This window comes from Streptomyces sp. NBC_00094, assembly GCF_026343125.1.
Lineage (GTDB): Bacteria > Actinomycetota > Actinomycetes > Streptomycetales > Streptomycetaceae > Streptomyces.
On record NZ_JAPEMB010000001.1, the window covers coordinates 6,119,569 to 6,580,941 of the forward strand.

General features: G+C 71.6%; 385 protein-coding genes and 14 pseudogenes (2 of these 399 cut by a window edge). 248 read left to right on the forward strand and 151 right to left on the reverse strand.

What is annotated here, in order from left to right:
• From OG580_RS27230 to OG580_RS27245, 4 genes are all read left to right on the forward strand, one after another.
• Positions 1-2,701, forward strand: partial view of a bifunctional GNAT family N-acetyltransferase/acetate--CoA ligase family protein gene (locus tag OG580_RS27230; protein ID WP_267046287.1) — the 3' portion only. It extends 350 nt beyond the left edge of the window; the window shows 2,701 of its 3,051 coding nt (coding positions 351-3,051); the start codon falls outside the window, past its left edge; its stop codon occupies positions 2,699-2,701.
• 199 nt (positions 2,702-2,900) lie between these two features.
• Complete coding sequence (locus OG580_RS27235; protein WP_267046288.1) at positions 2,901-3,497, forward strand: DUF5998 family protein; 597 nt, start codon at positions 2,901-2,903, stop codon at positions 3,495-3,497.
• A complete protein-coding gene (locus OG580_RS27240) occupies positions 3,497-4,702 on the forward strand; it encodes an alkaline phosphatase family protein (protein WP_267046289.1) in 1,206 nt (401 codons plus the stop codon). The genes OG580_RS27235 and OG580_RS27240 overlap by 1 nt, the downstream gene beginning before the upstream one ends.
• Positions 4,703-4,761: 59 nt before the next feature.
• On the forward strand, positions 4,762-5,412 hold the full coding sequence (locus OG580_RS27245) for a thymidine kinase (RefSeq protein ID WP_267046290.1): 651 nt from the start codon (positions 4,762-4,764) through the stop codon (positions 5,410-5,412).
• 61 nt (positions 5,413-5,473) lie between these two features.
• Here OG580_RS27245 and OG580_RS27250 read toward each other — a convergent pair whose 3' ends face one another.
• The gene (locus OG580_RS27250; protein WP_267046291.1) at positions 5,474-6,163 is read right to left on the reverse strand and encodes a TetR/AcrR family transcriptional regulator; all 690 of its coding nucleotides are present in this window, start codon (positions 6,161-6,163) and stop codon (positions 5,474-5,476) included.
• A 198-nt stretch (positions 6,164-6,361) separates the two neighbouring features.
• On the opposite strand from OG580_RS27250, the gene OG580_RS27255 reads away from it, so the two are divergent.
• The 4 genes from OG580_RS27255 to OG580_RS27270 all read left to right on the forward strand — a co-directional run bounded on the left by OG580_RS27255 (position 6,362) and on the right by OG580_RS27270 (position 12,366).
• Entirely contained in the window at positions 6,362-6,979 is a 618-nt protein-coding gene (locus OG580_RS27255; protein ID WP_267046292.1) for an isochorismatase family protein, read from the forward strand.
• 226 nt (positions 6,980-7,205) lie between these two features.
• Positions 7,206-9,842, forward strand: coding sequence for a YfhO family protein (locus OG580_RS27260; protein WP_267046293.1), 2,637 nt, complete (start codon positions 7,206-7,208; stop codon positions 9,840-9,842).
• A gap of 127 nt (positions 9,843-9,969) precedes the next feature.
• Positions 9,970-10,935: a glycosyltransferase family 2 protein gene (locus tag OG580_RS27265; protein ID WP_267046294.1), complete on the forward strand. Its 966-nt coding sequence runs from the start codon at positions 9,970-9,972 to the stop codon at positions 10,933-10,935.
• A 27-nt stretch (positions 10,936-10,962) separates the two neighbouring features.
• The gene (locus OG580_RS27270) at positions 10,963-12,366 is read left to right on the forward strand and encodes a polysialyltransferase family glycosyltransferase (protein ID WP_267048142.1); all 1,404 of its coding nucleotides are present in this window, start codon (positions 10,963-10,965) and stop codon (positions 12,364-12,366) included.
• 105 nt (positions 12,367-12,471) lie between these two features.
• Here OG580_RS27270 and OG580_RS27275 read toward each other — a convergent pair whose 3' ends face one another.
• The gene (locus tag OG580_RS27275; protein WP_267046295.1) at positions 12,472-13,248 is read right to left on the reverse strand and encodes a VOC family protein; all 777 of its coding nucleotides are present in this window, start codon (positions 13,246-13,248) and stop codon (positions 12,472-12,474) included.
• A gap of 183 nt (positions 13,249-13,431) precedes the next feature.
• On the opposite strand from OG580_RS27275, the gene OG580_RS27280 reads away from it, so the two are divergent.
• Positions 13,432-14,259, forward strand: a complete 828-nt coding sequence (locus tag OG580_RS27280; RefSeq protein WP_267046296.1) for a sulfurtransferase — start codon at positions 13,432-13,434, stop codon at positions 14,257-14,259.
• A 102-nt stretch (positions 14,260-14,361) separates the two neighbouring features.
• On the opposite strand, the gene sepH is transcribed toward OG580_RS27280, so the two are convergent.
• Entirely contained in the window at positions 14,362-15,426 is a 1,065-nt protein-coding gene (gene sepH / locus OG580_RS27285; RefSeq protein ID WP_267046297.1) for a septation protein SepH, read from the reverse strand.
• A 451-nt stretch (positions 15,427-15,877) separates the two neighbouring features.
• Here sepH and OG580_RS27290 point away from each other — a divergent pair, with 451 nt between their 5' ends.
• Positions 15,878-16,918, forward strand: coding sequence for a hypothetical protein (locus OG580_RS27290; RefSeq protein ID WP_267046298.1), 1,041 nt, complete (start codon positions 15,878-15,880; stop codon positions 16,916-16,918).
• 7 nt (positions 16,919-16,925) lie between these two features.
• On the opposite strand, the gene OG580_RS27295 is transcribed toward OG580_RS27290, so the two are convergent.
• Positions 16,926-18,266 carry a D-arabinono-1,4-lactone oxidase gene (locus tag OG580_RS27295; protein WP_267046299.1) on the reverse strand — a complete coding sequence of 447 codons (1,341 nt, stop codon included), beginning with the start codon at positions 18,264-18,266 and terminating at the stop codon, positions 16,926-16,928.
• A complete protein-coding gene (locus OG580_RS27300; RefSeq protein WP_267046300.1) occupies positions 18,205-19,470 on the reverse strand; it encodes an MFS transporter in 1,266 nt (421 codons plus the stop codon). Before OG580_RS27300 ends, OG580_RS27295 begins: the two co-directional genes overlap by 62 nt.
• A gap of 192 nt (positions 19,471-19,662) precedes the next feature.
• Between OG580_RS27300 and OG580_RS27305 the strand changes: the two genes are divergently transcribed.
• Both OG580_RS27305 and OG580_RS27310 read left to right on the forward strand, forming a co-directional pair.
• Complete coding sequence (locus tag OG580_RS27305) at positions 19,663-20,790, forward strand: ferrochelatase (RefSeq protein ID WP_267046301.1); 1,128 nt, start codon at positions 19,663-19,665, stop codon at positions 20,788-20,790.
• Between the two features lie 18 nt (positions 20,791-20,808).
• Positions 20,809-21,609 carry an inositol monophosphatase family protein gene (locus tag OG580_RS27310; protein ID WP_267048143.1) on the forward strand — a complete coding sequence of 267 codons (801 nt, stop codon included), beginning with the start codon at positions 20,809-20,811 and terminating at the stop codon, positions 21,607-21,609.
• Between the two features lie 121 nt (positions 21,610-21,730).
• Here OG580_RS27310 and OG580_RS27315 read toward each other — a convergent pair whose 3' ends face one another.
• On the reverse strand, positions 21,731-21,913 hold the full coding sequence (locus OG580_RS27315) for a hypothetical protein (protein WP_267046302.1): 183 nt from the start codon (positions 21,911-21,913) through the stop codon (positions 21,731-21,733).
• 383 nt (positions 21,914-22,296) lie between these two features.
• Here OG580_RS27315 and OG580_RS27320 point away from each other — a divergent pair, with 383 nt between their 5' ends.
• The 4 genes from OG580_RS27320 to OG580_RS27335 all read left to right on the forward strand — a co-directional run bounded on the left by OG580_RS27320 (position 22,297) and on the right by OG580_RS27335 (position 25,986).
• Positions 22,297-22,950 (forward strand): response regulator transcription factor, encoded by a 654-nt coding sequence (locus OG580_RS27320; RefSeq protein WP_017237674.1) that lies wholly within the window; start codon positions 22,297-22,299, stop codon positions 22,948-22,950.
• 4 nt (positions 22,951-22,954) lie between these two features.
• Positions 22,955-24,193 carry a cell wall metabolism sensor histidine kinase WalK gene (locus tag OG580_RS27325; RefSeq protein ID WP_267046303.1) on the forward strand — a complete coding sequence of 413 codons (1,239 nt, stop codon included), beginning with the start codon at positions 22,955-22,957 and terminating at the stop codon, positions 24,191-24,193.
• 395 nt (positions 24,194-24,588) lie between these two features.
• Positions 24,589-24,885, forward strand: coding sequence for a DUF4193 domain-containing protein (locus tag OG580_RS27330; protein WP_003955561.1), 297 nt, complete (start codon positions 24,589-24,591; stop codon positions 24,883-24,885).
• 123 nt (positions 24,886-25,008) lie between these two features.
• Complete coding sequence (locus OG580_RS27335) at positions 25,009-25,986, forward strand: hypothetical protein (RefSeq protein WP_323182615.1); 978 nt, start codon at positions 25,009-25,011, stop codon at positions 25,984-25,986.
• A 70-nt stretch (positions 25,987-26,056) separates the two neighbouring features.
• Here OG580_RS27335 and OG580_RS27340 read toward each other — a convergent pair whose 3' ends face one another.
• Positions 26,057-26,566, reverse strand: a complete 510-nt coding sequence (locus OG580_RS27340) for a DUF3093 domain-containing protein (RefSeq protein WP_267046305.1) — start codon at positions 26,564-26,566, stop codon at positions 26,057-26,059.
• Between the two features lie 58 nt (positions 26,567-26,624).
• Between OG580_RS27340 and OG580_RS27345 the strand changes: the two genes are divergently transcribed.
• The 8 genes from OG580_RS27345 (at position 26,625) to OG580_RS27380 (ending at position 34,274) form a co-directional block, all read left to right on the forward strand.
• Positions 26,625-27,209, forward strand: a complete 585-nt coding sequence (locus OG580_RS27345; protein WP_267046306.1) for a PaaI family thioesterase — start codon at positions 26,625-26,627, stop codon at positions 27,207-27,209.
• Positions 27,209-27,721: a dUTP diphosphatase gene (dut, locus tag OG580_RS27350; RefSeq protein ID WP_267046307.1), complete on the forward strand. Its 513-nt coding sequence runs from the start codon at positions 27,209-27,211 to the stop codon at positions 27,719-27,721. The genes OG580_RS27345 and dut overlap by 1 nt, the downstream gene beginning before the upstream one ends.
• Position 27,722: 1 nt before the next feature.
• On the forward strand, positions 27,723-28,484 hold the full coding sequence (locus OG580_RS27355) for a DUF3710 domain-containing protein (RefSeq protein WP_267046308.1): 762 nt from the start codon (positions 27,723-27,725) through the stop codon (positions 28,482-28,484).
• Positions 28,485-28,909: 425 nt separating this feature from the next.
• Positions 28,910-29,578, forward strand: coding sequence for an ABC transporter ATP-binding protein (locus OG580_RS27360; RefSeq protein ID WP_267048144.1), 669 nt, complete (start codon positions 28,910-28,912; stop codon positions 29,576-29,578).
• 112 nt (positions 29,579-29,690) lie between these two features.
• On the forward strand, positions 29,691-32,237 hold the full coding sequence (locus OG580_RS27365; RefSeq protein WP_267046309.1) for a sensor histidine kinase KdpD: 2,547 nt from the start codon (positions 29,691-29,693) through the stop codon (positions 32,235-32,237).
• 143 nt (positions 32,238-32,380) lie between these two features.
• Positions 32,381-33,067, forward strand: coding sequence for a response regulator (locus OG580_RS27370; protein WP_024758518.1), 687 nt, complete (start codon positions 32,381-32,383; stop codon positions 33,065-33,067).
• 58 nt (positions 33,068-33,125) lie between these two features.
• On the forward strand, positions 33,126-33,524 hold the full coding sequence (locus tag OG580_RS27375; protein WP_267046310.1) for an OB-fold nucleic acid binding domain-containing protein: 399 nt from the start codon (positions 33,126-33,128) through the stop codon (positions 33,522-33,524).
• A 3-nt stretch (positions 33,525-33,527) separates the two neighbouring features.
• Entirely contained in the window at positions 33,528-34,274 is a 747-nt protein-coding gene (locus OG580_RS27380) for a DUF3159 domain-containing protein (RefSeq protein WP_267046311.1), read from the forward strand.
• Between the two features lie 190 nt (positions 34,275-34,464).
• On the opposite strand, the gene OG580_RS27385 is transcribed toward OG580_RS27380, so the two are convergent.
• Both OG580_RS27385 and OG580_RS27390 read right to left on the reverse strand, forming a co-directional pair.
• The gene (locus tag OG580_RS27385) at positions 34,465-35,142 is read right to left on the reverse strand and encodes a TrkA family potassium uptake protein (protein WP_267046312.1); all 678 of its coding nucleotides are present in this window, start codon (positions 35,140-35,142) and stop codon (positions 34,465-34,467) included.
• Positions 35,142-35,810 (reverse strand): TrkA family potassium uptake protein, encoded by a 669-nt coding sequence (locus tag OG580_RS27390; RefSeq protein ID WP_267046313.1) that lies wholly within the window; start codon positions 35,808-35,810, stop codon positions 35,142-35,144. The genes OG580_RS27385 and OG580_RS27390 overlap by 1 nt, the downstream gene beginning before the upstream one ends.
• Before the next feature lie 234 nt (positions 35,811-36,044).
• Between OG580_RS27390 and OG580_RS27395 the strand changes: the two genes are divergently transcribed.
• The 3 genes from OG580_RS27395 to OG580_RS27405 all read left to right on the forward strand — a co-directional run bounded on the left by OG580_RS27395 (position 36,045) and on the right by OG580_RS27405 (position 41,837).
• The gene (locus OG580_RS27395; protein WP_267046314.1) at positions 36,045-38,096 is read left to right on the forward strand and encodes an APC family permease; all 2,052 of its coding nucleotides are present in this window, start codon (positions 36,045-36,047) and stop codon (positions 38,094-38,096) included.
• A gap of 71 nt (positions 38,097-38,167) precedes the next feature.
• Positions 38,168-39,496: a class I SAM-dependent RNA methyltransferase gene (locus OG580_RS27400; protein ID WP_267046315.1), complete on the forward strand. Its 1,329-nt coding sequence runs from the start codon at positions 38,168-38,170 to the stop codon at positions 39,494-39,496.
• 352 nt (positions 39,497-39,848) lie between these two features.
• A complete protein-coding gene (locus OG580_RS27405; RefSeq protein WP_267046316.1) occupies positions 39,849-41,837 on the forward strand; it encodes a serine/threonine-protein kinase in 1,989 nt (662 codons plus the stop codon).
• A 411-nt stretch (positions 41,838-42,248) separates the two neighbouring features.
• Here OG580_RS27405 and OG580_RS27410 read toward each other — a convergent pair whose 3' ends face one another.
• A complete protein-coding gene (locus tag OG580_RS27410; protein ID WP_267046317.1) occupies positions 42,249-42,674 on the reverse strand; it encodes a hypothetical protein in 426 nt (141 codons plus the stop codon).
• Here OG580_RS27410 and OG580_RS27415 point away from each other — a divergent pair.
• From OG580_RS27415 to OG580_RS27440, 5 genes and pseudogenes are all read left to right on the forward strand, one after another.
• Positions 42,652-43,548: a hypothetical protein gene (locus OG580_RS27415; RefSeq protein ID WP_267046318.1), complete on the forward strand. Its 897-nt coding sequence runs from the start codon at positions 42,652-42,654 to the stop codon at positions 43,546-43,548. The genes OG580_RS27410 and OG580_RS27415 overlap by 23 nt on opposite strands.
• Positions 43,549-44,218: 670 nt before the next feature.
• Positions 44,219-46,012 (forward strand): hypothetical protein, encoded by a 1,794-nt coding sequence (locus OG580_RS27425; RefSeq protein WP_267046319.1) that lies wholly within the window; start codon positions 44,219-44,221, stop codon positions 46,010-46,012.
• 264 nt (positions 46,013-46,276) lie between these two features.
• Complete coding sequence (locus OG580_RS27430; protein WP_267048145.1) at positions 46,277-47,122, forward strand: DUF6083 domain-containing protein; 846 nt, start codon at positions 46,277-46,279, stop codon at positions 47,120-47,122.
• A gap of 578 nt (positions 47,123-47,700) precedes the next feature.
• Positions 47,701-48,272 (forward strand): annotated as a pseudogene (locus tag OG580_RS36175) (restriction endonuclease fold toxin-2 domain-containing protein).
• A gap of 14 nt (positions 48,273-48,286) precedes the next feature.
• Entirely contained in the window at positions 48,287-48,739 is a 453-nt protein-coding gene (locus OG580_RS27440) for a hypothetical protein (RefSeq protein ID WP_267046321.1), read from the forward strand.
• 76 nt (positions 48,740-48,815) lie between these two features.
• Here OG580_RS27440 and OG580_RS36180 read toward each other — a convergent pair.
• A pseudogene (locus tag OG580_RS36180) lies at positions 48,816-49,089 on the reverse strand (transposase); the annotation flags it as partial.
• 123 nt (positions 49,090-49,212) lie between these two features.
• Here OG580_RS36180 and OG580_RS27450 point away from each other — a divergent pair.
• Entirely contained in the window at positions 49,213-49,419 is a 207-nt protein-coding gene (locus OG580_RS27450) for a hypothetical protein (protein WP_267048146.1), read from the forward strand.
• Here OG580_RS27450 and OG580_RS27455 read toward each other — a convergent pair.
• The 3 genes and pseudogenes from OG580_RS27455 to OG580_RS27465 all read right to left on the reverse strand — a co-directional run bounded on the left by OG580_RS27455 (position 49,391) and on the right by OG580_RS27465 (position 53,008).
• Positions 49,391-49,990, reverse strand: a pseudogene (locus OG580_RS27455) (IS5 family transposase). The gene OG580_RS27450 and the pseudogene OG580_RS27455 sit on opposite strands and share 29 nt — an antisense overlap.
• 304 nt (positions 49,991-50,294) lie before the next feature.
• The gene (locus tag OG580_RS27460; RefSeq protein WP_267046322.1) at positions 50,295-50,462 is read right to left on the reverse strand and encodes a hypothetical protein; all 168 of its coding nucleotides are present in this window, start codon (positions 50,460-50,462) and stop codon (positions 50,295-50,297) included.
• Between the two features lie 155 nt (positions 50,463-50,617).
• A complete protein-coding gene (locus OG580_RS27465) occupies positions 50,618-53,008 on the reverse strand; it encodes a type I restriction-modification system subunit M/S (protein WP_267046323.1) in 2,391 nt (796 codons plus the stop codon).
• Between the two features lie 408 nt (positions 53,009-53,416).
• Between OG580_RS27465 and OG580_RS27470 the strand changes: the two genes are divergently transcribed.
• Positions 53,417-55,081, forward strand: coding sequence for an N-6 DNA methylase (locus OG580_RS27470; protein ID WP_267046324.1), 1,665 nt, complete (start codon positions 53,417-53,419; stop codon positions 55,079-55,081).
• A 13-nt stretch (positions 55,082-55,094) separates the two neighbouring features.
• Here OG580_RS27470 and OG580_RS27475 read toward each other — a convergent pair whose 3' ends face one another.
• From OG580_RS27475 to OG580_RS27485, 3 genes are read right to left on the reverse strand one after another with little or no spacing between them, the layout of a single operon-like run.
• Positions 55,095-57,236, reverse strand: a complete 2,142-nt coding sequence (locus tag OG580_RS27475; protein ID WP_267046325.1) for a UvrD-helicase domain-containing protein — start codon at positions 57,234-57,236, stop codon at positions 55,095-55,097.
• 40 nt (positions 57,237-57,276) lie between these two features.
• Positions 57,277-58,488: an McrC family protein gene (locus tag OG580_RS27480; RefSeq protein WP_267046326.1), complete on the reverse strand. Its 1,212-nt coding sequence runs from the start codon at positions 58,486-58,488 to the stop codon at positions 57,277-57,279.
• The gene (locus OG580_RS27485) at positions 58,485-60,305 is read right to left on the reverse strand and encodes a DUF4357 domain-containing protein (RefSeq protein ID WP_267046327.1); all 1,821 of its coding nucleotides are present in this window, start codon (positions 60,303-60,305) and stop codon (positions 58,485-58,487) included. Before OG580_RS27485 ends, OG580_RS27480 begins: the two co-directional genes overlap by 4 nt.
• 110 nt (positions 60,306-60,415) lie before the next feature.
• On the opposite strand from OG580_RS27485, the gene OG580_RS27490 reads away from it, so the two are divergent.
• Positions 60,416-62,725 carry a DUF2786 domain-containing protein gene (locus tag OG580_RS27490; protein ID WP_267046328.1) on the forward strand — a complete coding sequence of 770 codons (2,310 nt, stop codon included), beginning with the start codon at positions 60,416-60,418 and terminating at the stop codon, positions 62,723-62,725.
• On the opposite strand, the gene OG580_RS27495 is transcribed toward OG580_RS27490, so the two are convergent.
• Complete coding sequence (locus tag OG580_RS27495) at positions 62,715-63,137, reverse strand: ATP-binding protein (protein ID WP_267046329.1); 423 nt, start codon at positions 63,135-63,137, stop codon at positions 62,715-62,717. The two genes, OG580_RS27490 and OG580_RS27495, sit on opposite strands and share 11 nt — an antisense overlap.
• A 205-nt stretch (positions 63,138-63,342) precedes the next feature.
• Between OG580_RS27495 and OG580_RS27500 the strand changes: the two genes are divergently transcribed.
• Both OG580_RS27500 and OG580_RS27505 read left to right on the forward strand, forming a co-directional pair.
• Entirely contained in the window at positions 63,343-64,182 is an 840-nt protein-coding gene (locus OG580_RS27500) for a helix-turn-helix transcriptional regulator (RefSeq protein ID WP_267046330.1), read from the forward strand.
• A complete protein-coding gene (locus OG580_RS27505) occupies positions 64,179-64,364 on the forward strand; it encodes a DUF397 domain-containing protein (RefSeq protein WP_267046331.1) in 186 nt (61 codons plus the stop codon). The genes OG580_RS27500 and OG580_RS27505 overlap by 4 nt, the downstream gene beginning before the upstream one ends.
• A gap of 40 nt (positions 64,365-64,404) precedes the next feature.
• Here OG580_RS27505 and OG580_RS27510 read toward each other — a convergent pair whose 3' ends face one another.
• Genes OG580_RS27510 through OG580_RS27520 form a run of 3 tightly spaced genes read right to left on the reverse strand, consistent with a single transcriptional unit; the run spans position 64,405 to position 77,836 of the window.
• A complete protein-coding gene (locus OG580_RS27510; protein WP_267046332.1) occupies positions 64,405-68,565 on the reverse strand; it encodes a DNA methyltransferase in 4,161 nt (1,386 codons plus the stop codon).
• Positions 68,565-71,486 (reverse strand): DEAD/DEAH box helicase, encoded by a 2,922-nt coding sequence (locus tag OG580_RS27515; RefSeq protein ID WP_267046333.1) that lies wholly within the window; start codon positions 71,484-71,486, stop codon positions 68,565-68,567. The genes OG580_RS27510 and OG580_RS27515 overlap by 1 nt, the downstream gene beginning before the upstream one ends.
• Before the next feature lie 29 nt (positions 71,487-71,515).
• Positions 71,516-77,836: a protein kinase gene (locus tag OG580_RS27520; RefSeq protein WP_267046335.1), complete on the reverse strand. Its 6,321-nt coding sequence runs from the start codon at positions 77,834-77,836 to the stop codon at positions 71,516-71,518.
• A 185-nt stretch (positions 77,837-78,021) separates the two neighbouring features.
• On the opposite strand from OG580_RS27520, the gene OG580_RS27525 reads away from it, so the two are divergent.
• From OG580_RS27525 to OG580_RS27560, 8 genes are all read left to right on the forward strand, one after another.
• On the forward strand, positions 78,022-80,112 hold the full coding sequence (locus OG580_RS27525; protein WP_267046336.1) for an RNA polymerase sigma factor RpoD/SigA: 2,091 nt from the start codon (positions 78,022-78,024) through the stop codon (positions 80,110-80,112).
• A 63-nt stretch (positions 80,113-80,175) separates the two neighbouring features.
• Positions 80,176-83,295 carry a helicase-related protein gene (locus OG580_RS27530; RefSeq protein ID WP_267046337.1) on the forward strand — a complete coding sequence of 1,040 codons (3,120 nt, stop codon included), beginning with the start codon at positions 80,176-80,178 and terminating at the stop codon, positions 83,293-83,295.
• On the forward strand, positions 83,292-85,133 hold the full coding sequence (gene drmB / locus OG580_RS27535; RefSeq protein WP_267046338.1) for a DrmB family protein: 1,842 nt from the start codon (positions 83,292-83,294) through the stop codon (positions 85,131-85,133). Before OG580_RS27530 ends, drmB begins: the two co-directional genes overlap by 4 nt.
• Before the next feature lie 8 nt (positions 85,134-85,141).
• Positions 85,142-86,239, forward strand: coding sequence for an ATP-binding domain-containing protein (locus OG580_RS27540; RefSeq protein ID WP_267046339.1), 1,098 nt, complete (start codon positions 85,142-85,144; stop codon positions 86,237-86,239).
• A 105-nt stretch (positions 86,240-86,344) separates the two neighbouring features.
• Positions 86,345-87,901, forward strand: a complete 1,557-nt coding sequence (locus OG580_RS27545) for a TIGR02677 family protein (RefSeq protein WP_267046340.1) — start codon at positions 86,345-86,347, stop codon at positions 87,899-87,901.
• A complete protein-coding gene (locus OG580_RS27550) occupies positions 87,898-89,211 on the forward strand; it encodes a TIGR02678 family protein (RefSeq protein ID WP_267046341.1) in 1,314 nt (437 codons plus the stop codon). Before OG580_RS27545 ends, OG580_RS27550 begins: the two co-directional genes overlap by 4 nt.
• Positions 89,208-93,341, forward strand: coding sequence for a TIGR02680 family protein (locus OG580_RS27555; RefSeq protein ID WP_323182616.1), 4,134 nt, complete (start codon positions 89,208-89,210; stop codon positions 93,339-93,341). Before OG580_RS27550 ends, OG580_RS27555 begins: the two co-directional genes overlap by 4 nt.
• On the forward strand, positions 93,338-94,651 hold the full coding sequence (locus tag OG580_RS27560) for a TIGR02679 family protein (RefSeq protein WP_267046343.1): 1,314 nt from the start codon (positions 93,338-93,340) through the stop codon (positions 94,649-94,651). The genes OG580_RS27555 and OG580_RS27560 overlap by 4 nt, the downstream gene beginning before the upstream one ends.
• Before the next feature lie 546 nt (positions 94,652-95,197).
• Here the strand turns inward: OG580_RS27560 and OG580_RS27565 are convergent.
• Positions 95,198-96,094 carry a hypothetical protein gene (locus OG580_RS27565; protein ID WP_267046344.1) on the reverse strand — a complete coding sequence of 299 codons (897 nt, stop codon included), beginning with the start codon at positions 96,092-96,094 and terminating at the stop codon, positions 95,198-95,200.
• A 315-nt stretch (positions 96,095-96,409) separates the two neighbouring features.
• Between OG580_RS27565 and OG580_RS27570 the strand changes: the two genes are divergently transcribed.
• Complete coding sequence (locus tag OG580_RS27570; protein ID WP_267046345.1) at positions 96,410-97,270, forward strand: hypothetical protein; 861 nt, start codon at positions 96,410-96,412, stop codon at positions 97,268-97,270.
• A gap of 109 nt (positions 97,271-97,379) precedes the next feature.
• Here the strand turns inward: OG580_RS27570 and OG580_RS27575 are convergent, their stop codons facing one another.
• Complete coding sequence (locus tag OG580_RS27575) at positions 97,380-98,396, reverse strand: LysR family transcriptional regulator (protein WP_267046346.1); 1,017 nt, start codon at positions 98,394-98,396, stop codon at positions 97,380-97,382.
• A gap of 101 nt (positions 98,397-98,497) precedes the next feature.
• Here OG580_RS27575 and OG580_RS27580 point away from each other — a divergent pair, with 101 nt between their 5' ends.
• Both OG580_RS27580 and OG580_RS27585 read left to right on the forward strand, forming a co-directional pair.
• Entirely contained in the window at positions 98,498-99,685 is a 1,188-nt protein-coding gene (locus OG580_RS27580; RefSeq protein WP_267046347.1) for a M6 family metalloprotease domain-containing protein, read from the forward strand.
• A 63-nt stretch (positions 99,686-99,748) separates the two neighbouring features.
• Positions 99,749-100,927: a M6 family metalloprotease domain-containing protein gene (locus tag OG580_RS27585; protein WP_267046348.1), complete on the forward strand. Its 1,179-nt coding sequence runs from the start codon at positions 99,749-99,751 to the stop codon at positions 100,925-100,927.
• A gap of 22 nt (positions 100,928-100,949) precedes the next feature.
• On the opposite strand, the gene OG580_RS27590 is transcribed toward OG580_RS27585, so the two are convergent.
• The 15 genes from OG580_RS27590 to OG580_RS27660 form a co-directional block, all read right to left on the reverse strand.
• Positions 100,950-102,500 (reverse strand): hypothetical protein, encoded by a 1,551-nt coding sequence (locus OG580_RS27590; protein WP_267046349.1) that lies wholly within the window; start codon positions 102,498-102,500, stop codon positions 100,950-100,952.
• A 6-nt stretch (positions 102,501-102,506) separates the two neighbouring features.
• Positions 102,507-105,212 carry a GTPase-associated protein 1-related protein gene (locus OG580_RS27595; protein ID WP_267046350.1) on the reverse strand — a complete coding sequence of 902 codons (2,706 nt, stop codon included), beginning with the start codon at positions 105,210-105,212 and terminating at the stop codon, positions 102,507-102,509.
• Positions 105,209-106,399, reverse strand: a complete 1,191-nt coding sequence (locus OG580_RS27600) for a hypothetical protein (protein WP_267046351.1) — start codon at positions 106,397-106,399, stop codon at positions 105,209-105,211. The genes OG580_RS27595 and OG580_RS27600 overlap by 4 nt, the downstream gene beginning before the upstream one ends.
• Positions 106,399-108,432 carry an Hsp70 family protein gene (locus tag OG580_RS27605; RefSeq protein WP_267046352.1) on the reverse strand — a complete coding sequence of 678 codons (2,034 nt, stop codon included), beginning with the start codon at positions 108,430-108,432 and terminating at the stop codon, positions 106,399-106,401. The genes OG580_RS27600 and OG580_RS27605 overlap by 1 nt, the downstream gene beginning before the upstream one ends.
• Positions 108,429-110,600: an AAA family ATPase gene (locus tag OG580_RS27610; protein WP_267046353.1), complete on the reverse strand. Its 2,172-nt coding sequence runs from the start codon at positions 110,598-110,600 to the stop codon at positions 108,429-108,431. The genes OG580_RS27605 and OG580_RS27610 overlap by 4 nt, the downstream gene beginning before the upstream one ends.
• Positions 110,597-112,081 carry a hypothetical protein gene (locus OG580_RS27615; RefSeq protein WP_267046354.1) on the reverse strand — a complete coding sequence of 495 codons (1,485 nt, stop codon included), beginning with the start codon at positions 112,079-112,081 and terminating at the stop codon, positions 110,597-110,599. The genes OG580_RS27610 and OG580_RS27615 overlap by 4 nt, the downstream gene beginning before the upstream one ends.
• Complete coding sequence (locus OG580_RS27620; protein ID WP_267046355.1) at positions 112,078-112,728, reverse strand: 4Fe-4S single cluster domain-containing protein; 651 nt, start codon at positions 112,726-112,728, stop codon at positions 112,078-112,080. Before OG580_RS27620 ends, OG580_RS27615 begins: the two co-directional genes overlap by 4 nt.
• Positions 112,716-113,819 carry a hypothetical protein gene (locus OG580_RS27625; protein WP_267048147.1) on the reverse strand — a complete coding sequence of 368 codons (1,104 nt, stop codon included), beginning with the start codon at positions 113,817-113,819 and terminating at the stop codon, positions 112,716-112,718. The genes OG580_RS27620 and OG580_RS27625 overlap by 13 nt, the downstream gene beginning before the upstream one ends.
• Positions 113,820-113,821: 2 nt before the next feature.
• Positions 113,822-114,682, reverse strand: a complete 861-nt coding sequence (locus OG580_RS27630) for a protein phosphatase 2C domain-containing protein (RefSeq protein ID WP_267046356.1) — start codon at positions 114,680-114,682, stop codon at positions 113,822-113,824.
• On the reverse strand, positions 114,679-115,461 hold the full coding sequence (locus OG580_RS27635; protein ID WP_267046357.1) for a VWA domain-containing protein: 783 nt from the start codon (positions 115,459-115,461) through the stop codon (positions 114,679-114,681). Before OG580_RS27635 ends, OG580_RS27630 begins: the two co-directional genes overlap by 4 nt.
• Positions 115,454-115,750 (reverse strand): hypothetical protein, encoded by a 297-nt coding sequence (locus OG580_RS27640; RefSeq protein WP_267046358.1) that lies wholly within the window; start codon positions 115,748-115,750, stop codon positions 115,454-115,456. The genes OG580_RS27635 and OG580_RS27640 overlap by 8 nt, the downstream gene beginning before the upstream one ends.
• Before the next feature lie 133 nt (positions 115,751-115,883).
• Positions 115,884-117,083: a macro domain-containing protein gene (locus OG580_RS27645; RefSeq protein WP_267046359.1), complete on the reverse strand. Its 1,200-nt coding sequence runs from the start codon at positions 117,081-117,083 to the stop codon at positions 115,884-115,886.
• An 85-nt stretch (positions 117,084-117,168) separates the two neighbouring features.
• Positions 117,169-117,849 carry an RES family NAD+ phosphorylase gene (locus tag OG580_RS27650; protein WP_267046360.1) on the reverse strand — a complete coding sequence of 227 codons (681 nt, stop codon included), beginning with the start codon at positions 117,847-117,849 and terminating at the stop codon, positions 117,169-117,171.
• Complete coding sequence (locus OG580_RS27655) at positions 117,849-118,535, reverse strand: hypothetical protein (RefSeq protein ID WP_267046361.1); 687 nt, start codon at positions 118,533-118,535, stop codon at positions 117,849-117,851. The genes OG580_RS27650 and OG580_RS27655 overlap by 1 nt, the downstream gene beginning before the upstream one ends.
• Positions 118,532-122,053, reverse strand: a complete 3,522-nt coding sequence (locus OG580_RS27660) for a CHAT domain-containing protein (protein WP_267046362.1) — start codon at positions 122,051-122,053, stop codon at positions 118,532-118,534. The genes OG580_RS27655 and OG580_RS27660 overlap by 4 nt, the downstream gene beginning before the upstream one ends.
• Positions 122,054-122,550: 497 nt before the next feature.
• Between OG580_RS27660 and OG580_RS27665 the strand changes: the two genes are divergently transcribed.
• The 7 genes from OG580_RS27665 to OG580_RS27695 all read left to right on the forward strand — a co-directional run bounded on the left by OG580_RS27665 (position 122,551) and on the right by OG580_RS27695 (position 132,310).
• Complete coding sequence (locus tag OG580_RS27665) at positions 122,551-126,153, forward strand: CHAT domain-containing protein (protein ID WP_267046363.1); 3,603 nt, start codon at positions 122,551-122,553, stop codon at positions 126,151-126,153.
• Positions 126,154-126,230: 77 nt separating this feature from the next.
• Positions 126,231-127,037 carry a putative protein N(5)-glutamine methyltransferase gene (locus OG580_RS27670; RefSeq protein ID WP_267046364.1) on the forward strand — a complete coding sequence of 269 codons (807 nt, stop codon included), beginning with the start codon at positions 126,231-126,233 and terminating at the stop codon, positions 127,035-127,037.
• Positions 127,038-127,079: 42 nt separating this feature from the next.
• Positions 127,080-127,955 carry a metallophosphoesterase gene (locus OG580_RS27675; protein WP_267046365.1) on the forward strand — a complete coding sequence of 292 codons (876 nt, stop codon included), beginning with the start codon at positions 127,080-127,082 and terminating at the stop codon, positions 127,953-127,955.
• Positions 127,956-128,041: 86 nt separating this feature from the next.
• Positions 128,042-128,956, forward strand: coding sequence for a dihydrodipicolinate synthase family protein (locus tag OG580_RS27680; RefSeq protein WP_267046366.1), 915 nt, complete (start codon positions 128,042-128,044; stop codon positions 128,954-128,956).
• Between the two features lie 157 nt (positions 128,957-129,113).
• A complete protein-coding gene (locus OG580_RS27685; protein WP_267046367.1) occupies positions 129,114-130,118 on the forward strand; it encodes a proline racemase family protein in 1,005 nt (334 codons plus the stop codon).
• 144 nt (positions 130,119-130,262) lie between these two features.
• Positions 130,263-130,958, forward strand: a complete 696-nt coding sequence (locus OG580_RS27690; protein ID WP_267046368.1) for a GntR family transcriptional regulator — start codon at positions 130,263-130,265, stop codon at positions 130,956-130,958.
• Positions 130,959-131,086: 128 nt separating this feature from the next.
• Positions 131,087-132,310, forward strand: a complete 1,224-nt coding sequence (locus tag OG580_RS27695; protein WP_267046369.1) for a PLP-dependent aminotransferase family protein — start codon at positions 131,087-131,089, stop codon at positions 132,308-132,310.
• Between the two features lie 42 nt (positions 132,311-132,352).
• On the opposite strand, the gene OG580_RS27700 is transcribed toward OG580_RS27695, so the two are convergent.
• Positions 132,353-132,742 carry a RidA family protein gene (locus tag OG580_RS27700; protein WP_267046370.1) on the reverse strand — a complete coding sequence of 130 codons (390 nt, stop codon included), beginning with the start codon at positions 132,740-132,742 and terminating at the stop codon, positions 132,353-132,355.
• 72 nt (positions 132,743-132,814) lie between these two features.
• Between OG580_RS27700 and OG580_RS27705 the strand changes: the two genes are divergently transcribed.
• From OG580_RS27705 to OG580_RS27725, 5 genes are all read left to right on the forward strand, one after another.
• Positions 132,815-133,723, forward strand: coding sequence for a LysR family transcriptional regulator (locus OG580_RS27705; RefSeq protein ID WP_267046371.1), 909 nt, complete (start codon positions 132,815-132,817; stop codon positions 133,721-133,723).
• A gap of 162 nt (positions 133,724-133,885) precedes the next feature.
• Positions 133,886-134,317 (forward strand): cell division protein SepF, encoded by a 432-nt coding sequence (locus OG580_RS27710; RefSeq protein ID WP_267046372.1) that lies wholly within the window; start codon positions 133,886-133,888, stop codon positions 134,315-134,317.
• Between the two features lie 55 nt (positions 134,318-134,372).
• Complete coding sequence (locus OG580_RS27715; RefSeq protein WP_267046373.1) at positions 134,373-135,731, forward strand: ATP-binding protein; 1,359 nt, start codon at positions 134,373-134,375, stop codon at positions 135,729-135,731.
• 116 nt (positions 135,732-135,847) lie between these two features.
• On the forward strand, positions 135,848-136,255 hold the full coding sequence (locus OG580_RS27720) for a nucleotide pyrophosphohydrolase (protein ID WP_267048148.1): 408 nt from the start codon (positions 135,848-135,850) through the stop codon (positions 136,253-136,255).
• A gap of 126 nt (positions 136,256-136,381) precedes the next feature.
• Positions 136,382-136,867 carry a DUF6099 family protein gene (locus OG580_RS27725; RefSeq protein ID WP_267046374.1) on the forward strand — a complete coding sequence of 162 codons (486 nt, stop codon included), beginning with the start codon at positions 136,382-136,384 and terminating at the stop codon, positions 136,865-136,867.
• Between the two features lie 40 nt (positions 136,868-136,907).
• On the opposite strand, the gene OG580_RS27730 is transcribed toward OG580_RS27725, so the two are convergent.
• Positions 136,908-137,246, reverse strand: a complete 339-nt coding sequence (locus OG580_RS27730; RefSeq protein ID WP_267046375.1) for a hypothetical protein — start codon at positions 137,244-137,246, stop codon at positions 136,908-136,910.
• A 249-nt stretch (positions 137,247-137,495) separates the two neighbouring features.
• On the opposite strand from OG580_RS27730, the gene OG580_RS27735 reads away from it, so the two are divergent.
• The 10 genes and pseudogenes from OG580_RS27735 to OG580_RS27780 all read left to right on the forward strand — a co-directional run bounded on the left by OG580_RS27735 (position 137,496) and on the right by OG580_RS27780 (position 144,693).
• Positions 137,496-138,419: an LLM class F420-dependent oxidoreductase gene (locus OG580_RS27735; protein ID WP_267046376.1), complete on the forward strand. Its 924-nt coding sequence runs from the start codon at positions 137,496-137,498 to the stop codon at positions 138,417-138,419.
• Between the two features lie 13 nt (positions 138,420-138,432).
• On the forward strand, positions 138,433-139,341 hold the full coding sequence (gene mmuM / locus OG580_RS27740; RefSeq protein ID WP_267046377.1) for a homocysteine S-methyltransferase: 909 nt from the start codon (positions 138,433-138,435) through the stop codon (positions 139,339-139,341).
• Between the two features lie 137 nt (positions 139,342-139,478).
• Positions 139,479-139,598 (forward strand): hypothetical protein, encoded by a 120-nt coding sequence (locus OG580_RS27745; RefSeq protein ID WP_267046378.1) that lies wholly within the window; start codon positions 139,479-139,481, stop codon positions 139,596-139,598.
• Between the two features lie 34 nt (positions 139,599-139,632).
• A complete protein-coding gene (locus OG580_RS27750) occupies positions 139,633-141,321 on the forward strand; it encodes a recombinase family protein (protein ID WP_267046379.1) in 1,689 nt (562 codons plus the stop codon).
• 191 nt (positions 141,322-141,512) lie between these two features.
• Positions 141,513-141,902 (forward strand): annotated as a pseudogene (locus OG580_RS27755) (helix-turn-helix domain-containing protein); the annotation flags it as partial.
• 115 nt (positions 141,903-142,017) lie between these two features.
• Positions 142,018-142,767, forward strand: coding sequence for a transposase (locus tag OG580_RS27760; protein ID WP_267041591.1), 750 nt, complete (start codon positions 142,018-142,020; stop codon positions 142,765-142,767).
• Between the two features lie 6 nt (positions 142,768-142,773).
• Positions 142,774-143,604 (forward strand): annotated as a pseudogene (locus tag OG580_RS27765) (tetratricopeptide repeat protein); the annotation flags it as partial.
• A 123-nt stretch (positions 143,605-143,727) separates the two neighbouring features.
• Complete coding sequence (locus OG580_RS27770) at positions 143,728-144,111, forward strand: DUF6415 family natural product biosynthesis protein (protein WP_267046380.1); 384 nt, start codon at positions 143,728-143,730, stop codon at positions 144,109-144,111.
• Positions 144,108-144,338, forward strand: a complete 231-nt coding sequence (locus OG580_RS27775) for a hypothetical protein (protein WP_267046381.1) — start codon at positions 144,108-144,110, stop codon at positions 144,336-144,338. Before OG580_RS27770 ends, OG580_RS27775 begins: the two co-directional genes overlap by 4 nt.
• Positions 144,339-144,414: 76 nt before the next feature.
• A complete protein-coding gene (locus OG580_RS27780; protein ID WP_267046382.1) occupies positions 144,415-144,693 on the forward strand; it encodes a hypothetical protein in 279 nt (92 codons plus the stop codon).
• 821 nt (positions 144,694-145,514) lie between these two features.
• Here OG580_RS27780 and OG580_RS27785 read toward each other — a convergent pair.
• Complete coding sequence (locus OG580_RS27785) at positions 145,515-146,264, reverse strand: transposase (protein WP_267041591.1); 750 nt, start codon at positions 146,262-146,264, stop codon at positions 145,515-145,517.
• A 139-nt stretch (positions 146,265-146,403) separates the two neighbouring features.
• Between OG580_RS27785 and OG580_RS27790 the strand changes: the two genes are divergently transcribed.
• The 7 genes and pseudogenes from OG580_RS27790 to OG580_RS27820 all read left to right on the forward strand — a co-directional run.
• Positions 146,404-147,039 (forward strand): recombinase family protein, encoded by a 636-nt coding sequence (locus OG580_RS27790; RefSeq protein ID WP_267046383.1) that lies wholly within the window; start codon positions 146,404-146,406, stop codon positions 147,037-147,039.
• Positions 147,040-147,139: 100 nt separating this feature from the next.
• Positions 147,140-148,606 carry a 3' terminal RNA ribose 2'-O-methyltransferase Hen1 gene (locus OG580_RS27795; protein WP_267046384.1) on the forward strand — a complete coding sequence of 489 codons (1,467 nt, stop codon included), beginning with the start codon at positions 147,140-147,142 and terminating at the stop codon, positions 148,604-148,606.
• On the forward strand, positions 148,603-151,155 hold the full coding sequence (locus OG580_RS27800; RefSeq protein WP_267046385.1) for a polynucleotide kinase-phosphatase: 2,553 nt from the start codon (positions 148,603-148,605) through the stop codon (positions 151,153-151,155). Before OG580_RS27795 ends, OG580_RS27800 begins: the two co-directional genes overlap by 4 nt.
• A gap of 217 nt (positions 151,156-151,372) precedes the next feature.
• The gene (locus OG580_RS27805; protein WP_267046386.1) at positions 151,373-152,095 is read left to right on the forward strand and encodes a hypothetical protein; all 723 of its coding nucleotides are present in this window, start codon (positions 151,373-151,375) and stop codon (positions 152,093-152,095) included.
• 60 nt (positions 152,096-152,155) lie between these two features.
• Positions 152,156-153,388, forward strand: a complete 1,233-nt coding sequence (locus OG580_RS27810) for an arginine deiminase (RefSeq protein ID WP_267046387.1) — start codon at positions 152,156-152,158, stop codon at positions 153,386-153,388.
• Between the two features lie 136 nt (positions 153,389-153,524).
• Positions 153,525-154,547 (forward strand): ornithine carbamoyltransferase, encoded by a 1,023-nt coding sequence (argF, locus tag OG580_RS27815; RefSeq protein WP_267046388.1) that lies wholly within the window; start codon positions 153,525-153,527, stop codon positions 154,545-154,547.
• A 122-nt stretch (positions 154,548-154,669) separates the two neighbouring features.
• Positions 154,670-155,146: pseudogene (locus OG580_RS27820) on the forward strand (APC family permease); the annotation flags it as partial.
• Here the strand turns inward: OG580_RS27820 and OG580_RS27825 are convergent.
• Entirely contained in the window at positions 155,100-155,597 is a 498-nt protein-coding gene (locus OG580_RS27825; protein WP_267048149.1) for an ATP-binding protein, read from the reverse strand. The pseudogene OG580_RS27820 and the gene OG580_RS27825 sit on opposite strands and share 47 nt — an antisense overlap.
• 363 nt (positions 155,598-155,960) lie before the next feature.
• On the opposite strand from OG580_RS27825, the gene OG580_RS27830 reads away from it, so the two are divergent.
• The 3 genes from OG580_RS27830 (at position 155,961) to OG580_RS27840 (ending at position 159,776) form a co-directional block, all read left to right on the forward strand.
• Positions 155,961-156,788 carry an enoyl-CoA hydratase family protein gene (locus tag OG580_RS27830; protein WP_267046389.1) on the forward strand — a complete coding sequence of 276 codons (828 nt, stop codon included), beginning with the start codon at positions 155,961-155,963 and terminating at the stop codon, positions 156,786-156,788.
• Positions 156,773-159,181, forward strand: coding sequence for a bifunctional salicylyl-CoA 5-hydroxylase/oxidoreductase (locus OG580_RS27835; protein WP_267046390.1), 2,409 nt, complete (start codon positions 156,773-156,775; stop codon positions 159,179-159,181). The genes OG580_RS27830 and OG580_RS27835 overlap by 16 nt, the downstream gene beginning before the upstream one ends.
• A gap of 85 nt (positions 159,182-159,266) precedes the next feature.
• Positions 159,267-159,776 carry a DUF1772 domain-containing protein gene (locus OG580_RS27840; RefSeq protein WP_267046391.1) on the forward strand — a complete coding sequence of 170 codons (510 nt, stop codon included), beginning with the start codon at positions 159,267-159,269 and terminating at the stop codon, positions 159,774-159,776.
• Here the strand turns inward: OG580_RS27840 and OG580_RS27845 are convergent.
• Positions 159,773-160,606, reverse strand: coding sequence for a PaaX family transcriptional regulator C-terminal domain-containing protein (locus OG580_RS27845; protein WP_267046392.1), 834 nt, complete (start codon positions 160,604-160,606; stop codon positions 159,773-159,775). The two genes, OG580_RS27840 and OG580_RS27845, sit on opposite strands and share 4 nt — an antisense overlap.
• A 42-nt stretch (positions 160,607-160,648) precedes the next feature.
• Complete coding sequence (locus tag OG580_RS27850; protein ID WP_267046393.1) at positions 160,649-162,271, reverse strand: AMP-binding protein; 1,623 nt, start codon at positions 162,269-162,271, stop codon at positions 160,649-160,651.
• Between the two features lie 378 nt (positions 162,272-162,649).
• Here OG580_RS27850 and OG580_RS27855 point away from each other — a divergent pair, with 378 nt between their 5' ends.
• The 3 genes from OG580_RS27855 to OG580_RS27865 all read left to right on the forward strand — a co-directional run bounded on the left by OG580_RS27855 (position 162,650) and on the right by OG580_RS27865 (position 165,878).
• Positions 162,650-163,798: an acyl-CoA dehydrogenase family protein gene (locus tag OG580_RS27855; protein WP_267046394.1), complete on the forward strand. Its 1,149-nt coding sequence runs from the start codon at positions 162,650-162,652 to the stop codon at positions 163,796-163,798.
• Positions 163,795-164,208: a RidA family protein gene (locus OG580_RS27860; protein ID WP_267046395.1), complete on the forward strand. Its 414-nt coding sequence runs from the start codon at positions 163,795-163,797 to the stop codon at positions 164,206-164,208. The genes OG580_RS27855 and OG580_RS27860 overlap by 4 nt, the downstream gene beginning before the upstream one ends.
• A 119-nt stretch (positions 164,209-164,327) precedes the next feature.
• On the forward strand, positions 164,328-165,878 hold the full coding sequence (locus OG580_RS27865) for an MFS transporter (RefSeq protein WP_267046396.1): 1,551 nt from the start codon (positions 164,328-164,330) through the stop codon (positions 165,876-165,878).
• 36 nt (positions 165,879-165,914) lie between these two features.
• Here OG580_RS27865 and OG580_RS27870 read toward each other — a convergent pair whose 3' ends face one another.
• The 3 genes from OG580_RS27870 to OG580_RS27880 form a co-directional block, all read right to left on the reverse strand.
• Positions 165,915-166,538 (reverse strand): DUF4352 domain-containing protein, encoded by a 624-nt coding sequence (locus OG580_RS27870; RefSeq protein ID WP_267046397.1) that lies wholly within the window; start codon positions 166,536-166,538, stop codon positions 165,915-165,917.
• A gap of 190 nt (positions 166,539-166,728) precedes the next feature.
• Positions 166,729-168,258, reverse strand: a complete 1,530-nt coding sequence (locus OG580_RS27875) for a UDP-N-acetylglucosamine 1-carboxyvinyltransferase (protein WP_267046398.1) — start codon at positions 168,256-168,258, stop codon at positions 166,729-166,731.
• A gap of 51 nt (positions 168,259-168,309) precedes the next feature.
• Positions 168,310-168,666 (reverse strand): VOC family protein, encoded by a 357-nt coding sequence (locus OG580_RS27880; RefSeq protein ID WP_267046399.1) that lies wholly within the window; start codon positions 168,664-168,666, stop codon positions 168,310-168,312.
• 176 nt (positions 168,667-168,842) lie between these two features.
• Between OG580_RS27880 and OG580_RS27885 the strand changes: the two genes are divergently transcribed.
• Positions 168,843-169,703, forward strand: a complete 861-nt coding sequence (locus OG580_RS27885) for a maleylpyruvate isomerase N-terminal domain-containing protein (RefSeq protein WP_267046400.1) — start codon at positions 168,843-168,845, stop codon at positions 169,701-169,703.
• A gap of 64 nt (positions 169,704-169,767) precedes the next feature.
• Here the strand turns inward: OG580_RS27885 and OG580_RS27890 are convergent, their stop codons facing one another.
• Positions 169,768-170,508: a hypothetical protein gene (locus OG580_RS27890; RefSeq protein ID WP_267046401.1), complete on the reverse strand. Its 741-nt coding sequence runs from the start codon at positions 170,506-170,508 to the stop codon at positions 169,768-169,770.
• A gap of 357 nt (positions 170,509-170,865) precedes the next feature.
• On the opposite strand from OG580_RS27890, the gene acnA reads away from it, so the two are divergent.
• Positions 170,866-173,583 (forward strand): aconitate hydratase AcnA, encoded by a 2,718-nt coding sequence (acnA, locus tag OG580_RS27895; RefSeq protein WP_323182617.1) that lies wholly within the window; start codon positions 170,866-170,868, stop codon positions 173,581-173,583.
• A 90-nt stretch (positions 173,584-173,673) separates the two neighbouring features.
• Here acnA and OG580_RS27900 read toward each other — a convergent pair whose 3' ends face one another.
• Positions 173,674-174,594, reverse strand: a complete 921-nt coding sequence (locus OG580_RS27900; RefSeq protein WP_267046403.1) for a VCBS repeat-containing protein — start codon at positions 174,592-174,594, stop codon at positions 173,674-173,676.
• A 550-nt stretch (positions 174,595-175,144) separates the two neighbouring features.
• On the opposite strand from OG580_RS27900, the gene ngcE reads away from it, so the two are divergent.
• From ngcE to OG580_RS27950, 10 genes are all read left to right on the forward strand, one after another.
• Positions 175,145-176,593, forward strand: coding sequence for an N-acetylglucosamine/diacetylchitobiose ABC transporter substrate-binding protein (gene ngcE / locus OG580_RS27905; protein WP_267046404.1), 1,449 nt, complete (start codon positions 175,145-175,147; stop codon positions 176,591-176,593).
• A gap of 100 nt (positions 176,594-176,693) precedes the next feature.
• On the forward strand, positions 176,694-177,623 hold the full coding sequence (locus OG580_RS27910; protein ID WP_267046405.1) for a carbohydrate ABC transporter permease: 930 nt from the start codon (positions 176,694-176,696) through the stop codon (positions 177,621-177,623).
• Positions 177,623-178,564: a carbohydrate ABC transporter permease gene (locus OG580_RS27915; protein ID WP_267046406.1), complete on the forward strand. Its 942-nt coding sequence runs from the start codon at positions 177,623-177,625 to the stop codon at positions 178,562-178,564. The genes OG580_RS27910 and OG580_RS27915 overlap by 1 nt, the downstream gene beginning before the upstream one ends.
• A 179-nt stretch (positions 178,565-178,743) precedes the next feature.
• The gene (locus OG580_RS27920) at positions 178,744-179,955 is read left to right on the forward strand and encodes an ROK family transcriptional regulator (RefSeq protein ID WP_267046407.1); all 1,212 of its coding nucleotides are present in this window, start codon (positions 178,744-178,746) and stop codon (positions 179,953-179,955) included.
• 121 nt (positions 179,956-180,076) lie between these two features.
• Positions 180,077-181,141 carry a substrate-binding domain-containing protein gene (locus OG580_RS27925; RefSeq protein ID WP_267046408.1) on the forward strand — a complete coding sequence of 355 codons (1,065 nt, stop codon included), beginning with the start codon at positions 180,077-180,079 and terminating at the stop codon, positions 181,139-181,141.
• 323 nt (positions 181,142-181,464) lie between these two features.
• Entirely contained in the window at positions 181,465-182,253 is a 789-nt protein-coding gene (locus tag OG580_RS27930; RefSeq protein WP_078626871.1) for an ATP-binding cassette domain-containing protein, read from the forward strand.
• 35 nt (positions 182,254-182,288) lie between these two features.
• Positions 182,289-183,569, forward strand: coding sequence for a sugar ABC transporter permease (locus tag OG580_RS27935; protein WP_267048150.1), 1,281 nt, complete (start codon positions 182,289-182,291; stop codon positions 183,567-183,569).
• 249 nt (positions 183,570-183,818) lie between these two features.
• Positions 183,819-185,738, forward strand: a complete 1,920-nt coding sequence (dxs, locus tag OG580_RS27940; RefSeq protein ID WP_267046409.1) for a 1-deoxy-D-xylulose-5-phosphate synthase — start codon at positions 183,819-183,821, stop codon at positions 185,736-185,738.
• A 120-nt stretch (positions 185,739-185,858) separates the two neighbouring features.
• Positions 185,859-187,373, forward strand: a complete 1,515-nt coding sequence (locus tag OG580_RS27945) for an amino acid permease (RefSeq protein WP_267046410.1) — start codon at positions 185,859-185,861, stop codon at positions 187,371-187,373.
• Positions 187,374-187,481: 108 nt separating this feature from the next.
• Positions 187,482-188,564: a hypothetical protein gene (locus OG580_RS27950; protein ID WP_267046411.1), complete on the forward strand. Its 1,083-nt coding sequence runs from the start codon at positions 187,482-187,484 to the stop codon at positions 188,562-188,564.
• A 101-nt stretch (positions 188,565-188,665) separates the two neighbouring features.
• On the opposite strand, the gene OG580_RS27955 is transcribed toward OG580_RS27950, so the two are convergent.
• Both OG580_RS27955 and OG580_RS27960 read right to left on the reverse strand, forming a co-directional pair.
• Positions 188,666-190,804: a 3-hydroxyacyl-CoA dehydrogenase NAD-binding domain-containing protein gene (locus OG580_RS27955; protein WP_267046412.1), complete on the reverse strand. Its 2,139-nt coding sequence runs from the start codon at positions 190,802-190,804 to the stop codon at positions 188,666-188,668.
• Complete coding sequence (locus tag OG580_RS27960; RefSeq protein ID WP_267046413.1) at positions 190,801-192,015, reverse strand: acetyl-CoA C-acyltransferase; 1,215 nt, start codon at positions 192,013-192,015, stop codon at positions 190,801-190,803. The genes OG580_RS27955 and OG580_RS27960 overlap by 4 nt, the downstream gene beginning before the upstream one ends.
• Positions 192,016-192,325: 310 nt before the next feature.
• Between OG580_RS27960 and OG580_RS27965 the strand changes: the two genes are divergently transcribed.
• Positions 192,326-193,453, forward strand: coding sequence for an alpha/beta fold hydrolase (locus OG580_RS27965; RefSeq protein WP_267046414.1), 1,128 nt, complete (start codon positions 192,326-192,328; stop codon positions 193,451-193,453).
• An 81-nt stretch (positions 193,454-193,534) separates the two neighbouring features.
• Here OG580_RS27965 and OG580_RS27970 read toward each other — a convergent pair whose 3' ends face one another.
• From OG580_RS27970 to OG580_RS27980, 3 genes are all read right to left on the reverse strand, one after another.
• Positions 193,535-194,818: a ribonuclease D gene (locus OG580_RS27970; protein WP_267046415.1), complete on the reverse strand. Its 1,284-nt coding sequence runs from the start codon at positions 194,816-194,818 to the stop codon at positions 193,535-193,537.
• 81 nt (positions 194,819-194,899) lie between these two features.
• On the reverse strand, positions 194,900-195,565 hold the full coding sequence (locus tag OG580_RS27975; protein ID WP_017242457.1) for a response regulator transcription factor: 666 nt from the start codon (positions 195,563-195,565) through the stop codon (positions 194,900-194,902).
• A gap of 230 nt (positions 195,566-195,795) precedes the next feature.
• Positions 195,796-196,497, reverse strand: coding sequence for a DUF3000 domain-containing protein (locus OG580_RS27980; RefSeq protein ID WP_267046416.1), 702 nt, complete (start codon positions 196,495-196,497; stop codon positions 195,796-195,798).
• A gap of 91 nt (positions 196,498-196,588) precedes the next feature.
• Here OG580_RS27980 and hemE point away from each other — a divergent pair, with 91 nt between their 5' ends.
• Positions 196,589-197,665: a uroporphyrinogen decarboxylase gene (hemE, locus tag OG580_RS27985; RefSeq protein ID WP_267046417.1), complete on the forward strand. Its 1,077-nt coding sequence runs from the start codon at positions 196,589-196,591 to the stop codon at positions 197,663-197,665.
• Between the two features lie 29 nt (positions 197,666-197,694).
• On the opposite strand, the gene OG580_RS27990 is transcribed toward hemE, so the two are convergent.
• The 3 genes from OG580_RS27990 to OG580_RS28000 all read right to left on the reverse strand — a co-directional run bounded on the left by OG580_RS27990 (position 197,695) and on the right by OG580_RS28000 (position 200,761).
• A complete protein-coding gene (locus tag OG580_RS27990) occupies positions 197,695-198,183 on the reverse strand; it encodes a hypothetical protein (RefSeq protein ID WP_267046418.1) in 489 nt (162 codons plus the stop codon).
• Between the two features lie 66 nt (positions 198,184-198,249).
• Positions 198,250-199,623, reverse strand: coding sequence for an FAD-dependent oxidoreductase (locus OG580_RS27995; protein WP_267046419.1), 1,374 nt, complete (start codon positions 199,621-199,623; stop codon positions 198,250-198,252).
• Positions 199,624-199,756: 133 nt separating this feature from the next.
• On the reverse strand, positions 199,757-200,761 hold the full coding sequence (locus OG580_RS28000; RefSeq protein WP_267046420.1) for a DUF4349 domain-containing protein: 1,005 nt from the start codon (positions 200,759-200,761) through the stop codon (positions 199,757-199,759).
• Positions 200,762-200,897: 136 nt separating this feature from the next.
• Here OG580_RS28000 and hemG point away from each other — a divergent pair, with 136 nt between their 5' ends.
• The gene (hemG, locus tag OG580_RS28005; protein WP_267046421.1) at positions 200,898-202,373 is read left to right on the forward strand and encodes a protoporphyrinogen oxidase; all 1,476 of its coding nucleotides are present in this window, start codon (positions 200,898-200,900) and stop codon (positions 202,371-202,373) included.
• A gap of 17 nt (positions 202,374-202,390) precedes the next feature.
• Entirely contained in the window at positions 202,391-203,104 is a 714-nt protein-coding gene (gene hemQ, locus OG580_RS28010) for a hydrogen peroxide-dependent heme synthase (RefSeq protein ID WP_024755095.1), read from the forward strand.
• Positions 203,105-203,509: 405 nt separating this feature from the next.
• Here hemQ and OG580_RS28015 read toward each other — a convergent pair whose 3' ends face one another.
• The 4 genes from OG580_RS28015 to OG580_RS28030 form a co-directional block, all read right to left on the reverse strand.
• A complete protein-coding gene (locus OG580_RS28015) occupies positions 203,510-204,265 on the reverse strand; it encodes a TIGR04222 domain-containing membrane protein (protein WP_267046422.1) in 756 nt (251 codons plus the stop codon).
• Positions 204,266-204,313: 48 nt separating this feature from the next.
• Positions 204,314-205,351: a TIGR04222 domain-containing membrane protein gene (locus OG580_RS28020; RefSeq protein WP_267046423.1), complete on the reverse strand. Its 1,038-nt coding sequence runs from the start codon at positions 205,349-205,351 to the stop codon at positions 204,314-204,316.
• A 2-nt stretch (positions 205,352-205,353) separates the two neighbouring features.
• Positions 205,354-206,934: a DUF692 domain-containing protein gene (locus tag OG580_RS28025; protein WP_267046424.1), complete on the reverse strand. Its 1,581-nt coding sequence runs from the start codon at positions 206,932-206,934 to the stop codon at positions 205,354-205,356.
• Positions 206,935-207,208: 274 nt separating this feature from the next.
• Positions 207,209-207,922: a peptidyl-tRNA hydrolase gene (locus tag OG580_RS28030; RefSeq protein ID WP_267046425.1), complete on the reverse strand. Its 714-nt coding sequence runs from the start codon at positions 207,920-207,922 to the stop codon at positions 207,209-207,211.
• 137 nt (positions 207,923-208,059) lie between these two features.
• On the opposite strand from OG580_RS28030, the gene OG580_RS28035 reads away from it, so the two are divergent.
• The 3 genes from OG580_RS28035 to OG580_RS28045 are packed head-to-tail and all read left to right on the forward strand — an operon-like array spanning position 208,060 to position 209,773.
• Positions 208,060-208,905 (forward strand): ATP-binding cassette domain-containing protein, encoded by an 846-nt coding sequence (locus OG580_RS28035; RefSeq protein WP_267048151.1) that lies wholly within the window; start codon positions 208,060-208,062, stop codon positions 208,903-208,905.
• A complete protein-coding gene (locus OG580_RS28040; RefSeq protein WP_267046426.1) occupies positions 208,902-209,552 on the forward strand; it encodes an ABC transporter in 651 nt (216 codons plus the stop codon). Before OG580_RS28035 ends, OG580_RS28040 begins: the two co-directional genes overlap by 4 nt.
• Positions 209,553-209,581: 29 nt before the next feature.
• Positions 209,582-209,773, forward strand: a complete 192-nt coding sequence (locus OG580_RS28045; RefSeq protein ID WP_267046427.1) for a hypothetical protein — start codon at positions 209,582-209,584, stop codon at positions 209,771-209,773.
• Between the two features lie 15 nt (positions 209,774-209,788).
• On the opposite strand, the gene OG580_RS28050 is transcribed toward OG580_RS28045, so the two are convergent.
• Positions 209,789-210,706 carry a polysaccharide deacetylase family protein gene (locus OG580_RS28050; protein ID WP_267048152.1) on the reverse strand — a complete coding sequence of 306 codons (918 nt, stop codon included), beginning with the start codon at positions 210,704-210,706 and terminating at the stop codon, positions 209,789-209,791.
• Positions 210,707-210,824: 118 nt separating this feature from the next.
• Positions 210,825-211,844 carry a helix-turn-helix transcriptional regulator gene (locus OG580_RS28055; RefSeq protein ID WP_267046428.1) on the reverse strand — a complete coding sequence of 340 codons (1,020 nt, stop codon included), beginning with the start codon at positions 211,842-211,844 and terminating at the stop codon, positions 210,825-210,827.
• 162 nt (positions 211,845-212,006) lie between these two features.
• On the opposite strand from OG580_RS28055, the gene OG580_RS28060 reads away from it, so the two are divergent.
• The 5 genes from OG580_RS28060 (at position 212,007) to OG580_RS28085 (ending at position 218,452) form a co-directional block, all read left to right on the forward strand.
• Positions 212,007-212,300, forward strand: coding sequence for a hypothetical protein (locus OG580_RS28060; RefSeq protein WP_267046429.1), 294 nt, complete (start codon positions 212,007-212,009; stop codon positions 212,298-212,300).
• Between the two features lie 88 nt (positions 212,301-212,388).
• On the forward strand, positions 212,389-212,580 hold the full coding sequence (locus tag OG580_RS28065) for a hypothetical protein (RefSeq protein ID WP_267046430.1): 192 nt from the start codon (positions 212,389-212,391) through the stop codon (positions 212,578-212,580).
• Between the two features lie 69 nt (positions 212,581-212,649).
• Positions 212,650-214,377, forward strand: a complete 1,728-nt coding sequence (locus OG580_RS28070) for a VCBS repeat-containing protein (RefSeq protein ID WP_267046431.1) — start codon at positions 212,650-212,652, stop codon at positions 214,375-214,377.
• A 154-nt stretch (positions 214,378-214,531) separates the two neighbouring features.
• The gene (locus tag OG580_RS28075; RefSeq protein WP_267046432.1) at positions 214,532-216,910 is read left to right on the forward strand and encodes a glycoside hydrolase domain-containing protein; all 2,379 of its coding nucleotides are present in this window, start codon (positions 214,532-214,534) and stop codon (positions 216,908-216,910) included.
• 75 nt (positions 216,911-216,985) lie between these two features.
• Complete coding sequence (locus OG580_RS28085) at positions 216,986-218,452, forward strand: transglycosylase family protein (protein WP_323182619.1); 1,467 nt, start codon at positions 216,986-216,988, stop codon at positions 218,450-218,452.
• A gap of 34 nt (positions 218,453-218,486) precedes the next feature.
• On the opposite strand, the gene OG580_RS28090 is transcribed toward OG580_RS28085, so the two are convergent.
• The 4 genes from OG580_RS28090 to zapE all read right to left on the reverse strand — a co-directional run bounded on the left by OG580_RS28090 (position 218,487) and on the right by zapE (position 222,591).
• On the reverse strand, positions 218,487-219,362 hold the full coding sequence (locus tag OG580_RS28090; RefSeq protein WP_267046433.1) for a PPK2 family polyphosphate kinase: 876 nt from the start codon (positions 219,360-219,362) through the stop codon (positions 218,487-218,489).
• 150 nt (positions 219,363-219,512) lie between these two features.
• The gene (locus OG580_RS28095; RefSeq protein WP_267046434.1) at positions 219,513-220,880 is read right to left on the reverse strand and encodes an alkaline phosphatase PhoX; all 1,368 of its coding nucleotides are present in this window, start codon (positions 220,878-220,880) and stop codon (positions 219,513-219,515) included.
• Positions 220,881-221,045: 165 nt separating this feature from the next.
• Complete coding sequence (locus OG580_RS28100) at positions 221,046-221,471, reverse strand: OsmC family protein (protein ID WP_267046435.1); 426 nt, start codon at positions 221,469-221,471, stop codon at positions 221,046-221,048.
• Positions 221,472-221,505: 34 nt separating this feature from the next.
• Positions 221,506-222,591 carry a cell division protein ZapE gene (gene zapE, locus OG580_RS28105; RefSeq protein ID WP_267046436.1) on the reverse strand — a complete coding sequence of 362 codons (1,086 nt, stop codon included), beginning with the start codon at positions 222,589-222,591 and terminating at the stop codon, positions 221,506-221,508.
• A 36-nt stretch (positions 222,592-222,627) separates the two neighbouring features.
• On the opposite strand from zapE, the gene OG580_RS28110 reads away from it, so the two are divergent.
• From OG580_RS28110 to OG580_RS28150, 8 genes and pseudogenes are all read left to right on the forward strand, one after another.
• On the forward strand, positions 222,628-223,416 hold the full coding sequence (locus OG580_RS28110; protein WP_267046437.1) for a pyrimidine reductase family protein: 789 nt from the start codon (positions 222,628-222,630) through the stop codon (positions 223,414-223,416).
• Between the two features lie 105 nt (positions 223,417-223,521).
• Positions 223,522-223,995, forward strand: a complete 474-nt coding sequence (locus OG580_RS28115; RefSeq protein WP_267046438.1) for an indole-3-glycerol phosphate synthase — start codon at positions 223,522-223,524, stop codon at positions 223,993-223,995.
• Between the two features lie 146 nt (positions 223,996-224,141).
• Positions 224,142-225,533: a UDP-N-acetylmuramate--L-alanine ligase gene (gene murC, locus OG580_RS28120; RefSeq protein ID WP_267046439.1), complete on the forward strand. Its 1,392-nt coding sequence runs from the start codon at positions 224,142-224,144 to the stop codon at positions 225,531-225,533.
• 22 nt (positions 225,534-225,555) lie between these two features.
• Complete coding sequence (msrB, locus tag OG580_RS28125; protein WP_267046440.1) at positions 225,556-225,963, forward strand: peptide-methionine (R)-S-oxide reductase MsrB; 408 nt, start codon at positions 225,556-225,558, stop codon at positions 225,961-225,963.
• A gap of 86 nt (positions 225,964-226,049) precedes the next feature.
• Positions 226,050-227,801 (forward strand): annotated as a pseudogene (locus OG580_RS36185) (YwqJ-related putative deaminase); the annotation flags it as partial.
• Positions 227,802-227,852: 51 nt separating this feature from the next.
• Positions 227,853-228,326 carry an SUKH-3 domain-containing protein gene (locus OG580_RS28140; protein WP_267046441.1) on the forward strand — a complete coding sequence of 158 codons (474 nt, stop codon included), beginning with the start codon at positions 227,853-227,855 and terminating at the stop codon, positions 228,324-228,326.
• Complete coding sequence (locus tag OG580_RS28145) at positions 228,319-228,714, forward strand: YwqJ-related putative deaminase (protein WP_267046442.1); 396 nt, start codon at positions 228,319-228,321, stop codon at positions 228,712-228,714. Before OG580_RS28140 ends, OG580_RS28145 begins: the two co-directional genes overlap by 8 nt.
• A gap of 7 nt (positions 228,715-228,721) precedes the next feature.
• Positions 228,722-229,630 carry an SUKH-3 domain-containing protein gene (locus OG580_RS28150; protein WP_267046443.1) on the forward strand — a complete coding sequence of 303 codons (909 nt, stop codon included), beginning with the start codon at positions 228,722-228,724 and terminating at the stop codon, positions 229,628-229,630.
• Positions 229,631-229,646: 16 nt separating this feature from the next.
• Here the strand turns inward: OG580_RS28150 and OG580_RS28155 are convergent, their stop codons facing one another.
• Entirely contained in the window at positions 229,647-230,432 is a 786-nt protein-coding gene (locus OG580_RS28155) for an SDR family NAD(P)-dependent oxidoreductase (RefSeq protein WP_267046444.1), read from the reverse strand.
• 160 nt (positions 230,433-230,592) lie between these two features.
• On the opposite strand from OG580_RS28155, the gene OG580_RS28160 reads away from it, so the two are divergent.
• The 4 genes and pseudogenes from OG580_RS28160 to OG580_RS28175 form a co-directional block, all read left to right on the forward strand.
• The gene (locus OG580_RS28160; protein ID WP_267046445.1) at positions 230,593-231,963 is read left to right on the forward strand and encodes a hypothetical protein; all 1,371 of its coding nucleotides are present in this window, start codon (positions 230,593-230,595) and stop codon (positions 231,961-231,963) included.
• A 65-nt stretch (positions 231,964-232,028) separates the two neighbouring features.
• A complete protein-coding gene (locus OG580_RS28165) occupies positions 232,029-232,499 on the forward strand; it encodes a hypothetical protein (protein ID WP_267046446.1) in 471 nt (156 codons plus the stop codon).
• A gap of 79 nt (positions 232,500-232,578) precedes the next feature.
• Positions 232,579-232,719 (forward strand): hypothetical protein, encoded by a 141-nt coding sequence (locus OG580_RS28170; protein ID WP_267046447.1) that lies wholly within the window; start codon positions 232,579-232,581, stop codon positions 232,717-232,719.
• Positions 232,720-232,781: 62 nt separating this feature from the next.
• Positions 232,782-232,942 (forward strand): annotated as a pseudogene (locus OG580_RS28175) (ATP-binding protein); the annotation flags it as partial.
• Here the strand turns inward: OG580_RS28175 and fusA are convergent.
• From fusA to OG580_RS28190, 3 genes are all read right to left on the reverse strand, one after another.
• Positions 232,902-234,911 (reverse strand): elongation factor G, encoded by a 2,010-nt coding sequence (fusA, locus tag OG580_RS28180; protein ID WP_267046448.1) that lies wholly within the window; start codon positions 234,909-234,911, stop codon positions 232,902-232,904. The pseudogene OG580_RS28175 and the gene fusA overlap by 41 nt on opposite strands.
• Before the next feature lie 87 nt (positions 234,912-234,998).
• Positions 234,999-235,121: a hypothetical protein gene (locus OG580_RS28185; protein WP_267046449.1), complete on the reverse strand. Its 123-nt coding sequence runs from the start codon at positions 235,119-235,121 to the stop codon at positions 234,999-235,001.
• Between the two features lie 95 nt (positions 235,122-235,216).
• The gene (locus OG580_RS28190) at positions 235,217-235,633 is read right to left on the reverse strand and encodes a VOC family protein (protein ID WP_267046450.1); all 417 of its coding nucleotides are present in this window, start codon (positions 235,631-235,633) and stop codon (positions 235,217-235,219) included.
• A gap of 59 nt (positions 235,634-235,692) precedes the next feature.
• Here OG580_RS28190 and OG580_RS28195 point away from each other — a divergent pair, with 59 nt between their 5' ends.
• Positions 235,693-236,340 (forward strand): nucleoside/nucleotide kinase family protein, encoded by a 648-nt coding sequence (locus OG580_RS28195; RefSeq protein WP_267046451.1) that lies wholly within the window; start codon positions 235,693-235,695, stop codon positions 236,338-236,340.
• Between the two features lie 22 nt (positions 236,341-236,362).
• Positions 236,363-236,908 (forward strand): YcxB family protein, encoded by a 546-nt coding sequence (locus OG580_RS28200; protein WP_267046452.1) that lies wholly within the window; start codon positions 236,363-236,365, stop codon positions 236,906-236,908.
• A gap of 28 nt (positions 236,909-236,936) precedes the next feature.
• On the opposite strand, the gene OG580_RS28205 is transcribed toward OG580_RS28200, so the two are convergent.
• Positions 236,937-237,674 (reverse strand): hypothetical protein, encoded by a 738-nt coding sequence (locus tag OG580_RS28205; RefSeq protein ID WP_267046453.1) that lies wholly within the window; start codon positions 237,672-237,674, stop codon positions 236,937-236,939.
• A 96-nt stretch (positions 237,675-237,770) separates the two neighbouring features.
• Here OG580_RS28205 and OG580_RS28210 point away from each other — a divergent pair, with 96 nt between their 5' ends.
• From OG580_RS28210 to OG580_RS28225, 4 genes are all read left to right on the forward strand, one after another.
• Positions 237,771-238,319 (forward strand): tetratricopeptide repeat protein, encoded by a 549-nt coding sequence (locus OG580_RS28210; protein ID WP_267046454.1) that lies wholly within the window; start codon positions 237,771-237,773, stop codon positions 238,317-238,319.
• A 7-nt stretch (positions 238,320-238,326) separates the two neighbouring features.
• Positions 238,327-239,208 carry a LysR family transcriptional regulator gene (locus OG580_RS28215; RefSeq protein WP_267046455.1) on the forward strand — a complete coding sequence of 294 codons (882 nt, stop codon included), beginning with the start codon at positions 238,327-238,329 and terminating at the stop codon, positions 239,206-239,208.
• A gap of 49 nt (positions 239,209-239,257) precedes the next feature.
• Positions 239,258-240,217, forward strand: a complete 960-nt coding sequence (locus OG580_RS28220; RefSeq protein WP_267046456.1) for a hypothetical protein — start codon at positions 239,258-239,260, stop codon at positions 240,215-240,217.
• A 145-nt stretch (positions 240,218-240,362) separates the two neighbouring features.
• Positions 240,363-241,505 (forward strand): aminopeptidase P family protein, encoded by a 1,143-nt coding sequence (locus OG580_RS28225; RefSeq protein ID WP_267046457.1) that lies wholly within the window; start codon positions 240,363-240,365, stop codon positions 241,503-241,505.
• Between the two features lie 20 nt (positions 241,506-241,525).
• On the opposite strand, the gene treZ is transcribed toward OG580_RS28225, so the two are convergent.
• Both treZ and OG580_RS28235 read right to left on the reverse strand, forming a co-directional pair.
• Positions 241,526-243,277: a malto-oligosyltrehalose trehalohydrolase gene (gene treZ, locus OG580_RS28230; RefSeq protein ID WP_267048155.1), complete on the reverse strand. Its 1,752-nt coding sequence runs from the start codon at positions 243,275-243,277 to the stop codon at positions 241,526-241,528.
• A 61-nt stretch (positions 243,278-243,338) separates the two neighbouring features.
• Positions 243,339-244,337 carry a GNAT family N-acetyltransferase gene (locus tag OG580_RS28235; protein ID WP_267046458.1) on the reverse strand — a complete coding sequence of 333 codons (999 nt, stop codon included), beginning with the start codon at positions 244,335-244,337 and terminating at the stop codon, positions 243,339-243,341.
• 133 nt (positions 244,338-244,470) lie between these two features.
• On the opposite strand from OG580_RS28235, the gene OG580_RS28240 reads away from it, so the two are divergent.
• From OG580_RS28240 to OG580_RS28250, 3 genes are all read left to right on the forward strand, one after another.
• The gene (locus OG580_RS28240; protein WP_267046459.1) at positions 244,471-245,019 is read left to right on the forward strand and encodes a DUF1707 and FHA domain-containing protein; all 549 of its coding nucleotides are present in this window, start codon (positions 244,471-244,473) and stop codon (positions 245,017-245,019) included.
• A gap of 196 nt (positions 245,020-245,215) precedes the next feature.
• A complete protein-coding gene (locus OG580_RS28245) occupies positions 245,216-246,397 on the forward strand; it encodes a cytochrome P450 (protein WP_267046460.1) in 1,182 nt (393 codons plus the stop codon).
• A gap of 108 nt (positions 246,398-246,505) precedes the next feature.
• Complete coding sequence (locus OG580_RS28250; RefSeq protein WP_267046461.1) at positions 246,506-246,997, forward strand: hypothetical protein; 492 nt, start codon at positions 246,506-246,508, stop codon at positions 246,995-246,997.
• Between the two features lie 34 nt (positions 246,998-247,031).
• On the opposite strand, the gene treY is transcribed toward OG580_RS28250, so the two are convergent.
• The gene (treY, locus tag OG580_RS28255; protein WP_267046462.1) at positions 247,032-249,377 is read right to left on the reverse strand and encodes a malto-oligosyltrehalose synthase; all 2,346 of its coding nucleotides are present in this window, start codon (positions 249,375-249,377) and stop codon (positions 247,032-247,034) included.
• Positions 249,378-249,467: 90 nt separating this feature from the next.
• Here treY and OG580_RS28260 point away from each other — a divergent pair, with 90 nt between their 5' ends.
• On the forward strand, positions 249,468-250,715 hold the full coding sequence (locus tag OG580_RS28260) for an MFS transporter (protein WP_267048156.1): 1,248 nt from the start codon (positions 249,468-249,470) through the stop codon (positions 250,713-250,715).
• On the opposite strand, the gene glgX is transcribed toward OG580_RS28260, so the two are convergent.
• Complete coding sequence (gene glgX, locus OG580_RS28265) at positions 250,684-252,804, reverse strand: glycogen debranching protein GlgX (protein ID WP_267046463.1); 2,121 nt, start codon at positions 252,802-252,804, stop codon at positions 250,684-250,686. The two genes, OG580_RS28260 and glgX, sit on opposite strands and share 32 nt — an antisense overlap.
• Before the next feature lie 189 nt (positions 252,805-252,993).
• Between glgX and OG580_RS28270 the strand changes: the two genes are divergently transcribed.
• From OG580_RS28270 to OG580_RS28285, 4 genes are all read left to right on the forward strand, one after another.
• The gene (locus OG580_RS28270) at positions 252,994-253,812 is read left to right on the forward strand and encodes a Tat pathway signal sequence domain protein (RefSeq protein WP_267048157.1); all 819 of its coding nucleotides are present in this window, start codon (positions 252,994-252,996) and stop codon (positions 253,810-253,812) included.
• 59 nt (positions 253,813-253,871) lie between these two features.
• The gene (locus tag OG580_RS28275; protein WP_267046464.1) at positions 253,872-255,200 is read left to right on the forward strand and encodes a copper amine oxidase; all 1,329 of its coding nucleotides are present in this window, start codon (positions 253,872-253,874) and stop codon (positions 255,198-255,200) included.
• Between the two features lie 110 nt (positions 255,201-255,310).
• Positions 255,311-256,594 (forward strand): SAV2148 family HEPN domain-containing protein, encoded by a 1,284-nt coding sequence (locus tag OG580_RS28280; RefSeq protein ID WP_267046465.1) that lies wholly within the window; start codon positions 255,311-255,313, stop codon positions 256,592-256,594.
• Between the two features lie 77 nt (positions 256,595-256,671).
• Entirely contained in the window at positions 256,672-257,397 is a 726-nt protein-coding gene (locus OG580_RS28285; protein ID WP_267046466.1) for a 3'-5' exonuclease, read from the forward strand.
• Between the two features lie 37 nt (positions 257,398-257,434).
• Here OG580_RS28285 and OG580_RS28290 read toward each other — a convergent pair whose 3' ends face one another.
• Both OG580_RS28290 and OG580_RS28295 read right to left on the reverse strand, forming a co-directional pair.
• A complete protein-coding gene (locus tag OG580_RS28290) occupies positions 257,435-258,259 on the reverse strand; it encodes an alpha/beta fold hydrolase (protein WP_267046467.1) in 825 nt (274 codons plus the stop codon).
• A gap of 45 nt (positions 258,260-258,304) precedes the next feature.
• Positions 258,305-259,162, reverse strand: coding sequence for a phosphotransferase enzyme family protein (locus tag OG580_RS28295; RefSeq protein WP_267046468.1), 858 nt, complete (start codon positions 259,160-259,162; stop codon positions 258,305-258,307).
• A gap of 257 nt (positions 259,163-259,419) precedes the next feature.
• On the opposite strand from OG580_RS28295, the gene OG580_RS28300 reads away from it, so the two are divergent.
• On the forward strand, positions 259,420-259,983 hold the full coding sequence (locus OG580_RS28300) for a DUF1697 domain-containing protein (RefSeq protein ID WP_267046469.1): 564 nt from the start codon (positions 259,420-259,422) through the stop codon (positions 259,981-259,983).
• 75 nt (positions 259,984-260,058) lie between these two features.
• The gene (locus tag OG580_RS28305; RefSeq protein WP_267046470.1) at positions 260,059-260,751 is read left to right on the forward strand and encodes a DsbA family protein; all 693 of its coding nucleotides are present in this window, start codon (positions 260,059-260,061) and stop codon (positions 260,749-260,751) included.
• 15 nt (positions 260,752-260,766) lie between these two features.
• Here OG580_RS28305 and OG580_RS28310 read toward each other — a convergent pair whose 3' ends face one another.
• The 12 genes from OG580_RS28310 to OG580_RS28360 form a co-directional block, all read right to left on the reverse strand.
• Complete coding sequence (locus OG580_RS28310) at positions 260,767-261,513, reverse strand: sirohydrochlorin chelatase (protein WP_267046471.1); 747 nt, start codon at positions 261,511-261,513, stop codon at positions 260,767-260,769.
• Positions 261,514-261,521: 8 nt separating this feature from the next.
• Positions 261,522-262,424 carry an ABC transporter permease gene (locus OG580_RS28315; protein ID WP_267046472.1) on the reverse strand — a complete coding sequence of 301 codons (903 nt, stop codon included), beginning with the start codon at positions 262,422-262,424 and terminating at the stop codon, positions 261,522-261,524.
• Complete coding sequence (locus tag OG580_RS28320) at positions 262,411-263,205, reverse strand: ABC transporter ATP-binding protein (RefSeq protein WP_267046473.1); 795 nt, start codon at positions 263,203-263,205, stop codon at positions 262,411-262,413. Before OG580_RS28320 ends, OG580_RS28315 begins: the two co-directional genes overlap by 14 nt.
• Before the next feature lie 68 nt (positions 263,206-263,273).
• A complete protein-coding gene (locus OG580_RS28325) occupies positions 263,274-264,383 on the reverse strand; it encodes an aliphatic sulfonate ABC transporter substrate-binding protein (RefSeq protein ID WP_267046474.1) in 1,110 nt (369 codons plus the stop codon).
• 203 nt (positions 264,384-264,586) lie between these two features.
• Positions 264,587-265,936 (reverse strand): sulfate adenylyltransferase subunit 1, encoded by a 1,350-nt coding sequence (locus OG580_RS28330; RefSeq protein ID WP_267046475.1) that lies wholly within the window; start codon positions 265,934-265,936, stop codon positions 264,587-264,589.
• On the reverse strand, positions 265,936-266,871 hold the full coding sequence (gene cysD / locus OG580_RS28335; protein WP_267046476.1) for a sulfate adenylyltransferase subunit CysD: 936 nt from the start codon (positions 266,869-266,871) through the stop codon (positions 265,936-265,938). Before cysD ends, OG580_RS28330 begins: the two co-directional genes overlap by 1 nt.
• On the reverse strand, positions 266,868-267,446 hold the full coding sequence (cysC, locus tag OG580_RS28340; protein ID WP_267046477.1) for an adenylyl-sulfate kinase: 579 nt from the start codon (positions 267,444-267,446) through the stop codon (positions 266,868-266,870). The genes cysD and cysC overlap by 4 nt, the downstream gene beginning before the upstream one ends.
• A complete protein-coding gene (locus tag OG580_RS28345; RefSeq protein WP_267046478.1) occupies positions 267,446-268,162 on the reverse strand; it encodes a phosphoadenylyl-sulfate reductase in 717 nt (238 codons plus the stop codon). Before OG580_RS28345 ends, cysC begins: the two co-directional genes overlap by 1 nt.
• Positions 268,159-268,338, reverse strand: coding sequence for a hypothetical protein (locus OG580_RS28350; protein ID WP_189505042.1), 180 nt, complete (start codon positions 268,336-268,338; stop codon positions 268,159-268,161). Before OG580_RS28350 ends, OG580_RS28345 begins: the two co-directional genes overlap by 4 nt.
• Complete coding sequence (locus OG580_RS28355; protein ID WP_267046479.1) at positions 268,335-270,032, reverse strand: nitrite/sulfite reductase; 1,698 nt, start codon at positions 270,030-270,032, stop codon at positions 268,335-268,337. The genes OG580_RS28350 and OG580_RS28355 overlap by 4 nt, the downstream gene beginning before the upstream one ends.
• Positions 270,033-270,158: 126 nt before the next feature.
• A complete protein-coding gene (locus tag OG580_RS36190; RefSeq protein ID WP_312846743.1) occupies positions 270,159-270,242 on the reverse strand; it encodes a putative leader peptide in 84 nt (27 codons plus the stop codon).
• 142 nt (positions 270,243-270,384) lie between these two features.
• Positions 270,385-270,954, reverse strand: coding sequence for a GNAT family N-acetyltransferase (locus OG580_RS28360; RefSeq protein ID WP_267046480.1), 570 nt, complete (start codon positions 270,952-270,954; stop codon positions 270,385-270,387).
• Between the two features lie 280 nt (positions 270,955-271,234).
• On the opposite strand from OG580_RS28360, the gene OG580_RS28365 reads away from it, so the two are divergent.
• Positions 271,235-271,915: a response regulator transcription factor gene (locus tag OG580_RS28365; RefSeq protein ID WP_267046481.1), complete on the forward strand. Its 681-nt coding sequence runs from the start codon at positions 271,235-271,237 to the stop codon at positions 271,913-271,915.
• 86 nt (positions 271,916-272,001) lie between these two features.
• On the opposite strand, the gene OG580_RS28370 is transcribed toward OG580_RS28365, so the two are convergent.
• The 3 genes from OG580_RS28370 to OG580_RS28380 are packed head-to-tail and all read right to left on the reverse strand — an operon-like array spanning position 272,002 to position 275,288.
• Positions 272,002-272,622: a DsbA family oxidoreductase gene (locus OG580_RS28370; RefSeq protein ID WP_267046482.1), complete on the reverse strand. Its 621-nt coding sequence runs from the start codon at positions 272,620-272,622 to the stop codon at positions 272,002-272,004.
• Between the two features lie 15 nt (positions 272,623-272,637).
• Positions 272,638-274,224: an MFS transporter gene (locus tag OG580_RS28375; protein ID WP_267046483.1), complete on the reverse strand. Its 1,587-nt coding sequence runs from the start codon at positions 274,222-274,224 to the stop codon at positions 272,638-272,640.
• Positions 274,221-275,288, reverse strand: coding sequence for a zinc-binding dehydrogenase (locus tag OG580_RS28380; RefSeq protein ID WP_267046484.1), 1,068 nt, complete (start codon positions 275,286-275,288; stop codon positions 274,221-274,223). Before OG580_RS28380 ends, OG580_RS28375 begins: the two co-directional genes overlap by 4 nt.
• An 83-nt stretch (positions 275,289-275,371) precedes the next feature.
• Here OG580_RS28380 and OG580_RS28385 point away from each other — a divergent pair, with 83 nt between their 5' ends.
• A complete protein-coding gene (locus OG580_RS28385; RefSeq protein WP_267046485.1) occupies positions 275,372-276,013 on the forward strand; it encodes a TetR/AcrR family transcriptional regulator in 642 nt (213 codons plus the stop codon).
• Positions 276,014-276,207: 194 nt separating this feature from the next.
• On the opposite strand, the gene OG580_RS28390 is transcribed toward OG580_RS28385, so the two are convergent.
• Entirely contained in the window at positions 276,208-277,242 is a 1,035-nt protein-coding gene (locus OG580_RS28390; protein WP_267046486.1) for a hypothetical protein, read from the reverse strand.
• Between the two features lie 435 nt (positions 277,243-277,677).
• On the opposite strand from OG580_RS28390, the gene OG580_RS28395 reads away from it, so the two are divergent.
• From OG580_RS28395 to OG580_RS28445, 11 genes are all read left to right on the forward strand, one after another.
• Entirely contained in the window at positions 277,678-277,953 is a 276-nt protein-coding gene (locus OG580_RS28395; RefSeq protein WP_267046487.1) for an acyl carrier protein, read from the forward strand.
• 5 nt (positions 277,954-277,958) lie between these two features.
• Positions 277,959-278,660, forward strand: coding sequence for a 4'-phosphopantetheinyl transferase superfamily protein (locus tag OG580_RS28400; RefSeq protein ID WP_267046488.1), 702 nt, complete (start codon positions 277,959-277,961; stop codon positions 278,658-278,660).
• A 76-nt stretch (positions 278,661-278,736) separates the two neighbouring features.
• Positions 278,737-280,302 (forward strand): acyl-CoA carboxylase subunit beta, encoded by a 1,566-nt coding sequence (locus tag OG580_RS28405; protein WP_267048158.1) that lies wholly within the window; start codon positions 278,737-278,739, stop codon positions 280,300-280,302.
• Positions 280,303-280,358: 56 nt separating this feature from the next.
• On the forward strand, positions 280,359-281,306 hold the full coding sequence (locus tag OG580_RS28410; protein WP_267046489.1) for an aromatase/cyclase: 948 nt from the start codon (positions 280,359-280,361) through the stop codon (positions 281,304-281,306).
• 119 nt (positions 281,307-281,425) lie between these two features.
• Positions 281,426-282,556, forward strand: coding sequence for a DegT/DnrJ/EryC1/StrS aminotransferase family protein (locus OG580_RS28415; protein ID WP_267046490.1), 1,131 nt, complete (start codon positions 281,426-281,428; stop codon positions 282,554-282,556).
• Positions 282,553-283,617: a glucose-1-phosphate thymidylyltransferase gene (locus OG580_RS28420; RefSeq protein ID WP_267046491.1), complete on the forward strand. Its 1,065-nt coding sequence runs from the start codon at positions 282,553-282,555 to the stop codon at positions 283,615-283,617. The genes OG580_RS28415 and OG580_RS28420 overlap by 4 nt, the downstream gene beginning before the upstream one ends.
• The gene (rfbB, locus tag OG580_RS28425; protein ID WP_267046492.1) at positions 283,614-284,735 is read left to right on the forward strand and encodes a dTDP-glucose 4,6-dehydratase; all 1,122 of its coding nucleotides are present in this window, start codon (positions 283,614-283,616) and stop codon (positions 284,733-284,735) included. Before OG580_RS28420 ends, rfbB begins: the two co-directional genes overlap by 4 nt.
• Positions 284,732-286,108: an NDP-hexose 2,3-dehydratase family protein gene (locus OG580_RS28430; RefSeq protein ID WP_267046493.1), complete on the forward strand. Its 1,377-nt coding sequence runs from the start codon at positions 284,732-284,734 to the stop codon at positions 286,106-286,108. The genes rfbB and OG580_RS28430 overlap by 4 nt, the downstream gene beginning before the upstream one ends.
• Positions 286,109-286,183: 75 nt before the next feature.
• Positions 286,184-286,906 carry a trans-aconitate 2-methyltransferase gene (locus OG580_RS28435; RefSeq protein ID WP_267046494.1) on the forward strand — a complete coding sequence of 241 codons (723 nt, stop codon included), beginning with the start codon at positions 286,184-286,186 and terminating at the stop codon, positions 286,904-286,906.
• A complete protein-coding gene (locus OG580_RS28440; RefSeq protein ID WP_267046495.1) occupies positions 286,903-287,913 on the forward strand; it encodes an NAD(P)-dependent oxidoreductase in 1,011 nt (336 codons plus the stop codon). The genes OG580_RS28435 and OG580_RS28440 overlap by 4 nt, the downstream gene beginning before the upstream one ends.
• Before the next feature lie 87 nt (positions 287,914-288,000).
• A complete protein-coding gene (locus OG580_RS28445; protein ID WP_267046496.1) occupies positions 288,001-289,011 on the forward strand; it encodes a carbohydrate kinase family protein in 1,011 nt (336 codons plus the stop codon).
• 63 nt (positions 289,012-289,074) lie between these two features.
• Here OG580_RS28445 and OG580_RS28450 read toward each other — a convergent pair whose 3' ends face one another.
• Both OG580_RS28450 and OG580_RS28455 read right to left on the reverse strand, forming a co-directional pair.
• Positions 289,075-289,578: a flavin reductase family protein gene (locus OG580_RS28450; RefSeq protein WP_267046497.1), complete on the reverse strand. Its 504-nt coding sequence runs from the start codon at positions 289,576-289,578 to the stop codon at positions 289,075-289,077.
• On the reverse strand, positions 289,575-290,609 hold the full coding sequence (locus OG580_RS28455) for a 3-hydroxyacyl-CoA dehydrogenase NAD-binding domain-containing protein (protein ID WP_267046498.1): 1,035 nt from the start codon (positions 290,607-290,609) through the stop codon (positions 289,575-289,577). The genes OG580_RS28450 and OG580_RS28455 overlap by 4 nt, the downstream gene beginning before the upstream one ends.
• 230 nt (positions 290,610-290,839) lie before the next feature.
• Between OG580_RS28455 and OG580_RS28460 the strand changes: the two genes are divergently transcribed.
• The 4 genes from OG580_RS28460 to OG580_RS28475 are packed head-to-tail and all read left to right on the forward strand — an operon-like array spanning position 290,840 to position 294,273.
• Positions 290,840-291,616 (forward strand): AfsR/SARP family transcriptional regulator, encoded by a 777-nt coding sequence (locus OG580_RS28460; RefSeq protein WP_267046499.1) that lies wholly within the window; start codon positions 290,840-290,842, stop codon positions 291,614-291,616.
• A gap of 13 nt (positions 291,617-291,629) precedes the next feature.
• On the forward strand, positions 291,630-292,070 hold the full coding sequence (locus tag OG580_RS28465) for a nuclear transport factor 2 family protein (protein ID WP_267046500.1): 441 nt from the start codon (positions 291,630-291,632) through the stop codon (positions 292,068-292,070).
• A gap of 53 nt (positions 292,071-292,123) precedes the next feature.
• Entirely contained in the window at positions 292,124-293,143 is a 1,020-nt protein-coding gene (locus OG580_RS28470; protein WP_267046501.1) for an NADPH:quinone oxidoreductase family protein, read from the forward strand.
• The gene (locus OG580_RS28475) at positions 293,140-294,273 is read left to right on the forward strand and encodes a nucleotide disphospho-sugar-binding domain-containing protein (RefSeq protein ID WP_267046502.1); all 1,134 of its coding nucleotides are present in this window, start codon (positions 293,140-293,142) and stop codon (positions 294,271-294,273) included. The genes OG580_RS28470 and OG580_RS28475 overlap by 4 nt, the downstream gene beginning before the upstream one ends.
• Before the next feature lie 97 nt (positions 294,274-294,370).
• Here OG580_RS28475 and OG580_RS28480 read toward each other — a convergent pair whose 3' ends face one another.
• A complete protein-coding gene (locus tag OG580_RS28480) occupies positions 294,371-295,018 on the reverse strand; it encodes a hypothetical protein (protein ID WP_267046503.1) in 648 nt (215 codons plus the stop codon).
• A 293-nt stretch (positions 295,019-295,311) separates the two neighbouring features.
• Between OG580_RS28480 and fabG the strand changes: the two genes are divergently transcribed.
• From fabG to OG580_RS28505, 5 genes are all read left to right on the forward strand, one after another.
• On the forward strand, positions 295,312-296,097 hold the full coding sequence (gene fabG, locus OG580_RS28485) for a 3-oxoacyl-ACP reductase FabG (RefSeq protein ID WP_267046504.1): 786 nt from the start codon (positions 295,312-295,314) through the stop codon (positions 296,095-296,097).
• Positions 296,098-296,151: 54 nt separating this feature from the next.
• Positions 296,152-297,297 (forward strand): acyl-CoA dehydrogenase family protein, encoded by a 1,146-nt coding sequence (locus OG580_RS28490; RefSeq protein ID WP_267046505.1) that lies wholly within the window; start codon positions 296,152-296,154, stop codon positions 297,295-297,297.
• 279 nt (positions 297,298-297,576) lie between these two features.
• Positions 297,577-298,845, forward strand: coding sequence for a beta-ketoacyl synthase (locus OG580_RS28495; RefSeq protein ID WP_267046506.1), 1,269 nt, complete (start codon positions 297,577-297,579; stop codon positions 298,843-298,845).
• Entirely contained in the window at positions 298,842-300,068 is a 1,227-nt protein-coding gene (locus OG580_RS28500; RefSeq protein ID WP_267046507.1) for a ketosynthase chain-length factor, read from the forward strand. The genes OG580_RS28495 and OG580_RS28500 overlap by 4 nt, the downstream gene beginning before the upstream one ends.
• Positions 300,061-300,969 carry an MBL fold metallo-hydrolase gene (locus OG580_RS28505; RefSeq protein WP_267046508.1) on the forward strand — a complete coding sequence of 303 codons (909 nt, stop codon included), beginning with the start codon at positions 300,061-300,063 and terminating at the stop codon, positions 300,967-300,969. Before OG580_RS28500 ends, OG580_RS28505 begins: the two co-directional genes overlap by 8 nt.
• A 93-nt stretch (positions 300,970-301,062) precedes the next feature.
• Here the strand turns inward: OG580_RS28505 and OG580_RS28510 are convergent, their stop codons facing one another.
• Both OG580_RS28510 and OG580_RS28515 read right to left on the reverse strand, forming a co-directional pair.
• Entirely contained in the window at positions 301,063-302,358 is a 1,296-nt protein-coding gene (locus OG580_RS28510) for a GAF domain-containing protein (RefSeq protein WP_267046509.1), read from the reverse strand.
• A gap of 300 nt (positions 302,359-302,658) precedes the next feature.
• Positions 302,659-304,371, reverse strand: coding sequence for an acyl-CoA dehydrogenase family protein (locus tag OG580_RS28515; protein ID WP_267046510.1), 1,713 nt, complete (start codon positions 304,369-304,371; stop codon positions 302,659-302,661).
• A gap of 179 nt (positions 304,372-304,550) precedes the next feature.
• Between OG580_RS28515 and OG580_RS28520 the strand changes: the two genes are divergently transcribed.
• The 4 genes from OG580_RS28520 (at position 304,551) to OG580_RS28535 (ending at position 309,078) form a co-directional block, all read left to right on the forward strand.
• Positions 304,551-305,576, forward strand: a complete 1,026-nt coding sequence (locus OG580_RS28520; protein WP_267048159.1) for a YihY/virulence factor BrkB family protein — start codon at positions 304,551-304,553, stop codon at positions 305,574-305,576.
• A 126-nt stretch (positions 305,577-305,702) separates the two neighbouring features.
• Positions 305,703-306,173 (forward strand): hypothetical protein, encoded by a 471-nt coding sequence (locus tag OG580_RS28525; RefSeq protein ID WP_267046511.1) that lies wholly within the window; start codon positions 305,703-305,705, stop codon positions 306,171-306,173.
• A gap of 286 nt (positions 306,174-306,459) precedes the next feature.
• Positions 306,460-307,593: a ribosome small subunit-dependent GTPase A gene (gene rsgA, locus OG580_RS28530; protein WP_267046512.1), complete on the forward strand. Its 1,134-nt coding sequence runs from the start codon at positions 306,460-306,462 to the stop codon at positions 307,591-307,593.
• A 132-nt stretch (positions 307,594-307,725) separates the two neighbouring features.
• Positions 307,726-309,078 carry an AlkA N-terminal domain-containing protein gene (locus OG580_RS28535; protein ID WP_323182690.1) on the forward strand — a complete coding sequence of 451 codons (1,353 nt, stop codon included), beginning with the start codon at positions 307,726-307,728 and terminating at the stop codon, positions 309,076-309,078.
• Positions 309,079-309,168: 90 nt separating this feature from the next.
• Here OG580_RS28535 and OG580_RS28540 read toward each other — a convergent pair whose 3' ends face one another.
• Both OG580_RS28540 and OG580_RS28545 read right to left on the reverse strand, forming a co-directional pair.
• The gene (locus OG580_RS28540) at positions 309,169-309,651 is read right to left on the reverse strand and encodes a DUF456 domain-containing protein (RefSeq protein WP_267046514.1); all 483 of its coding nucleotides are present in this window, start codon (positions 309,649-309,651) and stop codon (positions 309,169-309,171) included.
• Positions 309,652-309,772: 121 nt separating this feature from the next.
• Complete coding sequence (locus OG580_RS28545; protein WP_267046515.1) at positions 309,773-310,756, reverse strand: LuxR family transcriptional regulator; 984 nt, start codon at positions 310,754-310,756, stop codon at positions 309,773-309,775.
• A 232-nt stretch (positions 310,757-310,988) separates the two neighbouring features.
• Here OG580_RS28545 and OG580_RS28550 point away from each other — a divergent pair, with 232 nt between their 5' ends.
• The 4 genes from OG580_RS28550 to OG580_RS28565 all read left to right on the forward strand — a co-directional run bounded on the left by OG580_RS28550 (position 310,989) and on the right by OG580_RS28565 (position 318,584).
• Positions 310,989-314,750 carry a S8 family serine peptidase gene (locus OG580_RS28550; protein WP_267046516.1) on the forward strand — a complete coding sequence of 1,254 codons (3,762 nt, stop codon included), beginning with the start codon at positions 310,989-310,991 and terminating at the stop codon, positions 314,748-314,750.
• 148 nt (positions 314,751-314,898) lie between these two features.
• The gene (locus OG580_RS28555) at positions 314,899-316,341 is read left to right on the forward strand and encodes a protein phosphatase 2C domain-containing protein (protein WP_267046517.1); all 1,443 of its coding nucleotides are present in this window, start codon (positions 314,899-314,901) and stop codon (positions 316,339-316,341) included.
• Between the two features lie 27 nt (positions 316,342-316,368).
• Positions 316,369-318,111: a pyruvate dehydrogenase gene (locus OG580_RS28560; protein ID WP_267046518.1), complete on the forward strand. Its 1,743-nt coding sequence runs from the start codon at positions 316,369-316,371 to the stop codon at positions 318,109-318,111.
• A gap of 68 nt (positions 318,112-318,179) precedes the next feature.
• On the forward strand, positions 318,180-318,584 hold the full coding sequence (locus OG580_RS28565) for an ATP-binding protein (RefSeq protein ID WP_267048160.1): 405 nt from the start codon (positions 318,180-318,182) through the stop codon (positions 318,582-318,584).
• A gap of 31 nt (positions 318,585-318,615) precedes the next feature.
• Here the strand turns inward: OG580_RS28565 and OG580_RS28570 are convergent, their stop codons facing one another.
• Both OG580_RS28570 and OG580_RS28575 read right to left on the reverse strand, forming a co-directional pair.
• Positions 318,616-319,770, reverse strand: coding sequence for a DUF2637 domain-containing protein (locus OG580_RS28570; RefSeq protein WP_267046519.1), 1,155 nt, complete (start codon positions 319,768-319,770; stop codon positions 318,616-318,618).
• Between the two features lie 204 nt (positions 319,771-319,974).
• Complete coding sequence (locus tag OG580_RS28575; RefSeq protein ID WP_267046520.1) at positions 319,975-320,850, reverse strand: (2Fe-2S)-binding protein; 876 nt, start codon at positions 320,848-320,850, stop codon at positions 319,975-319,977.
• 192 nt (positions 320,851-321,042) lie between these two features.
• On the opposite strand from OG580_RS28575, the gene OG580_RS28580 reads away from it, so the two are divergent.
• From OG580_RS28580 to OG580_RS28590, 3 genes are all read left to right on the forward strand, one after another.
• On the forward strand, positions 321,043-321,837 hold the full coding sequence (locus OG580_RS28580; protein ID WP_267046521.1) for a GntR family transcriptional regulator: 795 nt from the start codon (positions 321,043-321,045) through the stop codon (positions 321,835-321,837).
• Between the two features lie 74 nt (positions 321,838-321,911).
• On the forward strand, positions 321,912-323,573 hold the full coding sequence (locus tag OG580_RS28585; RefSeq protein ID WP_267046522.1) for a hypothetical protein: 1,662 nt from the start codon (positions 321,912-321,914) through the stop codon (positions 323,571-323,573).
• A gap of 61 nt (positions 323,574-323,634) precedes the next feature.
• Complete coding sequence (locus OG580_RS28590) at positions 323,635-324,474, forward strand: DUF6042 family protein (protein ID WP_267046523.1); 840 nt, start codon at positions 323,635-323,637, stop codon at positions 324,472-324,474.
• A 126-nt stretch (positions 324,475-324,600) separates the two neighbouring features.
• Here OG580_RS28590 and OG580_RS28595 read toward each other — a convergent pair whose 3' ends face one another.
• Positions 324,601-325,389, reverse strand: a complete 789-nt coding sequence (locus tag OG580_RS28595) for a hypothetical protein (RefSeq protein WP_267046524.1) — start codon at positions 325,387-325,389, stop codon at positions 324,601-324,603.
• Between the two features lie 301 nt (positions 325,390-325,690).
• Positions 325,691-327,388: a PucR family transcriptional regulator gene (locus OG580_RS28600; RefSeq protein WP_267046525.1), complete on the reverse strand. Its 1,698-nt coding sequence runs from the start codon at positions 327,386-327,388 to the stop codon at positions 325,691-325,693.
• Positions 327,389-327,695: 307 nt separating this feature from the next.
• Here OG580_RS28600 and OG580_RS28605 point away from each other — a divergent pair, with 307 nt between their 5' ends.
• From OG580_RS28605 to OG580_RS28635, 7 genes are all read left to right on the forward strand, one after another.
• Positions 327,696-328,586 carry a xanthine dehydrogenase family protein subunit M gene (locus OG580_RS28605; protein WP_150264953.1) on the forward strand — a complete coding sequence of 297 codons (891 nt, stop codon included), beginning with the start codon at positions 327,696-327,698 and terminating at the stop codon, positions 328,584-328,586.
• A gap of 2 nt (positions 328,587-328,588) precedes the next feature.
• On the forward strand, positions 328,589-329,185 hold the full coding sequence (locus OG580_RS28610) for a (2Fe-2S)-binding protein (protein WP_267046526.1): 597 nt from the start codon (positions 328,589-328,591) through the stop codon (positions 329,183-329,185).
• A gap of 2 nt (positions 329,186-329,187) precedes the next feature.
• Positions 329,188-331,587: a xanthine dehydrogenase family protein molybdopterin-binding subunit gene (locus OG580_RS28615; RefSeq protein ID WP_267046527.1), complete on the forward strand. Its 2,400-nt coding sequence runs from the start codon at positions 329,188-329,190 to the stop codon at positions 331,585-331,587.
• Positions 331,588-331,876: 289 nt separating this feature from the next.
• The gene (locus OG580_RS28620; protein ID WP_267046528.1) at positions 331,877-333,352 is read left to right on the forward strand and encodes an NCS2 family permease; all 1,476 of its coding nucleotides are present in this window, start codon (positions 331,877-331,879) and stop codon (positions 333,350-333,352) included.
• 44 nt (positions 333,353-333,396) lie between these two features.
• The gene (locus tag OG580_RS28625; protein WP_267046529.1) at positions 333,397-334,533 is read left to right on the forward strand and encodes an XdhC family protein; all 1,137 of its coding nucleotides are present in this window, start codon (positions 333,397-333,399) and stop codon (positions 334,531-334,533) included.
• A 101-nt stretch (positions 334,534-334,634) separates the two neighbouring features.
• On the forward strand, positions 334,635-335,210 hold the full coding sequence (locus OG580_RS28630; protein ID WP_267046530.1) for an IS607 family transposase: 576 nt from the start codon (positions 334,635-334,637) through the stop codon (positions 335,208-335,210).
• Positions 335,203-336,846 (forward strand): transposase, encoded by a 1,644-nt coding sequence (locus OG580_RS28635; RefSeq protein ID WP_267046531.1) that lies wholly within the window; start codon positions 335,203-335,205, stop codon positions 336,844-336,846. Before OG580_RS28630 ends, OG580_RS28635 begins: the two co-directional genes overlap by 8 nt.
• Positions 336,847-336,856: 10 nt before the next feature.
• Here OG580_RS28635 and OG580_RS28640 read toward each other — a convergent pair whose 3' ends face one another.
• From OG580_RS28640 to OG580_RS28655, 4 genes are all read right to left on the reverse strand, one after another.
• On the reverse strand, positions 336,857-338,167 hold the full coding sequence (locus tag OG580_RS28640) for an ROK family protein (protein WP_267046532.1): 1,311 nt from the start codon (positions 338,165-338,167) through the stop codon (positions 336,857-336,859).
• Positions 338,168-338,257: 90 nt separating this feature from the next.
• The gene (locus tag OG580_RS28645; protein ID WP_267046533.1) at positions 338,258-338,539 is read right to left on the reverse strand and encodes a hypothetical protein; all 282 of its coding nucleotides are present in this window, start codon (positions 338,537-338,539) and stop codon (positions 338,258-338,260) included.
• On the reverse strand, positions 338,536-339,219 hold the full coding sequence (locus OG580_RS28650; protein ID WP_267048161.1) for a TNT domain-containing protein: 684 nt from the start codon (positions 339,217-339,219) through the stop codon (positions 338,536-338,538). Before OG580_RS28650 ends, OG580_RS28645 begins: the two co-directional genes overlap by 4 nt.
• A gap of 160 nt (positions 339,220-339,379) precedes the next feature.
• Positions 339,380-339,985 (reverse strand): TetR/AcrR family transcriptional regulator, encoded by a 606-nt coding sequence (locus OG580_RS28655; RefSeq protein WP_267046534.1) that lies wholly within the window; start codon positions 339,983-339,985, stop codon positions 339,380-339,382.
• A gap of 137 nt (positions 339,986-340,122) precedes the next feature.
• Between OG580_RS28655 and OG580_RS28660 the strand changes: the two genes are divergently transcribed.
• Positions 340,123-341,274, forward strand: coding sequence for an acyl-CoA dehydrogenase family protein (locus tag OG580_RS28660; protein ID WP_267046535.1), 1,152 nt, complete (start codon positions 340,123-340,125; stop codon positions 341,272-341,274).
• Here OG580_RS28660 and OG580_RS28665 read toward each other — a convergent pair.
• Entirely contained in the window at positions 341,246-342,157 is a 912-nt protein-coding gene (locus OG580_RS28665; RefSeq protein WP_267046536.1) for a DUF5937 family protein, read from the reverse strand. The two genes, OG580_RS28660 and OG580_RS28665, sit on opposite strands and share 29 nt — an antisense overlap.
• Before the next feature lie 229 nt (positions 342,158-342,386).
• Between OG580_RS28665 and OG580_RS28670 the strand changes: the two genes are divergently transcribed.
• The gene (locus OG580_RS28670) at positions 342,387-343,784 is read left to right on the forward strand and encodes an MFS transporter (RefSeq protein ID WP_267046537.1); all 1,398 of its coding nucleotides are present in this window, start codon (positions 342,387-342,389) and stop codon (positions 343,782-343,784) included.
• A gap of 12 nt (positions 343,785-343,796) precedes the next feature.
• Here the strand turns inward: OG580_RS28670 and OG580_RS28675 are convergent, their stop codons facing one another.
• Both OG580_RS28675 and cynR read right to left on the reverse strand, forming a co-directional pair.
• The gene (locus OG580_RS28675) at positions 343,797-344,363 is read right to left on the reverse strand and encodes a heme-binding protein (protein ID WP_267048162.1); all 567 of its coding nucleotides are present in this window, start codon (positions 344,361-344,363) and stop codon (positions 343,797-343,799) included.
• Between the two features lie 152 nt (positions 344,364-344,515).
• Complete coding sequence (cynR, locus tag OG580_RS28680) at positions 344,516-345,424, reverse strand: transcriptional regulator CynR (RefSeq protein ID WP_267046538.1); 909 nt, start codon at positions 345,422-345,424, stop codon at positions 344,516-344,518.
• 82 nt (positions 345,425-345,506) lie between these two features.
• Between cynR and OG580_RS28685 the strand changes: the two genes are divergently transcribed.
• Both OG580_RS28685 and cynS read left to right on the forward strand, forming a co-directional pair.
• Positions 345,507-346,106 carry a carbonic anhydrase gene (locus tag OG580_RS28685; protein WP_267046539.1) on the forward strand — a complete coding sequence of 200 codons (600 nt, stop codon included), beginning with the start codon at positions 345,507-345,509 and terminating at the stop codon, positions 346,104-346,106.
• Between the two features lie 43 nt (positions 346,107-346,149).
• Positions 346,150-346,620, forward strand: a complete 471-nt coding sequence (cynS, locus tag OG580_RS28690; protein ID WP_267046540.1) for a cyanase — start codon at positions 346,150-346,152, stop codon at positions 346,618-346,620.
• Positions 346,621-346,627: 7 nt separating this feature from the next.
• On the opposite strand, the gene OG580_RS28695 is transcribed toward cynS, so the two are convergent.
• Positions 346,628-347,239 (reverse strand): TetR/AcrR family transcriptional regulator, encoded by a 612-nt coding sequence (locus OG580_RS28695; protein ID WP_267046541.1) that lies wholly within the window; start codon positions 347,237-347,239, stop codon positions 346,628-346,630.
• 188 nt (positions 347,240-347,427) lie between these two features.
• Here OG580_RS28695 and OG580_RS28700 point away from each other — a divergent pair, with 188 nt between their 5' ends.
• The 3 genes from OG580_RS28700 to OG580_RS28710 all read left to right on the forward strand — a co-directional run bounded on the left by OG580_RS28700 (position 347,428) and on the right by OG580_RS28710 (position 349,523).
• Positions 347,428-348,189, forward strand: a complete 762-nt coding sequence (locus OG580_RS28700; protein ID WP_267046542.1) for an SDR family NAD(P)-dependent oxidoreductase — start codon at positions 347,428-347,430, stop codon at positions 348,187-348,189.
• 88 nt (positions 348,190-348,277) lie between these two features.
• Positions 348,278-348,985 (forward strand): TetR/AcrR family transcriptional regulator, encoded by a 708-nt coding sequence (locus tag OG580_RS28705; RefSeq protein WP_267046543.1) that lies wholly within the window; start codon positions 348,278-348,280, stop codon positions 348,983-348,985.
• A gap of 151 nt (positions 348,986-349,136) precedes the next feature.
• Complete coding sequence (locus OG580_RS28710) at positions 349,137-349,523, forward strand: zinc ribbon domain-containing protein (protein WP_267046544.1); 387 nt, start codon at positions 349,137-349,139, stop codon at positions 349,521-349,523.
• Positions 349,524-349,604: 81 nt separating this feature from the next.
• On the opposite strand, the gene OG580_RS28715 is transcribed toward OG580_RS28710, so the two are convergent.
• The 4 genes from OG580_RS28715 to OG580_RS28730 form a co-directional block, all read right to left on the reverse strand.
• A complete protein-coding gene (locus OG580_RS28715) occupies positions 349,605-350,561 on the reverse strand; it encodes an electron transfer flavoprotein subunit alpha/FixB family protein (protein WP_267046545.1) in 957 nt (318 codons plus the stop codon).
• 39 nt (positions 350,562-350,600) lie between these two features.
• Positions 350,601-351,386, reverse strand: coding sequence for an electron transfer flavoprotein subunit beta/FixA family protein (locus tag OG580_RS28720; RefSeq protein WP_267046546.1), 786 nt, complete (start codon positions 351,384-351,386; stop codon positions 350,601-350,603).
• A gap of 28 nt (positions 351,387-351,414) precedes the next feature.
• On the reverse strand, positions 351,415-352,581 hold the full coding sequence (locus OG580_RS28725; RefSeq protein ID WP_267046547.1) for an acyl-CoA dehydrogenase family protein: 1,167 nt from the start codon (positions 352,579-352,581) through the stop codon (positions 351,415-351,417).
• A gap of 163 nt (positions 352,582-352,744) precedes the next feature.
• Entirely contained in the window at positions 352,745-353,422 is a 678-nt protein-coding gene (locus tag OG580_RS28730; protein ID WP_267046548.1) for a ScbR family autoregulator-binding transcription factor, read from the reverse strand.
• 127 nt (positions 353,423-353,549) lie between these two features.
• Here OG580_RS28730 and OG580_RS28735 point away from each other — a divergent pair, with 127 nt between their 5' ends.
• The 4 genes from OG580_RS28735 (at position 353,550) to OG580_RS28750 (ending at position 357,958) form a co-directional block, all read left to right on the forward strand.
• Entirely contained in the window at positions 353,550-354,497 is a 948-nt protein-coding gene (locus tag OG580_RS28735; RefSeq protein ID WP_267046549.1) for a ScbA/BarX family gamma-butyrolactone biosynthesis protein, read from the forward strand.
• Positions 354,498-354,523: 26 nt separating this feature from the next.
• Positions 354,524-355,570, forward strand: a complete 1,047-nt coding sequence (locus OG580_RS28740; protein ID WP_267046550.1) for an NAD(P)-dependent oxidoreductase — start codon at positions 354,524-354,526, stop codon at positions 355,568-355,570.
• Between the two features lie 22 nt (positions 355,571-355,592).
• Positions 355,593-356,357 carry an SDR family oxidoreductase gene (locus OG580_RS28745; protein WP_267046551.1) on the forward strand — a complete coding sequence of 255 codons (765 nt, stop codon included), beginning with the start codon at positions 355,593-355,595 and terminating at the stop codon, positions 356,355-356,357.
• A gap of 152 nt (positions 356,358-356,509) precedes the next feature.
• Positions 356,510-357,958, forward strand: a complete 1,449-nt coding sequence (locus OG580_RS28750; RefSeq protein WP_267046552.1) for a DUF4157 domain-containing protein — start codon at positions 356,510-356,512, stop codon at positions 357,956-357,958.
• Positions 357,959-358,000: 42 nt separating this feature from the next.
• On the opposite strand, the gene OG580_RS28755 is transcribed toward OG580_RS28750, so the two are convergent.
• Positions 358,001-358,510: a hypothetical protein gene (locus OG580_RS28755; RefSeq protein ID WP_267046553.1), complete on the reverse strand. Its 510-nt coding sequence runs from the start codon at positions 358,508-358,510 to the stop codon at positions 358,001-358,003.
• 373 nt (positions 358,511-358,883) lie between these two features.
• Here OG580_RS28755 and OG580_RS28760 point away from each other — a divergent pair, with 373 nt between their 5' ends.
• The 7 genes from OG580_RS28760 (at position 358,884) to OG580_RS28790 (ending at position 368,160) form a co-directional block, all read left to right on the forward strand.
• Positions 358,884-360,434: a vanadium-dependent haloperoxidase gene (locus tag OG580_RS28760; RefSeq protein WP_267046554.1), complete on the forward strand. Its 1,551-nt coding sequence runs from the start codon at positions 358,884-358,886 to the stop codon at positions 360,432-360,434.
• Positions 360,435-360,520: 86 nt separating this feature from the next.
• Positions 360,521-361,060, forward strand: coding sequence for an HPP family protein (locus OG580_RS28765; protein WP_267046555.1), 540 nt, complete (start codon positions 360,521-360,523; stop codon positions 361,058-361,060).
• Positions 361,061-361,132: 72 nt separating this feature from the next.
• Positions 361,133-362,038: a sulfurtransferase gene (locus OG580_RS28770; RefSeq protein WP_267046556.1), complete on the forward strand. Its 906-nt coding sequence runs from the start codon at positions 361,133-361,135 to the stop codon at positions 362,036-362,038.
• Positions 362,031-362,444: a cupin domain-containing protein gene (locus OG580_RS28775; protein WP_267046557.1), complete on the forward strand. Its 414-nt coding sequence runs from the start codon at positions 362,031-362,033 to the stop codon at positions 362,442-362,444. The genes OG580_RS28770 and OG580_RS28775 overlap by 8 nt, the downstream gene beginning before the upstream one ends.
• A gap of 105 nt (positions 362,445-362,549) precedes the next feature.
• Positions 362,550-363,023 carry a cobalamin B12-binding domain-containing protein gene (locus tag OG580_RS28780; RefSeq protein WP_267046558.1) on the forward strand — a complete coding sequence of 158 codons (474 nt, stop codon included), beginning with the start codon at positions 362,550-362,552 and terminating at the stop codon, positions 363,021-363,023.
• The gene (locus tag OG580_RS28785) at positions 363,020-366,373 is read left to right on the forward strand and encodes an FAD/NAD(P)-binding protein (protein ID WP_267046559.1); all 3,354 of its coding nucleotides are present in this window, start codon (positions 363,020-363,022) and stop codon (positions 366,371-366,373) included. Before OG580_RS28780 ends, OG580_RS28785 begins: the two co-directional genes overlap by 4 nt.
• Positions 366,370-368,160 carry an acyl-CoA synthetase gene (locus tag OG580_RS28790; protein ID WP_267046560.1) on the forward strand — a complete coding sequence of 597 codons (1,791 nt, stop codon included), beginning with the start codon at positions 366,370-366,372 and terminating at the stop codon, positions 368,158-368,160. The genes OG580_RS28785 and OG580_RS28790 overlap by 4 nt, the downstream gene beginning before the upstream one ends.
• Positions 368,161-368,388: 228 nt before the next feature.
• Here the strand turns inward: OG580_RS28790 and OG580_RS28795 are convergent, their stop codons facing one another.
• Positions 368,389-368,967: a TetR/AcrR family transcriptional regulator gene (locus tag OG580_RS28795; protein ID WP_267046561.1), complete on the reverse strand. Its 579-nt coding sequence runs from the start codon at positions 368,965-368,967 to the stop codon at positions 368,389-368,391.
• 155 nt (positions 368,968-369,122) lie between these two features.
• On the opposite strand from OG580_RS28795, the gene OG580_RS28800 reads away from it, so the two are divergent.
• Together OG580_RS28800 and OG580_RS28805 are read left to right on the forward strand one after the other, a co-directional pair.
• Positions 369,123-369,671, forward strand: a complete 549-nt coding sequence (locus OG580_RS28800; RefSeq protein ID WP_267046562.1) for a carboxymuconolactone decarboxylase family protein — start codon at positions 369,123-369,125, stop codon at positions 369,669-369,671.
• Positions 369,672-369,822: 151 nt separating this feature from the next.
• On the forward strand, positions 369,823-370,866 hold the full coding sequence (locus OG580_RS28805) for a LysR family transcriptional regulator (protein WP_267046563.1): 1,044 nt from the start codon (positions 369,823-369,825) through the stop codon (positions 370,864-370,866).
• Positions 370,867-371,065: 199 nt separating this feature from the next.
• Here OG580_RS28805 and OG580_RS28810 read toward each other — a convergent pair whose 3' ends face one another.
• On the reverse strand, positions 371,066-372,196 hold the full coding sequence (locus OG580_RS28810) for an Lrp/AsnC family transcriptional regulator (RefSeq protein WP_267046564.1): 1,131 nt from the start codon (positions 372,194-372,196) through the stop codon (positions 371,066-371,068).
• A gap of 62 nt (positions 372,197-372,258) precedes the next feature.
• Between OG580_RS28810 and OG580_RS28815 the strand changes: the two genes are divergently transcribed.
• The 7 genes from OG580_RS28815 (at position 372,259) to OG580_RS28845 (ending at position 379,788) form a co-directional block, all read left to right on the forward strand.
• Positions 372,259-373,539 carry an MFS transporter gene (locus OG580_RS28815; protein WP_267046565.1) on the forward strand — a complete coding sequence of 427 codons (1,281 nt, stop codon included), beginning with the start codon at positions 372,259-372,261 and terminating at the stop codon, positions 373,537-373,539.
• Entirely contained in the window at positions 373,536-374,849 is a 1,314-nt protein-coding gene (locus OG580_RS28820; RefSeq protein WP_267046566.1) for an amidohydrolase, read from the forward strand. Before OG580_RS28815 ends, OG580_RS28820 begins: the two co-directional genes overlap by 4 nt.
• Positions 374,842-376,530, forward strand: coding sequence for an amidohydrolase (locus OG580_RS28825; protein ID WP_267046567.1), 1,689 nt, complete (start codon positions 374,842-374,844; stop codon positions 376,528-376,530). Before OG580_RS28820 ends, OG580_RS28825 begins: the two co-directional genes overlap by 8 nt.
• Positions 376,531-376,666: 136 nt before the next feature.
• Positions 376,667-377,260 carry a TetR family transcriptional regulator gene (locus tag OG580_RS28830; RefSeq protein WP_267046568.1) on the forward strand — a complete coding sequence of 198 codons (594 nt, stop codon included), beginning with the start codon at positions 376,667-376,669 and terminating at the stop codon, positions 377,258-377,260.
• A 214-nt stretch (positions 377,261-377,474) separates the two neighbouring features.
• Positions 377,475-377,681, forward strand: coding sequence for a cold-shock protein (locus OG580_RS28835; RefSeq protein WP_267046569.1), 207 nt, complete (start codon positions 377,475-377,477; stop codon positions 377,679-377,681).
• 364 nt (positions 377,682-378,045) lie between these two features.
• On the forward strand, positions 378,046-378,339 hold the full coding sequence (locus tag OG580_RS28840) for a metalloregulator ArsR/SmtB family transcription factor (RefSeq protein WP_267048163.1): 294 nt from the start codon (positions 378,046-378,048) through the stop codon (positions 378,337-378,339).
• 75 nt (positions 378,340-378,414) lie between these two features.
• Complete coding sequence (locus OG580_RS28845; RefSeq protein WP_267046570.1) at positions 378,415-379,788, forward strand: MFS transporter; 1,374 nt, start codon at positions 378,415-378,417, stop codon at positions 379,786-379,788.
• 40 nt (positions 379,789-379,828) lie between these two features.
• Here OG580_RS28845 and OG580_RS28850 read toward each other — a convergent pair whose 3' ends face one another.
• The 5 genes from OG580_RS28850 to OG580_RS28875 are packed head-to-tail and all read right to left on the reverse strand — an operon-like array spanning position 379,829 to position 385,001.
• Positions 379,829-380,305 carry a holo-ACP synthase gene (locus OG580_RS28850; protein WP_267046571.1) on the reverse strand — a complete coding sequence of 159 codons (477 nt, stop codon included), beginning with the start codon at positions 380,303-380,305 and terminating at the stop codon, positions 379,829-379,831.
• A complete protein-coding gene (locus tag OG580_RS28855) occupies positions 380,302-381,117 on the reverse strand; it encodes a hypothetical protein (RefSeq protein WP_267046572.1) in 816 nt (271 codons plus the stop codon). The genes OG580_RS28850 and OG580_RS28855 overlap by 4 nt, the downstream gene beginning before the upstream one ends.
• The gene (locus OG580_RS28865; protein WP_323182622.1) at positions 381,111-382,661 is read right to left on the reverse strand and encodes a phosphopantetheine-binding protein; all 1,551 of its coding nucleotides are present in this window, start codon (positions 382,659-382,661) and stop codon (positions 381,111-381,113) included. The genes OG580_RS28855 and OG580_RS28865 overlap by 7 nt, the downstream gene beginning before the upstream one ends.
• Entirely contained in the window at positions 382,654-384,045 is a 1,392-nt protein-coding gene (locus OG580_RS28870) for an ATP-grasp domain-containing protein (RefSeq protein ID WP_267046573.1), read from the reverse strand. The genes OG580_RS28865 and OG580_RS28870 overlap by 8 nt, the downstream gene beginning before the upstream one ends.
• Entirely contained in the window at positions 384,042-385,001 is a 960-nt protein-coding gene (locus tag OG580_RS28875) for a 3-oxoacyl-[acyl-carrier-protein] synthase III C-terminal domain-containing protein (RefSeq protein WP_267046574.1), read from the reverse strand. Before OG580_RS28875 ends, OG580_RS28870 begins: the two co-directional genes overlap by 4 nt.
• Positions 385,002-385,234: 233 nt before the next feature.
• Here OG580_RS28875 and OG580_RS28880 point away from each other — a divergent pair, with 233 nt between their 5' ends.
• The 8 genes from OG580_RS28880 to OG580_RS28915 all read left to right on the forward strand — a co-directional run bounded on the left by OG580_RS28880 (position 385,235) and on the right by OG580_RS28915 (position 392,340).
• Positions 385,235-386,389: a hypothetical protein gene (locus OG580_RS28880; protein WP_267046575.1), complete on the forward strand. Its 1,155-nt coding sequence runs from the start codon at positions 385,235-385,237 to the stop codon at positions 386,387-386,389.
• A 68-nt stretch (positions 386,390-386,457) separates the two neighbouring features.
• Positions 386,458-387,375, forward strand: coding sequence for a glutaminase (locus tag OG580_RS28885; protein ID WP_267046576.1), 918 nt, complete (start codon positions 386,458-386,460; stop codon positions 387,373-387,375).
• 49 nt (positions 387,376-387,424) lie between these two features.
• On the forward strand, positions 387,425-387,604 hold the full coding sequence (locus tag OG580_RS28890) for a hypothetical protein (RefSeq protein WP_267046577.1): 180 nt from the start codon (positions 387,425-387,427) through the stop codon (positions 387,602-387,604).
• A 52-nt stretch (positions 387,605-387,656) separates the two neighbouring features.
• Positions 387,657-387,806 carry a hypothetical protein gene (locus tag OG580_RS28895; RefSeq protein WP_267046578.1) on the forward strand — a complete coding sequence of 50 codons (150 nt, stop codon included), beginning with the start codon at positions 387,657-387,659 and terminating at the stop codon, positions 387,804-387,806.
• Positions 387,803-387,892 (forward strand): K(+)-transporting ATPase subunit F, encoded by a 90-nt coding sequence (gene kdpF, locus OG580_RS28900; protein ID WP_267046579.1) that lies wholly within the window; start codon positions 387,803-387,805, stop codon positions 387,890-387,892. Before OG580_RS28895 ends, kdpF begins: the two co-directional genes overlap by 4 nt.
• A 6-nt stretch (positions 387,893-387,898) precedes the next feature.
• The gene (gene kdpA / locus OG580_RS28905) at positions 387,899-389,563 is read left to right on the forward strand and encodes a potassium-transporting ATPase subunit KdpA (protein WP_267046580.1); all 1,665 of its coding nucleotides are present in this window, start codon (positions 387,899-387,901) and stop codon (positions 389,561-389,563) included.
• Positions 389,560-391,662, forward strand: a complete 2,103-nt coding sequence (gene kdpB / locus OG580_RS28910) for a potassium-transporting ATPase subunit KdpB (protein ID WP_267046581.1) — start codon at positions 389,560-389,562, stop codon at positions 391,660-391,662. Before kdpA ends, kdpB begins: the two co-directional genes overlap by 4 nt.
• A gap of 6 nt (positions 391,663-391,668) precedes the next feature.
• Positions 391,669-392,340 (forward strand): potassium-transporting ATPase subunit C, encoded by a 672-nt coding sequence (locus tag OG580_RS28915; RefSeq protein WP_267046582.1) that lies wholly within the window; start codon positions 391,669-391,671, stop codon positions 392,338-392,340.
• A gap of 22 nt (positions 392,341-392,362) precedes the next feature.
• Here OG580_RS28915 and OG580_RS28920 read toward each other — a convergent pair whose 3' ends face one another.
• Positions 392,363-393,040 carry a DUF998 domain-containing protein gene (locus OG580_RS28920; RefSeq protein ID WP_267046583.1) on the reverse strand — a complete coding sequence of 226 codons (678 nt, stop codon included), beginning with the start codon at positions 393,038-393,040 and terminating at the stop codon, positions 392,363-392,365.
• Between the two features lie 169 nt (positions 393,041-393,209).
• Between OG580_RS28920 and OG580_RS28925 the strand changes: the two genes are divergently transcribed.
• Positions 393,210-393,533 carry a YciI family protein gene (locus tag OG580_RS28925; RefSeq protein WP_267046584.1) on the forward strand — a complete coding sequence of 108 codons (324 nt, stop codon included), beginning with the start codon at positions 393,210-393,212 and terminating at the stop codon, positions 393,531-393,533.
• Positions 393,534-393,633: 100 nt separating this feature from the next.
• Entirely contained in the window at positions 393,634-395,625 is a 1,992-nt protein-coding gene (locus tag OG580_RS28930) for a sigma-70 family RNA polymerase sigma factor (RefSeq protein WP_267046585.1), read from the forward strand.
• Here OG580_RS28930 and OG580_RS28935 read toward each other — a convergent pair.
• The 4 genes and pseudogenes from OG580_RS28935 to OG580_RS28950 form a co-directional block, all read right to left on the reverse strand.
• Complete coding sequence (locus OG580_RS28935; RefSeq protein WP_267048165.1) at positions 395,600-396,754, reverse strand: MFS transporter; 1,155 nt, start codon at positions 396,752-396,754, stop codon at positions 395,600-395,602. The genes OG580_RS28930 and OG580_RS28935 overlap by 26 nt on opposite strands.
• A gap of 23 nt (positions 396,755-396,777) precedes the next feature.
• The gene (locus OG580_RS28940; RefSeq protein ID WP_267046586.1) at positions 396,778-397,350 is read right to left on the reverse strand and encodes a Chromate resistance protein ChrB; all 573 of its coding nucleotides are present in this window, start codon (positions 397,348-397,350) and stop codon (positions 396,778-396,780) included.
• Between the two features lie 35 nt (positions 397,351-397,385).
• Complete coding sequence (modA, locus tag OG580_RS28945; protein WP_267046587.1) at positions 397,386-398,213, reverse strand: molybdate ABC transporter substrate-binding protein; 828 nt, start codon at positions 398,211-398,213, stop codon at positions 397,386-397,388.
• A gap of 85 nt (positions 398,214-398,298) precedes the next feature.
• Positions 398,299-398,397 (reverse strand): annotated as a pseudogene (locus OG580_RS28950) (MerR family transcriptional regulator); the annotation flags it as partial.
• A 372-nt stretch (positions 398,398-398,769) separates the two neighbouring features.
• Between OG580_RS28950 and OG580_RS28955 the strand changes: the two are divergent.
• From OG580_RS28955 to OG580_RS28965, 3 genes are all read left to right on the forward strand, one after another.
• Positions 398,770-399,561 (forward strand): DUF4239 domain-containing protein, encoded by a 792-nt coding sequence (locus tag OG580_RS28955; RefSeq protein ID WP_267046588.1) that lies wholly within the window; start codon positions 398,770-398,772, stop codon positions 399,559-399,561.
• Between the two features lie 186 nt (positions 399,562-399,747).
• Positions 399,748-400,716: a hypothetical protein gene (locus OG580_RS28960; RefSeq protein WP_267046589.1), complete on the forward strand. Its 969-nt coding sequence runs from the start codon at positions 399,748-399,750 to the stop codon at positions 400,714-400,716.
• A 202-nt stretch (positions 400,717-400,918) separates the two neighbouring features.
• Positions 400,919-403,129 (forward strand): RICIN domain-containing protein, encoded by a 2,211-nt coding sequence (locus OG580_RS28965; RefSeq protein ID WP_267046590.1) that lies wholly within the window; start codon positions 400,919-400,921, stop codon positions 403,127-403,129.
• A gap of 80 nt (positions 403,130-403,209) precedes the next feature.
• On the opposite strand, the gene OG580_RS28970 is transcribed toward OG580_RS28965, so the two are convergent.
• A complete protein-coding gene (locus tag OG580_RS28970) occupies positions 403,210-404,829 on the reverse strand; it encodes a carboxylesterase/lipase family protein (protein WP_267046591.1) in 1,620 nt (539 codons plus the stop codon).
• Positions 404,830-404,943: 114 nt separating this feature from the next.
• On the opposite strand from OG580_RS28970, the gene OG580_RS28975 reads away from it, so the two are divergent.
• Both OG580_RS28975 and OG580_RS28980 read left to right on the forward strand, forming a co-directional pair.
• Complete coding sequence (locus OG580_RS28975) at positions 404,944-405,513, forward strand: PadR family transcriptional regulator (protein ID WP_267046592.1); 570 nt, start codon at positions 404,944-404,946, stop codon at positions 405,511-405,513.
• Between the two features lie 142 nt (positions 405,514-405,655).
• Positions 405,656-406,237, forward strand: coding sequence for a TetR/AcrR family transcriptional regulator (locus tag OG580_RS28980; RefSeq protein WP_267046593.1), 582 nt, complete (start codon positions 405,656-405,658; stop codon positions 406,235-406,237).
• Positions 406,238-406,672: 435 nt separating this feature from the next.
• On the opposite strand, the gene OG580_RS28985 is transcribed toward OG580_RS28980, so the two are convergent.
• Entirely contained in the window at positions 406,673-407,251 is a 579-nt protein-coding gene (locus tag OG580_RS28985) for a TIGR03086 family metal-binding protein (protein ID WP_267046594.1), read from the reverse strand.
• 478 nt (positions 407,252-407,729) lie between these two features.
• On the opposite strand from OG580_RS28985, the gene OG580_RS28990 reads away from it, so the two are divergent.
• From OG580_RS28990 to OG580_RS29015, 6 genes are read left to right on the forward strand one after another with little or no spacing between them, the layout of a single operon-like run.
• Positions 407,730-408,878 carry a radical SAM protein gene (locus tag OG580_RS28990; protein ID WP_267046595.1) on the forward strand — a complete coding sequence of 383 codons (1,149 nt, stop codon included), beginning with the start codon at positions 407,730-407,732 and terminating at the stop codon, positions 408,876-408,878.
• Positions 408,879-408,889: 11 nt separating this feature from the next.
• Positions 408,890-410,455 (forward strand): NAD(P)/FAD-dependent oxidoreductase, encoded by a 1,566-nt coding sequence (locus tag OG580_RS28995; protein WP_267046596.1) that lies wholly within the window; start codon positions 408,890-408,892, stop codon positions 410,453-410,455.
• A complete protein-coding gene (locus tag OG580_RS29000; protein WP_267046597.1) occupies positions 410,452-411,741 on the forward strand; it encodes a sugar efflux transporter in 1,290 nt (429 codons plus the stop codon). Before OG580_RS28995 ends, OG580_RS29000 begins: the two co-directional genes overlap by 4 nt.
• Positions 411,738-412,649: a glycosyltransferase gene (locus OG580_RS29005; RefSeq protein ID WP_267046598.1), complete on the forward strand. Its 912-nt coding sequence runs from the start codon at positions 411,738-411,740 to the stop codon at positions 412,647-412,649. Before OG580_RS29000 ends, OG580_RS29005 begins: the two co-directional genes overlap by 4 nt.
• Positions 412,650-412,672: 23 nt before the next feature.
• A complete protein-coding gene (locus OG580_RS29010; RefSeq protein WP_267046599.1) occupies positions 412,673-413,425 on the forward strand; it encodes a PIG-L deacetylase family protein in 753 nt (250 codons plus the stop codon).
• Positions 413,426-413,427: 2 nt separating this feature from the next.
• A complete protein-coding gene (locus OG580_RS29015) occupies positions 413,428-415,980 on the forward strand; it encodes a glycoside hydrolase family 3 protein (RefSeq protein ID WP_267048166.1) in 2,553 nt (850 codons plus the stop codon).
• Between the two features lie 171 nt (positions 415,981-416,151).
• Here the strand turns inward: OG580_RS29015 and OG580_RS29020 are convergent, their stop codons facing one another.
• Both OG580_RS29020 and OG580_RS29025 read right to left on the reverse strand, forming a co-directional pair.
• The gene (locus OG580_RS29020; RefSeq protein WP_267046600.1) at positions 416,152-416,928 is read right to left on the reverse strand and encodes a crotonase/enoyl-CoA hydratase family protein; all 777 of its coding nucleotides are present in this window, start codon (positions 416,926-416,928) and stop codon (positions 416,152-416,154) included.
• 14 nt (positions 416,929-416,942) lie between these two features.
• The gene (locus OG580_RS29025; RefSeq protein ID WP_267046601.1) at positions 416,943-418,169 is read right to left on the reverse strand and encodes a cytochrome P450; all 1,227 of its coding nucleotides are present in this window, start codon (positions 418,167-418,169) and stop codon (positions 416,943-416,945) included.
• A gap of 331 nt (positions 418,170-418,500) precedes the next feature.
• On the opposite strand from OG580_RS29025, the gene OG580_RS29030 reads away from it, so the two are divergent.
• Positions 418,501-419,076, forward strand: a complete 576-nt coding sequence (locus tag OG580_RS29030; RefSeq protein WP_267046602.1) for a DM13 domain-containing protein — start codon at positions 418,501-418,503, stop codon at positions 419,074-419,076.
• Positions 419,077-419,225: 149 nt separating this feature from the next.
• The gene (locus OG580_RS29035; protein WP_267046603.1) at positions 419,226-419,666 is read left to right on the forward strand and encodes a hypothetical protein; all 441 of its coding nucleotides are present in this window, start codon (positions 419,226-419,228) and stop codon (positions 419,664-419,666) included.
• A gap of 282 nt (positions 419,667-419,948) precedes the next feature.
• On the opposite strand, the gene OG580_RS29040 is transcribed toward OG580_RS29035, so the two are convergent.
• The gene (locus tag OG580_RS29040; RefSeq protein WP_267046604.1) at positions 419,949-420,374 is read right to left on the reverse strand and encodes a 2'-5' RNA ligase family protein; all 426 of its coding nucleotides are present in this window, start codon (positions 420,372-420,374) and stop codon (positions 419,949-419,951) included.
• Here OG580_RS29040 and OG580_RS29045 point away from each other — a divergent pair.
• A complete protein-coding gene (locus tag OG580_RS29045) occupies positions 420,363-420,638 on the forward strand; it encodes a hypothetical protein (protein ID WP_267046605.1) in 276 nt (91 codons plus the stop codon). The two genes, OG580_RS29040 and OG580_RS29045, sit on opposite strands and share 12 nt — an antisense overlap.
• Here the strand turns inward: OG580_RS29045 and OG580_RS29050 are convergent.
• A pseudogene (locus OG580_RS29050) lies at positions 420,635-420,826 on the reverse strand (CorA family divalent cation transporter); the annotation flags it as partial. The gene OG580_RS29045 and the pseudogene OG580_RS29050 overlap by 4 nt on opposite strands.
• Before the next feature lie 674 nt (positions 420,827-421,500).
• Here OG580_RS29050 and OG580_RS29055 point away from each other — a divergent pair.
• The 3 genes and pseudogenes from OG580_RS29055 to OG580_RS29065 all read left to right on the forward strand — a co-directional run bounded on the left by OG580_RS29055 (position 421,501) and on the right by OG580_RS29065 (position 426,695).
• Positions 421,501-424,032 (forward strand): hypothetical protein, encoded by a 2,532-nt coding sequence (locus OG580_RS29055; protein ID WP_267046606.1) that lies wholly within the window; start codon positions 421,501-421,503, stop codon positions 424,030-424,032.
• Between the two features lie 156 nt (positions 424,033-424,188).
• A pseudogene (locus OG580_RS29060) lies at positions 424,189-424,524 on the forward strand (glycosyl transferase family 2); the annotation flags it as partial.
• Positions 424,525-424,634: 110 nt separating this feature from the next.
• Positions 424,635-426,695, forward strand: coding sequence for a serine/threonine-protein kinase (locus OG580_RS29065; RefSeq protein WP_267046607.1), 2,061 nt, complete (start codon positions 424,635-424,637; stop codon positions 426,693-426,695).
• A 303-nt stretch (positions 426,696-426,998) separates the two neighbouring features.
• Here OG580_RS29065 and OG580_RS29070 read toward each other — a convergent pair.
• A pseudogene (locus OG580_RS29070) lies at positions 426,999-428,224 on the reverse strand (IS256 family transposase).
• A gap of 195 nt (positions 428,225-428,419) precedes the next feature.
• Between OG580_RS29070 and OG580_RS29075 the strand changes: the two are divergent.
• Positions 428,420-429,211 (forward strand): SDR family NAD(P)-dependent oxidoreductase, encoded by a 792-nt coding sequence (locus tag OG580_RS29075; RefSeq protein ID WP_267046608.1) that lies wholly within the window; start codon positions 428,420-428,422, stop codon positions 429,209-429,211.
• A 30-nt stretch (positions 429,212-429,241) separates the two neighbouring features.
• The gene (locus OG580_RS29080) at positions 429,242-429,679 is read left to right on the forward strand and encodes an NUDIX domain-containing protein (protein ID WP_267046609.1); all 438 of its coding nucleotides are present in this window, start codon (positions 429,242-429,244) and stop codon (positions 429,677-429,679) included.
• Between the two features lie 69 nt (positions 429,680-429,748).
• On the opposite strand, the gene OG580_RS29085 is transcribed toward OG580_RS29080, so the two are convergent.
• A complete protein-coding gene (locus tag OG580_RS29085) occupies positions 429,749-430,594 on the reverse strand; it encodes a hypothetical protein (RefSeq protein ID WP_267046610.1) in 846 nt (281 codons plus the stop codon).
• A gap of 317 nt (positions 430,595-430,911) precedes the next feature.
• Here OG580_RS29085 and OG580_RS29090 point away from each other — a divergent pair, with 317 nt between their 5' ends.
• The 4 genes from OG580_RS29090 to OG580_RS29105 all read left to right on the forward strand — a co-directional run bounded on the left by OG580_RS29090 (position 430,912) and on the right by OG580_RS29105 (position 432,921).
• Positions 430,912-431,190 carry a helix-turn-helix domain-containing protein gene (locus OG580_RS29090; protein WP_267046611.1) on the forward strand — a complete coding sequence of 93 codons (279 nt, stop codon included), beginning with the start codon at positions 430,912-430,914 and terminating at the stop codon, positions 431,188-431,190.
• A 151-nt stretch (positions 431,191-431,341) separates the two neighbouring features.
• Positions 431,342-431,626, forward strand: a complete 285-nt coding sequence (locus OG580_RS29095) for an AlpA family transcriptional regulator (protein ID WP_267048167.1) — start codon at positions 431,342-431,344, stop codon at positions 431,624-431,626.
• A gap of 48 nt (positions 431,627-431,674) precedes the next feature.
• Positions 431,675-432,499 carry a hypothetical protein gene (locus OG580_RS29100; RefSeq protein ID WP_267046612.1) on the forward strand — a complete coding sequence of 275 codons (825 nt, stop codon included), beginning with the start codon at positions 431,675-431,677 and terminating at the stop codon, positions 432,497-432,499.
• Positions 432,500-432,660: 161 nt separating this feature from the next.
• A complete protein-coding gene (locus OG580_RS29105) occupies positions 432,661-432,921 on the forward strand; it encodes a tyrosine-type recombinase/integrase (protein WP_267046613.1) in 261 nt (86 codons plus the stop codon).
• A 191-nt stretch (positions 432,922-433,112) separates the two neighbouring features.
• Here the strand turns inward: OG580_RS29105 and OG580_RS29110 are convergent, their stop codons facing one another.
• The 3 genes from OG580_RS29110 to OG580_RS29120 all read right to left on the reverse strand — a co-directional run bounded on the left by OG580_RS29110 (position 433,113) and on the right by OG580_RS29120 (position 435,738).
• The gene (locus tag OG580_RS29110) at positions 433,113-433,814 is read right to left on the reverse strand and encodes a hypothetical protein (RefSeq protein WP_267046614.1); all 702 of its coding nucleotides are present in this window, start codon (positions 433,812-433,814) and stop codon (positions 433,113-433,115) included.
• Positions 433,811-434,407, reverse strand: coding sequence for a hypothetical protein (locus OG580_RS29115; RefSeq protein WP_267046615.1), 597 nt, complete (start codon positions 434,405-434,407; stop codon positions 433,811-433,813). Before OG580_RS29115 ends, OG580_RS29110 begins: the two co-directional genes overlap by 4 nt.
• A gap of 221 nt (positions 434,408-434,628) precedes the next feature.
• Positions 434,629-435,738 (reverse strand): magnesium and cobalt transport protein CorA, encoded by a 1,110-nt coding sequence (locus tag OG580_RS29120; RefSeq protein ID WP_267046616.1) that lies wholly within the window; start codon positions 435,736-435,738, stop codon positions 434,629-434,631.
• 221 nt (positions 435,739-435,959) lie between these two features.
• Between OG580_RS29120 and OG580_RS29125 the strand changes: the two genes are divergently transcribed.
• Positions 435,960-437,111: a winged helix DNA-binding domain-containing protein gene (locus tag OG580_RS29125; RefSeq protein WP_267046617.1), complete on the forward strand. Its 1,152-nt coding sequence runs from the start codon at positions 435,960-435,962 to the stop codon at positions 437,109-437,111.
• 97 nt (positions 437,112-437,208) lie between these two features.
• Here OG580_RS29125 and OG580_RS29130 read toward each other — a convergent pair whose 3' ends face one another.
• Positions 437,209-438,042: a LuxR C-terminal-related transcriptional regulator gene (locus tag OG580_RS29130; RefSeq protein WP_267046618.1), complete on the reverse strand. Its 834-nt coding sequence runs from the start codon at positions 438,040-438,042 to the stop codon at positions 437,209-437,211.
• 266 nt (positions 438,043-438,308) lie between these two features.
• Between OG580_RS29130 and OG580_RS29135 the strand changes: the two genes are divergently transcribed.
• Both OG580_RS29135 and OG580_RS29140 read left to right on the forward strand, forming a co-directional pair.
• On the forward strand, positions 438,309-439,994 hold the full coding sequence (locus OG580_RS29135) for an AMP-binding protein (protein WP_267046619.1): 1,686 nt from the start codon (positions 438,309-438,311) through the stop codon (positions 439,992-439,994).
• Positions 439,991-441,580, forward strand: coding sequence for an AMP-binding protein (locus OG580_RS29140; protein ID WP_267046620.1), 1,590 nt, complete (start codon positions 439,991-439,993; stop codon positions 441,578-441,580). The genes OG580_RS29135 and OG580_RS29140 overlap by 4 nt, the downstream gene beginning before the upstream one ends.
• A 251-nt stretch (positions 441,581-441,831) precedes the next feature.
• On the opposite strand, the gene OG580_RS29145 is transcribed toward OG580_RS29140, so the two are convergent.
• From OG580_RS29145 to OG580_RS29160, 4 genes and pseudogenes are all read right to left on the reverse strand, one after another.
• Positions 441,832-442,347, reverse strand: coding sequence for a GNAT family N-acetyltransferase (locus OG580_RS29145; protein WP_267046621.1), 516 nt, complete (start codon positions 442,345-442,347; stop codon positions 441,832-441,834).
• Positions 442,348-442,366: 19 nt separating this feature from the next.
• Positions 442,367-443,209: a TIGR04222 domain-containing membrane protein gene (locus OG580_RS29150; protein WP_267046622.1), complete on the reverse strand. Its 843-nt coding sequence runs from the start codon at positions 443,207-443,209 to the stop codon at positions 442,367-442,369.
• Between the two features lie 101 nt (positions 443,210-443,310).
• Positions 443,311-443,706, reverse strand: a pseudogene (locus OG580_RS29155) (hypothetical protein); the annotation flags it as partial.
• 840 nt (positions 443,707-444,546) lie between these two features.
• A pseudogene (locus tag OG580_RS29160) lies at positions 444,547-444,810 on the reverse strand (hypothetical protein); the annotation flags it as partial.
• A gap of 236 nt (positions 444,811-445,046) precedes the next feature.
• Between OG580_RS29160 and gcl the strand changes: the two are divergent.
• A complete protein-coding gene (gcl, locus tag OG580_RS29165; RefSeq protein ID WP_267046623.1) occupies positions 445,047-446,834 on the forward strand; it encodes a glyoxylate carboligase in 1,788 nt (595 codons plus the stop codon).
• Between the two features lie 81 nt (positions 446,835-446,915).
• On the opposite strand, the gene OG580_RS29170 is transcribed toward gcl, so the two are convergent.
• A complete protein-coding gene (locus tag OG580_RS29170) occupies positions 446,916-447,890 on the reverse strand; it encodes an ArsR family transcriptional regulator (RefSeq protein ID WP_267046624.1) in 975 nt (324 codons plus the stop codon).
• 73 nt (positions 447,891-447,963) lie between these two features.
• Here OG580_RS29170 and OG580_RS29175 point away from each other — a divergent pair, with 73 nt between their 5' ends.
• Positions 447,964-449,313, forward strand: a complete 1,350-nt coding sequence (locus tag OG580_RS29175) for an MFS transporter (protein ID WP_267046625.1) — start codon at positions 447,964-447,966, stop codon at positions 449,311-449,313.
• Here the strand turns inward: OG580_RS29175 and OG580_RS29180 are convergent.
• From OG580_RS29180 to OG580_RS29195, 4 genes are all read right to left on the reverse strand, one after another.
• Positions 449,249-449,914: an HNH endonuclease gene (locus OG580_RS29180; protein WP_267046626.1), complete on the reverse strand. Its 666-nt coding sequence runs from the start codon at positions 449,912-449,914 to the stop codon at positions 449,249-449,251. The two genes, OG580_RS29175 and OG580_RS29180, sit on opposite strands and share 65 nt — an antisense overlap.
• A 530-nt stretch (positions 449,915-450,444) precedes the next feature.
• Positions 450,445-451,911, reverse strand: a complete 1,467-nt coding sequence (locus OG580_RS29185) for a catalase (RefSeq protein WP_267046627.1) — start codon at positions 451,909-451,911, stop codon at positions 450,445-450,447.
• 272 nt (positions 451,912-452,183) lie between these two features.
• Complete coding sequence (locus tag OG580_RS29190; RefSeq protein ID WP_267046628.1) at positions 452,184-453,074, reverse strand: 2-hydroxy-3-oxopropionate reductase; 891 nt, start codon at positions 453,072-453,074, stop codon at positions 452,184-452,186.
• Between the two features lie 57 nt (positions 453,075-453,131).
• Positions 453,132-453,965 (reverse strand): TIM barrel protein, encoded by an 834-nt coding sequence (locus OG580_RS29195; protein WP_267046629.1) that lies wholly within the window; start codon positions 453,963-453,965, stop codon positions 453,132-453,134.
• A 140-nt stretch (positions 453,966-454,105) separates the two neighbouring features.
• Between OG580_RS29195 and OG580_RS29200 the strand changes: the two genes are divergently transcribed.
• The 8 genes from OG580_RS29200 to OG580_RS29235 form a co-directional block, all read left to right on the forward strand.
• The gene (locus OG580_RS29200; protein ID WP_078627122.1) at positions 454,106-454,357 is read left to right on the forward strand and encodes a hypothetical protein; all 252 of its coding nucleotides are present in this window, start codon (positions 454,106-454,108) and stop codon (positions 454,355-454,357) included.
• Between the two features lie 44 nt (positions 454,358-454,401).
• Positions 454,402-454,740: a helix-turn-helix domain-containing protein gene (locus OG580_RS29205; RefSeq protein ID WP_267048168.1), complete on the forward strand. Its 339-nt coding sequence runs from the start codon at positions 454,402-454,404 to the stop codon at positions 454,738-454,740.
• A 155-nt stretch (positions 454,741-454,895) separates the two neighbouring features.
• On the forward strand, positions 454,896-455,411 hold the full coding sequence (gene uraD / locus OG580_RS29210) for a 2-oxo-4-hydroxy-4-carboxy-5-ureidoimidazoline decarboxylase (protein ID WP_267046630.1): 516 nt from the start codon (positions 454,896-454,898) through the stop codon (positions 455,409-455,411).
• Positions 455,408-455,797, forward strand: a complete 390-nt coding sequence (gene uraH / locus OG580_RS29215; protein ID WP_267046631.1) for a hydroxyisourate hydrolase — start codon at positions 455,408-455,410, stop codon at positions 455,795-455,797. Before uraD ends, uraH begins: the two co-directional genes overlap by 4 nt.
• 5 nt (positions 455,798-455,802) lie before the next feature.
• Positions 455,803-456,726 (forward strand): factor-independent urate hydroxylase, encoded by a 924-nt coding sequence (gene pucL, locus OG580_RS29220; protein ID WP_267046632.1) that lies wholly within the window; start codon positions 455,803-455,805, stop codon positions 456,724-456,726.
• A 196-nt stretch (positions 456,727-456,922) separates the two neighbouring features.
• Positions 456,923-458,275 carry a nucleobase:cation symporter-2 family protein gene (locus tag OG580_RS29225; protein ID WP_267046633.1) on the forward strand — a complete coding sequence of 451 codons (1,353 nt, stop codon included), beginning with the start codon at positions 456,923-456,925 and terminating at the stop codon, positions 458,273-458,275.
• Between the two features lie 48 nt (positions 458,276-458,323).
• Complete coding sequence (locus tag OG580_RS29230; protein ID WP_267046634.1) at positions 458,324-459,712, forward strand: 8-oxoguanine deaminase; 1,389 nt, start codon at positions 458,324-458,326, stop codon at positions 459,710-459,712.
• Positions 459,713-460,144: 432 nt separating this feature from the next.
• On the forward strand, positions 460,145-461,373 hold the 5' portion of the coding sequence (locus OG580_RS29235; protein WP_267048169.1) for a nucleobase:cation symporter-2 family protein. Its footprint extends 121 nt past the window's final position; the window shows 1,229 of its 1,350 coding nt (coding positions 1-1,229); the start codon lies at positions 460,145-460,147; the stop codon falls past the right edge of the window.

Sequence of the window (461,373 nt, forward strand, 5' to 3'; positions counted from 1 at the left end):
CATCGACGACCGGGGCATGCCCGCCTCGTTCCCGGCCGACGAGGCCGAGGTCGCCTTCCTCGTCCAGGACGCGCACCAGGGGCGCGGAGTCGCCTCCGCCCTCCTCGAACACATCGCGGCGGTCGCGCGCGAGCGGGACATCCGCCGCTTCGCCGCGGAGGTGCTCCCCGCCAACAACAAGATGATCAAGGTCTTCACCGACGCCGGCTACACCCAGAAGCGGAGCTTCGAGGACGGCTCCGTCCGCCTCCACCTCGACCTCGAACCGACCGACCGCTCCCTCGCCGTCCAGCGCGCACGGGAGCAGCGGGCGGAGGCGCGGTCCGTCCAGCGGCTCCTCACCCCACGGTCCGTCGCGGTCGTCGGAGCGGGCCGGACGCCCGGCGGGGTCGGCCGGACGGTGCTCCGCAACCTGCTCGGGGCCGGCTTCACCGGCCGGATGTACGCGGTGAACGCCGCGCTCACCGACGGGCCGACGGAGTTCGACGGAGTCCCCGCACACCCCTCCGTCGGCGCCATCGGAGAACCGGTCGACCTGGCGATCGTCGCCGTCCCCGCCGAACGGGTGCCGGAGGTCGTCGCCGACTGCGGAGAACACGGAGTACGGGGCCTGGTCGTCCTCTCCGCCGGATACGCGGAGAGCGGTCCGGAGGGCCGCGAGCGGCAGCGTCAGCTCGTACGGCAGGCCCGTTCGTACGGGATGCGGATCATCGGGCCCAACGCCTTCGGGATCATCAACACCTCCGGGGACGTCCGGCTCAACGCCTCGCTCGCACCGCAGATGCCGGCCGCCGGACGGATCGGGCTCTTCACCCAGTCCGGCGCGATCGGGATCGCGCTCCTCGCCGGGCTCCACCGGCACGGCGCGGGGCTCTCCTCCTTCATCTCGGCCGGCAACCGCGCAGACGTCTCCGGCAACGACTTCCTCCAGCACTGGTACGACGACCCGGGGACGGACGTCGTCCTCCTCTACCTGGAGTCGATCGGCAACCCGCGGAAGTTCACCCGGCTGGCTCGCCGCACCGCCGCGGTCAAGCCGGTCGTGGTCGTCAAGGGCGCCCGGCACAGCGGCAGCGCCCCGCCCGGCCACCGGGTGCCGGTCACCCGCATCCCGCACGCCACGGTCTCCGCGCTGCTGCGCCAGGCCGGGGTGATCCGCGTCGACACCGTCACCGAACTCGTGGACGCCGGACTGCTCCTCGCCGCCCAGCCGCTGCCCGCCGGACCGAGGGTCGCGATCCTCGGCAACTCCGAGTCGCTCGGCCTCCTCACGTACGACGCCTGCCTGACCGAGGGGCTGCGCCCGCTCCGGCCGCTCGACCTGACGACCGCGGCGGGCCCGGCGGACTTCCGGGACGCGCTGGCGGCGGCGCTCGCGGACGAGGCGTCCGACGCGGTCGTGGTGACCGCGATCCCCTGGGTCGGGGAGAACGGCGCCACCGAGTCCGGCGACGGCGAGGTCCTCGCGGCCTCCCTGCGCGAGGCCGTCGCCTCCGCCCCGGCCCCGGCGAAGCCGGTCGTCGTCGTCCACGTCGAGATGGGCGGCCTCGCGGAGGCCCTCGCGGTCGCGACGAGCACCCGGCCGACACCGACGGGCACCCGCACGACACCGACCGCGCCCCGCCCGGCCGCGCCGGCCACCTCCGGTGCCGCGACCCAGGCGGCAGCGTCGACGCGGTCCGAGACCACGGCCCAGGCGCCTGCCGAGGCCACCGGCTATGCCGAGACAGCCACGGCCCTGGCGCCGGCCGGGACTACCGCCCAAGCCGAGACCACCACCCCGACCCCGACCCCGGCCGAGGTCATCGACCAAGCCGCCCCCCGCACCACCATCCCCGCCTACCCCGCCGCCGAGCGGGCCGTGCGGGCGCTTGCCGAGGCCGTGCGGTACGGGCAGTGGCGGCGGCAGGCCGCCGAGCCCGGGCGGGTGCCCGAGTACGAGGACATCGACGAGGCCGGGGCCGCCGCGCTCATCGAGCGGGTGCTCGGCACCGGCGGCGACGCGGACGCGCGCGGGGTGACCCTCGGCACCGAGGACGCCGTCGAGTTGCTCGCGCGGTACGGGATCACCGTCCTGCCCACGCTCCCCGCACCCGCCCCCGACGAGGCCGTCGCCGCCGCCCGCCGCCTCGGCTACCCCGTCGCCCTCAAGACGACCGCGCCCCACCTGCGCCACCGCCCCGACCTCGGCGGCGTCCGGCTGGACCTGGCCACCGAGGAGCAGCTCCGTACCGCCTACACCGAGCTGACCGAGGTCCTCGGCAAGCCCGAGGAGCTCCAGCCCGTCGTCCAGGCGATGGTGCCCCGGGGCGTCGACACGCTCGTCCGCTCCGCCATCGACCCGGCCGTCGGGGCCGTCCTCTCCTTCGGGCTCTCGGGCGCGGCCTCCGAACTCCTCGGCGACACCGCCCACCGCCTGGTCCCGGCCACCGAGCGGGACGCCGCCGAGCTCGTCCGCTCCATCCGCACCGCCCCGCTGCTCTTCGGCTGGCGAGGATCCGCCCCGGTGGACACCCCTGCGCTGGAGGAGCTCCTGCTCCGGGTCTCCCGGCTCGTCGACGACCACCCCGAGGTGGTGGCGGTCTCCCTGGAGCCGGTCGTCGTGGCCCCCGGCGGGCTCTCCGTCCTCGGGGCCACCGTCCGGCTGGCCCCGCCCCCGCCCCGCACCGACCTCGGCCCGCGCCGCCTGCCGAGTTACTAGGGGGTGTCTTGTCGACCAGACCCCGCGAGCCCGGCCTGATCGACAAGACACCCCCTGGACGAGCCGAGCGCCCCACAGACCCCGGGAAGGCCTCATCGGCCCGGATGGAGTCAGATGTCACAGCCCCGGCGCTCCCGAACGGCCCGACCGTGTTCACAAGCGGCCAAGCCGTCCTTGCATACGGATTAGGATGGAGTCCATGGCAAAGAGCGGGACGACGACCCAGGGGCTGCGCGCGGCGATCGAGCGCAGCGGCTACTACCCGGCCCTCGTGGCCGAGGCGGTGGAGGCCGCTGTCGGCGGCGACGCCGTCGCGTCGTACGTGGTCCACCAGGAGACCACCTTCGACGCGAACGAGGTCCGGCGCCACGTCACCGTCCTCGTCCTCACGCCGCACCGCTTCATCGTGAGCCACACCGACGAGCAGGCCGCCGACACGAGCTCCCCGACGCCGTACGCCACGACGTCCACCGAGTCCGTGAAGCTCGAGCGGATCTCGTCCGTCGTCGTCAGCCGCGTCGTCGCGAACCCGGAGTCGTACACGCCCGGCACGCTGCCCCGCGAGGTGGTCCTCACCATCGGCTGGGGTGCCGTCTCCCGCATCGACCTGGAGCCCGCAGCCTGCGGCGACGCCAACTGCGACGCCGACCACGGCTACACGGGCAACGCCACGGCGGACGACCTCAGCCTGCGGGTGAGCGAGGCCGGCGACGGTCCGGACACCGTCCGGCAGACCCTTGCCTTCGCCCAGGCCCTCTCCGAAGCCATCGCGGCCACCGCCGCCACCCCCCGCTGATGGTCCAGCCGACCGCCGTGGCGCACGGCTGGCCCGACGACCCGGTCCCGCTGGCCCTGGCCACGGCTCCGGTGCCCGAGTACACCTTCGGATCCCTCGGCGACCTGCTCCCGACGCTCGTCGCGGGCCAGGGCGTGCCCGGCTTCACCCCGAGGATCGCCGAGATCGGCCCGGCCGACAGGAACTGTGTCTTCCTGATCGACGGCCTCGGCTGGGAGCAGATCAAGGCCCACCCGGACGAGGCCCCGTACCTGACCTCGCTCCTCGGCTCCTCGCGCGGTGGTACGGGCCGCCCGATCACCGCCGGCTTCCCCGCCACCACCGCGACCTCGCTCGCCTCGGTCGGCACCGGCCGCTACCCCGGCACGCACGGACTGCCCGGCTACACGGTGCGGAACCCCGACACCGGCGAGCTGATGAACCAGCTGCGCTGGAGGCCGTGGACGGCGCCGCGCGTCTGGCAGCCGTACCCCACCGTCTTCCAGCTCGCCCACGAGGCCGGGATCCACACCGCACAGGTGTCCTCCCCGATCTTCGAGCAGACCCCGCTCACGCAGGTCGCGCTCAGCGGCGGGACGTTCCACGGGCGGCTCTCCGGCGAGGAGCGCATGGACTTCGCCGCCGAGCAGCTCGCCGCCGGCGACCGCTCGCTGGTCTACACGTACTACAGCGAACTCGACGGCGCCGGACACCGTTTCGGCGTCGACTCCGACGCCTGGCGCGGCCAGCTGATGTTCGTGGACCGGCTCGTACAGCGCCTCGCCGAACAACTGCCGCCCCGCTCGGCCCTGTACGTCACGGCCGACCACGGCATGGTCGACATCCCCTTCGACGAGCAGCACCGCATCGACTTCGACGAGGACTGGGAGCTGCGCGCGGGCGTCGCCCTGCTCGGCGGCGAGGGCCGTGCCCGTCACGTGTACGCCGTGCCCGGCGCCGAGACGGACGTCCTCACCTGCTGGCGCGAGGTGATCGGCGAGCAGTTCTGGGTCGCGAGCCGTGACGAGGCCATCGCCCTCGGCTGGTTCGGCGACGAGATCGACGAGCGGGTGTACGGCCGGATCGGCGACGTGGTCGCGGCGGCCCACGACGACGTCGCGATCACCGCGTCCGTCAACGAGCCCCACGAGTCGGCGATGGTCGGCATGCACGGGTCCATGACTCCCGAGGAGCAGCTCGTCCCGCTGCTCGAAGTCCGTTCCTGACACCCGATCCCCGACTCCTCCGTTTCTCCCTCCACGACCTGAAAGGTCCCCGACCCGTCATGCCCGAGCTGGTCTTCTTCTCCGGAACCATGGATTGCGGGAAGAGCACCCTGGCCCTCCAGATCGCCCACAACCGCGACGCGCGGGGGCTCCAGGGCGTGATCTTCACTCGTGACGACAGGGCGGGCGAGGGCAAGCTGTCCTCCCGGCTCGGCCTGGTGACGGAGGCGGTCGAGGCTCCGCAGGGCATGGACGTGTACGCGTACCTCGTCGGTCAGCTGTCGCAGGGTGGCAAGGCGGACTACGTGATCGTGGACGAGGCGCAGTTCCTCGCGCCCGAGCAGATCGACCAGCTCGCCCGTATCGTCGACGACCTCGGCCTGGACGTCTTCGCCTTCGGTATCACCACCGACTTCCGGACCAGGCTCTTCCCCGGTTCGCAGCGGCTCATCGAGCTGGCGGACCGGATCGAGCAGCTCCAGGTCGAGGCCCTCTGCTGGTGCGGGGCCCGGGCCACGCACAACGCCCGTACGGTGGGCGGCGAGATGGTCGTCGAGGGTGAGCAGGTCGTCGTCGGCGACGTGAACCGGCCGTCGGAGGAGATCGGTTACGAGGTCCTCTGCCGCCGCCACCACCGCAAGCGGATGACCTCGGCGGCGGCCCACGCGGGAGCCCTCTCCCCGGACGTCCTCCCGGTCAACCACGCCTGACCGTCCCCGCGGTGCCGGGTCGCTCGCCGTGCGGGCGAGCTTCGGCGTGCGTTCGGGGCTTCTACGGCTCCGAGGGCGCGGTCGGCGGACGGAGCGATCGGGCCAGGTGGTCGAGGGCTGCCCCGTCGACGGGTGCCGTGCCCGTGAGGGTGCCGACCAGCGCCTGGGCGAGCACAGTGGCCGTACCGATCCGGGTGTCCTCGCGCTCGTCGCCGGTGACCTTGCCGATCACCGCGTCGCGTACCGCCCGCGAGATGTCGGAGCTCCCGAACAGCTCGGGGAACGACAACGCCATCATGCACACGCCCACGTTGGCGGAGAGGATCGCCTGACCGGCCGGCTCGGGGGCCGTCCGTAGCCGCCCGGCGTCCCCGCACCGCTCCAGGGCCGTCCGGAGCAGGGCCTGAGCGTCCTTGATCGCCTGCGGCCTGCTGTCGCCCGTCGGCGTGAACATCAGCCGGTAGAGGTGCGGGTTGCGGAGCGCGAACGCGACGTGGCTGTCCCAGGCCGTCCGCAGGTCCGCCACCGGATCGTCGGTGAGCGGGTTCCGCCTCTTGTTGGCGAGGAAGCGGTCGAAGCCGATGTCGGCGACCGCGGTGAGCAGCCCCTGCTTGTCGCCGAACTGGCGGTAGATCTCGGGCATGCCGACCTTCGCCCGGTCACAGATGGCACGGGTCGAGATGGCCAGGGCGTCCTTGGTGGCGAGCAGTTCCTCGGTGGCTTCCAGGATGCGTTCTCGTGCCGTCGACATGGGTCCCACGATAACAGCGCTAACAGTGCGGACCTGGGCCTTTGTGAGGCGAGAGGGGCGCCGGAACCGTGCCGGAGCGCGTTCGCGGAGAGTATCGCCATGGATCGTTGTTATCTCTGATTACGTGTTGTGTTAGCGTTGAAAACATCCTGGAGGGCGGCCTCCTCCGGGGCCGCTACCGCATCGAAAGGAACCGTCATGAACGCGTCCACCACCCTGCGTGAGGTGATCGGCCTGCCCCAGGAGCTGCCGCGACTGGGTGATTCGACCCTGATCCTGATCGACTTCCAGAACACCTACCGCACCGGCGTCATGCGGCTCGAAGGTGCCGAGCAGGCCGTGGCCGCGGGCGCCCGCCTGCTCGCCGCCGCCCGTGCCGCCGGCGCACCCGTCGTGCACGTCGTGAACGACGGCGGCGAGGGCACTCCCTACGACATCCGGGCCGAGATCGGCTCGATCAGCGACGAAGTCGCCCCGGTCGAGGGCGAGAAGGTCGTCGTCAAGCAGGTCCCCAACGCCTTCCACGCCACGGACCTCGAAGAGACCCTGAAGGAGCTCGGCGCAGGCGACGACCTGGTCATCGCCGGGTTCATGACGCACATGTGCGTCCTCTTCACCGCGCAGGGCGCCTTCAACCTCGGCTACCGCCCGACCGTGGTCGCCGAGGCCACCGCCACCCGCCCGCTGGTGGCGCCGGACGGCACCGTCGTCGCGTCGGACACGCTGCAGGTCGCCGCTCTGACGACGGTCTCGGACCTGTTCGGCACGGTCGCCCGCACGGTCGACGAGCTCGTGTCCCTGGCCCCGGTCGGCTGACCCGGACCGATTGGCCCCGGCCGGCCTACCCCGGTCGGCCTACCCCGGCCGATTGACCTCGGTGGGCCTGCGGGCCTCGGTCGGCAGCGCCGGGAGTTCACCCGCGGTGTACCGGAAAACCGCCTGATGATCGGTTACGGGTCGCCCGCCTCGGCGGTAATGGCGGTCGGCCCGTGACGACCTCACCTCCGGGCGTTCCCCGCTCCGTGCGCCCCCTGGAGGACATGTGCCCCCCGCCGCCGAGACCGTGCTCGACGAGGTCGACGGCGAGGAAGGGCCCGGCGCGGGCCGGCGCGGGCCGGGCATCCGGCCCCGGGGGCCGCTCGCCCCGGCCGTCGCCGCGCCGCTCGCCGCCTCGCTGCTCACCGCCGGCCTGCTCTGCCTCGCGACCGCGCTGTCCCGCACGTACCCCTTCGGGCCCGTGACGAGGAACATCGTCGATCTCGGCCAGCAGTACCTGCCGTACCACGCCTACTGGCGCGCCCTCCTCCTCGGCGAGACGCACGGCGACGCCTTCCTCAACTGGAACTCCGGCTTCGGCTCCAACTTCCTCGGCGACATCGGCACGTATCTCAGCAGCCCCTTCGATCTGCTCGTCGTCGTCTTCCCGGCGGACCGGATCGAACTCGCCCTCTACGTCGTCACCGCGGCCAAGGTCTCCGCCGCCGGCGCCGCGGCGGCGCTGCTGCTCCTGCGCCTGCGTCCCGGCCCCTGGCCCGTCGCCGCCGTGCTCGGCACCGCGTACGCGCTCTCCGGCTGGACCCTCAACCTCGGCACCACCGTCCCGATGTGGCTCGACGGACTCGTCGCCTTCCCGCTGCTCTGCCTGGTCGGCGAGTGGGCGCGCACCGGCCGCCGCCCCGTGCTCGGACCCGTCGTCGTCGCCCTGGCCTGGATCGCCAACTTCTACACCGCGTACATGGCCACCCTCGGGGCTGCCGTCTTCCTCGCCGTCCGGCTCCTCACCGCCGAGGAGAGCGCGACCGCCCGGCAGCGGATCGCCGGAGCGCTCCGCGCCGCCCGGGGCGTGCTCGTCGGCATCGGGCTCGCCGCGCCGCTCGTCGTGATCGTCTTCCTCGCCACCAAGGTCGCCGACCCGACCCCCGTGACCACCTTCGCGCCCGCACCCTGGGCGGACGTCCTGGCCCGGCTCCTGCCCGGCACGGCCGGTGTCGCCGACCCCGCCCTCTTCATCGGTACGCCCGCCCTGGCCCTCGCCCTGACGCTGCCGTTCAACGGGGCCGTCGCCCCGCGCGTCCGGGCCGGCTGGACGGCGGCGGTCGTCCTGGTGACGCTCTCCCTCCAGTGGGAGCCCACCCATCTGCTCTGGCACGCGGGAGCCTCGCCCAACGGCGCTCCGTACCGTCAGACCTTCGTCCTGTGCGGACTGTTGCTCGTCGCCGCCTGGTTCTCGGTCGCCCGGGGCGTGCCCCGGCCGGCCGCGCTGCTCGGGGGTGGTGCGCTGCTCGGGGCGTTGGCGTGGGCGGCCCGGGGGAGCGCAGGCATCGACGCATGGACCTTCCCCGCCTTCCTCGTCGCCGCGGCCCTGGCCCTCGCGGCAGCCGTCCTGGCCCGGGAGGGCGCCCGGCGGAATCCCGTCCGCGCCCTGCCCGTTGGCGCCCTCCCCACTCGCGCCCTGCCCACTCGCTCCCTGCCCGTCCGTGCCCTGCCCGTCCTCGCCCTGGTCCTGTTCGTCGGTGCCCAGGCGGGCGAGACGGTCGTCACCGGCAAGCGGATCGAGGAGCAGCAGCGGAGCGAGGTCTCCTGGTCGCCCCGGATCGGCCCCTGGCACACCTCCGCCGCCCGCGAGGTGGCCCGCGCCGACGCCTGGCCCCGGTACCGTACGGACCCCGGCGAGGTGCCCGGCGGCAACGACGTCCTGATCGTCGGCGGCCAGGGCGCCGAGGCCTACAGCAGTCTCACCGCCGACGTGACCTCCTCCACCCTCTCCGCGCTGGGCTTCGGCTCGTACGCCAAGGGCCGGCACCCGGTCACCCTCGACAACCCCGTGACCGACGCCCTGTTCTCCATCGGCACCCGGCTGCGCTCGGAGCCCACGGAGCCGGTACGTCAGGACGCCCCGCCCCGGGCCACGGTCACCGTCACCACGACGCCCGTACCGCCCCTGGTGACCGTCCGTCCGCGCCCGGCGCGCGCCCCGCGCCCGGGGGACTCCGCCTTCGTACGGCAGGAACTCCTCCTCGGCGCGCCCGTGTACGCGCTGCCGCCGGAGACGCGCCGTACCGGACGCACCCTCACCGCCCGGTGCCCGGCGGGCTCCGACGTCTGGTTCTGGGCCCCGGAGTACAAGGGCTCGGCGACCCTGGCGGGGGAGGACGCCGTCGACTTCGAGGGCAAGCCGCCCGCGGTACGCGCCCCCATGCGGGCCCTCGGTACCGTGCCCGCCTCCGGTGAGGTGCGGATCGACCTGCTGCCCAAGGCCGGGATCCGACTGCCCCGGCAACCCGTCGGCTGCCTCGACCGGGCGCGGCTCGACGCCGCCGTACGGCAGCTCACCGCCACCGGAGCCACCCGGGTGAGCGCCGGCGGCCACTCCCTCACGGCCGAACTGCCCCCGGGCAGCACGGGCGTCGCCGTGCTCGCCGCGCCCCGCATCTCCGGCTGGCGCTGCGCCGCGGGCGACGCGGACCTCGCACCCGCCCGCGCGTACCAGGGCCTCGTCGCCGTCCCCCTCGACGGGCGGACGACCACGGTCGCCTGCTCCTTCCGGCCACCGGGACTCCGCCTCGGCGGCGCGGTCGGAGCGGCGGCGCTCCTCGCCCTGGCCGCGACGGCGATCCTGCACCGCAGGTCCCGCCGTACCGGATCCCGCCCCGCGGAGTCCCGCCGTACCGGGTCCTGACAGATTTCCACCAGGGACGGCAAGAGTTCACCCGGAGTGCACCCGTGGATCGTTCATCCGGAAAAGCGCGCGACTACTCTGCCCGCCGTAGGGCGTTTAACTGTTCGATTCATTGTGGGGATTCCGAGTGCCTAAACTGTCCGTCGTCGTCCCGTTCCACAATGTCGGGCCCTATGCCCCCGACACGATGCGCAGTCTCGTGTACAACGCGGACCCGGAATTCGAGTTCCTGCTGATCGACGACTGCTCGACGGACGACACCCCGGAAATCCTCGACCGCTGGCGCGACCGACTTCCGAACGCGACCGTCATCCGGCACGAGACGAATCTCGGCGTCGCCCAGGCGCGCAACACCGGAATCGACGCGGCCCGGGGCGAGTACATCACCTTCCTGGACGGCGACGACTGGTACGCGCCCGGCCACCTGAGCGCCACCGTGGCCGGAATCTCCCGTCTGGGCTGCGATTTCGCCCGTACCGACCACGTCCTGTCGGAAGGCCGGAAACGACAGATCCGATACGCCCCCGCCAAACTCCGCGACGCGGTGATGGATCCCCGGGACGGCATCTCCCCGGCCAGCATGGTGACGATGGTCGACTATCCCTTCGTCCCCTTCGGCATTTACAGCGGGCGGCTCTTCGGGAACGGCGCCTCGCGATTCGAGACGTCTCTGCGAACCGCCGAGGACCGCCTCTGGATCTGGCGTCTCCACCTCAAGGCGCGCACGTTCGCGGCGCTTTCCCTGCACGGTGTCTTCTACCGGCGGGGCGTCACCACCTCGCTCACCCAGATCACCGACAACCGGCAGCTGGACTTCATTCCCTCGTACGACCTCCTGCTCGACGACGTCTCCCGGGACGCGGATGCGGACCGCTTCCTCCCGAAAGCCGTCCGCACGTACTGCGCGATGATCGCGTTCCACATGGGCAAGGTCGGGAAGTACGAGCCCGAGGTCGCCGAACGGCTGCGCACCGACGTCGGCGACGCCCTGCGCCGCATGCCGCAGGACGTCCTGGACGAGACCCTGAGCACCATGGACACCGCACGCAGCACCCTCCTCCGGGGCCTGCGCGAAACCGGAAGGACCGCCTGACCCATGGCACCCGACACGTACTCCGCCATGGCGTCCGGCACGGCCCCCGGCGCGGCTCCCGACCTTCGCCGGGTGCAGATCTTCCAGGTCTCCACCCTGTACGGCGCGGCCACCCTGGCGGCGGCGCTGGACGCCGGGCAGTTCGGCCCCCGCGAGGACGCCCACCGGCTCCTGCTGATCTCGCACAACGCCGAGATCCCGGAGACCGCGCTGCGCCTGGAGACCATGACCGGCTACGAGCGGATCGCCGCCCGCTTCGACGGCACCCTCGACTGGAACGAGACGATCCATCCGTACCACCCCGCCGCCTGGGCGCCCCGGCCCGAGGAGGCCCCGCTCTGGCAGCGCGTGCTGCGGACGGCCTGGGGCCTCGGCACCGCCCGGGTCGAGCTGATCGTCGAGTCCATCCAGGTCAACCCCGCCAAGGCGCTCGCCGCAGCGTTCCCCGAGAGCTCGGTCGACGTCTACGCGGACGGCCTGATGAGCTACGGCCCGACCCGCTCCGACCTCGCCCAGTCGATCGCCATCCGCATCCGCCGGGTCCTCCACCTCGACCTGGTGCCGGGACTGCGGCCCCTGCTCCTGAGCGAGTACGGGGTCGAGCCCGAGCTCGTCCCCGACAGCGCCTTCCGCGCGGTGCTCGCCGAGATCGCCGAAGCCTCCGTGGCGGAGGACGTACGGAACGGAGCCGGGGACTCGCCGGTCGCGCGCGCGATCGCCGCCGAGCCGACGGCCCTCCTGCTCGGCCAGTACCTGGCCGCCCTCAACCTGCTCACGGCGGAGGAGGAAGAGGAACTGCACATCCGGATGCTGCGCGGAGCCGCGGCGGCCGGGCACCGTTCGGTGGTCTTCAAGCCCCACCCGACCGCGCCCGTCCGCTACTCCCAGGCCCTCGACGAGGAGGCGCGGGCGCTCGGCGTCCGGCTGACGGTCCTCGACGGGCCGCTGCTCGCCGAGACCTTCTACGAGCGGTGCCGGCCGCGGCTCGTGGTCGGCTGCTTCTCCACGGCGATGCTCACCGCCGCCGTCTACTACGGCATCCCGATCGCCCGCGTGGGCACGGTCGAGGTCCTCGAACGGCTCACCCCCTTCGAGAACAGCAACCGGATCCCGCTCACGGTCGTCGACCACCTGGTGGCCGACCTGGAGGACGGCGAGGAGCCCGCGGTCCCCGGAGCGGCCCCGGACTCACTCGCGCCGCTGGTCAGGGCCGTCGGGTACTGCATGCGGCACAAGAGCCACCCGGGGCTCCGCGAGGAGGCCACCCGCTTCCTGGCCGAACACCACGCGGAGCCCGGCATCGCGCACCACTTCACCCCCCTGCGGCTGACCCAGCTCGGCCTGCCGGGCGCGTCGGAGCCCGTCGTACAGGAGCCGGCCGAGAACCTGTCCCGACTCCGCCGCGGCCTCGCCCGCGCCCGCCGGGGCTGAACGAGGGCCCGCCGAGGCTGAACGGGGGCCGACCGGGGCCGAGCGGGCCCGCCGGGGCCGAGCGGGCCGTTCGGCCGCGCGACCGTTCGGCCCGCGCGACCCGGATCAGCGGTCGGCGGCGGACCTGACCAGCGTGAACACCGCGCCCTCCGGGTCCGTCACCAGCGCGAGCCGCCCCGCCGTGCCCTCCCTCGGCGGCCGCAGCACCTGGCCGCCGAGCTCCACGACGAGCCGGGCGGCCGCGTCGGTGTCGTCGATCTCGAAGTACGTCATCCAGTGGGCGCCCCGGTCCCGGGGCAGGGCGTTGCCGACGCCGTGCAGGGAGGCCACCGGGCGCCCCTCCACGTGGAGCGTGGCGAAGTCGAAGTCGGCGGAGACGACCGGCTCCACCTCGTAGCCGAAGACCGACCGGTAGAACTTGCCGACCGAGGACGTCTCGTACGTGAGGAGCTCGTTCCACACCGGTGTCCCGGGCGGCCCCGCGGCCGCCGTGCCGTGGTGCGCCTCCGCCTCCCAGACGCCGAAGATCGCGCCGACCGGGTCGGAACAGATCGCCAGCCGACCGGCTTCGCCCGCGTCCAGCGGGCCCACCGCGACCGTGCCGCCGCAGCAGCGGATGGTCTCCGCGGTCTCGTCGGCGTCATCGGTGGCCAGATAGGTGGTCCAGGCGATGGGCAGGTGCCGGTCGGGCGGCAGCCGGCCGATGCCCGCCACCTCCTTGCCGTCGAGCAGCGCCCGGACGTAGGGGCCGAGTGGCTGCGGGCCGGGCACGAAATCCCAGCCGAAGAGCGCGCTGTAGAACTCCTGCGTCGGTTCAAGCCCGTGCACCATCAGACTCACCCAACAGGGTGTTCCGGGTGTGCGCCGAGTCACCTCGGTCATCGTCACTCTCTCCTCGGACCATCGTGGCCGTACCGCGTGCCTAGGGCCTGTCCGGTGGATCAGGGCCGAGGTCGCACCGACGGGCGCGCGGCGCGTCCCGGCCGCACCGCCGGTGGCGTGCTGTCGCGGGAGGACGCCGGGTTGCCCCTCCGCGGCCATGCAGGCTGCGCGAGGATGGCACCCATGAAGCCCATCATCTCCGCAAGCGAACTTCTGAGCGAGTCGACCGGGGCGCGTCCGCCGGTCCTCCTGGACGTCCGCTGGACGCTCGCAGGGCCGCCCGGACGGCCCGCGTACGACTCCGGCCACCTCCCCGGCGCGGTCTACGTCGACCTCGACGCGGACCTCGCGGGACCGCCCGGAAGCGGCGGGCGCCACCCGCTGCCCGACGTGACGGCCTTCGGGGCGGCGATGCGCCGGGCGGGTGTCTCCGCGGACCGGCCCGTCGTCGTCTACGACGGCGGCCTCGGCTGGGGAGCGGCCCGCGCCTGGTGGCTGCTCCGGTGGGCGGGCCACCCGGACGTGCGGGTCCTGGACGGGGGCCTCGCCGCCTGGACGGGAGAGCTCTCCGAGAAGACCCCCGAGCCGGAGCCGGGCGACTTCCGGCCCGAGCCGGGTGCGCTGGGCCTGCTCGACGCCGACGGGGCGGCTGCGCTGGCCCGTACCGGGCTGCTCCTGGACGCCCGGGCGGCGGAGCGCTACCGGGGTGACGTGGAGCCGATCGACCGGGTCGGCGGGCACATCCCGGGCGCGGTCTCGGCGCCGACGACGGAGAACGTGGACGCGGACGGCCGGTTCCTGGGCGCCGACGCCCTGCGGGAGCGGTTCACCGCCCTGGGCGCGGACGGGGACACCCCGGTCGCGGTCTACTGCGGCTCCGGTGTCTCCGGCGCCCACGAGGTCCTGGCCCTGGAGATCGCGGGCATCCCCGCGGCCCTCTACGCCGGCTCCTGGTCGGAGTGGTCCGGCGACCCGGCCCGTCCGGTCGCGACCGGACCCGACCCGCAGTAGATCCCGTGCACGGCCCGGGGTTCCCGCGGCCGTACGGACGGGAAAGGCCCGCGCCGGCGATCCGCCCGGCGCGGGCCTTTCACGTACCGGCGCGTACGCCGGTCACTCCTGCTTCTTCCGCCGCGTCCCGAAGACGATCTCGTCCCAGCTGGGCACCGCCGCGCGGCGGCCCGGGCGGACGCCGTCCGCCTCGGCCTGGCGGTCGGTGGTGCCCGTGAGGCGGTCGCGGTGGCCCGAGACCGCGCGCGGCATCAGGACGTCGGCGTACGCGGAACCCGCGCCCGCCGAGGCGGCCGGGGCCGGCGGCTCCTCCGCCTCCGACTCCTCCGAGGGCTCCGTGTCCGGGAGGTCGGGCACGACCATGTCGCCGCGGAAGCTCGGCACGGCCTCCAGGAGGCTCGTCAGCGAGTCCCGCTCCTCCTCCGGCTCGGGCGCCGGGGCGGGCGTCCGCTCCAGCCGGTCGAGCTGGCGGTCGAGCGCCCGGTCCAGGGGCCTGTCCCGGGGCAGCCGGGCGATGCGCGGTACGAAGGGGAAGCTCGGCTCCGGCGCGGCGGCGATCGTGTCGTCCGTCTCGCCGATCAGCGCCCGTGCCTCGTCGTCCACGGCCTGGACGAGCCGCCGGGGCGGGTCGTACGTCCAGCTGGCCGTGTGGACCTCGCCCGCGACGCGGTAGACGAGCAGCACCTCCCAGGTGCCGTCGTCGCGCCGCCACGAGTCCCACTGCACGGTGTCCTTGTCGGCGCCGCGCAGGAGCAGCCGCTCCTGCACCGCCTCGCCGAGCTGCGGACCGCTGTTCTCGCCGGGCCTGCGGACCGGGGTCTTGCGGGCCCGCTCCGCCATGAAGGCGCGCTCCGCGAGGACGGGGCCCTCGAAGCGCCGTACGCGGTCGACGGGGATCCCGGCGAGCTGGGCGACCTCCTCAGCGGAGGCACCGGCTCGTATCCGTGCCTGGATGTCACGGGGGCGGAGGTGGCTCTCCACCTCGATCTCGATCTGGCCGAGGCGCGCGCGGTCGTTGCGCACGGCGGCGCGGAGCCGCTCGTCGATCGGAAGTGTGTACTCCGTGCTGTCAGCAGCCTTCAGCACCAGTCGTGTGCCGTCGTTGGAGACGGCCACGACACGCAGTTCGGGCATGGGGACCTCCCGGGTGGTGCCTGCCGACGTCACGTGCGTCGCTGCTTCCGCTAGTCGAGTGTGGCCTGCCCGGGTGCAGCCTGCCACTACCTTGCCGAGTTGCCCGGCGTGTCGGGCATGGACCCTGGGACGCCGTTATGGCACGGTTACCTGTTCGCCACTCAGAGTGACTGACGGTCACGCTGTGCAGCGGGTCTCCGTGCGGCGCCGCGGCGCCACCGGTTCGAGTGCCGCGTTCGGCCCCCTCCCCGATCCCGGGCACCCGTGAAGGCGTCCGGACCCAGGGTTCGCCAATGTACTCCATTCGGGCCACTTGGGTGGACCGGCGCGCCGCCCAACTTCTCGGGCGGTACGGGAGTTGAGTCTCCGCGATCTTCCCCCTCGGGTGTCCCTCTTCACAGAACCATCAGAACCGGAACTATTCGCTTCGCCCATTTGTCCCTTCTGGGTGCAAGGCGAACCGAAGAGTCACCAGGGGTCGGAGATGCGTCACAGGTCGGAGAGCGACACGGACGAGCCGGGGAATCCGGTGCGGACGGAGGAGGAACAGGAGAAGAACACGGCGGGGGAGCAGGCCGGCGGCCGACGGAGGATCGACCTGAGCGTGGCTCAGGTCTCCGGCAGCGCCCTGGCGGCGGTCATCGCCGCCAAACTCGCCTCCACCCTCGGCGTGTACGGCACGATCCTCGGCGCCGGCGTGATCAGCGTCATCGCCACCTGCGGCGGCCCGCTCTTCCAGCATCTGTTCAAGCGCACCGGCGAGCAGGTACGGGACGCGACCGTGTCCGCCGCCAAACCGAAGGCGCGTCAGGTGCCCTTCCCGGCCGCGCGCCCGGCGCGGGACGGGGACCGCCACACGCTGATGCTCGGCACGGTCCCGCCCCCCGGCGCGCACACCGCCCCGTACGGCCGTGCGGCCGGTGCGGAGGCGGGCGAGGAGCTCGACGAGGAGTTCGGCGCGGCGACCACGCACGGCACCCGCGTCCGGGGCTGGAAGCGTCCGGCGATCGCGGCGGCCCTCGTCTTCGGCGTCACCATGGGCGGCATCACCGCCTACGAGCTGGTCTCGGGGCAGGACTTCAGCGGCACCCAGGGCACCACCACGTTCGGCTCCGTCGTCCGTGGCGGCAGCGGGGGCTCCGGTCAGGGCGCGCCGGACCAGGACGGGGGTCCGACGACCGCGCCGTCCGGGTCCGCCGACGACACCGGTCAGCGGGAGGACGGTGGCGACACCCCCGGGACGGGCGCCACGACGGACCCGGGTGACCCGGGCACCGGCGGGAACGGCGCCGGTACGGCGACCCCCGACCCGGGATCGACGACGGACACCACCGGTGGCGAGGCGACGCCCACCCCGACGCCGACCGACCCCACGACCGATCCGACCGAGCCGGCGGACCCCACGGAACCGGCCGAGCCGACGGAGCCGACCCGGACCCCGACCACCGGCGCCGCCGATCCGGCGCCCCCCGCTTCCCCGGACCCGGCCGGTGCGGGCACCGGCACCGGCACCGGCACCGAGTGATCTTCCGTCAGTCGCCCAGGACCCGCCGCAGGTAGTCGTTGGCGAACAGCCGGTCCGGGTCCAGTCGGTCGCGCAGCGCCGTGAACTCGGCGAAGCGCGGGTAGACCTCGGAGAAGTAGGCGGCGTCACGGGTGTGGACCTTGCCCCAGTGGGGGCGCCCCCCGTGCGCCGTCATGATGCGCTCCACCGCGGTGAAGTACGCGCGGTGGGGCGTTCCCTTGTAGAGGTGGACCGCGATGTACGCGGTCTCCCGGCCCGAGGCCGTGGACAGCGCGATGTCGTCCGCCGGGGCGGTGCGCACCTCCACCGGGAAGCTCACCTTGAGCGGCGAGCGCTCGACCATCGTCTTGACCTCGCGCAGCGCGGCGACCGCCGCCTCGCGCGGCAGCGCGTACTCCATCTCCAGGAAGCGCACCCGACGCGGCGAGGTGAAGACCTTGTACGGGATGTCGGTGTACGTACGGGCCGACAGGGCCCGGCTGGAGACCTTGGCGATCGAGGGGATGACCGGCGGGACCGCGCGGCCCACCGAGCAGGCGAGCTGGAAGATCCCGTTGGAGAGGAGCTCGTCCTCGATCCAGCCGCTGACCTTCCCGGGCGGTGCGGCGGGGCCGGCGCTGCGGTTGTTGCGCTTGGTGTTGCAGTTGTCCGTGTGGGGGAACCAGTAGAACTCGAAGTGCTCGTTCTCCGCGTGCAGCGCGTCGAACTCCGCGGTGACCCGGTCGAAGGTCATCGGCTCCTCGCGCGCGGTGAGCAGGAAGACCGGCTCCACCGCGAAGGTGATCGCCGTGACCACGCCGAGGGCGCCGAGCCCGATCCTGGCGGCCGCGAAGACCTCGGGATTCTCCTTCTCCGAGCAGGTCAGCAGCCGACCGTCCGCCGTGACGAGTTCCAGCTCGCGGATCTGCGCGGCTATCGAGGCCGAGTCACGGCCCGTTCCGTGCGTGCCCGTGGAGGTGGCCCCGGCGACGGTCTGCTCCATGATGTCGCCCATGTTCGTGAGCGACAGGCCCTCCCGGGCCAGCGCCACGTTGAGCCGCTTGAGCGGGGTGCCCGACTCGACCGTGACGGTCATCGCCTCGCGGTCGATGCGCCGGATCCCGGTCAGCAGCCCGGGCCGGATGAGGACGCCGTCGGTGGCCGCGATCGAGGTGAAGGAGTGGCCGGTGCCGACCGTCTTCACCCGCAGCCCGTCCGCCGCCGCCCGGCGGACCACCTCGGCGAGCTCCTCGGCCGAGGCCGGGCTCACCTCCCGTACGGGACGGGAGGTGACGTTCCCCGCCCAGTTACGCCACGGGCTGCTCGCCGTCCTGGCGCTCCCCGACCCCGCTGTTGTCGTCCCGCTCACGCTGCCCCTCCCGGTTCGGCACCGGCTTGCGCAGCCGGCGGTGTCCGAGAAGACCCACCACGGCCGCGAGCGCACCCGAGACGACGGGCACCACGTACCCCGCCTCCGCCCCGGACGCGTCGACCACCCAGCCGGCGGCCGAGGAGCCGAGCGCCACGCCGATCGCGAGCCCGGTACCCGTCCAGGTCATGCCCTCGGTCAGCTTGGTGCGCGGTACGTGCTGTTCGACGAGGGCCATCGTGGTCACCATCGTCGGTGCGATGGAGAGGCCCGCGACAAAGAGCGCCACGGCCAGCAACGGCAAGTTCCCGGCCAGTAGGAGGGGGATCATACTCACGGCCATCGCGCAGGTGCCCAGCAGCCAGCGGCGGGACGGCTCGCCCTTGAGGTGCAGCAGCCCGAAGACGGCGCCCGCGAGGCAGGAGCCCAGCGCGTAGACGGCCAGGACGAGACTGGCGGCCGCCTTGTGTCCCTGCTCCTCGGCGAAGGCCACGGTCACGACGTCCACCGAGCCGAAGACGGCTCCGGTGGCGACGAAGGCGAGGGCCAGGACCTGGAGGCCGGGGGAGCGGAGGGCGGAGGCGCTCTTCTCGCCGCTCTGCCGGGGGTGCGGCGGGGGTTCCGTGGCGCGCTGCGAGGTCAGCCAGAAGACGCCGACGGCCAGGAACACCCCGGCGAACAGCGGGCCGGCCTCGGGGAACCAGGTCGTCGAAAGACCGATGGAGATGATCGGGCCGAAGATGAAGCACACCTCGTCGACGATCGACTCCCAGGAGTACGCGGTGTGCAGACGCCGCTCCTCGCCCCGGTAGATCTCCGCCCAGCGCGCCCGGGTCATCGCCCCGAGGCTCGGTACGCAGCCGATCACGGCCGTGAAGACGAAGAGCGTCCAGTCCGGGGCCTCCTGCTGTACGCAGACGAGCAGCCCGGCGGCGCCGGCGAGCGAGATCAGCGTCACCGGGCGGAGGACCCTGCGCTGCCCGTGGCGGTCGACCAGGCGCGAGACCAGCGGGCCGAGGACGGCGGCGGACATCGCGAGCGCCGCCGAGAGGGCGCCGGCGAGGCCGTATCGGCCGGTGACCTGCGAGATCATGGTGACGACGCCGATGCCCATCATGGACAGCGGCATGCGGCCGAAGAATCCGGCGACGGAGAACGAGGCGGTTCCGGGCGCCGCGAAGATCGCGCGGTAGGGGCTGGGCAAGGGGGTCTCCGGATCTCCGTGCTTCGGAGCGGGCTCCGCACGACGAAATCAACACGCGTTCAAGGTCAACACGTGTAATTAACAGCTAAAGCCTACGGGCTTGAACTCGATCGGTCATCCCCATTTTTCGGACGATCCGTCACGGACGGGCCGCGCCTTCCCGCGTCAGGGGTGGGTGGGAGGATCGGTGCCATGTCCGATCAGCATGATCCCGCCCCGTACGACGCCCTGCTGCTGCTCTCCTTCGGCGGCCCCGAGGGCCCGGACGACGTGGTCCCGTTCCTGGAGAACGTGACGCGCGGCCGCGGCATCCCGAAGGAACGGCTCAAGGAAGTGGGGCAGCACTACTTCCTCTTCGGCGGCGTCAGCCCGATCAACGACCAGAACCGCGCGCTGCTCGACGCGCTGCGGGCGGACTTCGCGGAGGCCGGGCTCGGCCTCCCGGTCTACTGGGGAAACCGGAACTGGGCGCCGTACCTCACCGACACCCTCCGCGAGATGATCACCGACGGGCGGCGCCACATCGCCGTCCTGACGACCAGCGCGTACGCCTCCTACTCCGGCTGCCGCCAGTACCGCGAGAACCTCGCCGACGCGCTCGCCGCCCTGGAGGCGGAGGGGCTCCCGCTGCCCCGCGTCGACAAGCTCCGGCACTACTTCAACCACCCGGGCTTCGTCGAGCCCATGGTCGAGGGCGTGCTCGCCTCCCTTGCGGACCTCGACCCGGCGGTCCGCGACGGCGCGCACCTCGCCTTCACCACCCACTCCATCCCCGACTCCGCCGCCGACAGCTCGGGGCCCGTCGCCGAGCACGGCGAGGGCGGTGCCTACGTCCGGCAGCACCTCGACGTCGCCCGGGTGATCGTCGAGGCGGTCCGCGAGGAGACCGGCGTCGCCCACCCGTGGAAGCTCGTCTACCAGTCCCGCAGCGGCGCCCCCCACATCCCGTGGCTGGAGCCCGACATCTGCGACCACCTGGAGGAGCTGCACGGCGCCGGGGCGCCCGCGGCCGTCATGGTCCCGATCGGCTTCGTCTCCGACCACATGGAGGTCCTGTACGACCTCGACACGGAGGCCACGGCCAAGGCCGCCGAGCTCGGCCTGCCCGTCCGCCGCTCGGCGACCGTCGGGGCCGACCCGAGGTTCGCCGCGGCCGTCCGCGAGCTCGTCCTGGAGCGGGCGACGAACGAGCGGGGGACCCGGGTGGAGCGGTGCGCCCTCGGCGCGCTCGGACCCTCCCACGACCTGTGCCCGATCGGCTGCTGCCCGGCCAGGGCGGAGCGGCCGGCGGCGGCCGGCGCCGACAGCCCGTACGCGTAAGGAGACCCCGTGACCGACGTGAACGATCCTCTGCTCACCGAACTGCTCGACCTCGGCCTGGAGGCCGCCCGGCGGGCCGGAGCGCTGCTGCGCGACGGCCGGCCCGACGACCTGGCCGTGGCGAAGACCAAGTCGAGCCCCATCGACGTGGTCACCGAGATGGACATCGCCGCCGAGAAGCTGATCACCGGCTTCATCGCCGAGCACCGCCCGCAGGACGGCTTCCTCGGCGAGGAGGGCGCGTCGAGCCCCGGGACGAGCGGGATCCGCTGGGTGATCGACCCGCTCGACGGGACGGTGAACTACCTCTACGGCCTGCCCACCTGGGCGGTCTCGATCGCCGCCGAGCGCGACGGCGAGACCGTCGTCGGCGTGGTCGATGCCCCGATGCGCGGCGAGACGTACCGGGCGGTGCTCGGCGGCGGCGCCTACGTGGGGGACCGGCGCCTCGCCGCCCGCCCCTCGCCCGAGCTCGACCAGGCCCTCCTGGGCACGGGCTTCGGGTACGTCCAGTCCCGCCGCGCCCACCAGGCAGACATCGCCCGGCGCGTGATCCCGCTCGTCCGTGACATCCGCCGTGGCGGCTCGGCCGCGATCGACCTCTGCGACGTCGCGGCCGGCCGCCTCGACGCGTACTACGAGCGCGGCCTCAACCCCTGGGACCTGGCCGCGGGGGCGCTCATCGCCCGCGAGGCGGGCGCCCTGACCGGCGGACGGCCGGGGGAGCCGGAGTCGGGCGAGCTGACGCTGGCCGCCTCCACCGGCCTCTTCGCGCCGCTCCAGGAGCTCCTGGAGGAGCTCGGGGCCTGGCACGACTGAGACGGGTCGGGCAGCGGTCCGCGGGCCTCCTGAGGGGGCGTACACCGAACGCACGAGGGCCCCGGAGCCACAGCGGCTCCGGGGCCCTCGTGCGTCCCAGGTCGAATCGGGTGAGGTCGGGTCAGGTCGGGCAGACACCGGGCGCGGCGACCTGCACGCCGTGCTCGGCGGCCAGCCGGTGCAGGTCCTCGAGCTCCGCCTGCTCGACGTCCGCGAGGAAGTCGTCGCCCGTCTCACGAGCACGCGTGAGGTCGGTCTGCGCTGCCCTGATCCGGTGCAGCAGTCCTGCGGTGAAAGCGTCCATCGTGCGCCCCCTCGTCGTGGGTCCGGTGGCACGGGGGTGTGCCGAGGGTGGTGGATCACACGCTGCTGCCTCTGGGGGACAGAAGGCGATAGGTGGCGCGCCACATACAGGGCGTGATCACGGGGTGTGCAGTCGTCCTCCCCACCCCCTTCCTCACAGAAACCTCAACTGGCCCGTGAATCAGGTGAATTCTTCGGCGGCCACGTCGCACGGCGTCACGCGCCCCACCGCGCGCCCCGGCCGCACCACCCGCGCGCCCCCGGCCCCCGCACGGCCGTCTTACAGCCGGTTTACGCGCGTTCGGGGCAGGATGGACACGCACAGTCAGTGCTCAGGTTTCAGCCGTCCCCCCGCGGGCCGCGGCTCAAGGGAAGGACTACGACGTGCGTGTACTCGTCGTCGAGGACGAGCAGCTGCTCGCCGATGCGGTGGCCACCGGACTGCGCCGGGAGGCCATGGCCGTCGACGTCGTGTACGACGGCGCCGCCGCCCTGGAGCGCGTCGGGGTGAACGACTACGACGTCGTCGTCCTCGACCGCGACCTCCCGCTCGTCCACGGCGACGACGTCTGCCGCAAGATCGTCGAGCTCGGCATGCCCACGCGCGTGCTGATGCTGACCGCCTCCGGCGACGTCAGCGACCGCGTCGAGGGCCTGGAGCTCGGCGCGGACGACTACCTCCCCAAGCCCTTCGCCTTCACCGAGCTCACCGCGCGCGTGCGCGCCCTCGGCCGGCGCACCACCGTCCCGCTCCCTCCCGTCCTGGAGCGCGCCGGCATCAAGCTCGACCCGAACCGCCGCGAGGTCTTCCGCGAGGGCAAGGAGGTCCAGCTCGCGCCGAAGGAGTTCGCCGTCCTGGAGGTCCTCATGCGCAGCGAGGGTGCCGTCGTCTCGGCCGAGCAGCTCCTGGAGAAGGCCTGGGACGAGAACACCGACCCCTTCACCAACGTCGTGCGCGTCACTGTCATGACCCTGCGCCGCAAGCTCGGCGAACCCCCGGTCATCGTCACCGTGCCCGGCTCCGGGTACCGGATCTGACCCGATGGCCACGACCCCAGCGCCCCACCCTCAGGCGCCCCCGAAACCGACCTGGGACCCCCGGGACCCCGTCCGGCCGCTGCTCCGTCCGACCATCCGGATACGGCTCACGCTGCTGTACGGCGGGATGTTCCTCATCGCCGGCATCCTGCTGCTCTCGATCATCTACCTGTTCACCGCGCAGACCCTGAGCGAGAGCGCGGCCCAACTGCCGTTCAAGATCGTCAAGGGTGAGGTGCAGCCGACCACCTCCTGGTGCCAGCTGCCCAACACGGGCACCGGTGAGCAGTTCAACGACGCCGTCTCGGTCTGTCTGCGGCACCAGAGCGACCTGGCCCTCGAGGACCTCCTGCGCCGGTCTCTGTTCGCGCTGCTCGGGCTGAGCATCATCGCCTTCGCCTTCGGCTACGCCATGGCGGGCCGGGTGCTCTCCCCGCTCGGCCGGATCACCCGTACCGCCCGCCAGGTGGCCGGGTCCGACCTCGCCCGCAGGATCGAGCTGGACGGCCCCGACGACGAGCTCAAGGAGCTCGCCGACACCTTCGACGAGATGCTGGAGCGCCTGGAGCGGGCCTTCACGGCCCAGCAGCGGTTCGTCGCGAACGCCTCGCACGAGCTGCGGACCCCGCTCGCGATCAACCGCACGCTCCTGGAGATCCACGTCTCGGACCCCGAGGCCCCGCTGGCGCTCCAACAGCTGGGCAAGACCCTGCTCGCCACCAACGAGCGAAGCGAGCAGCTCGTCGAGGGCCTGCTGCTGCTCGCCAGGAGCGACAATCAGATCATCGAGCGCAAGGCCGTCGACCTCGCCGAGGTCGCCTCCCGGGCGGTCGACCAGACGCACGCGGAGGCCGTGGCCAAGGGCGTCGAGATCCGGGGCGAGCGCGCTCCGGCGGTGGTCCAGGGCAACGGCGTCCTGCTGGAGCGGATCGCGCTGAACCTGCTCCAGAACGCCGTGCGGTACAACGTGCCGGAAGGAGGCTGGGTGGAGGTCACCACCGAGGTCCAGCACGGCCAGGCGGTCCTGGTCGTCTCGAACACGGGACCGGTGGTCCCCGCGTACGAGATCGACAACCTCTTCGAACCGTTCCGGCGGCTCCGGCAGGAGCGCACCGGCAGTGACAAGGGAGTCGGCCTCGGCCTGTCGATCGCCCGTTCCGTGGCTCGCGCCCACGGCGGCCGTATCATCGCGGAGCCCCGCGAGGGCGGCGGTCTCGTGATGCGTGTCACTCTGCCGATCTGACACACTGCACAGGCCGACCGGTTCCGTTCGCTTTGCGCGGAATTCTCGGGCCCCGATTCTGAGACGCTCATGTGTGATCGATCACAGGAGAGGGTGTCCGGACCTCCACTCTCCGTGACCGAGAAATCCCTCGGAAAACCAGGAAAAGTCCGGGTTTCCAGGGCCCCGAATGACGGGAAGTACACGGGGTGGCGCTTGTGAAGGGCGCCCCCAGGACCGTGTACGGTCCGGTTCGCCACCCGAAGCCGATCACTCGTGAGAGGGCGCGACGGGTGTCGATTGAGTAACAGACCTTGATGTGAGGCAAAATCTCCGCCTCAGGTCGGGCACAAGTCCGACCTCTCACGCGTTACGTGCGCTGGAGACACCGCAACCACCCAGAGGGGGAGAGCGACATGGCAACGGATTACGACACCCCACGCAAGACCGACGACGACGTCGACTCGGACAGCCTTGAAGAACTGAAGGCCCGCCGGAACGACAAGTCGACCTCGACCGTCGATGTCGACGAGTTCGAGGCCGCCGAAGGCCTGGAGCTTCCCGGCGCGGACCTCTCGAACGAAGAGCTGGCCGTCCGGGTCCTGCCCAAGCAGGCCGATGAATTCACGTGCATGAGCTGCTTCCTCGTGCACCACCGCAGCCAGCTGGCGCGAGAGAAGAACGGCCAGCCGATCTGCCGCGACTGCGACTGAGACCGGTCGGCCGTGGCAGGCGACACACCGTCCCGGAAGCGGCGTCTGCGGCTCCCTGGGAGCTCGGAGACGCGCAAGGGAGGCACAAGCCCGGCAGAGGGTGCCCAGGAGGCCCCTGACGCCGTGCGGACCGCCTCCCTGCCTCCCCTCGGCGCACGTGACGACGAGCGGGGCCCCTCGGCCTCGCTCGAAGCGGTCGTCGCGGACATCGAGGCGGTCACCGGTTCGCGCGTCGAACCGGGCGCCGGTTCGGGTGCCGGGCCGGAAACGGCACGGCTGCCCGCGGAGCGGGGTGAAGGCCGGGACGAGGCGCGCCACGGGCGCCTGGACGCCGTCAGGCGGCTGGCCAACCCCGCTCGGGCGCAACTGGACAAAATCAAGATCGACAACGACCGGATCGACGCCGTCCGGCGCGGCGTCGCGCGGAGCGTCAAGGACGGCGCCAAGCGCGGCGGCGACAGCGCCAAGGCCGGCATCGGCCATCTGGCCGACCGCCTGATCGACCTCGCCCCGCGGATCCCCGTCCGCGACCTGGCGACCCTGCGTAAACAGTTCCCCGGGCTCGGTCCCGAGGAGATCGCCGACAAGCTCGTCATGGGCGCGGCGAACGCGAGCTCGACCGTCGGCGCGGGCATCGGCGCCGCCGCCATGCTTCCCGTACCGATGGCCATGCCGGCCGAACTGGCGACCGAGATCACCGGCGTCGCCGCCATCGAACTCAAACTCATCGCCGAGCTGCACGAGGTGTACGGGCTGCGCCCACCGGGCCGGATCACCCAGCGCTCGACGGCCTATCTGACGTCCTGGACCGAGGAGCGGGGCATCGACCCCTCCAAGCCCGCCACGGTCAACGCGGCGCTCGGCGGGCAGCTCAAGCGCGAGCTGCGCCAGCAGATCATGAAACGCATGGTGCGCAACCTGCCGAACCTCATGCCCTTCATGGTCGGCGCCGCCGTCGGCGCGGTCATGAACCGGCGCGACACCAAGAAGCTCGCGGAGCACATCCGCAAGGACCTGCGCGCTCGCCAGGTCCCCTGGAGCGCCCTCACGGAGCTGCCTCCGCTGGAACAGCCAGAGAACCCCAAGGAGCTCGGCTTCTAGGGGGTGTCCTGCCCGGGCCGGACGACTCCTCGGCCCGGGGCCGAGGGGCCGCGACCGGGCCGGGGCCGGGTCAGGCTTCCGCGCGTACGGATTCCAGGGCCTCCACCAGGGCCTCCGGCGCGCGGCTGGACAGGTACACGTACGGCGTCGGGTCGGCCGGGTCGGTGACCTCGACCCGTACCGCCCCCGGAACGTAGCTCCGCATCAGCATGAAGGCGCGCGGGTCGGCCTTGTGCGTGCGCCAGGCGCGCGCCTCCTCCGCGTCCAGCACCTCGGCCGCGCCCAGCGCCGAGACCGGGATCCGCGCGTCGCCCGCCACCAGCGAACCGGCCACCACCCGGATCCGGGCGGAGCCGTACGAGGACACGGCCGCTCCTGCGAGCACCGCCGCCACGATCAGACCGCCCAGCATCGGGACCGTCCCCAGCGGGAACATGACCAGCCCGCCGGAGATGCCGAGCAGGCCCGCGATGGCCCACCACGACCGGGGCGCCGTCAGTCGCTCGTCGAAGCGCGGCGCGACCGACGCCGAGGGCGCGGGCTCGGAGGAAGGGGCGGGGGACGGTGCGGAAGGCTGCATACGTCCAAGCTTGGCACGGCGCGACCCGCGCCCGGCCGCGCGGGTAAGGTCTGCGCCTGTGACTGCAACATCTGCCGCCCTCACCCCGCCGGCCGACGCCATACCGCCGGTACGCCACCCCGACGCGCCGGCCCCCGGCGAGCTGCTCGGTTCGCACTACGAGCACTGTTTCGGGTGCGGCGGCGGACAGCCCCACGGCCTGCACCTGGAGGCGCGGGCGGGCGAGGGCGTGACCGTCACCGCCGAGTTCACCGTGACCGGCGACCACCAGGGCGCCCCCGGCCTCGCGCACGGCGGCGTCCTCGCCACCGCGCTGGACGAGACCCTCGGCTCCCTGAACTGGCTGCTGCGGGTCATCGCCGTGACCGGCCGGCTGGAGACCGACTTCGTCCGGCCCGTACCGGTCGGTACCGTGCTCCACCTGGAGGCCGCGGTCACCGCCGTACACGGCCGCAAGATCTTCTCGACCGGTGTCGGCCGGATCGGCGGGCCCGAGGGCCCCGTCGCCGTCCGTGCCGACGCCCTCTTCATCGAGGTCAAGGTCGACCACTTCATCGACAACGGCCGCCCGGAGGACATCCAGGCCGCCATGTCCGACCCCGACCAGGTCCGGCGCGCCCGCGCCTTCGAGGTGAACCCCTGATGAGCAACCCTGTCGACGTACTGATCCGGCTCCTGGACCCCGAGGTGCCGATCCCGGCCTACGGGCACCCCGGCGACGCCGGCGCCGATCTCGTGACCACCGAGGCCGCCGTCCTCGCTCCCGGGGAGCGCGCGGTGCTGCCCACCGGCGTCTCCATCGCGCTGCCGGACGGGTACGCGGCCTTCGTGCACCCGCGCTCCGGCCTGGCCGCCCGCTGCGGAGTCGCGCTCGTGAATGCCCCGGGGACGGTGGATGCCGGGTACCGTGGAGAGATCAAAGTGATCGTGGTCAATCTCGACCCGCGCGAGAGCGTGCGGTTCGAGCGGTTCGACCGGATTGCCCAACTGGTCGTCCAGCAGGTCGAGAAGGTGCGCTTCCATCAGGTGGCGGAGCTTCCCGGCTCGGCGCGGGCCGAGGGGGGCTTCGGGTCCACCGGCGGCCATGCCGCCGTGGACGGCTCAACGGGTGGGAATCGATACGCTTCGGTCGTATCCGACCGGGAAGGACAGTGACGTGTTCGGACGTCGCAAGAAGAGCGGTGCCGCTGCGGACGCAGCGGGCGAGGCCGAGCAGGTCGTCGACGAGGTCGGCACCGACGGAACGGCCGACGCGCCGCGTCGGGTGAACCTTCCGCCGGCGCCCCGGCCCGACGGGCCGTGGGACATCTCCGAGGTCACCACGGCGGAGGACGGCCGTGTCGACCTCGGGGGCGTCTTCGTGCCCGGAGTCGAGGGCATGGAGCTCCGGGTCGAGGTGGCGGGCGACGCGATCGTCGCGGCGACCATCGTCCTGCGCGACAGCGCCGTGCAGCTGCAGGCCTTCGCCGCCCCGAAGAACGAGGGCATCTGGGGCGAGGTCCGTGACGAGATCGCCACGGGCATCGTCCAGCAGGGTGGTGTCATCGACGAGGTCGAGGGCCCCCTCGGCTGGGAGCTGCGCGCGCAGGTCCCCGTACAGCTTCCGGACGGCAACCGCGGCGTGCAGCTCGTGCGCTTCGTGGGTGTCGACGGGCCCCGCTGGTTCCTGCGCGGAGTGATCTCCGGGCAGGGCGCGGTGCAGCCGGAGGCGGCCGGGCTCCTGGAGCAGATCGTGCGGGACACCGTGGTCGTCCGCGGTGACGGCCCGATGGCCCCGCGCGACCCGATCGTCCTCAAGCTGCCGAACGACGCGCAGATGGTGCCGGACGGTGTCCAGCAGGAGGAGCAGGCGAACTCGCGCTTCTCCGGCGGCATGGGGCAGCTCCAGCGCGGCCCGGAGGTCTCCGAGATCCGCTGAGCCGCGAAATCGAGACACGAGCGGTGGGCCGCTTCCCGTACGAGAGGTACGGGGAGCGGCCCACCGGCCGTTGTGGGCGACTACGGGTCCGGTGGCTGTTGCGGGGGGCCACGGGTCCATCGGCCGTTGCGGGGGGCTACGGGGCCACCGGCCGTTGTGGGCGGCTATGGGCCCACCGGCCGTTGTGGGCGGCTGCGGGGCCACCGGCCGTTGCGAGGGGCCACGCGTCCACCGGCCGTTGTGGGCGACTACGGGTGCGGTGGCCCCGTTGGCGTGGTCCCGGTGGGGGCTCTCCGGCTCTGGCCCTGGGGCCGGGCCGCGGACCATACTGGCGGGCGCACATGTCCGAGGAGGGGGAGCACACGGTGAGTGAGAGCAGCACGCGGACCGGGACGGCCGTCGCCGAGGACCCGGCCGGCCGGCCGATGGTCCGGATCGAGGACCTCCGCCGCTCGTACGGTTCGGGCGAGGCCGCCGTCCACGCCCTGCGCGGCGTCTCCTTCGACATCCCGCGCGGCGAGCTCGTCGCCCTGAAGGGCCGCTCGGGCTCCGGCAAGACGACGCTGCTCAACCTCGTGGGCGGCCTCGACAGCGCCGACGGCGGCCGGATCGTCATCGACGGCATCGACCTCTCGACGCTCGGTGAGAGCGGGCTCCTGGAGCTGCGCCGCGACCGGATCGGCTTCATCTTCCAGTCCTTCGGACTCCTCCCGATCCTCTCCGCCGCCGAGAACGTGGGCGTACCCCTGCGGCTGCGGAAGACGGACCCCAAGGAGCGCGAGGAGCGGGTCGCCCTGCTGCTCTCCCTCGTGGGGCTCGCCGACCACGCGGCCCAGCGGCCCGGAGAGCTCTCCGGCGGTCAGCAGCAGCGCGTCGCCATCGCCCGCGCCCTCGCCAACAAGCCCGCCCTGCTGATCGCCGACGAGCCGACCGGCCAGCTGGACGCGGAGACCGGGCTCGCCGTCATGGAGCTGCTGCGCGCGGTGGTCCGCAGCGAGGGCTGCACGGCCCTGGTCGCCACGCACGACCCCCAGCTCCTGGGCCTGGCGGACCGGGTACTGGAGCTGAGCGACGGCGAGATCATCGAACACTGAGGTCGCCTGAGCCCTCGGCCGGCGTCGGCCCGACATCAGAATCACGTCAATACCGCACCGGGGCCTCTCCTGGTGTGCGGAATGTCCGATTGGCTGGACGTATGGTCATGCCATGGGACGCGGCAAGCTTCGGATCTACCTCGGCGCTGCGCCGGGCGTCGGCAAGACGTACGCGATGCTCTCCGAGGGACACCGTCGGGTGGAGCGCGGCACGGACTGCGTCGTGGCCTTCGTGGAGCACCACGGACGGCCGCGTACGGAGGTGATGCTGCACGGCCTGGAGCAGCTGCCGCGCCGGACCCTGGAGTACCGGGGGGCCACCTTCACGGAGATGGACGTCGACGCGGTCCTGGCGAGGAAGCCGGCCGTCGCCCTCGTCGACGAGCTCGCCCACACCAACGTCCCCGGCTCGCGGAACTCCAAGCGCTGGCAGGACGTCGCCGAGCTCCTCGCGGCCGGCATCGACGTCGTCTCGACGGTCAACATCCAGCACCTGGAGTCGCTCGGGGACGTCGTCGAGGCGATCACCGGAGTACGCCAGCGGGAGACCGTCCCCGACGAGGTGGTCCGCCGGGCCGACCAGATCGAGCTGGTCGACATGTCGCCCCAGGCCCTGCGCCGCCGTATGGCCCACGGCAACGTCTACACGTCCGACAAGGTCGACGCGGCCCTCTCGAACTACTTCCGCCCCGGCAACCTCACCGCCCTGCGCGAGCTCGCGCTGCTGTGGACGGCCGACCGGGTCGACGAGTACCTCCAGCAGTACCGGGGCGAGCACAACATCCGCTCCACCTGGCAGGCCCGGGAGCGCATCGTCGTCGGTCTGACCGGCGGCCCCGAGGGACGCACGCTCATACGGCGGGCGACCCGGCTGGCCGAGAAGGGCGCGGGCGGCGAGGTCCTCGCCGTCTACATCGCCCGCAGCGACGGTCTCACCTCCGCCTCGCCGAAGGAGCTGGCCGTCCAGCGGACCCTCGTCGAGGACCTCGGCGGAACGTTCCACCACGTCATCGGCGACGACATCCCCTCCGCGCTCCTGGAGTTCGCCCGCGGGGTCAACGCGACCCAGATCGTCCTCGGCTCCAGCCGCCGCCGCACCTGGCAGTACGTGCTCGGTCCGGGTGTGGGCCAGACCGTGGCCCGTGACTCGGGGACCGACCTCGACGTCCACATCGTCACCCACAGCGAGGTCGCCAAGGGGCGGGGACTGCCCGTCTCGCACGGGGCGCGCCTCGGACGGTCCCGGATCCTCGGCGGCTGGATGGTCGGCGTCGCCGGGCCCGCCTGCCTGGCCCTGCTCCTCACGCACGTCGACGCCGACCTCGGCCTCGCCAACGACATGCTGCTCTTCCTCGCGCTGACCGTCGCCGCCGCGATGCTCGGCGGGTTCCTGCCGGCGCTCGCCTCCGCGGCCGCCGGCTCGCTCCTCCTGAACTGGTTCTTCACCCCGCCCGTCCACCGGATCACCATCGCCGACCCGAAGAACATCGTCGCTCTCGTCGTCTTCCTCGGTGTCGCGATGGCGGTCGCCTCCGTGGTCGACCTCGCCGCCCGGCGCACCCACCAGGCCGCCCGGCTCCGTGCCGAGTCCGAGGTGCTGTCGTACCTCGCCGGCAGCGTCCTGCGCGGCGAGACCAGCCTGGACGCCCTCCTCGAACGGGTCCGCGAGACCTTCTCGATGGAGACGGTGACGCTGCTGGAGCGGACGGACGAGGTCGAGCCGTGGACCCAGGCGGCGAGCGTGGGCCCCCACCCGGTCGTACGGCCGGAGGAGGCCGATGTGGACATGCCGGTCGGCGACCATCTGGCGCTGGCGCTGACGGGCCGGGTCCTGCCGGCGGAGGACCGGCGCGTCCTCGGTGCCTTCGCCGCCCAGGCCGCGGTCGTCCTCGACCGGCAGCGGCTCGTGGGCGAGGCGGAGGAGGCCCGGAAGCTGGCCGAGGGCAACAAGATCCGTACGTCCCTGCTGGCCGCCGTCAGCCACGACCTGCGGACCCCGCTCGCGAGCATCAAGGCGTCCGTCTCCTCCCTCCGCTCCGACGACGTCGAATGGTCCGAGCAGGACAGGGCCGAGCTCCTGGAGGGCATCGAGGCGGGCGCCGACCGCCTCGACCACCTCGTGGGCAACCTGCTCGACATGTCCCGCCTCCAGACCGGCACCGTCACCCCGCTGATCCGGGCCGTCGACCTCGACGAGGTCGTCCCGATGGCCCTCGGGGGAGTGCCGGACGGCAGCGCCGAGCTCGACATCCCGGAGACGCTGCCGATGGTGGAGGTCGACAAGGGCCTCCTGGAGCGGGCCGTCGCCAACATCGTCGAGAACGCCGTGAAGTACAGCCCCGAGGGCGAACCCGTCGCCGTCGCCGCCAGCACCCTGGGAGGGCGGGTCGAGCTGCGGGTCGTGGACCACGGCCCCGGCGTGCCCGACGACAGCAAGGACGGGATCTTCGAGCCCTTCCAGCGCTTCGGGGACGCCCCCCGGGGCGCCGGTGTGGGCCTCGGCCTCGCGGTCGCCCGCGGCTTCGTCGAGGCCATGGGCGGCACTCTCTCCGCCGAGGACACCCCGGGCGGCGGGCTGACGATGGTGCTCACGCTCAGGACCGCGCCGGGCGGGCCCCCGGCCGTGGCCGCCGACCTCCCGGCGCACGCGGTGAGCTGAGCGGCGGCCCGTACGCGTACCCGATCCGCGTCCCCACCCGCACCCGTTTCCGTATCCGCTTCCCCACCCGCACCCGCACCCGCACCCCCACCCGCACCCGCACCCGTTTCCGTATCCGTACCGAAGAAGGAAGGTCCCCCTCCATGACCCGGGTCCTCGTGGTCGACGACGAGCCACAGATCGTCCGCGCCCTGGTGATCAACCTCAAGGCGCGGAAGTACGAGGTCGACGCCGCACCCGACGGTGCCACCGCCCTCCGGCTGGCCGCCGAGCGCCACCCCGACGTCGTCGTCCTCGACCTCGGGCTTCCCGACATGGACGGCGTCGAGGTCATCAAGGGCCTGCGCGGCTGGACGAGGGTGCCCATCCTGGTGCTCTCCGCCCGCCAGACCTCCGACGAGAAGGTCGAGGCGCTCGACGCGGGCGCCGACGACTACGTCACCAAGCCCTTCGGCATGGACGAGCTCCTCGCACGGCTGCGCGCGGCCGTGCGCCGCGCCGAGCCGGTCGGCGGCGCCGAGGACGGGGTCGTGGTCGTCGAGACCGAGGGCTTCACGGTCGACCTGGCGGCGAAGAAGGTCCACCGCGACGGCCGGGACGTCCGGCTCACCCCCACCGAGTGGCACCTCCTGGAGGTCCTCGTCCGCAACGGCGGGCGGCTGGTCAGCCAGAAGCAGCTGCTCCAGGAGGTCTGGGGCCCCTCGTACGGAACGGAGACGAACTACCTCCGGGTGTACATGGCGCAGCTGCGGCGGAAGCTGGAGGCCGACCCCTCGCACCCCCGCCACTTCGTCACCGAACCGGGCATGGGCTACCGCTTCGAACGGTGAAACGAATGCCGTACGGAAGGCCGGTCCTGGTGGCAGTGGAGGCCGGTACGCTTTCTGTATGAGTGCTGCACCGCGTACAGAGAAGTCGGCCGGACGGTTCCGCCGGATGCTCGACCGGCTCTCCTCCACCCCGGAGGACCTGGAGTCGGAGGAGCTCCAGGAGGACGCCGAGGCGACGGGGTGCACGCGCATCTGTGACTGCTCCGACCGCCAGATAGTCAAGGTGACTGGTACCTTGCGCACGGTCACGCTGCGTCCCCGCGCCGGTGTGCCCGCGCTGGAGGCCGAGCTCTTCGACGGCACGGCGCCGCTGGACGTCGTCTGGCTCGGCCGCCGCTCCATCGTGGGCATCGAGCCGGGCCGCAAGCTGATCGCCTCCGGCCGGATCTCCATGAGCCACGGCCGGCGGGTCCTCTTCAACCCCAAATACGAGCTCCGACCGCTCGGACAGGAGTAGCCGGTGACGTCGCTCGACAAGCCGACCACGGATCAGGACGCCCAGGCCCCGCAGGACGCCCAGGCTTCGAAGGAGGTCACCGAGGCCGCGCTGTTCGAGGCGTTCGGCGGACTGCGGGGCATGATCGAGACGGTCGTGCCCGGCCTGCTCTTCGTCACGATCTTCACGATCAACAAGGACCTGCACGTCTCGGCGATCGCCGCACTCGCCGTCTCGCTGGCACTCGTCGCCGTCCGGCTGGTCCGCCGTGACACCGTCAAGCACGCCTTCAGCGGCGTCTTCGGTGTCGCCTTCGGCGTCGTCTTCGCGATGATGACCGGCAATGCCAAGGACTTCTACCTGCCGGGGATGCTGTACACCCTGGGCCTCGCCCTGGCGTACCTCCTCACCACGGCCGCGGGCGTCCCGCTGATCGGCCTGATCCTCGGCCCGGTCTTCAAGGAGAACCTCTCCTGGCGCACCCGCAACCCGGGCCGCAAGAAGGCGTACGCGAAGGCCAGCCTGGCCTGGGGCCTGATCCTGCTCGGCAAGTGCGCGATCCTCTTCCCGATGTACTGGTGGGCCGACACGACCAAGTTCGGCTGGGTCCTGGTCGCCCTGAAGATCCCGCCGTTCCTGCTCGCGGTCTACCTCACGTGGGTGTTCCTCGCGAAGGCGCCGCCGCCGATCGACGTCTTCGCCGAGATGGAGGCCGAGGAGCGCGCCGAGAAGGCCCGCAAGGAGGCCGCCAAGGGGCAGCAGGGGGCCTGAGCGGCAACCCCCGTACGTCCGTGTCACGGGGAAGGGCCCGGAACCTGTCACCAGGTTCCGGGCCCTTCCCCGTGCACAGCGCCCTCCGGTCCGTCAGGACGCGGTAGGGCAGGACTCCGTCGGTCCGGGCTCGAGCGGCCCCGGCTCTGTAGGTCCGGGCTCGGTCGGCCCCGGCTCGGTCGGCCCGGGGTCAGGACTCGGAGGGGTCGCGGCGGACCTGCAGCAGGTCCTCCAGCTGCTCCTCGCGAGCCTGCGCGGCCACGAACAGCAGCTCGTCGCCGGCCTCCAGGGTCTCCTCGGGGCTCGGCGTCAGCACCCGCGAACCGCGGATGATCGTCACCAGCGAGGTGTCCTGGGGCCAGGCCACGTCCCCGACCGACGTACCGGCGAGCGCCGACTCCGGCGGGAGCGTCAGCTCGACCAGGTTCGCGTCGCCGTGGCTGAAGCGGAGCAGCCGGACCAGGTCGCCGACGCTCACCGCCTCCTCGACCAGGGCCGACATGAGGCGAGGCGTCGAGACGGCGACGTCCACACCCCAGGCCTCGTTGAACAGCCACTCGTTCTTCGGGTTGTTCACCCGGGCGACGACGCGCGGCACGCCGTACTCGGTCTTGGCGAGCAGCGAGACGACCAGGTTCACCTTGTCGTCACCGGTCGCCGCGATCACCACGTTGCAGCGCTGGAGCGCCGCCTCGTCGAGGGACGTGATCTCGCAGGCGTCGGCGAGCAGCCACTCCGCCTGCGGCACCCGCTCCACCGAGATGGCGGTCGGCGCCTTGTCGACCAGCAGGACCTCGTGCCCGTTCTCCAGGAGCTCGCCCGCGATGGAACGGCCCACCGCACCCGCGCCCGCAATAGCGACACGCATCAGTGACCGCCCTCCTCAGGACCCTCGGCGAAGGCCTCCTCGACCTTCGCGATCTCGTCCGTACGCATCATCACGTGCACCAGGTCACCCTCCTGGAGCACCGTCTGGGAGGTGGGCAGAATCGCCTCGCCCAGTCGGGTGAGGAAAGCGACACGGACACCGGTCTCCTCCTGGAGCCGGCTCACCTTGTGACCGATCCAGGCAGGGGAGGTGTGCACCTCCGCGAGCTGCACGCCACCGCTCGGGTCGCGCCACAGGGGCTCCGCGCCGGAGGGCAGCAGCCGCCGCAGCATCTGGTCGGCGGTCCAGCGGACCGTCGCGACCGTCGGGATCCCGAGGCGCTGGTAGACCTCGGCTCGGCGCGGGTCGTAGATCCGGGCCGCCACGTTCTCGATGCCGAACATCTCGCGTGCGACCCGCGCGGCGATGATGTTGGAGTTGTCACCGCTGCTCACCGCGGCGAAGGCCCCGGCGTCCTCGATCCCGGCCTCGCGCAGGGTGTCCTGGTCGAAGCCCACGCCCGTGACGCGGCGTCCGCCGAAACCGGACCCCAGACGACGGAAAGCCGTCGGGTCCTGGTCGATGACCGCGACGGTGTGCCCCTGCTGTTCGAGGGTCTGCGCGAGAGCGGCTCCCACTCGCCCGCAGCCCATGATGACGATGTGCACGTCCCCTTACCCCGCACTCCTGATCGCCCTGCTGACCTGCGAAAACAACCTGCTCACAACTTTCCTCGCCCGATCGGCCCGGGCCGCGGCGGGCAACGCCCTGCCGGGTTGCCCGGTCCGAGCTTATGCGGCAACGCTGGCGGGGACCGCATCCGAGGTGGTACTCAGGGAGATTCGGTGCGGATCGGGGGTGCCGGTGCGCATGGCGGATTTCGAACGCTTACGATCCTCTCCGTGTCCAAACTGACCGACGTGCCCAAACGGATCCTGATCGGGCGGGCCCTGCGCAGCGACAAGCTCGGGGAAACCCTCCTCCCGAAGCGCATCGCCCTCCCCGTCTTCGCCTCCGACCCGCTGTCCTCGGTGGCGTACGCGCCCGGCGAGGTGCTGCTGGTCCTCTCCGTCGCAGGCCTGTCGGCCTACCACTTCAGCCCCTGGATCGCGCTCGCGGTCGTCGTCCTGATGTTCACGGTCGTCGCCTCGTACCGCCAGAACGTGCACGCGTACCCGAGCGGCGGTGGCGACTACGAGGTCGCCAACACCAACCTCGGGCCGAAGGCCGGACTCACCGTGGCGAGCGCCCTGCTCGTCGACTACGTCCTGACCGTCGCCGTCTCCATCTCCTCGGGCATCGAGAACCTCGGCTCCGCGGTCCCCTTCGTCGTCGAGCACAAGGTGGCCTGCGCGGTCGCCGTCATCATCCTGCTCACGCTGATGAACCTGCGCGGAGTGAAGGAGTCGGGCAGCCTCTTCGCCATCCCGACGTACGTCTTCGTCGCCGGCGTCTTCATCATGATCGCCTGGGGCGCGTACAAGGGGATCGTCCTCGACGAGACCATGAAGGCCCCCACCGCCGACTTCGAGATCAAGCCCGAGCACCAGGGTCTGGCCGGCTTCGCGCTGGTCTTCCTGCTGCTCCGCGCCTTCTCCTCCGGCTGTGCCGCGCTCACCGGCGTCGAGGCCATCTCCAACGGCGTCCCCGCCTTCCGCAAGCCGAAGTCGAAGAACGCCGCCACCACGCTCGCCCTCATGGGCGGCCTGGCCGTCACCATGTTCTGCGGCATCATCTTCCTGGCCATGGCCACCGACGTACGGATGGCCGAGAAGCCCGCCGAGGACCTGCTGCTCAACGGCGAGCCGGTCGGCGCGGGCTACGTCCAGGACCCGGTCATCTCGCAGGTCGCGGCCGCCGTCTTCGGCGACGGAACGTTCTTCTTCATCGTCCTCGCCGCCGCCACCGCGCTCGTCCTCTTCCTCGCCGCGAACACCGCGTACAACGGCTTCCCGCTCCTCGGCTCGATCCTCGCCCAGGACCGGTACCTGCCGCGCCAGCTGCACACCCGCGGAGACCGCCTCACCTTCTCCAACGGCATCGTGCTCCTCGCCGGCGCCGCGGCCCTCCTCGTCTGGGTCTACGGGGCCGACTCGACCAAGCTGATCCAGCTCTACATCGTCGGCGTCTTCGTCTCCTTCACCCTCAGCCAGATCGGCATGGTCCGGCACTGGAACCGGCACCTGAGGGGCGAGCGGGACCAGGCCAAGCGCCGCCACATGATCCGCTCCCGCGCGATCAACACGTTCGGCGCCTTCTTCACCGGCCTCGTCCTCGTCGTCGTCCTCGCGACGAAGTTCACCCACGGCGCCTGGGTCGCCCTGCTCGGCATGGTGATCTTCTACGGCACGATGAGCGCGATCCGTCGGCACTACGACTCCGTCTCCGCGGAGATCGCCGCCGCCGAGGAACGTCCCGACGAGTACGTGCGCCCCTCCCGGGTCCGCTCCATCGTCCTCGTCTCCAAGCTCCACAAGCCCACCCTCCGCGCCCTGGCCTACGCCAAGCTCATGCACGCGAACGAGCTGGAGGCGCTGACCGTCAACGTCGACCCGGTCGAGACGAAGGCGCTCAGGGAGGAGTGGGAGCGGCGCGGCATCAACGTCCCGCTCAAGATCCTCGACTCGCCGTACCGCGAGATCACCCGCCCGGTGATCGAGTACGTCAAGAACATCCGCCGCGAGAGCCCGCGCGAAGCCGTCTCCGTCTACATCCCCGAGTACGTCGTCGGCCACTGGTACGAGCACCTGCTGCACAACCAGAGCGCCCTGCGACTCAAGGGCAGGCTCCTCTTCACCCCGGGCGTCATGGTGACCTCCGTCCCGTACCAGCTCCAGTCCTCCGAGGCCGCGAAGAAGCGGGCCCGGAAGCGCCAGGACTGGAACGCGCCGGGATCGGTCCGCCGAGGCCCCGTCGAGAAGCGCCCGAAGGAACCGACCGCAAAGAACAACTAGACTGGTGGGCTGCCGTCCGAACGGCAGCCCACGGTCACTTCCCCGTACCTCCCCCTTGGAGTCTCCCCGCCATGCAGAACACCCCTGTTTCGTCGTTGGTCGGGGAAGAGTACGAGGTCGAGGTCGGCCCGGTGGCCCACGGCGGCCACTGCATCGCCCGCACCGAGGCGGGCCGCGTCCTCTTCGTCCGGCACGCGCTGCCCGGCGAGAAGGTCGTCGCCCGCGTCACCGAGGGCGAGGAGACCTCCCGCTTCCTGCGCGCCGACGCGATCACGATCCTCGAGCCCTCCAAGGACCGCGTCGAGGCTCCCTGCCCCTTCGCCGGCCCCGGCAAGTGCGGCGGCTGCGACTGGCAGCACGCCAAGCCCGGCGCCCAGCGCCGCCTCAAGGGCGAGGTCATCGCCGAGCAGCTCCAGCGGCTCGCCGGCCTCACCCCGGAGGAGGCCGGCTGGGACGGCACCGTCATGCCGGCCGAGGGCGACAAGCTGCCGCCGGGCGAGGTCCCGCAGTGGCGCACCCGTGTCCAGTACGCGGTCGACGCCGAAGGCCACGCGGGTCTGCGCAAGCACCGCTCGCACGAGGTCGAGATCATCGACCACTGCATGATCGCCGCCCAGGGCGTCTCCGAACTCGGCATCGAGAAGCGCACCTGGGAAGGTATGGCCTCCGTCGAGGCCATCGCGGCCTCGGGCTCCGGCGACCGCCAGGTGATCCTGACCCCGCGCCCCGGCGCCCGCCTCCCCCTGGTCGAACTGGACAAGCCGGTCTCCGTCCTCCGCGTCGACGAGAAGGACGGCGGAGTCCACCGCGTCCACGGCCGCGCCTTCGTCCGCGAGCGGGCCGACGAACGCACCTACCGCGTCGGCAACGGCGGCTTCTGGCAGGTCCACCCGCAGGCCGCCCAGACCCTCATGCTCGCCGTCATGCAGGGCCTCACCCCCCGCAAGGGCGACACCGCCCTCGACCTCTACTGCGGCGTCGGCCTCTTCGCGGGCGCCATCGCCGACCGCGTCGGCGAGCGGGGCGCGGTGCTCGGCATCGAGTCCGGCAAGCGCGCCGTCGAGGACGCCCGCCACAACCTGGCCGGGTTCCCGCGCGTCCGCATCGAGCAGGGCAAGGTCGAGTCGGTCCTCCCGCGCACGGGCATCACCGACGTCGACCTCATCGTCCTGGACCCGCCCCGCGCCGGCGCCGGCAAGCAGACCGTCCACCACCTGGCCGGCCTCGGCGCCCGCCGCATCGCCTACGTCGCCTGCGACCCGGCGGCCCTGGCCCGCGACATCTCCTACTTCGCCGACCGCGGCTACCGCGTCCGCACCCTCCGCGCGTTCGACCTGTTCCCGATGACGCACCACGTGGAGTGCGTGGCGATCCTGGAGCCGGTGAAGAAGGACGCCTGATCTGCGGTTTTGTGGGTGTGCTTTTTGCGCGCTGTGGGCGATATCTTGACGCTGAGGTGACGCTCGTGACGCCCATTTGACGCTCGTTCTGATGGGGTGTCAGGCGATCGTCGGGGAGGGCCGGGCCGCGGCGCGTACCGATGAACAGACGCGCTGCGGCGAAAGCGATGGAGCACGGCGAGCGAAGCTCGTCGGCTCCGTTTCGCTCTTGTGCGATCGATGAGGAAGCGTTGCCGACCATCGCCTGAGAAGGCAGTGCTAATCGCCTCGACGCGCGGCTAATATCCAGCTTCAGTACCGGCATGCGTCCGGCCGCTGGCCTGCTGCACGTCTTAAGGAGATCGGAAGCCCGGTGAGCAGTGCTCGTTCTGGTGGGCGGGTGCTGGCTGCCCACCCCGGTGACCCCAAGCGCGTCGGCCCCTACCGGATCATCGGACGCCTCGGCTCAGGGGGCATGGGCACGGTGTTCGCCGGCCTTGACGCCGCCGGTCTACGGGTCGCGGTCAAGGTCGTCCACCCTGCTCAGGCGGACGACGCGGAGTTCCGGGCGCGCTTCCGCCGAGAAGTGCAGCTCTCCGCCCGTGTCCAGGGCCCCTGCCTCATACCCCTGATCGCGGCTGACGTCGAAGCACCGTCGCCGTGGCTGGCCACTGCCTATGCCCCAGGGCTCACCCTCGATCGGTACATCGCCGCGCACGGGCCGCTGGCCGGTGGAACCCTCTACGCCTTTGCTGCGGGCACAGCCCAGGCCCTCGCGGCCATTCACGCCGCGGGTGTCGTCCACAGGGACGTCAAGCCGCAGAACGTCATCCTGACCCCGGTCGGTCCCCGAGTCCTGGACTTCGGCATCGCTCATGCCGCCGACGGCACATCCGTGACGCGCACCGGCATTCTGACCGGCACCCCAGGATGGATCAGCCCTGAGCACTACCGCACCGGTACAACGGGCCCCGAGGGCGACATGTTCGTCTGGGGCACTCTCATAGCCTTCGCAGCCACCGGTCGTGCGCCCTTCGGCGGGGGAGCCCCCGACGCGGTCGCCTACCGGGTCATGTCCGAGGAACCTGATCTGCGTGGCCTTCCTGGTGAACTCCACGCCATCGTGAGCAGCGCTCTTGCCAAGGAGCCGGGGGACCGAGCCACAGCGTGGGACGCTGCCGAGACATGTGCCGTTCTCCTCGCAGCCCAGGCCACACAGGTCGCGCCGACGGGTGCGGAGCCGACACTGGTGGGCGATCTCGTCGCTGCCCAGTGGGACGTCCCCACTCCGGACGACCCGAACTGGAGACGTCCTGCCCGTTCCAGCAGACGACTCGTCGGCATCGCGGCGGTGGTGGGCACTGTCATAGGTGGCCTGGCGGGTGGAGCGCTGGCCCTGCAGCCCGACAAGACGGAGACGGCTTCGACGAGTTCCCCTCCTCCCGCCGGCGCATCCCCCAGCAAGACCGCCACCATGCCGGCTTCCGCTTCACCCGCAGCAAGCTCCCAGGCTGTGGTGGACGCCGCGTCATCCCCTACTCCTGCGAACGCGGACGAGGCGACGATCGACACGTGGCGTGCAGCTCGTCGTGCCAAAGGGGAAGTGGAGATCGAGACCGAGGCCGCACTCGGGCACGACCTCAGCTACGGCATGGGCGAGGAGTACAACTACAGCGGTCAGTACGACGTGGGCTACGCCCCGTCTCGGAGAGAGCTCTACATAGCTATCAGCGGCCCGGCCGTGGAGTCACGTGTTGTGCAGGGAGTAGCCAAGAACGCCTGCCTCACCTTGCGCATGATGGCGGGCATCTACAAGTCCCTTCCGTACGACGAGTACGTCTTGGTCGACAACACCACGTCCACGGCGCCGGCGATCGTGTGGGAGGACGACTTCCGTGCCAACACCGGCTGCATCACGCAGACCATCGACCGCACTGCCGCCGACCCCGGGCAGGAGCCGAGCTGGCACCCCGCCGAAGAAGGACTGGCCGCGGCCCAGATCCCCAGCGTCGACAAGCGCGAAATCAGAGTGGCAACCGAGGCGGTCCACCAGCTCTTTGTCGACTGGAACGCCAACTCCCGTCTGTTCGAAGACCCCCGCTACATCAGCGACCAGAACACCAGCATCGGCTTCGCTCCGCACGAAGGCGTGATGTACGTGTGGGCCACGAAGCCCGAGTGGGACCAGAGCACGCGAGAGGAGTGGGCAGAGGCCGCCGCCGGCGTTGCCTGCCGGACAGTTCTCGCGGAATCTCGCGCGGGGCAGGCATGGGGCTACGCCCAGTACGCGGTGGCGGTACTTGACAGCGCTGGAGGCACGGAGTTCCTTCGCTGGGGCACGGCCGGCAGCTGCACGAGTTGACCTCGTCTCAGGCCAGCATTTGTTGCGTCCGGTGGAGGTCAGCCGAACGCAAGGTTTGTAGAGGCCGAACGCAGGACCTTGGATCTGCCAGCCCAGCGAGTGCGCCCCGCTGGGCTGGCATCGAGGTTCGGTGAGGTTTCAACTGAGGGGCCCTACACCCATTGGTGTGCCGCGCAGCTTCGCTGCCGAGTGTTTAGAAGGCACTTGGTGGGTGGGGGAGTGGGATGGCTCTGACCTGAGCGGATGGGTGACGGCGGTGGCCGCTCCCGAAAACCTCGGGCGTTTTCGGGACGGCGGGGCTGTGGAACGGTCCTTCCGGGTAGGGGTGCAGGAGTGCGTCCTCGGTGGTTGCGGACACCGTTTTTGCCGAACTCCGGAGTTCGAACGTCGTCTGACGGGCCGGCAAGGTGGCTACACCGACCAGAGCTTGGTGTAGTTCTCGATTTCCTCGGCCGTCAGTCTGCTGACGCCCTCGATGCGCATCGCTTGTGTGTCCCAAGGTTTCGTGTCCTGCAGCAGAGGGGTGAGCAGCACTGCGAGCGTCACGCTTTCCTCCGGTAGGCCGGTTGCCTGCGTCACTTCGTGGTGTCGGAGAAGGACGTACGACATGAAGGCAGTCTGTACGTACGGATCGTGGCGAGTGGCGCACCCGAGGACGAGCTGCCGGGTGCCGGTCGGCTTGATGACGCGACGCCAGCGCCACTTGATCCCCCCGTTGGGGGCATTGTGGACGTCGCCAAGCATGTCCAGGAGCAGCCTGCCCCACTCCTCGCGCAAGCTGACGGGGAGGCCCGCGTCGACCTCGGATAGCAGTGTGAGCCGGTTCTTCTCGGTCATGCCCTCTTTCATTGTGCTGGTGGCGATGTCTTCGAGAATCATCCGGGTGACCAGGTGGGCTTGGTTGGCACCGGATCCCACCGGATCCCACCGGCGCCTGAGGCAGCAGCGGCGCAGAGAGGTGGTCACCGCCGAGCACGAGGACGGCCGGGTTGACCTCTCCCGGCGTGGCCGCGAGGTCCTTGGCGGCCAGTTCGTAATAACGGACGGGCTCTTCGCCGAGGGGCACCGGGGGCAGTTCGGCCACGCGGAACAGATAGTCGAGCACCGCCGTGGCCGACCGGAGCTGGTCGAAGAGGAACTCCCAGTCCCTCCTGATCAGGACGACGCTCGGGATGCCTGTGAGTTCGCAGTCCACGATCACGTCCGTGGGTACGTGGTCGTGGTCGAGGACGACGACCACCAGCCATTCGTAGTCGCCGCCATGAACGGTGATTGTGCGGCCGCGCCCGTTCACGAGGTCGGCGGCCTGCGTCCGCAGATTGCGCACCGTGCCTTTGGCCTGTCGCGCCGCCTTGCGTCCTCGGCTCTGCAGCCAAGACTGCTCTCCGGCGTCGTCCTTGTACGCGCCCTCGCGGCTCTTGATCTGGACACTCGCACCACGGCCGTCAACCAGAAGCAGGCGATCGCCGAGTTCGCGCTGCCCAGATGCGACCTTTCTGATGGCCGAGCGGTAGACAAAGTCGGGAAGCCCCCACATTGCTGCCGCTCGGTGGGTTGCGAGCTCGGCGCCAGTCCCCTGATCGACGTCCGGAGGCAGGGACAGCGCGGCGGGCACTGTTCGCACGCCCAGGCCGACAGGCGTGTCGACGACGAGTTGCAGGACCTGCTTGCCGTCGGTGTTGGTCGGCTTCGACTCCTGGTGCTCCATTGACTCATTAGAGGTGAGCACGGTCTTGTGCCGCAGACACTTTCACGAAGAGCCGTCAGTGTCGCAGTAGCTTGGCGATCGCTCGTGCCGCGCTTCGTGCCGGGCGTCCCACGCCGACGAGGGAGGCGGGTCCGGTCCAGGCGTCGTAGCCGATGAGGTGGAGGTGGGGCTCGGTAAGGGCCTGGGTGCCCGACGAGGGGATGTGGCCTTGGGGGGGCAAAGCAGGCTCAGTGGAGCCAGGTGTGCCAGGGCGGTACGGAGCTGCGTACCGGATGATGGCGTCCGCCTCGGCGGTCATGACGTCTGGCCGCTCCACGCCGTCGCCGTGAGGTGGGTGAACATTGGCTGGGCCTTGAAGAGTCCAGCATCACGGGCTGCGCGCACTGGGGGCACGGCGACGATGTCGCCGGCGGAAGCCGCAAGCTGCCCAGGCCCGCTCACGCGCGTGGGAGAGGGGCATGTTGACTCCGTGGGACCAGCTCGTGGACGGAGATTGTGGATGGGCTTCGGGATGGGAGCCCTGGGGGAGGGCCAGCAGGCAACCCCTGAACTGGAGGCATGGTTCGGATGGCAGATGAGGGAAGCGTGCTGGCGGCGTACAGGGAGCTCGGTGATCAAGTCGATCTAACTGGTTCGCTCCAGCGGCAAGGCATGCGGCCGATAGAGTGACCCAGTGACGCAGAGTTCTGATCTCTCACCATCGGTGGCCGACCTGTCTCGGCTGATCCCAACCGTTGTCCCAGTTGCCGAGGCCGACCCCGAGCTCGTCGCCGTAGGCGAACGGTATTGGGCCCTGGCGGGCTTCACACCCGAACTGGGAACCCCCGTTTGGTCCGAGAAGGCGAAGGACATCAGCGTCGCAGGCTGGGGAAAACAGCTCTACGTGGTGGCCGCCGCAGGAGTGCGGGCCACGGTGCCAGAGCGAGCGTGCCCTGACTGTGCCGGCCCGCTCAGCCTCACCTCCCGAACGGCCTTCCAGCAGGTCATCGACGGCCACGATCCGGCGTGTGTGGAATGCACCCCGTCCTTGGTCGCGGCAATCGAGTTCGTCACGGACCCGTCCAGGAAGACGAAGCGAGAGAAGGCCCAAGCTCAGGCCCGTGCCCAGCAGGTCGCCGCCGGTGCACGAGATCGGTGGGCAACCGCACAGAAGGAAGCCCTCACGGAGAAGTACCCGGCCTCCTTTCCCTGCGCCGGCGAGTTCCCGCATGTCGGCGTCAAGGAGATGGTGGCCACTCTGGCGCTTCTGCGGTACGCGGCTTCGACCTCGCCGATTTCCCAGGTTGGCGACTGGGTGACACCTCTGTACCCGCAGGCTGAGAAGATCTACTCGGTCGTCGCCTCCACCGTCCACGCGGACCTGCTGGCTATCGACCCCGGCAGCCCGCCGAGCGCCTTCACCTGGGAGCCGGCATCGTTCGAGCAGGCAGTTCAGGACGCCGGAGGCGACCTTGACGCCGTAGCGTCCCCCCGGCTCACTGGTCAGTTCTATCCGCTGAAAGCCAGACTGTTCGCTCCCCCAGGCCCGAGCGCCGGCATCGCCGTGAAGAATCTGGATGCTCACCTCGCGAAGGAGCTCCGGCCTGCGGCCATGAACGCGGGTCGTCAGGATGATCTCCTCGCGCTTGCCCAGGAGCTCATCGCAGGCGAGACGATCCGCTACTTCAACAACCGTCTGGTCGAGCTCAACCTGCCTGCGGTGCCGGACAATCACACGGCTCGGCTTACCGAGGCCGCCGAGAAGGTCGCAGGGCACCGTTCCATCGGCGAGAGTTACAACCTGGCGTGGCGAGCCACCCGCGCCGCCGCCGAGGCCGCCCAGAGGAGCCCTTACGCTCCCCGGGCGAACATGACCACCCACGCTGTGAACCAGTTCGAGAACCTCGCCAAGCAAGCCGTCGACGACCCCGACTGGGTCATCAAGCCGTTCAGCGAGATCCAGCGTCACGGAGTGGCTGCCATGACCCGCGTCCTGTTCTACACCGTGCTCGATGTCAACCCGGTCGAGGCGACCGTCCCCTCGCTTCGCTTAGCGCTCCCGGCACCATCAGTCGAGCGTGTCCCCGCCCAGGCGGCCGCAGGTACCCCCGAATGGGAGGACGTCGACCTGGCCTGGCTTGATGCCAACCCTGACGGCTGGGACCCCCGGGCGGTTCTGCTGCTCCTTGAGGCGCTTGCGAAGCACGAGGGCTTGGCGCCCGAATGGGAGGTGGACGAGCGGGTTGTGGCCCGCGGGGCGACTCACCTGAGGAACCTATACGAGAACCTTGCGCCTCTCCTGGGGGAGCGCCATGCGGCTATGGCGGTGTTCGCCGCCTCGGAGCTCCTGACACACCCGATTAGCGTCACCTCGGTTCCGTATACGAGCGGCAAGTGGATTCAAGAGGGGCTGGCCCAGTTCTTCGCTTTGGAGCACGAGGGCCCTGACGACCAAGGCCCGCTCGGTGACGTACCCGAGGAGGGATGAGTGGAATCCGAGCGACGCGGAGTGGAATGCCCTGGCTGGACCGCATGCCAAAGAGACCGGCCCTCGTCGGTGCGGGCGTGTCTGCCTCCGACCTCCTTCTGTGCGGCTTCGCCCGAACTGGGTGTCGTATCCTGCTAGTTCGCTGATCCTCCCGTCGGCATCAGGAATCGGGGCACGGCCGTGTCGTTGTTTCTGCATCGTTCGAACCAGACCAAGCTCCTGCGCCGGACCGCCGTGGATCGGTGCAAGTAGTGCGGCACACCCATCGAGTGGTACGAGCGGTACGACAGTCTCCGGATCCCCCTCTCCCCGGAGTTCCCCGCGCGGCCGGTTCCGCCCAAGATGCGCTGGCATCTCAACCGGGGAATCGCCTACCCCGGCGAGGATCCCTACACGAAGTACTGCCGCATTCCTCATCCAGCCGTCTGCCCCACGGTCGACCATCACGATCTCCCTCCAGAGCTGGAGGACGTTGTCGCCCGGCTCGCGGTACGGATGCGCGGCCGGATCGAGCGGGGCGAGTTCACACCGCACATCGAACCGGTGGAAGAGGAGGAGGTCGCCGGCCCGGACCCTGAGGAGGTCGAGGAGATCCGGCATGTCATCTCGTACTACGGGACTCTGCGGATCGCGCCCTGCGAGATCCATGAGCTCCGGTGCATCGCGACCGATTCCACGACCGGGCAGCGGTGCGAGAACGGGGTGTTCGACCTCGATGAAGGGAAGTGGGAAGAGGTCGAAGTCCCCCATGCTCCCGGCCGCCAAGGCCAACAGATCCTGTCCACGACCGGCGGCCGTATGTGGGCATGGGCGGTGCATGACTTCAACTACCTGCGCCGCTGGTGGAAGCAGCACTGCATGGACCACTACGGTTCCTCCGCGCCCGATCACGTGAAGTTCGAGCTTGTGCAGTTTCATCCGCTCATCCACGGCGACTACATCCTCACGCAGCGCCCAGAGGGCTACGAGCGCACTCCCACCGGTCAGGAAATCGTTATTCACCACGGCCCCACCGGTGAGCAAACCGTCTGTGCGACGGCCGGCTGCTGGCTCTCCACCTTCGGCACGCAACCTGAGGGGGTGGCTCTGCTGGAGCTGCGACCGTGCTGAGAAGCGCCGCGCACGGGCGTCACGCCGGGGTGCTCATGCAGCGCTTCCTCGAGGACGCGCAGACCTACGCCCTCACCGGGAGCAAGGCACACTCCGGCGAGGCCGCCGATGCCTTCCAGATGTACGTCAAGCACAGCGTCGGCCTCACCTGCCCTCCGGCGAAGACGGAGGAAGGCGAGCCGCTGGTGACGAACCTCGTCGCCGCCTGCACGCAGATAGCCAAGGCATGTGACCGGTACGCCGAGCACGTGGAGGCCGCCAAGGGGAAGATCGCCGAGCGCAAGTTGGACTTCTTCGCGGTCGACATGCCCTGGGACCAGCCGATGTTCGGGGGCAACGGATACGATGGCGGACTGCTCGACGCCGTACTGGGAGACTCCTGGATCCGGGACCTCGGCTCCGTGGGCCATGCACTGGACTCGTCCGCCGCCCGCATCAAGCTCCCCGCGGCCGATCCGCCTGCGGCACCCGCCATCCCGGGACTCCCGTTCCTGCCGCCCCTCATTCCCGCGCCGATACCCGTACCTGTCCCCGTCGTCCTCGCGTCGTACACCGGGCAGGTGCCCGCCCTGGCTCCGATGATCAACCCCGTCGACCCGGGTATCTCCTTCGTCGACCCGATTCCACCGGTCCCTGGGACGACCCGTCTGCTCACCGCGGCGGAGCAGCAGCAGTTCCGCGCGTGGGTGAATACCCTCCGACCCGGCGGCGGTGGCCCGGCGGCCCCGGACAACGCCTACCAACTCCGCGTGGCCGGCTACCCCGAGCGGGAAGTGCCGTTGCTCGGGAGCAAGCGCGGGCTCATGGTGGACGGCATACGCCCCCTCGGCGGCCATCTCGTCGAGGCGAAGCACGTACGGGACCCGGACTGCACGAAGAAGAGCTTCCGCACACTCGACCGGGTCGAAGAGACACTGGCGAAGCCCGTCAAGATCAACAATCAGGGGAAGATCTCATGGGACCCGGTCGTCGACTCCATGTACGCGGGTGACGAGAAGGAGCTCGTCCGCTACAAGCAGGCCGTGGCCCCCCCCCGAGCAACGAGATCCGGGGCTTGGAGATCGTGACGAACGGGCGGGACAACGCCGTCTACTGGCAGTCCATGATGGCGATGACGGGCACGCCAGGCTCGACGCGGTACGTCCCCTGAGAACAAGGAAGACCATGGCCACGGAACGAAACATCCGGACGAACTTCGCCTTCTATCCCCCCGAGGGGAACGGTGGAGCCTGGCACGCCACGCTGGACTCCTTGGAGCGGGCGCTGCGAGAGGCATTTCCCGACCCCGCCATCGGGCACCGGCGGTCCGGCGTCCACGAGTTGACCGTGCTGGATTTCGAGATCGAGCTGGCGCCGGACGTGTGGCTGGACGGCACCGCGTCCATCGCCGAGCCCGACTACGCCTACATCACCCTCACCGATGTGACGGCGGACGAGGCCGGCGCCTTCGCCGTCTGGTTGCGCGACTCGTTCACTCCGGCGCCGAACCTCGTGCGCTTCGCCAGCAGCCTCGCCATGGCGAACGGCGAGGACACCCCCTCGCCGCTGCCAGTCGAAGGGGGCCGCGAAGACATCGGTGACCTGCTGCGCCGGCACCTCGACGCATTCGACTACTGACTAGCGACCATCAAGCGGACTGCCGCCTGTGTGACGCTGCTTCGCGTCGCTCTGATCGGCCGACGGAACGTATTGATCAGAAACTTATTGGGTTCACTCGTCGAGGGTGTAGCGGACGTGTGGGCCGCCGAAGTATCCGCGCACGATGTGGGGTTGGCTTATCGGCGGTGGAAGAACCTGCGGGTTTCGGTGGCGAGTTCGGCCTGGTTCCTGACCCGGTGGGTGTGGGGCAGGCTGCGCTTGAGGTCGGCGTTGACCAGCTCGTCGGGGTTCAGCTCGGGTGAGTACGAGGGCAGGAAGGGCAGCTCGATCTGGTCCTTGTGGTCGGCGAGCCAGGTCCGGACGGCCTTCGAGAGGTGGGCCGAGTGCCGGTCGACGACCAGGTGGACGTGGCGGTCTAAGACGTCATCTCCATTGGCCGTCGACTGCATGGATAGTCGCTGGTAGGTACGTGCCGATCGTTGTTGAATGCCATGGTGAGTGGCTACTGGACACCGGCTCATTACGCGGTCGAGCGCGAGGATGCAGAGGCTCTGGCCAGCTTGCTCGCCCGCGCGGATCCTGAGCTCGCTGATCCAGACGGTCGCACTCCCCGGGGCATGGCCACTTTCTACGATCACGATCTGGCCGTACGGCTGCTGCGCACCCACATCAGCAAGCGAGCCTGCGGTAGCAGATGAGGGTGCAGGCGATGCTGGTGAAGGCAAGGAAGTAGTCGGCTTTGCGCTCGTAGCGCCGGTGGAGTCGGCGGCAGCCGGCGAGCCAGGCCATGGTGCGTTCGATGGTACAGCGGTGGCGGCCCAGCCGCTGCGAGGACTCGACACCCTTGCGGACGATGCGGTGGGTGATGCCGCGCTCGCGTAGCCATCGCCGCAGGTGGGAATAGTCGTAACCCTTGTCGCCGTGGAGCTTGCCGGGCTTGCGTCGCCGACGTCCGCGGCGGGAGCGGATTGGTGGTATGCCCTTCACCAGCAGGATGAGGGCGTGGCTGTCGTGCAGGTTCGCCGCCGCGATTCCGACGGAGATGGGCAGACCGGTCCGCTCGGTGATCAAGTGAATCTTTGAGCCGTACTACGACGCGGCCGGCAACTGCTGCCACGCGCAGCCCGATGTCGCCACGAACACGATCGCGGCAAGCACTTCCCGGTCACCGTGCCGACGTCGACCACCACCCTGCGGCCGCGAGGGAGCCTCCGGCACCACCCGCTGAAACAACTCCCACAACTCATCCGGCACCAGCCGCTCAACAATCCCCACCACGGCCCACAGCCTGCCGAGGACCTCGTCTGTGACCGGCGTCTGATGCTCAACCATCCTTCGGAGCTGCCGACGCACCTCCTAGAGGTGGCAGCGGGACGCCGGGATAGTCCGGCTCTGCCGCAGGGAGCTTTCCTGGCCTGATCAGCGCCCTGCGGTCATACCCATTCCGCTCGTACATCTGTGCCGTACTGTCCGCTCACACATTGCTCTCGCGTCAGGACGCCTCTCGCCCGCGGTCGAGCGGGCGGCGACACAGGTCGAGCCCAGCGAGTTCTACGTTGGTGCGAGGACCTCGTTAGCCGCGCTGACGCAGTTGCTGGACCACCGGAACCACGGCCAGGCAGAGGAGCGCGGTTGCTCCGAACGCCGCCCCTGCCGAGAGCAGCACCCCGGAAACCGGGGTGCTGTCGAGGGCCTTGAGGAATCCGACGCACGCCGCGATGAGGGCGGAAAACAGGAGCATGACCAGCAGCCAGGGAATCCAGGCACTGTTCGGGGGCTGGGGAGACGAGGCGGGCATCGGAGATGAAGGCAGGTGGGAGGAGTTGTGGGAGGAGTCCACAGCGGTGATTCCTTCTTGAATCGGTGGTGGGTAGGGACGCGAGGAGCGGAGCGGGCTTACGAGCCCAGCAGCGCACCGGCCAAGGCGGTGCGGGTACGTCGTGCCGAGACGGCGACGGCCAGGTGCGCGCGGTCCAGCTCGTCGAGGCCGTCCAGCGCGGCCACGATCTCCCGCTGCTCGGCCAGGGCCGGCAGCGGAATCCGCAGTGATCCCAGGGATTCGGAGCGGAGTGACGGGGCGGCGGTGGCTGCGGCCCGGTCTCGCATCCAGGTGACGGATTCGTCCAGGCACAAGTAGTGGAACAGGTACTCCGGTAGCACCTGGTGCGCATGCCGCTCGGTCACGCGGAGCCGGATGACGTTGGGGCTCATCAGCCAGCCGATCTGGTGCTGCCGCACCAGCGCCGGCTGGGTGATCGCACCGGAGCGGACACACACGATGTCCTTGTCCCACAGCTCGAAGTTCCTCAGCCGATGGGCCGTCTCGTCCGTCACCCGTTCGTCCGCGTCGTCGCTGACACGTCGGTCCTTCAGATGACGCGGGAAGACCACGGGAACCAGGCCGTCGGCGCTGCGCTGCTTCTTGCCGAGCTTGGTGTAAGATGGTCCGGCCTGAATTTCGCACACTGAGCCGAGGTCGAACCTGGGAGCAGACCGACCGGCCCGAGGCAACGATCCACCACGGTCCCCGGCGAACGGTGCCCGGGTGACGGAGTCCTGTACGGCCCGCAGGCGCTCCTCGGCATCGCTCAGCCGCTCCCACGCGGACACGAGCTCGTACTCGTAGTCGTCTCCTCCGTCGCTCTGGCGTTCGACGTGGTCGAGGGGGTTGAGCGAGTAGTCACTACGCCGCAGCTCTTCCCGGGATACCAGGGCGCTGGGCACTCGCCACTCCGTGTACGTCGCCCCGACGTGAGGGGCATTCCCTTCCGTGCTCCTGTGAGCGCGGTAGGCGGCGAGGAGGGAGTCGACGTCCATGGCGCTGAGGACCCGACGCGAGCCCTTCTTCTCTCCCATGTGCCGTGCGTCGAGGAACAATGTCTTGTCGCGCCGATCGTCGGGGTGACGCAGTATCCACACGGAGACCGGCACAGCGGTGCCGGTGAACAACTGGGCCGGCAGGGCGATGACGCACTCGACGCACCCCCGCTCCACGAGATTGCCACGGATGGTCCGGTCCGCCTTATGGCCGGAGTTCCCCGCCTTGTTGGGCATGATGATTCCGGCTCTGCCCCGCTCGCTCAGCTTGGCCAGGCAGTGTTGGACCCAGGCGAAGTTGTCGTTGTCGACGGGCGGAGCCCCGTACGCCCACCGTCCCTGAGGGCGCTCCCCGCGGCCGGGATCGCTCATGTTGAACGGCGGGTTGGTGAGCACGATGTCGAACGCCTCCCGCGAAGTCCGCTCAAGGCTGTCGTGCCAGGGAACCGTGCGCTTGAGATCGAGAGACGGGGAGACGCCATGGAGGAGCAGGTTCATGGTTGCCAGCCGCCAGGTATCGCCGCGCCGGGTCTCGCCGTACGTTTGCGGGGTCTTCCCATGCGGCAGCCCGTCCCCGTCCAAGGCGCAGAAGGCCGACGCCTCGATGAGGAACCCGCCGTCGCGGGCGTAGGGGTCGTACACGGACTCCGGCTCCCCGGGGCCGAACTCCGAGCAGATCAGTTGCGTCATCAGCCGGACCACAGAGCGGGGGGTGAAGAACTCGCCGCTTCCCAGGGCCGCTTGCCGCTCGTACTCGTCGAGGATCAGCCCGAATACGTCCTCGGTGAGGCAGCTCATCGCATCGACGACATTGCGAAGATCGCGAGCAGTCCGGGGCTCCAGATGCCTCAACGCCTCCTGCATGCTCGAATGGACGCCGCGGCCACGCATGTCCTCGTCGGCCGCGCGACCGATGTCCCGAAGCAACTGGGCAGCCTCGTCGAGGTTGCGCAGGGAACGGGCGCGAGCGGCCAACGCGTCGAAACAGGCCGGGTCGGCACCGCGGAGATAGTGAAGGCAGAGGAGAAGGTTCAGGTAGTCGAGCACGCTGGCAGCGCCCCGTACCCGGTCGACGAGGCCGCCCATCAGGTCGGTGACGATCCGTCGGCTCTCTGGGCGGGGTTCGTCGACAGTGCTGGTCGGGACGTGGTACGACGACCCTGCGCCGGGACGACGGTCGGCCGCGCCGGCCACGGATCTTCCGGCTCCGGCCCTCGTCCGGGCACGGTCTCCGTAGGTGGTGCCGACCGGCTCCCCATCAACGAGCCGCCCGGGCGGCACAGTCCGCCGGTCCAGCCAGTCGACGATCTCCGACCAGCGGAAGTAGTCCTGTCCGTTGGACCGTCGCGGAGAGGGAAAGCCGATCTCCTGCCTCTCCCAGGCGGTTACGGTCGGCCGGCTCACCCCTGCGAGTGCGGCCAACTGTGCTCGCCCGAGCAGTGGATCAACGTCAGTCTTGGGATACGACACGAGCGCGGAACCCCCTTCAATACGCCACGAACAAGGTCGATGGACAGTGAGACTAGAGGCGTACGGCGTGAGCGACCAACTGCGCACCTGAAGTGCGCACCCGCCCGATCGATGAGCCCGGGAGGGCCCACGTGTCCTCGGAGGCGCTTGATGGCAGGATGTCTGCCGCCGGGTGACGGTCGGGGTGCCACCTCTCGTCCCTAAGGGTGTTGGGATGATTCGTCCTCCTGAGGTGCCCCAGTGCAGCCCTCGTCCACAGTGGGCGCCTGGGTCCTCGACCACCTCAGAGCCGCCGCTGACCTGCACCTTGCCCAGTTGTGAGAGACGGCATGCGAGATCACGGATCTGTGTACGCCGTCAACGCATCGTGATCGTGGCCGTAAAGAGAGTCTCGTGTACGCTCGCCGTATGGGTGACGCGGACAAGGAAGTACAGGACCGGTTTGTCTCCGGTTCCGAGATCGCTCGCCTCGCCGGTGTGACGCGAGCAGCGGTCTCCAATTGGCGTCGGCGGTACGACGACTTCCCGCCGCCGCGGGGCGGCGGCGTCAACAGTCCACTGTTCGCCCTCGGCGAGGTGCAGACTTGGCTGGACAAGCAGAACAAGGGCCAGGACGTCTCGGCCGAGGTACGGCTCTGGCAGGTACTGCGGGCCGCCTACGGAGAAGAGATCTCCATGGGGGTCACGGACGTCGCCCGGTACCTGGCCCGGCAGGAGAACACCCCGGCCTTTCCCTCCGACGCGGCCCAGCTCTCCGACGAACTGGCGCAGGCGGACTCCGCCGGTGCCGTGGTCGAGGGCCTGGTCACTCGACTGGCCGACTCGGCGGGCCGCGCGGGATCCGACTATGTCACCTCCGAGCGCATCGTCCGGGCCGTACGTCACTTCGCAGGCGACGTCCCGGACAACGCCACATTGCTCGACCCTGCCTGCGGCAACGGCACTCTGCTCCTCGCGGTCGGACCAGACAGAGGGCCGAAACGATTCGGCCAAGAACGCAACCCGCACAGCGCCAGCCTGGCGCAGCTACGGGCAGAACTCACAGGACGCACGGACACCAGCATTGCCGCGGGCGACTCCCTCGCCGCCGACCGGTGGCCCGGCCTCCATGCCGATCTCGTCGTCTGCGATCCGCCCGTGGGCATCACCGACTGGGGGCGGGAGTCCCTGCTGCTCGACCCGCGTTGGGAGTTCGGCACGCCGCCCCGGGCGGAAGGCGAACTGGCCTGGCTCCAGCACGCCTATTCCCACGTCGCGCCGGGTGGCCGCCTCTTGATGGTCATGCCGGCGTCCGTGGCGTACCGCAAGGCCGGCCGCCGGATCCGTGCCGAGATCGTGCGTCGAGGACTGCTCACCCAGATCGTCGCGCTGCCCGCGGGCACCGCCGCCGCGCACGCCGTACCCGTGCATGTGTGGCAGCTCGGCCGACCGCGTGTTCCGGGAGGCACACCCGGTACCGTACGGCTGGTCGACCTGACGGGCAACAGCCCGGACGGACCGTTGGAGCCCGCCCCGCACCAGGTGGCGGACGTGCCGTTGATCGAGCTTCTGGACGATGCCGTCGACCTCACCCCGGGCCGTCACACCTCGGCGTCGCACCGCGACTTCCGCGCCGAATACGCTTCCCTGCGCGCACGCCTTGAGCAGCAACTGCAGCAGCTCGCCGCGCTGCTGCCGCCACTGGCCGAGGGCGCGGGACCCGGGACACTGGATACCTCGACGGTCGCGGTCGCCGAGCTCGTCCGGGCGGGACTCGTGGAGTACGGCGAAGTGGAGCCCGTATCGGTCAGCGACCAGCTCGACACCGACTACCTGCGCGGGTTCCTTCACAGCCCGGCGAACGTCCGCCGCTCCACCAGTACCACCGGCACATACCGAGCGGAGACCAGAGGCGCCCGCATCCCTCAGTTGGACATCGAGGTACAGCGCCGCTACGGACAGGCATTCAGAGAACTCCAGGAGTTCGAGGAGAGCCTGCGTACGGTGGCGCAGCTCGGCCGGGAGGCCGTGGAGCTGGCCAGAGGTGGTCTCGGGAACGGTGCGCTGACCCCGCCCGTCACTTCGGCCGAGTAAGCGTCGACACCGGTCACCGGTCGGCAGCCCGGGGCACGAACTCGCTCGGAACCCCGGTCCAGGAGACGTGCAGAGCCTCCCTGGCCCGCGTGCAGGCGACGAACAGCAAGCACCGCTCGCGCAGCAGATCCGATGCGTGCTGGATCGGGTCGAGCGCGGCCGGGGTCACTTCACGGGCGAACGGGAGGGTCGTCGACGTCGTTCCGAGGACCGCCACACAACGGAACTCCAGGCCCTTCATGGCGTGCATCGTGGCGAGACGCACTCCGTCCGACTCCGGTCCCGGGTTGTCCCGGACCTTCGCCACGGGGATGCCCGCCGATCGGAGCTTCTCGGCCACCTTGTCGAGGAGGAGGTTGAAGCGGGCGCAGACGCCGATCTCGGACGGCCGGATGCCCTGCGCGACCCACTCCTCCACCCGCTCGACGAGTGCGGCGACCTCAGCGGTCTCGGACCCGTGCCCGTCCACCCGGGGTCGGCGGCCGTGCAGCAGGGAGCGGTACCCGGCGAGACTGTCCGTGCCCTGCCCGCCGAGATCGTCCACGGCCACCGGCGTCAGGATGCCCGTCGACCAGTCCAGGATCTCCGCCGTGCTCCGGTAGTTGATGCGCAAGCGGCTGGACCGCCCCGCCACCGAGATCCCCAGCGAGCCGAGCGACACCTTGGAGTCGTAGATCCGCTGGTGCGGGTCGCCCGTGAGGAACAGGTCGTCGCTCCCCGGCGCGGCGGCGCCGCGCAGCACCCGCCATTGGGCCGGGTGCAGGTCCTGGGCCTCGTCGACGACGACGTGGTCGTAACCGGGTCCCGCCTGTTCGAGCAGCAGTGCGGCCCGAGCGCACACCTGAAGGTGCGTGCTCACCCCGCGCTCGCGCAGGATCGCCTCGAACAGTTCGACGGCGGGCCACAGTGCCTCACGGCGAGCGGTGGACAGCGCGCTGCCCCGGCCCCGCCGCAGCGCGGTGCGATAGGTGTCGAGGTCGCGGATGTCCTGCGCCAGGATGACGTGCCGGTACTCCTGGGCGAGGAACCGCTCGCTCCACGGCAGGCTCAGCTTCTTGACCACCCTCTCCCACGCCTGCCGCTCGTCCCGGTCACCGATGGGCGAGGGCGACCGGCCGTCGGCCTCGGTGACGGTGCGGTGTGCGTAGGCGTTGACCGTGGTCACGTCCACCCGGGCAAGCTGCTCCTCGTCACCGTCGAGGAGCAGGGAGAGACTCTCCCGCAGCGTGGCGGCGAGGGCGTTGGTGTACGTGGTGAGCAGCACACGGGTTTCGGGCGCGCGCGACAGCAGGTGTTTGACCCGGTGCAGCGCCACGACCGTCTTGCCGGTACCCGGCCCACCGGTCACCTGCACGGGGCCCGCGTACGAGACGCGGTAGGCGATACGACGCTGCGAGGGATGCAGGAACACCCGCCAGGCGGCGAACGGCTTCTCCAGGGCGTCCGTCAGCTCCGCCGGGCCGGTGACCAGGGTGATCCGGCTCGCCGTGTTGGCGATGACCACGGCGAGGCTCTCGTCGGGATCCGGGCCGGCGTCGGCCGGGCGGCGCACGGCGACGACGTCCCGGTAGACCTCGTCCGGGCTGAATCCCTCGGCGAGGTACTGCAGCGCCTCGAACTGGTCCTCCGGCAGCAGCGTTCCGAACGCCTCCAGCTGGGGCTTGTCGATGACGGTACGCACGGCCCTCAGGACCTGCTCGTCGATGCCGAGATCGCGCAGCACCTTGTCGGAGTACTGCGCGAACAGCAGCGACGGAGCACTCGCCGCCGCCTTCTCCAGAGCCGGGGTGAGCTGCTCGATCGCGACGACGTTGCGCACCTCCAGACCGCGCGTCGCTGCGTTCGTCGTGTAGAGCCGCTTGGCCGCCCAGGTGTACGCGTCGTCGTGCGGTACGACATTGACCAGCAGAAAGACATCGCTGCCGTCGTCGGGCGCGAGGACGACGCCCCGCCAGAAGTCGTTGATGCGGATGGTCCGCATGCGGGGATCGCGGGCGTTGTCCACGGACTCCAGATGCAGTCCCTTGTCCGCGTGCAGCTCGGCGACGGTCAGCAGCTGGAACTTCCCCATCGCCTTGCGTACGCCGGCCTTGACGGGCTTCTCCAGGACGTCGAAGCTCTCCCAGAAGCTGTTGGCGAACGCGAGCTGCGGCACGACGTGAACTCCCCACCATGGACAGACGATCCGCCGCCGATCATACGGACAGGCCGGTGCGCATATGCCGGGATACGGAAGCGACGTCGGCGAGCAGCGCGGCGGGTGCCTGGTCGAGGTCCAGAGCGTGCTGATGGATGACGACACCCGCGTTCCGCACCCGGTGAGCCGCGTGCGGCTCGTTCCCCTTCGCGTAGACGAGATGCCCCTCGGGGAGACCGAGGGCTGTGCAGTAGGCCAGCATCTGGTAGAGGTCCGCGTCCGGATAGCCGGCGCGCTTCTCCGCCTTGTACTTGGCGTCGGCCACCGCCGACGGTCTGCCGTCCGGCTCGTACAGCACGAAGTCGGGTTGCATGCGGACGGCGGCGGCCTCGTCGAGATGGTGGGAGTCCTGCAACCGGCAACCGAGGTCCGTCCCCCGCAGCGACTCCCTGAGCGCGACCGTCACGAAGTCCTCGAAGAGCTTGTTCATGTTGAACAGGAAGCCGTCGATGCGGAGCTCGCCCGGCGCGTGCTCGGGCGACGCGTCGTCGAGGACGGCGCGGGCGAGGCGCAGGGCGTGCTGGTAGCGCGTGTTGAGACGTGAGGGGTGCCAGACGGGCAGACGGTGGCCCCGGACGACCGGTGTGACGTCGGCGAGCCGCAGCCGGTGGTGCAGAAGCCGGCGGCGCACGTCGCGCGGCACGCCGGGCAGGCGGAGCAGTCGCTCCACCGCGGTCCGCAGAATGCGGTTCTCCGCGATGTCGGTGGTGAACTCGGAATATGTCACCTCGACCGGAAGCGGGGCACCGAAACGCCGCCGTATCTGGTCGGTCTCCCGGATCCGTCCCCGTACGACCAGAGCCGACTCCTCGGTCTCCCGGTACCCCTGGAGCAGGCCCTGCCGCAGTGCCCGGTCGATCTGCCGCTCCACCGCGTGGGCGAGTGCGGGCAGGAGATCGCGGTGCTCGGCCACGTCGACCTGGCCGTCGCGCCAGCCGCCGCGCGGATCGAGGCTGTAGCCGAGCAGGAAGAACAATCGGGCGATGGGCACCTTGGGTGTGATCCGGACGGTGACGGGAGCGTCGAGTCCCGGACCGTCGACGGTGACGGCCCCGACCTTGCTGCCGGCTCGCAGCCGCCAGCTGCCCGGCACGTACGGATCGGGGGAGGAGTCCACGACCCGGGAAGCCGCGAGGGCCCGCCCCACCGCGTCCGGCAGGGCGTGACCGGTGGCGGGCGCATGCTCGACCAGCTCGATGGTGGTGCTCACGCGGACGGCTCCGGAAGGGACCGCCGCAGAGCGGCGAGCCCGTACCGCTTCTCGATGTCGACGCCCTCGCCGTAGTGGTGCTCTTCGAGGAGAGGGAGGATCTTCGTCCGCCAGGTCCGCTCCAGGCCGCCGTCCCGGTACACGCCCTTCTTCATCAGATACGAGGGACCGATTCGGAAATCGGGGTCGTCGATACGGGAGTTGAGGGCATCCAGCAGATCGGCCGGCTCGGAGTCCCTCTCCTTGGAAGTGAGCCAGCGGCGCAGCAGCCCGCTGGTCGGCTCGGTCCGCGGGGACAGCTCCACGAACGCGAAACGGCGCCGCATCGCAGCGTCCACGAGCGCGATCGAACGGTCGGCCGTGTTCATCGTGCCGATGACGAACAGATTCGGCGGCAGCGCGAAGTCGTCGCCGGAGTAGGGTAGCTGGACCCCCTTGTCCCGGTACTCCAGCAGGAAGTACAACTCGCCGAAGACCTTCGCCAGGTTGGCCCGGTTGATCTCGTCGATGATCAGGAAGTGCGGGATGTGCCGGTTGCCCTCCTTGTTGGCGAGGTCGGCCAGATCCCGGAGCGGTCCTGCGGTCAGCCGGAAGGCGACCTCACGCGTCTGGGGATCCTCCTTCGGACGGATTCCCTCGACGAAGTCCTCATAGGCGTACGACGGGTGGAACTGGACCAGCTTCACCTGCTCCGGTCCGCCCCCAAGGAACTCCGCGAGCTTCAGAGCGAGGTACGTCTTGCCCGTCCCCGGCGGGCCGTAGAGCACCAACTGCTTGTCGTCCCAGAGGAGATCACGCACCTCGCGCAGCCAGTCCCCGTCGTGCACCAGCAGCTCCGAGGCCAGCGCGTCCGTCGGCTCGGGCAGCTCCAGGTCCCGGCGTACGGTGATCGTCGGGAGCTCCACACTCGGATCGCGCTCTATGGCCTCGGCCTCGTCGGCCAGCTCCTCGTCGGTCAGCCCGAGCCCGTCGATCACCGCCTGAACGGACGTCAGCTCCACCACGTCGTGCTGGATCGACAGTTTCTGCTTCAGTTCCTCGGGAAGCTCGTCGTACGGGTGGCTGGCGTCCTGCCACGACACCGGCCGGCGAAGGTTGGACCGGCGGTCCTCGGATTCGATCTGCTGGACCTCGCCGGTGATCTGCCCCACGTGCAGACGCCCGTCGGAGATGGTGCAGATCGTGTCGCCCTCCTTCATCCGAGACAGGAACGCGTGGACCTCTTCGGTCAGCTGCTGCTTCTGGCTGTACGTCGCCGTGGACTCGTAGTCCTCCTCGACGAAGGTGCGCACCTGCTCCTTGCTGATGCCCTGCTCGACACCCTGCCGCAGCCGGGGGGCCGCAAGCGTCACCCGCTCCTCCGGCAGCCACATCCGGCGCACGAGGTCGAGTCCGGTGACGTTGGAACCGCGCACCAGCCAGGCGCGGTTGGGACCCCACGACGCGCCGGGCATGAAGTCCCCCAGCGGCCGGCCGTCCTCGGTCTTCCAGGCCGCCCAGCCGTTGAGGCTGCTGCCGGTGAGGACGGCCGCGGCTTCGGAGGGGGAGTTGAAGACGAGGTCCTCCGTCGTCTCAAGACAACCGGGCCACGCATCCGACGGTTTGATCGCGCCGTGGCTGATCAACAGCTCGCGCTTTGTGAAGGCGGACGTCGCCCGGGCGGCGAACGAGGTGGCGACGTCCTTCCGGACCGGCTGTCCCCGACCGACGAAGAACTTCCGGCTGCCGTTCGTCCCCATCTCGTCGGTCTGCCGCCCGCGCGCCACCGGACCGCCGTTCGGCAGACGCAGGCGGAATTCCGGATACTTCTCGGCCATGGTCACGGCCTCCCCGTCCGTAGACATTGATCCGTAAGGAAGACTAGGCGGCCGCACTGACAGCAGGGGGCCGTTGGGTGGGGCCGGGAAGCCCCGGGGGAGGGGAACACATGCGTTATCGGAGCCCGGAATCGCCGGCGGAGCGGGCTTTCAGGGAGTCCAGGGAGGAATGGCTCGAAGCCCGCGTCCATGACCTGGCTGACGTCCTGGAGACGGCCGGCGCCCAGCTGTACAGACTGCTCCCCTCCGACTTCGGCGATCAGCGCCGCGTGGCCGCTGCCACGATCGCGCGTGTGGCGGCGGACCGTGCACGGGCCCGGTCCGTGGGCGACACGGTTCGCTGGCTGGAGCGTCTGATGCCGGGCGCTCAGCCCCACGACTTGACGGATTCGGTGCGGGAGCTGCGTGCCCGCCTCGCACCCGGTGACGAACCCGCCCTGTGGTCCTGGAACGCCGGGGCCTGGGAGGAGATGCTGTTGTGGTGGTGGTGGCGGAGCCAGCGCCGCACCGGAGAAATGGAGCGGGACTACGCCGGATGGCGCTCACGCTGGTCGGCAGACGTCCCGTGGGACGGCCCAGTGGATTTCCCCCAGCGGGCACCGCGCCGCCACGGCCGGGAACTCCTCACCCTGGCCGAGTTCTTCACCCACGAGCCCGAACCTCTGAGCCTCCTCGCACGAGCCGTGCTCGACGCGCCGGAGACGGCCGCGACGGTCCAGGACGTCGTCCTCCTGCGTGAGGAGCACCTCCAAGGTGCCGGACACCTGCTGTGGCTGGCCGAGCAGCAGGCGTGCGCCGAGGAGCTCGAAGCCTGGCGGCGCAAGCAGCAGGCGAGCGGCTCGGAAGCGACACGCGCCTTCCTCGCGGAGCTGTCCGAAGCGGTCAAGAGGTACATGTCCGTCGTCCTCCAGCCCGTGATCTCCGCGCTGTCCGGCTGTGAGCGCGCCCTTCTGAGCCACAGCAAGCGCGGCCCATGGCGGTCCGCCGACGACTACCTGGGCGCCTTCCTCGACTTCCTCGACTGGCAGGGCCGAGCCCCGGACGACACCCAGGTCGAGCGGCAGGCCACGGAACTCGCGGACCAAGGCAGGACCACCTGGCACGGGATGGAGGGCTCCCTTCCGGTCTGGTACCACATCGTCACGTCCCCGCAGGAGAGAGCGGCGGCGAAGGCGTACTCGGGAGCGCCGTCCGCATCCGTCCTGCGCGTCAGGACCGGTGCGCCGGTGCAGGCTTCCTTCGACCTCTTCTCGATGGACCTGTGGAACGAGTCGGGCGAGCCCGAGGCCGAGTGGTACCCCGAGCCCGGAATCGACATCCACTACGACGGCGACAGCGCGTTCGACCTCGGTGCACTGCTCGCCGTCGCACGACTCGGCTACGCACGCCTGGAGTTCCTCGCCGTGGGGGCCGACGGAGGAGTCCAGCGGCTGCGTACGGTCCTCGCCCGCGTACGGGAGGAGGACACCCCGGCCTGGCGGAGGTGGGCACTGGCGTCCCTCGCGGTACTCGCCCCCGAGCCCGACGACCTGGCCGACGCGATCACCCGGCAGGACGACGACGGAGCCGACCACGGCGCGGACGACGACGAAGGCTGGGACGACTACGAAGACCCGGAGGTGCGACGGACTCCCGAGGAGCACGTCGCACGTCCCGCCGCCGGTGGCCTGCCGCCCGCGCTCCTCGGAAAGGTCAGGGCGCTGCTCCGGCAGGCCGAGGACTCCAGCGTCACAGAGCAGGAGGCCCGTACGTTCCTCGACAAGGCCACCGAGCTGATGGCCAAGTACGGCATCGAGCAGGCCATGCTCGACGACGTGTCCGATCCGGGCAAGCCGGTGGACAAGGTCGTCGATCTGTATGCCCCGTACGTCAAGGAGGCCCGGCGGCTGCTCAGCTGGATCGCGGGGGAGATGCGGTGCAGCGCCGTGTACCCCGGCGGCAAGGACAACCGGCACCGGGTGCACCTGTTCGGCTTCGAGGCGGACCTCCACGCGACCGAAGTTCTGTTCACGAGTCTGCGCTTCCAGATGCTGAGGGGGGCGGACGTCGCCGATGCGCTGCACCGGCCGGAGGGCGAGGACGCGCGCGCGTACAAGCGGTCCTGGATGCTCGGCTTCATCCGCGAGGTCACCACCCGCATCGGCGCGGCCCAGCGGGCGGCGAGGGCAGCTGCCGACACCAAGCAGCAGACCGACCCCCTGGGAGCGGACTCGGCCGGACGCAGCGTGGCCCTGGTCCTCGCGGACCGCTCCGCCGTCGTCCAGGCCCAGGTCTCCGCCCGCTACCCGAAGCTCGGCAAGACCCGCCCGACCAAGTTCAAGGGCACGGGCTACTGGCAAGGGGTGGCCGACGGGAAACACGCCGAGATCGGCGGGCCGGCCTTCGCTGACGAGGACGACATGGACCAGCTCACCCACTGAGGCCGGTCAGGGAGCCGGGGGCCAGGGAGATTGCTGCCCACACTGTCTTGCCGCCCGGGGGGAACGGGACCACGCCCCACCGGTCGGCGAGCCCGTTCACCAGCAGGAGCCCTCGACTGCCCTCACCGTCGGTCGTGCCCTCCGGCAGCGCCGGCAGGCGGTCGCCCCGCGCGTCGGTGACCTCGATGTGAAGGGCGCGGGGCATGCCGCCGAGCAGCAGCCGGAGCCGGAATCCGCGCCCAGGCACCGGCACCCGCCCGTGCAGTACGGCGTTGGCGGCGAGCTCGGCGACGATCTGCTCGGCACGCTCGGTGACGTCCGGCGGAACGTTCCAGGTACGGAGCTCCGTCACCGCGAGCAACCGGGCGAGCCGGGCGCCCCTTCGAGTACCGGAGAGCAGCTGGCTGAACATGGGTTCAGTGGGGGGTGCTTGAGTCGCTGTGCGGTTCATGGTGACCACGGTGGTGGCCGTGCGGGGTCGTACGCGAGTGAGGCGCCCCGTACGCGTGGTCAGCGTACGGGCACAGTGGGTAGACAGTACGGGGCGTCGACCGTCACTCTGGGTGAATCCATCGCGGGGGAGGGCTCGCGGGGTGCGCACGTGGAGGTGGCTGTACATGGCGGTGCACGGCGGCGACGGGGAGCGGGAGCCGGACCCCTCCGACAGCCTGCGGACGTTCGGAGCGGTCGTCCAGGCCCTGAGAGAGCACGCGGGCCTGAGCCGTACGGAGTTCGGGACGCTGATCCGGTTCTCCAAACACACCGTCGAGTCGGTGGAGCTGGGCCGCCGCATGCCGGACGAGGTGTTCGTGGAGCGGGGGGAGGTCGCTACCGGCAACACGGGCGCGCTGAGGAAGTCGGCGCAGCATCTGTCGCGGGGCGAGCCGGGCTTGGCGGCGTGGTTCCGGCGGTGGGCGCGGTTGGAGCGGGTGGCGGTGAGCCTGTGTACGTACGAGTGCAGGTTGGTGCCGGGGTTGTTGCAGTCGGAGCCGTACGCGCGGGCGGTCTTCGAGGGCACCATTCCGCTGGTGCCGGACGAGCAGGTGGAGGTACTCGTCGCCGCCCGTCTTGAGCGTCAGAAGATGCTCCGCGAGCGGCCGATCGTACCGTTCAGCTTCATCGTGGAGGAGCACGTCTTCCGGCGCCGGTTCGGTGACGTGGAGAGGGTGCGGGAGCTGCTCGACTACGTGCTTGAGCAGACCGCTCTGCGTAACGTGACGCTCCAGATTGTGCCGCAGGAAGCTGGGTTGCACGCGTGCCTGGATGGGCCGGTGCGACTGCTGGAAACGTCGGAGAGGCGCAGGTTCGCATACTCCGAAGGGCAGCAGAACGGGCGGCTGATCAGCGACCCGAAAGAGGTGAACCTCCTCCAGCAGCGCTATGACACACTGCGCTCGCAGGCCCTGAATCGCAAGGAATCACGGGGGCTGCTGGAGCGACTGCGAGGAGAGCTATGAGTACGACGGAACGCGTCTGGTTCAAGTCCAGCTACAGCGGGAGCCAGGGAGACGACTGCGTGGAGGTCGCCGTCACCGAACAGGCCATCCACGTACGTGACTCCAAGGACCTGACGCGCCCCGACTTCTCCGTCGGCCGCGACGGTTGGAAGCAGTTCGTACGGTACGCCGCGCGCGGCTGAGCCCCCGTCTGGTGGGCCCAGCCGCACTGGCGGCGACGGCTCAGCCGGCCTCGGGCCGGGCCTCGTGTCGAGGCCCCTGGCCCGGGGGCGGCGTGAGGGTCGACGTGTAGTTCTTGCCGTCGATCAGAGGCGTCTCCATGGTGAGACCGGCCTCGGCCATGCGGTCGTACTCGGCGAGAACGAGGCGCTTGGTGCGGTACTCGCCGTACTTGCCGATCTCGTTGTTCTTGAGCCCGCCGTTCTCGGTCTGGAAGGACTCCAGGATGTACTCGGCGTCCTCGCGCGAGACTCCGTAGAGGTGGAAGAAGTACGCGTCGAGCTCGGCGCGGATCTGGGTGCGGCGGTCTTCGTTCCAGGCGAAGGGTACGCCGGTGTCGCCGAGGTCGATGGCCAAGGGCTCCATCTCCCAGGAGGAGTAGACAAGTTCGAGTAGGCGCGGGGTGATGAAGGCGGTGTGTGGGGTCAGGTCGTCAGGGTGCGGGACGGGGAGCTGTTTCCACGTCATGAGACCCATGTGGATTCCGCTGATCTTCTGGCGGGCAACGAAGTCGAAAACCAGTGAGCTCTGTGCTGAGGCCAAAGCGGCGGCCTGGTCGGCGGGGACGTCGGGAAGCATCAACGGGTAGGAGTTGCCTACTGCCACCCGCGGTAGGAACGCCGGAATGGCTGTCCGCTCATCTGTCGTCCGGGCGACGTCGCGCCAACCGAGCAGCCAGTCTCGCTCCCACCCCAGTTCCTTCAGGCGGAGGTCTACGCCCGCGATCGTGATCGCTTTTCCCTTGCGCATGGTAGGGATGCGTCCGCTCTTCTGGATCCACTGACGCGGCTCAGCTACACCGTAAGGATCCTCTTTCGTTTCTACAGGAACCCGCTCGTAATCGTCGTTGCCCAGGCCGTAGTAGCGATTCCAGCGGTGGTCAAAGAGGTGTGCCATTTTCGCGTCGTACAGCGGCTGCAGTCGCTCCTCCTTGCGAGCGAACACGTTCCCCTCTAGCTGCCAGCCTTCCGCCTCCAATGCTGAGCGATCTCGGAACAAGTCTGAGTCATCAGTGAGGTTGAAAAGGTGCTTGAAAGTGACATTCCAGGGATTGCCATCCCTGCGGCCCTCCTCGACCAACACAGGGAACCGGCGGTGGATGGCGGCTGTGAGGTCGGCATCCCTTCGCGTCCGAAAGACCGGCAGCGTACCCGTGTTCGGGTTGATGAGCGCGATCTCTTCGGGGGACAGAGCGAAGACGGTTCCACCCTGAGCGAGTTCGTCCGGGTGGCCCAGGAAGAACGCAAACTGCGCAGCCTCCTCCGTCATGCCGCGTCCGGTCAGTGAGATAAGCGCGAACTGGTAGCTGGAGTGGACCGCAGGAAAGAGCCTTTCCCGCCTGCCGTTCTCGAAGTCGTACAGGTGCTTCACCGCACCCCGCTGCGTCAAGTCCTGGAACAGGAACTGCGCGCCCGCGCCTGTGGCGATCGCAGTCGGGACGACCGTCCCGCAACGTCCCTCGGGAGCCGTCACGGCCACGAACCGTTCCGTGAACAGCTGATCCGTCTGTAGGGAGTTGACGCCCTTGATCGAGAGCCCCCTCCGCAGTTGCGGATACGCACCCGAAGACCCCAAGAACAGGAACGACGACTTAACCTTGCGCTTGTCTGTGAAGTAACGTGCGCCCTCCTCGGGATGCTGGTCAGCCCATTCTGCGATCGCCGTGCGCCTAGCTGTGCCCGAGATCTCCGCCAGCGAAGGCTCGACTACGCTGAAATATTCCTGGTCCTTAAAGTCGACCTTGTCCCACGGCGGATTCCCCAGCACACAGCTGAAGCCCCCCGCCCACCCCGTCACCGGATCAACCCCCTCCGCCGCCGGGTCCTCCGGCACGTTGAAGATCTCCGGGAACTCCAGGTGCCAGTGGAAGAACCGGTACTCCTTGCTCAGCCGTCCGATCTCGCGGTGCGTCTCCTTCAGCGCGCCCGCTCCCTCGCCCTCCGTCGACTGGAGCGACTTGAACACGCCCTGGGTGACCGGCGCCGGGGCCGTGTCCGTCTTCTCCCACATGAACGCGGCGCACCAGGCGTCGGCGATCTTCAGGGCGTTGGTGTACTCGGGGGACTGCTCCCACCGGTGGTAGCGCTCCGCAAGCGCCCGGACCTGGCCCAGCTTCTCCGTCGGCGAGCTGTCCACGAGGGTCCGCAGCTCCGAGGCGAACGTCGCGTTCGTCACGCTCACCAACGCGTCGGCCTCGGCGTCGAGCGTGAAGACGCCCTTGTGCTGTTCCTTGTTCTCCCGCTGCCATCTGCGGGCGACGGCGGCATCGTCACCCTCCACCGCCTTGAACGCCTCCTCGGGGATTCCGCCCCGCAGCAGCGCGGGCGTCGCTCCGATCAGGCCGTTCCCCAGCTTGACGTGCGCGTCGAGGAAGCCGAGCGCCTTGCCCGGTTCCAGGGCCTCCATCCACAGGGACACCTTGGCCAGTTCCACGGCCATCGGGTTGAGGTCGACGCCGTACACGCACTTCGCCACGACCTCGTGGAGGGCGTGCCGCACGCTCTCCGGCGTGGGCTCCGGCGTGTTGTGGCGTACCGCCGCCACCCGCTTGGCGATACGCCGTGCCGCCGAGACCAGGAAGTGGCCCGAGCCGCAGGCCGGGTCGCAGACGGTCAGGGTCAGCAGTTCGGCGATGATCGTCTCGGCCGCTTCCGCGCCCGTCTGACGGGCTTCGGCGGCCCGCCGCTCGCCACGCTCCTGGGCCTTGTCGATCACCGGGTCGAGCGTCGAGTCGAGGAGGACGTCGACGAGGGAGCTCGGCGTGTAGTACGAGCCGGTCTTCTTGCGCTCGTTGCCCGCTCGTACGACCAGTTCGAAGGAGGGGTTCTCGGCGCTGTACTTGGGCACGAGGGCGAGCAGCGATTCGTAGATCGCACCCAGTTCCTCGGCGTCAAGGGTGCGGTAGTCGACCTTCCGCAACCGGCCGGCCTCCGTGTCCCGTACGACGGAGAGATGCCGTATGGCGGCGAGCAGGTACTCGTTGGAGAGGCTCATCCCGCGCAGAGGGGCGTCCGCGTCCGTCGCGTCGAAGAGGCCGCCCAACCCCGGCAGACCGAGCTCCGGACGTCCCGCCTCGTCACCGAGGGCGTCCAGGACCAGGGAAAGGGCCTGGTACCGGTCCGTGTGCGAGGTGCCACGGCGACGGCGGGAGTGCTCGCGCAGCCGGGAGGTGGAGAAGTAGGCCGCGTACCGCTGGCGTGCTTCCAGGGTCGCCTCTGGCGGATGCAGAGCGTCGCGGTCCTCGGCGACGAAGACGAAGAGGAGACGGTAGACCAGCCTGAGCAAGGCGCCGTGGAAGGCGTCGACCTGGACGCCGTCCCGTACGGCGGCGGCGTTGGCCGGATGCTTCAGGAATCCCGTACCGAGCTCCTTGAGCGCCTGCCGTACGCCTTCGCTTATGTCGTCCAGGAAGCGCGCGCCGAGGCGGATCGCCGCGTCCCGCCAGACTTCCAGCCAGCAGTTCCACTGCGTCGGGGCGCCGTCGGGGGAGCTGAACCGGGAGGCGTGCAGCAGCCGGTACAGCAGGACGAACTCGCTGAACAGTTCGCCGTCGAAGATCGCCTCCAGGTCGAACTCGACGTACGACGTGGTGGCGAGCGCGTTGGAGTCGCGCAGTAGGCGGACCTTGCGGCCGTTCGTGAGCAGGGCCCAGATGTGCGGGTCCGTGCGGTTCAAAGCCTCCTGGAGGAGCGACTGTGGTGCCGCCACCCCCGCACCCTGACGCTTGTCGAACTTGGTGTCCCAGGCGGTGATGTGCACGAGCGTGTTGTCGCGGCGGTGGCTGACCGCCCACGTCTTGCTGCCGTCGGAGGCGACGATGCCGTCCGGCCCGACCGGGTTGAGGCGACCGAACCCGAGGGCCTCGAAAAGGGGCTCCATCCAGTTGGCGCGGGCGTAGCCAGTGCTGTCGGCGCGTACCGACGCCTCGGGTTCGGCGGGGAGCTTCTCGCGCAGCTCGCGCCACAGTGACTTGAGGTTGTCCCAGTGGCGCTCGGCCTCGTCGCGGACGGACCGCGAGCCGGCGATGCGGTAGTCGGAAGGGGCGAGACCCCGCAGGTCCTTGGAGGACTTGGCCTCGGAGATGCGGACCAGCATGTCGGCCGGCAGCAGCGCGCCGACCGTGTGGACGGCGGTGAACACCTGGTTGCGGTTCGTGGAGGACATCAGGCGGACACTCCGGCGGAAGCGGCCGCGACGGCGGCGGGAGCAGCGGGCAGGTAGACGTATGTGCCGAGGATGTCGGCGGGCTTCTGGGCCGTGACCGTCAGGCCTCGGACGATCTCGCCCGACGCGGCGCGGACCCGGCGGTGCGAGGCGTCGAGTTCGGCGGCCAGCTCGTCGCCGAACGCCGCCACATGGTCGGCCACGCTCGCAAGCTGGTCGAGGATGTTGGTCATGGTGCGTTCGCCGAAGTGGGGGGCGGTGTTCTCCGTCGCCGAGGCGTCGAGGAGCTCCACGGCCTCCTGTTGTCCCAGCCAGACCGCCTTCTTGGGAGAGCCCTGGAAGGCGAGGAGGCGGGTGTCCTCGGCGATGAGCTGCTTCTCGCCGCTGCGGGAGGGCAGCGTGAGGTGGAAGCGGTAGCGGACGAGGAGAAGCGTCGTCCGGGTGGCCACTGCGTCCGTGGTGATGACGCCGCAGCGGCGGGCCGGGCGGGCGCCGTCCGCCTCCGGGTCGAGGGCGGTGTTCAGGACGTGCGCGGCGAGTGCGCCGACCACCGGGTCGGTGCGGACCAGAGCCGCCTCACCGCGTCCCACGGCCGGGTCGGCGCGGAAGGGGATGGGCCGGTCCTTGTCGACCGTGTCCATGCCGACGAGCGGCGCGAGTGCGTCCCGCAGCCCGGCGGGTGTGCCGCCGACCTGCGCGGTGAAGTCCTCGCCGCTGTCGCGCAGGACCGCGTTGAGGGCCTGGAGGGAGTGGCGTACGAAGGTGCGGATCTCGCCGGCGCCGCCCAGGGCCTCGCGGATCGCGACGACCTCCCGGGCCACCTCCTCGGGGTGGATGGAGCGCTGGGCGAACCGCGAGCGGGACTCCTTCTCCCGCTCGGCGGCCGAGTTCCAGTCGCTCTCCAGCCGCTCCGTGCTCACCTTGAACGCGTCCGCGCCGAACAGCGCGTCCTGGTCCTCCCGGCCGCGCATGAGAAGCCACTCGACGATCGCGTCCGTCACGCCCGTGGACATCTCGTCCGGAACGGACACCGAGATGCCCAGGTCCTTCTTGATCTGCCGGTGCTTCTTGATCAGCACCTCCAGGACCTTGCCGTCGATCCCGTTGTCCGCGCCGTAGAGGGTGATGACGCGGACCTCGTCCCGACGCTGGCCGTAGCGGTCGACGCGGCCCTCGCGCTGGTCGTGGCGGGTCGGATTCCAGGCGAGGTCGTAGTGGACGACGGCGTCGAAGTAGTGCTGGAGGTTGACGCCCTCGGAGAGACAGTCGGTGGCGACCAGGACACGGCGGGCGGCGGGGTCGTCGCCCGCCTGCTCGGCCAGCTTCTCGATCCGCTCGATGCGCTGCTGGGGCGAGAGCGTGCCGGTGACGGCCTCGACGGTCGCCTTGACGCCGCCCTTGTCCCTGAGCTTCTCGGCCACGTACTCGGCCGTGGGGATGTAGCGGCAGAAGACGATCGGGTGGTAGCCGTCGGCGAGCAGCGCCTTGAGGTGCTTGATCAGCGCCTTGAGCTTGAGGTCCTCTTCCGTTCCCTCCAGCTCGGCCGCCCGGTCGGCGAGCTCCTGCAGGCGGGCGCCGGCCTCGTCGGTCTCCGCGCCGGGGGCCACGTCCATGCCCTCCAGGCTGTCGCTGTCGGAGGCGTCACTGTTGAGGGGGGAACCGAGCCGGTCGGCCTCCTCGGCGGACGCGGCCACCGCCGCGGCCGAGCGCGTGCGCAGGGTCTGGGACGCCGCCCGCGGCGAGGACACGAGGGAACGGAGCAGGGCGATCGCCGACCACCAGGCGATCCGGGCCTCCCGCTTGCCCTGGGCGCCCGCCGCTTCGACCCGGTCGCTCGCGTAGGCGATGGCGTCGTCGAGCAGGGCTCGGTAGGCGGGGGACAGCTTGTACGTCTCGTCCTTGAAGTACCGGTCCGAGGGGAACGCGGTCCGCTCGGCCAGGCTGTCGTCGCCGAGCCCGTCCTCCTTGGTGAGGTACTGGCGCACGTCGGCCCGCTTGCGCGCCACGAAGTGCGGGGCGAGGAGCTTGCGTCCCGCCTCCGACTCCAGGTTCACCTGGGCGAGTTCCGGCTTGACCAGGCCGAGGAGGTTCCGGAACGCGGACTCCTTGCCGCTGTGCGGCGTCGCCGTCACCAGGACCAGGTGACGGGTCTCGTCCTCCGCGACCCGACGCAGCAGCTCGTAACGGAGCTGGTTCTGCGCCCCGGCCGACACGTCGTCGGCGGCCACACAGGTGTGGGCCTCGTCCACGATCACCAGGTCGGGGCAGTGGCGGACGAAGTCGTCCCGGTGACGCGGGGACTTGATGAAATCGGTCGACACGATCACGTTCGGGTGCCGGTCGAAGAGGGACTGGCCCAGGTCCAGATCGCGTTCGAGGCGGGAGACAGTGGAGGCCAGGACGAGCTCCGCGTCGATGCCGAACTTGGAGCGCAGCTCCTGCTGCCACTGCTCGGCGAGCGCGGGCGAGCAGAGCACGGCCAGGCCCGTGGCCTCGCCCTGGGCGAGGAGTTCGCTCGCGATCAGGCCCGCCTCGACGGTCTTGCCGATGCCGACGTCGTCCGAGATCAGCATCCGGACCGTCTTGTGCCGAAGCGCCATGAGGAGCGGCACGAGCTGGTACGCGCGAGGCTCCACCGCGATGCCGGCGAGTGAGCGGAACGGCCCCGCCCCGGACCGGAAGCCGATCCGCAGGGCGGTACGAAGAAGCCCGGCCGCGCGCTGGTCGCCGAGGTCGCCGGCCGCGGGCGCCGCGAACTCGGCCCCCTTGACCTCCTCGAACGCCGGGAACACCGCGGCGACGTCGTCGTCGGAGCCGCCCAGCGGACGCAGCACCAGCAGATCGGGCGCGCTCTCGGGGAGCACCACCCATTCGCGGCCGCGGGCCGTCACCAGGGATCCTGCCGTGTACGTGAATGTCATGTGGATCGTCGAGTCCTCGTGGTGAACGGTCAGTTGGCGGACGGGGTGCCGAAGTAGCGGGCGTGCGGGGCCACGATCTCGTCCCAGTCCGCGTCGTGCGGGAAGCGGACGAAGTCCCAGCAGGCATCCAGGAGCCGCTCCTGCGCGTCCTCGTCGCGCAGAGCGGTCGTCTCCGTGTCGGGGCCGTCGACGAAGACGGCGAGGTTCACCCCCGGAAGCCGGTACACGTAGTCGGCGAGGACGTTGGCCTCCGTGATCAGGGTCTCCTTCTCGTCCGGGAGACGGAGTCCGCGCGCGCTCAGCCAGGTCACCAGGTTCTCCTGGGCGATGGCCTCGGCCACCGCGGTCTCCACCGCCGTCGGCTCCTCCGGTGTCCGGTCGAGCAGTCGCCGGAACTGCTCGGAGCGTGACTCGCCCCGCGCGTCCTTCGTGGCCTTCGCCGAAGTCAGGCGGACCAGCGCCTCCCGTACCGTGTGCCGGTTGATCAGGGAATGGTTGAGCTGGTTGCCGTATGTCAGCAGGCATTCGTAGCAGCCGAGAGCGCACGGCCGGTCCGGGTGCGGTCCGCCCAGGTCCGTACCGTCCTCGTCGAAGTGGCAGATGGCCAGCGCGTGCCGGGCCGCCTTCGCCAGAGCATCCTTCTCGGCCTGGAGCCGGCGCAGCACCCCGGCGCCGCCCTCGGCGGCCTCCGTGAACAGGATGCGGCGCCGCGGACCGTCGTCCGGAGGCAGCAGCTCGCTGTTGAGCTCCGCGTCCTCCAGTTCGAACGCCGCCTCGATGCCCCGCTCCAGCGCGTACATGAGGGAGAGCGCGATCGGCTCGGGCAGGGCTTCGTCGAGCGTCACGACGAGGATGTTGCGGCGGTCCTCGACGTACGGGATGACGCGCTTCTTGCGGCGCCGCTCGTTGCCGTCCGCGTCGATCACCGGCAGCTCGCTGGAGTCGCCGGATGCGTCCGCCGCGTCACGGTCGTTCATCCACCGGCCGTCGGCCAGGTCCAGCCAGTAGCCCGCCGGCTCGTCGTTCTTGGCGCGGACCCGGCCGGTGTTGGTGATCCGTACCGTCGCCGAATCCCCGTAGGTGAGTTCGGCGATCGGAGCGCCCGAGGCGTCGGCGACGGCCGCGTTGAGCCGGCCCTTGCGGGCACCGCGGTCGTGGAAGCGGAACGAGGTCTCCAGCCTGAAGCCGGCGCGGCGCCGCTCCTCCTCGTCGGAGGAGATCCGCTCCCGGCGGGTCGTGTACACGGTGTGCAGCTGGAGCAGGCCGTACGTCGCCGAGCCGAGCGGCTCCTCGCACATCTCGCAGCGGTCGGCCCGGAGTTCCGGATCGTGGTGGTAGCCGCAGTGTGCGCACCGGCGGGCCTCGCTGGTGGCCAGGTCGCCGGAGGAGTCCGGCGGGAGCTGGATCCGCGTCACCTGGTAGCGGGCGCCCTCGTGGTAGATCAGGGCCCCCGGCCCGAACTCGCGGATGGCGAGGAAGCGGGGCCGCTGGAGGTAGTCGCCGTCGCCGCGCCGGCGGCCGACGGTCGGGATGTACGCGGCAAGGGGAAGACGCGGGAAGCTGTAACCGGGCAGGAAGCCCTCGGACGCCAGATAGCGGTACGGGTTGAAGTCCGAGAGGACCGACTTGCTGTCGGCGCTCTCGTTCATCAGCAGATTGAGCTGGGTCTCGGCCTCACGGCGCCGGGCGTTGGCCCGGATCCGGTCGCCCTCCGTAAGGCTGTAGTCGAGGCGGCGCCTGTTCTGGATGTACTGGTCGTCGAGCGCGGCCCTGAAGAGCTTGCGCCAGCGGTCGAACGCCTCGTCGAAGCGCCCCGCAACCGTCCGTACCCGGTCCTGGATCCACTCGTCGTACCACCAGGTCGTCTCCGAGAAGTCCCGCAGCAGCGGGCCGAGGACGCGCTGCGCGGAATCGACCGTACGATCCTGGGCCGTCCGGTCGAGAGAGGCGGCGAGGATCTCGGGATGGAGCCCCAGGGCGGGCGAAGGGCGCTCGCCGGTGTCCGGATAGGACACGTCGAGCACCTCCGGGATGGCACGGCCCAGCTTCAGGCCGGCCTCCGCGATCCAGATCCCCTGGAGGTGCGACAGGACCAGGTCCTCGTTGGCGAGATCCAGGCGGGGCGGTGCGACCGTGCCCGCCACCATCCGCTCCGAACGACGGAAGTAGTACTGGTCGTGGCTGTTGCCGGTCGCGCAGTACGTGGTGACGAGAGCGGGCTGCCCACTGCGGCCCGCACGGCCGGAGCGCTGGGCGTAGTTCGCCGGAGTGGGCGGCACGTTGCGCATCATCACCGCGTTCAGTGACGAGATGTCGACGCCCAGCTCCATCGTCGGTGAGCAGTACAACAGCTTCAGCTCCGCCTTGCGGAACGCCTCCTCGCGCTCCTCCCGCTCCTGCGGCGACACCTGTGCCGTGTGCTCGCGCGCGAACAGGCCGGACAGCGCACCGGCCGCGTCCTTGTACAGATCGCGGAAGAAGGTGTTGACGCGCGGACCGTCCCCGCTCTGGTACGTCCGCGTCAACGGGTCGTGCGTACCCGTCTCACCCTTGCCGGCACGCCAGATCAGGGACTGCGCCGCCACCCGGTAGCCGGTCGGGACGGGCGCGGTGGTGCGGCGGTAGCGGCCCGCTCGCTCGGGGGCGTCCGCGACCTCCTTGACGAGGCCCGCCGCGGTGAGGACCTTGAGGAGGTTCTCGATGACCAGCTGGAGGTCGTCGGTTTCGAGCCTCCTGAACGAGGTGTCCGCCCGGCCGAGGTACTTGCCGAACTTGCCGCGTGCGGACAGGAAGAGCGCCGAGCGGTCCAGGCCGCGGCGGGAGGGGTGGGGATAGGCGGTGCCGACCTTCGGGCGGTCCGAGGCGGACAGTACCCACGGGTCGATGAGACGCTCTTCGCTTGCCCGCTGCAGGGCGTCGAAGTCCTCCCGGAAGTAGGACACGTCGATGGCGAGAGAGCGGCGCATCTCGTTGAGGAGCGCCTTCATGATCTCGGCGCGCAGCGCGGGATCGGCTTCGCGTAGCACCTCATGCGTGCCGGCCCACCGGTCTTCCTTGGCGGCCACCCAGTCCAGGTCCTCGTAGTCGATCTCCAGGAGGCCGGTCTGCTCCAGGTTGGGCATGGTGATGCGCCAGCCACGCTCCAGATCCAGATAGAGCCGGAACGCGATCACGTCACGAAGGGTCTTGGCGGCATTGCGGGCGAGGGACGGTGCCAGATCGGTCTCGCCCGTGTAGTCGACCGGGTCGAGACCGAGCGCGCTGCCCACGAGGGACGCGAGGTCCTCGTGGTGGATGCCGTCCTCGCCCGCGTCGAGCGCCGCCCGGTACAACGCCCCGCGCAACTGCGTGATCTGGACGAAGTCGTTGAAGTGACCGGCCTGGAGCGAGGCGTCCTGCCGATTGTCGACGAAGGTGAGGAGCTTGCGCGCCTCCTTGTCGAGGAACTCCTCGGGAACCGACTTCAGCGACCGGACCACCGAGGCGGAGATCAGCGACGTCGCCGAGGAACGGCCCTCCTGGTCCAGCGTCGCCAGCTTCGCGAAGTCCTTGCCGCGGGTTTGCTCGTACGCCACTCCGCAGTGCAGACAGAACAGGAAGGGCGACGGGATGAACGCGGCCCGCAGCTCACCCTGACCCTCGTTCCCCCGCGGGTCCACGGTGACGGCATGCGGCATCCGGTCGCGGTACGACCTCTTGACGACCTCCTGCCCCCGGTCGTCCAGCTCCAGCCAGGATTCCGGCAGACGGCGGTCGTCCACCGCGTACTGGACGCCGGTGGGCCAGGGGCGGTCGTGGTCGACGTACAGGTAGCCGTCACCCTGCCGGCCGCCGGTCGCGGAGGTGTCCCGCCGTGCCTCGTAGCGGACCTCCCCGTCCTTCTCGGTGCGCCAGACCGTCAGGTACTCCTGGCCGCACTCGCGGCAGAACGCCAACGGCATCAGCAACTTGCCGCCGCTGTTCGGCTGTTCGAGCTGGTAGGAGCGGGTGAGGTGGCGGGTGAGCTTGTCCTCCAGGGTGACGTACACGGTGTCGCCCTTGGAGAGGAACTGGTGGAGCCGGAAGGCGAACAGCGGCCGCTCGGTCACCGGATGCCGGGCCTCGGACCCGGCCTCCAGGGTGGCGCGGATCGCCGCCACGCACTCCTTGGCGTCGACCCCGGAAGCCTCCGCGAGCTCCTGGGCCGCTTCCTCGATCTTCGCGGGCTGTTGGCGTACCAGCCGGCCCGCGTCCACGGCCAGGCCGAAACGGGTCTCGATCCAGCGGGCCAGCGGGTCCCGTACCAGATCCGCATAAGCACGGGGGGCCGCCGGTGCGCGCAGTCGCTCCGCCGCGACGGTGTCCGGCGCCTCGTCGGTGGCCCGGACCAGCGTCTCGACGATGACATTCCGAGGGTGGACCGGCGTACCGAAGAGAGTGGTGGCGGTGTCGGCGACGACCTTGCGCTGGTCGTCGACGGTGCCCTCGGTGGACATGGTGGCGGAGGTGCCGACGCACTGGAGACGCTGGGCCTGGCAGGCCTCGCGGACCCGGCGGATCAGCAGGGCGACGTCGGCGCCCTGCCGTCCGCGGTAGGTGTGCAGCTCGTCGAAGACGAGGAAGTCCAGTCCGCGGGCCATGCTGATGAGGCTGGCGCGGTCGGCCGGCCGGGTCAGCATTAGCTCGAGCATCACGTAGTTGGTGAGCAGGATGTCCGGCGGGTTGTCGCGGATCTCCTTGCGGCGCGCGTCGTCCTCCTGCCCGGTGTAGCGGGCGAAGGTGACCGGCTCGTGGTCGCTGCCGTAGCCGTCCCGGAGGTACTTCTCCAGTTCCTTCAGCTGACTGTTGGCGAGCGCGTTCATCGGGTACACGACGATCGCCCGTACGCGCTTGGCCGCCCGGGGCCCTCCGGCCTCCCGCTCCCGCAGCACCCGGTCGACGATCGGGACGATGTAGGAGAGAGACTTGCCAGAACCGGTGCCGGTGGTCAGGACGTACGAGTCGCCGGAGGCAGCGGCGTCGATCGCCTCGCGCTGGTGCTGGTGCAGGGTCAGCGGGCGCCCGTCGCACACGGTGCCGCCGGGGGTCTTGCGGGACTGGAAGATCTGGGCGCACTCACGGTGCAGCACACCCTGGCCCGCCAGCTCGACGACCGTGCCGCCGCTCGCGAAGAACGGGTTGAGGGACAGCCAGGGATCCGGCCACTGCGACTTGGCGTTGAGGTCGTCCTCGACGAACGCCGCGATTCGGTCGTCCCGGATGACGGTGCCGCCCTCGGTGAAGGAGCGGTAGTCCTCGATGAGCTTGTGATGCACACCGAAGACGTCCATGCCGGCCCCCGCGGCGGCGATGGCACGCGGGCGTTCCTCCACCACCGACGCTGCTGCCGTGGTCACCACGGCAGCGGTCGCTGGGCGGAACGTGCGGACGGGGTCGAGCGCACCCCAGTGGGGGAGCGCCGCCGTCTCGTCAGCGGGGTCCGTACCGTCCGCGGCGCAGGCCTCGTCGAGCAGGGGCAGCAGGGCGTCGCGTACGGCGACCGCGTCGGCGGGCCGCTCGGCGGGGTCCTTCGCAAGGAGCCGGTCCACCAGGCGGACGAGCCCGGAGGGCGTGACGGGCCGCGCGATCCGGACGGACGGGGGCACCTCTTCCACGTGCTTGCGCCCCAGCTCGTACGCGGAGCCGCTGGTGAACGGCGGGACGCCGGCCAGCATCTCGTACAGCACACAGCCGAGCGCGTACAGGTCGGCGGCCTGTGTCACCTGGCGGGCTTCGAACTGCTCAGGAGCCATGTAGCGGGCGGTGCCGACGCTGACGCCGGTGCTGGTGAGACGCGTCTCCTCCGGGTCGTCGGCGATCCGGCCCATGCCGAAGTCGAGGACCTTCACCGTGCCGCCCGTGACCAGCATGGTGTTCGCGGGCTTCAGGTCGCGGTGGACGACGCCCGCCATGTGTGCCGCGGCGAGTCCGGAGGCGATCTGCGCGCCGATCGCGACGGCCCAGGAGACGGGAAGCTGCCGCTCCTCCTCGATGAGGTCGCGGAGGGTCTCGCCGTCCAGGTACTCCATGACGAGGTAGGGGCGACCGCCGTCGGTCTCGTCGACACCGCCGTCGATGAGCCGCGTGAGGTTGGGGTGGTCCAGGCGACGCATGATCCGGACCTCGCGGGCGAACCGCTGGACGGCCTTGCTCTCGGGGCCGGTGTCGACCAGGGCACCGGAGCGGCGGCGGAGCACGGTCTTCACTGCGACGGTGCGCGCGGGGTCACCTTCGGTTCGGTGCAGGTCCTCGGCGCGGTGGACCTCCCCCATGTTCCCCGCCCCGATGGCTCCCGTCACACGGAAGCGTCCCCCGATCAGCCGCTCGCTCACTGCCGCCCCTCTCTTTCGCACGATGCCCCACTGTCATGGTCGCAGAGGCTAGGCATGCCCTCGTACGGCTCTCCACCTTCCGGGAAGGTACACATCTAACCCTCTTCTGTTCAACCGTTAACGCGTTGACATTGTCAACGCATTGCCTCTAGGGTTGTTTCGCAACGGGTGAGGGAGGGGTGGCGGTGGGGGAAGAACCTCGGCGCGAGCAGGACGCGGCCGGACTCCGGAACGCGCTTCGCGCGCTCTACGCCGAACTCGCAGCCGCGGCCGTGGGCGGCGTCCTCTCCGAGAGCGTGTTCCACGACCACGTCGGACACCTTGGTCTGACACAGGCCGAGCGGGAGCGTCTGCAGGACGAGCTGGCGCTCCTGGGATTGCACGTCCGACGGGAAGCGGAGCATGCAGACCACGACGAGCGCGACGCGGAAAAGGTTGTACGCGCGGTGCCGACAGCTCGGATCAGCACCGCCCATGCCCTGCTCGGCAGATACGCGGACGAGTGGGGCCGGGTGCGCGAGGAGACCGTGGAAGGCGTGGCCCGCCTTGCCGGACTGACGCCGGTCGAGACACGCGAGCTCCTGAGCGTGGCCGGATCGACCCGGCCCGCGATGCCGGACTCAGCCGTGGTCCCCTCCCCGGAGCCAGAGACCGAGTACGAGTACGACGCCGAACCTGAACTTGTCGAATGGGAGGAATCCGACTCGGCCCCCGACGGAACTACGTCACCTCCGGTCGACGTCGCACGTGCGGTTCACGCGGCCCACGTGGTGCTGAACGAGGACCGCTTCAACCGGCGCCCCGAGAAGCGCAGGCTCACCGCAGAAGAGGAAGTGGGCCTCGCCGTCCTGGTACGGGGAGGGGCGGGTCGGATCGGGGAACGGCCCACCGACGAGGAGATCGCCGCGTTGCCGACCACAGGCATCCGCGTCAGGGCGCGCGACTGCCTCGTCGTCCACAACCAGGGTCTCGCGCACAGCATCGCTCAGCGCCACGGCGGGCAGGGCCTCGACTACGAGGACCTGTTCCAACAAGGAGCCATCGGGGTCATGAAAGCGGCGCTGAGGTTCGACCCCGCCAGGGGCTACAAGTTCTCCACGTATGCCACCTGGTGGATTCGACAGTCGATCAGCCGGGCCATCGCGGACAAGGGGGCGGTCATCCGCATCCCGGTGCACCTCCACGAGCAGATCAGAAAGGTCGCCGTGGCAGAGCGGAAGCTGGAAGCTGAGGGGCGCCCGTGGCGGGCCGCGGACGTCGCCGTGGCCTGCGATCTGACGGTAAGCCGTGTGGAGGAGATCCGGCGGGTCAGCCAGCGGACCACATCGCTGGACCGGGTGATCGGAGACGGCGTGCACCTGGGCGACCTCGTCGCGCTCGATCGCCCGCTGCCCTCTGCGGAACACCTGGCGATGGAGGCAGCGAACCGCGCGTACCTGATGTCGCTGCTGGCCCGCTTCGGGCAGCGGGAGGCACGGATCCTGCTGCGCCGTACCGGGTTCGACGGCGGCGAGACGTCGACGCTGGACGAGCTCGGCAAGGAGTTCGGCGTCACCCGCGAACGCATCCGGCAGCTGGAGAAGAAGGCGTTCGGAGTGCTGCGCGAGATGCTGCGGGAGAGCGGGTTCGGCCCAGGGCACGCTGAGCCGCCGGACCCGAAACCCCGCAGGCGCAAGGCCCCGGCCCGCCGGATCGTCCGGCGTGGGACGAGCGCCGTCGTACCCGCCCCGCGCACACCCCATGTGCCTGAGGTGGTGGTGCCGGCACAGTCGTCGCTCTTCGAGGAGACCGCCCTCGGTCCGGCGGCGGAATCGCCCTCGGGCGAGGACGCGATCGGCGCGCCGCCGGACGTATCCGAGGCGTCGTGCGAACCAGGCGGACGGGAGCGAGTCCCAGCAGTGGACGAGGAACACGAGCGGCAGCTCGATGAGCTGGAGTCGATCCTGCTCAAGCGTGTCGACAGGGCCCTGCGCCGTCAGGAGCGCTCGCTGCGGAAGGAGGCCGATGATCGCCTGGCCGCCTATGTGGCCCGGATCAGTGCCTTGGAGGAGCGGTTACGCGGGGCGGAGTACGCCCTCGCTCGGCGGGAGGCCGCGCTCCAGGCAACGGAAGCCGAGGCGGCCGCCCAGGTCGAGGCCGTCGAACGATGGGCAGCCCAGCGGATCGCCGAGACCGAAGCCATCGAGCGTGACACTCACCTGCGGCTCGCGGAGCTGCAGAAGCGGCTCGAAGCCCTCGCAGGAGACCCCGGACGCCGGCCGCCGAGCGGCTGGTGACGCCACAGCTCATCTGCACCTCCTTCAACAGGCCCGCCCGCCGTACTCCTCCCGAGGAACCACATGGACCCGAGGCAAGAACTCGTCGACTACCTGAACCGCCAGCTCGTCGGCCCCGTCCACGGCGAGGACGAGATCCTCGACTCGCCGCCCGACCGCCGGTACCTCATGGGCACGCTCTATCCCCAGGACGCCGACCTGCAACGCCAGCTGACGCTGGCCGCCGAGGACACGGACGGCCTCGGAACCGAAGGAGCCGCCGCCGACACCGACCCCGCGGAGGACCCGGTGCCGGAGTCCAACGCCTGGCTGCCCTCCTCCCTCGGCCTCAGCTTCTACACGGACACCGAGACCGTCGAGATCGACTGCGGCGGTGCCCACTACCGCACCCTGCGAGCCCAAGGAGACGAGGGGCGCCGCTGGCAGCGTGTTCCGATGCCGCCGGAGACGCACCACGTCGGCCCCGATCGGGACGTGGTGTCCGTTCTCGACGGGCGGGCCGAGCTGCGGCTGCGCCGCCGACCCCTCGGCGCGGGGCAGCTGGTCACCATCGCCCTCGTGAACAGCGCCCGCATCGAACCGGCGCTCGGACGCGCCGCGCAGTGGGACCGCATGCTGTTCCAGGTCGAGCTCGGCGTACGGCCCCGCGAAGGGCGGGTGCTGCGGTATCCGAGCGTCCGGCTCGCCAGCCGCGACCTTGAGGAACAGGAGCTGCGGCTTCAGTACCGCCACGTCCGCACCTACGCGGTCGGTCACGGCTGCGCCGTCGAGGAGCAGCGCGACGGCGAGGCGGTGGCAGGACTGCGCGCCGTCGTGTTGCCGACGGCCGAGGTACCCGCGACCCGGCCCGCCGGACTCATCGGCACCCCCGTCCTCAACGTGCTGTACCTCGCCGACCCCGACCTGCCCGTCGCTCAGGTGCGGCGGAATCTGACGGACTTCACGGCCGACTACCGCCGCTGGTACGAGGACCAGTGCGGCATCGAGGTGCCCGTCTGGGGACGGCCGGCAGCCGACCGCGTACTGGAACGCATCGGCACCGTCGTCACTCGTATGGAATCCGGAGTACGCACGCTCTGCGACCCGGCGCGTCCCGAGCTGCTGGAGGCGTTCCGCGCCGCGAACCTCGCCATGGCCCTCCAGATGCGGCACTCGGCGCCCGACCAGGCGGGCGAGCGGCGCTCCCGCCATGACCCCGTACACCTTGAGCCCGCGCCCGACCCGGCCGCCACCTGGCGTCCGTTCCAGCTGGCCTTCTTCCTGCTGACCCTGGACGGCGTCGCGGACCCGCGCCACCTCGACCGGTCCATGACCGATCTCATCTGGTTCCCCACCGGCGGTGGCAAGACGGAGGCGTACCTCCTGCTCGCCGCCTTCGTGATGGTGCTGCGGCGACGCGACCCGAAGGGCGGCGGCACCGCCGTACTCAGCCGCTACACCCTCAGTCTGCTGACCACCCAGCAGTTCCAGCGCGCCGCCACGACCGTGTGCGCCCTGGAGACACTGCGCCGCGCCGATCCCGGCCGTTACGGCGACGAACCGTTCTCGATCGGACTGTGGGTCGGCGAGGCGACCTCGCCCAACTCGTACGAAGCCGCGGTGACAGCCGCACGCGACGTCCGCTCAGCGGCCCGCCCCGAAGACGTCTTCATCCTCGACCGCTGCCCCTGGTGCGGAACCCGCATCCTCCAGGCACACCGCTCCGCCGATCACGCCGACTACGGCATTCGGGCCGCCGCCGACTCCTTCGCATTCTTCTGCCCCCGCGACGCGTGCACCTTCCACGACGAGCTGCCCGTTGCCGTCGTCGACCAGCAGCTCTACGACAGGCCTCCGACCTTCGTGCTCGGCACCGTCGACAAATTCGCCCGGCTCGCCTGGGAACCCCGCGCCGGACGTCTGTTCGGGACGGGTACCGGCAGTCTGCCGCCGTCACTCGTCATCCAGGACGAGCTGCACCTGCTGACCGGGCCGCTCGGCACCACCGTAGGCCTGTACGAGTCGGCCATTCTCGGCCTGTGCGCCACGGCCGATGGGACCGGCCCCAAAGTGGTCGCGTCCACGGCCACGATCCGCCGGTCCGGGGAACAGGTACGTGCCCTGTACGGCTCCGAGGTGCAGCTGTTCCCGCCGGCCGGTCTTGACGCCCGCCACTCCTACTTCGCCGAACCCGACACCTCGCGCCCCGGTCGCCTCTACATCGGCGTCATGGCCCAGGGCCACACCGCCGGCCGGGCCGCGGTCGCCACCGCCGCCGCGATGCTCCAGGGCGCCTGGGAACTGCCCGAAGAACACCGCGACGCCTACTGGACGCTCGTCGCCTATCACCACAGCCTGCGGGAGCTCGGCCGTACCGTCACGGCGGCCGCAGACGACATCCCGGCCCAACTGGCCGGACTGCGGGCCGGATCGGGCAGCCGGGGCCTCGCCGACCACCAGGTGCAGGAACTCACCAGCAACCTGGCCCGGGCCGAGCAACCGGTGCTGCTGGACCGGCTCGAGAAGCCCTGGACCCACCCGGAGGCCGTTTCCTTCCTGCCCTGCACCAACATGCTGTCGGTCGGTGTGGACGTCAAACGGCTCGCGCTCATGCTGATGCAGGGGCAGCCCAAGACCACCGCCGAGTACATCCAGGCCACCAGCCGAGTCGGCCGGCACAGTGTGCCCGGGCTCGTCGTCGCGTTCTTCAACGCGACCCGCCCCAGGGACCGCTCGCACTACGAGGCCTTCGACCCCTACCACCGTGCTCTCTACCGGCACGTGGAACCCACCAGCGTCACTCCCTGGTCCCTTCCCTCGCGCCGCCGCGCGCTGCACGCCGCGCTCGTCATTCTCGTACGGCACCGACTCGGCCTGAGCGCAGAGAACCAGGCGGGTGAATTGCCGGAACGCATCGGTGAGGCCAGGGAGCTGGCCGAGCTGCTGGCACGGAAGGCCGGCGCGAGCGACCGGCGCGCCGCGCACGCCGTCCGTACCGAACTGGCCGAGCTGCTCGCCGCGTGGGAGGAAGCCGCGCGGGACGCCAGGCAGGAGGGCAAGGAGCTGTACTACCGCAGCCAGGGCAAGGGGCAGCACAACCTGCTGAAGAACTTCGAACAGCACGGAGGCCTCTGGGAGACCCTCCACTCCATGCGCAGCGTCGACCGCGAGTGCCAGGTGACGGTCAAGGGAGCCGACCAGTGAACCGCAAGCTTCGAGTCCGCCAGGCTCAGACCGTACTGCCGTTCGGAGTGGGTGCGGTCTTCGACATCCAGGGCGAGTCCTTCGTCGCGACCGGCATCGGCGACTGGCCGCGTCTCCGCCAGCCCGTGACGTCCCCCCGCCTGGCCGCACGACTCGGCGTGAGCGGGTTCTTCGCGGCGCCCGCCACGCTCAACGATCGATTCGACCGGGCGGACGCGCCCGGCGCACCCTACATCCGCTTTCCGGCCTGGCTGTTCTGCGGCTCCTGCCGGCGTATGGTGCGCCGGCGCATCGCCGACGAGAAGCCGGGAGAGCCGCCGAGCTGCCCCTCGTGCTGGCCGAAGCGCAGGCTGTCACCCATGCGTTTCGTCCAGATCTGCGCCGCGGGACACCTGGGTGACGTCGACTGGTGGTTCTGGGCACACGCCCGGCTCGACGCGGCCCGACGCCAGTCCTGCGGCTCGCGTGAACAACTGCGGTTCCGGGTGTCGGAGCGGGCCACGGGCCTGGAGGCGCTGTCCGTCTCGTGCGCGGCACCCGGCTGCGGGGCGCGCCGGGACCTGCTGGACATCCTCGGTACCCATGGCATGCGGTGCTCCGGCAGAAACCCGTGGCAGAGGGTTTCCGAAGCCGTCGACTGCGCGAAGCCGGTCCAGGTCGTGCAGCGTACTGCGGGCAATCTGTACTACCCGGTTGTCCATTCGGCGCTTTCTCTCCCCGAGGCGGACCTGCCGGCCGCGTACGGAGACGAACTCGCCGGCCGGGTCCGCGACAGCGACTACTGGGTGCCCTTGTGCAAGGCCACCGGAACGCCCCGCGCGGAGATCCTTCGGGAGATGATCAAAGAGGACACGGGAGCTGATGATGCCCTGTTGGACGCCCTCCTCTCCGAGGAGACGGGCACAGGCACGCCGGCCCACCCCGCATCCGGTGTCTCCACGGCGTCAGCCGCCGGAACCGATCTGCGCCGCGAGGAATGGGCGGCGCTGACGGCCGCCGAACCGCCGGTGACACGCGACTTCTCGGTACGTGGCTCCGGACTCGGCCTCGGCGGTGAGACCACGGAACCCTGGGCCGGCCTGCACCGACGGATGGGCCGCGTCGTCCTTGCCGACCGGCTCAGGGAGGTGCGTGCCCTGTCCGGCTTCAGCCGTGTGTCACCGGACGCCGCCATCGTCCCGGCCGACACATCCCGCAGGTTGCGCTGGCTGCCCGCCGTCGAAGTCTTTGGCGAAGGCATCCTGCTCACCCTGGACCCCGCCGCACTGACGGCCTGGGAGCGGCAGGACGCCGTCCGGTCCCGGGTGGCTGGTCTCCGGGCGGATCTTGACCGGTCCTTCCAGAGCGACCGCCTTCAGATGCTGACCGGACCGGCTCTTGCACCGCGCTTCGTGCTGCTGCACACCCTTGGCCACCTCCTCGTGCGCCAACTGTCGTTCGAATCCGGATACACCACGGCCAGCTTGCGCGAGCGCGTTTACGCCCGGCCCGAGCACGATCAGTACGGCATCCTTGTCTACACCGCGGCGGGCGACGCCGAGGGCACCCTCGGAGGCCTCGTCCAGCAGGGTGAACCGCCACGGTTCGCGGAGACACTGCTACGGATGGCCGAGGCCGCCGCATGGTGCTCGGCGGACCCCCTGTGTTCGGAACACACCGGGCAGGGTTTCGGCAACCTCAACCGGGCCGCCTGCCACGCTTGCGCATTGCTCCCGGAGACCAGCTGCGAGACCGGCAACACCCTGCTGGACCGGGCATTGGTCGTCGGAGGAAGTGGTGTACCCGGCTTCTTCGAGCCGATTGTGGCCGCGGCCCGTGCTGCCGCCGCCCAGGAATGACGCCGACGATGACACTTACCTACCTCGACCTCACCCCTGCTCAGCGCGAACTGCTCGACGCGCTGCCGTTCGACGGCAATCACGTGGTCGATGGGCCCCCGGGCAGCGGGAAGAGCGTGCTGGCCGCGCAGCGTGTCGTGATGCTCGCTCTCACCGGCACCCCAGCCGTGCTGCTGACCCGCTCCAATCTTCTGCGGCAGTCGTTGAGACGGCTGGTGTCGGAGCTGTGCTCCGATCGTGCGGACGTCACCGTGGCGACCGCCCACTCCTGGCTCGCAGGGTGGTACGGCGGGGACGCCCCGCGCGGCGACGACGGCTGGTACGACTGGCCGGCTTTCTATGAACGGGCCGCGCTCGCCGAACCCATCGATCTTGCAAAGCCGCTGACACTGGTGGTGGACGAAGGGCAGGACCTGCCGCCTGCCTTCTACCGACTGTGCCGGATTCTCGGCAGTCGTACGACGGTCTTCGCCGACGAGTGCCAGCGGCTCACCACGTCAAACTCCACCCTCGCGGAGATCGCCGGAGGCCTGGGCCGATGTGCCGTCCATGATCTCCACGGCAATTACCGCAACACCCGGCAGACGGCCGAACTCGCGGCCCGGTTCCACCCCGGCCCCCGGCCGCCCGAACTACCGGGCCGCGAAGGCCCCCTGCCCCGGCTGCACGCACTGTCGAACCTGGCGGCGGTCAGCGATCTGCTGCTTGGTCTTGTTGCGAGCCGGCCCGACCGGAGCATCGGAGTGGTGGTGCACTCCACTCAGGCGCAGTTCGAACTGCTCACGCGGCTGGAACAGAAAGCCCCGCGACTCCGGGCACAGATGTATGCGTCGCAAGCGACCGGAGGCCGGTATCGGACGCTCGACCTGTCGCGTCCGGGCGTTGTCATCGTTCACCGGTCCAGTGCGAAGGGGCTTCAGTTCGACACGGTCGTGGTGCCGGACTCGGAGGCGGACGCAGCGGTGGACCCCACCTCCGCATCCCTCCGCATGGCGTACTACGTGATGGCCACTCGAGCTCGGCATGAACTTCATTTCGCCTATGCGGGCGACAGTGAACCGGAGCTGCTGAAGGGCATCCCGCCCCGCATTCTGGCCCGAGGATGAGGTCGGGTTCCGGAGTTCCGGGACCCGACCTCAAGACCCATAGCGGCCCCTACCGTGGGGACCGAAGTGCCGCAGGAGTGGCGGTGGAGGAGGGGACGTACAAGCATGCGCAGGGTTCCGCCGGAGATGTTCCGGTTCACCACGGGGGAGATGGCTGACCTGAACGGGGCTGTGCTCGAGGCCTTCGGGGTGGCCGGCGAGCACCTGGAGACCGCGCTCGGGCTCGACGGCGTACGGGAGCGGCTGCGTGCGGTGGGCTGGGTCTCGGACCTCGAGGACGAGGAACTGCACGAGACGCTGAAACGGCTGGTGAAGTGGGAACTCCTCGACGTGGTCCACAACCACGCCCAGAACTACCGCACGGCCGAGGAGTACGAGCGGCGCAACCTGCACTACTCGCTGACCCGCCGGGGGGAGGCCGCGCTCGCCGGGGTGCGACACGCCCTGGAGGTGCTGGCCTCCACAGGAGCGCTGCAGACCGCGGTGCTGGAGGCGATCGCCGACCGGCTCGACGAGCTGACCGTGTTGTCCGGCGAACCTTCCGCGGCCGACCGGCGGATCTTCAGCACCCTGCGGGAGCTGGAGGGCCATCTGGAGGGCCTGGTGGAGAACACCAAGGCCTTCAACGGCCAGTTGCAGAGGCTCCTTCGCGCCGAAGGAGTGGATTTGGACGTGTTCCGTGAGGTGAAGGCCGCCACCGTCGCGTATCTCCAGGAGTTCCTGGTCAATCTCGACCGGCGCGGCGAGACGGTGGCCGCCGCAGTGGCCCGCGTGGAGGAGGGGGGCATCGCGGTGCTGCGTGAGCGGGCCCTGCGCGGTGCCGAGCTGCCTCCGGCCCCGGGAGAGGACCCGGCGGCCGGCTGGCTGGAGAGCCGGCGGGCGCGCTGGGCGGGGCTGAGGGCCTGGTTCCTGCCGGACGACGGGGCGCGCCCTCGGATCGAGCAGCTGCACGACATCGCCCGGCGCGCCATCGTCTCCCTCCTGCAGGTGCTGGAGCGGATCAACGAGTCCCGGCGCCGCCCCTCCAGCGCTGTACAGGACTTCCGGGAGCTCGCGCGCTGGTTCGCTGCGGCTCCCGACGAGGAGGACCTGCACCGGCTGTGGTCGGCCGCCTTCGGCCTCGGCCCGGCCCGCCATGCCCACCTCGCCCACCCGGACCCGGAGCTGATCCCCTCGTCCCACTCCTGGTCCGAGGCGCCGCCGGTACAGGTGTCGGCCCTGCTGAGGACCAGCGGACGGACCGAACGCTTCACTCGTACGGCCACCGTGCGGGACGTTGCGGCGATCAGGGCGGCACGCGCCGAGCGGGCCCGGGCGGAACGGGCGGAGCTGGCGCGCGCCTGGCAGGCGCTGGAGACGGACGGCCCCGTACGGCTCTCCTCCTTCAGCACCCTCGACCCCGCGGCCTTCGACCGTCTCCTCGACCTGCTGGGCCGGGCGCTGGCCGCCCGGCCGGACGCGGGTGGCCGACGACGGGCCACGACCGGCGACGGCCGGGTGGAGGTGGCGTTGTCGCCGCCTCCCGACGGGCGCACCGGCGTACTGCATACCGTGCAGGGGACGATGGCAGGTCCGGACTACGTCATCCACGTCACGGCCTTGGGCGGGGCGATCGCCTTCCCGGCAGTCCGCGCCGCCACGGGACAGGAGGCCGCAGGATGAGCACCCTTGCCAACCAACTGGCCTCCGCCGAACGGGAGGAAGTCGCCCGAGCCATCCGCCTCCTTCTGGCTCGCCCGCTGCTCACCGAGGCAGCCGACCCGACCGGTTTCGATCTGGTGCGCCGCCGCCGTGACCCGCTGGCTCGTTGGTTCGACTACACCTGCGGCTGGAATCTGGTCGTGGAGCCCCGCCGGGGTTACGCCCGCCTCACCAAGGTCCGCGCCAACCCCGACGGCTCCCGTCCCGCTCGCCGGGCGCGCTCCGGCCGGGCCCCGTTCGATCGCCGACGGTACGTCCTGTTGTGCGTGACCGCCGCAGAGCTGTTGTCGATGCCGATGACGACCCTCGGCATGCTCGCCGACCGCGTCGTCCAGGCCATGGCGGCCGACCGCGCGCTGGCGGGGTTCGACCCGGTCCACCGGCCGGAGCGCATGGCGTTCGTCGACGTCCTGAAGCTGCTGGAGTCGTACGACGTGCTGCGTGTGGTGGACGGCACGACCGAGACGTACGTCGACTCCGCGGAGGCGAAGGTCCTCTACCGCGTGGACAACACGCTGCTCATGCGGCTGCCCGCTGCGCCGGTCGGCGCCTCCCGACTTGCCGTGCCCCCGGAGGAGGTGCCCGCTCGGTTCGAGGACCTCCTCGCCGACCTGGTCAGGGAGCGCCGCTACGGAGGCGCATCTACCGACGGGACGGCCGACGACACGCACATCGAGACCGCCGCGACCACGGACGCCCAGCGCAACCTGCGGCTGCGCCACTCGGTGCTGCGCCGCCTCTTCGACGACCCCGTGCTCTACCGGGCCGACCTCGCCGACGACGAGCTCTCTTACGTCACCTCTTTGACCGGACGCCAGATCCTGCGCCGCTCAGTCGAACAGGCCGGTTTCCTCCTGGAGGAACGGGCGGAGGGCTTTCTGCTCGTCGACCCGGACGCCATCGCCACCGACGTCCGCTTCCCCGACGACACCTCCACCGCCCGAGTCGCCGCGTTGCTCCTCCTCGCACCGCTCTGCGCCACGCCCGCAGGCCTGCTGCCGGAGCAGCTGGCCGAGGCCGGAGCGGAGCTGCTGCGCCGCTTCCCGGGCTGGGCCAAGGCGTACCAGTCGGAGGAAGGCCCGGCCCGCCTTGCCGACGACGCCGTACGGATCCTGCTCGACGTCGGCCTGGCAGGCAGGGCCCGAGACCGCGTCGTCGCGCGACCGGCCGCGTACCGCTACCGCCTGACGGAGACCACCGGCCCAGCCCCGAAGAACGATCTGCTAGCCGTGACCACCGCCGGCAGCGCCGGAGAAGGAGACAAGCAGTGAGCGTGACGGAACTCCCCCTCCAGCGACGGCCCGAGGAGACCATCGAACCGTCACCCGTTCACGAGGCGGACACCGGCCGCGGACGCTGGCAGCCCTATCGCGCGGGCATCCTCAACGTCTGGCGCTATTACGACGAGACCTTCACCTTCCACCAGGGTCGCCTGCTACTGCGTGGTCAGAACGGCACTGGCAAGTCCAAGGCCCTGGAACTGCTGCTCCCCTTCCTCTTCGACGCCAGCCTTCGCCCCAACCGCCTCTCCACGTTCGGCGGTTCGGAGCGCACGATGCACTGGAACCTGCTCGGCCAGGGAGCTTCCGGCAAGACCCGTGTGGGGTACGTGTGGATGGAGTTCCGCCGCGTCGGAGACGACGGCACTGAGCACTGGTTCGGCTGCGGAGCCCGCCTGCACGCGAGCGTGCACACCACCACGGCGCACGCCGACTACTTCACCACCACCGCCCGGATCGCCCACCCCGACGGGGTCCACCTCGTCAACGACACCGGACAGCCCCTGACCAAGGCGGCCCTCACCGAAGCCCTGCGCGACCGCGGCGAGGTGCATCCGTCAGCCACCGACTACCGGACCGCCGTGCGGCGCGAACTCTTCGCGGGCATGGGTGAGCAGCGGTACGAGTCCCTGCTCTCCGCCTTGCTCCAGCTCCGCCAGCCTAAGCTGTCCGAACGGCTCGACCCCTCCCTCCTGTCCACCCTGCTGTCCCGAGCACTGCCCCCGCTCGGCGAAGGAGAGATCACCGAGCTCGCCGAGGGCTTCGAGCGCCTGGACCGGCAGCGGGACCACCTCGACCGGCTCGACGCCGAGGTGACGGCCGCCGAGAACGTCGCCTCCCGGCAGCGCGCCTACGCCCGTCGGGTCCTGCGGGCCGGTGCGGCAGCGCTGATCTCTGCGACCACCGAGATGGACGACCTCACCCGGAACGCCCGCGTCAGCGCCGAGGAGTACGAGAAGGCGTGCGAGGAGCGCGCCTCGACCCTGGCCCTGCGAGAGGAGCTGGAACTACGGGCGCACGCCTTGGACGAGATCATCGAAGGGCTTCGGGAGAGCGACGCCTACCAGAAGGGGGAGGAGCTCGACCGGCTCCGCCGCGGCACCGAGGAACAGGTCGCGGCCGCCGCGGAGCTGCGTACCGCCGCCCGGTCCGCCGAGACCGAGGCGGAGGAGGACCGGAAGCACGCCGACGAGGTCGCGGGCCACGCCCGCTCGCGCGACGAGCACGCCCGCGCGACCGCGGACGAGGCACACCGCTCGGCCCGGGCCGCAGGCATGGAGTCCATTCACCACGAGGTGAAGACGATGCTGGACGCGGAAGGGGAGGTGAAGTCCCTCGGCAACGGGACGGCGAACACCCCGGTCAGGACGGGGAGCAGGCGGTCCGATGCTCCTGGCACCGCCGCCCGCCGACTGCTCCGGGGCGCGGTCACCGCCCGACGGGAGCGGGTCGCCGACATCACCGACGCGATCGACGCCCACGACCGGGCGGTACGCGACCGGGGTACCGCCGAGGGCCTGCTGGACGAGGCCCGAACCCGGCTCGCGGACGCGATCACCCACCGCGACGCGACGGCCGCCGCCTGGGACGAAGCCCTGGCAGCCCAGGCGGAGCGGCTGCTCGCCTGGGCCCGGGACTGCACGGAGCTGCGCATCCCCGACCTCGATGAACTGGCCGCCAGGGCGGCCGTCGAGGCAGACGTGCGCGAGCTGGTCGAAACGGTCGCACGACCGCTGGACCAGGAAATCACCACGGAGCGGGCCGGAGTCCGCACCGCACAACAGGGGTTGGAGCAGGAACGGGACCTGCTCGACGCGCGGAGGCGCAAGCTCAGCGGCGAGACCGATCTCCAGCCCGTCGCCCCACCCACTCGCACCACCGTCCGTACGGCTGCGGCGGGCGCGCCGCTGTGGCGGCTGATCGCCTTCCACGAGGACGTCCCGCTCCCCGTACAGGCCGCGGTGGAAGCGGCACTGGAGGCGTCGGGTCTCCTGGACGCATGGGTGAGCGCATCCGAAGGGCTCACCCTCCCTGGGCACGACACCCGTGTCGAGGTTGGCCTCGCCACGACCGCCCCCGGCTCCAGCCTGCTGGACGTGCTGAGGCCCGAGGAGGACATCCCCGTACCGGCCGGCACCGTGACCCGCATCCTCGCCGGCATCGCGTATGGCACCACCCTGCCCGGCGGGCACCCTGCGGCAGTCTCCTCCGACGGCGCCTGGCGCCTCGCGCCGGCCACGGGTTCCTGGAGCAAGCCGGAGCCCGCCCATATCGGCGCCCTCGCCCGGCAGCGGGCCAAGCAGCGTGAGATCGCCGAACTGACCGAGCTGATCGCCGAGAAGGACGCCTCCCTGGCCACCCTCGCCGACCGGCTGCGGGAACTCGGCGTCCGCGCCGCCCGGCTGGCGGACGACCGCACCGCCCGGCCCGACCACCGGGAACTCGACGCCTGCCGGCGGGACTGGGACCGGGCCGAGGAGAAGGTGGCCGCCCGGGACGACGCCGTGCGCGACGCGACCGAGCATCTGGCCGCACGCGAGGGTGACGTGGCCGGCGCGCTGCGCACGCTGAGCCGCAGGGCCGCCGAACACGGACTGCCCACGGACCGCGACCGGCTGCGCGAACTCGGCCGCGACGTGGAGAGGTTCCGCGACCTCGCCGATACCTGGACGGACGCCTGCATCGACGCGATCGCGGCCGCTGAAAGGGCTAGGGAGACGGCCGCACGGGCGGACCGGTCACGCCTTCTCGCCGAGAAGCAGGCCGCCGACGCGGCCGCTGCGGAAGCGAAGGCGGCTGGTATGACGGCACGTATGAAGGCGGTGGAGGAGACGGTCGGCGCGGATTACCGGCAGATCGTCGCGCGCGTTGCGGAGACCCGTGCCGAACGGGTCCGCTGCGGCAAGGAAGCCCGCCAGGCAGCCGAGCTCCTCCTGGGCCTGGAAGGCCGCATCGGAGAGCTGAGGGCCACCAGTGGCCAGGACGCCGACCGGCAGGAGAAGGCAGTCGAGGCCCGCGACGGCGCGGCGCGGCGGTTCCGGCACCTGTGCCTGGTGGGTCTGGCCGAGGACGCGGGCGTCGTACCCGAACTCGACGCCGGGGACGGTACCAAGGCCACTCTGGAGGCCGCGCGCGCCATGGCGGCACGGTGGCCCCAGGTCCCGCACGCCCCGCGCCACCTCGGCGACGCCGCCACCCGCCTCTCCGAAGCCGTCCACGAGGCCCGCCGCCACCTCGGCGTCCGCGCCGACCTGGAGCTGGAGCCCGACGACGACGTCCAGCTCTTCACCGCCACCCTGGAGGGCGTCCGCGTCGGGGCGACCGGTCTGCTCGCCGTGCTCACCCAGGAGCGCGACCGCAGCCGCGACGACATCAGCACCGCCGAACGGCGCCTCTTCGACCAGATCCTCACCGGTGACATCCGCCGCCACCTCGCCGCCCGCATCCGCCGGGCCGGCGAACTCGTCGCGCACATGAACGGGCACCTGGAACGGGTCCGTACCGCCTCCAACGTCGCCGTCCAGCTCGTCTGGGACGTCCGCCCGGACCTCCCCGACAGCACCCGCACCGCCCGCCAGCTGCTCCTGAAGGACCCCGGTCGGGTCACCGAGTCCGACCGGGAGGCCCTGCACGCCTTCTTCCGTGCCCGCATCGAGGAGGCCAAGGGCAGCGACACGGCCGCGAGCTGGGAGGAGCACCTCGGCGAGGTGCTCGACTACACCGCCTGGCACACCTTCACCGTCCGCCTCGACCGGGCGGACGGGAGCGGCTGGCAGCCCCTGACCAAGCGGCTGCACGGCGCGCTCTCCGGCGGGGAGAAAGCCATCGCACTGCACCTGCCCCTGTTCGCCGCCGTCGCCGCCCACTACGAGGACGTGCCCCTGGCCCCCCGCCCGATCCTCCTCGACGAGGTCTTCGTCGGCGTCGACACCGTCAACCGCGGACAGGTCTTCGCCCTGCTCACCGCACTCGACCTGGACCTCATGATCACCTCCGACCACGAGTGGGGAAACTACAGGGAACTGCCCGGCATCGCCGTCCACCAACTCCTGACCGACGGAGACGACGCCGTCACCAGCGCGCGCTTCGTCTGGAACGGCACCGGAATGGAGGAAGGATGACCTTGCGAGACCACCCCGTGTCCGGCGGGACGACCTCTCGGGAGCATCTCGCGTCGGGCGACGCGACCCTTCTCCGCCCCGAACTCCATCCCGTCTGGCAGACGGTCCACGACCGTCTCTCCTCCGGCCGCCCCGTCACACGCGTACGCCTCGGACTGCTGGACGAGACCCAGCGCGAAGCCCTCGCAGACCTCCTCGGCCTGGACCGCCTGCCGGACCCCCGGCCCTCCGTCGCCCTGGCCCGCCTGGAGGAGGCCGTCACCGAAGTCTCCGGCCGCACCGTACGAGAAGTCGTCGCCGAACTCATCGGCCCACTCGGCGACAGAGCCGGTGAACGCCGCCGCCAGGAGGACGAACGCGCCGGTCTGTGGGCCTGGCTGGCTGGTCACGACACGGTACGTGCGCAGCCGGTGCTCGCCGACTGGGCTGCGTCCTGTCGAGCCGCAGGACTGGTCGGTGGTTCGACGGAACGCACCCGTGCGCTGCTCATCGACGCGCTCAAAGTACTCGCCGAGCTACCCGGCCAGGCCGAACCCCTGCCAGTCTTCGCCGCCCGAGTCCTGAACGGCCACGCGCACGCTCTCGACGACGGCACACCCGTCTCCACCCTCGTCCTGCGTGCCCTGGCAACTCTGTACGACATTGCACCGCCGCAGTCCGCAGCGGAACGGCGCGCCCTGTGGTCCCGTGCTGGCGTCGCCGACGACGAGCTGTCCGCCACCGTCGTCGCCGGCGGACTGCGCCCTGTCGGCGACGGCCTTCTCGCCCGTGTGGCCCGCCTGTGCACCGAGGCCGGCCAGGCCGCCAGCCTGACCCTCGCCCACGTCAGGAGCCCGGGCGAGCTCACCCTGCCCGCCACCCCTGCCCCACTCGTCGTCCACGTAGTGGAGAACCCCAGTATCTTGGCCCTCGCCCTCCGTCGCTTCGGCTCCAACTCCCCACCGCTTGTCTGCACGTCCGGCTGGCCCAATAGCGCAGCTATCCAGCTCCTGCGCCTACTCGCGGACCAAGGCGCTGCTCTCCGTTACCACGGTGACTTCGATGGCGAAGGCATCCGCATTGCCGCATACGTCATGGAGAAAACAGGGGCGCACCCCTGGCGCATGACGGCGGCAGACTACCGATCCGCGATCGTCCGCAACGCGCACGGTCCTCGACCGGGGCGCATCACCGGAGCACCGTGGGATCCCGAGTTGGCCGAAACCATGGCGGAGCACGACATCGCCGTGGTCGAGGAGCTGGTAGCCGATGTGCTGTTGGAAGATCTCGCTGCTGCGGCTCGCCAGGAGCACCCCGCTGGCTGTTCGTGACGCTCATTTGACGCTCCAAGCGACCGAAGGGGCGCTCAGAGGAGCCGTATACCGGTGCTGACCTGCGACTATGACGACTGCTGTTTTGCGTGACATCTTTCCGATGACGCACCACGTGGAGTGCGTGGCGATCCTGGAGCCGGTGAAGAAGGACGCCTGAGCTGGTGGCTCGTAGCCCGTCGTCTGCTTGACCTGTTTCCACCTATCCATCACGTGGAGCACGGGCCTCCTTGTGACGCCCGCCTGCTGTTCCAGGCGGGCGCGACGGTGGTGGCACAGCGCGTGTCCGCGCGGTCGTCGGGGTGTCGACGCTCGGGTGACGGCTTCTGGTCCGGACGGACTGCGGGGACGGTCCTGCCGACCACACCGGTGAGAAGACTTCACGGGTGAACACGTTTCCTCGGCCTGCCAGGGCCTTTACCCAGCCGGCTCGCCGCAGGTCGCGAGCGAGGCTCCGCTTCGGTTCTGGAACCCGTGACGGTGAACGGGGAGCGTTCGGAGCCCGCGCCAGGTTCCGGGTGGGGCGGGCGCAGTGGTGGTGGCGGGTCAGGCGAGGGTGAGAGGGAGGGCGGTCAGGCCGCGGGTCAGGCGGGTGGGGCGCCAGGTCAGGGATTCTGCGGGGATGGCCAGGCGCGTGTTCGGGAAGCGGGTTACCAGGGCGCGGAGGGCGATTTCCACCTCGGCCCGGGCCAGGGGCGTGCCCGGGCAGCGGTGGATGCCGTGGCCGGCGACCAGGAGGAGGGCGGCCAGGGAGACGCTCTCGCTCCGGTCGAGGCCGCCTTCCGCGCAGTCGCGCAGGAGGGAGTGGAGCGGGCCGTCGCCGGGGGTGGCGTGGGCCGTGTCGACGAGGTGGGTCAGGTAGGCGCCGATCCGATGTGACGTGGCGTCGACGCGGTCGGTGTCGGCCGCGTCGAAGAGGTCGTGCGACCAGTCGGCGAGAGTGGTGCGGTCGGATTCCGGCACCCCCAGCAGCTCGCAGATGACAGTGACCGGCAGAGGTACCGCCAGGTCCGCCACCAGGTCCACCTCCGTGCCCGGTCGCCACGCGGTCATGAGGTCGTCGACGACCCGAGTGATGCACGGGCGTAGTTCCCGGACGCGTCCGGTGGTGAACAACCGCGTCGCCACCCGCCGGTGGCGGGTGTGCGCGGGTGGGTCGCTCGCCGGCATGTTCCGGGAAATCGCCGAGTGCAGGTCGCGGTTCGAATGCCGGTCGGCGAAGAAGAGAGCTGTGTCCTTGGACAGACGGGGGCCGGTGAACGCCTCGCGGGCCTCGGGGTGACCAGTGATCAGGTACGCGTGGTGTCCGCCGGATCCGGCGGGGATCCGCTGGACAGGGCAGCCTTCGCGCAGCCGGTCGTAGGCGGGGTAGGGGTAGGGGTAGGGGTAGGGGTCGGCGGAGAAGCGCGGGTCGCGCAGGGGGTCCTGCCGCGGGGCGGCCATGAGGCCGTGCCTCCGTTCTCGTGTGCCGGACGCCGGACGCCGGACGCCGGACGCCGGACGCCGGGCGTCGGCCTCCGTCATGAGCGGGAGCCACGTGAATCTCGCCGGGAGGTCGCGGTATCCCGTACCGATGGTTGCGGGAGTCGAAGTGCCTCGACGCACGCGTCGAATGCGGCGCGAACGTGATCAAGGTCCATGCTCTCACTATGGTGTTGCTCCCACTCGCCTGCGCCATCATCTGCTTGCGACGCCCGCGAACCTCATTCTGAAATGATCAGGTGGAGACAGGAACGTCCAGCGCCTACGATCACGCCCATGTCCCTCACCTCACCCATACCCGTCCTGCGTGGTTCCGGCGGAGCCGTCCTCCGATCCGAGGGCGACGACCTGGTACTGAGCCGGGCGGACGTGGAGACGCGGATCCCGCTCCAGGCCGTCCGGCGGATCCGCGCCGAGGGGCCTGCGGTCGCCGTGGAGCTCACCGCCCCGGCCGGGACGACCCCGGCCGTTCACCAGGTCGACGGCGTGAGCGAGGCGGCCGCCACGTTCTTCGCCGACGCGGTCAACGCGACCCTGCCCGAGCGCGCCGAGGAGGCCGGGGAGACCGCCGACGGTTCGGCCCTCGTCACCGTCCGCGCCCTGACCGAGCCCGAGCAGGACAGGCGGACGCGCGTGTTCAGGCTCTGGGTCGGGGCCGTCGCCCTCCTGACCGTCGTGCTCACCGTGGCCGTCTGGATCACGGCGCCGACGCCCCTCGCCTTGCCGATCCTGATCGTCTTCCCCTTCGGCGCGGCCGCCACCACGCTCGGCATCATGGGGCTGAAGATCGTCCGCGACGAGTGGTCCCTGCCCCGCAAGGGCATCACCGTCGATGCGGTACGGCGCGACGGCACGACCGACATGTTCGGCGTGACGGGCAACTACGTGTACACGGACCTGCACGGCCAGAGCCGTTCGATGTACGCCCAGAGCGGCGCCGAGATCATCCAGGTCGCCTACCACCCGCAGAACCCCGGCACCGTGGTCGCCTGCCAGTCGTTGCTGCGCAGGTCCGTCTGGGCCGTCGTCTCCACGGTCATCCTCCTCATCGGCCTCGTCGTCGACATCGTCGTCATCGGCCTGGTCTTCTTCGCCCTCCAGGGCGGGTACGACGATTACGCGCTCACGGCCCTCTGAGCCGCGGTCGGCGGACGGCTGCCGTGGTCGGTGACGGGGCCGCGCACACCCTGCCACGTCCTGATCCTTCCGGCGCGGGCCAACGGCCGGTCCGCTGACCGGAGTTCTCTCAGCCTCGGGGGTCGGGCGGCTCCTCGTGGTCGATCCGCTCCCGAGGTCCCGCAGGGGAGACCAGGGCCGCATCAGGATGCCGGCGGCGCCAATCCGAATAGACCGCGCTGGCGGCACAGGTGTCGAGGTAACCCGCCGCCACCGCGCGCACGATCCTGTCGCCGTGGGCGGCGAGTGGGCCGTCCCGGTGCCAGGCCAGCACGTGGCGGTACCAGAGCGGGTTCCCCGCGAGGGGGCGGATGGTGACGCCGGGAGTCTGCGCGAACGTGGCCTGGCAGAGGCTGACGGCCAGGCCCGCGCGGACCAGTTCGATCAGCTGGCGCCCCTCGGCCTCGTGCGGGGCGGAAGGGCGGCGACCGGTCAGTGCGCACACGGAGGACCAGTACTCGCGGGTGCGGTCGCCGTCGTGCCGGGGCATCGCCCAGTCGTGATCGGCGAGTTCGGTCAGCCGGACGGCCTCCTGGCCGGCCAGCGGATGGGTCGAGGGCAGCAGGGCGAATACGGGCTCGGTGACCAGAGGGGTGAGGATCACGCCGTCGCGCGGAGGAAGCACCTGCTCGGGGTGATCGCCGAGGACGGCCGCCTCCAGCCGGCCCGCGGTGAGGTCGTCCAGGAGCGTGACGGGGGAGTGGTGGCACCGTGACGTCACCTCGGCCGTGGGGAGGAACGTCCGTACGGCCAGGAGGAGATGACCGAGCAGGGGAGCGCCGACCGACCCGACGCGGACCCGGTCCGGGGGCGCCAGACGGCGGGCCGCGCCGGCGGTGTCGGCGAGGAGCGCGTCGATGCCCGGCAGGACGGCGTGGGCTCGCGCCAGCACCAGCTCGCCGAAGTCCGTGGGTGTGGCCCCGGACCGGCTCCGGTCGAAGAGGACGCCGCCCAGCATCGTCTCGATGCGGCGCAACTGTGTGCTGAGGCCCGGTTGGGTCATGGACAGCGCGGCGGCGGCCCGGGTGAGGCTGCCGGCCTCGGCGATCGCGCACAGCACGCGCAGATGCCGTACCTCCAGTTCCATGCCGCGCATGTTATGGAGCGATGACAGCTTTCGGACAGGAGCGGGATCCCGCCAGTCTTATGTGAAATGTCACACGCCATTAATGTGGAGGTCGCTCGCCCATGAGGCTCATCGATCGGCTGACGGCGTCGCGCGGGCTGCTGCCCGCCCTCGCGGCCGCCCTGCTCCTCCTCCCGCTGGGGACACCGCCCGCCCGGGCCGCCGACGGCCCGTCGGCCTGCGCCCTGCCCGGCGCCACCGGTTGGACGGACGAGGGGCACGACACGGACTACTCGGTGTTCCAGCGTCCCGTGGGGACGATCAAGGTCGGCATGATCTTCGTGGACTTCCCGGACGCGCGTGCCACCGAGGCGCCGGGGGACGACGCGGCGCAGATCACGCCCGGGGCGGACTGGCTGTGGAACGCCTCGTACGGCAGGACATGGCTCTCGATCAGCCGGCATCAGCAGTGGGTGCGGATGCCTCGCGCCTCCACCGACTACGGCTTCGCCCGCGGCCTGACCCACGCGACGCACGAGGCGTACATCAGGGACGCGGTGGCGGCCGCGGATCCGTACGTGGACTTCTCGGGGTACGACATGGTCTACGTCGTGCCGACCCGCAACGCGGCGGCGATCTCCTTCACGCCGACCTATGTGTACGAGCCGGGCACCGCGGGAGTGGTGGCCGACGGCCGCCGGGTCAGGTGGGCGGTGACCTTCGGTCAGGACATGTGGCACTGGGGGGCCAAGCTGGTCGCCCACGAGACGGCTCACACCTTCGGCCTGCCCGACCTGTACGCCTTCGACGCCGGCGGCGACGCCCACCGCTTCATCGGCGGCTGGGACGTGATGGGCCTGGTCGGCGGCCGGGGGTCGCAGTTCTTCGCCTGGCATTCCTGGAAGCTCGGCTGGACCGCTGACAACCAGGTCGTGTGCCGGGCCACGAAGGGCAGCGACACCGTCTACCTCACGGCGGTCGAGTACGGCAGCGGCACCAAGATGGCGGTGATCCGCACCGGTCCCACGACCGCGTACGTCGTCGAGTCCCGGCGCGGGGTCCAGGCGGACGCGGGATCGTGCTCCACCGGCGCGCTGGTCTACCGGGTCGACTCCTCCGTGTGGACCGGCTACGGGCCCGTCACCGTCATGGACGCCAAGCCGACCGCCACCCCCGCCGCCGGCTGCCGTCCGCTGGACGACGCCCCCTTCTGGGTCGGTGAGTCGTTCACCGACGCGGCGGCCGGGGTGCGGATCGACGTGCTCGGCGCCGACGGCTACGGCGAGACCGTACGCATCACCAAGTCCTAGGGAGTCGTCGCGGGCCACCCCCGAACTCCCCGTACCCCTCGACCCGTTTCCGACAGGAGAGACATGACCACACCGCTCCGCCGTCTGCGCCCCCTCGCCGCCGCAGTCGCCCTCATCCCCTGCCTGTCCGTCCCCACCGCGGCCGCCACCTCGGGAGCCCCGGCCCCCACCGCCGACTGCGCGCTCCCCGGCAGGACCGGCTGGACCGACGAGGGCCACGACACCGACCGGAACCAGTTCCAGCCCTCCACCGGAACCCGCCGCGTCCTGACGCTCTTCGTGGACTTCCCCGACGCCCCGGCCACCGACCCCACCGAGCCGTACGCCGCTCACCTGGCCCCGGCCGCCGACTGGATGTTCCGCGCGAGCCACGAGCGCCTGCGGCTGGAGAGCACCGCGCTGCACCGCTGGATCCGCATGCCCACCGACTCCACCTCGTACGGCTTCGCACGCGGCCTCACCTTCGAAGCCCATGAGAAGTACCTCCGCGACGCGGTCGCGGCCGCTGACCCGTACGCGGACTTCTCCCGGTACGACATGGTCTACGTCGTACCCGCCAGGACGGCGAGCGCCATTCCCTTCTCCCCGACCTACCTCTACGACCCGGCCGCACCCGGCATCACCGCCGACGGCACCCGCCTCAAGTGGGCCGTCACCTTCGGCCAGGACATGTGGCGCTGGGGCCACAAGGTCGCCGCCCACGAGACCGCGCACACCTTCGGCCTGCCCGACCTCTACTCCTTCACCGGCGCCACCCACCGGTACGTGGGCGGCTGGGACGTCATGGGCGACATCGCGGGCCGCGCCCCGCAGTACCTCGGCTGGCACTCCTGGAAGCTCGGCTGGACCCGTGACGCCGAGGTCGCCTGTCTGCCCGGGCCCGGCCGCCGCACGGTACGGCTGACCTCGGCGGAACGTCCGGGCGGAACCAGGATCGCCGTACTGCGCACCGGTGAGACGACGGCGTACGTGGCGGAGTCCCGCCGTGCGGAGGGCAACGACGCCTCGGCCTGCTCCACCGGGGTGCTCATCTACAAGGTCGACTCCGCCACCCCGACCGGCGAGGGGCCGGTACGGATCATGAACGCGAACCCGACCGCGGCCCCGCCCGCCGGCTGCGCTCCGCTGGACCTGGCCGCGTACGCACCCGGGCAGAGCTTCACCGATCCCGCGACCGGTGTGCGCATCGACGTGGTCGCGGGTGGCAGGACGGGCGACACGGTGCGGCTGAGCAAGGAGTGACCCGGGTCGACCGCACCGTGGATCAGCTCCGTAGGCACCACTCGACGACGTCCGTCACGCTGGCGTCCACCCCCGCCTCCTCGTGGGCCACCGCGGCCGTGCGGAAGTAGCGGACCTCCCGGAAGTTCAGGTCCATGGCCCGTACGAGACTGTGCAGACCGAGCGCCTCGCACAGCCAGGTCCGGGTGTCGCCGCTGTCCTCGGGGCGGGGCGGTATCAGGCCGTGCTCGGTGAGCAGGTCCGTCTTGCTGACGGCGACCGCCAGGCGGGAGCGCTCCAGCGGGGCGCCCATCGCGGCCACCGCCTGGACCGAGCGGGCGAAGACCTCCTCCGGGTCGACCGTGGAGCCGAGGGTGCGGTCGAGGAGGGGGCCCGGGGCGGGTTCCAGCGACGTCCAGAACGCCTTCACCGCCATCGGGTCCAGGACGAAGACGAAGGTGCGCGCCGCCCGCGCGTACCGCAGGGCGTCCGTGTCGTCGCGGTCGACGAACCGCTCGCCGGCCGTGTCGAAGAGGTGGACGAGCCGCTGGGAACGGCCGCGCCCGAGGACGAAGGAGTGCGCCCGCGGCAGGGTCTTCTGGGTGGCGCGGGTGTGTCCCCGCATCCGCAGCACCTCGCGGAGCACCTGGTAGTTGGCGTCCGACTCCTCGTCGGCGAGGGTGAGCGCCGGACCGCCGTTCGCCGCCGTGTGCTCCAGGGACAGCAGCATGGCCGCCATCAGCTGCGTCTTGCCCGCCGCCTGCCCGCCGATCAGCGGGATCACGACCTCCGGCATGTGGCCGGCGTCCGTGTTCATCGGCTTCCCGCAGGACGGGTGGGTGCAGTACGCCTGGAGTCGCGAGTTCCGGCGCATCAGTACCAGCAGTGTCGGCATGTTCTGTCCGCACTCGCAGCGGCGCCGGAAGATTCCGTACGTGCCCGGCCGGATGTCCGAGTGCCGGCGGCGGCAGGTGGTGCCGGGGCAGTCGTACGCCGGGTACGGCACGCGTTCGAAGCAGTGCGGGCAGATCATTCCGCTGCCCAGCCGTCTCCTCAGCATCACCGCGCGGTCGACACCGCGGAGGGTGCCGGCGACGGTCCGGGCCCCGACCGTCAGCAGGGTCAGCACGAGCAGGTGCAGGAGCAGCAACAGACCGATGAGCGGCGGTGCCAGGACCGCGCCCAGGCACAGCCCCAGGTACAGGGCCACACCGTACGGAACGGTCACGGCACGGGTGACCCCCGGAGCGGTGAACTGGCGTGAGGTCACGGCGCGGAAGGAGTCGCCGACCGTGGTGACGTACGACCGGCGCTCCAGCGTGAGGAGCTGGCGCAGGTCACGGAAGCCGGGTCCGTAGAAGTAGTTGCGGTACGCCTTCACCTCCTCGTCCTGCGGGCGGTACGGCGGCAGAGTCCGGAACTCGGGGGTCCGCCGGTACACGACGCCGATCAGCGTGGCTCCGAACCGGGCGAGCAGCTGCATCACGAGGGCCAGGCCGCGCAGGGCCGCGATGAGCGGGACGAAGGGCAGGAACGCGGCGAGGCCGGCGAGGAAGGCCACCGGGATGAGGACGAACGCGACGATTTCGGCCATGACGGGTCACCGCCCCTTCGGTTTCCGGGTGTTGTCGGGGTCTGGGGAGGGGGGAGGGGCTGTGGGGTCGGGGGTGCGGCCCGTGGGGCGGGGGGTGCGGCTCGTGGGGTCGGGGGAGGTGCCTTCGGCTGGAGAACGGGTGCCGGGCGAGAGGGGTTTGCCCGGTGAGGGGGGTTTGCCGAGTGAGACGGGTTTGCCTGGAGAGGCGGGTTTGCTGCGGGCGGTGGGGGAGGTGCGTGTGGTCGGGGTGGCCGGTGTCGCGGGTGTGCCCGAGGGGGCGGACGTGCCCGTGGATGTGCGGCGGTTGAAGAACGCGAACGTGCGAGGCAGGCTCATCGGGCCGCGCCGCCGGGCCTCCACCCATTCCGCGTACCGGCGTGCGAGTTCGGCCTGGTAGGGCACGACCGCCTGCTCCAGCCGCTGCAGGTCCACGACGTGCCAACGCTCCGCCGGGTGGGCGCGGATCGCCGCGATCGTCTCCTCCTGCGCCTGGGAGAGGCGTGCTCCCCTGGTCAGGGTGACGACGGCGGCCACATGGCCGAGCGTGACGTCGTCGATCCGCCTGCCGCTCGTCACCCTCCGGCGCACGATCGACAGGTACGCGTCCAGGTCACGGTGGTTCAACTCCGCCAGCCGGACCCGGAGCCGGCCGACGTCGGCCGGCAGGCGCAGCATCACCGGCACCAGACGGAGGCGCTTGAGCGCCCGCGGGGCCGCCCACTGTCCGGTCTCCGGAATCGCGAAGGCGTCGACGAGTTCCGTGGCCTCGCGGGCGTCCTGGAGTGCGTCGTCCAGCACCCGCGTGATCCGTACGTACTCCGCGGCGCTCGGAGGCAGCCAGGCGAAGCGGCCCGGGTGGGCGAGCATGCGGCACAGGTGGAGACAGGACTCCAGCGCCTCCTCGTCCTCGATATTCCGGCGCAGGGCGCGTTCGAACCACTCCCCGACCGCCTCGTCCACCGGGCCGGAGGCGGTCAGCTCCTCGGCGACCCGGATCGCCTCCCGATGGGTCCAGGTGCGGGAGGGCTGGCGCCACAGGCCGTGCAGCAGCTCCTCGTCGGGCGAGGTGCGCCCGCGGATCGCCAGAATCCTGAACATGATCGTGACCGTCTCCGCGGGCTCGCGCTCGGCCCGCGCCCGCAGGCGGTGCTCCTGGAGCAGGGGGCGGTCCTCCAGGTCCTTCTCGCGGAGCAGTTCGGCGGGGAACTGGGAGAACAGCTGCTCCTGCCCCGCGCGTTGCTCCAGTACCTCCTCCACCGCCGTGGCCAGGGACGTCCGCATCACCGGCAGATGGCGGAGGAGTTCGACCACGTCGAAGCGGAACCGCGGCGCGGGAGTGGGGGCGCCGAGCAGCGTCCTGGCCAGGGCGAGTGACTCGCGTGCCATGACCTCCGGCGCCACCGGGAGGCGGGCGCCGACGGCCCAGAACAGCAGGCGCGTCCGCTCGTGCGCGGTCCGCGCCTCCGTCGTGAGGAGCCGTTCCCAGAGGGCGGTGGCCCGCTCGCGCGTCACCGGGTCGGCGATCGGCACGGGCGGGACGGCGTCCTCGGCGCCGGCCCCGTAGGCCCGCATCCGTGACCCGTGGAGCTTCCCCTCGATCTCCTGGTGCACCACCGTGTCACCGCCGGCCTTCGCGGCGGCGCTCAGCGCGGCCAGCCGGCGGTCGTCCAGGTTCCGGTGCTCGCGGTGGAGGCCCGCGGCGACGGCCGCCCGGCGGGCCCCCAGATGGTCGGCCCCGGCCAGCCAGTCGATCACCGCGTGGGCGTCGGCGGACGTGAGCGTGATGCCGCCCGATGCCGCCGCCGCGGCGACCGGCGCGTGCCAGTCGTCCGGTGTCCCCTCGTCGCCGCGCGCGTAGTCCGCCGTCCAGGACCAGACGGGCCGGACGGATCCGACGCCGATCCTGGTGAGGAGGTGGGCGAGGGGGCCGACGGGGACCTCGGGGAACACGCCCCGCGCGAAGTCGAACACGGTGTACGCCGCTTCGTCGTCCGGACCGAAGGCGAGCTGCGCCTCGGGGACCGTGCCGATCAGGTGCAGTCGGCTGCGGGCCGGGCGGAAGACGTACGTGGCGAAGGAGAGGCCGCGGGCCAGCGGGGGCGGCAGGAGGTAGGAGACCGCGGCGAACCAGTGCGCGATCCGCTCGGTCGACCGGTCGACCACCACCACCGAGCCGTGCTCGGTGAGCGCGGCGCACACGGCCGCCAGCAGCTCCGGCAGTCGGTCCGCGTGGGGATGGCCGCGCAGGAACGCGCTCACCGCCCGGGCGTCGACGGGCCCCGGCGGGGGCGCCGCGATCCCCGGGATCTCCGTACGCGCGGACACCTCGCGGGACCACACCGGCGAGTCCCACAGCTCGATCGGGAGCATCCCGCCGGCCGCCGCCGTGAACTCCTCGCTGTGCAGGGCGTGCGCGAAGTAGTTGCCGAAACGACGGGCGGAGTCCCGGCCCACGTACCGCACGCACAGGGCGGTGGCGCGGCGCCCCTCCCGGTCGTCGGGCCGGTAGCAGAGGTTCACCGGACAGCGCTCCAGCGACTCCGGGGTGTCCGACTCCACCAGCGAGCGGGGCGGTTCGTACCCGGCGAGCGCCTCCACGGCCTGCCGGGTCTCGGCGGTGACACCCGCGCTGACGGCGTTGAACTGGAATCCGGAGAACCCGCTGAGCCCGTGCTCGCAGGACGTGTAGTACAGCTGCTGGAAGCGCGTCATCCCCGGCCCGCCTTCGGCACCGAGCCGAACTCGCTCAGCAGCCACAGCAGGGGATCGGCCACCCGGTACGGCTGGATGCCGGTGGGGGCGACCCGGGCCTCGGCTGTCGGGTTCCGGCCGAGGGCGGAGACCCCGAAGTACCGGTAGCGGCTGTAGTGGTTGTCCAGGAGGTGGTCGATCGCCACCCCGTCCCAGTCCTTGAGGAGCCGGCGCACCTCCTCGTGGACGCTCAGGCTGTCGCCCACGTCGAAACGGCCGCGCGGGGGCGCGTAGTCGCGCAGCGGACTGCCCGGATCGAGCAGGTGCCAGAAGGCGTCCATCTTCGAGAAGACGACGGAGATCGGGGTGTCGATCTTCTGCGCCGACCGGCCGGACCGGGGTGCCAGCAGGAGGTTGGTGACGCGCGAGAGGACGTTGATGGGGGCGTCGAGTCCCTCGTCCCCCGGCAGTGGCGTGCCGGGCAGCGCGTTGTCGCGGGCGCCCGGCATCTGGAGCGGGTCGAGCAGCAGCACGATGCCGTCGGCGCCTGCCAGGTAGCGGGTGTTCAGCTCCACGTTCTCCCGGGAGTTGAAGTCCTCGCCCGCGGTGTCGAAGAACGACAGGACGGTGTGCTGCGGCCGCTCGCCGAGGAGCGTGCGCCGGCGCAGGCCGAAACGGAAGACGAGCGGGTCCACGCGGTTGAGACTGGTGGAGGCCGTCTGGGTGCCGGGGAACATCTGGTTGTCGCGGTAGAGACGGTCCTCGTAGTCGGAGCCGTACCGCCGCATCGTCTCGTCGTCCGAGCCCATCAGGGCGGCCCCGAACGCCTCGCCGACCCGGTTGCGCATCTCGTGGAGCAGCACCGTCATGTAGACGGTCTTGCCGGACGCCTTCGGGCCGACCATGGCGATCAGCCGGTTGTCCACCATGCCGAACTGGACGGGCAGTTCGGAGTGGCACACCGGGCAGATCCGGTACGTGCTCTCGCTGTCGCAGTCCGGGCAGACGGCCGTCGGCCTGCGGCCGTCCGCGACGAAGTCCGGCCCGAGGTCGTGGCTGGGGCGCGGTCCCTTGCGCAGGTCGAGCACCTGGTCGCGACGGCGCTGGCACTGCTTCCCCGTCCGGCTCAGACGGGTGTTGCAGCGGAACCGGATCGTCCGCGGGGCGAAACTCTCGTAGCAGTAGGGGCAGGTGAGGTGCTTGGCCATCAGGTGACTCGCAGTCTGTGCAGCGCCGTCGGGCGGATGTCGATGCCGGAGCCCGTGCCCGCGCCGGAGCCCGGGCCCGTACCCGCTTCTCCCCTCGCGCCCGTGTCCGTGTCGTTGGACGCGGGGAAGCAGACCAGCCAGGACGGGCCGCGCGTGGCGGGCAGGGGGAACTCCACGGTCAAGGGGGTGCCGGCAGTCAGCCGCTGCGCGGGCACCTCGTGCAGGACGGTGCCCTCGGCCGTACTGGTGGGGCGGAAGCGGCCGAGGCTGTGGACGATACGGAGCGCGGGCAGGTCGCAGCCCGTCTCGGAGGTGAAGGAGACCGACGCCACCCGGCCCCTGAGGCGGCGGCGCACGATCGGCTCGTACGAGACGACCGTCGGCGCGGCGGGCACGAGCAGCGACGTCGCGCCCTCGCAGTCGTCGCGGAGATCGGCGACCAGGCCCTCCACGGTGAGCGTGACCGCCTCGCGCCCGACGGCCAGGTCGAACCCGCCGTCGTGCTCGTACACCCGGCGCCGGCACACGACGTCCCCCTCGGCGGGGCCCGTGCCGGCGGTGCCCCCGCCCTCCCGGCGCCAGCGGACCCGGGCGCTCAGCGCGCTGTCGGGCCACGCCCACAGCACGAGGAGGTGGTCCCCGCGCCGGATGGCCTGGAGCTGGCCGACCGGCACCGCGAAGTGGGTCAGGGGATCGACGAGCGAGTCGGCCGGGGCCGAGGGAAGCGTGGGCGACTCCGGCACCGGGGTGTCGTACGGGTCGGTGGGGGGCGGGGGCTCGGGGGCCGGCGCGGTGGCCTGCCGGGGGATGAGGGGTGGTTCGGGGCGCGTCGACTCGGTGTACGGAGGCGGTTCGGGGTGCGACTCGGTGTACGGAGGCGGTTCGGGGTGCGGCTCCGCGTACGGCGGTTCGGGGAGCGGTCGCTCCGGCGTCCTCGGCTCCGGGGGCGTGACGGGGTCGGCCGCCCCGCCGTCCGTGACGGTCGACGGACCGTCCTGCCACGAGCCGGGCTCGGGGTCCTCCGGCAGGGCGCGCCCGGTGCGCGGCTCCGGATCCACCGCGGTCACGGCGGGCCCGGGCTCCGGGTCCCGGACGGTCCCGGTGCGCGGGTAGCCGACACCCAGACCGGCGTACGCGGCCGCCGGGCGTCCGGGTCCGGCCGCGGATCCGGTGACCACGCGCAGGATCCCGAAGTCCCGCAGCGCGAACAGCCCCCGGACGACGGCCTGGTCGGGGCGGTCGCACCGTACCGTCAGATCCCGTGCGGCCGGGAGGGCCTCGATCCCGGCCCGGAGGCGGGGCGAGACGCACATGCCGCCGGCGAGCAGCACGGTGTCCACCGCCGGTTCCGCGGTGGCGAGCAGGTCCGCGACAGCGGCGAGCGCGCGGTCCCGGAGGGGAGCCACCGCCTCCTCGAACACGGCCGGATCGAGGGTCACGGAGTGCCGGCCGCCCGCCGTGTCCGCCACGGACGCGGTGCCGCCGCCCGGGCCGTCGAACGACCGCCGCAGGCTCTCCGCCGCCCTCAGCGGGTCCACGCCCTCCGGCAGCCGCCCGGCGAGAGCGGCGGCGATCGCCGCGTCCCAGTCGTCGCCGCCGTTCCGGAGGCTGACTCCGCGGACCACGTGCACGGTGAGGTCGGGCGCGATGGCGAGGACGCTGAGGTCCAGCGTCGTCGCCCCCTGGTCGCAGACCAGGACCGTGTGGTCCACGCCCTCGGCGACCGCCCCGTAGTGCAGGGCCACCGCCACCGGCTCGGGGACGACGCGTACGACGTGGAGTCCGGCGTGTTCCCCCGCGTACCGCAGGTCGTCCTCCTGTCCGCCCGTGACGGGGAGCCCGAGTACGGCCGTGCGGTCGGGCTCCTCCTCGGCGGTGGGCAGGAGGAGCAGGGGCAGTGCCCGGACCGGGTCGAGGACGCCGTCCGCACCGGCGAGCCGGGTCGTGGTGACATCCGGGAGCCCGTCCGGGTGCCCGCTCGGGCCGACGCGTGCGACGCGCCCGAACCGGTGGCCCAGGTCGATGGCGATCATGCCCACCCGCTCCCTTCGGCCGTGGACGGCGCCGCGCCGTCGACGGTGACGCGCGCCGTGCCGTCGGCGTCGATGCCGACCCGGATCCGTGTGCCCGGCTCCGGGCGGTGCGCCAGCAGATGGCTGACGACTGCCGAGCGGACCAGCTCCAGTTCGTTGCGGATCTGCCGTCCTCCGTACGCCTGGTGCTCGGGGTCCGCCATCCGCTCCGTGATCCACGGGCGCAGGCTCTCCAGGTCGGGAACCAGCTCCACGCGGTGGCGCTCGCGGACCGACTCGGTGAGCTGGCGCAGCAGCCGGTCGGCGATCCTGACGACGTGCTCGTGGCGCAGCATGTCGAAGACGACGACGCCCGGCTTGAGCCGGCCGTAGATCTCCGGCCTGCCGATGGTCCGGAACTTCTCCTCCACGGCGCGGACGAAGTGCGTCTCCAACTGGGGGTAGGTGAGCTCGCCACGCTCCTCCAGCAGGTCCCGGACCTGCTCGGCACCGGTGTTGGAGGTGAAGATGATCAGGCACTGGGAGAAGTACGCCGTCTGGCCGCGCCCGTCGGTGAGCCGGCCGTCCTCCAGGATCTGGAGGAACTTGTCCAGCACCTTCGGGTGGGCCTTCTCGATCTCGTCGAAGAGCAGCACGCTGAAAGGCCGTTCCAGCACCCGGCGGGTCAGCTCGCCGCCCTGTTCATGGCCGATATAGCCGGGGGGTGCGCCGGCGAGCCGCTCGGCGGCGTGCTCCTGCTGGTACTCGCTCATGTCGAACCGGGCGTACGCGCTCTCGTCACCGAACATCAACTCGGCCACTGACTTGGCGAGTTCGGTCTTCCCGACACCGGTGGGCCCCACGAAGAAGAAGGCACCCCGAGGGCGGGCCGTGCCCGAACTCCCGAAGTCGACTCCCACGAACGCGGATTGGAGGGCCGACGCGACGGCGTCGACGGCCTTGGACTGGCCGACCACCCGGGAGCCGAGGACGTCGGCGGCCCGCGCGACGGTCTCCCGGTCGAGCTGGGTCCACGGGTCGACACTCACGTTGAGCCGGTGCAGTTCGAGCAGCTTGTCCGGCTTCCGTAGAGGCGCGTTGCGCAGCCAGGAGGTCCTGGCCAGGGACTCGATGTCCCAGCCCGCCATGCCGTCGGTGGCTCCGACGAGGGCTTCGAGGTCGGCCCGGGAGGAGTCCTGCGCCCCGTTGAAGTGCCGTCGCAGCCAGCCGAGCCACAGGCGCCGCTCGCTCGGGTCGGGCGGGGCGATGTGCAGTGCGGCGATCCTCGGGTCCTCCAGGTGGAACCAGCCGGGCAGCCGGCCGACGTCGCCCACCGCGCACAGGACCGCGTTGCGGGCGTGCGGGGCCGGTCCGGCGGCGGAGCGCGGGACCACGGCGTCCGTCATCGCGGCGCGCAGCCTCAGATAGCCCAGCTGTGATTCGGGCTGGCCGGGCGGGAGATGGTGGTCGACGTCCTCGAAGACGAAGGCGGTGGCCGCGTCGGGCGAGGCCGCCAGCCGGTGCACGGTGGCGACGACGTCCTCGAAGGTACGCGGCCGCCCCGACTGCCGTGGCGCCAGCAGGCGTTCCCGGCCGCGGTCCCGCTCGCCGCCGCGCCGGGAGCGGTTCGTGCCGTCCGGCGCGCCCTCCGGGGGACCCGCTTCGTCGCCGCTGCCTTCGGCCGCACCGTCGCGCTGCGCCGACGGCGGTCCGCCGGGGCCTTCCGCCCCCTCCTGCGGGCGCCGCTCGCGCAGGACGTCGAAGCGTTCCGCGTGACCCGGCAGCGGAAACGTGAGCCCGGCCACCGGGTCCCACCAGCCGACGACCTCCGCGCCGCGGATCTCCAGCAGCCCGGCGACCGCCGAGCGGAAGGAGGCCGGCCGGTCCGCGAACCACCAGCGGTCCCTGATCTGCCCGTCGAGGATCACCTGCCGGCCGCGCCGCAGCTCCCAGCCGAGGGAGACCGCCCACAGCGGCATCATGCCGTCCGCGGCGACCGGCTGGCCCTCCCCGGCGGGCTTGCTCCGGAGATCCGCGGCCGGGGGCGGCGGGAGCTCCGCGCCGCCGCCCCCGGCCGCGCTGCCGCCACCTGCCGCGCCGACGCCCCCGGCCGCGCCGACGCCCCCGCCGTTCTGCCGTTCCGCGGGAGAGGCGCCGTTCTGCGGCTTCGTCCAGTCGACCGTACTCACCGGTTCCAGCTCCATTCCTCGGTGTCCGGCCGCCGCTTGGCCTGCCGCCCCGGCGGCCTGCCCTGCCACGTGAGCCGGCCGGGAACGAAGCCGTCCCGCTCGACGATCGCCTCGTGCACCCGCTCCAGCAGGTCCTCGGTGCGGTCGCACACCGCGCCCTCCGGGTCCGGCCGGAGGACGACGTCGGGCTCGCCGTCGACGTGGTAGACGAGGACGGGGGTGCCCTCGCCGTCCTCGGTGACGGTCGTCTCGTACGTCGCGCCGCTCGGGCGCTCGAAGCTGAGCAGCAGGCGCCCGTCCTGCTCCGCCCCGCCGGTGAAGGCGAAGCCCTCGCCGATCATGGCGTCCTGCAGCGCCTGCGCGAGATCCATCCGGCGTGTGTACGCCAACTGGGCCTCGTCCAGCCTGGATTCGGCGTCGACGAGCAGCTCCTCCAGCGCCGCCACGGCCGTCAGCGCGTCCGCCGCCGCACCCGCGGCGAGCGGATCCGTGACGGCCGTCAGCGCCGCCTCGATCCGCTGGGCGAGTGCGGTGTCGGCGAGCTCCCGGGCTTCGGCCGCGGCCTCCTCCACGGACTGCCGTACGACACCGAGCCGGTCGGCGGCCTCGGCGAGCAGCGTTGCGACCCGGTCCTGCTCGGCCTCCAGCGCCGCCTGCCGCGCGGCCTCCTGCGCGGCGGCCCGCTCCTCCGCCTCCTGCTCGGCCTGCTGCCGGGCCTGCTGCGCCCGCTGTTCCCGCTCCGCCTGGCGGAGCGCCTCGGCGGCCGTCTCCGCGGCGGTCGCGGCATGCCGGGCGAGTGCGTGCTCGACCGTGCCCAGCAGGGCCTGGAAGCGGGTCTCCCCGCCGGGGCCTGCCGTGGCACGCAGTTCAGCGAGCAGCTCGACGCAGTGCCGGTACCCCTGCGGATCCTGCTCCCGGGCGTCCGGCCCGGTACGGGCGAGCCGCCCCTCAAGACCGGCCAGTACGGCTCCGTGGTCGGCGCCCCGGACAGCGGCCTCGTGCTCCGCGCCGAGCACGACGACCCGCCCCCGCAGCTCCTCGATCGTCGTACCGAGGCCTCCGTCGAGATCCCCGTCGCCGTCTCCCGTGCGGTCGAGCCGCCCCTGGATCCGGTCCAGGCGCTCTCGCAGGACCTGTACCTCGGGGTGGTCCGCGCGGACCCCGTCGAGCAGCTCCCGCACCTCGGCCAGCCGACGGGCGTCCGCCCCGGCCTGTTCCTGACGCAACCGGTCCGTACGGGCCCGCTGTTGTGCCGCACGGCGCTCGGCCAGCTCGGCCTCCCTCCGCTCGGCAGCCGCCCTGGCCCGCTCCCGGCGGGCCGCGGCCTCCTGGGCCCGCCGGGCGGCGCGCTCGGCCCGTTCCCTGGCGCGCTGCGCCTCCATGCGGCGGCGTGCCGCCTCCCGTGCCCTGCGCCGTTCCGCCTCGAGTCGCGCGTAGGCCGGCGCGACCGTGACGGTGCTGTACTTCGGTGATCCGCTCATGCTTCCCTCCGTGCCTCGGTACGCAGGGCGAAGCCCCGTTCCGCGAGTCGTTCCTCGAGTCCCTCCCGGAAACCGGGAGTCGGCGGTACCCCCGCCCAGGTCAGCGATCCGTCGGCCTCCATGGACAGTTCGACGCCCGCGCTGGTGTCCGGCTCGTCCGCCACGTGCGCGTAGCGGCCGGTGAGCGCGATGACGCGCTGGTTGGCGGAGCCGCGCCAGCGCAGACCGTGCCGCTTCGACGCCACGTACGGGCCGTCGACGAGGAGGTCGAGCCGCCGGAGCAGCTCGCGCCGGTCCGGGGCGCCCCGCAGCAGGGCCTCGTACCGGAACCCGGAGTAGGCCATCGCGCCGAAGTCGGGACGCCGTTCCCGTACGGCATCGAGCAGCGCGGCCAGCGCCGCCGCCTGGCTGAACGGCTCGCCGCCGGAGAGGGTGACGCCCTCGATGTCCGGCAACCCGCCGAGCCAGTCGGCGAGTTCGTCCACCGCGTAGGAGGTTCCTCCTTCGAAGGGCAGCGTCTCCGCCGCCACGCAGCCCCGGCAGCGCAGCGGGCAGCCCTGCACCCAGATCACGGCACGCGCCCCCGGCCCGAGGACGGTGCAGCGGTCGAGCCTTCTCGCCACCGAGAGGTGGGTCACCTGTGCCATACGGCGCTCCCCTCCGAGCCGTCCTTCGTGCCCTTCGCGTCCTTCGTGTCCGTGACGTTCCTCGAGTCCGGGGCCGGGTAGCACTCCGCGCCGCGCTCGGCCAGGTCGCACCACGGGCACCAGGGCCGCTCCGCCGTGTGCACGTGCCGGGTGTTCCGCCGGCAGGTCCTCAGCCGCTCCGGCGCCGACTCCGCCGCCAGGGCCTCGGCCCAGACCGAGGCGGGGGGCCGTACCCCGCCGAACGCGGCTCGGAAGTGGGCGGCGAGCCGCCGGGGGAGCAGATCGGCGGGCGGCGCGGAGCGGGGGAGGGTCACCGAGGTCCGGTCGAGGAGGCGACACCGGCCGTGCAGGACGTTGTCGTCGTACGAGAGGTAGTCGCCGCTCGCGGGATGCCCGGCGAAGGGGTGGAGCCCGCACATCAGCACCTGGTGGACCAGGACGGCGAGGACGAACTCGTCGGACGCCCGGTCCGGTGCCGTGCCGGCCGGCGCGCCGATCCGTTCGGGCGCCGTGTGGCCCGGGCTGCCCATCCGTCCGGGGAACACCTCGCCGCCGTCCGTGAACTGCCAGGAGTCCACGTCCGCGATGCCGACCCGGCCGTGCGCGTCGACCCACAGGTTGTCCGGCTTCAGATCGCCGACCACATAGCCCTCGGCGTGCAGGTCCGCGAGGAGGCGGGCGAGGGAGAGGGCGGCGGCGAGCGCGGTCGCCCAGGTCGCGCGGGGGAGGAGCGTCCGGCGGGCCTGCGGGGTCAGGAGGTGGGCGAACGGCTGGTGGGCGTGGCGCATGTCGGTCATCACGTAGCCGTCCACCCCCTCGGCGCCCGGCCCACCGGCCCGGACCCCCGCCATCGGCCAGGCGATCGGCGTGGGCGTCCCGGACAGCAGCCGGACGGTGCGCGGCTCGCGGCGCTGTCGCACCAGCCGGGCGATGCGGCGCCGGTACGCGGCCGGGTCCGGCGGATCGGGGACGAGCTTGGCCACCAGGGGCCGTGCGTCGTCGACGGCGTAGACGACCCCTTCCGAGCCGCTGCCGATGCGCCGCGTGAGACGCCATGTGTGCCCGCTGCCGGACACCACCGTGAGGGTCATCGTCACCTGCCGTCCGTGAGGGCGCAGAGCACGGTCAGGTCGTCACCGGTCCTGGCCGCCTCGGGCCCGGAGAGCAGGTCCCGCAGAGGTGCGGCGTCACCGCCGTTGGCCCGGAGCGTCGCGGCCAGCCCGCAGAAGAACCGCTCGGAGGGTAAGGGTCCTGCCTCCGGCGGGAGTTCGCGTACGGAGGGGTGGTCGAGGGTGAGGGCCGCGCAGCCGTCGGTGGCGAGGACGACACCGCTGAGCTGCGGCTCCCACACCACGAAGGACCGTAAGCGCAGGCCGGCCCCGGGCGACGAGAGGAAGACCGTCTCGGGCGCGCCGGGAGGGGGCGGCGGCAGGACCAGGTGGCACCGCTCGCGCCTCTGTGGCGCGGTCCCGGTCCCGGCGGGCTCACGGGTCAGCACCGTACCGAAGCAGTCGCCGACCGAGAGGAACGCCACCCAGGGCGGCCGTACGACCGCGGCGACGAGCGTGGCGGCCAGCGCACCGGCGTCCACGGGAGGCGGGGGATCCGCCGGTCCGAACGGAGCCGTCGGCCGCCCCGACGGACGGCCCGTCGCCGACAGCACCCCCTCGACCGCCCGTCGGAACTCCAGGACCACCTCGGCGCCCGCCGCGGCGATCCACGCCGTCCAGGTCTCCGGGGCGTCCGTCGCCTCCGGGACGGACTCGGACAGGATCCGGCAGGCGGTGTCCACGGCGATGTGCGCGCCCAGCGCGCTGCGCTCGCGGCCGCCGGCGCCGTCCGCCACGGCCAGCACGGCCGCCTCCCCCAGGTCGACCGCCTTGAAGGCGTCCTGACATCCCTGCCCGCGCGCCAGGTGCGCGGCCCCCTGGACGGCGGCCCCCGCCGTGATCACTGGTACCTCTCCTCGAGCAGTCGCAGGCGCCGCTGCCGGTCCACCAGGTCGGCCACCTGCCCGTGGATCTCGTCGGCGGCCTGGACCGCCCCGATCCGGTCCGAGCTCTGGAAGAGCAGATCGAGGATCTGCCCGAAGTCCAGGCCCTCCAGCATCAGCGCGCCCTTGGGGGCGAGGACCCGCAGGAGCTCCAGATCGGCGCCTCGTACACCGATCGCCTGGAGCACGCATTCACCCCGCTCCTCGCCGCGGCGCACCTTCTCCGCCGTGCCGGCCAGCGCGTCGGCGTCCACCGGCTCCCCGTCCGCGTCGCTCGGCGCGCCGTCCGTCAGGACCCACAGGAACGGCCTGCGCACCTGGACCTGCCGCTCCTGGAGCACCCGGTGGCGCTCCCGGGCCAGGTCGAGCGCCGTCTCGACGGCCTCCGTCATCCGGGTGAGCCCGGACGCGGCCAGCCGGGGCGGACGCATCCGTTCCACCGGGACGAACAGCCGGTCGGGCGCGGCCTCCTCGACCGGCACCAGCCGCTCCAGGTCCGGATCGAAGACCCGGACCCGGGAGTCGAAGGTGATCAGGCACACCTCCACGCGCGCCTGCAGCCTCGGCTCCGCCCGCACCCCGTCGAACCAGCGGGTCAGGGCCTCGCTGAGCTCGTCGATCCGGGGGCTCTCGGCGGGGCGCCCCATGGAGGCCGAGGTGTCGAGCAGCAGGACGACGGGCTGCCGCTCGTCGTAACCCTGCGCCAGCCCGAACCCGTACTCGCTCCCGTACTCACTCATCTCCGAACGCCCCGCTTCCGTCCACCCGGTCCGCCCCACCGCGGGGCGCCTGGTCCGTCCCGCCCCCGGTCACCCTGTCCGCCCTGTCCGTCCCGTCCGGCTCGCGGGCGACGAGCCGGTGCCGTGAGGCGTCGTACCGCACGACGACCTCCGCGCCCGGCGCCATCCCCGGGGAGTCCGGGACCATGCGCAGCAGCACGCCTTCGACCAGGACGTACGCGTCGGGGGCAGGCCAGGTGACGATCCGCCCCGGTGCCCCGTGACCCCACTCTTCCATCCCGCCGCTCATGTGCCCACGCTAGGTGACGCGGCGTCAACTCCGCACGTGTCAGCAGAGATTACCCACACGAAGATCTCCCGCTCCCCAGTGCGCCGCCCCGTGCGCTGTCGCGCGCACCGGTGCGCCCTTCCATTGCACCGGGTCAGCCGGTCGGCCTCCGGTCGAACGTCGGGCGAATTCCGGCAGGGATGCGCTCCACGAGCGCCGCGGCCTCGGGCGTACGCACCACGAAGTGGACGTCCCAGCACGCCCCGCGCGCCAACTCCGCCTCCACCGCGGCCCAGACCGCGTCCAGACTGACGTCGTACGGCAGTCCGCCGCGTCCCGAGCCGAGCAGCGGGAAGCACACCGAACGCAACGGCGGCTCATGGTGGTCGTGTTCCTCGGCGAGGACCGCGAGGGCCTGGGACACCGCGCGCGTGACGTCGGCGGGCAGTACGTCGTAGTCGTTGGTCCCGGCCCGGGGGACGGCGATCGCCGCGTGGTAGATGCGGCGTACGCCCTGCGCGGCCAACGCCCCCGCTCCGGTGGCCGCCACGGTGCCGGGCCGCACCGCGCGCCCCGAGGTGCCGTGCCGCTCGGCCCACTCGCGCAACTCGCCCGGCAGCGGGTCCGCCAGGACCTCGCCGGTGACTCCGTACGAGCCCGCCGCCCGCCGCAGCGACGCGGCGACGGACGACTTGTACGGCTCGGGCAGCGCGAAGTAGACGTTCGACGGCGAGACCACCACGTCCACGTCGCGCAGCAGGTCCACGGGGTGCACATGCACGGTGAGCCGGACCGGACGGGCGGCGGCCCGTACGTCCACGGCCCGATGCGTACCCGTGGCGCGCACGCCCGTACCCGTGCCGCGCACGCCCGTACCCGTGCCGCGCACGCCACTCGCGCCCCGGGCGACCGTGGTGTCGGCCGCGCCTGCCGCCTCCCCACCGCCGGGCCCCGCTCCGGCCGCCTCCGCCTCCGCAGTCAGCCGCACGATGTGCTCGGCGACCTGGCCGAGCACCATCACCTCCTGGTCCTTGCGGAACCGTTCGACGCTCACCCCGTAGACCGAGGCCGCCCTGGCGCGCCGGGAGGACGCCGGCCAGTCCCGGGTCCCCTGGGCGAGGCCCAGGGTGTACTCGGCGGCGGTACGCAGCGTCCCCGCGTCCAGGCAGGCCACCGCGCACCGCAGCAACACCTCGACGGGCGCCCCCGGAGCCCGTACCCCGGTCGAGGCGAACGCCTCCGCGGCCGCCTCGATCGCGGGCAGCGCGCGCCCCCTCAGCCGGACCAGCCCCGCGCGCCTGACTTCCTTCAGTTCGAGGAGAAGTGAGGCGTAGTCAGAAGTGGGTGATGCCATGAACCCACCATGGCATCACGCTTCACAGGCGGACAAGCCGGTAACAGAAGGCCCGGGGGCGGCCCGGGAGCGCTCCCGGCGGGTGTCATCGCAGGGGCTGCGACACCCTCGCGCTCAGCGGGTCGAGGAGCCGGTTCACCTCCTCAAGGCCCTCCGGGGAGCCGAGATCCGCGATCCCCCGCCCCGGCAGCACCTCGAGGGCCGGGCCGGGGAGGGCGTCGAAGCGGTCGTGGAAGAGGACCATGGCCTCCTGCGGCCGGTTCCGGCGCGACTGCCAGACCAGGCCCAGGGCATCGGGGGCCTGCGCCCGGATCTCGCTCGCCCAGCGCCGCGCCGTCGCGTAACTCCGTTCGTCGTCGAGGAGGTCGGCGGTCCGGCGGACGGCCGCCAGGTCCTTCTCCTCGATGAGGGAGACCACCGTCAGGTCGCACGTCGTGCGCAGCACGCTCAGCGACCTGCCGTGGGCGACGGCGTAGGGGATCTCCCGCATCGTGCCGTTCCAGGCGACGGAACGCAGCATGCTCTCCGCGACGGCCGTCAGGCCGCTGTCGGCCACGTACAGGCTGTGGTACGGGTCCAGGGGCGTGCCCTCGAAACGGCCGCCGAAGAAATGGATGTCCGCGAGCTTCGGGTTGAACTGGCCTGCCCTGTACGTGGACTTGTGCACCCGCCACAGCTCCGTGCCGGCCGGGATCGTCTTGAGGTTGGGGTGCAGTTCCTCCTCAATCATGGGGAAGAACGTGATCCCGTGCGTGCGGTCGTTCATCACTCTCCCTCCACGAGGGTGGCCGCCGCGCCGACGAGCTCGTGGTCGGGCAACCGTCCCAGGAGCTCCGCGGGGGTCCCGCCCAGCCAGCTGTTGCCGCCGAGCCACCAGGACGCGGCGCCCCGGGGGTCGATGTCCGCGAGGAGCAGCCGGTTGACCGTGAGGACCACCTCGTGCGGGGTGCCGCCGCCCGCGGGGAACTGGAACTCCGGGTAGCGGTCGCCGTGCGGCGGGGCCGGCAGCCTGATCAGCTCGGGCGGCGGGGTGCCTCCGCACCGGGCCGCCGCCTCGGCCGAGGAGAGGGCCGGTTCCCGGAGCAGGGCGTCGGCCGAAGCCGTCGGGTCCGGGGTGGCCGGCGGCGTCGGTTCCGGGCTCGCCAACAGGTCGACCAGTGCCAGCGCATCCGTCACGGTCGTCGGCCCGGGGGGCGCCGAGACGAGCCGTACGCCGTCCAGCGAGGTGCGCACCGGATGGTCGAACGGCAGTGGCCGCAGCGCCAGTTTGACGCCCTGCAGCGCCTTGCGGACGCCTCGGTCGTCGTGCGGCGGTGCTTCGGCGAGTGCCCTCAGCCGGCTGAGCAGCAGCGCGTACTGATCGTCGTCGAGCGCCGTACGGATGGTGTCCCGGTGCTCGCCGATCAGGGCGAGCAGCGGCTCCGCGGATGGTCCGCGGCCCTCCTCGTTCATACGGTTCCTTCTCCTGTGTTCGTCGTGCTCGGGCCCGGGTGCCCCTGGTGGATGAAGGCGGCCCAGAGCGCGGTCCGGTCCCGCCCCGGACGCTCCATCTCGCGGAGCAGGTCCCCCTGGAGGGAGCCCGGGTTCTCGCGGCGCGGGTCGAGCATCCACATCTGCGCGGCCCTCAGGGCGTCCACGGGGCTGAGCCCGTCGACGGTGAGGTAGTGGTGGAACACCGCCATCAGCAGCGCCGACGCGCTGTCCTGCGCCAGCCACCGCGACCCCACGACGTCCCGCGCCCCCGCGGCGATGAACGCCGTGGTGAGGGTCAGGGCCTCGTCGTGGTCCCGCGCGCTCAGATCGGTCTGGCAGGCGCTCAGGATCACCAGCGGCCCGTCGGCGGCGTCCCGGCGACCCCCTCGGTCGAGCAGCTGGGTGACGGTGAGCTTGGTCGGTTCGTTCTCGGCGGTCTCGAGATCCAGGGCGGAGACCGTGGGGCGGACGCCCGCCGACCCGTGCGTGACCAGGTGCAGCACGGAGGTGTCGTCGGCGAGGAGGCCCAGGACGGCGTCGGGCGTGCCGGGCGCCATGTCCTCGGGCTTCGTGTCGTACAGCGTGCCGTACAGCCGGGCGTGCGGGTAGAACGCGTCGCGCAGGGCGGAGACTTCGGTGTCCGCGTACTCCAGGGTCATGTCCGGGTCGGCGAGCAGCGCGGGGGCGGCCGCCGGGTCCCGTGGCGCGCGTCCCACCGTCCGCAGGAACTGGCTGCCGGACGACGCGTAGCTGATGACCGCCGCCTGGCAGAGCCGGTCGTGGGTCGCCTCGGCCGGGAAGCGCGCGGCGTGCCACGGGACGATGCCGAGGCGCCCGCAGGGCACCAGGACCACGCGGAGCGTCCGGTCCTCGTCCCAGGTGCCGTCGGCTGCCGAGAGGCGCTCCTCCATCCCGCCGAGGACCGGGGCGAGTACGGGGAAGGCCCAGTCGCACAGTTCGTCGAGGGCGTCCTCCCACGCCTGGGTGAGGAGCTCGTCCTCCGGGTCGCCGTCCAGGGCCGCCGCGGCGTCGACGTACCGCTCCAAGGGACTGTCCTCGACGTCGGTCAGCTGGGGCAGGGCGCCCGCGCCGAGTCCGAGCTCCGGCCCCACCGCGATGACGAGGCCGGGGCCCTGCTCGTCCCCGGCGACGAGGTAGAGGAGCACGTCCGCACCCGCCTCGGCGAGCCCGTCCGCGAGTTCGGCCGGCGTGGGCGTACCGGACGGGCCGCCTTCCCGGCGGTAGCCGAGGGCGTCGAGGGCCTCGCGGCGCAGGGAGCTCGGCAGCAGACCGGGGACCTCTCCGGACGCGGTCGCGGACGGGCGCGGGCCGGGATCCGTGGCGTCGCCGGTAGGGGTGGCCGCCCGCCAGGCCTCGCCGGTATGGGTGGCCGCCCGCCAGGCCTCGGCGAGGTCGTGGCGTCCGGCGGCCTCCAGGAGTTCGGGCACGGCCGACGAGGTGGAGGCGGCCTGGAGGACCAGCGCCCGCCCCTGTTCCAGGGCGGCCACGGCCCGGGGCAGCCGGCCGTAGGCCGCGGCCATCCGGGCCGCTCGCACGCCCCTGCTGGCACCGGTACGGGCGGCGAGCAGGCCGTGCTCGGCGCCCGCCTGGAGGAGGACGTCGGCGGCCAGGGCGGCCAGCGCCTCCTCGGCCGCGTCCAGGGTGTGGGTGTCCGTCGGGTCGGGCTCCTCCTCCTTGAGGAGGGCACGCATGTGGTACGCCTCGGCCAGGTGCCACAGCGCGTCGGCGGCGATCCGTGGCGCCCTGCCCTCGCGTACGAGGTCCCGCAGCCGCTCGAGCTCGTCGATCATGGCGTCGAGCACGGCCGGATCCCGTTCCCGGCCGAAGCGCATGCCCAGGGCGAGCGCCGAGCTGTGCAGGTCCTCCGGTGAGGCGTCCGGGGGCGGGGAGACGTGTTCGGTGAACGACGTCGGCTCACCCGTGATGGCGTCGCGGAGCAGGTCGAAGTTCTGCATCCACGGCTGGGGGAGTTCGCGGGCGAACGGCAGCTCGCTCTCCTTGGCGCCGGTCGCCCCCTTCTCGATGTACGGCAGGGCCTTCAGCAGCGCCTCTTTGTCGCGGGTCACGATGCCGAGCGCGGCGTGCACCGAGCCGAGCATCCCGTCGACCGCGAACCGGAGCGGCTCCTCCGCGGGGACGGTGGCGTCCAGCGCCTCGGCCTGCCGGAGGAGGTCCCGAAGGGTGTCGACGTCCTCGGTCTCCCGAGCCTCCATCGCCCGCGCACTGATCTCCAGCGTGCGACCCAGGATGAGGGGATCGCCGAAGCTCTCGGGCAGGGCTCCGGCGATCCCCTTCAGGTGCCCGAGGAGCGTGGGGATGTGGTCGCGACCGGCCTCCGCGTCCTGACGGGTGCCGCCCATGGCCTGGCTGATGCCGAGGAGCAGCACGCGCAGGCTCTCCATGGCCGGTGTCTGGTCCACACCCGGGAGCGACAGGTCCTGCGCGGTGCGCAGCCTGGCGAGGAGCTGGTCGAGGGCCCGGGGATCGCCGCTCCGGAGGAGGGCCTCCAGGCCGTCGGAGGTCGCGTTGACGGCGTCCATCGCGACGGCGATGTTCCGGATGTCCTCCAAGGAGGGCAGGGGCCGGGACTCCGGGGGAGCGGCAGCGGTGCTCGCACTCGGGGTCGGGTCCGGGGTCGGGTCCGGGTCCGGGGTTGGGTCCGGGTCCGGGTTCGGGGTCGGCGGGTTCGGGACAGAGTCCGGGGTCGGGGTCGGGGTCGGGGTCGGGGTCGGGGTCGGCGGGGTCGGGTTCGAGGTCGGCCCGGGTTCCTCTCGTACGCCTCCGAAGCCCGAGGCGGCGGCGGACCCGAAGATCCGCTCCATCATCTGGCGCGACTGGCTCGCGAACGGCGACCCGGCGGGCGTCATCCCCGCCACCAGGTCGGAGAGCGCCTGGGTCGAAGGGGCCGCCATGGCCGCCTGTGCCTGGCGCAGGGGATCCAGCACCTCCGGCGGCAGGGGGAGCTCCAGTACCTCCGTCATCAGGGACTGGATCTCCGTCGCCACGGCGAGCATCCCCGCCGGCCCCTCCTTCATGATCCGGTCGATCATGCCGGAGAGGTCGGGTGCGGGCCCGAAGCCCGCCTGCGGCTGCACCGGAGAGAGGTGGCTCGTCAGGAAGAGCGCCGCCCAGCGCCGGTCCTCCTCGGCCACCGACGCGCCCAGTGGAGTCGTACGGTCGCGGGCCTCCCTCAGCAGCTCCTCGGCACGCTCGCGATCCGCCTCCGTGCCGCCGCCGGCTGCGTGCCGCAGGGTCAGCGCACCGGCCAGCCACACCGTCACCGAGCCCCGCAGCTCCTCGTGGTGGTCCACCAGCCGGGCGAGCTGCTCGAGTTCGGCCACGGAGGCCTCGGTGGCCCGCGGCAGGAGCTGACCGGCCCCCAATCCGGGGAGCAGCTGCCGGACCCGCTCCGTGGCGTCCGCCACCCAGGCGCGCAGCCCCTGAACGCCACCGCTCTCCTCCGGACTCACCGGCATCCCGCCTCTCCGGGCCCTCAGTGGCCCCCACAGCCCTCAACTGCCCTCGACCGTCGTCGAGTCACCACTATGCCGATCCGTCGCGGGCGCCGCCGGGACTTGCCCGGTCTCCCCGTCGGGTCGGCAACGCGGACATCGGCGTGCCGACGACGCCGACGACGCCCCCGACACCCACGACAGGGGCCGGTCGTGCGTCGAGCACGCCGATGTCCACGCTGCCTTCCCTTTCCCCCGTTCCCCCGAGCGGCCAGCGAAGCAGGGGAGGGCGCGCCGCGTGAAGGGCGGTACCGGAGATCGCCCGCTGTTCGCCCTGTTGTCGACCAGTGGGGTCGGGGACAGTGGGGGGAGCCGAGCGGCGGGGGAGCGAACCGTGGCTCGAATTCAGGTCAATGCAGGGGAAGTTGACGAACGGCAGGTGTTGCGGGCGGCGCCCTGTGGCCATCATGGGCCACGGAGCGACGGAACGGCCGTACCGTGACGGACGGGGGCGTGGAGGCATGGTGGGAGACGAGGAGAGCAGCGGGGGGATCCGGGCGCTTCGGGCCTGGGCCACCGAGGCGACCGAGCGCGGGGCCCGGCTGATCGGCCGGGGGAGGGACGGGAACCCGGTGCCGGCCCAGGAGTTCGAGGGTCCGGTCGCCGAACTCACCCAGTTGCGGGGCCTCCTGGACCACGATCGGGAACTGCTCGGCAAGGTCACGCTGGTCCTCGGCGGCCTGCTCGCCACGCGTTACGCCACCGGCTGCGGCACGGCGGACGACCCGGCACGGGTCCGGAGCCTGCTGGACGAGGTGCGGGACCCGGCGACGGCCGCCGGGGAGCGGATGACGGACGAGGACCGGCAGTGGGCGGCGATGTTCCTGCTGCTGGCGGCGGGACAGGCGGAGCCGGGACGCCCCGTCGGGGAGCCGGGGGACATCTGGGCCGTCTTCGACCGTTCCATGGCGGCGGCGCCCGGCGAGGCGGCCGCCGAGGCGGCGCGGATCGCGGGACTGGCCGCCGAGGTCCGGCAGATGTCGGTGCCGCAGGAGCTGGCGGACCGGCTGCGGCAGATGGAGGACATCGTGTCGTACATGGCACGGACCGACCTCTCCGACCCGGAGACGCTGCTGTCGATGCTGCCTCCCGACATGCCGTTCGGCGACGAACTGCGGACTCTGATGGGGCTGATGGCGTCCCTGCCCGACACGCCGACGCCGCCCCCGCCCCCGGACCCGACGCCGATTCCGATCCCGATTCCGATTCCGCCCCAGACCCTGGCGCCGACCCCGACCCCGACCCCGACCCCGGTCGATCGTGAGCCGACCCCGCTCCCCGACCCCCAGGCCGACTCCGACACCGCCGACACCGCCGTCACCGGCGCGTGGCTCGCCTCCCTGCTGGGTGTGCAGGAGGCCATGCGCACCGGTGATCCCAAGAGCCTCGACCGGCTTCTGAAGCGGCTGGGCGGAGAGCACGACCGCCTGCCGGCGGGGCACGGCCGGGGCGCCGAGATCGAGAACCTGATGCGGCTGGTTCTCCAGCTGGCAGGGCCCCTCGGAGGCAGCCGCGCGGACAGCGGCGAGGCCGGTCGGCACAGGGAGTCGATCATCGAGCACTTCGCGGAGTGGTCGGCCGGTGATCCCGGAGCGGGCGACCTCGCCGTCGCGGTCCGCACGAGCGATCTCCTCATGCGACTGCTGGCGGAGGAGGAGTCGGAGAGCGACGAGGAGCACCGGCGGCTGATGGGCGAACTGGCCGCGCTCGAACGTTCCACGCCCGCCGACCACCGCTTCCGCCGGATGGTGGAGCTGGCCCACGGCACCGCACTCGCCTCGCTCGGCGGGCGTACCGGCGACACCGAGACGGTCGTACGCGGCCTGGCGCAGCAGGAGGCGGCGCTCGCGGCCGGGCCCGCGGCGGACCTCGGAATCTCCGAGGCGCAGCTCGGGGCGGTCCGCGAGGCGTTCCAGGCCTCACGGGCCGTGCTGGGCGGCACCCCTGACCTCATGCCCGCGCCCCTACCGCCGGGTCCGCGGGCGTCGACGGGCACCCGGTACCTCGCCGCCCTCACGGCGTCCCTGCGGTACTCCACCACCCAGGACCCCGCCGATCTGGACGCCTCCATCAGCGGTCTCGAGCTGGTCCGCGAGGACATCCGGCAGGGCGGGTCGCCGCAGATCGCCGCCCCCGCCCTGTGGCAGCTCGCGGAGAACTACCGCATGCGTCTGGGCCGCACCGAGGACCCGGCGGACCGGGACGCCGCCACGGACGCGGCGATGGAGTCGCTGCAGGCGCTCGCCGGTGACGTCGTCCTCCAGGTCGGCCCCGACCACGGCCTGCTGGCCGCCCGTTCCGGGGCGGACCGCGGGGTACGGGCCGCCCGCTGGGCCGGCTCACAGGGCCGGGTCGAGGAGGCGGTGGCCGCCCTGGAACTGGGCCGTGCCCTGGTGCTGCAGGCGGCGTCCACCTCGCGGGCGGTGCCCGAGCTGCTGGAATCCCTCGGCCACCACGACCTCGCGGAGGAGTGGCGAGCCGCGGCGGACGACGGAGGGCCCGGGTCCGGACCCGGACCCGGACCCGGACCCGGAAGCGAACCCGGACCCCGACCCGCCACCCAGGAAGTCCCCGCCCCCGTCGACGGCATGACACCCCACGCGCTCCCCAGGGAACTCCCCAGGGAACTCCCCAGGGAACTGCCCAGCTCCCTGCGCCGTCGCGCCCTGGCGGCCCTGGGCCACCGGGACCCGGACGGTGTGCTCTTCCGTACGCCCACGGTCGACGAGCTCAAGGCCGGGGTCGCCGAGGCCGACGCGGACGCGCTGGTCTACCTGATCGAGGGCGAGGGAGCCACGCCGGGCATGGGGGTCATGGTGGGACCCGACACCGGCACCGGCGTTCGCGCGCTGCCCTACCTGTCCGGCGAGCGGAGCGGCCCCCTGGAGCGCTACCTCGACGCGGCCGCCGCGTACCAGGAGCGACCCGGCGTCCCCGCGGCCGCGCAGGCCTGGGAGGACGCGCTGGCCGAGCTCTGCGAGTGGGCGACGTCGGCGGTGATCGCCCCGGTGATGAGCGGTATCACGGAGCGGCTCGCCGCGAACGAGCACCGGCGCAGGGGCCGCCCCGGCCCTCCCCGGATCGTGCTGGTGCCCTGCGGGCGCCTCGGGATCGTGCCCTGGCACGCGGCCCGTCTGCCGGCCGCGGCACCGAGCGACTACGCCTGCCAGATCATGGTGATCAGTTACGCCGCCTCCGGCCGTCAGTTCCTGAGCACGGTCCGCCGCGCACGCCGCGCCCCGGCCGCCGCACCCGTCCTGGTGGCCGACCCCACCATGACCCTGCCGTACGTGGAGCTGGAGGTGGCGGGGCTTCAGCAGGCCCTGTACCCGGAGGCGCTCCTGTACGGGGAGTTCTACGAACCGCCCGTCGAGCCCGTGGCGCTCGGCACCCCGGACGAACTCCTCGCCGCGCTGGCCGCCGGCCCTTCCGTACTCCACGTGGCGTGCCACGGCTCGGCCGGCACCAGCCCGACCGCGTCCGCGCTGCGTCTGGCGCCCGACGCGGAGGCCTCGGAGGAGCACCGGAACGCCGGCCTGCTGACCGTCTCGCGCCTGCTCGACCGCCCGCCGGGCGACGCCGGTTCGATGGACCGGTCGCCGGACCGGTCGCCGGACCAGTCGCTCGACCACGCCGGCCGGCAGGAACCCGCCGACGGGCCGCTGGTGGTGCTCAGTGCCTGCGAGACGGACCTGAGCAAGCGTGACCACGACGAGGCGCTCACCCTCACGACGGCCTTCGTGGCGAGCGGGGCGCGGGACGTGGTGGGATCCCGCTGGGCCACCCAGGACTCCGCCGCGGCGCTGATGATGGCCGTGTTCCACCACTACGTGGCCGTCGACGGGCTGAGCCCCGTCGACGCGCTCCGGGCCGCGCAGATGTGGATGCTCGATCCCGAGCGCGAGAACCCGGGATCGCTCAGCGCCGACCTGCTCCACGAACTGGCGGGCGGTCCGGAGCTGCACCGCCCGGCGGCCTGGGCCGCCTTCATCCACCAGGGTCACCCGGGCCCGTCCCGGGTGGCCCTCGGACGGTGCAACTGCTCGGAGAAGGAGACGAGATGAACCGGTCCGATAGTGTGGTGATCCGTGCTCAGAGCCTCGGCCCGCGCACGTGACCACCGCACGTCGAAAGGGCCTTCGTGTCGATTCCTTCGCTGGACCACTCCACCTCCGCCATCGTTTCCCGCCTCCGGAAGGCGGGCTGCGTGTTCGCCGAGGACGAGGCGGAGATGATCATGTCTGCGGCCGGTGACGCCGCCGCACTGGAGGAGATGGTCGAGCGCCGGGCCGTCGGTCTGCCGCTGGAGCACGTCGTCGGCTACGCGGAGTTCCGCGGCCTGCGCATCGAGGTCGACGCGGAGGTGTTCGTCCCCCGGAGGCGTACGGAGGCACTCGTCCGGGAGGCCGCGCTGCTCGCCCCGGCGCGGGCGGTCGTCGTCGACCTGTGCTGCGGCTCCGGCGCGCTGGGCGTCGCCCTCGCCGCCGCCCTGGAGGATGTCGAGCTGCACGCGGCGGACGTCGACCCCGCCGCCGTCCGCTGCGCCCGGCGCAATGTCACCCCGGCCGGGGGCACGGTCTACGAGGGCGACCTCTTCGCGCCGCTGCCCGCCGGACTGAAGGGCCGCGTGGACGTCCTGCTGTCCAACGTCCCGTACGTACCCACCGTCGAGATCGAGCTGCTGCCGGCCGAGGCCCGTGACCACGAGGCGCGGGTGGCTCTCGACGGCGGCGTGGACGGTCTCGAAATCCTCCGTCGCGTCGTCGCCGAGGCGGCCGAGTGGCTCGCGCCGAGCGGCGTCCTGCTCTTCGAGACCAGCGAGCGGCAGGCCGACGAGGCCGTGGCGGCGGTCACCGGCGCCGGTCTGCGCGCACGGGTGGCCACGGACGACGAGCTGGACGCCACCGTGATCATCGCGACCCGCTCGGACGCGCCCGGCGCCTCCTGACCCCCACCCGAACCGACCACCGGCATGGAGAACGAGGTACCCATGGATGAGCGTCGGCCGCAGCTCCTCGCCATCAGCGACCTGCACGTCGCCCACGCGGAGAACCGGCAGATCGTCGAAGGTCTCCGCCCGGCGTCGGACGGGGACTGGCTGATCGTCGCGGGTGACGTGGGAGAGCTGACCGAGCAGATCACCTGGGCCCTGCGGACGCTCAGTGAGAGGTTCGCCCAGGTGATCTGGACCCCGGGCAACCACGAGCTGTGGACCCCGGAGGAGGACCCGGTCCAGCTGCGGGGCGTCGCGCGGTACGAGTACCTCGTGGACGTCTGCCGCGGGCTGGGGGTGCTCACCCCGGAGGATCCGTACGCGCTGTGGGAGGGGGAGGGCGGCCCGGTCCGCGTCGCGCCGCTGTTCACGCTGTACGACTACACCTTCCGCACCCCCACGGCCGCGAACAAGGAGGAGTCGCTCGCCCAGGCCTACGAGGCGGGGGTGGTGTGCACCGACGAGTTCTTCCTGCACCCCGACCCGTACGCGGGCCGCGAGGACTGGTGCGAGGCACGGGTGGCCGCCACCGAGCGGCGCCTCGCGGAGTGCGACGACCCCGACGTCCCGTTCGTCCTGGTCAACCACTGGCCCCTGGACCGGGAACCCACGAGGATCCTGCGCTACCCGGAGTTCGCCCAGTGGTGCGGCACGGAACGCACCGCGGACTGGCACCGCCGGTTCCACACCGCCGTGGCCGTCTACGGCCACCTCCACATCCCCCGGACCACCTGGCACGACGGCGTCCGCTTCGAGGAGGTGTCGGTGGGCTACCCGAGGGAGTGGAAGCGCCCCGGCCACCCCAGGAACGTCCCGCGCCCGGTCCTCGCGCCGAGAGCGGCCGCGAGCCCCGTGCCCCCCGCGGCCGGCTGACCGACCGCGTCGATCAACCCTTGTCAGCCCCTTGTCGCCCACTCGCGGATGGATAAAATGTCACACACCATATAAGGGAGTTCTTCATGGCCCACGAGCATGCCCCGGCCCACCGTGCCCACCCCTGGCACGGGATCATGGTCGCCACCGCGCTCCCCCTGCGCGACGACCGTTCCGTCGACTACGACGCGTACGCCGAGCACGTGGCCTGGCTGATCGCCAACGGCTGCGACGGGGTCGTCCCGAACGGTTCCCTCGGTGAGTACCAGACCCTCACCGACGAGGAGCGGGCCCGGGTCGTGCGGACGGCCGTCGAGGCGGCGGGCGACGGAGCCAGGGTCATGCCCGGCGTCGCCGCGTACGGGAGTGCCGAGTCCCGCCGCTGGGCCGAGCAGGCCGCCGGGGCCGGGGCCGGGTCGGTCCTGCTGCTGCCGCCCAACGCCTACCGGGCCGACGAGCGCGCCGTACGCGCCCACTACGCGGAGGTCGCCGACGCCGGGCTGCCCGTCGTCGCGTACAACAACCCGCTCGACACCAAGGTCGATCTCACCCCCGCCCTGCTCGCGAGCCTGCACGCCGACGGCAGCATCGTCGCCGTGAAGGAGTTCAGCGGGGACGTCCGCAGGGCGTACGAGATCGCCGAGCTCGCCCCCGAGCTCGACCTGCTGATCGGCGCCGACGACGTCCTCCTGGAGCTGGCCCTCGCCGGCGCGGTCGGCTGGATCGCGGGGTATCCGAACGCCCTGCCCCGCAGCTGCGTGACGCTCTACCGAGCCGCCGTCGCCGGCGATCTCGCCACCGCGCTCCCGCTCTACAAGTCCCTTCACCCGCTGCTGCGTTGGGACTCCAAGGTCGAGTTCGTCCAGGCGATCAAGCTCTCCATGGACCTCGCCGGGCGCCACGGCGGAGTCACCCGGCCTCCCCGTGCGCCGCTCACGCCCGAGCAGGACACCGTCGTCCGCGCCGCGACCGAGAAGGCCCTTGCCGAGGGGCACGCGTGAGCGCCTGAGGGCTTGAAGGCCTGAGCGTTTGAAGGCCTGGGCGCTTGAAGGACTGGGCGCACCCGCACCCGCACCCGCACCCGCACCCGCACCCGCACTTGCACCGCACCCGCACCGCACCAGGAACCTCACCCGTCCGTACGTCCGAAGGGATCCCATGCGTACGCGTCATGTCTTCCACGCCGTCGACTCGCACACCGAGGGCATGCCCACGCGCGTGATCACCGGCGGTGTCGGGGTCATCCCCGGCGCCACGATGGCCGAGCGCCGGCTGCACTTCATCGAGCACATGGACCACCTCCGTACCCTCCTGATGTTCGAACCGCGCGGTCACGCGGCGATGAGCGGCGCGATCCTGCAGCCGCCCACCCGCCCCGACGCCGACTACGGCGTGCTCTACATCGAGGTGTCCGGCCTGCTGCCGATGTGCGGCCACGGCACCATCGGCGTCGCGACGGTCCTGGTCGAGACGGGCATGGTGCCGGTCGTCGAACCGGTCACCACCGTCCGCCTCGACACCCCGGCCGGCCTCGTCAGCGTCGACGTCCGCGTCGAGGACGGCCGGGCGTGCTCCGTCACCTTCACCAACGTGCCCGCGTTCTCCGTCGCGCTCGACCTCAAGACGGAGGTGCCCGGCCTCGGCACCGTCACCTACGACCTCGCCTACGGCGGAAACTTCTACGCGTTCGTCGAACTCGACTCCCTGGGGCTGCCGTTCGACCGCGCCCACAAGGACGAGCTGCTCGCGGCCGGACTCGCCGTCATGGAGTCGATCAACGCCGGTCCCGACCGGCCCGTCCACCCCGAGGACCCGGCCTTCGCCGGCGTGAAGCACGTCTACCTGGCCGCGCCGGGCTCCGACGCCCGCCGCTCGCGGCACGCCATGGCCATCCACCCGGGCTGGTTCGACCGCTCTCCCTGCGGCACCGGCACCTCGGCGCGCATGGCCCAGCTGCACGCCCGCGGCGAACTCCCGCTCGACACCGACTTCGTCAACGAATCCTTCATCGGTACGGAGTTCACCGGGCGACTCGTCGGCGAGACGGAGGTCGGCGGCCTGCCCGCCGTCGTCCCGACGGTCACCGGCCGCGCCTGGATCACCGGCACCGCGCAGTACTTCCTCGACCCCCACGACCCCTTCCCGGCCGGCTTCCTCCTCTGACCCCACGCCGACCTGTCGTACGACCTCTCGTGCGACCTCTCGTCCGACCGTTTTCCGGCCTCCCGCGTCAGGTCCCCTCCGCCCCGGGACTCAAAGAAACGTGACATTGTACGATGCCCCTCCGTTACTTTCGGAGGACGCACGATGGGTGACCTGAAGCAGTACGGTCTCGTGAGAGCGCACGAACGGCTCCGTGACCAGGTCGGGCATGCCCTCAGGGCAGCCCTGATAGCCGGTGAGCTCCGCCCTGGGCAGGTCTACTCGGCCCCGGGGCTCGCCGGCGACCTGGGCGTCTCCGCGACCCCCGTCCGCGAGGCGATGCTCGACCTGGCCCGGGAAGGCCTGGTCGAGCCCGTACGCAACAAGGGCTTCCGCATCACCGAGGTGAGCGAGCGGGACCTCGACCAGTTCACCGAACTGCGCACCCTCATCGAGGTCCCCACGATCGGCCGCGTCACGGAGAGGGCCACCAGGGAACAGCTGGAGGAACTCCGTCCGGTCGCCGAGGAGATCGTGTCCCGGGCCCGGGAGCACGACCTCATCGGCTACCTGGAGGCCGACCGCCGCTTCCATCTCGCCCTGCTCGCCCTCTCCGGCAACGAGCGTCTGGTCGAGACCGTGGGGGATCTGCGCAAGCGCTCCCGCCTGTACGGCCTGACCGGCCTCGACGAGGCGGGCAAGCTGGTCTCCTCCGCCGAGGAGCACCTCGAACTCCTCGATCTGATGCTGGCCGGCGACGCCCGGGGCGCCGAGGCCTGCATGCTCCGCCACCTCGGCCACGTGCGTTCCCTCTGGGCCGACGCACGCGACGAACCGGCTGGTCGGGGCGCGACCCGATAGGGCGCCGGACGGGCTCCCGGCCGGTCGCGCGACCGCCGTCGCGAGGCACGCCGGGACCCCCAACTCGCCTCTGTCCAGGGGGATTCACGCTCCCTGGGCAGGGCGGGTGATGTGTATATGCTGACGCCATGCATTCTGCCGCCCCGACGTCCGTGAGCACAGCCTCCGCCGCCTCGAAGCCGGCCCCCGGCATCGCCTCGCGGCTGGCCGGCGTCGCGGCCTCGCCGGTACGGGAGCTCCTGGCGCTCACCGCGCGACCCGAGGTGATCTCCTTCGCCGGGGGCCTGCCCGCCCCCGAGCTGTTCGACGTCGCGGGGATCCGGGCGGCGTACGACCGCGTCCTGGCGGATAACCCGCAGCAGGCGCTCCAGTACTCGACCACCGAGGGCGACCCGGAGCTGCGCACCGCGATCGCCGGCCGGCTCGCGGCGCGCGAACTGCCCACGGACCCCGACGACCTGCTGATCACCACCGGCTCGCAGCAGGCGCTCACCCTCCTCACCACCGCCCTCGTCGAACCGGGCGGCGTCGTGCTCGTCGAGGACCCCTGCTACCTCGCGGCCCTCCAGACCTTCGCCTTCGCCGGCGCCCGGGTCGTCCCCGTCCCCACCGACGACCAGGGCATCGTCCCGGCCGCGCTGGAGGAGATCGCGGCGCGCGAGAAGGCCACGCTCCTCTACCTCGTCCCCACCTTCCAGAACCCCACGGGCCGTACGCTCCCCGCCGAGCGCCGCGCCGCCGTCGCCGACGCCGCCGCGCGGCACGGCTTCTGGATCGTCGAGGACGACCCGTACGGCGAACTCCGCTACGACGGCGAGCGCGTCCCCTGGATCGCCGCCGACCCCGCGGCCGCCGACCGGACCGTCCTCCTCGGCTCCTTCTCCAAGGTGATGGCCCCCGGGCTCCGCCTCGGATTCCTGCGCGCCCCCGCCGCGCTGCGCCGCGCGTGCGTGATCGCCAAGCAGGCCGCCGACCTGCACACGTCGACCATCGACCAGGCCGCGGCCGCACGCTATCTGCGCGACAGTGACCTCGACGCGCACGTCGCCGTCATGCGCGCCGCGTACCAGGAGCGCAGGGACGCGATGCTCGAAGGCCTGCCGGCCGCGCTGCCCGACGGCAGCCGTTGGAACCGGCCCGACGGCGGCATGTTCATCTGGGTGACCTTGCCCGAGGGCCACGACGCGACGGCTCTCCTCACGACCGCCGTCGGCCACGAGGTGGCGTACGTGCCGGGGGCGCCGTTCTTCTGCGGGGAGCCGGACCCGAGCGCGATGCGGCTGTCGTTCACCACCCACTCGGCCGAGGAGATCCGGGAGGGCCTACGCCGACTGGCGAAGACCTTCGCCTGACGCGGGCACGATGCCCCCGTTCCCCCAGAGCGGATCGCGCTGCTACGCGGTGGCCCGGCGCGCGTACACCTCTATCTCGATCTTCATGCGGGGGTCGGCGAGACCGCACACGAGCATCGTGGCGGCCGGTCGGACGTCGCCGAAGCAGCGGCGCAGGACCGGCCAGCAGGGCTCGAAGTCCTCGCGCTCGGGCAGCAGGTAGCGCACCCGCACCACGTCGGTGAAGGTGCACTTCGCCTCGGTCAGCGCGGCCTCGATGTTGCGCAGGCACTGCTCGGCCTGCTCCACCACGTCGTCGGAGATCGTCATGGTGGTGTAGTCGAAGCCGGTCGTCCCGGACACATGCACCCAGTCGCCGTCGACCACGGCACGGGCATAGCCGATCTGCTCCTCAAAGGTCGAGCCGCTGAGGATCACACGTCGCTCTGTCATGCGCCGAACGCTAAGTGGCCAGTGCCGATACGTCTAATACGTCCTCATGCATGACCTGATATCTCTGGGCGTATGGACCGACCCGAACTTCCCCTCCCGCAGCTGCACGCCTTCGTCGTGCTCGCCGAGGAACTCCACTTCGGCCACGCGGCCGCCCGCCTGGGCATCGCCCAACCGCCGCTGAGCCAGCAGATCCGCCGCCTGGAAGACAAGATCGGCCACGCGCTGTTCAGCCGCGAACCAGGACGCGTCACGCTCACCCCGGCCGGCCGCGAACTGCTGCCTGCCGCGCGGCGGGCCCTCACCGACCTTGCGGACGGCCTTGCCGCAGCCCGGGCCGTTGGCAGCGGTCAGGCCGGCCGCCTACGGATCGGTTTTTCCGCCTCCCTCGCCCTGACCGTCCTGCCCGGCCTGCTGCGCACCTTCCGGCAGCGGTACCCCGACGTGCACCTGGACATCTGCGAGATGACCACCACGCCGCAGATCGCTGCCCTGCACGACAAGACCATCGACATCGGCTTGCTGCGCGAACCCCCCGCCGCCGAGGCAGAGATCGACTTCAGGACGGTACTCAGCGAGCCCTTTGTGGCTGTGCTGCCGACCACCCACCCTCTGGCCGCCCAACGGACCGTGCAGCTTGCGCAGTTGGCAGACTCGCCCTTCGTGCTGCTGCCCCGTGAGGTCGGCCCACGGCTGCACGACCAGATCACCGGCCTGTGCACCGCAGCAGGCTTCACGCCGCGGATAGCCCAGCACGCAGTGGAGTGGCAGACCGTGTGCGCGCTCGTGGAAACCGGTCTGGGCGTCTCCCTGGCCCCGGCGAGCATCCGGCGCATCCGCCTCAAAGGCGTCGCCTTCCGCAGGATCGAACCCGGCACCGCCCGTACGCGAGTCGCCGTCGCCTGGCGCAAGGACGACCAAAGCCCTCTGGTGATGAACCTGCTGGAGACCATCAGTCAAGATCCGCCGGACGGACCCTAGCCGCCTGACCTCCTCCTCACGCCCTTCTCGCGCCCTCCCGACGCTCTCCCGGCGTCCTCCCGGCGTCCCCCGCGTCTTCCCGGAGCCCTCGGCGCCCTACTCCCGGGTCATCACCTCGTGTCGTTGTTGGGCCGAACGGGTGAGGAGCGGGAGGATGTGCGCATGAGTAGGTACGAGAGGTACGACGTCACCGACGAGCAGTGGGAGGGCCTCGCCCAGGTCGTGCCCCTGCGCGGCCGTGACGAATGGCCGTCCAGGGTCGACCACCGCACGATCCCCGAGCAGTACGAGTCCGCCGAGCAGCGCCGCATGGTCGTGCTGCGGGTCCAGGTGTTCGCCGACGCCCGTGAGGTCGCCGAGTACCTCATCGCGCAGATCCCGGTCCTCCTCGATCTGACGAGCGCCGACACCGACGTCGCCAAGCGCATCCTCGACTTCAGCAGCGGGGTCGTCTTCGGCCTCGGCAGCGGGATGCACCGCGTCGACCGGAACGTTTTCCTCCTGGCCCCGGCCGGTACGGAGGTCGAGGGCGCGGAGGACGAGGACGAGGAGGAGACCGTGGGCGGCAGGGCCGCCGGCGTCCCCCGTTCGTAGGAAGGTCATCTGGACGTAACGGTTCGTCAGGTAGCGGGCTGCGTACGGTCCGGGCATGGACTTCAACGGCGGCAGCACGCTCGCCCGCATGCCAGACGCCCACCCCTCCGGCACCGTTTCCTCCGGGCCGCTTCCTTCCGTCGCCCCCGCCGCGGTCACCGTCACCGGTGCCGTACCCGAGGCGCGAGGACCGGCCGGGGCGGAGCGCCTGGGCAGGTCCGTGACCGGAGCCGCAGCGGTGACACGGGCCGCGACGGTGACAGGGGCCGCGACGGTGACAGGGACCCGGCGGCGGGCCGCCCGGCCGACCGTCACCGAACTGCGCCTGTCCGCGTTCGCTGGCCACCGCGGCGCCGTCCACGCGCTCGGACCGGTCACCCTCTTCGCCGGGCCCAGCGGCAGCGGCAAGTCCACCACCCTGCGGGCGTACGAGGCGCTGGCCAGGCTCGGCGCGGGCGACTCCCTCGACGAGGTCTTCCCCGACGCGGCCGACTGCGTCCCCGAACGCGCCCGGCCCGACGCCCAGGGCCGACGCGGCTTCCGGATCGGGTGCACGGTCGACGGCCCGGCCGGCCCGGTCCACCTCGACCTCGCCGTCCAGGCCGAGCCCCGGCTCCGTATCGTCGGCGAGCGACTCACCGGCCGGGGCCGCACCCTGCTCGCCACCGCCCTCCGCGACCCCGGCCGCAGCACCGTCCAGGCCGAGTGGCACACGGCCGGCGCCACCCCCGTCACCCGCGCACCACTCCCCGACGACCTGCTCGGTACGGCCCTGCTCCCGCTGCGGGTCGCGGGCAAGACCCCCGGCCAGCTGCAGGTCCTGGCCGCCGCCGAGCAGGTGGTCATCGGACTGCGATCGGCCTTCCCGTGCGACCCCCGGCCCGAAGGGATGCGGGCCCCCGTCCTCCCCGGCGAAGGACGGCTACGGCGCGACTGCGCCAACCTCGCCGAGGTCCTGCACCGCACCCACACGGACTGCCCGCGCCGCCACCAGCGCCTCGCGGCCGTGGCGGGAGCCGGCTGCGCGGGACCCGTCACCGGGGTCGGCGTCCGGGAACTGCCGGACGGCACCGTCCGCGCGGTCCTGGAACGGGACGGCCGGCCCGCGACCCCGCTCGGGCGTCTCGGCGACGGCGAACTGCGCTACCTCGCCCTGGCGCTCACCCTGCTCACGGGCCCCGGGGTGCTGGCGATGGACCGGATCGCCGAGGTGCCCGAGGCCATGCAGAGCCTGACCCTGCTCACCGACGGGCTCGACCGGGGGCTCGACGTGCGCCAGGTGCGCGGACTGCTCGGCCTCGCGGTGGGCGTCGCCGCCGACGGGCACATCCGTGTCGTGGGGACGGCCGGGGAGAGGGCGGCGGGGGAGGCGCGGCGGACGCCCGGGGTGACGGTGGTAGACCTGAGCGCGTGACGGACGACGAGACGGGCGGCGAGGACGTGGCGGGCGACGTGAAGGGTGAGGTTGTGGCGGGGGGTGACGTGGCGGGCGAGAGTCTGATGCGCGGCGACGCGGAGGGTGAGAGTCTGATGCGCGGCGACGCGGCGGGCGAGGGTGTGACGGGCGGCGACGTGGCCGCGCTGCAGCGCAGGCTGGTCGAGTTCGCGGCCGCGCGGGACTGGCAGCCGTACCACACGCCCAAGAACCTGGCCGCGGCCCTGAGCGTGGAAGCGTCCGAACTCCTCGAAATCTTCCAGTGGTTGACCCCTGAGCAGGCGGAACGGGTGATGGACGAACCTGAGTCGGCGCACCGGGTCGCGGACGAGGTGGCGGACGTGCTCGCCTATCTGCTCCAGTTCTGCGCGGTGCTCGGGGTCGATCCGCTGGTGGCGCTCGCGGCGAAGATCGACAGGAATGAGGTGCGTTTTCCCGTCCGTCGGCGTGGTGGAGAGGGCGGCGAGGGGGCCGGGACAGGAGATCGTCACTCTTCGGAGTGATCGAGTTTTCCCCGTCGAGCCTACTGTCCACAGATTTCCGAATTCCCCTGGTGTCGGGGCTCAGGCGGCCTCACTCTGGGTAGTGGAATGAGTGGGCAGTAAGTCGTACGAACGGGGGCGGCGTTGATGGAAGCAGAGCGGCTCATCGCGGCCGGGCGGCACGCGTTGGCGGGAAGCGGGACGGCACAGGACATCGTGGCGGAGGCCTGGCAGGCGCAGGCGCTCGCCCAGGCGATAGGAAGTCATCTGGCGCTCTGCGGACCGCTGGAGCTGCGCGGCGAGGCGCGGGGGCTGAGCGAGATCGGGGAGTACCCGGCGTGGGGGGCCGGTGGGCCGCGTGCGGCGCAGCTGACGGAAGTCGGCGATCCGACCGCGGCGTTGACCGCGCTGGGGGCCTTGCTCGGGGAGGTCGGGATCGCGCTCGTCGGGGTCGCCTGTGCCACCGACGAGGAGGGGCTCTACTGGCAGTGTATCGAGGCCATCGACGCGGTCGACGAGTCGAACGACCGGGTGGGCGGGATGCTGCGGCGGCTGGCCGTGCGCGATCGGGAGCGGGCCCGGCCGCCCGACCCGGCCCGAGGCCGGGCGGGCCCCGGACCGGGTCCGGCGTGAACGGCGGACGGCGATCGGCCGGGGCGGTGCGGGGGTGGCTCTAGGAGGACCGTGTGTCGCCGCGGTACTGATCGGAGCCGCGATCCTCGGTTCCCTGCCGGCCGGCTCCGTACTGGCCGTCGTCGGCGCCGGGATACTCGGGGCCGGACTGGTTCGGGCCGGACTGGTTCGGGTCGGGCTGGAGGGGCTCCGGGTCCAGGCGCTCGGCCGAGGACTGGATGTCGGCGTCCAGCTGGGAGAGGTCGGCGGAGAGCGCCGCCATCAGCTCCTCCATCTGCTGGAGCAGGCCCTTGGGAGCGCCGGCGTCCTTCTGCTCGGGCACGGACTGCGGCACAGACTGCGCGGGCACGGCCCGCTCCGGCGCGGCTTCCTGGGACATGGCGGCCTCCTCGGCCCGGACCCCGCCGCCGTGGACGGGGACACGAGAGAGAGCGACGCACCGGCAGCGGCCGCCGGCACGTGGGCCGGGCGGTCCGGCTCCGCCCGAGCCAACGACGGGTCCCCGGCCCCGGTCACTGGCCAGGGCGGACGCGGCCCGCCAGGGGGACGGATATTCACCCGACCGGGCCGGAGCGGTCCGTGAGGTGACGGAGAGGTTGACACGCACCCGGCGGTGCAGGATGGAGGTATGGATCTTCGCATCTTCACGGAACCCCAGCAGGGGGCCGAATACGACACCCTCCTCACGGTGGCCCGGGCCACCGAGGAGCTCGGATTCGATGCCTTCTTCCGCTCCGATCATTACCTGAGCATGGGCTCGTCCGACGGACTTCCGGGACCGACGGACGCCTGGATCACCCTGGCCGGTCTGGCCCGGGAGACGAAGCGGATCCGTCTCGGCACCCTGATGACCGCCGGTACGTTCCGGCTTCCCGGCGTCCTCGCCATCCAGGTCGCCCAGGTGGATCGGATGTCCGGTGGCCGGGTCGAACTGGGCCTCGGTGCGGGCTGGTTCGAGGAGGAGCACAAGGCCTACGGCATCCCGTTCCCGAAGGAGAGGTTCGGCCGGCTGGAGGAGCAGCTGGCGATCGTCACCGGACTGTGGGAGACCGGGCTCGGGAAGACCTTCTCCTACGAGGGGGAGTACTACCGCCTCACCGACTCGCCGGCCCTGCCCAAGCCCGCGCAGGACCGGATCCCCGTGCTGATCGGCGGGCACGGCGCGAGCCGCACCCCGAGGCTGGCCGCGCGGTACGCGGACGAGTTCAACATCCCGTTCGCCTCACTGGAGGACAGCGAGCGGCAGTTCGGCCGGGTCCGGGCAGCGGCGGAGTCGGCGGGACGGCCGCCCGGCGACCTCGTGTACTCCAACGCGCTCGTGGTCTGTGTCGGCAAGGACGACGCCGAGGTGGCCCGCCGGGCCGCCGCCATCGGGCGGGACGTGGACGAGTTGAAGGCGAACGGTCTCGCGGGTTCGCCCGCCGAGGTCGTCGACAAGCTCGGGCGGTACGCGGCCATCGGCTCCTCCCGGGTCTACCTCCAGGTCCTCGACCTGGACGACCTGGACCATCTGGAGCTGATCTCCGCGCGGGTCCAGTCGCAGCTGGGATGAGCGGGGTGAGGCGATGAAACCGGTCCGTGCGTTCGCCGAAGCCCTCGGCGAGGGCCCGCTCGTCCTGGACGGCGGGCTGTCCAACCAGCTGGAGGCGCAGGGCTGCGACCTCTCGGACGCGCTCTGGTCCGCGCGGCTCCTGGCCGACGGGCCCGAGCAGATCGAGGCGGCCCACGCGGCGTACGTGCGGGCCGGCGCCCGGGTGGTCACCACCGCCGGCTACCAGGCGACCTTCGAGGGCTTCGCCCGGCGGGGCGTGAGCCGGACGGGGACGGCACGGCTCCTCGCCCGGAGCGTGGAGCTCGCCCGGGCCGCGGGCGAGGGGATCGGGGAGGAGGTCTGGGTCGCCGCGTCCGTCGGGCCGTACGGCGCGATGCTCGCGGACGGGAGCGAGTACCGGGGACGGTACGGGCTGTCGGTGCGGGAGCTCGAACGGTTCCATCGGCCCCGGATCGAGGTGCTGGCCGCGGCCGGGCCCGACGTCCTGGCGCTGGAGACGGTGCCCGACACCGACGAGGCGGAGGCGCTGCTGCGGGCGGTCGAGGGGTGCGGGGTGCCCGTGTGGCTGTCGTACACGGTCGAGGGAGGGCGGACGAGGGCCGGGCAGGAGCTGGCGGGGGCCTTCGCGGTCGCCGCGGGGAACGACCAGGTGGTGGCGGTGGGCGTCAACTGCTGCGACCCGGACGGAGTGGGGGCCGCGGTGGAGCTCGCCGTCGCCGTGACGGGGAAACCGGCCGTCGCCTACCCGAACAGCGGGGAACGGTGGGACGCCGACGCGCGCGGCTGGCGCGGCGACTCCACCTTCGACCCGTCCCGGGCCGCCGCCTGGGCGGGAGCAGGCGCCCGTCTGATCGGCGGCTGCTGCCGCGTCGGCCCGCCCACGATCGCCACCGTGGCCCGAGCGCTGACGCCCGGGACCTGACGCCCTGCCCTCGCCGTCCCGCGGGGGCGGGTCGGCAAGGGGCGGGAGCGGGCAGGAAGGGGTGACGGGGCGTCGGGGCGTCGGGGCGCGCGGAAAATGTCTGGTCGGGAGGGGAGGGGCGACTCATACTCGGACGTGTGTTCCTGACTATCAGCACGACCGGCAACCCGGAGCGACCCGCGACCGATCTCGGATTTCTGCTGCACAAGCATCCCGAGCGGGCGCAGGCGTTCTCGACCTCGCACGGCACTCCGTAGATGCCCTGGTTGAAACCACGCTAGCCTCTGGGCCATGACCAACCCCCAGAGAGCGCTGCTCGCCGCGCGCATCAGCGTCGACACCGACGAATCAACTTCCATCGCCCGGCAGTTGGAGAAGCTGGACGCATGGGCGCAGCAGTACAGCTACGCCGTAGCGGGTGTAGTTGAGGACCGGTCCGTCTCTGGCTCGATAGACCTCCCCGACCGCCCATCCATGGGCCCGTGGCTCACCGAGGAAGGGCGAGAACAGTGGGACGTCTTGGCGGTCACCACACAGGACCGGCTGAGCCGTGACGATCTCCACTTCATGGCGTTCGTAAAGAACGTCCTGGACTGGGGCAAGCTCCTCGTTGTCCTGGACGATCCGTCGTTCGACATCTCCACGGAGACAGGACGGCTCATCGCCTATGCCAAGGCGACACAGGCGGCAGCAGAGCTGCGGAAGATCCGGCAGCGTGTCTCTGACGCTCGGTCCTACCTGCGCAGGAACGGCCTGTTCGCTGGCGGTACAACGCCCTGCGGCTACCTCTACGAGGAGTCCCCGGACGGCCGGCACTACGTCCTCATCCCTGAGCCCACCTACTCCAAGCTGGTCAAGGAGATGTCAGAGCGGGTACGGGCAGGCGTGTCCACCAACCAGCTAGCCCGTGAGCTGAACGCCAAGGGTGTACTGACGTGGCGTGACCACCTGCGGGTCCTGAGGGGGCAGAAGACCAAGCACAGAGACGGGAAGGCGCTCACAGAGGCGCAGGGGACCAAGTGGAGCCCTCAGGTTGTGCAGCGCATCCTCAAGCACCCTTCCTGCGCTGGCTTCCTGGCCTACAAGGGGGAGCCGTTCGAGGACGACGAAGGTAACCCGGTCATGGCGACCGAGTATCCGATCCTCACTCAGGCAGAGTGGCAAGCCACGGTGCAGGCGGTCACCTCCCGTGGACTGTCAAACATCCGGCGGACCAACGAAGCATCGCTGCTCACTGGTACTGGCTACTGCGGTAGCTGCGGTGCGCGGCTCTTCTGTCACCGGCTCAAGAAGACGTTGGCGTCAGGAGAGGTCAAGACCTACCGGCACTACTCCTGTACGTCCCACTCCAAGGGAACGCCCTGTAGCTCTCCCGTGCGCATCCCTGAGGCTCTGCTGAACGAGATCTTCGAGGATGCCCTACTGAGCCGTCTCGGAGAGCTTGCAGAGGTCGTCAAGGTGACTGAGCCGGGGGAGGACCACACGGCAGAGCTGGAACAGGTCACGGCGCGTCTGCTGCGCCTGGAGAAGGACTATGAGAACGGCAAGTACGACGACCCCGAGAAAGAAGAGTCCTACTGGCGGATGCACGGGAACCTCACCAGGAAGCAGAAAGAACTCAAGGCCAAGCCCGTCCGTCCTGCGGTCACCCGCTACGTGCCCACGGGGCTCACGCTGGCGCAGAAGTGGGGCGGCATGCGGACCGATGAACGCAGGGACTACCTGACAGGCAGGGGCGTCAAGGTCTGGGCATGGAAGAACGCCATTCCCAACGTTGCCCACGGGGCTGTCGTATCGCTTGGTGACCTGAAAGAGCTTGCCCGAGCAGCAGGGCTTGACGCTGCGTCAGTAGAGGGATGGCAGGTGTCGAGCTGGAACGTGCCAGCGCACTGGACTGCCCCTGAGCTGCGAGAGTTCGTCACAGACCCGGTACCCGACGTCCTGTCAGGGCTATTCGGAGAAGATAAAGATAATTCATAAAGTAAAGCCTCGCAGAAATGCGGGGCTTTATTGTTTTCAGTGAATTGAATTCAGAATAAAGGCCCCCCATCATTAAAAAGTCGAATTGAATTCGGGGTGGTCTAGTCGCGCGGGTGCCTTGAGTCCCCAAGGGGCAGGGCAGTAGCCCCGAACCCTGATGAGCGGGGGAGCGCTCGGCGTACGGTGTCGGCGTGACGACCGAAGACCTGGGCAAGACCCTGCGCCGTCTGCGCCGTCTGGCCGGACTGACACAGGAAGAGCTGTCAGAGCGCTCCAACGTCTCTGTGGACGTGATCCGTCAGCTTGAGCAGCAGCGCAAGCACTCGGCGCGTCTCCCTACGCTTCACGCCCTGGCGAACGGTCTCGGGGTGGAGCTGACAACGCTCCTGGGTGACCCCCCTGCGGTCTCGTCCAAGGGAGAGACGGACGGCCCCAAGTTCGTAGCGATGCGCCGGGCGGTCATGCCCGCGCTCTGGGGACCTGAGCCGCAACCGCCGGCCTCTGACTTCTCCCTGGACTCCCTGCGTGAGCAGATCGCAGACGGCTGGACGCGGTATCACTCGGCTGAGTTCGACGCAGTGAGCTCTTTCAGAGTGGCCACTGATCGGGTGACGGGCCAGCGTCCCGCAACGCACGAGGCTCCTGTGCCGTTGAGAGAGGTGTTCGACGTCTCAACTCATCAGCGCAGGAGCCTCGTTGGTTCCCTATCCTGCCGCACTCGACCTGCCTCATGCTCTGGTCGAGTGGGTATCCATGCTCATCGTCACCCGTGAGGGTGACCGCCGCTGCAAGCTGCCGCCCCACCAGCGTGCTCTTGTGGGCCTGGTCTACCTTCGCCGGCACGACACGCTCGCGCAGATCGCCGCCGGCTTCGGCATATCCGTCGGCACCGCCCACGCCTACGTCACGGCCGTCGTCGAGCATCTGTCCGGCCGGGCGCCCGGTCTCCTGCGGGTCCTGCGCGAGGCCGATCCGGACTACGTCCTGCTCGACGGGACGCTCGCTGAGTGTGACCGGGTCGGCGACAGCCGGGCGGACTTCTCGCAGAAGCACCGCCGTCACGGCGTGAACGTGCAGGTCGTGGCGGATGCCGCGGGCAAGCTGCTGTGGATCTCGCCCGCGCTGCCCGGCCGCACGCACGACCTGACCGCGGCCCGTACCCACCGCATCATCCGGATCTGCGAACGCCAGGGCGTCCCCGTCCTCGCCGACCGCGCCTACATCGGCGCCGGCCCCTGGGTGACCACACCGATCAGACGGCTTCCCGGCCGGGACCTCACCACGACCCAGCAGACGATCAACCGGGCCCTGTCGGCGGCACGGGCGCCGGTCGAACGAAGCATCGCAAGGCTGAAGTCCTGGCGAATCTTCCGCCGGGCCCGCTGCAGCCCCAACCGCATGACCGCCATCGCCGCAGCCATCCTCACCCTTGAGCGTCAACGCTGAAAATGCTCAGTGATGGACGCTCTGCCCTCCCTGATCGGGGACGCTCGCTCTGTCTCGGCCTCAGCCGACCAGGAGGAGCGGGGGGAAGGGTTCGCGGCTCTGGGTAAGGCGCTGCAACTCGCCGGACACGTCGCCGTACGGATGGGGAAGACAGACCTGGCGCTCATCAGCCTGGAACGGGCGATAGACGCTGCTGCCCAGTCCTCTAACCCGCTGCTGCTGCCCATGCTCGTGAACTCCACTGCGTGGACCTACCAGAGGCAGGGACGCCTCGAAGACGCTCTGTCCATCGCCCTGAGGGCTGCGGACGACATGAAGAGCGCGGGGAACGCAGAGACCGCAGACGGACTCAAGGTCTGGGGCGGACTGACGATGAGCGCCGCTACGTCGGCGGCGAGGAGCGGTGACTATGACCGCGCAGCGGACCTTATGGAACGTGCGGAGAAGGAAGCCGCACGGGTTGCCAAGCTCCCTGAGGGCGGCGACAGCCGCATGGTGAGCGTGTTCAGTCCGTCGTCGGTCCGCATCGAGCGTGTACGTCTCGCCGTCCAGTACGGCCACCCTCACGACGCGTTGGCGCTCGCCAAGGGAATGTGGCTCAGGAAGGACACTCCGCCGTCCTGGCGTACGTGGCTGCTCCTGGACGTGGCGCGTGCTCATACGGACACCGGAGACGCTGCCGGGGCGGTCAAGACACTTGAGTCCCTGCGCAAGGTGGCACCGACGTGGATGCAACACCACACGTTGGCTGTCGCGATCGTCCGTGACTTGTGGTCGCTCCCCAACCATCCCCCGGGGCTCAGGTCGTTGGCTGAGTTCCTGGGGGTCGTCAGCTAAGCGATCAGAACTAGGACGTTGCGTCCCTGTAAGCGATCACGCCAACTCGATTGCATGAGAGGTCAGCGCTCCGGCGACCGCGCGAACGGCCCCGGAGCTTGGCCGACTGCAAGGAGTCGACACGTGAACGCTACCGCGCAGGGCGCAGCGGAACAGGTCCCGGAACAGACGATCCCGCTCGACGTCCAGACGATGCGGGCAACGGCCCTGAGGCTGCTCGGGGATGACGCGGAGCGTCTGCCCCTGGAAGAGCTGGACAGCCTGACTCAGGCGCTCCGGGGGATGCTCATGCTGCTTCTCCCTGAGGTGACCGCAGCAGCCGACAGGCACCCCAAGGGAGACATACCCCGTATCTGCGCCCTGGTGGGCGTTGAGGAAGCCTGGCGACGGCTCAGGACCCGTTCCGCGCCTGCTGCTTCCCCGTGGGCTCTGAGGCACGCTCAGAGGCTCGCACGGTCCGTCGTGGCGCTCACCGACCACTACGTGAACCTGGGCGGGCAGGCATGAGCCAGACGCTCTACTACTGCCGTGGCTGTGAGGGCGTGATCACGGAGGAAGCTGACGCGGTGTTCCTCTGGCACGAGCCGGGGAGCAGCGGTCCGGGAAGGGACGTCTACGCCCACCGTGAGCACATCCACCAAGTGAGGGAAGACGAGACCGCTATTCGTCTCCTGGCGCGCATCCTGGTAAAGCGCCTGACGTCTCCGGATGCGGAGTGGCGTAAGACTCTCTGATCTCCCAGACATACCGATACCCCCATGCCCTGAGTGAAGGGTGTGGGGGTATTCGCGTATCCGGAATCTGTCCTTCTTGGTTGTCAGTGCTCCGTGGGACTCTAGAAGTGGCTCGAAAGACGAGACCAACACACTAGGAGGAAACATCAGCACAGCCGTACGCAAGCGCGCCGACAAGCTCAAGGCCGGCGACTACGTCAAGGGAACGAACAACAAGCCCGTAGAGATTCTGTCGATTGAGGAAGGGGTCAACCAGGACGGAAAGAAGTACCGCATCCTGAGGCTGTACCCGCGCTCCATCATGGTTGTAAAGGATTGGAGGTTCCTGGACACTTACCCCGCACGAGGCAAGTAACTCCACCTCCGATATGTGGATGCCTCGAAACTCGGAGGTGTTGGCATTTGTAGTTGGTGGTGTCGACAGGGGTAACTGCAACTGGTCCAGAGCACCCATGAAACTAGGGGTAATAGATAGAATTACCCTTTGGGTATCTATTCAGTAGCCTTATTTAGTCAAGAATCAAAGGAATTTGGTATTGAGTAGATATCCAGGGTTTTCATATCCCTATCTACTCAATATTGAATTCCCTAATTACTTCTACCCCCTTACCCCCCATGTGGAGAGTTTGAAGATCGTACAGGAGGTACGGGAATTCGTCAAGGGGAGCCAGGGGGGCGCCGGGAAAGCCGCTGTGCGGCCGTGTGGGGCGCCAGGAGGGCGTGAGGGTATCCCAGGGGGGAGGGAATCGACTTCCGAGGACTCCCAGGCGCCGCTGTAGCCGCGCGAGCGGCTATATGGGCGCGGGGACGTGAAACGGGTAACCAGGGATGGCATGGGATATGCGGAGACGTATTCATAACCAGGGAATCCATATAGGTCTGACCAGAGCTGCGCAGCAGCGATGGGAGACCAGAGGGTTACCAGGGATCCCCAATCCCCATTCCTGGTTTTCCTCTGGTTATCAAAATGATTCCCCTGCATCCCTTACGTCTGTGGCTCTGCCGCTGGCGTATTGTTTAGGTCTATCTATTTACTCTCTTTCTCTTTCTCTCTATCTATTTAGTAGCTCATCAGTGACCTACCCCCCAGTTCATCAGTGACCTACCCCCCAGTTCATCAGTGACCTACCCCCCAGTTCATCAGTGACCTACCCCCCAGTTCATCAGTGAGCATTTTCAGCGTTGACGCTCAAGGGTGAGGATGGCTGCGGCGATGGCGGTCATGCGGTTGGGGCTGCAGCGGGCCCGGCGGAAGATTCGCCAGGACTTCAGCCTTGCGATGCTTCGTTCGACCGGCGCCCGTGCCGCCGACAGGGCCCGGTTGATCGTCTGCTGGGTCGTGGTGAGGTCCCGGCCGGGAAGCCGTCTGATCGGTGTGGTCACCCAGGGGCCGGCGCCGATGTAGGCGCGGTCGGCGAGGACGGGGACGCCCTGGCGTTCGCAGATCCGGATGATGCGGTGGGTACGGGCCGCGGTCAGGTCGTGCGTGCGGCCGGGCAGCGCGGGCGAGATCCACAGCAGCTTGCCCGCGGCATCCGCCACGACCTGCACGTTCACGCCGTGACGGCGGTGCTTCTGCGAGAAGTCCGCCCGGCTGTCGCCGACCCGGTCACACTCAGCGAGCGTCCCGTCGAGCAGGACGTAGTCCGGATCGGCCTCGCGCAGGACCCGCAGGAGACCGGGCGCCCGGCCGGACAGATGCTCGACGACGGCCGTGACGTAGGCGTGGGCGGTGCCGACGGATATGCCGAAGCCGGCGGCGATCTGCGCGAGCGTGTCGTGCCGGCGAAGGTAGACCAGGCCCACAAGAGCACGCTGGTGGGGCGGCAGCTTGCAGCGGCGGTCACCCTCACGGGTGACGATGAGCATGGATACCCACTCGACCAGAGCATGAGGCAGGTCGAGTGCGGCAGGATAGGGAACCAACGAGGCTCCTGCGCTGATGAGTTGAGACGTCGAACACCTCTCTCAACGGCACAGGAGCCTCGTGCGTTGCGGGACGCTGGCCCGTCACCCGATCAGTGGCCACTCTGAAAGAGCTCAGTGACCTACCCCCAGTTCATCTATGACCTACCCCCTGTTTGATGAACATAGAGGGGGAGTCATGGCGCTCGTAGGGCTGGTTCGAGTCAGCACCGACAAGCAGGAGACCGCACGGCAGCACGACGCGCTCAATGCCGCAGGGTGCGTCAAGGTCTTCGAGGAGAAGATCTCCGGCAAGCTCAAGGTCTCCGAGCGTCCCGGTCTGAGCGCAGCCCTTGAGTACATGCGCCCCGGCGACATGCTCACCGTCCAGGAAGTTGACCGGCTCGGCCGGAACCTCCTTGAGGGACTGATCATGCTTACGGACCTGTTCGAGCAGGGCTACGCCGTCAAGGTTCTCGATGGCATCGCTGTCGGGGAGCACACCGAGCGCAGCCTGATCCTGGATCTTGCTCTGGCTCTTGCGGAGGACAGGCGACGCGACATCTCTAAGAAGACGAAGAACGGACTGGACGCAGCAAAGGCACGTGGACGTGTAGGAGGACGACGTCCCGTCATGTCTGACGTGCTGACTGCTCAGGCCGTAGCCCTGCGGGACAAGGGGTTCACGATCCGGCAGATCCAGCCGCACCTGACGTACAAAACGGCCGGCGGTGAGACCCGTAACCCCTCTGTCGGTGCCATCTCTCAGGCGCTCAAGGCGCACGACGGCGAGTAGCCGCAGCGCCTCACGGGACCCCTGCCAACACGGTGGGGGTCTTCTGCTGCTCCCTATAAACAAGTACCGCCATGGGCCCGCACCTGCCCATACTCGAAACGTGTTCCTGACAATCTCCACCACCGGCAATGAACAGAACCCCGCCACTGACCTGGGGTTTCTGCTTCATAAGCACCCAGCTCGGGTCTTCTCAGCTAGTACGTCCCACGGCACCGCGCACGTCCTCTACCCGGAGGCGCGCGCCGAGCTGTGCACCGCGGCGCTCCTCCTGGAGGTGGACCCCGTGGCGCTGGTGCGCCGCGGCAAGGGCAAGGGTCGGGGCGGCGCCCCCGACGCCGCCCTCGCGCAGTACGTGAACGACCGGCCCTACGCGGCGTCCTCGCTGCTGGCCGTCGCGCTCGCCCGGGTCTTCAAGACCGCGCTGCACGGCGTGTGCCAGGCGATGCCCGAGCGGGCCGCCGCTCCGATGCCGCTGCGGGTCGAGATTCCCGCGCTCCCCGCCCGGGGCGGCGCCGACCTCGTGCGCGCCCTCTTCGGGCCGCTGGGCTGGAGCACGGTGGAGGCCGAACCGGTCGCGCTGGACGGGGAGTTCCCCGAATGGGGCGACTCGCGGTACGTGCGTCTCGTGCTCGAAGGCGAACTGCGGCTCGCGGACGCCCTCAACCAGCTGTACGTGCTGCTGCCCGTGCTCGACGACGCCAAGCACTACTGGGTCGCGCCCGACGAGGTCGACAAGCTGCTGCGCGCCGGGGACGGCTGGCTCGCCGGTCACCCCGAGCGGAAGCTGATCACCGCGCGCTACCTCTCGCGCCGCTGGGGCCTGGCCCGTGCGGCGACGGAACGCCTCGAGCTCGTGCGGCTCGCCGAGTCCGAGGGGCTCGACGTCGAGGACGTCGACAACGCCGTCGACGAGACCAGCGACACGGAGGAGCGGCCGGTGCCGCTCGCCGAGCAGCGCAGGGACGCGATCCTCGCGGCGCTGCGTACCGCCGGAGCGGCCCGGGTGCTCGATCTCGGCTGTGGGCAGGGCCAGTTGGTGCAGGCGCTCCTCAAGGACGTGAGCTTCACCGACGTCGTCGGCGTCGACGTGTCCGTACGAGCGCTGAACATCGCCGCGCGCCGCCTGCGGCTCGACCGGATGGGGGAGCGGCAGGCCGCCCGCGTCACGCTGCTCCAGGGCTCGCTCGCGTACACCGACAAGAGGCTCGCCGGGTACGACGCGGCCGTGCTCAGCGAGGTCATCGAGCACCTGGACCTGCCGCGGCTGCCGGCCCTGGAGTACGCGGTGTTCGGCGCGGCCCGGCCCCGTACGGTCCTCGTGACCACGCCGAACGTCGAGTACAACGTGCGCTGGGAATCGCTCCTGGCCGGGCACGTCCGGCACGGCGACCACCGCTTCGAATGGACCCGGGAGGAGTTCCGGGGCTGGGCGGAGGGAGTGGCAGGACAGCACGGGTACGGCGTGGAGTTCGTCTCCGTCGGCCCCGACGACCCCGAGGTCGGACCGCCCACCCAGATGGCCGTCTTCACCCGTACCGACGAGACCTTGAAGGAGGTCACGGCATGACCCGCACCCTGCCCGTCACCGACCTGTCCCTCGTGGTGCTCATCGGCGCCACCGGCTCCGGCAAGTCCACCTTCGCCCGGCGGCACTTCAAGCCGACCGAGATCGTCTCCTCCGACTTCTGCCGGGGGCTCGTCGCCGACGACGAGAACGACCAGTCGGCCAGCAAGGACGCCTTCGACGTCCTCCACTACATCACCGGCAAGCGGCTGGCCGCGGGCCGGCTGACCGTCGTCGACGCCACCAACGTGCAGCAGGAGGCGCGGCGTCAGCTGGTCCAGCTGGCCAGGTCGCACGACGTGCTGCCGATCGCGATCGTCCTCGACCTGCCCGAGGAGGTGTGCCGCAGCCGGAACGCCGGCCGTCCCGACCGGGCGGACATGCCCGCGCACGTCATCCAGCGCCACCGCCGGGAGCTGCGCCGATCGCTGCGCGGACTGGAGCGGGAGGGCTTCCGCAAGGTCCACGTCCTGCGTTCCGTCGAGGAGGTGGAGGCCGCCGGGATCGTCCTGGAGCGCCGCTTCAACGACCTTCGTCACCTCACCGGCCCCTTCGACATCATCGGTGACATCCACGGCTGCCGGTCCGAGCTGGAGACCCTGCTCGCCAGGCTCGGTTACGAGGACGGCCACCACCCCGAGGGGCGTACGGCGGTCTTCGTCGGTGACCTTGTCGACCGGGGCCCCGACTCGCCGGGCGTCCTGCGCCGCGTGATGGGCATGGTCGCCTCGGGCGACGCCCTGTGCGTCCCCGGCAACCACGAGAACAAGCTCGGCCGCTGGCTGAAGGGGAAGAAGGTCCAGCAGACGCACGGGCTGGCCGAGACGATCGAGCAGCTGGAGGGCGAGAGCGAGGAGTTCCGGGCCCAGGTCGCGGAGTTCATCGAGGGGCTCGTCAGCCACTACGTCCTCGACGGCGGCGCGCTCGTCGTCTGCCACGCCGGTCTGCCGGAGAAGTACCACGGCCGGACGTCCGGCCGGGTGCGTTCGCACGCGCTGTACGGGGACACCACCGGGGAGACGGACGAGTTCGGCCTTCCGGTGCGCTACCCGTGGGCGGAGGAGTACCGGGGCCGCGCCGCCGTCGTGTACGGCCACACGCCCGTACCGAACACCTCGTGGATCAACAACACCATCTGCCTCGACACCGGAGCCGTCTTCGGCGGGAAGATGACCGCGCTGCGCTGGCCGGAGCGCGAACTCGTCGACGTACCGGCCGAGCGGGTCTGGTACGAGCCGGCCCGGCCGCTCGTGACCGAGGCGCCCGGTGGGCGCGAGGGGCGCCCCCTGGACCTGGCGGACGTGCACGGCCGGCGGATCGTGGAGACGCGGCAGCTCGGCAACGTCGCCGTGCGGGAGGAGAACGCGGCGGCGGCCCTGGAGGTCATGAGCCGGTTCGCCGTCGACCCGCGGCTGCTCGCCTACCTGCCGCCGACCATGGCCCCGACCGCCACCTCGCGCGTCGAGGGGTACCTGGAGCACCCGGCCGAGGCCTTCGCGCAGTACCGGGCGGACGGCGTCGAGCGGGTCGTGTGCGAGGAGAAGCACATGGGCTCCCGGGCCGTGGCCCTGGTCTGCCGCGACGAGGAGACCGCGCGCGAACGCTTCGGCGTCAGCGGTGTGACCGGCGCCCTGTACACCCGTACCGGACGCCCCTTCTTCGACGACCAGGACGTCACCGAGCAGGTCCTCGACCGGCTGCGGACCGCGATCGGCGCCGCCGGGCTGTGGGACGAGCTCGCCGCGTCGGACAGCGCCTCGGGCGCGGGGGACTGGCTGCTGCTCGACGGCGAGCTGATGCCGTGGTCGCTCAAGTCGGCCGGGCTGCTGCGCTCGCAGTACGCGGCGGTCGGCGCCGCCTCGGGCGCCGCCCTCCCCGGGGCGGTCGCCGCCCTGGAACAGGCGGTGGCGCGCGGGGTCGGGGGGCTCGACGGGCTCCTCGCCAAGCAGCGCGAACGGCAGGTGGACGCCGCCGCGTTCACCGAGGCGTACCGCAGGTACTGCTGGCCGACCCAGGGCCTGGAGGGGGTGCGGTTCGCCCCGTTCCAGCTCCTTGCCGCGCGTGGCCGCTCGCTCGCGGCCGTACCGCACGACGAGCAGCTGGCCTGGCTCGACCGGCTGGTCGAGCACGACCCGACCGGGCTGCTCCAGGTCACCCGCAGGTTCGTCGTCGACACCGGCGACGAGGACTCGGTCCGCGCGGGCACCGACTGGTGGCTGGAGCTGACCGGAGCCGGCGGCGAGGGCATGGTCGTCAAGCCGTTGGCGGCGCTCGTCCGCGACGCCAAGGGGCGGCTCGGGCAGCCGGGCGTGAAGGTGCGCGGGCGGGAGTACCTGCGGATCATCTACGGCCCCGAGTACACCCGCCCGGAGAACCTGGAGCGGCTCCGGCAGCGCTTCCTCGGCCACAAGCGGTCACTGGCGCTGCGCGAGTACGCGCTGGGTCTGGAGGCGCTCGACCGGCTCGCGGACGGCGAACCGCTCTGGCGGGTCCACGAGGCCGTCTTCGCGGTCCTCGCCCTGGAGTCGGAGCCGGTCGACCCGAGGCTCTGACCGTCGACGCGAGGCTCTGACCGTCGACGCGAGGCTCCGACCGTCGACCCGAGTCTCCGATCGGGGAACCGGATGCCTGTGGGGGCGCAGGGGCGCCGACAGCGGCGCTCCCCTGCGCCCCGCGTGCTCGTTGACGCCGTCGTACCACCCCCCTAGCGTTCTTCACCCCATGAGGTCACGCGCCACCACGGCGCCAGGCATCACACAGGGGGTCCGAGTGAGCAGTGCGGGAGTGAACGGGGGGATCCACCGGTTCGTCGTCGCGGGCGACATCTGCGGGTCCGGCACTCTCACCACGGCCGAGCGGAGGCTGCACCGCGCGGCGACGTACACGGCCTTCGACGAGGCGTACAGCTCGGTCGGCGTCGAGCCCGGAACCTTCCACCAGGAGGACCGGGGGGACGGGTTCCTCGCCGCCCTGCGCCCCGACGTGTCGCCGACGCTCATGGTCGGGCGGTGGACCGACACCCTGTACGAGAGCCTCCGTGCCCACAACACGGGCCGGAGCCGACGGCTGCGCCTGCGGATCGGCATGGCCGCCGGGCCCGTGGTCCGGAACCGGCACGGGCTCGCCGGGCGGCCGGTGGACCTCGCCGCGCGGCTCTGCGACAGCCCCACGGCCCGGCGGATCATGGCCGGGGCGCCCGAGGTCGACCTGCTCGTCGTGGTCTCCGACTGGCTGTACGGGAACGTGGTCGTCGAGGGCGGCCGGTACGTGGAACCGGATCACTACCGGCGGGCCGGCATCCGGTCCGAGGAGACCGGCGAGGCCGCCTGGTTCCACACGCCGGGCAGGGCCGCGCCGCCGCTGACGGCGCCCGGCGCGTCCCGGGCCTCCCGCGCCGCCCCACCTCCGTGCCCGCCGTCGACCTCGCCGTCGACCTCGCCGTCGACCTCGCCGTCGCCCTCGCCCTCGACCTCGCCCTCCTCGTCCTACTGATCCGCGTTCCGACGGCCCGAAAGACGGGCCCCGGCCGCCCCGCTCCGTCAGGATGGGCCCATGGGTTTCCACGTCGATTCCGAGACCGGGCGGCTGCGCCGCGTCATCCTCCACCGCCCCGATCTGGAGCTGAAGAGGCTCACGCCGTCCAACAAGGACGCCCTCCTCTTCGACGACGTGCTCTGGGTGCGCAGGGCCCGCCAGGAGCACGACGGCTTCGCCGACGTGCTGCGCGACCGCGGAGTCGAGGTGCACCTCTTCGGGGACCTCCTGCGGGAGTCCCTGGAGGTGCCCGAAGCCCGTGCGCTGGTCCTGGACCGGGTCTTCGACGAGAAGGAGTACGGTCCGCTGGCCGCCGACCACCTGCGGGCCGCGTTCGACTCGCTGGACGCCGGCACGCTCGTCGAGGCGCTCGTCGGAGGCATGACGAAGCGGGAGTTTCTGGCGGCGCACCGGGAGCCGACGTCGGTCCGCTTCCACGCCCTCGATCTGGACGACTTCGTCCTCGGGCCGCTGCCGAACCACCTCTTCACCCGGGACACCTCGGCCTGGATCTACGACGGCGTCTCGATCAACGCGATGCGCTGGCCGGCCCGGCAGCGCGAGACGGTGCACTTCGAGGCGATCTACCGGCACCACCCGCTCTTCACGGGCCCGGAGGCCGGTCCGTTCCACCGCTGGTCGGAGGGGCAGCGCGACTACCCGTCGACGATCGAGGGCGGGGACGTCCTGGTCATCGGCAACGGCGCCGTGCTCATCGGGATGAGTGAACGCACCACTCCGCAGGCGGTGGAGATGCTGGCGCGGGGTCTGTTCGCGGCCGGTTCCGCGCGCACGATCGTCGCGCTCGACATGCCGAAGCGGCGCGCGTTCATGCACCTGGACACGGTGATGACGATGGTCGACCAGGACACGTTCACCCAGTACGGGGGGCTCGGCATGCTCCGCTCGTACACGATCGAGCCGGGTGACGCGGGTCAGTCCCTGCGGGTCACCGACCACCCGCCGGAGCAGATGCACAGCGCGATCGCGGCGGCCCTGGGGCTCCAGGACATCCGGGTCCTGACGGCGACGCAGGACGTGCACGCGGCGGAGCGGGAGCAGTGGGACGACGGGTGCAACGTGCTCGCCGTGGAGCCGGGGGTGGTCGTGGCGTACGAGCGGAACGTCACCACGAACACGCACCTGCGCAAGCAGGGCATCGAGGTGATCGAGATCCCGGGCAGCGAGCTGGGCCGGGGGAGGGGCGGGCCGCGCTGCATGAGCTGCCCGGTGGAGCGGGACGCGACCTGAGCGCGCGTCGCGCGGCGCGGGCGGCGCGGGAACGCGGGCCGCAACGAGGGGCTGTATATAAATGCTGATGTTCGTATAGACTTCCAAGGGTTCGAGACCGCCGTCCCCACGACCCGTACCCCCAGGAGCGCGTCCCATGGCCACAGACCTCATCGGCCGCCACTTCCTCAAGGAGCTGGACTTCACCGCCGAGGAGTTCCGCGGCCTGCTCGCGCTCGCGGCCGAGCTCAAGGCCGCCAAGAAGGCGGGCGTCGAGGTCCAGCGGCTGCGTGGCCGGAACATCGCCCTCATCTTCGAGAAGACCTCGACCCGCACCCGCTGCGCGTTCGAGGTCGCCGCCGCGGACCAGGGTGCCTCCACCACCTACCTGGACCCCTCCGGCTCCCAGATGGGCCACAAGGAGTCGGTCAAGGACACCGCCCGCGTCCTCGGCCGGATGTTCGACGGCATCGAGTACCGGGGTGACAGCCAGGCCGCCGTCGAGGAGCTCGCCGCCTTCGCCGGAGTCCCCGTCTTCAACGGGCTCACCGACGACTGGCACCCCACCCAGATGCTCGCCGACGTGCTCACCATGACCGAGCACTGCGACAAGCCGCTCGACGGGATCGCCTTCGCCTACCTCGGCGACGCCCGCTTCAACATGGGCAACTCCTACCTGGTCACCGGCGCCCTGCTCGGCATGGACGTACGGATCGTCGCCCCGGAGGCCTACTGGCCGACCGAGGAGATCGTCGCCGCGGCCCGCAAGGTCGCGGAGGCCAGCGGTGCCACGATCACCCTCACCGAGTCCGTCGCGGAGGGCGTCCGGGGCGCCGACTTCGTCGCCACGGACGTGTGGGTGTCGATGGGCGAGCCCAAGGAGGTCTGGGACGAGCGGATCGCCGCCCTCGCCCCGTACTCCGTGACCATGGACGTGCTGCGGGCCACCGGGAACCCGGACGTCAAGTTCCTGCACTGCCTGCCGGCCTTCCACGACCTGGGCACGGCCGTCGGTCGCGACATCCACGCCCGGCACGGACTGACCGAGCTGGAGGTCTCGGACGAGGTCTTCGAGTCGGCGCACTCCGTCGTCTTCGACGAGGCCGAGAACCGGATGCACACGATCAAGGCGGTCCTCGTGGCCACCATGGCGGGCCCTGTCGAGGGGGCGCAGGCATAGCTTTACGCCTGTTCGGGTGGATATGCGTGTTGCGGCTTTTCGTCGCATCCTTCAGGGGGGTTCGGGCATGCATGGCCGAACCCCCCTCACGCATGCACCACCAGAGATGAGAGCCCCCGCATGTCCTCGCGGTGATGTACGGGCAGACCCGCATCCTGCTGTCGATGTCCCGCGACGGGCTGGTGCCCCGGATCTTCGAACGGGTCTCGCCGCGCACCGCGGCCCCGGTGGCCGACACCTGGATCGTCGCCGCCGTCTTCGCGGTCCCGGCCGCCTTCGCCTCGCTCGACGTGGTCGTCAACCTGACCACGCTCGGCACGCTCGCCATCATGGCGGTCGTCAACCTCGCGGTGATGGTGCTGCGCCGTCGCGATCCGGGACTGCGGCGCTCGTTCCGGGTGCCGTTCCATCCGCTGAGCCCGGCGCTCGGCATCGGCTTCTGCCTCTACCTGATCTGGGGCACGGGCTGGACGACCTGGGTGCAGTTCGCCGTGTTCCTGGTCGTCGGCGCGCTGGTGTACGCGTTCTACGGGCGCCGCCACTCTCGGCTGGTCACGGCTCCTGAGGACGGCGCTGCGCGGGTATCCCCGGGAGCGTGAACCAGACCGCCTTGCCGTGCGCGGTGGGGCGGTGGCCGCAGTCGCTGCTGAGCGCGCGGATGAGGAGGAGGCCGCGGCCGTGTTCCTGCCAGGGGTCGACCTCGGTGTCGGGCTCGGGGCAGACGAGCTCGCCGGGGCGGGGCGGCTCGGAGTCGTGAACCTCGATCTGGCAGCCGCCGGGGGCGGAGAGCAGCTCGACGACCAGCTCGATCGGGCCCCGGCCGGCGGTGTGCTCGACGGCGTTGGCGACGAGCTCGGCGGTGAGCAGCTCCGCGGTGTCGCTGTCGGGGAGGTCGGCGACGACGGGGTCGATGTCGTTGAGCGCGGTACGGATCAGGGCGCGGGCGATCGGCACCGCGGCGGTCGTGTGGGGCAGCCGGAGGCGCCAGGAGGTGGCGGGTCCGACGGCGGCGGCTCCGAGGGGGGCGGGTCGACTGGTGGCGGGTCCGATGGTGGCGGGTCCGATGGCGGCGGCTCCGATGTCGGGAGTTCCGGGTCCGGAGGCTCCGGGTCCTGTGTCGGCAGGTCCGGATCCGGTGTCGGCGGGTCCGGTGGCTTCGGGCATGGGGCAGGGCTCCCTTCACCGAGGGGGGCGGGTGGGCGAGTGGGGCGGGGTATCCCGAGACGTCCTGGTTTCAACCTTACGAGGCGCAAAATCCGGTTCCCAGGGCACCCCTCCCCGGTCGGTAGGGACTTCGGTCACGAACCTGCCGGGACCTTGTGAGGTCGGAGCTCACACCCCCTTTATCGCGTACTCGTGACGACAGTCACAGTACGGTGATACCCTCCGAACGGAGGAAGGAGGCCGTTCCGGATGAGCCCCTTTACCGGATCCGCGACCCGCACCGAACGCTGGCGGCACCTGCGCCTCGATCTCGACGAGGGCGTCGCCACCGTGACCCTCGCGCGCCCCGCGAAGCTCAACGCCCTCACCTTCGGCGCCTACGCCGACCTGCGCGACCTGCTCGCCGAGCTCTCCCGCGAGCGGACCGTCCGCGCGCTCGTCCTCGGCGGGGAGGGGCGCGGCTTCTGTTCGGGCGGAGACGTCGACGAGATCATCGGCGCCACGCTCGACCTCGACACCGCGCGGATCCTCGACTTCAACCGGATGACCGGCCAGGTCGTCCGGGCGCTCCGCGAGTGCCCGTTCCCGGTCGTCGCCGCCCTCCACGGCGTCGCGGCGGGCGCCGGGGCGGTCCTGGCCCTCGCCGCCGACTTCCGGGTCGCGGACCCCACGACCCGCTTCGCGTTCCTCTTCACCAGGGTGGGCCTGTCCGGCGGCGACATGGGTGCGGCCTATCTGCTGCCCCGGGTCGTCGGCCTCGGTCACGCCACCCGGCTCCTCATGCTCGGCGAGCCCGTCCGGGCCGACGAGGCGGAGCGCATCGGCCTGCTGAGCGAACTGACGGAGGAGGGTGCCGCCGACACCCGCGCCGCCGCCCTCGCCCGCCGCCTCGCGGACGGCCCCGCGCTCGCGCTCGCCCAGACGAAGGCCCTGCTCACGGCGGAGCTGGACATGCCGCTCGCCGCGGCGATCGAGATGGACGCGGCGACGCAGGCCCTCCTGATGCACGGCGAGGACTACGCCGAGTTCCACGCGGCCTTCACGGAGAAGCGCCCCCCGGCATGGCAGGGCCGCTAGCGATGACGGCCGCCGCCACGGCAGGACGACCGCAGACCACCGGGCCGCTCCCGCCGACGGGACCGCCGCCGGCCGAGCCGCCGCGGGGGCCACTCCAGGCGGCCGAGCCGCTGCCGACCCCAGGACCGCCCCCTCCCTCCCTCCCCCCACCCCTGCGGATCGCCGTCATCGGCGGCGGCCCCGGTGGGCTCTACGCCGCCGCGCTCCTCAAGCGGCTCGACCCGTCCCGTGAGGTCACCGTCTGGGAGCGGAACGCGCCCTCCGACACCTTCGGCTTCGGTGTCGTCCTCTCCGATGAGACCCTCGGCGGCATCCGGGACGCCGACCCCGCCGTGTACGAGGCGCTCCGCCGCGAACTCGTCCGCTGGGACGACATCGACGTCGTCCACCGGGGCCACCGCACCACCTCCACGGGCCACGGCTTCGCCGCCCTCGGCCGCCGCCGCCTCCTGGAGCTCCTGCACACCCGCTGCGCCGAGCTCGGCGTACGGCTCCGCTTCCGCACCGAGGCCCCGCCCGCCGCCGAGCTCGCCGCGACCCACGATCTCGTCGTCGCCGCCGACGGCGTCCACAGCCGCACCCGCGAGGCCCACGCCCGGCACTTCCGCCCCCGGATCACGACCCACCGCTGCCGCTACATCTGGCTCGCCGCCGACTTCCCCTTCGACGCCTTCCGCTTCGAGATCGCGGAGACCGAGCACGGTGTGATGCAGCTCCACGCCTACCCCTTCTCCTCGGATTCCTCCACCGTCATCGTCGAGATGCGCGAGGAGGTGTGGCGGGCCGCCGGGTTCGACGAACTCGACGAGGCCGAGTCCACCGCCCGCTGCGCCAAGATCTTCGCCGAGGCGCTCGGCGGCCGGGAGCTGCGCTCCCACCGCTCCGCCTGGACCGCGTTCCGTACGGTCGTCAACGCGCGCTGGTCGTACGGCAACACGGTCCTCATCGGCGACGCCGCCCACACCGCCCACTTCTCCATCGGCTCCGGCACCAAGCTGGCCGTCGAGGACGCCCTCGCGCTCGCCGGCCGCCTCGACGAACACGCCACCCTCGCCGAGGCGTTGACCGCCTACGAGGCCGAGCGTCGCCCCGTCGTCGAATCCACCCAGCGGGCCGCCGCCGCCAGCCTCCACTGGTTCGAGGAGCTCGCCGACCGCGTCGACCGCCCGCCCCGCCGCTTCGCCTTCGACCTCCTCACCCGCAGCCGCCGCGTCACCCACGCCAACCTGCGGCTGCGCGACCCGGCGTTCACGGCCACCGTGGAACGCGACTTCGGCTGCCCGCCCGGCGTCCCGCCCATGTTCACCCCGTTCCGGCTGCGCGGCCTGACCCTCCGCAACCGGATCGTCGTCTCACCCATGGACATGTACGTCGCCGAGGACGGCGTCCCCGGCGACTTCCACCTCGTCCACCTGGGCGCCAGGGCCCTCGGCGGCGCCGGACTCGTCATGACCGAGATGGTCTGCGTGAGCCCCGAGGGCCGCATCACCCCCGGCTGCACGGGCCTGTGGACCGACGAACAGGCCGACGCCTGGGCCCGGATCACCGCCTTCGTCCACACCCGGGCCCCGGGGACGGCGCTCGGCGTCCAACTCGGCCACTCCGGCCGCAAGGGCTCCACCCGGCGCATGTGGGAGGGCATCGACCAGCCCCTGCCCGAGGGCAACTGGCCGCTCGTCGCCGCCTCGCCCCTCCCGTACCGGGCGGGCGTCAACCAGACCCCCCACGCCCTCGACCGCGCCGGACTCGCCGCCGTACGCGAGGAGTTCACGTCCGCCGCCCGGCGGGCCGCCCGCAGCGGCTTCGACCTGCTCGAACTGCACGCCGCCCACGGGTACCTGCTCTCCGGCTTCCTCTCCCCGCTCACCAACCACCGCACCGACGCCTACGGGGGCGACGTCGACGGCCGGCTCCGTTTCCCGCTCGAAGTCTTCGACGCCGTACGGGAGGTGTGGCCCGACGAGCGCCCCCTCACCGTCCGCGTCTCCGCCACCGACTGGGCCGACGGCGGCACGAGCCCCGAGGACGCCCTCGCGGTCGCCCGTGCCTTCGCCGCCCATGGAGCCGACGCGATCGACGTCTCCACCGGCCAGGTCGTCCCCGAAGAGCGCCCCGAGTACGGCCGCTCGTACCAGACCCCGTACGCCGACCGGATACGCGGCGCGGTCGGCGTCCCCGTCGTCGCCGTCGGCGCGATCTCCTCCTGGGACGACGTCAACTCCCTGCTCCTGGCGGGCCGCGCCGACCTCTGCGCCCTCGCCCGCCCGCACCTCTACGACCCGCACTGGACCCTCCACGCGGCGGCCGAACAGGGCTACGAGGGCCCGGCCGCACCCTGGCCCGCCCCGTACCGCGCGGGCAGCCGCCCGCCCCCGACGGGCCGTCGCGAGTAGAGGGACCGGCCGCGTGGACGCTCGCGTATGCGGGTGTGACGCGGAACCATGTTCGCCGCCCCGGTCCCCCCACTTGAATGGGGACATGACACAGAACACGGGTGGGAAGCGTGCCGGGGCGGTCCTCGGCGCGGCGACGGTGACGACCGGACTGCTGGCGGGGGTGTGGTTCGCGTACGTCTGCTCGGTCATGCCGGCGCTGGCGCGCAGCGACGACCGGGTCTTCGTCGAGGTGATGCGGAACATCAACGACGTGATCCAGAACCCGGTCTTCTTCACGCCGTTCCTCGCCGCCCCGGTCCTCGCGGCGGTGGCAGCCTGGCAGCACCGCGCCACCCGGGCGCGGACCTGGACGATCGCCGCGGCCGTCCTCTGCGTGGCGGTCTTCCTGGTCACCTCGGCGGTGAACGTCCCCCTCAACGACGCCCTCGCGGCGACCCGCGACCCGGCCGCGGCCCGGGCCGCCTTCGAGGGCCCCTGGGTCGCGTGGAACCTGGTCCGCGCGATCCTCTCGACGGCGGGCCTCGCCTGCCTGCTGCGGGCGACGACGGTACGGAACCGGGCGCGGAACCAGGGTCTGTCGGACAGGCCTTAGGGGGTGTCCCCGCTCCCGGTGACGAACGGGCGGACGAAATCCGCTCCCCGGTCCCACAGCAGTTCGTGCAGGGCCGCGAAGACCTCCGAGGAGCCCCGGCCGGGCCAGTCGTCGGGCAGCAGCTCCGCCGGCAGCACCGGGTCCGCGTACGGCAGGCGCCGCCAGGAGTCCAGGACGAGCAGGTACGCCCGGTAGGCGTCCTCCGCGCCGCCCGGCGCCGACCGCCAGGCGTGCAGCACCGGTTCGTGGACCGCCAGGAACTCCTCGTGCAGCCCCGCGATCGCCGGCAGGTCCCACCAGCGGGCCACCGCCTCGGCCGTCGCCGCGTACCCCAGGTGCTCGCCCCGGAAGAGGTCCACGTAGGGGGAGAGTTCCAGCCGCTCCAGGGTGTTCCGGGTCTCCTCGTACAGCCGGGCGGGCGCGATCCAGACGCCCGGCGCCGCCGTGCCGAAGCCGAGCCGGGCGAGCCGCGAGCGCAGCAGGTGCCGCTTGTGGCGCTCGGCCTCGGGGACCGAGAAGACGGCGAGGACCCAGCCCTCGGAGAGCTTCGGCTCCGTACGGGCGTAGATCCGGCGGTCGCCGTCGTCGAGGAGCCGGCGGGCGTCCTCCGACAGGGCGTACCCGGCGGCCCCGTCGGCCGTCCGGCGCGGCAGCAGCAGCCCGCGCCGCTTCAGCCGCGACACCGAGGACCGCACCGAGGGCGGGTCCACGCCGAGCACCCCGAGCAGCCGGATGAGCGCGGCCACCGGCATCGGGGAGTCGTCGGGCGCACGGCCGTACGCGCCGTACAGGGAGACGATCAGGGAACGGGGAGTGTGCTGCTCGGCCACGTGATCACTTTAGGGGGTGGGACGGACGGGCCCGGCGCCGGATCAGGACGGGTCGCGCAGTCGGAAGCGCTGGAGCTTGCCGGTCGCGGTGCGCGGCAGGGCGTCCAGGAAGACGATCCGGCGGGGCGACTTGTACGGGGCGAGGCGGGCGCGGACGAAGGCCCGTAGGGCGGCGGCCGTGACGGAGTCGTGCGGCACCCCCTCCCGTACCACCGCGTACGCCACGACGATCTGCCCGCGCAGCTCGTCGGGGCGGCCGACGACCGCCGTCTCGACCACGTCCGGGTGGTCGAGGAGCACCTCCTCGACCTGGGGTCCCGCGATGTTGTACCCCGCCGAGATGATCATGTCGTCGGCCCGTGAGACGTAGCGGAACCAGCCGTCGGGCCGTCGGACGTACGTGTCGCCCGTGACGTTCCAGCCGTCCCGTACGTACTCGGCCTGGCGCGGATCGGCCAGATAGCGGCAGCCGACCGGGCCGCGCACGGCGAGCAGCCCCTCCTCGCCGTCCGGGACGTCCCGCCCCTCGTGGTCGACGATCCGGGCCTGCCAGCCGGGGACCGGGCGGCCGGTGGTGCCGGGGCGGATGTCGCCGTCGGCGGCGGAGATGAAGATGTGCAGGAGCTCGGTGGCGCCGATGCCGTTGATGAGGCGCAGGCCCGTCCGGCCGTACCAGGCCGACCAGGTGGCCTCCGGCAGGTTCTCGCCGGCGGAGACGCAGCGCCGCAGCGAGCTCACGTCGGGGGCGGTGCCGCCGGCCAGCTCGTCGAGCATCACGCGGTAGGCGGTCGGGGCGGTGAAGAGCACCGAGATCCGGTGCCGCTCGATGGCCGCGAGCAGCTGCTTGGGCCCGGCCTGTTCGAGCAGGACCGCGCTCGCCCCGGCCCGCAGGGGGAAGACGACGAGCCCGCCGAGGCCGAACGTGAAGGCGAGTGGCGGCGAACCGGCGAAGACGTCGTCGGGCAGCGGGCGCAGGACGTGCGCGGAGAAGGTGTCGGCGACGGCGAGGACGTCCCGGTGGAAGTGGACGCAGCCCTTGGGCCGTCCGGTGGTTCCGGAGGTGAAGGCGATCAGGGCCACGTCGTCGGCGGCGGTCGCCACCGCCTCGTACCGGTCGGGGTGGTGGGCGGCGAGCGCCAGCAGGTCGTCCGGTCCCTCCCCGCCGAAGGGGGTGACGCGGAGGCCCGGGATCCGGGCGGCGAGGAGCTCGTCGAGGACGCGGGCGTCGCAGAGCGCGTGGGTGCAGCCGGCCGCGTCCGCCATCACGGCCAGCTCGGGGGCGCGCTGCTGGGCGAGGACGGTGACGGCGACGGCACCGGCCTTCATCACGGCGAGCCAGCAGGCGGCGAGCCAGGGGGTGGTGGGGCCGCGCAGGAGTACCCGGTTGCCGGGCCGGACCCGTAGGTCGGAGGTGAGGACATGGGCGATCCGGTCGACGCGGTCGCGGAGCTCTCCGTAGCTCCAGACCGTGCCCTCGCCGTCGTGGAAGGCGGGTCGGTCCGCGCCGAATCGTTCCGCCGTACGGTCGAGGAGTTCGGCCCCGCAGTTGAGCCGGTCGGGGTAGGCGAGCTCCGGCAGGTCGAAGAGGAGATGCGGCCACCGCTCCGGCGGGGGCAGCCGGTCGCGGGTGAAGGTGTCGAGGTGGGCCGAGGGTGTCAGCTCCATGAGTCCGTCCCCCTGTCGTGGTGGGGTCGCTCAACGCTCCACGAGCGTATCGTGTTGGTGACGACAGTCAACGGTTCGCGACAAGGGCGCCGGGCGGTGCAGGCATGAGGGAGCCGCAGGGCGCAGGGACCAGGGCGCCGGACAGCGCCGACGCCAGGGCGCCGGACGGCACCGACGCCAGGGCGCCGGACGGCACCGACGCCAGGGCGCCGGACGGCACCGACGCCAGGGCGCCGGACGGCACCGACGCCAGGGCGCCGGACGGCACCGATGCCAGGGCGCCGGACGGCACCGATGCCAGGGCGCCGGACGGCACCGATGCCAGGGCGCCGGACGGCGCAGTGACCAGGGCGCCGCAGGGCGCCGGAGAGGGCCCACATGCCCGCATTCTCGCTCGATCCGGCACAGATCACCTGGTGTGCGGAGCTTCGTGCCCTCGCCGCCGACCGTCTCGCGCCCCTCGCCGCCAAGGGTGAGCCCGGCCGCGTCAACCGCCCCCTGGTCGCCGCCCTCGGCGAGCTCGGCCTCCTCGCCCGCCTCTTCGACGCCGGCGCGTTCGACCTCTGCCTCCTGCGCGAGTCCCTCGCCCAGGTCTGCACCGAGGCCGAGACCGCCCTCGCCCTCCAGGGCCTCGGCACCCACCCCGTCGCCGCCTTCGGCACCCCCGCGCAGCGCGCCCGCTGGCTCCCCGAGGCCACTGCCGGACGGGCCGTCGCCGCCTTCGCGCTCTCCGAGCCCGGCGCGGGCTCCGACGCCGCCGCCCTCGCCCTCGACGCCGTCCCCGACGGCCACGGCGGCTGGCGCCTGCACGGCGAGAAACGGTGGATCTCCAACGCGCCCGAGGCCGACTTCGCCACCGTCTTCGCCCGCACCACCCGGGGCGCGGGATCCCGGGGAGTCACCGCCTTCCTCGTCCCCGCCGACCGCCCCGGACTCGGCGGCGAACCCCTCGACATGCTCTCCCCGCACGCCCTCGGCACCCTCACCTTCGACGGCGTCCCCGTCGGCCCCGAGGACCTGCTCGGCGAACCGGACCGGGGCTTCCACGTCGCCATGAACACCCTCAACCTCTTCCGGCCCAGCGTCGGAGCCTTCGCCGTCGGCATGGCCCAGGCCGCCCTGGACGCCGCCGTCGCCCACACCGCCGCCCGCCCCGCCTTCGGTGGCGTCCTCGCCGACCTCCAGGCCGTCTCCCACCGGATCGCCGAGATGGCCACCCGCACGGAGGCCGCCCGCCTCCTCGTCTACGCGGCGGCCACCGCGTACGACAGCGGCGACCCGGACGTCCCCCGGCGCTCCGCCATGGCGAAACTCCTCGCCACCGAGACCGCGCAGTACGTCGTCGACGCGGCCGTCCAGGTGCACGGCGCCGCCGCCCTGCAACGCGGCCACCTCCTGGAACACCTCTACCGCGAGGTGCGCGCGCCCCGGATCTACGAGGGGGCCACGGAGGTCCAGCGCGCGATCATCGCCAAGGAGCTGTACGCGGCGCACGCGAGGCGTCCCGAGGAGGCGGTTTCCGCATGAGCCTCCACCGCCACAACCCGGCCGAACTCGCCCCGCCCACCGGCTTCTCCCACGCCGTCACCGCCACCGGAACCCGCCTGGTCTTCCTCGCGGGCCAGACCGCGCTCGACACCGAGGGGAAGGTCGTGGGGGACACCCTCACCGAGCAGTTCGCCACCGCCCTCGGCAATCTCCTCACCGCCCTGCGGCACGCCGGCGGCACCCCCGCCGACCTCGCGCGCGTCACCGTCTACACCACCGACGTCGACGACTACCGCGCCCACGCCGCCGAACTCGGCCGGATCTGGCGGCGGTTGGCGGGCCGCGACTATCCGGCGATGGCCGTGATCGGAGTCGTACGCCTCTGGGACGAACAGGCGCGGGTGGAATTGGACGGCTTCGCCGTCCTGGACGATCCCGCCCCCGCCTGACCGGCCGGCGGAGCCGCCGTTGATCAACTGGTCACCCATCCGGCCCTGGCTTAGTGTCGAAAGGTGGACCGACCGGCCCACGGCTCCTTCCGGTAGGACGCGATGCGTCATGAGTAGCCATGACCAGTGATCCGAAGCCGACCACCCCGACGGCGACAGTCCCGCGCAAGAGCGGCGGAGACGGCAAGGGCATCGCCCTGTTCGTGATCGCCTCCTGTCAGCTGATGGTGGTCCTCGACATCACCATCGTGAACATCGCGTTGCCCGACATCCAGCAGTCGTTGGACTTCTCGACCACCAGCCTGTCCTGGGTCGTCAACGCCTACACGCTCACCTTCGGCGGACTGCTGCTCCTCGGCGGCCGCGCGGGCGACATCCTCGGCCGGCGCCGGGTCTTCATCTTCGGCGTCCTGCTCTTCGGACTCGCCTCCCTGCTCGCGGGCTTCGCCCAGAGCGACTGGCAACTCCTCGCGGCCCGCGCCCTCCAGGGCGTCGGCGGCGCGATCGCCTCGCCGACCTCGCTCTCGCTGATCTCCACGACCTTCGAAGAGGGCCCCGAACGCAACCGTGCCTTCGGGGTGTTCGCGGGCGTGTCGGCGGGCGGCGGAGCCATCGGCCTGCTCGCCGGCGGCATCCTGGTCGAATGGCTCGACTGGCGCTGGATCTTCTTCGTGAACGTGCCGATCGCCCTGCTGATCGCCTTCCTGACACCCCGGCACGTCAAGGAATCCGCGCGCCAGCCCGGCCACTTCGACGTGACCGGCGCGCTCACCTCGACGCTCGGCATGGTGGCGCTGGTCTACGGATTCATCCGCGCCGCCCAGGAAGGCTGGCGCGACCCGTACACGATCGCGTCCTTCGCCGCGGCGGTCGTCCTGCTCGTCACCTTCGTCCTGGTGGAACGGCGCTCCCGTCAGCCGATCACCCCGCTGCACATGTTCGCCGACCGCAACCGCGCGGGCACCTACGGCATCATGCTCTGCCTCGCGGCCGCGATCTTCGGCATGTTCTTCTTCCTCACGCTCTTCGTGCAGACCGTCCTGGACTTCAGCCCGCTCGAAGCCGGTCTCGCCTTCCTCCCGGTGAGCGCCGTCATCGCGGTCGCCGCCGGCATCACCTCCCAACTCCTGCCCAAGTTCGGCCCGAAGCCGTTCATGGTGGTGGGTTCGCTCTGCCTGGCGGTCGGCCTCTCCTGGCTCACCCTGACCAACATCGACTCGACGTACCTGGGTTCGATCCTCGGTCCGATGCTGGTCTTCAGCTTCGGCATGGGGTTCATGTTCGTCTCGCTGACGCTGATGGCCCTCTCCAACGTCGCCGTCAAGGACACCGGAGCCGCCTCCGGCCTGCTCAACGCGACCCAGCAGGTGGGCGGTTCGCTCGGTCTGTCGATCCTCGTGACGGTCTTCGGCACGGCCAGCCGCAACGAGGCCGACAAGCAGGTCCCGGCCTTCCTGGCCCAGGCCGGGACACTGGAGAAGGCCCGCTTCGCCGAGACCGGACAACTCCCGCCGCCCTGGAGCGACGAGGTCCTGACCAACGGCGTCTCGGCCGGATTCATCGTGGCCGCCGTCTTCGCGATCCTCTCCTTCCTGATCGCCCTCATCGTGATCCAGGTCAGGCCCTCGGACCTCGAACGCCTCAAGGGCGGCATCGTCCCGGGCGCCTGACACCCCCGGGCACATGTCGCTACTCGCGGCGGGCCGCTACTTCACGGGGGCGCTGTAGGACGTGCCGAAGCCGCCCTTGCGGTAGTACACCTTCACCGGCGTGACCTTGCCCTTCACGGTGATGGTGCCGACGGCCTTCTCGCCCTTGAACAGGTCGACAGCGCGCAGATCGGACTCGGATCCGAAGATCTCGGCGGAGTGCTTCACGCCCTCGCTGTCGGTGACCTCGAAGTACAGCGGGTTCACGTGGATCTTGTCGTCGGTGTTGTTGGCGACGGTGACCTTCACGGACGTGTAGTCGTCGCTGTCATGCAGCACGGTCCGCTTGAAGGCGGCCTTGGACGCCGTGATCGTGACCGGCGGCTGCTCCGCGGTCTCCGGCTTCTTTTTCTTCTCGGCAGGCGGCTTACTCGCGGGCGCGACGGCCTTGGGCTTGTCGGCGGCTTCGGCGGCGGACTGGGTCGCCTTCGCCTTGGGGCTGCCGCTGTCCTCGTCGCTGCCGGCGGAGACGACATTCGCGGTGCAGGACACGAAGAACAGGCCGCCGAGGACGAACGTGGCTATCTTCCACCCGTTGCTCTGCTTCTTCGGCGGAGGGACGGGCGCCCACTGCGGGGGCTGCTGGGGGTATCCGTAGCCGGGCGGCGGCGGTTGCGTCATCGCGGACTCCTGGGGGATGAGAGGTTGAGCGGCGCTCAACATACACAGAAGCTTCACGCTCCGTGCACCAGTCGGCTGAATCGCGACACCCGACTTTCCGGCGACGAAGCCACGGCCCAGTACGCCCCCTTGAAACACCGGAGGCCCCCTCACTCTCTCCGGAGTGTGAGGGGGCCTCGGATCCGACTGACTAGATGTCCCGGAAGATCTCGATCTGCGCGCCGACCGAGTTCAGGCGCTCCGCGAGCTCCTCGTAGCCGCGGTTGATGACGTACACGTTGCGGAGGACCGACGTGCCCTCGGCGGCCATCATCGCCAGGAGGACGACCACCGCGGGGCGCAGGGCCGGCGGGCACATCATCTCGGCGGCGCGCCAGCGCGTGGGGCCCTCGACCAGGACGCGGTGGGGGTCGAGGAGCTGGAGGCGGCCGCCGAGGCGGTTGAGGTCCGTGAGGTAGATGGCGCGGTTGTCGTAGACCCAGTCGTGGATGAGGGTCTTGCCCTGCGCCGTGGCCGCGATGGCCGCGAAGAAGGGGACGTTGTCGATGTTCAGGCCCGGGAACGGCATCGGGTGGATCTTGTCGATCGGCGCCTCCAGCTTGGAGGGGCGGACCGTCAGGTCGATCAGGCGCGTGCGGCCGTTGTCCGCCGCGTACTCCGCCGAGCGGTCGTGGTCGAGGCCCATCTCCTCCAGGACCGCGAGCTCGATCTCCATGAACTCGATCGGCACCCGGCGGATCGTCAGCTCCGACTCGGTGACGACCGCGGCGGCCAGCAGGCTCATCGCCTCGACCGGGTCCTCGGAGGGGGAGTAGTCGACGTCGACGTCGATCTGCGGCACGCCGTGCACGGTCAGGGTCGTGGTGCCGATGCCGTCGACCCGGACGCCCAGCGCCTCCAGGAAGAAGCACAGGTCCTGGACCATGTAGTTGGAGGAGGCGTTGCGGATGACGGTCGCGCCGTCGTGGCGGGCGGCGGCGAGCAGCGCGTTCTCGGTCACCGTGTCGCCGCGCTCGGTCAGGACGATCGGGCGGTCGGGGGAGACCGAGGGCTCGACCTGGGCGTGGTAGATCCCCTCGGTGGCCGTGATGTCCAGGCCGAAGCGGCGCAGCGCGATCATGTGCGGCTCGATCGTGCGCGTACCGAGGTCGCAGCCGCCGGCGTACGGCAGCTTGAAGCGGTCCATGCGGTGCAGCAGCGGGCCGAGGAACATGATGATCGAGCGGGTGCGGATCGCGGCCTCGGCGTCGATGGACTCCATGTCCAGCTCGGCGGGCGGCACGATCTCCAGGTCGACCCCGTCGTTGATCCAGCGGGTGCGCACTCCGATGGAGTTGAGGACCTCCAGGAGCCGGAAGACCTCCTCGATGCGGGCGACGCGGCGCAGGACCGTGCGGCCCTTGTTGAGGAGGGAGGCGCAGAGCAGCGCGACACAGGCGTTCTTGCTGGTCTTGACGTCGATGGCTCCGGAGAGCCGACGGCGCCCGACGACGCGGAGGTGCATGGGGCCCGCGTAACCCAGGGACACGATCTCGCTGTCGAGGGCCTCGCCGATCCGGGCGATCATCTCAAGGCTGATGTTCTGGTTGCCGCGCTCGATCCGGTTGACGGCGCTCTGGCTCGTGGCCAGCGCCTCGGCGAGCTGCGTCTGTGTCCAGCCGCGGTGCTGCCGGGCGTCACGGATGAGCTTGCCGATGCGTACGAGGTAGTCGTCTGCCATGGCGTCACGTTATCTCAGATATGAGATGACGCCCGACATTGGGGTGGGCCGTCAGGGTGACAGGGTGTGCGCGGTCGGGTGACGCGGTTCGTACAGGGGCAGTTCGGTGCCGCTCGGCAGCCGGACGGCCGCGAGCAGGCCCCAGCCCTGGTCGGTGATGGGGCGTGAGATCTCCGCGCCCCGGTCCTCCAGGTCCGTCAGGGTCCGGGTGATGTCGTCGCACATGAGGTAGACCTCGTGCTTCGGCTCGCCCTCCGTGGGGTGGACGGCGATCTCGGCGGGCGGCAGCCTGAAGATGAGCCAGCCCCGGCCGGCGTCCACGTGCGGGAAGCCGACAACGTCCTTGAGGAAGGCGCGGTCGGCGTCCGCGTCCCGGGTGTAGAGGATCACATGCGCGCCGGTGAACATGGCTCGATCCTGGGGCTGTCGGACGCCCCCGGCCATCCGGGAGCGGCCGTCCGGGTGTCGTTGCCGGATCGGCGGATCCCTGTCGCCGTGTCGGCGCCCGGATCGGGGCGGATCCCTATCGCCGCCGGGCTACTCGGCGGTAATCTGCGGGCCCGTCCGCAGTCAGGGGGAGTGGCATGGGCACCGTCACGACGTTCGACCCCGTCATCGAGCACGAGAAGACCCGCGCCGCGCTGGCCGCCGCGGTCCCGCGGCTGGTCCGGCTGCTGCGCGACGCACCGGACCCCGACGCGCCCTCGGGCGTCCCCGTGTGGTCGGTGGGTGACGTCGGCGCGCACCTTGCCGCCGTGTACCTCGCGTACTGCGCCGTCGTCTCCGCCGACGAGTCGGTGGAGTGGGGCGGCATCCTGCCGCCCGGCGACCTGCCGTTCGTCGAGCGGGTCACGGCCATGAACGCCACCTCCGTCGCCCTCTTCGCCGGCGAGGAGCGCGCCCGCCTGGGCGAGTTCGTCGCCGAGCGGGGCGAGGCGTTCCTGCGCGTCACCGCGGGCCTCGCCCCGGACACCCCGGTCACCGCCCCCTGGTACGGGGAGGGGGCGACGCTCACGGTGGCGGTGGTGACCGGCCTGATGCTCAGCGAGACCCTCGTGCACGGCCTGGACATCGCGCGCGGCGCCCGACTCCCGTGGCCGATCGGCCCGGACGAGGCGAGCCTGGTGATCGGTCAGTCGATGCCGACGATGATGCGGCTGGCCCTTGATGCGGATAAGGCGCGGGGTGTCAGCCTCGCGTTCGACCTGGTGGTCAAGGGCGGGCCCAGGCTCGCGGTCGTCGTCGACGGCGGGGCGATGACGGTGACCCGCGACGCCCCGCCGCGCGCGTACGACTGCAGGATCACGGTGGCGCCGACCACCTTCCTGCTGGTCTCCTTCCGGCGCACGCCGATCTGGAAGGCGGTCGCGTGGGGCCGGATGCGGGCAGGCGGCCGCAGGCCATGGCTCGCCGCGCAGCTCGGCGAACTCGTCACCACTCCCTGACCGGCGGACTCGTCGCCACGGCCTGACCGGCGGGCGGCCGCTCTTCCTTCACCTGTGCCGCGGATCAGCGCTCGGAGAAGAGGACGGTGCCCTGCGGGTCCCTTACTTCGACGACCCCGCGCTCCTTCTCGACGACACCGACATATCCGAGGGGCAGCCCCAGCACCGCGGCGGCCTCAGGCCGCAACGCGAAGAGCTCGACGCACTGGGCGATGTCGCCCGCGAGTCGGTCGACCAGGTCCTCGTCGAACGGCTCGCCGCCGATGAACCACAGCGTGGAACCATCCGTATGGTCGCGTCGGCACTCCAGTACGCGATCGGTCTTGAGGATGCCGACGGTCATGTAGAGCCAATCACGCCAGTGAGTCGGCACCGGTGCTTCCAGCCCCGACAGCCGCGCCACGCGGTCCCATGCCGACAGTGTCCACAGCAGCTGCGTCACGTCGTCGCGTCGAACCCGGCCGCGGGTGGTGTGACCGTCCTTGGTCGTCGCGATCAACACGCCGTCGCGGTCGTCGAATCGAATGCTGTCCCACCCCAGGTCGACCTCCCCGCCTTCGACGGCGTCGACGCCGTCGTCGGAAAGGCGCGCCACCAGCGCGTCGAGCGCATCGGCGACGGCCTCGTCCGCCCGGAAGACGACCTCCCGCCGACCCAGCGACATGATCCGCTCGACCAGAGGACCGCTCTCCGGCGGTCGTACGCTCACCAGCGAGGGCACAGCGCCTCTCCCGTGAGGGCCGTGCTGCTCCTGGAGCGGGTAGTGGACCAGGTCTGAGGTGATCTCGATCTCGGGGTCGGTCATGCGCAGCCACAGTACCGAGGCGGCCGGAGCGGCTCTCGTTCTCCGGCTTTCCGGACATCCAGCCCCCGACACCCCCGGGATTCGCCCCGACAGCCCCCGGTCTTCGCCGGGAAGGCCTGGCGTTCACCGGTCCTCGGTGGCCATGCTCGACCTTCACTGCGACAGATCAGGGCTGCCGGGCATGACCGCGCGGCGGTGATGCACTAGAGTTATCTCGACATCGAGATAACTGCTTACGGCGCACCGTGGCCGCCCGCCCGGTAAGGGTTCCCTAACTAAGCCTTACCTTAGCGGATCGGCGAGGGGTCGTGGCGGCAGCATGACGGTAGTACGCGCACATTGATGAAGGAGACTGTCGTGTCGGCGAACAGCTTCGACGCCCGCAGCACGCTGCGCGTGGGCGACGAGTCGTACGAGATCTTCAAGCTGGACAAGGTCGAGGGCTCCGCGCGCCTCCCTTACAGCCTGAAGGTCCTCCTGGAGAACCTGCTCCGCACCGAGGACGGCGCGAACATCACCGCCGACCACATCCGTGCCCTCGGCGGCTGGGACTCGCAGGCTCAGCCGAGCCAGGAGATCCAGTTCACGCCCGCCCGCGTGATCATGCAGGACTTCACCGGTGTGCCCTGCGTCGTCGACCTCGCCACCATGCGCGAGGCCGTCAAGGAGCTCGGCGGCGACCCGGCGAAGGTCAACCCGCTCTCCCCGGCCGAGCTGGTCATCGACCACTCGGTCATCGCCGACAAGTTCGGCACCGCGGACGCCTTCGGCCAGAACGTCGAGCTGGAGTACGGCCGCAACAAGGAGCGCTACCAGTTCCTGCGCTGGGGCCAGACCGCCTTCGACGACTTCAAGGTCGTCCCCCCGGGCACCGGCATCGTCCACCAGGTGAACATCGAGCACCTGGCCCGTACGGTCATGGTCCGCAACGGCCAGGCGTACCCCGACACCCTCGTCGGCACCGACTCCCACACCACCATGGTCAACGGCCTCGGTGTGCTCGGCTGGGGCGTCGGCGGCATCGAGGCCGAGGCCGCGATGCTCGGCCAGCCGGTCTCCATGCTCATCCCGCGCGTCGTCGGCTTCAAGCTGACCGGCGAGCTCCCGGCCGGCACCACCGCCACCGACCTGGTCCTCACGATCACCGAGATGCTGCGCAAGCACGGCGTCGTCGGCAAGTTCGTCGAGTTCTACGGTGAGGGCGTCGCCGCGACCTCCCTCGCGAACCGCGCCACCATCGGCAACATGTCGCCGGAGTTCGGCTCCACCGCCGCGATCTTCCCGATCGACGGCGAGACGCTGAAGTACCTCAAGCTCACCGGCCGCTCCGAGCAGCAGGTCGCGCTCGTCGAGGCGTACGCCAAGGAGCAGGGCCTCTGGCTCGACCCGGCCGCCGAGCCCGACTTCTCCGAGAAGCTGGAGCTCGACCTCTCCACGGTCGTCCCCTCCATCGCCGGCCCGAAGCGCCCGCAGGACCGCATCGTCCTCGCGAACGCCGCCCAGCAGTTCGCCCTGGACGTCCGCAACTACGTCGACGAGGTCGACGAGGCGGGCAAGGAGTCCTTCCCGGCCTCCGACGCCCCGGCGAACCACCCGAACGGCGCCCCGTCGAAGCCCGTCCTCGTGACGGCCCCCGACGGCTCGACGTACGAGATCGACCACGGCGCCGTCACCGTCGCCGCGATCACCTCCTGCACCAACACGTCGAACCCGTACGTGATGGTCGCCGCCGCGCTCGTCGCGAAGAAGGCCGTGGAGAAGGGCCTGACCCGCAAGCCGTGGGTCAAGACCACCCTCGCCCCGGGCTCGAAGGTCGTCACCGACTACTTCGACAAGGCGGGCCTCACCCCGTACCTCGACAAGGTCGGCTTCAACCTCGTCGGCTACGGCTGCACCACCTGCATCGGCAACTCCGGCCCGCTGCCGGAGGAGGTCTCCAAGGCCGTCAACGAGCACGACCTGGCCGTGACCTCGGTGCTCTCGGGCAACCGTAACTTCGAGGGTCGTATCAACCCCGACGTCAAGATGAACTACCTGGCCTCCCCGCCGCTGGTCGTCGCGTACGCCCTCGCCGGCTCGATGAAGGTCGACATCACCAAGGACGCCCTGGGCATCGACCAGGACGGCAAGCCGGTCTACCTGGCGGACATCTGGCCGACCGAGGCCGAGGTCAACGACGTCGTCGCCAACGCCATCGGCGAGGACATGTTCAACAAGTCCTACCAGGACGTCTTCGCGGGCGACGCCCAGTGGCAGGCGCTGCCGATCCCGACCGGCAACACCTTCGAGTGGGACACCGAGTCCACCTACGTCCGGAAGCCCCCGTACTTCGAGGGCATGACGATGGAGACCACCCCGGTCACCGACATCGTCGGCGCCCGCGTCCTGGCCAAGCTGGGCGACTCGGTCACCACCGACCACATCTCCCCGGCCGGCGCCATCAAGGCCGACACCCCGGCCGGCAAGTACCTCACCGAGCACGGTGTGGAGCGTCGTGACTTCAACTCCTACGGCTCGCGCCGAGGCAACCACGAGGTCATGATCCGCGGCACGTTCGCCAACATCCGCCTGCGCAACCAGATCGCGCCGGGCACCGAGGGCGGCTTCACCCGCGACTTCACCCAGGCGGACGCGCCGGTGTCGTTCATCTACGACGCCTCGCGCAACTACATCGAGCAGGGCACCCCGCTCGCGATCCTGGCGGGCAAGGAGTACGGCTCCGGCTCGTCCCGCGACTGGGCCGCCAAGGGCACCGCGCTCCTCGGCGTCAAGGCCGTCATCGCCGAGTCGTACGAGCGCATCCACCGCTCGAACCTCATCGGCATGGGCGTCCTGCCGCTCCAGTTCCCGGAGGGCGCCAACGCGGAGTCCCTCGGCCTGACCGGCGAGGAGACCTTCTCCTTCACCGGCGTCGAGGAGCTCAACAACGGCGTCACGCCGCGCACGGTCAAGGTCACCACCGACACCGGTGTCGAGTTCGACGCGGTCGTCCGCATCGACACCCCCGGCGAGGCGGACTACTACCGCAACGGCGGCATCATGCAGTACGTGCTCCGCAACCTGATCCGCGGCTGACGCCACCGGATCCGGTAACGGGAAAGGGCCCCGCTCCTCGGAAGAGGAGCGGGGCCCTTTCGGTTGTCCATCCGGCGAGCGGGCGAACGGTCAGAACAGCTGCTTGAAGCCGTTCCAGCCGCTCGTACCGATCTTGACCCGGCCCTGGAGCGGGGCCGAGGCGTTGCCGGTGCCCTTGTACAGGTACAGGGCGCCGGTGGTGTCACGGGCGATGAGGTCCGTGATGCCGTCGTAGTTGATGTCGCCGACGGAGACGAGGCTGTTGTAGATGTTCCAGCCGGCGCTGATGCGGGTGCGGCTGGTGAAGGGCGCGCTGTAGCTGCCGGTGCCCTTGTACAGCCACAGGACGCCCGCGCCGTCGCGGGCGACGATGTCGGCCTTGCCGTCGCTCGTCAGGTCGCCCTTGCCGGCGAGCTGGTTGTAGATGCCCCAGCCGGCGCTGATCTTGACGCGGCGGTCCAGCGAGCCGTTGCCGAAGCCCAGGTAGTGCCACAGCACGCCGGCGGAGTCGCGGGCGAGCAGGTCGTCGGCCGCGGCACCACCGGTGTTCGAGGCGGAGAGCAGCTTGTTGTAGATGCCCCAGCCCGCACCCAGGGCGCGGGGCGTGGTGCTCCACTTGGTGTAGTACAGCGTGCCGCCGGTGACGTCCCACAGGCCGTCCGAGCGGCCGTCGGCGTCCTGGTCCGCCTGGTTGATGTGCTTGCTGTAGTTCCAGCCGGTGCCCGAGTTCTCGGTCAGGCGGGTCAGGCCGCCCTGGCCGCTCGGCGTGTAGCCCCAGATGACGCCCGTGTTGGTGACGCCGTAGAGCGCGTTGACGGGCGTGACGGCGGCGGTGGACGCGGCGAAGGTGCTCGCCTGCGGAGCCGACTGCTGGACACCGGACACCGTGCGCTCCTGCGGAGCGTCCGCCGCGACGGCGGAGGTGGTGGTGCCGACGAGGGCGGCCGTTATCGCCGCGACCGTGACACGGGACAGGATGCCCGTGCGGTTCAGGCCAGAAGAGTTGGCCACGTAATACTCCAGATCCGTATGGAATGAGGCAGGTTCCGCCACGCGCCCGTCCCAGGGGCACGGGGTGGCGGATCTCTATGATCCCGGATCCTCCTTACGGAACCTTCACCGGGCAACCGGTTTGTGACACAACTGTTTCGGTCGCCGACGTTTGTCCCCTTTGCCCGTTCAGTTCCCCGTTCGCTTCCGCGACGGCCCCGCGCCGCGCCGCCAAGGGTGCCGAGAAGCCCCCATTAGGCGGAGCTCTGATGTGCTGTCAAGGGTGTTACAGGGGCAACGGTTGGACGAAACGCCGCAGATTCGGCGCGCTTATCCCGGAGGTCTCAACTCGGGAAAGATGGCCGCTGAAACCTGCTTTCGATCTTGCTCCGGTGAAGGGAAGTGGACTATACCTGTCGGCGTCCAGCCAGTCGGATCAATCCGACGACGGCCCGACGCGTGCACGACCCGGCTGCAAATGACCGCGGTGGCGGGGCCCTTCGCCTGTGGCGAGTGAGTTACGGGCGACCGGTACACCGCCTGAGTCCTGAATGAAGGCGAGGACTTGAGCATGGGATCCACCTCCGCACACACCAATGAGGGCGGCCTCGGCCGTCGCGATCTGATCAAGCGCTCCGCGGCGATCGGTCTGATCTCGGTGCCGACGATGGGCTTCCTCTCCGCTTGTGCGAGCAGCGGCGGCGATGGCAACGAAAAGGTCGAGAAGGGTACGAAGTCCGAAAAGAACCCGCTCGGGGTGAACGAGGCGGCACCGCTCGATTTCGTCCTCTTCGACGGCGGATTCGGACAGCAGTACGCCAAAGACGCGATCAAGATCTATGAGAAGAACTACCCCAACGCCAAGGTCAAGTTCACTCCCACCCAGAAGATCACGACGGTCCTCCAGCCGCGCTTCAACGGTGGCAACCCGCCGGACCTCATCGACAACTCCGGCGCCGAGCAGATGGACATGGGCGTCCTCGTCGGCCAGAAGCAGCTGACCGACCTCACCGCCCTCCTCGACGCGCCCTCCCTCGACGACCCGAAGAAGACGGTCCGCGACACCCTGCGGCCCGGAATCGTCGAGATGGGCCAGTTCGACGGCGCCCCCGTCTGGGTCCTCTACTACGCGTACACCGTCTACGGCGTCTGGTACTCGCAGAAGCTGCTCGACTCCCTCGACGCGAAGTACCCCGAGACCTGGGACGAGATGCTGGCCGTCTGCGAGAAGGCCAAGAAGAAGGGCATCGCCGGCTGGACGTACGCGGGCAAGCACCCGTACTACCTCCCCTTCTCGCTCTACCCGATGATCGGCAAGGTCGGCGGCCGCGAGGTCCTGGACGCCATCGACAACCTGGAGCCGAAGGCCTGGGAGCACCCCGCGGTCAAGGCCTGTTTCGAGGCGTACTACGAGCTCCAGCGCAAGGGCTACATCCTCAAGGGCACCCCCGGCCTCGACCACATCCAGTCGCAGACCGCCTGGACCGAGGGCAAGGCGCTCTTCATCCCGAACGGCTCCTGGGTCGAGAACGAGGCGGCGAAGACCATGCCGGCCGACTTCGACCTGGCGGTCTCGGCGCCGAGCGGCCTCGACGCCTCCGACAAGATGCCCTTCGGCACCATGTGGGCCTCCGGCGGCGAGCCCTTCATCGTCCCGGCCAAGGCGGCGAACGCCGAGGGTGGCATGGAGCAGCTGCGCGTCATGCTCAGCGAGGCCTCGTCCAAGAACTTCACGCAGTCCGTGAAGTCCCTCTCCGCCTTCAACGGCGGCACCGACGGCATCGAGCTGACCCCGGGCCTCAAGTCCGGCGTCGCCGCCCTGCAGAAGGCCGGCCAGAACGTCGTCAACCCGCGACTGCAGGACTGGTACGTCGCCCTGCAGAAGGAGAAGATCGGCGTCGCCGGCATCGGCGAGATGATGGCCGGCCGCGCGACGCCGGCCGAGACCATCAAGAAGATCCAGAAGTTCGCCGACGAGGCTGCCAAGGACACGAGCATCAAGCACTACAAGCACCAGTGAGCAGTGCCGGGGCCCCTTCCCGCCGACCGGGAGCGGGCCCCGGTTCCTTCGCGCGCGGCACCCGCGGCGCGCCTCCGCGGGAAGATCGGGGTCGGTAGGAATGCAGCACGGCAAGAACCGTTTCATCGTGGGGTTCCTGGCGGCACCCCTCGCGCTCTACGCGCTCTTCGTCATCTGGCCGTTCATCCAGTCCATCTACTACTCGTTCACGGACTGGACCGGGCTGAGTCCCGAATTCGGGATGGTCGGATTCGACAACTACAGCAGAATGCTGGACGACGAGATCTTCTGGAAATCGCTCCAGCACAGTCTGACCCTCGCCGTGGTGTTGCCGCTGGTGACCGTCGGGCTCGCACTCTTCTTCGCGTTCATGCTCAATGTCGGCGGTCGGCGCCGCAGGGGAGCGGCCATCGCGGGTGTGCGCGGATCGTCGTTCTACAAGATCGTCTACTTTTTCCCGCAGGTGCTGTCGATCGTGATCGTCGCGCTGCTCTTCCAGTTCGCGTACAACCCGAATAGCGGAGCCATCAATTCCGCACTGAAGGTCGTCGGTCTGGGCAGTATCCAGCCGGACTGGCTCGGCGACCCGGATCTCGCCCTCATCTGTGTGATGGCGGTTCTCGTCTGGTCCACGGTCGGCTTCTTCGTCGTCCTCTTCTCGGCCGGCATGGCCTCCATTCCGAGGGACTTCTACGAGGCCGCCCTGCTCGACGGCGCCAACCGCTTCACCACCTTCTTCAAGATCACCCTGCCGCTGCTCTGGGACACCGTGCAGTCCGGGTGGATCTACATGGGCATCCTCGCGCTCGGCGCGGAGTCCTTCGCCGTCGTCCAGATCATGACCGTCGGCCCCAACGGCGGCGGGCCCGACTACTCCACCATCGTCATGCCGCTGTACGTGTACCAGAAGGCATTCCGGGACGGTCAGGCCGCCTACGCAACGACCATCGGTGTCGCGCTCCTCCTCGTCACGCTGGCCTTCGCGGCCCTCGTGATGAAGGTGGGCCGGCGCGAGCGGCTGGAGTTCTGATGAAGACGACCGACACTGCCTCCACCGGCCTCGACAAGACCCCCGGCTCCCCGGGCGGCGCGGACACCGTGCCGGTCAAGACGGCGGCCCCCCTCGCGCGCAAGGAGTCCAAGCGCGAGGGCGGGGTCCTCAACGTCTTCTCGCACGGGGTCCTGATCATCTGGGCGATCATGGTCGTCATGCCGCTGCTCTGGGCGGTCATGACCTCCTTCAAGACCGACCGGTCGATCTTCACCGCGCCGTGGTCGCTGCCCGACAAGCTGCACTTCGAGAACTGGTCGCGCGCCTGGACCGACGCGCACATGAGCGACTACTTCCTGAACACGATCCTGGTGGTCGGCGGCTCGCTCGTCGGCACCCTCCTCTTCGGCTCGATGGCGGCCTACGTGCTGGCCCGCTTCGAGTTCCCGGGCAACCGCTTCATCTACTTCCTCTTCATCGGAGGGATGAGCTTCCCGATCATCCTGGCGCTCGTGCCGCTCTTCTACGTGATGCAGAACATGGCCCTGCTCAACTCGCTGCACGGCCTGATCGTCGTCTACATCGCCTACTCGCTGCCGTTCACGGTCTTCTTCCTGACCGCCTTCTTCCGCACCCTGCCGAGCTCGGTGGCGGAGGCGGCCTGCATCGACGGCGCCTCGCACACCCGGACCTTCTTCCAGGTCATGCTGCCCATGGCCAGGCCGGGCCTCATCAGCGTCGGCATCTTCAACTTCCTCGGCCAGTGGAACCAGTACCTGCTGCCCACCGTGCTCAACACGGAGCAGGAGCAGAAGGTGCTCTCGCAGGGCCTCGTGCAGCTCGCGGTCAGCCAGGGCTACAAGGGCGACTGGTCCGGTCTCTTCGCGGGTCTGGTGATGGCCATGCTTCCGGTCCTCGCCGCGTACATCATCTTCCAGCGGCAGGTGGTGGCCGGTCTGACGGCCGGCGCCGTGAAGTAGCGGCCACCCCTCCTCCCCAGGGACTTCAGGGCCACCAGGGCCCCCGGCGCAGGCGCGCCGGGGGCCCTTCGTGTGCCGTGACACCCCATGCCCACCCCTCAAGGTCTTGACGGGGAGCAAGCCGAAAGCGTCCCCTTAGAGTTCACATGTTGGAGAAAACGGTGGGAGTGAGTGAGTCGATGGAGACTCCGGGATCGCAGACGTCTCTGCACAGGGCCAATCTCGAACGGGTCGTCCGGGCGGTGCGGATGGCCGGCTCGCTCACCCAGGCGGAGATCGCCCGGGCGACGGGCCTGTCCGCCGCGACGGTCTCCAACATCGTCCGGGAGCTGAAGGACGGGGGAACGGTCGAGGTCACCCCCACCTCCGCGGGGGGCCGCAGGGCGCGCAGCGTCGCGCTCTCCGGGGACGCCGGCATCGTGATCGGCGTCGACTTCGGCCACACCCACCTGCGGGTCGCCGTGGGCAACCTGGCCCACCAGGTCCTCGCCGAGGAGGCCGAGCCGCTCGATGTGGACGCCTCCGCGGCCGAGGGCTTCGACCGGGCGGAGCAGCTGGTCACCCGGCTGATCGCGGCCACCGGGATCGGCCGCGACAAGGTGATCGGCGTCGGTCTCGGCGTACCGGGACCCATCGACGTCTCCTCCGGGCTGCTCGGCTCGACATCGATCCTGCCGGGCTGGAGCGGCATCAACCCGGCCGAGGAGCTCTCCCGCCGGCTCGGCGTCCCCGTGCACGTCGACAACGACGCCAACCTCGGCGCACTCGGCGAGCTGGTCTGGGGCAGCGGTCGGGGCGTCAAGGACCTCGCGTACATCAAGGTGGCCAGCGGCGTGGGCGCCGGTCTGGTCATCGACGGTCGGGTCTACCGGGGGCCCGGCGGCACCGCGGGCGAGATCGGGCACATCACCCTCGACGAGTCGGGACCGGTCTGCCGCTGCGGCAACCGCGGCTGCCTGGAGACCTTCACCGCCGCCCGGTACGTCCTGCCGCTCCTGCAGCCCAGCCACGGCCCGGACCTGACCATGGAGCGGGTCGTGCAGCTGGCCCGTGCGGGCGACCCCGGCTGCCGCCGGGTGATCGCCGACGTCGGCCGGCACATCGGCAGTGGTGTCGCCAACCTCTGTAACCTCCTCAACCCCAGCAGGGTGGTGCTCGGCGGCGACCTCGCCGAGGCCGGTGAGCTGGTCCTCGCGCCCATCAGGGACTCCGTCTCGCGGTACGCGATCCCCAGCGCCGCCCGCCAGCTGTCGCTGGCCCAGGGGGCGCTCGGCGGGCGGGCCGAGGTACTCGGCGCCCTCGCCCTCGCACTGAGTGAAATGGGTGATTCGACCCTGTTGGGGAGCGCCCTGCCGACCGCTGCCCCGCTCTCCACTCCTGCCTTCACTTAGATAACGAACGGCACCGTTGTCATCTCGTTAAGGATTTACTTCTTGACGACGGTGTTGCGGCCGAGTTGACTTCGAGCCACCTCGGCCGCAACGTCGCGGCCTCGTCAGGGAGGCAACCCACATGAACGCAGTGACGCGTCGCGCCGTCATAGCCACGGCCGCGGTCTCGATGGCCCTTTCGCTCGCCGCCTGCGGCCAGGCCGGCGGCGGCGACGGTGAGGACAAGGGCAGCTCGACCAAGATCGGTCTGCTCCTTCCGGAGAACAAGACCTCGCGGTACGAGGCCCTCGACAAGCCCCAGTTCGAGAAGGCCGTCAAGGCCGCCTGCTCCGACTGCGAGGTCGTGTACAACAACGCGGTCTCCGACGTCGTGAAGCAGAAGCAGCAGTTCGACCAGCTGATCGCCGACGGCGTCAAGGTCATCGCCCTCGACCCGGTGGACTCGGCCAAGGCCGCGGGCTGGGTCAAGGACGCGAAGGCCAAGGGCGTCAAGGTCGTCGCGTACGACCGTGCCGTCGAGGGTGCCGACGCCTACGTCAGCCACGACAACAACAAGGTCGGCGAGCTCCAGGGACAGGCGCTCCTCGCCGCCCTCGGCGCCAAGGCCGCCACCGCCAACGTCGTGATGATCAACGGTGACGAGAAGGACCCGAACGCCGGTCTGTTCAAGAAGGGCGCCCACACCGCGCTCGACGGCAAGGTCGGCAAGATCGCCTACGAGGCGTCCGGCGAGTGGGACCCGAAGGTCGCCGGCGAGAAGATGTCCGCCGCGATCTCCTCGGTCGGCAAGGACAAGATCGGCGCCGTCTACTCCGCCAACGACGGCATGGCCGGAGGCATCATCACCTCCCTGGAGAACGCCGGCGTCAAGGGCATCCCGGTCGGTGGCCAGGACGCCGAGGTCGCGGGCATCCAGCGCATCGTCGCCGGCTCGCAGACCTTCACCATCTACAAGTCGCCGCTCCAGCTGGCCCCCGAGGCCGCCAAGTTCGCCGTGAACCTGCTCCAGGGCAAGGAGCTCGGCGCGCAGGGCGAGACCGACGGCGTGCCCTCCACGCTCTTCGCCCCGGTCGTGGTCGACAAGACCAACATCCAGACCACGGTGATCCAGGACGGCATCTACAAGGCCGCGGACATCTGCACCGCGGACCTCGCCGCCAAGTGCACCGAGCTGGGCATCAAGTAACCCCCCAGGGCCGGAGCCCCGAAGGCTCAAGGCCCGCACCGGGCCCACCGGCCCACCCCCGGCGACGGACCCCCGCGCCCCCGCCCCTCCCCGGCCTCCCCGCCCCACGGCACCGGCCCCCGGCCAGGTGTCCTGTGCAAGAGGTGAAGGCTCGTGCGGCGGAGGCGCGTCGCGAAAGGGCCCCGTCCCCACCCACGCCGTCCGGTTCCCGGCCGACCCAGACCCCGCTGTCGGTCCGGGAGCCGGACGTGCAAGCCCCCCTCAGACTTTCGGCGCCGCCCGGGCGGCGCGCCGTGCCCGCCGCCGTACCGGTGGCGAAGGAGTTGGTTCACGTGTCCCAGACGCCCGTGTTGGCGTTGCGCGGGATCTTCAAGCGGTTCGGAGCGGTTCAGGTCCTCTCCGGTGTCGATCTCGAAGTCCACGCAGGAGAGGTCGTCGCGCTCGTCGGCGACAACGGAGCGGGCAAGTCGACGCTCGTCAAGACGATCGCCGGCGTGCACCCCATCGACGAGGGCGTCATCGAGTGGGAGGGCGAGCCGGTCGAGATCAACCGTCCGCACGACTCCCAGAACCTCGGTGTCGCGACCGTCTACCAGGACCTCGCGCTCTGCGACAACCTCGACGTCGTCGCCAACCTGTTCCTCGGCCGGGAGATCAAGAAGGGCGGCGTCCTCGACGAGGTCGCCATGGAGAAGCGGGCGAAGGACCTCCTCTCGACCCTCTCCATCCGCATCCCCAGCGTCCGCATCCCCGTCGCCGCCCTCTCCGGCGGCCAGCGGCAGGTCGTCGCCATCGCGCGCGCCCTCGTCGGCAACCCCAAGATCGTGATCCTGGACGAGCCGACCGCCGCCCTCGGCGTCGAGCAGACCGCCCAGGTCCTCGACCTGGTCGAGCGCCTGCGCGAGCAGGGCCTCGGCGTCATCCTCATCAGCCACAACATGGCCGACGTGAAGGCCGTCGCCGACACCGTCGCGGTGCTGCGCCTGGGCCGGAACAACGGCACCTTCCCGGTGGCCACCACCACGCACGAAGAGATCATCGCCGCGATCACGGGAGCCACGGACAACGCCGTGACCCGCCGCCAGGCCCGCAACGCGGAGGTAGCGAAGTGAGCAAGACCCCTCCCACCGCGAGCGACGAGGCCGCGCTGCCCGAGCCCCGTACCCCGGACGAGCAGGCCCCGGTGACCGAGACCCCGGCCGCCGCCGCGATCCCCGCCGTCGACCCCCGCCTCCTCGTCCGCGAGCAGGGCCTCAAGGGATACGTCGACGAGTTCAAGCGCAAGATCCGCTCGGGTGAGATCGGCTCGCTGCCGGTCGTCGTCGGCCTGATCGTCATCGGCATCGTCTTCCAGGCGCTGACCGGCAACTTCATCACCTCGTACAACCTCGACCAGATCACGCTGTACGCGGTCGGCCCCGGCATCATGGCGGTCGGCATCGTCTTCGTCCTGCTGCTCGGCGAGATCGACCTCGCCGTCGGCTCCGTGGCGGGTCTGGCCGGCGCGGTCTGGGGCGTCCTCGGCACGGACATGCCCGACGGCCTCGCGATCGTCCTCGGCATCCTCTCCGGCACCCTGATCGGCGCCTTCCACGGCCTGGTGTTCGCCAAGATCGGCGTGCCCGCCTTCGTCGTCACCCTGGCCGGCTTCCTCGGCTGGGCCGGTCTGCAGACCTGGGTCATGGGCGACCGGTCCACCATCCCCACCCCGATCGGCAGCTTCGTCGGCGACCTCACGAAGTACTACTTCTCCGACGTCGCCGCCGCCTACGGCCTCGCCGTGGTCGTCGTCGCCGCCTTCTACCTGGCCCAGCTGCGCGACTCCCGCCGCCGCAAGGCCGCCGAGCTGCCGCACCGCCCGCAGAGCGAGATCATCCTGCGTACCGCCGTCCTGGCGGTCCTGGTCCTCGTCGCCGCGTACGGCTTCAACCAGGAGCAGGGCCTCCCGCTCTCCCTGGTGATCTTCCTGGTGATCCTGCTGGTCACCGACTTCGTGCTGCGCCGCACCACGTACGGCCGTCAGGTCTTCGCGGTCGGCGGCGGCATCGAGGCCGCGCGCCGCGCCGGCATCAACGTCTCGTGGATCCGGGTCTCGGTGTTCATGATCTCCGGCACCATGGGCGCGATCGGCGGCCTGTTCCTCGCCTCCGCGACCGGCGGCGCCGACCGCTCCCTCGGTGGCGGCAACCAGCTCATGATGTGCATCGCCGCCGCGGTCATCGGCGGTACGTCCCTCTTCGGCGGACGCGGCAAGGTCTGGTCGGCGCTGCTGGGCATCCTGGTCATCCAGTCCATCGTCCAGGGCCTCAACCAGATGAACCTGTCCTCGAACGCGATCCAGTACATGATCACCGGAGCGGTCCTGCTCATCGCCGTGATCATCGACTCGGTATCCCGTCGTACGCAGAAGACGGCGGGTCGCGCGTAGGGTCGTCCCGCGCGTAACGCTCGCCACAGTGTCCGGCGCCGCGAAACCGGCGCCGGGCACTGCTGCGTCCGGAGCAGTGCACGAGTCCGTACGCGGGCTCGTGGAAGGCCGTGCGCAGCCGTACAGATCAGCGACATGTCGGCCGTGAGGGTGATGCCTCACCCCCCGGCCCGATGTCCGCGATCCAAGACGGAACATTAGACTCGACAAATCGGCAAGCTCGACCAGCTCAAACGCAAGGAGGCACGGGTGGCTCTGCTGACCCGTATCAGGGGACCGCGAGATCTGGACCGGCTTTCCCCGGAACAGCTGGACCAGCTGGCCGACGAGATCAGGACGTTCCTCGTGGACGCCGTCTCGAAGACCGGCGGGCACCTCGGCCCCAACCTCGGTGTGGTCGAGCTGACCATCGCCCTGCACCGCGTGTTCGACTCCCCGAAGGACAAGGTCCTCTGGGACACCGGCCACCAGAGCTACGTCCACAAGCTGCTCACCGGCCGCCAGGACTTCTCCCAGCTCAAGATGAAGGGCGGCCTCTCCGGCTACCCCTCGCAGGCGGAGTCCGAGCACGACGTCATCGAGAACTCGCACGCCTCGACGGTCCTCGGCTGGGCCGACGGCCTCGCCAAGGCCAACGAGGTCCTGAGGAAGGACGACCACGTCGTCGCCGTCATCGGCGACGGAGCCCTCACGGGCGGCATGGCCTGGGAGGCGCTGAACAACATCGCCGCCGCCAAGGACCGCCCGCTCGTCATCGTCGTCAACGACAACGAGCGGTCGTACGCGCCCACCATCGGCGGCCTCGCCAACCACCTGGCGACCCTGCGCACCACCGACGGCTACGAGCGCTTCCTCGCCCGCGGCAAGGACATCCTGGAGCGCACCCCCGTCGTCGGGAAGCCGCTCTACGAGACCCTGCACGGCGCCAAGAAGGGCCTCAAGGACTTCATCGCCCCGCAGGGCATGTTCGAGGACCTCGGCCTCAAGTACGTCGGCCCCATCGACGGCCACGACATCGAGGCCCTGGAGTCCGCGCTGACCCGCGCCAAGCGCTTCGGCGGCCCGGTCATCGTCCACTGCCTCACCGAGAAGGGCCGCGGCTACCAGCCTGCCCTGCAGGACGAGGCGGACCGCTTCCACGCCGTCGGCAAGATCCACCCCGACACCGGTCTGCCCATCGCCTCGTCCGGCGCCGACTGGACGGGCGTCTTCGCCCAGGAGATGGTCGAGCTCGGCAAGGAGCGCGCGGACATCGTCGCGATCACCGCGGCCATGCTCCAGCCCGTCGGCCTCGACAAGTTCGCCAAGGCCTTCCCGGAGCGCGTCTTCGACGTCGGCATCGCCGAGCAGCACGCCGCCGTCTCCGCGGCCGGCCTCGCCACCGGCGGCCTCCACCCGGTCTTCGCCGTGTACGCGACCTTCCTCAACCGCGCCTTCGACCAGGTCCTGATGGACGTGGCCCTGCACAAGTGCGGCGTCACCTTCGTCCTGGACCGGGCCGGTGTCACCGGCACCGACGGCGCCTCGCACAACGGCATGTGGGACATGTCGATCCTCCAGGTCGTGCCCGGTCTGCGGCTCGCCGCCCCGCGCGACGCCGACCAGGTCCGCGCCCAGCTGCGCGAGGCCGTCGAGGTGACCGACGCCCCGACCGTGGTCCGCTTCTCCAAGGGCGCGGTCGGCCCGGCCGTCCCCGCGCTGCGCCGCGTCGGCGGCATGGACGTGCTCCGTGAGCCCGGCACCGACACGCCCGACGTCCTCCTGGTCTCGGTGGGCGCGCTGGCCCCGATGTGCCTGGAGATCGCCGGTCTCCTCGACCGGCAGGGCATCTCCACCACCGTCGTCGACCCCCGCTGGGTCAAGCCCGTCGACGAGGCCCTCGCCCCGCTCGCCGAGCGCCACCGGGTCGTCGTCACCGTCGAGGACAACAGCCGCGTCGGCGGCGTCGGCTCGGCCGTCGCCCAGGCGCTGCGCGACGCCGGTGTGGACGTACCGCTGCGTGACTTCGGTATCCCGCCGCGCTTCCTCGACCACGCCTCGCGCGCCGAGGTCATGGCCGAGATCGGTCTGACCGCCCCGGACATCGCCCGCCAGGTCACCGGCCTGGTCTCGCGCCTGGACGGACGTTTCGAGAGCAGCGCCAAGGCCGTGGAGCCCGCGCGCGACTGACGGTCTGCGTCACCCCGCGTCACCTTTGGGCCGGTCGGATCACTCTTCGGAGTGCCGACCGGCCCTTTCGCGTGCATTCTGACCATAGAACGGGCAACTCCCTGGCATGGAGGTACGACGGTGAGTACGGACCAGCAGCCACGGGCGAACTCCGGAATCTTCCGGACCAAGTCGGTCGAGCAGTCGATCCGCGACACGGAGGAGCCGGAGCACGCGCTCCGGAAGTCCCTGTCCGCATGGGATCTGACCGTCTTCGGCGTCGGCGTCATCATCGGCACGGGCATCTTCGTCCTCACGGGCAAGGTCGCCAAGGAGAACGCGGGACCGGCCACGGCCCTCGCCTTCGTCGCCGCCGGCATCGTCTGCGCCCTCGCCGCCCTCTGCTACGCCGAGTTCGCCTCGACGGTGCCGGTGGCGGGATCGGCGTACACCTTCGCGTACGCCTCGATCGGCGAGCTGCCGGCCTGGATCATCGGCTGGGACCTCGTCCTGGAGTTCGCCCTGGGTACGGCGGTGGTCGCCGTCGGCTGGTCGGGCTACGTCCGCTCGCTCATGGACAACATCGGCTGGCACCTACCGGCCTCGCTCGAAGGCCCTGACGCACCGGGTGGTTCCTTCGACATCCTGGCGTTCCTGCTGGTCCTGGTGCTGACCGTGATCCTCGTCCTGGGCATGAAGCTGTCCGCCCGGATCACCGCGGTCGTCGTGGCGATCAAGGTGACCGTGGTCATGATCGTGATCGTCGCGGGCCTGTTCTTCATCGTCGGCGACAACTACGACCCGTTCATCCCGCCGGCCGTCACCCCGGAGGGCGGCGGCTCCAACTGGGACTCCCCGCTCATCCAGACGCTGTTCGGCTACGAGCCGACCAACTTCGGCGTGATGGGCATCTTCACCGCCGCCTCGGTCGTCTTCTTCGCCTTCATCGGCTTCGACGTGGTGGCCACCGCCGCCGAGGAGACCAAGCTGCCGCAGCGGGACATGCCCCGGGGCATCCTCGGCTCCCTCCTCATCTGCACCGTGCTGTACGTGGCCGTGGCCCTCGTCGTCACCGGTATGCAGCACTACACGGAGCTCTCCGTGAGCGCCCCGCTCGCCGACGCCTTCAAAGCCGCCGGACACCCCTTCTACGCGGGCGTGATCAGCTTCGGCGCCGCCGTCGGCCTCACCACGGTCTGTCTGATCCTGCTTCTCGGCCAGACCCGCGTCTTCTTCGCGATGAGCCGCGACGGCCTGCTGCCGCGCTTCTTCTCCATCACCCACCCGAAGTACCGGACGCCGTACCGCCCGACGATCCTGCTCGGTGTGATCATCGCCATCGTCGCCGGCTTCACCAGCATCAACGAGCTCGCGACCCTGGTGAACATCGGCACGCTCTTCGCCTTCGTCGTCGTCGCCGTCGGCGTCATGGTGCTCCGCAAGACCCGCCCCGACCTGCCGCGGGCCTTCCGCACCCCGTGGGTGCCCGTGCTGCCGATCCTCTCCATCGCCGCCTCGTTCTGGCTGATGCTGAACCTGCCGGGGGAGACCTGGTTCCGGTTCGCCGTGTGGATGGCGATCGGCATCGTCGTGTACTTCCTGTACGGGCGCGGACACAGCCGGTTGGGCCGGGAGGGCCGGGAAGCGAAGTACTGAGCGGGAGCCGCGGGCCGGGGTCGACGGCGCGGCGGAGAGGGTCCGGACGGGCGACTACAGTCGGTCCGTATCCGACCCGCCTCCTGACGACCGGAGTGATGGACCCCCATGGCGAATCGATCCGAGACACCCGCCGTCCACCCCCACGGTTCCTCCACCGCCCCACAGTTGCGGGGTTCCTGGCTGGCCCGTGGCAAGGAGGGCAGATTCAGCGTCTACCTGCCCCGGAACGGCGAAGTGGTGCGCTGGACCGAGAGCGCCGACGGCCGCTGGAGCGAACCCGTGTCGCTCGGCGGCGGGCTGACGCAGGGGCTCTCCGTGGGCCAGGGCCGTGACGGCTACGCCCACCTCGTGGGGTGGCGCCCGCTGGCCGGAGGGGAGCCGGACCACGTCGAACTGGTGCACACGACCCAGTACCAGACGGGCCGTCCGGCGCTGGAGTGGAAGTCGCTCGGCCACCCGAACAAGGTGTACCCCTGGACCGGGACCCCGTCCGTGACCGTGGACGGGATCGGCCGGGCGTACGTCTTCAGCCGCAACGGCGGCGGCGGGATCAGCGTGCGGGCGCAGAAGGACGCCGGTGGCTGGCACCCCTGGTGGGACCTGCTGGGTTCCAAGACCGACCCCTCGCCCGTCGCCCTCACCAACGGGGACGGCTTCGTCGAGCTGTACACCTCGCATGCCACGGGTCTCCTGCGCTACGTGCAGCGCGAGTCCGGCGGCAAGCCGATCCGCGAGGCGATCCTCCCCACCCAGGTGACCATGGGCACGATGGCGGGCGTCACGGGCCCGTCCGGGCACGCCACCGTGTTCTACCTCGACCAGGAGGGGCGGGTCTGCGTCTGGTCCCCGGAGCGCATGCCCCAGCCGATGCCGCTCCTCGACGCGGTCGGTACGGGCCCGCTGTCCGCGACGCGCTGCGTGATCGACGGCTTCGACCACACCGTCCTGGCCCAGCAGTCCGCGGACGGACGGCTCGCCCTCGCCGCGTACCAGAGCGAGCGGGAGATGTCGGGCGTCTCGTGGACCGAGACGGGCGATCCCCAGGGACCGCTGGTCACCACGCTCACCCAGGGGGCCGACGGAGGCCTTGTCGTCATGGCGCTGGTCGGTGGGACGTCCCTGATCACCACGCGCCAGAAGGCCGGGGCCGACAGTCTCCTGTTGGAGGCGTGGCGCCCCGTCAGGTGAACGCCCGGCGGCCGCCCACGGCCGCCACGGGAACGGCCCCGGCACCTTCTCCAGGTGCCGGGGCCGTTCGCGTACGCCCTGCGGGGGTGAGAGCTCCGGTGTTACGCCGGGACGCTCGCCACGCCCTGCGCGAGGAAACGCTTGCCGTTGACGCGCTCGGAGACGCCCTCACGGTCCAGGTACGGCGTGATGCCGCCCAGGTGGAAGGGCCAGCCCGCGCCCGTGATCAGGCAGAGGTCGATGTCCTGCGCCTCGGCGACGACACCCTCCTCCAGCATCAGGCCGATCTCCTGCGCCACCGCGTCCAGGACGCGGTCGCGGACCTGCTCCTCGGTCAGGACGGAGTCGCCCTGGACGAGGAGGGCGGCGACCTCGGGGTCGAGCTCCGGCTTGAAGCCGTTCTCGGGCTTGTAGACGTAGAAGCCGCGCTTGCCGGCCTCGACGACGGCCTTCAGGTTGGGGGAGACCGTGAAGCGCTCCGGGAAGGCGCGGTTCAGGGTCTCGGAGACGTGCAGACCGATCGCCGGGCCGACGAGCTCAAGGAGGACCAGCGGGGACATCGGCAGACCGAGCGGCTCGATGGCCTTCTCGGCCGTCTCGACCGAGGTGCCCTCGTCGATGACGTTCTGGATCTCGCCCATGAAGCGGGTCAGGATGCGGTTCACGACGAACGCCGGGGCGTCCTTCGTCAGGACCGCGGTCTTCTTGAGCTTCTTCGCCACACCGAAGGCGGTGGCGAGGGAGGCCTCGTCCGTCTTCTCGCCACGGACGATCTCCAGGAGCGGGAGGATCGCGACCGGGTTGAAGAAGTGGAAGCCGACCACGCGCTCCGGGTGCTGGAGCTTCGACGCCATCTCGGAGACCGACAGCGAGGAGGTGTTGGTGGCGAGGATCGCGTGCGCCGGGGCGACCGCCTCGACCTCCGCGAACACCTTCTGCTTGACGGACATCTCCTCGAACACGGCCTCGATGATGAAGTCCGCGTCCGCGAAGCCCGCGGCCTTGTCGAGGACACCGGAGACCAGGCCCTTGAGGCGGTTGGCCTTGTCCTGGTTGATCCGGCCCTTGCCGAGCAGCTTCTCGATCTCGGCGTGGACGTAGCCCACGCCCTTGTCGACGCGCTCCTGGTCGATGTCGGTCAGGACGACCGGCACCTCCAGGCGGCGCAGGAAGAGCAGGGCCAGCTGGGAGGCCATCAGACCGGCACCGACGACGCCGACCTTGGTGACCGGGCGGGCCAGCGACTTGTCCGGGGCGCCGGCGGGGCGCTTGCCGCGCTTCTGCACCAGGTTGAAGGCGTAGATGCCGGAGCGCAGCTCGCCGCCCATGATCAGGTCCGCGAGGGCCTGGTCCTCGGCGTCGAAGCCCTTCTGCAGGTCCCCGTCCTTGGCGGCCTCGATGATGTCGAGGGCGCGGTAGGCGGCCGGGGCGGCGCCGTGCACCTTGGAGTCGGCGATGGCACGGCCCTTGGCGACGGCCTGGTCCCAGCCCTCACCACGGTCGATCTCGGGGCGCTCGACGGTCACGGAGCCGTTCAGGACGGAGGCCGTCCAGATCAGCGACTGCTCCAGGAAGTCCGCGCCCTCGAACAGCGCGTCGGCGATACCGAGCTCGAAGACCTGCTTGCCCTTGAGCTGACGGTTCTGGTTCAGCGAGTTCTCGATGATGACCGAGACGGCCTTCTCGGCGCCGATCAGGTTCGGCAGGATCGCGCAGCCGCCCCAGCCGGGCACCAGACCGAGGAAGACCTCGGGCAGCGAGAAGGCCGGCAGGGCCTTCGACACGGTGCGGTAGGTGCAGTGCAGACCGACCTCGACGCCACCGCCCATGGCCGCGCCGTTGTAGTACGCGAAGGTCGGCACGGCGAGCGCGGCGAGACGCTTGAAGACGTCGTGGCCGCCCTTGCCGATGGCGAGGGCCTCGTCGTGCTTCTTCAGCAGCTCGACGCCCTTGAGGTCGGCGCCGACGGCGAAGATGAACGGCTTGCCGGTGATGCCGACGCCGACGATCTCACCGTTCGCGGCCTCGGCCTCGACCTGGTCGATCGCCGTGTTCAGGTTGGCGAGGGACTGCGGGCCGAAGGTGGTCGGCTTGGTGTGGTCGAAGCCGTTGTCCAGCGTGATCAGCGCGAACCGACCCGCACCGGCGGGGAGTTCGAAGTGCCGCACGTGGGCGCTGGTGACGACCTCGTCGGGGAAGAGCTCCGCGGCGCCCTTCAGAAGCTCGGCGGTGGTGCTCACTTGCCCTCCCAGTGGGGGTTTTCCCAGATGACCGTGGCGCCCATGCCGAAGCCGACGCACATCGTGTTGAGGCCGTAGCGGACCTGCGGGTTCTCCTCGAACTGGCGGGCCAGCTGCGTCATCAGACGGACGCCGGAGGAGGCGAGCGGGTGGCCGTAGGCGATGGCGCCGCCGTACTGGTTGACGCGGGCGTCGTCGTCGGCGATGCCGTAGTGCTCCAGGAACGCGAGGACCTGGACGGCGAAGGCCTCGTTGATCTCGAAGAGGTCGATGTCCTCGATGGACAGACCGGCCTTCGCGAGGGCCTTCTCGGTGGCCGGGATCGGGCCGTAGCCCATGACCTCGGGCTCGACGCCGGCGAAGGCGTACGAGACGAGGCGCATCTTGACCGGGAGGTTGTTCTCGCGGGCGAAGTCCTCGGAGGCGATGATCGAGGCGGTGGCACCGTCGTTGAGACCGGCCGCGTTGCCCGCGGTGACGTTGCCGTGGACGCGGAACGGCGTCTTCAGGTTCGCCAGCGACTCCAGGGTGGTGCCCGGGCGCATCGGCTCGTCGGCGGTGACCAGGCCCCAGCCGGTCTCACCGGTGGAGGCGTCGGTCCGGCGCACCGAGATCGGCACCAGGTCCTGCTGGATCTTGCCGTCGGCGTACGCCTTGGCGGCCTTCTCCTGCGAACGCACGGCGTACTCGTCGGCGCGCTGCTTGGTGATGCTCGGGTAGCGGTCGTGCAGGTTCTCGGCGGTCATGCCCATGAACAGGGCGGACTCGTCGACCAGCTTCTCGCTCACGAACCGCGGGTTCGGGTCGACGCCCTCACCCATGGGGTGACGGCCCATGTGCTCGACGCCACCGGCGATGACGGCGTCGTACGCGCCGAAGGCGATCGAACCGGCCACCGAGGTGACGGCGGTCAGCGCGCCGGCGCACATGCGGTCGATGGAGTAGCCCGGCACCGACTGCGGCAGCCCGGCGAGGATGCCGGCCGTACGGCCGAGCGTCAGACCCTGGTCACCGATCTGCGTGGTCGCGGCGATGGCGACCTCGTCGATCTGCGCGGGGTCGAGGCCGGGGTTGCGGCGCAGCAGCTCCCGGATGGCCTTGACGACGAGGTCGTCGGCGCGGGTCTCGTGGTAAATGCCCTTCGGGCCCGCCTTGCCGAACGGGGTGCGGACGCCGTCGACGAAGACGACATCCCTGACGCTACGAGGCACGATGGCTCTCCTCCAGGGTGCGGGGTGGCACTGCTGCTGCGGCGACACGCCTAAGCGTGCGCTTGCTTCCCCCATGCTACTTGCGGGTAACCGGGCTGCCCAGCCCCTGGGGCCCAAGCGGCGAACGTCACACGACGAGGTTCCCGCCGGGACGGCCGCACGCCCCCCGCGTACGCCCGTCCGATCGAAGGGTCCTGCAACCCGATGGGCCCAGGGCTGCGGCCGTGTCGCGGCGTCCGGTCCCCGGCAGGCCCGAGGCTGGCACGGCCGGGGCGCGAGGCCCCCGGACCGAGCGCACGGAAGGGATCCCATGCCGATCATCACGCAGGACCTCAAGGTCCCCCACACGTCCACCGTCCCCGCGAACAAGAACGACCCCGTCGAGCTCATCGTGCGCGAGCGGGACGGCACGCCCCTGGGGCTCCTCCCGGAGCGCAAGGCCGTTCTGATGCTGCACGGCCGGAGCGTTCCGGTGCTTGCCGGCTTCGATCTCCAGCACACCTCCTACGGCTGGGCGGAGCACCTGGCCAAGGCCGGCTACGACGTCTTCATGATGGACCTCCAGGGCTCCGGACGGTCGCCGCGTCCCAAGATGGACGACCCGCACAATGCCAACCCCGCCAACCAGAACCTCCTGAAGCCGAGGCCGCCGGGCTTCACCCCGGGCCCCGTGAACTACGCGTTCCAGCTGAACAACTCGAACAGCGACCGGGACGAGCTCCACACCGTCGTGGAGTACATCCGCAAGGAGCGCCAGGTGGACAAGGTCGCGTTCATCGGCTGGTCCGCAGCGGCGTTCACCATGGGGCCGTACGCGGTGAACAACCCCGGCAAGGTGGAGAGCCTGTTCCTGCTGGCGCCGATCTTCCCGCCCAAGGGCACGTCGACCCCGCCGAGCATGCTGCCGAAGCCGGGCTTCCCGATGTTCCTGGCCACGAGGTGGGGTCTTGAGTCGGGGTGGAACACGGAGCTGGCCTGCGAGGACCAGCGTGAACCCGGCATGGTCGAGAGGGTGTGGGCCGCGATGATGGAGAACGACGCGAAGGGAAGTACATGGGGGCCGCCGGAGGGCCTCAACCGGATCCGGAACTTCGTCCGGTGGGGCTGGAACGAGACGACCGCGTCCCAAGGCGGTGTCCTCGGCGGAGGCGTGCCCGTGCTGATGGTGTACGGGGACCACGACACCCAGGTGAACACGTCGCCGCCCAACTCCGACCCCGAGCTCAACTTCTCGGTCCCCGCGCTCTACGACGCCGTCGCGGGCTCGCACAAGCTGATGGTCAAACTGGCCTGCGCGGGGCATTCGGTGGTCTGGGAGATGCAGCACAAGAACGTGCACAACCTCTCGAAGCACTGGCTCAAGCACCTCAAGGTCGACGGCAAGACCCAGGGTGTCTTCGACATGGACACCGCCGGGAACCTCAGCCCGGTCCCGTAGGAGGCCCACAGAGGTCCCCTGTGCCCCACGGGACGACGGAGCCCCCGGCCGCACGCAGCCGGGGGCTCCCTCGAAGCGGGGTCACGCCGTCGCGGCGAGGGCCTCCAGCAGGAGCGGGGTCACCAGTTCGACCTGCCACGCGCGGGCGCCGTACCCGCTCAGGGCGGCGGCCACCGTTTCCGGGGTCGCCGGCGCCGGCGGTTCCCAGCAGACCCGGCGCACCGTGTCCGGGGTGATCAGGTTCTCCTGCGGCAGGTTCAGCTCCTCCGCGAGTGCCGAGACCGAGGCACGGGCGGCCGAGAGGCGGGCCGCCGCGACCGGGTCCTTGTCCGCCCAGGCGCGCGGCGGGGGCGGGCCCGCGATCTGCTGGCCGGGCTGGGGCAGCTCGTTCTCCGGGAGGGCCCGGGCCCGGTCCACCGCGGCCTGCCACTGCTCCAGCTGACGGCGGCCCATCCGGTTGCCGAAGCCGGGCAGCGCCGTCAGCGCGGTCACGGTCACCGGGACCGCGAGCGCCGCCTCCACGATCGCCGTGTCGCTCAGCACCTTGCCGGGGGAGACGTCCCGCCGCTGGGCGATCTTGTCGCGGGCCGTCCACAGCTCCCGTACGACCGCCATCTGGCGGCGGCGGCGCACCTTGTGCATCCCGGAGGTGCGGCGCCACGGGTCCTTGCGCGGCGGGGCGGGCGGCGCGGAGGCGATCGCGTCGAACTCCTGGTGCGCCCAGTCCAGCTTCCCCTGCCGGTCGAGCTCCTTCTCCAGCGCGTCGCGCAGGTCGACGAGGAGTTCGACGTCGAGGGCCGCGTACCGGAGCCAGGGCTCGGGCAGCGGGCGGGTGGACCAGTCCACGGCGGAGTGGCCCTTCTCCAGGGCGTAGCCGAGTACGGACTCGACCATCGCGCCGAGGCCGACGCGCGGGAAGCCCGCGAGCCGTCCTGCCAGCTCGGTGTCGAAGAGCGAGGTCGGGAGCATGCCTATGTCACGCAGGCACGGAAGGTCCTGGGTCGCCGCGTGGAGGATCCACTCGGTCCCGGCGAGCGCCTCGCCGAGCCCCGAGAGGTCGGGGCAGCCCACGGGGTCGATGAGCGCGGTGCCCGCGCCCTCGCGCCGGAGCTGGACGAGGTAGGCGCGCTGCCCGTAGCGGTAGCCGGAGGCGCGCTCGGCGTCGACGGCCACCGGGCCGCTCCCGGCGGCGAAGGCGGCGATCACCTCGGCGAGGGCTTCCTCCGTCTCGACGACGGGCGGAATCCCCTCGCGGGGCTCCAGCAACGGGATCGGAAGCCCATTCGCAGGGACATCGTCGTCCGGGGGGCCGCCCCCGGTGGTGCGCAGTGCTGTGTCTGCTGCGGTCTCTTGGGCGTCGGTCACCTGTCAAGGGTATCGGTGAACGGCAAGCGCCTGTCGACGGAACGTTCCGTCGACAGGCGCGAGCTTTCCGCGGGCCTTCCGTCAGTGGATGATTCCGGTCCGCAGAGCCACCGCGACCATGCCGGCGCGGTCGCCGGTGCCCAGCTTGCGGGCGATGCGGGCGAGGTGGCTCTTCACGGTGAGGGCGGAGAGCCCCATGGAGACGCCGATCGCCTTGTTCGACTGGCCCTCCGCGACGAGCCGGAGCACCTCGACCTCACGGCCGGAGAGCTCGCGGTAGCCGCCCGGGTGACTCGGGGCACCCGGGGGGCGGCGGTGGCCGAGACGCGCGGCGGCGGAACCGATGGGTGCGGCTCCGGGTCGGGTCGGGTGGCCGATGTTGGTGCGGGTACCGGTGACGACATAGCCCTTCACGCCGCCCGCCAGGGCGTTGCGTACGGCGCCGATGTCATCGGCGGCCGAGAGGGCGAGGCCGTTGGGCCAGCCCGCGGCGCGGGTCTCGGACAGCAGGGTCAGGCCGCTGCCGTCGGGCAGGTGGACGTCGGCAACGCAGATGTCGCGTGGATTGCCGACGCGGGGACGGGCCTCCGCGATGGACGAAGCCTCGATCACGTCACGTACTCCGAGGGCCCACAGGTGGCGGGTCACGGTGGAGCGGACGCGCGGGTCGGCCACGACGACCATGGCCGTCGGCTTGTTCGGGCGGTAGGCGACCAGGCTTGCGGGCTGCTCGAGGAGAACGGACACCAGGCCTCCTGGGGGGAGAAGGATGCGGGACGGAGCCGGCTCGGGGATGAAGCCGGGGGGCGAACCCGTGCTGTGAAGGGGTCACTCACTCCTTCGGCAGCTGGGCCGCCCGCCTTTAGGGAAAGATCACGATTTGGTGAGTAACAATTAGGGCAATTCGGACGCGTGATCGATCATCCTACGAGCGGGCCCCCTCCCGTCCCGCGGGAGAGGGCCCGTCGGAGGCGCTCCTACGCCTGCTGGGGGCCCCGTCGCTGGGGCAGTGAGACGACCCCCGCGCCCGTCACCGTCCCCGCAGGACCCGCCGGTGGATCGGCCTGCGCCGGAGGCAGCCCCGCGATCTGACAGAGCAGATCGCACCAGGCCGCCAGATGCGCGCCGGTGTCCGGGACCCCGCCGAGCCCCTCGCGCGGTGTCCATGAGGCCCGGATCTCGATCTGGGTCGCCGGCCTCCGGTCCGCGAGCCCGCCGAAGTAGTGCGAGCCCGCCATGGTGACGGTCCCACTCGCCTCCCCGTACGAGAGTCCGCGTGCCTCGAGAGCCCCGGTCAGCCAGGACCAGCACACCTCGGGAAGCAGCGGGTCCGCCGCCATCTCCGGTTCCAGCTCCGCCCTGACGAGCGTCACCAGCCGGAACGTGCCCTTCCATGCTTCGTGCCCGTCCGGCTCGTGCAGCAGCACGAGCCGTCCGTCCGCCAGATCGTCCTCGCCGTCCACGACGGCCGCCTCCACCGCGTACGCGTAAGGGGCCAGGCGCTGCGGGGGCCTGGTCGGGTCGATCTCGATCTCGGACCGCAGTCGCGCCGATCGCAGCCCCTCCACCGCCCGCCGGAAGGCGGGTGGCACCGGATTCGTCTCCGTACTGTCCGCCGTTTCGTCCGTCCCTCTCTTGCCGTCGGAATGATCGGAAAAATGTCCCTGAGCCGCAGCCATGCGGGGAAGAGTAGGCGGAACGGGGCCTTCGCGCGGGGAGGGACACCCGGCCCGGGCGAGCGGCTTCCCGCCACATGCGAAGATTCTGGTCGTGAGTGCCAATGACCGCCCGCAGGGCCAGCAGACGAAGCAGCAGTCGCGGACGCACGACTCCGCGTTCCTCAAGGCATGCCGGCGCGAGCCCGTGCCGCACACCCCTGTCTGGTTCATGCGGCAGGCGGGGCGCTCCCTCCCCGAGTACCTGAAGGTCCGCGAGGGCATCCCCATGCTCGAGTCGTGCATGCGACCCGAGCTGGTCACCGAGATCACGCTGCAGCCGGTGCGCCGCCACAAGGTCGACGCGGCGATCTACTTCAGCGACATCGTCGTGCCGCTCAAGGCCATCGGCCTGGACCTCGACATCAAGCCCGGCGTCGGCCCGGTCGTCGCCGACCCGATCCGTACCCGCGCCGACCTGGCCCGGCTGCGCGACCTGACCCCCGAGGACGTCCACTACGTCACCGAGGCCATCGGGATGCTCACCGCCGAGCTGGGCGACACCCCGCTCATCGGCTTCGCCGGCGCGCCTTTCACCCTCGCGAGCTACCTCGTCGAGGGCGGCCCGTCGCGCAGTCACGAGCGCACCAAGGCGATGATGTACGGCGACCCGCAGCTCTGGGCCGACCTGCTCGACCGCCTCGCCGAGATCACCTCGGCCTTCCTCAAGGTGCAGATCGAGGCCGGCGCCTCCGCCGTGCAGCTCTTCGACTCCTGGGTGGGCGCCCTCGCCCCGGCCGACTACCGCCGCTCGGTGATGCCGGCCTCCGTGAAGGTCTTCGACGCGGTCGCCGGTTACGGCGTGCCCCGCATCCACTTCGGCGTGGGTACGGGCGAGCTGCTCGGCCTCATGGGCGAGGCGGGCGCGGACGTCGTCGGCGTCGACTGGCGCGTCCCGCTCGACGAGGCCGCCCGCCGCGTCGGCCCCGGCAAGGCGCTCCAGGGCAACCTGGACCCCGCCGTGCTCTTCGCCTCGCGCGAGGTCGTGGAGGCCAAGACGGACGAGGTCCTGGCCGCCGCGAAGGGCCTGGAGGGGCATGTCTTCAACCTGGGTCACGGCGTGATGCCGTCGATGGACCCGGACGCCCTGAGCCGCCTCGTCGAGTACGTGCACACGCGGACGGCCGTCTGACCGGCCGTCCGCGCGACGGCGGACGCGCCTCAGCCCTCGCAGCCGACCGGCGGGAAGCCGACGCCCACCCGGCAGAAGTCCACGCCGAGGCCACCGTCGACGACGCCCGCGTTGGTGGCGACCCGCAGGTAGTCGTTCCCGGCCCCGCCCGTGACGGCGCCGGTCGGGGCGACGGTCCCGGCCGTGAGGTAGTCGGCCGCGTCACCCCCGGACACCGTGCCGGAGATCGTGCCGGGGGTGCTGAGGTAGTCGGCGCCCGGGCCGCCGGTCACCAGACCGGCGACCGAGCCGGTGACGACGATGGTGTCGCTGCCGCCGAGGCCGTTGACCTGGTCGCCGCCGGCGACCGAGGCACAGCGGATGAAGTCGCTGCCGGCGGTGCCGGACACGACCGTCCCGGTGACCGGGAAGCCGTTGACCGTGCAGGTCGTGACCGCGTGGGCGGGGGTCACGGTCAGGGCGAGCGGGGCTATGACGAGCGAGGCGGCGCAGAGCGCACGCGCGGTGTGTCGGATCATGCGACCACACACTCACGGTGACGGATGTCGTGCAATCCGTCACGTCGCGTCACTCTGCCGTTCGGGTCATCCCGCCGCCCGAACGGCCGCCGTCGCCTTCCGGGCCGCGATCAGCACCGGGTCCCACACCGGCGAGAACGGCGGCGCGTACCCCAGGTCGAGCGCCGTCATCGCCTCCACGGTCATCCCCGCCGTCAGGGCCACCGCCGCGATGTCCACGCGCTTGCCCGCGCCCTCCCGGCCCACGATCTGCACCCCGAGCAGCCGTCCCGTACGCCGCTCGGCCAGCATCTTCACCGTCATCGGCGCGGCCCCCGGGTAGTAGCCGGCCCGGCTCGTCGACTCCACCGTCACCGTTACGTACCGCAGCCCCACCTCCCGGGCGTCCTTCTCCCGCAGACCCGTCCGCGCGATCTCCAGGTCGCACACCTTCGACACCGCCGTGCCCACCACGCCCGGGAAGGTGGCGTAGTCACCGCCGACGTTCGCCCCGATGACCTGGCCGTGCTTGTTCGCGTGCGTCCCCAGCGGGACGTACCGCTCCCGGCCCGAGACCAGGTCCAGGACCTCCACGCAGTCACCGCCGGCCCAGATGTTCCCGTGGCCGCGCACCCGCATCGCGAGATCGGTGAGCAGCCCGCCGTACGTGCCCAGCGGCAGCCCCGCCGCCCGGGCCAGCGAGGTCTCCGGCACCACGCCCGTGCCCAGGACCACCACGTCCGCCGGATACTCGGCGTCGGCCGTCGCCACCGCCCGGACCCGGCCCTCCGCGCCCGTGAGGATCTTCGTCACCTCCGCCGAGACGACCGTCGTGATCCCCAGGCCGTCCATCGCCCGGTGCACCAGCCGGCCCATGTCCGGGTCGAGCGTCGTCATCGGCTGCTCGCCGCGGGTCAGGACCGTCACCTCGTAGCCCCGGGCGAGCAGCGCCTCGGCCATCTCCACCCCGATGTAGCCGGCGCCGATCACGACCGCGCGCCGCCCCGGCGTCCGCTGCAGCGAGTCGAGCAGCGCCTGCCCGTCGTCCAGGGTCTGCACCCCGTGCACCCCGGGCGCGTCGATGCCGGGCAGCGGCGGCCGCAGCGGCCGGGCGCCCGTCGCGATCACCAACTTGTCGAAGCCCGTCCACGCCTCCGTACCCGCGTCGAGGTCCCGGGAGAGGACTCGCCCGCCCGGCACGTCGATCGCCGTCACCTCGGTCCGCATCCGCAGATCGATGTCACGGGCCCGGTGCTCCTCCGGGGAACGGGCGATCAGCTCGCCCCGCGTGGCGACGTCACCGCCGACCCAGTACGGGATGCCGCAAGCCGAGTACGAGGAGAAGTGGCCGCGCTCGAAGGCGACGATCTCCAACTCCCCGGCGGACCTGAGCCTGCGCGCCTGCGACGCGGCGGACATCCCCGCCGCGTCGCCCCCGATCACGATCAGTCGTTCGCTCATCCCCCTATTTTGAGGGCTCGGTTCGCCTCCGGGGCGCTCCAGCCGGACTCACGGCCCCGACCGTGCTCGCCTCCTTCGTTCCTCAGGAGGCTCCGCGCGCTCGGGGGTGTTCCCCCGGCCGCGCCCCTTCGGCTCACTCGCCGGTTCCGGGGGTGTCGGGGCGCTCGGCGGGAGCGGCCACCCCGGCGGCGTTCGCCTCCGGCAGGGGACGGGTCTCCGGGGCGGCCGTGGCCCGGCGCGCCGTGCGGCGCGGGCGGATCACGTGGCGCCATACGAGGAAGGCGATCAGGGCGAGTGCGAGCCACGGGGCCAGGGCCGTCAGGACGAGGCCGATCCAGGCGAGCGCGCCCACCAGGGCGTTCCAGCCGCCGGACAGGGCGTCACCGAAGCCCGGGCGGCCCTCCTCCTCGTCCTTCTCGACGTGCGGCTTCTCCTTCTCGGTGAGTTCGAGGGTGATCGTCGCCATCGACGTCCGGTCCTTCAGCGAGGACTGCTGCGCGAGCAACGACTCCAGGTCCGCCTGACGGCGGCTCAGCTCGCCCTCCAGGATCACCACGTCGGCCAGCTTCTCCGCCCGCTGCATCAGCGTCCGCACCCGTGCCACGCTCGCCCGCTGCGTGGCGATCCGGCTCTCCACGTCCACCACCTGCTCGGTGACGTCCTTGGCGTCGGCCTTGCGGGCCAGGAGCTTGCCCGTGCCCGCCAGCTCGGTGAGGACCGTGTCGTACTGCTCCTGCGGCACCCGCAGCACGACGCGGGAGGTGACGTACGTGTCGTCGAGCCGCTCCGTCGTCTCGTTCTCGACCCGCCCGCCCGCCCCGGTCGCCACCCCGCGGGCCGTGGCGAGGGCCTTCGCCGCGTCCGCCACCTCCACGGTGAGCGACGCGGTACGGATGACGTGCTGCGGCTGCGTGGCCTTGCCCGGCGTCGCGGACGTGGCCTCGCTGCCCGAGGAGGAGTCGGCGGCACCCTTCGCGGCCTGGGCGCCCGCGTCGGCGGGCTTCTCCGCACTCATGTCCCGCGTGCCGCCCGCGTCCGTCATGCCGCCCGCGCCGCAGCCGGTCAGGACGAGCGAGGCCGTCAGAAGGGCCGCGGCGGCCGCCGTCCGCGTCCGTGACACCGTTCGTGTTCTGCTCATGGGATCCCCCAGGTGGTGACGAGTCGTGCCCCTTGGACGGCGGAGGGGGCGGTGCGGGTTGCCGTCCGGCGGTAGCGATGCGGTCACGTTCCGGCCTCGGAACGGGAGCGCGCGGGCCATTTGAGAGAGTGGTCCCATGAACGCGGACACCACGGGATCCCACGTCGTCGTCGTCGGAGGCGGAATCGCCGGACTCGCGGCCGCCCTCCGGCTGGTCGGCGCCGGCCACCGGGTGACCCTCCTCGAAGCGGACGACCGGCTCGGCGGCAAGCTCCTCGCCGGGGAGATCGCGGGAGCGCCCGTGGACCTCGGCGCCGAGTCGCTGCTGGCCCGCCGCCCCGAGGCGGTCGCCCTCGCCCGGGCCGTCGGCCTCGGCGACCGGCTCCAGGCCCCGGCCACGACCACCGCCGCCGTCTGGTCCCGGGGCGAGCTGATCCCCATGCCCAAGGGCCATGTGATGGGTGTCCCCGGTGACGGCCAGGCGGTCGACGGGCTCCTCTCCGAGGAGGGCGTGCGCCGGATCGCACGCGACCGCGAGCTGCCCCCCACCGAGATCGGCGACGACATCGCCATCGGCGCGTACGTCGCCGACCGCATGGGCCACGAGGTCGTCGACCGGCTCGTCGAACCCCTCCTCGGCGGGGTCTACGCCGGCGACGCCTACCGGATCTCGATGAAGGCCGCCGTCCCCGCCCTCTTCGAGGCCGCCCGCCGCCACCCCACGCTCACCGCCGCCGTCCACGCCGTGCAGCAGGCCGGGGCGGCCGTCCCGGCCGACGCCGCGGGCGCCGCCACCGGCCTCGGCGGCTCCGTCTTCCTCGGCGTCGAGGGCGGTGTCGGCACCCTGCCCGCCGCCGTCGCCGCCGCCGTCCGCGCCGCCGGCGGCGAGATCCTCACCCGTACCCCCGTCACCGCCCTGCGCCGCACCGGACCGGCCGGCTGGGAGGTCGTCGCGGGGGACCGGGTCCTGGCCGCCGACGCCGTCGTCCTCGCCACCCCCGCCGGGCCCGCCGCCGCGCTCCTCGCCGAGCACGCGCCCGCCGCCTCCGCCGAGCTGGCGGAGATCGCGTACGCCTCCATGGCCCTGATCACCCTCGCCTTCCGCCGCGCCGACATGCCCGCCCTGTCCGGCTCCGGCTTCCTCGTGCCGCCCGTCGACGGCCACACGATCAAGGCCTCCACGTTCTCCAGCCGGAAGTGGCGGTGGGTCGCCGACGGCGCCCCCGACCTCTTCGTGCTCCGCACCTCCGTCGGCCGCCACGGCGAGGAGGAGCAGGTCCACCGGGAGGACGCCGACCTCGTCGCCGCCTCCCTCAAGGACCTCGCCGCCGCCACCGGGCTCGCCGCCCGCCCCGTCGCCACCACGGTCACCCGCTGGACCGGCGGCCTGCCCCAGTACCCCGTAGGCCATCTCGCCCGCGTCGCCCGCCTCCGCGAGGCCGTCTCCGCCCTGCCCGGACTGCGGGTCGCGGGCGCCGCGTACGACGGCGTCGGCATCCCCGCGTGCGTCGCCTCGGCCCACCGCGCGGCCGACGAGATCACGGGTGAGATCGCGGGCGAGACCATCGCCACGTCGAAAAGGACCGACCCCGGTGCAGGGCACTCCTCGTGACGGGCGAGAATAGGCGTATGAGTGCGCCCGAAAAGATCCCGAACGCCGGTAAGAAGGCGAAGGACCTCAACGAGGTCATCCGCTACACCCTGTGGTCTGTGTTCAAGCTGCGCGATGTTCTGCCCGAGGACCGCGCCGGCTACGCCGACGAGGTCCAGGAGCTGTTCGACCAGCTCGCCGCCAAGGACATCACCGTCCGTGGCACGTACGACCTCTCCGGTCTGCGCGCCGACGCCGACGTGATGATCTGGTGGCACGCCGAGACGAGCGACGAGCTCCAGGAGGCGTACAGCCTCTTCCGTCGCACCAAGCTGGGCCGCGCTCTGGAGCCGGTCTGGTCGAACATGGCGCTGCACCGCCCCGCCGAGTTCAACAAGTCGCACATCCCGGCCTTCCTGGCCGACGAGAACCCGCGCGACTACATCTCGGTCTACCCCTTCGTGCGCTCCTACGACTGGTACCTCCTGCCGGACGAGGACCGTCGCCGCATGCTCGCCGACCACGGCAAGATGGCCCGCGGCTACCCCGACGTCCGCGCCAACACGGTCGCCTCCTTCTCGCTCGGCGACTACGAGTGGATCCTCGCCTTCGAGGCCGACGAGCTGCACCGCATCGTCGACCTCATGCGCCACCTGCGCGCCTCCGAGGCGCGGATGCACGTCCGCGAAGAGGTCCCGTTCTACACCGGTCGCCGCAAGAGCGTCGCCGACCTGGTGGCGGGCCTGGCCTGACACGGCCGTACGAACCCGGTGGCGGCCCGGCTCCCAGTCGGCGCGCCACCCCTTGACCCGGAAGATCAGACGGCGGGCGTCTTCATTGCCTCCGCTCCAGCGACACCGGGTCCGGCTCCGGGTGCGGCGCGCATGACGCGCGCCGCACCGGCGTCATTTCCGGGCCCTTCACGGGCCCTTTTCGCGTTTCCGGCCTCGTGTCGCAGGGGCTAGGGGGTGTCTTGTCGATCGGGCCGGATCAGGGAGCGGGGTCTGGTGCCGTGGATCGCAAGGCGGAGGAGGGAGTCGACGCGGTGGGGGCACCTCCCGTGCCCGAAGGGCTACGGGGGATGTCGGCGAGTGACGACAACGCGGCGAGGCGCGGTGCCAGGCCCCGCGAGCCCGGTCTGATCGACAAGACACCCCCTAGGGCAGGCGTGCGGGAGCGTGTCCCCGGAGCGCGTCGCGGAGCTCGGGCTCCAGGACGGCGGGGCCGCGCGTCGCGAGCGCGGTGAGCGGATCGGCGCGCGAGAGACCGGAGAGGAGTCGCTGTCCGGCGGGGGAGGCCCAGCGGGTGTACGGGTACACCTCGATCCGGCCGATCAGCAGACAGAGCCCGGACGCGAGCAGCGGCAGGGTGAACGCGGCGATGACCAGGTTCCGTTCGGCGGCGGGAACGAGGAGCGCCGCCGCCGCCCCGAGCACGAGGGAGAGCAGGAAGGCGGCCCGCACCGACCGGACCCCGGCCGCGATCTCCCGGCGGCCCGCCTCGGACACGGCGAGCCCCCGGTCGACGAGCCGCTGCGCGAGCGACCGTACGGAGTCGGCGGCGGCCACCACCGGACGGACGGCGGGGATCGGGGACTGGCCGCCGGGCCCGATGGCACCGAGCACGGCGTTCTCCAGGTCGTCCCGGTACCCGCCGGTGGGGTCCACGACCGTCGCCCAGCCGGTGTGCGCGAGCAGCAGCCGCCGCTGCCGGTGCATCGAGACGAGGGTGAGGTCGATGACGCGGAACGGCCCGCCGGCGAGGTAGGCGGCTTCGAGGACGGTCAGCTCGGCGTCCTCCTCCGTGAGGGAGGGGGGTGCGGGCCGGGCCGCCACGAGGGTGGCCCGGCACAGCCGCGCGCAGCCGATGCCGGCCACGACACATGCCACGAGGAGAAGCGGAACCCAGACCATGTCCGAGTTCTACGGGAGGACAGCCGGGCCCGCCACTCGAACGGGTGATCAGCTACTGGAGCTGGAGCAGGAACTCCCGCTGGAACTGGAGCTGGAGCACGAGCTTCCGCTGGAGCTGGAACAGGAACTGCCGCCCCCGCCGCCGCAGCTGGACCCGCCGCCCGAGCAGGAGCCGGAGGAGCACGAACCGGAGGAGCACGCACCGGAGTCCCCGCCCGAGGAGGAGCCCCCGCCGCCCCCGCCGCAGGAGCTGTTCCCCGCGCACCACACGGCCACCACACCGGCGGCGCCCACGTCCGTGGGGGAGAAGTGCCCGGACGAGGGGCGCCTCCGGCCGCCGCGGCGCGGTGCGTAGACCCGGGCGGCGGCGAGGAGTTGCTCCCGCAGTACCGGGTCCGGAAGCGCCCGCAGCCCGTACAGGGCCACGAGGTGCCCGGCGTCCGCGAGATGACCGTGGGCGCGTCCGTACGCCGCGACGGCGGTTTGCCCGGCCGAGGTGACCTGCTTCCCGGAGATCGCCCCGCACGCGATGGCCGTGACCCCGGCGGCGGCGAGGACGGGCAGCACCTTCACGACGAAGGGCACCGACATCTCCGGTGCGGTGGCGAGGTCGAGGACCGTGAGGATCACCGAGACCGGGAAGAGGAAGAAGGCAGTGAGACCGAGCGCGAGGCACCAACTGCGGGTGGTGTGGCGCCTCGCCGGTTCCACGATCAGCCCGCGCCCGGCGAGTCCGTCGCCGATCTCCTGGACCGCCGGGTGCCGCATGACGGCGAGCCGGAGGTGGTGCAGGGCCCCGTGCGGGGCCGCCGCGTGCTCCTGGAGCACGGCGCGCTCCACCGGGTCGTGCGCGACGGGCCTGACGACGGCGACGATGCCGGGGCCGCCGATCGCCAGCCGGCCGTCGGCCTGGAGGGCGGCGAGGGCGGTGTCGACGACCCGGGCCGGACCGCCGTTGAGGAAGGCGACCTCGTACCGGTCGTGGACGGGCCCGCCGGAGCCGCCGCCCGACCGGACGACCCGGGTGATGAGCAGCGCGATGCCGGTGACACCGGCCAGATAGAAGACGACGGCCAGGGAGTTCACGGTCACCTCCGTACGAGGACGTGGCGGGCCGCCCGCGCGAGGCGGACGGCACGGCCGGGCGGACGGCTGCCGGAACGGTCCTGCCACCACTCCGTGAGCCGCCGCCGGGCGGCCGGGTCCTCGGGGCGGTCGGCCAGCAGCAGGTGCTCGGCGAAGTCGAGCGCGTCGCGCCGGTAGCCGCCGGTCATGGGGCGGGTCCTGGCGTACGACAGGAACGCCGGGCGGAAGCCCTTGCCGAGGATCTCCGGCAGCTCCGGCGCGACCTTCGCGACGACTCCGGCGCGCTTGGCCGCGAGCGCTCGGCTCTGCACGCCGAGGCGCCGGCTGTCGAACCCCTCGGGCGCGGGCGTCCCGGCGACCAGCGCCGACAACAACGAGGCCTGCGCGAGCCCGACGCGCTGCCGGGCGGCGTCGCGGGGCGGGGCCGGGGCAGCGTCCGCGTCGGCGTCGGCGAGGGTGCCGGGGACCGTGACGGCTTCGGCGACCGTGACGGTGTCGGCGGCCGTGACGGTGTCGGCGACCGCCGTGGCCTCACCGGCCGCGACGGCCTCGGTAGCCGCTATGGCCTCACCGGTCGCGACCGCCTTGGTGGCCACGACCGTCTCCACGACCGGATCCGCGACCGTCTCCACGACGGGATCCGCGACCGCGCTCGGCATCGCGCCGCCCGATACCCGGGCGCCCGCGCCGATGAGCAGTGGCTGTGCCGGAGCGGCGGGCCGTCGGGTGGGCGTGACCGTTCTCCGGAGCGCGGTCGCCCGGCCGCGCGCGACCGTCCCCCGGATCATCGTCAGCTCCGCCGCCAACTCCTCCGCCGGCGGGAAGTCGTCGTCGCGCTCCAGGAGGACCCCCGGCGGCGCGACCCGGGACGCGAGGTCCGCGAGGATGTCGAGGACCGGACGGGGCACCGGGTGGGCGTGCGAGTCGTGCCAGACGCCGTCACGCTCGACGCCGCCCGCCACGTGCACGTACGCGATGGCCTCGACCGGCAGCTCGGACAGGGCCTTCGCCGGGTCCTCGCCGCGGTTGACGTGGTTCGTGTGCAGGTTGGCGACGTCGATGAGGAGCCGTACCCCCGTACGCTCCACCAGCTCCGCGAGGAACTGCCCCTCCGTCAGCTCTTCCCCCGGCCAGGCGATCAGGGCCGCGATGTTCTCCAGGGCGAGCGGTACGGGCAGCGCGTCCTGGGCGATGCGCACGTTCTCGCAGAGCACGTCGAGCGCGTCCCGGGTCCGGGGTACGGGCAGCAGGTGGCCCGCTTCGAGGAGCGGTGACGCGGTGAGCGGCCCCCCGGCCCGTACGAACGCGATGTGTTCCGTGACGAGCGGCGCCCCCAGCGCCACCGCCTTCTCCCCGAGTGCGGCGAGCCGCGCCGGGTCCGGGCGGTCCGCGCCGCCGAGCCCCAGCGAGACCCCGTGCGGGACGACCGTCACGCCGCGCTCCCGCAGCCGGGTCAGCGGGTCGGGCAGGTGGTCGGCGCAGATGTTCTCCGCGACCACCTCGACCCAGTCGACGCCGGGCAGCGCCTCCACCGCCTCCGCGATCTCGGGACGCCAGCCGATGCCGATGCCGAGTTCCGTCATGTCCCCCTCCTTCGGTCCTCAGTCACCCACCTGATGGCCCCGGCGGCGACATTCGAATCCCGGAAGGGGGACGTTCAGAGCTTCATTTGAGGTTCCGGCTCCCGGCGGGGGTTCCGTCCAGGTCCGGACGGTCGAGCAGCCCGGCGGCGGTGAACGCGGCGACCAGGTCGTCACGGCCTTCGGTGAAGTGCGCCCAGCTGTCGACGTGGACGGGGACCCGGCAGCAGGCGGACTGACGGGAGCGGCCTCCGTGTGACGTGATGCCCCGAGTCCCCTACGGCTGTCGCAGCCGCAGGTGAGGAGCGAAGAGACGGCTTCCCTCGGACACGACCGTCTTCCCTGGCGCGATCTCCGTGAACCCGGCGTCCCGCACCACGGGCAGCCCACTGTCGCCCGCCGTCAGCGCGGCCCAGCGCTCCGGCGTCGCGGTGCGCACGGCGAGCGGGAAGCCCGCCTCCTGCCAGGCCTTCCGGTCCGCGTCCGGCATCGCCCACCACAACAGCTGCGCGCCGTGCCCGGCCTGAGCCATCGTCTTGCCCGCCGACATGTCGAGCCCGGGGTTGATCCAGAGCACCACGGCCCCGTCCGGTACGGGCCCCGGCGCGGCCGGGTCGTCGAGGTCGGTGCCCGACACCTGGAGCTTGGCCAGCAACTTGGGCCAGCCGTCGAGCGGCACCGGCGGGAAGACCCGTACCTCCGCCTCCGTACCGGTCACGGTGATTCCGGGGAGATCGCCGGCCCGCCGCCACTCCCCGCCGCGCGCCCGGCGCACGACCTTGCGGATCCGGGCGTCCTGCCAGTCGGCCACGGCCTCCGCCCACTCGCCCTCGCCGACCGAGCGGTCGTCGGTGAGGATCTCCAGGACGGCCCGCGCGGCGGTCTCCAGGGCGTCGGTACGGGACGGGGGCGCGTCGCGCTCGATCCGTACGACCAGGGGGAGGACGAACTGGGGCTTCTCGTCGCGGACGTCGGTCTCATCGCTGCTCACCCGGCAAGTCTGCCACCGCGCCGCGGGGCGGACGACGGGGGGATTCTTGTCGGGAACCACGCCGCCGGGACAGGATGCCCCTCATGAGGAGCGATCTTCACGCGGAGCCCCCTCACCCCGCCGTGGCCCCCGGCCGGTTGAGGCTGGAGCGGGTCGGACGCCGGTACGGCCCGCGCGGGCCATGGGTCCTGCGCGAGGTCGGCCTCGACCTGCCCGCCTCCGCGCTCGTCCGGGTCGTCGGCACCAACGGCACCGGCAAGTCGACGCTGCTCCGGCTGGTCGCCGGGATCGACGCCCCGAGCGAGGGCCGGCTCACCGGCCGCCCGCCCCGCACCGCGTACGTCCCCGAACGCTTTCCCGCCGCCCTCCCCTTCACGGCCGCCGACTACCTGGTCCACCTGGGCCGCGTCCAGGGCCTCGGCCGGGCGGCGGCGAAGTCCGGGGCGGCGGAGTGGCTGGAGCGCTTCGGGGCCGGAGAGCACGCCCTTACCGCACTGTCCGAACTCTCCAAGGGCACCAGCCAGAAGGTCGCCGTCGCCCAGGCCCTGATCGCCGACCCGGACCTCCTCGTCCTCGACGAGGCATGGACCGGCCTCGACACCGCCGCCCGCACCGCGCTGGACCGAGCGGTCCGGGAGCGGGTCGCGGCGGGCGGGACGGTCGTCTTCGTCGACCACGACCCGCGCCGCCTCGCGGGGGAGGCGGACGCGGTGTACGAGGTGGAGGCGGGCCGGGTGCGGGCCGCGGCGGAGGAGCGGGAGGCGCCGCCCGGGCCCCGGGTCCGGATCACCGCATCCGGCGGGAAGCCGCTCCCGGAGGGCCTCCCGGGCGCTCCCGCCACCGAGCCGCCCGGTCCCGACGACCCCACCCGCGCCCTGGTCCTGACCGTCGACGCGGCCCACTCCGACGCCCTCCTCGCGGCGCTCCTCGCGGCCTCCTGGCACATCCACCACCTCGGCACCGAGGAAGGCGTACGCGTATGACGGCGCTCCTGCGCTACCAGGCGGGTCTGCTGCTCCGCTCGCAACGCTGGCTCGCACCGCTCCTCCTCTACGCGGCGCTCCTCGCCGTCGGCGTCCGGGCGGGCGAGCCCGTGCTCGGCGCGCTCGGCTTCGCGGCGGCGGGTCTGCTGCCGGTGACGGCCTGGTGCGTACGGATCTGCCTCACCCAGGAACCGCCCGCCGCCCGGAGCGTGGTCGCGGCGGCCGCCGGCCGGGGCCGTGCCCACCTCGCGGCGCTCCTCACCGGCACCGCCCTGCCGGCGCTCCTCGGCGTCGTCGCCGTCCTCGGGCTGACCGCGATCGGCGACCGGCGCGGTGTCGGCCCGCTCGCCGCCACGGGCGCCGGTCTCCTCGCGACGGCGGCCTGCGTCCTGACGGGCGCCGCCGTCGGCGCCCTGACCGGCCGCCCGTTTCTCAAGGCCCCGGGCTGGTCGGTCGCGGCCCTGGTCGCCGGCTCGCTTCTCGCCCTGGTGACCACGGGTTCTCCGGCGCGGCAGGCCCTGACGGCCCTGGTCACCGGCTCCCGTACGACGACCGCTCAGCTTCCCTGGCTCGCGTGCGCGGGCGCCGTGCTCCTCGCGACCGCGACGGCGGCCCTCGCCTGCCGGGCCACGGCACGCCTGGAATGAGGACGCGGGAAGTGAGTACGCTCGAAGGCATGACTGAGTCGACGTCGTACTGTGACAGCTCCGAGCCCGCCGGCCCGAAGCACGAACCGGCGGCCGAGGGGCCGTTCGCCTCCTGTGTGCTGTGCCAGGAGCCGACCGAGTACGCGGAGTCGGTCAAGGGGATCACGCTCTGCCCGGTCTGCGAGTGGCAGGAGGCCCAGCGGACGGCCTGCTCGGGCTGATCCCCCCGGCCTCCCTCAGCTGCCGCCCATCAGCTCCGAGACCTTCACGAAGCGGTAGCCGCGCGCCCGCAGCTCCGGGACGATCCGGCGGATCGCCTGCTCGGTGACGGGGGCGGCGCTGCGCGTGCAGTGCATGACGACGAGCGAACCGGGCTTCACCCCGTCGAGCACCTGCTGGGCGACGGCGTCCGCGTCCTTCGCGAAGGCGTCGCCGCTGACCACGTCCCACTGGACGGCCGTCACTCCGGCGGGGCCGAGCGCGCGCAGGGCGGCGTCGTCGTAGCAGCCGCCGGGGAAGCGGAAGTAGGGGACGACGTTGACGGCCCCGGCGTCCCGGAAGGAGTCGAAGGCCCGCTGCACGTCGGCCGTCATGTCGGGCCCGGCGACGGTCGGGAGGCCGTAGCAGGGGGACGCGAAGGCGTAGTGGCTGTAGGAGTGGTTGGCGATCTCGAAGCGCGGGTCGCCGCCGATGGACTTGGCCTGGTCCGGGTACTCCTCCGCCCAGCGGCCCGTCATGAAGACGGTGGCGTCCACCGAGAGGCGGCGCAGGGTCGCGATGAGCTCCGGGTTGTCGAAGCGTTCACCGCGTGCGGCGCGGGGGCCCTGGTCGGCGGTCATGTCGGCGTCGAAGGTGAGCGCGACGACCTTCTCGGCACCGCCCGTGCGGCGGCTGTAGACGGGGGTGAGCCCGCCGGGCCCCGGGGCGATGGTCGGCGGCGCGGTGCGCACGGGCGGGCGGGCCGCCTCCGACGGGCGGGCCGCCTCCGCCGAGGCGGGTCCCGCCGCCGGCCTGGGTCCGGCCGCCGCGTCGGCGCGGGGCGACGGGCTGCCGGTGGCGGCCGGCTCCTTCGACGGGGAGGACGGTCCGGTCCGGTCGGTGCCGCCCCCGCCACAGCCGACGAGGACGGCACCCAAGAGGCCAAGCGCCGCCATCTTCCGTACAGAAATGTTCACGATCGGAAGTTAACCGATCAAAGTGGCTGACGCTCGCGACTCGACAGCAGCAACCCCCGGAGTCCACGCCCGGAGCTGACGCACCATCGCCGCCCCCCTAGGGGGTGTCGTTCCGCGTGTGCGGGGGGACCGGAGCGGCGAGCCAGCCCCGCTGCGAGGCCAGCGCCCCGGCCTGGAAGCGGCTTCGCGCCCCCAGCGTGTCCATGACCCCGGCCACGATCCGGCGCGTGGTGCGGGTGGAGATGCCGAGCCGCTTCGCGATGGCCTCGTCGGTGTGCCCGTGCTCCAGGAGGCGAAGCGTCTCGCGTTCCTGGGACGTGAGTCCGCGCTCATCGCGCGTTCTCGCCGTGCCGAGCGGGTCGGCCCGGTCCCAGGCGAGGTCGAACAGGGCGCACAGCGCGGTGAGAGTACCGTCCCCCGTGAGCAGGACAGCGCTGTGCCCGCTGTTCTCGCCGTACACCGGCAGGATGGCGACACGCCGGTCCATGACGGTCATGCGGACCGGGATGTCGGGGGTGGTGCGTACCTCGCCGCCCATGGCCGCGAGCCAGTTCGCGTAGTCGGTCCCGGCCGGGTTGTTGCGTACGGACTCGGGATACAGGGTGCGCATCCGCACGCCGCGGGACAGCAGACTCGCGTCCAGTGGCTTGGCCGATTCGATGTTCTGCGCGTCGGGTGCGTCCGGAACGAACGCCATGACCTCACTGTCGATGTGGCGGCTCAGCTCGGCCAACCGGTCGCGTATCCGGTCCACCCCGACGAGCGTCTCCACACCGGGAGAGTCCGTGAGGGGCTGGAAGCCCACCCAGTCCGCGATGAGTTGGGCGGCCGCGGCACGGGACGTCTCGAGCTTCTGCTGCTGTGCGAGTAACTCCGCCTGCTGGCGCGCGAGCAGCGACTCCATCGCCAGTTCGGGGCTGACGGGGTGGAGCCGGGTGTGCTCCGTGGCGGAAGGGCGCAGGAGAGACAGTTCGCTGAGCCGGTCGAGCGCCGCCCGGACTTCGGCCTCGGACAGAGAGAGGGAGGCCGCCAGCTCCGCGACCCCCCAGTCGGCGTGCTGCAGCAGCATTCGGTAGATGTGTTCCGCTCGGGTGTCGATCCCCAGCGCGTCAAGCATGTGTGTACCCCCCATAGATACGTCCACGAATCATCACACGGTGTCCATCGCACTGTTGCTCGAGTGACCGAAGTGCATGCTGATGTGGCCGGTTGTGGCCTTGGCCGCTTGGGGACGCCCGAGACCGGAGGAACGTGCGGCGTGGCTCACGAAGATCGATGGATGTATCTGATCCATGTGCGGCTGTGTCGCCTTGTTGACGGCGAGCCGGACCAGGAGATGGCGCGGGAGATCCTCGCCGCGGCGGTCCCGGGCGAGGGCGTGGAGCACGCCACGGTGCACCGCCTCTCCGGACGGGAGGCCGTTGTCGGCCTGTTCCTCCGGGTGGAGAGCCTCGTCGCCGCCGAGAAGACGGCCGCCGCGGTGTGCGCCCGCGCGCTGAACCGACATCCGGCATGGGGATTCGTCGCCGTCTCCTGCGACGCGGTCCTGGTCTGGTCGTTCCTGGAGCGGTGAGGCTCCACGCCGTCGACGATGTGCCCGACGGCGGGCGGTGTCCCTAAGCGGCCGTGTCCCGATGCGGACAACGTCGCATGCTTCACCCGTGCCGCGCTCTGGTGCAGGATCCGAGTATCCGCATTTCGGTTCGCCGAATTCACCTATTATCCCAGAGGACTTCGCCGTGTCGCGTGCCCGTCTTGTCGCCACCCTGTTTCTCGCGTTCACCTTCACCGGAATCAGCATCAGCACAATGACGGACAGCGTGCTGGTCAAGGCCACGCTCGGCTGGCAGTGAGTGAATTCTCCACACCCCCCTCACCGTCTCTCTTGCGGAACACGGTAAAACCCTATGGAAAGGCAGAAGATGACCAGAATCAGGACCACCCGCCGCATCACCGTCGCCCTGTGCGCGGCCACGGCCCTCGGACTCGGCGCGACCGGTGCCGCGTTCGCCCAGCAGGGCGGAGCGGCGGACAGGCATCCGGCCGCGGAGGCGGGTCGACCGGACTATCCAGGCGCGGGACAGGGCAAAGTGACCCCGGTGCCCGAGGAGTTCCGCAGGGACACCGCCCAGCGGAGTCTCACCGCAGCGGCGGGGATCACGCGGAGCGAGGTCATCACGCGGGCGAAGTCCTGGGTCGGAAAGGGCCTGGACTACAGCTGGACGAACTACTACCAGGGCTACCGGATGGACTGCTCCGGTTACGTCTCCATGGCGTGGGGCCTCGACTCCTCGCTGGCGACCCCGAACTTCGTGCCGGGGACGGCCGAGTGGATAACGAAGGCCGACCTCAAGCCCGGTGACGCCCTGCTCGACGACGACGCCGGCGCGGGCGGCCACATCGTGCTCTTCGAGGAGTGGACGAGCAGCGACAAGACCGCCTACTGGGGCTACGAGTTCACCCCCAGCGGCGTCCACCACCGCATCGTTCCGTACCCCTACTACAGCGGTAACGGGCCTTTCGCTCCGGTGCGCCTGAAGGGCATCGTGGACGACGTCGTCCCGGAGCCGGAGGAGCCGAAGGAGGACACCTCGTCCCGGGTGAACGCGGATTTCAACGGTGACGGCCGGGATGACGTGGCGGCGCTGTACGGGTATGGCGACGGTTCGGTGGCGTTGTTCACGTTCCTGGCGCGGGCGGATGGTGGTTTCGATGCTCCGCTGAAGTCGTGGACGCGTCCGCCGGGTAACTGGACTTTCAAGAGTGTGAAGTTGACGGCTGGGGATTACGACGGCAATGGTCGTGCCGATCTCGCGGCGATGTACGACTATGCCGATGGTTCGGTGGCGTTGTTCACGTTCACGTCGGAGGCGAACGGTGGTTTCGCGGATCCGGTGAAGTCGTGGACGACGGCGCCGGGTAACTGGTGGCCGGAGAACGTGAAGTTGGCGTCGGGTGACTTCGACGGCAACGGCCGGGACGACGTGGGCGCGTTCTACGGGTACAGCGACGGTGCGGCCGCGCTCTACACCTTCAAGCCCGACGCCTCGGGTCTGTTCGGCACCCCGCTGCGTTCCTGGAACGTGCCGGAGAACTACTGGTGGGGCGAGAACGTCGAGCTCGCCGTCGGTGACTTCGACGGCAACGGCCGCGACGACCTGGCCGCGATGTACGGGTACGAGGACGGCACCGTCTCGATGTTCACGTTCAAGTCCCAGACGGACGGCGGATTCGTGGCACCGGTGAAGTCCTGGACCACGGAGCCGGGCAACTGGAACTTCTCCAACGTCAAGCTGACCGCGGGCGACTACGACGGCAACGGCCGGTCGGACGTGGCCGCGTTCTACGGCTACAGCGACGGCCGCGCGGCGCTCTACACCTTCCCGACCAAGACCGACGGCACCTTCAACAGCCCGGTGAAGTCCTGGAACGTGCCCGCGGACAACTGGTGGGGCGAGAACGTCCAGATCGTCTCGGGCGACAACGACGGCAACGGCCGGTCGGACGTGGCGGCCTTCTACGGCTACAGCGACGGCCGCGCGGCGCTCTACACCTTCAAGTCGGACACGGCGGGCCTGTTCGGTACCCCGCTGCGCTCGTGGAACGTGCCGGCGAACTACTGGTGGGGCGAGCACGTGAAGCTCGGCTGATCCGGACTCGGCCGAGCATGTGACGCCCGGCCCGTCCGCATCCGGTCGGGGCCGCCCGGCACCTGCCGGGCGGCCCCGACCCGTGTCCCGCCCCTCTCACCACCCCGCCTCCCTTCGTGGCCCTTCGCCCCGTACACCGGAAGTGAGCCCCACCATGCGCACATCTCCTGCCCGTACCACTCGAAAACCGCACAGAGGCTGGACCGTCGCCGCCGCGCTGACGGCTCTCGCGTTACCCGGCGCGACCGCCTCCGCGGCGTCCGCCCTCCCGCAGGTCCCCGAGGTGTCCGCATCGGCCGGCGACTCCAAGCCGGTGGAGTACCGGGGGCTGCGCCTGGACGTCCCCGCGCACTGGCGCGTCGTCGACCTGGAGAAGTCGCCCGGCACGTGCGTGCGGTTCGACACGGCCACCGTCTACCTCGGGCGCCCCGGAGCACAGCAGTCCTGCCCCGCCGACGCGGTCGGCGAGCGGGCGGACTCCCTGGTGGTGGAACCCCTGGCCGGGGCCGCCGTCCCGGACCCCGCGTCCGTGCTCCGCGTGCCGGCCGGTCACCCCCTTCCGGCCCGCGTCGCGGCCACCACGGGCCGCGAGTCGACCGTGGCCGTCGAGGGCGCCGGACTGCTCGTCACGGCCGTCTACGGCACGACCCCCGACACGGTCTCCCGCGTCATCGGCTCCGGCCGCATCGGGCCGGCGGCGGTCCCGGGCGAGCTCCCCGCTCCCCGCGCGGCAGCCTCGATGGCGGTGGCGGCAGCACCCAGCACGGGATACACCGGCAAGGCCTTCGACGCCTGTGCGGCCCCCTCGGCGAGCCTGATGCAGGCATGGCAGGCCTCGCCCTACCGGGGCGTCGGCATCTACATCGGAGGCCCCACCAGGGTCTGCGCCCAGCCCAACCTGACCGCGGGATGGGTGTCCGGTCGTACGGCCGAGGGCTGGCACATGATCCCGATCTACGCGGGGCTCCAGGCCAGGGGAATCACGCCCGACGTGGCCACCACACAGGGCAGGCAATCCGCCGACGACGCGGTGGACAGGGCCAAGGCGCTCGGTTTCGCGGCCCAGACCGTGCTGTACACGGACATGGAGCCCTACCCCTCGACGACCTACCGCACCCGGGTCCTCGACTACCTCTCCGGCTACAGCGCGAGGGTCCGCGAACTGGGCTTCCGTCCGGGCGTGTACATCAACGTCCAGAACTCCGGCGACCTGGCCGCCCTGCACAGCAACTCCCGCTACGCCAAGCCCGACGTGCTGTGGGTCGCCAACTGGAACGGCGTGGCGGACGTCTCCAACTCCTCGATGGGCCTGCCCGGCAGCACCTACTGGCAGGGCAAGCGACGCGTGCACCAGTACGCGGGCGACGTGAGCGAGACGCACGGCGGAGTGTCCCTCAACATCGACCGCAACTACGTGGACGTCGCCCCCGACACCGCCCCGCAGCCCGAGCCCGAGACATGGCGCGAGGACGCGGCGTCCCGGGTGAACGCGGATTTCAACGGTGACGGCCGGGATGACGTGGCGGCGCTGTACGGGTATGGCGACGGTTCGGTGGCGTTGTTCACGTTCCTGGCGCGGGCGGATGGTGGTTTCGATGCTCCGCTGAAGTCGTGGACGCGTCCGCCGGGTAACTGGACTTTCAAGAGTGTGAAGTTGACGGCTGGGGATTACGACGGCAATGGTCGTGCCGATCTCGCGGCGATGTACGACTATGCCGATGGTTCGGTGGCGTTGTTCACGTTCACGTCGGAGGCGAACGGTGGTTTCGCGGATCCGGTGAAGTCGTGGACGACGGCGCCGGGTAACTGGTGGCCGGAGAACGTGAAGTTGGCGTCGGGTGACTTCGACGGCAACGGCCGGGACGACGTGGCCGCGTTCTACGGGTACAGCGACGGTGCGGCCGCGCTCTACACCTTCGCCTCGGACGCCTCGGGTCTGTTCGGTACCCCGCTCCGTTCGTGGAACGTCCCGGAGAACTACTGGTGGGGCGAGAACGTCAAGTTGGCCTCGGGTGACTTCGACGGCAACGGCCGTGACGACGTGGGCGCGTTCTACGGGTACGAGGACGGCCGGGCGGCTCTGTTCACGTTCAAGTCGCGTACGGACGGCGGATTCGCGGACCCCGTGAAGTCCTGGAACGTGCCGGCGAACTACTGGTGGGGCGAGAACGTCAAGCTGACGGCTGCCGACTACGACGGCAACGGCCGGGCCGACGTGGCCGCGATGTACGGCTACGAGGACGGTGGAGTCGCTCTCTTCACCTTCACCACGAAGACGGACGGCACGTTCGAGAACCCGGTGAAGTCCTGGACCACCGAACCCGGCAACTGGTGGGTGGAGAACGTCCAGATCGCCTCCGGTGACTTCGACGGCAACGGTCGCGGCGACGTGGCGGCGTTCTACGGCTACAGCGACGGCCGGGCGGCGTTCTACACGTTCAAGTCGGACGCCTCGGGCCTGTTCGGCACCCCGCTGCGCTCCTGGAACGTCCCGGAGAACTACTGGTGGGGCGACCACGTGAAGCTCGGCTGATCCGGAACCGACTCAGGGCGGCGGCACCTGTCGGTGGCGCCGCCCTTCCCGCACACAGACGGAGTGAGAACCTTCATGGGACGCAAGACCCTTGGTACGAAAGTCGGCGGCGCGCTCACGACGGCGCTGCTGCTGAGCGGGGCGGCCATGCTGCCGGCGTCGCCCGCGCTCGCCGCGTCGGTCGCCACCTGGGACGAGGTCGCCCAGTGCGAGAGCGGCGGAAACTGGTCCACCAACACGGGCAACGGCTTCTACGGCGGCCTCCAGTTCAAGCTCAGCACCTGGAGGGATTTCGGCGGCAGCCGTTTCGCGACCTATCCGCACCTCGCGACCAAGAAGGAACAGATCCTCATCGGCGAAGAGGTCCTCGCCGGCCAGGGGGAACGTGCCTGGCCCACCTGCGGCCCCCGCGCGGGCCTGGGCAGTGACACCGCGGAGCCCTACCCCAGCGAATCCGCCGAGCAGGCCTGGCGGGACGACGCGGCCTCCCGGGTGAACGCGGACTTCAACGGCGACGGCCGCGACGACAACGCGGCCTTCTACGGCTACGCCGACGGTTCGGTCGCCCTCTTCACCTTCCTCGGCAAGAGCGACGGCGGGTTCGCCAACCCCGTCAAGTCGTGGAACGTGACCCCCGGCAACTGGACCTACCGCAGCATCAAGCCCGTGGCGGGCGACTTCAACGGCGACGGACGCGCGGACCTCGCGGCGATGTACGACTACGCCGACGGATCGGTGGCGCTGTTCACGTTCCTGTCCAAGCCCGACGGTGGTTTCGCCGCCCCGGTGAAGTCGTGGACGACGGCGCCGGGCAACTGGTGGCCGGAGAACGTGAAGTTGGCGTCGGGTGACTTCGACGGCAACGGCCGGGACGACGTGGCCGCGTTCTACGGGTACAGCGACGGTGCGGCCGCGCTCTACACCTTCGCCTCGGACGCCTCGGGTCTGTTCGGTACCCCGCTCCGTTCGTGGAACGTCCCGGAGAACTACTGGTGGGGCGAGAACGTCAAGTTGGCCTCGGGTGACTTCGACGGCAACGGCCGTGACGACGTGGGCGCGTTCTACGGGTACGAGGACGGCCGGGCGGCCCTGTTCACGTTCAAGTCCCGGACGGACGGCGGATTCGCGGATCCCGTGAAGTCCTGGAACGTGCCGGAGAACTACTGGTGGGGGAAGAACGTCAAGCTGACGGCGGGCGACTACGACGGCAACGGCCGGGCCGACGTGGCCGCGATGTACGGCTACGAGGACGGCGGTATCTCCCTCTTCACCTTCACCACGAAGACGGACGGCACGTTCGAGAACCCGGTGAAGTCCTGGACCACCGAACCCGGCAACTGGTGGGTGGAGAACGTCCGGATCGCCTCCGGCGACTACGACGGCAACGGCCGGTCGGACGTGTCCGCGTTCTACGGCTACAGCGACGGCCGGGCGGCGTTCTACACGTTCAAGTCGGACGCCTCGGGCCTGTTCGGCACCCCGCTGCGCTCCTGGAACGTCCCGGAGAACTACTGGTGGGGCAGCGCCGTCACCCTCGGCTGACCCCGGCCGAGAGCCCTCCACCGCCGGCGGCCGCTCACGTCAGCAGGAGCCGCCGCCGGCACTCCTCCACGTCGAAGTCCCCAGGCGGGTACTTCGGGTCCAGCCCCTCCAGGTGTTCGAGCAGCAGTCGGCTGATCGCCCAGTTCCGGTACCACTTGCGGTCCGCCGGGACCAGGTACCACGGGGCCTCGGCCGTCGTGCAGCGCTCCAGGGCGACCTCGTACGCCTCCTGGTACGCCGGCCACACGGACCGCTCCTCGATGTCGCCCGGGTTGAACTTCCAGTGCTTCTCCGGGGTGTCCAGGCGTTCCAGGAGCCGGTTCCGCTGCTCCTCGTACGAGAGGTGCAGGAAGACCTTGACGACCGTCACCCCGTCGTCGGCGAGGGACTTCTCGAAGTGGTTGATCTGGTCGTAGCGGCGTTCGAGCCGAGCGCGCGGGACCAGGTCGCGGACGCGGGCGATGAGGACGTCCTCGTAGTGCGAGCGGTCGAAGATGCCGATCTCGCCCGGCTGCGGGAGCGCCTTCGTGATCCGCCAGAGGAAGGGGTGGTTCCGCTCCTCCTGGGTCGGGGCCTTGAAGGCGCGGATGCGGCAGCCGGACGGGTTGAAGAGGCCGATGACGTGCTTGACCGTGCCGCCCTTGCCGCTGGTGTCCATGCCCTGGAGGACCAGCAGCAGCCGTCGTCTGTCGCCGGCCGTGCTCGACGCGTACAGCCGTTCGTGGAGGTCCGCCAGTCGGGGCGCGAGGGCGGCTGTGGCGGCCAGGCCGGCCGCCTTGTCGGCGGGGCCGGCCGGGATCGCCGAGGCGTCGTACGCGGTGAGGTCGATCCGCTCGCCCCCGGGGACGCGCAGGACGTCACGCAGGGGTGCGTCCCGCCGGCTCTTCTTCCGGTCGTCCTTCGTCGCCACCTGGTGAGCCTTCCGCCGCGCCGCTGGTCCTGCCCCGATCCTGCGACGGAACCTGGTCGCCCGCGACCTCGGGCCACCCCCGGGGTGGTCGCGCCACGAGCGCTTTGCGCGCGGAGTGCGACCACCCGTCACTCACCCCACCGGGTCAGCTCAGCACCACGGACCCGTCACCGCGAACGTCGTCCCCGGCGTGTAGCAGTTCACGTACATCGTGGAGCCGTCCGGCGAGAAGGTGACGCCCGCGAACTCGCCCCACTCCGGGGCCTCGGGCGTCCCGATGTTCTGCGCTCCCCGCGCGACCGGGTACACCTCGCCCCTCCTGCTCACCCCGTAGACGTGCTGCGCCCCGTCGCCGTCCTCGCTGACCATCAGGCCGCCGCTCGGCGTGAGACAGATGTTGTCCGGTGACTCGCCCGGGAGCTGGATGTTCGTGCTCGGGCCGAAGACGACGACGAGCGTGAGCCGGCGCCGGTGCGGCTCGTACTTCCAGACCTGCCCGAAGTGGCCGGCGCCCGATCCGTCCTTGAGGCGGGCGAAGGAGGACACGAAGTACACGGCCCGCCCGCCCCAGTAGCAGCCCTCCAGCTTCTGGGCGTGCGTGATGCCCTTCGGCCCGAAGTCCTGGAGTCTGATGGGGGTCTCGGTCGCCTGCGGATCCGGTACGGGGACCCACTCGACGCCCTCGAAGCGCGCGCCGGTCTCCTGGACCACGGAGAGGTCGGGCACGCCGGGCACCCGCATGGCCTCCAGGGCGCCGCCCGCGCGCAGCGAGCCGGTGCCGCCAAGGGGCTTGTGCGGGAGGAAGCGGTAGAAGAGGCCGAAGGGCTGCTGGAAGGCGTCCTCCGTCTCGTACACGATGCCGTTCGACGGGTCCACGGCGATCGCCTCGTGCTGGAAGCGGCCCATCGCGGTGAGGGGGACGGCCCCGGTGCGGTGCGGGTCGGCGCCGTCGACCTCGAAGATGAAGCCGTGGTCCTTGGTGTAGCCGTTGGTCCCGGCCCTGTCCTCGGTCTCCTCGCAGGTCAGCCAGGTGTTCCAGGGGGTGTGCCCGCCCGCGCAGTTGACGGCGGTCCCGGCGATGGCGACGCGCTCGCCGAGGACGTTGTTCCGGCCGTCGAGTTCGAGGGCCGTGCACCCGCCCTTCGCGGCCGGGTCGTACGTCAGACCGGGGACGGTCGGGACGCCGACGCGCCCGCTGACCCGGTTCTCGTGGTTGCGGACGAGGTGCACGCGCCCGCGACGGCCGGCGAAGGCGCCCATGCCGTCGTGGTTGCTGGGGACGGGTCCCTCGCCGGAGCGGAGCGGATCGCCCTGCCGGGAGAGGACCTTGTAGCGGAAGCCGGCCGGGAGGTCGAGGAGTCCCGCGGGGTCGGGAAGGAGGGGGCCGTAGCCGCCCCGGTTCCCGTTCCCGGCGGCCGCCGCGCTGCCGGCGAAGAGCTCGGCGAAGGCGCCGGCGAAGACGATCCCGGAGACGGACGCGCCGGTGCGGGAGAGGATCTGACGTCGTGTCGCGGACATGAGGCAACCCACTTTTCCTGTTGGCGGACAGGTGTGCGCTGTGCTGTGGCGTCTGTGGTGACGCGTGCTGTGACGTGTGACCCGCATGTGTGTATCACGCAGTGTGGTGACACGTGAACCATGCGGGCCACAACAGCCTCATGTGGCGGGCGAACTGACCTGGGGTCAGGCCAGTTCGGCGGTGAGCGTGATCGTCGTGCCCGTGAGCGCCTGGCTGACGGGGCAGTTCTTCTTCGCGTCCTCGGCGAGCTCCTGGAACCGGTCCGCGTCCAGGCCGGGGACCTCGCCGCGCACGGTCAGGTGGACGCCGGTGATGCCCTCGCCCGGCTGGAAGGTGACGTCCGCCTTGGTCTCCAGGCGGGTCGGCGTGTTGCCGGCCTTGGCCAGGATGTTCGAGAAGGCCATCGAGAAGCAGGAGGAGTGCGCGGCGGCGATGAGCTCCTCGGGGCTCGTCTTCCCGTTCGGCTCCTCGGTCCGGGCCGGCCAGGAGACGTCGTACGAGCCGAGGCCGGACGAGTCGAGGGTGACGACGCCGGAGCCCTTGAGGAGGTCGCCCTGCCAGACGGTGTGGGCGTGACGCACGGTGGCCATGGTGGATCCCTTTCGATCGGGTATGGCCCCCAACCTACTGCCCGACAAGCCCCTTTGCGTCGCGCGCGAGCGCGGTGAGCCGGGAGATCGCCCGGAAGTACTTCTTGCGGTAGCCGCCGTTCAGCATCTCGTCGCTGAACAGCCGGTCGAAGGGCATTCCGGAGGCGAGGACGGGTATCTCGCGGTCGTAGAGGCGGTCCGCGAGGACGACGAGCCGGAGGGCCGTCGACTGGTCGGGGATCGGCTGGACGTCGGTGAGGCAGACCGCCGTGAGGTCGTCGGTGAGGGCGCCGTACCGGCTCGGGTGCACCTTGGCGAGGTGGTCGAGGAGGTGCGGGAAGTCGTCGAGGGAGGCACCCGGCGTCGCGTACGCCGTCTCCGTGACGACCTGGTCGGAGTACGGGGCGGGGGCCTCGGGCAGGCCGCGGTGACGGTAGTCCTCGCCGTCGATCCGCAGCGGCATGAAGTGGGCGGAGAGGCCCTGGATCTCGCGGAGGAAGTCGGCGGCGGCGAAGCGGCCCTCGCCGAGCTTGCCGGGGAGCGTGTTGGAGGTGGCGGCGAGCGCCACGCCCGCCTCGACGAGCTTGCCGAGGAGGCTGGAGACGAGGACGGTGTCGCCCGGGTCGTCGAGCTCGAACTCGTCGATGCAGAGGAGACGGTGCTCGCTGAGCGTCCGCACCGTCTGCTGGAAGCCGAGCGCGCCGACGAGGTTGGTCAGCTCGACGAAGGTGCCGAAAGCTTTCAGCGAGGGTGCGGCGGGGGTCGCGTGCCACAGGGAGGCCAGCAGGTGGGTCTTGCCGACGCCGTACCCGCCGTCCAGGTAGACCCCGCGCGGCCCGCTCGGGGCGGACGGCTTCTTCGCGAACCAGCGGCGCTTGCCGGCGCCGGAGGCGTGCGCCCCGCCGAGGCCCTCGGCGAAGAAGCTCAGCGACTTGACGGCGTCCGTCTGGCTGGGCTGGTTCGGGTCCGGGAGGTACGTGTCGAACCGTACCGAGTCGAAACGGGGTGGCGGCACCATCTCCGCGACGAGACGGTCGGCGGGGACGTGGGGCTCTCGGGAGCAGAGCGAGAGCGGGGCGGCCTCGGTGGAGGCCGCGTCGGTGAGGGTGCGGGTCGACACAGTTCCCCACTGTAAGCGCCATGCCAGACTGCGAGGATGCGACGCCTGCTCTCTGTGACGGACATGACAGCCCACGACACCACCGCGGGGGAGGTCCCGGCCGGTGACCGGGAGTGGTCCCTCGACGAGCTGGCCGACGCCTACGCGTATCCGGTCGGGGACGGTGCGTGGCTGCGGGCCAACATGGTCTCCTCGCTCGACGGGGCGGGGCAGCACGGCGGCCGCTCCCAGCCGCTCTCCTCCGACACCGACATGCGGATCTTCGGCACTCTGCGCGGGCTCGCCGATGTGGTCGTCGTGGGTGCGGAAACGGTTCGCCTGGAGGGGTACCGCCCGGCCAGGGCGCGCGAGGCCTTCGCCGCCCGCCGGTCCGCCGCCGGGCAGGGCCCCGCGCCGGTGATCGCCGTGGTCACCGCCTCCCTCGACCTCGACTTCTCGCTGCCGCTCTTCACCGAGCCGCTGGTGCCGACCCTGATCCTCACGGGGGCCGCCGCGCCCGCCGGGCGGGTGCGGGCGGCCCGGGAGGCGGGCGCCGAGGTGCTCATCGCCGGTGACGGGGCCGGGGTGGACCCGGCCCGCGCGGTGGCCGTCCTCGCCGAGCGCGGGCTGCGGCGCCAGCTGACCGAGGGCGGTCCCCGGCTGCTCGGCCAGTTCGTGGCGGCGGGGGTCCTCGACGAGTTGTGTCTGACGCTCTCGCCGACGATGACCGCGGGTGACGCTCAGCGGATCGCCGGAGGTCCCGCGGTGGCCGTCCCGACACGCTTCGCGGTGGCTTCGGTGCTGGAGCAGGACGGCTTCCTGTTCACCCGCTACCGTCGGATCTGACAATCGGCGGAATTTGTCGTTCCGCTTTCCGTCCGCTGGGCACACTTATGTCGCAGACCCCGTGCGGGCACGGGGAAGGATGGTTTCCGCAGAAGGGCTCCTGAGGTGTTCACAAGCGTTCTGATGATCGAGAAGCCCCTGACGTCGGTCGACGTGGAGTTCGTCACCACGCTGCACGGCGAAGAGGGCGTGTCCTTCATCGTCCTTATGCAGCCGCGTGGTGACCAGGCCGATGTGCTGTTGCGTGCCATCGACGACGTCGCCATGGGCGAACTGAAGGAAGCCGCCCACGAGGGCGAGGAACTGGAGGGCAAGGCCGCCCGGGTTCCCGCCGAGCAGGCCCTGGAGTACTCGCTCCGGGCCCTGAGAGAGGCCGGCTGCGAAGCCGTCGGCCAGGTCGTCGAGGACCATCCGCTCACCAAGATGAAGGCGGTGGTCGAGGAGGCGGAGGCGGACGAGGTGATCGTCCTGACCGCTCCGCACTACGTGGAGGAGTTCTTCCACCGGGACTGGGCCTCCCGCGCCCGCCACAAGGTCGGCGTACCCGTGCTCAAGCTCTTCGCCCACAGCGAGGAGTGAGGAACACCTGAGGGTGCCCGTGTCCGCGCCCCGTGCAGGGGGCGCGGACACGGTCGGCCCTCCGTGCCCCGGGGCGCCCGGCGCGAGCCACTAGGCTGGGGTTTCCAGTACGAAACACCCAGACGCACCCCCGGGGAGAGATCCACATGGCACCCGCCATCCCTGCCGCCATGGAACGGCCGCACTTCATCGGCATCGGCGGTGCCGGAATGTCGGGCATCGCGAAGATCCTCGCCCAGCGTGGCGCCAAGGTCGCCGGCAGCGACGCCAAGGAGTCCCCGACCGCCGAGGCCCTGCGCGCCCTCGGCGCCACGGTGCACATCGGCCACGCCACCGAGCACCTCGCCGACGACGCCTCCGCCGTCGTCGTCTCCAGCGCCATCCGCGCCGACAACCCCGAGCTGGCCCGCGCCGCCGAGCTCGGCATCCCGGTCGTCCACCGCTCCGACGCGCTCGCCTCCCTCATGGACGGCCTGCGCGCGATCGCGGTCGCCGGTACGCACGGCAAGACCACGACCACCTCGATGCTGGCCGTCGCCCTCACCGAGCTGGGTCTCGACCCCTCGTACGCCATCGGCGGCGACCTCGCGGGCCCCGGCACCAACGCCCGGCACGGCTCCGGGGACGTCTTCGTCGCCGAGGCCGACGAGAGCGACCGCAGCTTCCAGAAGTACGACCCCGAGGTCGCGATCGTCCTCAACGTCGAGCTGGACCACCACGCGAACTACGCCTCCATGGACGAGATCTACGAGTCCTTCGAGGCCTTCACCGCCAAGATCCGCCCCGGCGGCACCCTGGTCGTCGGCGAGCACGCCGGCGCCCGCGAGCTGGCCCGCCGGGTCGCGGACCGCGACGGTCTGAACATCGTCACGGTCGGCGAGTCCGAGGACTCCGACGCCCGCATCCTGAAGATCGCCCCGAACGGCATGAAGAGCGAGGTCGTCGTCCTCCTCGACGGCGTCGAGCACACCTTCACCGTCTCGGTCCCCGGCCGTCACTACGCCCACAACGCCGCCGCGGCCCTCGCCGCCGGCGCCCGCGTCGGCATCGACCCGGCCGAGCTGGCCCAGGCCCTCACCGCCTACACCGGCGTCGGCCGCCGCCTCCAGCTCAAGGGCGAGGCCGCGGGCGTCCAGGTCATCGACTCGTACGCGCACCACCCCACCGAGATGACCGCCGACCTGGAGGCCATGCGGGGTGCCGCCGGAGGCGCGCGCCTGCTCGTCGTCTTCCAGCCCCACCTGTTCTCGCGCACCCAGGAGCTCGGCAAGGAGATGGGCGACGCGCTGGCCCTCGCCGACGCCTCGGTCGTCCTCGACATCTACCCGGCCCGCGAGGACCCGATCCCCGGCATCACCAGCGAGCTGATCATCGCCGCCGCGCAGCGGGCCGGAGCCGACGTCACGGCCGTCCACGACAAGGCGACCGTCCCGGACGTGATCGCGGGAATGGCCAAGCCCGGCGATCTCGTTCTGACCATGGGCGCGGGCGACGTCACGGACCTGGGCCCGCGGATCCTGGACCACCTGTCCAGCTGACGAGCTGCTGAGGAGCGAGCACATGTCGTACGAGGTCGAGAAGCCGGACGAGCAGTGGCGCGCGGAGCTCAGCCCGGCTGAGTACCAGGTGCTGCGCCAGGCGGGCACCGAGCCGGCGTTCCGCGGGGAGTACACGGACACGAAGACGAAGGGCGTGTACTCCTGCCGGGCCTGCGACGCGGAGCTCTTCACGTCGAACGAGAAGTTCGAGTCGCACTGTGGCTGGCCGTCCTTCTTCGACCCGAAGGACAGCTCCGCCGTCGAGCTGATCGAGGACCGCACCCACGGCATGGTCCGCACCGAGGTCCGCTGCTCGCGCTGCGGCTCGCACCTGGGCCATGTCTTCGCGGGCGAGGGCTACGCCACTCCGACGGACCAGCGGTACTGCATCAATTCGATCTCGCTGCGGCTGGAGCCGGAAGAGGGCTGACCGCCCGCCCTGGACGAATCGTCAGCCGTCCCCTGTGGTAGGACTGTTCGGCATTGCAAACAGTCGGCAACGGGGGGCGGGGAGACGTGGCGGTCACGGTTCCGGACTGGGCGGACACACTTCTCGATCTGATCGGCGTGGCCTGGCCGAACGTCGACGAGGACGCGTATCGCGAGATGGCGGACGCGCTCCGGGAGTTCGCGGAGGACCTGGAGGACGACGGGCAGCTCGCGAACAACCACTTCGAGCGGCTGCTGTCGTCCGGTCAGGGCGAGTCGATGGACGCGCTCAACGAGCACTGGGCGAAGGTCAAGAGCAAACACCTCAAGGACATCTCGGGCGCGGCGCGGACGGTCGCGGGCGGCCTGGACACGGCGGCCGGCGCGATCGAGGGCATGAAGCTCGCCGCGCTGGTGCAGCTCGGTTACCTGGCCGCCGAGGCGGGCATCGCGATCTCCCTCATCCCGGTGACGGGTGGTCTGTCGGCGCTGATCGGCGCGGGGGCGATGCGGGCCACGCAGGAGGTGATCAAGCGGCTGATCAAGGAGTGCGTGGAGGAGGCCGTCGGCTACATCGTGGCCGCGATGACCGAGCCGGCCGTGGCCGCCCTGGAGGGCATGGCCGCCGACCTCGTGGTCCAGTTGGGCGCCGTGGCGATCGGTCTGCAGGAGGAGGTCGACCTCGACCGGACCAAGGACGCCGGACAGGAGGGCTTCAAGGAAGGAGTCCAGTCCGGCAAGGAGGCCATGAACCTGGCCTCGGTCGGCGGGGGAGGTGGCGGCGGTGGCGGCGGTGGGAAGGGCCCCGGCGGCGGCCTGAGGAACCTGCACATCGAGCACCAGGAACACGACCACGCCTCCACCCAGCTCAACACCGTCAGCGCGGGCATCCACGGCAAGACGGCGGGAAAGCTCACGAAGGCCAAGACGGCGCACGGCCGGGCCCGGGGACGGGACTCCATCGCCGACGCGATCGACCCGATCGCCGACAAGGCCCTCGAAGCCCTCACCAAGGCCGCGAAGAACATGGGCGACCACGTCGGCCAGACCCTCCCCAAGGCCGTCAAGCGGATCTCGGTCGACCACAAGAACACCGACGACGCGCTCCGCGACCGCTTCGCCCGCCAGCGCAAGGGCGACCACGACAGCAACGGGAACGGCGGGGGCGGCGGGAACGGCGGCGGAGGCGGCGGCGGAGGCGGCGGGGGAGGGAACGGGAGCGGGAACGGCGGGAGCAACCGCATGACACCGGCCCCGCCGTGGCACGGCCGATCCGCAGGCACCATGAACCACCACCGGACGGACCCGCTCGACGTACGCGGCCTCACTCCGGAGCAACAGCGGGCGGCGCTCGTTCAGGAGGCCCGCGACCTCGCCGACAAGGCACGTAAGGCCGATCCCAAGAACCCGGACGATCCCAAGCACAAGATCGACATGGCCAAGACGCACTTCCCGCCCGGCACGAACATCCTCAAGGACGGTGCGTGCTCCGGCAGCATGCTCCACGACGGGGTCGTCACCAGCCATTCCAGCGCCACGAAGGGATCCGGCCAGGACAAACCTGATCTGCACCCGGCCGCGCAGGACCTCTACGATCAGGTGAAGGAGCGGCTCGAAGGGCAAGGCGTACACCCTGGTGGGGGACACGGCAAGTGCGCGGAGGCCAACCTCATCTCGGACCGGCTGCGCCACCTCGACCCCACGGGGACGTCCATCAGCAGCCTCGACCACGTGCGCGAGGCGCTGAAAGACGCACAGATGTACACCGTGCAGATCGGCCGGGACCGCCAGGGGCTCTTCGACCACAACGAGTACAAACCACCGTGCCGCTCGTGCGAGATCGCCCTCGACATGGCCGGCATCACCGCCTACACCGGTTAAGGAGCCTGTGTGCCTCACCTCAACACCCCGGCCGACGTCGATGCCTGGTTCGGCGAGTTCGGATGGTTCCCCGGGCGGAACGTAGCCGACCGGATCCCCGCGATCGTCGCGGAGATCACCGAGGAGTGCCGGAGCGAGGGTTTTCCCCTGGAGCCCTTCGCCGCAGCCACGGACTTCCTCACGGAGCACGCGGGACTCCGGGTGACCATCGACGCCCGGCGCAAGGAGTACCTCGAATTCCTGCCCGCCCTCGTCTGGGACTCGACCTCCGGCGACATCGCCGAGCTGAGCGGCAAGCTGGGCGCACGGCTTTTCCCGGTCGGCTGGGACTCGTCGGAGGGATCGCCTCTCGTCATCGACGAACAGGGCCGGTTCTTCTACCTGCACCACACCGGCGACTACTACATGGGCGCCGACAAGCACGAGGCGATGATCAGCCTCGCCCACGCCCCCATGCAGGACGCGGAGGACTACTTTGTCTGAGCTGATTCCCGGTACGGCGGCGTCGCTGCTCATGCACGGCATGATCACCAGCCACACCAACCTCGCCGGTGACGGCGAGCCTCACCTCCACCCCGCCGTCCAGGAGTTCTTCGACGCGCTCCCGCCGTCCCTGCGCGAGCCGTTCGTCGGCTACTGCGCCGAGTCCGCGCTCGTCTCCGACGAGCTCTTCGGCCTCGACCGGCAGCGGGCCGACGGCCGGACGATCACCCTGGACGAGGCGGCCCCGCATTTCGAGGGCGCGGCGCTCGTCGCCCGTAAGATCCGCCCGAACGGCGACCCCGAACACGGCACGGAGGCAGAGGTCTGCCGCTCGTGCGCGGCGCTCCTCGACCGTCTCGGCATCGACGTCCTCCACGGCGAGGGGTGACACTCCCGTGGACGACGTGCTGACGAAGGCCGGCTGGAGGCACGGGCGGGACGAGGGGGACGCCGCGATGCTGGCGATCCTGACGACGGTGGCGGTCCGCCAGGGGAGCGTCTTCCCCGCCGCCGAGCGGGCCGTCCGGGAGTTCCACGGCCTGCGCGTCCCGCCCGCCCCGGACGGCGGGCGCGAGGTCGCCGCCACCGGCTGCGTCGTCGACCCCCGAGAGGCCCGCTTCGCGAGCCCGCGGCTCGACCGGCTCGCGGCCGACCTGGGAGTCCGGCTCTTCCCCTTCGGCCGTACGGACACGGACGCGCCGCTCGCCGTCGACGAGGAAGGCCGGCTCGTCCTCCTCGGCCCCGGCGGCGCGTGGCTCCTCGGGGCGACCGTGCGCGAGGGCCTGACCGCGCTCGCCGAGGGGATCGCACCGGTACGACTCCGCGCGCCCCGCTGGAGTTTCCCCCTGCCCGGCGACTCCACCGACCTCGCCGCCGCCGTACGAGCCGCGCTCGTCGCCGTCTACGTCCTGCACAGCACGGGCGTGTACGGCGCCCGGGCGCTGCGCCTGCGGGCGACCACCCTGCGAGGCATCGGCGTCGTGGCCTTGGACGAGGTCTTCCCGCTGGGCCCGGGCTCCCTGGACAGCAGCACCGAACCGCTGATCGCGGCGATGACCGGGAGGCTCGACGGCTCCGGCACGCACGCGGCCACCTGCGAACTGACCCTGACGATTCCCGTCCCGCGCGGTACGGAGGGCCCGCCCGCCACCGTGGAGTGCGCCGTGACGGTGGGCAACCCGGCCGAAGGGCCCGCACTGACCCTGTCGGCCGGTCCGTCCGCGTCCCTCGGCCCCACGGCGGCGTCCCTGGGCGACTGCGCCCAGGCCCTCGCCGCCTGGTCGGCGGCTCCGCTCGGCCCCTGAGGGGAGTCCCGTCCGCTCAGTGGACGGAGAACCCGCCGTCCACGAAGAGGGACTGCCCCGTGACGTACGCGGAGGAGGCGCTCGCCAGGAAGACGGCGGCGCCCGCGAAGTCCCCGGCGAGGCCGTTGCGGCCGACCATCGTGCGGGCGGCCAGGGCGGCCACCTTCTCCGGGTCGGAGGAGAGCCGCACGTTGAGCGGGGTCATGACGAAGCCGGGGACCAGGGTGTTGGCGGTGACTCCGTACGGGGACCACGCCTCGGCCTGCGAGCGGGCCAGCGACTCCAGCGCGCCCTTGGAGACCCCGTACGCCCCGCTCTGCACGAAGGCGCGGTGCGCCTGCTGGGACGTGATGTGGATGATCCGGCCGAAGCCGCGCTCGGCCATGCCGGGGCCGAAGCGCCGGCCCAGGAGGAACGGCGCCTCCAGGTTCACGGTCATCGTCGTGTCCCAGACCTCGTCGCTCAACTCGCCCATCGGGGGCCGGAGGTTGATGCCGGCCGAGTTGACCAGGATGTCCGGCTCGCCGTAGACGGCCACGGCCGCCTCTGCCCCCGCCTTGATCCCCTCACGGGTGCTCAGGTCGGCGCTCACCCACGCGGCCCGGCAGCCCTCGGCCGTCAGCTCGTCCACGGTCGCGACGAGCTCGTCCTCCTTGCGCGCCAGGACCACGACCCGCGCCCCGGCCCGGGCAAGCGCCCCGGCGATGGCCCGGCCGATCCCGGAACTGCCGCCGGTGACGAGGGCGGTGCGCCCGTCGAGCGAGAACAGCTCGGAGAGATAGCCGCCGGGGATCGTGCTCATCGTGTTGCTCCTCGTGTCGTACGGCACCCGCCCGGCCAGGTGCGGTGGCGGGCGGATACGCGCATCCTGGCACACGCCTCCGGGCGCACGGCCGCCCCTGCCCCATGTGATGATCATCTCTTGATGAGGCTCCATCAGGGGTCCCGGGGGAGAGAGAACCATGGCAAAGACAGACGCCAACGGCGTCGACCTGGCCGGCGTCACCGGTAGGCTCGTCCAGACCGTCGACCTGGTGAAGGGCCCGGCGCCGCAGGCCATCGCGACCGACACCCGCAACGGGTACGTCTTCGTGCTCCAGATGGAGAGCGGCAGCCAGCAGGACATCGAGCAGGGCAACATGCGGCTCAACCGCATCGACCGCCTGACCGGCGAGGTCATCGACTCGATGCAGCTCCGGGGCTTCGGGCACGGCATCTCGATGGGCGTGGAGCCGCAGGGCACCGCGACCTACATCTGGACCGAGGTCGGCCCGCTGCACCTCACCAAGCGGGCCGACGGTACGGTCAAGGCCGCCTTCGGCAAGGCCGTCACGCGGTTCCTCTACGACGAGAACACGATCCTCGACGCGAACTCCCCGGCACTGCGGAAGTTCACGCCCCCCGGCAGCACCGCGGGCACCGGGCCCACGATCGACCCGGTGAACAACCTCCTGTGCGTCATGTACCACAAGAGCGGCAAGCGCACCTTCACCCGCTACGATCTCGCCGCTGCCGCCGCCGGCAACTGGGTCCCGGTCGGCACCACCTTCGTCATGCGGGACTGCGACGGCCTCCCCTCGACGTGCGTGGACGAGGAGACGACCCCCGCCGTGCCGTCGCCTTACCCCCTGGAGGCCGCGCTCACCTCCCAGGGCTACACCGTCCTGGGAGACGTCCTCTACTGGTACCAGTGGGCGCCGTACGTCTACGACGACGACCCGGCGACCCTCCCCGTCGACGGCTTCCCGGGCGTCACCTTCCTCACCTCGTACTCGTGGACCACCGGCGAGCGCGTCGACCGGCAGGTCGTCACCAGCGCCGACGGCCTCGCCCGGCGCGAGCCCGAGGGCGTCGCCATCGAGGTCGACCCCGCCACCGGGGAGAAGCGCCTGCTGCTCGGCTTCAGCAACACCGTCCCGGGCACGACCGGTTCGCGCGACGTCACGATCAGCTGGTACCCGACGAAGCCCGCCGTCGACGGTGTCAAGGTCCTCGCCGACTGGGAGGACCTCGCCCTCGAACCCGGCATCACGCCCGGCACCCAGCCCCCGCGCGGCCGCCTGATCGCCCTCGCCGGCACCACCTACCTCCAGCTGCGCGGCACCCTCACCTGCGCCCCCGGCCTCACCGCGGACAGCAGGATCGCGACCCTTCCGCACCGGCTGCGTCCCACCCACACGACCCGCGCGAACGTGCCCCGCAACAACAACACCGGACGCTGCGTGTGCCGCGTCGAGGCGAACATCACCGGCGCCCTCTCGGCGTACGGCCCCACCAGCGACAACGCCGTCACCTGGATCGACCTCGACGGTTTCTCCGTCGCCTGGCGATGAACCCCCGCCCGGCCGCCGCCCCCGCACACCAGCCCGCCTGTCCCACCCGACCGGGAGGATCGACCATGACCCAGCGCACCACCAGCCGCCGCTCCCTGCTCGCCGCGGCCCTCGCCGCCCCCACCGTCGCCGTCGGCGCCCCGCTGCTGACCGCCACCCCCGCCGCGGCCGTCGACCCCGCGGACGGCTGCCAGATCGTCGTCGACTGGACGCCGATCGCCCTGGAGCCGGACGTGCACAACGACCCCCTCTCCCCGGCCGAGGCCCGCGTGATCCGCCTCGCCGGCACGGAGTTCCTCCAGCTGCGCGGCCTGATCACCTGCGCGTTCGTCGCCGACGACAAGATCGGCACACTGCCGGAGCCCCTCCGCCCGCCCAAGCTGACCCGCGGCGTCTGCCCCCGCAACAACAGCCAGGGCGTCAACGCCTGCCGCGTCGAGGTCAACACGGCCGGCGCCGTCAACGCCCTCGGCCCCCAGTCGACCAACAAGGTCACCTGGATCCAGCTCGACAACTTCTCGTCCGTCATGCGCTGAGCCGGCGGTTCGTGAATCCTCCGCCCCTTCTCAACCCTCAGACCCGCCAGACCCCAAACAACGAGAATGAGGTCCACCAATGAACGCATCCCGTAAGGCCCGGATCGTGATCGCGGCCTTCCTGTCCGTCGCAGCCCTGGCGATTACCACCGCCACCGCCAGCGCCCAGGACACGAACACGAAGGAACCCGTCAACGTCGTTCACACCATGCCCTACTAGTCCTGTTCACCCCGGCGGTACGACTCCGCCGGTGAGAACGTGTCCGGCCGGTGGCCGGTCCGGCCGCGCCCGGCCCTCTCGACGAGGGCGGGCGCGGCCTGCTCCTGGTGGCGGCGCCGGCCCCGCGGTGGACGGTGCTCGACCGCGTAACGGTCGGAGGACCGTACGGGCCGAGCTCGGCCTCAGCCCCGAAGGGCTTCGTACCCCGCCGGCCGGGTGGTGAAGGTGCCCCGGCCCTGGGTGCGGCCGCGGAGGCGGGACGCGTAGCCGAAGAGTTCGGCCAGCGGGACCTTCGCCGAGACCACCGCCGTACCGGCGCGGGTCGTCGAGTCCGTCACCCGGCCCCGGCGGGCCGCGAGGTCGCCGAGGACCGCGCCGACCGACTCCGCCGGGACGGTGACCGTGACCTCGGCCACCGGTTCCAGGAGCGTCATCACGCTCGCGCGGAGCGCCTCGCGCAGGGCGAAGCGGCCCGCCGTGCGGAACGCCATCTCCGAGGAGTCCTTCGGGTGCGTGGCGCCGTCCGTGAGCGTGACCCGGACACCCGTCACCGGGTGGCCGCCGAGCGGGCCCTCGACGAGCGCGTCCCGGCAGCCGGCCTCGACCGCACGGACGTACTCCTGCGGTACGCGGCCGCCCGTGACCGTGGAGAGGAACGCGAACTCCTCGTCGGAGCCCGTCGGTTCGACGTCGATGACGACGTGGGCGAACTGGCCGGCGCCGCCGTCCTGTTTGACATGGCGGTGCAGCAGGCCGGTGACGCCCTTCGTCACCGTCTCCCGGTACGCCACCTGCGGACGGCCCACCGTCACCTCGACGCCCCGGTCGCGCCGGAGCTTCTCCACCGCGACCTCCAGGTGCAGTTCGCCGAGACCCGAGAGGACCGTCTGGCCCGTCTCCGGATCGGACCGTACGACCAGCGACGGGTCCTCCTCGGACAGCCGGGCGAGGGCCGTCGCCAGGCGGCCGGTGTCCGTGCTCCGGCGGGCCTCCACGGCGACCGAGACCACCGGGTCGGCGGTCGTCGGCGGTTCGAGGACGACCGGCGCGTCCGGGGCGCAGAGCGTCGCCCCCGCGCGGGCCGCCTTCGGGCCGACGACGGCGACGATGTCGCCGGCGCGCGCCGTGTCCATCTCCGTCGCCCGGTCGGCCTGGACGCGCAGGATCCGGGAGATCCGCTCGGTGCGGCCGGTGGTGGTGTCGAGCACGGTGTCCCCCTTCGCGATCGTGCCCGCGTAGACGCGGACGTAGGTCATACGGCCGGTGGCCGTCGCGCTCACCTTGAACGCGAGCGCCGTGAACGGTGCCTCCGGGTCCGCCGGTGTCCCGCCCCGTACCGGCGGCATGTCGGACGGTGCCGGGAGGTACGCGACGACGGCGTCCAGCAGCGGTTCGACACCCCGGTTGCGGTACGCCGAGCCGCAGAGCACGACCACGGCCTCACCGCCGAGGGTGAGGTCGCGGAGCGCGCCCGTCAGCGTCTCCTCGGAGAGCGCGGAGTCCGCGCAGAACTCCTCCAGGGCCGCCGGGTGCAGCTCCGCCACCGTCTCCTCCAGGCGTCGCCTGCGGTGCCGGGCCTCGTCCCGGAGCTCGTCGGGGACCGGTTGGACGGTGTACGTGTCGGCGCCGTCGGCCCACACGTACGCCCGCATCCGGACCAGGTCCACGACGCCGGTGAAGCCGTCCTCGCGCCCGATGGGGAGCTGGACGGGCAGCGGGACGGTGCCGAGGCGCGTACGGATCGACTCCACGGCGCCGTCGAGCTCCGCGCCCGCGCGGTCCAGCTTGTTGACGAACGCGATGCGCGGGACGCCGTGCCGGTCCGCCTGCCGCCACACCGTCTCGCTCTGCGGCTCGACGCCCGCGACGGCGTCGAAGACGGCGACGGCGCCGTCGAGGACGCGCAGCGAGCGCTCGACCTCGTCGGAGAAGTCGACGTGACCCGGTGTGTCGATCAGGTTGATCCGGTGGCCCGCCCAGTCGCAGCTGACGGCCGCGGCGAAGATCGTGATGCCCCGGTCCCGCTCCTGCGGGTCGAAATCGGTGACGGTCGTACCGTCGTGGACCTCGCCGCGCTTGTGGGTGGCGCCGGTGAGGAACAGGACCCGCTCGGTGACGGTGGTCTTGCCCGCGTCGACGTGGGCGAGGATGCCGAGATTGCGAACGGTGTGGGTGGTGAGGGAGGTACGCACGGTCTCGTGCCTTTCGCTGCTGCGTGGAAACGGGGCAGCGCGATTCCCGGACGGCGGCCGGTCGGTCCTGTCAGGAGGACGGCGTCGTCACGGGCGGCGATGGCGGGCGCGCAGCCGCCACCGCTCGGCCGAGGAGGCGAGGATCACGTCGTACCGGGCACGGGAGGGCGACACGGCGACGGCGCCACGGCTGTTGCTACGGCTTCGCACGGTCGTCTCCCCCCTCGGTCAGGTGCCGGTCGGCGCACCGAACGGTGCGCCGAGACGCGAGTGTAGGGAAGGCGACGGGCCGTGCGACAGCGGTTTTACGCGGAGGCGTCCGCCGGCTGGAGGAGGTCCCAGCGGTTTCCGTAGAGGTCCTCGAAGACGGCGACCGAGCCGTACGGCTCGTGGCGCGGCTCCTCCAGGAAGCGGACACCCGCCGCCGTCATCCGGGCGTGGTCGCGGGCGAAGTCCTCGGTATGGAGGAAGAAGCCGACGCGGCCGCCCGTCTGGTTGCCGACGGAGGCCGCCTCGGCCTCGTTCTTGGCACGGGCCAGGAGCAGGCCGGCGTTCCCGAGACCGCCGACCCCGGCCGCGCCGCGCGGACGGACGACGACCCAGCGGCTGCCGCCGCCCCGGTCGGTGTCCTCGACGAGGTCGAAGCCGAGGGCGTCGGTGTAGAAGGCGATGGCCTCGTCGTAGTCACGGACGACGAGGGTGACGAGTGCGATGGACGGCATGGAGACCAAGCCTAATAGGGAGGAATCTACCCGCGTCAACCGGCTCGCCCGGTGCGACAATGCCCCGCATGGACGCGCAGCAGTTCGACCGGCTCGCCGCCCGGGTCCGGGCCCTCGCCGAGGCCGGGAGCACGCCCGGGCGGCGCCGGATCCTCGGCCTCGCGGGTGCGCCCGGGGCCGGGAAGTCCACGCTCGCCGCACGGCTCGTCGCCCGCCTCGACGGGCTCGCCGTGCTCGTCCCCATGGACGGCTTCCACCTCGCGCAGGCGGAGCTCGAGCGCCTCGGCCGGGCCGGCAGGAAGGGCGCGCCCGACACCTTCGACGCCGCCGGGTACATCGCGCTGCTCGCCCGGCTCCGTGCCCCCGAGCCCGGCGTCACCGTCTACGCGCCGGCCTTCGACCGCTCCCTGGAGGAGCCGATCGCGGGGGCGGTACCGGTCCCGCCCGAGGTCCCGCTCGTCGTCACCGAGGGCAACTACCTCCTCCATGACGAGGGCCCCTGGGCCGCGGCCCTGCCCCTCCTCGACGAGGCCTGGTACCTGGACCTGGACGACCGCCGCCGCGTCCCCCGGCTGATCGAGCGCCACGTCCGCTTCGGCAAGGACCGGGCCGGGGCCGAGCGCTGGGTCCACGACTCCGACGAGGCCAACGCCCTTGTGGTGGCCCGGGGTCGGGACCGTGCCCACCTGGTCGTGAGGATGAGTTAGGGGGACAGTACGATCCCCTGCCATGGTCATGGACTCAGGGCAGGACGGAACACAGGCCGGAATACAGGCCGGAACACAGGCCGCGGTCGAGCTGGTGTACCGGCCGACGCGTGCCGACATCCTCACGGCTGTCCTCGTGCGGGAACGCCTTCGGCGCCTCCACATCGTCCGTTGGGCCTTCACGCTGTTGTTCGGCGGCAGCGCCCTGCTGCTCGTGGCCGCACAGCGGAGCTTCACGGTGTCGATCGCGCTCGCCGGCTTCTGCGCCGCCCTGATCTGGGCGGTCCCGCACTTCCAGGCCCACCACGCGCTGCGCACGGTCGAATGGCAGGGCGAGTACCGGACGTCCGTGAGCGGGACGGGGATCACCGCCGAGACCGCGCACGTGACGCTCCTCCAGCGCTGGTCGGTCTTCCGCGGCTACCGCGAGACCCGCGATCACGTGGTGCTCCTCAGCCGTGACCCGAACATCCTGCTCGTGGAGGTGCTGCCCAAGCGCGGGCTCGGCTCCCCGGAGGAGACGGAGCGGCTGCTCGACGTGGTGGGCCGTCACCTGACCCGCGTGTGAACCTCGGGGGTGATCGGCAAGACACCCCCTAGGGAGCCCGCTTCCCCGCGTGCCGCACCGCCGCCGTCGCCAGGGCGCGGACCAGGGGGTGCGGGCGGGTGCCGTCGCCCGCGAGTTCCGGCTGGAACAGGGTCGCCAGGAAGAAGGGGTGCGAGGGGAGTTCCGCGATGCGGATCCCACCCTCCTCGTCCACGCCCGTGAAGCGCAGACCATGGGCCCGCAGGGTGTCGAGGTGCCGGCTGTCCGGACCGTAGTCGCAGTGGTAGCGCTCGGTCGTCCGCTCCGCGCCCAGGGCCTGCTCGGCGAGCGAGCCGGGGGTGACCCGGACGACGCCCTCGTGGCCGACGAGCGAGCAGGCGAGCGGCGCGATCAGCAGGTCGCCGGAGTCCGCGCCCGGGTCGTTCTCGGCGTGCGCGGCGCGGTTCAGACCGCAGACGTTCCGCGCGTACTCCAGCAGGGCGTGCTGGAAGCCGGCGCAGGTGCCGAGCAGCGGGATGGCGTCCTCGCGGGCGGTGCGGATCGCGGCCAGCGCCCCCGCCTCGCTCGCGTACGGACTCCCCGGCAGCACCCACACCGCGTCGAAGCCCTTGACGGCGCCGGGCGTCGCCGCGTCGCCCGTCGGGATCCAGTACGCGTCGAGCGCGAGCCCGTCCCGCTCGGCGAGCGCGTCGAGGAGGACGGGGATGCGGACGTGCGACCTGACGTGCGGGGAACGGTCGCCGACCAGGGCGATGCGGGGCGTGGGGTGAGAGGTGCTCGTGTTCATGACGACCATGCTGGTCGGAGCCCTCCGTTCACGTCCAACGATGATTCGTGCACGCTCCATCACGAATGCTTATGTCGCCGTGGATAGGGTGGTCGCATGGCCACCGACCGTGAAGCACCGCAGTCCGATCCGCGGGACTGGGACCGCCGCGTCGCCGCGCTCTGGGAGCGGCTCGACGACCACGAGCCCGTCGTATTCCGCGCCCTCGTCGCCGAGCTCGCCGCCGAGCGGCCCGCCGACGACCCCGCGGCCCTCTTCGAACAGGGCGCCGCCCACGACTCCACCGGTCTGCCCGAGGAAGCCGTCCGCCTCTACCGGCGCGCCCTCGACGGCGGCCTCACCGGGCTGCGCCGCCGCCGGGCCGTCATCCAGCTCGCCAGCAGCCTCCGTAACCTCGGCCGCCCCGACCGCAGCGTCGAACTCCTCACCGCCGAGCGCGACATCCCCGCCGACCGGCTCGACGCCGACGAGGCCGCCCTCTCCGGCGCCGTCGACGCCTTCCTCGCCCTCGCCCTCGCCGACACCGGCCGTGAGCGCGAGGCCACCTCCCTCGCCCTCGGCGCCCTCGCGCCCCTGCTGCCCCGCTACAACCGCTCGCTCTCCCACTACGCCCGCGCCCTCCTCACCGCCCCCGACGGCTCCTGACGCTTCCGTGGACCCGCACCTCCTCCGTACGTACGTCACCGTCGCCCGGCTCGCCTCCTTCTCCGAGGCCGCGCGCGAGCTGGGCTACACCCAGTCCGCCGTCTCCCAGCACATCGCCGCCCTGGAGGCCGACCTCGGGCTTCCGCTGCTCAGCCGCCGGCCCGTCGAGCCGACCCCGGCCGGGCAGCGACTCCTCGAACACGCAGGGGCGTTGCTGCTCCGCCTCGACGCGGCCCGCGCCGATCTCGGGAGGTTCGCCGCCGCGCCCCGCGCCACCCTGAGCGTCGCGGCGTCCCCGCTCGCCCTGCACGCCCGTACCCTCGCGGCCCTTCCCGCCACCGGGGTCACCCTGCGCGGACTGCCCCGCGAGCGGGTGCCCGTGGCCGTCGCCACCGGCGAGGCCGACGTCGGGCTCGTCGACGGGATCGTCGCGCCCAGTGACCCGCTGCGGCTGCCCGACATCGCCCCGCTCGCCACGACCGGCGTGGCCGAGGAGCCGCTCGCCGTCGTCCTGCCCGCGAGCCATCCGCTCGCCGGGCGCGCCGGGATCCGGCTCGACGACCTCGTGGACGCCCGCTGGCTCGACGCGCCGGGCGCCGGCATCCCCCTCGACCAGCTGCGGGCCGTCCACGGCGGGCCCGCCGGACGGGGATTCCGCACGGCCCTGCGGTACGAGGGCACCGACACCCGGACCCTCGCCGCGCTCTCCGCCGCCGGACACGGACTCGCGCTGCTGCCCCTCCCCGTGGCGGACGGCGTGCCGGACGCCGTCGCCGTCCCCCTGGTCGCACCCCGCCTCGTGCACCGCACCGAACTCCTCCTCCCCGGCGTCGGAGGGGGTGAACCGGCCGGACCCGTGGCCGAGTTCACTCGACGGCTCAAGCGGTGACACCCGTACTCGCTACCCTGTCGACAACGGCGAAGGAAGGCGGGCACGCGTGGGCTGGCTGCGACGAGGACCCAAGCGGGACGGCGAGGACGCACCGAGGGATCCCGGGTTCGCGTACTTCTCGCAGCGCGAGGCGGCGCTCTTCCGCGGCCGGGTCCGCACCGCCTTCGCCGAACTCGGCCTTGAGGTCACCGTCTACGCCGACCACGTCGTCGACGACAAGGGGCGCAGGTTCGGCCTCGGCAACCTCGCCGCCGTCTGCCACCAGGACCGCCGGGGTCCGCGCGTGTGGCCGGAGATGATCGACCGTCACATCGAGCTGGTCGTCCGGGCGATGGACGGGCCGTCCGCCCTGGAGACCCTTCCGCCCGAGCAGATCCGGTCCCAGCTCTACCCCCGGGTCGTCAGCGGCGACGGCATCGACGCCAACGCCTTCGGCTACGCCAGGACCGTCGCCCCCGGCCTCTACGAGGTCCTCGCGCTCGACCTGCCGGAGAGCGTCATGATGCTCACCGACGAGGCGCTCGACCGGCTCGGCGGCCACGCGCAGCTCCGCGACCGGGCGCTGCGGAACCTGCGGGGGCTGCCCGTCGAGGAGCACGAGACCGTCAGGGACGCCGACGGCATGTGCTTCGAGATCATCCTCGGCGACTCCTTCTACACGGCGAGCCGCGTCCTCGACCTGGACGGCGTGGCCCAGCGCGTCACCGGGCTGCCGCTGGGCGAGCACGGCGCGCTCGTCGCCCTGCCCTTCCGCCACCAGCTCGCCTTCCACCCCATCCGGGACACCTCGATCATCCCGGCGCTCGGCGCGATGGCCTCCTTCGCCGCCTCCGGGTACGAGGACACGCCGGGGGCCATCAGCCCGTACGTCTTCTGGTGGCGGGGCGGCACGCTCACCCAGCTCAGCGAGCACGACGAGGAGCGCGGCGACCTGAGGATCGTCGTCGGCGACGACTTCCAGGAGCTCCTGGAGCAGCTCATCGCGCAGGGCCCCGGAGGGCGCTGAGGGAGCGGCGGGCCCCGGAGGGCGCTGAGCTCGGGGCAGGGCCGGACCGGCGCCGAGCGCCGAGCCCCGGGCGTCGCTGAGTTCGCGCCGGGGCCCGGCCGGGGGCAGGATGCTGTACGTCGCCGAAGCCCGAGAAGGAGCCCCCATGTCGAGGACCCCCACGCAGGAAGACGTCGCCCCCTTCACCGCGGACGACTACCGGGCCCGGATGACCCGCGCGGCCGAGTCCGCGGCGGACGCCGGGCTCGCGGGCGTGCTCGTCGCCCCCGGCCCCGACCTGGTCTACCTCACCGGCTACCAGCCGACCGCGATCACCGAGCGCCTCACCGTCCTCGTCCTCGCCGCGGGACAGGAGCCGGTCCTCGTCGTCCCGACGCTGGAGGCGCCCGACGCCGAGAAGGCCACGGGGGCGTCCGCGCTCACCCTGCGCGACTGGACGGACGGCAAGGACCCGTACGCGGTCACCGCGCCCCTCCTCGACGTCGAAGGGCGCTTCGGCGTCAGCGACAACGCCTGGGCCATGCACCTGCTCGGCCTCCAGAAGACCCTGCCCGGCACCTCGTACGTCTCCCTCACCGAGGCCCTGCCGATGCTCAGGGGCGTCAAGGACGCGCACGAGCTCGCGCGGATCGCGGCAGCGGGTGCCGCCGCCGACCAGGCGTACGGCGAGATCCTCAAGGTCCGCTTCGCCGGCCGCCGGGAGACCGACGTCGCCGCCGACCTCGCCGCGCTCCTCATGGGCTTCGGCCACTCCCAGGTCGACTTCACGGTCGTCGGCTCCGGCCCCAACGGCGCCAACCCGCACCACGAGGCGGGCGACCGGGTCATCGAGCGCGGCGACATGGTCGTCCTCGACTTCGGCGGCCTCAAGCACGGTTACGGCTCCGACACCACCCGTACCGTCCACGTCGGCGAACCGACCGACGAGGAGCAGCGCGTCCACGACCTGGTCCGCGAGGCCCAGCAGGCGGGCTTCGAGGCGGTACGCCCCGGTGTGGCCTGCCAGGAGGTCGACCGCGCGGCCCGCAAGGTCATCACGGACGCCGGGTACGGCGAGTACTTCATCCACCGCACGGGCCACGGCATCGGCGTCACGACGCACGAACCCCCGTACATGATCGAGGGCGAGGAGCTCCCGATCGTCCCCGGCATGTGCTTCTCGATCGAACCGGGCGTCTACCTGCCGGGCCGCTTCGGGGTCCGCATCGAGGACATCGTGACGGCGACGGAGGACGGTGCGGGGCGCCGCTTCAACAACACCCCGCACGAGATGGCGATCGTCGAGTAGCCGCTGCGGGCTCCGGCCCCTCAGCCGTCCGTCAGGACGATCGCCGACTCGCCGGGCAGGCGCAGCACCCCGTCCGCGTCCGGCGCGCCGACCGGGTCCCAGGCCGCGAGGACCCGGTCGCGGCCGTTCGATCCGAGGGGGATCGCCACGGGCTCCTTGCCCAGGTTGACCGCCACGCGCAGGTCGCCGCGGCGGAAGACCAGCCAGCGGGACTCCTCGTCGTAGGCGACCTTCACGCCGGCCAGGTCCGGGTCGGTCAGGTCGGGCAGGGTGCGGCGGAGGGCGATGAGCTGGCGGTGCCAGGCCAGCAGGCGCTTGTGGGGGTCCCGTTCGCGCTCGGTGCGGTCGAGGACCGAGCGGTCACGGGTGGCCGGGTCCTGCGGGTCGGGGACCTCGTTCTCGGACCAGCCGTGCTCCGCGAACTCCCGCCGTCTGCCCCGCCGTACGGCCTCCGCGAGCTCCGGGTCCGTGTGGTCGGTGAAGTACTGCCACGGGGTGGTCGCCCCCCACTCCTCGCCCATGAAGAGCATCGGCACGGCGGGACCGGTCAGGACGAGCGTCGCCGCGCAGGCGAGCAGACCGGGGGAGAGGGCGGCCGAAAGGCGGTCGCCCAGGGCCCGGTTGCCGATCTGGTCATGGGTCTGGGCGTAGCCGAGGAAGCGGTGGGCCGGGGTGCGCTCCCGGTCCACGGGGCGGCCGTGGCGGCGGCCCCGGAACGTCGAGTACGTGCCGTCGTGGAAGAAGACGTGCGTGAGGGTCTTGGCGAGCGCCGCCATCGGAGCCTGCGCGAAGTCGCCGTAGTACCCCTGCGATTCACCGGTCAGCGCGGTGTGCAGAGAGTGGTGGAAGTCGTCGTTCCACTGGGCGTGGACGCCGAGGCCGCCGAGCGTGCGCGGGGTCGTCGTGCGCGGATCGGCGAGGTCGGACTCGGCGACCAGGAAGTGCTGGCGGCCCTGCTCCTTCGCCAACTCGTCCACGGATGAGGAGAGTTCCTCCAGGAACGTCAGTGCCCGGGTGTCGGCCAGCGCGTGCACCGCGTCGAGCCTCAGTCCGTCGATCCGGTAGTCCCGCAGCCAGGCCAGCGCGCTCCCCAGGAAGTACGCCCGGACCTCGTCCGAACCCGGCGCGTCCAGGTTCACCGCCGCGCCCCACGGCGTGTGGTGGGTGTCCGTGAAGTACGGGCCGAAGGCCGGGAGATGGTTGCCGGACGGGCCCAGGTGGTTGTGGACGACGTCCAGGACCACGCCCATGCCGAGCCCGTGTGCCGCGTCCACGAACCGCTTGAGCGCCTCCGGGCCCCCGTACGGCTCGTGGACCGCCCACGGCGCCACCCCGTCGTACCCCCAGCCCCGTACCCCGGGGAAGGGGCACAGCGGCATCAGCTCCACATGGGTGACGCCGAGGCCCGCGAGCTCCCCGAGGCCTGCGGCCGCCGAGTCGAGCGTCCCCTCGGGGGTGAAGGTGCCGACGTGCAGCTCGTACAGGACGGCGCTGCGCAGCCGAAGGCGCGGCGACTCGTGCCCCCAGACGTACGCGGAGTGGTCGACGACCGCGCTCCGGCCGTCCGGCCCGTCGGGCAGGCGCCGCGAGCGCGGGTCCGGCAGGACGGGCCCGTCGTCGAGGGCGAAGCCGTACCGGTCGCCGTCGTCGGCGGGGACGACGCCGGTCCACCAGCCGTCCCGCTCGGCGTCCCTTTCCAGGGGGTGCCCGGTGCCGTTCAGCTCCAGAGTCACCCGGTCACGGGCGCTCGGCGCCCACACCTCGAAGAGCACGCGCATCCCCTCGTCGACGGTTCCACCACTCAACGACTGACTACCGCGTCCATCCTGGCAGTCAGGACTCCGACGCGCCCGGCGCGTCCCACACGTAGTTGATCGCCCGCTCGAAGGTGACGTAACCCGCCCGGGCGAAGGCCGCCGCCATCGGGACGTTCGCCAGGTCCGTCGCCGCCCTGATCCGGGGGACGTCCGTGGCGGCCAGGATCCGGGTGCCCTCCGCCAGGATGTCGTCGATGTAGCCGTTGCCGCGGTGGGCGGGCAGCACGCCGATGTACGCGATCGTGTGGTGGTAGTTGTTCCGCGCGGGGATCACGAAACCGACCGGCTCGCCGCTCTCCGGGAGCTGCGCGACCTGCCACCACTCCTGGGGCGAGGTGTAGTGCGCGAGCTCTTCGTCGTAGTGCAGCTCCGCCGCCTCCCGGGCCGAGAGCCCGGTCGCCAGGTCGGCCTGGCCGTGCGCGTCGAGCGTGCCCTCCATGACGGGCGTCATCAGCGCGACCAGGTCCTCGCGGTCCCGCACCGGCCGGAACTCCAGCCGGCCCTTCGGCTCCGGCACGGACGTGCCGGGCCGCCACTCCAGACGCAGCCGCTCGACCAGCGGACGGGCGCCCGTCCGCTCCAGTACCGCGAACAGGGACTCCAGGACGGACCGGGTCTCCGGGACCTCGCGCCAGTCCGCCGGCATGAACCGCCCGAACTCGGGGCGCTGCGTGCCCGCAGGGACGACCGCGGCCGTCGCGGTCTCCAGGAGCCGCAGACCGATCTCGGCGCGCTCGTCCTCGGACAGCCCGGACAGTTCGGGGGTCAGGTCGAAGAAGTCGAGCGCCAGGGGCTCGCCGCCCGCCTTGTTGGTCCACCAGGCGATCCGGCCGAGCAGCCGGTCGCCGTCCAGAGCCACCCACATCCACTCCGGGAGGCGGCGACCGGTGGCGAGGTCGTCCGCCAGCTCGTGGTCGAGCGAGTACGTGAGGCGGAGGAACAGGTCCAGTTCCTCCGGCCCGGCGAGCGGGCGTATGACGAGGTCGGGAACGGCCGAAGAAGTGGACGTGGTCACGTCGCGTATCCCCCTGAGGATCTCTGGTGTGGAGATCGCAGACCGTAGCAGTGATCTTGTAGAGTCGAAACGGAGTTCCCAGGTCCGGGGCCCTTCTGGACACTGCGGGCCCGACGGACCGACAATCACGGGTGTGACGACCCCCTTCGAGCTTCCGGCGAACACCCCTCGGCTGACCGACGCCGAGCGGGACCGCGCGCTGGGACTGCTCCGTGAGGGCGCCGCCCAGGGCCGCCTCTCGCACGACACCTTCGTCTACCGGATGGAGCGCGCGCTCCAGGCCCGCCGATCGGACGAGCTCGACCTGCTCGTCGCCGACCTGCGGACCGAGTCCACCTGGACCCGGCGGGTCGTGGGCGCGGTCGAGCGGATGTCGGCGTTCACGGCGCGCATCGGGCGCGCCTGGCACGCGGAGCGGCTGCCGAAGCTGCTGCTGCCGCTCCCGGGTCCGCATCCGCTGCGGATCGGCCGCGACCCGGTCAACGGTCTGCGGCTCAGTCACGAGACGGCTTCCCGGCTGCACGCGGAGCTCTCGCTGCAGAGCGGGATGTGGGTGCTGCGCGACCTCGGCTCGACGAACGGGACGACCGTCAACGGGCGACGGGTCACCGGCGCGGTCGTCGTGCGGCCGGGGGACGTCGTCGGCTTCGGCCAGATGTCGTTCCGGCTCTCCCACGGCTGAGCCGGCCGCCCGGCTGCCGCTGCCCTCCTCGACTGCTCACCTCCTCGGCCGCTGCCCTCCTCGGCTGCTCACCTCCTCGGTCATCACCCGTTCGGCGGTACGTGACGCGCCCCCAGGGCCGCCCGGTGATGAGGTGGGAAGACGCGTGCCACGAATGTCCGGCCGCGGCACCCACCGCCGATCGACAGGGGGCGCGATGAGCGACGAGCCGGACCGCGGCACACGGAACCGCGGCATACCGAACCGAGGCGTACGGAACGACCGGCCGGAGGAGTCAGGGGACCCCTGGACGAGCCTGCCGTCGATGACGCCGGGCGCGGTGTCCGCGGCGATCCCGACCGTGACGCCCGGCGCGACCGCCCTCCGGGGCACCACCTTCCCGGGCCGGGTGCGGACCATCGCCGACCCGACGGCCGAAGGACCCGCAGCGCCCTCGGGACCCGCCGGACCCTTCCCGCCCACCGGGCGGACCGTCGCACCGAGCCCCCTCGACCCCGGCGCCTCGCGCGACCCGCACGCGATTCACCGCACGCTGCGCGAGGAGTTCCCCCTCACGTACGACCCGCTGCTGCGCGCCTGGGTCCTCAGTCGGTACGCGGACGTCGCCGCCGCCCTCACCGACAACCGCTTCACCCACGGGCACCGACCAGGCGACCCACCCTGCGTCCGGGCCCATATCGACGTCGACATGGCCGAGTTGAGGAACGTCACCGAACGCACGGCGTACGTCCTCGCCCGCCGCATCGCCGAACGCCCGCAGGCCGACCTCGTCGCCGACTTCTGCCACTGGCTGCCCGCCGGGACCGTCGCCGCCGCCGTCGGCGTGCCCTACCGCGACATGATGCGGCTCGTGCGCGGCCGGGCGGCCGGGGCGCTCGCCGGGGAGTGCGGGGGCCAGATCGCCGTACGGGAGAAGGCGCTCGCCTCCTTCCTCGGCAACGTCCTCGCCGACCCCGACCAGGTCGCCGCGCTCCGTGAGGCCCCCACCGGGCTCGTGGCCCGCGCCTGGGCCGAGTCCCTGCGCCGCGACCCTCCGGTGCAGATCGCCGTACGCCGTACCCGCGCCGAGGTCCGGGTCAGCGGCGGCATCATCCCGGCGGGCGCCTCCGTCGCCCTGCTCGTCGGCTCCGCCGGCCGGGACCCCGAGCGCTTCCGAGAGCCCGACCGCTTCGACCCGTTCCGCGACGACTCCGGCCAGCTCACCTACGGCAGCGGCTTCTGCCCCGCCGTCCTGCTCGCCGGCCTGGAGGCCGAGTACGCCCTGCGCGCGCTCTTCACGGCGATGCCCCGGCTGCGCCTCGCCGACGGCTTCCGGCCCACCCCCACCGGTCTCATCACCCGGGCGCCGCGCAGCCTGATCGTCCGCCCCGGAGGCTGACCGGGTGGCTGATCCGGGGCGTGGACGGGCGGCCCGACACCGCTGCTAGGGTGTCGTGCGCTCGTCAAAGAGCCCCTCTTTCTTGCCACTTTCAACGGGGATTGAAACATGAAGATGCGTCATGTCCGCGCCGTAGCCGTCGCCACCGTCGCGATCGTCGCCCTGACCGGTGCCCGCGGCTCGGGCGGAGGCGGCTGCGACAACAACAGCAGCAGCGGCAGCTCCGGCTCCAGCAACCACAACGACAGCGACAGCTCCTCCGGCAGCACCTCCGGCGGCTCCCTGCCCGGCGGCTCCAGCAGCGCCGACAAGGCCATCCGCGACGTGACCATCGACGAGTGCACGTACGACCAGGCGACCAAGAAGCTCGTCGCCCGGATCACCGTGAAGAACGACAACTCGATGGACTACGACTACAACGTCACCATGAAGTTCAAGGGAGCCGCGGGCGGCAACGTCACCCCGGCGACCGCGATCAAGGCCGGTATCGCGGTCGCGGCGGGCGCCTCCGCGAGCGCCGAAGTGACCACCCCGTACATCGGAACCGGCGACGGCTCCGAGTACACCCAGTGCGAGGTCACGCGAGCCTCCCGCTTCTGATCGGTCGAGCGCTCCCGGGGGTCCCCGGGAGCGCTCAGTCGTCCAGCCGTGCGAGCAGTGCCACCGGCCGGTCCGCGAAGAGCTCCGCGAGCTTGAGTTCCGTCGCCGGTCCGCCCGTGAACTCCCGTACTCCGTCCAGGACATCGGCCCAGTGGCCGTCCGGCAGGACCAGCTCCGTGTCCTGCCAGCCGCCTGCCTCCGCGAGGCGCAGCGAGAGCCGGGTCACGGCCGTCACCACCGCGCCGGAGCGGGCGAAGGCCAGGCAGTGGGCCGCGGCTGGGCCGTCCGCCGCGAGCGGGGTGTACACGCTGCCGGGCCCGAAGGCCTCCGGGCGCTCCCGGCGCAGCCGCAGCGCCGCCCTGACCAGTGCCGTCCTGTCGTCCTCCGGGCCGGTCGCGAACGGGGCCCGGTTGTCCGGGTCGACGAGAGCCCGGTACTCCCGCTCCGTGTTCTGGTACAGCTCCGGCACCCCCGGCATCGTCAGCTGCGCGAGCGCCGCACCGAGCGCGTGGGCCCGGATGTGCGGTTCCAGGGCGAAGGCCGCCGCCGAGGCCGTCCTCAGCGGGATCCGGCCGGGCCCGGCCGCCGCGAACTCGGCCACCGCCCGCTCGTACGCCGGGTCCGGCTCGGTCCAGCTCGTCCGCAGCCCCGCCTCCCGTACGGACTTGAGGATCGCCGGCCCGAGCCGGTCCGCGTCCGGGACGCCGAAGCCGAAGGCCGTCTGCCAGGCCGTCCACGCCAGGTGCGGATCGGGTGCGGGCACCCCCGCGACCTCCGCCAGGAGCGCGGCCCACGTCTCCGGGCACTGGGCGAGCACCGCGATCGCGGCCCGGACGTCCGCGCTGCGCTTGGTGTCGTGGGTGGACAGCACGGTCCCGCCGGCCGGCCAGTCCCGGGCGATCCGGAGGCAGTACGCGTGGAACGCGTCGACCGACACCGCCGGGTGCCCCGCGTCCCCGCCCACCTCGTTCGCCGAGAGCAGCGGCGCGTACCGGTAGAAGGCCGTGTCCTCCACGGACTTGGCCCGCAGCGCCGAGGACGTCTGCGCGAACCTGGCCCGGAACGCCCGGTGTTCCGGGCCGTCACCGAGGGACCCGAGCGCCAACTCCCGTACGAGATCGACGGCCGTCGCCTCCTCCGGCACCGCGAACGCCGCCTTCGCGCCCCGCGCCGCCGCCGGGGTCAGGACCTCCTCGCCGCCCGTCCGGTAGGTCCGGTAGACCGGTACCCGGACGAGGAGTTCGCGGATCGCGGTGCGCAGCGCCCAGGGGGCGTGGTCCCGCAGCGCCGGGTCGGCCGCGCAGATCCGCTCCGCGACCCGCGTCAGCGCGGCCGTCTCGGCGGCCAGGTCGTGCGTCACCACCTCGTACGCCGCGCGCCGCGCGGTCGCCTCCCAGTCGCCGCCCCGGTCCGCGGCACTGTGGGTGAACTCCCGGTAGACACGGGCCAGTTCATCGACACCCACCGGATCGGTCAGCACTCCTTCGAGCTGCCGCAGCGCGTCGTACCCGGTGGTGCCCGCCACCGGCCAGGCGGCGGGCAGCGTCTCCGAACCCGTGAGGATCTTCTCCACCACCGTCCAGCAGCGCCCACCGGTCGCCGCCGCCAGGTCCTCCAGGTATCCCTGCGGGTCCGCGAGCCCGTCCGGGTGGTCGATGCGCAGCCCCTCGACGACCCCGTCCGCCACCAGCTCCACGATCTTCGCGTGGGTCGCCGCGAACACCTCGGGATCCTCGACCCGCACCCCGATGAGCTCCGAGATGGTGAAGAAGCGGCGGTAGTTGAGCTCGGTGCGGGCCAGCCGCCACCAGGCGAGCCGGTACCACTGGGCATCCAGCAGCTCGTCGAGCGGCAGCCCCTCCGTGCCCGCCCGCAGCGGGAACTCCTGCCCGTCGAGGTGCAGCGCCCCGCCCGAGACCCGCAACCGGTCCCGCACCTCCGGGAGCCGTGCGGGCAGCACCGGCAACAGCAGCCGGCCGTCCCCGGCCCGCCAGTCGACGTCGAACCAGCGGGCGTACGGCGAGTCCGGGCCCTCGCGGAGCACCGACCGCAGCGCGTGGTTGTGCCGGGGGGAGGCCGCCATGTGGTTGGGGACGAGGTCCACGACCAGGCCGAGGCCGTGTGCCCGCGCGGTCGCCGCGAGCGCCCGCAGCCCCTCCTCGCCGCCCAGCTCGGCCCGTACGGACCGGTGGTCGGTGACGTCGTAGCCGTGGGTCGAGCCGGGCACCGCCTCCAGGACGGGGGAGAGGTGCAGGTGCGAGACCCCGAGTCCGGCGAGGTACGGCACGGCCCGCTCGACGGCGGCGAAGGGAAAATCCGGCTGGAGCTGGAGACGGTAGGTGGCGGCGGGGAGCGCGGAAAGGGCCGGGAGGGAGGTCATGCGAACGTACGTACCCCGCACGAGGGCTTCTGTGTCATCGCCCCATGCGCTCGTTCGGGTGCATCGCGTTACGTTCGCGGGATGCTCCGGATGTATCGCGACACGTTCTCGCTGCTCGGCCCGGTCCTGCCGGCCGTCTCCTTCCTGGGCCGGCTGCCGACCGCCATGTGTCAGCTCGGCAGCCTGCTCCTCGTCGCCGAGACCAGCGGTTCGCTCGCCACGGCCGGCCTCGCCGGCGGAGCGCTCGCGGCGGGACAGACCGTCGCGGGACCGGTCATCGGCCGCCTCGCCGACCGGCACGGCCAGCGCGGAGTCGTCCTCGCCGCCTCCCTCGCCAACGCGGTCGCCGTCGCCGTCCTGGTCCTCGCCGCGCTCGCCCAGGCGGCCACCGGCTGGCTGATGCTGCTCGGCGCGCTCACCGGGGCCACCGTCCCCCAGGTCGGGCCGCTCGCCCGGACCCGCGCGGTCGCCCTCGCCCGCCGCTCCGGCGACTGCGACGAACGGCTCGTCGGCGCCGTGCTCTCCTTCGAGGGCACCCTCGACGAGGTGTCCTTCGTCCTCGGCCCGGCCCTCGTCGGCCTCGCCGCCGCCCTCGCCCACCCCGCCGCGGCGCTCCTCGCGGCCGCGCTGCTGCTCGTCGTCTGCGGCTCGGCCTTCGCCCTGCACCCCACGGCCAGGACCACCGCACCGGATCCGGACCCGGACCCGGTCACCCGTCCGGACGCGGCCGAGCGGGCGCGACTGCCCCGCTCCGCGTACGCGCTGCGCGGCACGATGGTCCTCCAGGGGGCGATGTTCGGCGCCTCGCAGGCCGGGATCACCGCGCTCACCGAGGCGCTCGGCGCGCCCGCGCAGGCGGGGCTCGTCTACGCCGCGATGGGCGTGATGAGCGCCGCCGTCGGCCTCTCGCTCGCCGCCGTGCCCGCCCGCATCGGGCTCACCACCCGCTGGCGCGCCGCCACCGCCGGGCTCGTCGTCCTCTCCGTACCGCTCCTCCTCGTCGACTCGCTCGGCGCGCTGTACGCGGTCGTCGTCGTCCTCGGCGCCGCCTACGCCCCGCACCTGATCACGGTCTTCGGGCTCACCGAGCGGACCGTGCCGGCCGCCCGGCTCGCCGAGTCCATGGCCTTCCTCACCAGCGGGATCGTCGGCGGTCAGGCCCTCGCCCTCGCCGCCTCCGGCCGGCTCGCGGAGGGCCACGGCGCGCCCGCCGCCTTCGCGGTGGCGGTGGGCGCGGCCGTGGCCTGCGCGCTGCTCTCCTGGACGGTACGGATGCCGGAGCCGCGCGCGGCGGGGAAGCCCGCCGTCAGACGGGCCGCCGCAGAACGGTCAGGCTGAGCGGTGCGAGCGTCACCCGCTCGCCGCCCGTGAGCTCCGGGCCCTCCTGTGGCGGCATCCCCTCGGGATCGGAGGTGTCCACCACCGTCCGCCAGTACCGGCCGTGGCTGTCCGGCACCACGAACTCCAGCTCCTTCGCCGAGGCGTTGAACATCAGCAGGAAGGAGTCGTCGGCGATCCGCTCGCCCTGTGTGCCCGGCTCCGAGATGGCGTTGCCGTTGAGGAAGACCGTCAACGCCTGGGCGTGCGCGGCCTGCCAGTCGCGGGACGTCATCTCCTCGCCCTCGGGGGTGAACCAGGCGATGTCGGTGAGCTCGTCGTGCGTGCCCTCCACCGGCCGTCCGTGGAAGAAGCGCCGCCGCCGGAACACCGGGTGCTCCCGCCGCAGCCGCACCATCGACCGGGTGAAGCGGAGCAGCGTGGCCTCCGCCTCGCTGTTCTCCTTCGGCCACCGCACCCAGGACACCTCGTTGTCCTGGCAGTACGCGTTGTTGTTGCCGCTCTGCGTCCGGCCGAACTCGTCGCCGTGGCTCAGCATCGGCACGCCCTGCGACAGCATCAGCGTGGCGAGGAAGTTGCGCATCTGGCGGGCGCGCAGCTCGGTGATCCCGACGTCCTCGGTCTCCCCCTCCTCGCCGCAGTTCCACGAGCGGTTGTAGCTCTCGCCGTCCCGGTTGCCCTCGCCGTTGGCCTCGTTGCGCTTCTCGTTGTACGAGACGAGGTCGCGGAGGGTGAAACCGTCGTGGCAGGTCACGAAGTTGACCGAGGCGAGCGGGCGCCGCCCGTCGTCCTGGTAGAGGTCGGAGGAGCCGGTCAGCCGGGAGGCGAACTCGGCGAGCGTGCGCGGCTCGCCCCGCCACAGGTCCCGTACGCAGTCCCGGTACTTGCCGTTCCACTCGGTCCACAGCGGCGGGAAGTTGCCCACCTGGTAGCCGCCCTCGCCCACGTCCCACGGCTCGGCGATCAGCTTCACCTGGCTGACCACCGGGTCCTGCTGCACGAGGTCGAAGAACGAGGAGAGCCGGTCCACCTCGTGGAACTGCCGGGCCAGGGTGGCCGCCAGGTCGAAGCGGAAACCGTCCACGTGCATCTCGGTCACCCAGTACCGCAGGCTGTCCATGATGAGCTGGAGCACGTGCGGGGAGCGCATGAGCAGCGAGTTCCCGGTGCCCGTCGTGTCCGTGTAGTACCGGGGGTCGTTCGAGAGCCGGTAGTACGAGGGGTTGTCCAGGCCCCGCATGGAGAGCGTCGGGCCCAGGTGGTTGCCCTCGGCGGTGTGGTTGTAGACCACGTCGAGGATGACCTCGATGCCCGCCTGGTGCAGCGCCCGTACCGCCGACTTGAACTCCAGGACCTGCTGGCCCCGGTCGCCCCAGGACGCGTAGGCGTTGTGCGGGGCGAAGAATCCGATCGTGTTGTAGCCCCAGTAGTTCGAGAGTCCCGCGTCCACGAGCCGGTGGTCGTTCACGAACTGGTGAACGGGCATCAGCTCCAGCGCCGTGACGCCGAGTTCCTTCAGATGGCCGATCACCGCCGGGTGCGCCAGCCCCGCGTACGTACCGCGCAGCTCCTCCGGGAGGTCCGGATGGAGCATCGTCAGGCCCTTCACATGGGCCTCGTAGATCACGGTGTGGTGGTACTCGGTGCGCGGCCGCCGGTCGTCGCCCCAGTCGAAGTACGGATTGACCACGACGGACGTCATGGTGTCCGGGGCGGAGTCCAGGTCGTTGCGGGCGTCCGGCCGCCCGAACGGGTATCCGTACACCGCCTCGCTCCAGCGGACCTGCCCCGACACGGCTCGCGCGTAGGGGTCGAGGAGCAGTTTGGCGGCGTTGCAGCGCAGCCCGCGCTCGGGGGCGTACGGGCCGTGGACCCGGAACCCGTACCGCTGACCGGGCATCACCCCCGGGAGGTAGGCGTGCCGGACGAAGGCGTCCGTCTCGCGCAGCTCCACCGCCGTCTCCGAGCCGTCGTCGTGGAGCAGGCACAGCTCGATCCTGTGGGCGGCCTCCGAGAAGACCGCGAAGTTGGTTCCCGCTCCGTCATAGGTGGCGCCCAAGGGGTACGCCTGTCCCGGCCAGACTTGCATGGATACGACTCTTCCTCTTCTGTCCGGGTTTAGGAGGTGTTCTTCGGCCAGATCCTGCCCGAAAGAGGGGCAACCTCCTAGGACTTCGCCCCGTCCTACCGGGTGACCGCAGAACAAGAGGGGGAAAGAGGGGGAAGTGTGTACGAAATAGCGCGTCGCCACCTGGGGAAGGTGGTGGCCGGAGCGGCCATGGCGGTGACGGGAACCGCCGTCGCGGTCGCGATCAGTCTGCCGGGGGTCTCGGCAGCGGGGGAAGGTGCGCCCAGGCCTGTGGGTGGCACCACGCTCGACGGTGCGAACGGTGCGACCGGTGTGGGCGGAGGAAGCGGGGGTGCGGACGCCGTCGGCGCGGCGGAGTCCGGCCTCGGGGCGCAGGGGCAGGCCGCGGCGCCGCCGCCGGCGACCGTGGCCCCGGCGGCCGCCGAGGGGAAGAAGGGCGTGGGCACCGACCCGCTCACCGACGACGAGCTCGCACGGGCCGAGACGCTGGCGCTGACCCCGTCCGGCGCCGCCGCCCGGCAGAACGTCGAGGGAGGACGCGGCCCGCAGCACCTGGGCACCGTGCTCGCCGACCCGCTGCCGGGGGACGCCGCACGCCGCGCCGAGGTCCGCTTCTACGACTACGCGCGGGACGAGCTCGTCACCCGGACGGTCAACCTCGGCACGGGGAAGGTCGAGCGGTCCGCGGCGCAGCGCGGGGTCCAGCCCTCCGCCCACCCCGAGGAGCTGCGGGAGGCCCTTGAGCTGATCCTCGCCAGCCCCCTCGGCAAGGGCGTCAAGGAGGACTACAAGGACGCCACGGGCAAGCAGCTCACCTCCGCCGACCAGCTGTGGTTCAACGGCGACGTCTACCGCCCCTACCGCGAGGCGAACGTGCCCGGGCAGCTCGCCGAATGCGGCGGGCACCGGTGCGTCCGGCTGGTCACCAAGGTCCTCAACGGGGCCTGGATCGACACCCGGAACCTCATCGTCGACCTCTCCGCGAGGACCGTCACACGCGTCGGCTGACCACCGCCGCAGACGGTTCTCCCGTTCCACGACATCTCCGTACGAGGGAGTACGTTCCCATGTCCACCCAGCGAACCACGCGTACCCGCAGGAGGGGCGCCGTCCTGACCGCGGCCGTCCTGCTCGGCACGGCCACGGCCGCCGCGGGACCCGCGACCGCCGTGCCCCGCCCGCCGTCCCCGCCCCTGCCGACGGCCGCACCGCGCCCGCCGGTCCAGCCCGTCTGCTCGGCCGCGTACCGCATCACGCAGAAGCTCGAAGGCGGCGCCGTCTGGAACATGTGCTGGCGCTACAACACCGACGCCGGGCTCACGCTCGACCGCGTCACCTACCAGCCGCCCGGCGCCGCGCCCATCAAGGTCCTCACCAGCGCCCGGCTCGCCCAGATCCACGTGCCGTACGACGACGGCGTCGCCGAGTACGACGACCTCACCGGCGCCGGCTTCGGCTGGGGCCTGCAGAACCTCAAGCCCGCCGAGTGCCCCGGCGGCACCATCTCCACCATCAAGGTGCCCGAGGTCGGCCAGGTCAAGGGCCTGTGCACCACGACCAGGGCACGCGGCCACGCGTACCGCATGGCCAGCGACGGCGGCGACAAGGTCTACCAGGTGCAGGGCAAGGACCTGCTCGTCTACACCGTGAACAAGGTCGGCTGGTACGAGTACATCTCCGAGTGGCGCTTCTCCGCCGACGGCACCATCGGCGCCAACGTCGGTGCCACCGGCAGCCTTTCGCCCGTCGACTACAACGCCACCGACGGCCGTGGCTGGCCCATCGGCAAGGGCGCCCGCGCCTACGCCACCAGTCACGCACACAACGTCTTCTGGAAGCTCGACTTCGGCCTCGACGGTTCCACCAAGGACCGCATCGAGCAGTTCGACTCGACGGTCACCCCGCCCGCCGCGGGTGGCGGCGGTCCGACCGTGAAGACGAAGCGCACCGTCGTCACCAAGGAGCTCGCCGGCGACGCCAGGAACATGCGGTGGTGGCGGGTGGTCAGCGGCACCGGCAAGAACGCCGACGGCCACGCCCGCTCGTACGAGATCGTGCCCGGCCACACCACCACCCACGCCGGCCGCGGCTTCACCAAGCACGACGTGTACTTCACCCAGGCGCGGGCCTGCGAGCAGTACGCGAGCAACAACATCGGGAACTGCGGGACCAACGCCGGTGACAGCGTGGACAAATGGGTCAACGGGGAGACTCTGACCAAACCGTCCGTGTGGGTCAACATCGGGTTCCATCACATCGCCCGGGACGAGGACCAGCAGCCGATGCCGGTCCACTGGCAGGGCTTCCAGCTCGCGCCCAGGGACGTAACCGCTATGAATCCGCTCACTCCATCCGATCTCGCCTCGCAGAACGGACAGCCCGATCTGGGGAGTTGAGCAAGGAGCCTGACGATCCTGCTGCACCGCCTCCCGCTCGCGGAGTACCCTTCCTTGATCGTTGTCGGAGTGGTCGAAACGGGCTTCCAGGAGCAGAAGGCGGTGCGCGGGTGAGCTCGGGAGGTCTGGAGCTGCCCCCAGGGGACGCGGGTCACGAGGGGGGCCCGGCCGAGCCCGCCGAGGTGCAGCCCGGAGCGGTCCCGCCCGGCGCGGCCGTGCCGCCCGGGACGGTCTCCGTCGCCAGGCCGGTGGAGATCGGGGCGGAGCTCGACTGGGGCGCCGAGGCCTGGGGCGAGGTGCGCACCCGTGCCCAGCGCGCAGGGCGCGCCTACATCTGGCTCAACCTCGTCGAGCAGCGACTGCGGGCGGTGGTCGCGGCCGTCCTCCGGCCCGTGTACGAGCCCGTGCACGGCGAGGAGTGGGTCGTGGCCGCGGCCGGCCCCGCAGGGCAGGAGTGGGTGCAGCGGGCCGTCGCCGTCCGCGAGGTCTCGCGGCGCAAGGGCTATCTGCTCGACCCGGCCGACGACAACGTCCTGAGCTTCCTCACGCTCCCGCAGCTGCGCGAGCTGATGGTGCAGCACTGGCCCTGCTTCGAGCCCTACTTCGACGACCGGCGCGAGGTCGAGCTCGCCCTCGACGAGCTGGAGGTCACGCGCAACGTCGTCTCCCGCAACCGGGCGCTCTCGCTGACCGTGCTCGCCCAGTCCGAGCGGGCCTCGGCGCGCCTCCTGGAGATCCTCGGCAGCGGGGCCGGGGTGCCGTCCGCCGACCGACTGCCCGTCGACGCGGTCGAGGACCTCGTCGGCGACCGGTACGCGGACGTGGTCTCCGTCCACTCCGACCGGGTGCGGCTCCAGCGGCAGCTTCCCGCCGAGGACCTCTTCGGCGGCGCCCGCCGGCTCGACGCCACCGGCATAGGTCTCAATCTGCTCGTGCAGAACTTCTCCGGCCGCCGCATGGTCCGGCTCGCGGAGTCCGGCTGCCGGACGCGACTGCTCTTCCTCAACCCGGCGAGCAGCGCCGTCAAGCGGCGCGAGCGGGAACTCGGCCTGAGGAAGGGCGAGCTCAGCCGCTCGGTCGAGATGAACATCCTGCACATGCGCCGGGTGCGCTCCAAGCTCCGCGATCCGGGCGCCTTCCAGATCCACGTCTTCGACGAGACCCCCCGCTTCACCGCGTACCTGGTGGACGGCGACGGCCCGGACGGGGTGGGCGTCGTGCAGTCCTATCTGCGCAAGGCCCGGGGCATGGAGGCCCCGGTGCTCGTCCTGCGAGGCGGCGGCCGGAGCGTGGTGCGCCACGGTCAGCCGAGCGGGGACGGCGAACACGGACTTTTCGAGACATATCGGGAGGAGTTCGAGTCCGTGTGGCTCGACTCCCGTCCCGTCTCCTGACCGCCGCCCGAGGGCGTTGTCAGTGGCGCGTGCGAGGGTGGTCACCACCACGGGGGAGATCACGTAAGGAGGACCCGATGGCTTGGCACGGCGACACGCTGGTCGGCTTCGACCTGGAGACGACCGGCACCGATCCGCTGGAGGCCCGGATCGTCACGGCCTCGATCATCGAGGTCGACGGCGGGGGACACGTCACACGACGGCGGGACTGGCTCGCCGACCCGGGCATCCGCATCCCGGAACAGGCCTCCGCGATCCACGGCATCAGCACCGAGCGCGCGGCGGCCGAGGGCCGGCCGGTGCGCGAGGTGGCCGACGAGATCGCGAGGACGCTCGCCGCGTACTGGGAGGACGGCGTCCCGATCGTGGCGTACAACGCCTCCTTCGACCTCACGCTCCTCTCCGCCGAGCTGCGTCGCCACGGACTGCCCTCGCTGAGCGAGCGGCTCGGCGGCGTCGAGATCGGCCCGGTCGTCGACCCGTACACCATCGACCGCGCCGTCGACCGCTACCGGCGCGGCAAGCGGACCCTGGAAGCGGTCTGCGGGGAGTACGGCGTCGTCCTCGAAGCCGCCCACCAGGCCGCCGCCGACGCGCTCGCCGCCGTCCGGGTCGCCGTCGCGATAGCCGAGCGGCACCGTCAGGTGGCCGAGCTGGACCCGGCCCAGCTCCACGAGCGCCAGATCGGCTGGTACCGCGTCTGGGCCGAGGACTTCCAGGCCTTCCTGCGCCGCAAGGGCGACGCGGAAGCGGTCGTCGAATCCACCTGGCCGCTGCGGCCGGCGGTATTCGCCCAGGCCTAGGGCCTGTCCGGCGGATCATGGCCGAGGCCCGCGAGGCCTAGCCGTTGTCCTTGAGGAAGGCGAGCAGGAGTTCGTTCACCTTCTCCGGACAATCGAGCGGGAACCAGTGGCCCGCGTCCGCCACGCGCTCGTAGCGCCAGCGACCGGTGACGTACTCGCCGGTGTCCACCATCTGCCGCTCGGTGAGGAAGCGGTCGCCGGTGGACCAGACGCCCATGACCGGGACGGAGAGCGGGGGGAGCGCCGGCAGCGGGGTCAGCTGGGCCTCGATCGGCAGTCCCGACCGGTAGATGTTCAGAGCGGCGGTCAGCGCGCCCGGAGCACGCAGCGGCTCCAGGACCGTCTCCGCCTCGGGGTGGTCGGAGAGCATGTCGCGCAGATGCGCGAAGTCCTCCCGGGAGAGCCACTCCTCGGCGAGGCCCTCGTGCTGGAACATCGTCAGGTGCCAGAGGCGCTGCCGCTGCTCCCAGCCGGCGTCGAGGATCGCCGCGATGCTGCCCACCGACATGAGCGTCAGGCTCGTCACGCGGTCGGGCACGGTCTGCGCGATCCCCTGCACCACGCCCGAGCCCCAGTCGTGGCCGACCGCGTGGAACCGGTCGACATCGAGCCGGCCCAGCAGCTCCAGCAGGTCTCCCACGTGCTTGACCGGGTGACAGGCCTCCGCGCCACCCCCGGGCCGGTCCGACGCGCCGAAGCCCCGCAGGGTCGGGACGACACACCGGTACCCGGCCGCGGTCAGGGCCGGGACCTGGTGGCGCCAGAGCTCGTGGCTGTCGGGGAAGCCGTGCACCAGCAGCACCGCCGGTCCCTCGCCGCTCACCTCGACGTCCAGCGTGACGTCCGACAGCTCCACCCGCATCACAACACCCCGTTCCCGACGCCCGGTTCGACGGGGGCCATGATGTCAGAACGGATACCAGCGGACCTCGGGATCGCCGTCCCGCAGCGAGGCCACCCGGCGCTCGAACTCGGCCAGCGCCTTCGGGTTCGTCGGCGCGTGCTGCGCCACCCACGCGCAGCTCGCGGTCTCCCGCGCGCCCCGCAGCACGGCGCATCCTTCCCACTCCCGGACGTCCCAGCCGTACGCCTCGGTGAAGGCGTCATGGGCGGCGGGGTCGAGGCCGTAGCGGTCCCGGGAGAGCGCGAGCACCACGAGGTCGTGCTCGCGCAGGTCGGAGGAGAAGGTCTCCAGGTCCATCAGGACCGGGCCGTCCGGGCCGACGAGGACGTTCCGGGGGAGCGCGTCGCCGTGGATCGGGCCCGGCGTCAGGTGCGGGGTGAGCGCGGCGGCCGCCGGGGCGAAGGCGTCGCGCCGCTCCCGGAGGAAGGCCGCGTCCGCCGGGTCGATCGCGTCGCCCGCGAGCCGCAGCCACCGCTCGACCCCGCCGAGCAGCTCACGCCGGGGGAGCGTGAAGCCCTCCGGCGCCGGCAGCGCGTGCACGGCCTTCAGCAGCGGGGCCAGATCGCGGGGCTCCGCGGGCCGGACCGGGTCGGGCAGCCGGTGCCAGAAGGTGACCGGGTGCCCCTCGACGAGCCGCGGCTTCTCCTCGGCGGCCCGGGGGGCCGGAACCCCCGCCTCCGCGAGCCAGGAGGCCAGCGCCAGCTCCCGCTCGGCGCGCCCGAACACTTCGGCGTCCCTGCCGACCTTCACCACCAGGTCGCCCACGGCGAAGACCGCGTTCTCCCCGAGAGCCAGCAGCCTCGCCTCCGCGACCGGCAGCCCCGCCGCGGCCAGGATGTCCCGCGCCCGCGCCTCGTCCATCGACCTCTCCCTACCTCTGCGTCTGCGCCAAAGTCTCGCATCCGGGCAGGTCGCCCCGGTGCAGACGGCTGGTGGGGGCGGGCGACCGGGTGCTCGTCCGCTATCAACGCAAATGATGAATTCGTCATTACGAAACCTTGTTGAATAAGTCACAGATGGGTGAAGGGTCTTCTCCCGGATCGCTCCCATCGGAGAGTGTTCGAACCGGCCACCGTGCCGCCCCCCACGCGGCGCGGTGGCCGACCTAAGGTGAACGCATGGCGAAGACATACGCGCTCCTCCTCCGCGGCATCAACGTGAGCGGCCACCGCAAGGTCCCCATGGCGGAGCTCCGTCCTCTCGTCGAAGGTCTCGGCCACCGGGACGTCCGCACGTACCTGCAGAGCGGGAACGCCGTCTTCACCACCGACTCGACCGCCACCGAGGACGAGCTCGGCACCGAGCTCGAGGACGCGATCGAGGGCCGTTTCGGCTTCCGCGTCGACTGCCTCGTCCGCGACGCCGACTACCTCGCGGCCGTCGCCGAGGCCTGCCCGTTCCCGGCCGCCGAGCTGGAGGGCAAGCAGCTGCACGCCATCTACTACTCCGGCCCCGCGGACCCCGAGCGCTTCGCCGCGATCGACCGGGAGGCGTACCTCCCCGAGGAGTTCGCCCTCGGCGACCGCGTGCTCTACCTGTACGTCCCCGAGGGCCTCGGCCGCTCGAAGCTGGGCGACGTCGTCTCCCGCCCCGCCGTGGTCAAGGGTCTCGTGGCCACGGCCCGGAACTGGAACACCGTGGTCAAGCTCGTGGAGATGACGAGGGCGGCGAGCGAGGAGTGACGGCCGAAGTGGCCCAGTACACCGGCTCGTGAGTGGCCCACAGCGGCGGGCCACTCGCTGGCTAGATTCGACCGTATGACGAGCACCGAGACCGACACCGCGACCGTGATCGACACCGCGACCGGCACGGACACCGCGACCGGCACGGACACCGAGACCGAACTCCGCACCACCGTCGACTTCTGGTTCGACCCCGCCTGCCCCTTCGCGTGGATCACCTCCCGCTGGATCCTGGAGGTCGAACGCCACCGGCCCGTCGACCTCCGCTTCAAGGTCATGAGCCTGTACTTCCACAACGAGGGCAACACCCTGCCCGACTGGTACCGCGAGCTCGTCGACGCCTCGATCGGCCCGGTGCGCGTGGCGGCGGCCGCCGCCGAGGAGCACGGCGAGGAGATCCTGCGCCCGCTCTACACCGCGTACGGGACCCGTATCCACGAGCGGAAGCAGAAGGACTTCGACGCGGTCGTCGCCGAGTCCCTCGCCGAACTCGGCCTCCCCGCCGAACTGGCCGCGGCCGCCCACGACCCGGCGTACGACGAGGCCGTCCGACGCAGCCACGACGCGGGCAAGGACCCCGAGGCCGGGGCGTACGTCGGGACGCCGACGCTCCACGTCGACGGAACGGCCTGGTTCGGCCCGGTGCTGCGCGCGGTCCCGCGCGGCGAGAAGGCGGCCGAACTCTTCGACAGCTTCCGCGTCCTGGCGGCCCACCCCGACCTCTTCGAACTGAAGAGGACCCGCACGGGCGGTCTCGACTTCAGCTAGGGCCTGTCCGGCGGGCTAGCCCGCGGCCACGGCAAGGCGCTCCGGGGCGCGCACCGCGCCGTCGTACCGCTCCACCAGCAGCGCGGCCAGTTCGGGGGAGGGGCCGAGGACGTCCGCCAGGACGTCCGCCTCGGACGCGCCGGCGGCGATGCGGTCCGGGAGCCTGCCCGGGGCGATCACGTACGGGGCGACGGCCACCCGCCGCACGCCGGGATCGGTACGGAGGGCCCGGACGGCGTCCTCCGTACGGGGAAGGGATGCGGAGGCGAACGCGGGCCGCACGGAGCACCAACCGGTGCGCCGCAGCTCCCGCGCCGTTTCTGCGATCACCGCGATCGCCTCCGGGTCTGTGGAGCCCGCCGAGGCCAGGACGACCCCGGTCGCGCTCTTGTCGCCGGGCGTGAGCCCGGCCTCGTACAGCCGCCGTTCCACCGCCGCGATCAGCAGCGGCGAGGGTCCGAGGACCTCCGCCTGCCGGATCCGCAGTGACGGCGGGGCCTGCCGCAGGACGGCGGGGATGTCGGCCTTCGCGTGGAAGGCCCGGGTCAGCAGCAGCGGCAGCGCCACCACGTCCCGTACTCCGTCGGCGGCGAGCCGGTCGAGCACCCCCGTCACCGAGGGCAGGTTGAAGTCCAGGAACGCCGTCTCCACGCGCAGCCCCGGCCGCAGCGCACCGGCCCGGCGCACGAGCGCCTGGACGGTCGCCGCGTGCCGCGGGTCGCGGCTGCCGTGGGCGATGACGAGGAGGACGGGGCGGTTCACGGTCGGACTCAGCCCTTCGTGAGCAGGCCGCGGCGGCGCAGCACCGTGCGCTCCAGCGGGCTGAAGATCAGCAGGTCGATGGCGATGCCGACGACCAGGATCAGGATGATCGCCAGGAAGATGCCCGCCATGTCGATGTTGTTGCGGCCGTTCTCCAGGAGCTGGCCGAGGCCGAGCCCCAGGTCGGGAGAGGACGCGATGATCTCCGCGGCCATCAGCGAACGCCACGAGAACGCCCAGCCCTGCTTGAGGCCGGCCAGGTAGCCGGGAAGCGCGGCAGGCATCACGATGTGCCAGGCGCCCTTGAGCCCGGTCGCGCCGAGCGTCTTGCCCGCCCGCAGGAAGAGCGGGGGGACCTGGTCGACGCCGGCGACGAGGCCGTTGGCGATCGACGGGACGGCGCCGAGCAGGATCACCGCGAACATCATGCTGTCGTTCAGGCCGAGCCAGAGCACGGCCGGAGCCACCCAGGCGACCGAGGGCAGCGACTGGAGCCCCGAGAGGATCGGGCCGATCGCCGCGCGCACGAACTTCACGCGGGAGACCAGCAGACCCAGCGGGGTGCCGATGGCGACCGCCATGAGGAAGCCGAGCAGGGCCCGGGAGACGCTGGTCCACAGGACGTCGAGGAGCGTGCCCTCCAGCCACATCGTGGTCAGGCTGTCCCACACCGCGGACGGTGCGGGGAGCTTGTACTCGTCGGTGACCTTCGCCCAGACCAGCACCTGCCACACGACCAGGATCAGTGCGACGGCGAGGAGCGGCGGGAGCGCCTTCTTGAGCAGCACCTCACGGACCGGGGTCCGCCGGATCTGCACGCTGTCCAGGGCGTCCAGACCGGCTTCCAGACCGGCGAGGTCGTCGGCCTTCGGTGTCTTGGGCGTCCTCGGAGTGGCTTCAGTGCTGGCCATGACGGCGGATCTCCCCACGCAGGTGCTCGGTGATCTCGAGGGACAGCTCCGCGACGTCGGAGTCCTCGATGCGGCGCGGCTGAGGGATGTCGATCGTCCACTCGTGGGCGATCCGGCCCGGCCGGGACGAGAGGAGCACGACGCGCTCGGCCAGCCGCACGGCCTCGCGCACGTTGTGGGTGACGAAGAGCACCGACACCTTCGTCTCCCGCCAGATCCGGGTCAGCTCGTCGTGCAGCACGTCCCGGGTGATGGCGTCGAGCGCGGCGAACGGCTCGTCCATCAGGAGCAGGTCGCTGTCCTGGGCGAGCGCGCGGGCCAGCGCGACGCGCTGGCGCATGCCGCCGGACAGTTCGTGGACCCGCTTGCCGTACGAGCCGCCGAGCCGGACGAGGTCGAGCAGCCGCTCGGCCTCCTCACGACGCTCGGCCTTGGCGACCCCGCGCAGCCGCAGGGCCAGTTCGATGTTCTTGCCCGCGGTGAGCCACGGGAAGAGGGCGTGCTCCTGGAACATCAGGGCCGGCCGGCCGCCGGGGGTCTCGATGGACCCCGCGGACGGCCGGTCGAGCCCGGCGACCAGGTTGAGCAGCGTGGACTTGCCGCAGCCCGAGGCTCCCAGGAGGGTGACGAACTCGCCGGGGGCGACATCGAGCGAGATGTCGTCGAGGACGAGCTGCCCGCCGGCGGGTCCGCCGAAGGACTTGGAGACATGCTCGATACGGGCGGCATGGGTCACCGCCGCACGGTCCTCGGCCTTGGCGAGCGTCGCGGTCGTGGCCATGGTCGTCACCTCCTGGGAATGCTGAACTCGGGCTGCTGCACGGGTGTCTGGCGTCGGCTGCTCGGGGGTTACTTCACGCCGAGACCGGCGTCGGAGACCTCGGGCTGCCCCGTGGCCTTCAGGACCTTGTTGAGCGGCTTCAGGTCGTAGATGCCGGACAGCTCCGGCTTCTCCAGGAGACCGGCCTTCACCGCGTGGTCGGCCTGGGCCTGCAGCGTGGCCGCCAGCGGGTCGTTGGTGAACTGGATGGACGGCCACGCGGCGTCGATGACCTTCGCGCCCAGCGCCTTGCCCGAGAGGTCCTTCAGCTTGGCGTTGGCCGAGGCCTTCGCCTTGTCCGGGTTGGCGTTGATCCACTCGTTGGTCTTCACCGCGCCCCGCAGGAAGGCCTCGACGACGTCGGGGTGAGCCGTCAGGAACTTCTGCGACACGATGATGTTCGTGATGACGAACTTCTTGTCCGGCCACAGGTCGGACTCGTCGAGGAGGACCTTCGCCCCGTCACTGACCAGCTTCGACGCGGTCGGCTCCGGCACCCAGGCACCGTCGATGGCGCCGGAGGCGTAGGCGTTCGGGGTGACCTTGTTGTCCGTGCGGACCACGGAGACGTCGCCCTTGCCGCTCTGGGCGTCGACCTTCCAGCCCTTCTCGGAGATCCAGTTGAGGAAGGCCACGTCCTGCGTGTTGCCGAGCTGCGGCGTGGCGATCTTCTTGCCCTTGAGGTCGTCCAGGGTCTTGATCTTCGCCGGGTTCACCACGAGCTTCACGCCACCGGAGGCGGCGCCGCCGATGATGCGCAGGTTGGAACCCTTGGTCTTGACATAGCCGTTGATGGACGGCGAGGGGCCGATGAAGCCGATGTCGATCGAGTCCGCGTTCAGCGCCTCGATCTCGGACGGGCCCGCGTTGAAGGTGGTGGGCACGAGCTTCGTGCCGCCCAACTCCTTCTGGAGGATGCCCTCCTGGTCACCGACGAGCGCGGTGGCGTGCGTGAGATTGGGGAAGTACCCGAGCCGTACGGTGTCGGCGGAGAGCTTCTCGCCCTCGGCGGCCACCTTCTTCTCGTCGTTCTTGGCGTCGGAGCCGTAGCCGCAGGAGGCGAGAGCGCCGATCAGCAGCGGCAGGGCGGCAGCGGCGGCGAGGCCGCGGCGCAGGGTGGTACGGGTGGTGGCAGGCACGGGAAGTGTTCCCCTCGATTCAACTTCTGCGAAGTCTGCGTTTATGTCGTTCGGGGTGGAGCGGGTGGAGCCGTGTCGCACCGCTCACACGGTGCATCGAGGTCAGCACGCACATCGCGCCACACCTCCCCGGCCCGCGCCGAGGGCGCCGGAGCCCACCCGGCCGCCCTCCTTCGCGAAGGTGGCGTAGATGTTCTGGTACATCAGAAGTCCCACCCTTCCTCGTCCTCTACGACGGCGACGGCCTTGGTCGTGGCGAAGGATTCGCCCGCCATGCCGGCCGCGAGTGTGGTGCCGTCCGCCGGGTCGATCAACAGGAACGATCCGGTTCGGCGGGAGTCCGCGTACGCGTCGAGCGCGAGCGGTTCGGCGGTGCGTACGACGACGCGGCCGATGTCGTTGGCGACCAGCTGCCCGGGGTTGGGGTGCTGGGAGAGGTCGTCCAGGGTCAGCCGCGAGGGGATCTCCTTGACGATGGCCTTGACCGTGCGGGTGGTGTGCTTGAGCAGCACCCGCTGGCCGACGGCGAGCGGCTGGTCGGCCACGTGGCAGACCGTCGCCTCGACGTCCTGGCTGGTCGTGGGAGCGTCACCGACGGGGGCGAGCAGGTCGCCGCGCGAGATGTCGATGTCGTCGGCGAGCCGGATCGTGACCGACTGCGGGGCCCAGGCGATGTCCACGGACTCGCCGAGCGCGTCGATCCCGGTGATCGTGGAGGTCCGCCCCGACGGCAGGACGGTGATCTCCTCGCCGACGCGGAACGCGCCGGCCGCGATCTGGCCCGCGTAACCCCGGTAGTCGGGGTGCTCGGCGGTCTGCGGCCGGATCACGTACTGCACGGGGAAACGGGCGTGGCAGGCGGTCAGGTCGTGGCTGACCGGGACGGTCTCCAGGTGCTCCAGGACCGTCGGGCCGCCGTACCAGTCCATGTTCGCGGACGGCTCCACGACGTTGTCGCCGGCGAGTGCGGAGATCGGGATCGCGGTGATCTCCGGGACGCCGAGCTCGGAGGCGTACGTCGTGAACTCCTCGGCGATCGCGGCGAAGACGGGCTCGGCGTACTCGACGAGGTCCATCTTGTTCACGGCCAGGACCACGTGCGGGACACGCAGCAGCGCGGCGACGGCCGCGTGCCGGCGGGTCTGCTCGACGACACCGTTACGGGCGTCGACCAGGACCACGGCCAGCTCGGCGGTGGAGGCGCCGGTGACCATGTTCCGGGTGTACTGCACGTGCCCGGGGGTGTCGGCGAGGATGAACCGGCGCCGCGCGGTGGCGAAGTAGCGGTAGGCCACGTCGATCGTGATGCCCTGCTCACGCTCGGCCCGCAGACCGTCGGTGAGGAGCGCCAGGTCGGGTGCCTCCTGGCCGCGCTTGAGGGACGCGGCCTCGACGGCCTCCAGCTGGTCGGTGAGGACCGACTTGGAGTCGTGCAGCAGACGGCCCACCAGCGTGGACTTGCCGTCGTCGACGGATCCGGCGGTGGCGAAACGCAGCAGGGTGGTCGCGGAGACGTCGGCGAACTCGGCGAACTGCTCGGTGGACGTGCTCATTAGAAGTACCCTTCGCGCTTGCGGTCTTCCATCGCGGCCTCGGACATCTTGTCGTCGGCGCGGGTCGCGCCCCGCTCGGTGAGGCGGGAGGCGGCGATCTCGGCGATGACGGCGTCGAGCGTGGTCGCGTCGGAGTCGACCGCGCCGGTGCAGGACATGTCACCGACGGTGCGGTAGCGGATGAGCCGCTTCTCGACCGTCTCGGTGTCCTTCGGGCCGCCCCACTCGCCTGCCGTCAGCCACATGCCGTTACGGGCGAACACCTCACGCTCGTGGGCGAAGTAGATCTCCGGCAGCTCGATGCCCTCACGGGCGATGTACTGCCAGACGTCCAGCTCGGTCCAGTTGGACAGCGGGAAGACCCGCACGTGCTCGCCGGGCGCGTGGCGGCCGTTGTAGAGCTGCCACAGCTCCGGGCGCTGACGGCGCGGGTCCCACTGCGAGAACTCGTCACGCAGGGAGAACACCCGCTCCTTGGCGCGGGCCTTCTCCTCGTCACGGCGGCCGCCGCCGAACACCGCGTCGAAACGGTGCTGCTGGATCGCCTCGGTCAGCGGCACGGTCTGCAGCGGGTTGCGCGTGCCGTCCGGACGCTCGCGCAGCTTGCCCGCGTCGATGTAGTCCTGCACCGAGGCCACGTGCAGCCGCAGCCCGTGCCGGGCCACCGCGCGGTCGCGGTAGTCGAGGACCTCGGGGAAGTTGTGCCCCGTGTCCACGTGGAGCAGCGTGAAGGGCACCGGCGCCGGGGCGAAGGCCTTCAGCGCCAGGTGCAGCATGACGATCGAGTCCTTGCCACCGGAGAAGAGGATCACCGGCCGCTCGAACTCACCCGCCACCTCGCGGAAGATGTGGACGGCCTCCGACTCCAGGGAGTCGAGGTGCGACAGCGCGAACGGGCTGTCGGTCGCCTCATGGACGTTGACGACGGTGGTCACAGCAGACCCCTCTCGGTGAGCAGCGCGTGGAGCTGCGCCGCGGACTCCTGCACGGTCTGGTTCTGGGACTCGATCCGCAGATCGGGCGTCTCGGGGGCCTCGTAGGGGTCGTCGACGCCGGTCAGGCCGCTGATCTCGCCCGCGGCCTGCTTGGCGTAGAGGCCCTTCACGTCACGGACCGAGCAGACCTCCACCGGGGTCGCCACGTGCACCTCGACGAAGGCGGTGCCCTCGGCGTGGTGACGCTTGCGGACCGCCTCGCGGCTGTCGGCGTACGGGGCGATGACCGGGACCAGGACCTGGACGCCGTGCGAGGCGAGCAGCTCGGCGACGAAGCCGATGCGCTGCACGTTGGTGTGGCGGTCCTCGCGGGTGAAGCCGAGGCCCGCGGAGAGGAACTCGCGGATCTCGTCGCCGTCGAGGATCTCGACACGGTGGCCCTCCTCGCGGAGGCGGCCGGCCAGCTCGTACGCGATGGTGGTCTTTCCGGCGCTCGGCAGGCCGGTGAGCCAGATGGTGGCACCGGTCACGTGGTTCTCCTGGGAGGTGTGGGAGGTCTGAGGGGTGGTGGTCATCAGCCGTGCAGCCCGCATTCGGTCTTGTTGCGGCCCGCCCAGCGGCCGGCGCGGGCGTCCTCGCCCTCCAGGACGCGGCGGGTGCAGGGGGCGCAGCCGACGGAGGCGTAACCGTCCATCAGGAGCGGGTTGGTGAGGACACCGTGCTCCATGACGTACGCGTCGACGTCGTCCTGCGTCCAGCGGGCGATGGGGGAGACCTTGACCTTCTGCCGCTTCTCGTCCCAGCCGACGACCGGGGTGTTCGCCCGGGTCGGGGACTCGTCGCGGCGCAGGCCGGTGGCCCATGCGCCGTACGCGGCCAGTCCGTCCTCCAGCGGCTTGACCTTGCGCAGCGCGCAGCACAGGTCGGGGTCGCGGTCGTGCAGCTTCGGGCCGTACTCGGCGTCCTGCTCGGCCACGGTCTGACGCGGGGTCAGGGTGATGACGTTGACGTCCATGACGGCGTCCACGGCGTCCCGGGTGCCGATGGTCTCCTCGAAGTGGTAGCCCGTGTCGAGGAAGACGACGTCCACACCGGGGCGGACCCGCGAGGCGAGGTGCGCGACGACCGCGTCCTCCATGGAGGAGGTGACGCAGAAGCGCGCACCGAAGGTGTCGACCGCCCACCGGAGGATCTCCAGCGGGGAGGCGTCCTCCAGGTCGCGGCCGGCCTGCTCGGCGAGTGCCTTGAGGTCGGCCGCGGTGGCGTCCTGTCCGATCTGGGTGACCGTCATATCGTTTCCCTCCCAGGGGTGTTGCCCGAAGTGCCCGGGGCGAGCAGCCCCAGGAACTTCAACTGGAAGGCTCGGCTGCACGCGGCGCATTCCCAGGCGCCGTGACCCTGCTCGTTGGGACGCAGGTCCTCGTCCCCGCAGTAGGGGCAGTGGAACGGTGCGGCACGCTCGCTCACGACAGGGACTCCTCGGAGGCGCGGGCCGTCCAGGTCGCGAAGCGCTCGCCGGTCTCGCGCTCCGCCTGGAAGCGCTTGAGGACCCGCTCCACGTAGTCCGGGAGCTCGGCCGCGGTGACCTTGAGGCCGCGGACCTTGCGGCCGAAGCCGGCCTCCAGGCCGAGCGCACCACCCAGGTGCACCTGGTAGCCCTCGACGCGGTTGCCCTCGTCGTCCAGGACCAGCTGGCCCTTGAGACCGATGTCCGCGACCTGGATACGGGCGCAGGCGTTCGGGCAGCCGTTGATGTTGATCGTCAGCGGCTCGTCGAAGTCCGGGACCCGGCGCTCCAGCTCGTCGATGAGCGAGGAGCCGCGGCCCTTCGTCTCGACGATCGCGAGCTTGCAGAACTCGATGCCGGTGCAGGCCATCGTGCCGCGCCGGAAGGGCGAGGGGGTGACCCGCAGGTCCATGGCCTCCAGGGCGGAGACGATCCCCTCGACCTGCGCCTCCTCGATGTCGAGGACGAGCATCTTCTGCTCGGCGGTGGTGCGGACGCGGCCCGAGCCGTGGGCCTCGGCGATCTCGGCGATCTTCGTCAGCGTGGCGCCGTCGACCCGGCCGACGCGCGGCGCGAAACCGACGTAGAACCGGCCGTCGTTCTGGCGGTGGACACCGACGTGATCGCGCCACTGACCGGCGGGCTGCTCGGGGGCGGGCCCGTCCGCCAGCTTGCGCTGCAGGTACTCGTCCTCCAGGACCTGGCGGAACTTCTCCGGGCCCCAGTCGGCGACGAGGAACTTCAGCCGGGCGCGGTTGCGCAGCCGGCGGTAGCCGTAGTCGCGGAAGATCGAGATGACGCCCTCGTAGACGTCCGGGACCTCGTCGAGGGAGACCCAGGTGCCGAGGCGGACGCCGAGCTTCGGGTTGGTGGACAGACCGCCGCCGACCCACACGTCGAAGCCGGGGCCGTGCTCCGGGTGGCGCACGCCGACGAACGCGATGTCGTTGATCTCGTGCGCCACGTCGAGCAGCGGCGAGCCGGAGATGGCCGACTTGAACTTGCGGGGCAGGTTGGAGAAGTCCTTGTTGCCGACGATCCGCCGGTAGATCTCGTCGATGGCGGGCGTGCCGTCGATGATCTCGTCCTCGGCGATTCCGGCCACGGGCGAGCCGAGCACGACACGCGGGGTGTCGCCGCAGGCCTCGGTGGTCGACAGGCCGACCGCCTCCAGGCGGTTCCAGATCTCGGGGACGTCCTCGATGCGGATCCAGTGGTACTGGACGTTCTGCCGGTCCGTGATGTCGGCGGTGCCGCGGGCGAACTCCTCGGAGATCTCGCCGATCACCCGGAGCTGGGCCGTGGTCAGCCGGCCGCCGTCGATGCGGACCCGGAGCATGAAGTACTCGTCGTCCAGCTCCTCCGGCTCCAGGACACCCGTCTTGGTGCCGTCCAGACCCTGCTTGCGCTGGGTGTAGAGGCCCCACCAGCGCATGCGTCCGCGCAGGTCGTTGGGGTCGATGGAGTCGAAACCGCGCTTCGAATAGACCGTCTCAATACGTGTCCGTACATTGAGACCGTCGTCGTCCTTCTTGAACTGCTCATTGCCGTTCAGCGGGGTGAAGTGCCCCACGGCCCACTGACCCTCGCCACGGTGGCGCCCGGCCTTGCGGCGGGCGGCGGCGGGTGTGGGGTTTTCCGGGGTGGCGGCCATGGCGTCTTGTCCTTCGGGACTGCGAGAGGGCGGCTCTGACCTGCACACTCGCGCTGAGGTCAGAGGGTGGCGCGTCAGTGCGCAGCAGGGTCGGGCAGAAGAGAAATCGCGGCGGTGCTGGTGGTCTCAGCGCGCCGGACAGATGGCGCTGGACATGCGGCCGAGGTCGACGTGCCGCCGACTCACCAAGGCAGTTCCAGTTCCAGACATGACGGAAGCGTGTCACGGGACTTTGGACCCAGTCCAGCATCGTCCACGATATGGACATTGATGTCTCGGTGTGCGAGACGCTGTGTCGTGGGTCACGAAAAAGGGGCCCGGTCGGGGCCCCTTCGCGTGGTTTCCGTACGTCTCAGGCGTGGGCACCGGGCCACGGGCCGGGGGTCTCCGACTCCTCCACTTCCTCGACCTTGGTGTCGAAGAGCCGGAAGCCGCGCCGCTCGTAGTTGGCCATCGCGTGCGGGCCGTCGAGCGAGCAGGTGTGCAGCCACACGCGCTTCGTGGTCTCCCGCTCGGGCCAGCGCTCGGCGAGGTCCCAGGCGCGCCGCACTCCCTCGGAGAGGAGGTGCCCGCCGATCCCGCGGCCCCGGAAGGCGGGGATCAGGCCGAAGTAGACGATCTCGACGACACCGTCGGGCTGCGGGTCGAGCTCGACGTACCCGGCCGGCGTCCCCCGGTCGTACGCCACCCAGATCTCGGACCCCGGCTTGTCGACGATTTCCTGCCACTGCTTGTACGTGAGCGCCAGGCGGTCGTTCCAGCGGATGTCGCCACCGACCGCCGTGTAGAGGAAGCGGCTGTACTCGGGCGAGGGGACCTCGGCCCGCGCGATCGTGACGTCGTCGCCCTCCGGGGCGCGGGAGGGGCGGAGATCGGACGACGAGGTCTGTTCGAGGGACCAGGTGGTGAGCGTGATGTGCATGACGTCATCGCATCACGAGCCCGCCCGGGGCGGCCACCGGGGTCGCCGGTGCGGGGGTGGCGGGCCTGCCGTCCGGCCGTCCGGCAATTCCGAGAATGGCTAAAAGCGATCGATTTGCCGTGACGGAAAACTGCGCCCGGTCATTGTGGAATCGAGGCAAAAGCCCCTATGGGTGGCGACTTTCCGGCCCGATTTTACTTTGGCGTCCTGGAGGTCATCCGTTGGGTTTGTTAAACTTCTGACCGTATGTTGGGGCGGCGGTAACCCGGAGGGGGATCGAATGCGCGTCCTTGTGGTCGAGGACGAAGGAGATCAGGCGGAGTCGCTGAAAGAAGGCCTGAGAAGGTACGGCCACGACACCATTGTGGTCGGTTCCGGGGCCGAGGCTCTGGACGCATTCGAGAATGCCGACCTCGTACTGCTCGATCTCGGTCTGCCCGATATCGACGGAATCGAAGTTTGCCGTCGTATGCGCGCGGCGGGAGACACGCCGATTATATCCTTCGCTGGCGAGTCCGCCGAACTCGACAGGATTCTCGGGCTGCAGGCGGGCTCCGACGACTGTCTGGAGCGGCCCTATTCTTTTCGGGAGCTGATGGCCCGAATCGACGCCGTCATGCGACGGGTCGGCGCCCGGATCGGCGGTCAGCGCCGGCCCACCCTCTCCCGGGGCGGCCTCAGCCTCGACAGCGAGTCCCGGGAGGTCGAACTCGACGGGCGGCCGATCACGCTGACCCGCAAGGAGTTCGACCTGCTGCACTACCTCGCCAGCCGGCCGGGCGTGGTCGTGTCCCGGCAGCGCCTGATGATCGACGTCTGGGGGCACCCGGCCGGGGCGGGGCTGAGCCCGCAGGCGAGCCGGACCATCGACACCCATGTGAGTTCGATGCGGAGCAAGCTGCGCGAGAGCGGGTGGATCCTGACCGTCCGAGGAGTGGGATTCCGGTTCCGGCAGGAGTGAGGGGGTGCCGGCACCGCCGGGAGTGAGCGGAGTTCCGGCGGGTCCCGGCGAGGGCGGTCGATCCTCGCCGGGACCCCGCGGTGGCGTCAGCCATCCGACCGGGGGCTCAGCAGCCGGGCCAGGACGTCCGGGCCCTGGACGGCCGAGGTCGGCCGGCCGCCGTCGACCACCAGCGTGGGAACGCCCCTGACGCCGATCTCCACGGCACGCCGTTCGTCGGCGCGCACGCTCTCCCCGAACTCCGTCCCCTCCAGTACCCGGCGGACCAGGGACGGTTCGAGCCCCGCCTCGACGGCCAGCTTCTCCAGGACCTCGGGGGCGGCGATGTCGAGACCCTCGGTGTGGTACCCGTACAGCAGCCGCTCCACCATCGCGTCGGCCAGCCCGTGCGCGGCGCCCAGCCGGACCAGCCGGTGCGCGTCGAAGGAGTTGACCGGCCGGGCCTTGTGGAGGTCGAGCCGCAGCCCCTCGGCCTCGCCGAGCGCCTGGATCTGCCGGATCCGGTCGGCCGCCCGCTCCGGGCTGCTCTGGTACTGGGCGATCACCTCGGCCGCCGTCGGGCCGGCCGTCGGGCTGCCCTCCGGGTCGAGTTCCAGGCTGCGCCAGACGACCTCCACGTCGGCGCGCCCACGGAGCGCGGTCTCCAGCCTCCGCTTCCCGATGTAGCACCAGGGGCACAGGATGTCGAAGTACACCTCGACCCTCATGACCAGGGGTTCCTTTCAGTCGGCGACCGGGGCGGGAGCCGCGGCGCGGTCGTCGGGGGATGTCGGGGACGTCTCGCCCTGCGGGGCCGGCTCTCCGCGGCGGCGCAGCGTGAGCGTGAGCGCGGAGAGGGCGACCAGCAGGGGGATCAGGATCAGCGCGTGCACGTGCAGGCTGTGGGTGAAGGCGGCCCGGGCGGTGTCCGCGAGCGCGGTTCCCAGCGTGCCGGGGATCTGCCGGGCGGCCTCCAGGGCCGCGGGCAGCGTCTCGCCGGCGGGTCCGGCGAACTCCGCGGGCAGGCCGCGGGGCAGATGGTCGGCCATGTAGCCGCCGTACACGGCGGTGGCGACGCTGCCGAGCGTCGCGATGCCGAGCGCGCCGCCGAGCTCCGCGCCCGTCTCGGAGATGGCCGAGGCCGCGCCGGCCCGCTCGGCCGGGGCGGATCCCACGACCAGGCCGGTGCCCAGGGCCATGAACGGGGTGAGCCCGGCGAAGAGGAGCAGCGAGCCCGCGACCACGAAGCCGGGGCCGCCGTCGACCTGGGTGAGCATGACCGGTCCGAGGACGGCGAAGGCGGCGCCCGCGCTCATCAGGACGGCGGGCTGGAAGCGGGCGGCGAGACCGGAGACCCAGAGGGCGACGATCGTGCCGCCCACGGCGGTCGGCAGCTGCCACAGTCCGGCCTTCAGGGGCTCGAATCCCAGCACCAGCTGCAGGTACTGCGAGGTGAGGAGGCTCGTACCGAAGAGGAGCATCCCGACCACGATCATGCCGCCGGCCGAGACGGCGAAGGCGGGGACGCGGAAGAGGGAGAGGTCGAGCAGGGGCGTCTCCAGCCGTCGTTGGCGCCGTACGAAGGCGGCGCCGACGACCAGGCCCAGAGCGATGAAGCCCAGCGAGGAGAGGCCGAAGCCCTCCGCGGCGAGGTTCTTGATCCCGTACACGACCGCGAGCGGGGTCACCAGGGACATGGCGACGCTGACGAGGTCGAGCCGCCCCGAGCCTGCCGTGCGGATCTCCGGTACGAGGAACGGCACGGTGAGCAGCAGCACCAGCATGGTCGGTACGGCGACGAGGAAGACCGAGCCCCACCAGAAGTACTGGAGGAGCACGCCGCCGACGAGCGGGCCGAGGGCCCCGCCGCCCATGAAGCTCATCATCCAGATGGTGATGGCGAGGGTGCGCTGTCCGGGGTCGCGGAAGAGGTTGCGGATCACGGAGAGCGAGGACGGCGCGAGGGAGGCCGCGGCGACGCCCTGGACCGCGCGCGCGGCGACGAGCATGCCGGCGCTGTCCGCGTACGCGGCGAAGACCGAGGCGGCGGTGAAGGCGACGGCCCCGACCAGGAGGATCCGGCGGTGGCCGATCCGGTCGCCGAGCGTGCCCATGGTGATGAGGGCGCCGGCGACCATGAAGCCGTAGATGTCGGTGATCCACAGCAGTTGGGGGCCGCTGGGGTCCAGGTCGCGGCTGAGGGTCGGGAGCGCCAGGTAGAGCACCGACATGTTCATCATGACCAGGACGGCCGGGACGCCGAGGACCGCGAGGGCGGTCCACTCGCGGGCGCCCGCCCGTTCCGGCGGGGTACGGGCCTCGGTGCTCATCGGTCGTCGCCCGAGGCGTCGCCCGAGGCGTCGCCCGAGGCGTCGCCCGAGGCGTCGTCCGAGGCGTCGTCCGAGGCGTCGTTCGGGTCGGCTTGTGGGGTGCGGGCGGCCAGCAGTGTCTTGCCGACGGTGGCCCGCGCCTCGATGGCGGCGTGCGCCTCGGCCGCCGCGGACAGCGGGAAGACCTGGCCGACGACCGGCCGCAGGACGCCGTCCGCGGCGAGCCGCAGGGCTTCTCCGATGAGCGGGTGGGTCTCGGCGGGGCCCGGAGCGGCGAAGAGCCCGAGCATGCGGATCCGCCGGGCGGCGAGGTCGTCCTCGTCGAGGGTCGCGTCGGCGCCGCTCGCCATCCCGTACAGGCTGATGCGTCCGCCGGGGCGCAGGGCGCTCGCCGCCGCGGTGCCGATCGCACCGCCCACCCCGTCGAAGACGACGTCGAGCTCGCCGCCGCCGGCCGCGTCCCCGACCCGGCGGAGCCACTCGTCGTTCGAGTAGTCGACGTACGAGGCGCCGAGGGAGACGACGAGTTCGGCCTTCCGGTCGCCGCGCGCGGCGCCGACGACGCGGGCGCCCGCGTGCACGGCCAACTGGACGAGGAGGCTGCCGACTCCGCCGGCCGCGGCCTCCACGAGGACCTTCTCGCCCGGCTTGACCTCCGCCTGCCGGAACAGCAGGAGTGCGGTACGGCCGTCGGCGAGCAGGGCGACCGCGTCCTTGAGGGCGAGGCCCGGCGGGACCGGCACCACCTCGTCGGCGCGGGCCAGGGCGCGCTCGGCGTAGCCGCCCTCGCCGCCGGTCGTGGTGACGACGACCGTGCCGATCAGCGCGGGATCCACCTCGGGGCCGACGGCGACGACGCGACCGCCCACGCCGTTGCCCGGCACGCGGGGGAGTGCGGGGCGGCCGAACGGGCCGTTGCCCGAGCGGACCTGGGTCTCGACGAACGTGACGCTCGCGTACACCACGTCGACCAGCACCTGGCCCGGGCCCGGCACCGGATCCTCGACCTGTCGAGCCCGCAGGACCTCCGGTCCTCCGAACTCCTCCATCACCACGGACAGCACGGCGCCCCTCCCAAACGGATAGCTTCGCTTCGTTTGAAATGTATAACGGAGCGATTCGCTTCGCAAGCGATTAGAGTGAGCTCATGGCCCGACGAGCTCCCCGATACGCCGAAGCGGAACGCAACGACCGCGCCCTCCTTGAGGCCGCCAAGAAGGTCCTTGCCGTGGATGGCGCCCATACCTCCGTGGCGGCGATCGCCGCCCGTGCCGGAGTCGGCATCGCCAGCCTCTACCGGCGCTACCGCACCAAGGAGGAGCTGTTCCAGCACCTCTGCGCGCTGTCGCTGGGGCAGTGGATCCAGGCGGCGGAGGAGGGGCTCGCGCACGAGGACGCCTGGGAGGGGCTCGTCCACTACGTCACCTCCGCCATCGAGTTCAGTGGCGGCGCGCTCGGTCCGCTGGCCGGCACGATCCCCGTCACCGCGGAGATGGCCGAGAAGTTCACCCGGTCCGAGGAGCTGACGCGCGCCCTGGTGGCGCGCGCCCACGAGGCGGGGGTGCTGCGGCCGGACGCCACGACCGTGGACGTCTCCCTCCTCATCGAGCAGCTCGGCAAGGCGTCCCTGGCCGAGCAGTTCGAGGTGCAGGGGAGGGACGACCTCGTCGACGCGGCGCGCGACGCCCACCGGCGGATCATCGCCATCGCCCTCGACGGGCTGCGCACGGGGCACGGTTCGCTTCCGGGCATGCCGCCGGGCCCCGGCCTCCTCGCCGAGCGCTGGTAGGCGCGGGGCGAGGGGGTACGGAGCCGAGTCGTCGCCGGAGCCGGAGCCGGGTCGAGGTCGGAGCCGGGTCGAGCTCGGAGCTGAAGTCGAGTGGGGGTCGGGGTCGGATTCGGTTCGGGTCAGGGTCAGGGGCAGGGCCAGGGCCAGGACCAGGGTCGGGGCCGGAGTCGAGCCGGGGTCGCGGTCGCGGTTCGTCAGGCGACGGGCCGGGGGCGCTGCTCGCTCAACGCCCGTACGACATCGGCCTCGTGGTAGTACGTACGGCCGCCGTGACTCCGTCGCCGCCACGCCCGCTGGCTGGCGAGCCGGTAGACGCTGCCGGACGGCGTGCCCCACAGACGGGTGATGTCGGAGGCGGTGAGCCACACGATCCGCACGGGAGCGGCCTCGGTCGCGGCGGTGCCGGTGCCCGTACCCGTACCCGTACCCGTACCCGTACCCGTACCCGTACCCGTACCCGTACCCGTACCCGTACCCGTACCCGTACTCGTACTCGTACTCGTACCCGTGCCCGTGCCAGTGCCGAGCGGCGGTGTGCCGTGTGTCGCGGCCGCTCGCGCCGTCATCCGCCGCCTGAGCGGCATCAGTTGCTCGCCCGACCAGTGGTGGGACGGCTCGGCCCGGCAGCGTACGGCCGGCGGCGGTCCGGCGGCGTCCGGCCGGATCAGCGACTGGAGCTTTCCCGTGCAACCCGGCTCGGGACAGAGGCCGACCGTCACCAGGCGGCGCCGGTCGGCCGGGTCGGCCACGCGGGCGGCTCGGCGGCACACCCCGCTCAGCTCGCGGGAGGCGTCCCCGGCGGCGCCGTGTGCGCTCAGCCATGCCGAGTGGCGTACGAGGAAGGCCGTCAGGGCCTCCACCGTGCGGTCGGGGCGGGGGAGCCGTCGGGCCTCCGCGACCAGGCCCGCCCAGGAGTTGAGGATCGCCAGGGTCTCCCGGCGGACGTCGGACGCGGCCGTGTTGAAGGGAAGGCCGGGTAACCCGCCCCCCGAAGTGTGCTCGCGCGGGCCGCTCACGCTCCGGCTGCCGTCGAGGAGTTGACCGCAGGCCCGGTAGAGCGGGGGCAGCCTGCGGAGGTCGGTGAGGAGATCGCCCTGACAGTCCGGGCAGAGGAGGGCTCCGGCGGCGGCCCGCCGCCCGTGTCCCGCCCCGGTCTCGCGCCGTCGCCGGCACCCGGCGCCGGCGCAGGGGTGGTGTGACCGGACCGTTCGCGTCTCGCGGGAATTCAAGGTGTGTTTCCCCTTTGTAAATTCGATCCAGCTGGTGGATCGCGGCGGTCCGGTCAGCGTAAAAGCCCTCCTCGGGTCCGGCAAGGGCGACTTGATTTACTGGCGGAGCCCGTCCTGCTGTTGATGGGATCCTGACGACTTTACGATTGCTTGACATGATCTTGTCGGTATCTTAAAAGATCTCCATTGACGGGGCGGTGGTCCGGCGAAGAAGCTGTTGGCTACGTTCCCCAGGCATGTGCCCAGCCCCCGGTCCCGACGCGGTCCGATGCGGGCGGTAAGGGGCGCCCACTTCCTCTGCCGTGGCGAATCCCGCAGGTGAACGCCGTCACGTGAACCCGTATGCCAGGTGCCCGTCGGGCCGCGGTCCGACCGCGGGCCCGACCGGGGCCGACGCCTGCCGGGGAACCCATCCGACCCCGCGAAAGGACGATTATGTCTTCCGGAAACAGGACCTTCGACCTCGGTGATCTGAAGCGAATTCTCAAGGAAGGGGTCGGTGCCGACGAAAGCGTCGACCTCGAAGGTGACATACTCGACGTGGATTTCGAAGCGCTCGGATATGAATCCCTCGCCATGCTGGAGACCGGTACGCGGATTGAGCGCGAGTTCGACATCACCCTTGAGGACGAGACGCTCACCGAGACCGCCACACCGCGCCGCCTGATCGAGGCCGTGAACGTCCAGCTGCGTTCCGTACCGACCGTCTGACCGCCGTGGACGTCTGGCTGGTGCGGACGAACGACGTACGGCACGACACCGCGGCCCTCGCCCTGGAGGAGCTGGACGGCCGGGAGCGGGAGCGGGCGGATCGATTCGTCGGCCCCGGCGACCGGCTCCGGTACATCGCCGCCCACATCGCGCTCCGCCGCGTCCTCGCACTGCACACCGGGACGGCCCCGGGGGAGCTGCGGTTCACCCGGGCCACCTGCCCCGAGTGCGGTGGTCCGCACGGCCGGCCCGAACTGGCCGCCGCCACACCGCCCGTCCACTTCTCCCTCTCGCACAGCCACGGCCGGGTACTCGTCGCCGTCGCCGCCGCCCCGGTGGGGGCGGACATCCAGCGCTCACCGGGCGGCGGCACCGTCGAGGCGTGCCTCCCGGCGCTCCACCCGGCCGAACGGGCCGAGGTGGCACGGCAGTCCGAGCGGGTCCGGCCGGCCGCGTTCGGCCGGCTCTGGACCCGTAAGGAGGCCTATCTCAAGGGGATCGGCACGGGTCTGGCGCACGGCCTGTCCGCCGAGTACCTGGGTACGGACACCCGACACAGGCCGCCGGGCTGGACGGTGTTCGACCTGGACCTCGCCGAGGACCGCGCGTACGCGGCGGCCGTGGCCGTACGCGCGGAGGGGGTGGGGCCGCCCGAGGTACGGGTGCGCTCCGCCGCCTTCCTCGGAGCCGCCGCTCCCGCCATGTGATCAGAGCAGCCACCCCCCCCTCGAAGTGGAGTGTTCCGTGACGCCAGCCGACAGCCGACCGCGGACAGCCGCCGCCCTGGACCGACCCCCTGACCACATCCCCGATCCCCGTGCCGAGCTGCGCGTCCTGCGTGAGCGGGCGCTCCGTGGGCCGAGTGAGCGTGCCACCGAGGCGCAGCACGCGAAGGGCAAGCTGACCGCGCGTGAGCGTATCGAGCTGCTGCTCGACGCGGGTTCGTTCAGTGAGGTCGAGCAGCTGCGCCGGCATCGGGCGACGGGCTTCGGCCTGGAGGCGAAGAAGCCGTACACCGACGGTGTGGTCACCGGTTGGGGGACGGTCGAGGGCCGGACGGTCTTCGTGTACGCGCATGACTTCCGGATCTTCGGTGGTGCGCTGGGCGAGGCTCACGCGACGAAGATCCACAAGATCATGGACATGGCCATCGCGGCCGGTGCTCCGCTGGTCTCGCTGAACGACGGTGCGGGCGCCCGTATCCAGGAGGGCGTCTCCGCCCTCGCCGGGTACGGCGGGATCTTCCAGCGCAACACGAGGGCGAGCGGTGTCATCCCGCAGATCTCGGTGATGCTGGGCCCGTGTGCCGGTGGCGCGGCCTACAGTCCGGCGCTGACGGACTTCGTGTTCATGGTCCGTGAGACCTCGCAGATGTTCATCACGGGTCCGGACGTCGTGAAGGCGGTCACGGGTGAGGAGATCACCCAGAACGGCCTGGGTGGCGCGGACGTGCACGCCGAGACCTCGGGCGTCGCGCACTTCGCGTACGACGACGAGGAGACCTGCATCGCGGAGGTCCGCTACCTCCTCTCGATGCTCCCCCAGAACAACCGCGAACTGCCCCCGGCCTTCCCGCCGGACGACTCCCCGGACCGCGCGACCCCGGCCCTCGTCGACCTCGTCCCGGCCGACACCGTGCGCGCGTACGACGTCCGGGCCGTCATCGAGGAACTCGTCGACGACCGGGAGCACATGGAGGTGCACGGCGGCTGGGCCGCCAACCTGGTGTGCACGCTCGCCCGGCTGGACGGCCGGGTCGTCGGCATCGTCGCCAACCAGCCCTCCGTGATGGCCGGCGTCCTGGACATCGACGCCTCCGAGAAGGGGGCCCGGTTCGTGCAGATGTGCGACGCCTTCAACATCCCGATCGTCACGCTCGTGGACGTACCCGGCTTCCTCCCCGGCGTCGGCCAGGAGCACGACGGCGTCATCCGGCGGGGCGCCAAGCTGCTCTACGCGTACTGCAACGCGACCGTCCCCCGGATCTCACTGATCCTGCGCAAGGCCTACGGCGGCGCCTACATCGTCATGGACTCCCAGTCCATCGGCGCCGACCTGACGTACGCCTGGCCCACCAACGAAATCGCGGTCATGGGCGCCGAGGGCGCCGCCAACGTCATCTTCCGGCGGCAGATCGCGGACGCCCCGGACCCCGAGGCGGAACGTCGGCAGAAGATCAAGGAGTACAAGGCCGAACTCATGCACCCCTACTACGCCGTCGAGCGCGGCCTCGTCGACGACGTCATCGACCCCGCCGACACCCGCCGGGTGCTCGTCCGCGGGCTCGCCATGCTCCGCGCGAAGCACGCCGAACTCCCCGCACGCAAACACGGAAACCCGCCGCAGTGACGCCGGAGCCGCCGGGCGCGGGCACCGAGCCGTGCGCCGACACCGAGGAGCCGACCATGACCCAGCACACCACGCGGGAGACCGCGCACGAGATCACCGTCCACGCGACGGCCGACCGGCTCTACGCGCTCGTCGCCGACGTCGGCGGCTGGCCCGCGATCTTCCCTCCCTCCGTCCACGCCGACCACCTGGAGCGGGGCGACACCGAGGAGCGCATCCGCCTCTGGGCCACCGTCGACGGACAGGTCAGGCACTGGACGTCCCGGCGCACCCTGGACCGGGCGGGGCTGCGCGTCGGCTTCCGGCAGGAGGTGCCGAGCCCGCCGATCGCCGCGATGGGCGGCGCCTGGATCATCGAGCCCACCGGGCCGGAAGAGTGCCGCGTACGACTGCTGCACGACTTCCGGGCCGCCGGCGACGACGCCGGGACCCTCGACTGGATCGACCGTGCCGTGGACGCCAACAGCCGCGCGGAGCTCGCCGCGCTCAAGGCGCACGCCGAACGGCCGGGCGGCGAGAACGACACCTTCCTCACCTTCGAGGACACCGTGCGCCTCGAAGGCCACGTCAAGGACGTCTACGACTTCATCGACCAGGCCCAGCACTGGGCCGACCGGCTGCCCCACGTCACCGCCGTCTCCCTGCGGGACGCCGGCCCCGGAGTGCAGATCCTGGCCATGGACACGCTCACCAAGGACGGCAGTCCGCACACCACCGAGTCGGTGCGCGTCTGCGTCCCGTACGAGCGGATCGTCTACAAGCAGACCACCCTGCCCCCGCTGATGGCCCTGCACACCGGGACCTGGCTCTTCGAGGAGGACGGCACCGGTGCCACCGTCGTCACCTCGCGCCACACCGCCGTGGTCGAGCCCCGCGCCGTCACCCGGGTCCTCGGCGAGACGGCCGACGTACCGGCGGCGCGCCGCTTCCTCCGCGAGGCGCTGGGCGCGAACAGCCTGGCCACGCTGAGGCACGCCGGAGCCTACGCCGCGGCCCGCCGCTGACCGCGAAGCCGGACCGCCGCCGGCCGCGCAGGCGTCTCGCCGACGACCGCGAAGCCGGCCCGCCGACGACCGCGCAGGCGGCCCGCCCCCTCCGAATCCGCACTCGCAGAAGGATCACCATGACCACCCACGTCTGGGACTACCTCCCGGAGTACGAGAACGAACGCGACGACCTCATCGACGCGGTGGACACCGTCTTCCGCTCCGGCCGCCTGGTCCTCGGCGCCTCCGTCCAGGGCTTCGAGAACGAGTTCGCCGCCTACCACGGCCTCGCCCACTGCACCGGCGTCGACAACGGCACCAACGCCGTGAAGCTCGGCCTCCAGGCCCTCGGGGTCGGACCCGGCGACGAGGTCGTCACCGTCTCCAACACCGCCGCCCCCACCGTCCTCGCCATCGACGGCGCCGGCGCCACCCCCGTCTTCGTGGACATCCGCGAAGAGGACTTCCTGATGGACACCGACCAGGTCGCCGCGGCCATCACCCCCCGCACCAAGGCCCTGTTACCCGTCCACCTCTACGGCCAGTGCGTGGACATGGCACCGCTGGAGCGCCTCGCCGCCGAGCACGGACTGAGGATCCTGGAGGACTGCGCCCAGGCGCACGGCGCCCGCCACCACGGCCGGACGGCCGGCACCATGGGCGACGCGGCGGCCTTCTCCTTCTACCCGACCAAGGTCCTCGGCGCGTACGGCGACGCCGGCGCGGTCGTCACCGACGACCCGGACGTCGACGCCGACCTGCGGCGCCTGCGGTACTACGGCATGGCGGAGACGTACTACGTCGTCCAGACCCCCGGCCACAATTCCCGCCTCGACGAGGTGCAGGCCGAGATCCTCCGGCGCAAGCTGCGCCGCCTCGACACCTACCTCGAAGGACGCCGGGCCGTCGCCCGCCGCTACGAGGAGGGCCTCGGAGACCTCGTCGCACCGGACGGGCTCCGGCTCCCCGCCACCACCGAGGGCAACGACCACGTGTACTACGTGTACGTCGTCCGCCACCCGCGCCGCGACGAGATCATCGAGCGGCTCAAGGGCTACGGCATCTCGCTCAACATCAGCTACCCCTGGCCCGTGCACACGATGAGCGGCTTCCGGCACCTCGGCTACGCCACGGGCTCGCTGCCCGTGACCGAGCGGCTGGCCGGCGAGATCTTCTCCCTCCCCATGTACCCGTCGCTCTCCGAGGACGTCCAGGACAAGGTGATCTCCGCCCTGCGGGAGGTCCTCACCGAGGGGGCACGGTCATGAAGGCCCTGGTGCTGTCCGGCGGAGCGGGCACCCGTCTGCGCCCCTTCAGCTACTCGATGCCCAAGCAGCTCATCCCGATCGCCAACAAGCCCGTCCTCGAACACGTCCTGGAGAACGTCCGCGCGATCGGCGTCACCGAGGTCGGCGTCATCGTCGGCGACTGGGCCGCCGAGATCGCCCAGGTCATCGGCGACGGCTCCCGGCTGGGACTGCGCATCACCCTGATCCCGCAGGAGAAGCCGCTCGGCCTCGCGCACTGCGTCGCCCTCGCCCGGCCCTTCCTCGGCGACGACGACTTCGTGATGTACCTCGGCGACAACATGCTGCCCGGTGGAATCGCCGACATCGCCGCCGACTTCGCCGCCCGGCGGCCCGACGCCCAGGTCGTCGTCCACAAGGTCCGCGACCCCCGCGCCTTCGGCGTGGCCGAACTCGCCCCCGACGGCAGCGTGTCACGGCTCGTCGAGAAGCCCGAACGGCCCCGCAGCGACCTCGCCCTCATCGGCGTGTACTTCTTCACCGCCGCCATCCACCGCGCCGTCGCCGCCATCGAACCCGGAGCCCGCGGCGAACTGGAGATCACCGACGCCGTCCAATGGCTCGTCACCCACGGCTCGCGCGTCACGGCGAGCGAGTACGACGGCTACTGGAAGGACACCGGGCGCGCCGAGGAAGTCCTGGCCTGCAACCGGCAGTTGCTCGGCGAACAGACCGCCCGCATCGACGGCGACGTCGATGCCGCCAGCGAGGTGACGGGCCGCGTCGTGATCGAGGCCGGTGCCCGGCTCGTCCGCTCCACGGTCACCGGGCCCGCCGTCATCGGCGCCGGCACGGTGATCGAGAACAGCACGGTCGGACCCCACACCTCGATCGGCCGCGGCTGCCTCCTGCGCGACACGACCCTGACCGACTCCATCGTGATGGACGGGGCCTCCATCAGCGCCGTGACCGGCCTGCGCTCCTCGCTGATCGGCCGCAACGCCGTCGTCGGCGCCGGTGCCGAGGGCGACGGTCACCGGCTCGTGGTCGGCGACCACACCCGTATCGAGGTGGCGGCGTGAGGCTGCTCGTCACCGGCGGCGCCGGCTTCATCGGCTCGCACTACGTCCGCACCATGCTGGCGGGCGGCTACCCCGGCTACGAGGACGCGCGGATCACGGTCGTCGACAAGCTCAGCTACGCCGGCAACCGGGAGAACCTCCCCGCGGACCACCCCCGCCTGGACTTCGTCCACGGCGACGTCTGCGACCTGCCGCTGCTCCTCGACGTGTTCCCCGGCCACGACGGCCTCGTGCACTTCGCCGCCGAGTCGCACGTCGACCGCTCCGTGGAGTCCGCCGCCGAGTTCGTCCGCACGAACGTCGGCGGCACCCAGACGGTACTGGACGCCTGCGTGGAGACCGGCATCGAGCGGGTCGTCCACGTCTCCACCGACGAGGTGTACGGATCGATCGAGACGGGATCCTGGACGGAGAGTCGGCCGCTGCTGCCCAACTCCCCTTACGCGGCCTCGAAGGCGGGCGCAGACCTGGTGGCCCGCTCCTACTGGCGCACCCACCGCCTCGACGTCTCCATCACCCGCTGCTCCAACAACTACGGCCCCCACCAGCACCCCGAGAAACTCGTCCCGCTCTTCGTCACCAACCTCCTCGAAGGCGTACCCCTGCCGCTGTACGGGGACGGCCGCAACGTCCGCGAATGGCTGCACGTCGACGACCACTGCAGGGCCGTCCAGCTCGTCCTCGCCGACGGCGGGGCCGGCGAGATCTACAACGTCGGTGGCGGGGACGAGATCACCAATCTGGAGCTCACCCACCGGCTCGTGGAGCTGTGCGGCGCCGACGAGTCCCTGATCCGGCCGGTCGCCGACCGCAAGGGCCACGATCTGCGCTACTCCCTGGACGACGGCAAGATCCGCGAACAGCTCGGATACGAGCCCCGCGTCCCCTTCGGGGAGGGGCTGGAGGACACCGTCACCTGGTACCGGGAGAACCCAGGGTGGTGGAAGCCGGTGAAGCACCGGGGGAGCGCCGCCGCCGGCCCGGAGAGCGGTACGGGTCCGGGGTCGGGGGTCGGTACGGGGTCGGGGTCGGGGTCGGGCGCCGGTACGGGTCCGGGGTCGGGCGCCGGTATGGGACCGGGGCCGGGTCCGGGGGTCGGTACCGGGACGTGCCCGTGACGCGCCCGCGCGTGGACGCCGGCCTGCCGCAGCGGCTCGCCCGGTCCGCCGCCGCCTCCGAGGGCGCCCGTCTGCGCACGGACGGGGTCGCGGAGTGGCTGGCGGAACGGCTCCGGGCCCACCGGTTCCGGGTCGACCGCATCCCCTTCGCGGACCTCGACGGCTGGATGTTCGCACCGGGCACCGGCGATCTCGTCCACCACAGCGGCCGGTTCTTCTCGGTCGAGGGTGTCGGCGTCACCGTCGCCGGCGGTCCCGTCCCTTCGTGGCAGCAGCCGATCATCCACCAGCCCGAGGTCGGCATCCTCGGCATCCTCGCCAAGGAGATCGACGGAGTCCTGCACTTCCTGATGCAGGCCAAGATGGAACCGGGCAACCGGAACCTCCTCCAGCTCTCCCCGACCGTCCAGGCCACCCGCTCCAACTACACCAAGGTGCACAAGGGTTCGGACGTGCGCTATCTGGAGTACTTCGTGGACCCGCGCCGCGGCCGGGTGCTCGCCGACGTCCTCCAGTCCGAACACGGCTCCTGGTTCCTGCGGAAGGCCAACCGGAACGTCCTCGTGGAGACCGACGACGACGTCCCGCCGCACGAGGACTTCCGCTGGCTGACCCTCGGTCAGATCGGGCGCCTGCTCCGCCTCGACAACCTCGTCAACATGGACTCGCGTACCGTCCTCGCCGGGCTGCCGACCCCCTCCGCCGGGGACACCCTCGCCCGCGCGCTCCACACCGACCTCGAACTGCTCTCCTGGATCACCGCCCAGCGCGCCCGCCACGAGGTCCGTGTCGAGCGGCTCCCCCTCGCCGGGGTCCGGGGCTGGCACCGCACCCCCAATACCGTCGAGCGCCCCGACGGGCGCTACTTCCGCGTGGTCGCCGTCGCCGTCGAGGCCGGCAGCCGCGAGGTCACCGGCTGGACGCAGCCGCTCGTCGAACCGGCCGGACGCGGAGTGACCGCGTTCCTCACCCGCCGCATCGGCGGCGTCCCCCACCTCCTGGTCCACGCGCGCGTGGAGGCCGGCCTGCTCGACGTCCTGGAGCTGGCCCCCACCGTGCAGTACACCCCGGAGAACTACGCCCACCTCGACCCCGCCGACCGGCCCCCGTTCCTGGCTGAGGTCCTCGCGGCCGAACCCCGCCGCATCCGCTACGAGGCGGTCCACTCCGAGGAGGGTGGCCGGTTCCTCGACGCAGAGAGCCGGTATCTGATCGTCGAGGCCGACCCCGACGCGCCGGCGGAGCCGCCCGAGGGCTACCTCTGGATCACCCCGGGCCAGCTCGGCGCCCTCGCCCGGCACGCGCGCTACGTGAACGTCCAGGCGCGCACCCTGCTCGCCTGCATCAACTCCGGCGCCATCGAGGGCTTCTGACGGTCAGCCGGGCTCCCCTGACACCCGGTTTCGCCACCGATACCGATACCGATACCGACCCCATCGAGGACGACCATGTACGGAAACGACTCCGCCGAGCTCTACGACCTCCTGCACAGCGCCCGCGGCAAGGACTTCGGCGCCGAGGCCGCCGCCGTCGCCGGCCTGATCGACGACCGGATGCCCGGGGCCGCCTCCCTCCTCGACATCGCCTGCGGCACCGGCGCCCACCTCGCCCGCTTCGCCGAGCGGTACGCCCGGGTCGAGGGCGTGGAGCTCTCCGAGTCGATGCTGTCCCTCGCCCGCACCCGCCTGCCCGGCGTTCCCCTCGCCCTCGGCGACATGCGCGACTTCGACCTGGGCCGTCGCTTCGACGCCGCCGTCTGTCTCTTCGGCTCCATCGGGTACGTCGACTCTGCCGACCAACTCGACGCCACCCTGCGCTCGTTCGCCCGTCATCTGAACCCCGGCGGCGTCCTGGTCGTCGAACCGTGGTGGGGTCCGGACACCTTCACGCCCGGACACGTCTCCGCCGACGTGGTGGAGGTCGAAGGGACCAGCGTGGCCCGCGTCTCGCACGCCTCGCTCGCCACCCCCGCCGGTGAGGCGTCCCTCATGCGCGTCCACTACGTGGTGGCCCACCCCGACCACGGGGTACGGCACTTCACCGAGGACCACCTGTGCCGGCTCTTCGGTCGCGACCGGTACGAGGCCGCCTTCACCGCCGCGGGCTTCGCCTTCGAGCAGGTCGAGAGCCCGGTGTCGGCCCGCGGGTTCCTCGTCGGAGTACGCAAGTGACGGCCGGTCCCCCCGGCGCACCGGGCCCGGACCGGGCCCGGCGCGTCCTCGTGCTCGGCGGCACCGGTTTCGTGGGCCGGACCGTCTGCGCGGACTTCCGCACCGCCGGCTGGGACGTCCTGGCCGTCGCCAGGACCGCACCGGAACGGCCCGTCGCGGCCCGGTTCCTCCCCCTCGACCTGGCGGAGACGCCGCCGGACGACCTCGCCCGCACCCTGGAGGCCGAGCGCCCCGACGTCGTCGTCAACGCCACCGGCAGCATCTGGAGCCGCGACGACGCCGCCATGGACCGCATCTGCACCGTCCCCACCCTGCGGCTCCTCGACGCCCTCGGCGCGCTGCGGAACCGGCCCCGGCCCCTGCCCCGGCTGGTCCACCTCGGCTCCGTACTCGAACACGGCCCGGTGCCGCCGCCCGACGGCACCCCGCGACCGGGCGACACTCCGGGCCCCGGCCCGGCGCCCGAGCCGACGACCCCGTACGGAAAGGCGAAGCTCGTCGCCTCCCGTGCCGTCCTGGAGGCGGCGGCGAACGGCGCCGTGCGGGCGCTCGTCCTGCGCGTCGCCAACGTGTCGGGCGTCGGCGCCCCCGACGTCAGCCTGCTCGGCAGGGTCGCCCGGCGGCTGGTGGAGGGCGCTGCCCGCGGCGAGCCGGTCACCGTCGAACTCGCCCCGCTGCGGGCCCACCGCGACTACGTCGACGTACGGGACGTGTCGGCGGCCGTGCTCGCGGCGGCCCTCTCGTCCGCCAGCGGCCGGGCCGTCGACATCGGGCGCGGCGAGGCCGTCCCCGTACGCCGGCTCGTGGACCTCCTGGTGCGGGTGAGCGGCGTGCCCGCCCGCATCGTCGAACGGCCGGAGGACCCCGGGGCCGTACCGGAACGGGACTGGATACGGACGGACCTCGCCCCGGCCCGCGAGCTCCTCGGCTGGCGGCCGACCCGCGGCCTGGACGAGTCGCTCGCCGCCTACTGGGAGGACGTCAGCGGCCGGGCCGCCACCGTCTGAACCGGCCGCAGGAAGCTCACGAACGAACAGCCCGTACAGCCCGTACAGCCCGTACAGCCCGTACAGCCCGTAAAGACTGGAGTGGATGTGCGTATCGCGGTGACAGGCTCCATCGCCACCGACCATTTGCTGACCTTCCCCGGCAGGTTCGGGGACCAGCTCATCGCGGGGGAGCTCGACAAGGTCTCCCTCTCCTTCCTCGCCGACGAACTGGACGTACGCCGCGGCGGCGTCGCGGCGAACATCGCCTACGGCCTCGGTGCCCTCGGGCTCCGCCCCCTGCTCGTGGGAGCCGTGGGGCGGGACTTCGCCGAGTACGGGAGGCGGCTGGCGGACCACGGCGTCGACACCGGCTCCGTACACGTCAGCGAGACCCGCCACACGGCCCGGTTCATCTGCACCACCGACGCGGAGCAGAACCAGATCGGCACCTTCTACGCCGGTGCCATGGCCGAGGCGCGGCACATCGCCCTCGCGCCGGTGCTCGCCCGGGCCGGCGGCCTGGACCTGCTCCTCGTCTCGCCGAACGACCCGGAGGCGATGCTGCGGCACACCAGGGAGGCGGCCGAACTCGGCGTCGCCTTCTGCGCCGACCCGTCCCAGCAGCTGGCGCGGCTCGACGGGGACGAGGTGCGGCTGCTCCTGCGGGGGCCGCGCCACCTCTTCACCAACGCGTACGAGGCCCAGCTCGTCCAGGAGCGGACGGGGTGGACCGAGCGGCAGGTCCTGGAGCGGGTCGGCACCTGGGTGATCACCCGGGGAGCGGACGGCGTCCGGATCCTGGCCGCGGGCCGGCCGGCCGTCGACGTACCGGCCGTCCCCGCGGCCGGACCCGTGGAGCCCACCGGAGCCGGGGACGCCTTCCGGGCCGGATTCCTCGCCGCCACGGCCCGGAAGGACGACCCGGAACGGGCCGCGCGGCTCGGCGCGGTCGTCGCCACCACCGCCCTGGAGTCCGTGGGACCGCAGGCGTACACCCTCGACGGGGCGCTGCTGTCGGCCCGTGTCGCGGACGCCTACGGGACGGCGGCGGCCGCCGACCTCGCGGCGGAGACGGCGGCGGTCCGGGCCCCCGCCGGGGTCGTCGGGGCGGTGTGAGCCGTCGGTGCGGGCGGGATGGGCGGGGCGGGTGGGGCCTCGCGCTCCTGACCCGTCCTCCGTTCAGGTCGCCGTACGGAATGCCCGGCCGTGCCAGAGAAGCGGCGCGGAACCCCCGTCGAGCAGCACCTCGGTCGGACGCCCCACCAGCAGCTCGTGGTCCCCGACCCGCAGCCGGTCCTCGACCGCGCAGTGGAAGGCCGCGTGCGCGTCCGGGACGAAGGGCAGCCGCGAGCCGGGCCAGCCGGCGAGCTCCTGACCGGCGAACCGGTCGATGCCCGAGGTGGCGAACCGGCGGGCGAGCTCCCGGTGCTGCTCCCCGAGCACGTTGACGACGAACCCGGACGCGGTGGCGAAGGCCGCGGCGCAACTGGAGGTGCGGGCGATGCCGACCACGACCAGCGGCGGGGAGAGCGAGGCGGAGGTGACGGAACTCGCCGTCAGCCCCCACCGGCGCCCCTCCTCGTCCGCCGTCGTCACGAGTGTGAGCGGCGAGGCGAGGAGGGACAGCGCGTCCTTGAAGGTCTCGGCGTCCCGTACGGCCCTGATGTCCGCGCGCACGGTCACGAGGAGGCCCCGCCGGTCCCGGGACGGCCTGTCGCGGTGCGGTCCGGCGCGGGGTCGTCAGGCCGGGGCCCGACCGTCGCGGTCCCGGGCTCCGTCCCGACCGCCGCCAGTGCGTCGAGCACCGCGCGGTGGCGCAGGTCGCGCTCCCGGCACAGGTCCCCGTACCCCGTACCGCCGAACAGGCGCTCGGCCTCCGTACCGAGGGCGTCGATCGTCTCCTCGGTCATCCGGGGGGACCCCAGCTCGGCCCAGCTCCTCTCCAGGCCGACACCGAGATGGCCGAGCCACTTCCGCAGACCGCCCTCCCCGCCGCCGAGATGGAAGGCGTGGAACGGACCGATCGTGGCCCAGCGCAGACCGATCGACCGCGTCACGACGGTGTCCAGCTCCTCCATCGTCACCACGCCCTCCCGGACGAGGTGGATGCTCTCCTGGAGCAGCGCCGACTGGAGCCGGTTGGCGACGAACCGGGCGATCGGCCGCCGCAGCACGACCGGCGTCCGGTCCACCGAGCGGTAGAAGTCGACGGCCTCCGTCACCGCCGCCGGGTCCGTCCGCTCACCCGCGACGACCTCCACCAGGGGCACGATGTGGGGCGAGTTGAAGGGGTGTCCGACGACAAGACGGGCGGAGTCCTTCATCCGCTCGCCCATGGCATCGGGCAGCAGCGTGGACGTCGACGACAGCAACAGCGCCCGCGCCGGGGCTGCTTCACCGATCAGCCGGTACAACTCCTGCTTGAGAGGCAGGTCTTCCGGCGCGTTCTCCTGGACGACGTCGACGCCCTCCACCGCGCGGGCCACGTCGGGCTCGAAGGTCACCCGTTCCAGCAGCTCCTCGGGGTCGAGGCCGGCGCCGCCCGGAAGGGTGGGCGCGAAGGTCCGCAGGCCCCCCAGGACGACGCTCCGCGCTTCGGGACGGCGGCTGTTGACCCGCACGTCCAGTCCATGTCCGAGGAACAGGGTGATCCACCCGAGGCCGATCGTCCCCGCGCCGATCACCGCCACGGTGGGCCGGCCGGTTCCGCTCATCGTTTTCGTTCTCCCGTCCTGGAGTTCACGAATCCTCGAATCCTCGAATCCTCGAATCCGCGCATGCGCTCTCGCACGGAGCCATGCTCGGCCGCCGGGCTCGACGGATCCTCGACGCGTGCTCGACGCGCGGCTCCCGCGCGGACCCGACGCGCGAACCCCCTCAGAGATCAGTGACACCCATCCCCTTGTCCGGAACCGACCGGAAACGAGACGTCCGAGGTCAGCCAGTGAAATTCCATCTCCTCGGCCCCTTCGAGATCACCACGGAGGACGGCCGGTCCTGTATCCCGCCCACGCCGAAGGCCAGCCAGGTCCTCGCCCTGCTCCTCACCCGCCCCAAGGAGATCGTGCCGGTCGACGCGTTCATCCAGGAACTCTGGGCAGAGAACCCCCCGCGCAGCGCCCTGACCACGCTGCAGACGTACGTCTACCACCTGCGGAAACTCCTCGTCGGCGAGGGACTCGCCGGGGCCGGGGAGCGGATCCTCGTCACCCGCAGCCCCGGCTACCTCGTCGATCCGACCGGACACGGTCTGGACACGCGGGAGTTCGAGGAGCTCGTGAAGTCCGGCCGACGGGCCGCCGACCGGGGCCACCTCGAACTGGCCGCCCGCACCCTGGGCGACGCCCTGGACCTGTGGACGGGACCCGCCCTGGCCAACATCTCCACCGGCCGCGTCCTCACCGGTTACACGATGTACCTGGAGGAGCTCCGGGTCCGTGCGGTGGAGCGGCGCATCGAGGCGCTCAAGCAGCTCGGGAACGAGCGTGACCTCATCCCCGAACTGTGCGCCCTCATCCAGCAGTACCCGCTCAACGAGTGGTTCCACGCCCAGCTCATCGAGTCGCTCAGCAACTGCGGCCGACGGGCCGAGGCCCTCAAGGTCTACCGCGACCTGTGGCGCTCGCTCGACGACGAGCTGGGCATCGAGCCGTCGCCCGACGTGCAACGGCTGCACCACGAAGTACTGAACCCGGTCGCGCGCTCCGGTCGCGCGGCCTGACGAAGGGAGAGCCATGTCCACCACCCGAGTCACCGGCGACCTGTACAGCCGTGTGCAGCAGTTCCACGCGGAGCAGATGCAGGCGCTCGACGGCGGCCGGTTCGACGAGTACGCCGCCACGTTCACCGAGGACGGCGAGTTCCGGCACTCGCCCGGCCGGCCGGCCGCCCACACCCGGGCCGGCATCGCGAAGGAGCTGGCCGCGTTCCACGCGGAGCGCTTCGCCGGTGAACCCGTCCAGCGCCGCCACTGGTTCAACATGCTGAACGTCCAGGAGCAGACCGACGGAACGATCCACGCGACCTTCTACGTCCTGGCGCTGCTGACCCGGGCGGGCGAGCGGGTCCCCGAGATCGCGCCGAGCTGCCTGGTCCGGGACGTCCTCGTCGAGGAGGACGGCCGGCTCCTCACCCGCTCCCGCCGGGTGGACCACGACCACCTGCCGGAATCGTGACCGGAACCGCCCCCCTCCACCCTCCCTTCTCTCTCCCTCACTGGAGGAACGCCATGCGCGCTGTCCGAATCCATGAGTACGGCGGCCCCGAGGTGCTGCGCACCGAAGAGGTGCCGATACCGGAACCGGGGCCGGGTCAGGTGCTGATCGCGGCCGAGGCGGTCTCCGTGGGCTTCGCCCAGACCCAGATGCGACGGAACGTCTTCCCCGCCCCCATGTGGCGCCCCGAGTTCCCCGTCACCCTCGGCGGCGACGTCGTCGGCGAGGTCGTCGCCCTGGGGCCCGGCGTGACCGGGATCGCGACCGGCGACCGGGTCGGCGCCTTCACCCTGCACGGCGCCTACGCCGAGTACGTCGCCGTCGACGCGGACACCGTGCTCCCGGTCCCCGCCGAGCTCGACGCCGCGCAGGCCACGGCCCTTCCCGCCCCCGGGCCCATCGCCATGGGCACGATGGGCACCGCCGGCCTCGCCCCCGGGGAGAGCGTGCTCGTGCACGCCGCCGCGGGAGGCATCGGGCACCTCGCCGTCCAGCTGGCCCGGCTCGCCGGGGCCGGCACGGTCATCGCGACCGCGGGCACGCCCGAGAAGTGCGCCTACGCCCGCACCCTCGGCGCGGACGTGGCCATCGACTACAGCCGCCCGGAATGGCCGGACGCGGTACGCGAGGCCACCGGCGGGCGGGGCGTCGACGTGATCCTCGACAGCGTCGGCGGCGACGTGCTGCGGCAGGGCGTGGGCCTCCTCGCCCCCTTCGGCAGGCTCGTCTTCTACGGTTCGGCAGGCGGCGGCCTCGGCATTCCCACCGTCTCGCCCATGGAGCTCATCGGGATGCGCTTCCTCACCGGATTCGCCCTCTCGGCGTGGCGGAACGCGCGGCCCGAGCGGTACCGGGCCGACCACGACACCCTCACCGCCCATCTCCTCGCGGGCACCGTCCGGCAGACCGTGCACGCGACACTGCCCCTGGAGGACGTCGGCAAGGCGCACGAGATCGTCGAGAGCCGCGCCCAGTCGGGCCGCATCGTGCTGCTCACCGGCCGCGCGACCCGGACCACCGGAGGTGCGGCATGAGGATCCTCTTCGTCGCGGGGCCCAGCCCGGCGACCGTCTTCGGACTCGCCTCCCTGGCCGGCGCCGCCCGCCAGGCGGGGCACCAGGTGATCGTGGCCGGTACGGAGGAGCTCGTCCCGCACATCACGGGCATCGGGCTGGCCGGTGCGGCGGTCACCCCGCGCACCTGGGAGAGCCTGATCCGCACCGACCGGTCCGGGCAGCCGGTGCCGCGGATGCCCCGGGGCGTCGAGCCGGAACGCCGCCACCACGGGGGCTGGTTCGGCAGGCTGGCCGCCGAGAGCCTCCCGGGGCTGCGTGAACTCGCCGCCCGCTGGCGCCCCGACGTCGTCGTCGGCGGCAGCATGTCGTACGCGGCGCCGCTCCTCGCCGCCCACCTCGGGGTCCCGTACGTCCGCCAGGCCTGGGACCTGTACGACACCCGGGGCGTCGACCCGTACGCCGCGGAGGAACTCCGGCCGGAGCTCGACGCGTTGGGTCTCGGCGGGCTCCCCGGTCCGGAGCTGCGCGTCGACGTCTGCCCGCCGAGCCTGCGGCCCCCGGACGCCGACCCGGCGCAGTCGATGCGCTGGATCCCGTACAACCGGCAGTTACCGCTCGAACCGTGGATGTACGCCCGGGGCGACCGGCCCCGGGTCTGTGTGACCTCGGGCAGCCGCGAGACCGAGGCCAACCGGGACTTCCTCGGCCGGCTGGTGGCGGACCTCGCGACCTTCGACGCCGAGATCCTGGTGGCGGCCCCCGAGGAGGCGGCGGCGCGGCTGCGGGAGACCGCGGGTCACCGGGTGCGGATCGGCTGGATGCCCCTCGACGTCGTCGCTCCGACCTGCGACCTGATCGTCCACCACGGCGGGGGAGTCACCGGCATGACCGCGCTGGGCGCCGGGGCGGCCCAACTCCTGCTGCCCCGCTGGGACATCTTCGCCTCGACCATGCGCCGGACCGCCGAACTCGGCGCCGCCCGGGTCCTCTTCCCCGAGGACGCCACACCCGAGACCGTCCTGGGGGCGTGCCGGGAGCTCCTGGAGGAGTCCGGCCCCCGGAAGCGGTCCGGTGACATCGCCGCCGAGATCGCCGCGCTGCCGGGGCCGGCGGAGGTGGTGACGGTGGTGGAGCGACTGGTCGTCTGACGCGGGGAGTCCGGGCGACGGCCGGGCACGCCGCCGGGGGCGGTCACGGGGTGACCCGTGACCGCCCCCGGGGAGGACGTCCTGCGCGCGAGGCGCGTCAGCCGACGTTCGTCGTGCTGAAGGCGACAGGGGTCGCAGGGTTGGCGTAGCACTGGAACGGGTCCCACTGGTTGTTCGCGGGGTGCAGCCGGTTCCAGCCGAAGGAGCGGTTCTCGAAGCTCGAACCGCCGGGGGCGGTCTTGACCGTGGCCGGGGTGGCGGGTGCGCGCAGGGCGACCACCAGGGTGGGCAGGTCGAACTCGACGCCGCCGGCGATGCTGTCGGGCGAGGTGACGACGAACTCGGCGCCACGGCGCTCGACATGGAACGACGCCGAGCCGAGGTTGCTGCCGCCGACGAGCTTGTAGCCGAGGACGCGGGCCTCGGGCGACACCTTGTAGGCGACCTCGATGTCGGTGAGCTCCTTGTTGTACTCGCCGAGCGCCAGGATCGGGGCGGGGTCGAACGACACGTTGAACACGGAGCCGGGGGAGACCTGCGCCGGGGCCGTGGTGGTGAAGTTCCGGGAGTACCCGTTGATCGGGAACCACGTGCCGTCGTACCGGCTCTGGCACACGTAGCCGACGGTCGACGTGGTGCTCGTGCCCGGGTTGGTGGCGCTCGCCGGAGACGCGGCGCCCAGCATTGCGGTGGCCGCCGAGATGCTCAGGGCGGCGGCGATCCCCGCCGCGCTCTTCTTCTTCATGGTGCGTGTGGCCTCTCTCGCTGCGGTACGTGGGCCCCTGCCCCGTGACGGGGAGCAGGGAGGCCGGTGGTGCCGGCGAGACGAAAGCATGGTCGGGCCGCTCGAAGGGACCTCGTCGCCCGATCGAGGAGAACTCGAAGTTCCGCTTATTCGGGGCCGGTTCGACCGCTTCGAGCGCGCTTCGAACGGCCTTCGAGACCCGGAGGCGACGGTCGGCCGAGCAGGGTTCCCCGCGCCTTTCGGAGTGGAGCCCCCTCGACACCCTTCGCACGGCACACCTCTTGGAGGCCTCCATGACTCAGGCGAACGGCCGCGTGGCCGTGGTCACCGGCGCGACCAGCGGCATCGGATGGGAGATCGCATCCCGCCTGGCCGAGACCGGCCACCGGGTCTACCTCTGCGCACGGTCGGCCGACCGGCTCGCCGAGGCCGTCAAGCAGCTCCAGGACCGCGGCTTCGACGCCGACGGCAGCACCTGCGACGTCGCCGACCCCGACCAGGTCACCGCCTTCGTCACGGCAGCCGTCGCCCGCTACGGCCCCGTCGACGTGCTGGTGAACAACGCCGGCCGGAGCGGTGGCGGCATCACCGCCGACGTCACGGACGAGCTCTGGCTCGACGTCGTCAACACCAACCTCAACAGCGTCTTCCGGATGACGAAGGCGGTGCTCACCGTCGGCGGCATGCAGGGGAGGAAGCGCGGCCGCATCGTCAACATCGCCTCCACCGGCGGCAAGCAGGGCGTCCTCCACGGCGCCCCCTACTCGGCCTCCAAGCACGGCGTCGTCGGCCTGACGAAGGCCTGGGGCCTGGAGCTGGCCAAGACCGGCATCACCGTCAACGCCGTCTGCCCCGGCTTCGTCGAGACCCCCATGGCGGAGAAGGTCCGCACCCACTACGCCGGCATCTGGGGGACCACCGAGGAGGAGGCCTTCGAGCGGGTCACCGCCCGGGTGCCGATCGGCCGGTACGTCGAGCCCTCCGAGGTCGCCGCGATGGTCGAGTACCTCGTCGGCGACGGAGCCGCCGCGGTCACCGCGCAGGCCCTCAACGTCTGCGGCGGCCTCGGCACCTACTGACCGCGTCCGGGGCCGCCCCGGACGCGCCCGCAACCAGCACCTCAGGGAGCCCCCATGCCAGCCACCCAGCCGACATCGCCGTCCCCGGACGCCGTGCGCGAGGCCGCCGAGACGGCCGCCAAGTACGCGGCGGCCGCCGAGGCCGACCGGAGACTGCCGGCCGAGGTCGTCACCCCGATCCTGGCCGCCGGATTCGCGCGGCACTTCGTCCCGGCCCGCTGGGGCGGCTCGGCCGGCACGTTCCGCGCGCTGCTGCCCGCCGTCGCCGCGATCGGGGAGAGCTGCACCTCGGCGGCATGGTTCGCCTCGCTCGCCGCGAGCGTCGGCCGCCTCGCCGCCCACCTCCCCGTCGACGGGCAGGCGGAGATCTGGCGGGACGGGCCGGACACCCCGCTCGTCGGGGCCCTCGCCGCGGCCGGCACCGCCGAGCGCGTCCCCGGCGGCTGGCGGGTCAGTGGCCAATGGCCGTACGTCAGCGGGATCGACTCCTCCGCCTGGGCCCTGGTCTGCGCCCGGGCGGCCGACGGCGAGCGCCGGGAGCCGCGCTTCCTCGCGGTGCCCCGCGCCTCGTACGCGATCGGGGACTCGTGGTTCAACGTCGGACTGCGCGCCACCGGCAGCAACACCCTCGTCCTCGACGGCGTCACCGTCCCCGACGCGCGCTCCGTCGCCCTCGCGGACCTCCTCGCCGGCAAGGCCCCCGACGCCGAGGCCCCCTGCCACCGCGTCCCCATGAAGGCCGCCAACGGACTGACCCTGGCGGCCCCCCTGCTCGGCGCGGCCCGCGGCGCCCTGCGCCACTGGTCCGGCCTGTCGCGCGACAAGCTCCGGGCACCCGCCGCCGCCGTCACGGGCGCCGCCGACCGGTCGCCGTACGAGCTCACGCTCGCCCGCGCCGACGGCGAGATCGACACGGCCGCCCTGCTGCTCGACCGCGTGGCCGAGGTCGTCGACGGCGGGGCCGTGGACCCGGTCCTGACCGCCCGCAACGGCCGCGACTGCGCGCTGGCGGCCGAGCTGCTCGCGAACGCCGTCGACCGGCTGCTGCGCTCCTCGGGCAGCCGGGGTCAGTCCGACACCGAGCCGCTCCAGCGGTTCTGGCGGGACGTCAACGCCGGAGCCGGCCACAGCGGCCTGCAGTTCCCGCCCGTGGCGAGCGCGCTGGCCCGCGCCTCCGGGGCCCTCGACACCACCCCGTGACCCGTGCGCGCACGTGACCGGCCGGAAGCCCCGTACCGAGTGACCACGCGCACCGATTGACCACGTGCACCGAGCGACACACCCGCACCGAGCGACACACCCACCCCGAGCGACACACCCACCCCGAGCACCACACCCGCACCGACCAGCACACCCGCGCCGAGCAACACCCGTACAGCAGAAACGAGAAGGGAAAACGCACCCGATGTCGTGCATCCAGCGAACGACGGCAGGCCCCGAGGGCCACGCCCTGTCCCGCTACCCGGCGGAGGGCTCCCGATGAGCCGCCGCGTCGTCGTCACGGGGCTCGGCGTGCGGGCCCCGGGCGGCTCGGGGACGCGGGAGTTCTGGGACCTGCTCAGCTCCGGCCGCACCGCCACCCGCAGCATCACCTCCTTCGACGCCTCCGCCTGCCGCTCCCAGGTGGCCGGCGAGATCGACTTCGACCCCGCCGCCGAAGGCCTCTCGCCCCGCGAGATCCGCCGCATGGACCGGGCGGCGCAGTTCGCCGTCGTCTGCGCGCGGGACGCCGTGGCCGACAGCGGGCTCGCCTTCGACGGCATCCGCCCCGAGCGGATCGGCGTCAGCGTGGGCAGCGCGGTGGCGGCGGCGATGTCGCTGGAGAGCGAGTACCGGGTGCTCTCCGACCAGGGCCGCGAATGGGAGGTCGACCCCTCCTACCTGACCCCCCACATGTACGACCACATGGTGCCCGGCATCCTCGGCGCCGAGGTCGCCTGGACCGTCGGCGCCGAGGGGCCCGTCACCGTCGTCTCGGACGGCTGCACCTCAGGACTGGACTCGGTCGGCTACGCCTGCCGGCTGATCCAGGAGGGCTCCGTCGACGTCATGCTGGCGGGCGCCACCGACACCCCCCTCACCCCGATCGTCGCCGCCTGCTTCGACGCCATCAAGGCGACCACGCCCCGCAACGACGACGCGGAACACGCCTCGCGCCCCTTCGACCTCTCCCGCAACGGCTTCGTCCTCGCCGAGGGTGCCGCGATGTTCGTCCTGGAGGAGTACGAGAGCGCGGTACGCCGCGGAGCCCGGATCTACGCGGAGGTGAGCGGCTACGCGACCCGCCTCAACGCCCACCACATGACCGGCCTCAAGACCGACGGCCGGGAGATGGCCGAGGCCATCCGCGTCGCCCTCGACGAGTCCCGGATCGACCCGACCGCCATCGACTACGTCAACGCCCACGGCTCCGGCACCAAGCAGAACGACCGCCACGAGACGGCCGCCTTCAAGCGGAGCCTCGGCGAGCACGCCTACGCCGTGCCCGTCAGCTCCATCAAGTCGATGGTCGGCCACTCCCTCGGCGCCATCGGCTCCATCGAGATCGCCGCCAGCCTCCTGGCCCTCACCCACCAGGTCGTCCCGCCCACGGCCAACCTCCACACCGCCGACCCGGAGTGCGACCTCGACTACGTCCCGCTGACCGCCCGCGAGGCGAAGCTGCGCAGCGTCCTCACCGTGGGCAGCGGCTTCGGCGGATTCCAGAGCGCGATGGTGCTCCGAAGGACCGAGGAGGCCGCGGCATGAGCGACCGAGCCCTGATCACCGGCATCGGCGTGGTGGCCCCCAACGGCCTCGGCGTCAAGGAGTACTGGAACGCCACCCTCGAAGGGCGCGGCGGCATCGCCCCCCTGACCCGCTTCGACGCCTCCCGCTACCGCTCCCGGCTGGCCGGCCAGATCCTCGGCTTCGACCCGGCGGACCACCTGCCCAACCGGCTGCTCCCGCAGACCGACGTCTCCACCCGCCTCGCCCTGGTCGCCGCCGAACACGCCCTCGCCGACGGCGGCGTCGACCCGGCCGAGCTCGTCGACTTCGACATCGGCGTCATCACCTCCAACGCCTCCGGCGGATTCGCCTTCACCCACCGGGAGTTCGCCAACCTCTGGTCCAAGGGGCCGGAGTTCGTCAGCGTGTACGAGTCGTTCGCCTGGTTCTACGCGGTCAACACCGGTCAGGTGTCCATCCGGCACAAGCTGCGCGGCCCGGGAGTCGCCCTGGTCGCCGAGCAGGCCGGCGGTCTGGACGCGCTGGGCCATGCCCGCCGTTCCCTCCGGCTCGGCACCCCGCTCGTCGTCACCGGCGGCGTCGACTCGGCCCTGGACCCCTGGGGCTGGGCCGCGCACCTGTCCGGCGGGCTGATCAGCGCGAGCGACGACCCGGACCGGGCCTACCTCCCCTTCGACACCCTCGCGGACGGCCATGTACCCGGCGAGGGAGGCGCGTTCCTCATCATGGAGGACGAACGGGGCGCACAGGCAAGGGGAGTGGACCGCGTCTACGGCGAACTCGCGGGGTACGCGGCCACCTTCGACCCGCCGCCCGGATCCGGACGGCCTCCGGCGCTCCGCCGCGCGGCGGAGCTGGCGATCGCCGACGCCGGCCTCGCCCCCTCGGACATCGGCATCGTCTTCGCGGACGCGGCGGGAACCGCGGAGCTGGACCGGACCGAGGCCGAGGCGATCACCGGGATCTTCGGCTCCCACGGAGTCCCGGTCGCCGCCCCCAAGGCGCTGACCGGCCGACTCCTCGCGGGCGGCGGCCCGTTGGACGTGGTGACCGCCCTGCTCGCCCTCCGTGACGGGCTCGTCCCGGCCGTGCCGTACGAGGGGGAGACCCCCGCCGCGTACGGCCTCGACCTGGTCCGCGGGACACCCCGGCCGACCTCCGCCCGGGCGGCCCTCGTGCTCGCCCGGGGCCGCTGGGGCTTCAACTCGGCCGTCGTCGTCACGGTGCCCGGCCATGGCTGACGGTGCCCCGCGCCTCGTCGAGGTCGCCGACGGGGTCCACGCGTACATCCAGCCCGACGGCGGCTGGTGCCTCAACAACGCGGGCGTGATCCGCACGGACGACGGCGCGATCGTCGTCGACACGGCCGCCACCGAACGCAGGGCGCTGCGGCTGGGGGAGAGCGTCGACCGCCTCGCGGCCGGTCCGCGCCGGACGGTGGTCAACACCCACTTCCACGGCGACCACACCTTCGGCAACGGCGTCTTCGGGCCGGACGCCACAGTGATCAGCCACGCCCACACCCGGACCGACATGGCCGAGACCGGACTCGCCCTGACCGGCCTGTGGCCGGACGTGGAGTGGGGGGACGTCGAGGTCGTCCTGCCCGACGTCACCTACTCCGGCGGCATGACCCTGCACGCCGGTGGCCGGCGCGTGGAACTGCTGCATCCCGGCCCCGCGCACACCCGCAGCGACACCGTGGTCTGGCTGCCGGCGGAGCGGGTCCTGTTCACCGGGGACGTCGTGATGCCCGGCTGCACGCCCTTCGTCCTGATGGGAACGGTACGGGGCTCCCTGGAGGCCCTGGAGCGGCTGCGCGCGCTGGACCCCGTCACGGTCGTGGGCGGCCACGGACCGCTCGCCGGCCCCGACGCCCTCGACGCCACCGAGGAGTACCTGCGCTGGCTGGGGAAGGTCGCGGCGGAGGGCGCCGCGAGCGGCCTCACCGCACTGGAGACGGCCCGGACGTGCGACCTCGGCGCCTTCGCGGGACTCCTCGACGCCGAGCGGCTCGTGGGCAACCTGCACCGCGCCCGGCAGGAGCTGGACGACGCGGAACTCGCCGCGCCGCTGGACGTCGTCGGGGTCTTCGGCGAGATGGTCGCTTACCACGGAGGCCTGCCGGCCTGCCACGCGTGACGGCGGGGACGGGGGCGGGGACGGAGGTCTACGTCCTCGCCCCGCCCCCGTCTACGTCCCTGCCTCTACCCCCGCCCCCGCCCCCGCCCCCGTCTACGTCCCCGTACGGATCGCGCGGACCGCCGGTGCCGTCGAGTGCGGCAGCAGGTCCGCCGGGTGGTCCGGGCGGAGGACCTCCACCGCGACCTCCTCCCGGAAGCGGTACGGGCGGTGCGCCAGGACGCCGCTGAGGTTCCGGCGTACCCGGGACATCTCCGCCCGTACGGTCACCGTCCTCGTACGGTCCCCGAACACGTCGTCCGCCAGCTCCGCCGCCGTCCGGCCGTCCCGGTGCAGCGCCAGGACGTAGAGGAGCTCCGCGTGCCGGGGGCTGAGCTCCTGCTGCCAGCTGCCCGCCTCGCCCGAGACGGCCACCGTCCAGCGGCGCGGCCGGCTCAGGTCCAGGACCACCCGGCTCGCCGCGTCCGCGCCGGGCCCCGGCTGCCGGGTCTCCTCCTCGACCCGCAGCAGCCAGCCGCCCGGCAGCGGCTCCACCGCGCACAGGCCCAGAGAGGGGAGCCACACCCGCCCGGCGCGGAAGGACTTGGGCAGCGGGATCCGGTCCACCGGCGCGAGCCCGGTCACCGCCGCCGTCCAGCCGTGGATGTCGACCGCGACGGCCCGGCCGCCCACGCGGCACAGGATCGGCGCGGCAACGGCCCGAAGGCGTTCGACCGAGCGGCGGTGCCGTTCCCGCATCTCGGCCTCGGCGAGCTGGGCGACCGAGGCAACCAGGGCCAGCATGGCCGGATGGAAGCTGGACGCCGGTCCACTGACGTCCAGGATCCCCAGGAGCCGCTGATCGCGCGGATCGTGCACGGGCGCGGCGGCGCAGGTCCAGTTGTGCAGCGTGTGCACGTAGTGCTCGGCGGAGTGCACCTGCACCGCCCGGCCCATCGCGAGCGCCGTGCCGACCGCGTTCGTCCCGGTCGCGTGCTCGGTCCAGGCCGCGCCCTCCTCCAGGCAGATGCCGTTGGCCTGCCGCAGCACCGAGAGGTTGCCCTGGCGCCACAGCACCCGGCCGTGCTCGTCGGTGACCACCATGATCTGGAGGGAGGTGTCGGCGATGCCGGCGAGGCCGCTGCTGAGCGTCCGCATCACCTCGGAGAGGAGCGTGCCCCTGCGCCGCTGCTCCAGTTCGTCCCGCTGCAGCAGCACGCTGCTCGTGCTCTTGTCGGGGTCGAGACCCAGCCGGGCCATCCGCTGCCAGGACGCGTCGATGACCGCGCGGGGCGCGATCGGCGGCGTACGGCCCGCGAGGGTCTCCTCACGGACCCGGTGCAGCAGTCGGGCGGCCTGGGCGGCGTCCATGGCGGCCAGCCGCCTCATGTCGAGCTGAGTGTTCTTCATCGGTCTCTCCCAGCCACCCACGGTGCTGTATCGGTTCTGCACGGGGCAGATGTCCGGAGTGTCGCTGCCCATGGTGCCGTTCGGAACCACCTGACGCGGCCCGGTTCGGGTAATCCTGCAACCCTTTGCAACTCTGGCGATCGACAGCCCCCGTGCATGAGGGTGGTGTGAGCGGTGGGTGGTGCCGTGTCGGCGCAGCACCACCCCCGCTCTCTCCGCGCGTGCCGACCCTCTCGGGTCCACCCCTGGTACGCGCGGCCCAAGAGCCCGGCACTCGTGGGGCATCGGCCCGTACGGTCCTCAGACCGACACCCGAGCCCGCTCCACCACGGCCCGCAGGTCCAGGGTGTGCGGCAGCGTCCCGAACGTCGACCCTCCGTCCCCGCCGAGCCGCGACGCGCAGAACGCGTCCGCGACCTCAGGCGGCGCCCACCGCACGAGCAGCGAGCCCTGGAGCACCAGCGCCATCCGCTCCACGAGCCGCCGCGCCCGCGCCTCGACCCCCTCCAGATCGGCCAGTTCGACCAGGAGTTCCCGGATCGCCCGGTCGAGCCGGTGGTCCGCGCCCCGCGCCGCCCCCACCTCCCGCAGGAAGGCGTCGAACGAGGCCGGCTCGGTCCGCAGCGCCCGCAGCACGTCGAGCGCCTGGACGTTCCCCGAGCCCTCCCAGACCGAGTTGAGCGGCGACTCCCGCAACAGCCGCGGCAGCCCCGACTCCTCCACGTACCCGTTGCCGCCGAGGCACTCCAGGGCCTCCGCCACCACCGGTGTGCACCGCTTCGTCACCCAGTACTTCGCCACCGGCACGGTGATACGGAGCAGAGCCCGCTCACGCTCGGCGTGGCTGCCGCCGCCGGTTTCGCCGGCGGCGTCGATTGCGGTGGCGTCGTCGATTGCGGTGGCGTCGTCGGTTTCCACCGCGTCGTACGCCGCCGCCAGCCGCATCGCGAGCACCGTCGCCGCCTCCGACTCCAGGGCCAGATCGGCGAGCACGTTCCGCATCAGCGGCTTCTCGATCAGCACCCCGCCGAAGGCCTGCCGGTACGCGCAGTGGTGCACGGCCTGCGCCACCGCCTGCCGCATCAGCGCCGCCGAGCCGAGTACGCAGTCGAGCCGGGTCGCCGCCACCATCCCGATGACCGTCCGCACCCCGCGCCCCTCCTCGCCGACCCGGCGCGCCCAGGTCGTCCCGTCGAATTCCACCTCGGCGGAGGCGTTCGACCGGTTGCCCAGCTTGTCCTTGAGCCGCTGGATCGCGAACGCGTTGCGCGAGCCGTCCGCGAGGACCCGGGGCAGCAGGAAGCAGGTCAGCCCCGCCGGAGCCTGTGCGAGGACCAGGAAGGCGTCCGACATCGGTGCCGAGCAGAACCATTTGTGGCCCGTCAGGACGTACTCCCCGTCGGCCGCCAGCGGGCGCGCCTCCGTGGTGTTCGACCGGACGTCGCTGCCGCCCTGCTTCTCCGTGAGCGCCATCCCGAGCAGGGCCCCCGGCTTCTCGGCGACGGGCCGCAGCTCCCGTTCGTACACGTGCGAGGCCGCGGCCGGCTCCCACACCTCCGCGAGCTCCGGCTCGGCGCGCAGCGCGGGCACGGCCGCGTGCGTCATCGACAGCGGGCAGACGTGCCCCGCCTCCGCCTGCGACACCACCAGAAGCCCCGCGGCCCGCCGCACATGACCACCCGGACGGCCCCACGCGTCGGTCAGCCCGGCCCCCACGGACCTGCCGAGCAGCCGGTGCCAGGCCGGATGGAAGTCGACCTCGTCGATCCGGTTCCCGTACCGGTCGTGGGTCCGCAGCCGCGGCGGGTACGCGTTCGCCAGCTCCCCCCACTCCCTGACCTGCGCGGACCCGCTCGCCCGCCCCAACAGGGCCAGCTCCTCGCGGGCCTCCGTCAGGATCGCGGGCGCGAGGTGCCGCTCGACCGCCTCCGCCAGCGGCCGATCGGACGTGAAGACGTCGTATCCCGCCAGGGGCGGAGCCTGGTTGGTCACGGTGTGGGTGCTCCCTGCCATGCCGATACGGTAAGCAGGTGCAGGCAGCAAGAGAAACACCCGAACGGCCCGAGGGGCCCGACCGGCCGGATGGGACGGATCGGACGGATCACTCGAACCGGCAGGACCGGTCCGAGCGGCGGCCCTGGAGCAAGCTCCACCGAGCGCGCGTCCTCTACCGCAACGTCTCCAAGCGGAAGATGGTCTGGCTCCTCCTCAAGGACACCGTCAACTCGTGCATCGAGTACCGGATCCTCGGCCTCGCCGCCGAGGCCGCGTTCTTCACCCTGCTGTCGCTGCCGCCCCTGCTCCTCGGCCTGATCGCCCTCCTCGGCTACGCCGACGACTGGACCAACACCGACACCGTCGCGAGCATCGAGGAGAACATCCTCCGCGCTGCCGGAACGGTCCTCTCCGACCGGGGCGTCCACGACATCGCCAAACCGCTCCTGGACGACGTCACCCAGGGCAAACGGCCCGAGCTGGTCTCCCTCGGCTTCGCCATCGCCCTCTGGTCCGGATCGCGCGCGGTGAACGTCTTCATCGACACCATCACCGTCATGTACGGACTCGACGGCCACCGCGGCATCGTCAAGACCCGGCTCCTCGCCTTCCTGCTCTACATCGTGGCGCTGATCATCGGCGCCGTCGTGCTGCCCCTCGCGGTCGTCGGCCCCGACCGGGTCGTCGAGCTCGTCCCCTGGGGCACGGAGGTCGTCGCCGTCCTGTACTGGCCGGCCGTCATCCTGCTCTCCATCGCCTTCCTCACGACGCTCTACCACGTGTCCGTACCCGTCAGATCGCCGTGGATCGAGGACATCCCCGGCGCCCTCGTCGCGCTCGGGATGTGGGTCTTCGGCAGCTTCCTGCTGCGGATCTACCTCACCAGCCAGGTCGAGGGCCCGACCATCTACGGCTCCCTCGCCGCCCCGATCGCCGTCCTCCTCTGGATCGGCATCTCGGCCTTCGCGGTCCTCGTCGGCGCCGCGGTGAACGCCGCCATCGACCGCGTCTGGCCCTCCGTCGCCACCGCCGCGGCCCGTGAGGCCAACGAACGGGCCCGCGCCGTCCAGGCCGCCGAACTCGTCGCCCGGGTCCGCGCCGAGGCGGAGGACGTCGACGAGGACGACCCGGACATGCCCTCGGAGTTCCCCGAGCGCTGGTCCAAGTTCCTGCCCCCGGACGACGTGAAGTCGCGCATCCACTCGGGCTGGGAGAAGGAGTAGCCCGACGGCCCTGCCGCAGGCCCGAAGGCCGGACGAGGAGCGCCGGGCCCGATCGGCAGGACGACCCCCTAGGATCGCGGGCACGGCGGAGCCGGCACCGGCACCGCAGCGGCCTTGGGGGGCTTCATGATCAGGCTCACGCCCGTCGAACGGGATCTCCACCGTGCGTTGAGCACGCGGGCGCGGGAGGCGGATCCGGCGAAGCCCGCCGAGGCCTGCCTCACGTACAAGGAACTCGGGCTGCTCGTCGACCCGGAGGGTACCGCGACCGGGATGTCGAGGCCGCCGTTCCGCACCATGTTCCCGGCCCTCGGGAACGTCAGCGCGTACGAGGTGGAGCAGCGCCGGCCGCTGCTCTCCGCCCTGGTGGTGGCACAGAGCTCCGGCACGCCGGGGCCGGGCTTCGTGGAGATGGCGCGGTACCTCGGGGTGACCGTCCGCGACCCGGAGGCCTTCTGGGAGGAGGAGGTCGCGGCCGTGGTCCGGTTCTGGAGCACGTACGAACCCGTGCTGCTCATGGACGCGGCGGTCCACCGGCTCGAAGGCGAACTGGCCGCGCTGCGGGCCGCGGTGGCGAGGCTCGAAGGTCCCGCCTGAGCGAGTCCGGCGGCGAGCCGAGGGGGCCCGCGATAAATCGGTGGCGCCGTGTTTCAGGGGCGGGCTATGGTTCTGCTCGTTCCGGGGCGCGGCGGTCGCCGCTCCCGGGGACGGTGTCGGTTCGTCGTAGAAGAAGCAGGAGGTGAGGACATTGATGACTGTCATGGTGACGGGCTCTGCCCGCATTCAGGAGTTCATCGTTTCCACCCCTGTGGTCTCCGGCTGACACCCACTCGACTTCCGCGCGCAGAGCGCGCCGCCGGGGCCACCCTTCGAAGGGTCCCCCTTGTTCCACGCTTCGCTCCACCCGTCCTCCCTCTCTTCCGACTCCTCCGACGCTCGGCACCCGCTCGCCGCCCATGGCTGGGACGAGGGCTGGGAAGCCGAGTTCGCCCCCTACGCCCGACAGGGCCTCCTCCCCGGCCGGGTCGTCCGCGTCGACCGAGGCCAGTGCGACGTCGCCACCGCCGAGGGGATCGTGCGCGCCGACACGGCGTTCGTGACCCCGCACGACCCGCTCCGGGTCGTCTGCACCGGTGACTGGGCCGCCGTCGACCCCGAGGGCGTCAGCGATCCCCGGTACGTACGGACGCTGCTGCCGCGCCGTACGGCCTTCGCGCGCTCCACCTCCTCCAAGCGGTCCGAGGGCCAGGTCCTCGCGGCCAACGTCGACCACGTCGTCATCACCGTCTCGCTCGCCGTCGAGCTGGACCTCGGCCGGATCGAACGCTTCCTCGCCCTGGCCTGGGAGTCCGGCGCCCAGCCGACGGTCGTCCTCAGCAAGGCGGACCTCGTCCCGGACGCCACCGGGCTCTCCTACCTCGTCGAGGACGTGGAGACCGTCGCCCCCGGCGTACGGGTCGTGCCCCTCAGCTCGGCCACGGGAGAGGGTCTCGACGAGCTCTCCGCGGTCGTCGCGGGCGGCACGACCGTCCTGCTCGGCGTCTCCGGCGCCGGCAAGTCCACCCTCGCCAACGCGCTCGTCGGTACGGACGTGATGACCGTCCAGGCCGCCCGTGACGTCGACGGCAAGGGCCGCCACACCACGACCACCCGCAACCTCTTCGTCCTGCCGGGCGGGGGAGTCCTCATCGACACCCCCGGGCTGCGCGGGGTCGGCCTCTGGGACGCCGAGACCGGCGTCGGCCAGGTCTTCTCCGAGATCGAGGCGCTGGCGGCCGAGTGCCGCTTCCACGACTGCGCCCACGAGGCGGAGCCCGGCTGCGCGGTGGCGGCGGCCATCGAGGACGGTTCGCTGCCCGTGCGCCGCATGGAGAGCTACCGCAAGCTGCTCCGCGAGAACCAGCGGATCGTGGCCAAGACCGACGCCCGCCTGCGCACCGAGATCCTCAAGGACTGGAAGCGCAAGGGCGCGGAGGGGCGCGCGGCCATGGAGGCCAAGCGCGGGCGCGCCCGGTAGGGGCACGCGTGGTGTTCCGTCGGGGTCCGGGGCCCGTCCCCGGACCCCGGATCCGCCGTTCTCGCGCTGCGCGTCCCCGAGCGCAGCGCCGTGTCCGAAACCCGCCAGCCGGGTGTCGTCGGTTCCCGCACACTGGGAGACGTGACCGAGGAAGACACCCGCTACGAGGCGGTCAGCAGCAGGGACGCACGGTTCGACGGCGCGTTCTTCTTCGCCGTCCGCACCACCGGGATCTACTGCCGGCCCAGCTGCCCGGCCGTCACCCCGAAGCGCCGGAACGTCTCCTTCTTCCCCACGGCCGCCGCCGCCCAGGGCCACGGCTTCCGGGCCTGCCGCCGCTGCCGCCCGGACGCCGTGCCGGGCTCCGCCGCCTGGAACGTCCGGGCCGACGTCGTCGGCCGCGCCATGCGCATGATCGGCGACGGGGTCGTCGACCGCGAGGGCGTGCCCGGACTCGCCGGACGCCTCGGCTACAGCACCCGCCAGGTGCAGCGCCAGCTCACCGCCGAGCTCGGCGCGGGACCCGTCGCCCTCGCCCGCGCCCAGCGGGCGCACACCGCGCGCCTGCTCCTCCAGACCACGGGCCTGCCCGTCACCGAGATCGCCTTCGCGGCCGGATTCGCCAGCGTCCGCCAGTTCAACGAGACCATCCGCGCCGTCTACGCCCGCACCCCCACCGCCCTGCGGGAAGAGGCGGGCACCGGCGCGGGAGCCCGTACCGCGCTCGCCGCCGGGGTGCCGCTGCGGCTCGCCCACCGGGGGCCGTACGCCGCCGGTGAGGTCTTCGACCTGCTCGCGGCCGAGGCCGTGCCCCGCGTCGAGGAGGTCGTCGGCGCCCCCGGCACCCGCACCTACCGCCGTACCCTCCGCCTCCCGTACGGCACCGGCGTCGTCTCCGTCGACGAGCGCTCCGCCGGGCGCTGGCTCGACGCCCGCATCCACCTCACCGAGCTGCGGGACCTGACCACCGCCGTCCACCGGCTGCGCCGCCTCTTCGACCTCGACGCGGACCCGTACGCGGTCGCCGAGCGCCTCGGCGCCGCCCCCGGGCTCGCCGCCGAGGTCGCCGCCCGGCCCGGCGTACGCTCCCCGGGGACGGCCGAGCCGGAGGAGTTCGCGCTGCGGACCCTCCTCGGGCCCGGGGAGTCGGCCCGGCTCGTCGAGGCGCACGGCACGCCCCTGGCCACCGCCTGCGGCACCCTCACCCATGTCTTCCCGGCGCACGCCGACCTGACCGGCCACCCCGTCGCGGGCCCGCTGGCCCGCGCGCTCGCCGACGGAGCCGTACGCCTCGACCCGGGCGCCGACCGCGACGAGGCCGAGCGCGCGCTGCTCGCCGTCCCCGGCGTGAGCCCCGAGGCCGCCGCCCTCATCCGGATGCGTGCGCTCGGCGACCCGGACGTGCCCCCGGCGGGCGTGGCCGACACGGAGGAGTGGCGCCCGTGGCGCTCGTACGCGGCCCGCTACCTCGGGACCGCCCCGTAGGAGGCGCCCGGCGGACCAGGGGCCGGGGGATCTTTCAGGGCGTGCCCCTCAGGGCCTGTCCGGCCGCCAGGACCGGCCGGAGCGCCCGGCTCAGCCCCAGAGCACCGCGCCCGCCCAGGCCCCCACGATCAGCAGGCACGAGAAGAGCTCGACGAGGACGCTCGTTCCGGCCGCCCGCATCACCGTCCGGGTCGCCGCCCTGGCCTGGCCGTGGCCGCCGAGGCGGAGCCGTTCCGCGAGGTAGATCCCGCCGACGAAGCCGGGGATGGCGCCGAGCACCGGGACCAGGACGAAGCCCAGGAGCGCGCCCACGCCGGCGTAGACCACCATCCGCCGGGTGATGCCGACGCCACGGAAGCGGCGCGGTGGGAGCTGCCAGACGACCACCTGGGTGAGGAGCAGCAGACCGGTCGACGAGGCCAGCAGGAGCCAGGCGAGGTCCGTCCGCTCGTGCAGTGACCACCAGAGCATGGCCGCCCACACCAGCCACGTCCCCGGCACGCCGGGCGCCAGCACCCCGAACAGGCCGAGCAGCATCACCGTCGCGACCATCAGGAGCTGCCACACACCCATCTGCCCAGGGTGCCGGAATCCCGGTGTTCGCGCAGGTCAAGGCAGACGGACGGAGTACGAGGACGTCAACCCGCCGACGGCGGGGGCGGCGGCCACCGGATTCCGCTCGCCCGGCCTCCGCTCAGCCGCGGGCCACCCAGCCCTTCTCGTACGCGTGCCAGCCCAGCTGGAGCCGGGTCGTCACCCCGGTCAGCTCCATCAGCCCCTTGACCCGCCGCTGCACGGTCCGCAGCCCCAGGTCGAGCTGCTTGGCCACGCTCGCGTCCGTCATCCCGGCGAGCAGCAGCGACAGGATCTCCAGGTCCATCACGTCCGGGCCCGGCACCTCCTCCTCGGTGATCTGCGCGCCCGCCCCGAGCCGCAGCGGCAGCGCCTCCCGCCACACCGACTCGAAGAGCCCCATCAGCGATTCGAGGAGCCCGCTCGCGTGCACGACGATCGCCGCCGGCTCCGCGCCCCGCCCGGTCAGCGGCACCATGGCCAGCGACCGGTCGGCGACCACCAGCTTGGTGGGCACGCGGTCCGCGACCCGGATCCGCTCCTCGCGGCCGAGCGCCGCCGACAGTTCGAGCAGCCCGGAGGGAAGGGTGAGCACCTCGCGCTCGATCACCACCCGGTAGCGCACGCCCCGCCCCGCGGCCATCTCCTCCGCGTCGTTCTCCATCCCGGTGACCGCGATGGGCTTGCCCGTCACGAGGGCGCAGACCTCCTCCGTCGCCCCCAGCTGGAGCTGGAGGAAGCGGTGGGTGACGGCGCTCGCTCCGGTCACCACCTCCACCAGGTCGTGGACGGCGGCCTCCGCGGCCTCCGCCCGGTACTCCTCCGCCAGCAGCGCCGCCGCCAGCTCGGCCTGCTCCAGCTCGTGGCGCTGCTGGGTCAGCAGCGCGCCCAGCGCGACCCCCGGGGGCGCCGCCACCCACCGCCCGGTCCTGGCCGAGGACTGCGCGGCGAGCCCCTGCGACTCCAGCCGGCGCAGCGCCCGCTCGGTGTCCCGTTCGGGCATGGCGAGCCGGTGCGCGAGATCGGTGACCTCGGCCGCGCCCAGCGCGACCAGGGCGCGGTACGCGGACTCCTGGCGTTCGTCGAGCCCTATCGCTCCCAGCATGGTTGCCCCACCCCTCGCCGTACGTCCGGCGGACGCCCCGGATCTTCTCGGGACATTCACCGGAGGCATTCGTTCCGTTGGTGACCTGGCGGGAAACGGCCACGGCGTATTCCCGCCTTGCCCATCATCCCTGTACCGCCCTCACCTCTGCCAATGTGGCGCCACCGCAGCACCAACAGCCTCCGGAGACGGGTGTCTTATGCCTTATTTCCGGAATCAGATGGGGAGAGCGATGCGCCCGATTTCGCGTACGGCCCTGGGGGCGGCGACCGCCGCCGTCCTGGCCGTCACCGCGGTCGCGCCGTCCATGGCGAATGAGCCGCAGGACGACACGGCCGGCAAGCGACCGCTGGTAGGCAGCGAGGCCTCGGCCCGCGCCGGCGACCGGACCGCCACGGTGACGCTGGTCACCGGAGATCGCGTCCTGGTCACTCGGGACGCCGACGGGAACCCGGCCGCCACCGCGCTGCCCCGCGAGGACGGCACCGTCCCCCTCGTCCAGACCCGCCGCTCCGGCCAGGACCTGTACGTTTACCCCGAGGACGCCACCGACGCGCTCGCCGCCGGCCGCGTCGACGAGGAGCTCTTCAACGTCACCGGGCTCGTCCGCCAGGGCTACGACGACGCCTCCACCACGACGCTCCCTCTCATCGCGGTCTACGGCTCCGACCTCGCCCGCTCGGTCCCCGCCGCCCCGCGCGGCGCGCAGCGCGGCCAGGTCCTGAAGACCGTCGACGGCGTCGCGCTCAAGGCCGACAAGAAGCAGGCCGCCACCTTCTGGGCCGACGTGAACACCCCGGGGGCCCGCTCCGCCGCCGGCATCGAGAAGCTCTGGCTCGACCGAAAGGTTCAGGCCACCCTGGAGCAGTCGACGCAGCAGGTCCACGCACCCGAGGCCTGGGCCGCCGGCTACGACGGCACCGGTACCAAGGTCGCCGTCCTCGACACGGGCGCCGACACCGAGCACCCCGACCTCAAGGGCCGCGTCACCCTCTCGGAGAACTTCACCGACTCCGAGACCGCCGACGACCGCCAGGGTCACGGCACCCACACCATCTCCACCGTCGGCGGCTCCGGCGCAGCCAGTGGCGGCAAGAAGAAGGGCGTCGCCCCCGGCGCGGACCTCCTCAACGGCAAGGTCCTCAACGACTCCGGATCCGGCGCCGCCTCCTGGATCATCGCCGGCATGGAGTGGGCCGTCGCCCAGGGCGCCGACGTCGTCTCCATGAGCCTCGGCAGCTCCGTCCCCACCGACTGCACCGACCCGATGAGCGCCGCCGCCGAGGAACTCGCCCAGAGCAAGGGCACGTTGTTCGTCCTCGCCGCCGGAAACTCGGGCCCGACCCTCAACACGGTCTCCTCGCCCGGCTGCGCGCCCAGCGTCCTCACCGTCGGCGCCACCGACCGCGACGACTCCACCGCGTACTTCTCCAGCCGCGGCCCGACGATCGTCAACCACACCCTCAAGCCCGAGATCGCCGCGCCCGGCGTCGCCATCTCCGCGGCTGCCGCCGGCGGCCGGGGCGTGTACGCCTACCAGTCCATGTCCGGTACGTCGATGGCCACCCCGCACGTCGCGGGCGCCGCCGCCATCGTCAAGCAGCGCCACCCCGACTGGACCGCCCAGCAGATCAAGGCCGCCCTCGTCTCCTCCGCCGAGAGCGACCTCCCCGGCGACGTCCGCGAGGTCGGCGGCGGCCGGCTCGACGTCAAGGCCGCCATCGACCAGACGGTCCTCGGCGCCTCCGCCGTCCAGGGCGGCACCTTCAACTGGCCGCAGGACGACAGCGACCGCACCACGGTCTCCGTCCCGTACACCAACACCTCCGACGCCCCGGTCACCCTGAACCTGGCCGTAGAGACGGTCGCCGGCAACGACGGCTCCCGCGTGCGGAGTTCGGTCGCCCGCCTCGGCAAGCGCACCGTCACCGTCCCGGCCGGCGCCACCGTCCAGGTCCCGCTGGAGCTCACCCCCGACGCACGCCTGGAGCGCGCCCAGTACGGCGACGTCACCGGCCGCGTCCTCGCCACCAGCCCCGGCGGCATCCACGTCTCGACCCCGTTCTCGCTCTACGTCGAGCCCGAAACCGTCACGTTGCGCGTCAAGTTGATCGACCGTCAGGGCAAGCCGGCCGATGGCGCCTCCTCGCTCGACGTCATCGGCACCGACGACGCCAGCGGCGAGCGCCGCTTCAACGACGGCGCCGGCGACCAGGTCTACCGCCTGCGCCCCGGCAGCTACTTCCTCTCCTCCTTCGTCACCACTCCCGACGCCGGCGAGGGCGCCAAGCTGAACGACTCGCTCAGCTACCTCGGCCGCCCGCAGGTGGAGCTGAAGAAGGACACCACCGTCGTCCTCGACGCCCGCAAGGCCCACAAGCTGTCGGTGAAGACCGACAAGGCCACCGAACTCCGGGGCGCCACCCTCGTGTTCTCCCGCTCCTGGGACGACACCTGGCTGCACGCCGGCACCGCCGCCGGGCCGCGCACCCTCCGCGGCTACTACGCCTCGGTCGAAGGCTCCGCCGACGACGGCGACTTCGAGTTCGGCAGCTACTGGCGCGCCGCCGCCCCGCAGATCACCTCGCTCCGTACGGGCGACGGCCTGACCCTGCACCCCCTCACCGGCACCCTCGGCTCCGACAACCTCGACGGCACCGGCTCCGCCCGGCTCGTCGACGCCGGAACCGGCACCCCGGACGAACTGAAGGCCGCCGGAGTCCAGGGCCGTATCGCCCTCGTCCGACTGCCCGACGACTCCACCAACGCGAGCACCCTCGCCCGGAACGCCAAGGCCGCCGGCGCCGTCGCCGTCGTCGCGTACCACTCGGCCCCCGGCCGCTGGTACCCGGCCGGTGGATTCGCCGGCCTCGGCCTGCCGGTCCTCTCCGTCCCGTCCGACGAGGCGACCGCGCTCCTGGGCAAGCTGGCGGCCGGCGAGGTCACCGTCGCCTGGCAGGCCACCGCGAAGAGCCCGTACGTCTACAGCCTCGCCTTCCCCGAGACCGGAGCGATCCGCGACGACCGGACCTACCGGGTCCACGACGGCGAACTGGGCCGCACCGACGCCACCCACGGGTCGGCGGGCATCGCCACCGACTTCGTGGACTTCCCGTCCGCGCGCCGTCCGGACGGCGTCCGCATCGGCTTCGCCTCGCTGGAGGCGGTCCCCGCGCCCGGCGCCCGCACCGAGTACTACTCGGCCGGTGACACGACCTGGGAGCCGATGGTCGGCAGCAGCTTCCCGTTCGGGGAGATCATGATCGGCACCCCGCACACGTACACGCCCGGGGAACGGCGCACCGAGAACTGGTACGACGGCGTCATCGCCCCCACCGCCCCCCGCGACAGGACCGGCGAACCGGTCCTCGTCGCCGAGCGGCAGGGCAACCTCATAGGCTTCGCCGACGCCATCTGGGGCGACAACACCCACTACGCCGAGCCCGGTTCCTTCGGCGACATCGGCAACCTCCGCCTCAGCCGCGACGGCGAGGTCCTCGGGGAGACCGGCTGGCCGTTCGGCGCCTTCGAGGTACCGTCCGAAGCCGGGACGTACACGCTCGAACAGAACACCATGAAGATCGGCAGCAAGGTGTGGGCCCGCTCCACCTCCGTCAACTCGGTGTGGAAATTCACCTCCAAGCTTGACGAGAGCGTCTATTCTCAGGGCATCCCGATTCTCTTCCCCCGGTACGACCTTCCGGAGGACGGACTCAAGACCCTCGCCGCGACCGACGGCCGGCAGATCGGCCTCACCGCGACGGGTCACGCGGGCTACACCCCCGCAGCGCTCACCTCGGCCAAGCTCTCGTACTCCTACGACGGAGGCACGACCTGGACCGAAGCGCGGGTCTCTCAGCAGGGCGGTCACTGGACCGCGACCGTCAACCACGCGGGCGCGTCCGGCAAGCCGGTCACTCTGAAGACCGAACTGACGGACGCCAACGGCAACTCCGTCACCCAGACCGTGGTCCGCGCTTACGACGTGCGCTGATCACGACGGTCCGCCGGGCGTCCTTCCCGTGGGGGGTGGGGTCGCCCGGCGGACCACTCATGCGTCTCACTCATGCGTCTCACTCATTCGCAGCAACGGTTTTCCTGATGTCCGTTTTCGGGCGCCGTGTGCGGTGGACAATAAGGGCATGACTCAGCAGGGGGACAACTGGTGGGACAAGCTCTACGACGAGTCGGTGCCGGACACGGCCCCGACGGTCTCGGGTGACACACTCGACGACCACTTCGCCACGACACCCGGCGCGACCCCGGAGCCCCCGGGCCCCACGGGCTCCACGGATCTCCCGGCCCTCCCGGGCTCCACGGATCTCCCGGGCCTCCCGGGCCTCCCGGATCCCCGGGTCGCGTCGCTCGCGGCGCCGTCCGACGTGACCGGGAGGGCGCCCTGGGAGGCGCCGCCCGAGGCGGGGCCGCGATCCTTCCCCGGGCCGCCGCCCCCGGTGGCCCCGCCCGTCGAGGCGCCCACCGTTCAGGTGCCGGTGCCCGCCTCCGTGCCGGACACCGAGGCCGAGGCCGCCGCCGAACCCGGCGCCGACGAATCCGAAGCCGACCTCACGGTCCAGGTGCCCCTGCCCCGCCCCCGCGCGGCCGGGTTCGTCGGGAGCAGGCCGCCCACCTACGAGGCCGAGCCCACCGCGCTCCCCGTCGCCCGCCCCGGCGAGCTCGCCGAGCTGGTCGCCGACACCGTCCTCGACGGCGCCCGCTACGGCACCTGCACCCTCCGTGCCGCCTCCGTACGCGGCGACTCCGCCCGCTACCGGGGCGAACCCCGCCGCGACGCCCTGCTCACCGCCCGCTTCGGCCACGACGAGGCCGCGCTCGTCCTCGTCGCCGTCGCCGCCGGCTCCCGCGCGGCAGACGACGCCCACCTCGCCGCCGCCGACGCCTGCCAGTGGATCGCCGAGGCCGTCGGCCGCAGTCACGCCCGGCTCTCCGAGGACATCAGGACCGGCCGGCGCGGCGACCTCAAGTCCGGACTGCACCGGCTCACCGACCGTACGTACGGCAAGCTGCGCGCCCGCGCCGCCGACCGGGGCGTCGCCGCCGACGAGTACACCGCGACCCTCCGCTGCCTGCTCGTCCCGGCCGACCCCGAGTGCCGTACGCGGGTCTTCTTCGGGATCGGCGGCGGCGGTCTCTTCCGGCTCCGTGACGGCTCCTGGCAGGACATCGAGCCGCTCCTCCCCGAACCCGCTGCCGCGCCCGGCGCCCCCGTCGTCGGCTTCGGCTCACCGCCGCCCGCGCAGGAGACCGAGACCGAGGAGGGCGACCGGCTCACCATGAACCTCGGCGTCACCACCGCGCCCGGCCCGCTCGTCGAGGAGCCCGTGCCACCGCCCGCCGAGCCGTTCCGCTTCCGCGCCTCCGTCGCCCGCCCCGGGGACACCCTGCTGCTCGCCTCACCCGGGTTCGCCGAGCCGATGCGCGGCGAACCCGCCCTCGCCCGCGAACTCGCCGCCCGCTGGGCCGACCAGGAGCCGCCCGGGCTCGCCGCCTTCCTCGCCGACACCCAGCTGAGGGTGACGGGGTACGCCGACGACCGTACGGGGGTGGCCGTCTGGGAGGCGTAACGCGGCGGGTCATGTGTTGATGGAGCCATGGCCAAACAGAACGTCGCAGAACAGTTCGTCGACATCCTCGTGCGCGCGGGCGTGAAGCGTCTGTACGGCGTCGTCGGCGACAGCCTGAACCCGGTCGTCGACGCCATCCGCCGTACCCCCGCGCTCGACTGGATCCAGGTGCGGCACGAGGAGGTCGCCGCCTTCGCGGCCGGTGCCGAGGCCCAGGTCACCGGCAGCCTCGCCGCCTGCGCCGGCTCCTGCGGCCCGGGCAACCTGCACCTCATCAACGGCCTGTACGACGCCCACCGCTCGATGGCCCCGGTCCTGGCCCTCGCCTCGCACATCCCGTCCAGCGAGATCGGCCTCGGCTACTTCCAGGAGACCCACCCCGACCAGCTCTTCCGTGAGTGCAGCCACTACAGCGAACTCATCTCCAACCCGAAGCAGATGCCCCGGCTGCTCCAGACGGCGATCCAGCACGCCATCGGCCGCAGCGGCGTCAGCGTGGTCTCGCTGCCCGGCGACATCGCCTCCCTGCCCGCCCCGGACAAGGCGGCCGAGACCGCGCTCGTCACCTCCCGGCCCACGGTCCGGCCGGGTGACGACGAGATCGACGCGCTCGTGCGGATGATCGACGCGGCCGATCGGGTGACGCTCTTCTGCGGCAGCGGCACGGCCGGCGCGCACGCCGAGGTGATGCAGTTCGCGGAGCGGATCAAGTCACCGGTCGGCCACGCCCTGCGCGGCAAGGAGTGGATCCAGTACGACAACCCGTACGACGTCGGCATGAGCGGTCTGCTCGGCTACGGCGCCGCCTACGAGGCCACCCACGAGTGCGACCTGCTGATCCTGCTCGGCACCGACTTCCCGTACAACGCCTTCCTGCCCGACGACGTGAAGATCGTCCAGGTGGACGTCCGGCCCGAGCACCTCGGCCGCCGTTCCCGGCTCGACCTCGCCGTCTGGGGGGACGTCCGCGAGACCCTGCGCTGCGTCGTCCCGCGCGTCCGCGCCAAGACCGACCGCCGCTTCCTGGACAAGATGCTCAAGAAGCACGCCGACGCGCTCGAAGGGGTCGTGAAGGCGTACACGCGCAAGGTCGAGAAGCACGTCCCCATCCACCCCGAGTACGTCGCCTCCGTCATCGACGAACTGGCCGACGGCGACGCCGTGTTCACCGTCGACACCGGCATGTGCAACGTCTGGGCGGCCCGCTACCTCTCGCCCAACGGGCGGCGCAGGATCATCGGTTCGTTCAGCCACGGCTCGATGGCGAACGCGCTGCCGCAGGCCATCGGCGCACAGTTCACCGACCGCAACCGCCAGGTCGTCTCGCTCTCCGGCGACGGCGGATTCTCCATGCTCATGGGTGACTTCCTCACCCTGGTCCAGTACGACCTGCCGGTGAAGGTCGTCGTCTTCAACAACTCCTCGCTCGGCATGGTCGAGTTGGAGATGCTGGTGGCCGGCCTCCCCTCGTACGGAACGACGAACAAGAACCCGGACTTCGCGGCCATCGCCCGCGCGGCCGGTGCCTACGGCGTACGCGTCGAGAAGCCCAAGCAGCTCACGAGCGCCCTCAAGGACGCCTTCAAGCACAAGGGCCCGGCCCTCGTGGACGTCGTCACCGACCCCAACGCCCTCTCCATCCCGCCCAGGATCAGTACCGACATGGTGACCGGCTTCGCCCTCTCTGCCAGCAAGATCGTCCTCGACGGGGGAGTGGGCCGCATGCTCCAGATGGCCCGCTCCAACCTGCGCAACGTCCCCCGGCCCTGAGGGAATGCGGGCGCCCCCGTGGGGCATGCATCCCCGTGAGCCTGTTCGACGACGTATGGGTGGGGGTTATGGCCGGGGAGGCGCGACAGCCGACTCAACTGCTCAGGAAGGTGGGATGCGCCGATCTCACCGCGGTGCCGGAGGTGCGGCATGCCTTGCGTGAACTGCTGCGGACATGGGGCGGACCGGGCGCCTCCGACGTGGCCGAACTGCTCACCAGCGAGCTGGTGACCAATGCCCTGATCCACACGGAGCACGGGGCCGTCGTGACCGCGACGGTCGTCCCCGAGCAACTCAGGGTCGAGGTCCGGGACTTCGTACCCGGGCTCACGCGGCCGCACGTACCGCCCGCCGACGACGGTACGCACGGCAGGGGGCTCGTCCTCGTCCAGTCCCTGGCCGACTCCTGGGGGGTCGAGGACCACGAGGTGGGCAAGGTGGTGTGGTTCGAACTGAACGGCGGGGCCGCCTGAGAGGCGGCCCCGCCGGTTTCCGTGGGTCCGTTCAGCCGAACTGCTGCTCGAGGTCCTTGAGCTTGCGCTCGAGGGAGTCGAGGCGGGGCAGTGTCTGGGTGTCGTCCTCGGCGGTGAGGTCCACCATCCGGGAGTCCGCACGGTAATCCGTGCCACGGGTGTCTCCCGTGCGGGGCTCAGCGCCCCTCACGGCTTGCAGGGAGGGCCGGGGTCGAAGCGGCAGTTGTCCCGGATCCGCTATGGCGGGCTCCGCGACGGCGGCCTGCACGGACGCCGTCGCGGAGCCGGAGCCCGCACCCGATCCGGAACCCGGGCCCGTACCGGCGCCCGTGGCGGCGTTGAGCGCCGCCATCTCGACCTGACGGTCGCCGCCCCCGCCGCCGCGGCCGAGCCCGAAGGAGCGGTGCTGGCGGTTGATCGCCTTGAGCCGTGCCCGGTCGAGCTTGACCTGGTCGCGCCGGCGGATCCGGTTCTGCTCCTTCTCCCGTCGGTCCTCGCGCACCTCGTCGACCGCCTCGTCCAGCGTCCGTACGCCTTCCAGGAGCATCAGCGACCAGGCCGCGAAGGTCTCCCGGGGCGCCCGCAGCCAGCGGACGATGCGGATCTGCGGCAGCGGGCGGGGTACGAGGCCCTGCTCGCGGAGCGCGGCCCGGCGGGTCTGCTTGAGCGCCCGGTCGAAGAGGACCGCCGCCGAGAGGGACATGCCCGCGAAGAACTGCGGTGCCCCGTCGTGGCCGAGGCCGCGTGGAGCGTGCACCCAGTTGAACCAGGCGGCCGCGCCGGCGAACAGCCAGACCAGCAGCCGTGAGCCGAGCGCCGCGTCACCGTGGCTGGCCTCGCGGACGGCGAGGACCGAGCAGAACATGGCGGCGCCGTCGAGGCCGAAGGGGACGAGGTACTCCCAGCCTCCGGAGAGGTTGAGGTTCTGCCGGCCGAAACCGACGAGTCCGTGGAAGGAAAGTGCCGCAGCGACCGCGGCGCAGCAGAAGAGGAGAACGTAGGAAGCCGTTCCGTACACCGCCTCCTTGCGTCGGCGGCGTTCCTCGTTGCGCTCCCAGGAGTCCTCGGCCGCGGCCTGGTCACCGGCGCGCTTCCCGCGCGCGAGCACCGCCACCGCCGTCAGGACTCCGGCCACCATCACGCCGCCCGGAAGCAGCCAGTCCAGCGATATGTCGGTCAGTCTCATGCGGTGTCCCTTGCATCGCAGTAGGGCGTTTGGCGGCCCATACTGGCCGACCCCGTGCGGCGCTCAAGGGGTTTCCGGGCAAGAGCACGCCATCGGGGTGCCAGGGCATACGAATAGGTGCGATCTGGTCGAACGCCTGCACAGGGAAAGGGAATTGCGTTCGATTTACGCCACCCGTGCGGGTGGCGTAATCACCCGGGAGCCTCAGGCGGTCGCGGCCAGTCGACGCACGCGCTCGGCGTCGCAGGTGCGCGGGCAGGTCAGGCAGGTGTCCTCGGGGCGCAGCGTGTAGAAGAAGCAGCAGGTCACCCGGTCGCGGGTGGTGCGCGGGGTGCCGTCGGCGGCCTGGGAGCCGGCCAGCTCGCGGAAGCCCGCGGAGCCGGCGTACGGCTTGTGCGGCTTGCGGGTGGCGGTGGTGCCGGGCATGAGGAGTTCGAGCTCGGCCCTCGCCCGGTCCTCCTCGCCGAGCAGGGACCCGATGTACCAGAGGCCCTCGACGATCTCGTCCGTCGCCATCCCCCACAGGGCCCGGCGGCCGCGCTTCATCCGGGGCCCGAAACCGCCGAGCACCGCCTCGAAGTGCTCGGCGAGCGAGGCGCGCACCTCGGCCCGCAGGGCCTCCTCGTCCGCGACGACCCGGGCGCCGGGCAGCGTGGCCGCCGGGTCGTCCGGCAGGCAGGCGAACTCCTCCACGCGGACCGTCATCCGTCCCAGCGTCCGCTGGAACGACACGTTCCGGGCGGGCAGCCGGGGCACCCTGCGGTGCAGGAACCAGGGGACCGTGACGAGGAGGCAGGCGGGCCAGGCGTAACGGTGCAGTCCGAAGCTCGCGACGACGTCGGGGCGGGCCTGGGTGCCGTAGTCGCGCAGCACCTGGGCGTTGTCCCAGGCGAGGAAGGCGTCGAGGGCGGGTCCGCCGGCCGCGAGCTCCTCGGCGCCGACCCAGCCCGCACCGCGCGGCAGCCGTTCGCCCCGGGCCGATTCCTCTATCCGCAGGCCGGAGAAGACCTCGGCGAGCCGGGCGTAAGAGGCCGCGACGGGCGAGGTGAGGGGTGCGGGCAACAGGGCGGGGACGGTCATGCGGACCACCGAATCGCGATCGTTAGCAGGTTAGCCTTACCTTACCCGAATCTCGATCGCCTCTCACCACCGACAGCCCCCTGCCTTGCGGGAGAGGCCCGCGTGCCCCATATGTCGGTCCGTTCGCCTATGGTGCACAGGGGACCCGGGTATCGCGAGCCGGGCCCAGCACGAGGCCGCAGGAGGACCCGGGTGGAGCAGGGCGCAGCGCGCGAGCGGGCGACGGGGAAGCCGTACCCGCCCTTCGGCGACGCCGCACGCGCACCGCGGGACCTCCCGCGCGCGCGGGAGGAAGCCGTACGCGTACCGGAACAGGCCCGCGGGGAGCACCCCTCCGGTGAGCCGGGCGTCCCGGGCTCGCGGATCGTCCAGCGGCACTCCGTGCGCGACCAGATCCTCCAGGCCCTCCGTACCGCGCTCGTCAGCGGCGAGCTCGTCCCCGGCGAGGTGTACTCCGGCCCCGCCCTCGGCGAGCGCTTCGGCGTCTCGGCCACCCCCGTCCGCGAGGCCATGCAGCGCCTCGCCGTCGAAGGGGCCGTCGAGGTCGTGCCGAACCGCGGCTTCCGTGTCACCGAGCGCACCCCGCGCGAGCTCGCCGAGCTCGCCGAGGTCCGGGCGCTCATCGAGGTCCCCGTCATGCTGCGGCTCGCCCGCACGGTCCCGGCCGTTCGCTGGGCCGGGCTGCGCCCGCTCGCCGAGGCGACCGGGGCCGCCGCGGCCCGGGGCGACCGCGCCCACTACGCCGAGACCGACCGGGCCTTCCACCGGGCGGTCCTCGCCCTCGCCGGGAACGCCCAGCTGCTCGCCGTCGCCGACGACCTCCACCGGCGCTCGCAGTGGCCGCTGATCAGCGCCCCCGTCCTCCGCCACGGCGAGCTCGTCGCCGACGCCGCCGAGCACACGGCCCTGCTCGACGCCCTGATCGCCCAGGACCTGCCGGTCGTCGAGTCACTCGTACGAGAGCACTTCGCCGGTTCCGAGTACTGATCACCCGGCGAGGCCCGGCGCACTAAGGTCGTTGACGACAGCCCGCCCGTACCGCATCGTCCGTGAGGTGCCCCATGCCGTCCGCGACCCCGCCCCCGGCATGGGAGGGACGCCGAGCCGTCACCGGTACGGAACCCGAGGCCGCGGCCCTGCTCGGCTGGCTCACCGACCCCGAGGCGCCCCGGCTCTGCCTCGTCACCGGCGCCCCCGGCAGCGGCAAGACGGCCCTGCTCGGCTGGCTCGCCCAGTACGGCCCGCGCGCCGGCCGGCAGCGCCGCCGCACGCCCCGGGCACTCGTCCCGCTCGCCGGGCAGAGCGCGCTCGGCGCGACCTGGACGATCGCCGACCGGCTCGGCGTGGTGGCCAGGTCACCCGACGAGCTCGTGCACGCCCTCGCCACCAGCGAGGCCCGTCCTTCGGGCCGCGCCGTCCTCCTCCTGACGGACCTCCACGCCGCCGCCGAACCGGCCGCGCTCACCGAGCTCATCGGCGACCTCGCCGAGGTGGGGCGGGTCCGCCTCGTCGTCGAGGCCCGGACCGACAGCCCCGCCCCCGAGGCCCTGCGTTCCGCGCGCCGGGCGACGGTGGTGGACCTGGAGGGCGAGCCCGCGCCCGCCGACGGCGCCCCGGCGGAGCCCGTACGCCCGCTGCCCGACCTCTCCGACCCGCTCGCCGTCTGCGCGGCCGACCCCCTGCTCGTCACCACCGCGTACGTCACCGGATCCGGTGACGGTTCCGACGGGGGCGTGGTTGACGACCACGGGGGACTCAGGTCCGCCTGGCTGCGGGCCGGTCAGTCGCTCTGTCGCGCACAGGACCCCGCGGACCGGGCGCTGGTGTTGCTCGCCGCGCTCGGGGACGGCGCCGACCCCCGGCTGCGGCCCGCGCTGGCCGAGCTCGCCGACGGCGCGGCCTGGCGCCTGCGGTGGGCCCGCAACCGCGGTGACCTGACGCCGCCGTGGCCGGGACCGGTGGCCGTACTCGGCGCCGCCGGCGGCCCGTTGGAGGGCACGCTGCTCGTCGGCGACCGCACCGGCACCGTGCGCCTGCTCCACGAGGCCGACGCGAGCTCCGCCGGGCGCCTCGCGCACACCGTCCCCGGCCGGGTCACCGCGCTCGCACCCTCCCCGGACGGCACGGTGCTGCTCCTGGACGAGCGGGGCAGGCTGCACTCCGTACGGGGAACGGTGCCCAGGGCCCCGTACCTGGAACGGCTCACCGAGGCCGTCTCGAAGACCCTGTCCCGCCACCCGGGCACGGCCCTCGCGGCCATCGCCGGCTCGGTGGTGGTGGGGGACCGGCTCGGCTCCGTGCACGCCTTCGGGCTGACGGGCCTGCACCAGGCGGCCCCGCACAGCGGCCGGGTCACGGCGGTGACCGCCGTCGAGTCCGAGACCCCGTTCGTCTGCTCCGGCGGCGTCGACGGGACGGTCCGGCTCTGGACCCCGGGGCGCGACCCGCGTCCCGAACCCCTCGCGGAACGCCGCTCCCCGGTGGTCTCCCTGCATGCGACGGAGACCCCCTACGGCCCGGTGGTCGCCGTGGCCTGGGCCGACGGCCTCGTCGAGCTCCACCGCCCGGACGGCGGCCCGACGCTCTCCTTCCGCCCGGGCCCGCCGGTGCGCGCGGTCGCGGTCACCGGCGGGGGCGCGCTGCTCGTCGGAACCGACGAGAGCCTGGTGTGCCTCGTACCGGCGGCGAAGGAGAAGTTCTTCCGATCATCGCCCGAACGGTGACCTCCGCCGCCCGGCGGCTGTTGAGCGGGTGAGTATGCCGCTGACATAGGGGAGAACGACCATGACGCTTGATCGGGACGCCGGGGAGAGCAAGGCCGGCGAGGGTGACATCGCGGTGCACCAGGACTGGTTCGCCGTCGGGTGGCCGCACGTACTGCCACGGCACCAGGCCTTCCTGATGTGCATGGTCCTGAGCACGGCCGCGACACGGCCGGTGACCGGGACGCTCGACGAGGTCGTGCGGGAGCTGTTCGGCGACTCGCTCGCCGCCTTCCTGCGGGGCCTGGGGGAGGACCTGGACTCGCCGGTGCTCTGGCTGCAGCCCGACGATCTCGCGTACGCGGAGGGCGCCGAGGAGGAGGCCCGGCTCCGGGCGGAGACGGCGGCTCACCGGGCGGCGTGCGAAGACGCCCTCCGGGCGGGCGGGTTCCCCGTTCCGGCGACGATCCGCGACCTCGTCGACACGATGGTGGCGCTCGGCATCGCCCGTACGACCGACGGCCGGTGGTCGATGCCGGAGCGCCTGCCGCTCCCCGAGGACGTCCTCGCACTCCCCGAGCGCCTGCGGGAGACCTTCCGGGCGCTGCGGCGCAGTGACGCCGTCGCGCCGTGGAAGCACGCCCTGGCCCGGTACCTCGACGACGGCCTCGGCCGCCCCGGGGAGCTGTTCACCACGCCGGGCCGACTGGCCGAGACCACGGGCCTCGACCCCGACGACCTCCGCACCGCGCTCGACGATCTGGTGGAGGAGGGGGACGCCCGCCTGTACCGGGGGGTCCCCCGTGTACCGGTCGCCTCGGCGCGGGACCTCCAGGACCACCAGCGCTTCCATCTCGTCCTGGACTGGGACCACTACGACGAGAACCACTTCGTCGTCGCGCGAACCGACGGGCTCTCGTAACAGGACTGACGAGGCACGTGCGTTCGTCGGCCGACGACCGGTGCCGATGTGCCCCCGTACCGCAGCAAGGGGGCACATCGGCAGACCGTTTGACGGAACATCAAGCAGACGTCTCCGTCAGCGACTTCAGGTCGCCGGGCGGGGCGCCAGCTGGGTCGAGAGCCAGGTCGGGACCCCGCCGAGGAGGCGGAAGAGCCGCCGGGCCTCGGCGCGCAGCCGGCCGGCCTCCGGTTCCGTCTCCGTGTCGGCGAGGGCGGTGAGCGCCGGGGCCGTGCCGACCAGGTAGCCCAGCTCCTCGCGGATCCGCAGCGACTCGGCGAAGCCGTGCCGGGCCTCCGCCAACTCGCCTTCCCGCAGGGCGAGTCCGGCGAGATGGCGCCAGGTGGAGGAGAGCAGCAGCGAGTCCCCCTGGGCCGTCGCCCCCGCGTGCGCCCTGCGGTACGCGGCCCGGGCCGCCTGCGGGGAGTCGCCCAGGTTCTGGGCGATGAGCCCGCGCCGGAAGTCCAGCAGCGGCCTGCCGTCGGCCGAGGGGCCGATCAGGGCCGCCGCACGGCCCAGGGCCATCCGGGCCTCGTCCGCCCGGTCGCGTACCCCGAGCAGCGTGGACGCGTAGGCGAGATAGCCGCGTTCGCAGGCCGCGGCCCCGCGTTCCTCGTCGGTACGGGTGACCGCCTCGGCCGCCCGGAGCGCCTCCTCGGCGTCGGCCCAGCCCTGTTCGGTGTAGAGGCAGCGCTCGATCAGCAGGGCCGCCCGTTCGAGCGCGGCGGCCGGTTCGGTCGCGTACGGGGCGAGCAGCGCGGCCGCGTCCGTCCAGCAACCTCGGGAGCGGAGCCGCCATATGGCGGTCTCCACGGGAGTCTCCTTGCCATAGGCGAGGGACGGATCTCCGCCGCCCCTTGATTCGGAACCAGACATGGCGGTATCCGCCACATTGCCCTCCCCGAGCGCGCCATTGAGCTGTTGAGTAGAAGCGCATCTCAGCACGAAGGGCAGTACCTGGCCAAGGGGTCAGGTGAAAGTTTTCACAAGAGTCCGGCTCGTGCGGACGTCGTCGTCCGGGCGGTGGTCGACTGCCCGTCAGATGGCCGTGGGGCCCGTGATCAGGCCCCCGCGAGGCCCGTCGGCCACCCCGGCCGACAGGCCGCCATCAGGCCGGACGCCACTCCCATGGACTCCTCCGAAAGAGTGAATCCGGCAGCGGGGGGCGGCCCCTGGATCAGCTCATCCGGAGGGCCAGGAAGAAGTCGAGCTTGTCCTCCAGACGGGAGAGATCGCGGCCCGTGAGCTGCTCGATCCGACCCACCCGGTAGCGCAGCGTGTTCACGTGCAGGTGCAGCCGCGTCGCACAGCGCGTCCAGGAGCCGTCGCAGTCGAGGAACGCCTCCAGGGTCGGGATGAGCTCCGCGCGGTGGCGCCGGTCGTAGTCGCGCAGCGGGTCCAGCAGCCGGGCCGTGAACGCGCGGCGGACGTCGTCCGGGACGAACGGCAGCAGCAGAACGTGCGAGGCGAGCTCGTGGTGGCCCGCGGCGCAGACCCGGCCCGGACGGGCCGCGGCGACCCGGCGGGCGTGCCTGGCCTCCTCCAGGGCCCCGCGCAGGCCCTCCGCCGAGTGCACGGCCGCGCTGACGCCCAGCGTGAGCCGCCCGTCGTCGGCGAGGCCGGAGGAGAGCGGAGCGCGTACGGCCGCGAGCAGCGCGTCCGCGTGCAGGCCCAGCGCGGTCGCCGGACCCTCGTCCTCGCTGTCCGGCAGCGGCGCGGAGGCCAGCGGGACCAGGGCGATGGCCTCGTCGCCGCTGTGCGCGACGGCGATCCGGTCGGCGGACTCGGCCCCGACGGTCGCCGGGTCGACGAGGATCTCCTCCAGGAGCGCCTGGGCGACGGGGCCGCCGTCCACGGCGGTGCCCTGGCCGGCCTCCTGCTCCCACTCGACGCGGGCGACGACGACCTGCCAGTGCGGGGCCGAGCCGAGGCCGGGCAGAAGCACCGGCGCGGCGACCCGCAGACGGGCCGCGATCTCGGCGGGCGCGGCGCCCGTCTGCACCAGCTCCAGGACCTCCTGGGCGAGCCGTCGGCGTACCGTACGGGCCGCGTCGCGCCGGTCCCGCTCGACGGCGATCAGCTGGGTGACGCCCTGGAGCAGGTCGAGACGGGCGGCGGGCCAGTCCCCGGCGTCGGCCTCGACGGCCAGCAGCCAGTCCGACAGGACCGTCTCGCGCACGTCCCGGGAGGCGGGGGCCGGGCCGCGGCCGGTGTTGCGGATCGGGAAGAGCGAGTACGTGGATCCGGCGAGGTTCAGCCGGTGCGGGCCGCGCCGGCCGGTCCGGGTCGCGGCCAGGTGCTCGCCCGCCAGGGTCGCCGCGAGGCCGTTGTCGAGGGGCTCGCCCGCGCCCGCGATCTGGCGGCCGGTGGGGGACAGGACCCAGGCCCGCAGGTCCAGGTCGGAGCCGAGCAGGTCGAGGACGACCTCGGGGCCGCCGCCCGCGGGTCCCGAGGTCATGAGCCGCCGGTGGCGGTCGACGACGGCGGCCAGGTCGCCCGCCCGCTCGCCGGAGACCTGTCGAACAACGTGCTCGGTGATCGTCGCGAACGCAACGGTCTCGTTCACCGCGAAGAGCGGCAGTCGGTGGCGCAAACACGCCTGTACGAGATCGTCGGGGATGTCGCCGAGCTCCGCCTCGCCCGCCGCGAGGGCGGCCACCCCGGCCGAGGCCAGGATGCGGACGAAGGGCTCGGCGTCGGCCGCGTCCCGCAGCCAGGCGAGGCCCGTGAGCACCAGCTCGCCGCCGGACAGGTACCGGCTGGGATCCTTGAGGTCAGTCGTCATCACACCGCGGACGGTGCGGTCCAGCTCGTCGTCGCCGCCGAGCAGCCGCAGCCCCAGCGCGTCGTTCTCCAGCAGTGCGCGCAGCCGCATCGTGTCGCCGCCGTTCCTTCGAGTGGGTGGTCGTGGGTGTCGTGTTGTCGACGGTGGCGTGGTGCCACCGTTTCCAGGGGAAAACGGAGAGGTTGCCGTTCTCCGCCTTTCGTTCGAATCTACAAGACGACGACGGGCACCAGCCAACTCCTTCATGTTTTCGGTGACTGCACCCGGGTGAGCGTGGGCTTGTGTACTAGGCCACACACCGCGTTAACAGCACATGAACATGAAGTCGAGGGCCGGCCGTCCCCCCGGGCCCATGCGTTCGACCCCCGATCACTAGAAGCACTAGAAGAGAGCCACCATGGACTTCCTTCGCCCCGCCAGCTGGGAGGAGGCGCTCGCCGCCAAGGCCGAGCACCCCACGGCCGTGCCCATTGCGGGTGGCACCGACATCATGGTCGAGATCAACTTCGACCACCGGCGCCCCGAGTACCTCCTGGACCTGAACCGTATCGAGCTGCTGCGAGAGTGGGAGGTCGGGGAGGAGAACGTCCGCCTCGGCGCGTCCGTTCCGTACACCCAGATCATGGAGAACCTGCGGACCGAGCTTCCGGGCCTGGCACTCGCCTCGCACACGGTCGCCTCCCCGCAGATCCGCAACCGCGGCGGCGTCGGGGGCAACCTCGGCACCGCCTCGCCCGCCGGCGACGCCCACCCGGCCCTGCTCGCCGCGGGCGCCGAGGTCGAGGTCGAGTCGGTCCGCGGCAGCCGGTTCATCCCGATCGACGAGTTCTACACGGGCGTGAAGCGCAACGCGCTCCAGCCCGACGAGCTCATCAAGACCGTCCACGTCAAGAAGGCGGACGGCCCCCAGCAGTACTCCAAGGTCGGCACCCGCAACGCGATGGTCATCGCCGTCTGCGCCTTCGGCCTGGCCCTGCACCCGGAGACCCGGACCGTACGCACCGGCATCGGCTCCGCCGCGCCGACCCCGATCCGCGCCAAGGAGGCCGAGGCCTTCCTGAACGCGGCTCTGGAGGAAGGCGGTTTCTGGGACAACGGCAAGATCATCACCCCGTCGATCGCGAAGCAGTTCGCCGACCTCTGCTCGGGCGCCGCCAACCCGATCGACGACGTCCGGGGCACGGCCAAGTACCGCCGCCACGCCGTCGGCATCATGGCCCGCCGCCAGCTCGGCTGGACCTGGGAGCAGTACCGCGGAACCGGTCGCACGCTTGAGGGAGCTGCATAACCATGCGCGTCAATTTCACGGTCAACGGCCGTCCCCAGGAAGCCGACGACGTCTGGGAGGGCGAGTCCCTCCTCTACGTCCTGCGTGAGCGGATGGGCCTGCCCGGCTCCAAGAACGCCTGCGAGCAGGGCGAGTGCGGTTCCTGCACCGTCCGCCTCGACGGCGTGCCGGTCTGTTCCTGCCTCGTCGCCGCCGGCCAGGTCGAGGGCCGCGAGGTCGTCACCGTCGAGGGCCTCGCCGAGTTCGCCAAGGACCGCGCGGAGCACGCCGGTTGCGCCACGGGCACCTGTGGCACCTCGCTCGACGCCGCCAAGCGGTGGGAGGCGAAGCCCGGACAGGACTCGCAGACCGGTGAGGGTGTCGAACTCTCCCCGATCCAGCAGGCGTTCATCGACGCCGGCGCCGTCCAGTGCGGTTTCTGCACCCCCGGCCTGCTGGTCGCGGCCGACGAGATGCTGGAGCGCAACCCGTCCCCGACGGACGCGGACATCCGCGAGGCGCTCTCCGGCAACCTCTGCCGCTGCACGGGTTACGAGAAGATCCTCGACGCGGTCCGCCTCGCGGCCGCGCGCCAGGAGCGTCAGGGAGAGGCGGTCTGACGATGGCTCAGAACACACGCACCGTACCGGTGGGCACCCCCACCGACGTCACCCAGAACCACGTCAAGGGCGGCATCGGCGAGTCCACCCTCCGTCCCGACGGCACCCTCAAGGTCACCGGCGAGTTCGCGTACTCCTCGGACATGTGGCACGAGGACATGCTGTGGGGCCAGATCCTGCGCTCCACCGTCGCGCACGCCGAGATCGTGTCCATCGACACCTCCGAGGCCCTCGCGATGGACGGCGTCTACGCCGTCCTGACCCACGAGGACCTGCCGGCCGCGAAGAACTACGGCATGGAGTTCCAGGACACCCCGGTCCTCGCCTACGGCAAGGTCCGTCACCACGGTGAGCCGGTCGCCCTCGTGGCCGCCGACCACCCGGAGACCGCCCGCCGCGCCGCCGCGAAGATCGTGATCGAGTACCGGGAGCTCCCGGTCATCACGGACGAGGCCTCGGCCACCGCTCCGGACGCGATCCTGGTCCACGAGAACCGCGACGACCACCACTCCGGTCACGTCCCGCACCCGAACATCGTGCACCGCCAGCCGATCATCCGCGGCAACGCGGCCGAGGCCGCCAAGAAGGCCGACGTCATCGTCACCGGCGAGTACACCTTCGGCATGCAGGACCAGGCCTTCCTCGGCCCGGAGTCCGGCCTCGCCGTGCCGTCCGAGGACGGCGGTGTCGACCTGTACGTCGCCACCCAGTGGCTGCACTCGGACCTCAAGCAGATCGCCCCCTGCCTCGGCCTGCCCGAGGAGAAGGTCCGCATGACGATGGCGGGCGTCGGCGGCGCGTTCGGCGGTCGCGAGGACATCTCCATGCAGATCCTCGCCTCCATCCTCGCGCTCCGCACCGGCAAGCCGGTCAAGATGGTCTACAACCGGTACGAGTCCTTCTTCGGGCACGTCCACCGGCACCCGGCGAAGCTCTGGTACGAGCACGGCGCCACCAAGGACGGCAAGCTCACGCACATGAAGTGCAAGATCGTGCTCGACGGCGGCGCCTACGCGTCGTCCACGGCCTCGGTCGTCGGCAACGCCTCGTCCCTCTCGGTCGGCCCGTACGTCATCGAGGACGTCGAGATCGAGGCGATCGGCCTCTACACCAACAACCCGCCCTGCGGCGCCATGCGCGGCTTCGGTGCGGTCCAGGCCTGCTTCGCGTACGAGGCCCAGATGGACAAGCTCGCGGCGAAGCTGGGCATGGACCCGGTGGAACTGCGCCAGCTCAACGCCATGGAGCAGGGCACGATCATGCCGACCGGCCAGGTCGTGGACTCGCCGGCCCCGGTCGCCGAGCTGCTCCGTATCGTCAAGGCCCGCCCGATGCCGCCGGAGCAGCAGTGGCTCTCGGCCGGCGAGGACGCGGACGTCCGCGCCCTTCCGGGCGGCCTCTCCAACACCACGCACGGCGAGGGTGTCGTCCGGGGTGTCGGCTACGCCGTCGGCATCAAGAACGTCGGCTTCTCCGAGGGCTTCGACGACTACTCGACCGCCAGGATCCGCATGGAGGTCATCAACGGCGAGGCCGTCGCCACGGTCCACACCGCCATGGCGGAGGTCGGCCAGGGCGGCGTCACCATCCACGCGCAGATCGCCCGTACCGAGCTCGGTGTCCAGCAGGTCACCATCCACCCCGCGGACACGCAGGTGGGCTCGGCCGGTTCGACCTCCGCGGGCCGCCAGACCTACATGACCGGCGGCGCCATCAAGAACTCCTGCGGGATCGTCCGCGAGAAGGTCCTGGAGATCGGCCGGCGCAAGTTCGGCTCGTACCACCCGGCATGGGCCCACGCCGAACTCCTCCTGGAGAGCGGCAAGGTCGTCACCGACGGCGGCGACGTCCTCGCCACCATCGCGGACGTTCTCGAGGACCAGGCCGTGGAGGTCGAGGAGGAGTGGAGGCACCGCCCCACCCAGGCCTTCGACCTCGTCACCGGCCAGGGCGAGGGGCACGTCCAGTACGCCTTCGCCGCGCACCGCGCGGTGGTCGAGGTCGACACCGAGCTCGGCCTGGTCAAGGTCATCGAACTGGCCTGCGCCCAGGACGTCGGCAAGGCGCTCAACCCGCTCTCCGTCATCGGCCAGATCCAGGGTGGCACCACCCAGGGCCTGGGCGTCGCGGTGATGGAGGAGATCATCGTCGACCCGAAGACCGCGAAGGTGAAGAACCCCTCCTTCACGGACTACCTGATCCCGACCATCCTCGACACGCCGACCATCCCGGTCGACTACCTCGAGCTGGCCGACCCCAACGCGCCGTACGGCGTGCGCGGTATCGGTGAGGCCCCGACCCTGTCGTCCACCCCGGCCGTCCTCGCGGCTATCCGGGCCGCGACGGGCCTGGAGCTCAACAAGACGCCGGTCCGCCCCGAGGCGCTCACCGGCACCCTCTAGGACTCTCCGGGCGGTGTGTGCCTCCCAGGAACGTCACACTTCCCCGCCCGCGCCGCCCGGAGTACCCGCTCAGCACCACCGGCAACACCAGCAGCACCCCCGTAGTACCAGCAACACCCCGCAGTACCCGCAGTACCCGCAGTACCCGCAGTAACGATTCAACCCGTTCGTCTCGGGCCGTCCCCCGGGTCGTGCAGCCCACGCAGCATCCCAAATCCCGCAGCTTCACCAGATCAGAACCCTTCGAAGTCTGATGCGGGTGCCCCTTTGAACCTTGGGAGTAGGCCCCATGACCCAGTCCTCTGTGGAGCCCAAGACCGCATCGGAGGACGCGGGCTCCGGCTCCAACGTCCCCGCCGGCCGCTCTTGGCTCGACCGGTACTTTCACATCTCGGAGAGAGGATCCACCGTCGCGACGGAGATCCGCGGCGGCGTCACCACCTTCATGGCGATGGCGTACATTCTCCTGCTCAACCCCCTGATCCTCGGTGGCAAGGACGTTGCGGGCAACGTCCTCAGCCAGCCCGCGCTGATCACCGCGACGGCTCTCGCAGCCGCCGTGACCACCCTCCTGATGGGCTTCTGGGGCAAGGTCCCCCTCGCCCTCGCGGCGGGACTCAGCGTCTCCGGTGTGCTCTCCTCGCAGGTCATCGCCGTCATGACCTGGCCGCAGGCCATGGCCATGTGTGTGGCCTACGGTGTCGTGATCTGTCTCCTGGTGGTCACCGGCCTCCGCGAGATGATCATGAACGCCATCCCGTTGGCGATCAAGCACGCGATCACCATCGGCATCGGTCTCTTCATCGCGATCATCGGCTTCGTCAAGGCCGGCTTCGTCCACGAGAACCCCTCGCCCGGCGGTGGCCCGGTCACCCTCGGCCCGCTCGGCGAGCTTCAGGGCTGGCCCGTCCTCATCTTCGCCGTCACCCTGCTGCTGATCTTCGCCCTTCAGGCCCGCAACATCCCCGGCGCCATCCTGATCGGCATCGTCGCGGGTACGGTCATCGCGATGATCGTCAACGCTGTCGCGGACATCCCCGCCAAGGGCGCGGGCTCCTGGTTCTCCGGTCCGCCGGAGCTCAACGGCAGCGCCGTCTCCGCACCGGACTTCTCGCTCATCGGCGAGGTCTCGTTCAGCGGCTGGGGCGACGTCGGCTACATCACGATCACCATGATCGTCTTCACCCTGGTCCTCGCCGGCTTCTTCGACGCCATGGCCACCATCATCGGTGTCGGCTCCGAGGCCAACCTGGCCGACGACAAGGGCCGTATGCCGGGCCTGTCCAAGGCGCTGTTCATCGACGGCGCCGGCGGTGTCCTCGGCGGCGTGAGCGGCGGCTCCGGCCAGACCGTCTTCGTCGAGTCGGCCACCGGCGTGGGCGAGGGAGCCCGTACGGGTCTCTCCTCCGTCATCACCGGCGCGTTCTTCGCGCTCTGCCTCTTCTTCACCCCGCTCACCGCGATCGTCCCGGCCGAGGTCGCCTCCGCCGCCCTGGTCGTCATCGGCGCGATGATGATGCAGAACGCCAAGCACGTCGACTGGAGCGACCGCTCCGTGGCGATCCCGGTGTTCCTCACCGTGGTCCTGATGCCCTTCACGTACACCATCACCACGGGTGTCGCGGCCGGTGTCATCTCCTACGCCGTCATCAAGGTGGCGCAGGGCAAGGCGCGCGAGGTGGGGGCCTTCATGTGGGGTCTCACCGCGATCTTCATCGTGTACTTCGCGATCCATCCGATCGAGAGCTGGCTCGGCGTCAGCTGACGCCCTCCCGCCGCCCTCCCCACACCTTCCAGAGGAGAACCGAGATGCTGGACATCGCCGAAGAGCTGCACCGGTGGGTCGAGCAGGGACGCGAGTTCGCCGTCGCCACCGTGGTGGCGGTCGGCGGCAGCGCGCCCCGGCAGCCGGGAGCCGCCCTTGCCGTCGACAGCGAGGGAACGGCGATCGGATCGGTCTCGGGCGGGTGTGTGGAGGGCGCGGTCTACGACCTGTGCCGGCAGGCCCTCGACGACGGGCAGACCGTCGTCGAGCGCTTCGGCTACAGCGACGAGGACGCCTTCGCGGTCGGTCTGACCTGCGGCGGCATCATCGACATCCTCGTCACCCCGGTGCGCGGCGGGGTCTTCCCCGCCGCGCTCGCGGCCGCCGCCACGGGGGAGGCGGCGGCCCTGGCCCGGATCGTCGACGGACCGGCCGAGCTGCGGGGCACCGCCCTCCTCGTCCGCCCCGACGGCTCGTACGAGGGGAAGCTCGGCGGCCACCCCGAACTGGACCGCACCGCGGCGGGCGAGGCCCTCGCGATGCTCGACGCGGGCCGCACCGGGACCGTCGGGATCGGCGAGGACGGCAGCCGCTGCGGACAGCCGCTGACCCTCCTGGTCGAGTCCTCCGTCCCCGCACCCCGCATGATCGTCTTCGGCGCCATCGACTTCGCCGCCGCCCTCGTCCGGGTCGGCAAGTTCCTCGGCTACCACGTCACCGTCTGCGACGCGCGGCCCGTCTTCGCGACCCCGGCCCGCTTCCCCGAGGCCGACGAGATCGTCGTCGAATGGCCCCACCGCTACCTGGAGTCCACGGAGGTCGACGGCCGCACCGTGCTCTGCGTCCTCACCCACGACGCCAAGTTCGACGTACCGCTGGTCAAGGCCGCCCTCAAGCTTCCCGTCGCGTACATCGGCGCGATGGGCTCCCGCCGCACCCACGAGGACCGCAACAAGCGCCTCCGCGAGGTCGGCGTCACCGAGATCGAACTCGCCAGGCTGCGCTCGCCGATAGGCCTCGACCTCGGCGCCCGTACGCCGGAGGAGACCGCCCTGTCCATCGGCGCCGAGATCGTCGCCAACCGGCGCGGCGGCAGCGGCGTCTCCCTCACCGGCGCCCACACCCCGATCCACCACGACGGCTCCCACGCCCCCGACGGCCGCATCGGCTCCGTCGCCTAGGGGCTTCCCCGCGCGCGGGCAGGGGGTGGGGAGCTGCTGGTTCGTCAGGTCACTCTTGTGAGTGATAGTGCACTTTGATGAGTGTTGTTACGTTCGGATGTATGAACCTCAAGGAGTGGGCGAAAGCGCAGGGCGTGCACCCGCAGACCGCGTATCGCTGGTTCCGTGAGGGGACGTTGCCGGTACCGGCTCAGCGGGTGGGTCCGCGCACGATCCTGGTGAACATCGAGGCCGCCGCAACGCCCGGGGTGGTGGGCGGTGTCGGGCTGTACGCCCGTGTGTCCTCCCACGACCAGAAGGACGATCTGGCCCGTCAGGTGACGCGCCTTTCGGAGTGGGCGGCCAGGGCCGGGCACCGGGTGGTGCGGATCGAGTCCGAGACCGGCTCGGGCATGAACGGCTCCCGCGCGAAGGCGCGTCGGCTGCTGGCTGATCCGGACGTGACCACCGTGGTGGTGGAGCACCGGGACCGACTTGGCCGCATGAACGTCGAACTCGTCGAAGCGGCCCTGTCCACCACCGGCCGCCGTCTGGTGGTTCTGGATGACGGCGAGGTCGATGACGACCTGGTGCAGGACATCGTGGACGTGTTGACGTCGTTCTGCGCCCGCCTGTACGGTCGCCGCTCGGCGAAGAACCGTGCCCGCAAGGCCCTTGAGGCGGCCGAGCATGGCTGAGTCCAGGAAGAAGCAACTGCGTGCCATCGCCCCGCCGTTCGTTGCCCTCGGCCCGTCTGGTGTGGCGATCCGGGACTGGCTCAAGCGCCTCACCCCGCAGGATGAGAAGGTGCTCTGCCTGATTGGTGAGCACCTGGGCTCTCTCGCGTCCCTCGACCTCAAGCAGCGGTGCGCGGACGGCAACGACCACGACAAGGACAGGTGGGCGGCCCGTAAGCAGGGCCTGACGGCCCAGTCGTCTTCCCGCTGGGCCGGGAGCATCACGAAGGCCACCCACGATCAGTGGGCACTGTCGCGTCGCTGTCAGCTCGCGCACATCCAGGGCCTTGAGGCCGGTGTGCGCACGTTGATGCACCGCCTGTCGCAGCCCATTGGGGACAAGGGCACCAAGAAGGCGCCGGGTGGTTACCGGTCGAAAGGCGAGTGGTTCCAAAAGTCCCGGCGCCTGCACACCCTGGAGCACCGTCTCGACACGGCTCGCGCCGACCGGGAGGCAGGTGTCGTGCACGTCGTGCGGGGCGGGAAGAAGCTGGCCCGCAACCGTCACAACCTCCAGGCCGCCCAGCTCACCGAGCTGGAGTGGCGGGAACGCTGGGAAGCGGAGCGCTGGTTCCTCGCCGCCGATGGAGAGTCCGGCAAACGCTTCGGGAACGAGACGATCCGCGTCGCTCCCGGCGGCGAGGTCTCTATCAAACTGCCCGCGCCGCTCGCTCACCTGGCCAATGCGCCGCGTGGCCGGTACGTCCTCGCCTCCAAGGTGCAGTTCCAGCACCGTGGCGACGAGTGGCGAGACCGCATCAGCGGCAACCGCGCCGTGGCCTACCGCATCCACTACGAAGCAGCGCGGAGCCGCTGGTACCTCACCGCTGCCTGGTCCCGCCCGGTGGTGAAGACGATCCCGCTGCAGGCGGCCCGCGCCCAGGGCGTGGTCGGCGTGGACACGAACGCGGACCACTTCGCGGCCTACCTGCTCGACCGGCACGGCAACCCGGTCGGCGAACCACACCGCTTCCCCTACGACCTCAGCGGGTCGGCGGACCACCGGGACGCGCAGATCCGGCACGCCATCATCCGCCTGCTGCACTGGGCCAAGAGGTGCGGCGTCAAAGCGATCGGCATCGAGGACCTGGACTTCGCGCAGGAGAAGACCCGCGAGAAGCACGGCCGACGCAAAAGGTTCCGTCAGCTGATCTCCGGCATGCCGACCGGGAAGCTCAAAGCCCGGCTGGTGTCGATGGCCGCCGAGCAGAACCTCGCGATCGTCGCCGTCGACCCGGCGTACACGTCGATGTGGGGCGACCAGCACTGGCGCGAGCCCCTCACCAGCAACAAGCGAAAGATGTCCCGTCACGATGCCGCTGGCATCGCGATCGGGCGACGCGCCCTCGGGCACCCGATCCGGCGACGGACGGCACCGCCCCACGACGACCAGAGCGATCGCCGTGGGCATCGGACCGTCCAGGCCGGTCGTGGTGCACGGGGGCGTGAGGGAACCCGCCCCCGCATCCCCGGACCACGGACACGATCCGTGCAACCGGACGCGGAGCGAAAGCGGGCGACCAGGGCACCCAAAACCGTTCGGGATGCCCGCAGTGACCAGGTGTGGGTCCAAGACTCACTCCTGCTCACTGATTAGGAACGGTCGGTCAGTGGGCCTCGCGTTCCCTTACCGTCGAGGCCCAGGCGGGCTGTTCCTCGACCGGTTCCGCCTCCGGGCGCCGGCCGCCGCGGGCGAAGAAGTCCGCGAGGGGCAGGATCGCCGCGCCGACCGTCACCGCGTCGGGGCCCAGCGTGCCCATCTCGATGCGGACCCGGGCCGCCGGGTACGCGAGCGCGTACTCCTTCGCGTACCCCTTGACCGTCTCCAGGAAGCGGGCGCCGAGTTGGAGGCCCGCCCAGCCGCCGACGAGGATGCGCTCGGGCTGGAAGAGGTTGACCAGGTCGCCGAAGCCGGCGCCCAGGTACTCGGCCGTCTCCTCCAGGACGGCGAGTGCCGCCGCGTCGGGTGTGCGCTCCGCGTCGGCCGGGTACGCGGCGGCCAGCATCGCCGTCAGCGCGGTCTCCTCGTCCGCGCCCGCGGGCGCCGCGCCGCCCGCCTCCCGCCACCGTTCGAGCAGCGCCTCCGCGCCCGCGTACGCCTCCAGACAGCCCCGGGATCCGCAGCGGCAGCGGCGCCCCCGTACCCGTACCGTCAGATGGCCCCATTCGAGCGCCCGGCCCGGCCCCAGCGGGTCCGTGACGACACAGGCGCCGACGCCCGAGCCGAAGAGCACGACCACCGCACTGCGCGCGCCCCGCCCGGCTCCGAACCACATCTCGGCCTGGCCGAGCGTCTTGGCGCCGTTGTCGATCCAGTACGGGACCGAGGCCGGCAGCTCCACGGCCTCCCGCAGGAGCCGCTCCAGCGGGACGGCGTCCCAGCCGATCGTCTGGCCGTGCACGACGGCTCCGTCCTCGGCGGTGCGGGCCACGATGCCGGGCACGCCGACGCCGACGCCCAGTAGCCGCTCGGTGGCCACGCCGGCCGTCCGCAGCACCTCCGCGATGCCCTCGCGGACGAGGCCGACGACGAGCCCGACCTCGTACCGGTCGTGCGGATGCGCGGAGTCCACGGCCAACGGGCGTTCCGCGCGCGCGAGTTCGGTGAGGGTGAGGTCGAACAGCTCGATCCTGACCCGGGTCTCACCCACGTCGACGCCGATCATGCAGCCGCTGCCGGGGGTGATCCGCAGCAGCGTGCGGGGCCGCCCGCCGGCCGAGTCGACGCTGCCGGCCTCCTCGACGAGGCCCTCCGCGACGAGCTCGGCGACCACGTTGCTGACCGAGCCCGAGCTCAGCCCGGTCGCGGGCCCCAGCGAGAACCGGCTCGTCGGCCCGTCGAAATACAGGCGCTGGAGGACGGCGGTGCGGTTCTCGCGTCGCAGGTCACGCACGGTGCGGCCGTTCCGCGTGGTCACTGGGCCCCCTGGTGAAGTAGTCCTCATCGAAACATACCGCTGCGGGGGCCCTCGCGGCGATTTCTCTTGAGCATTAAGGCATGTTCTGAATTAAGGGGAGGAGGGGTGCGCGGGTCGCACGCCCAGGAGCGTGCGGAGGTGGGCGCAGGCCTCGGCCTCGGTGGCGTGGGTGGCGACGGGGTCGTGGGCTCCGCGCTCGTACACCCCGGTCTCCCAGGTCGTCGCGGCTTCGCCGGTCTCGCTCGGCCGCATGCGCAGGTAGGCGAAGTCGGGCGGGGTGGGCGCCGGTTCGTGGACGCCCTCGATCCAGTAGTACGCGTCGGGCACCCCGGCCTCCCGGAGTGCCCGTTCCAGCGTGTGGCGGTCGGTCACGCGGGGACGCGCACCAGGTAGCCGTTGTCGAGCAGCCACTTGACGTTGAGGCGCTGCCCCTCGCCCGGGTTCAGGAAGGCCGGGTCCAGCTTGATCTGGCGGCCGCCGCCCGGCTGCTCGAACCAGGGCGCGATGGAGCCCTCCCAGACCACGAACGACCGCGTCACCTCGTACAGGTGGTAGTCGCAGGGGAAGGCGGCGTCACGGGTGTTGAGGTTCTGCGGGGGCAGTGCGCGCTGGGCGTAGGCGTCACCGGCCGGGGCCAGGTAGGAGCCGTACTCCGAGCCGAAGCGGTCGAGGCGCTCGCCCTCCGCGAGCAGCTCGGGCGCCTTGTCGACGCTGCCGTTGACCTCGCCGAAGCCGTCGTTCGGCGGGTACTTCCAGCTGCCCGTGTCGGCCGGACCCTCCCAGTACTTCTTGAGGAAGTCGGCGGACGAGAGCTTCCCCGTCCGGTGGTAGCGGTTGAGCAGCGGCCCGACCGGCTCCTGCCACCTCTTCGGCAGGAACTTCGGGCCGAGGCGCTTGTCGCCCTCGAACTCCCCGGTGCAGGGCTCCGGGGGAGCGGCGAGGGATGCGCCGGACGCGAATCCGGCCTGCTGCCCGGCGGGCTTTCCGGCGGGCTGCTCGGTGGGTGCGGCCTGGGCCGCGGGCGCCGCGGCGAGGGCCGCGGTGACGCCCATGGCGGCGAGTACGGCACGGATCCTGAGGGCGGTACGGCTGCGCTCCACGCGGAGGTCTCCCTGGGTGAGGGCGGTCAGTGGCGCGGCACACAGTAATCGATCACGTGCGCAGCGTGATCGCGCGTGGGCCGAAACCGGCCATTCACGTTCCCGGGGTCGTTCAGGCCTTGCGGAGGCCGCTGAGGAGCAGCTCGGCGAGCTGGTCGTAGGCCTCGGCGTCGGCCAGGCCGGTCGCCGCGGCCACCTGGCGCCGCTGGATGCGGACCATCACCGAGGCGATGACGTCCGCCGCGAAGGTCACGTGCACCTCGCGGAAGACGCCGGCCCGCACGCCCTCCTCGATGAGCTGCTGGACCCGGCCGGCCGCCGCGCGCGTGTTGCGCTCGTACACCTCGGCCGCCGGCTCGAAGGCGGCCACGTCGTCGAAGAACTGCGGCGAGACCGGCGCCAGCTCGGCCGAGACGGCGCGGAGGTAGGCGCCCAGCCGTTCGGCGGGGTCGGTCGCTGCGGCGAGGACCGCCTCGACCCGGGCCGTGGCGCGCCGGAAGAAGTGCACGACGGCCGCCCGGACGAGCTGCTCCTTGCTGCCGGCGAGGCCGTACAGGGTGCGCTTCGAGCAGCGCAGGCGGGCGGCGAGGTCGTCGAGCGTGAGCCGGGCGAATCCCTCGCCGACGAGCAGGGCGACGAGCTCCTCGAAGAGGGCGGAGCGGCGCGCCGCTCCGCGGCCCGTCAGTTTCGGGGCGTCGGCGGAGGAGGTCTCGATCACCCGGCCCAGTATTCCAGGCCGCCCCCTGCCGGGGCCGGGAGCCCTGGTGAGGGGGTTACGTCGATACCCTTCTGCGCTACGCTAAGCGGTACTGCAGTACCTGTCCCAGTACCACTTTGCGCGCCGCTGGAGTCGCCATGGATGTCGACCGCCTGCTCCCCACCCCCGAGGCGGCGGACCTCATCGCCCTCACCCGGGAGATCGCCGACAAGGAGCTCTCCCCGCGGGTGACCGAGCACGAGGCCGCCGAGACCTATCCCGAAGGCCTCTTCGCCACCCTCGGCGAGGCGGGCCTCCTCGGCCTCGCCTACCCCGAGGAGTACGGCGGCGGTGGCCAGCCGTACGAGGTCTACCTCCAGGTCCTGGAAGAGCTCGCCGCGCGCTGGGCGGCCGTCGCCGTCGCGACCAGCGTCCACACGCTCGCCTGTCACCCCCTCCACACCTTCGGTACGGCGGAGCAGAAGGAGCGCTGGCTGCCCGCGATGCTGGAGGGCCGGACCATCGGCGGCTACAGCCTCTCGGAGCCGCAGGCCGGCTCCGACGCCGCCGCGCTCTCCTGTAAGGCCGAGCTCCAGGACGACGGCAGCGGCTACCGCGTGACCGGCACCAAGGCCTGGATCACCCACGGCGGCAAGGCCGACTTCTACGCCCTCTTCGCCCGCACCGCCCCCGGCAGCCACGGCATCTCCTGCTTCCTCGCCCCCGGCGCCACCGAGGGCCTGAGCTTCGGCGCACCCGAGCGGAAGATGGGCCTCCAGGCGGTCCCGACCACCTCCGCCTACTGGGACGGCGCCCTCCTCGACGCCGACCGGCGCATAGGGGAGGAGGGGCAGGGGCTCCAGATCGCCTTCAGCGCCCTCGACAGCGGCCGCCTCGGCATCGCCGCCTGCGCCACGGGCCTCGCCCAGGCCGCGCTCGACGCCGCCGTCGCGTACGCCAACGAGCGCTCCACCTTCGGCCGCCGGATCGTCGACCACCAGGGCCTCGGCTTCCTGCTCGCCGACATGGCCGCCGCGGTCGACGCGGCCCGCGCCACCTACCTGGACGCGGCCCGCCGCCGCGACCTCGGCCGCCCCTTCAGCCGCCAGGCAAGCGCGGCCAAGCTCATCGCCACCGACACGGCCATGAAGGTCACCACGGACGCCGTCCAGGTCCTCGGCGGCTACGGCTACACCCGCGACTTCCCGGTCGAACGCTTCATGCGCGAGGCGAAGATCATGCAGATCTTCGAGGGCACGAACCAGATCCAGCGGCTGGTCATCAGCCGGGGCCTGGCGCGCCCGGCGTAAGGTCCAGCAGCGTGACGCCGAGCTCGCTCGCGGTGTAGTGGACCTCGCGCCGGTAGCGATGGCCGGTCACCAGCCCCGCGTCACGCAACACGGCGAGGTGCTGTGAGACCGCGCCGGGACTCAGCCCGGTCAGCCGGGCCAGTCCTGTCGTGGTGGACGGTGAGCTCGTATGGGCGAGCAGCTGCGCCCTGCTCCGGCCCAGAAGGCGGTCCAGGGCGTTCCCGGTGCGGTCGCGGCGCTCCCACAGCGTGCCGACCGCTCGCGACGGGTAGATCACGCACGGCGGTGTCGTGGGCTGCTCGGCGAGCGGCGGGGCCGTGGGTGGTCCGGCGAGCGGCTGGGGCGCGGCCTGTCCGGAGAGGAGATGGCAGCGGGGCGCGAACGCGCTCGGCGCCAGAGTGATGCCGCCTCCGTCCAGGCCGAGTCGCCCCGCGGGCAGGTCCGCCGACACGAGGCGGTCCTCCGACCAGCGCACGGACGGATGCAGGTGGGCGAACACCTCTCGCATGCCGTCCTCGGCCAGTTGCCGGGTCCGGTACGCGATGTCCGCCTCCAGAACGGAACGGATCCGCGGCCAGTGCGGACGCACGCCCGCCTGCCACCAGGCGAGTACCGCATCGGCCAGTTCCGGCAGCACCCGCTCCGGGGCGTCGGCCAGCCTCCGTTCGAAGGCCGAGAGCGGTGCGCGCCGGGCGACCTCCGCCAGCCCCCCGCGCACGTGCTCGGCCGGCAGCGCCACGAGAGCGGCGAGTTCCTCCTCGATCTCGGCCAGCGGGCAGCGGGGAGACGGGGCCAGGAAGGCACGTACCGCGCCGTCCTGGGGCGTCAGCGCGGACAGCGCCGCTCCGTGTGAGGCGACGGCGCGGTCCTGCCGGAGGGCCAAGGCCTTTCTGATCCACGGGAGATGAACGGCGTGGCGCCCCGGATCCGCCGTCGCCCGCAGACTGGCGACGGTCTCCCACAACGGCGATATCGCGAACCTGAGGCCGGCGAGGTCATCCACCCCGAACCGCACTTCACCCATGCTCGCTCCCCCTGTCCGACCACGGCGATGTTTTAGCCCAGACTAAAACAATGGTCGCGCCTGCCCTGGGGTGATGGTGTTCGCGATCATGACGATCTCTCCCGCCGTCCATGCCGGCGATGCCGCGGAAGCCGCCCACCCCCCTGCCGACGCCACCGATGCCGAGCCGGGTGCTCCCGGGGGCGGGGCCCGCCCCCGGCCCCACGCCCGCCCCCGGCTCCTGCGCATCGCGGACTTCCGCCGCCTGTGGATCGGCGACACCGTGAGCCAGGCCGGTACCGCCGTCACCCTCCTCGCCCTCCCCCTCGTGGCGATCGGCACCCTCGGCGCCTCCGCCTTCGAGGCGGGCCTGCTCGTCATGTGCGAGTACCTGGGATTCCTGCTCCTCGGCCTGCCCGCCGGTGCCTGGGTGGACCGGATGCGGCGCCGCCGCGTCATGATCGTGGGTGACCTCGGCCGCGCCGCACTGCTCGCCTCCGTGCCCGCCGCGGCTCTGCTGGACGTGCTGACCCTGCCCCAGCTGTACGCCGTGGCCTTCGGCGTCTCCGTGTGCACGGCGTTCTTCGACATCGCCTACCAGAGCCACCTGCCCCGACTCGTCGACGAGGACCGGCTGGTGGAGGCCAACGTCGCCCTGGAGGCGACCCGTACCGTCACCGCGGCCGGTGGCCCCGGTGCGGGCGGCGCGCTGGTCGGCGTCCTGACGGCCCCCGTGGCGATCGTCGTCGACGCGGCCAGCTTCGTCGTCTCCGCCCTCTTCCTGTCCCGGATCCGCCGGCCCGATCCCGCGCCCGAGCCCCGCCCGGGCGCGCGGTTGAGGGGGGAGATCGCCGAAGGGCTGCGCTTCGTCTTCGGTCACCCGACCCTGCGGGCGCTCACCCTCACCTCCGCGATCTCCAACCTCTGCGGCACGATCGGCGCTTCCATGCTGCTGGTGCTCCTCGCGGGCGAGCTGGGGATGTCCCCGTTCCTGTGCGGCCTGGTGTTCACCGCCGAGGCCCTCGGCGGCTTCCTCGGCAGCCTGCTCACGCTGCGGATCGCCGCGCGCTTCGGCCAGGGCCGGGCGATGGCCGCGTCCGTGATCACCAGCGGGCTGCTGTGGCTGCTGGCCCTGCCGTTCTTCCAGGACGACTGGCGGTTCGCGGTGGCCGTCGCCCTCCAGGGGCTGGGCTGGACCGCGTTCATGACCTTCAGGATCACCTCGGTCGCCCTGCGCCAGCAGCTCTGCCCGGAGCCGCTTCTGGGGCGCATGACGGCGACGTTCCGCTTCGTGGTGTGGGGCGCCATGCCTCTGGGCGCGCTCGTCGGGGCCCTTCTGGGACAGCACTTCGGGGCCCGGACAGCCCTGTGGACCGGGGCCGTCGGGGAGCTCCTCGCCGTCATCCCCCTTCTCGTCTCGCCGCTCCGAAGCGCACGGGAGCTTCCTGGGACGTCTCCTAGGGAACTTCCCGGGGAGTCTCCTCGGGAAGTTCCCGCAGAGAGCTGACCCCGGCGGAGGTTACTTGCCGAGGGCGGCGACGCCGACCTGGGCGAACTTCTCGTCGAGGTCGCCGGAGGGCGCACCGGCGACGCCGATGCCGGCGATGGGGGCGCCCTTGGCGGTGACGGGGGCGCCGCCGGCGAGGAAGAGGGTGCCGGGGATGTCCTTCAGGGTCGGGGCCTGGGCGAGGCGGCCGGCGAGGACGGAGGTCGGGGCGTTCCAGGAGGCGGCGGTGTACGCCTTGCGCTCGGCGGACTCGTAGGACTGCGGGCCGGCGCCGTCGCCGCGCAGGGTGACGATGGTGTTGCCGTTGCGGTCGACGACCGCGACGGAGACACGCTGGTTCTCCTTCTCGGCGGCGTCCAGCGTCGCCTGCGCGGCCTTCGTGGCGGCCTCGATCGTCAGGTGCGTCGAGCGCGTCGTGTTCTTGTTCTTCGCGTCCGCCTTGGCGGGGGCGGCGGCCGGGGCGGCCGCCGTGTCCTCGCCGGTGGCGCTGGCGGAGTAGGCACCGAAGCCGCCGAGCGCGAGCGCCGCGACGAGTGCGCCGCCGGTCACGGCACGGGTGCGCGAGGAGGTCTTCTTCACGTGCTTCATGGGGTCTGCTCCAGTGAACTCGGGGAACCGCGAGGGCCGTCGGGAAGCCGTGGCCCGCTCTCCCTTCCATCCTGGGGTCGTTCCGCCCCGCGACCCGTCGGCGGCCCGGCTGCACCCGGAGGGCGCAACGGTGGACCCCGGGGTCAACCGATCGGATGACCCCGAGCGGACTCCTCCCACTCCAGGGCCAGTTCCGCGAACGCCTCGGCCGCCGCGCTCCGGTACCCGCTCGCGCGGCGGAGGAGGCTGACACCGCGGGACGAGAGGGCGGGGGAGAGCGGCACGGGCGTCAGGTACGGGTGGTCGCGGGTGACCGCGTCGGGCAGGACCGTGGCCAGCGCGGTGCGCCGGACGATCTCGGTGAGCGCGCTGACGGAGTTGGCCTCCACCGCGATCCTGGGCCGGACCCGGTGCTCGGCCAGGTACGCGTCGATGTGCCGCCGGGTCGCGAAGTCCTCGCTGAGGAGGGCGAGGTGATGGGGGACCAGCTCGGTGACGGGCAGCGGCTCGGTGCGGCCGGCGTACGGGTGGGCGGGTCCGACGACGAGGCCGAGGGTCTCGGTGAAGAGCGCGGTGGACTCGACGCCGGGGAGATGGACGCCGCGGAACGCGATGCCGAGGTCGACGCGGTCCGCGAGGAGTTCGGCCTCGATACGGTCCTGCGGCAGCTCCCGCACCTCCACGGTGATGCCGGGGTTCCGCGTGTGGAACGCGGCGACGAGCGGACCCGTGAGGTACGCGGTGAACGTGGGCGTGACCGCGAGCCGGAGGTGGCCGCGCGAGAGGTCCCGTACGTCGAGCACGGCCCGCTCTCCCGCCGCCAGGTCCCGGAGCGCGCGCCGGGCGTAGCGGGCGTAGGTCTCCCCGGCGTCCGTGAGGCGCACGGTCCGGCCCGTACGGTCCAGGAGCTGGACCCCGAGGGCCTTCTCCAACTGCTTGATCTGCTGCGACAGCGTGGGCTGGGCGATGCGGAGCTCTTCGGCGGCCCGGGTGAAGTTGGCGTGCTCGGCGACGGCGAGCAGATAGCGGAGATGGCGGAGTTCCGGCTGCATGAGAGGAATATAGATCTCATCTATAGCAGACATCGACAGGAGGTCTTGGACGCTATAGCCCCTGGTCGTGCAGGGTGAAGCCATGCCTCATCTCGCCGAGGGAATCGACCGCTTCCAGCGGGAGATCTTCCCTGCCAAGGCCAGGCTCTTCGCCCGCCTGGCCACCGTCCACCGCCCCGGAACCCTCTTCATCGGCTGCTCCGACGCCCGCGTCGTCCCCGAGCTGATCACCCAGACCGATCCGGGCGAGCTCTTCGTCATCCGTACCGCCGGAAATCTCGTCCCCGCCCACACCCCGGGCGGCGACGCGGTGGCCGCCGGCATCGAGTACGCCGTCGCGGTCCTCGGCGTGCGGGACGTCATCGTCTGCGGGCACTCCGCCTGCGGCGCGATGACCGCGCTCGCCGAAGGCCACGATCTGAGCGCCGCGCCCGCCGTCGCCGGCTGGCTGCGGCACGCGGACGCCTCCCTCGCCCGTACCGCCGCGGCGGGGCGCCGGGGCGACGTGGCGGCCCTGGTGCGGGAGAACGTCGCCGCCCAGCTGGCGAACCTCGCCACCCACCCCTCGGTCGCCCGTGCGCTGGCCGGGGGAGACGTACGGCTGCACGGCTGGGTCTTCGACATCGCCGAAGGCTCCGTCGAGGAGCTCGACACCGCCGGCCGCCCGGCCGTCGCCGCCTGACCCCTCTCACCCCGTGGAACCCACAGGAAAGGACGTACCTCTCATGGTGCACGCCCAGTTCGACCCCACCGCCCGTCGCGAGCTCGCCATCGCCGCCGTCGAGGCCAAGACTGTCAAGGACCTGACCTGGCAGCGGATCGCGGACGCCGCCGGGCTCTCCGTCGCCTACACCACCGCCGCCGTCCTCGGTCAGCACCCGCTGCCGGAGGCGTCCGCGCGGGCGGTCGTCGAACTCCTCGGCCTGGACGAGGGCGCGGTACGACTGCTGCGCACGATCCCCACCCGGGGATCGATCGACGGCGGCACCCCGACCGACCCGACGATCTACCGCTTCCACGAGATGCTCCAGGTCTACGGCGCGACCTTGAAGGCCCTCGTCCACGAGCAGTTCGGCGACGGCATCATCTCCGCGATCAACTTCACGCTGGACGTGAAGAAGGTCGCCGACCCCGAGGGCGGTGAGCGCGCCGTCATCACCTTCGACGGCAAGTACCTGCCGACCAAGCCCTTCTGACGAGCACTCAGGCGAGGGGGGCCGGGTCCTCCGCGCCGAGCAGGGCCAGGGAGTGCGTCCACAGGACGTCGAAACGGCCCACGTCGTCGTACAGCTTGGCGAAGAGCACCTGGCCCTCCAGCTGCGCGACGAGGGCGCGCGCGGCCCCGTGGGCGTCGGCGACGGAGACCTCGCCGCGTCCCCGGGCCTCGGCGACGGTCTCCTCCACCAGGGCGACCTGCTCGTCGAAGATCTCCCGCAGGCGCTCGCGGACCGTGGCCGTCCCGGTGCTCATCTCCAGGGCCAGGTTCCCGAGGAGGCAGCCCGTGACGGTTCCGCAGCTCAGCTGCCCGGCCCGCAGTTCGGCCGCGGTGGAGTCGAAGAGCCGCCGCAGCCCCTGGAGGGGCGGGACGTCGCCGTCCAGCGCGCGGGTCCACTCGGCGCGCTGGGCCGCCCAGTGCTCGTCGATGACGGCGAGCGCGAGTTCTTCCTTGGAGGCGAAGAAGTAGTAGAAGCTGCCCTTCGGGACCCCTGCCGCCTTGCAGATCTCCGCCACGCCCAGCGCGGAGTAGCCGCGCGACAGCATCAGCGTCTTCGCGGCGGTCAGGATGCGCTCCCGCGCGTCACTCGTTCGCCCCATGGCGGAAGTGTACGACCGGTCGACTACCACCGACGGATGTCCTGGTTCCGCTTTCGGGGGCGCTGCCTGCGGTTCTATGGTGGGCGGCGCAGATCGCGCGGACCGCGCGGTCCCTCGCGGGCACGCGCCCGATCCGGCGGCCAACCCGGCGGCAGGGTCCCACCCGCACGACACGAACGAGGAGTTCCATGGACATCGCCGGCTCCGCCGCTCTCGTCACCGGCGCCGCTTCCGGCCTCGGCGCCGCCACGGCCGCAGCGCTCGCCGCCCGTGGCGCCACCGTCTACGGCCTCGACCTGGACAAGGCCGTCGCCGCCGCCGGGCCGCTGCCGGAGGGCGTCCGGCTGCTCGCCGCCGACGTCACCGACGAGGACCAGGTCCGCGAGGCCCTGGCCGCGATCGACGCCGACGGGGCCGAGCTCCGGCTCGCCGTGAACTGCGCGGGCATCGCCCCCTCCGCGCGCATCCTGGGCCGCAAGGGCCCGCACGACCTCGACCTGTTCCGTACGGTCCTCAACGTCAACCTGCTGGGGACGTTCAACGTGATGCGGCTCGCCGCCGAGGCCATCGCCCGGCACGAGCCCGACGAGCACGGACAGCGCGGCCTCGTCGTGAACACCGCCTCGATCGCCGCCTTCGAGGGCCAGGTCGGCCAGATCGCCTACGCCGCCTCCAAGGCGGGCGTCGCCGGGATGACCGTCACCGCCGCCCGCGACCTCGCGCAGTTCGGCATCCGGGTCGTCACCGTCGCCCCCGGCATCGTCGACACCCCGATGATGGCCGGATTCGGCGAGGAGGTCAGGGCCGGTCTCGCGGCGAGCGTGACCTTCCCGCAGCGCCTCGCGCGCCCGGAGGAGTACGCCCGGCTGGTCACGATGATCGTCGAGCACGACTACCTCAACGGGGAGACGATCCGGATGGACGGCGCCCTCCGCATGGCCCCGCGCTGAGCCTCCGTACCCCCGATGTGGTACTCGGTGCCAGAGTAATCCGGCACCAAGTGCCACACCGGGAAGGTCCGGGTGTTAGGTTCAGGCCATGGGAACAGCCTCGACGAACTCCACGAAGCCCGCGATGCGGGACTCCCTCATCGCCGCGGCCTTCCAGCTCTTCCTGGAGCGCGGCTACGAGCAGACCACCGTCGACGACATCGTCAGACTCGCGGGCGTGGGCCGGCGGTCCTTCTTCCGGTACTTCCCGTCGAAGGAGGACGTGGTCTTCCCCGACCACGAGCAGTGCCTCGCCGACATGACCCGCTTCCTCGCGGCCAGCGCCGACGCCGACGACCCGATCGTCCGCGTCTGTGACGCCGCCCGCCTCGTCATGCGGATGTACGCCGAGAACCCCACCTTCTCCGTCCAGCGCTACCGGCTCACCCGCGAGGTGACCGGACTGCGGACGTACGAGCTCTCGGTCGTCTGGCGGTACGAGAAGACCCTCGGCGACTACCTGCGCACGCGGTGGGCCGACCGCAGGGACGGCACCCTGCGCGCCAACGTCGTCGCGGCGGCCGTCGTCGCCGCCCACAACCACGCCCTGCGTCACTGGCTGCGCTCCGGCGGGGAGGGCGACCCGCTGGCGGAGGTCGACCAGGCCCTGGAGTTCGTGCGCGCCACCTGGAGCCCGGACACGGTGGCGGACGCGCCGGCCGAGGAGAACGACGACATCGTGGTCGTCATCACCAAGCGGTCCACCCCGATGTGGCGTGTGGTGCGCGAGGTGGAGTCGAGCCTCGGCGAGGAGTGAGAGGACGCCCTGGGGGCCGTCGGAGGCGCCCGGTGTCTTCCGGGGTTCTCAGTATCTCGAATTGAGGGAACTCAGGCCTTTATTTGATGGCACTCAGTGCCATATCTTTGCTCCTGCACGGTCGAGCCGCCGAGTGCAAGGAGAAGGCATCGTGTTCCACACGGGACTGAGGAGCGGGACCGCCGTCCACGCCGAGGAGTCGGCGCCCGACTCCGAGCTCTACTTCCAGCGCTGCCGCTGGTGCCACACCACCACGTTCCAGCGCCTGCTCTGCCCGACCTGCGGGTCGACGGACCTCTCGCCCGAACTGAGCGAGGGCGAGGGCGTGATCTCCGTACGGCGCGGGGTCGCCGCGGCCGACGCCGACCTCTGGCCGGTCCACATGACGGAGGGCTTCGTCGTCCGCTGTCGTGTCGACGGCCCGCTGCACGCGGTACGCCCCGGGGTCCGGGTCAAGCTCTCCTCGGGTGTCGGGGTGACGGGTCGCAGGCCGGTCGTCCGGCTCTGCGAGGAGGTCCCGCTCGACAACTGGTTCTGAACCGGAACGGGGACACGCCAAGAGGCGGGTGGGTGGCACAGAGTGCCACCCACCCGCCTCTTACGTTGAGCGACGGATCGGTCAGCGGGCGCCGATCTCGTCCGTCAGCTGCGGCAGGACCTCGAAGAGGTCGCCGACCACGCCGTAGTCCACGAGGTCGAAGATCGGGGCCTCGGGGTCCTTGTTGACGGCCACGATCGTCTTCGACGTCTGCATGCCGGCCCGGTGCTGGATCGCGCCGGAGATGCCCGCCGCGACGTACAGCTGCGGCGAGACCTGCTTGCCGGTCTGGCCGACCTGGTTGGCGTGCGGGTACCAGCCGGCGTCCACGGCGGCGCGGGACGCGCCGACGGCCGCGCCGAGCGAGTCGGCCAGCTTCTCGACGACCGCGAAGCCCTCCGCCGCGCCGACGCCACGGCCACCGGAGACCACGATCGCGGACTCGGTCAGCTCGGGGCGGCCGGTGGAGACGCGCGGGGTGCGCGAGACGACCTTCGCGGCGTTGCCGGTGAAGGCGACCGTGACGTTCTCGACCGTGCCGGCGGCCGGGGCGGCCTCCGGGGCGGCGGAGTTCGGCTTGACGGTGATGACCGGGACGCCGTGCGAGACCGTCGAGCGCACCTGGTACGAGGCGGCGAAGACGGACTGGGTGGCGACCGGGCCGTTCTCGCCGGCCTCCAGCTCCACGGCGTCGGTGATCAGACCGGAGCCGAGGCGCAGCGCGACCCGGGCCGCGATCTCCTTGCCCTCGCCGGAGGAGGTCACCAGGACGGCGGCGGCCCCCTTCTCCTTCGCGAGCTGGGTGAGCGCGTCGACCTTCGGGACGACCAGCTGGTCGGTGAACTCGGCGCCGTCCGCGACGTACACGGTGGTCGCGCCGTACTCGCCGGCCGTGGCGGCGATGGAGGCCGCGGCCTCGCCCGCGCCGAGGACGACCGCCGAGGGCTCGCCCACGCGGCGGGCCAGGGTGAGGAGTTCGAGGGCCGGCTTGCGGACCGCACCGTCGGCGTGGTCCACGAGAACCAGGATCTCAGCCATGATTCATTGCTCCTGAGTGGGTGTCTGGCTGGCGGTGGGTCAGATGAACTTCTGGCCGGCGAGGAAGGCGGCGAGCTGCTTGCCGCCGTCGCCCTCGTCGGTGACGATCGTGCCCTGCGTACGGGCCGGACGCGCGGCCACCGCGTCGACGAGGGTCCAGGACCCGGCGAGGCCCACCTCGTCGGCGTCGATGTCCAGGTCGTCCAGGTCCAGCTCCTCGACCGGCTTCTTCTTGGCGGCCATGATCCCCTTGAAGGAGGGGTAACGGGCCTCGCCGGACTGGTCGGTGACCGAGACGACGGCAGGCAGCGGGGCCTCCAGGAGCTCGGTGGCGGAGTCGCCGTCGCGGCGGCCCTTGACCGTGCCGCCGTCGATGGAGACCTCGGAGAGCAGCGTCACCTGCGGCACGTTCAGCCGCTCGGCGAGCAGGGCCGGCAGGACGCCCATCGTGCCGTCGGTCGAGGCCATGCCGCAGACGACCAGGTCGAAACCGGTCTTCTCCAGGGCCTTGGCCAGGATCGCGGAGGTGGCGATGACGTCGGAGCCGTGGATGTCCTCGTCGTTGACGTGGACGGCCTTGTCGGCGCCCATCGACAGCGCCTTGCGCAGGGCGTCCTTGGCGTCGTCCGGGCCCACGGTCACCACGGTGACCTCGGCGTCCTCGGACTCCTCCGAGATACGGAGGGCCTGCTCGACCGCGTACTCGTCCAGCTCGGAGAGCAGGCCGTCGACGGCCTCGCGGTCGGTCGTCAGGTCGTCGGCGAACCCGCGGTCGCCGGTCGCGTCGGGGACGTACTTCACACAGACAGCGATCTTCAGAGTCACGGCCTGTCTCCTTTCAACGAGTGTGCAATTACGGGAGGTTGCGGGCCATGACGATGCGCTGGACCTGGTTGGTGCCCTCGTAGATCTGGGTGATCTTGGCGTCGCGCATCATGCGCTCGACGGGGTAGTCGCGGGTGTAGCCGTAGCCGCCGAGGAGCTGGACGGCGTCGATGGTGACCTCCATGGCGACGTCGGAGGCGAAGCACTTGGCCGCGGCGCCGAAGAACGTGAGGTCCTCCTTCTCGGCTCCGGCGGAGACGCGCTCGGACTTGGCCGCGGCGGCGTAGGTGAGCTGGCGGGCGGCTTCGAGCTTCATGGCCATGTCGGCGAGCATGAACTGGACGCCCTGGAAGTCGGCGATGGGCTTGCCGAACTGCTTGCGCTCCTTGACGTAGCCCTTGGCGTAGTCGAGGGCGCCCTGGGCGATGCCGATGGCCTGGGCGGCGATGGTGACGCGGGTGTGGTCGAGGGTCTTCATCGCGGTGGCGAAGCCGGTGCCCTCGGCGCCGATCATGCGGTCCGCGGGGATCCGGACGTTGTCGAGGTAGACCTCACGGGTCGGGGAGCCCTTGATGCCGAGCTTCTTCTCCGGCGCGCCGAAGGAGACGCCCTCGTCGGACTTCTCCACGACGAAGGCGCTGATGCCCTTGGAACGCTTCTCCGGGTCGGTGACGGCCATCACCGTGTAGTACTCGGACTCGCCGGCGTTGGTGATCCACCGCTTCACGCCGTCGAGGACCCAGAAGTCGCCGTCGCGCACCGCGCGGGTCTTCATCCCCGCCGCGTCCGAACCCGCGTCCGGCTCCGACAGCGCGTAGGAGAACATCGCGTCACCCTTGGCCAGCGGGCCCAGGTACTTCGCCTTCAGCTCCTCCGAACCGGACAGGATCACCGGCAGCGAACCCAGCTTGTTGACCGCCGGGATCAGCGAGGACGAACCACAGACACGCGCGACCTCCTCGATCACGATCACCGTCGCCAGCGCGTCCGCGCCCGCACCCCCGTACACCTCCGGAACGTGCACCGCGTGCAGGTCCGCCGCGACCAGCGCGTCCAGCGCCTCCCGCGGGAACCGGCCCTCCTCGTCCACCGCCGCCGCGAACGGCGCGATCTTCGCCTCCGCCAGCGCACGCACCGACTCCCGGAGCATGTCGTGCTCCTCGGACGGCCGGTACAGGTCGAAGTCCTTGCCCATGATGTGGAGCTCCCCTAGACGCTTGTGGCACTGAGTACCCTCAGCAAAACACACTCAGTGCCATGACGCCAGAGTGACCCACGCCAAAGCACCCCGACACTGTTCCGTGTCGGGGTGCTCGGTCGGGTCCAGGGGGCCAGGGGTGTAGGGGTCCAGGGGTCTACTAGTCCGTCATGTCCGCGAGAGCCTCTTCCTTCAGGCGCTGCTTCGCGTCGTACTCGGCGGCGAGGTATCTGGCGCGTTCCTCGGTCATGTCGAGCAGGGTCAGCAGGACCGGCGTGCAGATGCTCGGCAGGACGTGCTGGAGCAGGACCACGACCCGGTGGGTCAGGTCGTCGCGTTCGCGCAGGATCTGGGACATCGTCTGGATCCCGGCGAAGGCGCCGGAGAAGAGCTCGGCGGTGTCCGTCACGTTCACGTGGACGAGGAGTTCCCCCTGGGCCTTCGCGACCGTCAGGACCTCCGACACCTGGTCGCTCCAGGCCTGGAACGGGGCCGCCCGGTCGATCCCGGTGGCACCGCTGTCCAACGCCAGGGCGACACTCGCACGCACGAGCGGGTCGCGCTGCAGTCGGTGCGAGAGGAGGAACCCCTGGTCGACCAGCTCCTGGAGCTTGATGGGCTGAGGAGTGAGGGGCTCGTCGAGCATCTGGGCGTCGAGCACGCCGAGGGCGAGGTCTTCCTTGGAAGCGAAGTGGAAGTACAGCGCTCCCTTGGTCACCCCGGCACGGACCAGGATTTCCCCGATGGTCGTACGCTCGTAGCCGCGCTCGGCGAAAGCCGCCGCCGCCGAATCGAGGATCGCCCGCCGGGTGCGGATTGCACGCGCTTGCTGCGCCAAAGCGCCTCCTGCTGTATCACTGTCCGTGCTCAACGTGTGACGTGAAGCATTTTTCAGAAAACCTGGTTGTACGTATTCTATTGCGGGCGGGTTTGTCGCCCTTGGGTGTGCGGGGGCAAGGGGAGCCATGGATCAGAATCGTCGAGGAGTGGCGACGCATGTCCCCGGAGAGTTCGTCCACCGATCGGATCCCGCTGACATCATTCCCACAGGCTGGACGCAGCTACAGGAGAATCGGTTCGCCGTCCCATCCCGCTGGCCTGCCGCGCATCCCTTCTTCGCTCCGGTGACAGGGGATCGCCACGACCCCGTCCTGGTGGCCGAGACGATACGCCAGGCCACCATGCTCGTCGCTCACGCGGAACTCGGGGTACCCGTCGACGATCAGTTCGTCATGTGGGACCTCCACTACACCGCCGATGCCGAGATGCTCGCCCTTGACGGCCTCCCCCCGGAGCTCGGTGTCGACGTGGCCCTCTCCGATCTCGTCGGCCGCCGCGGCAGGATCCGGAACCTGCGCGCCACCGTACGGATCACCCGGGGCGGCCGCCTGCTCGCCACCGGCGGCGGGCTGGGCCGCTGCACCTCGGCCCTCGCGTACCGCCGCGTGCGGGGCGAGCGGATGGCCCAGCTCGGCAGACCCGTCCCGCTGATCCAGGGACTCGCCCCCCACCTGGTCGGCCGGGAACGGCCGCAGGACGTCGTCCTGGGGCCCGGCACCCGGGCGGGCGAGTGGAGACTGCGGATCAACACCGGGCACCCCACCCTCTTCCGGCGGCCGAACGACCACGTACCGGGGATGCTCCTCCTGGAGGCCGCCCGGCAGGCCGCGATGCTGACGGCCGGCGGCGCCTTCCTGCCCACGGTCGTGGACATCGCCTTCGAGCGCTACGCCGAGCTCGACAGCCCCTGCTGGATAGAGGCCGAGACCGTGGCCTCCGCCGATGCCCCGGCCACCAGTGTCCTGATCACCGGCCGACAGGACGGCGCGTCCGTCTTCCGGTGCACCCTCACCTCACCGTCCCCGGAACTGGCGGCGATCGGTGGCGGCCTCAGCAGCCGACTGGCGGGCTGACCGGAACGATGGGATCTCGTACGACGATGGGTTCTCGCACGACCATGGGCGCTCGCCTTCTGATCACGGGCTCGACCGGGTTCATCGGCAGCCGCGTCGCGGCCGCGGCGGTCACACGGCCGGAGCCCGCACACGTACGGCTGCTCGCCCGGCGTGAGTCCGTCCCGCCGGTCGCCGGGAGCGTCGGGAGCGCCCGGAGCGCCCGGAGCGCCCGGAGCGCCGGGAGCGCCGGGAGCGCCGGGAGCGTCGGGCCGGCGAACGGCCCGACCGTCGAGACCGTCCCCGGTGACCTCCGCGACCCCGCGTCCCTGCGCCGCGCCTGCGAGGGCGTCGACGTGCTGATCCACTGCGCCTCGGCGATCGGCTCGGACGAGGAGCTGGCCCGTACCGTCAACGACGAGGGCACCCGCGCGCTCGTCGACGCGGCCGTACGCGCCGGGGTGACCCGGATCGTCTCCCTGAGCACCGCCTCCGTCCACGGCCGCGGGCCCTTCCGCGCCGCCGCCCCCGGCACCCTGCCGCTCGCCCCCGTCTCGGCGACGAGTCGCACCCGGGCGGCGGGCGAGCGACACGTCATGGACGCCGGCGGGACCGTCCTGCGACCACACCTCGTGTACGGCACGGGCGACCGGCAGGTCCTGCCCGGTCTTGTCCGGCTGCTCGCGGCGCTGCCCGGTCCGCTCACCGGGGGTGACTCGCTGCATTCCGTCATCGACGTGGAGAGCCTGGCGGGCGCCCTGCTGGGCGCGGCGCTCTCGCCGCGGACCGAGGCCGGTCCGTACTACGCCGACCACCCCGAGCCGGTGCCGGTCGCGGAGCTGCTCGCGGCCGCCGAGGCGCTGCTCACCCACCGGGCGGGGCCGCCCCGGGGGCCGGCGGTGAGCATCGCGACGGCCCGGGAACTGCTCGTGGACGTTCCCTTCGCGCAGCACCACCTCGACATGCTCGCCACCGACCACTGGTTCGCGGACGACCGCCTCTGGGTGGACCTGGACTGCGACCCGGGGCCGGGCTTCACCGGGGGATTCGCGGACCACGTGCCGTGGTACCGAACTCTTCTCGACCGTTCCTGAACCGAAGGTAGGAAACACCGACATGTCCGCGCTGACCGGCAGGACCGCGATCGTCACAGGGGCGAGCCGCGGCATCGGAAGAGGTATCGCAGAGCGGCTGGCCGGGGACGGGGCCCTGGTGGCCGTGCACTACGGCAGCAACGAGAAGGCCGCGCACGAGACGGTCCGGCACATCGAGGACAAGGGCGGCCGGGCCTTCGCGTTCCGCGCGGAGCTCGGGGCGCCGGACGCCGTCGACACGTTCTACGCCGCGCTGGAGGCCGGTCTCGCGGAGCATGGCGCGGGGCCCGGGTTCGACATCCTCGTCAACAACGCGGCCGCGAGCGGCTCGGGCCGCATCCACGAACTGACGCCCGAGGTCTTCGACCGGCTGTTCGCGATCAACGTGAAGGCCCCGCTCTTCCTGATCCAGCGGGGTCTCGGCCTGCTGCGCGACGGCGGCCGGATCGTCAACATCTCCTCGGCGGTGACGAAGCACGCCTTCCCCGACTCCGTCACCTACGCGATGACCAAGGGCGCCGTCGACACGATGACCCTCGCCCTCGCCAAGGAGCTGGGACCCCGGGGGATCACGGTCAACGCCGTGGCCCCGGGCTTCGTGGCGACGGAGATGAACGAGCGACGCCGGGCGACTCCGGAGGCGAGCGCGGCCCTCGCGGCGGTCTCGGTCTTCAACCGGATCGGGACGCCGGCCGACATCGCGGACGTGGTCGGCTTCCTCGTCTCCGACGACGCGCGCTGGATCACCGGGCAGTACGTGGACGTCACGGGCGGCAGCGCGCTCTGACCGTCCGTACGGGGAGTCCGACCTGCCCCGGAGGCCTCCGGGGCAGGGGGGAATGCCCGGTGTTCTGCCCCTCGCGTCCTTTTCCGACTCGCGGACCGGGCTGTGTGGTGGGGAGGGTTCCCGCCACGTCGACAGGAAGGGTGACACCACACATGGCCCGCGAGAACGGCCGAACCCCCGACCCCGAACGCTCCTCCCCGACCCCGGTCCGGGCGCCCCTGCCCGGTGCGGGTGAACGGAACATCCAGGGCACCGCCGGGAACACGGCGATGGTCCAGATGCTCCGCCAGGCCGGACACCCCTGGTCCCGGCCCGCCCCGCCCGAGCAGCACCAGCACGGAGCCGGCTGCGGCCACCTGGCCACCCCGCAGGCCGGGACCACGGACGAGGCCGCTGTGCAGCGGTCCACCGTCCACGGGGTGCTCCGCGCCCCGGGCCGGCCCCTCGACGACACCACCCGGGCCGACATGGAGACCCGCCTCGGCGCGGACTTCACCGACGTCCGCATCCACGACGACAGCGCCGCCCGCGCCTCCGCCGCCGAGGTCGGCGCCCGGGCGTACACCTCGGGCAGCCATGTCGTCATCGGTGCCGGCGGTGCCGACAAGCACACGCTGGCGCATGAGCTCACCCACGTCATCCAGCAGCGTCAGGGACCCGTGGCCGGGACCGACCGCGGGGACGGCCTGAGTGTCAGCGATCCCTCCGACCGCTTCGAGCGCGAAGCGGAAGCCAACGCCACCCGCGTCATGAGGGCACCCGTCGCGGAAGCAGGGGCACCTGCTTCTCTTCCTTCGGCCCGGGACACCTCCCATACGGCCGCCGTGCAGCGGATGCCCTTCAACGGCAAGGAGAAGAAGAACGCGCCGCCACCGCCTCCTCCCAAGCAGGGCGACCACCTGTTCAACAAACTGGCCGAGGCCGCGGAGCTGCTCGCGACGAACGCCACCACACGCATGGAAACGGTCTTCGCCGGGCTCGGACGTCCCGTCAGGAACAGCCTGGGGCAGAATGCGGCGGCGTTCAGGGAGAAGCGGGACGCCTTCACGACCAAGCGGGACGAGATGCTGCTGAAGGCGAGCGAGGCGAAAAGGGAGCGTCACCCGAAGAGCCACCCCAAGTCCTTGTTCTTCGCCGCCGAGGGCGTCTCCAGTCAAGCCGGCGGTGACGACAACTCCCAGACGTTCGGGACCTTCAGCGCCACGCTGTCCTCCCTGCCGGCTCTCTGCGGAGTCACCGCTGACGGAGCCGTCCGGCCGTTGGCGCTTCCCGCTGAAGTGACCGCCGCGCGGGGCGGGTGGGAGAACCTCAAGGGGAGGGTGTACGACAGCGATGCCGAACGCAGGGTGACGGCGGCGCTGAAGGACATCGAGAAGGGAAGGCACAGGCGTGCCTTCGGTACGTGGAATACCGATACGCAAGGCATCTACGCGGAACTGTACGAGTTGATGCTGTCCACCGTCGAAGCCCTTCAGGAACTCACCGCGACGATGATCAGAGGCGGCGTCGCGACCGCCGCGGCTGCGGCGACCGACAACGGCGAGACCACGAACTCCGCCGCCCCTGCCGCCGGAAACGAGGAGACGGAGAGCCATACCTGACCGACGGACACCGCAGGGCGGCCCCGGTACGTCGGGAGCGGATTACCGTCCGGGGCCGGCCCAGCCGCTTCGCCGACCGTGGCTCCGCGGCCGGGTCGTCACCACCACCGCGCCGGCGAGCAGCACCACGTTCTTGACGACGAACTCGCCCACCAGGGTGAGGAGGAGCGGGTTGGCGTGGGCGAACGCCACCCCCGGGGTGAGGACGAGCACCGCGAAGGTGCCGCACAGGTGGGCGACGAGCACCGGCAGGGCCGCGGCGCGGCCGCGGCCCGACAGCAGCCAGCCGCCGAGCGCCACCTCGCCCCAGCCGAGCGCCGGTACGAACCAGTCACCCGCCGGGAACGGCAGGACGGCGACGACGAGCGTGGCCGCCGGGCTGTAGCCGATGACCTTGAGTACCCCGAACCAGACGAACACCCCGCCGAGGCCGGCCCGGAGCATGGTCAGGCCGTGGTGGTGCAGCCGTGGGGCGAGCCGGTCGAAGCGGCCGAGGGGCGCCGGCGGGGCGGGGGCCGTGGTGGGAGGTTTCATCTCAGAGGAAACGGTCATGCGCGGGCATCTCCAACACGAGTCGATGCGGGTCCGGGCGAGGCCGGGCGGAGGGGGCCGGGGCCGTACGGGCTGGGTCGAGCGGGCCCCGGGGGTGCCGTGGGGCGCCGAGCGGGGCGTGGCCGGGTGGTGGACCGCTCGGATCGCGCCGAAATCACGGCATGAGGGGCGGACGCCGTCGCCACACGCTAGTCACGTCCCAGGGACCCCCGCGACGCCCATCGCTTCCTTGCATACCCGCGATGGAAGAAGTCGATCGGCCGTTGCCGGACGCGATCATTTCTCGCCAGCCTGAGCTCTGTTCGAGTTTGTGTTTGATCCACAGGCTCGTGCCGCGTCCATCCGCCCCGGCACCATGCGAAGGAATCCAGGGATGTCCCACCGATCCGCCGCCCCCGCCCCCACCTCGACCGCCGCGGCCCGCACGCCGCTCACCCGGCGCCGGGTACTCACCACGTCCGCCGCCGCGGCCGGGGCGCTCGCCCTGCCCGGCTCGGCGGCATGGGCCGTCCCCACCAGCTTCGAGGCGGAGACCCGGACGGGCCGTCGGGCCCCCGGCGCCGTCACCGACCCCAGCGTCGTCATCCGCTGGAACCAGGCCGCGATGGACGCGATACTCGGCCGCTACCAGGCCGCCGGCAACCGCTTCGGCCCCGCGACCGTGAACGCCCGCGCCCTCGCGATCATCCACAACGCGATCTACGACGCCTGGGCGTGTTACGACCGCTGTGCCGTCGGCAGCCGTTTCGGCGGCTCCCTGCGCCGGCCCCGCGCCGAGCGGACCCCGGACAACAAGAACGAGGCCATCAGCTACGCGGCCCACCTCGCGCTGCTCGACCTGTACCCCGAGTACAAGGTCGCCATCGACGGGATGCTGCGCAGCCTCGGTCACGACCCCGAGCTCACCGAGCCCCGCCGGAACAGCCCCGCCTGGATCGGCCGTCGCACCGCGCGGGCCGTCCTCGACTACCGGCACGATGACGGCGCCAACCAGCTCGGCACCCCCGCGTACACCGACACCACCGGCTACCAGGCGCGCAACACCCCGCAGGTCGCCGGCGCCTTCGACCCGTCGACGGTCACGGACCCGGCCCACTGGACGCCGCTGATCGTCAACGGCAAGACGCAGCGCTACCTCACCCCGCAGTTCGCGGTGATGAAGCCCTTCGCGCTGACCCGCCCCGACCAGTTCACGGTCGCCGCCCCGCCCCCGTACCCCTCCGTCCGGATGACGGCCGCGATCGAGGAACTCCTCGACATCAGCGCCCGTCTGACGGACGAACAGAAGGCGATCGCCGAGTTCTGGCTCAACGACGACGTCACCCCGCCCGGCGCCCAGCAGATGTGGGGACGGTACGTCTCCGCCCGCGACGGCTACGGCGTCGACGAGGACGCCCAGCTGTTCTTCGGCCTCAACATGGCCGAGTGCGACGCCGCCATCGGCTCCTGGGCGGTCAAGCGCGACTACGACTTCGCCCGCCCCTCGACCCTCATCCCGTACGACCGGCGCGGGCAGCAGGTCCGCTCCTGGGGCGGCCCCGGCCAGGGCACCGTCACCATGGACGGCGTCGACTGGCAGGCGTACGTCGCCGTCCCGCCGTTCCCCGCGACCGTCTCCGGACACAGCACTTTCTCCGGCGCGGCCGCCGAGTTCCTGCGGCGCTTCACCGGCTCGGACTCCTTCGGCGACTCGTACCGCTTCACGGCGGGCGCCTCCACCGTCGAGCCCGGCCTCACCCCGCGCACCGACGTCGTCCTGCACTGGCCCACCTTCAGCGAGGCCGCCCGCCAGGCCGGCATCTCCCGCGTGTACGGCGGCATGCACTGGAGCTTCGACAACGAGCCCGGCATCGAGATGGGCCACCGCATCGGCAAGGTCGTGCACCGGCAGGCCCTGCGCTACTTCACCGGCGCCCACCGCTGACCGGTCCGCCGACAGCCTCCGCTCGCCCTGCCCCACCTGCCCCGCCCGCCCGCCCCACCCGCCCCGCCCGGCAAGGAGAGAACACCGTGAGCAACCAGACCCAGACCCCCGCGGGTGCGGCGACACCGCCCGCCCGCAGCCGCTGGGCGGGCGGCGCCCCGCCCTTCCCCGGCGCCAGGCCGGCCGCCCTCGGCACCCTCGCCACCGTCGTGTCCCTGGTGATCCTGGTCGCCCTCGGCGAGGCCACCGGAAACCTCCTGATGATCGCCCCGCTGGCCGCCACCGCGATGATCATCTGCAGTACCCCCGCCCTGCCCCCGGCCCAGCCCCGCGGCACGGTCCTCGGCCAGGTCGGCTCCGGTGTCCTCGGCCTCGTCGCCGTCGCCCTGTTCGGCCACTCCCTCTGGGTGGCCGCCGTCGCCGCGGGCCTCAGCGTCGGCCTCATGCTCCTGCTGCGCGCCGTCCACGCCCCGGCCGCCGCCACAGCCGTCCTCGCCGTCCTCCAGGACCCGGCCCCCGTGCGCTTCCTCGTCCTGCTGGCCGTCGGCAGCGTCCTCCTCGTCCTGGTGGGCCTCGTCGCCTCCCGGCTCGGCGTGATCGGCACGTACCCGACGTACTGGTGGTGACCCGGCCCGCCGGTGGCGCACCTTCCTTCCGTCCGCCCGTACCTCCGCGTACCGACCCTCAACGGAGCGCCCGTGAACCGAGACAGACTGCTCGTCAGCTGCGAGCAGATCATGGAACAGCTGCGCAAACCCGCGGCCGGTGACGAGAACACGGTCCTCGTCGAGATCACCGACGGCGGCTCCCCGCTCGGCCGGGTCCCCGGCTCCGTCCGCCTCGACTGGACCGGTGACCTCCAGGATCCCGTACGCCGGGACGTCATCGGCCCGGAGGCCTTCGCCGAACTCCTCGGCCGGCACGGCATCTCCGCCGACCACACCGTCGTCCTCCTCAGCGGCAACAACAACTGGTGGGCCGCCGCCGGATACTGGCAGTTCACGCTGTACGGCCACCGGCAGCTCCGCCTCCTCGACGGCGGCCGGCTCCGCTGGGAGGCGCTCGGCGGCCCCCTCACCCACGACGCCCCGGAGCGCCCGCCCGCCGCGTACCCCGTACCGGCCCTCGACGAGTCGATCCGGGCCCGCCGCGAGGACATGCTCGACCACATCGGCCGCCACCAACTCCTCGACGTCCGCTCCCTGGAGGAGTACCTCGGGCAGAGCAACACCCCGCCCGGCGTGCCCGAGGACCTCGGCGTGCGGTGCGGTCACGCCCTCTCCGCCGAGCACATCCCCTGGCACACCGCCGTCCACCCCGACGGCACCTTCCGGGACCGGGAGGAGCTGGCCCGCGCCTACGCGGCCGTCCGCACCGACACCCCGACCGTCGTCTACTGCCGTGTCGGCTGGCGCTCCGCCCACAGCTGGTTCGTCCTGCGGGAACTCCTCGGACTCCCCGACATCCGCAACTACGACGGCGCCTGGCGGGAGTTCGGCTCCCTCATCGGCGCCCCCATCGTCAACGGCCCCCAGCCCTGGGGACCCGACGGCATCCCGTCGATCGTCGCCCAGCGCGCCCCGGAGGTCCCCGCCCGTGCCTGACGTCACCGTGTTCCGCAACGTCCTGCGCAACGGCTTCGACCAGACCGACCTGCCCTGGGTGCCGTGGACCGAACCCGGCCGCGTCGGCGTCGAGTTCGTCGTCCTCTGGGGACCCGACCCCGCCGAGGGCGAGGACTCCGCCTCCCTGCTGCTGCGCTTCCCGCCCGGCGCGCACGGCGACTTCCACGAGCACCTGGGCCACGAGCTGATGCTCGTCCTCGACGGCACCCTCGACCACAGCGACGGACGCCGCTTCCACCGCGGAGACCTCGTCGTCGAGGAGCCCGGCACCCGGCACCGGATGTCCAGCGCCGAGGGCTGCACCGTCCTCGCCGTCCGGGCCCGCCCCGCCGCCGCCCGTACCCCGGAGGCCGGCGAGATCACCACCGGCGTCGGCGCCGTCTGACCCGCTCGACCTCAAGGGGCGCCTCGCCCGTCACCCGGCCGTGGCCGGCGAGGCGCCCCCCGCACCCCTGCCCTCCCCGCCCCAGACCTTTCGGAGAGAGACGCCATGACCCCGCACGCACGGCCCCAGTCCTTGCGCAGTCCCGAGCCCTCCCGCCGGGTCCTGCTCACCACCGGTTCCTCCGACGCCCACACCTGGAACCTGGTCCACCTCCAGCTCTTCCTGGAGGAGCACGGCCACTCGGTGCTCAACCTGGGGCCCTGCGTTCCCGAGGAACTGCTCGTCGACACCGCCCGGATGACCCGGCCCGACATCGTCGTGCTCTCCTCCGTCAACGGCCACGGACACCAGGACGGCCTGCGCGCCGCCCGCGCCCTGCGCGAGGACCGTGCCACCCGGTCCATCCCCATGGTCATCGGCGGGCTCCTCGGCATCTCCCCGGAGGGCGCCGCCACCCGTACCGCCGAACTCCTCGACGCCGGATACGACGAGGTGTACGCCGACGGGACCCCGCCCACGGCACTGCTGCGCCGCCTCGCAGAGCTCGGCGGCGCGTGTACCGGGCGGGCCGCAGCTTGACGACCTCCGTCCCGCCCGCGGCACAGCACCCGCTTCCCCCCGGCGATCTCGGCGCCTTCGTCCGGGAGTCGGCCGAGGCCGGCGCTCTGGTCGTCCAGCCCCGGATGGGCATGGTCGGAGCCGAGGAGATGGCCGACGGCGTCGCCGCCGTCGCCGCGCTGCCCCTGCGTACCGTCGCCACCCTCACCATCGACAGCTACACCCGCGTGGGCGACCACGCCGCCGCCACCGCCGCCCTGCGCACCGGTCGGCCCCTCAACGGGTTCCCGCTGGTCAGCCACGGCCCGAGGGCCACCGCGCGAGTCGCGGCCGCGGCCGGACGCGGCACACCCGTCCAGGTCCGCCACGGCTCCGCCGACCCCATGGCCATCTTCCGCACCATGGCCGCCGCCGGGCTCGCCGCCTCCGAGGGCGGCCCCGTCTCGTACTGCCTGCCCTACGGCCGCACCCCGCTCGCCGAGTCCGTCGCCGCCTGGCGCGACTCGGTCCAGTTCCTCACGGAGGAGAGCCGCGCCCACGGCCGCCGGGCCCACCTCGAATCCTTCGGCGGCTGCCTCCTCGGCCAGCTCTGCCCGCCTTCGCTCCTCGTCGCCGTCTCCGTCCTGGAGTGCCTCTTCTTCGTGGCCAACGGGGCGACCAGCGTCTCCCTCAGCTACGCCCAGCAGACCCATCCCGCCCAGGACGCGGGCGCGCTCACCGCGCTGCGGCTGCTCGCCGACGAGTTCCTGCCGCCCGCCGTCGACCGCCACCTCGTGCTCTACGCGTACATGGGTGTCTACCCGAAGACCGTGCCCGGCGCCCGGCTGCTGCTGCGCCGAAGCGCCGAACTCGCCGTACGCGGCGGGGCGCAGCGCCTGATCGTGAAGACCGAGACCGAGGCGCACCGGATCCCCACCGTCGAGGAGAACCTGACCGCCCTGCGGATCGCCGCCGACGCGGCCCGCGCCACCCACGACGCACCCATGGCGGCGCGGCACGGGAGCGGGCCGTCGGCCGACGCCGAGGAGGTCCTCGCCGAGGCCCGCACCCTGATCACGGCGGTCCTCGGCCTCTCCGACGACCTCGGCACCGCCCTGCTCAAGGCCTTCGACCGGGGCCTGCTCGACGTGCCGTACTGCCTGCACCCCGACAACAGGGGCGCCGCCCGGTCCACCGTCGCACCGGACGGGCGCCTCCAGTGGACCGACCTGGGCGCGCTGCCCCTGCTCACCACCAGCCGGAGGACCATACCGATGACCTCGCGTCAGCTCGCCGGGATGCTCGGCAGGGTCGCCCGGGAGCACGACCTGGCGGCCGCGACGCATCCGCGGCCGCAGGAGACCGGGCCCGTCCGGCGACCCGTTCCCCGGTCCGCCCCGGAGCCGTCCGCCGAACCGCCGCTGCGGATCGGATTCGTCGGCATGGGCCCGCGCGGCCTCTCCGTACTGGAGCGGCTCGCCGCCCGCTGCGCCGAGGAACCGCCCGCGCGGCCCGTGGAGGTCTTCGCGATCGATCCGTACGAGGCGGGGGCCGGCCGGATCTGGCGTACGGACCAGTCGCCCTGGTTCCTGATGAACACCCCGGCCCGGGAGGTCACCATGTTCTCCGGGCCCGCCGACACGGGACCGCACCGGCCCGGCGCGGGACCCAGCCTCGGCGAGTGGTGGGCGCGGGACGATCCGGCGGCCGCCGAGGCGGACGGGTACGCGCCGCGCGCCGTGTACGGCCGGTACCTGACGTACGTCATGCGGTGCGTCGAGGAGACCCTGCCGCCCGCGCTCACCGTTCACCGCATACCCGCCCGGGTGATCTGCGCGGACCGCGCGCGGGAGACGGAGGGGAGCGGTCGCGCGGTGCACCGACTGCGGCTCGACCGGGGCGACGTCCTCACCGTCGACCGGCTGTTGATCGCCACCGGGCATCCCGTCAACGAGCTCGACCCACAGCAGCGCGCCTGGGAGGCGTTCGCCCGGGAGTGCTCGACCCCCGCCCGGCCCGTACGGTACGTGGCCGGCGGCTCGGCGGTCGAGATGCCGCTCGCCGACATCCCGGCGGGCGCGAGCGTCGGCATCCTCGGCATGGGGCTGACCTTCTACGACATCCTCACCGAGCTCACCCTCGGGCGCGGCGGCACCTTCACCGAAGGCGGGGACGGGCTGCTCTACCTGCCCAGCGGCAAGGAGCCCCGGATCGTCGCCGGTTCGCGCGGGGGAGTACCCCTGCTCACCCGGGGCGCCAACCAGAAGGGGCCCGAACACCGCTACCGGGCACGGCTGTTCACCCCCGACCGGCTGGCCGCCCTGCGTGCGGAGTCCGCGCCGCTCGACTTCGAGCGGACCGTCCTGCCCTGGCTGCTCGCCGAGGTCAACCTCGTCCTGCTCGCCACCCGGGTCCGTCTCGTCCACGGCCCGGACGCGGCGGCCGAGTTCACCGAACGCGGCGAGCGGGAGCTCACGGACCGACCCGATCCCCGGATCCTGGAACGGCTCGCCGCCGGATACCGGATCGACCCGCGGCCCCTCACCGGGCTCGACGCGCTCGCCCGACCGTTCCACGGTCGACGCTTCGGCTCCCAGGCCGAGTTCCACAAGGTCCTCACCGAGTGGCTGCGCGCCGACCTCGCCGAGGCGCGGCGGGGCAACACCGACGGGCCCCTCAAGGCGGCGGCCGACGTCCTGCGCGACGTACGGCAGACGATCCGGTCCGTCGTCGACTTCGGCGGGCTCACCCCCGCGTCGCACCGGTGGTTCCTCGCCGAGTTCGGGCCGCTCGCGGCGATGGTCTCGACCGGACCGCCACCGGTGCGCTCGGAGCAGTTCCTGGCACTGCTCGCGGCCGGGGTCCTCGAACCGGTCGGTCCCGGCGCACGGTTCCACGCCGACCCGGTGGAGGGGCGCTTCGCGGTCGAGTCCGCGCAGGTCGAGAACTCCTGGGTGCCGCTCGACGTCGTGGTGGACGCCAGGGTGCCGAGCACGGACCTGGCGGCGGACCGGGACCCGTTGATCCGGGGGCTGCTGGTGGACGGGGAGATCCGTACGTTCACCAACGCGGCCGGGGATGTCAACGAGACGGAGGGCGCTGGGGAGTTCGCCACCGGCGGCCTCGACTGCACCGACGCGCCGTTCCATCCGGTGCGGGCGGACGGCTCGGTCGACACCAGCACGCACGTCCTCGGCATCCCCAGCGAGCACACCCGCTGGTTCACCCAGGTGGGCAGCGGCCGGCCCGGTCCCTGGGGCTCCTTCACCCGGGACGCCGACGCGATCGCGGACGCGCTGCTCGGCGGGGCGTCACTCGGTGTCGGGCGGCTCGGCGGGATGTCGCTCGGTGACGGGCGGCTCGGCGGGGCCTCGCTCGGCGGTGCGCGGTGAGGGGTTCCCGTACGGCCGCCCACGAGGAGTACCGGGCGGCCAGGGACCTCCTCCTGCGGCTGCGCGGCGACCGGGAACAGGCCTGCGCCGCCTTCCGATGGCCGCGCGCCGAGCACTTCAACTGGGCCCTGGACTGGTTCGACGTCATCGCCGAGGGGAACGACCGGCCGGCCCTCGAACTCCTCGGCCGGCCGGGGCCCGACGGTCGTGTACCGGTCGTCGACCGCCTCTCCTTCGCCGAACTGGCCGCACGTTCCGACGAGTTGGCCGCATCCCTGCGAGAGTGCGGGATCGGCCGCGGCGACCGGGTCCTCGTCCTGCTCGGCACCAGGGCCGAACTGTGGGAGACGCTCCTCGGCTGCATCAAGCTGGGCGCCGTCGTCGTCCCCGGCTACCAGGACCTGACCCGGGACGAGGCGGCCGACCGGATCACCCGGGGCGGCATCCGGCACGTCGTCTGCGCACCCCGGATCGTGCCCCTGCTCGACGCGTTGCCGGTGAGGGGCGTACGGATGGCGCCGGAGGCCGACCGGGCGGGCTGGCTCCCGTACCCCGACACGTGCCGCACCGGGCGGCGCGCCTTCCGGCCCGACGGGCCGACCCGGTCCGCCGATCCGTCGTTCTGCTACTTCACCTCCGGCACGACCTCGCTGCCCAAGCTCGTCGAGCACAGCCATGCCGGCTACGGCGTCGGGCACCTCTCCAGCCTGTACTGGAGCGGGCTGCGCCCCGGCGACCGCCACCTCAACCTCTCCGCCCCCGGCTGGGCCAAGCACTCCTGGTCCAGCTTCTTCGTGCCGTGGGCGGCGGAGGCCACGGTCCTCGCACCCCCGGACGGCGGCCTCCCTGCGGCCCTCCTGCCCCGCGTCCTCGCCGAGCACGAGGCCACCAGCTTCTGCGCGCCGCCCAGCGCCTGGCGGTCGATGCTGCCGTACGTGACCGGGGGCGCGGGCGCGCCCAAGCTGCGGGAGGCGACGGCGGCGGGCGAGCCCCTGACGGCCGAGACGTCCGCGCGGATCGAGGCGGCCTGGGGCGTACGGGTCCGCGACGGTTACGGCCAGACCGAGGCGACCGCCCTCATCGGCCGGGCCCCCGACACCCCGGAACCGCTCGCCCCCCTCGGCCACCCGCTGCCCGGCTACCGGATCGTGCTCCGGGACCCGGACACGGGGGAGACGGGCGAAGCGGGCGAGGTGTGCGTGGATCTGACGGAGCGTCCGCCGGGCCTGATGCGCGGCTACGCCGACCTTCCCGAGCGTACGGCCGAGGCCTTCGCCGACGGCCTGTACCGCACGGGGGACCGGGGCGAGCGGTGCGCGGACGGCTCCGTCCGGCTGCTCGGCCGACTGGACGAGGTCTTCAAGTCCCACGGCCACCGGGTCTCCCCGATGGAGATCGAGGCCGTCCTGCGCGCCCATCCGGAGGTGGCCGACGCGGCGGTGATCCCCTGCCCGGACCCGACGGGGGGACTGGCGCCGTACGCGGTGGTCGAACTCCGGGGCGTGGCCGGGGCGGCCGCGTCGGTCCCGTCGGCCCCGCGCGCGCCTGCGGACGCCGAGCGGGAGCGGGAGCGGGAGCGGGGGCCGGGGTGGGAGCGGGGGCCGGGGTGGGAGTCGGGGCCTGAGCCGGCCGGTGTCCGGCATCGCCGGGTGGGGGGCGAGCTCCTGGCGCTCGCCGCCGAGCGGCTCGCGCCCGTCTTCGTACCGCGCGGGGTCGACATCGTCGCCCGCCTGCCGCGCACCCGCTCGGGCAAGGTGCGCCGCGGCGAACTCACCCCGAGGGCCTGAGCGGCGGTGGTACGGGAGGCGGTCACCGCGAACGTACCCGTCCCGAGGCGGGCGCGCCGTGGGGCGTACGTACCCCGCGCCGCTCCCGCCCCGAGCACAAGACCGGCCGGCACCCCCGTCCGTACCGACCGTCCTGTCCGTCCCGTCCGTCCCAGCCGTCCCAGGTGCCCGGGACGCCGGCCGCCGCCCCGCGCGTCCGGCCCGCCGCCCCGCCCCTCCGGCCCCGCGCTACGCTCCGACGGTCTCCCGTTCCGCCGTCCGCAGCAGGACCTCGGCCACCGTCCTGGCCCGTACCGCCGCCTCCGGCGTGCCCTCGCGCAGGGCGGTCACGATCGCCCCGTCGCCGAGCAGGGCGAGCTGGCGGGCCAGGGGCTCGTGGTCGACGTAGCCGCCCTCGACGAGGAGACGGTCCAGGACCGCGATGACCTTCTCCTTGTGCTCGGCGGCCACGTGGTGGGCCGGGCTGTCGGGGTCGGCCGTCTCGACCATGGTGTTGATGAAGGCGCAGCCACGGAACTCGGCCGCCGCGAACCGCTCGGCGAGCCCGTCGAAGAGCGCCAACGGCAGCTCCTCCGGGGCGCGTTCGCTGGCCGTGATGCGTCCGTCGAGCCAGGCGCGCCACATGCCGTCGCGGCGCCGCAGCACCTCGACGACCACATCGTCCTTGCTGGGGAAATGGCGGTAGAAGGAGGCGCGGCCGACTCCGGACTCGGACAGGATCCGCTCGATCCCGACGGCCCGGATCCCCTCTTCGTAGAACAGACGCTCCGCCGCGCTGAGGAGCCGTTCTTTCGCGTTCGTGGCCATGCCAGACGGTACCACTCGGTGCCGAATAGATGCGGGATCAACGACCTCTGCCGCAGAGGCGGAGTGTGTCAGTCCCGTTGCGCCAGACGGAACCGATCGGTACCGTCTTGATGGTACCGATCAGTTCCGTCTTGGTCCGGCTCAAGGAGAGCACCATGCCCCGCCTGCCCCAACTGACCGTCGACACCGCGGACGAGGAGCAGCGCGAGCTGCTCGAGGCCACCCTCAAGCAACTCGGCAAGCTGCCCAACCTCTACGCCTCGCTCGCCAACGGGCCCGCCGCGCTCCGCGGTTACCTCGCCCTGCGTGAGGCCCTCGTCGGCGGCGGCTTCAGCGCCCGTCAGCGTGAGCAGCTCGCGCTCTACATCGCGCAGCGCAACGACTGCACGTACTGCGTCTCCGCGCACACCCTGCGCGGCGGCAAGGTCGGCCTGAGCGAGCAGGAGCTGCTCCACACCCGCCACGGCGCCGACGCCGGCGACCCGCACATGGACCAGGTGCTCCGGTTCACCGGCGCCGTCATGGCCACCGGCGGCCGGGTCACCGACGAGGCCCTCGCCGACGCGCGCGCCGCCGGTGTGACCGACGCCGAGATCGCGGAGATCGTCGGCCACGTCGCCCTCAACGTGCTGTCGAACTTCTTCAATCACGTAGCGCAACCGGACTTGGACTTTCCGTTGGTTCCGGCACAGCTCGCCGAGTAGAGTCTTCGCGGCCGAGCAGGGGTGCCGGGCGCGAAGGGGCGTCCGGCACCCCTGTGGCTTGTGTGACAACCGACTGGGGCGATCGAAGCGGGTGGCCGACCAACCACCCGGTGCGAGGACACTGCCGCCTGCGCGGCAGGGGGGAATTCACGTGGACATCGACGCAAGAACCCTTCGGACCTTCCGTGAGGTGACCCTGACCGGGTCGTTCACCCAGGCGGCGCGACGCCTCGGGTACTCGCAGTCCAGCGTCACGGCACAGATGCGTGCCCTGGAGAGGCAGGTCGGCGAGCCCGTATTCGAACGGCTCCCCAACGGCGTCCGGCTCACCCGTGCGGGCACCGTCCTGTGTGACTACGCGCGCCAGATCCTCACCCTGGTCGGCGAGATGGAGACCGCCCTGCGCCGACCGGCGGCCAACCCGCCACGCATGACCATCGGGATCGTCCCCGCCCTGGCGTACGGGCAGCAGCTCGCCCGGGTCACCCACATCGGGCGACGGCTCCTCTCCGGAGTCCAACTCGCCCTGCGCGTCATGGGAACCGCCGAGGTCCACGACGCCTTCCGGTCCGGCGCGATCGACGGCGCCCTGATCCTCACCGTCGTGGACGCGGACGACCCGGTCGGCCAGTTAGCCGACCAGCTGCACATCGACCGCACCGACGAACTCACCGAAGTACGGCTCCAGGAAGTCGAGTTCGTGCCCGTCACGGGAGTCCGCCACCGCCGCGGCGGCATCGGCCGCCAGGTCGTCATCGCCGACCCCGACTGTCCCTCCCAGCGCTGGCTCCCGGAGTTCCTGAGACTGCGCAGCGACACCCCGCCGGAGATCCACGAACTCGGCTCCATGGCCGGCGTCCGCGCCGCCACCCAGTCGGGCCTGGGCTGCGCGATGCTCCCCATGGCGCTCGCCGCCTCCCCGCACGAGGCCGGAGGTCTGCGCCCGCTCCCCGGAGTGCCCCGCATGCGCTGGAACGCCTCCCTCGTCCTCGGCCGTTCCGACACCCGCCCCGCGCTCGACTGGCAGAACCTGACGGAGACCCTCCGTCAGGCCACCACCCTCTCCGGGGCGATCGCGCGCCCCGGCACCACCGACCCGGGTGAGGCCGGCCCGCCGCCCGGCGTCACCGTCCTCGGCGATCAGACCGACGTCCTGGACCTGGACCTGAACCCGGGGCCGAGCATCGCTTCCTGAGCGGGCTTGACGGCCACGCCTCCCGGTCACCCCCACCGGTGCCCCCGCGCACCGCCCCCGAACGGTGCCACGGCGCACCGCCGTCTCCCCCCGGCCCACCCCCGACCGGGTCCTCAGGGAGCGGCGGAGTGCCGTGGCACCTCCCCACCTCCCCACCTTCCACCTCCCCACCTCCACGCCACGATCGCCCCCCGCCCGCTCAGTACTCGGGCAGCCCCAGCGGGACCCGCCCCGTGGCCCGCCCCTGTTCGTCGAGGAGCCAGCCCATGCGCTTGCGGGAGCTGAGCGACACCGTCCGGTCCTGCACCTCCAGCGCCGGGAAGCGCTCCGCGAGCAGCGCCTCGAAGGGGTCCACGGCGCCGAGCCCGTGCAGCCAGACCAGGACGAGCAGGTTGTACGGCCCGCTCACCGACACGCACATCCGTACCTGTTCGAGCCGGGCCAGCGCGTTCCCCGTCTGTTCGAGCAGGGTGTGCGGCACCGACGTCCGGTAGACCACCATCGTCGACAGGCCCGCCAGCGGGTGCGCCAGATCGCAGCGCAGCGTGATGTCCCCGTCCCGGATCATCCGCTGGAGCCTGCGCCGCGCCGTGTGCTCGCTCAGGCCCGTCCGCGCGCCGAGTTCCGCGTACCCGAGCCGCCCGTCACCGCCGAGCGCGCCGAGGAGTGCCTGGTCCTGCGCCCCGGGCCGCTCGTGGAGATGCGTGCTGTACGACCGGGGGCGGGGGCCGCTCGGGTCGCTCAGGCCGGCCCGCTCCGCCGGGTTCATCGCCCGCATCCGCCAGTCGCGGCCCTCCCCGTACAGCGTGATGCCGAGTCTCGTACGGGTCGACCGCACCCCGCGCAGGCCGCCGATCCCGCCGTGCACCGCGCGCCCCAGGGACGGCAGGTCGGGGGCGGCGACGGAGAGGAAGAGGTCGAAGTCCCCGGCCGTCTCGTCGACGCTGAACACCCACGGCAGCGCCGTCACCGCCGCGCTCACCCGGCCGAAGGCCCGCGGCCGGCACCGCACCTCGACATAGGCGACGGTCGCCGTCTTCGCGGCGTCGTACGCGGTGACCCAGGCGAGCCCCCCGGCCCGGAGCCGTTCGAAGCGGCGGGCCGCCGTCGTCGCGTCCACGCCGAGCGCCCGCCCGATCCGGGTCCACGGGGCGCGGGGCGCCGCCTGGAGCGCGTCGATCAGGGCGAGATCGCCCTCGGAGAAGCCCGCGAGGGAACCTCCCGAGGGATTCCCTCCCGAGAGGGAGGCCCCCGAGGTCTCGGTGCGGGAATCCTGCGCTCCTGGAGCAGCAGTGTCGTTTTCCGGCAATTCCCGGGGGCTCACGCTCATGGACCGGATCGTAGGGGCACTTCGGGCCGACGACCAGTTTCGGCCACCGTGAGAGGAGTACCGTGCCTGCTCCGACCCTTCCCGCACCTTCGGCGGCGCCACCCGCGCACCGCAGAACCGTCCGGATCACCGTCGTCCTGCTCTTCGCCGCCTGGCTGGTCGACTACGCCGACCGGCTCGTGATCAACCTGGTGCTGCCGTCCATCGGCGCGGAGTTCGACCTCGACCGCACCCGGCAGGGCCTCGTCGTCTCCGCCTTCTTCCTCGCCTACGCCCTCTGCCAGATCCCCGGAGGGATGCTCGCCGACCGGTTCGGCGGCCGACGGGTGACCCTCTGGGCCCTGCTCTCCTGGTCGGTCTTCACCGCCCTCACCGGCTTCGCCTGGTCCTTCGCGGTGCTGCTGGCCCTGCGCTTCGCCTTCGGAGTCGCCGAGGGCGTCTTCCCGCCCGCCGCCATGAAGGTCCTGGTCGAGCGCACCCGGCCCGAGGAGCGCATGGGCGCCAACGGCGCGGTGATGAGCTCCAACGCCATCGCCGCCGTCCTCACGCCGCTCGCCGTCGCCCCGCTCGTCGCCGTCTTCGGCTGGCGCTCGGCCTTCTGGTCGACCGCGGCCCTCGGCGTCCTCGCCCTCGCCGCCGTACGCCTCTGGCTCCCCGCCCCGCTGCCCCGCACGGAAGGAGCCCCGGTCGAGGCCGTGGCCCGCCCCCGGCTCCGCGAGGTCCTGCGCAAGGGCGTCCTGTGGCGCTTCTCGCTCATGATGTTCGGCTACAGCACCATCATCTGGGGCCTCAACACCTGGGTCCCCTCGTACCTCAGCGAGGAGCACGGGGTCTCCCTCACCGCGGCCGGGGCCCTCGTCGCCATTCCGGCGCTCGGCGCCGCCCTCGCCACGGTCCTCGGCGGACGGCTCTCGGACCGGCTCGGCGGCCATCACCGCAAGGTCATCGTCCCCGGCATGACCGTCTCCGCCGTCGCCCTGCTCCTCATGGCGAACACCCCGTCCCTCACCGGCTTCGTCGTGTTCGGCACCCTCGCCATCTTCGCCGCGTCCCTCGCGTACATGCCGATCTTCGCCGTCCCCCTGGCCGGTCTCACACCGGAGTACGTGGGGGTGGGCGGCGCCGTCGTCATCGTCGGCGGCCAGGTCGCCGGCATCGTCGCCCCGCCCGTCATGGGTGCGCTCGCCGACGCCTTCTCCTTCCAGGTCGCCTTCGGCTTCCTCGTCCTCGGCGCGGCGATCGCCGCCGTCATGTCCTGCCTGACCCCGCAGGACGCCACCGCCTTCCGCGCCGCGGCGGACCGCGCGCCCCGTTCCCCGAGCCCCGTAAAGGAATCCGCATGACCACCGACGGCACCCGCACCGAGCAGGCCGCCACCGTCGCCCCGCTCCTCTCCGGCCTCGACGAGCGGCTCCCCGGCCTCCTCGCCCTCTACGAGGACCTGCACGCCCACCCCGAACTCTCCTTCCAGGAGTTCCGTACGGCCGGTGTCGTCGCCGAACGGCTGCGCGCCCAGGGCTGGGAGGTCACCGAGGGCGTCGGACGCACCGGAGTCGTCGGCGTCCTCGCCAACGGCCCCGGCCCCGTCGTCCTGCTCCGCGCCGACATGGACGGCCTGCCCGTCAAGGAGGAGACCGGACTGCCGTACGCCTCCACCGCGACCGGCATCGACCCGGACGGCAACGAGGTGCCCGTCATGCACGCCTGCGGGCACGACGTGCACGTCACGTGTCTCCTCGGCGCCACGGACCGGCTCGCCGCCCACCGCGACACCTGGAGCGGCACCGTCGTCGCCGTCTTCCAGCCCGCCGAGGAGGTCGGCGGCGCGCCCGCCATGATCGAGGACGGCTTCCTCGACCGCTTCCCGCGCGCCGAGATCTGCCTCGGCCAGCACGTCGCGCCGGCGCCCGTCGGCTTCCTCGGAACCCGGCCCGGCCCGGTCATGGCCGCGTCCGACAGCCTCCGCGTGACCCTCTTCGGCCGCGGTGGCCACGGATCGAGCCCCGAGACGGCCGTCGACCCGGTGGTGATGGCCGCCGCGGTGGTCATGCGTCTCCAGACCGTGGTCTCGCGGGAGATCGGCGCCTCGCAGACGGCCGTCGTCACCGTCGGCTCGCTGCACGCCGGGACGAAGGAGAACATCATCCCGGACACCGCCGAGCTGCGGATCAACATCCGGTCGACCACCCCGGCGGTACGCGACCGGCTCCTGGCCGCCGTCACCCGCATCATCCGCGCGGAGGCCGCCGCCTCGGGCGCGCCCAAGGAGCCGGAGATCGTCCCCTTCAACTCCTTCCCCGTCACCGTCAACGACGGGCCCGCGACCGCCCTCGTGCAGTCCGCCCTCGCGGAGGCCCTGGGCGAGGGACGGGTCTTCACGCTTCCCCAGGTCATCACCGGCAGCGAGGATTTCGGCGTCTTCGGCACCGCGCTCGGAGCCCCCTCCGTCTTCTGGCACTTCGGCGGCGCCGACCCCGCCCTGTACGCGGGCGTCGACCCCGACTCGCTCCTGGAGAACGGCCTCCCCGACACCGTCCCCGCCAACCACTCGCCCCACTTCGCCCCCGTACCCGGGTCGACGATCCCCCTCGGCGTGACCGCGCTGCTCGCGGCCGCCGCCCACTGGCTGCGCAAGGAGACCCCCGGTGCCTGACATCGAACCGGACCGGGCCCTCGACGGTCCGGCCCCCGACATGATCTTCGTCGGCGGGCCCGTCCTCACCATGGACCCGGACCGCCCCCGCGCCGAGGCACTCGCCGTCCGCGACGGGCGCATCACCGCCGTCGGCGCCCGTGACGAGGTCATGGGGCTGTGCGGCCCCGCGACCGAGGTCGTCGACCTGGCCGGCCGGGCGCTGCTGCCCGGCTTCGTCGAGGCCCACGGGCACCCGGTCATGGTCGCGCTCGCCGTCGCCCCGCCCGCCGTGGACGTCAGGCCGTTCACCGTGCCCACCGGCGCCGGGGTCGTCGACCGCATCCGGGCCGCCGTGGCCGCCGCCGGGCCGGGCGAACCGGTCTGCGCCTACGGCGTCGACCCGCTGCTCCAGCGCGACCTGACACCCCCGACGCGCGCGGAGCTCGACGCGCTCCGCCCCGACGCCCCGCTCGTGGTCGTCGCGAACAGCGGGCACGCCGCCTGGGCCAACTCGGCCGCGCTGCGCGCCGCCGGCATCACCCGCGACACCCCCGACCCGGCGGGCGCCCGGTTCCTGCGGGACGCGGACGGCGAACCCACCGGCGAGGCCCACGAAGGGGGCGCCGTCGAGGCCCTGTTGTGGGTGGTCGCCGGGGACCGGCTGAAGCCCGACCGGCTGGCCGCCGCGCTCGACTGGGCGTACACCGAACACGCCCGGGTCGGCATCACCACCGTCGCCGACCTGGCCACGGAGCCGAGCCTCGTCCCTGCCCTGAGGGCCGCGGCGGAGCGCCCCGGCGCCTCCGTCCGCGTCCGCTCGTACCTCATCGGCACCCCCGAGCTCGCCGCCGACCCGGACCGCCGCTTCCCCGGACACGCCCCGGCCGAGGAGCTGTTCGGCATATCCGGGATGAAACTGTGGGCCGAGGGCACGGCCTGGGAAGGCACGGTCGCGACCAGCTTCCCCTACCTGGACAGCGCCGCCACCCGGGCGATGGGACCGGGGCGCTGCAACCACGCCCCCATGAACTACACGCCCGATCAACTGGCCGAACTGGCAGGGGCGTTCACGGCTCAGGGCTACCCGATGGCCTGCCACGTCCATGGCGACGTCACCTTCGAGGCGGTCCTCGACGCCTACACCCGTGCCGCCGCGGCCGACCCGGAGGCCTTCCGCGCACTCCGCCCCCGGATGGAGCACTGCGGCGCCGTCACCGCCGCGCAGTACCGCAGGGCCGCCGAACTCGGGGCCACCGTCAGCCTGTTCATGGACCACATCCGCTGGTGGGGCGACGTCCTCGCGGACGACCTCTTCGGCCAGGAGGTCGCCGACCGCTGGATGGCGGTCCGTTCGGCCTGGGACGCGGGCCACCGGGTCTCGCTCCACAACGACGGCGTGTGCTCCCCGACCGACCCGCTGGCCTCGGTCGCGACCGCCCTCACCCGCCGCACCCCCGCGAGCGGCCGCGTCCACGGCACGACGGAACGCCTCACCCTCGACGAGGCCCTGCTCGCCGTCACCGCCCACCCCGCCTGGCAGCTCCACCTCGACGACGAGATCGGCACCCTCCGCCCCGGCCTCCGCGCCGACCTCGTGGTCCTCGCCCGCGACCCGCACGGGGTCCCGCCGGAGCTCCTCCCGGAGCAGGCCGCGGTCACCGCGACGTACCTGGGCGGCAGGCTCACCTGGGGCGGGTGACGGGGCGGGTGACGGGGCGGGCGGCCGGGCCGCGGTCCCGCAGCGGACGGCCGCCGCACGGCCGCCGGACGCCCGCCGGACGCCCACCGGACGACGTGAGGGGTGGGGGGTCCCGATGGATAAAGTGGGGGCCACGATGACACGTTTCCGCGAGAGCGTTCGGTCCCTGCTGCGCGAGCAGGTGCTCGACGCCGCCTACCGCCTCGTCGCCGCCGACGGCTGGGGCGGGCTGCGCATGACCGCGATCGCGCGGGCCGCCGGCATCAGCCGCCAGACGCTCTACAACGAGTTCGGCTCCAAGGAGGCCATCGGCAAGGCCCTGGTCCAGCGCGAGCTGGAGGGCTTCCTGCTCGGCATCCAGCGCGAACTCGACGCCCACCGGGGCGACCTGGAGGCCGCGGCGGCCGCCGGGGTCGGCTACACGCTCCAGCAGTCCGTGGACAACCCCCTGATCAAGGGGGTCCTGGTGGCCGCGCGGGGTGGTGAGGACGATCTCCTCGCCTATCTGACCACCCGCCCGGAGCCGGTCTTCGGGACGGCGATGGTGATGCTCGACGCGTACGCGGTCGAGGCCTGGCCCGATGTGGACGAGGAGTCGCGGGGGCTCGCGGTCGAGACGATCGTGCGGCTCACGGTGAGCCACATCGTCCAGCCGGTGGCCTCTCCGGAGGCGTCGGCCCGGCGCATCGCCCGGATCACGGCGCGGATCGCGTACCCCGGCGGCCGCTGAGGGTCGGCCGGCCTGTCGCGGCCGGGGGCGATCGGGCGAGGCCCGGTGTCGGACACGGGGGATCTCCGACACCAGGCCTCTGTTGAATATTGTACGAGACTTCCCGGGGTGGTCCACACGCGGGGGTGGGGGCGTCCCGTGACGGGCGAAGCCCGGGCGGACGGGGTAGATGTCCCCTGTGGGGCACATCGCCGGTGACGACAGGGAGGCCGCCGTGGAAGGCCGAAGCACAGGGTTCGTACAGTCCTTCAATCGTCTCGGCGGGTACGGCTTCGTCGTCCCCGTGGGCTCCGAGGAGCAGGTCTACTTCAGCGCGGCGGACATCGAGGGGGAGGCCCAGGTGCTCTCCGAGGGCCAGCAGGTCACCTTCGTCCTGGTCCTGGGGGACGGCCGCTTCGAAGCCAAGGAACTGCGCCTCTGACACCGGCCGGGTCCATAGGTGCGACAGGCCGCCGGCCGTCCCGGCTCCCGAGGCCCGTCACGCCTAGGGGGTGTCTTGTCGATCACCCGAACAGGCCAGCGCGCGGGGTGGGAATCCGGAGCTCGCGGTCGGCGGTGACCGTCGCCGACCGCGACCGGGGCGCGACGGCCGAGCCGCTCGTGGGTCTGCCTACGATGACCCCATGTCCGAGCGCGCAGTCCCCGACGAACCCACGGACCCTACGCACCCCCACCATCCCGCGGACCGTACGCACCTCCACCATCCCGTGGACCGTACGCATCCCACCGATCCCGCGGCGGCCCCCGCGCCCCGTCCGCACGAGCGGACGCCCGGAGCGCGGGAACTGTCCGCGGCGGCGGAGGTGTTCGCGCTCCTCTCCGACCCCACCCGGCTCCATCTGCTGTGGCTGCTCACGCACGGAGAGGCGGACGTCAGCGCCCTGACCGAGGCCTGCGGCGCCGCACGCCCGGCCGTGAGCCAGCACCTGGCCAAACTGCGCCTCGGGGGGCTCGTCCAGTCCCGCAAGGACGGGCGGCGGGTCGTGTACGCGATGCCGGACGGGCATCTGAAGCGACTGGTCGTCGAGGCGATCAGCCGCGCCGACCACGTGGTGAGCGGCGAGCCCTGGCACGACTGACGTCAACATGTGCGCAACTGTGCACGCATCGGCTACGGTGGAGACGTCCGCCGTGGTCGAACCGGGGGCGTCCCCATGCTGTCCGTGCTGCGCAACCGCACCTACCGGCGCCTGTTCACCGCGCAGGTCGTCGCCCTGGCAGGCACCGGTCTCGCGACCGTGGCGCTGAGCCTCCTCGCGTACGACCTCGCGGGGGCCGACGCCTCCGCGGTCCTCGGCACCGCCCTCGCGATCAAGATGGCCGCGTACGTCGGCATGGGCCCACTCGTCGGCGCCCTCGCCGACCGGATACCCCGGCGGGCCCTGCTCGTCGCCATGGACCTCGTGCGGGCCGGGGTCGCCCTCTCCCTCCCCTTCGTCACCCAGGTGTGGCAGATCTACGGACTGATCCTCCTGCTGCAGACCGCCTCCGCCGCCTTCACGCCGACCTTCCAGGCGACGATCCCGCAGGTGCTGCCCGAGGAGCGCGACTACACGGAGGCGCTCTCCCTCTCCCGGCTCGCCTACGACCTGGAGAGCCTGCTGAGCCCGGTGCTCGCCGCCGCGCTCCTCACCCTCGTCCCGTACGACGGGCTCTTCACCGGCACCGCCGCCGGGTTCCTCGCCTCGGCCGTCCTCGTCCGCGCGACCGCCCTGCCGACACCCCCGCCCCCGCCCTCGCAGGTCGCCCGGCGCGGAGGGTTCCGCGCCAAGGCGGCCTTCGGTACGCGGCTCCTCCTCGCCACCCCGCGCCTGCGGGCCCTGCTCGCCCTCGACCTCGCGGTGGCGGCGGCGGGCGCGACGGTGTTCGTGAACACGGTGGTCCTCGTCCGCGACACCCTCGGCCGCACCCCCGGGGACGTCCCGCTCGCCCTCGGCGCGTACGGAGCGGGATCCATGGCGGTGGCGCTGCTGCTGCCGCGCCTGCTGGTACGGGCCCGTGGCCCCGTCGCCGAACGGGCGCTCATGCTGCGTGCCGCCCTCGTCCTGCCCGGGGCCCTCGGGCTGCTCGCGCTCGGGCTCGCCTTCGCGCCGGAGCGCTGGGCCTGGCCCGGGCTGCTCGCGGTCTGGCTCGTCCTCGGCGCGGCCACCTCGGCGATCCTCACCCCCGGTGGCAGGCTGCTGCGCCGCTCCGCACGGAGTGCCGACCTGCCCGCCGCCTTCGCCGCCCGGTTCTCCCTCTCACACGCCTGCTGGCTGCTCACCTACCCGCTCGCCGGATGGCTCGCCACCCGCGCGGGACTCGCGGCCTCGGCGGTCGTCCTGGCCGGCGTCGCCCTCCTCGGCGCCCTGGCCGCGGCCCGCCTGTGGCCCCGTACGGACCCTGCCGAGCTGACACACGTCCACCCCGAACTCCCCGCCGACCACCCCCACCTCAGGGGAGCGGCCGGCGAGGGGCGCCACCACACGCACGACTTCCACATCGACGAACTGCACCGCCACTGGCCGCGAGAAAAGGCCACTTCCTAGGGGGCGTCTTGTCGGGAAGGGGCGGCGGTTGCCGCGGCGCTCATGGCAGTGACGATCCGCGGGCGAGCATGGCCTCCGACAGGCCGTGGACCAGTCCGCGGTCGCCGCAAGCGCAGGCCGAGCGCCAGCCGGCCGCCGCGGCCGCCGCCAGTTCGCGGGTATGGGAGATCGACAGCGTCAGGCCCGCGATGCCGGCGACCGCGGCGCAGTGTGCCGCCCGGCCACGCAGGACGGGCTCGGGCGCTCCCTTCGCGTCACGCAGAACGGCGATCTCGTGGGGTGGGGCGTCGCCGAGCAGGCCGACGCGCAGGACCTTGGTGATGGCCTCCTTGGCGGCGAACCGCCCGTAAAGGAACTCCTCGCGCCGTCGGCCGCCGAGGCTCTCGGCGTGGGCGAGCTCCTCGGGGGCGTACAGGTGACGCAGGAGACGGCCGTGACGCATGGTCCTGGCCAGGGTCCCGATCCGGACCAGGTCGATGCCCAGGTGCAGGGGTGGCCGGCAGCCGCAGCCGCTCATGCGTCCCGCTCGTCGCATCGGGGTGCGAAGTGTGCCAGCGACGACTCTCCGGTCTGCGGGTCGGTGTCCAGCAGCACGATGTGGTCGTAGCGGTCGTGCCAGTCGCGCCGGTGGGCGGCCAGCTCGGCCCAGACCGCGGTGCAGTAGGCGTCGCGGCGGGCGCGGTGAACGTCGTACCCGTGCGACCGGCCGGGGACGGCGGTGGCGCCGGTGACGAGCAGGCGGCGTCTCCCGGGTAACCGGGCGATCGCGTCGAGCCGCTGCCGTACGTGCGCGGCGCGGTCGGCGGGCAGCAGGGTCCGCAGCGACAGATCGCCGCCGTCCTTGAGGACGAGCAGCACTCCCGAGTCGGTGAGCTCGCGTTCCCGTACCAGGCGGAGGCGGACGGGCAGCGTCGTCTGTTCCAGGATGGCCACGGCCACGGTCAGGCCGGGGTGGGAGTGCGTATAGGCCTCCGCGATGCGCAGCGCGGTGAACGGCGACGCCAGACCCTGGCCGGCGACGGCGAAGCTGTTCGCGCGGTTGCCGTAGAGGGCGTTCAGGTACGAGGCGGGCTGGACGGAGGAGACGCGATCCGGCAGTGCCTGGGCGCAGATGATGAGGTCGACGGGTGGGGCGGTGTCGCTGAGCCGGGAGTGCAGGAGGTCGAGCAGGTCGGTGTGCGTCACCCCGTCGGCGGTCAGGTCGTCGGTGTCGATGTCGATGTCGTACTGCCGGTAGAGATCGCGGTAGTACGCGAGCTGGCGCGGGTCCCACTCGTGCTGTCGTGCGGGAGGGGCCGCGACGGCCGCGGCGGTCTGCAGGCTCAGCATGCCCCGGCTGCCGTCCCGGCCCGGCGGGCGAACAGGTCGGTGAGGGTTCCGACGGTCTGGAGATCGACGATCTGCATGTCGTCCGGGTCGACCTCCACCTGCAGCGCCTCCTCGATCTCGACCAGCAGCTCCAGCATCGAGGTGGAGTCCAGGTCCAGGTCGTCGAACAGGCGGGTGTCCTCGGGCAGGTCGACGATCTGCCTCCCGGTGACTGCGCCGATGCCGTCGCGCAGTGCCGCGATGATGTCCGTGCGTCGCATGTGTCCTCCAGGGGCGGGGATGGCGGGTGTGGGGACGGGTTCGATGAGCCGTTGGCGGGACAGCAGATCGTCGACCGTGTCGCGGGCGCGGACGAGTCGGGGACGGCCGTCGAGGAGCATGACCTCCGCGGGCGCGCCGAAGCCCAGGAAGTGCACCGGTGACGCGGTGGGGCCGTAGGCGCCGGAACGCTCGATCCCGATCAGGTCGCCGGGCCGGACGCGGGGCAGCGAGATCTTCTTGGCCAGCAGGTCGTTGGGCGTGCACAGCGGCCCGGTGACGGTGTACCGATGGCGCGGGGCATCGTGGTCGTGGGGGGACAGCAGGCGGAGGGGGAAGTTGCGCTTGACGAGTTGACCGATGCCCACCGCGTGCATGTGGTGGTTGGTCCCGCCGTCGCAGACCACGAACGTCTCGCCCAGGGAGTCCTTCACGGACACGGCCCTGGTGACGTACAGGCCCGCGTCGGCCACCAGGTAGCGGCCGAGTTCGGTGATCAGTCGGCATCGCGGATGGGCGGCGGCGAACGGTTCCACGGCCTCGCCGAGGCCGCGGGCCAGGGCTTCCACATCCAGGTCGGTCTCGTTGTCGAAGTAGGCGACGCCGAAGCCGCCTCCGAAATCGACGGTCTCCAGCGGATACCCGAGTACGGCGGCCAGAGCGTCGGCCAGCTTGAGGACCTCCCGCGTGTTGCGGATGATCGCTTCGTGGTCGAGGAATCTGCTGCCCAGGTAGGCGTGCAGGCCCATGACGTGCACGTGGCGCACCCCGCGGAGGAGTTCGCCCGCTTCGGCGACCTCGGACGCGTCGATCCCGAACTGACGCGGCTTGCCTCCCATGGTCAGTGCCGCACCGGGCGCGCGCTGCTCGGGGTTGACGCGCAGCATGGCGTTGACGGTGCGACCCGTCTCGCCGGCGATCCGGTCCAGCAGGGCGAGTTCGTCGAAGGACTCGCACACCACGGCGTGGATGCCGGCCTGCACGCAGGCGCGCAGCTGCGATGCGTCCTTGGCGGGCCCCAGGTAGATGATGTCCGCGGGGGCGACTCCGGCGTCGAGGGCCGTTCTCAACTCGGTCGGTGAGCAGACCTCCGCGCCCGCGCCCTCCGCTCGCAGCAGCGCGCAGACGCTGATGTTGGGATTGGCCTTGAGGGAGTAGAAGACGTCCACCTGCGGATGCAGCAGCCTTCTCAACCGCCGGTAGGTGTCCCGCAGAACGTCGGCGTCGTACAGGTACAGGGGAGTGCCGAATTGTTCGGCCGCCTCTGCGATGAGGGTCTCATGCACGGGTTGCTCCGAGCTTGTTCGGGCGGCTGTCGCTGGTCAGGGCATCGAGGCCGTGGCGCATGTGCCGTTCCAGCCGGGCCAGGGAATCCGGGTCGGGGGCGAACAGGCCGGTGTACAGCCGCCCGGCGAACGGCCGGCCGTCCTTCGCCTGCTCGGCAGGGGCGTTGAGGGGGGCGAAGCAGGAGATGACGGCATGGGCCCCGTCGGGGGCCGGCGTCAGGGCGGGCGTCAGGGCTGCGTGGAGCTGCTCGAACGGCAGCGCGTCGCTCAGCCGTACGGTGTACTGCCGGGACAGCGAGTACGTCAGGCCGGACGCGTGCCGGGCCTGCATGACCGGCAACTGGTAGGTGGGCAGGTTGAGTCGGGCGTTGATCTCCAGCACCGGATAGAGGGTGCCGTCGGCGCCGCACAGCGCGTCCACTCCGACGACGCCGTGGTAGCCGTCCCGGTGGAGGCGACGGCCGATGCGTGCGGCGCAGTCCTCGATTTCCGCCCGGTGCTTGTCCGCCCACGCCGACTGAGCCGTGTTGCCTTGGGGGACGCCGTTGTCCAGCAGGGTCTCCAGCACGGTGTCCACGACGACCGAGCCGTCTCGCGCGACGGTGAACTGGTAGAACAGGTCGCAGCTCTTGGGCAGGAAGTGCTCCACGACGACCTGCAGGCGGTCGTCGCCGGTGCGCTGGGCGCGACGCCGCACCATCTCCGACAGCCGCCGTGCCCTGGCCGGGTTGTCCAGGCGCATCAGCCCGCGGCCCGACACCCCGTACGCGTCCTTCACGATCAGCGGCTCGAACGGCTCGGCGGCCAGCGCCATGGCCAGGTCGTCGACCGACTCGCAGCAGGAACCGGGCACTGCCCGCAGCCCGAGCTCCTCCACCAACCGCCGTGCGTAGATCTTGCTGTTGATCCGGGCGGCGACGCTCGGCTCGGCCGCGGCGTACCGCAGACCGGTGAGCGCAGCGATCTGCCGCGTCCGCTCCGTGCTCCCCATCGGCAGCAGATACGCGCCGCGCTCGGCAGCGTCCCTCAACCGGGCGAGGGTGCGCGGGTCGGACAGGACGCGGTCGGCGGTCTCGTCGGTGCCGGGACCTTCCACGGTGATGTCGACGGGCGCGGCGATCCCGGCCGAGCGCAGGTAGGCGCGGAACGAGGCGTCGAGCGGCCGGCCCAGCAGCAGTCGGTCGCCCTGCGCGGCCAGGCAGACCCCCAGCTCCTCCATCGCCAGCGCCGGCCGGGCGGTCGTCGCGGGCGGTGGCGCCGGCAGCCCCGCGACACCGGCGCCCCAGGCGCGCTCGGCCTCGAAGTTGCACAGCAGGACGAACTCGGCCTGCGGGTCGCCCACCAGCGCGCCCTTCAGGCGCCCCAGGTAATCGGATGCGGTCACCGCGCACCGTGCCGCAGCAGCAGGGCCGCGAAGCTGGCGCCGAGCCCCGGGCAGGCGAGCAGCGAGTACCCGCCGGGCTCCAGCCGGCCGCGGTCCCGCAACGTCGCGAAGTTGATCAGAGAGTCGGCGGCGAAGCAGTGGCCGTAGCGCGGCAGGTTGTCCAGGAAGACCCGGTCGCGGTCCACCCCAAGGGCGTGCACCACCTGGCTCCAGAAGACGCGACTGATGTTGCTGGGGATGAAATGGTCGATGTCCCCGAGGGTCAGACCGCCCTGCAGCAGTACTTCGCCGACCACCTTGGCGATCATGTCGATGCTGGTGTCGACGAACCGCCGCCGCGGGAGCGCCTCGTACAGCGTGAGGGAGTCGGCGAACGAGCCGTCATGTCTGACCGCGTACCCGTGGACCTCGTCGCCGGGGCCGTCCCATGACACCACTGTGGCAGTGGCGCCTTCGCCCATGACGTCGCCGATCGGGTAGTGCATCTGGTTGAGTTCGGTGAAGGGCTTCTCGCCGTTGACGACGAGAGCTCTCGCGCCCGGCGGCTCCGCCCGCAGCAGCTCGCCGGCGATCTCCAGGGCCGCCAGGGCCGACGCGCACGCCTGCTGGGAGACCTCGAAGACCTGCACGTCGCCGAGACCGAGTGCGTCCCGTAATGCCCGCGCGACACTCACATGCGCCGGAGCCACCTGCGGACTCGCGTGCACGTAGATGAGGTACGCGAGACCCTCTCGCCCACCGGCGCGCTCCAGGGCCTTCCGCGCGGGTGCCACCAGGAGGTCCAGCAACGGAAGGTCCGGGTCCCATCGGACACTGGCCAGGCCGTGCATCCGCTCCATCACCGCCACCTGCCGTGGAGCGAGCCCGTGGAGAGCGCCGATCTCGGCGACTCTCACCTCCCGTTCAGGGACGAAGGCTTCAGTCCAGACGAGCTTGAGACCGTCCGCAACGGACATCGTGGGGCTGCTCCCTGTGGTGTTGTCGGACCTGCCGACCCGAGAAACCTGCGGCTACGGACAGCGACTGTATCAAGACTTTCCGTGATGGTGATCTTGGGGCGGCCCGCATCCGTCGGGCCCGCGGAGAGGTGTCACCTCGCTGCAGGTGAAGGGTTGTTGCCGGGGCTCCCGGTGCGGAAAGGTTCCGTGAACGGCCGCGTCCACGGCTCCGGCCTGGCACGCTTTCGTTCGTGACCTATGTCGTAACCGTGGAAATACGCATTCCGGAGGGCGCTCCGGAGCTGGACGGGCTCCACCGCGTGGGAGCCGCCGCCCTTCTCGAACAGGGCTTCGCGTCGGTGGCCGGGATCGAGGGCGCCGACGGCATGGAGATGGACCTGCTCGACGTCGCCGTGGCCGTCCATCCGGGCGGGGCGATCCTGAAGGTGATGGTCGTGGCGCCGTCCCTGGAGTTCGCGGAGGACGCCGTCGGCTCCGTGAGCGAGGAGGTACTGGAACGCTCGGAGCTGCTGGCCGAGTGGATGGTCGAGAGCAGCGAAGTGCAACTGCACACCGACGCGGCGCGCGAGAGCCTCGAAGCGGCCGACGGGCCCGGCGCCCCGCCCAGCGACCCGCAGGCGCGCCGGGCCCACCACGCGGCGAAGCCCGACACCGGCGGCGAGACCGAGCGGGAGACGCAGGACCACGAAGCGGAGTTCCGCAGCCTGGCGGCACGCCTGCGCTCCTTCACACCGGCCGTCTTCGGCGTCACCGACCCCGAGGAAGGAGCGAGCGGGGTGGCGGGGGAGGACGATCCTGCCCGGGTCACCCCCGAGAGCGCGGAACTCGCCGCGGGCTCCTTGGTCTACGGTGCCGAGGTCCTCATCGACGAGCTGTACGACGACATCCAGGCCCTGGCGGACGAGGACACCTCCGTCGCCGAGTGCCAGGGCCACCTGTGGCACCTGGACCAGCTGCCCTCGCGCCACGCCGCGCACTACAACGAACTCTTCGCACGCCGCTTCCTCGTGACCGCGGTAGCCCTGACCACGCGGTTCACCGACGGCAGCTTCCGGCGGCTCGGCTGCCTCGCCGAGGAGCTCGTACTGAAGCTCTTGCTCGAACAGGCCCATGTCACCCTCGACCTGCACGGACTCCTGGACGACGAGGTCGCGGCCGCCCTCGGGCGCTTCGCCGGCGAGGTCTACGAGGACATGGACTTCGCGTGGCTCCAGGGCGAGGGCGAGGGTGGTGGGGAGAGGGGGGACGGTGGCGTCGGTGACGAGGACGTGACGCCAGGGGGATTCGGTACGTGGTTCACCCCCTTCGACGACGCGCGGTACGTGCACCCGTACGCCCTCGACGAGATGCCCGAGACCGGTGCCCCCGGCACGGCGGAGAGCTGAGCACGGCGCCACGACGGGGCCCACGGCCTGTGCCCGCCGCAACGGTCGCGGCCGGGCACAATGCGCTCATGGTGCAGTCCTTCCTACCCGTACTCGAACGCATCGGCGAGGAGATCGGGAACCTCGCCGGCCGGGGCCGCCCCGCCGACTACATCCCGGCGCTCGCTGCCGTCGACCCGAACCGCTTCGGGATGGCCGTGGCGGAGCTCGACGGCACGGTGTACGGGGTGGGGGAGTGGCAGCAGCCCTTCTCCACCCAGTCCGTCACCAAGGTCTTCACGCTCGCCCTCGCGCTCGCCCGGGAGGGCGACAGCCTCTGGGAGCACGTCGGCCGCGAGCCCTCCGGCAACCCGTTCAACTCGCTCGTCCAGCTGGAGTACGAGCACGGCATCCCCCGTAACCCGTTCATCAACGCCGGCGCCCTCGTCGTCACCGACCGCCTCCACCGGCTCACCGGTGACGCCTCCGGCTGCCTCCGGGACTTCCTGCGCGCCGAGTCCGCCAACGCCGACCTCGACTTCGACCGGGACGTGGCCGCCTCCGAGACCGCCCACGGCGACCGCAACGCGGCCCTCGCCCACTTCATGGCCTCGTACGGCAACATCACCACGCCCGTACCGACCCTGCTCCGCGAGTACTTCCGGCAGTGCGCGATCGAGGCGTCCTGCGGGGACCTCGCCGTCGCCACCGGCTTCCTGGCCCGGCACGGCATCCGCGCCGACGGCTCCCGGCTGCTCACCCGCAGCCAGGCCAAACAGGTCAACGCCGTGATGCTGACCTGCGGCACCTACGACGCGGCGGGTGACTTCGCCTACCGGGTCGGTCTCCCCGGCAAGAGCGGGGTGGGCGGCGCCATCATCGCCGTCGTCCCGGGCCGCTGCACCCTCTGCGTCTGGAGTCCCGGCCTCGACGACCGGGGGAACTCCGTCGCCGGCGTCGCCGCCCTGGACCGCTTCACCACGATCACGGGCCTTTCCGTCTTCTAGGGGGCGTCTTGCCGATCAGGCCGGGCTCCTGGCCGGCGATCCGCAGATCATGCCCTGCCTGGCCAAGATCGCCATCGGCCCGGACGTGTCCGACGGCATGACGCCCACCCTGGCCCGGGACACTCTTGCCCTGCACGAGGAGAAGGTCGCGCTCTCCCCGCAGTGGGCCTCCGAACGCGGCCCACTGTTGGCGCGGTCATCCCTCCGACTCCCGGCGACGCGCGCGTAGGGGACGCGTCAAGAGCGCGCCGCAGGACGTATGGGGGGCGTTAACAAGGGCTGTGACCTGGCCGAAGAGCGGTTTGCTCATCTCGTCCGAGAAACCGTTCTTCACTCAGGAGCTCACGATGGCCGACGCGGCCTTCGTCGTCACCACGGTCGCGGTCTTCGCGCTGGTGGCCTTCATCGCCAAGGGGGTGGCCAAGCTGTGACTGCCGAGAACATCATCGGTCTGCTCGTGGCCGCCGGCCTCGTCGGCTATCTCGTCCTCGCCCTCCTCAAGCCGGAGAGGTTCTGAGCACGGATGAGTCCCGTTCTTGCCGGAGCCCTCCAGCTCCTCGCGCTGATCGTCGCGCTGGGCCTCTCGTACCGCCCGCTGGGCGACCACATGGCCCGGGTGTACTCCTCGGAGAAGCACCTGCGGGTCGAGAAGTGGATCTACAAGGGCATCGGCGCCGACCCGGGCGTCGAGATGCGCTGGCCCGCCTATCTGCGCGGTGTCCTCGCCTTCTCCGCCGTGAGCGTCCTCTTCCTCTACCTGCTCCAGCGGGTGCAGGGTTCGCTGCCCGGCTCGCTGGGCTTCGTGTCCATCGATCCGGACCAGGCGTTCAACACCGCCGCGTCGTTCGTGGCGAACACCAACTGGCAGTCGTACTACGGCGAGCAGGCCATGGGCCACGTCGTGCAGACCGGTGGCCTCGCGGTGCAGAACTTCGTCTCGGCGGCGGTGGGCATCGCGGTGGCGGTGGCCCTGGTGCGCGGCTTCGCCCGGTCCCGTACCGGTGAGCTGGGCAACTTCTGGGCCGACCTGGTCCGGGGCACCGTCCGCATCCTGCTGCCGATCTCGGTGATCGGCGCCCTGGTCCTGGTCGCGTGCGGCGCGATCCAGAACTTCTCGGGCATCCACGAGGTCGGCCAGTTCACCGGCGGCACGCAGCAGTGGAACGGCGGGGCCGTGGCCTCGCAGGAGGTCATCAAGGAGCTGGGCACGAACGGCGGCGGCTACTTCAACGCCAACTCGGCCCACCCCTTCGAGAACCCCAACCCGCTCTCGAACCTCTTCGAGATCTACCTGATCCTGGTGATCCCGTTCGCGCTGACGCGGACCTTCGGCCGGATGGTCGGCTCGCTGAAGCAGGGGTACGCGATCCTCGGCGCGATGGCCGCCATCTGGGTCGTCTTCACCGGCCTGATGATGTGGACCGAGTTCGCCCACCACGGCCCGGCGTTCGACCTCGCGGGCGGTGCGATGGAGGGCAAGGAGACCCGGTTCGGGATCGGCGGCTCGTCGATCTTCGCCGTGGCGACCACGCTGACCTCGACGGGCGCGGTGAACTCCTTCCACTCCTCGTACACCGGCTTCGGCGGCGGCATCACCATGCTGGGCATGCAGCTCGGCGAGATCGCGCCCGGCGGCGTCGGCTCCGGCCTCTACGGCATGTTGATCATGGCGGTCATCGCGGTGTTCCTCGCCGGTCTGATGGTCGGCCGCACGCCCGAGTACCTGGGCAAGAAGATCGGCACCTGTGAGATCAAGTTCGCGGCCTGCTACATCCTCGTCACCCCGGCGCTGGTGCTCTGCTTCACGGCGGTGGCGATGGCCCTGCCGACGCCGGGCGACTCGATGACGAACTCCGGCGCGCACGGCTTCTCCGAGATCCTCTACGCCTACACCTCGGGTGCCAACAACAACGGCTCGGCCTTCGCCGGCCTGAACGCCGACACGCAGTGGTTCAACTCGACCATCGGCATCGCGATGCTGCTGGGCCGGTTCCTGCCGATGGTGTTCGTGCTCGCCCTGGCCGGCTCGCTCGCCGAACAGACGCCGGTGCCCGAGACCGCGGGCACCCTGCGGACCGAGAAGCCGCTCTTCACCGGCCTCCTGGTCGGCACGATCATGATCATCGCCGGTCTCACCTACTTCCCGGCCCTGGCGCTGGGACCGCTCGCCGAAGGGCTCGCAGCATGAGCACCATCACTCCCACCCGGGCACCGCACCCGGACGTCCCCACAGGGCACCACACCCCCGGGCGCGTCGGCGGGGGACTGTTCGACCCGAAGCAGCTGGTCAGGTCCTTCCCCGACGCGGTCAGGAAGCTCGACCCGCGCGTGATGGTCAAGTCGCCCGTGATGTTCGTGGTGTTGGTCGGCTCGGTGGTCACCACCGTGCTGGCGATCGGGAACCCGGGCGACTGGTTCGGCTGGGCGATCACCGTCTGGCTGTGGCTGACCACGATCTTCGCCAACCTGGCGGAGGCGGTCGCGGAGGGCCGGGGCAAGGCCCAGGCCGACACCCTGCGCAAGGCCAAGACCGATACCGTCGCCCGCCGGATCACCGGCTCGGACGAAGAGAGGGTGCCCGGCACCGAGCTCCGCGTCGGTGACCTGGTGGTCTGTGAGGCGGGCGACGTCATCCCCGGCGACGGTGACGTCGTCGAGGGCGTCGCGTCGGTCGACGAGTCCGCCATCACGGGTGAGTCGGCGCCGGTCATCCGCGAGTCCGGCGGTGACCGGTGCGCGGTGACGGGCGGTACGAAGGTCCTGTCGGACCGGATCGTCGTGAGGATCACGACGAAGCCCGGCGAGACGTTCATCGACCGGATGATCAACCTGGTCGAGGGCGCGGCGAGGCAGAAGACCCCCAACGAGATCGCGCTCAACATCCTGCTGGCGTCCCTCACGATCGTCTTCCTGCTCGCCGTCGTCACCCTCAAGCCGTTCGCGATCTACGCGGGCGCCGACGAGCAGACCTCCCTGATCGTCCTGGCGGCGCTTCTCGTCTGCCTGATCCCGACGACCATCGGCGCCCTGCTCTCCGCGATCGGCATCGCCGGCATGGACCGGCTCGTGCAGCGCAACGTGCTCGCCATGTCGGGCCGCGCGGTCGAGGCCGCCGGCGACGTGTCGACGCTGCTGCTCGACAAGACCGGCACCATCACCCTCGGCAACCGCCAGGCCTCCGAGTTCGTCCCCGTCAAGGGCACCACCGAGGCCGAACTCGCCGACGCCGCCCAGCTGTCGTCCCTCGCCGACGAGACGCCCGAGGGCCGCTCGATCGTCGTCCTCGCCAAGGAGCGGTACGCCTTGCGCGAGCGTCACCAGGGCGAGCTGGCGCACGCCGAGTGGGTCGCGTTCACCGCGCAGACCCGTATGTCGGGCGTCGACGTGGACGGCCGCAAGGTCCGCAAGGGCGCGACCGGTTCGGTCGTGGCATGGGTGAAGGAGCGGGGCGGCAGTGTCTCCGAGGACGCACAGGCGCTCACGGACCGGATTTCCGAGGCCGGCGGCACGCCGCTGCTGGTGGCTCTGGAGGACGGTGAGGGCGCCCGCGTCCTGGGCGTCATCCACCTCAAGGACGTCGTGAAGGAGGGCATGCGGGAGCGGTTCGACGAGCTGCGCCGCATGGGCATCAAGACGGTCATGATCACGGGCGACAACCCGCTGACCGCGAAGGCCATCGCCGAGGAGGCGGGTGTCGACGACTTCCTGGCCGAGGCCACCCCCGAGGACAAGATGGCCCTCATCAAGCGGGAGCAGGCGGGCGGCAAGCTCGTCGCGATGACCGGCGACGGGACGAACGACGCGCCCGCGCTGGCCCAGGCGGACGTCGGCGTGGCCATGAACACGGGAACGTCGGCCGCGAAGGAGGCCGGCAACATGGTCGACCTCGACTCCAACCCGACCAAGCTCATCGAGATCGTCGAGATCGGCAAGCAACTCCTCATCACCCGAGGCGCGTTGACGACCTTCTCGATCGCCAACGACGTGGCGAAGTACTTCGCGATCATCCCCGCGATGTTCGCGGTCGCCTACCCGAGCCTGGACAGGCTCAACATCATGGGCCTGACCTCGCCGGAGTCCGCGATCCTCTCGGCCGTCATCTTCAACGCGCTGATCATCATCGCCCTCGTCCCGCTCGCCCTCAAGGGCGTCCGGTACCGGCCCAGCAGCGCCGACTCGATGCTCCGGCGCAACCTCGGGATCTACGGACTCGGCGGCCTGGTCGCCCCGTTCATCGGAATCAAGATCATCGACGTCCTCCTCTCCCTCATCCCCGGAATCGGCTGATCCACGATGACCAACACCTCTGTCGGAAACGCGGGACGTCTGCTCTGGGCGGGCCTGCGGGCCCTGCTCGTCCTCACGGTGATCACCGGCGTCCTCTACCCGCTCGCCGTCACCGGCATCGCCCAACTGGCCTTCCCGGGCAAGGCGAACGGCTCCGAGATCACCGACGCGAGCGGCACGGTCGTCGGCTCCGAACTCATCGGCCAGACGTACGACCTGCCGCTGAAGGACGGTGAGGAGACGGCGGCCCCGGACCTGAAGTGGTTCCAGCCCCGCCCCTCCAACGGCCTCGGCACCAACACCGTCAACGGCCGGTACAAGCTGATCCTCTCCGGAGCGACCAACCGCTCCGGTGACAACGAGGACCTGATCCAGTGGGTCAAGGACGCCAAGGCGGCCGTGATCAAGGACAACTCGACGGCCTCGTACGCGGTGAAGCCGTCCGACGTCCCGGCCGACGCGGTCACCTCCTCCGGCTCCGGCCTGGACCCGCACATCTCCCCGGCGTACGCGAAGCTCCAGGTCCACCGGATCGCGGAGAGGAACGGGCTCACCGTCGCCCGGGTCGACAAGCTCGTCGCCGACCACACCGAAGGCCGGATCCTCGGCTTCATCGGTGAACCGCGCGTCAACGTCCTCCAGCTCAACACCGCCCTCAGGGAACTGAGCGCGGGCTGAGGAGCTGAAGGCCGGTGCGGCGTCAGAGGCCGCGGCGGCAGCGGCCGGCGGTCAGGGAGATCCACACCATCGCGGTGATCACCCCGACGGCCAGGGTGAGGGTGCCGGCCGCGCCGCCGCTCATCGCCCAGCCGTTGCCGAGCAGCAGCGCCGTACCCGCGACGCGGGAGCCGACGGCGTGCTTCCGCATCCCCGAGCGGCCGTAGTGGTGCCCGAGGACGTAACAGGCGGCGATCAGCGCGGTGAAGGTGACCGAGCCGGCCGCGAAGTGGGCGTAGCTCTGCCACGACAGGGCGGCCGGCATCCCGTCCGGGGTGCCGACGGGGAAGCCGTCGGCCGGGTCCATCACGAAGACGCCCGCGGCGATCATGCCGATGCCGCTGATCCGTACGAGTCGTGGCGCCCACGTGCCGCCGGGGGTGCCGCGCAGCGCCCGTCGCAGACCCGTGGCACCGATGACGGTCAGGACGCCGGCGAGGACGAAGTTGGCGATCTGGATCCAGCCGAGGGAGCCGTTGGCGAGCGCGCTCAGCGGATGGCGGGTGATGTCGTACCCCTCGCGGGTGGCGGCCTGGGCGAGGGCCACGGCGGCCCACAGGGGCTGTGCCACGACCGCGACGGCGAGCAGGGAGCGCGTGGTGGCGGGGGAGGTGGTGGCGGCGGTCGGGGTCGTGGTCGCGGGGCTCTGCACGGTGGTCATGGCGGGGCTCTCTTCCGGTGGTCGGGACTGCGGCGGTCGGGGCTGCTTCTCGGTGACACGTCGATCCGGTGATGTGACAGGGAACGCGCCCATTCCCTGTCACATCCCCCTGTTCGACGCTTGGGCAGAAGGACCCCGCAGGACCACCACGAGAGGAACGGCGATCCCCATGCGCTACCTGATGACGACCAAGGCTTCCGACACCGCCCCCGACGAGAAGCTGTACGCCGAGATGGGCCGCTTCATCGAGGAACTGACGGCGGCCGGGGTGCTCCTGGCCACCGGCGGCCTGGAGCCGGGTGGTGTCCGGGTGACCTCCGCCGGCGACGAGATCACGGTGACGGACGGGCCCTTCGCCGAGGCGAAGGAGGCCGTGGCCGGCTTCGCGCTGATCGAGGTCCGCTCCCAGGAGGAGGCGATCGAGCTGGCCCGCCGCTTCCGCCGGATCGTCGGAGACGGCGAGAGCGTGGTCCAGCAGGTCTTCGGCCCCTGACACTCGGGCGCCCGACGCCCCCTGATCCTCCGATGCCCGAAGGACCACAGCACCCGCCGCGGCTTGCGACCGAGCCGCGACGGGTGCTGTGATCGTTCCTGTGCCGGACGTTCACCGCACGGTCGATGCGGCCTGGAAACTGGAGTCGGCGAAGATCGTCGCCTCGCTCACCCGTATGGTGCGCGACGTCGGCCTCGCCGAGGAACTGGCTCAGGACGCCCTCGTCGCCGCGCTCGAACAGTGGCCGGTCTCGGGCGTCCCCGACAACCCGGGTGCCTGGCTCACGACCACCGCCAAGCGGCGCGCCGTCGACCATCTGCGTCGCTCCCGGCGGCTGGAGCGGAAACAGGAGCAGCTCGCCCACGAGCTGGGGCAGCGACAGGAACGGCAGCAGGGCCCCGACGCGCGGCAGGACACCGAACCCGACGACGTCCTGCGGCTCGTCTTCCTCTCCTGTCACCCGGTGCTGCCGACCGAGGCCCGCGCCGCCCTGACGCTCCGGCTGCTCGGCGGCCTCACGGCCGGGGAGATCGCGCGCGCCTTCCTCGTCACGGAGGCGGTGATCACCCAGCGCGTCGCCGACGCCAAGCGGACGCTGGCCGAGGAGCGCGTCCCGTTCGAACTGCCGGAGGGCGACCAGCTGGCCGAGCGCCTCTCCTCGGTCCTCGAAGTCGTCTACCTGATCTTCAACGAGGGGTACTCCGCGACCTCCGGCGACGATCTGATGCGGCCCGGACTCTGCCTGGAGGCCCTGCGCCTCGGCCGGCTCCTCGCCGAACTGGCGCCAGGGGAGAGCGAGGTGCACGCGCTCGTCGCCCTCATGGAGATCCAGGCGTCCCGCGCGGCCGCGCGCACCGGGCCCTCCGGGGAACCCGTACCCCTGCACGAGCAGAACCGGGGGCGCTGGGACCAGCTGCTCATCCGCCGGGGCTTCACCGCGATGCTGCGGGCGCGGGAGGCCGGTGGCACACCCGGCCCGTACATGCTCCAGGCGGCGATCGCCGTGTGTCACGCGCAGGCCCGGAGCGCCGAGTCCACCGACTGGGCTCAGATCGCCTCCCTGTACGAGGCGTTGGCGCGGGTGCTGCCGACGCCGGTCGTCCGGCTGAACCGCGCGGTGGCCGTCGGGATGGCGCACGGGCCGCGGGCGGGGCTCGGCCTCGTCGACTCCCTGCTCGCCGACCCCGTGCTGCGCGACTACCACCTGCTGCCCAGCGTCAGGGGGGACCTGCTGGCCCGGCTCGACCGCCGCGACGAGGCGCGCATCGAGTTCCGGCGGGCCGCGTCCCTCGCGAGGAACGTCGCCGAGCGCGCGTTCCTGGAGCGGCGCGCGGACGAACTCGGTGCCACGGGCCCCGCCGGACCCGTACTCGGGGAAGCCGCGGAGGAGTTCCTCGGCCGGGACGACCTGGACGCGGCGACCCGCCGCTCGTACGGGCAGACGCTGCGCCGGCTCCGCCGAACCCTCGGCGACCAGCTGCCTCTGGCGTCCCTGACGCCCGAGCAGGTGGCGCGGGTGTTCGTGACGGCCTGGGGCGGAGTGGCCGCCGCGACCTGGAACCGGCACCGCTCGGCCGTCCGCTCCTTCGGTGCCTGGGCCTCGCTCGGCGACCTGGCCGCGGGGCTGGACCGCCGCGCCGGGACCCGCGCCCCGGCGCGGCCCCTCGATCCGGCGCAGCTCGACGACCTCTGGCGCCTCCCGGACCTGCCGCTGCGCGAGGAGACGCTGTGGCGGCTCCTGCACGAATCGGCCGCCGGGCCGTCGGCGGTCCTGTCCCTGAACATCGAGGACCTGGACCTCGACGACCGCCGCGCCCGCGTCGGCGGTACGTGGGTGAGCTGGCGCTCCGGTACGGCCCGGCTCCTGCCCGGGCTGCTCGCCGGCCGGACCCGGGGGCCCGTGTTCCTCTCCGACCGCCGCCCCGGCCCAGCCCGTACCCCCGCGGCGGCGGACCTGTGCCCGGACACGGGCCGCCGCCGGCTGTCGTACGAGCGGGCCGAGTACCTCTTCAAGCAGGCCACCAGGCCCCTGGACCCGGCCCGCGACGGCTACACCCTGCGCCGGCTCAAGCCGCATCCCCGAGACCGCTGACCCGGGCCTTCCGCGTCGCGAGGGCCAGGACCGGCGCGGCGGCGACGAGGAGGGCGAGAGCCCCGTAGCCGTACGTGAGGGTCGAGAACGTCGCGACGGCGGCGACGAGCAACGGGCCCCCGGCGTCCCCGAGTTCGCGTCCGAGTTCGGCGGAGCCCATCGTCTGGCCGAGCCGGGCCTCGGGCGTGGAGGCCGCCAGGGCGGCGAATCCGAGCGGCGTGATCAGACCGGTGCCGGTGCCGATGAGCGCGGCGGCGAGCAGCACCCCGGCGAGTCCGGGGAGCATGGCCGCCGCGAGCCCGGCCGCCGTGACGGCGAGGCCGGTGAGGAGCCCCGTACGCGCGGTCAGGCGTCCCGCGTCGAGGGCGCGCCCGGCCTTCGGCTGGACGAAGGCGGCGGTCGCGGCGAGCACCGAGACGGCCGCGCCGGTGGCGACGGTCCCGAGACCGGCGGCGGCGCCGGAGACCGGCAGGAAGCCGACGCCGACGGAGAGCGCGGCGGTGGCGGCGGCCAGCGCGGCCGTCGGGGCGAGGAACGCCCGGTCGGTCAGGCGGCGCGCGAGGTCGGCCACGGTCTGCCGTTCGCGGGGGAGCGGCGGTACGGACGGTACGGCGAGCGCCGCCCAGAGGGCCACGGCCGCACCGCACACGGCCATCACGACGAACAGCAGGCGCAGGCCGCCGGCCCAGACGAGGAGGCCGCCGAGGAGTGGGCCGAGGGTGTAGCCGATCGACTTGTGGAAGCCGTAACTCCCGAACGCCCGGCCGCGCTTGGCCGCCGGGTTGAGGCGGGCCACGAGCGCCGAGGCGGACGGCGAGAAGGCGGAGGCGGCGGCGCCCTGGCCGAGCCGGGCCGCCCACAGCCAGCCGGGGCTGTCGGCGATCGCGTACAGGGCGGAGGCGGCGGCGAAGGCGAGCAGCCCGCCGAGCAGGACGGGCTTGCCGCCGACGCGGTCGGCGAGCGTGCCGAACACGGGCTTGAGCAGGACCTCGGCGCCGTCGTACAGGGCGAGCAGGCCGCCGAGGACGAGGAGGGAGGTGACGGCGTCCTCGGAGAAACCGCCGAGGTTGGCGGCGATGCCGTGCGCGCCGAACGCGGTGGTGAAACCGGCGGCGTACAGCGGCCACATGGCGCGCCCGGTGGCTGTCGAGGTCACGGAGAGGCCTCCTCGCCGACGGCGTGCAGCGCGGCGAAGACCAGTTCGGCGTACTCCTCGCAGACGGACGCGCAGTGCTTCAGCCGCGCGGCGGCCTCGGTCGCCTCCGGGGCGCCGAAGACGTCACGTACCGTCAGAGCCCGGTGCCATCGCCGGAGTCGCTCCAGGCTCTGTTCCTCCTCCTCCAGCTCGGCGAGGGTGAACTTGGCGATCCGGATCTCCTTGGCGATCTCCTCCTCGAACTTCCCGCAGTCCGCGAGGAATTCGGCCCAGTCCGCCGACCGGGCCGCGGTGAACATCGCCTGGAACCGGGCGACGTCCCCCTCTCCGCGCCCGGCGGCCTCCAGTGTGATCGCCTCGCCGCCGGGGACGCCGCCGGTCAGCGCGACCGCCCGTGCGACGCCGTCGGCGAAGACCGGCACGTCGGGCACGGCCCAGACGCCCTGCCCGAGGGAGAGTGCGCCGACCTTCCGCAGTTCCCGCCAGACGGCGACGCGGTGCTTGGACGGCGAGGCGGGAAGCCGGACGAGGAGGACGAGCCAGCGGGCATGGCGAGGTGCGTCTGTCACGACCCGAAATGTAGCACCCGTTACATCGGGGTCGGCTACGGCTTCTGGAAGCCGGCGTCCTGGAGGATCTTCTGTGCCTCGGGGGAGGAGAGCCAGGCGACGAAGGCGGCGGCGGCCTCGGCGTTCTCGGAGTCCTTGAGGGTGGCGGCCGGGTAGGACGCGACGGCGTTCTGCGCGTCCGGGATCTCCACGGCGTCGACCTTGTCGGCGGCGGAGGTGGCGTCGGTCTTGTAGACGAGTCCGGCGTCGGCCTCGCCGAGCTCGACCTTGCTGAGGACGGCGCGGACGTTGGGCTCCTGGGAGACCGGCTTCACCGTGATGTTCCGGGCGTCGAGGATCTGTGCGCTGTACTTGCCCGCGGGCACCTCGGGCGCGGCGAGGACGACCTTGAGCGTGGTGTCGGCCAGGTCCCGGAGGTCGTCGATCCTGTGGGGGTTGCCCTCGCCGGTCGCGATGACGAGCCGGTTCCCGGCGATGACCGTCGGGGTGCCGGTGTCGGCCTTGACCTTGTCCATGCTCTTGGTGTCGGCGGTGACGAGGGCGTCGGCGGGGGAGCCCTGGGCGACCTGGGCGACGAGCTCCTGGGAGCCGGCGAAGGAGAAGGCGATCTCGGTGCCGGGGTGGGACTTCTCGTAGGCGGCGCCGGCCGTCTCGAACACGTTGGTCAGGGAGGCCGCGGCGAGCACCGTCAGCTTCGCGGCGGGAGCCGCGCCCGCGGACCCGGAGGCCGTGGAGCCGCCGGCCTCCTTCGTGGAGTCCTTCGTGCCGCCGTCGCTGCCGCAGGCGGCGAGCGGGACGAGGAGGGCGGCGGTCAGGGCGGCAGCGGCGGCGCGGCGGCCGGTGAGGGCGCGGGGGGCGTACATGGCGGTCTGGGCTCCTTGGGGACGAAAGGGCGTGCGGGGCGAGGCGGCGCGGGGCGGCCGGTGTCGCCGGGTGCTGCGTGAGAGGTCAGGCGCGGTCGATGGGCGCGCCGGTCGACGTCACGCGGGCGGTGGCCTGCTTGCCGACTTCCGGTCCCAGCTCCTCCACGGCATCCCGGGTGGGGAGCGGGGCGGGGCGGTGGGACCGGGCCCGGCCGAATGTGGAGGACTGCATGTGCGACACCGTAGGGCCGTCAAGCTCTCATCTGCAACAAGTCTGTGGGACTTGCCATGGTGAATGCGAGGTCGGCTGGAGGAATCGACGAACCCCGGGCCGCCCGGCCCAGGGTGAGCCGGACGCGTCCCCGGGGTGAGAGCGCCACGGGCTGCCGCGCCCTCACTCGATGGGGTGGACTCCCGTGGCTCCCTGGCGCGCGAAGACGTGAACGGGAGGCGCGTGTCGCGCCGCCCGCGCGGGTCCCGGACCACCTCGCGCCGTCGACCGGCGGCCGCCGGCGGCGGTCGGTGACGGAGCGGCGCGGCCCTACACTCCCCGCACATGTCGCTCTGGCTGCTCAATCACTTCAGCACCCTCACCCTGGCCGTGGTCACCGTCGGCGGGACCGTCGCCCTGGCCGTCGCCGGCAGCGTGCTGCTCCGCCGCAGGCACCCGTCGCTCGCGCAAGGCGAGCACAACGACATGGTCGGGGTGACCCTGGGGATGTTCGGCGCGATCTACGGGATCATCCTGGCCTTCGTCATCGTCACCCTCTGGACGCAGCTCGACAGCACGCAGACGATCGTCGCGTCCGAGGCCACCGGCATGGCGCAGATCGCGCGTGACGCCGCGGCCTTCCCGCCACCGGTCCGCGCCCGCGTCGACGACGCCCTGAGCGGCTACGTCCACGCGGTGGTGGAGGTCCAGTGGCCCCGGATGCGCGAGGGGAAGCCGAGCTACGAGTCCACCTCCGGCGCGTTCCAGGCCGTCTACGACGTGTTGCAGGCGTACGAGCCGAAGACGGCCCGCGAGGAGGTCTTCTACGAGAAGGCCGTCAGCCACCTGGACGACGTCGCCTCCCAGCGGCGGGCCCGCCTGACCATGGCCGAGCAGCAACTGCCCCCGCTGCTCCAGGCCCTGGCCTTCGGCGGCGCGATCGTCCTGATCCCGCTCACCTTCCTGTACGGCATGCGCAAGCTGCGGATCCAGCTCCTCTTCGTCGCCTCCGTCGCCGCCCTGATCGGCTTCAGCCTGCTCCTGGTCTTCGTCCTCGACCGCCCCTTCGCCGGCGAACTCAGCGTGAGCCCGGCACCGTACCGAGAGGGAGCGCTCGCGCGGTACTGGACGCCGTGAGCCCCCGCACGGCCACCCGGGAGCGCCCCGTCGCGGGGCGTCACCCGCGTGCGGGGCAACCGGCCCCATGGCGTGGGCCACGCGGGCGAACTCCCGGCCACGGCTGCCGGCGCCGTCCGCCGAGGTGCCGACATGGTCGTCGAGGCGCCACACCCCGGCGCCTCGTGCCCTGCCAAGGAGAGGCCCATGTTCCGAGTCCCCCGCCTGGCCGCCACGGCCACGGCCGCCGTCGCCCTCGCCGTGTCCGTACCGGGCCCCACAGCGGCCGGCGAACCGGCGGCGCCGGGCCCGCGCGTCGTCGCCCGCTTCGACTTCGCCCTCGGACGGACACCGGAGAACATCGCCCTCGAACCCGACGGCTCCGCGAACCTGACCTGGTCCTTCGCCCGGCAGATCGTCAACGTCGACAAGCGGGGCACCACGCGGATCCTCGCGACCCTGCCCGCCGTGGCCAACCCGGACACCCCCGTCATCGGCGCGGCCGCCGCCATGGGCATCGCGCGCGCCCACGACGGCACGCTCTACGTCACCTACGCCACCGGTACGAGCGAGACCGGCGTCTGGCGCGTCAGGAACGACGGCAGCGCGCCCGTCCGGATCGCGCAGCTCCCGGCCGACGGGTTCCCCAACGGCCTCGCCCTCGACGAGGAATGCGGTGTGCTGTACGTCGCCGACTCGGTCCTCGGAACGGTGTGGCGCGTCCCGCAGGAGGGCGGCACGCCCACCGCCTGGGCCACCGGGACCGCACTGCAGCCCTTGGCCGCCCCCGACGGCGTCGTCGGTGCCAACGGCCTCAAGGTCCACAACGGCGCCGTGTGGGTGTCCAACACCGACCGCAGGACACTGCTGCGCATCCCCGTACGGGCCGACAAGAGCGCGGGCCCGGTCGAGACCAGGGCGACCGGCCTCGCCTGGATCGACGACTTCGCCTTCACCGGGCACGACGACACGGTCCTCGCCGCGCTGATCATGGACAACGTCCTCGCCCTCGTACGACCCGACGGCACCCACGAGACCGTCCTCGACCAGCAGGACGGGCTCTCCAACCCGACGTCCGTGGCGGTGCGCGGCAAGACCGTCTACGTCCCCAGCGCGTCCTACTTCACCACCGTGAAGGACCCGAACCTCCTCCTGGCCCGGCTCGACGCGAAGTAGCTCCCGGCGGCCGGAAAGTCCAAGTCCTGTGGCCGAGCGTCCATGTGCACGGATCGCCGGGCGCGGTTCTGTGTACTCAGCCGTCGCCGACCGGCGGGTCGTCACGCGAGGAAGCGCCGCCACGGAGTGCGGCGCGCCGAGCCCATCCAAGGAGTCCCCTGTGTCAACTCCTCGAAGAAGTCTGATAGGTACGGTCGTCGCCGTGACCCTCACGCTCGCCGGAGGGGGCGCCGCGGCGACCGCCCCGGCCGCGGCGACCACCCCCGTGTCGGCGACCGCGGAGGCCGTCACGTACGGCATCACCGTCGGGGCGAAGGGATCGTGGACCCATCCCGACGACACCCCGGCCGCCACCTACATCGACAAGGACGGCACCTTCTACTTCCAACAGGCCCACGCGCTCTACGGATCGACGGACCCGCGCAAGTGGAGCTTCTTCACCGGGACGAACTTCGACACCGCCGTCCGGTCGAGCGCGATCAGCGACGCCGTGAACCCGGCGAACGCCGACGACCGCAACAACGACACCACATGGCGGTGCAACAACAGTCCGACAGGGCGGGAGTCCACCGACCCGCCGGCCGGATCCTCGTACTCCCAGAAGAACTTCTGCGACCTCGCCGGTGTCTGGGTCGACCCGGACACCGGTGACTGGTACGGCCTCGTCCACAACGAGTTCACCCCGCAGCCCTTCGGTGACGGCATCCACTACGACGGGATCGACTACGCGGTCTCCACCGACCAGGGCCGGACCTGGACCATCAAGGACCACGTCATCACCTCCCCGTACAGCACCCGGCGGGGCGACACGGCGGCCTTCCCCCAGCAGACGTACCACTACGGCGACGGTGACCCGCGCCTGTTCGTCGACACCGCCTCGGGGTACTTCTACGCCTTCTACGGTTCGAGGATCGTGGAGAAGGGCGGCAGTTGGAAGGCCTTCCACGCGCACGTGGCCCGCGCCCCCATCTCCGGGAAGATGGCGCCCGGTTCCTGGAAGAAGTGGTACGACGGGACCTGGACCGAGCCCGGTACCGGAGGACGCGAGAGCAACATGACGCCGGTCGGCGGCTCCGACACCACCGGCTACACCCCCGTCGCGGGCGAGTACGACCCGGCGAACTCCGGCACCGTGAGCCAGCAGGTCGCGGCGGGCAAGATGCCGCCCACCTCGCCGCTCTTCGTCATGGACATCACCTACAACGCGTACCTGGGGCTGTACATCGGCGAGCCGCAGGCCGTCGACCAGAGCGGCAACGCCTCCCAGGAGATCTACGCCACCGACGACCTCACCCGTCAGAAGTGGTTCCGCCTCGGGGACACGGGCAGTTACCGGAACGCCTCGTGGTACCGCTGGTTCCTCGACGGCGTGAACAAGACCGGCTCGGGGATCACCGGCAAGAACTTCCGCTCCTACTGCTCCTTCGGCTGCTCGGGCGGGAAGTCCAGCGAGTACGTCAACCTCGTCGTCCAGTCCTCCGCGCCCGCCCGGCCCCTCGACACGACCATGGCGTACCGCATCGCCAGTGGCGGCGGCCGTGTCCTCGCCCAGGTCTCCGGCGGCTCGGCCACCACGTCCGTGCCCTCGGCCACCGGCGCCGCCCTCGAATCCTGGATCTTCCGCGCCAACGGGGACGGTTCGCACAGCATCGCCAACGCCGCCACCGGACAGCTCCTCGGCGTCGCCTCCACCGCCACGAGCACCCGCGCCTGGGGCACACGGCCGACGGTCACCGCGGCCCCGGCGGGCGGCCCCGGCGTGGGGCAGCAATGGTTCGTCATCCCCGGCACCTCCCCGGTGGACGGCTCGCCGAACGGGACGTACCGGCTGGTCAACCGCTACAGCGGCCTGGTGATCGGCATGTCCGCCACCGCCGACCGGACGACCGAGACGACCCCCGTCCGCAGCTGGACCAACACCACGGGCAACGCGGTCGGCGGGACGCGGACGGCGGGCGAGCAGACCCTGACCCTCACCGCGGTCGGCCAGGCCCCCGGGACGATCCCCGACGGCGACCACACCCTCACGGCGAGCGGCAAGGCGCTCGACAACCCCGGCCACAGCACCACCGCGGGCACCCAGCTCGTCACCTGGACCCCCAACGGCGGCGCCAACCAGACGTGGCGGTTCACCCGTCGCTCCGACGGCTCCTACGAGCTCGCCAACGCCGAGTCGGGGCTCTGCGCCGACGTCGACAGCGGGTCCACGGCCGCCGGCGCCAAGGTGATCCAGTGGACCTGCACCGGCGGCGGCAACCAGAGCTGGAACGTGACGCGGCTCGCGAACGGCGCGTACACCGTGGCCTCCGTGAAGAGCGGACTGCTGCTCACCACGGCATCCACCGCCAACGGCGCCGCGGTCACCCAGCAGCCGGACACCGGCTCGGCCCTGCAGCAGTGGACGATCAACTGACGCGGATCCGAGGAGGGGCGCCCTGTCGACCTCGATCGACAGGGCGCCCCTCCGTTTCGGGACCGGAGGCCTCTCCCGCGTCAGCCGGTGGTGTTCCAGAGATCGCAGTGGTGGTCCGCGGCGAGCGTGCCCGTGGACGCGTTGCCGCCGGCGGACGCCGTACGGAGCTGGAGCACCTGGCCCGGGCGGGCGCCCTGTTCCGGCATGGGCTGCTGCCCCCGGGCGCGGGGCGGGGTGCCGTGCAGGAAGGAGCCCCAGTACTCGGTCATCTGGGCGGCGAGCGCGCGCTGCTCGGCGTTGAACGGCGCGGCGATGCCGTACGGCTTGAAGAGGTAGTTCAGTTCGGCGGCGTGCGTGGCGCCGAAGTCGAAGCCGGTGTTCTGGGGGAGCGAGGCGAACAGGGGCGAGGTGCGGTCGGCGAACTCGAACGCGTACACCTTGCCCCGCTGCGCGAGGAGCGGGTCGACGGCGAGGGCCGGGCAGGCGAAGAGCCGGTCGCCGAAGGCGGTGCCGTAGGCGTACGCCGGGCGCTCGTACGCGGAGAGCGGGTAGCGGGCGAGCGCCCGGGCGCCGAGGTCCGGACCGAAGGTGGAGGCGAGGGCCGCCGGGTAGGCGTCGGCGGTGAGGGGGTTGCCCCAGCGGTCGAAGGAGTCGTACGCGAAGACGAGCCCCTCCTTGCTGGTGGCGCCGTTCATCACGGGAACCCGGGAGGCGCGGCCGGAGGCGAACGCCTCGGCGGGCTGGACGGGCAGCTCGGCGGTGCCGGCGGTGTAGCCCCAGGAGCGGCGCGTGGAGGCCTGCGCGTCCAGGATCTCCTTGGTGCTCTTCGCGCGGAGACAGTCGGCAGCCGTCGCCGGTTCGGTACAGCCGAGTCCGGCGGCGAAGGCGAGGGAGGAGGTGACGGCCTGCTCGCGGGGGGTCCCGGCACAGTTGCCGAAGGTGCCGCTCTGGATGATCGCGGCGCGGTAGAGGCCGCGGCTCGCGGGGGAGGCGAGCTGGTTGCACACGGCGCTGCCGCCGGCGGACTCGCCGGCGAGCGTGACGCGGGCCGGGTCGCCACCGAAGGCACCGATGTTGGCACGGACCCAGCGCAGGGCCTGCTGCTGGTCGAGGAGGGCGAAGTTACCGCCGGCGCCGGGGAGGGTGAGGAAGCCGAGTGCGCCGAGGCGGTAGTTGAGGGTGACGACGATGCTGTCGGTGCTGCGCGCGAAGGAGTCGGGGACGATGTCGCGCGCGGTGCCTCCGACGTTGCCGCCGCCGTGGATCCAGACCATGACCGGACGCTTGGCGCCGACGCCGGCGTGGCGGCCGGTGGGCGGGGTGTAGACGTTGACGTCGAGGCAGTCCTCGGTGGTCCGCTGCTGCTCGAAGCCGGGGGCCCAGTACGTGTTCTGGGCGCAGTACGCGCCGTAGCGGGTGGCGTCCCGTACCCCCGTCCAGTCGGCGGCGGGCTTCGGCGCGCGCCAGCGCAGGGGGCCGGTGGGGGCCTCGGCGTACGGGATTCCGAGGAACTGGCGCCCCTGGTCCGTGGCCTCTCCGCGCACCCAGCCGTTGTCCGTGCGGACGAGGGTGGGGGCGGGGGCCTCGTGGGCCTGGGCGGCGCCGACGGGGACGAGGGCGGTGGCGGCGACGGTGAGGGGGAGGGCGATGCGGCGCACGCGCCGCATCAGCGCGGGCAGACGGCCGGCGGGCGGGGTCATAGGGTCTCCTGGAGCAAGGTGCGTGCCCAGCTGTGGGCGCCGCGAGCATAGATGCCGAGTGCCATAGGTGACTAGTGACCTAGTGGGTACCGGGCGAAAGGTGACAGGAGAGAGATGAAGTTCGAGCACGTTCTGCTCGGATTCGTGGCGATGCGTCCCTGTACGGGCTACGACCTGAAGCGCTGGCTCGGCAGCGAGATGGGCCGGATGGGCCGACTGCCCAGCCAGCAGAGCCAGATCTACCGGACCCTCGCCCGGATGACCGCCGACGGCTGGGTGGCGTACGACGTGGAGCGGAACGAAGGGCGCCCGGACTCCAAGGTCTACCGGGTCACCGAGGCCGGCGACCGCGTCCTGCGCGCACGGCTCGCGGAGCCCTACGAGCCGCCGGTCGACTTCGGTGACCCCGAGTTCCTGATCCGCTACACCCTGTCCGTCCTCGTCGCCGAGGAGGATCAGATCGCCCTGGTGCGCACCGAGCTCGAAGCCCGACGCGCCCAGATCGAGCGCTTCCGCGCGCGCGATCGGCGCGAGGAACCCTGGCTGCCGGGAGTGGACCCCGCGCGCATGGCACGCATCCTGGACCACGTCCACGAGGGCAGGGACCGGATGCTGGTCGCGCACGTGCGCTGGCTGGAGGAGGTCCTCGCCGAGCTCACGGGGCCGGCGACGCCGCCCGGGTGAGAACCGGCCGGAGGTGGCACCGGCGGCGAGCGGGGCGTCGAGGCGGCCCCGCCGGCGGGCCCGTCACGATCGTGCCGAGCCGGTACCGGCGTAACGCCGGTACCGGCATAACGGCTGACCGGGGCCGGATAGGGTTCGTGACATGGCATCTCGTAGTACTCAGATCCTGGAAGCGGCCGCCCGGGTCATCGCCCGGCGCGGGGTCCGCGGGCTCCGTGTGGAGGAACTGGCCGAAGAGGCGGGGGTCTCCACCGGTCTGATCTACTACCACTTCAAGGACCGCACCGGAATCCTGCGCCACACGCTGGAGTTCATCACCGACCGCGCCGAGCGGTACACCACGGCGCAGGACGCGGCGGCGGAACCGCCGAGCCCCCGCGAGGAGCTCGACCAGGTCCTGCTCCTGGAGCTCCAGGACGTCCCGGAGGTACGGGAGAACAGCACGGCCTGGGGCGAGTTGCGGGCGAGCGCCGTCTTCGACCCCGTCCTGCGCGAGGACCTCGCCCGGGCGACCCTGGTCTGGGTCCAGGAAGTGGCCGGCCTCCTCGGTCAGGTGACGCCCATGGCGCCGGCGGTCGCGCTCGCCGCGGCGGCCGAACGCCTCACGGCCCTCCTGGAGGGCCTGAGCATGCGCTGGCTGAGCGGTGGCCTCGCGATCGACCACGCCCGCACCCTGATGGCGGAGGCCATCGAGGTCGAGCTGTCCAGGCTGCGGCAGCCCTAGGGCCTGTCTGACAATTCCCGCCGGGTCCGGCCCGCCCGGCACGCACGCTCGACGCACGGCCGAAACGCCCACGTAGTCCCCCGTAGCCCTTCGGGCACGGGAGGTACCCCCACCGCTACGAGGACGTCCCGACCGCACGCCGATCGCACGCACCGAACGACCCGGCCTGATCCGACGCGAATCGTCAGACAGGCCCTAGGGGTGTCGTGCCGATCAGGCCGGATCAGGGCGCGGCGCCAGGCACCGCGAGCCCGGCCTGATCGGCAGGCCGCTAGGGCCTGTCTGACAATTCCCGTCGGGTCCGGCCCGCCCGGCACGCACGCTCGCCGCACGGCCGTGACGCCCCCGTAGCTCCGCTACGAGGACGCCCCGGCCGCACGCCGATCGCACGCACCGAACGACCCGGCCTATCCGACGCCAATTGTCAGACAGGCCCTAGGCCGGGCGCCAGTCGGGCCGACGGCCGCTGAGGCCGATCACGCGGTCCAGCAGGGGCGCGTCGTCCGGTACCGGGACGACGGGGCCGAAGACCCCCTCGTCGGAGGCGTCGTCGGCCGGAGTCAACAGCGCCTCGGAAACCCTCAGTTCCTCCTCGCTCACCTCGTACGCCTGACCGCTCGCCCGCGCCAGGTCCCAGCCGTGGATCAGCAGCTCGTCGAGCGCGACCCTGCCCATGACGGCGGCCGGCAGGTCGACCCCGCCCGCCTGCGTGTACCCCTCCCAGGCGTCCGGCTCCCGCCAGGCGGCGGCCAGCTCGGCCAGCGCCTTCGGCAGGGCCGTCCGCCAGTCCTCCGCCAGTACCGGACGGGACGAGCCGGGCGGCGTGCCGGTCGTCGGCCCGAACTGCTTGCGGGCCGCGTCACGGAAGGCGACGCTGAGACCGGCGACATGAGCGAGCACCTCCCGTACCGCGTACTCGGGACAGGGCGTCGGGCCGTCGAGCCGCTCGTCGTCGATGCCCTCCGCGAGCAGGGCGACGCGCTCCGCGGCCGCACCCAGATCGATCCGTTCCATGTGTGAAGTGCTTTCCATACAGAGGCAGACCGCCGGGCCACCCGAAACTCATCGCTCCCCGCCCGGCGACCTCCCGCACTCCTGGCCGGCCCAGACGTACAGGTCGTCGCCGCCGATCACGCTCCTCCACGACCGGCTGGGCGCGGCGAACCGCTTCCAGGCGGGGGCCATCGCGGCCCGGCGGGGCTGGATCCGACCTGCGAGGATCGCCCGACGGGCCATTCTGACCCGCGGCCCTTCCCGAGGCTCCGGACTCTCCCCGCGAACCATCAATTCCGCTTTTCCGGTGGGGAGTTCGCGGCATGAAGGCTTGACATATGCGGCCGCGCACACGGAGGGTGGGAGCGCTCCCACTCATTCGTCGGCCTAGGTGTGGGAGCGCTCCCACGTGTGGCTCTCCTCCCCGCGAGCCACGCGCCGCAGGACCAGTGCGTCAGTCGGTACGTCTCTCAGCGACTCAGTCTGGAGTTCCACCTTCATGGTCAGCACCGCTCCCACTCCGCCCGAACCCCGGCTCGGAACAGAGCATGTCGAACGCAATCTCGACCTCGTCGACAAGATCTACCAGCGGTCGGTCTACCCCTCGGTCCTCGACGTCGCCGAGGGCAGGCGGCTCCCGGCGCCTCTGGTGGTCGACCTCGACCCGACGACGGTCTGCGACCTGGCCTGCCCCGAGTGCATCAGCTCCTCCGTCCTGAACCTGGGCCAGCTGGGCCGGGACCGCATCGTCGATCTCGCGCACGAGCTCGCCGATTCCCAGGTCCGCGCGGTGATCCTCATCGGCGGCGGCGAGCCGCTGCTGCACCGCTCGATCGGCCGGGTCATCGACGTCCTGCACTCCGCCGGCATCCAGCTGGGCCTGGTGACCAACGGCACGCAGATCGACCGCCACATCGACCAGCTGGCCGACAAGGTCTCCTGGGTGCGCGTCTCCATGGACGCCGGCACCGAGGAGACGTACGCCCGCTTCCGGCCCAGCCGGGGCAAGCGGAGCGTCTTCCCCCTCGTCATCGAGAACATGCGGCAGCTGGCGAAGCGCAAGTCGGGACGCCTGGGGTACTCGTTCCTGCTGATGCAGCGCCGGGACGAGCAGGGCGACGTCGTCGAGTCCAACTACCACGAGCTCTACACCGCGGGGCTGCTCGCCAAGGAACTCGGCTGCGACTACCTCGAGGTCAAGGCGATGCTGGACGACGACCACTTCACGGTCAACCAGCGGGCCGAGGACATCGAGCTCGTCGAGGAGCAGATCGCCCGGCTCAGGGAGATCCAGACCCCGGACTTCCACCTCCTGTACTCCTCCAACTGGCAGGCCGTGCGCGAGGGCGCCGACCCGGTGCAGGCCAAGGAGTACCGCTCCTGCCACGTCGCCGAACTGCGCACCACCGTCACCCCCAACGGCGTCTTCGTCTGCCCCTACCACCGGGGCAACGCCAAGGGGCGCATCGGCGACATCGAGCAGAGCACCTTCGCCGAGATGTGGGCGGCCGCCGACACCACGGTGATCGACCCCCACCGGGACTGCCAGTTCGTCTGCGCGCGGCACGCCACCAACCTCGCCATCGCGGCGCAGCCGGGCCGGAGCGGACCCGCCCCGCTCGTCGACGACTTCGACCCCTTCATCTGAGGACGGCCGCCATGCGCATCGCCGTGATCGGAGCCGGCGCCGCCGGTCTCACCAGTGCCAAGCAGGCCCGGGCGGCCGGCCATGACGTGGTGGCGTACGAGAGCCATGACGATCTGGGCGGCATCTGGAACCCGGACTCCCACGGGGCCTATGCCGGGGTACGCATGCAGAGCTCCCGCATGAGCATGCCGTTCTCCGACCATCCGCCACGGTTCTCCGCCCACTTCCCCACCCTCGCCGACGTGCACGGCTATCTGTGCGACTACGCCGACCGCTTCGGGCTCCTGGAACTGATCCGCTTCGGCAGCCCGGTGACCCGGGTGGCCAAGCGGGACGGGCGGTGGGAGGTCACCGCCGGACAGGACCCGCGCAGCACCCGGACCGACCGCTTCGACGCCGTGATGGTCGCGAACGGCGAACTCTGGCAGCCCCGCAGGCCGGCCGGCGTGCCGGCCGAGGACACCGGCGTGCGGGTGCTCACCTCCCAGGAGTTCCGCTCCGCGAGGGACTTCCGGGACCTGCGCGTCCTGGTCCTCGGCGGCGGGGTCAGCGGCGCGGACATCGCCTCCGACCTGGTGCCCCATGCCGCACGGGTCGACTGGTCGGTACGCCGCCGGGCGCTGTTCCTGCCCCGGGAGATCGGGGGTGCCTTCAACGACGCGCTCTTCTCGTACGCGGGACGGGTGGCCGTCGAGGACGTCCCGTACGCCACCTATCTGGCCTGGCTGGAGGAGTGGCTGCCCGACTACATGCGGATGTACCGGGCCACCGGTCTGCTGCCGGAGGACGGTTTCCACGGAGCGGTCCACGTCAACGAGAAGATCGTCCCGCGCGTGTACGAGGGCGGGGTGAGGGTGGTGCCCGCGTTCGCCTCCTTCGCCGCCGACGGCTCGGCGGTCTTCACGGACGGCACCCGCGAGACGTACGACGTGGTCCTGCTCTGCCTCGGCTACGAGCCGCCCGACTACGGGTTCATCGAGGGGCTGCGCCGCGAGGACCTCTACGAGCACCACTTCCACCGTCACGATCCCACGCTCACCGTCATCAACACCCCGGTGGACACCGAGGCGTTCGGAACCGCCTGCCCCTACTTCGAGGCGGTCGCCGGCTGGGTGGTGAGCGTGCTGTCCGGCAAGGCGTCCCTGCCCGACGCGGCGGCCCGCGCCGACTGGTGCGCCCGCCACATGGCGGACCTGAACGACCGCCGCTACCTCGACTGTTGGCTGGAGACCATCCGCCTGGGGCTCCTCGGCGGCACACTGCCCGACCCCGCGACCGAGTTCCGGGCGTACTGGACGCTGGTGTCGAGCCAGGTAGCGCCGGGCAATCTGCGCCCCTCGGAGGCCCCGCCACTGCCGGCCGTCCACGACGAGAGGCTCGGGCTGGCGGACGTACGGCACCGGATCCTCGCGGCCCTGCCGCCGCGGACCCGCGAACAGCTCCTCGCCCGGAACGAGATCGGGGCGGACGACCTCGCCGCCGCGGCCCGCGTACCGGTCGGCCGGGAGCTGCCGCCCTGGCTGCCGTACCGCCAGCGGCACACCGACACCGCCCTCACCGCCGGAAGGTGCGCATGACCACCGAGACCGACGGCGTCCCCGGCACCCCGGGCACGCCCCACGAACCCGGAGTCGCCCCGACCGCCCCGCCGGGGCGACTCCGGCTGCTCACGGACCCCGCGGTGAACAGCCTGATCGGGGCCACCGGCACGGTCGGCCTCGCCGGGGCGTTCGTCGTCCCCACCGTCAGCCTCTTCCTCTCCGAGGCGGTGGCCGCGACGCCCCTGATGATCGGGCTGTTCTTCGCGGGCCGGGCCATCGCCGAGGTCGGCACCGACCTCTGCGTCGGCGTCCTTTCGGACCGGCTGCGGGACCGCCGTACGATCCTCGTCCTCACCGCGCTCTTCAACGCCGGCGGGGCGCTCTGCTACTCCCTGGTACGCAACTACTACGCCCTCTTCCTCGCCGGTGTCGTCCTCTTCGGCCTCGGCGGGGCCTGCTTCGGTCAACTCTTCGCCTATACCCGAGAGTTCGCCGAGTCCCGGCGGATCGACGTCTCCTTCTTCAACGGCTTTCTGCGCTCCGTCACCTCGCTGGCCTGGGTGGTGGGGCCACCCATCGCGTTCTGGCTCGTGGCCCGCTGGGACTTCACCGTCCTGTACGCCTGCACGACCGGCCTGTCGCTGCTCGCCGCGGTGCTGTGCCGCTGGGGCCTGCCCGATGTCGCCCAGAAACGCGAGGGCGCGGAGCCGACCGGCTTCCGCGACATGTTCAGGGGGATCGGCAGGCGGCCTCTCCTGCTGCTGGTGTCGATCGTGCTGCTGCTCGCGGCCAACATGATGTACCAGATCGCCCTGACGCTCTATCTCACCGAGGAGCTGGGGCTGGGCCCCGGCTTCGCCGGGGTCCTGCTCGGCCTCAGCGCCGCCCTCGAGATCCCGATCATGGTGTACGTCGGCTCACGTGCCGAACGCATCGGCAAACTGCGCCTGGTGGTCGCCGCCGCCCTCTGCGCCACGCTGTTCTTCGCCGTGCTGCCGTTCGCCTCGGACAAGCCGGCGCTGCTGTTGCTGCAAGTGCCCAACGCCGTCTGGACCGCCGTGGTCATGAGCGTGCCCGTGGTGATCCTCCAGGACACGCTGCCCGGGCGGCTGGGCGTGGCGTCCTCGCTCTACGCCAGCGCCTTCAAGACGGGCATGTTCCTCGGCGGCCTGGCCGTCGGACTGGTCGCGACCTGGACGGGCTACGCCCAGGTGTTCTGGGTCTGCGCCGGACTGACCGCGCTCGCCGCCCTGCTGCTCCTCCTTCCCCACCCCGCCCAGGCCCCCGAGGCCGTCGAACCCAGCGAAGGGAAACCCGCGTGACCGACACCGTCGCCTGTTCCGTGATCGTGCCCACCTACGACCGTGCCGAGCTGCTTCGGCACACCCTGGAGTCGCTGACCCGCCAGAGCGTCGGCCGGGACGCCTTCGAGGTGCTGGTCGTCGACGACGGTTCCCGCGACGACACGCGGCAGCTGGTGGCCGGCTACGAGGACCGCCTCGACCTGCGGTACTTCTTCCAGGAGGACGAGGGATACCGGGTCGCCAAGGCCCGGAACACCGGCATCGCGCACGCCCGCGGCCCGGTCTCGGTCTTCGTCGACTCGGGTGTCATCCTCCACTCCGGCGCGTTGGCCGCCCATCTCGCCGCGCATGGGGAGGCGGACGGGCCCATAGCAGTCTGCGGCTATGTCTTCTGCTTCAACGAGGGCAACGAGGACGGGGAGTTGATCGCGCGCAGCATCGACTACGCCGATCCGGACGCCTCCATCCGAGGGTTCGACGAGCAGCGCCGCTGGCTGGACATCCGCGAGGAGTTCTACGAGCGGTACGGCGAGGACCTGGGCGCTCTCACCGCCCCCTGGCTCATGTACTGGACGTGCAACGTCTCCGCCTCCACCGCACAGTTGCGGGAGGTCGGCATGTTCGACGAGGAGTACCGGTCCTGGGGTGCCGAGGACATCGACGTGGCGTACCGACTGCACCTGGCGGGGGCTCGGTTCGTGCTACGGCGGGACGCCTCCTCGATCCACTGTCCGCACCCCAAGAGCTTCGAGGACAACATGCGGACAGCCGCCGCCAACTACGAGTACTTCGCCGCGAAGTTCGATACGCCGATCGCCCATCTGGTTCCCCCGCACCACTTCTTCGACATCGAGGACATCATCCGGGAGCGCGGACTGCGGGACATCGCACCGCCGCGCCCGGTCACCGCACCGGTCGCCCGGTGACCCCGCCCCTTCAGGGAGTCTGGATGTGGCAGCACATGGTGGCGCGACGCGACGCGGGTCTGGTTCTGGTGTTCTCCCCCCATCCGGACGACGAGGTGATCGCCTGCGGCGGGACCATCGCCCGGCACGCCGCCGAGGGTGCCCGGGTGCGGGTGGTGTTCTCCACCGACGGTGCGATGTCGCACGCGGCCGTGCTCGGCATCGAGAGCGACCCCTCGCCACCGGAGCTGCGTGAGATCCGTCAGGGGGAGGCGCGGGCGGCGGCGAAGGCCATGGGTCTGAGCGCGGAGAGCGCGGAGTTCCTGGGCTTTCCCGACACCCGGCTCGCCGATCACCTCCCGGAGTTCCGGCGCGAGGTCACCCGTGTCCTGCGAGCCCATCCCGAGGTGAGCGTGGTGTACCTCCCGCACGAGATACGGGAGTTGAACGCCGACCACCGGCTCACCGGGGAGGTCGTGCTGTCCTGCCTGGGTGAGTTGGGGATGACCCCGGCGCTCTTCCGCTACGTGGTCTGGGACGAGCGTACGGAGGAGGAGTTCGCCTTCGTCAACCGCCGTCCGGCCGCGGACGTTCCCGCAGGGGACGAGCGCCTGGTCGCCTTCGACATCACCGATCGACTGTCCGTCAAGCAGGCGGCTTTCCGGGAGCACCGCACCCAGGTGGAGCTGTTCTCACCGGCACAGGACCGGCCGGTGGTCCCGCTCGCCTTCCAGGAGCGCGTGATGAACGGCACCGTCGAGGAGTTCTGGACCACCGAGGAAGTGGAGGGACCGTGACCATGGACGCACCGAAGCCCCCGACCGTCTGGCCCCGGATACGGTCCGCCGTTCCGGCCGACCCGGAGATCGAGCGCGAAGTGGCCGACATGCTCGGCCAGTTGACCCTGGAGGAGAAGGTCGGGCAGATGATCCAGCCCGAGCTGGCCGAGCTGACACCCGACGACGTCCGCGACTTCAAGATCGGCTCCGCGCTCAACGGCGCCGGGATCTGGCCGGGCGGCGAGCGGCACGCCTCGGTCCAGGCGTGGGTGGACACCGTCGACCTGTACTGGCAGGCGGCCGAGGACGCGTACAAGGACCGTCCGTTCCGCATCCCGTTCCTCTGGGCGACGGACGCCGTGCACGGTCACAACAACGTCTTCGGGGCGACCGTCTTCCCGCACAACATCGGGCTCGGCGCCGCCGGTGACCCCGAGCTGATGCGGCGCATCGGCGAGGCCACCGCCCGCGAGGTGGCCGCCACCGGCATGGACTGGATCTTCGCCCCGACCGTCACCACGCCCCGGGACCGCCGCTGGGGCCGCTATTACGAGGGATACGGCGAGGATCCTGCCCTGGTCAGGGCCTACGGCCGGACGATGGTCGAGGGGCTCCAGGGCGATGTGGCCGCGCTCCGTACCGACGAGCGGGTGCTGGCCACCCTGAAGCACTGGATCGCCGACGGCGGCACCGCAGACGGCGCCGACCGGGGCACGGCCCACTGCGAGGAGGAGGTGCTGCGCGACATCCACGCGCAGGGTTTCCTCAGCGGCATCGAGGCGGGTGCGCAGAGCGTGATGGTCTCCTTCAGCAGCTGGGAGCATCCCGCCAACTACGATCACACGCCCGGTCGTGCCGAGCCGTACAACCACAAGGTCCACGGCAGCCGCTATCTGCTGACCGACGTCCTCAAGGACTCCGTCGGGTTCGACGGCATCGTCATCAGCGACTGGGACGCCCACTCCGAAGTGGCGGGCTGCGCGGCGGGCGACGCCGGATACGCGATCAACGCCGGTCTGGACGTGCTGATGATCGCCGGCCGCACCGCCTGGCAGACCGCGCACCGCACGACGGTGGAGCAGGTCCGCACGGGGGTCATCCCGCTCTCCCGGATCGACGACGCCGTCACCCGGATCCTGCGGGTCAAACTCCGCGCCGGGCTGTGGGACAAGCCGCGTCCGCGCGAGCGCCCGCTCGTCACCGCGGACGTGGTGGGCTGCGCGCCGCACCGCGCGCTGTCCCGGGAGGCCGCCCGCAAGTCGCTGGTCCTGCTGAGGAATTCCCCCGGGCTCCTGCCGCTGCCCCGTACCGCCCGCACCCTGGTCGTCGGCAGCGGGGCGGACGATCTGCGCAAGCAGTGCGGCGGCTGGACGCTGACCTGGCAGGGCGACGACATCCGGACCGAGGACCTGCCCGGCGGCGCGACCGTCGCGGACGCCGTGCGGTCCGTGGTCGGCAGCGAGCGGTGCACGGTCGATCCGGGCCTTGAGCACGCCGACCCCCGCGCCCACGACGTGGCGATCGTCGCCATCGGTGAGGACTCGTACGCCGAGATGCGGGGCACGCTCAAGCCCTGGCGGAGTCTCGCCTACGCGGATCTGAAGCGCTCCTACGCAAGCGACCTGGAGCTGCTGCGCCGTCTGCGGGCGGCCGGGGTCCGGACCGTCACGGTGTTTCTGGGCGGCCGGCCGTTGTACTGCACGGAGGAGATCAACCTCTCCGACGCGTTCGTCGCGGCATGGCTGCCCGGACCGCACGGCGAGGGCATCACCGATGTCCTCTTCGCCGCCCCGGAAGGCGGTGTCGCCCACGACTTCCAGGGGCGGCTGCCGGCCTCCTGGCCGCGTACCCGCGACGCATCGGCGGTCAACCGGATACCGCCTGAGCTGCCCGGATACCGTGTCCCCGCCGAGGAGACCGCGCCGGAAGGGCGCTTCACCCCCCTGTTCCCCGTCGGCCACGGCCTGTCCGTACACGACGAGCCGCCCACCGATCCGCTGCCGGTGGACGACTCCGAGGACACGACCCCGCCCCCGGCCGTCTCGGAGTCGCTGCACGTCCTCGACGCGGAGGCGGGCGACGGGACGTACCGCCTGCGGGTGGGCGGGCACAACACCTGGTCCCGCGAGGACGTGTCGCTCGTCGAGCCGATGGAGTGCCTGATCGTCCACGCGGCCCCGGTGCCGGCCCCGGGCGGGACCGCCGGTCTGACGGTGCGTTTCAAGGGCTTCCCGGCCTTCCTCTACGCGGAGGCGGTCTCGGGCGTCCCGTCCGACCTGCGCGGATACGCGTCAGCGGGGGCCGCCATCGGTCTGGACGTACGGGTCGGAGAACGGCCCTCGGCGCCCGTGTACCTCGCCTGCCACGACGACTATCCGGCCCAGCCGGGCCTGGACCTGACGCCGTGGCTGACGGAGGCGGGAACCGGGGAGTGGACGAGGCTGACCGTCCCGCTCGCGGACCTGCTGGCCGTCGGGATGGACCTGCGCCATGTCGACGTGCCGTTCATGCTCTACACGGAGGGAACGGCCGTCCTGGACATCGGCAACGTCGGCTGGCTGCTGCCGGGGTAGGCAGGGGCAGGGGCACTGCGTCGAGGAACGATCCGCGCCGGATTCTTCCGGCAGACGTCCACGAGGCGCCGACACAGTGTTCGTCGATCATCCGAACGAGCGAGGCTCGGTGATCAACCCCGACAAGCTCGGGCCACCTCGGCCACCTCGGCCACCTCGGCCAAGGTCCGGTCAGGTTGTCCGCCGGGTGAACCGGTTCGCACCGGCGACCGCCTGCGGGGACCCCATCAGCCGGTCGCTGATGGGGTCTTGGAGGGTGAAAGCGGTGGGTTCGTCGTGGCCCCGCGTCGTGTCGACGATCCGCTTGACGGTGGCGACCGCGTCGCGGGTGTGGCGGCTGATCTCCTCGGCGAGGTCGAGGGCGGCGGTCACCGCCTGCCCGTCCGGTACCAGGCGGTTGACCAGCCCGTGGTGTTCAGCGCGTACCGATGGCAGCCGGTCTCCGGTGAGCAGCAGTTCCATGGCCAGGTGGTAGGGCAGGCGGGTGGGCAGCCGGATCGCTCCGCCCTCGGACGCGACCAGGCCCCGGGCGACCTCGGGCAGGCCGAAGAACGCCGACTGGCCGGCGACGATGAGGTCACAGGCCAGGGCCAGTTCGAAGCCGCCGGCCACGGCCGCGCCCTCGACGGCGGCGATCAACGGGGTCGTCCGGGCCGCACGGGTCAGCCCGGCCAGCCCGCGGTCGGCCACGGTCGGGATGCCGTGCTCGGGGAACGCCTTGAGGTCCATCCCGGAGCAGAAGTGACCGGCCGCTCCGGTCAGCACGCCGACGCGCAACGCGTCGTCGTCCTCCAGCGCGGACAGCGCCGCATCCAGGGCGGCGGCCGTCGCCGCGTCGATGGCGTTGCGGACCGCGGGCCGGTTCAGCGTGATGACGAGGGCGGTGCCGTGCACCTCGGTGAGTACGGGGGCGTCGGAGGTCAGCGCGGGGGTGGTGAGAGTGGTCATCAGGGGTCCGCCTGTCAGTAGCGTTCGAGGGGCAGGGACGCGAGCCCCCGCATGACGCGGGTCGGGCGCCAGGTCAGGGCTTCGGCGGGCACGGCGAGCCGGACCTGACCGAAACGTTCCAGCAGAAGCGGGAACGCGATCCGGCCCTCCAGGCGGGCCAGGGCGGCACCGATACAGAAGTGCGGGCCCCGGCCGAAGGACAGGTGCTGGTTGGGGGTGCGGGAGAGGTCGAGGACGTCGGGCTGGTCGAACTTCGCCGGATCGCGGTTCGCCGAGCCGATCAGCAGGCTGACCACATCGCCGGGCGCGATGGTGTGGCCGCCGACCTCGACGGGTTCGGCGGCAGCCCGGAAGGTGGCGTCGCGCACGGGCGCGTCGAAGCGCAGCAGCTCCTCCACCGCCGGTCCGATCAGGTCGGGCTCGGCGTCCAGTCGCTTGGCCTGGTCGGGGTGCTGGAGCAGGGCGAGGGTGCCGTTGCCGATCAGATTGAGCGTGGTGTCGTGGCCCACCAGCAGCAGCAGGTAGGCCGTGGACAGCAGCTCCTCCCGGGTCAGGATGTCGCTGCCGTCGCAGGCGTGGACCAAGGCGCCGAGCAGATCCGTTTCCTCAGTTTCCTCGGCCCCGGCGGTCCGCTTGTGCGCCACCAGCGAGGTCAGGAAGGCGTACAGCTCACGGTTGGTGCGCTCCACGCCCTCCCGGGTGGCGTGGGGCCCGGTCGGCATGACCGTGGCGAGGAGCAGTTCGCGCAGGTCCGGAGTGTTCATCGCGTCCGGCACGCCGAGGATGCGGCAGATCACCCGGAAGGTGAGCGGTCCGGCGAAGTCGCCGACGACGTCGAAGCGGACCCGGCCGTCGAGCCGGTCCAGGAGCTCTTCGGCGGCGGTGCGGATGACCGGTTCCAGCGCCACGACCCGGCGCGGGATGAACGCGGTGTTCACCACTGCCCGGAGCCGGGTGTGATCGGGAGGGTCGCTGTGGACCAGGTGCCGGTTGAGGCCGGGCGGCCCGGCGACGTAGTGGGCGACGCGGTCGGGCCGCTTACTCAGCCTGCCGTCGGCGATCAGCGCGTCGACGTCCTCGTAGCGGGCGATCTGCCACACGGTCATCCCCTTGGCCTTCCGCTCCGCCGACACCGGCGCGTGCTGCCGGAGCCAGGCGAAGTACGGGTAGGGGTCGGCGACTCGCCGATCGAGCAGGTTCTTCGGGGTGCGGGCGATCAGACCCGCAGCATTCGTTGACACGGCCGTCTCAACGAGTGGTCCAGGGCGGGGTGACGCCCTGGAGCTCCCTTGATCAGATGCGCGGTTACGGGGCCCATGGCACGCGGGTGCTTGGGTGACGTGGCACGCGGGTGCTCGGGTGACGTGGCGCACGCCGACCGCCGGCAGACACCCACGTGTCGCTGTCGAAGACCTCGGCGACGCCGTCGGCGGCGAGCGCCGGATCCATCGGTGTGGGCGAGCCGAGGGCGTGTTCGGCGGGCGTCCTGTCCTCCTGGGGCCTTCCGTGGATGCACAGGGGCGCGTTAGGTGGAGGCGAACATGGTCGACGAAGCATGAAGGAGAGCAGCCTGTGGAACGCGCCGGTCGGAGAAGTCTGTGGGCAGGGCTGGGCATCGCCGTCGCGATCGCCGTGGTGGCGGGACTCGTGTGGTTCAAGCCCTGGGCCCTGTGGGTGGACGAGACCGTCAACGAAGCGCTGCCCACCGCCGGCACACCCGCGACCACGCCTGCGGCATCCCCCACGACAGACACGAGCCCGTCCGCGGCGGAGATTCCCACAGCACCCACCGGTCCCGTCACCCTCGCGCAGGGCACCTTCATCAGCCATGAACACTCGACGACCGGCACCGTGAAAGTCGTCCGCCTCGCCGACGGCAGCCACACGCTGCGTCTCGAAGGGCTCGACACGAGCAATGGCCCCGACCTGCGCGTCTGGCTGAGCGACGCACCGGTCAAGGAGGGGAAAGCGGGCTGGGGCGTCTTCGACGACGGTCGGTACGTGAACCTCGCCAAGCTCAAGGGCAACAAGGGCGACCAGAACTATCCGCTGCCCGCCGAGCTCGACTGGTCGACGTACCCGAGCATCAGCATCTGGTGCGACCGGTTCGACGTCTCCTTCGGCGCCGCGGCGCTCGCTCGCACCTGACACCGGTACGACACCGTCGTCGGCCCGCGTACCAACCGGTGATCACGCGGCAGCCGGGTCCGTCACAAGGCCGCGGAAACAGGACGGATCGCCAGGAGCTCCGTGGCCCCTGGTGCGCGGGTGGCGGCCGCGCAGGCTAGTTTGCTGGGATGAGTCTTCTTGATGATGTGGCCGAGCGCGACGGCTGGCGGTGCTGGGTTTGTGACGAACCGGTCGACCCCGACGAGTCGGTGAACGACCCGCGGGGGCCAAGCGTCGACAGCCGGACCGCCGACCGGAAGGCCAAGGTCGCCGAGCGGCTCGCGCACCGCGGGTGCAACAGCCGCAAGGGTGCGGTCAAGGTGGTCATCGCCTGGCCGGAGCGCCTGTACGTGGTCGAACCCGCGCCGCTGATCGCCGTTGCCGAGAGGCTGGAGCGCAAGGGGGGCCGCGAGATGGTGGGCCGTTGTCCGACCAGGAAGGACGCCCAAGAGGCGGCGGATTGGCTGGTGGACCGGTTCTCCCGACTGCTACCGGGGCTGCCGGTGACCGCCGGCATCGAGGCGGGCGGCGGCCAGTTCCTCGTCATCCTGGCCACCGGCCGCCGCTGATCGGGGATCACCGGTCGGCCGAAGACGGCCGACGTCGGGGCGCGGTAGCCGGAGAAGGCGAACGGGCCTGCGATGGCCCCGCTGACAGCAATAGCGCAGCAGTGCGGGCCGCCGCCCTCGCCGGGTGGCGGCCCGCACTGCTGTGTTCACTCCTCGGAGGGGATGGGGGCTCCAGACGGCCGACCCTCCGCCGCGCCACTCGATGAGCAGCGGGTCGTCCAGGCGGGGGTGCCGGCCTCGGGCTGTGTTCGCGGCCAGGGGCGAGGGACTGGCGGGCGGTGCTTACGGCCCGTCCGGGACGCCGAGCGGCACGGTGAACCGTGGCTGCCAGCCTTCCTCCGTCAGCACCACCAGCTGGACCGCCGCCGCACGGGTGTGCAGCGGCAGCAGGCTGCCGATCGCAGCGCGGACATGGGCGGCAATCGTCGGGTTGTCCGCACCCATGGCGACCGTGACATGGGCGGCGGGCTGCGGCCCGAAGCGGCCCTTGTACGGGCGCAATCCGGGCCACCGGGCGCGGAACGCATCGACGATCGTCTGGAGTCCCGGAACGGTGACGGCGACGAAGCCGGACGCCGTCACGACCTCCTCCAAGAGCAGATCAGCTGCCGGAAAACTCGCAGCCAGGGAACGCACGCCCTTCTCGTCCTGATCCGTCAGCGCCGATTCCGGCACGAACGGGTAGAGGAGCGAGACGTGCGCCGGCACCCCACGACGTACCAGAGCCGGGTCGATACGCCACGCCGCATCGAGGAGCGGGGCGGCATCGGGCAAGGCAATGACGACGGCAGTGGTCCCTGGCTCTGGCACGCCGTCATCATCGCAGGCCAGTCCGCTGCTGCGCCCATTGCACTGGGGGTGGGCGAGGGCAACGAGTTGGGCGTGGTCGAGGCGGTCGCGGCCGACGTGCTGTCTGGTGATCTTCAGCCGCCGGCGCGGTTGCGTTCCAAGGAGGCCCGGTTCGCCTGTTAGAGCCAGTCGCGCTTCTTGAAGATGACGTACAGGCTGACGCAGACCACGGCCATCAGCAGGATCGCGAAGGGGCAGCCCGCCGCCCACTGGAGTTCGGGCATGGTCTCGAAGTTCATGCCGTAGATGGTGCCGACCAGGGTGGGGGCGAAGAGGATGGCCGCCCAGGCGGAGATCTTCTTGAAGTCGTCGCCCTCATACCGCTGACCTGCGAAAATCGGCTAGACGGGTAGTCCGACCTGCGGCGATCTGCCTTTCCGACCCTTTCACTGTGCTGCCCGTTTGTACGGCCGATCCTCCCCAGCCGCTCCCCAACGCAGCCTCATTCTCCCCAGATTCTCCCCAGAGGAGGCTGCCTCTGAAGGAGGACCGCCGATGGTCGGGACCGTGATCCGCGCGCCCAGGAGCTCATCTGGAACAGCCGCTGTTCACATCGTGCAGTAGGGCACCCTTCGCTGTGCCTCCGCGCCCCTGACTTCACCAAGCGGCCATATCTCAACAGGCATGTCCCGCAACAGAACTGACACTGTTGTTCACCCGATCGAGTGGCTTGAGTCGAAGGGGTCGCGTGTGGGCCAGCTCTCGCAGGCACAGTCACCTTCAACACGTCGTGGTCCTCACGGCGTCCGTCTCATGCCGCCGCCGGCGGAGCAGAAACCAGTCGCGAGATCCCAGGCCTAAGGTGCTGTTCGGGGTGATCCTTCTGCGGGCGTTGGTATACGGGATCGTACGAAGCGGTACGCGCCAGGCAACCATGGTTGCCAGCCGGTTTCCGCCTGCCTGGAGGCTCCACCTCGGGCGCGTGTCACGCGCCCGGAGGACGGGTGCGTACTGACCCCAGCCCCGCTGGGAGAAGGACAGCCCCGTGGCAAACAAACGGCCGGAAGGCCCCTACGCCTACATCGGCACCGACGTCTGGAGCGAGCGGCTCGCGGACGCCATCGACAACACCTGCGCGCAGGAGGGCGTCGTCCCGCCCCCGCGCTCCGCGATCACCGAGGGTCTCGCCACCGCGTTGGGCGAGACCGAGATCAAGAAGATCGTCGTCGTCTCGCGCGGCAAGAAAGTCCTTAGCCCGACCGCCTGGCGCGTGGTTCAGTCGGGCGCCGACAAGGTGCTCCTGCTCCTGTGCGACGTCCACGGCGCCGCCGTGGTCCCGTGGGACCTGAATGACCGGACGGTCAGCTGCTGGTCCCCGCCCGGCCCGGGAGCCAGTCGGCTCGTTGCCAACCTCGTCGCCGCGGAAGCCGACGTGGAGGACGCGGCGAAGATGTTGAAGCTCGCGGAGAAGGAGCGTGAGGTCCGGCGTCGCGCGCCGGGAGACGATCAGCATGCCGCTGCGGCGCTCGCTGCTGCGGAGGAGAAGTTTGCGCAGGCCGCCAAGCGGTCGCGGGAGGCTCAGCGCACGAAGACCGCCCTGCTCGCCGCGCTCGGCCAGCGCCGGCCGCGCCCGGTGGTCCGCGCGGCCGAGGAGGACGGTGAGGCCAGGTCGGCTCTCGTCCTCGCCGAGCAGCCGTACGAGGTGGCGTTCCACATCAACGGCTATGCGCTGGACAACCTCCGCCGCTCTGGCAAGACCCGCGGATATGACCTCGCCGAGTCCATGGTCGCGGCGGGTCAGCTGACCCGCGGCATGAGTGTCCTCCAGCAGTGGCAGGTAGCAAACGCCGACGGCGCCACATCTCGGCTGTGGCGGATGGTCGCGGTGACCGCCAACAACCGCGCGCTGGCCCGCCTCGACATCTTCGGCCTGCGGTCCGAGCATTTGGTGACCGGGATGCCCCAGTCAGCCGTGCCGCTGGCCAAGGGGCCGAACGATCCCGGCCTGCTGCTCCTCAACCAGCGGGAGGTCCTCAACCGGGTCTCCCACGCCCTCAACGAGGCCAGCGCCTCGGAGACGACGGAACCGGACCACAAGGCGCTGCGTGCGATGAAGATCGCCACCGTGCCGACCGAGATCGTCATCGGGTGCAGCAACCCGACCGCGCTGGAGCACGTGCTGCGGGCGCTGAACGTCAACGACCACCTTCGCGGCATCCAGCCGTACGACGAGGACGCGCGCCTGATCGCACTGTTCGCCACGCTCGTCGACGCGTACCTGAAGGAGAAGAGGCTCGGCCCGGTGCTCTCGGACGCCTTCCCCACCGCCCAGGGCGCGGAACTGCTGGACCTCGGGGGTATCCGCGACGCTCTCACCGCCAACGGCCCGCTCGACCCGCTAGCCGCGCTGCTGCCCAGTGACGAGAAGGTCTCCCCGGTCACCCTGCGGGACATCGCCATCAGGGCGATCACCACCCTGGTTTTCCCGGACGTCCCGCCCGCTGGTCCGCAGACGGGCAAGCGCCAGGTCCGGGAGACGGGACGCGACTGGCCCATCGTAAGGGCCGCGCTGCAAGAGGCGCCCTGGAGCCAGGTCCGCGCCAAGACCGCAGAGTCGCGCACCAGGCTGTGGTCCGCCGCCATCGCGCAGCTGTTCCTTCACCGCGCCAACATCCTGTCCGCCCTCGGCATGTTCGGCACGACCGAAGTCAAGGACGGCTCCGGGCAGGACCCGCGGGCGCTCAAGGAACTGCTTCTCGGGGTCGAGGCGGGAGACACCACCGCTTGGGCCGCGCTGGTGCAGCGGATGGCACCCGCGCTGATCCACGCGCCCGAACCGCTGGTCACCCCGGGCCAAGGCAGTGAGGCGAGTGAGGGGCGCAAGGGCGTGCGCCGCACTCCGACGAACGCACTCGCCGCGCTGACGCTCGCGTACACCGAGCCGGTGCCGGGCGTTAGCAGGGAGCTGTTGCTCGCCTTCGCGAGGTCCGTTCTGCAGCACCCGGACGTGACCGAGGCACCCGAGGCCCCCGGTGGCGGCCTGCCGGTCTGCTATGGCGAGACGCACGTGGCCGAGGAGGATCGGACCCCGATCGTGCCAGGAATGGTGCTCGTCCCCGACCTCGACGGCGCCCCCACCGGCTTCGTCGCCGACAAGGAGTGGTTTGACCGCCGCTTCCCCGTTGAGCTGGCCCGATCCGGCCGGACGGGCACGACCGGCGACGGTACTGCCGGTGCGGAGGCCGCCTCGGAGGACAGTGACCAAGCCGACGACGCGACCACGGTGACCGGACAGGCCCCGCCCGCCGACCCGCGCGTCCGGCTCGCTGAACTCCGTAGGGAGCTGCCGGCCAGGATCGAACTGGCGGTGGGCAACTACCAGCGGGCGATCGAGGCGGCCAACGCCCTTCTGGCGGACTTCGACGAAGCGAGCCGGCTGCGCCACCGTATTGCCGAGGATCCGCTGCCGGCCGAACAGCGGATCCAGTGGATGGAGCGGCTGGCCTCCGCCCGGGCGAAGGCGCAGGAGAGTGCAGGCGTGCTCGGCCAGGCGGAGACGTTGATCCTGCAGGTGTAGGCCCTGGCCGAACCCGCCGTCGGGCGCCGCTGGTGGACGATGCCACCATCCTGAAGCGGCGAGTGCGGCGGCGGGCGGGCTGGTTGATGCCCTGACCGAAGGCGGGGTCCACCAATATGGTGGACCCCGCCTTGTGCCCGGCGGCTGGCGGTCAGGCTGGGCCTCGCGGAGCGGGTTGACAGCGTCCGCCCGTATCCGGGAGTCGGCGAGCTGTGGCGAATTGCCGCGCGGAGCGCGTACGCGCAACTGTGGGACAACCCGCTGCTGCTCGTGAGGACGGTCGCGGGTCTCGTGTTCGTCTATCTGGCGCTGCCCGGTGGCCCTGGTAGTCGGCGTCGCAGCGGGAACGCGGTGGCAGCGTGGGTGGGCGGTGCCGCGTGGGCGGTGATGGCGGGGACGTACGTGCCGATGCTCCGCTACTACCGGTAGCCGATGTGGCTCGCTCCGCTGCTGCCGTTCATCGCGTCCCTCTATCTCCTGATGGCGATGGACGTACGCGCGCCCGGAGGGGCACAGGACCGGTGAACGGCGGCCTTCTGGTCGACGCCCGGGCGATACGCTGGAGAGACGGACAACCAGCCTCTCACGTAGGAGAGTTACCCTTGCCGCAGCTTGCCGTCGTGCACACCTTCTGGACCGATTACGAGCGTCTGGACAAGCCCGTCCGGGCCGGGGTTCGCAAGGCGATGGCCAAGTTTCAGTCGCATACTGTGGCCGAGTTGTACGCGGACAAGGGCCTGGGGTTGTCCGTCGCGCGCATGGCCCTTGATCCGCGGATGAGGACGATACGCATCACGGCCTTCTGGAGGGGCGTGCTTCTCGCGCCCGACGACGGAAGTGAGACCTTTCTCCTCCTCAAGGTGCTGCCGCACGACGAGGCCCTGCGGTGGGCCGCCACCCGGCTCTTCTCCGTGAACTCGGCGACGGGAAGCTTGGAGGTGCGGGACGTCGCGGCCATGGAGCGGCTGGTCACTTCGCGGCCAGCCTCCCACGCTCCGAGGACTCTCTTCGCCCGGTTCTCCGCCACCGACCTCACAAAGCTGGGCATCGACGGCCGGACCTTGGAGGCCATCCGCACCATCACAGACAGGGCGCAGTTTGACGCCTTCCAGCCGCTGCTTCCCGAGGACCAGCGCGAGGTGCTCCAGTACCTTGCCGAGGGGTTCGAGCCGGCGGAGGTCTTCCGGAACGTCGTCGCTCCCCGGCGGCCCGCGGATGCGAACCCGCCGGTTTCGGCGAGCCTCGCGGATGTCATCGCCCACACGAGTGACCGGATCACCCTCTTCTCGGAAGCCGGAGAACTGGAGGAGATCGCCGGCAAGCCGCTGATCGCACCACGAACGGGAGAGCTGGTCAGCCCCTCCCGGCGGGGCGAGCGCAAGGACTACCGGTGTGAAAGGCTACCCCTTGCCGACGGCGGCCAGGCAGACGTCTTCAAGGCTGTGCACAAGCCCAGCGGCGAGGTCGTCATCCTCAAGAAGCTGAGGGACAAGTATCCGTCTGAGCGTCAAGTTGCCCGCATGAAGCGGGAGATCGAATGCGGGCGCAACCTGATCGGGAACCCGCACGCGATGCCGGTCCTGGACTTCGATCCCAAGTACACCTGGTTCGTCATGCCGTACGCGGAGGCCACCGCCGAGAGCTGCCGGGAGGAGTTTTGCGATGATGCGGCTCTGCGGGAGCTGCTGGAATCCCTCTGCTCGGTCCTCGCGGTGGCGCACCGCACGGGATGGATCCACCGGGACATCAAGCCGGCCAACGTCCTGCGCCTGAAAGGCCGCTGGGTCTTGGCGGACTGGGGGATCGTGCGGCGGCCCCTGGGGCAGACGACCGATCCGCAGCGGACCCGCGTGGGGGTCTTCCTCGGCTCCGAGGGTTTCGCGGCACCTGAGCACTACAGCGACGCCCACCTCGTGGGCCCCGCCGCCGACATTTACAGCCTGGGACAGCTCATCGGATGGGTTGTCACGGGTGAGATGCCCCTCGTGAACGTTCCGTTGCTCCCCAAGTCGGGCCCCTGGCGTGCAATCGTCCGGGAGGCGACCCAGAGGGACCCGGAGCGACGTCCGGCTACGGTGTCCGCCTTCCTCGATTTCGTTGCGCAAGAGCTGGACGGGCCGGCGGAGCCCGTTGCCCTACGCGGCGAGCACCTTCAGCGGGAACTGCTCGACGGGTCGACGGGTGCGGGGTCGGACCTCCTGACGCTGGCCGCAACGCATCCCGACGACGTGGCTCTCTACTTCGACGTGCTGATCAAGGTTCCCGTCGCCTCGATCATGACGGATCTGCTGGCCGACGCCGCTCGTGCGGTCGAGGTCGTGTCCGCGATGGCGACACTCTTCGGCGCGGATGTCTCCCACGGTTCCGAGGAACTCGGCGCCACCGTCAGATGGCTGGCCGGTATCGCCGAGGAAGCTGCCCGGGCGAAGGAACTCGACCTCCTGGAAGCGTGCTGCGGTGGCGCGTTCGAATGGATCCCCCTCCTGGACGACCAGAGCGGTCAGGCCGAGGGCTTCTCATGGTGGACGCCCCTGAGCGGGGACGCCGCCAGCTCGGTGGCGGCGATGCTGCGACAACACCCGGAGTGCGTGACGTACTTCGGGCACCTGACGCACGACCTCCGCGTCGACCACCGGATTCGCGCTGCCATCGCCCAGCAGTAGACCGCTTTGCCGGCAGTCGGCGCGGTGCAGCGCCTCCGTTGTCAAGGAAACCTCCGCCGCAGCCCGCTCGTCGTTGGTGAGCCGGAACCAGGGCTTCATCCTTCACCGTGCCCAGTCGAGCTGGGCTGGTCCGTGGCGTGCACGACAACTGGCCTGTTACCGCCCTGATCGCGTTCCGCTAGGACGGCCCTGAGCCGTGGGCAGTCGACCTGGGCCAACGCAAGCCTGGGGCCGGCGATCTCCGGGTGTCTCAAGGTGGAACCGGGGTCTGTCAATCGAGCGGTGTAACCAGTGTGGTTGGGATTACTGGCGGGCTGCGGAGAGGCGTCCGTCGAAGGTGATGTCGAAGGCGTTCAGTGCGGTCTTCCAGCGCAGGGTCCAGCGGGCCTGGCCCTTGCCGGTGGGGTCGAGCGACATGATGGCCATGTAGACGCACTTCAGGGCGGCCTGCTCGTTGGGGAAGTGGCCGCGCGCCTTGACCGCGCGGCGGATCCTGGCGTTGACGGACTCGATCGCGTTGGTGGTGCAGACGATGCGGCGGATCTCGGTGTCGAAGCGGAGGAACGGGGTGAACTCCTCCCAGGCGTTCTCCCAGAGCCGGACGATCGCCGGGTACTTCCTTCCCCAGGCGTCTGTGAACTCGGCGAACCGTTCCAGGGCGGCCTCCTCGGTCGCCGCGGTGTAGACGGGCTTGAGGAGCCCGCGATCTTGTCCCAGTCCTGGCGGGCGGCATAGCGGAAGGAGTTCCGCAGCAGGTGGACCACGCAGGTCTGCACGATCGTCTTCGGCCAGACGGTCTCGACCGCGTCGGGCAGGCCCTTGAGGCCGTCGCAGACGAGCATGAGGACGTCGTTCACGCCGCGGTTCTTGATCTCGGTGAGGATGTGCATCCAGTGCTTGGCACCCTCGCCGCCGTCGCCGGCCCACAGCCCCAGGATGTCGCGGCGGCCCTCAGCCGTGACGGCTAGAGCCACGTAGATCGGCCTGTTGGCCACGGCGCCGTCGCGGATCTTCACGTGGATGGCGTCGATGAAGACCACCGGATAGACCGGGTCGAGCGGTCGGTTCTGCCACTCGGCCATCGCATCGAGGACCTTGTCGGTGAGCGTGGAGATCGTCTGGCGGGAGACGTCAGCGCCATAGACCTCGGCCAGGTGGGCCTGGACCTCGCCGGTCGTCAGGCCCTTCGCGGACAGGGAGATGACCATCTCGTCGACGCCGGTCAGGCGCTTCTGCCGCTTCTTGACGATCTTCGGCTCAAACGATCCGTCCCGGTCGCGGGGCACGGATACCTCCACCGGGCCGACGTCCGCCAGGACGGTCTTCGCTCGGGTGCCGTTGCGGCTGTTCCCGCCGTTCTTCCCAGCCGGATCATGCTTGTCATAGCCGAGGTGATCGGTGATCTCGCCCTCCAGGGCGGATTCCAGCAGCCGCTTCGTCAACTGCTGGAGCAGCCCGCCCTCACCTGTCAGCCGCAGGCCCTCGGCCTGGGCCCGGGACACCAACTCGTCGAGCAGCCGGTTGTCCACCGCCTTCGACGCCTACGGCTCAGCCGCCTCGACCGCCTCGACTGCCTCGACCTCGGTCACGTTCTCACCGGTCATCGATGCATCCTCCATGATCGGGAGTTACACCGAACGATTTACAGTCCCCGCACACGACGCTCGACACCTTCTTCACCACCACACCGGCCCCTCAACCCCACCCGGGAGAACGGAGCAGCGATGTCCCTGCCCCTGCTTGAGACCCCGCTCCAGACCCGGCCGCTCCAGGGCCGCAACGCCCTCGTCACCGGCGGGGCCACCGGCATCGGCGCCGAGATCGGCCGGGCGCTCGCCGCCGCCGGAGCGACCGTCGCGGTCAACCACCTCGGCCAGGACCACGACGCCCACGTCCTCCTCGCGGCCTTCGAACGCGCGGGCAGCCTCGGGATCGCGGTCAACGCCGACCTGACCGATCCGGGCTCCGTCCAGACCATGGCCGACCTCGTCCGCGCCGAGATCGGCCCCGTCGACATTCTGGTGAACAACGCCGGCGCCTACCCCCGCGTCGCTTGGCAGGACACTGACGAAGCTGCCTGGGACTACTCCCTCGACGTGAACCTCACCGTCCACTACCGCGCGTGCCACGCGCTCACCCCCGGCATGATCGAACGCCGCTGGGGCCGGATCGTGAACATCGGCAGCGTCAACGCCCGCGCAGGCTGTACGAACCTCGTCGCGTACAGCACCGCGAAGGCCGGGCTGCTGGGCCTGACCCGCTCCCTCGCCCGCGAACTGGGCCCGTACGGGATCTGCGTCAACACGGTCCTGCCTGGAGCCATCCAGGTCGAGGCCGAGAACGCGCTCCCCAATCGGCACCGTGCGCGGCCGGAGGACCAGATCAAGCGCCAGTGCGTCCCGCGCCGTGGCCGGCCCGAGGACGTCGCCGCCCTTGTGGCGTTTCTCGTGGGCCCCTCCGCCTCGTTCATCACGGGGCAGTCCGTCCACGTCGACGGCGGCTGGCTGCTCCACTGAGACCGTCAACAAGCAAGGAGACGAACCGAAATGATCGAACGAGTCCGAGCCGTCCTCGTCACCGCGGACGACACGATGCTGGTCATCCGCCGCACCAGGCCCGGCATTCCCGAGTACTGGGTCCTGCCCGGCGGCGGTGTCGAACACGACGACGTCTCCCGGGAGGCCGCCCTCCACAGGGAGATCCACGAGGAGATCGCGGGGAAGGCCGACATCATCCGTCTCCTCCACACCATGGAGTCCGATGACGAGCGCCAGCTCTTCTACCTCGCCCGCATCGCTACCTGGTCCTTCGAGGACCGCACCGGCCCCGAGTTCAGCGCGGAGGGCCGCGGCGAATACGCGCTGGAGGAGATCCCGCTGACCCCGGAGGGGCTCGACGGCATCGACCTCAAGCCGGAGGGGATCGCCCACGTCCTACGGGGAGCCATCAGCGCCGGAGGCCTCGGAGCCGAGGCATCGCTCTGAGCCTTCTGGTAGATCAACCCGCCACCAGGGCCGACTCTGAGATGAGCCGACCCTGGCGGCGTTCCGGCGTCAGAGAGTGGAGCCCGGACGGGACTCCTCGTCCAGCCCCGGCAGCAGCCGCAGGGCGAGGATCGATCCGTCGGCGTGCACGGAGACGGGACCACCCCAGTCCTTGTCAAAGGTGAGACGGGGGCGGACGTGGCGGCTCGCGTGGACGAGGGCACGGTATTCCTCGACGTCGCCCCGGGCGAGCAGGCGGAAGACCTCCGCGTCCACGCCGGAGAACGCCTCGACGCGGGGGCCGTTGAGACGGAAGACGTGGTCGGTGCCGACGTACTGGGTACCGAGAAGGGTGTGGGCGGCGTCCTGGATGCTCATGCTGGCCGAGTTCTCGAGGCCGGTGAAGCGTTTGCGGCCCTGTCGGTCGGTCAGGTGGCGGGCGGTGGCGTGGCCGGAGCCGGTGAAGGCCATGAGGCCCGCCGCAGTGGTGTGGGCCAGGGACTCCTGGAACCAGGCGTAGTCCTTCGCCTGCACGTGGCAGCCCCGTACGGGCTCCGGCGCCACCAGGCCCTCTGCCGGCGGGTGGATGTCCGGCATCACGTTCGCCTGGCACGGCGGGGCGTTCAGGCTCGCCTCCCGGCCCTCTGCCGGGGACAGCCGACCACCACTGCCCGGGGCCTGGAGGGCGTGGACGGTCATCGTGCCGCCGTCCGTCGGGAGCTGCGTGCTGAACAGCAGGCCGGGGGTCTCGTTCCAGGCGCCGATGTGGACCGCTTCTGTGTGGGCCGAAGCAGAGGCCAGCTGCTCGGCGGACGTGGCGGAGTCGCTGTGGTTGCCCTTGCAGGCGAGGGGGATGACGAGAGGCGGCCGACTGCCCGCGGATGGCGTCCTGCGGCCAGGCCGGCTGAGCGTCATCGGGGGAAGGTATCGGGGTGGCGGTTTCCAAGGGGCGGCTCCTTCGGCGGTCGCGTCGAGAGACCGCATGGGGAATTGGAGGAATCCGGCGGGGCCGGCGTGTGTGGCCAACACAGCCACACCCGGTGCGGGAAGTCCAGCTTTAGGGCCGGAATTCGTTAAAGGTTGCAGGTTCGCCGCGTCGGCGGTCCGGCAACTGTAGGGGTGAAATCCCGGTTGCCGAAATCGCTGCCGAAAATTCCCGTGTGATCCGGATCGCTCACGGCAGACGGGAAAACCCTTCCCGAGCGGCCGATGCGCAAGCTACAACACCACCCATGCCGCCACGCCCGCTCGAAATCGGACCCGCCGGACATGTCGCCGCCCAGGCCATCGAACGCATCCGCATGGCCCGCGGTTACTCCCAGCGCCAGCTTGCCGCCCGCGTCACCGCACTCGGCCGACCCATGACCTTCACCGCGCTGTCCCGCATCGAACGCGCCGTCCGGCGCTGCGACATCGACGACCTCGTCGCCATCGCGGCCGCCCTCGGACCCCAGGCTCTCCTCGCCGATACCCGCGCACCCTCAGAGGTGGCCGGAGTGGGCGAAAGGTAGCCGACGATCCCCGGTTAGCCTAACCGGGGATTCTCCGGATCATTGGTCGTCCCGGCACGCCCTTCCATCGAGGCGTTCTGATTCGTCCTGTCCTGCTCACCGATTTAAGGAATCTCGTTTGTCCGTCGTCACCCATATTTCCTCTCCTGGTATGCCCCTAGTCGAATACCTCCGCACTATCGATCGAGCATTTCTCGGAGTGAAGGACGCGGCGGCATATCTTGGGATCTCGCCGCGCACGTTGTACATCTGGCGGCACCGTCGACAAGGGCCGCCGAGCTTCCGACTGGGCGCCCGCGGACGAGTGACGTACCGGCTCGATGCCCTCGACGCGTGGGTGCGCGAGCAGGAGCGGGCGGACTCCCGCTCCAATCCCCTCCTGAACCCCGCGAACGCCGTGCCGCAGCGCCGCGCCGACTGCACGGCCACCGCCTGACCCTCCACCTGGCAGACAGCTGCCGAACGTCTATCTGCGAGGAGATACTTGGCCGGCTACATCGAAGACCGCTGGATCAACAAGAAGCGGGACCCCGTGACCGGCAAGCGGGAACGCACCGCCCGCTACGGGAAGGGCACTCGATACCGTGTCGCCGGAATCCCTGGCGTCCGGGACATGTCGTTCGATGTCCTGGAGGACGCCAAGGCGTGGCTGCGCCGCGCCGGCACCGACAGCGAACGCGGAGAGTTCGTGGACCCGCGCGACGGATCCATCACCGTCGCCGACTATGTCACCCGCTACTGGAAGGTGGGTGTGCGGGGTGCGCCGGGCACGGTCAAGCGGATCGATGAGCGCGTACGGCTCCATGTCCTGCCCCATCTTGGTGAGGTGGCGCTCAGGGATGTGTCCGCGACCGTCCTGCGCGGCTACATCGCCACCCTCGAAGGCGAATGCGCACCTCGGTACGCCCGGCAGATCCTCACCTCCCTCTCGAACATCTTCGAGACGGCGATCGACGACAAGCGGCTCGTCCGCAACCCCATGCGTGCCAAGTCGGTGCGTTGGCCCAAGGCGCCCGAGGACCAGCGGGAAGCATGGTCCTTGGAGACCGCGCAGTGCGTATGGGACGTCATCAACCCGCGCTACCGGATCGCGGTGGTCCTCGCCCTCGGGTGCGGCCTACGGCAAGGCGAGGTCTTCGGCCTCTCGCCGCAGGACATCGACTTCGAGCGCGGCGTCATCCGCGTACGACGGCAGGTGCAACTGCTCAATGGCCGCTTGTACTTCACCCTGCCCAAGGGTGGGAAGACCCGCGTCGTCGACATGCCCCGCTCGGTTGCCACAGAGCTGGCCGCCCATTTCCTGCAGTAACCGGCCGTGGAGGTCGAGCTGCCGTGGGGCGGACCGGAGCCCGAGCGGGAGAGGCGAGCCTTCCCGCTCGTTCTGACCACGACGTAGGGGAACGCCATCCGGGCGAATGTCTTCAACGTCGAGGTGTGGAAGCCCGGGCTCGCGAAAGCCGGGGTCATCCCATGCGGGAGAAGGGCGGGAGCTGGAAGGCTTCCCGCAAGGACGGCTTCCACATCCTCCGGCACACGTACGCCTCGATCATCCTCGAAGCCGGAGAGTCCGTGGTCACTCTCGCCCGATGGCTTGGCCACTCCAGCCCGACCATCACCCTCGACCACTACGCCCACTTCATGCCGGAGGCCGGCGGCAAGGGCAGGGCAGCCGTCGACGCGCTGCTCGGCGTGGTCCCCGAGTATGTCCCGGAGAACCTCACCTTGGCGTGAGCGAGCGGGGGCACAGCACACGCTGTGCCCCCGCTGTCGTTGGGCTGCCTGTCGGGTTCGGCCGGTGAGGCTCTTGCGGCGGACCCGCACTCCGTACTTCGTTCCCTTTGACGACAACCCCCCGTCTCGGTCGCCGGCCGTCCCCAAGACCTCGGGCGTTTTCTGGACGGCCATGCGCTCTTGCGGGTGTCTCACCAGTGGGTGAGGTCAAAGACGCCGGCAGGGGCATAGGGGTCTACGGCGGAGGAGCGGTTGCCGTCGAGTTCGTCGGGGACGAGTGAGGGCAGTGCGGCCATGAGGGCCGTGTTGCCGACACGGACTCGGCCGTTCAGGTCGAGGAGGGAGACGTCGAGCCCGAGGGGGCCTGCGGTGTCGGGTGCGGTGACGTACAAGCGCGCGGTGGTGTCGTCCTGCAGGAGGAAGCCGTCCAGTCGCAGGTGACTCCTGTCGTCCGGCTTGTCTTCGGGCTGAAGCATCAAGGCGGAGGCGTGGAGGGCGTCTCCGAGCTCGAACGTGACCTGGTCGAGGGCGTCGAGCACGTGTCGACGGGCGTCCGCGATCGGGATGCCCACGGGGTCGGTGTCGTCGGGTGCGGGGGGATGGACGAGGACCTGCCGGAGAGCTGCGACCAGGTGGGTCCAGGGAATGTTGTCGCCTCGTGGATGGATCAGAGGCACGTCGTACGCGACCGAGCGCTCCAGGCGACGGCCATCCCAGAGCACGACACGGGTGATGCCTCGTCGTTCCGGGGGCAGCAGCACACCGCGGACGAGCCACACGTCGGTGGTGCCCGAGAGTGGCGCCGATGCGAAGCGGAGCAGTTGCCACATCAGGATGCGGTGCAGGTCCGCCAGTCTCTCGCCGTCCCACTCCGGTGACAGCTCCTCGGTCATGTCTGGTTGACCTTGTCGGGGCAGCGGTTGCGGGGGACGCTGCGGCAGTAGGCCGTGATGACGCCGATCTTGGCGTTTCTGTCGCTGAGGGAGTATCGGTTGTCCGCCGTCTGCCAGTGGTACTGGACGATGATGCGGATGTTGGCGATCTTGCGGGGCGGATCGAGCAGCCCGCCTTTTGCTACGAGGGCACCGTCGTAGACGAGCCGGTGCGGTTTGTCCCTGCTCGTCGTCGGGTTGCTGGTGCCGCCGATGATCTTCTTGACGACGTCGGGGTTCGTGATGTTGTGCGGGCTGGAGAAGTGCTTCCAGCCAAGTTCGTTGTTTCCGACCCGGGTCGGTACCACCTTGCCGCGTCGGTCCGTGCTGTTGAACTTCACCGTGGCCCAGCCCGGAGCCGCCGAGGCGGCTTCCGAGCTCTCGATACGGGGCGTCGCCACAGGCGGTGCGGCGGCCCGCCCCCGACTGCCGAGCATCTCCTCGTACTGCTCGTTCGACATCACGGTCAGCTCCTCCAGCTCGTCCATGGCTTGTGCGGGAGTGCTGCCGAGGACGAGGGCTGTGGTGACGGCGAATGCGCTGAGACGAAGCAAGGACAACCTCCGGACGAACGTGATCCAAGGCGATCTGCTGACGCCTCACCGTAGCCGTTCGTCACGGAGAGTTTTCGGAGGCCGGGAGAGTCCTGTGGTCTGGGAGGCTGCGGCCCGCAGCCTCGGCGTCGCCAATTCTCCCCGGATTCTCCCCAGGGGCTTCTGAAGGTGACATCCGAAGTTTGCTCATGCGAAGTAGATCAAGAGTCTGGGGTGGGTGGCTACAGCCAGTCCTTCTTCTTGAAGACCACGTACAGGCTCGTGCACACCACCGCCATCAGCACCACTGCGAACGGATACCCGCCCGCCCAGTGCAGCTCCGGCATGTTGTCGAAGTTCATCCCGTAGATCGTTCCCACCAGCGTGGGTGCGAACAGGATGGCCGCCCACGACGAGATCTTCTTGATCTCCTCGTTCTGTTCGAAGCCGGCTTCCGCCAAGGCGCGCATTTCCGCGTTCTGTTGTTGCGTGACCAGGGTCGCGTTGACCGTGAGGATGTCCGTCAGGGCCTGGCGGAAGCCGTCCACGCGTTCGCTGGTGTGGGTGACGTGGTCCGCGACGTCGCGGAGGTAGCGCTGGAGTTCCTCGTCCGTGCCGTACTTGGCGAAGCCGGCCATCAGGCCGTGGAGCATGCCCACCAGAGGGCGGGTGGCCCGTTGGAACTCGACCATTTCGCGGGAGAGTTCGTAGATACGGCGGGACACCGCCGGGTCTCCGCCAAAGACCTCCGTCTCGATCTCGTCGATGTCGTTCTGGACGCCGGCCACCACCGGGGCGTAGCCGTCGACCACCGCGTCGAGGATCGCGTACAGGACCGCTTCCGGGCCCAGGGCCAGGAGGTCCGGGTTCTCCTCCATGCGGCGGCGGACCGAGGAGAGGTCGGGGGCCGCGCCGTGGCGGACCGTGATCAGGAAGTCCGGGCCCACGAAGATGTGGAGCTCGCCGAAGTCGACCTCCTCCTGGGCGTCCAGGTACCGGGCGGCGCGCAGGACGACGAAGAGGGTGTCGCCGTACCGCTCCAGCTTCGGGCGCTGGTGGGCCTCCAGCGCGTCCTCCACCGCCAGCTCGTGGAGATCGAACTCGGCTGCCAGGGAGTGGAGTTCCGCCTCGGTCGGGCGTTGCAGGCCGATCCAGGCCATGCCGTCCGGGTGCTCGCGCAGCTGGCGGAACGTGTCCGCGAGCGTGGTGGGGGAGGAGACGCGTCGACCGTCTCGGTACAGGCTCGCCTGCACCATGCTCGGCCCGTCCGTGGGGTGGGGCGCCGATGACGGCCCGGGCGGCGGTTCCGGATGGCGGCGCCAGGCCGCGCGGGGGTGGCGGTCGGACGACACGGGGCTTTCGCCTCCCGGGAGTGTCGGTGGGTTCTTGGTTCTGTCGGTGTCGGTGTCGTGGTCTCGGTCTCGGTCTCGGTCTCGGTCGTGGTGGCAGTGGTGGCCTCGGTGGGGCGTTTGGGGCTTTGGGTAGGATATCCGGCGGTCATCCTCGCGGCTCGGGAAGCTCTCCCGCGCATTGCGGAACGCTTCTGTCCGCAAGGCGCCGTAGCGTGCCGTCCATGGCCTCCACGACGAAGCACCCGGTCCTCAGCCCCCGCGCCCTGAACCGCGCCACCCTCGACCGTCAGCTGCTCCTCCGCCGCGCCCCGCTCGGCGTCGAGGACGCCGTGGCCCATCTGCTCGGGCTCCAGGCACAGAACACCAAGCCCCCGTACTACGCCCTCGCCGCCCGTCTCGAAGGATTCCGGCCCGAGCAGCTGTCCGCGCTCATGGAGTCCCACGCCGTCGCCCGCATCGTGACCATGCGCTCCACCGTGCACACCCACACGGCCCGGGACGCCGTCGCCCTCCGTCGGCTCGTGCAGCCGGGGGCCATCGACCGGGAGCTCGCGATCTTCGTCGCCCGCAAGGGGCTGGACGGCGTCGACCTCGACCGGCTCGCCCGGCTCGCCCGCGAGCTCGTCGTGGAGCGGCCCCGTACCCCCAAGCAGCTCCGCGAGGAGCTCCTCAAGGAGTGGCCCGGCGCCGACCCGCAGTCCCTCTCGCTCGCCGCCCGCTGCCTCCTTCCCCTCGTCCAGGTCACCCCGCGCGGCCTCTGGGGGCGCGGCGGGCAGGTCGCCCTCACCACCACCGACACCTGGTTCGGCGACGAGGTCCCGGTGGAGACCGCGGACGTCGACGAGACCGTGGTGCGTTACCTCGCCGCCTTCGGGCCCGCCTCCGTCAAGGACATGCAGACCTGGAGCGGTCTGACCCGCCTCCGCGAGGCCTTCGAACGCCTGCGGCCCCAGCTCCTCGTCTTCCAGGACCAGCGCGGCACCGAGCTGTTCGACCTCCCCGACGCGCCCCGCCCCGACGAGGACACACCCGCCCCGCCCCGCTTCCTGCCCGAGTTCGACAACCTGCTCCTGTCGCACGCCGACCGCACCCGCGTCGTCACCCCCGAGGGCCGCTCCCGCACCTGGAAAGGCAACCGGGCCTTCTCCGTCTTCCTCCTCGACGGCCTCCTCGCCGGCCTCTGGCACCTGGACGAGACCGAGGAGCGCGTCACCATGAGGATCGAGCCTTTCGGCGCGATCGACCGAGGTCAGCGGGGGGAGCTTCTCGCCGAGGCCGAGCGGACCCTGCGGATCATGGCCCCGCAGGGCCTTTCGCACGGGTACGAGATCGTCTTCCAGGAGCCGGGAAGTCCGTCCACCGGAGTCTCGTGATCCGGGGGGAGGGGCGCCGGTGGCCCCGCGAATGTAGGGCCTGCCCGCGACCCGTAGGGCCTGTCCGCGGCCGCCTTGTAGCGGCCTGTCCGCGGCCTCACGGCAGCGCGCCCGCCCTGCGCGCCGCCACCACCGCCTCCAGACGGGTGTGCGCGCCCAGCTTCCGCATCGCCGAGCGCAGATAGCCCTTCACCGTCTCCGGTCGCAGCCCGAGGCGCGCCGCCGCCGCCGCGTTCGTCGCCCCCAAGGCCACCGCCGCCAGCACGTCCGTCTCGCGCGGGGTCAGCGTCACCCCGGGGACGTGCGCCCCCGCGACCGGCGACACCGACGCGCCGGAGGCCGACCCCAGGAGCCCGCACACCTCCAGCAGCCGTTCCCGAAGCTCAGGATCGGCCACCCGGGGCGCCAGCGCGCGCAGGTCCCCGTACGCCTGCCGCACCTCCTCCCAGGACGGTTCCGACGGGGGCGGGGCCGGCAGCTGCCGCGTCTCGTCCCGTACGACGAGTGCCTGCTCCAGGTCCCGCGCCGCCGCGACCGCCGCGTCGAAGACCCGCTCGCCGATCGGCAGCGCGTCGCGCAGGGCCCCGTACATCACACCGCGCATCTTGCGGCGGACCACGACCGGCACCGCGATCACCGAGCGCAGTCCCTCCGCCGAGACCGGCCCGTCGTACTCGTGGGTGATGTGCCGCGCCGAGGGGTAGTCCGTCACCGCGCACGGCCGGGAGAGGGCCAGGCACTTCCCCCCGAGGCCCGAGCCGGTCGAGATCGCGAGGCCCCGCAGCGCCGGTGTCACCGCCCCGTTCAGTTCGTCGATCCGCAGCGCGCGGCCGTCGCGGAGCAGGCCCCCGAACACGACCGGGAGCCCGGTGGTGCGGCGCAGCCGCGACAGCGCGCCGCGCAGCTCCACCGATTCGACGTGCTCACGCACCGTTCTCTCCTTCGACCCTTCGGCCTTCCGACCCTTCGGCCTTCCGACCCTTCGGCCTTCCGACCCTTCGGCCTTCCGACCCTTCGGCCTTCCGACCCTTCGGCCTTCCGGCCTTCCGACCCTTCGGCCCGCGCCCTCGGCCCTTCGATGCCGCCGGTCGCGGTCACCCGCTGCTCGGACGGCTGGTTCACCCCCGAACGGGGGTAGTGAGACCTGGGTCACCGATTACACGATGTCCGGGACCGGTCCCGCAACGAGGAGGACACATGACGGCAGCGAGCGCCACCAGCGCGACGGAGGAGTTCCGGGCAGCCCGGGACTTCCTGCTCCACCATCGCGAAGCGTACGAGACGGCCTACGAGGGCTTCACCTGGCCCAGGCCCGACCGTTTCAACTGGGCGCTCGAATGGTTCGACGTCATCGCCGCCGGCAACGACAGAACAGCCCTGCACATCGTGGAGGAGGACGGCTCGGAGACGAAGGTCAGCTTCGCCGAGATGTCCGCCCGCTCCAACCGCGTCGCCAACTGGCTTCGCTCCACGGGCGTTCGCGCGGGCGACCGGATCATCGTCATGCTCGGCAACCAGGTCGAGCTGTGGGAGACCATGCTCGCCGCGATGAAGCTGCGCGCCGTCGTCATCCCCGCCACCCCCCTCCTCGGCCCCGCCGACCTGCGCGACCGCGTCGAGCGGGGGCGCGCCCGCCATGTCCTCGTACGTGCCGAGGACACCGCCAAGTTCGACGACGTCCCCGGCGACTACACCCGGATCGCGATCGGCGGCGACGGGGTGAACTGGCTCGGGTACGAGCACGCGGCCCAGGAGTCAGCCGACTTCGAGCCCGACGGCGTCACCTTCGCCGGGGACACGCTGATGCTGTACTTCACCTCCGGGACGACCGCCCGCCCGAAGCTCGTCGAGCAGACCCACACCTCGTACCCGGTCGGGCACCTCTCGACGATGTACTGGATCGGCCTCAAGCCCGGCGACGTGCACCTGAACATCTCCTCGCCCGGTTGGGCCAAGCACGCCTGGTCCAACCTCTTCGCGCCGTGGAACGCGGAGGCGACCGTCTTCATCCACAACTACACGCGCTTCGACCCGGACCGTCTGATGAGCGAGATGGGGCGGCACGGCGTCACGAGTTTCTGTGCCCCGCCGACCGTCTGGCGGATGCTGATCCAGGCCGACCTCGGGCAGCTGAAGACCCCGCCGCGCGAGGTCGTCGCCGCAGGCGAACCCCTCAACCCCGAGGTCATCGAGTCGGTACGGCGCACCTGGGGCGTCACCATCCGGGACGGCTTCGGCCAGACGGAGACGGCCGTGCAGGTCTCCAACAGCCCCGGCCAGCGGCTCAAGGAGGGCTCCATGGGCCGCCCGAGCCCCGGCTTCCGGGTGACGCTCGTCGATCCGGTGAGCGGCCGGGCGGACGTGGAGGAGGGCGAGATCTGTCTCGACCTGTCCGCCCACCCGGTGGGCCTGATGACCGGCTACCACGGTGACCCGGAGCGTACGGCCGAGGCCATGGAGGGCGGCTACTACCGCACCGGTGACATCGGATCGCGGGACGAGGACGGCTACATCACGTACATCGGGCGTGCCGACGACGTCTTCAAGGCCTCCGACTACAAGATCAGCCCCTTCGAGCTGGAGAGCGCCCTCCTGGAGCACGAGGCCGTCGCCGAGGCCGCCGTGGTCCCGGCCCCCGACCCGCTGCGGCTCGCCGTCCCCAAGGCGTACGTCGTCCTCGCGGCCGGATGGGAGCCGGACGCCGAGACGGCGAAGGCCCTCTTCGCCCACTCGCGCGCGGTCCTCGCCCCGTACAAGCGCGTCCGGCGCATCGAGTTCGCCGAGCTGCCCAAGACCGTCTCCGGAAAGATCCGGCGCGTGGAACTGCGCCGGCTCACCGCCGAGGGCGGCGGCAAGGAGTACACCGAAGGAGACCTCGCATGACGCTCTCGTACGCGCACGGGGCGTCCGGCACCGCCCTCCTCGGCGACACCGTCGGCGCCAACCTCGACCGGGCCGTCGCCACCTGGCCCGAACGGGAGGCGCTCGTCGACGTCCCCGGCGGACGGCGCTGGACCTACGCCCGATTCGGCGCCGACGTCGACCGGTTGGCGGAGGCGCTGCTCGGCAGCGGTGTCCGGAAGGGTGACAGGGTCGGCATCTGGGCGGTGAACTGCGCCGAGTGGGTCCTCGTCCAGTACGCCACCGCCCGCATCGGCGCCGTGATGGTCACCATCAACCCCGCCTATCGTGCCCACGAGTTGGCGTACGTGCTCAACCAGGCCGGCATCTCCCTGCTCTTCGCCACGCTCACCCACAAGGGCAGTGACTACCGGGCCATGGTCGAGGAAGTGCGGCGGGAGTGCCGTGAGTTGAGGGAGGTCGTCTACTTCGGAGACCCGAGCTGGGACGGACTCCTCACGCGGACGGCGGGGGAGTCGCGCCCGGAGCCGCTTTCCTGTGACGAGCCGGTCAACATCCAGTACACCTCGGGGACCACCGGCTTCCCCAAGGGGGCCACCCTCTCCCACCACAACATCCTCAACAACGGTTATTTCGTCGGGGAGATGATCGCCTACACCGAGCAGGACCGGATCTGCGTGCCGGTGCCCTTCTATCACTGCTTCGGCATGGTGATGGCCAACCTCGCCGCCACCTCGCACGGCGCCTGCCTGGTGATCCCCGCCCCTTCCTTCGACCCGGCGGCCACGCTCCGCGCGGTGCAGGAGGAGCACTGCACCTCCCTGTACGGGGTGCCGACGATGTTCATCGCCGAGCTGAACCTCCCCGACTTCGCCACGTACGACCTCTCCACCCTCCGCACCGGGATCATGGCCGGTTCGCCCTGCCCGGTGGAGGTGATGAAGCGGGTCGTCGCCGAGATGAACATGGCGGAGGTGTCGATCTGTTACGGCATGACCGAGACCTCGCCCGTGTCCACCCAGACCCGGCGCGACGACGACCTGGAGCGCCGCACGGGAACCGTCGGCCGGGTCCTGCCGCACGTCGAGGTCAAGATCGTCGACCCGGCGACCGGACTGACCGTGGAACGCGGCACGGCGGGGGAGCTCTGCACCCGCGGCTACAGCGTGATGCTCGGCTACTGGGAAGAGCCGGACAAGACCGCCGAGGTGATCGACGCGGGCCGCTGGATGCACACCGGGGACCTGGCGGTGATGCGGGACGACGGGTACGTCCAGATCGTCGGCCGCATCAAGGACATGATCATCCGGGGCGGCGAGAACGTGTACCCGCGCGAGATCGAGGAGTTCCTCTACGGGCACGCCAAGATCGCCGACGTCCAGGTCGTCGGCGTGCCCGACGCGCGGTACGGGGAGGAGATCCTGGCCTGCGTGATCCCCCGGGACCCGGCCGACCCGCCGAGCCTGGAGGACATCACCGCCTTCTGCCGCGGCCGGCTCGCCCACTACAAGATCCCGCGCAGGGTGGAGGTCCTCGCCGAGTTCCCGATGACGGTGAGCGGCAAGGTGCGGAAGGTGGAGCTGCGGGAGCGGTACGGGACCGACTGACGGCCTTGTGCCGGCGGGCTCTCCCGCCGGCGCCCCCGTACTGACGGGCTCTCCGGCCGGACCCTCCCGTGGCGGCGGGCTCTCCGGCCGGACCCTCCCGTGGCGGCGGGCTCTCCGGCCGGACCCTCCCGTGGCGGCGGGCTCGCCCGCCGGCCCCTTCCGCGCCGGCGGGCTTTCCGGCCGGACCCTCCCCTGCAGGCAGGCTCTCCGGCCTGCCCCTTCCGTGTCGGGAGGTCCGCTGACCGCCCCCGTCAGCAGACCTCCCGGCGCATGCACACCCGGGGCCAGACCGAGAGGCCGTGGGCCGCCTCGGCGCGGCTGATCTCGCGCAGGCCCTCCGTCAGCGCCGGGTCCGACTCGGCCAGCGGGCGGAAGCCGAGCCGGGTGTAGTACGGGGCGTTCCAGGGGACCTCGGTGAAGGTCGTCAGGGTCAGGGCCGTCAGGCCCTGCTCGCGGGCGGCCGCCGCGAGGTGTTCGATCAGCGCCCGGCCGACGCCCCGACGGGCCGCGGCCGGGTGCACCGACACCTGCTCGATGTGGGCGGAGCCGTCGACCATGTCGGCGAGCAGGTAGGCGACCGGGTGGTCCGCCGTGTCCACCGCCACCCAGGCCCGTCCCTCGCAGCGGTACGCCTCCAGGACGTCCAGGGGCAGGGGGTCGTCGTCGGCGATCGCCGCCATGCCGAGAGAACGGAACGGCTCGCCCGCCGCCCGTTCGATGTCCTGGAGCAGCGGGAGTTCGGCCGGAGCGGCCGCTCTGATGCGCATACGACAGTATGGCGCGACGTCAGGCGGAGGGGTGGCCCGCACCCCTGCCGGGCTCCGGCGGCGGCCGGTTCCGGTCCGGTTCGCGCGGGCGGTCGAGCAGGCCCCCGTCGCGGGAGAAGCGGGGCAGGAACAGGGCCAGCGCCGGATCCCCGTACAGCGCCACGTACAGCTGGACGAGGCGTCCGTCCGTCACCTCGCGCCGGTGCGCGGGCAGCGGATGCCGCTCCCGCAGACCGGCGAGCAGCTGCCGCGCCGCCCGGGTGGCCGGCGGCAGCCGCAGCAGCGCGACCGCGACGAGGACCGGGGCGACGGTGACCGCGAGGAGGGCGCCCACGCCGCCGGGACCGCCGCCCAGTCCTGTGCCGGACGCGCCTCCGTACCCCGCGTGGGCCCAGGCCGCGAGGAGCCCGGCGCCGACCGTCAGCGGTACGCACGCGAGCAGGACGCGTGCGGCCCGGAGCCGGGTGGGCGGCCGCAGCAGCCCGGCCCGGCCGAGCTCGGCGCGCAGCGCGTCCACGGCTCGCCGGGCCTCGGGGCGCAGGGCGAGGGCCCGCAGCGCCAGGGCCCGGTGCAGGGCCCCGTGGACGCCGAGTTGGACGGGGTCACGGGTCCGCCCCGGGCCTCCGTTGGCCCGAACGGTACGTTTGCGGCCGGCGGCCACCGCCCCGCGCTGGTGCAGTGCCACGAGCGCGACCGTGACGGCCGCCCGCCGCCCTCCCCGCAGCAGCGCGAGGGCCTGCGGAGGCGGCTCGGCGCCGCTGGGCCACCCCTCGGTTTCCTGGCTGCGGGTTCGCAACAGCGCGGCGGCGAGCGCCAGTTCCGCGCAGGACACTCCGATGAACCACCACAACATCGTCGGCATGACGCCACCCCCCGAGGGTGTTGTGCCCGGGGGAGCGTGATCGTCACGCGTGAATGGCCGGTTTCGGATGGAGGGGGAGGGGGATCGTGCTCCGCCGGAGCTCAGGCGCCACCGGCGGCGAGCTCGTCGGCGGCGTTGTTGACGGGCTGCGGGGTGCCGGTCAGGTCGAGGACGAAGAGCGGGAGCCCGATCTCGGCGGCGCGCTTGCGGGCCTCCGGGGTGTAGCCGGCCAGCGAGAAGAACGCGCTCACGCTGGCGGTGGGCGTGCTCAGACCGTTGAGCCAGAGGCACTCGACGGCCCGCAGTCCGGCCGGCCGCGTGCTCGGGTCCACCTGCGCGACGAGCCCCGGCGCCCGCAGGTCCACGCCGGAGGCGGGGCGGTCCTCGGGCTGGACGACATCCCGGAAACCGAGCCAGCGGAGGTATCCGGCGGCCGCGGCCACCGCGTCCCGCGCGGTCCGGATCGTCACCGGCCGGAACGCGCCCCGCACCGGCGCCGGGCGCGGGGCCACGGGGGGCGGCGGGGTGTGCGTGGGGTACCGCTCGGCGAACGATCGATGGGTACGGGACGGGTGCGGCACGCCCGGGTCGCCCGCGGCGCCGCCGTCCCGCCCGCTCGGGCCCCTGCCGAACCACTCCGACCCGGGCTCGACCGCACGGGGCCTGGCCGGACCACTGGGCGCCTCCGCCCCCGTCCCACCGGGCCCTCCCGTACTGGGGCGCGTGGGCGCGGCTTCCGGCCGGGGCCCGAAGGTCCCGCCGGCGGCCGTGGGCGGGATGAGCCCCCGGCCCCCTGGGCCACCGGGCCCGCCGGGTGCCGCGCCGTGACCACCCGGGGCAGCGCCCGGGTGCGTACCGGAGGGTCCCGCGTGACCGGATCCGCCGACCGGGCCCGAGGCGGGTGAGGGCGGAGGAGTCCGAAGGTCGGGCGGCGACAACGTACCGCCGGTGTCGACCGGTCCCCGCAGGACACGAGCCTCAGCGCCGCCCGCGCCGCCGACTCCCGTCGAGCCGCGCAAGCCCGCCGGGCCGTCCGGACCGGCGAGGTCACCCGGGCCCCTGCGGTCTCCTGAGCCTCCGGTGCCTCCTGAGCCTCCGGTGCCTCCTGAGCCTCCGGTGCCTCCGGTGCCTCCGGTACCGCCCGAGCCACCCGAGCCGCTCAGGTCCCCCAAGCCCCCGAAGCCGCCCAGGTCACCCAAGCCACCCAAGCCACCGAGGCCTCCCGGGCCGCCCAAGCCCCCCAGGCGTCCCGCGCCTCCCGCGCCGTCGTCGGCGCCGCCCGTCGCGCCGTCCCCGCCCCGCGCCGTTTGCGGCCCGCCGTCCACCGGGGTCTCCGCGTCCACCGGGCGGACCGGGACCCGGAGGACCGTGCCGCAGGCGCAGCCGAGTTCCGGGTGGGGCCAGTCGTCCTCGCGGCCGCAGGCTCCGCAGCGGACGGTGACCCACTCGTCCGTCCAGTTCCGGTGCGTGATCGGTTCCGCCGTCGCGCCCGCCGTCACCGGTGGCGCCACCGGGCTTCCGCACGCGCACGGGAAGACGGGTGCCGCGTACGCCTGCGTACGAAGGCACTCCGGGCAACGCACCGGTACCGACTCAGCCACAACCCCGACCCCCTGTCGTTCCGCCCCATCGTCCACCCATCGGACACCTCGGGGGAGGGAGTTCGGCCACTTCGGTGATCCCGCGGGGCGGACTTCTCTTGACGGCTCTCCGCGCCCCGACCTACATTGCTTCCGTATAGCAGAACAGTATTTCCGCATTACGGAAACAGGCCTCCCCGGCTCCCCGAGCCGCCGAGGGGCGCCTGCCTCCGACCGGCCGAAGCAGGAGCACTCCCATGCCTCGTATGACCGCCGCCGCAGCGGCCGTTGAGATCCTCAAGCGCGAAGGCGTCACCACCGCGTTCGGCGTGCCCGGCGCGGCGATCAACCCCTTCTACCGCGAGCTCAAGAACGTCGGCGGCATCGGCCACACGCTGGCCCGCCACGTCGAGGGCGCGTCGCACATGGCCGAGGGGTACACCCGCGCCAAGGCCGGCAACATCGGCGTCTGCATCGGTACGTCCGGCCCCGCCGGCACCGACATGATCACCGGCCTGTACTCGGCGATCGCCGACTCGATCCCGATCCTCTGCATCACGGGCCAGGCCCCGGTCTCGAAGCTCCACAAGGAGGACTTCCAGGCCGTCGACATCGCCGCCATCGCCAAGCCGGTGACCAAGGCCGCGACGACCGTCCTGGAGGCCGCGCAGGTCCCCGGCGTCTTCCAGCAGGCCTTCCACCTGATGCGCTCCGGCCGTCCCGGCCCGGTCCTCATCGACCTGCCGATCGACGTCCAGCTGACCGAGATCGAGTTCGACCCGGAGACCTACACGCCGCTGCCGGTCTACAAGCCGCAGGCGTCCCGCGCCCAGGCCGAGAAGGCCATCCGGTTCCTGCTGGAGTCGGAGCGCCCGCTGATCGTCGCCGGTGGCGGCATCATCAACGCCGACGCCTCCGACCTGCTGGTCGAGTTCGCCGAGCTGGTCAACGTCCCGGTCATCTCCACCCTGATGGGCTGGGGCACCATCCCGGACGACCACGAGCTGGCCGCCGGCATGGTCGGTGTCCAGACGGCCCACCGCTACGGCAACGCCACGTTCCTGGAGTCGGACCTCGTCCTGGGCATCGGCAACCGCTGGGCCAACCGTCACACCGGTTACAACCTGGACGCCTACACCAAGGGCCGCAAGTTCGTCCACGTCGACATCGAGCCCACCCAGCTCGGCAAGATCTTCGCCCCGGACTTCGGCATCGCCTCCGACGCCAAGGTCGCGCTCGAGCTCTTCATCGAGATCGCCAAGGAGCTGAAGGCGGCCGGCAAGCTGCCCGACTTCAGCGCGTGGGCCGCGTCCGCGCAGGACCGCAAGGCGACGCTGCAGCGCCGCACGCACTTCGACGACATCCCCCTGAAGCCGCAGCGCGTCTACGAGGAGATGAACAAGGCCTTCGGCCCGGAGACCCGGTACGTCACCACCATCGGTCTCTCCCAGATCGCCGCCGCGCAGTTCCTGCACGTCTACAAGCCGCGCCACTGGATCAACTGCGGCCAGGCCGGCCCGCTCGGCTGGACCATCCCGGCCGCCATCGGTGCCGCCACCGCGGAGCCGGAGACCCCGATCGTCGCGATCTCGGGCGACTACGACTTCCAGTTCATGATCGAGGAGCTGGCGGTCGCCGCCCAGCACAAGGTCCCCTACGTCCACGTCCTCGTGAACAACGCCTACCTGGGGCTGATCCGTCAGGCGCAGGGCGGTCTGGGCATCAACTTCGAGGTCAACCTCGAGTTCGAGAACATCAACACCCCGGAGATCGGCGTCTACGGCGTCGACCACGTCAAGGTCGCCGAGGGTCTGGGCGTCAAGGCCATCCGCGTGACCGACCCGGACAAGCTGGGCGAGGCCTTCGAGGAGGCCAAGAAGCTCGCACAGGAGTTCCAGGTCCCGGTCGTCGTCGAGGCCATCCTGGAGCGCATCACCAACATCGCGATGAGCAAGACGGTCGACATGAGCGACGTCACCGAGTTCGAGGAGCTCGCGACCGAGCCCGGCCACGCGCCGACCGCGATCAAGGCCCTCAAGGTCTGACGACCCTGAAGGCTGTCCGACCCCGGGCGCCGTGACACGGCCCCCGTCCCGATGAGCACCGGGACGGGGGCCGTTCCCCGTTCACTGCCGCGCCGCCCCCACGAGCACCGCGCCCGCCTCCGTCCACTCGTACAGCACCGAACGCCCCGCCCGCCCCTTCCGTACGAGCCCGGCGTCCCGCAGCACCTTCAGGTGCCGGCCCACCGACCCGAGGCCCTGCCCGGTCAGGGCCACCAACTGGCTGGTGGACTTGGGGGTTTCGAGCCGTACGAGGACCCCGGCGCGCGCCCCGCCGAGCAGCGCGCCGAGCGCCTCGGGTGCGAGGGCGCCCGTCTCGCCCGTGAGGGCGCCGGAGCACGCGTACACGATGGCGAACCGCTCGGAGCCCTCCCAGGAGACCCACGCCTGGTGCGGTGTCACGGGGACGAAGAGCAGCCGGCCGCCGTCGACCCGTCTCGGCGGATACGCGCGGGGGTTGACCTGGAGCCGCCCGTCGCCCAGCCAGCGCATCTTCCCCGGGGACAGCTCGTCGAGCGCCGCCACCCAGCCGTCCCGGGCCAATCGCGCGGTCCGTGCCACGACATCGGCCTCCAGGACCCGGCGGCGGCGCGGCCAGTCGGGCAGCACCGTCTCCCGCCACACCCACTCCAGGACTTCCGCCATCCGGTGCGGCAGATCCCTCGCCGACCGCAGCGGCTCGGGTACGGGGCCGCCGACCGCCACCTCCAACTGCGGTACGGCGTCGGAGGGTTCCGCCTCGCGGACCGCGGCGACCTCCTCCTCGAAGGACCGTTCGCGCTCGCCCGTCGGCGTCGGCGTCAGGAAGTCGGCGTTCCAGGTGGGCCCCAGTGCCGCCCGTACGAGCAGCGCGTCGAGCGGTTCGGCGGCGAGACGTTCGCGGTACGCGGGCAGGTGCGTCGCCAGCCAGGCCCGCTCGCCGGGGTGGGTGCCGGCGGCCGCGTCCAGGATCTTCAGGGCCGCGATCGTCTCGGCGAGCGGCGAGACGACGAACCTGCTCCCGGCGAGGGAGTCCGTACCGATCTGCCACCAGCCCATGGGTGAGCGCCCGTCCTTTCGCCTCCACGCGAAACAGTACCGGCGCGGACCGACCGCCCCGAGACTTCCCGGCATGTCCCGCTACCGCGCGCTCTTCCGTACCCCCGAGTTCACCCCGCTCTTCCTCACCGGCACCGCCCACAACGTCGCCCAGACCCTCGCCGGCCTCGGGCTCGCCACCCTCGTGTTCCGTGCGACGGGGTCCCCGCTCCTCTCGGCCCTCGCGCTCTTCGGGCCCTCGCTCGCCCAGCTCGTCGGCGCGACCACCCTGCTCTCCGCCGCCGACCGGCTCCGGCCGCGCACCGCGCTCGCCGGGATCGCCCTCTTCTTCGCGCTGTGCACCGCGGTCCTGGCGGTCCCCGCCCTGCCGACCTGGGCGGTCTTCGCGATCCTCCTGGCCCAGGGGCTCGTCGCCTCGCTCGGCGGCGGGGTGCGCTACGGGCTGCTGAACGAGATCCTGGCCCGCGAGGACTACCTCATCGGCCGTTCGGTCACGAACATGGCCGTCGGCGTCTGCCAGATCGGCGGCTTCGCGACCGGCGGGGTCCTGGTCGCGATCCTCTCGCCGCGCGGCACGGTCCTCGTCGGCGCCGGGCTGTATCTCGTCGCGGCCCTCGTCGCCCGTCTCGGCCTCGGGGAGCGAGCGCCCCGCGCCGCCGGGCGGGCCTCGGTCGGCGAGACCTGGCGTACCAACCGGAGGCTGTGGTCCTCGCCCGCCCGCCGTCGCTGCTACCTCGCCCTGTGGGTGCCCAACGGGCTGATCGTCGGCTGCGAGTCGCTCTTCGTGCCGTACGCCCCCGAGCGCGCCGGGCTGCTCTTCGCCTGCGCCGGGCTCGGGATGCTGGTCGGGGACACGGCCGTCGGCCGCTTCGTACCGGCCCGGCTGCGCGGCCCGCTCCGCTACCCGCTCCAGGCGCTGCTCGCGGCCCCGTTCCTGGTGTTCGCCCTCGACCCGGGGCTGCCGCTCGCGCTCGCCGTGGTGACCGTGTCGGCCGTCGGGTACGGGGCGAGCCTGCTGCACCAGGAACGGCTGATGGCCCTGGTGCCGGACGAGCTGAGCGGTCACGCCCTCGGGCTGCACACCTCCGGCATGCTCGCCCTCCAGGGGGTGAGCGCGGCGCTGGCGGGCACCCTCGCCCAGTACACGTCACCGCGGACCGGGATGGTGCTGCTCGCCGTCGCCTCGCTCACCGTGACCCTGGCGCTCGCCCGGGCCGACCGGAAGGCGGCCGAGCCGAGTGTCGACCTGAGTGCCGACCCGAGGACCGACCTGAGTGCCGACCTGAGTGCCGACCCGAGGACCGACCAGAGTGCCGGCCTGAAGACCGACCAGAGCGCCGACGGGTCGGCACTTCCTCCTACTGAGGCGCCTTCGAGCGGATCACGACCGTCTCCTCACACGGCCCGTCGGCGAACAGCTTGAGCGCCTCCACCTCGTCCTTGTCGGCGGACAGACCCCAGCGCAGCTTGGTGCTCACCCACTCGCCGACGTAGCGGCAGTACCGGGTGGAGTCCGCGGGAACCCACTCGGCGGGGTCGCGCCCGGCCTTCTCCTTTTGGCTGCGTGCCGTGACGGCGACGAGCGTCGCGGCGGCGCCCTGGTCGTTGGCGTACTGCTCGCGCCGGGCGGCCGTCCAGCCGGAGGCGCCCGACTGCCAGGCCTCTTCGAGGGCGACGAGGTGGTCGACGCGGAGGGCGGCCGGGTCGGTGACGCTCTGGCCGTCGTAGGCCGAGGTCCACCGGCCCCCGGTCAGCGCACAGCCGGCGCCGGCCTTCGGGGCGTCGTCGGCCTCGGCGACGAGGACCTCGGAGCGGGTGTCGCAGCCGTCGGCGGGGTCGAGGCCCTGGTTCCAGTGGCGGAACGCCGTCTCCTTGAAGCCGTCCGGGTCCTCGGCCGCCTCGGTGAGTTCGGCGAGCGCGTCGGGGAAGAGGATGACGTTGGCGGAGAGTGCGGGGGAGGGGACGGCGAGTGGGGACAGGATCAGGGCGAGCGGCGCGAGGCCGCGCATCAGGTTCTTGATCATGTACCAGTGGATAGCGCCGGGTGTGGGGCGCGAGGAGCCCGAATCGCGGTGCGCTCCTCCGAGCGGGTGCGGATCTTCACCGCAGAAACGATGCGCTCGACAGCGCCGTACGGACGATTCCCGCGCACGAGGATCCCGTGCGTGTGGAGCCCGTACCGGAGAATCGCGCACACGGAGAAGAGCGCGGAACCAAGGACCGTAAACCTGGTTCCGCGCTCTCCGGTGATGCCCGTCCGACGGCACGAGGCTGGCGCGACAGGACGTTCGCGCCGCCGGACGGATTCTGTGGGCCCCGAGGGGAGGGGGCTGGGCGTTGGGACCGCGGCGGTGCCGACGAGCGTGCCGGTTGTCCCCTTCTTTCAGGTCAAGAAGGAGGCCGTACGCCCCTACCACCGCACTGGCTCGGCGCCGCCGCGGTCCTCACGCTTGTCCGGTCCGCCGACCACCCCTCATCCGGGTCGGCGTTCCGGACCACGTACGGTACTGACCTCCCGTCAGGCACCGTACGCAGTCTGGGTGTTGCCGTGTGGTCAGTCCTCGCGCAGGGCGCGGACCGCCTCGGCCACGCGCTTGCCGTAGTCCGCGTCGGCGGCGGCGAAGTGCGCGAGGTTCTTCTCGATGACGTCCTCGCGGGACACCTGGGAGAGACCGCCGGCGATGTTGGCGATCAGACGGTTCTTCTCCTCGGCGGACATCAGGCGGTAGAGCTCGCCGGCCTGGAAGAAGTCGTCGTCCTTGGTGTGCGCGGGCGCCGCGTGGGTGCCGGTCCAGCCGTGGATCGCGAGCGGCGCGGAGAGCGCGGCGTCGGTCTGGGCCGGGCCCTGGTACGAGTTGGGCTCGTAGTTCTTGTCGTGGCGCGAGCCGTTCCGCGTGGCCATGAAGCCGTCGCGGCCGTAGTTCTCGGCGGTGCCACCAGAAACAGCCTTGGGGGCGTTCACCGGCAGCAGGGTGTGGTTCACACCGAGGCGGTAGCGGTGGGCGTCCGCGTAGGCGAAGAGCCGGCCCTGGAGCATCTTGTCCGGCGAGGGACCGATGCCCGGGACGAAGTTGTTCGGGGAGAAGGCGGCCTGCTCGACCTCGGCGAAGACGTTCTCCGGGTTGCGGTCGAGGACCAGACGGCCCACGCGCTGCAGCGGGTAGTCGCTGTGCGGCCACACCTTGGTGAGGTCGAACGGGTTGAAGCGGTACTCCGCGGCCTCGGCGGCCGGCATGACCTGGACGTACAGGGTCCACGAGGGGTTCACACCGCGCTCGATGGCCTGGAGCAGGTCGGTCTGGTGCGAGTTCGCGTCCTTGCCGACGAGCTCGGCGGCCTGCTCGCCGGAGAGGCTGCGGATGCCCTGGTTCGTCTTGAAGTGGTACTTGACGAAGAAGGCCTCGCCCGCCTCGTTGGTCCACTGGTAGGTGTGCGAGCCGTAGCCGTTCATGTGGCGGTACGAGGCGGGGATGCCGCGGTCGCCCATGAGCCAGGTGATCTGGTGCGTCGCCTCGGGGGCGTGCGCCCAGAAGTCCCAGACGTTGTCCGCCTCCTGCTTGCCCGTGAAGGGGTCGCGCTTCTGGGAGTGGATGAAGTCGGGGAACTTGATCGGGTCCTTGATGAAGAACACCGGGGTGTTGTTGCCGACGAGGTCGTAGTTGCCCTCTTCGGTGTAGAACTTCAGCGCGAAGCCGCGGGGGTCGCGGACCGCGTCCGCGCCGCCGAGCGAGTCGGCCACCGTGGAGAACCGGATGAAGGTCTCGGTCTTCTTGCCGACCTCACCGAGGAAGTCCGCCTTGGTGTACGCGGTGACGTCGTCGGTCACCTCGAAGTAGCCGTACGCGCCGGAGCCACGGGCGTGCACCACGCGCTCCGGGATGCGCTCACGGTTGAAGCGCGCGAGCTTCTCCAGCAGGTGCTGGTCCTGGAGGAGGAGAGGGCCACCGACGCCGGCGGTGGCGGAGTTCTGGTTGTCGGCGACGGGGGCGCCGGACTCGGTCGTAAGCACGCGCTTCGACATCGTGACCTTCCGTACGGGAACTCTGCTGACGGTTCGAGGAGCGTAGATTCGGCTGGAACGTAACGTCAACAGTTTGTTGAAAATGAAGTGTGGTGTTCCGGTCGGCGGCGGCGCCTGGGCGCGACAGGACAGTTGTCAGCGCCGCCGCCGACCGGAATTCAGGGGCCCCGTTGCGGGGCGAGGGTGGATCGGACCTACGGGGTCGGACCTACGGGGTCGGACCTATGGGGTCGGACCTACGAGACCCGACCTACGAGACCGGGCCCGCCGGGTCAGACCTGCTGGCCGGAGAGGCGCTCGACGGCGCGCAGCAGGGCCGAGTGGTCCAGGCCGCCGTCGCCCTGAGCGCGCAGGGAGGCGACGAGCTGGGCGACGACCGCGCCGACCGGGAGGGCCGCGCCGACGTTGCGGGCGGCGTCGGTGACGATGCCCATGTCCTTGTGGTGCAGGTCGATCCGGAAGCCGGGCTTGAAGTCCCGGTTCAGGAAGTTGTCCTTCTTGCGGGTCAGGACCGTGGAGCCGGCCAGGCCGCCGTTGAGGACGTCCAGGGCGGCCTGGAGGTTCACGCCGGACTTCTCGAGGAAGACGACGGCCTCGGCGCAGGCCTGGATGTTGACCGCGACGATGAGCTGGTTGGCGGCCTTCACCGTCTGGCCGGAGCCGTGCGGGCCGCAGAGCACGATGGTCTTGCCGAGGGCCTCCAGGATCGGGAGGGCCTCGTCGAAGTCGGCCTGCTCGCCGCCGACCATGATCGAGAGCACGGCCTCGATCGCGCCGGCCTCGCCGCCGGACACCGGGGCGTCGATGACGCGGATGCCCTTCGCGGCGGCGTTCTTCGCGAGGTCGACCGAGGTCTGCGGGGTGATCGACGACATGTCGACGATCAGCGCGCCCTCCTTGGCGTTCTCCAGGATGCCCTCGGGGCCGTAGGAGATGGCCTCGACCTGCGGGGAGGCGGGCACCATCGTGACGATGACGTCGGCGTCCTTGACGGCCTCGGCGATCGACGCGGCGGAGGTGCCGCCGGCCTTGGTGAGCCGGTCGAGCTTGTCCTGCTCCAGCGTGAAGCCGGTGACCGAGTAGCCGGCCTTCAGCAGGTTCTCGGACATGGGCGAGCCCATGATGCCGAGACCGATCCAGGCGATCTTGGGGAGATTGCTCATGGTGGGGGTGCCTCTCGAAAACTGGTGGTACGGGGAGGGGGACGGCGCGGTGGCGCGTCAGCGGGCCGCGCGGGCCTCGGCCGGGAGCCACGCGAAGGACGCGGCGGCGTCGGCGGCCTTGTACTCCAGGCCGACCCAGCCGTCGTAGCCGGCCTTCTTCAGCTCGTCGAGGAGCTGCTCCAGCGGCAGGTCGCCGGTGCCCGGCGCGCCACGGCCCGGGTTGTCCGCGATCTGTACGTGGCCGGTCTTGGCCGCGTACTCCGCGATGACCTGGCTGACGTCCTCGCCGTTCATCGACAGGTGGTAGATGTCGAGGAGGAACTTGGCGTTGCCGAGGCCGGTGGCCGCGTTCACCTTGTCGATGACCTCGATCGCGGAGGGGGCGCTCACCAGCGGGTAGAGCGGCGACTCCGGCTTGTTGAGGGTCTCGACGAGGAGGATCGCACCGATCCGGTCGGCCGCGCGGGCCGCCAGGACCAGGTTCTCCAGGGCGAGGGTGTCCTGGATCTGCGGGTCGACGCCCTCGACGCGGTTGCCGTAGAGCGCGTTGAGCGCCTTGCAGCCGACCGAGGCGGCGAAGTCGGCGGCCACCTCGATGTTGGCGCGGAAGCGGTCCGACTCGTCCCCGGGTACGGAGAGGGCTCCGCGGTCCGGGCCGGGGAGCTGCCCGGCGTAGAAGTTCAGACCCACCAGCTGGGTGCCGGCGTCCTCAAGGGCTTTCCTGAGGGCGTCGAGCTCGCTCTGCTCGGGGGTGGCGGTGTCGATCCAGGGCCACCACAGCTCGACCGCGGTGAAGCCCGCCGCGGCGGCGGCCGCGGGGCGCTCCAGGAGCGGGAGTTCCGTGAAGAGGATCGACAGGTTCACATCGAAGCGCTGGTCCGTGTATCCCATGAGGGGCGGCGCTCCTTCCGTATCGCGGAAGTAAGTTTCTGTCTGACGGAATGTTGCAAGGAGGGTGTCCCGCTTGTCAAGAGGTCCCCGCAGGTCCGGGGCTCCCGCGGGCAGGGGCGGGGCCGTACTTTGGGTGCATGGTGCGTTTGAGAGTGGAGTTCACGACCGAGCCGTTCGACCTCGACGAGGCGCCGGCGCACGCGGTCGTGGCGCGTGAGGTCATCCAGTCGGCCGAACTGGACGCGGTCGATGTCGGTCCCTTCGGCAACACGGCGGAAGGCGGCGCCGACGAGGTGCTCACCGCGGTCGACGCGCTGCTGCGCCGGTCGCTCGCGGCCGGGGCCACGCGCGTCTCGCTCCAGGTGAATGTGATCGGGGAGGGCGAGAAGTGACCGAGCACCCTTTGGTCGCGGCAGTGAAGCCGCTGGTCGACGCGATGGGCGCGGAGCTGCTCGGCCCCGCGCAGGCGGAGGGCGACGACGTCGTCCTCTCCTGGGAGGGGGAGGACGTGCTCGCCGTACGGCTGCCGCAGCTCTCCGATTCGCTGGACCACATCCTCGCGGCGATGGAACGGCGGCACGGGATGCCGTTGTCCGAACTCGACCGCAAGGCGAAGCAGGAAGCCGTGCGTCTTCTGGAGGCACGCGGTGCCTTCTCGGTGCGCCACGGGGTGGAGACGGTGGCGGGTGCGCTGGGCGTCAGCCGCTTCACCGTGTACAACTACCTGAACAGAGAAACCGCCCTGAACAGGGAAAAGGCCGCCGAGAACGGCTAGTTGATCTTGTTGAACCGGGAGCCGTCGTCCAGATGTCGGGACGACGGCTTTTGTGTGGCCGAGTTTTCAACAAAGTGTTGACGTTGTGTTGCGGAGGGCGTTAGCTATCCGCAGCCCGTCCGACGCACAGCGAAAAACAGCCACGGAGGCTTCCCGTGACTTCAGGTACGACACCGGGTCTCACCCGGTTCAACACCTCGGCGGACAGCGAGGCTCTCGCCGCGCTCCACGAGGTGTGCTCCAGCTCGGCGTGGGGGAGCAGACTGCTCGCCCAGCGCCCGTACGCCACCGCCGAAGCCCTCTTCCTCGCCAGCGACGCCGCCATGGCCGAGCTGACCGCCGAGGACCTGGCCGACGCGATGGCGGGCCACCCGCCGATCGGTCGTCCGAAGGCAGGGGACCCGACCTCCTCCCGCGAACAGAGCGGGATGGCCGGCGCCTCCGCGGAGCTCAAGATCGAGATGCTCGAACTCAACCTGGCCTATCAGGAGAAGTTCGGTCATGTCTTCCTCATCTGCGCCACCGGCAGGACCGGCGAGCAGATGCGTGACGCGGTCCGTGAGCGGATCGGCAACTCGCCCGAGGAGGAGCGGGAGATCGTCCGCACCGAACTGGGCAAGATCAACCGCATCCGGCTGACCCGTCTCGTAGAGGAAGAGAGCTCCGCATGAGCACCGACACCACGGCCTCGGTGTCCACCCACATCCTGGACACCAGCATCGGCCGCCCGGCCGAGGGCGTGGCCATCACGCTCGCGGCCCGCAAGGGCCTCGACGGCGCATGGGTCGCGCTCGGCGGCTCCGCCACCGACGCGGACGGGCGCTGCAAGGACCTGCCGGCGCTGCCGGAAGAAACCACCCACGTACGACTCGATTTCGAGGTCGAGTCGTACTTCTCCAAGAAGCAAGCCGAGGCGCAGCAGGACGCCCCCCGCGTAAGGGACAGCGGTGCGTTCTTCCCGGAGGTGGCGATCACGTTCGCCGTCAAGCCGGGCGAGCACTATCACGTACCGCTGCTGCTCAACCCGTTCGGCTACTCCGTTTACCGAGGGAGCTAGCAGACATGCCCACGATTCTCGGCCAGAACCAGTACGGCAAAGCAGAGAACCGCGTCGTCAAGATCACGCGGGACGGCGACACCCACCACATCAAGGACCTGAACGTCTCCGTCGCCCTCTCCGGCGACCTCGACGACGTCCACCTCACCGGCTCCAACGCCCACTGCCTCCCCACCGACACGACGAAGAACACCATCTTCGCGTTCGCCAAGGAGCACGGCATCGAGTCCGCCGAGCAGTTCGGCATCCACCTCGCCCGTCACTTCGTGACGAGCCAGGAGCCGATCAAGCAGGCGCGCATCCGGATCGAGGAGTACTCCTGGGAGCGCATCGCCTCCTCCGACGCCAACTCCAAGTTCATCGGCGCCGAAGAAGTCAACCACTCCTTCGCCCGTAAGGGCCAGGAGACCCGCGTCACCCAGGTGACCTACGACGGCGAGAAGTGGGAGGTCATCTCCGGCCTCAAGGACCTCGTCGTCATGAACTCCACCAACTCGGAGTTCTGGGGCTACATCAAGGACAAGTACACGACGCTCCAGGAGGCGTACGACCGCATCCTGGCCACCCAGGTGTCCGCCCGGTGGCGGTTCAACTGGACCGACGACGACCAGCGGATGCCCAACTGGGAGCGGTCCTACGAGCAGACGCGGAAGCACATGCTCGAGGCCTTCTCGGAGACGTACTCGTACTCCCTCCAGCAGACGCTGTACCAGATGGCCACGCGCATCATCAACCACCGCTCGGAGATCGACGAAGTCCGCTTCTCGCTCCCGAACAAGCATCACTTCCTGGTCGACCTCGAGCCCTTCGGTCTGAAGAACGACAACGAGGTCTACTACGCCGCCGACCGCATGTACGGCCTCATCGAGGCCACCGTGCTGCGTGACGGAGCGACGGCGCAGATCCCGGTCGACATGACCAACCTCTAAGCGGCACGAAAAAGCCCCCGAGGCACTGCAGTCGCCTCGGGGGCGGGGTGCCCTTCAAACCGGTCGCGGACCGGAGGACTTCCCGTGACTCCGCCCCAGTGGGGCTTCTCGCTCGACCGTGAGGCTTCGCGACGGTCAAGCCCTGACCGCCTTCCCGACAGGAAGGTCACCAGTCTACAACGGCCAGGAGGCCCGCATGGACCGGCAGTTGGCCGCCCACCCGGTGGACGAAAAGCTTCCTGCCTCGCGGCTCGTCCCCGCGGCGCTCCAGCACATCGCCGCCATGTACGCCGGTGTCGTCACCCCGCCGCTCATCATCGGACAGGCCGTCGGCCTGGACGCCGCCGGAATGACCCGGCTCATCGCCGCCGGCCTGCTCATCGCCGGCTGTGCCACGATCCTGCAGACCCTCGGCATCCGGACCTTCGCCGGCAACCGGCTCCCGTTCGTCAACGCCGCCTCCTCGGCAGGCATCGCCCCGATGCTCGCCATCGCCGAGACCAGCGCCCCCGGGCACCAACTCCCCGCCATCTACGGTGCGGTGATGGTCGCCGGAGTGTTCTGCCTCGCCGTGGGACCGTTCTTCGGGAAGCTCCTGCGCTTCTTCCCGCCGCTCGTCACCGGCGTCGTCATCACCCTCATCGGGGTGACCCTGATGCCCGTGCCCGTCGGCTGGGCCCAGGGCGGCGACAAGACCGCCGCCGACTTCGGAGCCATGAAGTACCTGGCGCTCGCCGGCTTCACCCTCGTCGTCATCCTGCTCTTCCAGCGCTTCGGCAAGGGCTTCGTCAAGCAGATCGCCCTGCTCCTCGGCCTCTTCATCGGCACCCTCGCCGCGATCCCCTTCGGGATGGCCGACTTCGGTGCCCTCCGTGAGGCGCCCGTCGCGGCCCTGCCCACCCCCTTCGCCTTCGGCGCCCCCGAGTTCCAGCCCGCCGCGATCCTCTCCCTGTGCATCGTGATGCTGGTCCTGATGACCGAGTCCAGCGCCGGAATGCTCGCTCTCGGCGAGATCTGCGACCGGCGCAGCGACGGGAGGACCATCACCCGGGGCCTGCGCACCGACGGCATCGCGACCCTGCTCGGCCCCGTCTTCGGCGGCTTCCCGACCTCGGCCTTCGCCCAGAACGTCGGCGTCGTCTCCCTGACCCGGGTCCGCTCCCGGTACGTCGTCGCCGTCGCCGGCGGCGCCCTGATCGTCCTCGGCGCCTTCCCGGTCCTCGGCGCGGTCGTCTCCACGGTCCCGATGCCCGTCCTCGGCGGCGCCGGCATCGTCCTCTTCGGCTCGATCGCGGTCAGCGGCATCCGGACCCTGTCGGAAGCCGGACTCGACGACAGCTCCAACATCATCCTGGTGGCGGTCGCGCTCGGAGCGGGCATCATCCCGCTCGCCGCTCCCACCTTCTACGCCGGCTTCCCGGCCTGGGCGCAGACCGTGCTCGGCTCCGGCATCAGTGCGGGCGCGCTCGTCGCCGTCCTGCTCAATCTGTTCTTCCACCATCTCGGCACCCGGAGCCGTCACGCGGCTCCGGCACTCAAATCCTCCTAGGGTCCTGCCGTGCCCACACCACCCCCGAGGAATGAAGGAAGCACCGCCATGGCAGCACCTTCGGCAGCCCAGCGCATCGTCATCGAGAACGCGGCGATCGCGACGGTCGACGCGAACGACACCGAGTACGCCTCCGGCTACCTCGTCGTCGCCGACAACAAGATCGAGTCCATCGGTGCCGGCAAGGCCCCCGAGGGCCTGGAGAACGTGGTACGCCGGATCGACGCCACCGGTCATCTGGTGACGCCCGGTCTGGTCAACACCCACCACCACTTCTACCAGTGGATCACCCGGGGCCTGGCCACCGACCACAACCTGTTCAACTGGCTGGTCGCGCTCTACCCGACGTGGTCGCGGATCGACGAGTCGATGGTCCGCGTCGCCGCCCAGGGCTCCCTGGCGATGATGGCCCGCGGCGGTGTCACCACCGCCATGGACCACCACTACGTCTACCCGAAGAACTCGGGTGACCTGTCCGGCGCCATCATCGGCGCCGCCTCCGACATGGGCGTCCGCTTCACCCTCGCCCGCGGCTCGATGGACATGAGCGAGAAGGACGGCTTCCTGCCGCCCGACTTCGCCGTCGAGAGCACCGAGGGCGCGCTCGCCGCGACCGAGGAGACGGTCAGGAAGTTCCACGACGCCTCCTTCGACGCGATGACCCAGGTCGCCGTCGCCCCCTGTTCCCCGTTCTCCATCTCCACCCAGCTCCTCAAGCAGGGTGCCGAGCTGGCCCGCCGGCTCGGGGTGCGCATGCACACCCACGGCTCGGAGACCGTGGAGGAGGAGAAGTTCTGCCACGAGCTCTTCGGCATGGGCCCGACGGACTACTTCGAGTCCACCGGCTTCCTCGGCGAGGACGTGTGGATGGCGCACTGCGTCCACATGAACGACTCCGACATCGCCGCCTTCGCCCGCACCGGTACGGGTGTGGCGCACTGCCCCTCGTCCAACGCGCGCCTCGCCGCCGGCATCGCCCGCGTACCGGACATGCTCAAGGCGGGCGTACCCGTCGGCCTCGGTGTCGACGGCACCGCGTCCAACGAGTCCGGCGAGCTCCACACCGAGCTGCGCAACGCACTCCTCATCAACCGCCTCGGCGCCCACCGCGAGGCCGCGCTCAACGCCCGCCAGGCCCTGCGCCTCGGCACCTACGGCGGTGCGCAGGTCCTCGGCCGCGCCGACAACATCGGCTCCCTCGAAGCCGGCAAGCTCGCCGACTTCGTCCTCTGGAAGATCGACGGCCTCGGCCACTCGTCGATCGCCGACCCGGTCACCGCGATCGTCTTCGGCGCCGCGGCCCCGGTCACCGCCTCCTTCGTCAACGGCAAGCAGATCGTCGAGAACAACCGACTGCTGTTCGCCGACGAGGAGCAGATCGCGCGTGACGCGCGCGCGGAGGCGCAGCGCCTGGCCCGTATCACGGCCCAGAGCTGACCCTCCCCATGGAGTCCGACCGAGGGGGACGGCCCTCGGTCGGTCGCCGCGGACCCGAGCGGGGTCCGCGGCAGCCCGACCGGGAGGTGCCGTACGCAGAAGACGTACGGCACCTCCCGGGAAGGTGATGCCTGCCCGCACCCCCATCGGGCACCCGTCCCACGCAGAGCCTCCTCCCGCGTACACCGCCCCACCTCGCGTGCGTACGACTCCACCCCGCGCCCGCACCGCTTCACCCCGCAACGAGCCGCACCTCCTGTACTTCGCACCGCATCGCTCCACCTCCATGAACCCCGCGTCGCCGCCGACGTGTAACCGACCGGAGGAACCGCCGTGGCCGCCAAGCCCCAGGTTCGCAATGCACAAGACACAGGCTCCGCCCCCGAAGACCGTGAGAAGCATCCGGTCGACGAGACGCTGCCCCCACTGAAGATGCTCACCAGCGGCCTCCAGCACGTGGCCGCCATGTACGCGGGCGTCGTAGCGCCGCCCCTGATCGTCGGAGCGGCCGTCGGCCTCTCCGGCACCGAACTCACCTTCCTGACCGGCGCGAGCCTCTTCACCGCGGGTCTCGCCACCTTCCTCCAGACCCTCGGTGTCTGGAAGATCGGCGCCAAGCTGCCGTTCGTCAACGGCGTCACCTTCGCCGGCGTCGCCCCGATGCTCGCGATCGTCGACACCACCGACGACAAGTCCGACGCGCTGCCCGTCATCTTCGGCGCGATCATCGTCGCCGGACTGCTCGGCTTCCTCGCCGCCCCCTTCTTCTCCCGGCTCGTGCGGTTCTTCCCGCCGGTCGTCACCGGCACGGTGATCACCCTCATCGGTGTCTCCCTCCTCCCGGTCGCCTTCGGTTGGGCCCAGGGGCCCAACCCCCGGGCCGAGGACTACGGTTCGACGACCTACCTCACCCTCGCCGGCATCACGCTCGTCGTCGTCCTGCTGCTGCGCCGCTTCACCAGAGGCTTCCTCAAGCAGGTCGCCGTCCTGGTCGGCCTCGTCATCGGCACGCTCATCGCCATACCGTTCGGGGTCACCGACTTCTCCCCGGTGACCGAGGCGGACATCGTCGGCTTCCCGTCCCCGTTCCACTTCGGCGCCCCGCAGTTCGCGCTCGCCGCGATCATCTCCATGTGCGTGGTCATGCTCGTCTCCATGACCGAGTCGACCGCCGACATGCTGGCGCTCGGCGAGATCGTGGAACGGCCCGCCGACGAGAAGACCATCGCGGCCGGCCTCCGCGCCGACACCCTCGGCTCGGCGATCAGCCCGCTCTTCAACGGCTTCATGTGCAGCGCCTTCGCCCAGAACATCGGTCTGGTCGCCATGACCAGGATCCGCAGCCGCTTCGTCGTGGCCTGCGGCGGTGGCTTCCTGGTCCTGATGGGGCTCTCCCCGGTCGCCGCCTCGCTGATCTCGGTCGTGCCCCGGCCGGTCCTCGGCGGCGCGGGTGTCGTCCTCTTCGGCTCGGTCGCGGCCAGCGGCATCCAGACCCTGGTCAAGGCCGGCCTGGAGAAGGACAACAACGTCCTGATCGTGGCCGTCTCGCTGGCCGTCGGGATCATCCCGATCACGGCGCCGGAGTTCTACCACGCCTTCCCGGAGACCGCGAAGATCATCCTGGACTCGGGCATCTCCACCGGCTGTGTCGCGGCCGTCCT

Excerpts from the sequence above, each read along its gene's own strand:
- OG580_RS28315 (WP_267046472.1), bottom strand. The coding sequence starts at position 262,424 with ATGGCCAGCACTGAAGCCACTCCGAGGACGCCCAAGACACCGAAGGCC.
- OG580_RS27485 (WP_267046327.1), bottom strand. The coding sequence starts at position 60,305 with ATGGCCGAGAAGTATCCGGAATTCCGCCTGCGTCTGCCGAACGGCGGT.
- argF (WP_267046388.1), top strand. The coding sequence starts at position 153,525 with ATGGCCACAGACCTCATCGGCCGCCACTTCCTCAAGGAGCTGGACTTC.
- OG580_RS27910 (WP_267046405.1), top strand. The coding sequence starts at position 176,694 with ATGCAGCACGGCAAGAACCGTTTCATCGTGGGGTTCCTGGCGGCACCC.
- OG580_RS28305 (WP_267046470.1), top strand. The coding sequence starts at position 260,059 with ATGACGAGCACCGAGACCGACACCGCGACCGTGATCGACACCGCGACC.
- OG580_RS28330 (WP_267046475.1), bottom strand. The coding sequence starts at position 265,936 with ATGAGCACGTCCACCGAGCAGTTCGCCGAGTTCGCCGACGTCTCCGCG.
- murC (WP_267046439.1), top strand. The coding sequence starts at position 224,142 with ATGGCACCCGCCATCCCTGCCGCCATGGAACGGCCGCACTTCATCGGC.
- OG580_RS28550 (WP_267046516.1), top strand. The coding sequence starts at position 310,989 with ATGCGCCCGATTTCGCGTACGGCCCTGGGGGCGGCGACCGCCGCCGTC.
- OG580_RS27490 (WP_267046328.1), top strand. The coding sequence starts at position 60,416 with ATGCGTTATCGGAGCCCGGAATCGCCGGCGGAGCGGGCTTTCAGGGAG.
- msrB (WP_267046440.1), top strand. The coding sequence starts at position 225,556 with ATGTCGTACGAGGTCGAGAAGCCGGACGAGCAGTGGCGCGCGGAGCTC.
- OG580_RS28565 (WP_267048160.1), top strand. The coding sequence starts at position 318,180 with ATGGCCGGGGAGGCGCGACAGCCGACTCAACTGCTCAGGAAGGTGGGA.
- OG580_RS27625 (WP_267048147.1), bottom strand. The coding sequence starts at position 113,819 with ATGACCCTCACGGTGGTGTCCGGCAGCGGGCACACATGGCGTCTCACG.
- OG580_RS28660 (WP_267046535.1), top strand. The coding sequence starts at position 340,123 with ATGGATGTCGACCGCCTGCTCCCCACCCCCGAGGCGGCGGACCTCATC.
- OG580_RS28225 (WP_267046457.1), top strand. The coding sequence starts at position 240,363 with ATGTCGAGGACCCCCACGCAGGAAGACGTCGCCCCCTTCACCGCGGAC.
- OG580_RS28025 (WP_267046424.1), bottom strand. The coding sequence starts at position 206,934 with ATGACGGAACTCGGCATCGGCATCGGCTGGCGTCCCGAGATCGCGGAG.
- OG580_RS28885 (WP_267046576.1), top strand. The coding sequence starts at position 386,458 with ATGGTGCAGTCCTTCCTACCCGTACTCGAACGCATCGGCGAGGAGATC.
- OG580_RS27925 (WP_267046408.1), top strand. The coding sequence starts at position 180,077 with ATGAACGCAGTGACGCGTCGCGCCGTCATAGCCACGGCCGCGGTCTCG.
- OG580_RS27650 (WP_267046360.1), bottom strand. The coding sequence starts at position 117,849 with ATGAACGACCGCACGCACGGGATCACGTTCTTCCCCATGATTGAGGAG.
- OG580_RS28365 (WP_267046481.1), top strand. The coding sequence starts at position 271,235 with ATGCGCGTCCTTGTGGTCGAGGACGAAGGAGATCAGGCGGAGTCGCTG.
- OG580_RS28555 (WP_267046517.1), top strand. The coding sequence starts at position 314,899 with ATGACTCAGCAGGGGGACAACTGGTGGGACAAGCTCTACGACGAGTCG.
- OG580_RS29185 (WP_267046627.1), bottom strand. The coding sequence starts at position 451,911 with ATGTCGAAGCGCGTGCTTACGACCGAGTCCGGCGCCCCCGTCGCCGAC.
- OG580_RS27875 (WP_267046398.1), bottom strand. The coding sequence starts at position 168,258 with ATGGCAGACGACTACCTCGTACGCATCGGCAAGCTCATCCGTGACGCC.
- OG580_RS28510 (WP_267046509.1), bottom strand. The coding sequence starts at position 302,358 with ATGAAGAACACTCAGCTCGACATGAGGCGGCTGGCCGCCATGGACGCC.
- OG580_RS28360 (WP_267046480.1), bottom strand. The coding sequence starts at position 270,954 with ATGCACATCACGCTCACCACCTGGTCCCTCGAACAGACCTCGTCGTCC.
- OG580_RS27775 (WP_267046381.1), top strand. The coding sequence starts at position 144,108 with ATGAGCCAGACGCTCTACTACTGCCGTGGCTGTGAGGGCGTGATCACG.
- OG580_RS28705 (WP_267046543.1), top strand. The coding sequence starts at position 348,278 with ATGGGAACAGCCTCGACGAACTCCACGAAGCCCGCGATGCGGGACTCC.
- OG580_RS27585 (WP_267046348.1), top strand. The coding sequence starts at position 99,749 with ATGACCACACCGCTCCGCCGTCTGCGCCCCCTCGCCGCCGCAGTCGCC.
- OG580_RS27595 (WP_267046350.1), bottom strand. The coding sequence starts at position 105,212 with ATGACGCGCTTCCAGCAGCTGTACTACACGTCCTGCGAGCACGGGCTC.
- OG580_RS28875 (WP_267046574.1), bottom strand. The coding sequence starts at position 385,001 with ATGTCCGTTGCGGACGGTCTCAAGCTCGTCTGGACTGAAGCCTTCGTC.
- OG580_RS28820 (WP_267046566.1), top strand. The coding sequence starts at position 373,536 with ATGACCACCGACGGCACCCGCACCGAGCAGGCCGCCACCGTCGCCCCG.
- OG580_RS28925 (WP_267046584.1), top strand. The coding sequence starts at position 393,210 with ATGCGCTACCTGATGACGACCAAGGCTTCCGACACCGCCCCCGACGAG.
- OG580_RS27880 (WP_267046399.1), bottom strand. The coding sequence starts at position 168,666 with ATGTTCACCGGCGCGCATGTGATCCTCTACACCCGGGACGCGGACGCC.
- OG580_RS29095 (WP_267048167.1), top strand. The coding sequence starts at position 431,342 with ATGCCCCTAGTCGAATACCTCCGCACTATCGATCGAGCATTTCTCGGA.
- OG580_RS28490 (WP_267046505.1), top strand. The coding sequence starts at position 296,152 with ATGCCAGCCACCCAGCCGACATCGCCGTCCCCGGACGCCGTGCGCGAG.
- OG580_RS29035 (WP_267046603.1), top strand. The coding sequence starts at position 419,226 with ATGAGTCTTCTTGATGATGTGGCCGAGCGCGACGGCTGGCGGTGCTGG.
- OG580_RS27410 (WP_267046317.1), bottom strand. The coding sequence starts at position 42,674 with ATGACCGAGAAGAACCGGCTCACACTGCTATCCGAGGTCGACGCGGGC.
- OG580_RS36190 (WP_312846743.1), bottom strand. The coding sequence starts at position 270,242 with ATGTCTGGAACTGGAACTGCCTTGGTGAGTCGGCGGCACGTCGACCTC.
- OG580_RS28435 (WP_267046494.1), top strand. The coding sequence starts at position 286,184 with ATGTACGGAAACGACTCCGCCGAGCTCTACGACCTCCTGCACAGCGCC.
- OG580_RS27330 (WP_003955561.1), top strand. The coding sequence starts at position 24,589 with ATGGCAACGGATTACGACACCCCACGCAAGACCGACGACGACGTCGAC.
- OG580_RS28475 (WP_267046502.1), top strand. The coding sequence starts at position 293,140 with ATGAGGATCCTCTTCGTCGCGGGGCCCAGCCCGGCGACCGTCTTCGGA.
- OG580_RS27530 (WP_267046337.1), top strand. The coding sequence starts at position 80,176 with ATGGACCCGAGGCAAGAACTCGTCGACTACCTGAACCGCCAGCTCGTC.
- OG580_RS27720 (WP_267048148.1), top strand. The coding sequence starts at position 135,848 with ATGCGCGGCGACGCGGCGGGCGAGGGTGTGACGGGCGGCGACGTGGCC.
- OG580_RS27270 (WP_267048142.1), top strand. The coding sequence starts at position 10,963 with ATGGCGTCCGGCACGGCCCCCGGCGCGGCTCCCGACCTTCGCCGGGTG.
- OG580_RS27495 (WP_267046329.1), bottom strand. The coding sequence starts at position 63,137 with ATGTTCAGCCAGCTGCTCTCCGGTACTCGAAGGGGCGCCCGGCTCGCC.
- OG580_RS27440 (WP_267046321.1), top strand. The coding sequence starts at position 48,287 with ATGGCCACGGAACGAAACATCCGGACGAACTTCGCCTTCTATCCCCCC.
- OG580_RS28830 (WP_267046568.1), top strand. The coding sequence starts at position 376,667 with ATGACACGTTTCCGCGAGAGCGTTCGGTCCCTGCTGCGCGAGCAGGTG.
- OG580_RS27810 (WP_267046387.1), top strand. The coding sequence starts at position 152,156 with ATGGGTTTCCACGTCGATTCCGAGACCGGGCGGCTGCGCCGCGTCATC.
- OG580_RS27325 (WP_267046303.1), top strand. The coding sequence starts at position 22,955 with ATGGCCACGACCCCAGCGCCCCACCCTCAGGCGCCCCCGAAACCGACC.
- OG580_RS29170 (WP_267046624.1), bottom strand. The coding sequence starts at position 447,890 with ATGGGCTGGTGGCAGATCGGTACGGACTCCCTCGCCGGGAGCAGGTTC.
- OG580_RS28480 (WP_267046503.1), bottom strand. The coding sequence starts at position 295,018 with ATGAAGAAGAAGAGCGCGGCGGGGATCGCCGCCGCCCTGAGCATCTCG.
- OG580_RS28975 (WP_267046592.1), top strand. The coding sequence starts at position 404,944 with ATGAAGTTCGAGCACGTTCTGCTCGGATTCGTGGCGATGCGTCCCTGT.
- OG580_RS28995 (WP_267046596.1), top strand. The coding sequence starts at position 408,890 with ATGCGCATCGCCGTGATCGGAGCCGGCGCCGCCGGTCTCACCAGTGCC.
- OG580_RS27505 (WP_267046331.1), top strand. The coding sequence starts at position 64,179 with ATGAGTACGACGGAACGCGTCTGGTTCAAGTCCAGCTACAGCGGGAGC.
- OG580_RS28650 (WP_267048161.1), bottom strand. The coding sequence starts at position 339,219 with ATGGGCGTCACCGCGGCCCTCGCCGCGGCGCCCGCGGCCCAGGCCGCA.
- OG580_RS29195 (WP_267046629.1), bottom strand. The coding sequence starts at position 453,965 with ATGGGATACACGGACCAGCGCTTCGATGTGAACCTGTCGATCCTCTTC.
- OG580_RS28985 (WP_267046594.1), bottom strand. The coding sequence starts at position 407,251 with ATGGAACGGATCGATCTGGGTGCGGCCGCGGAGCGCGTCGCCCTGCTC.
- OG580_RS28165 (WP_267046446.1), top strand. The coding sequence starts at position 232,029 with ATGACCCAGCGCACCACCAGCCGCCGCTCCCTGCTCGCCGCGGCCCTC.
- OG580_RS28780 (WP_267046558.1), top strand. The coding sequence starts at position 362,550 with ATGACCCCGCACGCACGGCCCCAGTCCTTGCGCAGTCCCGAGCCCTCC.
- OG580_RS28525 (WP_267046511.1), top strand. The coding sequence starts at position 305,703 with ATGATCAGGCTCACGCCCGTCGAACGGGATCTCCACCGTGCGTTGAGC.
- OG580_RS27545 (WP_267046340.1), top strand. The coding sequence starts at position 86,345 with ATGCGCAGGGTTCCGCCGGAGATGTTCCGGTTCACCACGGGGGAGATG.
- OG580_RS28345 (WP_267046478.1), bottom strand. The coding sequence starts at position 268,162 with ATGACGGTCACCCAGATCGGACAGGACGCCACCGCGGCCGACCTCAAG.
- OG580_RS28050 (WP_267048152.1), bottom strand. The coding sequence starts at position 210,706 with ATGGCGGCGCTTGGCCTCTTGGGTGCCGTCCTCGTCGGCTGTGGCGGG.
- OG580_RS28800 (WP_267046562.1), top strand. The coding sequence starts at position 369,123 with ATGCCCCGCCTGCCCCAACTGACCGTCGACACCGCGGACGAGGAGCAG.
- OG580_RS29085 (WP_267046610.1), bottom strand. The coding sequence starts at position 430,594 with ATGACGCTCAGCCGGCCTGGCCGCAGGACGCCATCCGCGGGCAGTCGG.
- OG580_RS28085 (WP_323182619.1), top strand. The coding sequence starts at position 216,986 with ATGGGACGCAAGACCCTTGGTACGAAAGTCGGCGGCGCGCTCACGACG.
- OG580_RS28920 (WP_267046583.1), bottom strand. The coding sequence starts at position 393,040 with ATGACCACCGTGCAGAGCCCCGCGACCACGACCCCGACCGCCGCCACC.
- OG580_RS27840 (WP_267046391.1), top strand. The coding sequence starts at position 159,267 with ATGACACAGAACACGGGTGGGAAGCGTGCCGGGGCGGTCCTCGGCGCG.
- OG580_RS28505 (WP_267046508.1), top strand. The coding sequence starts at position 300,061 with ATGGCTGACGGTGCCCCGCGCCTCGTCGAGGTCGCCGACGGGGTCCAC.
- cynS (WP_267046540.1), top strand. The coding sequence starts at position 346,150 with ATGGTGCACGCCCAGTTCGACCCCACCGCCCGTCGCGAGCTCGCCATC.
- ngcE (WP_267046404.1), top strand. The coding sequence starts at position 175,145 with ATGGGATCCACCTCCGCACACACCAATGAGGGCGGCCTCGGCCGTCGC.
- OG580_RS27500 (WP_267046330.1), top strand. The coding sequence starts at position 63,343 with ATGGCGGTGCACGGCGGCGACGGGGAGCGGGAGCCGGACCCCTCCGAC.
- OG580_RS27800 (WP_267046385.1), top strand. The coding sequence starts at position 148,603 with ATGACCCGCACCCTGCCCGTCACCGACCTGTCCCTCGTGGTGCTCATC.
- OG580_RS27580 (WP_267046347.1), top strand. The coding sequence starts at position 98,498 with ATGAGGCTCATCGATCGGCTGACGGCGTCGCGCGGGCTGCTGCCCGCC.
- OG580_RS27635 (WP_267046357.1), bottom strand. The coding sequence starts at position 115,461 with ATGAGTGAGTACGGGAGCGAGTACGGGTTCGGGCTGGCGCAGGGTTAC.
- OG580_RS28465 (WP_267046500.1), top strand. The coding sequence starts at position 291,630 with ATGTCCACCACCCGAGTCACCGGCGACCTGTACAGCCGTGTGCAGCAG.
- OG580_RS28750 (WP_267046552.1), top strand. The coding sequence starts at position 356,510 with ATGGCCCGCGAGAACGGCCGAACCCCCGACCCCGAACGCTCCTCCCCG.
- OG580_RS28110 (WP_267046437.1), top strand. The coding sequence starts at position 222,628 with ATGCGACGCCTGCTCTCTGTGACGGACATGACAGCCCACGACACCACC.
- OG580_RS28200 (WP_267046452.1), top strand. The coding sequence starts at position 236,363 with ATGGTCATGGACTCAGGGCAGGACGGAACACAGGCCGGAATACAGGCC.
- OG580_RS29010 (WP_267046599.1), top strand. The coding sequence starts at position 412,673 with ATGTGGCAGCACATGGTGGCGCGACGCGACGCGGGTCTGGTTCTGGTG.
- OG580_RS27560 (WP_267046343.1), top strand. The coding sequence starts at position 93,338 with ATGACCTTGCGAGACCACCCCGTGTCCGGCGGGACGACCTCTCGGGAG.
- fabG (WP_267046504.1), top strand. The coding sequence starts at position 295,312 with ATGACTCAGGCGAACGGCCGCGTGGCCGTGGTCACCGGCGCGACCAGC.
- OG580_RS28955 (WP_267046588.1), top strand. The coding sequence starts at position 398,770 with ATGTCGCTCTGGCTGCTCAATCACTTCAGCACCCTCACCCTGGCCGTG.
- OG580_RS28970 (WP_267046591.1), bottom strand. The coding sequence starts at position 404,829 with ATGACCCCGCCCGCCGGCCGTCTGCCCGCGCTGATGCGGCGCGTGCGC.
- OG580_RS28290 (WP_267046467.1), bottom strand. The coding sequence starts at position 258,259 with ATGCGGGTGGAGCTGTCGGACGTCACGCTGGACGTCGAGGTGAGCGGC.
- OG580_RS27750 (WP_267046379.1), top strand. The coding sequence starts at position 139,633 with ATGACCAACCCCCAGAGAGCGCTGCTCGCCGCGCGCATCAGCGTCGAC.
- OG580_RS27965 (WP_267046414.1), top strand. The coding sequence starts at position 192,326 with ATGCCGATCATCACGCAGGACCTCAAGGTCCCCCACACGTCCACCGTC.
- uraH (WP_267046631.1), top strand. The coding sequence starts at position 455,408 with ATGAGCACCGACACCACGGCCTCGGTGTCCACCCACATCCTGGACACC.
- OG580_RS27245 (WP_267046290.1), top strand. The coding sequence starts at position 4,762 with ATGCCCGAGCTGGTCTTCTTCTCCGGAACCATGGATTGCGGGAAGAGC.
- hemQ (WP_024755095.1), top strand. The coding sequence starts at position 202,391 with ATGAGTGCGCCCGAAAAGATCCCGAACGCCGGTAAGAAGGCGAAGGAC.
- OG580_RS27835 (WP_267046390.1), top strand. The coding sequence starts at position 156,773 with ATGGCAGGGCCGCTAGCGATGACGGCCGCCGCCACGGCAGGACGACCG.
- hemG (WP_267046421.1), top strand. The coding sequence starts at position 200,898 with ATGAACGCGGACACCACGGGATCCCACGTCGTCGTCGTCGGAGGCGGA.
- OG580_RS27990 (WP_267046418.1), bottom strand. The coding sequence starts at position 198,183 with ATGATCCGACACACCGCGCGTGCGCTCTGCGCCGCCTCGCTCGTCATA.
- OG580_RS29000 (WP_267046597.1), top strand. The coding sequence starts at position 410,452 with ATGACCACCGAGACCGACGGCGTCCCCGGCACCCCGGGCACGCCCCAC.
- OG580_RS28540 (WP_267046514.1), bottom strand. The coding sequence starts at position 309,651 with ATGGGTGTGTGGCAGCTCCTGATGGTCGCGACGGTGATGCTGCTCGGC.
- mmuM (WP_267046377.1), top strand. The coding sequence starts at position 138,433 with ATGAAACCGGTCCGTGCGTTCGCCGAAGCCCTCGGCGAGGGCCCGCTC.
- OG580_RS28245 (WP_267046460.1), top strand. The coding sequence starts at position 245,216 with ATGAGCGACGAGCCGGACCGCGGCACACGGAACCGCGGCATACCGAAC.
- OG580_RS28670 (WP_267046537.1), top strand. The coding sequence starts at position 342,387 with ATGACGATCTCTCCCGCCGTCCATGCCGGCGATGCCGCGGAAGCCGCC.
- OG580_RS27890 (WP_267046401.1), bottom strand. The coding sequence starts at position 170,508 with ATGACCGACCCCGAGATCGAGATCACCTCAGACCTGGTCCACTACCCG.
- OG580_RS27280 (WP_267046296.1), top strand. The coding sequence starts at position 13,432 with ATGAAGCCCATCATCTCCGCAAGCGAACTTCTGAGCGAGTCGACCGGG.
- OG580_RS28960 (WP_267046589.1), top strand. The coding sequence starts at position 399,748 with ATGTTCCGAGTCCCCCGCCTGGCCGCCACGGCCACGGCCGCCGTCGCC.
- OG580_RS28375 (WP_267046483.1), bottom strand. The coding sequence starts at position 274,224 with ATGAGCACCGAGGCCCGTACCCCGCCGGAACGGGCGGGCGCCCGCGAG.
- OG580_RS27275 (WP_267046295.1), bottom strand. The coding sequence starts at position 13,248 with ATGACCGAGGTGACTCGGCGCACACCCGGAACACCCTGTTGGGTGAGT.
- OG580_RS28300 (WP_267046469.1), top strand. The coding sequence starts at position 259,420 with ATGGCGAAGACATACGCGCTCCTCCTCCGCGGCATCAACGTGAGCGGC.
- OG580_RS28355 (WP_267046479.1), bottom strand. The coding sequence starts at position 270,032 with ATGGCCGCCACCCCGGAAAACCCCACACCCGCCGCCGCCCGCCGCAAG.
- OG580_RS27305 (WP_267046301.1), top strand. The coding sequence starts at position 19,663 with ATGTCCGATCAGCATGATCCCGCCCCGTACGACGCCCTGCTGCTGCTC.
- OG580_RS28810 (WP_267046564.1), bottom strand. The coding sequence starts at position 372,196 with ATGAGCGTGAGCCCCCGGGAATTGCCGGAAAACGACACTGCTGCTCCA.
- cysC (WP_267046477.1), bottom strand. The coding sequence starts at position 267,446 with ATGACCACCACCCCTCAGACCTCCCACACCTCCCAGGAGAACCACGTG.
- OG580_RS28855 (WP_267046572.1), bottom strand. The coding sequence starts at position 381,117 with ATGCTGAGCCTGCAGACCGCCGCGGCCGTCGCGGCCCCTCCCGCACGA.
- OG580_RS28755 (WP_267046553.1), bottom strand. The coding sequence starts at position 358,510 with ATGACCGTTTCCTCTGAGATGAAACCTCCCACCACGGCCCCCGCCCCG.
- OG580_RS27600 (WP_267046351.1), bottom strand. The coding sequence starts at position 106,399 with ATGGCCAAGCACCTCACCTGCCCCTACTGCTACGAGAGTTTCGCCCCG.
- OG580_RS28560 (WP_267046518.1), top strand. The coding sequence starts at position 316,369 with ATGGCCAAACAGAACGTCGCAGAACAGTTCGTCGACATCCTCGTGCGC.
- OG580_RS29180 (WP_267046626.1), bottom strand. The coding sequence starts at position 449,914 with ATGATCAAGAACCTGATGCGCGGCCTCGCGCCGCTCGCCCTGATCCTG.
- OG580_RS28935 (WP_267048165.1), bottom strand. The coding sequence starts at position 396,754 with ATGTGGCCGCTGTACGCCGCCGGTTTCACCACCGCGTTCGGCGCGCAC.
- OG580_RS28625 (WP_267046529.1), top strand. The coding sequence starts at position 333,397 with ATGCTGGACATCGCCGAAGAGCTGCACCGGTGGGTCGAGCAGGGACGC.
- OG580_RS28695 (WP_267046541.1), bottom strand. The coding sequence starts at position 347,239 with ATGGGGCGAACGAGTGACGCGCGGGAGCGCATCCTGACCGCCGCGAAG.
- OG580_RS29075 (WP_267046608.1), top strand. The coding sequence starts at position 428,420 with ATGTCCCTGCCCCTGCTTGAGACCCCGCTCCAGACCCGGCCGCTCCAG.
- OG580_RS28595 (WP_267046524.1), bottom strand. The coding sequence starts at position 325,389 with ATGTCTGGTTCCGAATCAAGGGGCGGCGGAGATCCGTCCCTCGCCTAT.
- OG580_RS28385 (WP_267046485.1), top strand. The coding sequence starts at position 275,372 with ATGGCCCGACGAGCTCCCCGATACGCCGAAGCGGAACGCAACGACCGC.
- OG580_RS27860 (WP_267046395.1), top strand. The coding sequence starts at position 163,795 with ATGAGCCTCCACCGCCACAACCCGGCCGAACTCGCCCCGCCCACCGGC.
- OG580_RS28620 (WP_267046528.1), top strand. The coding sequence starts at position 331,877 with ATGACCCAGTCCTCTGTGGAGCCCAAGACCGCATCGGAGGACGCGGGC.
- cynR (WP_267046538.1), bottom strand. The coding sequence starts at position 345,424 with ATGCAGCCGGAACTCCGCCATCTCCGCTATCTGCTCGCCGTCGCCGAG.
- OG580_RS27920 (WP_267046407.1), top strand. The coding sequence starts at position 178,744 with ATGGAGACTCCGGGATCGCAGACGTCTCTGCACAGGGCCAATCTCGAA.
- OG580_RS27620 (WP_267046355.1), bottom strand. The coding sequence starts at position 112,728 with ATGGCACAGGTGACCCACCTCTCGGTGGCGAGAAGGCTCGACCGCTGC.
- OG580_RS28060 (WP_267046429.1), top strand. The coding sequence starts at position 212,007 with ATGTATCTGATCCATGTGCGGCTGTGTCGCCTTGTTGACGGCGAGCCG.
- OG580_RS27830 (WP_267046389.1), top strand. The coding sequence starts at position 155,961 with ATGAGCCCCTTTACCGGATCCGCGACCCGCACCGAACGCTGGCGGCAC.
- OG580_RS27550 (WP_267046341.1), top strand. The coding sequence starts at position 87,898 with ATGAGCACCCTTGCCAACCAACTGGCCTCCGCCGAACGGGAGGAAGTC.
- OG580_RS29150 (WP_267046622.1), bottom strand. The coding sequence starts at position 443,209 with ATGCCGACGATGTTGTGGTGGTTCATCGGAGTGTCCTGCGCGGAACTG.
- OG580_RS28635 (WP_267046531.1), top strand. The coding sequence starts at position 335,203 with ATGGCTGAGTCCAGGAAGAAGCAACTGCGTGCCATCGCCCCGCCGTTC.
- OG580_RS28700 (WP_267046542.1), top strand. The coding sequence starts at position 347,428 with ATGGACATCGCCGGCTCCGCCGCTCTCGTCACCGGCGCCGCTTCCGGC.
- OG580_RS27365 (WP_267046309.1), top strand. The coding sequence starts at position 29,691 with ATGGGACGCGGCAAGCTTCGGATCTACCTCGGCGCTGCGCCGGGCGTC.
- OG580_RS28685 (WP_267046539.1), top strand. The coding sequence starts at position 345,507 with ATGCCTCATCTCGCCGAGGGAATCGACCGCTTCCAGCGGGAGATCTTC.
- OG580_RS29205 (WP_267048168.1), top strand. The coding sequence starts at position 454,402 with ATGGGCGCGGAGCTGCTCGGCCCCGCGCAGGCGGAGGGCGACGACGTC.
- OG580_RS27715 (WP_267046373.1), top strand. The coding sequence starts at position 134,373 with ATGGACTTCAACGGCGGCAGCACGCTCGCCCGCATGCCAGACGCCCAC.
- OG580_RS27865 (WP_267046396.1), top strand. The coding sequence starts at position 164,328 with ATGACCAGTGATCCGAAGCCGACCACCCCGACGGCGACAGTCCCGCGC.
- OG580_RS28045 (WP_267046427.1), top strand. The coding sequence starts at position 209,582 with ATGACTGAGTCGACGTCGTACTGTGACAGCTCCGAGCCCGCCGGCCCG.
- OG580_RS28495 (WP_267046506.1), top strand. The coding sequence starts at position 297,577 with ATGAGCCGCCGCGTCGTCGTCACGGGGCTCGGCGTGCGGGCCCCGGGC.
- OG580_RS28270 (WP_267048157.1), top strand. The coding sequence starts at position 252,994 with ATGGCGGTGACGGGAACCGCCGTCGCGGTCGCGATCAGTCTGCCGGGG.
- OG580_RS27725 (WP_267046374.1), top strand. The coding sequence starts at position 136,382 with ATGGAAGCAGAGCGGCTCATCGCGGCCGGGCGGCACGCGTTGGCGGGA.
- OG580_RS28190 (WP_267046450.1), bottom strand. The coding sequence starts at position 235,633 with ATGCCGTCCATCGCACTCGTCACCCTCGTCGTCCGTGACTACGACGAG.
- OG580_RS28630 (WP_267046530.1), top strand. The coding sequence starts at position 334,635 with ATGAACCTCAAGGAGTGGGCGAAAGCGCAGGGCGTGCACCCGCAGACC.
- OG580_RS27790 (WP_267046383.1), top strand. The coding sequence starts at position 146,404 with ATGACCTACCCCCTGTTTGATGAACATAGAGGGGGAGTCATGGCGCTC.
- OG580_RS28395 (WP_267046487.1), top strand. The coding sequence starts at position 277,678 with ATGTCTTCCGGAAACAGGACCTTCGACCTCGGTGATCTGAAGCGAATT.
- OG580_RS28095 (WP_267046434.1), bottom strand. The coding sequence starts at position 220,880 with ATGTCCGCGACACGACGTCAGATCCTCTCCCGCACCGGCGCGTCCGTC.
- OG580_RS27660 (WP_267046362.1), bottom strand. The coding sequence starts at position 122,053 with ATGCCGGTGAGTCCGGAGGAGAGCGGTGGCGTTCAGGGGCTGCGCGCC.
- OG580_RS28715 (WP_267046545.1), bottom strand. The coding sequence starts at position 350,561 with ATGGCTGAGATCCTGGTTCTCGTGGACCACGCCGACGGTGCGGTCCGC.
- OG580_RS27675 (WP_267046365.1), top strand. The coding sequence starts at position 127,080 with ATGGATGAGCGTCGGCCGCAGCTCCTCGCCATCAGCGACCTGCACGTC.
- OG580_RS28845 (WP_267046570.1), top strand. The coding sequence starts at position 378,415 with ATGCTGTCCGTGCTGCGCAACCGCACCTACCGGCGCCTGTTCACCGCG.
- OG580_RS27515 (WP_267046333.1), bottom strand. The coding sequence starts at position 71,486 with ATGACATTCACGTACACGGCAGGATCCCTGGTGACGGCCCGCGGCCGC.
- OG580_RS28210 (WP_267046454.1), top strand. The coding sequence starts at position 237,771 with ATGGCCACCGACCGTGAAGCACCGCAGTCCGATCCGCGGGACTGGGAC.
- OG580_RS29080 (WP_267046609.1), top strand. The coding sequence starts at position 429,242 with ATGATCGAACGAGTCCGAGCCGTCCTCGTCACCGCGGACGACACGATG.
- OG580_RS27400 (WP_267046315.1), top strand. The coding sequence starts at position 38,168 with ATGCAGAACACCCCTGTTTCGTCGTTGGTCGGGGAAGAGTACGAGGTC.
- OG580_RS27885 (WP_267046400.1), top strand. The coding sequence starts at position 168,843 with ATGGGCACCGTCACGACGTTCGACCCCGTCATCGAGCACGAGAAGACC.
- modA (WP_267046587.1), bottom strand. The coding sequence starts at position 398,213 with ATGTACGCCCCCCGCGCCCTCACCGGCCGCCGCGCCGCCGCTGCCGCC.
- OG580_RS28585 (WP_267046522.1), top strand. The coding sequence starts at position 321,912 with ATGCCGTCCGCGACCCCGCCCCCGGCATGGGAGGGACGCCGAGCCGTC.
- gcl (WP_267046623.1), top strand. The coding sequence starts at position 445,047 with ATGCCTCGTATGACCGCCGCCGCAGCGGCCGTTGAGATCCTCAAGCGC.
- OG580_RS28890 (WP_267046577.1), top strand. The coding sequence starts at position 387,425 with ATGCCCTGCCTGGCCAAGATCGCCATCGGCCCGGACGTGTCCGACGGC.
- OG580_RS27370 (WP_024758518.1), top strand. The coding sequence starts at position 32,381 with ATGACCCGGGTCCTCGTGGTCGACGACGAGCCACAGATCGTCCGCGCC.
- OG580_RS27655 (WP_267046361.1), bottom strand. The coding sequence starts at position 118,535 with ATGAACGAGGAGGGCCGCGGACCATCCGCGGAGCCGCTGCTCGCCCTG.
- OG580_RS28155 (WP_267046444.1), bottom strand. The coding sequence starts at position 230,432 with ATGAGCACGATCCCCGGCGGCTATCTCTCCGAGCTGTTCTCGCTCGAC.
- OG580_RS29145 (WP_267046621.1), bottom strand. The coding sequence starts at position 442,347 with ATGCGCATCAGAGCGGCCGCTCCGGCCGAACTCCCGCTGCTCCAGGAC.
- OG580_RS29225 (WP_267046633.1), top strand. The coding sequence starts at position 456,923 with ATGGACCGGCAGTTGGCCGCCCACCCGGTGGACGAAAAGCTTCCTGCC.
- OG580_RS27730 (WP_267046375.1), bottom strand. The coding sequence starts at position 137,246 with ATGTCCCAGGAAGCCGCGCCGGAGCGGGCCGTGCCCGCGCAGTCTGTG.
- OG580_RS28420 (WP_267046491.1), top strand. The coding sequence starts at position 282,553 with ATGAAGGCCCTGGTGCTGTCCGGCGGAGCGGGCACCCGTCTGCGCCCC.
- OG580_RS28915 (WP_267046582.1), top strand. The coding sequence starts at position 391,669 with ATGACCAACACCTCTGTCGGAAACGCGGGACGTCTGCTCTGGGCGGGC.
- OG580_RS28545 (WP_267046515.1), bottom strand. The coding sequence starts at position 310,756 with ATGCTGGGAGCGATAGGGCTCGACGAACGCCAGGAGTCCGCGTACCGC.
- OG580_RS27700 (WP_267046370.1), bottom strand. The coding sequence starts at position 132,742 with ATGACAGAGCGACGTGTGATCCTCAGCGGCTCGACCTTTGAGGAGCAG.
- OG580_RS27850 (WP_267046393.1), bottom strand. The coding sequence starts at position 162,271 with ATGGAGCTGACACCCTCGGCCCACCTCGACACCTTCACCCGCGACCGG.
- OG580_RS27315 (WP_267046302.1), bottom strand. The coding sequence starts at position 21,913 with ATGGACGCTTTCACCGCAGGACTGCTGCACCGGATCAGGGCAGCGCAG.
- OG580_RS27870 (WP_267046397.1), bottom strand. The coding sequence starts at position 166,538 with ATGACGCAACCGCCGCCGCCCGGCTACGGATACCCCCAGCAGCCCCCG.
- OG580_RS28470 (WP_267046501.1), top strand. The coding sequence starts at position 292,124 with ATGCGCGCTGTCCGAATCCATGAGTACGGCGGCCCCGAGGTGCTGCGC.
- OG580_RS27235 (WP_267046288.1), top strand. The coding sequence starts at position 2,901 with ATGGCAAAGAGCGGGACGACGACCCAGGGGCTGCGCGCGGCGATCGAG.
- OG580_RS27680 (WP_267046366.1), top strand. The coding sequence starts at position 128,042 with ATGGCCCACGAGCATGCCCCGGCCCACCGTGCCCACCCCTGGCACGGG.
- OG580_RS29020 (WP_267046600.1), bottom strand. The coding sequence starts at position 416,928 with ATGACCACTCTCACCACCCCCGCGCTGACCTCCGACGCCCCCGTACTC.
- OG580_RS28285 (WP_267046466.1), top strand. The coding sequence starts at position 256,672 with ATGGCTTGGCACGGCGACACGCTGGTCGGCTTCGACCTGGAGACGACC.
- kdpA (WP_267046580.1), top strand. The coding sequence starts at position 387,899 with ATGAGTCCCGTTCTTGCCGGAGCCCTCCAGCTCCTCGCGCTGATCGTC.
- OG580_RS28740 (WP_267046550.1), top strand. The coding sequence starts at position 354,524 with ATGGGTTCTCGCACGACCATGGGCGCTCGCCTTCTGATCACGGGCTCG.
- OG580_RS27685 (WP_267046367.1), top strand. The coding sequence starts at position 129,114 with ATGCGTACGCGTCATGTCTTCCACGCCGTCGACTCGCACACCGAGGGC.
- OG580_RS29110 (WP_267046614.1), bottom strand. The coding sequence starts at position 433,814 with ATGACCGAGGAGCTGTCACCGGAGTGGGACGGCGAGAGACTGGCGGAC.
- OG580_RS27710 (WP_267046372.1), top strand. The coding sequence starts at position 133,886 with ATGAGTAGGTACGAGAGGTACGACGTCACCGACGAGCAGTGGGAGGGC.
- OG580_RS29090 (WP_267046611.1), top strand. The coding sequence starts at position 430,912 with ATGCCGCCACGCCCGCTCGAAATCGGACCCGCCGGACATGTCGCCGCC.
- OG580_RS27250 (WP_267046291.1), bottom strand. The coding sequence starts at position 6,163 with ATGTCGACGGCACGAGAACGCATCCTGGAAGCCACCGAGGAACTGCTC.
- OG580_RS27640 (WP_267046358.1), bottom strand. The coding sequence starts at position 115,750 with ATGAGCGGCGGGATGGAAGAGTGGGGTCACGGGGCACCGGGGCGGATC.
- pucL (WP_267046632.1), top strand. The coding sequence starts at position 455,803 with ATGCCCACGATTCTCGGCCAGAACCAGTACGGCAAAGCAGAGAACCGC.
- OG580_RS28575 (WP_267046520.1), bottom strand. The coding sequence starts at position 320,850 with ATGACCGTCCCCGCCCTGTTGCCCGCACCCCTCACCTCGCCCGTCGCG.
- OG580_RS28980 (WP_267046593.1), top strand. The coding sequence starts at position 405,656 with ATGGCATCTCGTAGTACTCAGATCCTGGAAGCGGCCGCCCGGGTCATC.
- treY (WP_267046462.1), bottom strand. The coding sequence starts at position 249,377 with ATGACCTCCCTCCCGGCCCTTTCCGCGCTCCCCGCCGCCACCTACCGT.
- OG580_RS29015 (WP_267048166.1), top strand. The coding sequence starts at position 413,428 with ATGGACGCACCGAAGCCCCCGACCGTCTGGCCCCGGATACGGTCCGCC.
- OG580_RS29140 (WP_267046620.1), top strand. The coding sequence starts at position 439,991 with ATGACGCTCTCGTACGCGCACGGGGCGTCCGGCACCGCCCTCCTCGGC.
- OG580_RS28520 (WP_267048159.1), top strand. The coding sequence starts at position 304,551 with ATGGTCTGGCTCCTCCTCAAGGACACCGTCAACTCGTGCATCGAGTAC.
- OG580_RS27340 (WP_267046305.1), bottom strand. The coding sequence starts at position 26,566 with ATGCAGCCTTCCGCACCGTCCCCCGCCCCTTCCTCCGAGCCCGCGCCC.
- OG580_RS27950 (WP_267046411.1), top strand. The coding sequence starts at position 187,482 with ATGGCGAATCGATCCGAGACACCCGCCGTCCACCCCCACGGTTCCTCC.
- OG580_RS27645 (WP_267046359.1), bottom strand. The coding sequence starts at position 117,083 with ATGGCATCACCCACTTCTGACTACGCCTCACTTCTCCTCGAACTGAAG.
- OG580_RS29105 (WP_267046613.1), top strand. The coding sequence starts at position 432,661 with ATGCGGGAGAAGGGCGGGAGCTGGAAGGCTTCCCGCAAGGACGGCTTC.
- OG580_RS29175 (WP_267046625.1), top strand. The coding sequence starts at position 447,964 with ATGTCCCGCTACCGCGCGCTCTTCCGTACCCCCGAGTTCACCCCGCTC.
- OG580_RS27375 (WP_267046310.1), top strand. The coding sequence starts at position 33,126 with ATGAGTGCTGCACCGCGTACAGAGAAGTCGGCCGGACGGTTCCGCCGG.
- OG580_RS28170 (WP_267046447.1), top strand. The coding sequence starts at position 232,579 with ATGAACGCATCCCGTAAGGCCCGGATCGTGATCGCGGCCTTCCTGTCC.
- OG580_RS28610 (WP_267046526.1), top strand. The coding sequence starts at position 328,589 with ATGCGCGTCAATTTCACGGTCAACGGCCGTCCCCAGGAAGCCGACGAC.
- OG580_RS27540 (WP_267046339.1), top strand. The coding sequence starts at position 85,142 with ATGACACTTACCTACCTCGACCTCACCCCTGCTCAGCGCGAACTGCTC.
- OG580_RS27995 (WP_267046419.1), bottom strand. The coding sequence starts at position 199,623 with ATGAGCGAACGACTGATCGTGATCGGGGGCGACGCGGCGGGGATGTCC.
- OG580_RS29135 (WP_267046619.1), top strand. The coding sequence starts at position 438,309 with ATGACGGCAGCGAGCGCCACCAGCGCGACGGAGGAGTTCCGGGCAGCC.
- OG580_RS29230 (WP_267046634.1), top strand. The coding sequence starts at position 458,324 with ATGGCAGCACCTTCGGCAGCCCAGCGCATCGTCATCGAGAACGCGGCG.
- OG580_RS28260 (WP_267048156.1), top strand. The coding sequence starts at position 249,468 with ATGTATCGCGACACGTTCTCGCTGCTCGGCCCGGTCCTGCCGGCCGTC.
- OG580_RS28410 (WP_267046489.1), top strand. The coding sequence starts at position 280,359 with ATGACCCAGCACACCACGCGGGAGACCGCGCACGAGATCACCGTCCAC.
- OG580_RS27665 (WP_267046363.1), top strand. The coding sequence starts at position 122,551 with ATGGTGGGAGACGAGGAGAGCAGCGGGGGGATCCGGGCGCTTCGGGCC.
- OG580_RS28075 (WP_267046432.1), top strand. The coding sequence starts at position 214,532 with ATGCGCACATCTCCTGCCCGTACCACTCGAAAACCGCACAGAGGCTGG.
- OG580_RS28590 (WP_267046523.1), top strand. The coding sequence starts at position 323,635 with ATGACGCTTGATCGGGACGCCGGGGAGAGCAAGGCCGGCGAGGGTGAC.
- OG580_RS27735 (WP_267046376.1), top strand. The coding sequence starts at position 137,496 with ATGGATCTTCGCATCTTCACGGAACCCCAGCAGGGGGCCGAATACGAC.
- OG580_RS28055 (WP_267046428.1), bottom strand. The coding sequence starts at position 211,844 with ATGCTTGACGCGCTGGGGATCGACACCCGAGCGGAACACATCTACCGA.
- OG580_RS27570 (WP_267046345.1), top strand. The coding sequence starts at position 96,410 with ATGTCCCTCACCTCACCCATACCCGTCCTGCGTGGTTCCGGCGGAGCC.
- OG580_RS27615 (WP_267046354.1), bottom strand. The coding sequence starts at position 112,081 with ATGAGCGGATCACCGAAGTACAGCACCGTCACGGTCGCGCCGGCCTAC.
- OG580_RS28015 (WP_267046422.1), bottom strand. The coding sequence starts at position 204,265 with ATGGTCTGGGTTCCGCTTCTCCTCGTGGCATGTGTCGTGGCCGGCATC.
- OG580_RS28070 (WP_267046431.1), top strand. The coding sequence starts at position 212,650 with ATGACCAGAATCAGGACCACCCGCCGCATCACCGTCGCCCTGTGCGCG.
- OG580_RS27385 (WP_267046312.1), bottom strand. The coding sequence starts at position 35,142 with ATGCGTGTCGCTATTGCGGGCGCGGGTGCGGTGGGCCGTTCCATCGCG.
- OG580_RS29190 (WP_267046628.1), bottom strand. The coding sequence starts at position 453,074 with ATGAGCAATCTCCCCAAGATCGCCTGGATCGGTCTCGGCATCATGGGC.
- OG580_RS28000 (WP_267046420.1), bottom strand. The coding sequence starts at position 200,761 with ATGAGCAGAACACGAACGGTGTCACGGACGCGGACGGCGGCCGCCGCG.
- OG580_RS27510 (WP_267046332.1), bottom strand. The coding sequence starts at position 68,565 with ATGTCCTCCACGAACCGCAACCAGGTGTTCACCGCCGTCCACACGGTC.
- OG580_RS27690 (WP_267046368.1), top strand. The coding sequence starts at position 130,263 with ATGGGTGACCTGAAGCAGTACGGTCTCGTGAGAGCGCACGAACGGCTC.
- OG580_RS27290 (WP_267046298.1), top strand. The coding sequence starts at position 15,878 with ATGCGTCACAGGTCGGAGAGCGACACGGACGAGCCGGGGAATCCGGTG.
- OG580_RS29125 (WP_267046617.1), top strand. The coding sequence starts at position 435,960 with ATGGCCTCCACGACGAAGCACCCGGTCCTCAGCCCCCGCGCCCTGAAC.
- OG580_RS28615 (WP_267046527.1), top strand. The coding sequence starts at position 329,188 with ATGGCTCAGAACACACGCACCGTACCGGTGGGCACCCCCACCGACGTC.
- OG580_RS27470 (WP_267046324.1), top strand. The coding sequence starts at position 53,417 with ATGGGTGACGCGGACAAGGAAGTACAGGACCGGTTTGTCTCCGGTTCC.
- OG580_RS27460 (WP_267046322.1), bottom strand. The coding sequence starts at position 50,462 with ATGCTCCTGTTTTCCGCCCTCATCGCGGCGTGCGTCGGATTCCTCAAG.
- kdpB (WP_267046581.1), top strand. The coding sequence starts at position 389,560 with ATGAGCACCATCACTCCCACCCGGGCACCGCACCCGGACGTCCCCACA.
- OG580_RS27705 (WP_267046371.1), top strand. The coding sequence starts at position 132,815 with ATGGACCGACCCGAACTTCCCCTCCCGCAGCTGCACGCCTTCGTCGTG.
- OG580_RS28370 (WP_267046482.1), bottom strand. The coding sequence starts at position 272,622 with ATGAGGGTCGAGGTGTACTTCGACATCCTGTGCCCCTGGTGCTACATC.
- OG580_RS28725 (WP_267046547.1), bottom strand. The coding sequence starts at position 352,581 with ATGGGCAAGGACTTCGACCTGTACCGGCCGTCCGAGGAGCACGACATG.
- OG580_RS28500 (WP_267046507.1), top strand. The coding sequence starts at position 298,842 with ATGAGCGACCGAGCCCTGATCACCGGCATCGGCGTGGTGGCCCCCAAC.
- OG580_RS27980 (WP_267046416.1), bottom strand. The coding sequence starts at position 196,497 with ATGGCTGCGGCTCAGGGACATTTTTCCGATCATTCCGACGGCAAGAGA.
- OG580_RS28160 (WP_267046445.1), top strand. The coding sequence starts at position 230,593 with ATGGCAAAGACAGACGCCAACGGCGTCGACCTGGCCGGCGTCACCGGT.
- OG580_RS27575 (WP_267046346.1), bottom strand. The coding sequence starts at position 98,396 with ATGGAACTGGAGGTACGGCATCTGCGCGTGCTGTGCGCGATCGCCGAG.
- OG580_RS28600 (WP_267046525.1), bottom strand. The coding sequence starts at position 327,388 with ATGCGGCTGCGCGCACTGCTGGAGAACGACGCGCTGGGGCTGCGGCTG.
- OG580_RS28295 (WP_267046468.1), bottom strand. The coding sequence starts at position 259,162 with ATGGACGAGGCGCGGGCGCGGGACATCCTGGCCGCGGCGGGGCTGCCG.
- OG580_RS28605 (WP_150264953.1), top strand. The coding sequence starts at position 327,696 with ATGGACTTCCTTCGCCCCGCCAGCTGGGAGGAGGCGCTCGCCGCCAAG.
- glgX (WP_267046463.1), bottom strand. The coding sequence starts at position 252,804 with ATGCAAGTCTGGCCGGGACAGGCGTACCCCTTGGGCGCCACCTATGAC.
- OG580_RS28515 (WP_267046510.1), bottom strand. The coding sequence starts at position 304,371 with ATGGCAGGGAGCACCCACACCGTGACCAACCAGGCTCCGCCCCTGGCG.
- OG580_RS28195 (WP_267046451.1), top strand. The coding sequence starts at position 235,693 with ATGCCCCGCATGGACGCGCAGCAGTTCGACCGGCTCGCCGCCCGGGTC.
- OG580_RS28745 (WP_267046551.1), top strand. The coding sequence starts at position 355,593 with ATGTCCGCGCTGACCGGCAGGACCGCGATCGTCACAGGGGCGAGCCGC.
- OG580_RS27855 (WP_267046394.1), top strand. The coding sequence starts at position 162,650 with ATGCCCGCATTCTCGCTCGATCCGGCACAGATCACCTGGTGTGCGGAG.
- OG580_RS27565 (WP_267046344.1), bottom strand. The coding sequence starts at position 96,094 with ATGGCCGCCCCGCGGCAGGACCCCCTGCGCGACCCGCGCTTCTCCGCC.
- OG580_RS28415 (WP_267046490.1), top strand. The coding sequence starts at position 281,426 with ATGACCACCCACGTCTGGGACTACCTCCCGGAGTACGAGAACGAACGC.
- OG580_RS28455 (WP_267046498.1), bottom strand. The coding sequence starts at position 290,609 with ATGAGCGGAACCGGCCGGCCCACCGTGGCGGTGATCGGCGCGGGGACG.
- OG580_RS27605 (WP_267046352.1), bottom strand. The coding sequence starts at position 108,432 with ATGATCGCCATCGACCTGGGCCACCGGTTCGGGCGCGTCGCACGCGTC.
- OG580_RS27255 (WP_267046292.1), top strand. The coding sequence starts at position 6,362 with ATGAACGCGTCCACCACCCTGCGTGAGGTGATCGGCCTGCCCCAGGAG.
- OG580_RS27915 (WP_267046406.1), top strand. The coding sequence starts at position 177,623 with ATGAAGACGACCGACACTGCCTCCACCGGCCTCGACAAGACCCCCGGC.
- OG580_RS27360 (WP_267048144.1), top strand. The coding sequence starts at position 28,910 with ATGGTCCGGATCGAGGACCTCCGCCGCTCGTACGGTTCGGGCGAGGCC.
- OG580_RS28760 (WP_267046554.1), top strand. The coding sequence starts at position 358,884 with ATGTCCCACCGATCCGCCGCCCCCGCCCCCACCTCGACCGCCGCGGCC.
- OG580_RS28795 (WP_267046561.1), bottom strand. The coding sequence starts at position 368,967 with ATGGCCACGAACGCGAAAGAACGGCTCCTCAGCGCGGCGGAGCGTCTG.
- OG580_RS28570 (WP_267046519.1), bottom strand. The coding sequence starts at position 319,770 with ATGAGACTGACCGACATATCGCTGGACTGGCTGCTTCCGGGCGGCGTG.
- dut (WP_267046307.1), top strand. The coding sequence starts at position 27,209 with ATGAGCAACCCTGTCGACGTACTGATCCGGCTCCTGGACCCCGAGGTG.
- OG580_RS28850 (WP_267046571.1), bottom strand. The coding sequence starts at position 380,305 with ATGAGCGGCTGCGGCTGCCGGCCACCCCTGCACCTGGGCATCGACCTG.
- OG580_RS27240 (WP_267046289.1), top strand. The coding sequence starts at position 3,497 with ATGGTCCAGCCGACCGCCGTGGCGCACGGCTGGCCCGACGACCCGGTC.
- OG580_RS27695 (WP_267046369.1), top strand. The coding sequence starts at position 131,087 with ATGCATTCTGCCGCCCCGACGTCCGTGAGCACAGCCTCCGCCGCCTCG.
- OG580_RS28040 (WP_267046426.1), top strand. The coding sequence starts at position 208,902 with ATGACGGCGCTCCTGCGCTACCAGGCGGGTCTGCTGCTCCGCTCGCAA.
- OG580_RS28100 (WP_267046435.1), bottom strand. The coding sequence starts at position 221,471 with ATGGCCACCGTGCGTCACGCCCACACCGTCTGGCAGGGCGACCTCCTC.
- OG580_RS27590 (WP_267046349.1), bottom strand. The coding sequence starts at position 102,500 with ATGGCCGAAATCGTCGCGTTCGTCCTCATCCCGGTGGCCTTCCTCGCC.
- OG580_RS27450 (WP_267048146.1), top strand. The coding sequence starts at position 49,213 with ATGGTGAGTGGCTACTGGACACCGGCTCATTACGCGGTCGAGCGCGAG.
- OG580_RS28735 (WP_267046549.1), top strand. The coding sequence starts at position 353,550 with ATGGATCAGAATCGTCGAGGAGTGGCGACGCATGTCCCCGGAGAGTTC.
- OG580_RS28320 (WP_267046473.1), bottom strand. The coding sequence starts at position 263,205 with ATGGCCACGACCGCGACGCTCGCCAAGGCCGAGGACCGTGCGGCGGTG.
- OG580_RS28205 (WP_267046453.1), bottom strand. The coding sequence starts at position 237,674 with ATGAACACGAGCACCTCTCACCCCACGCCCCGCATCGCCCTGGTCGGC.
- OG580_RS28990 (WP_267046595.1), top strand. The coding sequence starts at position 407,730 with ATGGTCAGCACCGCTCCCACTCCGCCCGAACCCCGGCTCGGAACAGAG.
- OG580_RS28275 (WP_267046464.1), top strand. The coding sequence starts at position 253,872 with ATGTCCACCCAGCGAACCACGCGTACCCGCAGGAGGGGCGCCGTCCTG.
- OG580_RS28250 (WP_267046461.1), top strand. The coding sequence starts at position 246,506 with ATGAAGATGCGTCATGTCCGCGCCGTAGCCGTCGCCACCGTCGCGATC.